We start from the raw sequence: 455,584 nt of genomic DNA on the forward strand, positions 1-455,584 counted from the left end.
GAGGTCTACTGTCAGACGGTCAGCGGCGACAGCGACACCGCATTCGTGGTGACGCGGTTCGGCAATGTCATGGGCTCCACCGGGTCCGTGGTGCCGCTGTTTCGCAGCCAGATCGAGCGCGGCGGACCGGTGACCGTCACGCATCCGGACGTGACGCGTTACTTCATGACCATTCCCGAGGCGGTCAGCCTCATCCTGGAGGCGGCCGCGATGGGCAGCGGCGGCGAGATCTTCGTGCTGGACATGGGGGCGGCGATTCGCATCCAGGACCTGGCCGAGGAGATGATCCGCCTGTCGGGGCACGAGCCGGGCCGGGACATCCAGATCGAGATCATCGGTCTGAGGCCCGGGGAAAAGATGCACGAGGAACTGTTTCACGAGTTCGACAACCCGGTGGGGACCCGTCATCCGAAGATCCTTCGCGCCGAGGCCCGCCCCGTGAACAGGACTGCCTGGCAGCCCCGCATGCATCGACTCGAGCAGGCCTGCAGTCACCACGACGATGCGGCTGTCAGGCGGCTGCTGCACGAGATGGTGCCCGAGTTCAGTTCCGACACCGAACTGCCGGACAATGTGCTGATCGCCTCCGATCTCTTTGGCGAGGCCGCGAAGGGGCATCACTAGCCTGTTGCCGATGGTGCGTACGACAATACCCCCTTAGCGTAGGAGCCCGGTCCTCCGGGCGAAGAACGACCCACCGGAGTCGGGCCGGATCGCCCGGAGGACCGGGCTCCTACTTGCCACTGATCCTGTGACACTCCCGGCGCAACGGAGACACACAAGACGTGGAGCCCCCATTGGATCTGTTTCAAACCCTCGTGCTCGCCCTGGTTCAGGGGCTCACGGAATTCCTCCCCATCTCCAGCGCGGCCCACCTGATCCTGGTGCCGGAACTCACCCACTGGGACGACCAGGGGCTGAGCTTCGACGTGGCCACCCACGTGGGCACCCTCGCGGCGGTGATGATCTATTTCCGACGCGAGCTGCGCCGCATGACCATGGAGTGGCTGGGATCGCTCCGGGGGCGAGGCCTTACTCCCGACGCGAAGCTCGCCTGGGCGGTGGTTTTCGGCACCATCCCCGCGGCGCTGTCCGGTCTGCTGTTCCATGACGTAATCTCCAATCACCTGCGCTCGGCGCAGGTGATTGCCATGACCACCATCGGCTTCGCGGTGCTGCTGTTGTTCGCCGACACCACGGGCAGGCGCGTGCGCGATGAGCATGGCGTCAACTGGAAGGATGTGCTGGTGATCGGCGTGGCCCAGGCCCTGGCCCTGATCCCCGGCACCTCCCGCTCCGGCATCACCATCACCGCCGCCCTGCTCATGGGCTTCACCCGGCAGGCGGCGGCGCGCTATTCCTTTCTGCTGTCCATTCCCATCATCGCCCTGGCGGGGGGCTACGAGACGCTGGGCCTGGTGCGCGAGCCGGAGGAGGGGGTCCGGTGGGGCCTCATCACACTGGGCGCACTGGTTTCCGGCGTGAGCGCCTACCTGTGCATCCATTTCTTCCTCAAGCTGCTGGCGCGTATCAGCATGCTGCCGTTCGTGATCTACCGCCTGCTGCTCGGGATGTTCCTTCTGTTCCTGTTCCGGTAGGCGTGTCCGGGGCCCGGCATGTTGGGGTTCGTTCCTCACCCCAACCTACGACTGCTTTGTTGCCACAGAGGTCACAGAGGGCACAGAGAAAAAAGCCAACAGGATTGTAGGTTGGGGTGAGCACAGCGAACCCCAACAATGACGAGGCTGATCGAAATCCCGTTGGGGTTTGCTCCGCTCGCGCCGACCTACCGATGCTGCCATGGCAGCCATTTGATACGAACCCGCACCCTGTTCGACGCCTCGGCGCTGTTCAGCGATCAACACCTCAACAAGGCTTGACCGGGAACGGAGTATCAACGGCCTGCGGGCCGCCCCATGGATCGGGCCCGGCAGTAGGATGGGTCAAGCGAAGCGGACCCATGCTGTGCGGTCAGTCGAGGAGGCAGGAGTCAGGATGAGCGGGAGGCCCGCATGGGCACGCTGCGCTTTGCCCATCCTACGGCCTGCGGGGCGCCCCACGGATCGGGCCCGGCAGTAGGATGGGTCAAGCGAAGCGGACCCATGCTGTGCGGTCAGTCGAGGAGGCGGGAGTCAGGATGAGCGGGAGGCCCGCATGGGCACGCTGCGCTTTGCCCATCCTACTCACCCCTACGCCTCTGCCTTTGAGTGCTCCTGCGGCGGGCAAACTCAGTGCGCGGGCTCGTGATCCGCCCATTCGGCCTTCAATTCACTGAGCGCCTGCACCCGCCGGGCATGCAGGGCCTCTCCGATGGCCTTGCCCTCGAGTCCTTCCGCCGCGAGGTCCCGGGCGGAGAGCGCCTGGCAGCGCGCGAACGCCGCGCGCAGGTAGTCGGCCTGGGCGTAGTGCAGGTCCTCGAACCCGGTACGCCCGCGGTAGTCGGCCTCGCAGGCCAGCAGAAAAGGCTCAAGGCGCTCCGGGCGCCGGAATGCGTCAAGCCCTTCCAGGGTCTGGAGCACGGTGGCGGGGCGAAGCTCGAAAGCCCTGTGGGCATGGCCGTGCCAGCGCGCCACGATCACGGCCAGATCCCGGTAGGCATTGGGTATGCGGTAGCGGTCGCACAGTGCGTGCACCAGATCCACGCTGCGCGCCTCGTGGCCCCGGTGGCTGGGCAGGATCTCCTCGGGCGTGGTGCCCTTGCCCAGGTCATGGGTCAGTGCGGCGAAACGTACCGTCGGGTCGTCGCTCAACTGCGCGCTCTGGGCCAGCACCATCAGGGTGTGCACACCGGTGTCGATCTCCGGGTGATACCTGGCCGGCTGCGGCACCCCGAACAGGCGCTCGATCTCCGGAAACAGCACGGCCAGGGCACCGCATTCCCGCAGCACCTCGAAGAAACGTGCCGGGACCGCCTCACCAAGCGCGCGTCCGGTCTCCTGCCAGACGCGTTCCGGCACCAGGGCATCCACCTCGCCCGCCCGCACCATGTCCGTCATGAGCGCCAGGGTCTCGTCCGCCACCCGGAAACCCAGCGGGGCGAACCGGGCAGCGAAGCGGGCCACGCGCAGTACGCGCACCGGGTCCTCGGCGAAGGCCGGGGAGACGTGGCGCAGCACGCGGGCGTCCAGGTCCGCCCGGCCGTTGAAGGGGTCGATGAGCGCGCCGTCGGCCGCGCGTGCCATGGCGTTGATGGTGAGATCCCGGCGCAGCAGGTCCTGCTCCAGGGTGACCTCGGGCGAGGCATGCACGATGAAGCCGTGGTATCCGGGCGCGGATTTGCGCTCCGTGCGTGCCAGGGCATGCTCCTCGTGGGTTTCCGGGTGAAGAAATACCGGGAAGTCGCGTCCCACCTGGCGGTATCCCTGTTCCAGCATCTGCTCCGGCGTGGCGCCCACCACCACGTGATCCCGCTCGTTCACGGGCAGCCCCAGGAGCTCGTCACGTACGGCACCGCCGACCAGGTAGGTTTCCATGAATGCAGTGTATGGCGGCGCGTATCCGGGTTCAAAAAGTCCCGGCCCCATGGGGGAAATGATCCGATGGACAGGATGAAGACAAACGACATCGGACAGGACCCGGGGCAAGGGCGCGTTGCATTCCCGTGAATCCCGTCGGTTTCCTCCCTGCGTTTCTATCCTGAAAAGCCCTGTCCATCCGGTTCAGTCCGCCCCGCAAGGGTGCGCAGGCGCTGAATGCGGGCCTCCCGGCCCCGTCGGCCCAGGTACTGCGGGGCGATGGTCTCGAGCGCGGTGGGGCAGGTGCCGCCGCCGGGGCAGACGCTGTCGCGCTGCAGGGAACGGTAGTTGTCCAGGGAGAAGGGCTTGCCCGGCAAGTACTCGAAGATGGTGGCCTGGAGCGCCGATGCCCAGTCGGGCAGGCCGATAATGATACGCCGCACGCCGATGGTGCGGGCGGTGTAGCGCACCAGTTCCATGAGCGTGTACACCCGCGGGCCGCACAGGTCGTAGCGCTGGCCGAAGGTGGCGCGGTCCTCCAGACTGTCCACGAACCGATCCACCACGTCGCCCACATAGACCGGGGCGAAACGGGCCCCGGGGCAGGCCAGCGGCAGCACCGGCGAGATTCGCAGCAGGCCGGCAAAGCGGTTGAGGAAGCCGTCACCCGGGCCGAAGATCACGGAGGGGCGGAACACCGTCACACGGGTGTCCGGCGCGTGGGTGCGCACCATGTTCTCCGCCTCACCCTTGGTGCGCAGGTACAGACTCGTGCCGGTGCCGGAATCCGCGTTCAGTGCGCTCATGTGCAGCAGGCGTGCGACCCCGGTGGCGCGGCAGGCCTCCACCACGTGCCGGGCCAGATCCACATGGGCGCGCCGGAAGCCGCTGCCGTTGTGGCCCCGCTCGTTGAGGATGCCCACCAGGTTGATGACGGCCTCGCAGCCGCGGAAATGCCGCTTCAGCGTGGCGGGGTCGTGCACATCCCCCTCGACAAGCTGCACGCCGGGCAGCACCAGTAGATCACGGTGGCGCTGGAGGTGACGGGTAATGACCTTGATGCGCCGGCCATCGGCGATCAGCCGTGCCACGAGGTGACTGCCCACGAAGCCCGTGCCCCCCAGCACGCAAATGGTGTCGATCTTCATGTCTCCCGGTTCTCCGGTGAGGGTTGGCATGGAGAGGTCCAGTGTACCCCGCCACCGGGTTCCATGACATTCTGTAGGCATTCCCCGGCGCGCCGAATGCCAGAATCCAGGGGACGGGGTACACTAGAACCGATGAATTCTGAAGGAGGGCAGGTCGTGACCATGGATTCCGTGAATCCGGCCAACGGCTCCGTACTGGGCCGTTTTGACACCTGGGATGCGCCGCGTGTCAGCAAGGCTCTGGACCTTGCCGGGCGCGCCGCCCCGGAATGGGCGCGCATGGATATTGCGGACCGCGGCACGTTGCTGCGCCGGGCGGGCGAGGTGCTGCGCCAGCGTCAGGCGCATTTCTCGCAGATCATTACCCAGGAGATGGGCAAACTGGCCGCGGAGGCGTACGCGGAGATCGACAAGTGCGCCAGGGTCTGCGATTACTACGCGGAAGAAGCCCCGCGCTTTCTGGCCGACGAGGTGATGGAATCCGACGCGGCGCGGTCGCTGGTGGCATGGCAGCCGCTGGGCACCGTGCTGGCGGTGATGCCCTGGAATTTCCCCTTCTGGCAGGTGTTTCGTTTCGCCGCCCCGGCGCTCATGGCGGGCAATACGGCCCTGCTCAAGCACGCATCCAACGTGCCCCGCTGCGCGCTGGCCATCGAGGAGGTGTTTCACGACGCAGGATTTCCCGCAGGCGTGTTCCAGACCCTCATGATCGGCGCCCCCCGCGTGGCTGACGTGATCCGCGACCGGCGGGTTCACGCGGTCACCCTGACCGGGAGCGAACCGGCGGGCCGAGCCGTGGCGGCGGTGGCCGGCGAGATGCTCAAGAAGACCGTCCTGGAGTTGGGCGGCTCGGACCCCTTCGTCGTGCTGGAGGACGCGGACCTGGATCTCACCGTGGAACAGGCGGTGGCCTCGCGCTTCATGAACGCGGGCCAGAGTTGCATCGCCGCCAAGCGATTCATCGTGGTGGAGCCGGTGGCCGAGGCCTTTCTGGGCCGTTTCCGGGAAGCGGTGCGTGCCCTCCGGCCCGGAGACCCCTCCAGCGACGCCACCACCCTCGCCCCCATGGCCCGCGAGGACCTGCGCGACGCGTTGCATGCGCAGGTGCGTGACTCCATCGCCGCCGGTGCCGTGCCGCTGGAAGGCTGCGAACCCGTGCCCGGCAAGGGGATGTGGTACCGGGCATCCATTCTCGATCGGGTCGCCCCGGGCATGCCGGCGTACGAGGAGGAGATGTTCGGTCCCGTGGCGGCCGTCATCCGCGCCCGGGACGAGGACGACGCAGTGCGGATCGCCAACGACACCCGCTTCGGACTGGGTGGCAGCGTCTGGACCCGGGATACTGCCCGCGGGGAGGCCCTGGCCCGCCGTCTCGCCTGCGGCTGCGCCTTCGTCAACGGCCTGGTGAAGAGCGATCCCCGGCTGCCGTTCGGCGGCATCAAGGATTCCGGCTACGGCCGTGAGCTCTCCCTGCTGGGTATCCGCGAATTCGTCAACGCCAAGACGATCTGGATCCGCTAGTGTTTCGCGTGTCCGAACGCCCGGTACCGCCGGATGACGGCGGGAGGCCATCATGAGCGTCGCCGGATTCGCCGGTGATACGGTGGAGCGGATGAGCTACCTGGGCCTCGGGGTATCCATGCTGGCGGTGGCTCCCGAGTTTCTCATGCCCTTTGCCGGCTTTCTGGCGCATCAGGGCAACCTGCACCTGTTGGGCGTGATCATCGCCGGCAGCCTGGGCGGCACCCTGGGCTCGACCATTCTTTATCTGATCGCCCGCCGCGTGGGCGAGCAACGCGTGCGGCGTTTCTTTCAGCGCCGGGGACGGTTCCTGCTGCTGCGTGAATCGGACCTGGACGTGGTCCTCGGCGTCTTTGAGCGGCATGGTGAATGGCTGGTACTGGTCGGCCGCTTCGTGCCCACGGTGCGAAGCCTCGTTTCCCTGCCGGCGGGCCTGCTTCCCATGCCGTTTCCGCGGTTCCTGCTGTTCACCCTGGCGGGTACGACCCTGTGGTGCGCGGCGCTCTCCGTTGGCGGTTACCTGCTCGGTGTGCAGTGGCGCGTGCTGGAGAAATGGCTCGGATTCTACGGCACGACCGCCGTCTCGCTGGTGGTGCTGGCGGTGGCGGGGTTCACCCTGTACCGCTTGAAGGAATTCGTCTACGAGCAGCGCTAGCCCGTAGGTCGCGAAGCAGAATGCCTGCGCATTGTGTAGCCCGGATTGATCGTAGGAGCCCGGTCCTCCGGGCGAAAGGGGCTTGGTTTGGGGAGGATCGCCCGGAGGACCGGGCTCCTACGGGGGGCGGCGGGTGCCTGGCCCACGGGTGAGCCGGGATTCGCTCATTCGGGACGCGTCACGGAACGGATCAGCAAGTCCCTTGACCGGACTCGCCTTTTGAATCTTGAATCTTGAATCTTGTCTCTAAATCCTTCCTTCCTACCCGCCCGTCATCGACATGAAGCGCAGGAGCTTCTCGGGGCGGTCGCGGAACTCGTGGCGTTCAGGCTTCAGGTCCACGGCACGCCGGATGGCGTCGAACAGTTCCGTGTCGCTGCAGCCGGCACGCAGCAGGGGGCGAAGCTCAAGGTTGTGCTCCTGACCCAGGCAGGTGTAGATGGTGCCGTCCACGGACAGGCGCACCCGGTTACAGGTCTCGCAGAAGTGCTGGGAAATGGGGGTGATGAAACCGATCCTGAGGTCCGTGCCCACCACCTGCATGTAGCGGGCCGGGCCGCCGCCGGGCATCACGCCGGGCACCAGGTCGAAGCGTTCTTCCAGTCGGGCCCTGACGGTCTGCAGGTCCAGGTAGTGATCCCGGCTGGCATGGCGGCCCGTGTCGCCCATGGGCATGGTCTCGATGAAGCGCAGCGTGAACCCGTGCTCCAGGCAGAATTCCACCATGTCCTCGAACTCGCCGTCGTTGACGCCCTTCATGGCCACCATGTTGATCTTGATGGGGGAAAGGCCCGTGTCCCTTGCTGCCATAAGCCCGTCCAGGACCTTTTCCAGCTTGCCCCCGGTGACCTGCTTGAAGACCTCCGGCTTGAGGGAGTCGAGGCTTACGTTGATGCGGGATACGCCCGCGTCCCTGAGCGCCCGCGCGTGCTTGCGCATGCGCGTGGCGTTGGTGGACAGGGAGATGTCGTTGATGCCGGGGAGGGCGGCAAGCCGTGAGACGAGGTCGGGAAGGTTCTTGCGTACCAGCGGTTCGCCCCCGGTCAGGCGCACGCGCTGCACGCCGAGCCGGCCGAAGGCGCCCATGACCCGGGTGATCTCGTCGAAGGTCAGCCAGTGCCCGGGTTCCTCGAAATCCCTGAACCCCCGGGGCATGCAATAGAAGCAGCGCAGATCACACTGGTCCGTGACCGAAAGGCGTACGTATTCGATCTGCCTGCCGAAACGATCTGTCAGTTGCGCCATGTCAGTGCCACTCCAGGCTGCTTATTATAGCGTGCCGATCATGGCGCCCCGGTTCACCGGGGCCGTGGCCCATGGGCGGCCGTGGCGGTCATAGACGCAGGATACGCCAAACAGGACCCGGAAATCCATGATATAAAGGCCGTTGCTTTTCCGGCCCGGCACGCGATAACTTCCTGTAATATCAATCGCTTGGGTCATCTGAAGTCGAATTCCGGCGCCGGGGCGGGAAGGTTCCGAACCCGCTGCCGGGCAGGTACACGGTCATGGAGCAATGCAAATGGCGTCCGGCCCGCGAGAAATTGTCACCCCCTTCCGTCCCATCCCGCTGGAGGTCCCGGAGGGGATGAAGCCCAACGAGTTCTTCAACAGCACCGAGAATCTGGCCGACCTGGCCCACAACAACGGCCTGCTGGCGAACCCGGAAAATCTGCTGCTTTACCGAAAGGCGCTCGGTCACAGCAACGAGTTCGACACGTCCATCATCTACAACACCTCCAAGTGCATCCTGGACCCACTGGCGCGCCCGGTGCGCCGCACCCAGGTGCCGGAGCCGGTCCGTCACGCGTGGAACAGGATGAACGGCATCATCATAGATTACATGCTCGAGCAGTACCCGGACCCCGGCGAGGCACTGGTGCTGGCCGGCGAGGCGAGCCTGGATGCCACGTGGCCGTTGACCTCCCCCGGCGTGCCCAGCATCCGCATGCTGCACAACCACTTCATCGTCTTCCCCATGGAGGACCTCAGGGGCGCGCCCCTGGCCGATCCCAAGAACCCGAACCTGACCGATGGCGGGCAGCACAGTCTCTTTCAGGCCTACATGCGCGAGGTCTACCGGGAATTCTTCACCCGCGCCCTGGATCTGAAGGTGCTCGCGCCCGCCGCCGACGAAGATGCCCGGATCGATCTCACCGGCTATCCCCAGGGTCTGCCCAGCTGGGAGATCCGGGGCGGCGCGGATGCCCTCAAAGAAGTGCGTTTCTGGAAGGAGTACGACGAGATCCTGAAAGGCTTCCTGGATTTCTACCGCACCTTCTTCACCCAGGTGTCCACCCGCGGCGCACCCATGCCGGAGGGCGTGCACTTCCCCGATCAGGTGGAGGAGGTGCTGCTGTTCAACAACGATTTCCTGCGCACCGCAAAGAAGGTGCGCGATCGCTGCATCACGGATGCGCGGTATGCCCACGCCATCCGCTGGCAGCCGGCGTTCAAGCAGATCATCTACCGCAACGACGACGGCAAGCTGATCGTCACCATCAGCCAGAATTCCATCGGCAACGCCATCACGGAATTGCTGGGTGTCGTGGTGAAACGCGTGCCCGATGCCGAGGCCTATGAGCGCTTCGAACCGCGGCTCATCGAGCGGCTGCTGGAGGTACGCCGGCGGCTCATCGAGGCGGATCTGGGGGACGGGGTGGCGACGGATTACTGGGGGGCGGAGTAGGGCGTGGGTTGCGGCCCATGGCCTTTTTGGATCAATGGGGTTGCAATCCGGGCGGCAGACTTTGGGTCAAGTTTCAGCTTGAGGCAAAGGATAAAGACAACTTCAAAGGCTTTCGATCCCCGTTGCACGGGGCTCGAGTTACTTTCTTTGCTTGTCCAAAGAAAGTAACCAAAGAAAAGACACCCGGATGTCTCGCCCCTGTCGGGGTTCCCTGCGCGCGGGGGTGTTGCGGGGAGGTCGATCGACAGGCCGTCCCTGGCCTGACGATCGACGCGCCGCGTCCCTGCGGCGCCCCTTCGGGCTTTGACCCCGCAACACCCCCGTGCTCGGCGAGCCATACGGAGCAGGTCAAAGACAGCAACCCCTTGGCTTTGGGTGACCAAGAGTGGATGTGGGAGACGCGTCTGCCATGGGCATACCCGATGCGCTACGCTGATCCGCTCTATCTCCGCCTTGTAGGAGCCCGGTCCTCCGGGCGATCGGCCGGCCCCGACGGGATCGCCCGAAGGACCGGGCTCCTACAGGAGATCATCGAAGCGGGTTTGACCTTTCCACCCTATGCCGCACCGAGTAGCGCAGGCTTCGAGGGATCAAGCCCGAAGGGGCGCCGCAGGGACGCGGCGCGTCGGCAGTCAGGCCATGGACGGCCTGTCTGCCGACCCCCTCGAAGCCGAGCAACGCAGGGCACCCGCTACAGCGGGTGCGGCATCGGGGTTGTACGAGTCAAGGACATGGGTAACACATCAGTCCAAGGACATGGGTTACAGTCTCAGCGTCCAGTAAGGGGTCTTGCCGCCTTGTTTTTCACGTAGATCCACTGCCCCCAGGCGCAGGGGACCGAAGTGGATCTCCCAGACCCCATCATCGATCTCCTCCAGACCCACCCTTTCTCCCGCGAGCAGGTGCGAGAGGTAGATCTGCCCACCATGGGCATAGACAACACCGCTGTGGCTCACCACCTTGACCTGGACATGGCCCGGGTACAACAACTGCGGCAGGCGCTCAGGATAGGGCCGGGGTGAATCGCAGTAGTGGCGCGCGGGTACCTCCTGGCCCAGGGCCTCATGGGGGCGGTGGTGGTTGTAATGATCCCGAAACTGATCAAAGAGGCGCTGCTGCGCCCTGCGGTTGGCACTGGCCGGGCGGGCGGTGGCCTGCTTAAGGGTGCGGTGCATGCGTTCGTGACGCCCATTTTGCTGCGGCTTGCCCGCCTCGATGCGCTCGGGGACGATGCCCAGACGGATCCACCAGATCGACAGACGGCTCAGCCCTGCCGCAGCGGTGCTGGCAAAGGGCGCACCGTTGTCGCTGCGGATACGCCTGGGCAGGCCATGCTCGCGGAACAGGCGGCGCAAGTAGCGCTGCGCCGAGGCGGTATCGGTGGCCTGCTCACCCCGACAGCCCAGCAGATAGCGACTGTGGTGATCCATCACGGTCAGTGGATAACACCACTGAGCGTTGCCCAGGCGAAACTGGCCCTTGTAGTCGGCACTCCAGAGCTCGTTGGGCTTATGGACCGGGCCGAACGGCTGGGGATAGGGGCTGACCCGCCGGCGTCGGCGTCGGGGCTCGGTCAGGCCCGCGGCCCTGAGGATGTTGTAGATGGTGCTCTTGGACGGCACCCGCTCAGCGGGGAAGCGCGCACTGAGCTGGGCCTGGATCTTCTTCGCCCCGGGTGCATCACGTCCCTGCTGGCGTAGCTCGATGATGGCCTTGCGTAGCGTGTACGGGATGGCCTCAGGGCTGTGCAAGGGGCGGCGGCTGCGCTCTTGGAGCCCCTCGAGCTGCTGGGCCTGGTAGCGGCAAATCCACTTGTAGCCGGTCTTGCGGCTGATGCCATAGCGCTCACACAGCTCGCTGTGGCTGTACAAACCACGCAGGTGCTCGCCAATAAACAAGATCTTTTCATCCATCGGTCTCAGATCTCTCCAGGGCATGGGCCACCTCCTGTACGTCGGTGGCCTGAGCATAGGTAATCTGTTACCTATGTCCTTGGACTGATGTGTTACCGATGCCTATAACCCGTACAGGTGTCCTTCTTTTGGTTACTTTTCTTGGACAAGCAAGAAAAGTAACTCGATCCGCCTGCAAGGCGGATCGAAACGCCTTTGACCTTAATTTCAGCTTCCCGCGAATCGAACGCGTTCTCCTTGAAACGCCCACTGCAAGACAAACGCCCAGATCCCAGCTAAGAGAAAAGGGCCCGAAGGCCCTCTTCATATACGCCACGATCCTATGCCGCCCCGCAGTTCGGGCGTCAGCCCGACCCGCCATCAACGGCCCTCAAGCAACCGACTGATAATAAAGATTCTGCGGATGCCGCGCCTGGGCAAAGAAGAACCACCGCTCCGCCACCAGCCCCAGGTACTGGACCACGAAGGCCGTGGCCAGCAGGGCGGAGACATCGCCGCGCATGAGCAGCGCGGTCACCAGCAGTACGGTGGGGATCAGGAATACCCCGATCAGGAAGATCCATTTCACCGATCGGACGAACATCTCCGACATGCCGTGGAAGAACTCGCGCGTGTTGAACGAGCCGCCCATGAAGCCCTGGGATTTCTGCACGATGTTGGGGTGCTTGATGCCGGTGGCGGTCTGGAGCGTCGATTTGGCCTTGAGGCGGGCGTTGCGGATCAGCGAAGCCGTACGGCTGATCAGGCCCAGCAGCGTGAAGATCACCGCCCCCGCGGCCAGAAAGTGCACCAGTTCCACGGCCATGTAGGCCGCATGGGCGGCGGCCAGGGTGAAGCCCGATGCCAGGCCCAGAAGGGTGTAGTTGGCGACGGTGAGCGGCGAGTGCCATTCCTGCAGGAAGCGCAGGCAGGCGTAGATCATGGCGGTGGTCACGTACAGGATGACTGCCGCCAGCGCGCCGATCGCGGCCAGCAGCAGGGTAACCGGCACGGCCACGTTGCCGGGCAGGGTGAACAGGACCGGGTTGATGCCGATCAGGTGCACGGCGCCGTACAGGAACACGATGCCCATCATCACCGGCAGCACGATCACCTCGCGCGAAAGCCATGAGGTGCGCCACATGGCCGCCGCGCGCCAGGCCCGCTCCGGGTGCCCCAGGTGGAAGAACGAGGCGAGCAGGCCCAGCGCCAGCAGTGCCAGGGACATGCCCGCGCCCACCGCGTAGTACGGCGAGGCGTGTTCGGGCAGCAGCCGCAGGGCGGCATAGAACTCGACGATGGACAGTGCGATGAACAGGCCCTGTCCGGCGCCGATCAGGGTGGTCAGGAAGATGACTGAGAATGCGGGATGCATGATGCGTTCGTCCGTAGTTTCCGTTACCAGCTGGTGACGTCGTCGAGGGAGGGCTCGTCGCGGCCCGGGCGTGGCAGCTTGGAGTCGATCTTGAGCGGGTTGTCGCTGCGCTCCAGTTCCTCCTCGCGGATGGTGATGCGGGTCTTGCGCCGGGGCAGGTAGTGATTGGCCGGTTTCGTGCCCCACTCGGGCATGAGCTGGTAACCGCCTGCCTCGCGGATGGCCTGGGAGACCACGGAATCCGGGTCGTGGATGTCGCCGTAGAGCCGCGCATTGGTGGGGCAGGCCTTCACGCAGGCGGGCTGACGGTCGGCCTCATCCATCTGCGGGTTGTGGATGCGGTCGACGCACAGGGTGCACTTGGTCATCTCCTTGCGTTCCTCGTCGATCTCGCGCACGCCGTAGGGGCAGGCCCAGGAACAGTACTTGCAGCCGATGCACTTGTCGTAGTCCACCAGCACGATGCCGTTCTCGGGGCGCTTGTAGGAGGCACCGGTGGGGCACACGGGAACGCAGGGCGGCTCCTCGCAGTGCAGGCAGGACTTGGGGAAGTGGACCGTCTCGGTATTGGGGAATTCGCCCACCTCGTAGGTCTGCACCCGGTTGAAGAAGGTGCCGGTGGGGTCTTCGTCGTAGGCGTTCCTGTCCGCCAGGGGGCCGGCGCCGCCGGAGGTGTTCCACTCCTTGCAACTGGTCACGCAGGCCTGGCATCCCACGCACACGTTGAGATCGATCACCAGGGCGAGCTGGGTCATTTCTTGAGTCCCTTGTTTGCGAAAAAGCGCACCACCCGCCGGGCCAGTGGCTGGCCGGGGTAGGGCTGCATGGGTTTGAACTGGGGCGAGGTCTGCGCGGGTTCGCCTTCGTCGGCTTTGTAGATGCGTACCCGTACGTCATACCAGCCGGCCTGGCCGGTGACGGGATCCGAGTTCGAGATGGTGCCGTGGTCGTCCGGCAGTTCCTCGGTGAGCACGTGATTGAGCAGAAAGCCTTTGCGCGACTCGTTGGCCCGCGGGCTCAGCCCCCACGCGCCGGCGGCCTTTCCGATGGCGTTCCAGGTCCACACGGTGCCCGGTTCCACCGCCTCGGAGTGCTTGGCGATGCAGCGCACCTTGCCCCACTGACTCTCCACCCAGACCCAGTCCTCGTCCTTGATGCCCGCGGCCACCGCGGTCTTCGTGTTGACGAACAGCACGTTGTGGGCGTGGATCTGGCGCAGCCACGCATTCTGGGAGTCCCAGGAGTGGTACATGGCCATGGGCCGCTGGGTGATGGCCGCCAGCGGGTAGCTCTGCTTGCTGGTGACCTGTGCCTCCAGCGGCTCGTAGTAGAAGGGCAGCGGATCGAAGTAGGTCTCCACGCGCTTTCTCAGGTGCTCGGGCGGTTTGCGCGACAGGCCCTTGCCCTGGGCGGCGGCACGGAAGCGCATCAGCACCTCGGAGTAGAGGTGGATCAGGATGGGTTCGGCATAGCGGGTGATGCGGTTTCTGAGCGACCACTCCAGGTAGCCCTTGTTCCAGTTGCGCATGTACTGGTAGCTCTTGGGCAGTTCGTAGTGGAACACGCAGTTGTTCTTGGCGTACATCTCCCACTGGTTCGGGTTGGGTTCCCCGCGCATGGATTTCTCGCCGCCCTTGCCTCGCCATCCGGCCAGAAAGCCGATGCCGGAACCCGGCTCGGACTCGTGGTTGACAACGAAATCCGGATAGTCGCGGTACTTGCGCTTGCCCTCGGGTGTCACGAAGGCGGGCAGGCCGAGACGCGAACCCAGCTCGATAAGCACCTCCTGGAAGGGTTTGCACTCGCCCTTGGGCGGCACCACCGGGATGCGCACCGAATCCACGGGACCATCGAATTCCGAGATGGGGCGGTCGAGCATGGACATCACGTCGTGGCGCTCGAGATACGTGGTGTCCGGCAGGATCAGGTCCGCAAACGCGGTCATCTCCGACTGGAAGGCATCGGCCACCACGATGAACGGGATCCTGTACTCGCCGTTCTCATCCTTGTCGTTGAGCATCTTGCGCACCTCGACCGTGTTCATGGTCGAGTTCCAGGCCATGTTGGCCATGAAGATCAGGAGCGTGTCGATGGGGTAGGGATCACCGCGCCAGGCGTTGGTGATCACGTTGTGCATCAGTCCGTGCACGGACAGCGGATACTCCCAGGAGAATCCCTTGTCGATGCGCACCGGCTTGCCCTGGTCGTCCACGAACAGGTCGTCCGGATCCGACGGCCAGCCCAGTGGCATGCCGTCCAGCGGCGTGTTGGGCCGCACGGCACGCGGATCGTTGGGCGTGCGCGCACAGGGCGGGATCGGGCGCGGGAAGGGCGCCTTGTGGCGGAAGCCGCCGGGGCGGTCGATGGTGCCCAGCAGCGACATGAGGATTGACAGGGCGCGGATGGTCTGGAATCCGTTGGAGTGGGCGGCCAGCCCGCGCATGGCGTGGAACGACACCGGGTTGCCGGTGACCGATTCGTGCTCCACGCCCCAGGAGTCCGTCCAGGCGATGGGCAGCTCGATCTTCTGGTCGCGGGCGGTCACGCCCATTTCGTGGGCCAGGCGGCGGATGGTCTCGGCGGGAATGCCGGTGATGCCGGCGGCCCACTCGGGCGTGTAGCCCTTGACGCGATCCTGCAGCAGCTGGAACGAGGGCTTGGTGGGGGTGCCGTCCTCGAGCTTGAATTCACCGAGCAGGTAGGGATCTGTGTCCGGCGTGTGGGTGACCACGGCCCGGTTGGTCCTGCGGTCCCACCACAGCTTGTTCTGGGGTTCGTAGCAGCCTTCCTCCTCCGGCACCTCGGTGCGCAGGAACATGCCGAACTCGTCGCTGGCCTCGTCCGTGTTGATGAGCTGGCCGGCGTTGGTGTAGCGCACCAGGAAGTCCCGGTCGTACAGCCCCTGGGCGATGATCTCGTTGATGATGGCCAGCAGCAGTGCACCGTCGGTGCCGGGGCGGATGGGCACCCACTCGTCGGCCACGGCGGAGTAGCCGGTGCGCACCGGGTTGATGGAGATGAAGCGCCCGCCCTGGCGCTTGAATTTCGAGAGAGCCACCTTGAGCGGGTTGGAATGGTGGTCCTCGGCGGTGCCCAGCATGATGAAGAGCCTGGAGCGCTCCAGGTCCGGGCCGCCGAACTCCCAGAAGGAGCCGCCGATGGTGTAGATCATGCCCGCGGCCATGTTCACGGAGCAGAAACCGCCGTGGGCGGCGTAGTTGGGTGTGCCGAACTGCTTGGCGAACAGGCCGGTCAGCGCCTGCATCTGGTCACGGCCGGTGAACAGCGCGAACTTCTTCGGATCGGTCTTGCGGATCTTGCCAAGGCGTTCCGCCAGAGTGGAGAATGCCTCTTCCCACGAGATGGGTTCGAACTGCGCATCGCCGCGCTCGGCACCTTCCTTGCGGCGCAAGGGCTGCGTAAGGCGCGCCGGCGAGTACTGCTTCATGATCCCCGAGGAGCCCTTGGCGCAGATAACCCCCTTGTTGATGGGGTGATCCGGGTTGCCGTCGATGTAGCGGATTTCCCCGTCGCGCAGGTGCACGCGGATCCCGCAGCGGCAGGCGCACATGTAGCAGGTGGTCTTCTTGATTTCCTGCGCCGGCTGTTTTGCCTCGGAAAGCGTCGGATCCGACGTGGGGCGGGGTTGTCTGGGTTGCATATGGTGGTTAACCTATCGACTTTAGAGAATTCGGATATTCTTGTTTATTGATTTTCGTCAATCTACAGGCGTATTGGCAAGTCGGAAGTTTTTATCCCGCCATTAGGTGGCGTGGAAAACCCCTGAAATCGGACGTAATGAGGCCAATAAGGGTGAAAAATAGCGAATACTTCCTATGAAGATCTGTATCGTCTCCGACAGTCACGATCGTGGTCCGATGCTGGCCAGAGCCGTTGAGGCGGCGGTCGCCGACGGTGCTGCCCTGGTCATCCACTGCGGCGATCTGATCGGCGGGAATACGATCAGGGCATCGCTTGCCCTGGGTGTGCCCATTCACGCGGTGCATGGCAACAATCTGGGCGATCCGGTCGCGATTGCACGCATCGCCCACAACTCCAAGGGCATGTTCACCTATCATGGACTGGACGCCGACTTCACCGTGGCGGGGCGCAGGATCTTCGTGACCCACTACCCCCATTACGGCCACGCGATGGCCTGTACCGGAGACTTCGACCTGGTGTGCTGTGGTCACAGCCACGAACCCGAGATCCGACAGCAGGTGACCGTGCGAGACAGCCATACCTGGCTGGTCAATCCGGGCACCGTTGCAGGTCTGGGCGCCCCCGAGGCAACGTGGATACTCGGTGACCTGGAGACCATGAAATTCGAGTTGCGCACCACGCCTGAGTGAGCGGGGTTGCAGCCGGCCAGGATGGCCGAACGAACACTGACCGTCACAGAGGACCGTATTCAGAATGACAGCCGAAACCTCCCGCAAGCCCCTGCCACCGTTCAAGGCCCCGGCGGGTCTTGGATACGTTGAGCCGGGCACCTACGAACGCGTATCGGCCGCATCCCCGGCCATCAGGGTCATGACCAGCCTGCGCCAGGTGAGCGCGGGCACGATCCGTCCGGATGCCACGATCGCCGAGGCGACCCAGACCATGATTGCCCGGGGCGTACGGCTGCTGCTGGTGGTGGACAGGGATAACCTGGTGGTGGGCCTGATCACGGCGCGCGACACCCAGGGCGAGCGTCCCGTCCGGCTTGTTCACGAACAGGGCGGGCGCTTCGAGGACCTGCAGGTGCGCGATGTCATGACCCCGCGTGACGCCATTGACCTGATCGAGATCCGGGACGTGATGCGTGCCGAAGTCCGTGACATCGTCGCCACGCTGAAGGATCAGGGTCGCCAGCATGCCCTGGTGGCCGACACCGATCCGATCACCGCTCAGATCCGCATCTGCGGGATCTTCTCCGCGACCCAGATCGGCCGCCAGTTGGGCCTGCCGGTTCAGACCTTCGAGGTCGCCAAGACCTTCGCTGAGATCCAGGCTGCTCTTGCCAAGGAATACTGACGGCGGTTGCCGGGAACCACGAAGATCACCACGCGATTGTCACGAACCTGCCTTCGGGCCGGCCGACCGGGCGGTCGTTCTGAAGCCCGGATCGCTGCTCTGAAAGGCGCGCGCCCAGCGCGGATCAACCGAACACCGGCCGCGACTCGACCGTATGACGACGTGGATTATACAGGGTGGTTCTCGGGCGGGTCGCTCAGGATGTCGGTTTTCCAGGGCGCCCCGATCCCGGTCCGTGTTCCGGCATCAACTGCGCTCAACAAGCGGCCTGCACGAGCCACTGGCCGTGCAATCGACGCCACAATGCGCTGATGATCAGCGGGGGTGGGCCGGGAGTGGCGGTTTATGAGCTACCCGCGTTGGAGTCGTGCAGGACCTTATGGGGGGGAGCCCCCCCATAAGGCGAAACATCGGTAAGACTCAGGGGCGCTTCGGAGTGGTGTACTCCGCCACTTTATGAAAGGATTCCCAGATCGTGTCGTATCCTACGAAGCCCTTTTCATTGGGCTCTCTCTGACGGGTCGTAACGAAACGGGCCTTGCCTTCAGGCACCTTTGGTCTGGTCTTGGGTTGTCCGCTCATAAGTCACCTTTGGCTTCAAGGTCGGGATGGCCGCGGCGATTTGTTCGCAGCTGAAAACCATCACGATGAAAACAGTCAGTTGACGCAACGGAAATTATACCAGAAACCGTTAAGCGGCCAGCAACTCCCTGGGCGTCTTAGATATTTTTATGTCTGGATAAGGCAAAAGAATCCCGCCCGAGCTTCTGCGGCAGCGGGCCTGCCAGCTTCAACCGGCCCCGCTGTCGTGCCTTTCGGTTCAACGGGGGGGGTGGGGTGTCGAAGGCCTCGCATTCGCGCGGCTACCGCCTGCTGCGGGACCGGCGAGTTCCGGCCGCGGCTGCCTGGGGCCTTCGCCATTCGCGTGTGGAGGCCGGACCGCTTAAGGCCGGAGCAACGCGCTCGTGGCAGGTCACCCCCTGATCGGGGCGGGCCGTCTGTCCTCGCGACCCACTCCCTGTGCGTCGTTCATCGCGTGAATTCGTGCAACAACCGGGTTAAGATCAGCGCAACGTTCCCACTTTTACATGAAGATTCCATCGTATGCCGCAATATATATTTGTCTATCTCGGGGGTGAGTATCCCTCCGATCCGGAGGAGGCGCAAAGGCATCTGAGAAAATACGAGCAGTGGCTGATGTCGCTGGGCCAGGCGGTCGTGAGCCCGGCCGTGCCTTTCAAGGACACGCATGCAGTGCAGCCTGATGGCTCGGCTACCCGCGGAACCGTCTCGGCGATGTCAGGACTGAGCATCATGAGCATGGATTCCATGCAGGAAGCCATTGCTGCAGCACAAGCCTGTCCGTTCCTTGAAATAAACGGCACGCTGGAGGTATCCGAGATGATCGAGATGCCGGGCGGTCCCCGGAATGGCGGCAGTGAAACGGTAAACTGATGCCGCATGAAGTTTGTCTGTTACGCCGGATGGAATCAGTTGCCAGAGAGTGCCGGACCCCTGTTTGCACGGGCGGCCGAAGACAGCGCCTTTTTTTCGCGCACCTGGTTTGAAAACCTGCTCAGCCACGCACCTGCCGATCGTCAAAGTATTCTGCTGGCATGTGTGGTTGAGGATGGTAACGTCCTGGCGCTGCTTCCCCTCGAGATGCGCGGCAGCCGGCACTGGTACGCGCTCACCAATCTGTACTCCTCGCTTTACTCGCTGCTGCTTGTCGAGCACAGGCAGTCGGACGTCGTCCAGTGCCTGGCCAGGGGATTAAGCCAGATGCCCTTCTCCTTGTTACGCCTGGATCCGATCGCCACCGATGACAGAAACCTGCAGGCTTTTCAGCAGGCCATGGAGGCTGTTGGCATTTCCTGTCATCGTACGTTTCGTTTCTACAACTGGATTCATCGCACTCGGGGGCAATCATTTCATGACTATATGGCCGCACGCCCCGCCAGAGTGCGCAACAGCATTGCACGTAAAGAGCGAAAACTCGCCCGTGAACATGGCTATACGATTCGTCTCTATACTCGTAGTGGTCTGCGGCAGGCTATGGCAGACTACAATGCCGTCTACCATAGGAGTTGGAAGGCCAGGGAGCTGTATGGTGGCCTTGTCGAAGGTCTGGCTTATGGCTTGTCCAGACAAGGCTGGTTGAGACTCGCCATCCTCTATGTTGATAAACTGCCTGTTGCCGCACAACTCTGGTTTGTGGCGCACGGCAAGGCAAGCATTTTCAAGCTGGCCTATGACGAGACCTGGAGGCGCTACTCCCCCGGTTCGATTCTCACCAAGCATCTGATGAAGCATGTCATCGACAATGACAAAGTCACGGAGATAGACTTTCTGACCGGAAACGATGCCTACAAGCAGGACTGGATGTCAGAACGCAGGGAGAGATGCGCTTTGTACTGCATCAACAGGCCAAGACCCAGGCAGGGCATCGGCAGAATGTTTAAGTGGCTGGACCGTTTGAAGGCACATTCAAATTCACGAAAACCGCAGGATAACCCAAGTGCAACTGAAAGCCGATCCTGATCAATTCGATCAGCTCCAGCAGATCTTTATCCGCGAGATTATTGAGCAAATAAGGCTCAAGCTTGTCGAGGCAGGATACCAGGGCGAGAACTTGCGGGAGGTAACCGGAAATATCGCGTTCAGCGTTGCCAGTACGATCGACGATACCGCCAGGATTGAATCTGATGGGATTGAAGTCAGACCTTACCTGACTTTTTTAACCGAGGACGATCAGCTCATTCATGGTGAAGAAAAATCCTATTCGCATGAGTATGTCGCCGACCTCATGAGTGAGATTTTCGATAATTAGTCCCCTGACAGCCGGCACAGATCATGAAGCTCACACAAAAGCGCCTATTCAAGGGTTATCAGGAATTCGAAATCATTGACGATTACGTCAGGATTCGCTGCAAAGCGCCGTTCAGGGATGTAGTGGAGCTGACAGTGATGCTGACAATATTGAATCCGGAACCCGTAATCACCCGGTCATGCCTGAGTTTCACGAGCCGCGTCAATGGTGAAGCTCTGCTCACACTCCACCTGGGAAGGCCCGATACCGAAGCGTTCAATGCCTTCGTCAATGCCCTGAAACAAAGAGCCATGGACGAATATCAGGCCTTTGCCGGACTCAAGCCCGTCATGCGCTCCACAGGGCTTGAGACGATCGTATACGAGGAGCCGCCGGATCTGGATGATACGTTTCAGGATAAGCCGGCGAAGGTCAGGAACGACCTCGATATTGCGAGGATCGACGAGGCGATTCAGATGCTGGTGACCTATCTGGATCCGGATGATATCCGGCCATTTGTGACAGCGATGGAAGCGCTGAAAACCGATCCAAAGAATGCAGACCTTCAGTTGCAGGTGGTAAACGCCTTCAACGATCTGGGTTCCAGGCAGGGCGCCGTCTTGACCTACGCACCGTATATTGGCGTCCTGCTGTCAGACGGGCCGGCCGGGGCCCCCTATTGATGAGCCTTCCGGCGATCTGATTCGCCCCCTGCAAGTACTTTCTTTATGGTCCAGGCGGGGCCATCCGGGGAGAGCGGCTGCCTTGTGTCAGATCGGGACAATTCGATCCGGATCAATATCCGGACCATCTACGACTTTGGTCCCCGCCTCGATCTCCTCCGGGGTGGCATCCCTTACGGTCAGTATCTCAAGCCTGAAGATCAGATCTCTGCCGCAGAGCGGGTTGTTACCATCGACGGTCAGGGTTTTGTCATCCATGCGCGTCACGATGAACTCCTTTCGGTCACCCTTCTCGCCTTCCATCAGAATGATCTTGCCGACTTCGCGGTACTCTTCCGGCACATTCTCGATGCTGTCGGTGAACACCAGGCTTTCGTCCCGGGATCCGTAAATCGCATTGCCGTCGATAGGGACCTCGATCACGTCGCCTTGTGAGCGACCTTCCAGATCGTCGGTCACCTGCTTTGCCAGAACCGGGTCCGTGCCGTGCACGTAACTCAGGGGGAACTGGACGTTTGCCAGAACCTGTCCGGATTTTTTATCGACGACCTCGTAGGTCAGTTCGACAAGCTTGTTGTCCTGTATTGTTTCGCTCATGTTCTTCTAGAAAACCGATGCCGCGAAGATCTTGACTTCGCCTCTTTCGTAACCGACGACCATACGCCCCAGCCACTCTCCCGCCCTTTGCGTGCTGCGTACCCTGAACAGGCAGGTGACATGCTCTCCGCGACGGATGAAGCCAAGAAAGTCGTAGTCCTTTGAGAGATTCCGGGTGAGTTCGCTCTTCGCGAACTGTTTTCCAAGCTCTACTTCATTCAGACCCAGCAGAAGATCATAGGAGAAGTTGCGAATGAACTTCCCGTAGTTTCCCTTGTTGGAATACTTGATCAATTCATCCCACATGGGGAGGACGATCTCCAGCAGCTCCTCGTCCGTCTTCTCAATGATGTTCATGGAATGCTCTCTGAAAATTCCGCTTGTTGGTCACAGGTTGCTCACTTTCGGTTGACAGGTCAATACGATATCGCTTTGCAAAAAAAAGACCAACATGTCGTTGGTCTTTTCAGGTCGCACAGGGAGGCGTAACCAACGCCTCCCTGATGCGAAGGGTCTTACTCGTCGTCGCCCACAAGGTGGTAGCACGGCGCCTTTTCCATGGTGTATTCGCCGGTCTTCGGATCACGACGGGAAACGGTCAGTACATGCCAGTTCTCATCGTCCAGCTTCAGGGCGTCACCACGGTAGTAATACCCGGGCCAGCGGGTTTCCTTGCGGAAGAGGGTGTGATGGAAGACCGACTCGGCGGCACGATGACGGTGCTTCAGCTCCCATGCGCGCAGCAGCTCATGGACATTCTCCGCTGCGACCTTCTCCAGATCCTCCTCCAGGATCTTCATCTTCTTCAGGCCGATGCTGAGCAGCTTGTCGTTGGTCACGTAGTTGACCGTAACGCCGCCGCAGTACTCATCCATCAGCTTCTGCAGGCGATCCAGGCCCTGGCGCGGATTGATGTAGTTGGGGTTGACGCTACCCGCAACGATCTCATTGCGGTAGATCGTGTAGTGTTCCATCGGCTTGTAGATCTCGGCCTTGCGGCGGTCGATCTGCTCCTGGGAAACACGAATCCCCTCGGCCTTGCCATCGTCGATGTACTTGCAGGCAGCCTTGGCAGCCAGTCGCCCTTCGGTGAAGGAACCGGAGGAGAAGGCATGCGGCGTACCGCCGACGGCATCGCCGGCACCGAACAGACCCTCAACCGTGGTCATGCGGTTGTAGCCCCAGAAGTACTCGGGAGGAGAGATGTCCTCGGGGCCGGAGCACCAGGCACCACAGCCGGTGGCATGTGAGCCCATGACGTACGGCTCGGAGGTGGTCAGTTCCGGGTTCTCGTACTTCGGGTTGACGTCGGTCGCAGCCCACAGGACGGCCTGACCAACGGTCATGCCCAGGAAGTTGTGCCAGCCGATCTCCTCGAGATGCGGATCCTGGAAGGCCTCCATGGTCACCATGTGGATCGGACCGCGACCGGCGTTCACCTCATTGATGAGCGCGTGGTTGCGCAGACAGGTCGGGATGGGGCGATGGGTTGCGTGCGAAACCTCGGGGTCCAGATACTCCTTGCCGACCATTTTCTGGAGTTCCGGGAACCAGTTGGACTCGTACTCTTCGCCATAGGCGTTCTGGGTGTAGGTCTTGAGGTGCAGGAAGTAGGCGCCCACCGGACCGTAACCGTCCTTGAAGCGGGCCAGAACGATGCGATTCTCCATTTGGGTCATCTTCGCGCCGGCCTCGATCAACAGGCCATAGGCGGAGCCCGATGACCACGGTGCATACCATACACGACCGGCACCTTCACCCACCGAGCGCGGCTTGAAGATGTTGGAGGCACCACCCGCGGCGACGACGACGGTCTTGGACTTGAACACGTGGTAATCACCGGTGCGGACATTGAAGCCGACAGCGCCTGCGACACGGTTCTCCTTGGCGTCATCCATCAGCAGGTGGGTGACACAGACGCGGTTGTAGACCTTGTCAGCAGACTTCTTGGCAGCCTCGGCCACGATCGGCTTGTAGGATTCGCCGTGAATCATGATCTGCCAACGGCCCTCACGCTGGTAGGCGCCGGTCTTGGGGTTGCGCATAATCGGCAGGCCCCACTCCTCGAACTGGTGAACAGCCGAGTCCACGTGGCGCGCCATATCGAACAGCAGGTCCTCGCGCACCATGCCCATCAGGTCGATACGGGCGTAACGGACGTGATCCTCGGGGTTGTTCTCACCGAAGCGGGTCCCCATGTAGCAGTTGATCGCGTAGAGGCCCTGTGCCACGGCGCCGGAACGGTCGATGTTGGCCTTTTCGGCGATCACGATCTTCTTGTCCTGACCCCAGTAACGAGCCTCCCACGCGGCACCTGTACCGCCCAGGCCGGCACCACAGACCAGGATATCAATGTTGTCTTCTACGACTGTTTTGTAAGCCATTAGTAGTACACCCCTGCTTTCATTCTCAAGCCATTGGATTCCAGCGTATGCAGGCCACCCTCATCCAGACGAATGTATTTCGGCTCGTTGAAGAGTAATTCGCTGTCCCGCATTTCCTTGCTGGGTGCAGGCGCGTCGGCCAGTTTGGGAATGTACTCGCCCCAGGGCTTGGTCGTGATGGGGGCGAGCAGATTCAGGTCCGTTTCGCCATTACGCGACTTGATACGCCAGGCAATAACACCCTTTTGCTCGTCACGGATAACCCGTACCGAGTGACCCAGCGGCGCAAAATCCGCATAGCCACGCACGTCAATCGCGTGGTGAGGGCAGGCCTTGACGCAGGAGTAACACTCCCAGCACATGTTGGGTTCGATGTTGTAGGCACGGCGCACGATCGGGTCGATGTGCATGATGTCCGAAGGACAGATATCAACACAGGCTCCACACCCGTCACAACGCGTCATATATACGAAAGTTGGCATGTCGGTCCTCTCTTATAAATGTTGGTCAACGGCAACCACTTAGTAGTGGCGTGGCGGTTCACGGGTGATGCCAGACCCCATGCTGGGCGGGTTGGTGCCCATGTATTCGGGGATGTCGGGATACCGTGCCTGCAGGGTGGGATCGGTGAGCTCACCCAGATCGGGCAGGTTCTCCTGAGAGCCATCCGCCATGACGACCTTCTTCTGGTAAGCGGCGGCAGGCTTGAAGAACATATGGGCAAACTTGGACCACAGCACCGTGCTGAACAACGTGGTGCTGGCGGCGACAAACAGGGCGAAGAACAGCCAGCCGATGGCGGTGCCCTGGGCGATAGACCACAGCAGCCCAAACGTCGCCATAGCCAGCAGGGACACGATAAACAGATCGGCGCGCACGACGCGGTACCAGGGATTACCCTCGGCGGAGACATCCACGCGGATAAAGAACCAGAACCAGTAGCCACCGAAGGCCAGGCTCAGCGCGCCGAGGTGCCACAACAACGGCCAGATGCCGGCTGAAGCCTCGGCAGCATACCCAAAGATCAGGACCGCTGTGGATACCACGAAGATGATGAATCCGTACATGGTGAAAAGGTGGGAGATGCGACGCTGTTCCTCGCCCTTGTGGGCAAACTCGGATGAAGTCAGCACTTCACCGGCGATCGTCTGGACAGCAAGCCCGAACTTCTGGCCACTGCTGACGCTACGTCTTGCGTTCTTCTCCGCTTTCTTTGCGTTCTCGAAAAAATACTTGGCGCTTTTCTTGTGAGCCATGTCGAGGATCGTGCCGCCAATCACCAGCAGAATCATCACCACGACGTAAATCTGCATGGCGATCGGCGGTATGAATCCAGACAGCTCGCTAAACGGGTTGGTACCAATCATCGTCTACTCTCCTAATCCTGTCCCGAGTTTTTAATTAAAGGAGGCGAACCTCGCGCAACCCTTTGACATCATTGGGGTTACATCGAATTCGCTTCATGCGAAACCTGGCGGCTAGCGTCCGTCAGCGGGCGGAATGCCCGGAAAGCTTCACCTCGACCTTCTCGGTGAGGTTGTTGTAGTAGTCGCGCAGGATCTCCAGCACTTCCGCCCTGGAGAATTCCGCCGGCACGTCCGTGCCCTCGGAGAGTGCCTTGCGCAACTTGGTCCCCGACAGCAGGAGCCGGTCCTCGGGTTCGTGCGGGCAGGTCCGGTTGGAGGCCATGCCACCGCACTTGTAGCACCAGAAGGTCCAGTCGATCTTGAGCGCCTGGGTCTCCAGGGCGCCCTTGGGGATCTCGTCGAAGATGTGATGGGCGTCGAAGGGCCCGTAGTAGTCGCCCACGCCCGCATGGTCTCGGCCCACGATCTGGTGGGAGCAGCCGTAGTTCTGACGGAACAGCGCATGCAGCAGGGCCTCACGGGGCCCCGCGTAGCGCATGTCCAGCGGATAGCCTGCCTGGACGATGGTGTTCTTGACGAAGTATTTCTCCACCAGGGTATTGATGGCCTTGGCGCGCACGTCGGCGGGGATGTCGCCGGGCTTGAGGTTGCCGAGCAGCGAGTGGATCAGTACGCCATCGCAGGTTTCGATGGCGACCTTGGCGAGATACTCGTGGGAGCGGTGCATGGGATTGCGCGTCTGGAATGCCGCCACCTTGCTCCAGCCCATGGATTCGAAAAGCGCGCGGGTCTGCTTGGGCGACATGAACATGTCGCCGTACTTTTCCGGGAAATCGCTCTGGGAGAGCACCTTGATGGGGCCGGCCAGGTTCATGTCACCCTGCTCCATCACCATCTTGACGCCCGGGTGCTCCATGTCGGTGGTCTTGAACACCGTGGCACATTCATGGGCCTTGTCGATCTGGTATTTCTCGGTGACCGTCATGGTGGCGAGGATCTCGCCGTTGTCCGGGTCCACCAGCGCGATGTCACTGCCCGTCTTGATGCCGTCGGCGACTACCTCGTCGGTGGAGAGTGTGATGGGGATGGGCCAGAACAGGCCGCTGGTGGTCTTCATGCCGTCGCAAACGCCCTGCCAGTCCGCGTGGCTCATGAAGCCCTCGAGCGGGGTGAATCCGCCCAGGCCCAGCATGATGATGTCGCCCTTCTCCCGTGAACTCACGGTTACCTTGGGCAATGACTGGGCGCGGTTTCGCTCCGTCTCCAGTGCTGCGCCTTCCAGCAACAGGGGTTTCAGCGGGCCGCCACCGTGAGGGTTCACCAGTGCCATTCGTCTGTCCTCTTTAAGCTTCGGGAATGCAATATAAAGACCGGGAATTATATAGGGTTCCGGTCGGAGATCCACGACACTAGCACTCCCCGGGGCGGGCTAGGAATCGTAATTTTCGATCTCCGAATAAGCTGCACTGATCAGCGCATATCCCCAATGGGGGGGGTGCGTATCGAGACCCCGCACGCAAGTGCTTGATCTGTAGTCTCTGTTCTGACTTGCCCGAGAGGTCTGAGTCGAATACGGCGGCATCGGGTCTGCGCGCGCACGGACTTGTGCCTTGATCCCGAATGCGCCACGATCGTGGCGCCGCGAAGATCGCGGCCTGATCCAGCCCCATAACATAGACCATCAGAGCCCCGGCCGCCAAAGGTTCGTGCGGTTCTGATGACCAAACTCAACAGATTCCGCTCATATCCGATTGGAGGAGATCAATGCGACTGATTCTGCTAGGCGCCCCCGGCGCAGGTAAGGGCACACAGGCCCAGTACATCACCGAGAAGTACGGCATTCCGCAGATCTCCACCGGTGACATGTTGCGCGCCGCGGTCAAGGCCGGCACGCCGCTCGGCCTGGAGGCCAAGAAGATCATGGATGCGGGCGGACTGGTGTCCGACGAGATCATCCTCGGGCTGATCCGCGACCGGCTGCTGAAGCCTGATTGCGCGAACGGCTACCTGTTTGACGGGTTCCCCCGCACCATCCCCCAGGCCGAAGCGCTCAGGGGGCAGAGCGTCCCGCTCGACTTCGTGGTGGAGGTGGACGTCGCCGACGAGGAGATCATCAAGCGCATGAGCGGGCGGCGCGTGCACCCGGCCTCGGGGCGCACCTACCACGTGGTGTTCAACCCGCCCAAGGTCGAGGGAAAGGACGACGTGACCGGTGAGGACCTGATCCAGCGCGAGGACGACAACGAGGAGACCGTGCGCAAGCGCCTGGAGGTCTATCACAGCCAGACGAAGCCGCTGGTGCAGTTCTATTCCGAGTGGGCCGCCAGCGGTGATTCCGCCGCGCCGAAGTATGCGAAGGTGTCCGGCATCGGCTCCGTGGAGGAGATCCGCGACGCCGTCTTCAAGGTGCTTGAAGGGAAGTGACGTATGAGGGGGCAGGCGTGAGAAGTCCCGGGTCACGCCCCGCCTGGCCCGTATGCTACAGCATCAACGGTTTACGAGCCCTCCCGTAGGAGCCCGGTCCCCCGGGCGATCCCATGCATGGACATCGCCCGGGGGACCGGGCTCCTACGGGGCGTGGGTGGTCCGCCATGACCAGGGATGCTGAACGCCGGCCCACGGGACACGACTCCAGGGGACTTCACCGGGCCTTGCTCCGAACCCGAAAGAAGGAAGGGGCAGCCATGGCTGCCCCTTCCTTTCTATTCACACTTCCAGATTCCCACTTCCTACTTGTTCAACACCTTGGGCACCAGGTTCTGCCGCAGGCGGTAGGCGTCGGGCATGCCGGACCCCAGCAGCGGGCGAAGGTACATGCGGAAGGCGTCGGTCACGTCGGTGCCCGAGTCCGAAATGAACTCGTCGGCCATCACCTTGGTTTTGCCGGCCACGACCTCCAGCGGGACGAGGCGGTAATCCACCGAGTAGAAGCCCGTACGGTCGATCACCACCGAGCCGTCCATGCCGCCCCAAAGGGCGAACTGCGCCGCCTTCTCGCCCACTTCCCGGGCCTCGCGCTGGTCCACGTCGGAGACGCAGCCCACGAAGGAGCGCTGCAGGTAACCGAAGGTGTCGCCGCGCACCCGTTTGTATCCCAGTTTGTTCTTGATCTCGTCGCAGAGCATGTCGGCCAACTGACCGGTGCCGGAGAGCTGCACGTTGCCGTGGGCGTCCTTCTCCACTTCCTTGGCCAGCTTGACGGCGATGGGCGTTCCCTCGGCGTCATGGATGCCCTCGCTCACCGCGATCACGCAGCGGCCGTAGCGCTCCATGGTGGCCTTGACGTCCACAAGGAACCGGTCGATGTCGAATACCCGTTCCGGCAGGTAGATCAGGTGGGGGCCGTCGTCGGGGAACTTCTTGCCCAGCGCCGAGGCCGCGGTGAGAAAGCCCGCGTGCCGTCCCATCACCACCCCGATATACACGCCGGGCAGCGACCAGTTGTCCAGGTTCGCCCCCATGAACGCCTGGGCGACGAAGCGCGCCGCCGAGGGAAAGCCGGGGGTGTGGTCGTTCTCCACCAGGTCGTTGTCGATGGTCTTGGGGATATGGATGCAGCGCAGTTCGTAGTTGGCCTTGCGGGCCTCTTCGTTGACGATGCGCACGGTATCGGAGGAGTCGTTGCCGCCGATGTAGAAGAAGTAGCCGATCTCGTGGGCCTTGAGGACCTTGAAGATCTCCTGGCAGTACTTGAGATCGGGCTTGTCCCGGGTGGAGCCCAGCGCCGAGGACGGTGTTTGCGCCACCAGTTCCAGGTTGTGGGTGGTTTCCTGGGTCAGGTCCAGAAACTCCTCGTCCACGATGCCGCGAACGCCGTGGAAAGCGCCGTAGATCAGGTCCACGTCCAGGAACTTTCTGGACTCCGTCACCGCGCCCACCATGGACTGGTTGATTACGGCCGTAGGGCCGCCCCCCTGGGCGACCAGCACCTTGTTCGCCATGCCATCCTCCTTTCACTCGTTGGATTTGGAGCCTTGAAAAACCCTCGAAAAACGGATGCCCGTTTCGGACTTTGCGGGACTATACGCCATACGCGGCAGACGGGGTAGGCAGGGATATTCTTATGGGCCCATCCACGGAATTTGGGTTTCGCGTGGATCTGCGGCGCGCTCTTCGAGGAGGCCGTATTGTTCAGGCGCCCGTGGCCAATGGCCATTGGCCGGGTGAGGACGACGGCGCTCATGGCGCGATGGACGGATTCGCGGCAGGTGCACGCCCCGCCAGGAGGGGCGCGCGGATCAGGTGCGTTCGCGCCGCCGGTGGCGGGGCGGTCCGCCCCGGGGAGCGTCGCCGCGCCCGCCCGGCGGGCGGCGGACCTCGCGTCTGGCCGGCGGGGAGGGTTCCACCAGCAGGGAGCGGTCGATGGCCTCTGATTCGATCTTGAAGCCGATGTACTGCTCGATCTCCGGGAGGCTGAAGGCCGACGCCTCGCAGGCGAAGCTGATGGCATCGCCCTCGGCGCCGGCCCGGCCCGTGCGCCCGATGCGGTGCACGTAGTCCTCGCCCGACTGGGGCAGGTCAAAGTTGAACACATGGGACACGTCCGGGATATGCAGACCGCGTGCTGCCACGTCGGTGGCCACCAGCACGTGAAACTCGTCGCGCTCGAACTGCCCCAGCAGACGCTGGCGCTTGTCCTGTGGCACGTCGCCGGAGAGCACCGCGGCCTTGATGTCGTTTCCCTTCAGCCAGGCCAGGAGCTTGTCCGCCATGTGCTTGGTGTTCACGAAGACCATGGAGCGGTGGGGCCCGAGGCGTTTCAGCAGTCCCAGCAGCAGCGGGATCTTCTCCGGGTTGGACGGGTAATAGATGACCTGGCGCACCTTCTCGGCGGTGACCTGCTCGTCCTCGGTCTGTACCTTCTCGGGGTTGTTCATATGTTCGTAGGCCAGTTCCATCACCCGATGGGAGAGGGTGGCGGAGAACAGCATGGACTGGCGTTCGGCGGGCGGAGTCATGCGCCGCAGCAGGAACCGGATGTCCTTGATGAAGCCCAGATCGAACATGCGGTCCGCCTCGTCCAGCACCATGACCTGGACGTGCTTCATGTCGAACACCTTCTGCTTGAAGTAGTCGATGATGCGCCCCGGGGTGCCAATCAGGACGTCCACGCCGTCGGCAATCTGCCGGCGCTGCTTGTCATAGTCGGTGCCCCCGTAGGCCAGGCCCAGCTTCAGGCCCGTGTACTTGCCGAGGGTGACGGCATCCTTGTGGATCTGGATGGCCAGCTCCCGGGTGGGCGCCAGGATCAGGGCGCGGATCTGGTTGGGCCGGCGCCGTTCGTCCGCCGGTTCCCGGAGCAGCCGGTTGTAGATGGCGATCAGAAAGGCGGCGGTCTTGCCGGTCCCGGTCTGGGCCTGGCCCGCCACGTCGCGGCCCTGGAGCGCGTCGGGCAGGGCAAGCGCCTGAATATGCGTGCAACGTTGGAATCCGGCATCCTCGATTCCCCGGCGAACGGGCTCGGGCAGGTCGAACTGGCTGAAGGTGGTTTCCGATAGGTGGGTATCCGTCATGGGATCCTGATCTCTGGATTGGGCTTGAAATGGTGGGCGGAATGGGCTCCAATTGACTTATCATCCGCCGTCGCCAGCCGGACATTTACGCCGGCCCGGGGCCCGCTCGGATCGCATGCCCCAAAATCCTATTCTAACCGGAGGTCACCGTTGTGAGTGAGAACATCCATCATGTCACCGATGCCAGCTTCGACGACGAGGTGCTCAAGGCCGAGCAGCCCGTACTGGTGGATTACTGGGCCGAGTGGTGCGGTCCCTGCAAGATGATCGCTCCGATCCTGGACGAGATCGCCACCGAATACGGTGACCGCATCAAGGTGGCCAAGCTTAACATTGATGAGAACCCCGGTACGCCTCCCAAGTACGGGATTCGTGGCATCCCCACCCTCATGCTGTTCAAGGGGGGCAATGTGGAGGCCACCAAGGTGGGTGCCCTGTCAAAATCGCAGCTCACCGCCTTTCTGGACCAGAATATCTGAACGCCCGACAGCCGGCCCGGTGGATGTCTCTTCCGGGCTGGACGTGCCCCATCCAAAGTGCTAGATTACGGACAATAACGATGATCAGACCTCGGCCGTCGTTCTGGCGCCCGATGCTTTCCTAAACCGATTTTCCAGCGTTTCCGGTAGCCCCCAGGGCCCGTCCCGTACGCCTGTAACCCCCTCCCTGCCCGCCATCCGACACATATGACGCATGAATCTGACCGAACTTAAGCGCAAGAACGCATCCGAACTCATCGAGATCGCCCAGTCCATGAAGATCGAGGGCATGGCGAGATCCCGCAAGCAGGACATCATCTTCGCCATGCTCAAGGCGCATGCGAAGAACGGAGAGGACATCTTCGGGGATGGTGTGCTGGAGATCCTGCAGGACGGCTTCGGCTTCCTGCGCTCGGCGGACAGCTCCTACCTGGCCGGGCCGGACGATATCTACGTCTCACCCTCCCAGATCCGGCGTTTCAGTCTGCGCACGGGCGACACCATCGCCGGAAAGATCCGTCCGCCCAAGGAGGGTGAACGCTACTTCGCCCTGCTGAAGGTGGACCAGATCAACTTCGAGGCACCCGAGAACGCCAAGAACAAGGTCCTGTTTGAAAACCTCACGCCCCTGCATGCCAGCGAGCGCATGCGTATGGAGCGGGGCAACGGCAGCACCGAGGACATCACTGCCCGGATCATCGACATCGTGGCGCCTTTCGGCAAGGGCCAGCGCGGCCTGATCGTCTCGCCGCCCAAGGCGGGCAAGACCCTGATGCTGCAGAACATCGCCCAGAGCATCACTACCAACTACCCGGATTGCTACCTCATCGTGCTGCTCATCGACGAGCGGCCGGAGGAAGTGACCGAGATGGACCGCATGGTCCAGGGCGAGGTGGTCTCATCCACCTTCGACGAGCCGGCCAGCCGCCACGTGCAGGTGGCCGAGATGGTCATCGAGAAGGCCAAGCGCCTGGTGGAACACAAGCGCGATGTGGTGATCCTGCTGGATTCCATCACCCGCCTCGCCCGGGCCTACAACACCGTGGTGCCCTCGTCGGGCAAGGTGCTGACGGGCGGCGTGGACGCCAATGCCCTGCACCGGCCGAAACGGTTCTTCGGCGCGGCGCGCAACATCGAGGAGGGCGGCAGTCTCACCATCCTGGCCACGGCACTGGTGGACACGGGCTCCAAGATGGACGAAGTGATCTACGAGGAATTCAAGGGCACCGGCAACATGGAGATCCATCTTGACCGCCGCATCGCCGAGAAGCGCACCTACCCCGCCATCAACATCAACCGTTCCGGCACCCGCCGCGAGGAACTGCTCACCGAGCCGGATGAACTGCAGAAGCTCTGGATCCTGCGCAAGTTCCTGCACTCGATGGATGAACTGGAGGCCATCGAGTTCCTGCTCAGCCGCCTGCAGTCCACCAAGGTGAACAGCGAGTTCTTCGATATGATGAAACGAAGCTAGGAAGGCGTCCGAGGCAAGAGACAAGTTGTAAAGACGAAAGGCCGGTGGAAACCGGCCTTTCGTGTTCTGGGGTTTACTGGTCTCTTGCCTCGGACGCTCCAATTCTCTGGCGCTTCAGATCCAGCACTCCGGGTTCACGCCCCACACTTCCTCCGCATACTGCTGCACGGTCCGGTCGATGGAGAAGTAACCCATGCGGGCGGTGTTGAGCATGGCGCGCCGGGTCCATTCCTCGGGATTCCGGTACAGGGCGTCCGCCCGTTCCTGAGCCTCCACGTAGGCGGCGAAGTCGGCCAGCACCAGAAAAGCATCGTTGCCGAGCAGGTCGTCCACCAGGGCCCGGTAGCGCCCCCGCTCGTCGGGCGAGAAAAAGCCCGAACGGATCATGTCCAGGACCTCGCGCAGCTCCGCGTTCTCCTCGTAATGCGTGCGCGGCCGGTAGCCCCGTTGCCTGGTTTCGGCCACCTGTTCGGCGGTCAGCCCGAAGATGAAGATGTTCTCCTCGCCCACCGCCTCGCGGATCTCCACGTTGGCTCCGTCCAGGGTGCCGATGGTAAGCGCGCCATTGAGGGCCAGTTTCATGTTGCCCGTGCCGGAGGCCTCCATGCCTGCGGTGGAGATCTGCTCGGACAGGTCCGCCGCCGGGATGATCACGGCCGCGGAGCTGACATCGTAGTTGGGGTAGAACACCACCTTCAGCCAGCCGTCCACCACCGGGTCGTGATTGATCACATCGGCCACGTCGTTGATCAGGCGGATGATCTGCTTGGCCCGCATGTAGGAGGGCGCCGCCTTGCCGGCGAACAGCACCACCCGCGGGGCCTGTTGCGCGGCCTCGCCCCGGCGGATGCGGTTGTAGAAGGCGACCACGTGCAGGAGGTTGAGCAATTGGCGCTTGTACTCGTGAATGCGCTTGACCTGCACGTCAAACATGGCCGTGGGGTCGATGTGTATGCCGGTGCGCTCGAGCACCAGACTCGCCAGATGACGCTTGTTGGCCTCCTTCACCGACCGGAACTCCGCCCGGCACCTGGCGACATCCGCGAAGGATTCCAGAGCCTTGAGTTGGGAGAGATCCATGACCCAGTCCCGGCCGATGTGCTCGCTGATGAGATCGGACAGGGCCGGGTTGGCCTGGTTGAGCCATAGGCGCGGGGTGATGCCGTTGGTGATGCTGACGAAGCGCTCGGGCCACAGGCGGTAGAAATCATTGAACAGGGTGTCCTTGAGGAGCGCCGTATGCAGGGCGGCCACCCCGTTGATCTTGTGGCTGCCCACCACCGCCAGATGCGCCATGCGGACCTGGCGCCCGTGGTCTTCGTCGATGATGGACAGCCGTCTGACGATCTCCGTATCGCCCGGGAAGGTGTGGCGCACCTCGTTCATGAAGTGGAAATTGATGTCGTAGATGATCTGCATGTGGCGCGGCAGAACGCGCTCCATCACCGCCACCGGCCAGGTCTCCAGGGCCTCCGGCAGGAGTGTGTGGTTGGTGTAGCCGAACACCGATTTGGTGATCTCCCAGGCGGTCATCCACGGGAGTTCATGCTTGTCCAGCAGCAGGTGCATGAGTTCCGCCACGGCGATGGCCGGGTGGGTGTCATTGAGCTGCAGGGCCACTTTGTCGGCCAGTTCAGAGATCCGGTAGCCCATCTCCTCGTGATGCTGGAGGATGTCCTGGATGGAGGCGGAAACGAAAAAATACTCCTGCTTCAGGCGCAGCTCCCGGCCGATGGCCGTGGCATCGTTGGGATACAGCACCATGGAGATGGTCTCGGTCTCCGCCTTCTTCTGGATGGCCCCGATGTAATCGCCCTCGTTGAAGTAGTTGAGATCGAAGTCCCGCGTGGCCTTGGCCGCCCACAGCCGCAGGTTGTTCACGTTCTTGTTGCCATAACCCGGCATGGGGTAGTCGTAGGCCATGGCGATGACCTCTTCACAATCCTGCCAGTGATGCCGGATGTTGCCGTTGTCCCTGTGGGTGATCACCCGGCCGTAGAAGCGCACCCGGAAAAGTTTTTCCGGGCGGGCAAATTCCCAGTTGTTGCCGTAGCGCAGCCAGTTGTCGGGGTGTTCCACCTGCTGACCGTGCTCGATCTGCTGCTGGAACATGCCGTACTCGTAGCGGATGCCGTAGCCGTATCCGGGCATGCACTGACTGGCCATGGAATCGAGGATGCAGGCCGCCAGGCGCCCCAGGCCGCCGTTGCCCAGCGCGGCGTCGGGTTCCAGTTCGGCGATGGTCAGCAGGTCGACCCCCATCTCCGAAAGCGCCTCCCGGGTGGGATCGTAGAATCCCAGGTTCAGGAGGCTGTTGATGAGCATGCGTCCGATCAGGTACTCCATGGACAGGTAGTAGACGCGTTTGGCGTGTTCCCGATTGAACAGTCGCTGGGTGAACATGCGGCGCTCGATCATACGCTCGCGCACGGCATAGGACACGGCCTCCAGCCAGTCCCTGGGCGTGGCCTCCAGGGGGTCCTTGCCCGCCTGGTGGATCAGGGCGTCACGGATGGACTTCTTGAGCCCCTCCTTGTCGCAGGGGCGGGGATGGTGTTCGAGTTCGTGCAGGATATCCGCAATTGCCATAGTGATTTCAACGTACTCGCGATGAATCGGACGAACGGCCGCCCGATGAAGAATGCAAGGGGGGGTGCCAGGATCCCGGTGCGTGACCGCTGCTCAGCCCCGGTCCTGTTCCCGGGCCACGGCCCGGTGACCGATGTCCCGCCGACAGTATACGCCGTCCCAGTGAATCCGGTCCGAAACACCGTAGGCCCTGTCCCTTGCGGTAGCCACGGTCTCGCCCAGGCCCACCACGCACAGCACCCGTCCGCCATTGGTGCGCACCGCATCGCCGTACTGCACGGTACCGGCATGAAACACCTTGGTGTCCGGCGCGTCGTTCCCGGGCAGTCCCTCGATCACGTCACCCCGGCGGTAGTCGCCGGGATACCCGCCCGCGGCCAGCACCACGCCCAGGGCGGGGCGGGGATCCCAGTCGGCACGGACCTGATCGAGCCGTCCGGCCAGTGCCGCTTCCAGCAGTTCCACCAGATCCGAGCGCAGGCGCATCAGGATCGGCTGTGTTTCCGGGTCGCCGAAGCGGCAGTTGAACTCCAGCACCTTCGGAGAGCCGTCCGGGCCGATCATCACGCCGGCATACAGGAATCCGGTGTAGGGATGGCCCTCGGCGGCCATGCCCCGCACCGTGGGTTCCATCACCTCACGCATGATACGTTCATGGATCTCTTGGGTGACCACCGGCGCGGGGGAATAGGCCCCCATGCCGCCCGTGTTGGGGCCGCGGTCTCCCTCGTCCCGGGCCTTGTGGTCCTGTGAACTGGCCATGGGCAGGATGTGCTCGCCATCCACCATGCAGATGAAGCTGGCTTCCTCGCCGGTGAGGAATTCTTCGATCACCACCCGGTGGCCCGCCTCGCCGAAGGCGTTGCCGGCGAGCATGTCGTGTACGGCGGCTTCGGCCTCCTCCACGGTCTGCGCCAGGATCACGCCCTTGCCGGCTGCGAGCCCGTCGGCCTTGACCACGATGGGCGCACCCTGTTCGCGCACGTAGGCGAGCGCGGCGTTCAGCTCAGTGAAATTGGCATAGGCGGCGGTGGGGATGTGGTGGCGGGCCAGGAAATCCTTGCTGAAGGCCTTGGATCCTTCGAGCTGAGCGGCCGCCGCCGTGGGTCCGAAGATGGCCAGCCCCGCCTCCCGGAAGGCGTCCACCACGCCCGCCACCAGCGGCGCCTCGGGGCCCACCACGGTCAGATCAATACCCTGTGTCTGTGCAAAATGCACCAGCGCCGGCAGGTCGGCGATGTCCACGTCCACGTTCGCGCAGCGGGGCTCCAGCGCCGTCCCTGCGTTGCCCGGGGCCACGTACACCGTCTCCACGCGGGGCGACTGCGCCAGTTTCCACGCCAGCGCATGCTCGCGGCCACCGCCGCCGATCACCAATACCTTCACTGTGATGCCTCGTTGGTTATCTGGTCAGTCAAAGTCAGAAGCTTTGACGCAAAGGCGCAAAGGCGCAAAGGCGCAAAGGCGCAAAGACGCAAAGACGCGAAGACGCGAAGGGGCGCAAAGCGTATTGAATTGAAAACCGATCAATCCCGGCGTGGGTTCTTCGATCGGGAATTCTTTGCGTTTCTCTGCGTCTTTGCGCCTTTGCGTCGCGGTTCCGTGCTCAGTGCCGGAAATGACGCATCCCCGTGAACACCATGGCGATGCCGTGTTCGTCGGCCGCCGCGATGACCTCCTCGTCCCGCATGGAGCCGCCGGGCTGGATCACCGCGGCGATGCCGGCCTCGGCGGCGGCGTCGATGCCGTCGCGGAAGGGGAAGAAGGCATCGGAGGCCATCACCGAGCCCTCTACGCGCAGGCCCTCGTCGGCGGCCTTGATGCCGGCGATCTTCGCGGAGTAGACGCGGCTCATCTGGCCGGCGCCCACGCCGATGGTCTGTTCGTCCCGGGCATAGACAATGGCGTTGGATTTCACGAACTTGGCCACCCGCCATGCGAACAGCAGATCCCGGATCTGGTGGGCGTCGGGCGTCACCCTGCTGACCACCTTGAGGTCGGCTTCGCCCACCTGGCCCTGGTCCCGGTCCTGCACCAGAAGCCCGCCGTTGACCCGCTTGAAGTCCCAGCCCGGCTGGGGGGCACCCCACTGGCCGCAGGCCAGCAGGCGCACGTTGGGCTTGCCGGCCACGGCGCGGGCCGCCTCGGCGGTGACCTCCGGAGCGATGATCACCTCCACGAACTGGCGGCTGACGATGGCCTGGGCGGTATCCCCGTCCAGTGGGCGATTGAAGGCGATGATGCCGCCGAAGGCGGAGGTGGGATCGGTCCGGAAGGCGTGCTCGTAGGCCGTGAGGATATCCTGCGCCACGGCCACGCCGCAGGGGTTGGCGTGCTTGACGATCACGCAGGCGGGGGCTTCGAACTGTTTGACGCATTCCAGCGCGGCATCCGTGTCGGCGATGTTGTTGAAGGATAGTGCCTTGCCCTGGATCTGCTGCGCAGTGGCCACGCCCGCCTCGGTGGGCCGGGTGTCACGGTAGAAGGCGGCGGCCTGGTGAGGATTCTCACCATAGCGAAGGTCCAGGACCCTGCGGAACTGCCGGCTCAGGGTCTCCGGGAATGCTGCCTGGCTGCCGTCTTCGTTGAAACGGGTGAGGTAGTCGGCGACGGCGCCGTCGTAGCGGGCGGTGTGGGCATAGGCCCGTGCCGCCAGTTCAAAGCGCAGGCGGCCCGGCAGGTGGCTGTCGTGGCCGTTCAGGGCCTGGAGTACGCGCTCGTAGTCGGCGGGATCCACCACCACCCCCACATGGGCGTGGTTCTTGGCGGCCGCGCGCACCATGGCCGGGCCCCCGATATCGATGTTCTCGATGGCGTCCTCGAGGGTGCAGCCGGGACGCGCCACCGTGGCCTCGAAGGGGTAGAGGTTGACCACCACCAGATCGATGGGCTCGATGCCCTGGCCGGCCATGGCCTCGTCATCGATGCCGCGGCGCCCCAGGATGCCCCCGTGGATGCGCGGATGCAGGGTCTTGACCCGTCCGTCCATCATTTCCGGGAAGTCCGTGTACTCGGAGACTTCCTTGACCGTGACCCCGTTGTCCGCCAGCAGCCGGGCGGTGCCCCCGGTGGAGAGGACCTCCACCCCCAGGGCCTGCAGCCCCTGGGCGAGTTCGACAACGCCGTCCTTGTCGGAAACGCTGATCAGCGCGCGGCGGACGGGGGAAAGGCTGGAAGTCTGGGACATGGTTGATTTCTGTAGTATTGGTTGGGCGTGGCGCGGATTATAGAGGAAGTCAGAAGTGTGAATTGGGAAGTGGGAAGGAAGGCCGGTTCGCACCTCCCAATTCACACTTCTAACTTAAGCCATGCTGTTTCAGCTTCTTTCTCAGGGTGCCGCGGTTGAGGCCCAGGTACTGGGCGGCGCGGCTCTGGTTGCCGTCGCAGTGGCGCAGGACGCATTCCAGCAGGGGACGTTCCACCTCGTCCATCACCATGCGGAACAGGCCGTCGGGTTCATGGCCGTCCAGGCGGGCAAAGTAATCCTCCAGGGACTGATGCACGGCCCTGGAGAGAGGTTCCGCCTCGCCGTTGATGCGCTGGCTCATGCCGCCATGGCCTCCCCGTCGATCCGCCCGAGACACGCCTGCACCCGGCGCATCTGTGTGCAACTGTCCTCGGCGGCCATGATGCCGGGGCGGAATCGCGCGGCATCGGGATGGGCACGCAGATACCAGCCGATGTGCTTGCGGGCCACCCGCACGCCGGTGTGCTCCCCGTAGAGGGCGTACAGGCCCTCCAGGTGCTCGCGCAGCAGGGTGGAGACCTCGTCGGCGCCGGGGGCGGGGAGGTGCTCCCCGGTGGCCAGGAAGTGGGCCGTCTCCCGGAAGATCCAGGGCCGCCCCTGGGCGGCGCGGCCGATCATCAGGGCGTCGGCTCCGGTGCGCTCCAGCACGGTCCGGGCCTGTTCAGGGGTCGTGATGTCGCCATTGGCAATGACCGGGATGCTGACGTGGCGTTTCACGGCGGCGATGGCGTCGTAGTCCACGGGGCCGGTGAAGCGGCAGGCCCGGGTACGCCCGTGCACCGCCAGCGCCCGGATGCCCGACTGTTCCGCGATGCGGGCGATGCCGAGGGCGTTCAGGCGGTCCCGATCCAGGCCCAGACGTATCTTGAGTGTGACCGGCACATCCACGGCGGCAACCACCGCCTCCAGGATGCGCCCGACCAGGATCTCGTCGCCCAGCAGGGCGGAGCCGGCGGCCCTGTTGCACACCTTCTTGGCGGGGCAGCCCATGTTGATGTCGATGATCCGTGCGCCGTTGTCCACGTTGCGCCGCGCCGCTTCGGCCAGCATGGCCGGCTCTGCGCCGGCGATCTGCACACTCACCGGGTCCGGCTCGCCTTCGTGGTCCATGCGCCGGCGGGACTTGGGCGTATGCCACAGGCGGGTGTTCGCGGTCACCATTTCCGATACGGCCATGTCCGCGCCCAGGCGTCTGCACAGCAGCCGGAAGGGGCGGTCGGTGACCCCCGCCATGGGAGCGAGGATCAGACCGTGCGGCAATGTGTGGTCACCAATGCGCAGCATCGCGGGGCCGGGGGGTGTGCGGAATGAACAGGCATGATAACGACACTGCCCCCCGGGTTAAAGCGTGAACCGGCCGGCAGGGTGAGAATCATCAGGAAATTCAGTGAAAGCGGAACTCGTAGGCGACGGCCCGTGGGCCGGGGTCCTCGATCTCCAGGTGCACATGGATCTGATCGCCGGGCGCGACCTGGCCGGTCTGTCCGCCGCGTTGCAGATACTCCTCCGGCGCGAAACGCCGTACGGCAAGCAGTTCACCCTGCAGATCCCGGAAGCTGAGTTCCACCAGGGGATGGGGTTGGGCGAAGTCGGCCTGGTTGGCCAGCGTGGCCTGGACCATCAGACCCCCGGGTGTATTGGGATGAGAGTAAATGTTGCGGTTGCTGAGCCGGAAGGCGTCCGGATCGCGCCGCGGCGGAAGATCGCAGTCCAGCCGATTGCACATCCACTGGAGCAGCGGGGAGACCTCGGGGTAGGCGGCCAGGCGGTTGCGCTCGTGGTAGATGACCTGGCCGGCCAGCAGGGAGATGAGCATCAGGCTGAGCACCCCCAGGGACAGGGTGCCCAGCACATATCGCGGTTTGCGCGGGGCCGCGGCGGATGCCACTTCGTCGCGGATCACCAGGGGCACCCGGTCCGGTGTTCCCGCGCCCTCCGGTTCCTTCGGGGCGGCATCCCCGGGGGGGGGCGGCTCTCCGCCGGCGCGGCTGGCCGGGTGGATGGCCCCCAGCATCGGTGCGGCATCCGGTTCGGGCGAGACGGGCGCGGGCGGATCGACCGCCACGGGAAGGTCGGGCGGGGGGTCCGGGTCATGGGCCTCGACCGTTGGTTTCGGGCCGTCATCCTGCCGCGTATCCGGCCAGGTGAAGTCCAGGGTGTCGGGTCCGGGGCGGTACGCGGATCCCGTGTCCGCGCCTTGCGGTGCAAGTACGCTCAGGGTCTCCAGTCCGTTGAACACCTGCCCGCATTCCCCGCAGCGCACGTTGCCGTCAGACGCGGTCAGCTCCGCGGTGGTGACCCGGAATACGGCCTCGCAATGGGTGCACTGTGTGTACATGCAAGTGGCAAGTGGCAAGTGGCAAGTGGCAAGTGGCAAGGATGGTATCCGGTTGGGGCGGAGGTTTCACCCCGGGCCTGGTGCCCGCCGTACGGTGGCCGGCTGATGCCGGATCAGTCGTTGAAGACCAGCACGAGCTTGCCGGTGGTGGAGCCGGTCTCGATGGCGCGGTGGGCCCGGGCGGCCTCGGCGAGGGGGAAGGTGTCGCTGACCACCACGCGCAGGCGGCCGGCATCAAACAGGGCACCGCAGCGTTCGAGAATCGCCGCCTGCCGCATGCGCTCCCCGTGCATCCCGTAGTACATGGGGGACAACATCAGTTCCAGCCCGATGCGCAGGTTGCGCAGCCGTGCCTCGGCCCAGTCGGTGTCCGGGGGCGGCTGCAGTACCGTGATCAGCTCCCCGTACGGGCGCATCGCCGCAAAGGTGCGCGTGAAGGTCTCGCCGCCCAGCACGTCGAGTGCAACGTCCACCCCGGTGCCCCCTGTCCAGTCGCGCGCCGCTGCGGCGAAATCCGTGGTCTTGTAGAGGATGGGGGCCTCGGCGCCCAGTTCTGTCGCGAGTGCGGCCTTCTCGGGACTGCCGACAGTGGTCGCCACGCGGGCGCCGCCCTCGCGGGCGAGCTGAATGGCCACGTGCCCCACACCGCCCGCCCCGGCGTGAATCAGCACCCGGTGGCCGCTCGCCGTGCGGGCGCGTTCAAAGAGCGATTCCCACGCGGTCAGCAGCACCAGCGGTGCGGCCGCCGCCTCCACGAAGCTCAGGGAATCCGGTTTGCGTGCGCAGTAGCGTTCGTCCACCACGGTGTACTCGGCATAGGTGCCGGGGGCGTCGCCGATGCCGCCGGAGCAGAAGTACACCGCGTCACCGGGGGCGAAACGCTCGCAGTCGGTCCCGGCTTCCTCCACGACGCCGGCGGCATCACAACCGAGAATGACCGGCATCTCGCCGCTCTTGTATGGCCCGCGTACGCGCTGCTTGGCATCCACGGGGTTGACTCCGGCGGCCTGGATGCGCACCAGGATCTCGTGTCCGTGGGCAAGACGGGGTTCAGGGACGTCACTCTGGGCGAGGACTTCGTCCGCGCTGCCCCTGGCAGTCATGAGGATGGCTTTCATGGCGTTCTACAGGCACCCGGGCAGCATGTGGATGTAAGCAAGCGCCATGCCCGGGGAACGATAGGCAGCGAAGGCGGCGCCGGCCATGAGACCCGAAGCGGCAACCGCGCCGAGGGCGATGAGGAGCCGTGAACCCGGTGTCGTCATGTGCGCTCTCCGGCGGTTCGGTGAAGTGCCTGCTCACGTACGGGCAGGTTGAGCAATGCCGCCACCGCGGCGAGACCGACGGTGATCAGCCAGACCGTCTGGTAACTGCCGGTTACGTCATAGACATAACCGCCGAGCCATCCGCCCGCGAAGGCACCCAGCTGGTGGAACAGGAACACGACTCCGCCCAGCATGGCGAAGTTTCGCACCCCGAAAATAGTGGCCACCGCGCCATTGGTCAACGGTACCGTGCTGAGCCACAGCAGGCCCATCAGGGCGCCGAAGGCGTAAGCGGTCCATTCGCTCATGGGCACCAGGAAGAACGCGCCGATGACCACAAGGCGAAGCGCGTAGATCCCGGAGAGCATGAGCGGCTTGCTGAGAAAACCGCCCCACCATCCCGCCAGCAGGGAACCGGCGATGTTGAACAGTCCGATCAGGCCGAGCACGGTGGCGCCAACGGCCGGGGATAGGCCGTTGTCCGCAAGATAGGCGGGGAGGTGGGTCGCGATGAACACCACGTGGAAGCCGCAGATGAAAAAGCCCAGGGACAGCAACCAGAACCCCCGGTGGGATAACGCCTCCCCGAGCGCGGTGCGCAGCGGTATCGCCACCGGCCGCACGTTGCCGGCCGGCTCCCTGAATGCCAGGGCCAAAGGCAGGATCAGCAGGCCCACGCCGGCGAGCAGCCACAGGCTCTGCGCCCAGCCCAGGCCGGTGATCAGCGAATGGGTCAGCGGCAGGAACACGAACTGGCCGAAGGACCCCACGGACATGGCAATGCCGAAGGCCGCGCTGCGTTGCGAGGGCGGCACGGCCCGGCTGATCGCCCCGTAGATCACCGGGTACGTGGTGCCGCTCAGGCCCAGTCCCACGATCACGCCGGCACTCAGGATCAGGGCCGACCCGCTGCCCGGCTGTCCCATCATGGCAAGTCCGGCGACGTAGAGCACCGCGCCGGCCAGCACGATGCGGGACGAACCATAGCGATCGGCGAGCCGGCCGGCGAAGGGCTGTGAAACGCCCCACACGAGGTTCTGTACCGCAATGGCCAGGGAGAACACCTCACGTCCCCAACCCATGTCGACGGACATGGGCTGCAGGAAGAGTCCGAAGGCATGGCGGATCCCCAGTGAGATGCACAGCACCAGGGATCCGGCCGCCAGTACGACGAGGGGTGTGCGCAGTCCGGCCGGCCTCATTCCGCAACCCCGGTGCATGTGCGGCTGTCGGTATACAGGTCAGTCGGCATGTTTCAGGAGCCGGTCCAGAAGCCCGGACAGCGCGTTCAGATCCTGTTCTCCGAGCGTCGCTGCCAGCCTCCGTTGCGCCATGAGCCATCGCCGTTTTGCGCCATCGAGCCGTTTTCGGCCGGCGGCGGTCAGTCGGACGGTGCGCGAGCGCCGGTCGTCACTACCGGTGATCGCCACCAGCCCGTCGCGCTCCAGGGGCCGCAGGTTGCGCCCCGCCGCGCTGCGCTCGAGGCCGGTGGCCTCGGCCAACTCGCTGATCGAGGCCTCTCCGAGTCGCTCGACGGCCCGCATCAGCGAGTACTGCGTGACCTTGAGCCCCGATCCGGACAGCACCTCGTCGTAGATACGGGTGGCCAGACGCGCGGCCCGTCGCAGGCGGGTGCAATGGCACAGGGTCGGTAGCATTTGCGTGTATATACACGTAAATGCCCGATCTCGCCAGATGATCCCGCGGCACGCAACAGGTCGATGGGGCGCCGATGACCGCAGCCACCCGATTGCCAAACGTGCACAGTGCGCCTACGCTCACCGGGTGGCGGTTGCTCGCGTCAAGCGCGCTTCCGGCCATGGGCTCGTCGCCGGATCCGCGGCAACCGGGGGGATGCGACGACCCGCCGCCCGGACGACCGGGCTTTTAAAACCATAAGGAGGTCTGAGCACCAGGAGGACGACTATGGATATGGCTTGTGATTTGACGTTCGACCGGGAACGGTTGAAGGACGAGATCCGAACGACCTACGGGCGCGTTGCGGAAGAGCCCGGCGGCGACTTTCATTTTCATCGCGGCCCGGATTACGCGGCATCTGTGCTCGGTTACGACCGGGCCGAACTCGGCGAACTGCCGGATTTCGTGACCGCGCCGTTCGCCGGTGTGGGCAATCCCTACCTTGCCGGTACACTGCCCTCCGGAGCAAGGGTGATCGATCTGGGCTCAGGGAGCGGCATGGACTGCCTGCTGGCCGGCCGGCAGGTCGGGGCGCGGGGCGAGGTGATCGGGTTCGACATGACCGACGCCATGCTCGAGAAGGCAAGGGCGGGGTCATCCGCCGCCGGCATGGATCATGTGCGCTTCGAAAAGGCCGACATCTCCCGACTGCCGGTCGATGACGAATCCGTGGATGTGGCAATCTCGAACGGTGTCATCAACCTCAGCCCGGAAAAGCCGCAGGTCTTTGCCGAACTCTATCGGGTCCTGCGTCGCGGCGGGCGCGTGCAGTTCGCCGATATCGTGATCGAGGCCGAGCTGTCGGCCGCCGCGCGCAACGATATTGAACTCTGGGTCGGCTGAATCGCGGGAGCTCTGCAGTCTGCAGGCTATCTCGCGGCACTGTCCGAGGCAGGTTTTTCGCGCGCGGAGGTCGTCGGTTATTTCGATTCGTTTGCCGGCACGAGCAAGGAGGACACGGCGCGCCAGTTTGGTGTGCGCGGTGCGAGTTTCATCGCCTTCAAGGATTGACCGCGCCGGAATCAGAGGGGCCGTGGGTTGACCTCCGGCCGGTGACGGATTGAACCAATCCGCGGCCCCCTCCCGGCCGGGTGAGGGCCGCGCATCCGGCGTCGACGTCCGGCGCCTCGCAGTCTCCCGTCAGTTCAGAATGGCTGGTGGCCATGGCCGACGTTGGCGCTACGCGCCCGCGATGGATTCCGGGTCACGCCGGCTTGATGCCGATGAATGCCCGCATGGGGTATGCCGCCTTGCCCAGGATGAACGGATCGTAGAGGCCGTCCAGTCCGGCCTGCCGGACTTCCAGGCCGGCATCCGCCAACGCGGCAAGCCACGCCTGTTGCCCGAAAAGCCCCAATGTATGGCGATCAGTATGGATGCCCAGTCTCCCCTGGTCCCTGATCAGGTAGACCAGCGTCGCCTCATAGATTGAAGGGTTGTCCGGAGGGATATAGTTGTTCTCGAAGAGGGTGATCTGTATGTCGCCCTTGGTGCCCGTGTAACAGAAGTTGTTCTCCCGGAACGCTTCGCGCGTCTTTGCAACGATCAGCAGTACGCCGCCGGGCTTCAGATGCCTGCAGGCCACGGCAATCGCACGATGCAAATCCTGCAGTGTCACCATGTAGTCGATGGCATCGGGGATGGCCACGGCATCAAAGCGCTCGGTCAGATCGATGCTGCGCATGTCGCCATGCACGTAGGTGAGCTCCGGATTGGTCCGTCTCGCGATCTCGAGCATCCCTTCACTGATATCCACCCCCGTCACCCTGAAGTGCTCTTTGAAAGTGAAATCGTTGCCGCCTGCGCCGCAGCCCAGATGCAGCAGCGTGTGGATCCCCGTCCTGGCATGTTCTTTCAGGAGATCCACATAGTGTCCGGTCTCTTCCGCCTGCACCGCAGGAGACGCGAGGATCGTTTCGGTCCACGCGAGTTCACCATAGCTAAGCCACTTGTTTCCGTGCATGACGGCTCTCCGGAGCATGATACGGATCACGCCTGAGCGCATCTCCGTGACCCGGCATGAGCGGCAGTAAAGTCGCCGCCCGACCCCCGGGCTGCGGACGCGACGTGTCTCACCCGCCGCGCCCCGACGGATTCATCCTTCATCCTTCATCCTTTCGCCTTCCAACAGCGCCCATCCCTCCCTGAACACCGGCTCTTTCATTGTGAACCCTCGGGCATAAGCGGCGGCCACGTCCCCGGCCTGCTGCGCCAGGAGCCCTGACAGGACCAGTTGCCCGCCAGGCCGCACCAGCCCGGTCAGCGCCGGTGCCAGGTCCACCAGCGGCCCACTCAGGATGTTCGCCATGACCAGGTCTGCCGGTGCCGCATCGAGGCTCCCGGGGAGATACACGGGCAGTTGGGCATCGGGAATGCGGTTGCGCCGCGCGTTGTCCCGGGTGGCGGTCAGTGCCTGGGGATCCAGGTCCACGCCCACGGCGTGGCGGGCGCCCAGCTTGAGGGCGGCGATGGCCAGCACGCCGGAGCCGCAGCCGTAGTCGATGACGGTGGCGTCCACCGGCGGATGGGCGTCGAGCCATTCGAGGCACAGGGCGGTTGTCGGATGGGTGCCGGTCCCGAAGGCGAGACCGGGGTCGAGCAGCAGGTTGACGGCGTCCGGGTCGGGGGGCTCGAAGCCCGTCGGGCAGATCCACAGGCCTGTACCGAAACGCATGGGCCTGAAATCGTCCATCCAGGCCCGCACCCAGTCCCGGTCTTCCACGTCTTCCCGCGTGATGGCTTCGGGGGACACGGCCAGCCGCGTGCACAGCGACAGCATTACGCATGCGGCTTCCACGTCTTCCCCGAACAGCCCGCTCACCGCGGCCTCGGGCCAGACCGGGGTCTCGCCGGGCAGCGGCTCCAGCAGGGGGTGATCACCGGCATCCTCCAGTGACGTGGACAGGGCGCCCAGTTCAAGGAACAGGTCCTCGACGGACGCCACCTGGTCGCCGGCAACGGTGAGTTTGAGTTTGTACATGAGGGCGCCGGATGCAAGTGGAAAGAGGCAAGATACAGGAAAAGGCCCCTTGCCTTTAACCTGTATCCTGCCTCCGCGCCGTCCTATCCTTCTGCCTTGAGCTTCTTCTCCAGATAATGGATATCCGTGCCGCCGGCCCGGAAGGCCGCGTCGTTGAGCAGGTCACGCTGCAGGGGGATGTTGGTCCGGATGCCTTCCACCACGATCTCGGAGAGTGCGCCGCGGGTGCGGGCGATCGCGATGTCGCGGGTGGAGCCGTAGCCGATCAGCTTGCCGATCATGGAATCGTAGTAGGGGGGCACCCGGTAGCCGTTGTAGATGTGGGTGTCCACCCGGATGCCCGGACCGCCGGGGCTGTGGTACTGGGTGATGGTGCCTGGGGACGGCACGAAGGTGCGCGCGTCCTCGGCGTTGATGCGGCATTCAATGGCATGGCCGCGGATCACCACCTCGTCCTGGGAAAAGCTCAGGTGCTGGCCGGCGGCGATACGGATCTGTTCGCGCACGATATCGATGCCCGTGACCATCTCGGTGACCGGGTGCTCCACCTGCACGCGGGTGTTCATCTCGATGAAGTAGAATTCGCCGTTCTCATAGAGGAACTCGAACGTGCCCGCGCCGCGGTAGCCGATGTCGCGGCAGGCCTGGGCGCAGCGTTCGCCCATGCGCATGCGTTCCTCGTCGGTGATGCCGGGGGCCGGCGCCTCCTCCAGCACCTTCTGGTGGCGGCGCTGCATGGAGCAGTCGCGCTCGCCCAGGTGCACCGCGTTGCCGTGCTCGTCGGCCAGCACCTGGAACTCGATGTGCCGCGGGTGCTCCAGGTACTTCTCCATGTACAGCATGTCGTTGTTGAATGCGTTGCGGGCCTCGTTGCGGGTAAGGCTGATGGCGCTCAGCAGCGACCCTTCCGTGTGCACCACGCGCATGCCGCGCCCGCCGCCTCCGCCGGCGGCCTTGATGATCACCGGGTAGCCGACTTCCCGGGCCGTGCGCAGGTTCTCGTCCGGATCATCGCCAAGCGCCCCAACGGAGCCGGGCACGCAGGGCACGCCGGCCTTCATCATGGCGTCCTTGGCGGAGACCTTGTCACCCATGAGCCGGATGGTGGCCGCGCGCGGACCGATGAACACGAAGCCGCTGGACTCGACCCGCTCGGCGAAATCCGCGTTCTCGGAGAGAAAGCCGTAGCCCGGGTGGATGGCCCCGGCGTCCGTGAGCTCGGCGGCACTGATGATGGCGGGGACGTTCAGGTAGCTCTCCGTGGAACTGGCCGGCCCGATGCACACGGACTCATCGGCCAGGCGCACATGCTTGAGGTCCCGGTCCGCCACCGAGTGCACGGCCACCGTCTGGATGCCCATCTCGCGGCATGCCCGGAGGATGCGAAGGGCGATCTCGCCCCGGTTGGCAATCAGTATCTTGTCGAACATCACTCGATGATGAACATCGGCTGGCCGTATTCCACGGGCTGGCCGTTTTCGATCAGGATGGCCTTGATCACGCCCGCCTTGTCGGCCTCGATCTGGTTGAGCATCTTCATGGCTTCGATGATGCAGAGCGTGTCACCGGCGGAGATGGACTGGCCCACCTCCACAAAGGGTTTGGCACCCGGCGAGGCGGCCCGGTAGAAGGTGCCCACCATGGGTGCGATCACCGTGTGACCGTCCGGCGTCGCGGGCTCGACGGGCCCCGGGCCATCGGATACCGGCGCCGGGGCCTCCGGTGCGGCCGGGGCCATCTGGGGCGGCATCATGAAGGCCTGCTGGTTGCCGGGCGCGCTGCGGGTGATGCGCACCGATTCCTCGCCTTCACGGATCTCGATCTCATTGATGCCGGATTCCTCCAGCAGTTCTATCAGCTTCTTGATCTTTCGAATATCCATGGAGTGGTCAGTTCTTCTTGGTCAGGTGAATGGCTGCCTGCAAACCCAGTTCGTATCCCTTGGGTCCGAGTCCGGTGATCACACCCACCGCCACATCGGACAGGAAAGAATGCTGCCGGAAGTCCTCCCGGGCGTGCACATTGGAGAGATGCACCTCGATAAAGGGGATGGCCACGCCCAGCAGGGCATCACGCAGGGCGATGCTGGTGTGGGTAAAGGCGCCGGGATTGAAGAGGATGAAGTCGATGCCTTCCTTGCCGGCCCGGTGCACGCGGTCCACCAGTTCGTGCTCCGCGTTGGACTGGAAGTCCTCCAGACTGTGGCCCTCGTTGCTCGCCTGTTCACGCAGGCCGTCGCAGATCTCGGCAAGCGTCCGGGTCCCGTAGATGTGGGGTTCCCGCGTGCCGAGAAGGTTTAGGTTGGGGCCGTTGAGAACCAGTAACTTTGCCATGATTTTTCACGAAACTTCGGGAAATGAGCCGGAAACTTGTTTGTTTATGCAGTTTGTCCGGTAGGCCATGGCATTGTGCCTGATGCTTTTGGGGGTGTCCAGTGAGCATCGGACGGAAGGGCGGTAGACGCGGAAGATAGGCGCCGGATCGCGGAATTTGGCCGAAAGATTACGACACGAGGAATAGAAGGGCATTCAGAGTTCAAGGTTCAAAGTTCAAGGTTCAAGGGGGTGGCCAACCGGGCCTCGGCGCGAGCCGAAACGGTTTCCCCTTTGAACCTTGAACTTTGAACTTTGAATCGCCTTTCAAAGCAGCGGCCGGAGTTCCCGCTCCAGGGTGTCCTTGTGCAATTCACCTGCCTGGACGAAGCGGATCCTGCCGTCGCGGCCCAGCAGGACGCTGTAGGGCAGGGCGCCCTGCCGGTTGCCGTAGTCACGGGTCACTGCCATGCCGCCGGACTGGCCGAGCAGCACCGGGAAGTTCAGATCATGGGTGTCCGCGAAATCGCGCACGGCCTGTTCATCGTCGATGGCCACGGCCACGATGGTCACGCCCCGGTCCCCGTAGGCATCCTGTACTTCCACGAAGGCGGGCATCTCCCTGAGGCAGGGCGGGCACCACGTTGCCCAGAAATTCACCAGCACCACGTCCCCGTCCCAGTCGCCGATGTGGCGCAACTCGCCGGCCAGGTCCGGCAGGGTGAAGTCCGGGCGCATCGTGCCCTTCACATCCCCGCTGCGCGGTGCCTCGGCACGCAGCGGGGCGGATTCGGGGGCCGTGCCCGTCAGGTGGTAGAACCCGAATCCGCCCATGCCCGCCAGCAGGGCAACCACCACCAGCAGGATCAGAAAGGCCGGCTGGCTCAGGCCCGTGCTTCGCCGGGGGCGTGAGGTGGGTGCGGCCGTATGCATCGGTTAGCCGCCGATGGCGCTGTTGACGTGTTCGGTAAACCGGCCCGCGGGGGAATACCCCACCAGGCGGTAGTTGCGCAGCTCATTTCCGTCGCTGTCGTAGAAGATGATGGCCGGCGGGCCGAACAGGTTGAAGTGGCGCATCAGCTCCCGGTGGTCCGCGTTGTTGTCGGTGACGTCCGCCTTGAGCAGCCGCGTCCCGGCCAGGGCCTGTATCACCCCGCGATCCTGGAAGGTGGTGCGCTCCATGCGCACGCAGTCCACGCACCAGTCCGCGTAGAAATCGACCATCACCGGCTGCCCGGTTTCGCGGGCCTGCGCCACCTCGCGTTCCAGGTCGGCCAGGCTGTCGATCTTGCGGAACTCGAGGCCGACGGCCTGCGCCGTGCCGTTGGCGCTGGTGATGGCTGCGGTGGGCATGATGCCGCGCAGCGGCTGGAACACGTCGCGCCCGCCGGAGGCGGAACCGATCATCAGCAGGATGCCCCACACCAGAATCACCAGGCCCAGCCCCTTCCACAGGGTCCGCCAGCCGCTGGCGTCCGGCGCCAGGGAATGAAGCGCGCCCATGTAGATGCCGGAGACGATGAACAGGGAACCCCACAGGAACATGGCCACCGGCATGGGAATGACCCGCTCCAGGAGCCAGATGCCCATACCCAGCAGGGCCACGCCGAACACGGCCTTGACCGCATCCATCCAGCCCCCGGCCCGGGGCAGGATCTTGCCGCCGGCGGTGCCGATGATCAGCAGCGGCACACCCATGCCCATGGACAGGGCGAACAGGGCCAGACCGCCCAGGAAGGCGTCGCCGGTCTGGCTGATATAGAGGAGGGCACCGACCAGCGGGGCTGTCACGCAGGGGCCGACGATCAGCGCCGAGAGGAAGCCCATGATGCCGGCGCCGATGAAGGTGCCGCCTTCCTGGCGGTTGCTGATATTGGACAGCCGGGTCTGGATGCCCGATGGCATCTGCAGGTCGTAGAAACCGAACATGGACATGGCCAGCGCAATGAAGATCGCCACGAAGGTGCCGATGATCCAGGGGTTCTGGAAGGCCGCCTGCAGATTGGCGCCCGCAAGGCCGGCGAACACCCCCGCCACCGTGTAGGTGAGCGCCATGGCCAGGACGAACACCAGCGAGATGAAAAAGGCCTTTCGGGTGGTGAGGTTCTTCTGCCCGATGATGATGTTGGACAGGATGGGGATCATGGGGAACACGCAGGGCGTGAAGGTCAGCAGCAGCCCGAAGCCGAAGAAGGCCAGCGCCACCAGCCAGATGCGCCCGTCGGCCAGCTGCGCGGCGATGCGGTCCTGCTCGGAAACCGGCGCGGCGGGGATGTCCGCGCGCTCGGCCAGGCCGTCCGTGAACTCGAAGCTCGCCGTCTGGACCAGGGGCGGGTAGCACACGCCGAGGTCCGCGCAGCCCTGGTAGTCCGCCTCCAGGGTGACCCGGTTGCTGGCGCCGTCCTCACGCAGGATAGGCACCATGATCTCCACTTCATGGCGGTAGGTCTCGGTGAGTCCGAAAAACTCATCCTCCACCTTTTCGCCTTCAGGCGGATTGACCGGGCCCACCCGGTTGCCCTCACCCTCGATGACCCGGAATCCGAGCTTGTCCCGGTAGAGGTAATAGCCGTCCGCGATGGTCCAGCGCACCAGCAACGCGTTCCGGCTGATGGGTTCCACCGACAGCTGGAACGCCTTTTCCGGCTCCAGCAGTTCATCGGCGCCGCCGCCCAGGCTGCCCGCGAGTCGGCTCAGGAGCCCCATCGCCCCGCCGCGTTCCTGTTCCGCGGCGGGTGCCGCGGGTGCGGCGGGCAGATCCAGGGAGGCGGTCTGGAACAGGGGCGGATAACATACCCCGATGTCGGCACAGCCCTGGGAACGGGCCTTGAGATCGAGGCGGTCCGGCGCGCCGGAAGAGCGTTCGATGGGCACCTCGATTCGGATGAAGTCGCGGTAGGTTTCCACCCGGCCGAAGAACTCGTCCTCCTTGACGGTGCCGTCGGGGATGCGGGGCGTGCCCAGTCGGACCCCGTCGGTCTCGGACTCGAAGTCGAACTGCTCCTTGTACATGTAATAGCCGTCGGCAATGCGCCATTCGGCCACCAGGGTGTCGTCCTGGATGCTCGCCTGGAGGGCAAAGGCCTTTTCCGGCTCCAGCAGTTCATCGTCGCCCAGAAGAGCGAGCGCGGGGGCCGTGAAAAGTACAAGGATGAGGGCGAGCAGTCGGTTCATCATGATGAGGTGCAGTCCTGGATCCAACGGAGGTATGGCGGCAGGCCCTGAGTAATTGGAACCGCAATAATCTCCGGAAGTTCATAGGGATGCAGTTCCAGCAGGGCGGCCTGGAGCTGGGCATAACCCGTTTCCGTGGTCTTGATCAGTAATACGTGCTCCGGGTCCTGATGGATCTCCCCCTGCCACTCGTATACAGACGTCCCGGGCGGGAGAATATTCACACAGGCCGCCAGGCGGCGCGCCACCAGCGCCGAAGCCACCGTCCCGGCGCTCTCGGCGTCGGGCAGCGTGGTGAGTACCAGCAGGGTGCCGGGGGCGTCGTTGCCGGGCCGTTCAGTCATTGCCCGGTATCAGGGCGGCTCGCTGGCCGGCCCGCAGATTGTGGTCCGCGGGCGCGGTGAACTGCACCGTCACCGGATATCGCGGCGTCTCAGAGGTCATGTCCAGGGGTTCCAGACCCAGGGCGCGCAGTTTGCCATCGTAGCGCCGCTCCCCCACGCGCACTTCCACGTTCTGCCCCACGGCGAGACCGGCCAGGCCGTCCTCCTCCACCTGCCCGCGCGCGAGCATGGGTTCGGCGGAAACCAGCGTCACCATCGGCGTGACCTGCAGTTCATTGTTGACGGTCTGGCCCGCGCGCACGTGCCGGGCCAGCACCAGGGCATCGAAGGGGGCCCGCACCTGGCTGTACTCCAGATCCAGGCGGGTGCGGGTCAGCCTGGCCCGGGCTGCCACGAACTCCGCATCCGCCATGGCAAACGCGATCTCCGCGAGACTCAGGTCCCGCTGGGAGATGAGCGTGCGGTCATACATCTCCTGCTGGCGCTCATACTCCAGTTCCGCCTCGGCACGGGCGATCTCCAGGCGTCGTACCTGGGCCTCGTCTTCCTCGATCTGCGCGCGGATGCCCCGGTCATCCATTCGTACCAGCACCTCGTTGCGCTTCACCCGCTGGCCCGGCTCGGCGTCGACGCCTGCCACGACGCCGGAGACCGGAGTGCCCAGTTCCACCCGTTCGGCCCAGTCGAGACGGGCGGGTATCTCCCGGGCGAGGGCCATGGGAGCCGCGAGCCCCAGGCAGAGGGTCAGGACGGGCAGCAGTACGGTGATCCGGGGTGTGATGGCATGGCTTTGCATGGACGAAGACTCCCTCAGGGTGTGCCCATGGCGCGTGTGGCGTAGACAGGGCTGAAGGCGGGTTGGCCGGTGAGCAGAGCCAGACGCTCCCAGGCCAGCGCCAGTTCGAATTCCGCCTGTGCCGCGAACAGCATGGCGGCGGACCACTGGGTCATGGAATCGCCCAGGTCCGTCTGCACCTCCAGCTCGTACAGGGCACGGCTGCGGTCAAGGTACAGTTCGCGGTAATCACTCCTCACCCGCGCCTGTTCCCGGCGCGTCCTGAGCCGCTGGATCTCGAGCCAGGTCTCCAGCACCGCCTGGCGCAGATCCAGTTCGTGCTGCCGGATCCGGGCATGGGTGTCGTAGAGTTCCGCCTGCTGCCGGGCCACCGAGGCGTCCACGCGCCGGCCGCTGTACAGGGGGATATCCAGCACCAGCCCTGCTGCCAGCGGGTCGCGGCTGCCGAGCAGGCGTTCATAATGCGTGGCCTCCACCTCCGCGCTGAGTGTCGGGCGCCGCTCGGCGCGGCTGGCCGCCAGGCGCTGACTGACCGCCTGGGCCTCCAGGCGCAGGCTGGCCAGCCTGCGGTTGCCCGCTTCTGCCAGGGCGTAGAGTTCGTCCAGGTCGGGCAGTTCCCGGTCATTGCCGGGCAATTCGGGGCGCAGGAGGTCCGCGGGCACATTCTCCGGGCGATTGAGGGCCATGGCCAGCCGGTTGCGGGCGCTGCGCGTCTCCTGCAGGGAGGCCATGCGCCGCAGGCGGGTCTCCTGGAAGTGGTCCTCCAGGGCCAGCAGGTCGATATCCGAGACCTGGCCGAGCTCGTTGCGGTGACGGGCCCGGTCGAGTGAGACGAAGGCGATGGCCATGGCCTCGTTGTCGCGGGTGTAGGCCAGGTCCGCCAGCAGCACCTCGAAGTAGCGGCGCATGATCTCCACGCGCTGGCGTGCCATGAGGCCGAGATACTGCTCCTCGCTGCTGCGCAGGGCGGTGTCGGCGGCCTCCAGGGCGTGGCTTGTGCGGCCGAAGTCGTAGAGGGGTTTGCTCAGGCGCAGAATGGCCTGGGAGTCGTTGTGACTCTGGTCCGGGGCCACGTCATTGGGGTCCACCCAACGCGCGTTGAGCCTGAGGCCCACCAACAGGTCGTTGGCGCTGTCGGCGGCAAGCCGCTCCGCCTCGCCCCGCAGCACATCGGCCCGCCCGCGCGCCACGGCGGGGTGCTCCTCGTCGGCGAACGCCAGGGCGTCCACGAGCGAGAGCGGCTGTGGCAGGCGGGTCTCGGCCATGGCGACCGACGCCAGCCCCAGGGCCAGTCCGAAAAGCGCGCGCCCCCACGCCCGCCGCATGTGCCCCCCTGCCGGATTCATTGTCGCGCCTGGGCCTGCCGTTCGCGCTTGTAGCGGTTGAAATTGGTGTCCTTGTGGTGGCCTTCCGCCACGAATTCACCCAGCCACATGAATTCCTCCACGCCGGAGGTGGCGCCGGTGAATCGGACGATGGGTTCGCCCTCGGCGTCGTAGAACTGGAATACGGGAGTGGCGCGGACGCGGTTCTCGCGGAAGGCGAAATCCGCCTGCCGCATGGTCTCGCCCTGGAAGTTGACGACTTCCACGTCACCGCTCACGTCCACGCTCAGGACGCGAAAGTGCTCCCGGTAGTAGGCCTGGACCTCCGGCTGGTTGAGCACGGTCTGTTTCATGCGGTGGCAGAAGGGGCATTCGTCCATCTCGAAGAAGATCATCAGCGCCTTCTTGTTCTCGTCGCGGGTGATCTCCAGTTCCTCCCGGAAGTCCCCGAAGGTGGTCTCGAAGAAATGATCGTACGGATCGAGGCCGCCCGCGGCACGTGCCACGGCGCCCAGCACCAGCGCGGTGGCGAGTGCCAGCGCGAGGGCGGGTCCCCAGCGCCGGGGGTTGGATTCGAACGACTGGACGCGGATCATGACCTTTTCCTCGGTGGTGCGTCTTGCGGTGCCAGGGCCTTGCGGCGGCCGTGCCCCCGGATAGAATGCCGGACGCGGTCTTTCCTGTTGCGCTCAGACCGGCGCAGCCGGTGTAGAGTTCCACAATCCGTTGAGGATTTCCCGCCGTGTGCCGCCTTCCTGGCCGGGACTTGCCCGAAGTCAATGCAAAGGCCGCATAAAATACCTTGAATCGGGTCCGCGGGCTACCATGGCGGGGCCCTTTGTTCAGTCATGAGGCGAGATCATGAAGGCATGTTTCGATCGTTGCGGATGGTGGTTTGCGGGATGCCTGCTCCTGCTGCTGGCCGGCCCGCTGGCAGCCGACGCCCCGGACGGCTATCCGTTTGTCAGCTATGACGAAGGTCTCCGCCTGGCGGCCGAACAGGAGCGCTACGTGTTCATGTATTTCGGACGCTACGGTTGCGGGTGGTGCGAGAAGACCAACAAGGAGAGCTTCTCCGACCCGGATCTCCGGACCCTGTATACGGACAACTACGTGCTGGTCTATGTGGATGCCGAGAGCGGTCGGCGCATGACGCTGCCGGGCGGCGAGCGGATCACCGAGATGGAACTGGGGGCGCGCATGAACGTGTACGCCACGCCGGTGTTCGGTTTTCTCCAGCCCGGCGGCGAGACCATCTTCACCGTGCCCGGTTTCAAGACCGCGGATGAGTTTCGCGATTACCACCGTTTCGTGGCCGGCGGGCATTACCGGGAGCAGGGGCTGTTCGAGTTCCTGGCGGCGGGCGGGTCCCGATGAGGGGGCTGTGGCTGATGGCGGCGGCTGTGCTGGCCGCGCCCCTGCAGGCCCAGTGGCAGTTCGGTGAGCCCCGGTGGCCCGGAGGGGAACCCCGTGCCGGCATTTTCCACCAGCTCGACGGCACGGCGAGGCGGCACGTCGCGGTCGACGAGGGTCACGCGGCCGTTGTGTGGTCCGACAACCGCGACGGCGGGTACCAGGTTCGCGCTGCGTTCCGCCCCTTGTCGGACGGCGGAGCCTTCGGCGATGTGGAAACCCTGAGCGAGGGCGACGAGGCCTACCACCCGGTGGTGGTGGCCCTGGGTGACGGGCGGTTCGGCTTCGCCTGGGAGCAGGATGAGCGCGTCTGGATGCGGATTGCCGGGCCGGGCGGGGCGGGCCCCGCGGTGCGGGTGGACGAGGCCGAATCCACACAGCCGGCTCTTGGGGCGCATCCGGAGCACGGCGTGGTGGCTGCGTGGACGCGGCGCGAGAACGGCGTGTTGCGGGTGGTGTCGGCGCCGGTCGCCGTGGATGCGGACGCCGTGGTGCGCATCGGCGAGGCCGCGCCCGTGGATCCGGAGCCCGCCGCGCGCGACCAGATCTATCCCACCGTGGCGGTGACCCACGCCGGTGTGGTGGTGGCCTGGGAGGATCGTCGCGAGGGACACACCCGCCTGCACTATGTATTTCGTGCCCATGATGGCGACTTCGGATCGTTGCAGGATCTCAACGACCGCCGCGAAGGTCCCCGAAGCCAGATCTACGGTGCCGGCTCGGGGGTCACGCGGGTGGCCCTGGCGGCCCGGGGTGACCGGGTGGCGGCGGTATGGATGGACAAGCGTGATTATCAGTCCGGCTACGACGTGTTCTCGGCCCTGAGCGACGACGGCGGCCGCAGCTTCGGCGCCAACGAGATGGTGCAGGATCTGTTCGGTGCCGAAATCCCCCAATGGCATCCCGCCATCGCCGTGGATCCCGATGGTCTGCCCGTGGCCCTGTGGGACGACCCCCGGGAAGACACTCCCGATGTCTGGATGTCCTGGCGGGCGTCCGGCGGATGGAGCGACGACGTGGAAGTGGCGCCCGCCTACGGCCCCGGCGCCCATACCCGCCCCGCCGCCGCCTTCGGCCCCGACGGGCGGCTGCATATTGTCTGGACTTCGCGAACAGAGGACGGCCTGAGCCGTCTCGGCTACGTGGAAGCAGAAAGTCACTAGAGGCAAGACACAAGATGCAGGATTCAAGAGGCAGGACACGGCCTTGCAATAGGGGCCTGCAGCCCCCACCCTCCTACTGACGGCCATTCCCGGTCCGTACGACCCCGAGGCGCCTCGTGGTGCCCCGGGGTTTATTCATCCTTCCACCTTCATCGTTGTCGCCAATGCGCTCATTCCCCGTCCTCGCCCTGCTGTTCCTTGCCGTGCCCCTGCTGGAGATCTTCCTGTTCATCCAGGTGGGCGGCTGGATCGGGGCCTGGCCCACCATCGGGCTGGTGGTGCTCACGGCCATTGCCGGGGCGTTCCTCCTGCGTTGGCAGGGCCTGGCCACCCTGGGTCGGGTACGCCGCAGCCTGGACCAGGGGCAGATCCCGGCGCGGGACATGCTGGAGGGTGTGTTCCTGGTGTTCGGCGGGGCGCTGTTGCTGACGCCGGGCTTTTTCACCGATGCGGTCGGATTTGCATGCCTGCTGCCTCCCACCCGCCGGCTCATGGCGGTCTGGCTGATGTCGAAGGGGGTGTTCATCGTGCGTTCGTCCCGGGGCGGTCCGCCCCCCGGCGGCCCCGCCGGCCCCCGGCCCGGCGGCGGGCGTACCATCGAGGGGGAGTATTCAAAGGATGAAGGGGGAAGGATGAAGGACGAGTAAGTGCGAAGTGGGAATTGGGAAGTGCGAATGGTCCTCAATTCCTACTTCCCGATTCCTACTTCCCAATTCCTACCTCCCAATTCGACTTGACATCCCCCGCTTCGTCACTATTATTGGCACTCACCTGGGGTGAGTGCTAACAGGCCTCACCCGGCGCTGAAAATACAATCAACCCCCTGATTTTCAAGGAGCTCACACTCATGAATATCCGTCCGTTGCATGATCGCGTGATCATCAAGCGCATGGAGGAAGAACGTACCACCGCTGGTGGCATCGTGATCCCCGATTCCGCCGCCGAGAAACCGATCCGTGGTGAGGTCCTGGCCGTGGGCAAGGGCAAGATCATGGACAACGGCGAGACGCGCCCCCTGGACGTCAAGGTGGGCGACAAGGTGTTGTTCGGAAAGTACTCCGGCACCGAGATCAAGGTCGACGGCGAGGACGTTCTCGTGATGCGCGAGGAAGACGTCATGGCCGTATTCGAGGGCTGATCCCTCAAGCAAGGCCGAATTTTCCTGACGGGACGGACCGCCCCACGGTTCGCCCCATGACAGAACCGAACCTGAAAGAGGAAGCACACCAATGAGCGCGAAAGAAGTCCGCTTCAGCGATGACGCCCGTGCCCGCATGGTCAAGGGCATCAACATTCTGGCCAACGCCGTGAAGGTCACCCTCGGGCCCAAGGGCCGCAACGTGGTGGTCGAGAAATCCTTCGGCGCCCCCACCGTGACCAAGGACGGCGTGTCCGTGGCCAAGGAAATCGAGCTGGAAGACAAGTTCGAGAACATGGGTGCCCAGATGGTGAAGGAGGTCTCCTCCCAGACCTCCGACGTGGCCGGCGACGGCACCACCACCGCCACCGTGCTGGCACAGGCCATGGTGCGTGAGGGCATGAAGTCGGTGACCGCCGGCATGAACCCCATGGATCTCAAGCGCGGCATCGACAAGGCCGTGATCGCCACCGTGGCGGAGCTGAAGAACCTGTCCAAGCCCTGCACCGACGGCAAGGCCATCGCCCAGGTGGGCACCATCTCCGCCAACTCCGACGAGTCCATCGGCCAGATCATCGCCGACGCCATGGAGAAGGTGGGCAAGGAGGGTGTGATCACCGTCGAGGAAGGTTCCTCGCTGGAGAACGAACTGGACGTGGTGGAAGGCATGCAGTTCGATCGCGGTTACCTCTCGCCCTACTTCGTCAACAACCAGCAGAACATGAGCGCCGAGCTCGATGACTGCTTCGTCCTGCTGCACGACAAGAAGATCTCCAACATCCGTGACCTGTTGCCCGTGCTGGAAGGTGTGGCCAAGGCCGGCAAGCCGCTGCTGATCATCGCCGAGGACATCGAGGGCGAGGCGCTGGCGACCCTGGTGGTCAACACCATTCGCGGCATCGTCAAGGTGGCGGCCGTCAAGGCTCCGGGCTTCGGCGACCGCCGCAAGGCCATGCTGCAGGACATCGCCATCCTCACCGGCGGCCAGGTGATCTCCGAAGAGGTCGGCCTGTCGCTGGAGAAGGCCAGCATCGACGACCTGGGCCAGGCCAAGCGCATCGTGGTGACCAAGGAAAACACCACCATCATCGACGGCGCCGGCAAACACGACGACATCAAGACACGTGTCGAGCAGATCCGGGCCCAGATCGAGGAGGCCACCTCCGATTACGACAAGGAGAAGCTGCAGGAACGCGTGGCCAAGCTGGCCGGCGGTGTGGCCGTGATCAAGGTGGGTGCCGCGACGGAAGTGGAGATGAAGGAGAAGAAGGCCCGCGTGGAAGACGCCTTGCACGCCACGCGTGCGGCGGTGGAAGAAGGCGTGGTGCCCGGTGGTGGCGTCGCCCTGGTGCGCGCCCTGGAGGCGATTACCGATCTCAAGGGTGCCAACCATGACCAGGACATCGGTATCGCCATTGCCCGCCGTGCCATGGAAGAGCCCCTGCGCCAGATCGTGGCCAACTGCGGCGAGGAACCCTCCGTGGTGCTCAACAAGGTGGTGGAAGGCAAGGGTAACTACGGTTACAACGCCGCCACCAGCGAGTACGGCGACATGATCAAGATGGGTATCCTGGATCCCACCAAGGTGGCCCGTACCGCGTTGCAGAACGCCTCCTCCGTGGCCGGCCTGATCATCACCACCGAGGCGATGGTGGCCGAGGTGCCGAAGAAGGACGAAGGCGCCGCGGGTGGTACCGACCACCACGGCATGCCCATGATGTAAGGCGCTGGCCCGTCCGGCCCTTCGAGCAGTACCCCGGGCCCCGTGCGCAAGCGCGGGGCCTTTTTTGTGTGTATCGCAGTAAAGGGCTCCGCGACCTGATGCCACGGCCCCCAACGCAATGATAGAGTCATGCCCATGAAGCGATTCGCAAGTCTTCGCACAGCGCCAATCGGCCTGATGCTGGCCGCATGGCTGGCCGGCTGCGGCCAGGGGACGCCGGCGGGTGAGGCCCAGGTGCGCCAGCCGGATACGGGCCGCTGGTACACCGAGCAACAGGTGCAGGCGGGGGCGAGAGTGTTTGCCGGGCACTGCGCCGCGTGCCATGGGGACCGGGCCCAGGCGGACGAGAACTGGCGGCAGCGCGAACCGGACGGAAAATTTCCGCCGCCGCCCCTGAACGGCACGGCGCATGCCTGGCACCATCCCCTGTTTGAACTGCGCAACATCATCCGTGACGGCTCGAACCCGGAACTGGGCAACATGCCGCCCTGGGGGCACGTGCTGTCCGATGAGGAGATCGACGCCACCATCGCCTGGTTTCAGTCTTTCTGGCCCCACGAGGTCTACGAGGCCTGGCGCGAGATCGACGAGCGCCGCCAGGACGAACGCCCCGGCTGAGGTGCCCGCACCGGGTCGCTGTGCCCTTGCGCACATGCGTCCCGCAAAGCCGCACTTTCGGTCATGTTTCACCCGGTTGCTTGACCTTCCCATGATTGGAAGGTTTATTCTGTGCGTGCAAGGCGCATCCCGCGCCGGTGGGGACGTGGTTCCATGAGTACATCGGGTTCGGTCAGGGGCAAGGACGATCATCTGGAGCTGGGCGTGGAAGGTATGAGTTGTGCCTCCTGCGTCTCCCGGGTGGAGGATGCCATTCGCCGGGTGCCGGGGATCACCGACGTGAGCGTGAACCTGGCCACCGGCCGAGCCCGCGTGGGGCTCGGGCAGGCCGAACCCGGGGCCATCGTAAAAGCCGTGGAGACGGCCGGCTTCGACACGGCCGTCGACGAGACGACCCTGAGCGTGGACGGCATGAGCTGCGCGTCCTGTGTCAGTCGTGTGGAGCAGGCGCTCACCAGCGTGCCCGGTGTGCTTTCGGCGTCCGTGAATCTGGCTACGGAAAGTGCCCGGGTGCGTTACGTGTCGGGCGTGGTGGATGCGAACGGCCTCATGAACGCGGTGGAGTCCGCGGGCTACGGGGCCTCCGTCCGCGAGTCCGGCGTGGAGCGTGCGGACCGGGAACGGGAGGCCCGGGCCGCGGAGATGCGCAGCCTCAAGCGCAGTCTGATCTGGGCGGCCGCGCTCACCCTGCCCATCTTCGTACTGGACATGGGTGGACACCTGATCCCCCCATTCCATCACGCGGTGCACAGCACCCTGGGTACGCAGAACCTGTATGTGTTGTTCTTTGTGCTGGCGAGCTTCGTGCAGTTCGGCCCGGGGCTTCGCTTCTACCGCAAAGGCTGGCCGGCGCTCATGCGCGGCGGCCCGGACATGAACTCCCTGGTGATGCTGGGCACGTCTGCCGCCTACGGTTATTCGGTGGTGGCCACCTTCCTGCCGGGCATACTGCCGGCCGACACCGTGCACGTCTATTTCGAGGCCTCCACGGTGATCATCACCCTTATTCTCCTGGGCCGCTTCCTGGAGGCCCGTGCCAAGGGTGCCACCTCCGAGGCGATCCGCAAACTCATGGGTCTTCGGCCGCGCACCGCCCGGGTTCTGCGTGACGGCAGGACCCTTGAGGTGGACGTGGATCAGGTGGTGGTGGGCGACCAGGTGCTGGTGCGTCCCGGTGAACGCCTGCCCGTGGACGGCGAGGTGATCGAAGGCGCCTCCTACGTGGACGAATCCATGATCACCGGCGAGCCGGTGCCTGTACACAAGACCGCCGGGGCGGGCGTGGTGGGCGGCACGGTCAACGGCCAGGGCAGTCTGACCCTGCGTGCCACGCGGGTGGGCGCCGACACGGTGCTGGCACAGATCATCCGCATGGTGGAGACCGCCCAGGGCGCCAAACTCCCCATCCAGGCCCTGGTGGATCAGGTGACGCGCTATTTCGTGCCGGTGGTCATCGGCATCGCGCTGCTGTCCTTCGTGGTGTGGCTTGTGTTCGGGCCGGCGCCGGCGCTGACGCTGGCCCTGGTCAATGCGGTGGCGGTGCTCATCATCGCCTGTCCGTGCGCCATGGGGCTTGCCACGCCGACCTCCATCATGGTGGGCACCGGCAAGGGCGCGGAGATGGGTGTGCTGTTCCGGGGCGGGGATGCCCTGCAGGCGCTGCGTGATACGCGTGTGGTGGCCATGGACAAGACCGGCACCCTGACCCGGGGCCGTCCGGAACTGACCGACCTCCACGTCGCCGATGGTATGGACGAGGCGCAGGCGCTTCACCTTGCCGGGAGCCTGGAGCAGTACTCGGAGCATCCCATTGCCGAGGCCGTCGTGCGCGCGGCGAAGGAACGCGGGCTCGGCCTGGAGGCGGCCATCGACTTCCAGGCCGAGGCCGGCATGGGCGCTTCCGGGAAGGTGAACGGCCGGCGCCTGCTGATCGGTGCGGACCGGTATCTCGAGCGTGAAGGCATCGACCGGGGCGGGTTGTCTCAACACGCGGAGGCCTTGGCCGATGCCGGGCGCACGCCCCTCTACCTGGCCGTGGACGGCCGGGCCGTGGCGGTGCTCGGCGTGGCGGATCCGGTCAAGGACGGGGCCCGCGATGCCGTGGCGCGGCTCAGGGCACAGGGGCTCCACGTGGCCATGGTCACCGGCGACAACCGCCGCACCGCCAAGGCCATCGCCGGAGAACTGGGTATCGAACAGGTGTTCGCCGAGGTGCTGCCCGACGGCAAGGTGGATGCGGTGAAACAGCTGCAGCAGGACGGCCGCCGGGTGGCGTTCGTGGGCGACGGCATCAATGATGCCCCGGCCCTGGCCCAGGCGGATGTGGGGATCGCCATCGGGTCGGGCACCGACGTGGCCATGGAGAGCGCGGATGTGGTGCTCATGTCCGACAATCTGGGTAATGTGCCGAATGCCATTGCACTGTCCCGCGCCACCATCCGCAACATCAAGCAAAACCTCTTCTGGGCCTTCTTCTACAACATCACGCTCCTGCCGGTAGCGGCGGGCGTACTGTATCCGTTCGTGGGCATCCTGCTTTCGCCGGTGTTTGCGGCGTTCGCCATGGCGTTTTCCAGCGTCAGCGTGCTCACCAACGCCTTGCGCCTGAAGCGCTTCCGCGCGCCGCAAGGTGCGTAACGGGCCGGGTGAACGGGATGTATCGGGATTCATCGGGCCGGGAAACGGATCGGAATGGACACGGTGTGCAACGCCGGGCACCGGATCATCTTGGGCGTCGTGGCTACCCCTGTTCCGTCACTCTGTCAATCCTGGCCATGAGATTTTTGCGTCAATGCGGGAGCGTGTATGAACATCGGTGAAGCGGCCAGGGCCTCGGGGGTGTCGGCGAAGATGATCCGCTACTACGAGGAGGTGAACCTGCTGCCGCCGGCGCGCCGGGGCGCGAACGGCTATCGGCGTTACGCCGATGCCGATGTGCACGTGCTCCGGTTCATCCGCCGCGCCAGGGACCTGGGTTTCTCCCTGGAACAGGTGGAGCAGCTGGTGGCTTTGTGGCGCGATCAGGGCCGGGCAAGTGCCGAGGTCAAGGCGATTGCGCTGGCCCATGTGCGTGAACTGGAGCAAAAGATCGCGGCCCTGGAATCCATGCGCCGCACCCTGACCCGGCTGGCCCGCGACTGCCACGGCGACCGGCGGCCCGATTGCCCGATCCTGGACGACCTGGCGGGTGCGGAGGCGATCGACGGACGGGACTGAGGGGGGCGGGTTCCGGAGCCGTTCGTCAGGCTGTGCGTGTCGTCGATCCGGTGCAGCACCCATGCCGCGCTTCCTGTCCATCCGGTCCCTGAGGCATGCGTGCAGCCGTTGAGGTCCTGAGGGGCCTGTTATCATGGCGGGGCGAACCGCTGAACTCCGGCCCCCCATGCGTCCCTTTCACCTCGCTCTGCTGCTGTCTGCCGTGGTGCACCTGTTGCTCCTGTGGGGGAACTGGGCAACACCCATCCTGCAGCGGGACGCGTTGTCTCCCGGTACTCGAAGCCTGGATGTGACGCTGGTTCCCAGGGAGCCGGCGGTGCCGGCAGTTGAACCGTTGCCGGTTACTGAACCCGAGCCTGATCCCGAACCCGAACCTGAACCCGAGCCTGATCCCGAACCCGAACCTGAACCCGAGCCTGATCCCGAACCCGAACCCGAACCCGAACCCGAACCTGAACCCGAACCTGAACCCGAACCTGAACCTGAACCTGAACCTGAACCTGAACCTGAACCTGAACCTGAACCGGTTCCGGAACCCCAACCCGAGCCCGAGCCCGAGCCCGAGCCCGAGCCCGAGCCCGAGCCCGATCCCGATCCCGAGCCCGATCCCGAGCCCGATCCCGATCCCGAACGCGAACCCGCCCGTGAAGCGCCGAGTGTACCGGGGACGCCCGACACGGTGGTCGAGCCGGGGATGCCCGAGCCTGCGGTGCCGGAGGTGGAATCGGGCGAGGCGATGGACGAGGTACGGATGGCCGATTATCAGGCGCGCCTGAGGGCCGCCATCGAGCGGGAACGGCAGTACCCGAGACTGGCGGTGCGCCAGCGCCTGGAGGGGGATGTGCTGGTGGCTTTCCGGGTATGGGCGGATGGCCGCATGGAGCGCATTCGGGTGCTGGAATCGTCAGGACATGCCCTGCTCGATGAGGCGGCGTTGACCGCCGTCCGGCGGGTCAGGCAGGCCGAGCCTCTGCCGGCCGATGTGCCGGGTGAGTTCAGGGATTTCGAGATCCTGCTGGAGTTCAGGTTGAGATGAGCCATGGCAGCGCCGGAACCGGAGTGTCCGGTGCCGCCCGAGGCTGCAGCCAGCGGTTTACGTCGCCGGCAGGGCGTTCTTCAGACGGTCAACGGATACCCCCCGGGCCGGCGAGGGCCGATGCGGGCCCGGGGCGCCCACCAACGGACCCGGTGGTCGCCTGGTCCCCGTCCGCCTGTTCCGGCACCAGCACGCAGTGCCCGCCCAGGTGAATCCGCCGGAATCGGACGCCGAACCGGAGATCCAGTTCCGGTGATTCGATCACCTCATCGGTGGGCCCCTCAAGCCAGGTACGGCCTGCGGCCATGACCACGATCCGGTCTGCGAATCGTGCTGCCAGATTCAGGTCATGCATGACCACCAGTGCGGCCAGGCCGGCGCGCGTACGGCTTTTCAGGCGGTCGACCAGGCTGAGTTGATGGGCCACGTCAAGGCTTGCCGTGGGTTCGTCCGCCAGCAGGATCTGCGGCCGGGTCGCGAGCGACGCGGCCAGAAGGACCCGCGCCTGTTCGCCCCCGGACAACGTCTGGAACACGCGCGCCACGAGGTGCTCGAGTTCAAACTCCCGCAGGAGCTCGGGGGCGATGGGGCGTGTGCGGCGTGCGCCGCCAAAGGGCCGGGCGGAAAAGTCCCGGCCCCGCTCGGCCCCCAGTGCAAGTACGTCCGATACCCGGTAATCCCAATAGACGCGTGATTGCTGGGGCAGATAGGCAATGCGGGCGGCCCGTTCCATGGCGGACCATCGGCTGATGGGTTCACCACAGACCCGGATGTCTCCCCGGTCGGCCTGGTTCAGGCCGGCGAGGATCTTCATCAACGTGGATTTGCCCGCACCGTTGGGGCCCACCAGGGCGACCAGTTGCCCCGGCGCTACACGGACCCCGGCATCGGTGAGCAGGGTACTGGTGCCGATGCGCAAGTGGACCCCCCGGGCCTCGATCACGCAGGGTTTCATCGACGGGACTCCCGGATGAGTATGAACAGGAAGAAAGGCGCACCCAGCAGCGCCGTGAGCAGGCCGAGCGGGATCTCGGCCGGCGGCAGCGCGGCGCGGGCGATGCCGTCAAAGACCATGAGCACCGCGCCGGAGCCCAGGGCGCTGTACAGCATGAGCCTGCCATGCCGCGGACCCAGCCACCAGCGCATCACATGAGGCACCACCAGCCCGATGAACCCGATCAGCCCACCCCAGACCACCGCCAGCGCAGTGATCGCGGCGGCGATCAGCACGGACTTGTGCATGAACCGGTCCAGGTCCAGCCCCATGCTGCGTGCCGTATCCGCCCCCAGCCCCAGTACATCGAGACCGCGCGCGAGGCTGAGGCAGGCCAACAGCCCGGCGATGGTCAATACGACCAGCAGGCCGAGTTCCCCCCAGGACGGTGTCTGTATCCCGCCCAGCGTCCAGCTGAGCACGGCCTGGAGGCTGACCGTATCGTCCGACAGCGCCAGCATGAGCAGACCCCGGATCGACGTGAGCAGTGCGGCCATGGCCACCCCGGCCAGGATCAGACCGAATCCGCCTTCCACGCGGGCGGCACGAGCCAGGGTGACCACCACCCAGGTGGCGCCCCAGGCACCGACGAATGCGAGCAGCGGCAGGGCGAGCGGGCCCGGCAGCACCCAGGGCGACAGTAATGCAATGGCGGCACCGACGGAGGCGCCGCTGGCGCTTCCAAGCAGATAGGGTTCGGCCAGCGGGTTGCGGAACACGCCTTGGAAGACCACGCCCGCGACGCCGAGACAGGCGCCTACACAGAAGGCCGTCAGGACGCGGGGTATCCGCCAGTGCAGGATGAGTGCCCGCAGGGAGGACTCGGTATCCGCCAGCGTCTGGAGCAGCAGCGCGGGCCCGAGCAGTTCGGCGCCCAGCCAGGCGGACAGGACGAAGCAGCCGAACAGGGCCGAGGCAAGCGCCGTTGCCGGGTGACGTACGGCGAGCGCCGTCAGGGGGTTATGGTGGGGCTCAGCCATGTGCGGATGACTGATGGCCCATGTGTTGCGGATGCAGCAGGGCCGCCATGGTCTCGACGCCGTCCACGATGCGCGGCCCGGGGATCAGCAGCAGTTCGCGCGGTACCGCGTATACGCGCCCATGGCGAACCGCGCTGATCCGATGCCAGCCGGTGCGCCGCTGCACGGCGTCCACATCGCCGTCGCGGCGTGTCACCAGGATCACTTCCGGATCGGCGGCGATCACGGCTTCGCCGCTCACCTGGGTGATGCCTTGCAGGTCGGCAAAGACATTATCGCCTCCGGCGAGACGAAGCGCGTCGTGGCTGTAGGTGCCGCGCCGCAGCGTGGAGAAGTTGCCCCGGTCGTTCTGTCCCGTTTCCACGTAGACCCTGGGGCGGTGCGCCCCCTCCAGCCCGGAGGCAACCCGATCGAGTCGCCGGGTCAGGCCCAGAATCACGCCGCGGGCGTGCAGGGGATCTCCAAGCACCTGCCCCAGGAGGCGCAGGTTGGCGAAGATCTGGTCCAGATCCCTGTGCAGCAGGACCACCACGGGGACGCCGATGATCTCCATAGGGCGCAGCAGCGTATTGGCGGCCTGGCGGGCGGGCGTCATGATCACCAGATCGGGCTCCAGGCGCGCGATGGTTTCCGCGGAGAATCCCAGGCGCCCCCCGACGATGACACGGCCCTCATGAATGTCCGGTGGATACCGCGTGAAGGCTTCGATGCCCACGACGCGTTCTGTGGCCCCGAGCGCGTGCAGCAGCTCGGTGTTGCTGGAGAAGATGGACACGATGCGCCGTGGCGGCGCGGGCAGGTGGACCTGGCGCCCCAGGCCATCCGTCACGGTGACGGACGGGCCCGCGCCGGTACGGGGAGCTGCCATGCCCGGCATGCAGGCGAGGGCCAGGGCCCCGATCGCCTGCAGGCATGCGCGCCGGCCCGGGCAGGGCATGGGTGGGGATCGCGCGTCAGGTCGACACATCAAGTTCTCAGAAATCGACTTTCATGCCCGCGTACCACTCTCGTCCGGGCATGCTGTTGCCGCGGCCTCCGTTGGAGAATGCCGGGTCCGAGATGTAGGGGGTCTTGTTGAGCGCGATGAACAGGGGGTGTTCGTTCTTGTCGAACAGGTTGTTGATCCCCGCGAACACCTGAAGATTCCGGCTCATCTGATAGCTGCCTCGCACGTTCCAGACCCAGAAGGGCGATTTCTCGTGAACGAAGTTTGCATCCGGTTGCCCCTCGGGGATCAGCAGCCGCTCCTCGGTGTTGTACCAGATGGGGCCGCGCAGTATGCCGGTGAGACGCGCATCCCAGGGGCCGCTGCCGAGGACGGTTCCGACGGACGCCTGGTACTTGTAGATGCGCTGCGGGCGGTCCGTGTTGGCGCTGTCCGGAGCGCCGCGGTCGCGCATATGGAAATGATAGGTGCTATTGCCGAATACGCGCCAGCGCAGATCGGTGTCGACAAACCTCGCCGCGTCGAACTCGATCTGGAGGTCCAGTCCCCGAAGCTCGATGTCGTCGGGATTATTGATGTACATGCGCACGCCATCGACTGCCGGGCCGGTGATGATGCGGTCGGAGATCCTGCTGTCGAACACCGCCACATCGGTGAAGATCCAGTCCCGTGATACGGACAGCCCCAGTTCCATCTGGCGGCTGGATTCGCTGTCCAGGTCCGGGTTGCCGACGATCTGCCCGCCGGCCAGGGTGGCGAAATCCGCCGCCAGCTCCGTGGCCATGGGGGCACGGAAACCGGTGGCAAACCCGCCGCGCAGCTTGACGCGGTCGGTCAGCCTGTAGGCGGCACCGAGACTGTATGTGAACTCGTCGTAGTTCTCGGTGCGCTTGAGCAGATCCTCACGACCCACGGTCGGCCTGACGGTGGTCTCGCCATCGGTATAGCGGCCCCCGGCGCGCAGGGTCAGGCGGTCCGCCAGGGCGCGGTGCACCACTTCGCCCCAGAGGCCGGCGGCGCGTTCATCCTGGTCATTGTCGTACGGCGCGGCCACGGCCCCGCCGACCATGGTGCCGTCGCCGCTGAGCACCAGGCGATCGTTGCGAAGCTCGCTGTACTCCAGGTCCAGCCCCACGCGTGCGTCGGTTGCCGGCTGTGCCGCCCATTCGCCCAGCAGCCGCACGCCGAAGATGTCGAGGATGCGTTCATTGTGGAACGTGGCCCAGTTCAGACGCTGGTTGGCCCAGTTGAACTCATCCACGTCGCGCACGATGTAGCCATGGGCGTTCCAGGCGAGACGATCATCCGTGGACACGCCGTCATAGATGACGTCGAGGGATTGGTTGTAGCGGTCATCGCGGTTCGTGAGCGTCCAGGAGGAACCGGGGAATCCGGCGTCGTACACGCCGTCGCTGCGAAGGGTCACGTCAAGCCGCTGACGGTCGTCCAGGTTCCAGCCCCAGGCGCCAAGGGCGCCGCGCCTGCTCCACGACGTGTTGCGCATGGGCTCCTCGCTGCCTTTCCCCGCATCGTAATCGCTGCGGCTGCCCGCGCCCAGGCCCAGGTAATAGTCGGTGTCCTCACCGCTCTCCGCCGCATGCACATGACCCTGGATCAGCGACCAGGATCCCGTCGTCAGGGTGGCGCTCCGGCCGGATGCCAGCAGGCCGTTGCGGGTGATGATGTTGATGACGCCCCCCATGGCCTGACTGCCGTAGGCGACCGAGGCCGGGCCGCGCACGATCTCGATACGGGCCACGTCGTTGAGACTGAGCTTGGAGAGATTGGAGGTGCCGGCGCGGCGGCCGTTGAGCAGCACGAGGGTCTGGCCGCGGAAGTCCCGGCCCTGTCCATCGGTGGCGCCCCCGCGCATGTTCAGAGAGGTCTGGCCGGGGGTCCATTCACTGAAGAACCCGACGGCATTCTCCGCCAGCAGGTCGGTCAGTGACCGGGCAGAGGAGTTCCGGATCCGTTCCTCCGGGATGACCTGCACCGTGGCGGCGACCTGCTCCAGCGGCTCCCCCCGGCCGGTGGCCGTGACGACGATCTCTTCGAGCTGCAGGACGCCGGGATCCGGCTGCGCAAGCGCCCAGGGGCTGATCAGTGCGAGATTCAGCAGGCAAAGATTTTGCGGCAGGCTTCGGCACTTCACGGCTTGTCTCCCTCCAGGAACCAGATCAGGCAAGCGCTTCGTTTGGGCGCGCTGGCCAACTGACCGTCGAGGACGGGCACCAGGTTCTCCTCAAGATGCGCTGACAGGGCGCGGGTGCGGGCAGGATCCCCGGCCGGGTTGAAACGCCGGTTGAAATACCGGTTGGCGCATTCGGCATCGGCAAAGCGGTAGCGAAACGTCCAGTCCACCATCTCCACGTGATCGGGCCGGAGGGGATCCCCCAGCCTGGCCAGCACCTTGCGGGCCGGAGGCTCCATATCTTCGCCATGCAGATCCGGCGGCAGGAAACCCGAGAGACAGATGCCGTGAGGACCCTCCTGCGCGGGCACCACCCACGCCATGACGCGCTCGGTACGGGCCCGCATCCACCACCAGAAACCCTCGGGATCATCCAGAGGACCGCAGGTGTTGGCGGCGACGCTGGCACCATGCACCGGGATAGCCCCGGGGCCCAGCGCCTGCCACGTGGATTCGACCACGTTCAGCCGGCAGGGCCAGCGGGAAGAACGGCTTCTGAGATGCCCGGCCAGAAAGGCGTTCGGTTCCACGGCCGTCCAGCGGGCGCCCGGTGCCAGCAGCGGCAGACCGAGTGTGCCCGCTCCGGCACCGACGTCGAGCAACTCGTCCTGGGAGCCGAGCAGCTCGCGGAGGCGCCCGCCCACGGCACGGGCGTAATCGGAACGGGAGATCCCCTCCATGTAGAACCTGGCCTCGGCGTCGTCCCAGACTTCACGGACCCCGGGTGCCGGCGACCCCACTTCGATTGCGGGCATCGCACTGGCGGACGTTGAAGGCATCAGGCTCATTATCAGACTCCCCCATCACAACGAGACGTTATAATGTAAAGGATAGAGCCTGTATCTCGTCCGTCTAAGACTTTTTTCCAATCGGGTCTATAGGCAGCCGCCTATGATTGGGGTCATGCGGTCTCCCGGGGTTCCCCGTCCTTGCCGGTACGTCCCGCCAGGTGGTCGCCGTGATGCCGCGCCTTGTCCGCCTGGGTCACCAGGCGCCGTGCCATGCTGATGATGCGCAACTGGCGTTCCATCTCGGGAATGGGGAGGGCACCGGAGGTGCCTTCCCGGAGCAGCGCCTGCTTCAGGCGGGCATACTCGCTCTCCACCCGGGCCACCGCCTCCGCCACGGTTTCCCGGCGCGGGTCATCCGGCTCCAGCCGGGCCAGATCCAGGGCACGGATGGCCAGCGCCTGCCACTGGCGGCGCTGCTCGGCGATATCGGGCAGGGCGTGGCGTTCCCGCAGCCTGCGCAGGGCGGCAATGTCGTGGGCAAGCGTCGCCACGTCGCGGTGATAGCGGGCCACGCGTAACGCCTCCGTGACACCGTCGGCGGTCTTGTCGGGCAGGTGCCCCCGGGAGACGCGGGCAGCAAAATCGCCGATGGCCTCCACGAGGCGTTCCACCACCCGCTGCTGTGCCGCCAGGGATTCGGCGGCGGGTGCCCGCTCTGACAGTGCTTCACGGGCCATGCGGTGCGTCATGTCGCCCAGGCGGTCGATCTCGAGAATCAGCGCACGCAGGCCCAGATCGGGCACGCCCGCGCTGCCGGCATCCAGGTACCGGGGCCGGGCGGCGTCCTCCTCGGCGGACCCGAAACGACCCTGCAGCCAGCGGACCATGACCGGGGCCACGGGGATCATCAGCGCCACGCCCAGCAGGTTGAAGCCGGTGTGAAACAGGGCCAGCAGCATCGCCGGCGCGGGTGCCTCACCGGTGCTGCCCCACAGCCATCCGATGAAGCCCAGGAACCAGGGCAGGATCAACAGGGCCACCAGCGCGGTCAGGCCATTGAAGATCACGTGGGCGACGGCCACCCGCCTGGCGTTGGCAGTAGCGCCGATGACCATCAGCAGGGCCTTGACCGTGGTGCCCAGGTTCGCGCCGATCACCGCGGCCGCCGCCGACTCGAGGGGCAAGGCGCCGCTCATGGCGGCCGTGAGCGCCATGGCCATGGAAGCCGACGAACTCTGCATCAGCACCGTAAGCAGTGCGCCGAGTAACACCATGATCGCGGCGCCCTGTATGCCCGGCCGCACCAGTGCGCCCATGTCCATCGTGTGGGCGAAACCCTCGAACGCATTCTTGAGCACGTCGATCCCCAGGAACAGGAGACCGAATCCGGCCAGCGCGAGACCCAGGTGTTTCAGGCGCGTGCCCCGGAAGAAGAGGTACATGAGCGCGCCCACCCCGATGGCAGGCAGGGCGAGGGCCTCGATCCGGAAGTCGAGACCGACCAGCGCCACCAGCCAGCCGGTCATGGTGGTGCCCACGTTGGAGCCGAAGATGACCCAGACCGCCTGCCCCAGGGTGAGCAGGCCGGCGTTGGCGAACCCGATGGTCGCCACCGTCACGGCGCTGGAGGACTGCACCAGGGCCGTGACCGCCATGCCCGAGGTCAGTGCGCGGGTGCGGGTGCGGGTCCAGATCCCGAGGATGTGCTCCAGTGCCTTTCCGCCGGCCAGTTTCAGGCCGTCGGTCATCAGCGTCATGCCCAGGAGGAACAGGCCCAGCCCCCCCAGGAAACCCGCGATGACGGTGGTGAGGGCGATGGGGGGCAGCTCGGTCATGGGTGTTCGGGGCGTCCAGTGATCGGGGGCGCATCGGCTGGGGACAATTCGATCGCCTGCGGTCTGTCACCTGACGCGATCACAGTTCGATGCGGTCACCCGGTCCCGGGATATTTGCCTCGATGTCGTGTCGCTGCTTAAGCGCCCCGGCCAGCGCCTGCTGTGCCTCCGGTTCCCCGTGCACCAGGTGAAAGGCGGGTCGGTCCCGGAAGCCCGCCGCCCAGGCCAGGAGCTGGGTCTGTCCGGCATGGGCGGAGAATCCGCCCAGGGTGTGGATCTCGGCCTTGACGGCCACCTCGGAGCCCAGCAGCTTCACCTTGTCCGCGCCGTCCACCAGCCGCCGCCCCAGGGTCCCGGCTGCCTGAAAGCCGACGATGATCACGTGGGTGTTCTGATGCCAGAGGTTGTATTTCAGGTGATGACGGATACGGCCGCCGTTGCACATGCCGGCGCCGGCGATGATGATGGCGCCCCCCTGGATGCGGTTGATGGCCATGGAATCCTCCACGCTGCGCGAGAACTGCAGGGGCGGCAGGTAGTCGGCCAGCCGGCCGTTGGCCGCCTTGTCCAGGCGGGAGAGATCCTCGGAGTTCAGGGCCGCCCGGTGCCGTGCGTAGAGTTCAGTGACCTGGATCGCCATGGGGCTGTCCAGGAAGATCTTCTGGTGGTGCAGGCGCCCCTGGTGATGCAGCGTGCTCAGGTGATAGAGGAGCTCCTGGGTACGGCCCACCGCGAACGCGGGGATCAGCACATTGCCGCCGTCCGCGTACGCCTGTTCCAGGATCCCGGCCAGTTCCTCGATGGTTTCCGCCATGGGGCGGTGATCGCGGTCCCCGTAGGTGCTTTCCAAGAGTACCACGTCCGCGTGTTCCAGCCGGGCGGGGTCGTGCATGAGCACGGAGTCCCGGTTGCCCAGGTCGCCGGAGAACACCAGCCGCCGTTCGCGTCCTCCGGAGGGTACCGTCAGTTCCACGATGGCGGAGCCCAGGATATGTCCGGCGTCGTGGAACTGGAGCTTTGCCTGTCCGGGCAGTGTCTCGATCCGGTGGTAGGGCAGCGGCTCGCAGTATTCCAGCGCGGCCTCCACGTCCTCCTCTTCGTAGAGGGGCTCCAGCAGACGCTTGTCCGCCCGGCGTCGCCACTTGTTCTCCCACTCCACGTCCTTGCCCATGACGAAGGCGGCGTCCTTCCACATGATCTGCAGGAGGTCCCGGGTGCCGGGGGTGCAGTACACCGGTCCGCGGTAGCCGTCGCGCACCAGCTTCGGCACCAGCCCGGAGTGGTCCAGGTGGCCGTGAGAGAGGATCACCGCGTCCACCTGGCGGGCAAGTTTCGCCAGCGAGGCCCGGTTGGCCCTGTCCGCCTGCGCCCCGCCCTGGTGCAGGCCGCATTCAAGCAGCAGGTTGGCGTCACCGGTTTCGATGAGGTAGCGCGAGCCGGTGACTTCACCGACGGCACCGAGAAAGGTGAGTGTGCTCATGTGCCGAGTCTACCGTTTTATGTGCATCACGGTCATTGCCATGGACCGTCCGTGAACGGGGTTCACCAGCACAGGGCGGGCCATGCCTGCCCCCCGCGGATCGCGGATTCAGCGCTCCAGGCGGTAGATCAGGTCCATACTCTGGGCCTCGTCGCTGGTTCTGGTTTCCAGGCTCAGCGTGCGGCTCAGGCTGTAGCGCAGCATCAGGCTGGATGCCCGCTCGAACAGCCCCACGGTGTAGCGCAGGTAGAGGCGCGAGGAGAGGTGCTTGCCCATCATCAGCGCGCTCTGGTCCACGTCGCCCTCGGCATCCAGGGTGAACTCGTCCAGCCCCACCGCGTGCCCGATCCGGGCGGTGAGCATGCCCCCCTGTTCCACGCCGAACGCGGTGATGGCGGCGGCCAGCACGTTGGCGTCCGCCTCGGAGGCCCCGGACAGGGGCCGCCCGGTGAGCAGATAGGACATGGCCTCGCTGTCTTCCATGGCAGGCGTGGAGAATACCCGCGAGCGGGGGTCCTGAAGCGTGCCGCCAATGGCCAGCCCGGCGCTTACGTCGTAGGCCGGTACCCGCCGCACGGCGCGGATGTCCAGGCCCGGATTGTCGGCCGGACCCTGAAAGACCAGCACCCCCCGCTCCACGGTCAGGTTCTGGCCGTAGGCGCGGTAACGGCCGTCCTCGATGCGGATCTCCCCCTCCACCCGCGCGGGGCGCGCGGGGCTGTCCTCCACCGCCACCTCCCCGGCCAGCCGGCCGGTGAGTCCGAAACCGCTCAGGTGCACCTGCTCGCCCAGCGTCACCGTCACGGAGGTACGCACGTGCCAGGGCGGCTCGACGTCCTGCGCATCCACGATCACCTCGTCACGGGAGACGGAGACCGCCTGGGGTGGCAGTTCACGTAATTCGATGTGTGCCTCGGGAACGGTGAGCCGGCCGGTGATGTGCACGTTTCTGGCCGCCAGTTCCATGTTCAGCTCCGGTGAGATCAGCACCTGCGCTTCCGGGCGGCGCAACGCCTCGAAGCGCTCGCCCTGGAGGCGCATCTCGGCCCAGGGTGTGCCTTCCGGGGTCACCCCCGCCTCGCCGGCCAGTTCCAGTTCACCCGGGCCTGAGCGCACCCCGCCGTCCAGGGTGAGCCGGTCCAGCCCCTCGGCGGCCGCCCGCAGATGCAGCTCCGTCAACTCCAGGCCCAGCTCCGGTATCCGCGCGTGTGCCTCCGTGAGCCGCAGCTCGCCCCGAAAGTCCGGTGCCGCCAGAGTCCCCGAAAGGGCCAGGTCGGCACGCAGCCGTCCTTCCGGGTCCCGGATCTGCGGCACCGCCACTTCCAGCCAGCGCAGCTCCTGCAGATCCGCCCGGGCGCGGCCGGACAACCTGTGGGTATCCCCCTCGGGCGTGAGCCGCAGCGCGGCGTCGGCGCGGCCCCGTTCCAGAAAGGACAGGGCGGCGCGGGCGTCCATTATCCCCCGGTCCAGCCCGGCCTCCAGGGAGACTTCGCGAAACGGCAGGGTCTGGCGTTCTCCGTCGAGGCCGAGCACATGGAGTTCACCCTGGTCGATCCCGGCGCGGGATTCCGCGGTCAGGCCCGCGTCATCGTGGCGCAGCCGCGCTTCCGCCGACAGGCTGCCGTCCACCGCCACGTTCTCCGGCAGCCACGGGGCCAGCCATTCCAGCGGCAGGTCCGAGAGATCAAGCAGGGCGGAGAGCCCCTCGGCGGCATGGTCGCCCTCAAGGCACAAGCGCGCCGCATCCCTGGTCAGACACAGGGGCGCAAGTCGGCCCTGCCGTGGGTCGGCATCCAGACGGGCGGGCGCGGCGAGCCGCCAGTCACCCAGCGGGGTGCCGGTCAGGTCCAGAGAGGCGATGCTGGCCGACCAGCCCGGGGTGTCGGTCACGCGCCCCTCCAGCAGCAGCCCCAGATCACCCTCGTCCGTGCGCACGTCGAGACTGAGGTGGTGCGCCTCTGCATGACCCCGGGCCTCAAGCCGCGTTGTCCGGGCGATCACCTGCCCGTCCAGGGTGAGTCCGGCCGCATCAAGGGTCAGGTTCATCGGCGTGTCCGGCTGCAGTGTGCCCCCCGCCTCCAGGGCGAGGCTGTCCAGCGACCAGCCTTCGTATCCCAGGCCGGCGCCCTCCAGCCGCAGGTCAAGATCCGGTTGGCGCCAGTCGCCGGCCAGACGGCCGTCGCCATGGAGGATGCCCCGCAGGCCGGGCCACAGGGCATCCAGCGCGGGGGCATCCACGCGGTAGTGGAGATCGGCGGCGTCGCGTTGCGCGAATCCCCTCAGGTTCAGGCGGTTCTCGCCGAGACGTACCTCGAATCCCGGCGTGGTGATCCGGCGCCCCTCCTCCAGCCGGGCACTGCCCTGGGCCGAGACCGGGAAGTCCTGCAATGTACCTTCCAGATGCTCCAGTTCAATGCGGGCGTCGATGCCGTACTCGGGGTCCAGCCGCCCCTCGCTTTGCCCGCGCATGCCCAGGCGTCCGGCCAGTTCCGGCCTGATCAGGCCGGGATCCAGGTTGTGCGCTTCCACCCGCAGGTCCCAGCGGGGGGTCGGCGCCCAGCCGGCTTCGCCGGCGATCCTGAGCCGCGCCTCGTCCACGGTGACCTGGAGGTCCGGCGTGGACAGCCCGTGGCCCAGCAGTGCCGCATCGCCGCGGACGTGGATCGCATGATCGGCGACGCGCCCCTCGAGACGCTCAAGGCGCAGTTCGCCGTGCACGGCATGATCGGGTTCCAGGCGGCCGCGGCTTTCCAGGGCCAGTGCCAGCCGGCCGGGCCAATCGGGCGCCCAGGGGCCCGGGTCCAGGTCCTCGCCCCGAAGGTGCAGATCCCAGTGAGGTTGCGGTTGCCAGCCGGCCCGCCCCACCACGTCGAGGGTGCCGCCGTTGACCCTCAGGACGAGGCCCGGGGTGGTGATGTCCGTGCCACTGATCCGCGCGTTTCCAGTGACCTGCAGGGTCTGGTCCAGGAGGGTGCCCGTCAGGTCGAGTTCATCCACGTGGACATCGGGGGTGCCCGCTGCGTCCAGGCGGCCCGCCACACGCGCATCCAGGTTGATCCGGCCCGGAAATGCAGCGTTCACCGCGCCCGGGTCAAGGTCCCGTCCCTGCAGTGTGATGTCCCAGACGGGGTGCGGCAGCCATCCGGCAGCACCTTCCAGGGCCAGTCGGCCGGTGTCACCGTCGACCTCCAGGGCCAGTTCGGAGAAGGCCTCGGTATCGCCCCGGCCGCTGAGCCGAATGCGCTGAGGAGGCAGGTCCGGCAGGGTGATGCCGGTGTCCAGGGTCACGGTGAATTCCGCCGGCGTGCCTTCGCTGTGCAGTTCGCCCGCGGCGAGCTCCACTGCGCCGTACCCCGGCTGCCACCATGTGAGGGCCTCCCAGCGGTGCAGGAGGTCCCAGGCAGGTGTCCCGGGCAGGTCGCGCAGGTTCCCTTCGCCCGTGATTCGCACGGGCGCCTCCACCTGGTGGCGGATGCCGAGCCGTTCCAGCGTGCCGTCCAGGACCACCCGGCCATTCGCCTCGCGGGCGTCCAGCCCCTCGGCGACCGGTTCGGGCAGGCGTACGCGCCACCGGAGTTCCGCGTTTACCGCATAGGGCATGGCGAGGGCCGTGCGGGCCGTGAGATCGAGGCCGAAATCCGGCGCGTCGACCACCAGCGTGCCGATGTGCGCCGCTGCCCGGTCGATGCTGGCGGCCAGCCGGATCTCATGGATCTGCACCGGCGGTGCATCCCCGAGGGTGATCGTCAGGTCCGAGAAGCGCGCGGGCGACAGATCGATCGCCAGCGGCAGGAGGACGGATTCCGGCAGACGGAAGGGCTCCGGCGGGGCCGGCTCCGGGTCGGGTCTGACATGCAGATCGAGGCCGTCGGCGTTGAGCCGGGTCACGGCCAGTTGCCCGGCGAACAGGGCGGCCGTGTTGACGCGTACGTCCAGCAGCGCCAGGTGCGCGGTGACGGTGTCATCCTGGAAGCTGATCCGCGCCAGTCGCAGCCCCCTTAGGAGTGTGCCCTCCACGCGCCCGATCTCCAGGGTGCCCGGGGCGAAACCCGCCCCGGTCTTGATCAGCCAGCGGGTGCCGGGCTCGGTGCCCAGCAGGACGGTCAGCAGGGTGGCCAGCGCGATGAAGGCGATCAGCGCGCCGAAGATGAGCCGGCGGATCACAGGTCGGCCCCCATGGTCAGGTGCAGGCGAAAGCGGTCATCGCCGTCGACGGGATGGGCAATGTCCACGCGAATGGGGCCGATGGGCGAGATCCAGCGCACGCCCACCCCCACGCCGGTCCGCGGGTCGAAGTCGTCGATGCTGTCGTAGGCGTTGCCCCAATCCAGGAAGGCGGCCGCGCGCCAGCGGCCCACGATGGGAATCTCGTATTCCGCACTGGCGGTGAACAGGTGGCGCCCGCCGATCACGTTGCCGTCCTCGTTGGTGGGCCCGAGCCGCTGGTAGCCGTAGCCCCGTACGCTGTTATCGCCGCCGGCAAAGAAACGCACCGAGGAGGGCAGGTCGGTGAGCAGGTTGGCCTCGGTGGCGCCGCCTTCGGCGCGGGTGAGCAAGCGCCCCGGACCCAGGGGAATGATCAGCTTCGCCCGGCCGTGGACCTGGAGAAAGCTCACCGAAGACACCACGTCCTCGGAGGCGCCCCGAACACTGCCGTAGAGCCGCCATCCGCGCGTCGGGCTCACCGGATGGTCGGCGCGCACCCGGGTGAAGGAGAGCCCGGGCATGAGCAGGTCGGTGCGGTCGGTGACATCGGCCACGGTAAAGTCCTCCCGCTCGTAGGTGAGCGAGCGGGTCTCGATCCAGCCGGAATCATGCTGGCGGGTGTGGCTGACGCCGATACCGTAGAGATCCGAGCGTACCGTGTCCGTATCCTCCGTCTGGTAGCGGGCCATCAGGTTGATCCGTTCCCGCGAGGGATCGTCCAGGGGGATCTCGTAGTTGAAGCCCACGCCGGAGCGGACCGGGGAAAGCTCCATCTCCGTGCTGTAGCGATGACCGGCCCGGTTGGCATAGCGATGCTCGAAGCCCAGCCGCAGCCGCGGCCCGATATCGGTCGAGGCGCCGATACCCGCCATGTAGGCGAACTTCTTGCGAGGGGTCAGGGTCACCCGGATCGGCACGTGGCCGTCCGCGCGGGCCTCGGTGTCGGTGCGTACGCGCACCTCCGCGTAGTAGCCGCCGTCCACCAGACGCTGCTGCAGGTCGATGAGTACCCGGCTGTCGTAGGGGTCCCCTTCCTGAAAGGGCAGAAACTTCCCGATATAGCCGGGATCGAGAATGTCCTGGTCCAGCGTGACGGTGCCGAAGCGGTAACGGTTCCCGCTGTCCATGTGGATGACGATGTCCGCGTACCCCTGCTCGGCGTGGACGCGCAGTTCCCGCGTAATGATCCGGTTGTCCAGGTAACCGCGGTCGGCGGCCAGGCGGGTGAGGGCGCTGCGCAGCTGCTCGTAGCGGTCATGGCGCAGCCGGTCCCCCTCCCTGATCGGGGAATCCTGGATCAGCGCCTGAAATGCCTCGTCCCCGGCGGCCTCTCCGTCCAGGGTGATGTCCACATGCCGCACCGTCACGGGATCGCCCTGCGCCACATCCAGGGTCAGGCGCCAGCAGTCCTCGGTGCGGAGAAAATCCAGCGTCACTTCCGGCCGGTAGTATCCCAGGGCGCGCAGCGCCTCGCGGGCCTCCTGCTCCGCCCGGCGCAGCAGCGGCCGCTCGCGCCATTCGGGCAGCGCGCAGTCCTCGCGGGCGATGCTCAGATGAGCGCTGATGTTCTCCCGTGCCTCCTCGCCCGCCCCGGCAATGGTGATCTCCGGTGACTGGGCCCGCACCGTGCCGAGGGAGACCGCCAGCAATGCGGCCAGCAGCACCGTCAGGCCATGACGTACTCCGGCGGATGTCTGGGTCGCGGGGGGGCTGATTGTGGGCACTCAGTTGTCTTTCCGAAAGCGATTGTGTGATGGCGGTTCTAGGGATGCGTAGTTGTTTGTCCCATGCTGCGCGTCCGGGTTCAACCCTGCGGGGGCGCCTGCCGGAGTTCAATGCATCCGTCACCGCACTGGAGGGATGCGTGCCGCCTCCGGCATGCCGGCAGAAAGAGGGTGCCCGTGCGCGCCTTCAGCCTGCCGCAACCCTGAGCTCAGAAGTTCACGACCAGAAGGCTCGCGCTGATGGTGTACGCCTCCTCGTTGTCGCCGCCCAGTTCCCGCGTATAGGTGAGGTCGAGAGACAGCCGGTCCTCGATCAGGAAAAGGCGGGGGCCGATCTGCATCACCGGGTGTGAGCCGCTGCGGTCGTCGCCGAAGACCTCAGCCACCAGACCCAGGGGACCGGCGAGGGTGGCCTCCGTGGCCACGCCCCAGGTGAGCGCCGTGGCATCGTCCTCGCCCCGGTCCCGTTCCACGCCCAGGTTGGCGTGGAACACGGCGCGATCCGGGATCAGCGTCATGCTGAAAGGCACATAGGCGAACACCGTTTCCCAGCGGCTGTCGGCAGTCAGGTACTCGGCGCCCGCCACCAGGCCCAGGCCGTAGCCCCGGCTGTCGGGATCGACAAGCATGGTCTTGCCTTCGATTCCGTAGAGTTCACCACCCTCGCCCGATCCGCGCAGGAAGCCGACGGTGCCGGTGAGCTGGAAGTTGCCGTCCCGGCGGCAGGTGGGAGAGAGAAACGTGGCATGATCGCCGTCGTCGAAGCGGGTATACCAGATCTCGGCCTCGCAACTGCGCGGGTCGATCAGTTCCGCGTCGTCCACTTCGTAGTGCCCGTGGGCCAGGGCCGGGCCGGGAGTCAGTGCCGCCAGGCAGGCCAGAACTGTTGTGGCAAGGCAGCAGGCGCGTTTGTGTCTGACCATTTTTCCCCCGGTGCTGCGTGGATGGATGCCGTGCCGAGCCTGCGGGTCGGTCCCGTGCCTGATTATGCGGCATCCGTCGTGCCACATGGCTGGGCTGTCCGCGTGCGTGCCGGCCGCCCCGGGACCGCACGGTCCCGGGCCCGTTGCGCCCGGATGGGGTGAGGGCCTTTCCTGTCAGACTCGGCGGCGGTGCTTGAGGATGACCACGACGCCGTTGCGCTTGGCTTCGGGCAGGGCCTGTACGATGGTTTTGCCCAGCCTGCGGGGCAGGCGCTCGTAGAGGCGGGCCACGGTATAGGTCGGCAGCCCGCCGGCCAGGCGCACGGCATCTTTGACCTCGATACGCTCGAGAACCCGGATCTGGGAATGTTCGGCAAGCCGCAGGAAACGCAGGCGCGCGGTCCCGAAGGCGCCCTCGCGCATGGCGCTGCTGACGGTGGCGACTTCCGTGTCGACGGCGGTGTCCACCCGCCGCCACAGTTCCTCGGGGCTGCTGTGCCGGATGCTTTCCAGGGCCTTGTTCATCAGTGTGGTCATGGGACTGCTCCTCCTGGTTCGATGACGCCGGTGTCACCGTCGATCATTGCACGCGCCGGCGGGCGCGCATCTTTCACAAGCAGTCAGCGGGACTCCGTGAACCATCCGTGTCGCGAGGACATGCGGTTCGCGCAGGGTTCGGGATGGGACTGAACCGGAATACGGATATGTCTCCATGACCTGTCGGCCACGGATTCCGATGTGATTCCGGGAGATCGGATCCCCCCGTACGTGCCATTCAGTGTGTCGCGGCGCGTCGGGGACGGGACCCTGGGACGGTCAGATGACCCGGGCGGGGTTACTGTCCCGACGGACGCTGCGGCACACCCGGCTCAGGCCGCTGACGGCCTTCGCGTGTGTACGATTGCAACTGCAACTGTCCATCGATTGGTTGAACCTCTGTTGCCTCAGATGTGCGGCCGGACACCGCCGGACGCGCGCGAAATTCTAACAACCTCGAATGGAAATGCAAGGGTGTGTGGGCGCCGCAGGAGCTGCGCGGGGGTGTGAGGGAATATTCAAGGTTCAAGGTTCAAGATTCAAAGTTCAAAGTTCAAGGTTCAAACATGGGGCGAAACGGCGGCATCCCTGGATTGCCTCCTTGAACTTTGAACTTTGAACTTTGAATCTTGAATTTTCCTTCCCCCCGCCTCAGCGGGGAAAAATCACCAGGTGATTGAAGGAGAGCTTCAGGCCGATGCGCTCGCCCACCGCAAAGTTGTCGTGACTGGGGGCGAAGCAGAGCACCTTGCCGCCGCTGGCGAGGCGAAGGGTGTAGAGGAAGCTCGCGCCGCGGAATGCCTTGTCCAGGACCTCGCCGCTGATGTCACTGGCGTCGTCGGGGCGGATGTCGTCGGGGCGCACCAGCACATCCACCGGGTCTCCCTCGCCGCAGCCCTCGGGTACCAGCCCCGTGATCACGCCGATCTCCGTCTCCACCTGGTGCTCGTTGAGCACGGTACCCGGCAGCAGCTTGCCCTGGCCGATGAAGTCGGCCACGAAGCGCTCGGCGGGGCGGTGGTAGAGGTTGTAGGCGGTATCCCATTGAAGGATGCGGCCCGAGTTCATCACGCCGATGCGATCGGCCATGGCAAAGGCCTCCATCTGGTCGTGGGTGACCAGGATCGCGGTGATCTGTTCCTGCTTGAGGATGCGGCGCACTTCGCGGGCCAGTTCCTCGCGCAGTTCCACATCCATGCTTGAGAACGGCTCGTCCAGCAGCAGCAGGCGCGGGCGCGGCGCCATGGCCCGGGCCACCGCGGTGCGCTGCTGCTGTCCGCCGGACAGGGCGTGAGGGTAGCTGTCGCCATAGCTGGGCAGACCCACCAGCGCCAGCAGTTCGGCCACGCGCGCCTGGCGAGCACGGGCGGGCAGGTGGCGGATGCCGAAGCCGATATTCTCGGCCACACTCAGGTGCGGGAACAGGGCGAAATCCTGAAACACCATGCCCACTTGGCGGCGTTCCGGCGGAAGAGTCCATCCCGCCCGGCTTACCTCGCCACCATCGAGCAGGATCCGTCCCCTGGTCACCGGCTCGAAACCGGCGGTGGCACGCAGCAGGGTGGTCTTGCCGCACCCGCTGGGCCCGAGCAGGCAGCCGATCACGCCGGTGTTGAGGGCGAGACTGACCTCGTGCACCACCGTGGTGTCACCGTAGGCCACGCTTACGTCCTGGAGTTCAAGCAGGCGTGTCATGTCCGGGTCTCGATCGGCTGATGGTCCGGCTCAGCAGGATCACGGGAATGATGCCCGCCAGAACGATGGCCAGGGCGGCGCTCGCGGAATCCGCCAGCCGTTCGTCGGAGGCAAGCTCGAAGGCGCGCACCGCCAGGGTGTTGAAATTGAAGGGCCGAAGTATCAGGGTCGCCGGCAGCTCTTTCAAGACATCGACGAACACCAGCAGCAGTGCGGTGAGCAGGCTGCCCCGCATGATGGGCATGTGGATGCGGCGCAGGACCATGGCCGGGCCCATGCCCAGGGAGCGGGCGGCGTCGTCCATGGATGGCTTGATCTTGGTCAGCGCCGCCTCGACGGTCTGCAGGGATACGGCCAGGAAACGCACGCAATACGCGAAGATCACCGCGACCAGGGAGCCCGAGAGGATCAGTCCGGTGGAGACGTTGAAGTGCTCGCGCATGAAGCCGTCCACGGTGTTGTCGATCCAGGCGAAGGGCAGGATGACGCCCACCGCAATCACCGTGCCGGGAATGGCGTAGCCCATGCCGGCCACGCGCACGGCGGCGTTGACCGGAAGCGACGGGCGCAGGCGTTTTCCGTAGGCCATCACCAGGGCCAGGACCACGGCCAGGACGGCCGCGATCCCCGCAAGCGAGATACTGTTCCAGACGAGGCGCAGGAACTCGGGGTGCATCCACACATCGGTGGTGTCCATTGCCCACAGGCCCAGTTGCAGCGCCGGGATGACAAAGCCGAGAGCGACGGGCAGTACGCACACCAGCACCGCGCCGGCGCGGCGCCAGCCGTTCAGGCGGTAACGGGGCAGCCGGGAGTACCGGCTGCTGGTGTGATGAAAGCGTGCCCGGCGCCTTGAATAGCGTTCCAGCACAATCAGCACCAGGACGAAGGTCATCATCACGCCTGCGAGCTGGGCCGCGGCGGCAGGGTCGCCCAGTCCGAACCAGGTGCGGAAGATGCCCGTGGTGAATGTCGGGATCCCGAAGTACTCGACGGTGCCGTAGTCCGCCAATGTCTCCATCAGCGCCAGCGACAGGCCGGTAATCACCGCCGGTCGCGCGAGCGGCAGGGCCACCCGGCGGAACCCGCCCCAGGGCCCCACCCCCAGGGTGCGCGAGACCTCCAGCACGCACACCGACTGCTCCAGGAAGGCGGCACGACTGAGCAGGTACACGTACGGATAAAGCACCAGGGAGAGCATGGCGATGGCCCCGGGCAGGGATCGTATCTGCGGGAACCAGTAGTCGCCCCAGCCCCAGCCCGTCCAGGCGCGGATCTGGGTCTGCACCGGTCCGGCAAAGTCCAGCAGGCCGGTGTAGGTATAGGCGATGATGTATGCCGGCACGGCCAGCGGCAGCAGCAGCGCCCACTCGAATGCCCTTCGCCCCGGAAAGTCGCACAGGCTGACCAGCCAGGCCGCGGGTACGCCGAGCAGCAGCACGCCCACGCCGACGCCCAGCATCAGGATCAGGGAGTTGACCACATAGTCGGCCAGCACGGTCTCACGCAAGTGCAGCCAGACCTCGGTGGCGGGAATGAACACGTGCGCGAACACCACCAGCACGGGCAGCGCGAGGATCACCGCCACCGTCAGCGTGACAACGGTCCAGAGATCCAGGCGGCGCTGCCCGGGCCGGGTTCGTGCGGGCGCGGCGGGTTCCTCCGGGGGCGGACCCGCGATCAGGTTTTCCGGTTGTGCGGACACAATGCTCTCTCGACGGCCCCGGTCACCCGGGTCTGCGGCCGGACGATCAAGGTTTCTCCGGGCGGTTGCTGCAGAAACGGCAAAGGGAGGCGCCGCCTCCCCCGGTTACCCATCGTATGAATGCCGGGTCGGCGCGGAAAGTGACCGGCGCCGACCCGGCAGGCATCCCGCTAGCGCCAGCCGGCGCGGTCCATCAGGCGCACGGCCGCTGCGTTGTAGGCGCCAAGGAGGCCCAGGTTGACCCCGTCGGCTTCGAACTCGCCGAAACCGGCCAGGGTGTCGCTCCACTGGACACCCGGCTTGATCGGGTATTCCTGATTGGCCCGGGCGTACCATTGCTGCGCATGGTCTCCGGCCATGAACTCCAGGAGCCGGACGGCGTTGTCCCGGTTGCGTGCATGGGCCGTGATGCCTGCCCCGCTGACGTTCACGTGTACACCCCGGTTGTCCTGGTTGGGCCAGAATACGCCGATGGCTTCGGCTGCCCTGCGGTCGTTTTCATCTCCCTCGTGCATTTGTCCGAGATAATACGTATTTGCGATCGCGATGTCGCATTGTCCCGCGGCGGCGGCCCGGATCTGGTCACGATCGCCGCCCTGGGGAGGCCGGGCCATGTTGGCGGTCAGCCCCCGGGCCCAGTCCTCGGCGGCTTCCTCGCCGTGGGCGATGATCATGGATGCGGTCATGGACTGGTTGTACACGTTGCTCGATGAGCGCACGCAGATCCGGCCGCGCCATTTCGGATCGGCCAGATCCTCATAGGTGCTCAGCTCCTGCGGGTCGACCCTGTCCTTGACGTACAGGATGGGGCGGGCGCGCATGGAGAGGCCGTACCAGTAACCGTCGGGGTCGCGGTAGCTTGCGGGGATGGCAGCCTCCAGTATCCCGGAGCGCACCGGCTGCAGGACCCCGGCCTCACGGGCGTTGTGCAGGTTGCCCGCATCCACGGTGATCAGGACATCGGCGGGCGTATTGCGGCCTTCGCTGCGCAGCCGTTGCAGCAGGGCGTCCGCCCGGGCGCTGACGATATTGACGCGGATGCCGGTCTCTTCCGTGAATTGATCCGTGAGCGGTTTGATCAGCGCTTCCTGGCGGGCGGAGTAGACGTTCACCTCACCCTGGGCCGGCAGGATCCCGGGCAGCAGCGAGAGCGACATCAGCAGGACAGTTGTGATGATTCGATGGGTTCTCATGGCTTGTGCAACACTCGATCAAGGGTTCATGGCGGATGATGGACTGGATGTTCCGGATGGTAACCGAAACACGAACGATTATCATTTATTATTTACGTTCATGTCAAGCGGGATAAGTGTCGGAATCTGGGCGGTAATGATGGGAATCCGGCCGCCAGATGGGTGATACTGATAATTATTGGCCCCATGATCGGCGTTCGTCGTGCAGGCGCCGACCGCTCGTGTGCCGGGAGTGAATATGGACAACAATGCATTAAAAATCCCCAAGAAACTCAAGGATGTAAAGATCTGGATCCACCCGGAGGGGCCGGTGGTGGGCGGCATCTTCCTGCATTGCCAGAGTGATCGTCACGATGGCCCGGAGCAGCCGGTGGAGGCCATGAACGGGCCGGAGCCATTTTTCGTGCTCCGCGGCCGCGGCGGCGATGATATTCGCTTCTACAACAAGAACGCGGTGGTCCGTCTGGAGTACACCGCGGAAACCGATGAGTCACCGCCGTCGGGTTGTGTGTCGTTACGCAGCCGGCTGCACCTGATGGACGGATCCACCCTGGAGGGCGTGATCCGGGAGTTGCTGGTGCCCGAGCATGCCCGGTTGTTCGACTACGTGAACATCTTCGAGGACCGCTTTGTGCGATTGTTCATGGAGGACAATCTGGTGGCGCTGGTCAACAAGGCTTATATCGTCCGGGTCACGCCGCTGGATCGTTGAGTCCATGCCCATTGACAGGTCCCGGAGTCCGGAAGTGTTGCTGGTCTGCGAGTGCTGCGGTATTGGTGGAGGAAGCGCGTGAGTCTGCTGCGTGATTTCAAGGCCGACCGCCTCATTGCGCGCCTGCTCGACCCCGGTGCGCGTGCAGGCAGCGGCGAAGAGCACAAACAGTTGGTGTCCAGGCTGAAGCGCCTGGGCGATACCGGTATCCGCAAGCTGATCCAGGCGCTGGGGCGATCGGGCCGCGAGGAGTCTGCCCGCATCAGTGATCTCCTGGGGCAGCTCCTGGACGACCGGACCCTGCCCCTGTTCAGCGAAGCGCTCACGGACGCCAACCATCTGCTGGCGAGCCGGGTCTCGCAGATCATGGTCAGCCGTGCCACCTTTGACCCCAACCGGCTGGTGGATCTGCTGGGTCATCCGCAAGTCGCCAGGGCAGCGCTGATGGAGGTCCTCGAAGCGCACAAGGAACGCCTGGACCTGCCCGTCCTGCTGCGCCAGACGTACTCATTGGAAGCCACAGAGCGCAATGCGCTGTTCCGGTTGATCGGCGAAGTGGCCGACGAGTCGGTGATCCCGGAATTGCTCAGCCGGATCTCGGGCAAGGATCCTGTGGTGCGCCGGCATATTGTGCGGATCCTCTCCCGGTTCAGGACGCCGGAGGTGCGCGAGACCCTCGAGGGCCTGCTCAAGGATCCGGACAAGGGGGTGCGCCAGGCGGCCCTCGCCGGGCTCTCGTCCCAGGAGTCGATGGACGCGCGTACTCTGTGTGGCATGTTGCGTGACCGGGATCTGCTGGTTCAGGAGCAGGCCGTCGACGCGATCGTGCGTCTGGATGCACCCGATACCATGACCCACCTCGTCCCTCTGCTGCATGACGAGTCCGAGCACGTGCGCCGCGCCGCGGTGGAGGTGCTCAACAGTATCGGCACCTCCGGGGCCATCAAGGAACTGCTGGAGTCGGTCAAGGACGCGGACTGGTGGGTGCGTGCCCGTTCCGCGGATGCGTTGGCCAGGATCGGCGGGCCGCGGGTGGTCAAGGCTGTGGTCGACCTGATCAGGGATGAGGACGAATTCATCCGCCGCTCCGCCATCGAGATCCTCAACTCCACACGGGACGAGCAATCCCTGAGCCATCTCATCGATGCTCTGGAGGACTCCGACTGGTGGGTGCGGGAACGGGCCGTGGACGCCTTGGCCAATATCGGCAACAAGGCTGCCGTACCTGCCCTGGTACGGATGCTCAAGCGCGACCAGAAAGCGGCGCCGACGGTGTTGCGTGCACTGGCCAAGCTGGGCGATGAACGAGTCATTCACGCGGTGCTTGAACAGCTCAGGAAATCGGACGTGCCCGTGCAGATGGAAGCATTGCATACCCTGGGCGCACTGGCCGGGTCCGAAAACGCCGGCAAGATCGGTGACGCCATCCTGCGGTACACGGCGAAGGCCGCCCCCGAGATCCGGGAGGCCGCCGAGGAGGTGTGCGATCGCCTGAGGGCCAAGTATTCCACGGCGGCTTCGCTGGGATCCGGCAAACAGGAATCCGCGGATGAAGCCATGGCGCTTTCCATGCTGCAGTCCCCGAGTGATTCCGGCGTGCGCCAGGCCTTGCCGGCAGGCGGTCCCGTCCTGGATGTGGCCGCGCTGTCAACAGGCGACATGCTGGGAGACCGCTACCGCTACGTGCGGCGGGTCGGTCGGGGCGCCTTTGGCACGGTGCTCCTTGTGGAGGACGTGATCATCGCGGAAACGGTGATCCTCAAGATCCTGCATGCGCAGATGGCCGCCGACGAGGAAATGATCCGCCGCTTCGTTCAGGAGATGCGCCTGTCGCGAAAGATCACCCATGAGAACGTCATCCGTATCTATGATTTCCTCAATATCCAGGGCCTTCTGGCCATTTCCATGGAGTACTTTCCATCCCGGACCCTGGCCGCGTACCTGGAGGGGAGCGAACCGCTGGCACTGCAGACAGCCATCCGTTATGCGCGCGACATTGCCAGCGGGATGGCCGCTGCCCATGAGACCGGCGTGGTGCATCGCGACCTCAAGCCGGGTAACGTGCTGATCAACAACCGCGGACTGGTGAAGATCGTGGACTTCGGCGTGGCCGCCGCCCGTGCCGCCGGCGATCAGCAACTCACGCGTACGGGCGTGCTGATCGGCACCCCCAAGTACATGGCGCCCGAGCAGGTGCTGGGCAAGCCCGTGGATGCGCGCGCCGACATCTACGCCCTTGGCGTATTGATGTACGAAATGCTTGCGGGCACGCTCCCGTACACCGGTGAGGACCAGATGGCGATCATGTATCAGCATGTGCAGGGCAATGCCAGGCCGGTGAACGAGATCAACCCGGACGTGCCCCGGACCCTGGGTGCGGTGGTGGCGCGGTTGATGGCGTTGTCCCCCGACGATCGTTATCAAAGCATGGATGAGGTCCGTCGGGCACTGACGGGCTTTCTCGACTGATGGCGCGGATCAACGCATTCCTGAAGCTGGGCCGCGAACAGGGGTGCTCCGACCTGCACCTGGCGGTCGGGGTGCCGCCCATGCTGCGTATGAACGGCGAACTGATGCCCATCAAGTTCCGCGATCTCGGGGAGCGGGAGCTGGAGGGTTACGTGCTGGAGATCCTGACGCCTTCCCAGCGACAGCGATTCGACAGCGGCGAGGATCTGGACTTCTCCTACGTGGCCGAGGAAGTGGGACGGTTTCGGGTCAACCTGTTCCGCAAGGCCACGGGGGTTGGCGCCACGTTTCGTCATGTGCCGGCTTCAGTGCCTTCCCTGGATGAACTGGGGTTGCCGGAGGTGGTCCGGGAACTGATCGGGCATCACCAGGGAATGGTGCTGATCACGGGATCCACGGGTACGGGAAAGTCCACCACCCTGGCGGCCATCATCGATCACATCAATGCCACCCGGTCCGTGAACATCCTGAGCCTCGAGGATCCCATCGAGTTCGTCCATGAGAGCAAGCAGGCACAGGTGATTCAGCGTGAGGTGGGCACCCACGTGACCAGTTACGCCAATGGGCTGCGCGCCGCCCTGCGCGAGGATCCGGACGTGATTCTGGTGGGTGAGCTGCGCGACGCCGAATCCATCACCATGGCCATGATCGCGGCCGAAACGGGGCATCTGGTGCTCGGGACCCTGCACACCACGTCCGCGGTGAAGACCATCGATCGCATCCTGGACGCCATACCCCTGGAATTGCGCGAACAGGGCAAGACGTTTCTGTCCCAGAACCTGCACGGTGTGCTCACACAGTCGCTGGTGAAAAGCGCCGACGGAAGGGGACGGCGTGCCGTCGTGGAGACGCTGCTCATTACCCGCGCCATTGCCAAGATGATCATGACGGACAAGATCCACCAGATCCCTTCACAGATGCAGACCGGCCGGGAACGGGGCATGCAGCTCCTGGATCAGGCGCTCATGGAGGCCCTGGAAAGGAAACTCATCGATCCGGACGATGCCTACCTGCACGCCAATGACAAGAAGATGTTCCAGCGATTCGTGACCGATGCCTCCCTGTTGCCCAAGATCAACCTGGCGGGGGGGTAGGCGATGAAGCGCGTCGATGCATTGCTGGCCCGTATGGTGGAGATGGACGGCTCGGACCTGCACATGATCGCCGGGGATCCGCCGCGCATCCGGGTCTACGGGGATCTCAAGCGGCTGGAAGAAGATTCCATGAGCGCCGAGGCCGTTTCCGACAGCCTGGCGGAGGTGATGCCCGAGCATGCGCGCCAGGTCTTCGAGCGGGAGGATGGCGTGGATTTCGCCTACGAGATCCAGGGGCTGTCGCGGTTCCGCGTGAACGTGTTCCGGCAGATCAACGGCCTGGGGGCGGTGTTTCGGGCCATCCCCTCGCGTTCCATGAACATGGACGAACTGGGTCTGCCTCCGGTCGTGTCGAGCCTCAGCATGCAGCGTCATGGCCTGCTGCTGGTCACCGGCAAGACCGGTTCAGGAAAGTCCACGACCCTGGCCGCCGTGGTGGACGACATCAACGCCCGGCGCAAGGGCCATATCATCACCATCGAGGACCCCATCGAGTTCCTGCACGAGCGCAAACGTTCGCTGGTCAGTCAGCGCCAGGTGGGACTGCATACGCCGAGTTTCGCCAGTGCCCTGCGTTCGGCGCTTCGAGAGGATCCGGACGTGATCCTGGTGGGTGAAATGCGGGATCTGGAAACGATCAGCCTGGCGGTCACCGCCGCCGAAACGGGCATTCTGGTGCTGGGGACCCTGCACACCAGCGGTGCGGCGTCCACCGTGGATCGCATCATCAATACCTTCCCGTCCCAGAAACAGGGCCAGATTCGCACCATGTTGTCCACGTCACTGCGCGGCGTGGTTTCACAGCAGCTCGCGCGCCGCGCCGACCGCCGTGGCCGGGTGGCCGCCATCGAGATCCTGGTCAATACCCCGGCCGTCTCCAACCTGATCCGGGAGGGCCGTTCGGATCAGTTGGAGAGCACCATGCAAAGCGGCGCGCTGGTGGGCATGCAGACCATGGACGGGGCCCTGAGGCGCCTGTTGGAGGCGGGTACCATCACCGGCGCCGAGGCCTACGAAAGATCCATCAACAAAAGCGAGTTCGAGTCTGTCAGGGACCAGGGCGCCTGACGGCGCCACTACGCGGGATACCACCTGCCGGTGCTGAAACGAAGCCCGAGGCTGGGCGTTGGAAGGCTTGTTATTGCCACAGAGGACACAGAGGGCACAGAGAAGATCCAATGCGGCAAGTGCGAATCCTGCCCAAAACGCGTTGCGAACTTCCTCTGTGCCCTCTGTGACCTCTGTGACCTCTGTGGCTGAAGGGTTTGCGCCTGGCCGAAGGTTCAGGACGGGTTCCTAAGCGCGCACGTAGACCCAGCCGTCCTGCAGGCGTTCGATGATGTGATCCACGGCGGACTGGGTGGTGCGGGTGCCGGTGAGCAGGCGGGTGCGCACACCCTGCCGTGCCAATACCTCCATGGTGTTCTGGCAGGCGATGAAATGGATGTTGTCGTACTGTTCCGACAGCTGGCGGATGCGTTCCACCTGGGTCGAGACTTCCTCCCGGAACAGGCCGAGGCCCGCGGAGTTGGCCACGACCTCGATCTCGAGCCCCGGTCCCGGGTAGGAACTGAGCAGCCGCTCGGCCCGGTCGATGACCTCGGAAAAACGCTGCGCGCCGCCCTGGCTGATGTGCAGGACGAACTTGTTGTGCCGGGTGTGTGACGGATTGATCCGTACGCCTTCCTGCTCGATGGCATCCGCGGGCTGGGCGGATGCCACCACCGCTTCCGGTGCCGCAAGCCGTTCCGTTGCCGCAGGGAACATCAGGCCGGCGGCGAAACCGACGCCCAGCAGCACGGCCGCGGCGGCCATGGCCGACAACCGCGCCCGGCCCGTGGGCCGCGCATTGTTGCGTTGCGGAGGGCGGGCGCCCGCATAGGCGTGATGCACCAGCGTCTTGACGTGGTGCAGCCGGCACGCGGCGTCGCGCAGCGCCGCATCCTCGCGGATGCGGATGAGGATCTCACGGCGCGGATCCGTGTCCAGTTCGCCGTCCACCAGTGCGTTGAGGCCGTGTTCGTCCTCGTCGCGGGTCTTGTCCATCACTTCACTCTCCAGAGAATCCGGCGGCTCGCGGTATCGGCTTGTGGTCGAATCGGCTCGAGTGCCGCCTTGAGCGCCCTTCTTGCCCGGCTCAGCCGGCTCATGACCGTGCCGATGGGGATGGCCAGCACCTCGGCCACCTCCGCGTAACTGAGCCCTTCCAGGTCCACCAGGGTGACGACCTCGCGCTGCCCCATGGGCAGTGCGGCGACGGCCTGACGCACCTGTGCCACGATCTGATCCTGTGCCTGTTCGTGCTCGGGGCAGCGATCGCAGACAAACAGCACCTCATCCAGCGGCACCTGGGGCTTGAGTCTGCGCAGGTGCTCGCGCCAGCAGTTGTGCAGGATGGCGAACAGCCATGCGTCCAGGCGATCCGCTTCCCGCAACTGATGCTGCTTGCGCAAAGCCCTGGCCAGCGCTTCCTGCGCGAGGTCATCTGCGAGCATCTCGTCTCCGCACCATGACAGCGCCAGCCGGAACAGGCGAATCCGGCTTTCCTCGACCTGCTGCTGCCATGCGCGCGAAGCCCCCCCAAAGAAATGGAGCCAGGTCATGCATCCCCTCCCAGGCGATTGCGGCTGAAATCATCGTTGTATGCAGCCCCCGACCCGACCGGGTTGGGGTGCTGGCCGCGCCTCCAATCCATACTGATGAGCCGGGGCAGTGCTTTATTCCATGCGCCGCCTGGCTCGGGGGATTGTACCGTTGACGCCCGATCATGGAATAAAGCGCCGTCATGCGCCATCTAACAGGGTGCCAACGAGCGAGGCACGGACGCCCGACCCCAGGCGGCTGCTGGTCGGAATTCGGCCATGGTCGGCAGGGGGGCGGGGCCTCGGTTTCAGGATGGGTCCTGAAGCGGGGGGCGGGTGCGTCGCGGGCCTTCAGGCTCCCCCGGGCCGGTGTTTGACGAGAGTATCCCCCTTTGAGCAGCTGCCCCGGCATCGCCGGGGCTTTTTTTGTGCGCCCGGCACGGGCGCACTCCTGGGGGTGCAAGTCCCCCCGTAAGCTGGCCACAGCGAACGAAGCGAAGCGCAACTGCGGAAGGGTGACCGACCGTGGGGAGGAAGCGTGGAGCGTAAACCGCGAGCCGATGGACAAGAACCGGATACAAGGCGCTGCCGAGCAGGGCGAGCGGGCAAGAAGCCGCGAAGCTCTCGTGGCCAAGGCGAAGCGGCGTAAATGCGGCGGTTGTGCGGTGAAGGGGTGCGTTCTTACCCGGGGAGATCTCGCCTTGTGCCTGAAAGGGCGACGGTGTAGAGCCGGAGCGAGAAGTCAGCAGAGGCCGTAGTAGCTGCCAACAAGGGGCGAAGGGCCGAACGAGAAGGAGCGTCAAACGCCTTGTCGATGAGAACGGTAGAGCATCAGATGCCCGCATCAGCGGGGCGGGTTGTGAACGGCCAGGGTGAAGCCCTGCCCCGAAGGACCAGCGATGAAACCGGCCTCCCGCGACGAGGATCGGAGGACGCAGGGCGGGACCTGTTGGCGCAGGCGCTCGCGAGGGAGAACATGCAACGCGCCTGGAAGCGCGTGAAGGCAAACAAGGGAGCTGCGGGTGTTGACGGTCTGGACATAGCCCGGACGGGAGAACACCTCAAACACGCATGGCCGAGCATCCGGCAGCAGTTGCTGGACGGCACGTACAGGCCGCAGCCTGTGCGGCGCGTGGGCATCCCGAAGCCGGACGGGAGCGAACGGGAGTTGGGGATACCCACCGTCACCGACCGTCTGATTCAGCAGGCACTGCTGCAAGTGCTGCAACCGCAGATTGATCCGACCTTCAGCGAGCACAGCCACGGGTTCCGTCCCGGTCGCCGGGCGCGGGACGCGGTGCTGGCCGCGCAGCGCTACGTGAGCCAAGGTTGCCACATCGTGGTGGACATCGACCTGTCGAAGTTCTTCGACCGGGTCAACCACGACATCCTGATCGAGCGCCTGAGCAGGCGCGTGAACGATGCCGGGGTCATCCGGCTGGTGCGTGCCTACCTGAGCGCGGGCATCCTGGATGGCGGTGTGGTGATCGAGCGCGTGGGGGGGACGCCGCAGGGCGGCCCGCTCTCGCCGCTGTTGGCCAACGTGTTGCTGGACGAAGTGGATCGAGCGCTTGAACGCAGAGGCCATCGCTTCGCCCGCTACGCCGACGACTGCAACGTGTACGTGCGCAGTCAGAAGGCGGGCGAGCGGGTGATGCGTCTGCTGCGGCGCTGTTACGACAAACTGCGCTTGCGGATCAATGAATCCAAGAGTGCGGTGGCCCGCGTATTCGGCCGCAAATTCCTTGGTTACGCCCTGTGGCGGTCCGGGGATGGCGAGGTGCGACGCGGGGTGTCGGAAAAGGCGCTGGAGGCGTTCAGGCAGAGGGTCAGGCAACTGACCCGGCGCAACAGCGGGTGCAGCATGGCAGAGGTGATCGGCAGGTTGCGCAGTTATCTGCTGGGCTGGAAAGGGTACTTTGGGTTGGCGCAAACCCCCAGTGTCTGGCGCAGGCTGGACGAGTGGATACGCCGCCGCCTACGGTCCTTGCAGCTCAAACAGTGGCGACGCGGCAAGACGATCTACCGGGAACTGATCCGGCTGGGAGCCAGTGCCCGGGTGGCGCAATCGGTGGCGGCGCTGAGCCGCCGCTGGTGGCATAACAGCCTCTCTGCCGTGCACCACGTGCTGACGATTGCCTATTTTGAGCGGCTGGGAGTGCCGCGTCTCTCATGACCTCAACTTCTCGAACCGCCCGGTGCGGACCCGCATGCCGGGTGGTGTGGCAGGGGAACGGTCAGCTATGCTGACCGCCCCTATGCCGATTGGCCGGCCGGCGAGGGTGGAGGCCCGATGCGGGGCGGGGCCGGGGCCGGCGCGTGTCCTGCCTCTTGTATCTTGCACCCGGCGCCCTTATCATTCCGCCCTTTCCCGAACGAGTAGTACCTCTGGAGCATGGCATGAAGACCTTTAGCGCCAAGCCTGCCGAAGTCCGACGTGACTGGTACCTGGTGGATGCCTCGGGCAAGACCCTGGGCCGTCTGGCCACCGAGGTGGCCCACCGACTGCGCGGCAAGCACAAGCCCGAATACACCCCCCATGTGGATACCGGCGACTACATTGTGGTGATCAACGCCGACAAGGTGCGGGTGACCGGCAGGAAGGCGCAGGACAAGATGTACTATCGCCACACCGGCTACATCGGCCACATGAAGTCCATGAACTTCAGCCAGCTCATGGAACGCGCCCCCGAACGGGCCATCGAGTTCGCGGTCAAGGGCATGCTGCCCAAGAACCCCCTGGGCCGGGCCATGTTCAAGAAGCTCAAGGTCTATGCGGGCGCCGAGCACCGGCACGCCGCGCAGCAGCCCCGGGCACTGGAAATCTGACAACCCCGCGCGGCAACAGCCCCGCGGTCAGCCAAGCACAGATCGGCAGGACACTATGGCAACGACACAGAACTACGGAACCGGACGCCGCAAGACCGCCTCCGCCCGCGTCTTCCTCCGTCCGGGCAAGGGCGAGATCGTCGTCAACGGCAAGCCCCTGGACGCCTACTTCGGCCGCCAGACCTCCCGCATGGTGGTGCGGCAGCCCCTGGACGTCGCCGAGGCGGGTGACCGTTTCGACATCCACGCCACCGCCGAAGGCGGCGGAGCCAACGGCCAGGCCGGAGCCATCCGCCTGGGCATCGCCCGTGCCCTGGTGGAGTATGACGAAACCCTGCGGGGATCCCTGCGCGGCGCGGGTCTGCTGACCCGGGACGCCCGCGCCGTGGAACGCAAGAAGGTCGGCCTGCGCAAGGCGCGCCGGGCCACGCAGTACAGCAAGCGCTAAAAGCGCGGCTGCGCTTTTAGCGCAGTAGCAAGTTGCAAGTGGCAAGTCTCAAGGAGGGGACTGCATGGAGGCAAGATCGTACGAGACACTGGATGTCTGGAAGCGGGCTTGCGCACTCGCTGTCGCATTGTTCGAGATCTGCCGGGCTTGCTCCGATCGGGTATTCTCAGACCAACTGACGCGCGCAGGCCTTTCGGTTCCTTCCAATATTGCAGAAGGCTACGAACGCGATTCTCCCAGGGAACGGGTACAGTTTCTCAAGATTGCCAAGGGATCGTGTGGTGAGCTTCGCACGCAATTGATGATCGGCGTACGCGCCGGATTGTTGCCCGAAACCGAGGCGAAGGCTTACTTGAAAGAGGCCGTGGAATTGTCGAAAATGCTGCACGGTCTGCTGGCGCACTATCGAAACCGTTCCTAGCCACTTGAGACTTGCCACTTGCCACTGCCTTTATTGGGGGATCGTCTAGCGGTAGGACTACGGACTCTGACTCCGTCAACCCAGGTTCGAATCCTGGTCCCCCAGCCAAATAAAGAGGGCCCGCCACAAGCGGGCCCTCTTTATTTGGCTTGAAGGTACGGCATGAGAACCTGCCGGGGCCCGGTTTGACCGATTCGCCGGGAGCCCGAAGGGAGAGGTCCATGGGCGGGCTGAACAATCCTGGTTCCCCGGCCAGATGCACCGAGGGCCCCGCGATGCTCGGCCCTCTTTTTCGTTGACCCGGCGCCGCGGTGGGGATTCCGTGGCTGCCGGACAACGGCGCCCCTGTACGTCTCCCGCAACGGCCGTGGAATCCACCCTGTATCCGTGCAGCGACATACTTAAAGTGAACTCTAAGGATGTGCCGCTAATGGGTCATAACTACTCAAAAGTCAGGGGTATTCGGTAATGTCGCAAAAAAACAACAGACGGCCATCCATTTGTCGTTTTTTTGCGAATTTGCTCTTGCAAACCCGGGCGTCAACGCGTATAAAAACCGGGTCATTGTAATAATGACCCACAGACTTGTGTGAATTGACTCAACTCCTGGGAGAGTGAACCAAATGAACATGAAAAAGACTCTGATCGCCGCCGGCGTGGCCGCCGCCATGGCTGTGCCCATGGCCGCCACCGCCGACGTGTCTCTGACCGCCCGCCTGCAGGCGGAGCTGACCAACACCTCCGGTGATTTCGACGAGGGCCTGCGCATTGGTGATGCCATGATTGGCCCGGGTAACGTGAACAGCGGCAACTGGAGCCGGGTGGACCTGCGGACCAGCCATGATCTGGGCAACGGCCTGAACGCCTTCTCCCACATCTCCATGAACCTGAACCCCCAGTCGTTCCCCAGCGCCACCCGTGAGTCTCTGTTGGGTGTGCGCGGCGACTTCGGCTCCCTGTCTATCGGCCGCATGAGCAACGCCGCCGCGACCCAGGGCAAGGATCCCTTCGTGGGCACCTTCATGCAGGCCCGTGGCAATGGCGGCATGCTGGGTGGTGCAGGCGGTCTGGGCAACGGCGGCTACCTGAACCAGAGCCTCGGCTACAACGGCTCCTTCGGCCCGGTGGGCCTGGGCGGTACGGTCAGCCTCGACCCGGTCGTGGATGACGGCAACCACGCCTACGCCGTGAAGGTGGAAGTGGATGTCAACCCGGTCAACGTATGGGTGGCCCACACCAATGCCGACGACTACAACGGTGTGGACGCCGACCAGCAGATCAGCAAGATCGGCGTGTCCTTCAGCGAAGGCCCCTTCGGCGTGATGGCCCAGTACGAGACCGTCAAGGATTTCATGGACTTCATCATGGTGGCCGGTACCTACCGCATGGGTGCCAACACCTTCTTGCTCGGCTACGGTCAGGGTGACGCCGATTTCGACGGTGGTGACCAGCAGTGGATCGCCCTGGGTGTGCGGCATGCCTTTACCCGCCAGGTCTCCGTGCACGCCGGTGTGCGTGTGACCGAGTTCGCCGAGGACGACGCCGACGAGACCGTGGTCGGTGCCGGTATGCGCGTGACCTTCTGATCCGATCCCTTCCTGGATCGATCGAGACGGGGCCCTTCGGGGCCCCGTTTTATTTGAGGCGCCGGAGACAAGATTCCAAGCGACAGGATACAAGAAAGTCTGCCGTTCGATTTGCACCCTGTCTCCAGCGCCAGGCGCATCATGCCGTCATCAGGCAGGCGGTGCCCCCCTGTGCGAGGTCCATGGCGGGCCTTGCGGGCCCGCTGCCCGGCCATGTCCTTGCGCCGCCTGGGGTCGAATACGCCGGGCGGGGGCGCGATGGTATGATAACGGGCTGTTTTTCCCGCCCGCAGGCACGCCTGCAGGGAATATCCGACGACCCCGGAGGCCCATTCCCCGATGCCCGATACCGCGCCCATGTCTGTTCAGGCGACCCAGCGCATCCGCGAGATTCCCTACAACTACACCTCATTCTCCGACCGGGAGATCGTGATCCGGTTTCTGGGGGAAGCCATGTGGGAGGTGTTGAACGAGCTGCGCGGGGAGCGGCGCACGGGGGTATCGGCGCGTATGCTCTTCGAGGTGCTCGGCGACATGTGGGTGGTGACCCGAAACCCCTACATTCAGGACGACCTGCTGGACAATCGTAAACGCCTCACCGCGCTCATCGGGGCCATGGATCACCGGCTGGACCAGATCGTGGCCCGGGCGGACGGCAACGAGAACGCCCTGGAACTGGCGGCTCGTGCCCGGGAGGCGGTACGCCGCTTCGAGGACTGGTTTCCGGAACACAAGGCCCTGCGCCGACGGACGCTGCGAAAGCTCTCCCGCCACACCCGCAGGGACAACATCCATTTCGACGGGCTTGCCCGGGTCTCCCACGTGACCGACGCCACCGACTGGCGCGTGGAACTCCCGTTCGTGGTGATCACGCCGGACTCCGAGGCGGAGATGGCGGGCGTGGTGGATGCCTGCATCAGGCTGGGGCTCACGGTGATCCCGCGGGGCGGAGGCACCGGATACACCGGCGCCGCGGTGCCCCTGGACGCCCGCAGCGCGGTCATCAACACCGAGAAGCTGGAAGGGCTGGGCGAGGTGGAGATCCGCCGTATTCCGGGCGTAGCTGCACCGGTGCCCACGGTGCGTGCCGAGGCGGGCGTGGTGACCCGGCGTGTCGCGGATCTCGCCGGGCGCGAGGGCTTTGCCTTTGCCGTGGACCCCACCTCCCAGGATGCATCCACCATCGGCGGCAATATCGCCATGAACGCGGGTGGCAAGAAGGCGGTGCTGTGGGGCACCACCATCGACAATCTGGTGTCCTGGCGCATGGTGACGCCGGATGCCGGCTGGCTGGAGGTGGAGCGCATCGGTCACAATCTGGGCAAGATCCATGATCAGGAGACCGTGCGTTTCCGGATCACGCGATTCCGGAGCGACGGGGCGACCCCCGCGGGTGAGCCGGAGGAGATCTCCTGCCCGGGCAGCACCTTCCGCAGGCTGGGCCTGGGCAAGGACGTGACGGACAAGCATCTGGGCGGTCTGCCCGGCATTCAGAAGGAGGGCTGCGACGGGCTCATCACATCCGCCGTGTTCGTCCTGCACCGCATGCCGCGCCACGTGCGTACCGTCTGCCTGGAATTCTACGGCCACGACCTGCACGAGGCCGTGCCTGCTATCGTGGAGATCAAGGACCGCCTGGACGCGGATCCCCGGGTGAAGCTCTCGGGGCTGGAACATCTGGACGAGCGTTATGTGCGCGCCGTGCGCTATACCCCCAAGGGGGCCCGGGGCGAGCGGCCCAAGATGGTGTTGCTGGCGGATGTCTCCTCCGACGACGAGGAGGCCGTGGGGCGGGCCGCCTCCGAAGTCGTGCGCCTGGCCAATGCGCGCAACGGCGAGGGGTTCGTGGCCGTGAGTCCCGAGGCGCGCAAGCGCTTCTGGTCCGAGCGTGCCCGCACCGCGGCCATTGCCGCCCACACCAACGCCTTCAAGATCAATGAGGACGTGGTGATCCCGCTGGACCGGCTGGCCGAGTACAGCGAGGGCATCGAGCGCATCAACATCGTGCAGTCCATGAACAACAAGCTGCGCATGGTGGCGGAGACGCTGGAATGTCTCAAAGGGGATCACCCGGAGCTGCGCCAGTTGCTGGCCATCGAGAACGAGGAGGCCCGGCGATGGTTCGAGGGCAAGCGCCGCGCGGCCACCCGGCATCTGGAAGGGGTGCAGGCCCGCTGGAAGCTGATCCTGGGCAACCTGGACGCGGATGCGGTGTCGCAGGATGCCTTGCTGGATGACAGGGCCCGCGATGACCTGCGCCCGGGCGACCGGGTCATCGACCTGCTTTTGCGCCGCAGCCTGCGCATCTCCTACAAGCGCGAGGTGCGCCGGCCGCTGTGGGACATCTTTGACGGTCTGGAGCTGGAGCCGGTGCGCAAACGCCTGGAGGCCATCCACGATCGGGTGCTCACCAGTCGGCTGTTCGTGGCCCTGCACATGCACGCGGGCGACGGCAACGTGCACACCAACATTCCGGTCAACTCCAATGACTACGCCATGATGCACGAGGCGGAACGCATCGTGGATCAGGTGATGGCTCTGGCGCGGCGCCTGGGCGGGGTGATCTCCGGGGAGCACGGTATCGGCATCACCAAGATGCAGTATCTGGAACCCGGCCAGGTGGAGGCCTTCGCCGGGTACAAGCAGCGCGTCGACCCCCAGGGGCATTTCAACAGGGGCAAGCTGATGCCCGGCTCGGGTCTCGCCAACGCCTATACCCCCAGCCTCAGGCTGCTGCAGCAGGAGGCGCTGATCCTGGAGCAGAGCGAGTTGGGCGCGCTCAACGAGGACATCAAGGATTGCCTGCGCTGCGGCAAGTGCAAGCCGGTATGCAACACCCACGTCCCCCGGGCCAATCTGCTCTATTCGCCGCGCAACAAGATCCTCGCCTCCGGGCTGATCATCGAGGCATTTCTCTACGAGGAGCAGACCCGGCGGGGGCTTTCGCTGCGGCACTTCGACGAGATGAACGACGTGGCGGACCACTGCACGATCTGTCACAAATGCGAGCCGCCCTGCCCGGTGAACATCGATTTCGGCGACGTAACCATCCGCATGCGCAGCATCCTGAAGGAACGCGGCCGGCGGCGGGTCAAGCTTGTCACCAGGGCGTCCATGGCCTTTCTGAACATCAAGGACCCGGCCACCATCAAACTCATGCGCAGGGGCATGGTGCAGTGGGGCTACGCGGCACAGCGCCTGGGCTACGGCCTGTTCCGGCGCCTCGGGCTGCTGGGCGGCAGCCAGCGGCCCGCCTCCACCGCCAGCAGGGCCTCGCTGCCGGCCCAGGTGGTTCAGTTCGTGAAAAAGCCCATGCCCGCGGGCTTGCCCGCGCGCACTACCCGCGCCATGCTGGGGCTGGAGGACGCGGGTCTCGTGCCGGTGATCCGGGATCCCGCGAAGGCGGGGGAGCAGGGCGACGCGGTATTCTACTTTCCCGGCTGCGGCTCCGAGCGCCTGTTCAGCCAGGTGGGTCTCGCGACCATTGCCATGCTCTATGACGTCGGCGCCCAGACCGTTCTGCCGCCGGGGTACCTGTGCTGCGGTTATCCCCAGACCTCGGCGGGGGATGTGGACAAGGGTCGGGCGATCACCACCGAGAACCGGGTCCTGTTCCATCGGGTGGCCAATACGCTCAACTACCTGGATATCCGCACCGTGATCGTCTCCTGCGGCACCTGCATGGATCAACTGCTCAAGTACGAGTTCGAGCGCATCTTTCCCGGGTGCCGGCTGCTGGACATCCATGAGTACCTGATGGAGAAGGGCCTGAGCCTGGAGGGCGTGAAAGGCGTGCAGTACCTTTACCATGACCCCTGCCATTCACCCATGAAGACCCACGCCCCGGGGCAGGTGGCCAGCCGGCTCATGGGCCAGGAGGTGCGGATCTCCGATCGCTGCTGCGGCGAGGCGGGGACCTTCGCCGTCAGCCGTCCGGATATCGCCACCCAGGTGCGCTTCCGCAAGGAAGAGGAACTGCGCGCCGGCATCCGTGAACTCACCGGCCGGGATCAGGCCGAGGGGGGAGATGTGAAGATGCTCACCTCGTGCCCGGCCTGCCAGCAGGGCCTTTCGCGCTACCGGGAGGATACGGGGCTGGAGACCGACTACATCGTCGTCGAGATGGCCAACCGGCTGCTGGGCGAGGGCTGGCAGGAGCGCTTCATCGAGCGGGCGCGCAGCGGGGGCATCGAGAAGGTGTTGTTGTAGAGTCTGGAGGTGAGGGGTGAGGCGCTAGGGGATAGGCGTGAAACCACCCCCGCCCTGGCCCTCCCCCATGAAGGGGAGGGAATTACATAGCAGGGCCGTAGGTTGGGGTGAGCGCAGCGAACCCCAACGATTCGGGTCCTGGATGCTTCGCATGTTGGGGTTCGCTGCGCTCACCCCAACCTACACCATTCCGCAGCCCGGTCGCCCCGAGGGTCGGGTTCCTACCGGGGTTCCAGTTTGCGTACGCCGTCCGCACCGCCCAGGATCAGCACGTCCGCGGGGCGTTGGGCGAAGATGCCGACGGTGACCACCCCGGCCAACTGGTTGATGCGGCGCTCCATGTCCGTCGGATCGCTGATCTGCAGGTTGTGCACGTCCAGGATCACGTTGCCGTTGTCGGTGATGAAGCCCTCGCGCAGGACCGGCTGGCCGCCCAGGCGCACCAGCTCCCGGACCACGTAGGCCCGGGCCATGGGGATCACCTCCACCGGCAGGGGGAAGGCGCCCAGAACGTCCACCAGCTTGCTCTCGTCGGCGATGCACACGAACCGATCACTGGCCGCCGCCACGATCTTCTCCCGTGTCAGTGCGCCGCCACCACCCTTGATCAGGTGCAGCTCGCGGTTGGATTCGTCCGCGCCGTCCACATAAAGCGGGAGTTGTCCCGCCGCATTCAGGTCCATGACCTGGATGCCGTGGCCGCGCAACCGCTGGGCGCTGGCCTCCGAGGAAGCGACCGTGCCGTCGATCCTGTCCCTGATTTCCGCCAGCAGGTCGATGAAGTGGTTGGCGGTGGATCCCGTGCCCACCCCGACGACCATGCCGGGCTCGACGTACGCGATGGCGGCTTCGGCCGCCGCCTTCTTCATCTGGTCCTGATTCATCTGATGATTCCTTCGATTCGAGGTCTGCCGACCTTCAGAGTGTCCGATTTCGAGCCGCCCGAAGATACAAGAGGCGAGATACAAGATACAAGCACGGCGGTGGCCCGGCATTTCCTTGTATGTTGTATCTCGCCTCTTGTATCTTGCTTCCATGTCCTTCCCCTACCTTGAAAAGATTCTCACAGCCCGCGTTTACGATGTAGCCCGGGAAACCCCGCTCGACCCGATGTCGACCCTGTCACGGCGCACGGGAAACACGGTCCTGCTCAAGCGCGAGGACCTGCAGCCGGTGTTCTCCTTCAAGCTGAGGGGCGCCTACAACCGCATGTTCCACCTCACCGGGGAGCAGAAGGCACGGGGGGTGATCGCCGCATCTGCCGGCAACCATGCCCAGGGCGTTGCGCTGGGGGCCCGTAAGCTCGGGATACGCGCCACCATCGTCATGCCCCAGACCACGCCCAGCATCAAGGTGGACGCGGTGCGCACCCTGGGCGGCAAGGCGGTCCTGCACGGGGATTCCTATGATGAAGCCAGTACCCATGCCCGGATCCTGGTCGAGAAGCACGGTTACACGTTCATTCACCCGTTCGATGATCCGTATGTGATTGCCGGTCAGGGCACGGTGGCGATGGAGCTGTTGCGCCAGCAGCCCGACCCCATCGATGCGGTGTTCGTCAGTGTGGGCGGCGGGGGCCTGCTGGCGGGCATGGCCGCCTACATCAAGGCGCTCAGACCGGAGATCCGGGTGATCGGCGTGGAGCCCGACGACGCGCCCTCCATGACCGAGGCGCTCAAGCGCAAGCGGCGTGTCGTACTGGGGCAGGTGGGGATCTTTGCCGACGGCGCGGCCGTTCGCCAGGCGGGGGCCGAGACCTACCGGCTGGCGCGCAAGCATGTGGACGAGATGATTCTCGTCAGCGCCGACGAGATCTGCGCGGCGATCAAGGATGTCTTCGACGATACGCGCGTACTGGCGGAACCGGCCGGCGCGCTGGCCGTGGCGGGTCTGAAGAAGTACGTGGAAACCCGGGGCGTGACCGGCCAGACCCTGGCTGCCGTCCTGAGCGGTGCCAATATCAACTTCGACCGTCTGCGCTACGTCGCCGAGCGCGCGGAGCTGGGCGAGCGCCGCGAGGCCCTGTTCGCGGCCACCATCCCGGAGCGTCCCGGCAGTTTTCGGGCGTTCTGCCGGGCCATCGGCAAGCGCGGCATCACCGAGTTCAATTACCGCTACACAGATGACCGTGACGCCCACGTGTTCGTGGGCGTCAAACTCTCCGGTGGAGAGGAGGAGCGGGTGACGGTCCTGGAAGGCCTGCGCAAACAGGGCTACTCACTGGTGGATCTCACCGATAACGAGGTGGCCAAGGCGCACCTGCGGCACATGGTGGGCGGTCACGGTGGCGACGTGCGTGACGAGCGTGTCTTCCGGTTTGAGTTTCCCGAGCGCCCGGGGGCATTGCTGCGATTCCTGACCAACATGGGGCAGGACTGGAACATCAGCCTGTTCCACTATCGCAATCACGGGGCCGCCTATGGCCGTGTGCTCGCGGGAATCCAGGTTCCGGCCGGAGACAGAATACGGTTCCAGCGCTTTCTGGATGAACTGGGTTACCCCTACTGGGAGGAGACGGACAATCCGGTGTACAGGATGTTTCTTGGCCGGGTATGAAGCGGGCATCGAGCCTGCCGGATCGGCAGGCTCGATGCCCTGAGGACGACCGGCGCCAGCGGAGGAAGGGAACCGGGCAAATGGGTCGTTGCCATGCTCCCGATGCGCCGGAGATACCGCGGGAACGTCCGTCCGGATATGACACCTGGTCCTTGAACGGCAGAAAGGCCCGCCGAGGCGGGCCTTTCTGCGCACTGAAGCGACTTAGCGCTTCTTCTTGGTGGTGCGGCGGGGCGCGACCTTTTTCTTGGCCCCGGCCTTTTTCTTCACGGCCTTTTTCTTGGCCCCGGCCTTTTTCTTCACGGCCTTTTTCTTGGCCCCAACCTTTTTCTTCACGGCCTTCTTCTTGGCCCCAACCTTCTTCTTCACGGCCTTTTTCTTGGCTCCGGCCTTTTTCTTCACGGACTTTTTCTTGACGGCTTTCTTCTTGGTGGTGGCCTTTTTCTTGACGGCGGCCTTCTTCTTGGTGGCTGCCTTCTTCACGGCTCTTTTCTTGGTGGCTGCCTTTTTCTTGACGGCGGCCTTGGTGCTGGATTTCTTCAATCGGGACTTGGTGCTTGCTTTCTTTTTTGCGGCGGCTTTCTTGATGGCCATTACACTCCCTCCAAACAATAAGCAGATACCCGAGCCTGAGTATAAACAACATCTTGCAAATTACTAGAGATTGGGTAATGAATTTTTTGCCGCATGTCAGACAGATCCATGCCTTGATCGCATCGAATTGCGTATTGATCAGCCGTCGTGTTGGCGAAGTGCCTCCTCTCTGTATGCGGCGTCGATGGTTGTGATGATGTTTTCCACCATGCGAAAGCCCTCCACAGGCGCGTCATCGGCCATGTATTTCAAACGAAGCGGACCCAGACATTTTACTGCGTCGACGCGTTCCAGCAGGGCGTCTCCGCCGGCATCACCAGCCTTCTTCGTGAAGGCGCGGATGATTTCCGAGGCGACGGATTGCGAGTGATTTCCCGTCACCGCCTTGCGGATGGTTTCTTCCGTGGTGCGGTCAAGCAATCGGACAGCCGAATGCTCGTGCAGGTACTGGAGCAGTTCGTTGAGAGTCATGGTGATTCTCCCGGTATCGGGTGCAACCGTCCTGGTCGCCCCTGGCCGGCGCCTGCCAGGCAGGTTTGTCAGTTCGACTGTCTGACGGGCGTGGTGGTCCCCGTGACGGAAAGTCGGTGGCGTGCGTGGCCCTGGAGTGTTGTTCGGTTGCAACACCGAGATTGCCCGGCCGGTCGTGGTTCGATGCGGGTCCCGTCATCCACCCGGACCTGGAGGATGGCCGTGGAAGGTGGTGCTCCGGTATCCGGGCGTCAGACGCGCGCACGGTCGTGGCGTGGCACGACAGGAATGCAGGCTGGCTATGCCTCCACCAGGCTCATGATGAAGCGCCACTCTTCGGGGCTCACCGGCATGATGGACAGCCGGTTGCCCTTGCGCACCAGGGGCATGTTGGCCAGCTCGGGGCAGGCCTTGAGTTCGGCGAGCGGAATCACTCTCCTGAACTTGCGCTTGAAGCGCACATCCACCCGGTACCAGCGGGGGTTGTCCGGATCGCTCTTGGGATCGTAGTACCGGGCCTTCGGATTGAAGGCACTGTCGTCGGGATAGCCTTCCTTCGCGATCGTCATGAGGCCCACGATCCCGGGCACCTCGCAATTGGAATGATAGAAGAAGACCTCGTCACCCTTCTTCATCTGGTCGCGCATCATGTTGCGGGCCTGGTAGTTTCGAACACCGTCCCAGGGCTCGACCTTCACCCGCTTGAGATCATCGATGCCGAACACGTCCGGTTCGGACTTCATCAGCCAGTAAGCCATGGGGTGTCGACCGGTTGTGGATTCGCGCGCCAGTATAAGTGGTGGGCCCGAGGTTCGCGAGAAGGGAGTCGGGGGGCGGGAGTGAGGAGCAAGGAACTGTAGGATGGGCAAAGCGAAGCGTGCCCATGCGGAAGGACGGAGCGGGACGGGGCCAGTCACTTGTCACTCGTACCCGTCACCAGTCGCATTTCGCTCGTTGCTGGCTCCCCCACTCGTTCAAGCCACCATCCGTATGGGCACGCTGCGCTTTGCCCATCCTACGGTCGGTGTGGTCCGGTTCTGGATGAGGGCGCGACTATGGATTCCGGGCCGGTGTCGCGGGACAAAGCGGGGAGGGGGGTGGAAGGGCGAAGGATGAAGGATGAAGGATGAAGGCAGCCGGTTTCATTCATCCTTCATCCTTCCGGCCAGCCGGCCGGCTGGCCGGACAATGCCGTTCTCCGTGGCGATGGCAGTCAGCGGCACGTCCCACGGTTCGGCGGGGAGTTCATCCACTTCCTGGAATGCGTAGGCCATGCCCAGCAGACGGGGCTTTTGCCAGTGACGGCGGGATGCGAGGAAGGAAAAGGTGGTGTCGTAGTAGCCGCCGCCCATGCCGAGGCGGTTGCCATGGCGGTCGAAGCCGACCAGCGGGGTGAGCACCAGATCCAGATGCCTGGGGCTTACGCGCCGGCCGCGGGGGGCGGCGGGCTCGGGGATGCCGTAACGGTTCGGCTGCAGCCGCTCGCGCGCGTCCCAGGGCAGGAACCACAGACGGTGCGGGTGGGTGGGGTCAAGCACGGGCAGATAGAGCCGCTTCCCCCGGGCTCGTGCCGCCGCTGCCACGGGCAGCGGGTCCACCTCCCCGCGGCAGGAGATGTAGACGGCGATATGCCGCGCGCGGTTGAACAGCGGTGAGGCGATTACATGCCGGGCGATCGCGTTCGAGCGCCGCGCGCATTCATCGGCAGCCAGTGCCGCGCGCTCTGCGCGCAAGCGCCGCCGGATCTCATCGCGAAGGTTCATGGGGGGAAGTTACAAGTGGCCAGTAGCGAGTGACAAGGTTTTCCTTGCCACTGGCCACTTGTACCTGCTTTTAAGAGGGCGCACTCCGCAAGTGCCGTGGCGAACCTTCGACCTTGAACCGCTGGTTCAAGTGGGGACTTGCGCGATGCTTAGAGGCTTTCCGCTGCGAAGGCGGACCTGCACAACCACATCGTCAGCTCAGTCTCCGGGGTATGAAATTAGGCTCAAGGATACTACCCAGCCGCTCACGTACACCGCAGAGGCGCCCAAACCGGGAAATCGTCGGGGCTCTTTCGAGAGGCTGTTCCGCGCATGCGGGCGATCCGCTCCGACCGCCAGTCTCTTCGGGAATTCCTTACAGGTCCATCTGTTGCCCGTTCTCCAGGGCATCGTCGATCTTTTCCTGCAGGGCGCGAATGCGGGTGCTCAGGGTCTGGCTCAGGCTTTCCCGCTGGTTTCGCGTCACCAGCATTTCGTGGGTGATGTTGAGCGCCGCGATCACGGCGATCCGGTCACCACCGATGATCCGGCCACTGTCGCGAATCTCCTGCATGCGCCGGTCCAGCAGGCTGGCGGAGGCCAGCAGGGCGCTGCGTTCGTCGTCAGGACAGGCCACCTGGTATTCCTTTCCCAGGATCTGAACCGAAACCGGTTCAGGGCGGTTGCTCATACACCGTGCTCCATGGCCTTCAGGCGCGAGATCATGGACTCCACCTTGAGACGCGCCTGCTCCTGGCCTTCCACCAGGTGCGAGCGCTCGGTCGCAAGCGTCACCTGCTGCTCACGCAGGAGGCGGTTCTCCTCCTTCAGCCGCTCGCAGGTGCGGATGAGCTCATTCACCCGCGTCTCGAGCTTTCTGAGTTCCTGCTCGGCAACATCTTGCATCGGCGTCTTGTCCATGAGGCTAAGTCTAGGTCCGGGGGGGTGGGGCGTCAACACGGACCGCATCACGTGGCGGGAAGCCGGCTTACGGCGTACTGCTTCACTCCCGGAGATCCATTACAATGATCCGGTGCAGCCCGCCGGGTCCGCGTATCCACGCCGCTCCCGCGGGATCCAGGGGTTCCGGCGATCGGTGAACATGCGGTCGTATTGGCGTGCGGGTGGCGCAACGGCCGGGCCTGCTGCCCGATGGACATCACGGGCACGCTGCGACCGCATATCGTGGGGGATCTGCCGGCAGTGCGGGTCGAGGTCCGGCGCGTGGCCTGTCGAGGCGAACCTGTCCTGTCCAGACGGGTAAGGCGCCTTGCAATTGATCGTCTTTCCCTATCATGTGCGCGGAGACACTTTGAACGTGACGCCAGATTACGATTCGGTGGATGGTGCATTGGCCCGTGCAGGTGCCGACACCGATGCCGCGGAAGGACACGGTACCCTGTGCGGCATGTTGAGCGTCAACGGGGCCCTGCCCGTGGAAGACTGGTTCCGGGAATTGCTGCCCGAGCCGGCACCCGGTGATCGTATGGCCGATGAATCGCGGCGCCAGCTGGCAGAGCTGTTCCGGGAGACGCGCATGCAGTTGCACGACACGGAGTTGGGATTCGATCTGTTGTTGCCGGGGGATGACGCGCCCCTGGCGCGCCGTGTGGAGGCGCTGGGCCTCTGGTGTCAGGGTTTCCTGTATGGTCTTTCCGTCTGCGGGGTGCGTCAGGAAGGCAGCCTGCCCGAGGATTCCGCCGAGATCGTCCGGGACCTGGCGGACATCGCTGCAACCGGATTCGAGGTGGATGCCGATGAGGCCAATGAAACCGCCTACAGCGAGATTGTCGAGTACGTGAGGATGGGTGTGTTGCTGGTCAACGAGGAGTTGCAGCCCATCAAGGCACCGCCGAGACTTCACTGAGAATCGTTCCATGAATGCCACCACCCGCAACGCCCGACGCTTCTCTGCCAACGCGCTGCAGCCCGTGCAGATGAAGGAGTTCGCGCGCCGCCGCCGCCAGCTCATGCGCTCCATGGGTGAGGGGGGCATTGCGGTGGTCCCCTCGTCGCCGGTGCGTGTGCGCAATCACGACGTGGAATACCCCTACCGTCAGGACAGCGATTTCCTCTATCTCACCGGATTCACCGAACCCGGTGCGGTGGCCGTGCTGGTGCCCGGGCGCCCCCAAGGCGAGTACGTGCTCTTCTGCCGCGAGCGCGATCCGGTCATGGAGACCTGGCATGGCCGCCGCGCAGGTCAGGAGGGCGCCGTGCAGCGATTCGGCGCCGATGACTCTTTTCCCATTGCCGATCTGGACGACATTCTGCCCGGCCTCCTGGAGGATCGGGAAAGGGTGTACGCCACCCTGGGCCGGGATCCGGAGTTCGACAAGAAGCTCATGGGCTGGGTGAACCTCCTGAAGGAGCAGGCGCGCAGCGGAGTGCATCCGCCGCACGAGTTCGTGTCCCTTGAATACCTGCTGCACGACATGCGGCTGTTCAAGTCCCGTTATGAGATCAAGACCATGCGCGAGGCGGGCGCAATCTCCACGAGGGCACACATGCGCGCCATGAAGGCCTGCCGTCCCGGCATGATGGAGTACGAGATCGAGGCGGAGTTGCTCTACGAGTTCCGGCGCGCGGGCACGGAACCCGCCTATCCGTCCATCGTGGGCGGCGGCGACAACGGCTGCATTCTGCATTACACGGAGAATGATGCGCCGCTCAATGACGGCGATCTGCTGCTGATCGATGCGGGTTGCGAGGTTCAGGGCTACGCCAGCGACATCACCCGCACCTTTCCGGTCGGCGGGCGTTTCAGCCCCGCACAGCGCGAGCTCTATGAGGTGGTGCTGGAAGCGCAGCATGCGGCCATCGGGCAGGTGGTGCCGGGCAATCACTGGAATGACCCGCATTCGGCGGCGGTGAAGGTGCTGACAAAGGGGCTGGTCTCTCTCGGATTGCTCAAGGGCCGCACGGCGCAGCTCATCAAGGACGGGGCGTACCGGCAGTTCTACATGCACCGCACAGGTCACTGGCTGGGTCTGGATGTGCACGACGTGGGCGATTACAAGCTCGACGACCAATGGCGGCTGCTCGAACGCGGCATGGTCATGACCGTGGAGCCTGGGCTGTACGTCGCCGCCGGTATCCGTGGTGTGCCGAAGCGCTTCCAGGGGATCGGCATCCGCATCGAGGATGACGTGCTGGTCACTTCAAAGGGCCATGACGTGCTGACCAAGCACTGCCCCAAAGACCCCGAGGAGATTGAGGCGCTGGTTGGAACGGCGTGAAGCGAGTTCAAGGTTCAAAGCTCAAAGTTCAAGGTTCAAGGTTCAAGGTTCAAGGTTCAACGGAAAACCCTGGCGCCGCCGAGATCACATCTAGACGTGCCGCCCCCTTTGAACTTTGAACTTTGAACCTTGAACCTTGAATTTCCCCCTACACTCCCTGAGGCTTCAAGACATGTCCTCCGATTTCGACATCGTCATCGCAGGCGGCGGCATGGTGGGCGCCACGCTGGCGCTGGCCCTGGCGCGTACCGGCTACCGGGTGGCGGTGGTGGAAGCGCGTCCCCCGGGGGCGCCGGACCAGCCCAGCTATGATGAGCGCACCACGGCGCTGTCCTTCGGTTCCCGACGAATTCTGGACACCCTGGGCCTGTGGGAGGCCGTCGCGCCCCAGGCCACGCCCATCAACCGTATTCATGTGTCGGAACGCGGGCGATTCGGGGTGACGCGCCTGTGCGCCCGGGACGAGGGCGTGCCCGCCCTGGGTTACGTGGTGACCAACCGCGCCCTGGGCGCCGCCTGGCAGGGGGCACTGAAGGATGCCTCCGTCTCGTTCGTCACCCCGGCGCGGGTGCGGAGTTACCGGCTTGGGCGCGACGGCGTGACGGTGGACATCGAACAGGACGGCAGGCCGCGCGAACTGCATGCGCGGCTGCTGGTGGCCGCCGATGGAACCGACTCCGCGGTGCGTGCCATGGCGGGAATCGGGGCACGTGAACGGGATTACGGACAGACTGCCGTGATCGCTAACGTCACCCCGGATCGCGCCCATGACAACGTGGCCTACGAGCGCTTCACCGACGAGGGACCCATCGCGCTGCTCCCTCTGAACGAGGGGCGCTGTGCCCTGGTCTGGACCCGCCCTTCCTCCCGGATGGACGCCACGCTGGCGCTCTCGGATGCCGATTTTCTGTCGGTGCTTCAGTCCCGGTTCGGCTGGCGGCTGGGCCGCTTCGTGCGTGCCGGGCGGCGTGCCGCCTACCCGCTGCGCCTGACGCGCGCGCAGCGCGACAGCGCGGCACGGCTGGTGCTGGTGGGCAATGCCTCCCATACCCTGCATCCCGTGGCCGGCCAGGGTTTCAACCTGGCCCTGAGGGATGTGGCGGTGCTGGCGGATCTGCTGGCGGACGCGGCACGGCACGGCGGGGATCCCGGTGACGGCAGTTTGCTGGATGCCTATTCACAGTGGCGGCGGCGGGACCTGGATACCGTGCAGCTCTATACCGATGGTCTGGTCCGCCTGTTCACCAATCCATGGCCGCCGCTGGCCCACCTGCGCGGCGCGGCGCTGGCCGGGCTGGATATCTGCGGGCCGTTGCGCCGGCGGCTGGCCTGCCAGAGCATGGGCCTCGCCGGCCGGTTGCCGAGGCTTGCCCGGGGGCGTGCATTGTGACTGCCCGTGAGGTGCTCGACGTGGACGTGCTCGTGGTGGGCGGCGGTGTGGTCGGCGCCGCAATGGCACTGGCCCTGGCCTGTCGTCCCGCACCGGCAGCGGCCGATACATCCGGTCTGCCGGACGGTGAGCGTCTGCGCGTGGCCCTGCTGGAGCGCACGCCACCGGCACCCTTCGATCCCCTGGGCGAGGCGGACCTTCGCGTATTCGCGGTCAATCGGGCCAGCCAGCGGCTGTTCGAGTCGCTGGGTGTGTGGCCCGCCATGGTATCCAGGGGCGTGAACCCCTACCAGGCCATGGAGGTCTGGGATGCCCGAAGCCCCGGGCGCATCCGTTTCGAGGCGGCGGAGGTGGGTGAACCGGATCTGGGCCACATCGTGGAGAACCGGGTCATCCAGTGGACACTTTGGGAGGCGCTGGAGGCCGCGGGCGTGGAGCGGATCTGTCCCGCGGGCCTGTCCTGGCTGCAGGTGATGCAGGACGGCGTGGACGCGGGCCTGGACGACGGCCGCACGGTGCACGCAGCCCTGGTGGTGGGGGCCGACGGGGCCCGTTCCCGGGTCCGGTCGCTGGCCGGCATCGACCTGGACAGCACCCGCTACGGTCAGCATGCGGTCGTGGCCAACGTGAGCACCGGCGAGCACAACCAAGCCACTGCCTGGCAGCGTTTCCTGCCCTCGGGCCCCTTGGCGTTCCTTCCGCTGGCCGACGGGCGCTCTTCCATTGTCTGGTCCACGGAGCCGGAGACCGCCGAGCGCCTGCTGACTCTGGACGACGCCACCTTCTGTGCCGAACTGGGCGCCGCCTTTGAATGGCGCCTGGGTCCCGTGAACGCCACCGGTCCCCGGGCCTCCTTTGCCCTCACGGGCAGCCAGGCCCGGCACTATGTGCGCCCGCGCATTGCGCTGGTGGGCGATGCCGCCCACACCATTCATCCCCTGGCGGGTCAGGGCGCGAATCTCGGATTTGCGGACGTGTCGGCCCTGGCCCGGGTGCTGTGGTCCCGGCCAGGCCGGGACCCGGGGGATCTTCGGGGCCTGCGTACTTACGAGCGCATGCGGCGCGGGGAAAACTGGCTCATGATGCGGGCCATGGAGGGTTTCAGCACCCTTTTCGGCAGCGGACTCCCACCCGTGGAGATGGCCCGCGGCCTCGGCCTGATCCTGGCCGACCGCCTGCCCGCCATCAAGAACGGTTTCCTGCGCAGGGCGCTTGGCGGGGCAGTGAAAGGATGAAGGCGGAAGGATGAAGGTTGAGTGAAACCCGAATCATCCCGCGCCGCGGCGGCGGGTGGCTAGGGGCTCCTGTTCAGCCCGGGCAATAATCCTCATGCACGACCGGCCCCGAGGGTTCCGGGGACTGGCTGCCGGATTGACCGCCGGCCAGTGCCGGGGAACCGAGGAACAGGGTGATCATGATCAGCAAGGCGGGCAGGATGCTTTGAACGGACATGGGGCCTCCTTGTGGCTTCGGCGGGGCTCCCGGGCATGGGCCACGATGTCGGCAACGCGTGGCGAATGCGGGCCCTGGCGGGGGTGCGGTTCCCGGCCGCACCGTCAATGCCTGAACGACCACGAATTCTGTTGATTCACAGGGGGTTTATCATGAAGGAATTCTGGAACGATCGCTACCGGAAGCCCGGATTCGCCTATGGCGAGGCCCCCAACGCCTTCCTGGTGAGCCATGAGCGGCTTTACCGCCCGGGCCAGCGTGTGCTCGCCGTGGCGGACGGGGAGGGGCGCAACGGGGTATGGCTGGCATCCCGGGGCCTGGATGTGCTCTCCGTGGACTGTTCGCAGGTGGGGCTGGAGAAGGCCCGAAGCCTCGCCGCCGACCGGGGCGTGACCCTGGAGACCCTGTGGGTCGACCTGGCTGAATGGGAGTGGCCCGAGGCCGAGTTCGACCACGTGGTCGCCATCTTCGCCCATTTCCCTCCGGACGTGCGCCAGCGCATCCACCGGGCCATGTTGCGTGCCCTGCGGCCCGGCGGTCTGCTGTTGCTGGAGTCCTTCAGCCCGGAACAGGTGGATTACACCAGTGGCGGACCCCCGGACCCGGCCATGCTTTACTCGGCTGTGATGCTGCGGGAGGATTTCGTCGACGGGGACATCGAGGAGATTGCAGAGACGGTGACCCCCCTGGACGAAGGGCCCTTTCACCAGGGTCCGGCGGCCGTGACCCGGGCCCTGGTTCGCCGGCCGTGAGGCCGTCAGGGCATACGGCACATGGGGTGCCTCGCGCGTGACGCCTTTCTCCTCACCACGGACTGCGTTATAGTGCGGGTCCGATCCGGGTTCCCCGAGGGGACCCTGCACGCACGGGAGAGCCCTCTCCGCAGACGCGAGAGGCGCCGAAGGCGCAACTTCCACCCGGAAACGCTCAGGCAAACGGACCGTGCGCGCACAAGTATCGGCTCTGGAGAGCGGCCGGGTTCATCGGCCCACCGAAGGGGATCACCGTGCCACGCGCGGTTTAATCTCTCAGGTTTCAGGACAGAGGGGTGGTCGATGTGAGAGGCATCGGCCACCCCTTTTTCGTTTCAGGAGTCTTGAGCCATGAGCAAGCAGACCCCGCTTTATGGGAAGCATGTGGAAGCCGGTGCCCGAATGGTGGACTTCGGCGGCTGGTCCATGCCCCTGCATTACGGATCCCAGCTGGACGAGCATCATCAGGTCCGCCGGGACGCCGGGATGTTCGATGTCTCCCACATGACCGTCGTCGACGTGAAGGGCCGGGGGGCGCGCGACTACCTGCGCAGCCTGCTGGCCAACGACGTGGCCCGGCTCAAGGTGCCCGGCAAGGCGCTCTACAGCTGCATGCTGACCCCGGAAGGGGGCGTGGTCGACGATCTCATCACCTATTATCTGTCGGATGACTTCTACCGCACGGTGGTCAATGCGGCCACCCGGGACAAGGATCTGGCCTGGATGCGTGATCACGCCACGGGTTTTGAAGTGGTGCTGCAGGAACGCGACGACCTGGCCATGCTGGCCGTGCAGGGACCCGCGGCCCGGGACAAGGCGATGTCGGTGATGAACGGCGAGGTGGCTGCGGCCGCCGATGGCCTGGCACCGTTCTTCGGCGCCCAGGCGGGGGATTGGTTCGTGGGCCGTACGGGTTACACGGGTGAGGATGGTTTCGAGATCTTGCTGCCCGCAACCGAGGCACCGGAATTCTGGGGTCGCCTGGCGGGTGCCGGGGTGGCGCCGGCGGGGCTGGGCGCCCGGGATACCCTGCGGTTGGAGGCGGGTTTGAACCTTTACGGATCCGACATGGACGAGCAGGTTTCGCCGCTCGAATCCGGCCTGGCGTGGACCGTGGCGTTCGAGCCTGCGGAGCGCGATTTCATCGGGCGCGTGGCGCTGGAAACGCAGAAATCCGCCGGCGGGCTTCGCCGCTTCGTGGGCCTGGTGCTGGAAGGCCGCGGTGTGCTTCGCGGCCACATGCGTGTGCTGGCCGGGGAGGCGGGCGAGGGAGAGATCACCAGCGGCGGGTTTTCGCCCACCCTGGGCGTATCCATCGCCCTGGCCAGGGTGCCCGCGGGCACCGGCGAGCACGTGGAAGTGGACATGCGCGGCAAGCCCCAACCGGCCAGGGTGGTCAAGCCCCCGTTCGTACGCAATGGCAAGGCCTGCGTGGAGATCTAGTGCCATTGGGTCAGAAGTTTGATTTCGAATCACAAAACCCGGGAGTCCGACATGAGCAATACGCCTGCTGATCTTCGCTATACCAAGAGCCACGAGTGGGTGCGCAGTGAGTCCGACGGCACCGTCACCGTGGGTATCTCCGATCACGCCCAGGAACTGCTGGGGGACCTGGTGTTCGTGGAAACGCCCGAGGTGGGCAGCAGCCAGGAGGCCGGCGCCGCCTGCGCGGTGGTGGAGTCCGTCAAGGCCGCCTCCGACGTGTACGCTCCGGTGAGCGGTGAAGTGGTGGCGGTCAATGAGCAACTGGCCGACAGCCCTGAGCTGGTCAACACGGACCCCTATGGCGAGGGCTGGCTGTTTCGCCTGAAGCCCGAGGACGGTGCCCTGGACGCGCTCCTTGATGCCGACGCATACCAGGCGCTGGTGGACGAGGAGGCCTGATGGCCCGTTGCCGCTACACCCTGTCGGGGGCCCGGCCGGTGGGTTGCGCCTTCCCGGCCTCGAGCGGGGGAAGGAGAGGTCCGCCGCGGTGTCACCGCCCGATCAGTCCGGGGACGCACATCCAGCCTTCACACAGACCAGGTTAAGTCATGCCTTTCAATCCTCATACCGAGACCGACATACGGGACATGCTGGCCGCCATCGGCGTCGACGATATCGAGCAGTTGTTCGATGAGATCCCGTCGGCGCTGCGTTCCGGGCCGTTGATCCGGGTGCCCGAGGCGCTGAGCGAGATGGAAGTCACGCGGCTCATGCGCGGTCGCGCCGCGCAGGATCAGGTGGCGTTGAATTTCATCGGTGCCGGTGCCTACGAGCACCATATCCCGGCGGCCGTCTGGCAGATTGCCACCCGCGGCGAGTTCTACAGCGCCTATACCCCGTACCAGGCCGAAGCCAGTCAGGGCACCCTGCAGCTGGTCTACGAGTACCAGACCATGATCACGGGGCTGACCGGCATGGATGTCTCCAACGCCTCGCTCTACGACGGCGCCTCGGCGCTGGCGGAGGCGGTACTCATGAGCGTACGCGCCAACCGCAAGGCCAAGGGGCGTCGCATCCTCATGCCCGCCTCGGTCAATCCGGTGTACCGCTCCGTGACCCGCGCCATCGTGGGCGGCCAGGGCATCGAACTGGTGGATGTGCCCTTCGATGCCGCGAGCGGGCGGGTGGATCCGGCGTCGCTGAAGGCCTTCGAGGGTGAGGATATTACTGCCCTGGTCATTCCCCAACCCAACTTCTTCGGCGTGCTGGAGGAGGTGGATGCGCTCACGGACTGGGCCCATGCCCAGGGCGCGCAGGTGATCGGGGTGGTAAACCCGGTCAGCCTTGCACTGCTCAAGCCGCCCGGCGAATGGGGTGCCGGAGGCGCCGATATCGTCGCCGGCGAGGGCCAGCCCCTGGGCGCGCCGTTGTCTTCCGGGGGGCCTTATTTCGGCTTCATGTGCTGCCGTAAGGAGCACGTGCGCCAGATGCCCGGGCGCATCGTGGGCCGCACCCGGGACGCGGACGGCCGACCGGGTTTCGTCCTGACGCTTCAGGCACGCGAACAGCATATCCGCCGGTCCAAGGCCACCTCCAACATCTGCACCAACCAGGGTCTGGTGGTCACCGCCGCCACCATCCACATGGCGCTGCTGGGCCCGGAGGGCCTGGAGCGGGTGGCGGGCCATTGCCATGCCAATACCCATGCGCTCCTGGAGCGCCTGAAGCCCCTGGGTGTCACAGCCGCATTCAATGGTGAAGCCTTCCACGAGATTGCCCTGCGGCTGGACAGGCCGGTGCGCCCGGTGCTGGCCGCCATGGCGGAACAGGGTGTGCTCGGCGGCTATCCGCTGGGGGATGACTACCCGGCGCTGGACGACCTGCTGCTGGTGTGCGCCACCGAGACCAAGACCGAGGCGGATCTGGATCGGTATGCGGAGGTGATGAAGGCAGCGCTGGCGGGGTATGGTTAAGGTCAAAGGCGGTTTGCCACAGAGGGCACAGAGGTCACAGAGTAAAAATGAAAAAGCTCAATGATCGTTCCGTTGCCGCTGTCTGCCGGGGGAGTTCCCGGCCCTCAATCTCTTTGGCTTTTTCCTCTGTGGCCTCTGTGCCCTCGGTGGCTAGAAGCATTTTCACTTTCAGGATCACCACCATAAGACAGTGAGGAACCCGACCACGACGAGGCCTTCGCGGCGCTTGGCTGACGGCGTTTTCGCGAAGGTTGTGAAGGAAAGGCAATGGACAGGATTGACAGGATTGACAGGATTTTCATGAATTCAGAACCCGACCCTCGCGGGTTGTTTGATCAGATCCTTTTCATCCTGTGACTTATGTCCATCGCTACCCGCCGCGCGCGCGGCACAGACGAGTTACAGACAACCGAATTGCAGGAGTTGTGACATGCTGATCTTCGAGCGTTCCCGTCCCGGGCGCGGGGCTACGGCCCAGGCGCCGCAGCGTGAGGCATCGGTAAGCGGGCTGCCCGAGCGCTTCCGCCGGGGCTCGCGTGCACCGCTGCCGGAACTGTCCGAGCTGGACGTGGTGCGTCATTACACCCGGCTGTCCCAGAAGAACTTCTCCATCGACACGCAGTTCTATCCACTGGGCTCCTGCACCATGAAGTACAACCCGCGGGCCTGCAACAGCCTGGCCATGCTGCCCGGTTTCCTGGATCGGCATCCGCTCGCGCCCGAATCGTGCAGCCAGGGCTATCTGGCCTGCATGCACGAATTGCAGGAGATGCTGACGGATGTCACGGGCATGAAGGGCGGAGTCTCCCTGACACCCATGGCGGGCGCCCAGGGCGAGTTCGCCGGCGTGGCCATGATTCGCGCCTACCATGATGCCCGCAAGGACACGGCGCGCACCGAGATCCTGGTGCCCGACGCCGCCCACGGCACCAATCCGGCCACGGCGACCATGTGCGGGTACACGGTGCGCGAGATCCCCACCGACGATTCCGGTGACGTGGACATGGATGCCCTGCAGGCGGCGCTGGGTCCGCATACGGCGGGCATCATGCTCACCAACCCGTCCACGCTGGGCGTGTTCGAGCGGCGCATCAAGGAGATCGCCGATCTGGTGCACCAGGCCGGCGGCCTGCTTTACTACGACGGCGCGAATCTGAACGCCATTCTCGGCAAGGTGCGCCCCGGCGATATGGGTTTCGACGTGATCCACATGAACCTGCACAAGACCTTCTCGACGCCCCACGGCGGCGGCGGTCCGGGTGCCGGTGCCGTGGGAGTGAGCGAACGCCTGCGGCCCTTCATGCCCATCCCGGTGGTGGCCCGGGACGAGGACGGACGCTATCGCTGGCTCACCGAGAAGGACCTGCCCCAGTCCATCGGACGGCTGTCCGCATTTGCGGGCAATGCCGGTGTGCTGCTGCGTGCCTATGTCTACATGCGCATGCTGGGCCGTGCGGGTATGTCCCGGGTGGCGGATTTCTCCACCCTAAACGCCAACTACGTGATGGCCCGCCTCAGGGAGAGGGGTTTCGAACTGGCCTTCCCGGATCGCCGTGCGACGCACGAGTTCATCGTCACCCTCAAACGGCTTGCCAAAGAGACGGAGGTCACCGCCATGGACGTGGCCAAGCGCCTGCTGGATTACGACTATCATGCCCCCACCACGTACTTCCCGCTGCTGGTGCCCGAGTGCCTGCTGATCGAACCCACGGAGACCGAGAGCAAGGAGACCCTGGACGGCTTCGTGGATGCCATGGCGCAGATCCTGGAGGAGGCCCGCACCACGCCCGACAAGGTCAAGGGCGCCCCCTACACGCAGCCGAACCGGCGTTTCGACGAGGTGCGTGCCGCCCGTGAGTTGGACGTGGTCTGGCAGCCGCGCTCAGGCACCGGAGACAGCGACCCGCCCGGGCCGGGCATGTCCGGCTGATGGCCTACAGCGGCGACCGTGGCCTGACGCGCATCGTCAGGGCCGTGGGCTACTCCTGGACCGGATTGTGCGCCGCGGTCCGGCACGAGGCGGCGTTTCGCCAGGAGTTGCTGGTGGTGGTGCCGGCCGTGCCCCTGGCGCTCTGGCTGGGCGAGACGGGTGTCGAGCGCGCCCTGCTGGTGGGCAGTCTGCTGCTGGTGCTCATCGTGGAACTGCTCAACTCCGCCATCGAGGCCGCCATCGACCGGTTTGGCGGCGAGGTGCATGAACTCTCCGCGCGTGCCAAGGACTTCGGGTCTGCGGCGGTGCTTCTCTCCCTGATCAACGCCGTGGTGGTGTGGCTGCTGGTGCTCCTGTAGCCCGGATGCTGAAAGCCTTTCAATCCCTTCACCCGTGATGTCTGCCGGCCATGGCCGTTCAGAAGCTGCATTGATCCGATCCGGCGTGGTCTTCGTGAGCGTCGTGGCTCAAACTCCGTCGCAACCCGGGCTGCATCGCCGATTCACCCGGGCCGCGCGTCCGATGCGACTGCTATAGTCTTGTGACACTGACATGCGGTTTCTGTGTGCGCACCCCCGTGCTCCGACCGCGTCATCATCGAGGCAACCTTACACTGGAGGAGAAATCACATGACGATCATTCGTTCGCTGTTGCTTGGCACCGCCATCATGACGGCCGGCGCCGCCCAGGCCGATGCCCCGGTCACCCTGGACATCAAGCGCCTGACACTGGAGATGGCGTACCAGATTGCCCACGCCACACTGGAGGCCTGCCGCGCCGAAGGCGTGAACGTGGCTGTCACCGTGGTGGATCGGGGCGGGCATCCCCAGGTGGTGCTGCGCGATACCCTGGCCATGGACCTGACGCTGGAGATCTCGAAGCAGAAGGCCTACACAGCCATGTCCTTCAACGCCCCGCTGTCGGATATGGAGGACCGGTTCACCAAGCCCTTCCAGGTGGGTAAGGTGCAGGGCATCGTGTTCTCGGCGGGCGGACTTCCTATCCATGTGGCCGGCTCCATTGTCGGCGGTGTGGGCGTGAGCGGCGCGCCAAGCGGAGAACTGGACGAGCGTTGCGCGGCCGCCGGCATCGACTCGGTGCAGTTCGAGCTCGAGATGGGATGAAGGGCGAGGATGAAGGATGAAGGCAGGGCATGCCCCTCCCCGATGCTTTCGCTGAAGCAGGGTTTTATTCATCCTTCGTCCTTCATCCTTCATCCTTCATCAATAAGACAGTCGATCAGGCTGTCGGCCATGTTGCGCAGCAGCTGTTCATAGCCCTCGAGGCCGGAGGGGAGGTCCGCGCCCAGGGGGTCCAGGATGCCCGCGCGGGCGGGGGTGCCTTCGGTGACCGTGGCCACGATGGCCGGACGGAACTGAGGCTCGCTGAACACACACAGTACATCGGCCTCCGCGAGGCGCTGGCGGATCTCCTGCACTCGCCGGGCCCCCGGCGCCCGGGACGGATCCACGGTGATGGAACCGGCCGGCGTCAGCCCGAAGTGGCGCTCGAAGTACTGGTAGGCATCGTGGAACACGATGAAGGGACGCCCCTGTACGGGTGCCAGGCGTTGTGCCAGGTCCTGCTCCAGATGCCCCAGCCGCCCCAGCAGCTGATCCATGTTGTCCCGATACGCGCCGGCGTTGCCCGGGTCGCGTTCCGCCAGCATCCCCGCCACATGGCGCACGATGCGGCGTGCGTTCTCCGGAGAGAGCCAGGCATGGGCGTCCGGTGCACCCCGGTCATCGCCATGTGCTGCGGCGTGGTCGTGACCGTGACCGTGATCGTGACCGTGACCGTGGTCGTGGGTCTCCCAGATGCCGCCGCTGCGTACCGGATAGGTCACCAGATCCGCGTCATGCAGCAATGCGATGCGGTGCGCATCCGGCGGCAGCCCGGAAAGGGGGCGCACCAGGAAATTCTCCAGTTCGGGGCCTACCCAGATCACCACCTGCGCCTCCTGCAGGCTGCGCATTCCGGAAGGGCGCAGGGCATAGTCGTGGGGCGATGCGCCGCCGGGTACCAGAAGTACCGGTTCGGAGATCCCCCGGGTCACCCCCATGACCAGATCGTGTATGGGCTTGATGCTGACGACAACGCGCGGCGGTTCCTGGGCCCCGGCGGCGGACATGGCGAGGACAAGGACACACAGGCACAGGACAAGGCGGGAAAGCGGTGTTAGTCTCGGGGCATACCAGCGCGGCATGAGACGGTCTCCATGGGAGTTCGTTTATGGGTGTAATAGTATAACAGCCATGCCCGTCGTCCAGTCGGGCAATCAGACCCGGTGGATTGTCTGTCAAGGAGCCTGCCGTGAGTGGTCGGGAAACAAGCGTTTCAGGCGCGGCGCCTCTGGTGGAGGCGCGCGGCGTGGAACTGGTATTGGGCGGGCGGCGGATCCTCCATCATGTGGATCTGACCGTGCAGCCGGGCCAGATTGTCACCCTGATCGGTCCCAACGGCGCGGGCAAGACCTGCCTCGTGCGGGTGCTGTTGGGCCTGCTGACCCAGACGGGCGGGCGGGTGACCCGTGCGCCCGGTCTGAAGGTGGGTTACATGCCCCAGCGTGTGCTGGTGGACGAGGTACTGCCCATTACCGTGGGGCGTTTTCTCACCCTGGGAGGTCGGGCCGGGCGCAGGCGCCAGCGTGAAGTGCTCGAGGAGACCGGCGTGGCGCATCTGATGGATCAACCCATCCAGTCGGTGTCCGGCGGCGAGATGCAAAGGGTGCTGCTGGCGCGTGCCCTGTTGCGCGAGCCGGACCTGCTGGTGCTGGACGAGCCCGCTCAGGGTGTGGATGTGGGCGGCCAGGGAGAGGTGTTTCGTCTGATTGCCGGGCTGCGCGAACGCTACGGCTGTGGCGTGCTCCTGGTCTCCCACGAGTTGCACCTGGTGATGGCCGCGGCGGATGCGGTGGTCTGCCTGAACCAGCATGTGTGCTGCACCGGCCGCCCCGAGGCGGTCAGCCGCCACCCGGAATACCTCAGGCTGTTCGGCGATCCCTCGGAGGCCATAGGGCTGGCAGTCTATGCACATGATCACGACCACCGCCACGACCTGCACGGCCGCGTGGTAGAAAATGAAAAGCAGCAGGAAACGCCATGAAGCCGCCTTGCCACTTGCCACTTGCCACTTGCCACTGCCTTTAAGATGGACGATTTCATCCTCAGAGCGCTGATGGGCGGCATGGCGGTGGCCCTGGTGGCGGGACCGCTGGGTGCCTTCGTGGTGTGGCGGCGCATGGCCTATTTCGGAGACACCCTGGCCCATTCGGCCCTGTTGGGAGTCGCGCTGGGTTTTCTGCTGGGCATCAGCATGAATCTGACGGTGATCGCCCTGTGCACCGGGCTTGCGGTCCTGCTGGTGCTTCTGCAGCGCCAGCGGCGGCTGGCCAGCGACACCCTGCTCGGCATCCTCGCGCACAGCACGCTATCCCTTGGCCTCGTGGCCGTGGCCTTTCTGGAAGGCGTGCGCATCGACCTCATGGGTTACCTGTTCGGTGACATCCTGGCGGTCTCCCAGACGGACCTGGCGTGGATCTTCGGCGGCGGCCTGCTGGCGCTGCTGTTGCTGGCCGTCCTGTGGCGCCCCCTGCTGGCCATGACGGTGCACGAGGATCTGGCCCGCGTCGAGGGCGTCCCCGTGATGTGGGTCAGTCTGGGTTTCATGCTGCTGATTGCGGTGGTGATCGCCGTGGCCATGAAGGTGGTGGGCATCCTGCTGATCACCTCGCTGATGATCATCCCGGCCGCCACCGCCCGACGGCTTGCCGCCACGCCGGAACAGATGGCGGTGCTGGCGGGCGTGTTCGGTGCGCTGGCCGTGGCGGGTGGGGTGGCCGGATCACTGCAATGGGATACCCCGACGGGTCCGAGCATCGTGGTGGCGGCCGCCGCGTTGTTCGTGGTGGTCTATATCGTGCCTGGGCGGCGGTTTCGTCAAGCCGGCTGAAGCGCTGTGGCGACGCTGGGAAGCAGGAGACCTGCCGCTTCAGGCCTTATACCCTGCCTCTGTCTTCATCGCGCTCCAGCAGGATGAACGTGTACGGATAGGCGTTCCTTTCGTCCGGCCCGTGTTCCTCGCGGCGCACTTCCCGCCAGTCGTCACCGATCCCGGGGAACCAGGTGTCGCCCTCGAATGCGTGGTCGATGCGGGTGAGATGGATCCGGTCGGCCCGGGGCAGCGTGTCCGCAAAGAGCCGGGCGCCGCCGATCACGAACAGCTCAGGCGCATCGCCCGCCGCCCGAATCCCTTCGTCGACGGAATGCACCACGATCGCACCTTCGGCCCGGTAATCCGGGTCGGAAGTGATGACGATGCTGGTACGCCCCGGCAGTGGTCTGCCGATGGATTCCCAGGTCCTGCGCCCCATGAGCATGGGTGCCCCCATGGTGGTGCGTTTGAAGAATGCCAGGTCCGCGGGCAGGTGCCAGGGCAGTTGATTGTTGCGGCCGATGAGGTTGTTGCGGTCGACGGCAACGATGAGGGAGAGTTTCATGTCAGTGGCAAGTCTCAAGTCTCAAGGTTAGCCGGTGTTCCTTGCCACTTATATCGCTACCGGTGCCTTGATATGCGGATGGGCCTGGTAGCCTTCCAGGGTGAAATCCTCGAACCTGAAATCAAACAATGACCTCACCTCCGGATTCAGGCGCATCTCCGGCAGGCCAAAGGGCGCCCGGGAGAGCTGTTCGCGGGCCTGTTCGAGATGGTTGGCGTAGAGGTGCACGTCGCCGAAGGTGTGCACGAAATCGCCGGGTTGAAGATCGGTGACCTGGGCCACCATGAGGGTGAGCAGGGCGTAGGAGGCAATGTTGAAGGGCACGCCCAGGAACACGTCGGCGCTTCGCTGGTACAGCTGGCAGGAGAGCCGGCCATCGGCCACATAGAACTGGAAAAAGGTGTGACAGGGGGCCAGCGCCATGCGCCCGGCCCGGGCATTGTCCCGGGGTGATACCCCTTCATCCGGCAGGTCCGCCACGTTCCATGCACTGACGATCAGGCGCCGGGAATCGGGCCGGGTGCGGATCTGCTCCACCACCTGGCTGATCTGGTCCACATGGTGTCCGTCCGGCGTGGGCCAGGCCCGCCACTGATGCCCGTACACCGGGCCCAGTTCACCGTCCTCGGTGGCCCACTCATCCCAGATGCGCACGCCGTTCTCCTTCAGGTAGGCGATGTTGGTCTCGCCCTTCAGGAACCAGAGCAGCTCGTGGATGATGGACTTCAGGTGCAGCTTCTTGGTGGTCACCAGGGGGAAGCCCTGCGCGAGGTCGAAGCGCATCTGGTGGCCGAACAGGGAACGGGTGCCGGTGCCGGTGCGGTCGGATTTCTCCGTGCCCTGTTCCAGCAGCATGCGCATGAGATCGAGGTACTGTTTCATAAGGGTGGATGCCAGTGCGAAGGTTCAATAAGGCTGCCAGACACGGACCATGCCCACCGGACTTCTCCGGATCCGGCGGCGAGGCGGCCACCGCCCACCCTAGGGGTGCGATGGCTGCCGGTAGGCCCAGAACATGATAGCGGCTCCGGCGAGGACCATGGGGGCCGTCAGCACCTGTCCCATGGTCAGCCAGCCGAAGGCGATGTAGCCGATGTGCGCATCGGGTTCGCGCACGAATTCCACCAGGAACCGGAACACGCCGTAGCTGATCAGGAACAGGCCGGAGACGGCACCCACCGGGCGCCGGTGCCGGGAGAACAGCCACAGGATGACGAACAGGGCGAGCCCCTCCAGCGCAGCCTGGTAGAGCTGGGAGGGGTGGCGGGGCAGCATGTCGGCGGCCGGGAAGACCATGGCCCAGGGGAGGTCCGTGGGTTTTCCCCACAGCTCACCGTTGATCCAGTTGCCGATGCGCCCGGTGCCCAGACCGATGGCGACCAGCGGCGCGATGAAATCGGTGACCTGGAAGAACCGGGCGCCCAGCTTGCGGCCGTAAAGCCAGGAGGCCAGCAGCACGCCGATCAGGCCGCCGTGGAAGCTCATGCCCCCTTCCCAGACCCGAACGATCAGCAGCGGGTCCGCCATCCAGGCGCCGAAGTTGTAGAACAGCACATAGCCGATGCGCCCGCCCAGGATGAGACCGATCACGCCGTAGAACAGGGCGTCGCCCACCTGCTCAGGCTTCAGGGGGCTCCATGGCTTGCGGGCGTGGATGCGTCCCACCCACCAGAAGCCGGCGAAGCCCACCAGGTACATGAGGCCGTACCAGTGGATGCTGATGGGCCCCAGGCTGATGGCCACCGGATCGATGAAGGGGTGCGTGGGATACATGGGTCCGCGAGGTTGAAGGTTCAGGGTTCAGGATTCAAGTGCAAGGCCAGAGGATACCCCAAACGCGCTCCCCGAATCCTGCGACTTGAACAGGTCCTTGCGTGGTCCGGAACGGCGCATCGGGATCCCCGGCCCCGTGGATTCCCGGCGGCCATTGGGGTTTCGGGACGGGCGCGGACTGGAGGGCTATAGTGCTCCTTCGGGTTGATCGATCTCCTTCGGCCCGCACCACAGATATGGAACGCCACATGACGTCAAACCACCGTAACCGACTCGCCCGCGAGACCAGCCCCTACCTGCTTCAGCACGCGGACAATCCCGTGGACTGGCACCCCTGGGGTGCCGAAGCGCTGGAGAAGGCACGGGCAGAGGACAAGCCCATCCTGCTCTCCATTGGCTACTCCGCCTGTCACTGGTGTCACGTGATGGCCCACGAGTCCTTTGAGGACGAGGCCACGGCCGAGGTGATGAACCGCCTGTACGTGAACATCAAGGTGGACCGTGAGGAACGCCCGGACCTGGACAAGATCTATCAGACCGCGCACTTCATGCTGAGCCAGCGGGGCGGCGGCTGGCCGCTCACGATGTTTCTCACCCCGGACCAGGTGCCCTTCTTCGGCGGTACCTACTTCCCGGATACGCCGCGCCATGGCCTGCCCGCCTTTCGCGATCTGCTGGAACGCATCGCCGGCTTCTACCATGAGCGCCGCGGCGAGATTGAACGCCAGAACGAGTCCCTGCAGGGGGCGCTGGCGACCCTGTTCACCCCGCAGGGGAGTGATGCGCCCGGTAGCGCCGTGCTGGATACCGTGCGCGCCCAGATCGCTCAGCAGTTCGATGAGCGCGATGGCGGCTTCGGCACGCCTCCGAAGTTTCCCCATCCGTCCACGCTCGAACGCCTGTTGCGCCACCATGCCCATGCCGGTGACGGGAAGGCCCTGGCCATGGCGACGTTCACCCTGGAGAAGATGGCCCGCGGCGGCATGAACGATCAGCTCGCCGGCGGCTTCTGCCGATATTCGGTGGACGGGCAGTGGATGATCCCCCATTTCGAGAAGATGCTCTACGACAACGGACCGTTGCTGGCACTCTACGCCCAGGCGCATGCCGCCACCGGCGATGCCGGTTTCGCGGACGTGGCCGAACGCACCGCCCGCTGGGTCATCGACACCATGCGCGCGCCGGAGGGCGGATTCTATTCGGCACTGGACGCGGACTCCGAGGGTGAGGAAGGCCGTTACTACGTGTGGGAGCCCGATGAGGTGCGTGCATTGCTGCCGGAGGAGGTATATCCCGTGTTCGCCCGGGTCTACGGCCTGGATCGCCCGCCCAATTTCGAGGGGAAATGGCACCTGCACACGTACGTGACGCCGGCCGATCTGGCGCAGGATGCAGGCACGGATGCGGCCACGGTGGAGGCCATGCTGGAGGCGGCGCGCGCGCCGCTGCTCGCGGCACGCGGGAAACGGGTGCCACCGGGTCTGGACGACAAGGTCCTCACCAGCTGGAACGCGCTGATGATCCGGGGCCTCGCCGTGGCGGCCCGGCATCTGGCGCGGCCGGAATGGAGCGATGCCTCCACGGAGGCACTGGACTTCATACGCACGGCGCTCTGGCGTGACGGCCGCCTCCTGGCCACGTACAAGAACGGCCAGGCCCGCCTGCCCGCCTATCTGGATGATCACGCCTACCTGCTGGACGCCTGCCTGGAGCTGTTGCAGGTGCGCTGGCGGGGCGAGGATCTGGCGTTTGCCCGCGAGCTCGCGGACATCCTGCTGGATCACTTCGAGGACAGCGCGCAGGGCGGCTTCTTCTTCACCGCCGACGATCACGAGGCGCTGATCCAGCGTCCCAAGACCTTCGCGGACGAGTCCATGCCCTCGGGCAACGGCATCGCGGCCCTGGCGCTGGGACGCCTTGGGCATCTGCTGGGCGAGCCCCGGTATCTCGCCGCCGCGGAACGCACCGTGCAGCTTGCCGCCCCCTTGATGGACCAGGCCCCCATGGCGCATGCGAGTCTCATCAGCGCCTTCGAGGAACAGCTGTACCTGCCGAAGCTCGTCATCCTGCGGGGTGAGCCGGCCATCATCGAGACCTGGCGCGAGCGCCTGGAGCGGGACTATGCACCGCGCCGCCTGGTGTTCGCCATCCCCGCGGATGCGCCGGACCTGCCCGATTCCCTGGCGGCCAAGGCACCCCGGGGCGAGGCGGTGGCCTATGTCTGCACCGGCACCACCTGCGGGGAGCCGGTGACGGACCTGGAGGTCCTGGTCGGGCAACTCTGATCGAGCAAGGAGAGGCTGTTGTGGCCACAGAGGTCACAGAGAAGAAACCAACAGGGTCGTAGGTTGGGGTGAGCACAGCGAACCCCAACATGGCAGAGGTCTCCCGGGCCTCGGCGTGTTGGGGTTCGTTCCTCACCCCAACCTACCACCGCTCAAAGTCTTTCCTCTGTGTCCTCTGTGACCTCTGTGGCCAAAACAGCCGTTTCACGTCAATACCCCCTGAGCCCCGTCAATGCCGCCGTGAGCTTCAGCGGCTAGACTGTCATCCATGTCCTTCGTCTCCCGAAACCGGTCCGCACTGATCATCGCGGGGGCCGCCCTGCTCCTGGCCGCGTGGATCCTGAGCGGGGTGCTCACCCGGGAGCCCCCGCGTATCAACGAACGGGCGGAGGCCGCACCCATGTCCGTGGCGGTGAGGGAGAGCGAGGCGGGGCCGGTGGAGCGCCTGCTGAGTCTTCAGGGCGAGGTGCAGGCGGATCAGCGCGTGTCGGTGCGCGCGGAGACATCGGGGCGGATCGCGTCGCTGCCCGTGACCCTTGGGCAGGCGGTCAATGCCGGAGACGAGATCGCCCGGATCGCCATGGACGACCGGGAGGCGCGGCTGCGCCGGGCGGAGGCGGCGGTGGCGGGGCGCGAGACCGATTACCGGGCTGCACGGCAACTGGCCCAGGAGGGGCTGCAGGCGCAGTTGCGTGTGGAAACGGCGCTGGCTGAACTGGAGGCGGCCCGGGCGGAGTTGGAGGCCATTCGCCTGGACATCGCCAACACCCGTATCCGTGCACCCATCGCCGGGGTGATCAACCATCGTTACGCGGAGGTGGGGGATTTCGTCAGCAGGGGCGACCCGGTGGCGGAGGTGCTGGAGAACAATCCGTTGCGCGCCGTGGTGCAGGTGCCTCAGCACAGCGTGCACCGGGTGAGCGTGGGTGGTACGGCCCATGTGTTGTTCGTGGACGGCAGCGAGCACGAGGGTGAGGTGCGATACATCTCCGCCCGGGCCGACACCGCCACCCGCACCTTCCGGGTGGAGATCACCGTGCCCAACCCCGACCGCGGTCTGCCCTCCGGGGTGAGCGTGCAGGTGCGCATCCCGGTGCAGCAGGTGATGGCCCATCGCATTTCGCCCGCCCTGGTGGCCCTGGATGACCGGGGGCGTCTGGGGGTCAAGACCGTGGATGATGAGGACCGGGTGGCCTTTCACGAGATCGAGGCGGTGCGTGCCGACGTGCAGGGAATCTGGGTGACGGGCCTGCCCGAGCGCGCACGCATCATCACCATCGGGCAGGGTTTCGTGAATGCGGGCGAGCCCGTGCGGGTGGTGGAAGAGCCGGCGGCCGCGTCCCCATGAAGACCCTGATCCAGGCGGCCCTGGATCGCGCCCGCACGGTCCTGCTGATCCTGCTGCTGATCCTCACCGCGGGCGGCATGGCCTACGTCTCCATCCCCAAGGAGGCGGCGCCGGACATCGACATCCCCATCTTTTTTGTCTCGGTGACCTATTCCGGCATCTCGCCGGAGGACAGCGAACGGCTGCTGGTGCGCCCGCTGGAGCGCGAGCTGCAGCCGGTGGCGGGCCTGAAGGAACTCCAGTCCCGCGCCGGCGAGGGTTTCGCCCTCATCCGCCTGGATTTCGAACCGGGTTACGACAACCGTCAGGCCCTGGCGGATGTGCGCGAGCAGGTGGACCTCGTGAGAAGCCAGTTGCCGCCGGGCACCGACGAGCCGCAGGTGATCGAGGTGGATCTGTCCATGTTCCCGGTGCTTACCACCGCACTTTCGGGCCCCGTGCCCGAGCGTACCCTGGTGCGCATCGCCCGGGATCTGCGCGACCGGCTGGAGGCCCTGCCCGGGGTGCTGGAGGTGAACATCGGCGGCGATCGGGAGGACGTGCTGGAGGTGATGGCCGATCCCCTGGTGATGGAGACGTATCGCATCCCCTATCAGCAACTGATCGAGGCCATCGAGCGCAACAACCGGCTGGTGGCCGCTGGTGCAATAGACACGGGCGCGGGACGGGTGGCGCTCAAGGTGCCCGGCGTGATCGAGTCCCTGGAGGACGTGCTCAACCTGCCGGTGATGGTGGATGCGGGCACGGTGGTCACCTTCGGCGACGTGGCTACCGGCCGGCGCACCTTCAAGGATCCGGACGGTTTTGCCCGCATCAACGGCCAGCCGGCGGTGGCCCTGGAGATCCGCAAGCGCGGCGGCGCGAACATCATCCACACGGTGGACGATGCCCTGGCGGTGATCGAGGCGGCCCGGGCGGACTGGCCCGAGGCGGTGCGCATGGATCATCTGCAGAACATGGCCGATGACATCGCCGACCTGCTGGGGGACCTGGAGAACAACGTCCTCCTGGCCATCGTGCTGGTCATGCTTACCATCGTGGCGGCGCTGGGCGGGCGCTCCTCCTGGCTGGTAGGGCTGGCCATTCCGGGTGCCTTCCTGGGCGGGATCCTGGCCATCCACCTCATGGGCTTTACGCTGAACATCGTGGTGCTTTTCTCGCTGATCCTGGTGGTGGGCATGCTGGTGGACGGGGCGATCGTCGTGGTGGAGCAGGCGGATCGCTATCTGGCCGAGGGCATGGATCGGCGCGAGGCCTTCGGGAGCGCGGCGGTGAGGATGTCCTGGCCCATCATCGCCTCGACGCTCACCACGCTCGCGGTGTTCTTCCCCATGCTCTTCTGGCCGGGCATGGTGGGCGAATTCATGTTCTACCTGCCGGCCACGGTGCTGGTGACCCTCACCGCCTCCCTGCTCATGGCGCTGGTCTTCATCCCCGTGCTGGGCAGCCTGGTGGGCGCCAGGGACGCCAGCCGCCCGGCGCAGGTGGAGCGTATCCGGGCGGCCGAGCGGGGGGATTTCGAGCACATCGACGGATTCACCGCCCGGTACGTGGGATTGTTGCGCCGCCTGGTGGCCCATCCGGGCCAGACCGCGTCCGTGGCCCTGATCCTGGTGGTCGCGGGCTATGCGGCCTACGGCCAGTTCGGTCGCGGCGTGGAGTTCTTCCCCCACGTGGAGCCGCGTTTCGCCCAGGTCCAGATCCAGGCCCGGGGGGATCTGTCCGTATGGGAGGTCGATGCCCTGGTGCGCCGGGTGGAAGCCCGTCTGCTGGACGTGCCGGAGATCGAGACCGTCTACGCCCGCACCATCGGCAGCCCCGCGCAGCGGCTCCTGGCGGATTATGCCGAGGACGTGATCGGGGTCATCCAGGTGGAACTGGTGGACTGGCGTCTGCGCCCGCCCGCCGCCGAGATTCTGGCCCGGTTGCGCGAGGCAACTGCTGACCTTCCCGGCATGGTGTTGCAGTTCCGGGAACAGGAGAGCGGTCCCGGGACGGGAAAACCCATCCAGGTGGAGATCTCCGGACGCGATGCCGGCGTCCTGTCCGGGGAGGTGGGCCGGTTGCGCGACACCATGGACCGCCTGGGTGGTTTCGTGGACGTGGAGGACGACCGGTCACTGCCCGGGGTCGAGCTGCGCGTGGAAGTGGATCACCGGGAGGCGGCCCGGTACGGCGCGGACATCGGTCTGCTGGGCAATGCGGTGCAGATGCTCACCCAGGGCATCCGGCTCGGCGGTTACCGGCCCGACGACGCCGACGAGGAGGTGGATATCCGGGTGCGCTTCCCCTTCGACGAGCGCAACCTGGCGCAGCTGGTGAACCTGCGGGTGCCCACCGCCTACGGTCTGGTGCCGATCAACAACTTCGTGGAATTCAGGCCCGCGCCCAGGACCGGCATCATCAAGCGCGTGGACGGGCGGCGCGCCTTCACGGTGAGTGCCGACGCCGCCCCCGGCCTGCTCGTCGACGACCAGGTGACGCGCCTTCGCACGGCCCTGGACGCGGAGCCCCTGCCCGAGGGGGTCGAGCTGCGTTTCCGGGGCCAGGCCGAGGAACAGGCCGAGGCCGTGAGTTTCCTGGAACTGGCCTTCGTGCTGGCCCTGTTTCTCATGTTCCTGATCCTGGTCACCCAGTTCAACAGTCTGTACCAGGCCGTTCTGGTGCTGTCCGCCATTGTGTTTTCCACCGCCGGTGTGCTGCTGGGCCTGCTCCTGCGCCAGGAGCCGTTCGGCATCGTCATGAGCGGCGTGGGGGTGATCGCGCTGGCCGGCATCGTGGTGAACAACAACATCGTGCTCATCGACACCTACAACGTGCTGCGCCGCCAGGGGCTGGATACGGTGGAGGCGGCGCTGCGCACCGGCGCCCAGCGCCTGCGCCCGGTACTGCTGACCGCCATCACCACCATCCTCGGCCTGTTGCCCATGGTGCTCACGCTCACCGTCGACCTCACCGGCCGGGACTTCAGCATCGGCGCGCCCTCCACACAGTATTGGGTCCAGCTGGCCACCGCCATCTCCGGCGGCCTGCTGGTGGCGACGCCGCTGACCCTGCTGGTTACCCCGGCGATGCTGGCGTGGGGCGATCGGCGGGGGGCGCTGCAATAGGCCATGGCTATCATCAACTTGGGTGATCGCGACTTTACGATCGGTTGTCAGGGTCTATAGTCCTAAGGAGTTCGCCCACGTTGCTGATGCCAGAGGTTGTGGCAGGGAGGCGGTTTGACATGTCGCAGCAGGGTCTCCGTGAACACAGCAGGCACCCGGGTGGCGGTCCGGGTATCCGGCGGGCACCGGAAGCCGGACGTTCGGATCAGGGTCCGCTCGAGGGCGCCCTGGGGATCATGACCGAACTGCTCGCCAGGGCCGGCGTCCGCGTCAACGGCGACCGTCCGTGGGACCTGGTTCTCAAACGGGATGACGTGCCGGAGCGGGTGCTGGCCTACGGGAGTCTGGGTCTGGGCGAGAGCTATATGGACGGCCACTGGACGGCAGAGCGCCTGGACGAATTCTTCACCCGCGTGCTGGGTGCGCAGCTGGACCGGGAGGTGGCCCGTTCGGTGCGGTTTGCATTGCATTTCCTGCGCCACCGTCTATTCAATCTGCAGAACGGACGCCGGGCATGGCAGGTGGGCGAGGCGCATTACGATCTGGGCAACGCCTTCTACGAGAGGATCCTCGATCGCCGCATGACCTACACCTGCGGCTACTGGGAGAACGCATCCAGCCTGGACGAAGCCCAGGCGGCGAAGCTGGATATGATCTGCCGCAAGCTGGATCTCAGACCCGGCCAGCGTGTGCTGGACATCGGCTGCGGCTGGGGCAGCTTCATGCAGTTTGCCGCCGAGCGCTATGGGGTGGAGTGCGTGGGCGTGACCGTTTCCAGATCGCAGGCGGCCTACGGCCAAGCGCGTTGCAAGGGCCTGCCGGTGGAGTTTCGCCTCATGGACTACCGGGAAGTGGACGAGCCCTTCGATCACATTGCCAGCGTCGGGATGTTCGAGCACGTGGGACACAAGAACCACCGGAGTTTTTTCGAGGTCGCGCGCCGCTGTCTCAAGGACGGCGGGCTGTTCCTGCTGCACACCATCGGCAAGACCCGGCGCCACAGCACACCGGATCCCTGGCTCGACCGCTACATCTTCCCCAACGGGGATCTGCCGTCCATGGGTCAGATCGCAGAGGCGGCGGAGGATCTGTTCGTCATGGAGGACGTGCACAACTTCGGCGCCGACTACGACAGGACGCTCATGGCCTGGAACGAGCGTTTCCAGGCGGCCTGGCCCGAGTTGTCCCGCGAGTTCGACGAGCGCTTCAAGCGCATGTGGGAATACTACCTGCAGGCCTGCGCAGGCGCCTTCCGTGCCCGGAAGGTTCAGCTCTGGCAGGTCGTGCTGAGTCCCGAGGGCGTTCCGGGCGGTTACCGCAGACCCCTGTAGGAGGCCCGACCCCGGGCCGAACATATTTGCCTGATCAGACCGCGTCGGTTCGCGGCGGGGTCGCCGCTCCTACACGTCATTCCTTCTTGCGTCTGAGAAAGCGCACCCACCCCTCACGGCTCACCGGGCGCGTGCTCCAGTTGAGCTCGATGGAAAGGATGCGGATGGCAAAGGTGAGGAAGATGGTGAGCCAGCCCGCCAGCGCAACGGCCAGGTCCAGCCACTGGGTCATGGCCATGTAGGCCCCGCTTCCGCCCACCACCGCCAGTGCGTAGAACTGCCCCGGCCTGAGGATGAGCGGCGGGTCGCCCGCCAGCACGTCACGGATCACGCTGCCGCCCACCCCGTTGATAATGCCCACCAGCAGGGCGGCCGGCACGCCGAGCCCGGCGACCAGTGACAGCTCGATCCCCACCACCGCGAATCCGCCGATACCGGCTGCATCGATGATGGCGACACCGCGCCGGTTGAAGAAGGGATGATCCCCGAACATCAGACCGAGGAGCATGGCGAGTACGATCATTCCCAGGTAGGCGGGTTGCGTGGCGAACAGGGGCGGCCCCTGCTGCAGGAAGAGGCCATCGCGGATCAGACCGCCGCCCGCGCCCGTGGCAAGTGCCAGAAAGAACATGCCCACGATGTCGTAGCCCTTGCGGATGGCTACCACCACGCCCGAAAGCGCGAAGACGAATACGGCGCCCAGATCGAAGTACATGGGCAGGGTAAACAGGTCATCCGGAGAAAGCATTCGTGATCTCTCCTATCATCGGGTAAGCGCGTGCGGACCGGCGCCTGGCGCCGGTCCATACCCATGTATTGTTCAGGGCCATCGCTTGATCCAGGTCAAGAGGGCAGGCCCGATCTGGATTTAGTCTAAGTCCAGTTTCCTCGCCGTTTCCTTCAATCAAACAATCAGGAGTCTTACATGAAACTCCAACGCCCGCTGACAATTGCAGCCGGTCTTGCGCTGGGCCTGAGCCTCGGTGCTGCCGTGGCGGACAGCCATGACATGGCAAGTTACAAGGCGATGTTCGAGCCCATCCCCTCCATCGCGCCGATCCCGGCGGACAACACCCAGACGGCCATCAAGGTGGAGCTGGGCAAGATGCTGTTCTTCGAGCCGCGGATCTCGGCCAGCGGCATCATCAGTTGCGCCACCTGCCATAACCCGGCCCTGGGGTTCACCGACCGAATCCCGTTGGCCGTGGGTCACCTGGGTCAGGTGGGCGAGCGCAACACCCCCACGGTGCTCAACGCCGCCTTCCTGGGTTCCCAGTTCTGGGACGGTCGCGCCGCCACGCTGGAGGAGCAGGCGCTTGGCCCCATCGAGGCGGATATCGAGATGGCCATGCCCCTGGACGAGGCCGTGCAGCGACTCAAGGAATTTGACGTGTACAAGGAGATGTTTGCCGAGGTGTTCGGCGGTGACGATCCCATCAACGCCGACAACGTGGCCAAGTCCCTGGCATCCTTCCAGCGTACCCTGATTACGCCCAACTCGCCTCTGGACCGCTACCTCGCCGGTGACGAGCAGGCGCTGACCGACCAGCAGAAGCGCGGCATGCGTGCCTTCGTGGACCGGGGCTGCGTGGCCTGCCATCGCGGGCCGGCGCTCAGCGACAGCCAGTTTCACCGCATCCAGGTCCCGGGCTCCACGGATCTCGGTCGCTATCTGGTGACCGGTGAAGAACACCACCGTCACGCCTTCCGTACCCCCACGCTGCGCAACGTGGCGGTCACCTATCCCTACTTCAACAACGGGCAGGTGGCGACGCTGGACGAGGCGACCCGGGTCATGGGCCGCGAAATGCTGAACCTGGAACTGCCGGACGGAGAGGTGGCCGATCTGGTGGCCTTCATGCACGCCCTCACGGGCGACATGCCGGATTTCGCCTTTCCGGCCCTGCCGTGAGGCGGCTTTGAAGTGGGAGTTGGGAACTGGCAAGTGCGATGCGGTAAGCGCGGTCGGGGCGGCAGCCCTTTGCCAGGGGCGGCCACTTCACCGCGAACGGTGGTGTCATCCGCGACTCCGCCATTCGTTGCGGGTCGTGTCTCCGACCCGAAAACTGCCGTAGCCGCCGCAGGTTGGGGTGAGTAGCGCGAACCCAACCTGCGGTCCACCCAATTCCCGCTTCTCACTTCAACGTCACGCCTGCACCGTCGAGAATTGCCGCCTTTCCAGCCAGTTCTCGATCAGGGAATAGACCACCGGCACCACCACCAGGGCCAGCAGGGTGGAGCTGATCATGCCGCCGATGACCGCCACCGCGAGCGGGCCCACGGTGTCACTGCCCGCCCCCGCACCGGTAGCCGCCGGCGAAAGGGCGAGGATCAGGGTCAGCGAGGTCATCACCACCGGGCGCATTCGGATGGGACACGCCTCGCGCAGGGCCTCGTCCACGCCCTTGCCCTGTTCACGCAACTGGTTGGTGAGGTCCACCAGCAGGATGGAGTTCTTGGCCACCAGGCCTACCAGCAGCACCATGCCGATCATGGAATAGATGTTGAGGGTGTTTCCCGTGGCCCACAGGGCGACGAGCCCCCCGATGATGGCCAGCGGCTGGGCGACCATGATGATCAGCGGCTGGATGAATGAATTGAACTGACTGGCCAGCACCATGAACACCAGCACCGTTGCCACCACGAACACGAAGGTGATGTAGCCGGCGGTCTTCTCGAACTCCTCCGCCTCGCCCAGCATGCGGACCGTGTAGCCGAGCGGAAGCTCCTCCCCGGCCACGCGTTCCACCGTGTCCACCGCATCGGCCAGGGGTATTTCCGGGGTGGCGTAGAAGTTGGCGGCGTACTGGAGGTTGAAACGGCTGATCACCGCGGGCCCCAGCGCCTCGTCGAAACGGGCCACCGTGTCCAGGCGCACCATGTCGTTGGTCTCGTTGCGCAGGAAGATGCGGCGCATGTCCAGCGGTTGTTCAAGGCGCCCCTCGGCGGCCTTGAGGCGCACGTCGTAGCGTTCGCCGTCGCCGGGCTCGTCGTTGTACTTGGCCACGTCAACCCCGCCGGCCAGGACGTTGGCGGCCATGGCCACGTCCCGGGTGGACAGCCCCAGGCTCGCGGTGCGCTCACGGTCCACGTTGAGCACCAGCTGGGGCAGATCGAGCTGCAGGTCCAGGTCCATGCGCCCCACCTCCGGGTGCTCCTCGGTCAGTCGGTCACGGATGCGCCGGGCGTGCTCGGCCACCTGGTTGATGTCGGGGCCGCGCACCACGAACTGCAGGGGCTCGCCCCGCTGTCCACCGATGAAGGGGACCGGACCGGCAAAACCGCGTACACCGGGGATCCGGGCGATCTTCTCGTTCATGCGTGCGACCACCTCCTGCTGGCGTTCGTCACGCTCGCCGGTGGGTTTCATGCGCACGAACGCCAGGGCCTGATTCACCTGGCCGCGATCCCCCAGTCCGATGGCGGAGAAGTAGGTGCGTACGGTGGGTTCCGCGGCCAGGATCTCCTCCACCATGCGCAACCGGCTGTCGGTGTACTCGATCCCCGATCCCAGCGGGGTGCGCAGCAACACCATGAAGCGGCTCTCGTCCTCCTCGGGCACGAAGGTCTTGCCGATGTTGGCGAAGAACCACCCGCTGGAGAGCACGATCAGTGCCGCCATCAGCAGGGTGATCAGGCGATGGCCCAGGGCCGCGTCGAGCAGCCGGCGATAGGTCTTGTCCATCACCTGGAAGCCGCGCTCGAACAGGTTGTAGAGCTGGCCGTGTGACGGACTGACCCGCAGGAATCGGGAGCACAGCATGGGGGTCAGGGTCACCGCGACGAAGTAGGAGATCAGCACGCCCACCGCCACCACCACGGCAAACGATTCGAAGAAGCGGCCGATGATGCCGCCCATGAACACCACGGGCGCGAAGATGGCGACCAGGGAAAGCGTGGTGGCGAGGATGGCGAACACCACCTGGTTGGTGCCCAGCAGGGCGCCCTGGATCGGATCGGGCTCGATGGTCTCCCGATGGCGGTAGATGTTCTCCAGCACCACGATGGCATCGTCCACCACTACGCCGATGAGCAGCAGCAGCGCCAGCAGGGTCATGGAGTTGAATGTGTAGCCGAAGAAGTACATGGCCGCCACGGCGCCCAGCAGCGACACCGGAATGGCAGTGGCGATGATGATCGTGGCCCGGAAGTTCTTCAGGAAGATGAGCACCACCAGCGCCGCCAGCAGGGTGCCGAGCACGATCTTGTCCAGCAGGGCGTAGATCATGTCCAGGATGAACACCGAGTGGTCCGAGGCGATGGAAAGATGCATGCCCGGCGGGAGCTGAGGCTCGATCTCCTCGGCCAGTCGCTTCTTCACCTCGTTGACGATGGCGATGGTGTTGCTGCCCGGCACCTTGACGATGCCGAGCCCCACGGTGGGTTCGCTGTTGAAGCGGGCAAGGCGCCGGAAGTCCTCGAGATCGTCCTCCACGGTGGCCACGTCCCGCAGCCGGATGGTGGTGCCGCCACGGTGTTCGATCACCAGGCGTTCCAGGTCACGGGGATTGTGATACTCGAGATCCAGCTTGATGAGCCGCTCGGTGCGTTCACCCACCAGGAAGCCGCCGGGAAGCTGGAAGTGTTCGCGCTCGAAGGCCTCCATGATGTCCTGCACCGTGAGGTCCAGGGACGAGAGCTGCTCCGGGTACAGATTCACCCGGATGGTGCGGTCGCGCCGTCCGCCCAGGCGCACCTCGCCCACGCCGTCGATGGTTTCCAGGGACTTGCGTACCACGTTGCGGGCGTACTGGTTGAGCTGCTGCTGGGTGCGGTCACCCTGCAGCGCGATCCACATGATGGGGGAGGCGTCGGTCTCCACCTTGGCCACCACCGGGGGGTCGGCGTCGGCCGGTAGCTGGCGCAGCACCTGGTTCACCTTGGCCTGGACCTCGTTGAAGGCCACATCGATGTCCTTGTTGAGGTTGAAGGTGATGGCCACCACCGACACGCCGGGCGAGGAGGACGACTGCACCGAGTCGATACCCGGCACGCTGTTGACCGAAGACTCGATGATGCTGGTCATGGACGCGTCCACCACGTCCGGGTTGGCGCCGGTGAGCACGGTCGTCACCGACACCACCGGGAAATCGATGGACGGGAAACGGTCCACGCCGAGCCGGTCCATGGAGATGAGACCGAAGAGCACCAGCACGGCGCTCATCATGTACGCCAGGACGTGGCGGCTGATCGATAGTTCAGGCAGCGTCATCAGTCGGGCTCCGGCACGTTCACGGGCGCTCCGTCGGTGAGAAATCCGGCGCCGTCAACCGCCACCCGTTCACCGGCTTCAAGCCCGTCAAGCACCTCGATCATGCCGTTGGTGCGCACCCCGGTGCGCACCACGCGCTGGCGGGCGGTATCGTTCTCGATCACGTACACCACGCTGCCCGCGGGCCGCAGCACGATGCTCATGTCCGGCACCAGCAGGGCCTCTTCGCGGGTCTCCAGCACCACCCGTCCGTTGACACTGGCGCCGGGACGCCAGCCGCCCGGGTTGTCAAACTCGGCGATGATCATCACGGAGCGTGTGCTGCTGCCCAGCATGGGGCGGATTTCCGTGATGGTGCCGTCCACCTGCTGGTCGCGGGCCACCGGTGAGATCAGTTCCACGGTCAGTCCGGTGCGCAGCCGGTCGGCAACGTATTCCGGGAAGGGCAACTGGGCGCGCAGCAGCCGGTCGGTGGAAATCCGGAACAGGGGGGTGCCCTGGCCCGCCCAGCCGCCCACGTCCGCCTCGCGGCTTTCCACCCGGCCGTCCACCGGGGCCTTCACGCGGGTGCGCTCGATATTGCGCTCCGCCTGCGCCAGCTCGGCGCGGGTGGAAGCCAGTTGGCCCTCCAGGGCGCGCAGTTCGGCGAGAGCGTTGTCCAGGTCGCTCTCGGAGACCATGTTGCGTTCCAGCAACTGGCGGTTGCGCGTCACCTGGCGCTGCTGGTTCTCGATCAGCGCCTCGAGCCGTGAGATCTCCGCACGGGCCCGTTGCGCCGCAAGGCGGAAGTCACCGTCGTCCAGCCGTGCCAGGAGCTCGCCGGCTGCCACCGCGTCGCCCTCGTCCACCATGATCTCCACGATGCGCGCGGCCACCTCCGCGGCAACGGTGGGTGCCGCGGTGGTACGTACGGTGCCGAGCGTCTCCTCGGTGATGCGTACCGTGTCGATGGTCACCGCTTCGGCGGTGATGGTGGTGCCGCGCGGCCGTTCCTGCTCCGCACCGTTGTCCGGTTCCGGGCCACAGGCAACCAGGCCAATCAGCAGCAGGGGGGCGATCAACAGGGGGCTGAGGGATTTCATGGAGAGATCCTTGTGGTGCTTGACGGGTACGGTTCTATGTGGCGGCCCGCCCCGCGCCACGGAGCAGCACCTGCATGTACATCCGGCTGTAACGTTTCGGGTCATCGGCAAAGTCCACGCCGGGCAGGTGGCGCAGCACATCCTGGGATTGCGCGAAGAACACGTTGGCCGCGAGCATCATGACCGCGATGAAGGCCGGCGGCAGGTCGCGGTCAAGTTCACCGCGCCGCTGGCCCAGGCGGACGGTTTCCACCAGGCGATCGAAGCCGTCGTGGAAGACGTCCCGGGCCAGCTCCTCGGCCCGCCCCGGCGCGTTTTCCAGCACCTCGCGCAGAATCAGGCGGGTATCCCGCGCGTTGTCCAGCATGGACGCCAGGTGCTTCACGGCGAAATCGGCGAGTTGCTCGCCGATGGAGCCATCCTCCAGGTTCAGCGCCTCCAGCTCGTCCCGGGACTCCCGGCAGGCCTCTCGCAGGGCCGCGATGTAGAGCTCATGCTTGCTGCGAAAGTGGTGGAAAATGTTGGCCTTGCTGACGCCCGCGGCGTTCGCCACGGCGTTCATGGAGACCGCATCGAATCCCTGGCTGGAGAACAGGTCCAGGGCGGCCCGAAGTATGCGTGATACCGCCTGGCCGGGAGGTGTCTCGGGGGCGTTGGTCTCGGTGCTCTCAGGCATGGTCGGCGTCCCGTGAATGGCGGGGAAGGCGGGAAGGATACTGACCGGCCGGTCAGTCAGTCAAGAGAGAGGATCGCCGGCAGGACAGCTTCTCGGGGATTGCCGCACCCTGTCCGGATGCTGATACGCTGGGGTCTCCCGCCGGGCCGGCAAGTGGTGACCTGCCGGCGCACAAGGTAGACTCGAACGGCCCGGGCGAGGGTCCCCGTGCCCCGGCCTCGCCGATCACGGGCCACTTACCCGGAGGTCAGCTTGCAGACATCCCCCAAGGACATTCCGATGCCCGCAAATGCAGGCAGGCAGCACCGTTTACCCGCCGCACGCCCGGATCTGTCCAGTCACGCCCTGATCGGACTCCTGGCAGGTCTGTGTCTTCTCCTGGTCGGCTATCTGCTGATTCGGCCACTCCTGCCCGAGGCCTGGCAGCGGCCCGGCTCACCGGTGTTGCAGTCTGCGGCGATACTGGGTTCCATCCTGCTGCTGTCACCGTTTGCCCTCTGGCTGGGCAAGCGCACCGGGCTGAGCGCGGTCCCGAATCGTTTGTATGTGCTGCATGTGGTGGCGAGCACGGCGGGCATGTTTCTGGTGGGGATGCACGCTGCGGCCAGCCTGCGGGGGCCGCCGCTGTTCATGGTGGTCTGCCTCGCGCTGCTGGTGGTGACGGGGATGGTCGGGCGGGTGTATCTGTCAGGGCCCATGGCCGCAACCTTCGGGAGCAAGTCCGCCCCGTTCCGGCCGGTCCCGCCCGAGCTGAAGAATGCGCTGCGCCAGATCATCCGGGAAAAGGATGCCCTGCTCGGGAAACTGGATCCGCAGGCATCCGAAGCCCTGTTCTCGGTAACGCTGCGCCACTGGGTCCGCGCCCCCCGGCTCTCCCTGGCCTATCAGCGCCTGGTGTGGCGGGAGGCTGCCCTGACCGGCCAGCGGGCCTCGGTCCCGCCCCTGCAGGCCTATTGGCGGCCTGCTCATATCGTGCTCGCCTGGCTGTTTCTCGCCGCGCTGGTTGCCCACGTGGTGCTGGTGACATTTCTGCCCGGTTACGTGGCCGGGGAGGGCGAGATCTACTGGTGGCATCTGGGCGGCAGGTGATGCCACGGGAGTGAAGCGGTCATGCAACTGGCATTGATGATTGACCTGGAGCGCTGCATCGGCTGCAAGAGCTGTGAGGCCGCCTGCAAGGCGGAGCACGGTCTCGGTCCGGGCGAGAACCGCAACCGGGTCATCTGGCTCGGCGGCGAGACCGAGCCGGCCCTCGATTTCCTGACGCTCTCCTGCCAGCACTGCGAGCGCCCTGCCTGCCTGCGTGCCTGCCCGGTCAACCCCAAGGCCATCAGCAAGCATCCGGACACGGGGGTGGTGAGCGTGGACGAGTCCCGCTGCACCGGATGCGGCGAGTGTGTCGTGGCCTGCCCGTATGGCGCCATGGGCTACGATCCGATCGATCACCACGCCGTCAAGTGCGATCTGTGCAGCGAACGAAGGGGGGCGGGTCTGCGACCCGCCTGTGCAACCGTCTGTCCGGCCGAGGCAATCTCCTTCGGCGATCGCGCGGATCATCTGAAGACCGTGGCCGAGGCCGGGCGTCGCACGGTGGATCACGACGCCTTCCTGCTCGGCCCCGCCAACATCTTTCTGGAGCGGCTCGATCGACCGGCGGCCGGCGCAGCGCAAGCGGCAGTCGCACCGAAGGCGGATGGCTTCTCCGTCGAGGGCCGTCGCCGCCCTGCGGTTGTGGATGATCCGAAGCAGAGGGCGAAGCTTCAACCGAAGTCCATCGCGTTTCCGTTTCGCGCAGGCCGCGAGGATCGCCAACCCGACGCGGTGGTGGCCGGGGGCTGCAACATCTGCTTCAACTGCTGTCCCACCGAGTATCACCTGAAAGACGGCCGCGTCGTGCGCGTCACCGGCAACGAGGCGGATCCGCTGTGGCGCGGCAAGGTCTGCCCGAAATCGCAGTTCCTGCTCCAGCTCTACAACAGTAACGATCGACTGACGCAGCCGCTGAAGCGGGTCGGTGCGCGGGGCGAGGGCCGATTCGAGCCCATCGGATGGGACCAGGCGCTGGACGAGATCGCCGCCCGACTGAACGCCATCCGGGCAGAGCACGGACCGGAGGCCCTGGGCATCTTCGCGGGTACGCGCACCGGTACGCTGACGCGCAAGGGCTATATCCGGCTGTTCACCCAGCTGTGGGGCACGCCCAACTTCGCGGATACCGAGGCCTTCTGTTCGGAGTCGAAGAACGTGGCCTTCGAGGCGACCCTGGGCATTGCCGGCAGCGGCAACAGCTACACGCCCGGCGATCTGGGCAGCGCCGCGCTCTACGTCTACTTCGGCGACAACCAGGCGGAGTCGCGCCCGGTGCACTTCGGCATGATCAACGACTGGCGGCTCAAGAACGGGGCGCGGATGGTGGTGGTCGATCCCCGGTTGACGGTCACTGCCAGCAAGGCGGACCTGTGGCTGGCGATCCGCCCGGGTACCGATATGGCTCTGGCGCTGGCGCTCTCGTATCACATCCTCGAAGCCGGGCTCCACGATGCGGACTTTTGCGAACACTGGGTGCTTGGCTGGCGCGAGTGGCGCGAACATCTGTTCGCCAGGGGGTATTCCCCGGAGTGGGCAGCGCCCGTTACCGGCATCGATGCGCAGGCCATCCGCGATCTGGCGGAGGAGATCGCTTCGGCGGACGGCTGCGTGATGTTCGGGGCCCGCGGCATCAATCAGCACAGCAACGGCACCCAGACCAACCGCACCCTGCTCTTCCTGGCGGCGATCACCGGCAATATGGGCCGCAGGGGCGGAACGTATTTCAATTTCGGCACGCCGTCGCCCGTACTCGCAGATGCGCCCCGGCATCGCAGGGCCGGGGGGCAGCGTCCCATGCTGGCCACCAATCCGACCGGCTGGTTGGATGCCATGGTCAACAGCGACCCCTACCCGATGCGGGCGGTGATCACGGCCAACAACCCGCTCACGGCATGGCCGAACCAGGCTCGGGTGCGCGAGGCATTCAGGGCGCTCGATCTGCTTGTGCACATCGAGCTGTTCAGGAACGAGACCAGCGCGTATGCGGATTACATCCTGCCCGCGGCGACGGGCGTGGAGAAGGGCGAGATCGGGCGGGCCAGCGAGGACCGGCGCGTGATCTGGATCGACAAGGTGGTCGATCCGCCCGGTGAGGCGCGGCCGGACGGATGGATCTGGATCGAGCTGGGCAAGCGTTTCGGTTTCGATGATGTGCTGCGCGACGAGTACAAGGATGCGGCGCGCTTCTGGGACGAGATGTGCATCGATCATGTGTGGATGCGCGGGTGCACGCAAAAGCGGCTGCACTCGGTGCCGTGGCGTTGGGTGCGCACGCCGCTGGTGGACGAGGATGCCCCGGAAATCGAGACCCTGCACCTGGAAGGCACGACGGCGACAGGGCATCCGGAAGGGCACCGCTTCCCGACGCCGAGCGGCAGTCTCGAGTTCTGGACCCAGTCCCTGGATGCCCGCTTCAGGGCGCTGGGCTTGTCGGCACTGCCCGAGTTCTACAGCGACGCCGAGCAATTGATCGATCTGCCCTACGTGCGACCGCAGGCCGGCGATGCAGTCCCCGTCCGCAATTCCTTCGCCAAGGGCGAGGTGTACACGCGGCCCGTGGAGATCACCCAGCCGAACGATGATGCGCCGGCCAGGACACTGGCGTCGCGGGGCTTTGACACCGAATTGATCACCGGGCGCCCGCCCGCGCCGCATTTCCATTCCTGGACCCATTACGCATGGCAGGCACAGGAGATGTGGCCGGATCTCTACGTCCAGATCCATCCCGCCAGGGCGCAACGCCTGGGCATCGCGGACGGGGAGGAGGTGAGCGTGGAAACCGCTCACGGTCGGATCGACGCGCGGGCGTGGGTGTACCCGGGTATCCGGGAAGACGCGGTCTACGTGCCCATCGGCTGGGATGCCAGCCAGCCCTTCCACCCCTGGCAGTCGGTGAACTTCCTGACGGACGAGCGACAGCGGGACCCCCTGTCGGATCATTCGAACCTAAAGAGCTTCCTGTGCCGGATCGTGCCTAAACGAGCCGACCGGGTGTGATCTCAGTGGGTTGTGCATCCCGGGGGCTCCTGCAACGCCGGGGGTATCGCCGTTCACAGCCCGGATGTCGCGATTCGTCAACCGGGCTACACATCCCGCGCGCATTGTGCTTTGTATGTTTCGCAAGCCACCCGAACGTCTTGCCTGTGAACCCCCTGGCAGGTTTGCGCTCCCCGGCGCCTGCTCGTGTCTTCGGCGCGTGTGGCGGGCCTGCCGCACCTCGTGTTTCCCATTGGAAGTCGGTGTATGTGCGGGCCGTGCGTACCGTTAGAATACATGCGCCGACATGACCCGATCTGGAATGAAAGGCCCATTTGCATTGACGGAGAATTCATGACCCGGACACTGAGCGACCTGATACGCTTCTCATGCGAAAAGATGCGGGAGATCAGCGTCGCTGCTCAATGGCCCGTTGCCCGAACAACACGGGTGGGTCCATGAAGGCATTGAGAATCACCCGCAGGCTCGTGCTGCTGCTCGTCCACATGGGCGTCGGTATCGCGGTGGTGGTGCTGCTGGGTCATCAGCGCGACGGAGGCGCACCCCGGGGCCGATTCGAGCGGGCCGTGCGCTGGTGGCTCGCGCGTGTCCCGCGCATCGCCGGCGTTCGGGTCCATGTCCGGGGCGTACCGGCGGCCGGACCGGTGCTGACGGTGTCCAATCACGTCTCCTGGCTGGACATCCCGGTACTGGGCGGGCTCGCGTCGGTGGGTTTCCTGTCCAAGGAGGAGATTCGCCGCTGGCCGCTGATTGGCTGGTTCGCCACACGCGCCGGCACCCTGTTCATCCGCCGCGGGGCCCACGCGGCGGCCGCGGTCACCGAACGCATATCCGCGGAGCTGGTCCGCGGCCGCCGGGTGCACGTGTTCGCCGAGGCGACCACCACCGACGGAACCGACGTGCGCCGATTCCATCCCCGCCTGCTGGCCGCCGCCCAGGCCACCGGCAGCCCCATCCAGCCGGTGGCCCTTCGTTACCTTCCCGCGCCGGACGGGCGTCCCACCCCGGCGCCGTATCACGGGGGTGCCGTGCTGTTTCCCCATCTGCTGCGGGTGCTGGCCGAGCCGCGCCTGGACGTGGAAGTGCATTTCCTTGAACCCATTCCGACGACGGAACAGGACCGCCGCGGTCTGGCGGACGCGGCCCGTAAGGCGGTGCGTGCCGTGGTGGTGGGGGAGCGCAGCCCCGCTGCGTAGGAGCCCAGTCCCCTGGGCGATCCAGCCCGGCACCGGTGGATCATTCTTCGCCCGGAGGACCGGGCTCCTACGGGAAGAACCCTGCATCGCAGCAACCAGCCGGATGACCAACCTGTTGGGGTTACACAGCTAGATCGGCAACTCCTCGATATCGATGCCATACTCGCCGGCGGCGAGGGTCCTGACGATCCTCACCGGCAGATCGTCCTTGCTGTAGGTATCCAGATTGACCAGCGGATAGACCCCGTACGGCTGCTTGCTCGGATCAAGCAGCAGGATGACATTCGGTCTCAGGTTGCGGCCCGAGTTCTGGGACTGGACGATGGCGACTTCTCCGGAACTGAGTTCAACCAGTGAACCGGTCGGGTAGGCGCTCAGGGTCTGGATGAAGTACTCGACCAGCATCTCGTCAAACAGCTTCCCTCTCTGCTTGTACAGCATCTCTTCAGCCTTTGACGGGGAAATCGCATCCGCAAACGGCCGCGGCCGGGTGACTGCCACGTACTGGTCGACGATGCCCGCGATCTGCCCGAACAAGGGAATATGGCCGCCCGTGAGTCCGTCCGGGTAGCCGCAGCCATCGAGCCGTTCATGGTGGGTGCGCACGATGTTCAGGACCTCGGGCGGGTAATCGGCGCTTTCCGCCAGAAGCTTCACGCCCAGTTCGACATGGCTCTTCATCAGCTCCCATTCTTCATCACTCAGGCGCCCGGTCTTGTGCTGGATTGCCGTTGGCAGTCGCAGTTTCCCGATGTCCATCAACAGGCAGCCGATGGCGAGGTTCTGAAGCTCCTGCTCCGCGATGCCGAGCTTCCTGCCCAGGGCGGTTGCCCAGACCGCAGCGGTCAGTGAATCCTTGTACAGGTAGGAGTCGAATTTCTTGAGGCGCGTGAGCCAGATATAGGCGTCGGGGTTTCGAGTGATGCTGTTGACCAGGTTCTTCGCAGGCTGCTGAAAGATCTCGAATGAGACAGGCCTGCCTACCCGGACCAGGGATTCGACCTCCGAGAAAAGTTCCCCGAACACTTCCTGCGAGGGTTTGGCTTCGCTGATCTCCCTGTCGACGGGGACGGAATCCACATAGGTGGTCTGGTGGAGAATGGTGGACGTCGCGTGCGTCTCCGTACGCCCGGAACCCTTCCTCGTCAGTTCGATCTCTTCATCAGGAACGATGACATACGCATAGCGGGCGTGCCTGCACAACTCGTCGATGTCCTGTTGAGTGTGAAGTTCGAAACCCTGAAACATGAAGGGTGTCTCGGTCCATGGCCGGTCGAGACTGGCCACATACATGCCGATGGCAAGCTGATCACAGGAGACTTTCTTTATAGGCATGGCAGATGTTTGGTTGGCTTCTTATTGGATGAGATAATGACTGATAGTGCCGATTCTAGTGGAATCAGAGGCGATACGACAGGCTGTTTCCGGGCCGGCTGCTCGTGGAGGTCTGCCGTTGCGACGCGGCCTCTCCGTTCCTCCGGGCCTCCGACACGCTGAGCAAACTGCCCGGAAAGATCGGGATCCATGACACGCGTGAACGACGTCCTGATGACAGATCCTGCCGGCCGCGGTTGTGAAACGGTGTCGATGGCGCCGGGGGGACGCCCGGGCCCGGTTCATCGGTCCGCCGTGGCTATGGGCTTCGCCACGGACTCAGGTCAAGGCCGGTCAGTTCCGCAAGCCTGTGGTTGAAGGGGGCAAAACGCTCGGCCAGGTCCCGCCGGATGTCGTCGGGGAACGCGGGTCGGCGACCCGGGACGGCGTCGCCGAGTTTCATGGCCAGGCGATGGACCCGATGGCCCTTGCCGAAGACCTTGCGGGCCAGCCAGACCCCCGGGACCAGACCCGGCGACCGGGAAGGGTGCGAATGCAGGCGCGGCGGGTGGGCCGCGAAACCCGGCAGCCCGAGGAAATCGGTGATCCGGCCCAGCTCGGTGGCCGGATCGGCAATGAACCGTTCAAACAGCACGAAATGCATCTGGCTGAGGGGGAACCAGCGCAGATATTCTTCGATCTGCACGACATACTTGCCACGCTCGACGTAACCGGTTGCCGGGCCGTGGGCCTTTACGCGGGCGGGCTCGCGTGCCAGCGCCGCCCTCAGAGACCTCAGTTCATAGCCCGTGCGGCGCCGATGCAGGTAGTGGGAGTAGGCCCGGCGGACCGGGTCCCGAAATATCCAGATCAGTCGGGCATCCGGGATGGCTGAACGGATGCGTTGTGCGCAACCGGGAATGCAACTGTACGCGGGTGTCTTCTCGCCGATCAGGGTGGTCGCGGCAGATTGGCCGTCCAGGCCCGCGGTCACGCACTGCGAGTACCACTCGAGGCCGCGGGCGTAGTTCTCGTCGCGATTGAAGAAGTGCACTTCCCTGGGATGCATATGAATGTCGGGATGCATCCTCAGTGAATCACGCAATGAGCACGTGCCGGATTTCATGGTGCCGACGATCAGGAAATCCGGCAGCCGGGGCGAACCTGTCATGTCGGAATCGATCCTTGCCCTGCAAGTTGGTGTGACGGCTTCATCCCGCCGGTCTCCCGGCGGGCACCGCCCCCGATGCGCCGGTCAGGCCCGGCAGGCCGGCGGCGCATCAGGACACACCGCGGTGTTCGGATCCTGATGCTGGCCCAACGCCTGTCCGGACGACAATCATGTCCGGGCATCGAAGCAGATCCCGAGCAGCGGTTCCATGGCACGTGCCGTGAGGCCCAGGTCACTGAAGCCACTCATGCCATGGCCCACGATGTTGTCCGTTTCCATGAGAATCACCTGATCACGCGTCAACGGCGGTCCGGGCAGTATGGATGCGAGGGTGACCAGCAGGTGCCATGCGGCAAAGGGCACGGGGACCAGCAGGCGCCGGCGGTGCAGATGATCGAGCACCATGGCGATGATCTCCCGGTAGGTATGGATCCCGGCACCGCCCAGTTCGAAGGTGCGGCCGCGCGCTTCGGGCGATTGCAACGCCCGCTCGATACCCGCGGCCACATCCTCCACGTACACGGGTTGCAGCCGAGTGCCGCCATGACCGAACAGAGGCACCACCGGCAGGCGCCGGGTGATCATCTCCAGGGAACGCAGGAAGGCATCGCCGGGGCCGAACAGTACACTTGGGCGCAGGATGACGGCCCCCGGGAAGGCGCTGCGTACCCGTCGTTCGCCCCGCGCCCGGGCCCGCACGTAAGGCGAGGCCGAGGCCTCGTCCGCGCCGATCCCGGAGATGTGTACCAGCGAGGCGACACCGGCCTGTTCGGCCAGAGCGGCGATACGCCCCGCACCTTCCACGTGAATCGCCTCGAACGACGGGCCGCCCGGTCGTTCGACATAGAGCGAGACCGCATTCACCGCGCCGTCCGCACCGCGAAGCGCCGCGCTGACCGCCGCCTCGTCCTGGATGTCGGCGGCCCGATACTCCACGAGCCCGCTCGGGTTCTCTCCTGCGGCGCTGTCCGCATGCCGTGCCACGATGCGTACGGCGATCCCGGATCCGGTCAGGCGGCTCACCACTGCGCGCCCCAGAAAGCCGGTTCCGCCGAACACGGCAATCCGGAGAGTCACCGTCATTCCTCCGCGTCCGTGACGGCGCCCTTCGACGCGGAGCCGACCAGCCGTGCGTACTTGGCGAGCACTCCGCGCGTATCACGGGGGGACGGAGGTGTCCATTGCCGGCGGCGTTGTTCCAGCTCCGCCTCGGAGACATTGAGCTGCAACCTGCGCGCGCCCGCATCGATGGTGATGGAGTCCCCTTCCCGTACCAGTGCGATGGCGCCGCCCGCGGCGGCCTCCGGCGCCACGTGTCCTACCACCAGGCCGTAGGTGCCGCCGGAGAAGCGCCCGTCGGTGATCAGCCCGACGCTGTCACCCAGACCGGCCCCGATGATCGCCGAGGTGGGCGACAGCATCTCACGCATGCCCGGGCCGCCCCGGGGGCCCTCGTAACGGATCACCAGGATGTCGCCTGCCCTGATGCGGCCGGCCAGAATGGCCTCCATGCAGGCCTCCTCGGCGTCGAACACCCGCGCCGGACCGGTGATCTCCGGCTTCTTGATGCCGCTGATCTTTGCCACGGCTCCCTCGGGCGCCAGATTGCCCTTGAGCACCGCCAGGTGCCCGCTGGCATAGACCGGCTTGTTCCAGGGACGGATGACCATCTGGTCATCGGGCGGGTCGGGCGGCACGTCGGACAGGGTCTCGGCGACAGTTCTGCCGGTGATGGTCAGGCAGCCGCCATGCAGCAGCCCCCGTTCAAGGAGCATCTTCATCACCTGGGGGATCCCGCCCGCCCGGTGGAACTGGGTGGTGACGAAACGTCCCGAGGGCTTCAGGTCGCAAAGCACCGGCACCCGGCCGCGGATTTCCTCGAAGTCGTCCAGGGAAAGCGGCACCCGGGCGGCATGTGCGATGGCCAGCAGGTGCAGCGTTGCATTGGTGGATCCGCCCAGGGCCATGACCACCGCGATGGCGTTCTCGAAGGCCTGGCGGGTCAGGATCTCCCGGGGCAGGCGCTGGTGGCGGATGGCGTCCACAAGCACTTCGGCGGAACGGGCCGCACTGTCGGCCTTTTCCTCGTCTTCAGCCGCCATGGTGGATGAGTACGGCAGGCTCATGCCCATGGCCTCGAAGGCACTGGACATGGTGTTGGCCGTGTACATCCCGCCGCAGGAACCGGCACCCGGGCAGGCATTGCGTTCGATACCGGCCAGGTCTTCGTCACTCAGCCGTCCGGCGGCGTGGCTGCCGACGGCCTCGAAGGCGGATACGATGGTGAGATCCCTGCCCTTGTAATGCCCCGGCTTGATGGTGCCGCCATAGACGAAGATTGCCGGGATATTCATGCGCGCAATGGCGATCATTGCGCCCGGCATGTTCTTGTCACAGCCCCCGAAGGCGATGACGCCGTCCATGGACTGACCCATGCACACGGTCTCGATGGCGTCGGCGATCACCTCCCGGGAGACGAGCGAGTACTTCATGCCCTCGGTCCCCATGGAGATGCCGTCGGAGATGGTGATGGTACCGAACAGTTGCGGCATCGCCCCCGCCGCGCGCAGGGCGGCCTCGCCGCGTTCGGCGAGGTTTCCGATGCCCATGTTGCAGGGGGTGATGGTGCTGTGCGCGCTGGCAACGCCCACGATGGGCTTTGTGAAGTCGCCGTTGTCGAACCCGACGGCGCGCAGCATGGCGCGGTTCGGACTGCGCTGGACGCCCTCGGTGACAATCCGGCTTCTGCGGTTATCGGACATGATCTGATCCTCCTGAAATGCGACCGGCCCATCCACTCGTGGCGTTCACCGTGGCCCGCAATCCTGAACAGACGGGCGTCCGTGAATGAACCCGGGCAGGAATCCCGGAACGGTTCAGCATACGAATGCGCCTCCCGCTTCCGTCAGGATGAGGCTCAACCGCACCCGGTCTGCATGATCTCCACATCGTTGCCGTCAAGCCGTGCCAGGGCCAGGCTCTGACCCCACACGCACCCGGTATCCAGGGCGAGCACGTTATCCGCCTGATACAGGCCCAGTGTGGACCAGTGACCGAACACGATGCGTTCCCGGGCACTCCTGCGACCGGGCACGGCAAACCAGGGCATCAGATGGGGCGGCTGGTCACCCGGGGGGCCCTTGTGCTCCATGTCCACATGGCCGTCCGCGCTGCAGTAGCGCAATCGGGTGAAACAGTTGATGATGAAGCGAAGCCGATCCCATGCCCTGAGATCCGGCGACCAGAGATCCGGTTTGTCCGCGTACATGCGCTCCAGCAGCAGGCCATGATCATCACCCCGCAGCGCGGCTTCCACCTCCCTCGCGCAGGCAAGCGCCGTCTCCAGATCCCATTGGGGCGGCAGGCCCGCATGCACCATGGTCCAGCGCAGGTCCGGATCATGATGCAGCAGGGGCTGGCGGCGCAGCCAGTCCATCAGTTCGTGGCGGTCCGGGGCGTCGAGTATGGCCTGCACCGTGTCCCTGCGACGCACCTTGTGCACGCCCTGGTGGATGGCCAGCAGATGCAGGTCGTGGTTGCCCAGCACCGTGATGGCGGCATCACCCAGTTCACGCACAAACCGCAGCGCCTCCAGGGACTGGGGGCCGCGATTGACCAGGTCTCCCACCAGCCAGAGCCGGTCCCCGGCGGGATCGAAGCGCACCCGGTCCAGCAGACGCTTGAGGGGATCGAGACAACCCTGGAGATCTCCGACGGCGTAGACACTCATGCGGGGATTTTGAAGTGGGAAGAGGGAATTGGGAAGTATGAATCCGGCCAGGTGAGGCAGGGACCGCCACCATGATGCGCGTCACCCCGGGATGGCAACCGAGGCACCCGGCAGGGCACGGGCGCCGGGAGCTGCACTGCCGGTTTCACCCGCCCGGACTCGTGAAGGAGCAAAACGGCCGGATCAGCACGGCCCGGGGCTGGAGTGGTGACCCCGAGGTGCAAACCATGTCCGGCTTGCAAGGTATGGTTGGTTTCAATTCCAACTTCCCGATTCACACTTCCAACTTCTCAAGGACGATGTGCCTGAACCAGCCGCCCGCCAGCGCCGGCGTGTCCTCGATCACACGCAGATGGTCGTGCTGCCCGAGCAGTTCCTCGAAGACCACGTCGGTACGCGTGGCCAGCCGGCTGATCACCGGATTCACCAGGCGTCGCAGCGGGGCCCGCTGGCCGGAGCGCAGGAACTTGTCCAGGATCAGGATCCGGCCGCCGGGGCGCAGGACGCGGACGGTCTCCGCAAAGGCGCGGCGTGGTTCCGGCACCACGGCCAGTATCAGGTGAAGGATGATCGTGTCGAAGCGCCCGCTGTCATACGGCATGGCCATGGCGTCGCCCACCTGCAACTCGACGGGGATATCCAGGGAGCCGGCAACGCGACGTGCACGCGCGAGCATGGCGGGTGTCAGATCCATGCCGTGATAACGGGCACCCGGCGGAAGGAAAGGCAGGTCAAGCCCTGATCCGATCCCGGGGAGCAGGATCTCCTGGCCGCGCACGTCACCGAGGCGCTCCAGACTGCGCCGCCTCGGGCCGCGCGTGGCCCGGTCCACGATCAGGTCGTAGATCGGGGCCCAAACGGTGTAGGTATGACGCAGGGACAAGTGGCTTGGAAAGTTGGAAGTGTGAATTGGGAAGTGCGAAGTATGAGCGCCTTTGTTCCCACTTCGCAATTCACACCTCGTACCTCAGATCAGTGGAGAACGCGTGGCATGGAAAGCATGAAAGGCGGAATCTCGGCGTCGAAGTCCACGCCGTCGTCGCCGCGCATCTGGTAGCTGCCTTGCATGGTGCCGACGGGTGTCTCGATCATGGTGCCGCTGGTGTACTGGAATCCTTCGCCGGGTTTGAGGTGCGGCTGCTCGCCCACCACGCCTTCGCCGCGCACTTCCTGCACCTTGCCGTTGGAATCGTTGATGACCCAGTGGCGGGTCAGCAGTTTCGCCGGTACGCGTCCCTCGTTGCGTATGGTGACGGTGTAGGCGAACACGTACCGGGACTGATCGGGATCGGACTGTTCCGGTATGTAGGCGGTTTCCACATCCACCGTGATGTTGTGATTGTCACTCCGGCTGTGTGTGTTCTCGGTCATGGGGGGTCGGAAATCGTATGGGTGTGGAAGACCTATCTTGCCCCAACCGGCCGCCGGAGGAAAATGGCCACAAAATACGTTCAAGATTCTGAACCTGGGATTCGGGCGGATGGGGTCGGCGCCCCGCTCCGGAATCCTGAGCAGTGAATATGGAAATGTCCTATCCGTTCTTCACCAGCCGGTGCACGTGTCGTGCGGCCCCGAGCAACCCGGCGTTGGGATCGGTGATGACCTTGACGGGGAACCGGGTCAGCAGGTGTCCCATGGGCGCCTTGTTGACGAAGGCGGCCATGAAGTCCCCGTTCTGCAGCAGAGGCAGGATGCGCGGTGCGATACCGCCCGCCAGATAGACCCCGCCCGTGGGGAGCACGGCGAGGGCCAGGTCACCGGTCTGCGCCCCGTAGATGCGCACGAACAGGCGCAGGGTATCCCGGGCAAGGGGGTCCGAGTCCTGCAGGGCGAAACGGCACAGTGCCGCCGCCGGGTCCTCCCGGACCATGGCCTCGGCCAGCGCGGGGCCGGGGGCATGGTCCTCGGTCTGCAGATAGGCGGCGATGCGCGCGAGCCCGCGGCCGGAGAGCAGGTGTTCCCGGGTGCATCGCCCCGCCTCCCGGACCACGAACTGCCACAGCCGCATCTGTTGGGCGTCCGTCGGTGCGAAACCGCTGTGTCCCCCCTCGCCCGGCAGCAGCTCCTGGCCGGGGCAGATGGTACACACGCCCAGGCCTGTACCCGCGCCTACCAGCAGGCGCGGCCCGGCGGGGTCGGCTTCCCCGTGCTGCAGGGTGGCCAGGGCGGAGTCCGCCAGGACGGGCAGGCTGTGGGCGATCCCCTCGAAGTCGTTGATCAGGGCGACGGCCGGGATCCCCAACGCCCGGCCCAGGTGTTCAGAATCCAGTTCCCAGGGCAGGTTGGTCAGGCGCGCGCGCCGCCGCCCACCGGCCTCACCTTCCACGGGGCCCGCCACGGCCAGGCAGGCCCCCTGCAGGTGTTCCGGGGCGGTGTGGCACTGTGCCAGGAACTGCCGGGCCATGGATTCAAAGTCAGGATAGTCCTGACTCTCGAATCGGGTGAGGTGGTTGAATTCGAGCCGGCCATGCCGGTCACGGGCCAGCATGAGCAGGCTCTTGGTACCCCCCACGTCTGCCGCGAGCAGGTTCATGGGCAAAGCTGCCGTGGCGCCACCCGGTCCAGGTGCCAGGGGGCGTCGGGACGATCATACGGAGCCGCAGCCCGTGGCCCGTCCGGGGCTCCGGCACGCTGCCGGGAGCGGGCACGCCCGAGGGATACTGCGGCCGGGTTCATGTGGACGCCCTCAGGCGGTCGCGGACCTCTGCCAGTGCCCCCAGCAGATGATCGAAGGCATCCCTGAAACCGCGAATGCCATCGGCCTCCAGTCGATCGGTGACACTTTCCAGATCGATCCCCAGGTCGGCGAGACTCGCGATGCGGCCGCGGGCCTCGTCCAGGCCCTCGGCCAGGGTGGATGTCGCGACACCGTGATCGAGGAATGCCCGGTAGGTATCCGGAGGCAGGGTGCTGACCGTGTGTTCGCCGATCAGGGACTCGACGTAGTGCACGTCGCTGTAGTCGGAATTCCTGGTGCCGGTGCTGGCCCAGAGCAGGCGCTGGGGATGGGCGCCGGCGGCCTCCAGCCGGCTGTAGCGCGCACCGCCGCGCTGGTCCCGGAAATGGGCGTAGGCGAGCTTCGCATTGGCGATGGCCAGGGTGCCGTGCAGGTGTTCCACCGGGCGGCCTTCCCTGATCCGTTCATCGAGCAGCCGGTCCACTGCCGTGTCCACGCGACTGACGAAGAAGCTGGCCACCGAGGCAACCCGATCGAGGGGGTCGCCGCGCTCCAGGCGTATCTCCATGCCCCGCATCCAGCCCTCGAGGACCTGTTTGTAGCGCGGCACCGAGAACAGCAGTGTCATGTTCACGTTCACGCCTTCGGCGATCAGTGTCTCCAGGGCGGCCACGCCCGCCCGGGTGCCGGGTACCTTGATCATGGCATTGGGTCGGTCCATGCGGGCGAACAGGGCCTGGGCCTCGCGCACCGTGGCGTCCGTGTCGTGGGCCAGTTCGGGTGAAACCTCGAGACTCACGAATCCGTCGCCGCCGCCGGTCTCCCGGTACAGGGGCATGAAGGCGTCGGCTGCGCGCCGAAGGTCGTCCATGGCAACCCGGTTGAAAAGTGTCTCCGGGTCCGTGTCCGGCTCTTCGAGCAGATATGCGCGGATGGCCTCCTCGTAGAGGTCTGTCCCGGTCACAGCCTGATCGAAGATCACGGGGTTGGATGTCAGGCCGGCCAGCCCGTCATCACGGATCATGCGATCCAGTTCGCCGGAATCCAGCAGATCCCTGCGGACGCAGTCGTACCAGACGCTCTGACCCAGGTCGCGCAAGGCATGGAGACGGTTGCCGGAGGGTCGGGTCGGGGGCATACGTGATCTCGCGGGGCGATGAGGTGAGTGTGCTGATGTCTGCGCCCCTGAACAGGGTCCCGCGCGGTGCCTTGCCCGGGGATGCATGCACAGGCCCTCAGTATAGCGCCCGTCCTCCGGGGACGTGAGCGCCGCCCCGTCGTCTCAGGCACGGATGGCGGGAGTCGGCACACAGGCAAGCGCAGGCCCGTGGATCGGATCGGCAGGCCTTGCATGACGCACAGGTGGCCTTCGGCATCCCGTCAATCCGGTCAATGCCAGACATCCGCTGTCTTTAAGCAGAATGGCCCGGCATTCCTACGCCGGTTCTCCATGGGTGGACCGGAATTCGGCAATCCTGTTGGCCAGGGCCACGAACCGGGCCACGTCCAGGGTCTCGGGACGCGCGCCGGGGTCGATGCCGGCGGCCTCCAGGACTTGCGCATCCGCAAAACCGCGCACCGCGTTGCGCAGCGTCTTGCGGCGCTGGGTGAAGGCCTGGTTGACCAGCGCCGAGAACAGCCCCGGGTCGCGGGCCTCGTGGGGAAGCGTCTCCCAGGGCGTGAGCCGCACATACGCCGAGTCCACCTTCGGCGGCGGATGAAACGCGCCGGGACCCACACGAAACAGGGCCTCGGCACGGCAGTGATACTGGACCATGACGCTCAGCCGACCGTAGTCCCGGTTGCCGGGGGATGCCACCAGCCGGTCCACCACTTCCTTCTGCAACAGGAAATGCATGTCCTGTACAGCATGCGCAGCCTTCAGCAGGTGAAAGATCAGCGGGGTGGAGATGTTGTAGGGCAGGTTGCCCACCACCCGCAGCTTTCCCTGCGCCGGCACCAGGGAGGTGAAGTCGAAGCGCAGGGCATCGGCGCTATGGACGATGAGCTCTCCGCTGTCCCGACACAGGGCTTCCAGGCGGGGAATGACGTCGCGATCCAGTTCCACCACGTGCAGCCTGCCCATGCGCCTGAGCAGCGGCAGGGTCAGCGCGCCGAGGCCCGGCCCGATCTCCACCAGGGTCTCCCCCTTCCGGGGCGCGATGGCCGCCACCATCCGGTCGATGACGGCCGTGTCGTGCAGGAAATGCTGCCCGAATCGCTTGCGGGGATGATGGGTGCTCACGAAACCGGCCGCGTCCGCAGGCGTCAGCAGCGGTAGACGTCGAAGACCTGCCGGCCGCCCTCGAGCGGGGCGCGCGGCACGATGGCGTTGGCGTTCCAGTCAGCGGCCGCCGAATTGCGTGCGGTGGCTTCCGCCTCTTCGGCCAGTTTCTCGGGCGGGCGGCGCACGAAGCCGATCCGCTCGCGAATGGTCACAATGGTCGCGCCCAGATGCTCGCAGCGCTGCACCTCGACGGCGGTGGCGACGCGGACCTGCTCGCCCTCGCCGGTCACCGGCACGAAGGTGCAGGCACCGAGCACAAGGGCGCCCGTGATGATGGCACTCAGGCGCAAATGCATGGATTTCATCATTGTTCTCCTGGGTTTGACGGCTGATCCCGGGTTGACCGGTCAGCGCCCTGCTGAAGGGCCAGGCGGAAGGCAAGCGCCTCGGCCTCCGCGAAGCTGCCGGTCTCGGCACGCCCGGTGCCGGCCAGTTCCAGGGCGGTGCCGTGATCCACGGAGGTACGGATCAGCGGCAGCCCCAGGGTGATGTTCACCGCGCGCCCGAAACCCGCGTGCTTGAGTACGGGCAGGCCCTGATCATGGTACATGGCCAGCACCGCGTCCGCGCGTTCCAGGTGCCGGGGTGTGAACAGCGTATCGGCGGGCAGCGGCCCCACCAGGTGCAGCCCCCGGCTTCGCAGACGCTCCAGGGCCGGCGCGATCACCTCGATCTCCTCGCGTCCCAGGTGTCCGCCTTCGCCCGAGTGGGGGTTGAGCCCGCACACCAGGATGCGCGGCTCCGCGATGCCGAAACGCCCGCGCAGGTCCCGGTCCAGCACCTCCAGGACGTGCTCGAGGCCGGGCCCGGTGATGGCGTCGCTCACGGAGCGCAGCGGCAGGTGGGTGGTGGCCAGCGCCACCCGCAGGCCGCCTGCGGCCAGCAGCATCACGGGCGTGGCGGCGCCGCAGCGCGCGGCAAGGAACTCCGTGTGGCCGGTGAAGGGGATGCCCGCGTCGTTGATCACGCCCTTGTGCACAGGGCCCGTGACCAGGGCCTGGAAGCGCCCGTCCAGACAGCCGTCCACCGCCTGCTCAAGGGTGGCAAGCACATGGGGCGCGTTGGCGGGGTTCAGCCTCCCTGGTTGCACCGGTGCGTGCAGGGGGCAGGGCGATACCGTCAGCATGCCCGGCCGGTCAGGGCGGGGAGGCGCGCCTGGATCGAACTCGCGCAGCGACAGGGGCAGGCCGAGCATCTCTGCCCGTTCCCTGAGCAGATCGGGATCCGAGATCACCACCCGATGCGCGTCGCACGGCGCCTGTGCGGCCATGACCACCAGGTCCGGACCGATGCCGGCGGGTTCACCGGGCGTGACGGCGATGCGGGGGGTGGGGGGGGATTTGGCCACAGAGGTCACAGAGGTCACAGAGCAAAAAGATAAAGATAAGCTACCAAGTACACTGGCCAAGCCTTGTCACGACACCACCCGGGCTCCTGATCACCAGGATATCCGGCATGAAGCCACACCTGCAGTGCAGCGAATTTCCGCTTTCTCTGTGACCTCTGTGACCTCTGTGGCTAAAAGCGGGTTTGCTCACGGCAGCCCCCCGGACCCCGTCCGTCACAGGCCGCTGATGCGGGTGTCCAGGCGCAGCTCGACGTAGGACTCGTCGCGCAGGCGGCGGAGCCAGAGTTCGGTCTCGTCCTCGCGCTTGCGGTCGCGAATGATCTCCCGGGCCTGTGCCCGCATGAGCTGGCGGGAGCTGTCATGTTCGCGGCGGTCCAGCACCTCGGCGATGTGCCAGCCGAACTGGGTGCGGAAGGGTTCGCTGATCTCGCCCGGCGGCAGGTTGTTGATCACTTCCTCGAACGCGGGTACCAGGTCCCCGGGGTCCGACCAGCCCAGATCGCCGCCGCGCATGGCGCTGCCGCGGTCGTCGGAGTGCGCCCGGGCCAGGTCCTCGAAGGCATCGCCCATGGCGATGCGTCGGCGAAGTGATTCCAGGCGCTCCCGGGCGCGCTCGTCACTCAGCACCGCGGTGGGGGAGATGAGGATGTGCCGCGCATGCGTCTGGGTGATCCGGGCCCGTTCACCGCCCCGGCGGCCCTCGAGCTTGACGATGTGAAAGCCGGACGGGGAGCGGATGACCTCGCTCACGTCCCCTTCCCGCATGAGCACCACATTGCGGGCGAACACGGTGGGCACCTGGGCCGCGGACCGCCAGCCGAGATCGCCGCCTTCCAGCGCCTGCTGGCCGCCGGATTCGCTCACCGCCAGTTCGGAAAAGCTCCGCTCTTCCTCCAGGGCCAGTCTGCGTACCGACTCGGCCCGCTCCCTGGCTTCCTGAATGTCGGCGGGTGTGGCGCCCTCGGCCAGGGGGATGAGGATGTGGCTGATGCGGTACTCCACGTCCTGGTCGATGGCGCCGCTCTCGCTGGCGATCAGGTCGTCGATCTCCTGTTCGCTCACCTGGATGCGATTGTCCACCTGGCGGCGGCGCAGCTGGCTGATCGCCATTTCATCGCGAATCTGTTCCCGGAATCGCTGGAAGTCGATGCCTTCCGCAACCAGCAGCTCACGAAACCGGGGCAGGCTCATGCGGTTCTCCCGCGCGATGTTCTCCATGGCCTCGTTCAGCGCAATGTCGTCGATGCGGATGCCCATGCCTGCGGCGCGCTGCAACTGCAGCCGCTCGATGACCAGACGCTCCATCACCTGTGGAACGAGTACACTGTCCGGCGGCGGCTGATTGCCCCGGCTCCGGATCTGCTGCCTGATCTGGTCCAGCCGGTAGTTCAGTTCGCTCTCCATGATCACGTCGTCCTCCACCACGGCGACGATGCGATCCAGGGTGACGTCATCGGTGGTCTGCGCGCTGCCCGCCGCGGGCCACATGAGAGCGGCCAGCAGCAGGGCAGTCAGGATTGCGCGGATATCAGTCATAACTCTCAAAACCTCGGATACTTTCGCCCAACAGGTCCTCGAGACCGGTGCCCAGCCCCGCAAGGCCCTTGAGGATCAACTGGAAATGGATGGCGTTATTGTACTCGCGATCCCCGCTCGCCGTCAGATAACGTCGCCCCACCACCCGTGCGCGCCAGCAACAGCTCTCGTACTCAAAGCCCATCAGGATCTCCACATCCCGGTTGTCACGCAGGCTGTAGTTGTAGCGGCCCACCACGTCCCATTGTGCCGACAAGGGCCAGGCGGCGGACACGTCCACCTGCTCCAGGTCCCGGTCCGGCCGTGACGGGTCTTCCCGCAGGCGGTAGCCCAGGTTGGCGATGCGCCTTCCCGCGCCCCGGTACTGGAGTTGGGCAGTGGCCATTTCGGTTTGTTCCCGGTGGGGATCCCACTGCACGGCGGCCCGGGAATACCACGCCCGGGCCATGCGCAGGGCCGCCTCGGCGACCAGGCTGGAGCTGCCCCGGGTGACCGGCTCGCCGCCTGGCTCCAGGGTCACCCTGCGGTCGTCGAAATGGAGGATCTGGCCCGCGCTGGCGCGCAGGCGCTCCTCTCCGCTGCCGGCGTCGATCAGCCGGCTGGTGAGCGCCAGGGTCAGCTGGTTGGCGTCGCCCACCCGGTCGGCACCGGAGAAGCGGGTGTCACGGAACAGTTGATCGAAACTGAAATCCATGCGCCCGGTATCGAACAGCGGCAGCGCATCCTGGTCGCGGTGCGGCACATACAGGTAGTAGAGGCGCGGCTCCAGGGTCTGCATCCGTCCGCCCTGCAGGGGACGGTCGAAAAACAGCCCGCTGTCCAGGCTGAAGATGGGCAGGGCGCGATCCGGGCTGCGCGGCTCGCCCGGTTCGGTGCCGGAGAGCCGGTAGCTTGTATAGCGGTACTTGACCTCCGGCGTCAGGAATCCGAATGTGCGGCGCATGGGCATGCGCAGGGCGGGTGTCAGGTCGAGGCGCTGCCCCGTGAGGCTGTCGTCGCGCTCGAAGGCCACCCACTCCGCCCGCAGGTCGCCTTCCAGCCCCCCCGGCACACCGGGCAGACCGGACTGAAACAGGACCTGGGGCAGGCGCTGGTAGGGCCTGGCTTCCGACGGGATGGCCGGGTCCACGGTCTGGTAGCCCTGGAAGCGGGTGAGCAGGTTCCAGCCGCTGCCCGCGTAGCGCACGTCGGCGCGGCTCTCCAAGTGCGTGGTGCTGGATGCATCCAGTGTGCCGCCCAGGTCCGCGAGATAGTCCCTGTCGGAGACGGTGTTCAGCAGGACATCCACGGTGGTCCGCTCCAGGGGCTCGCCGCGGTGCCTGAAGCTCAGCGCGCCGCGTTCATCGCCGAACGCCCGGTCATCGAGGTATGCCACATCGAGTTCCCCCCGGCTGCGCGGATTGAGGTAGCGGAATTCACCGCCCAGCAGGAGCCCGCGGTCGCCCAGCAGCCTCGGGGTGAGGGTGGCGTCCCGGTGGGGGGCAATGTTCCAGTAGTAGGGGATGCTCAGATCCAGGCCCGAGGCATCGGAGTTGCCGAAACCGGGATACAGGAATCCGGATTTTCGCCGGTCGTCGATGGGGAAAGTGATGTACGGGGTATAGAACAGCGGCACGCCCTTGAAACGCAGGGACACGCCCCGGGCGGTGCCGTCTCCGGCGGCCTGATCCAGATCCACCTGCCGGGCCCTCAGGATCCAGTCCTCGTTGCCCGGGTCGCAGGTGGTGTAGGTGGCCCCGGTGAGACGCACCTGCTCGGGGCCCAGACGCTCCACGTCGCCGGCCTCTCCCCGGGCATGCATGGGGCGGTAGCGGTAGAGGGCGCTGTCGAAGGCGCCTGTCTGGGACTCCAGGTACAGGTGGCCCTGACGGCTTTCCATGCGCAGATCGCCATCGTCGAAGACGACATTGCCCTCGGCCTCGGCGTAGCCGCGCGATTCGTCGAAACGCAATTCATCGGCGGCGAGGGACCTGCCGTCACGGGAGAGCACCGCGTTGCCCCGGAACACGGACATGCCGGCCCGGTCCACCAGCGCCTCGTCGGCGAACAGGCGTACACGGGTGTCACCGATGGGGCTGGCCGGGGTGTGCACGATGTCCGGCTCCGGGGCGCACAGTGCCCAGGGATCAAACTCCGTGGCAGGTGCCGGACCGGCGAGCGCCATCAGAACAAGGCCGGACAATGTGCGTTTCACCGCGTTCAAGCGCGCATATCCCGAAAACCGTTATGGGCATCACCCGGCATCCGGGTAGCTTAGCAGCCGGCGAAAAACAACGGCCCCGCGGAAGGGGCCGTGCGGGGGAACCCCGGTCGCCGTGATTCGGCGGAGGGGTTCCGCGAATCAGCGACGCGCCCGTCTCCCGGCTGTCCTCTTGCCCGCGTTCTTCTTCCTTGCGGTGGACCCCTTGGCCGCGGCCTTTTTCACGGTCTTCTTTTTCGGCGCCGCCTTCTTTGGTGCGGCCTTCCGGGGTGCGGCCTTCCTGGCAGTCTTTTTCACCGCCTTTTTCTTTGGCGCTGCCTTTCCGGCCGCGGCTTTTTTCACGGTCTTCTTTTTCGGCGCCGCCTTCTTTGGTGCGGCCTTTCGGGGTGCGGCCTTCCGGGTGGTCTTTTTCACGGCCTTTTTCTTTGGCGCTGCCTTTCTGGCTGCGGTTTTCCCGGCTGCGGTCTTTTTCACGGTCTTCTTTTTCGGCGCCGCCTTCTTTGGTGCGGCCTTTCGGGGTGCGGCCTTCCGGGTGGTCTTTTTCACGGCCTTTTTCTTTGGCGCTGCCTTTCTGGCTGCGGGTTTCCCGGCCGCGGCCTTTTTCACGGTCTTCTTCTTCGGCACCGCCTTTTGCACTGCTTTCTTCTTGGCGGACGGCTTGCCGGCCACCTTTTTTTTGGCCGCCGCCTTTGCGGTGCCCGCCTTGGCGTCCGCCGCTGCCTTGGCCGATTTGGCCGGGGACACCTGTTTCGATGTGTCCCGCTGACCGGCGGCCACGGCCTTGGCCCTCGCCTTGTGGGCCTCGACCGCTCGTTTGACCGCGCCCGCCGTGCGCCGCGGCGCGGCCGGCGGGGCTTCTGTGGCGCGCACCTTGGCTGCCTCCATCAGCCGCGTGGCGGACCGGACGACGGATTCGAAGATATCGGGGATCTCGCCCTCGCCCTCGACCACCTCCAGCACCCCGCGCGACTCGTAGTAGCCCACCAGCGGCCTGGTCTGGCTCTCGTAGATCCGCAGCCGGTTGCTGATGGTTTCCTCGTTATCGTCGGCTCGGTGGTGGAGGTTGCCGCCGCACATGTCGCACACGCCGAAATGGCGGGGCGGCCTGGTGTAGCTGTTGAACACCGCGCCGCAGGATTCGCAGGTCAGGCGGCCGCTCAGGCGCTGCATGAGAATGTCGAAATCCACGTCGATAAGCAGCACGCCGTCCAGGGGATGGCCCATGTCCGCGAGCATCCGGTCCAGTGACTCGGCCTGGGAGAGATTGCGCGGGAACCCGTCCAGGATGAATCCTGCATCGGCGTCGGGCAGGGAGAGGCGTTCACGGATCATGCCCAGTACGATCTCGTCGGGCACCAACTGGCCGGCGTCCATGGCGGCCTTGGCCTGCTGGCCCAGCGCGGTGCCGGTGGTCACGGCGGCGCGCAGGAGGTCTCCGGTGGAAATCTGGGGGATCCTGTAACGCTCGACCATGAGCTTGGCCTGCGTTCCCTTGCCGGACCCCGGCGCACCCAGAAGCACGATACGCATGTCGTTTCCCCCCGGTTTGGCATGTCTGGGCCTGAAATCAGGCATTTTTCATGTGTTTGGGCGAGTCTTATACCTGCTTGCCCATCGGGGCGCAAGGGCGCCGCGCCCTGCTGTGTGACCGGTGCCAAGGGGCTATAATGCGGCCTCGAGGCCTGTCGGACTCGAGCCGTACACCTGGCAGCCGGGCAGGGGCGCGAGACCGGTTGCGCGGCTGTTCCGGGGGAATGCCGTGGCTTGTGGACCGGCCCATCGCAGGCATGGGTCGTTCTCCCTCCGGCACAAAAGGCTGTTTTCAAGCCGGTGGATGCCCGGCAAACCGAACCTTCTGGGGATCGACACATATTATGAATCTGGACAAGATCACGGCAGGTGAAGATCTGCCCAACGATATCAACGTGGTCATCGAGATCCCGTCCCACGATTACCCCGTGAAGTACGAACTGGACAAGGAAAGCGGCGCCCTGGTCGTGGATCGCTTCATGAACACGGCCATGTTCTACCCCTGCAACTACGGGTTCGTGCCGAACACCCTGGCTGAGGACGGCGATCCGGTGGATGTGCTGGTGGTGACCCCCGTGCCGGTGATCGCCGGTTCGGTGATCCGTTGCCGCCCGGTCGGCATGCTCAAGATGACCGACGAGGCCGGCCCGGACGTCAAGGTCCTTGCGGTCCCCGTGGACCGGCTCCATACACGGTTCAGCCACGTGCAGGGGCCTTCGGACCTGCCCGTGGACATGCTCGCCCAAATCACCCACTTCTTCGAGCAGTACAAGCAGCTTGAACCCGACAAGTGGGTGAAGGTGGAGGAGTGGGCGAGCAGTGACGAGGCGAAGGCCGAGCTTCTGGCAGGACAGAAACGTTATCAGAAGAGCAAGGTCTGAGGGCCCGTGGCTGCATGCCCCGGGCGGCGTCCCGGGGCCGCCGGTATGGACCCATTGAAGATCCCCGAGGATCGTGATGGGATCGGCACTCCCGGGCACCGGATGAGGTGGCCCGATCACATGTCTCCAAGCGCGTAACCATTCATGTCCGCTCGACAGGCGATCAAGAACCACCCGCAGGAACAACGCCTGTTTCTCGTACGGGTCATTATCATCCTGGTGATGGTGCTGTTGCTGTTCGGCCTGCTGGTCGCCCGCCTGACGTACCTGCAAGTGGTGAGTTACTCCCATTTCACCACGCTCTCCCAGAACAACCGTGTCCGGCTTGAGGCCGTGCCCCCGCCCCGGGGCCTGATCTATGACCGGAACGGCGTTGTGCTGGCGGAGAACCGCCCGTCCTACCAACTGGAGATTACCCTGGAGCAGGTCGCGGACCTGGAGCACACCCTGGCGGCTCTGGCGGAACTGATCCCTCTCGAGGAAGCGGAGATCGCCCGCTTCCGGCGTGCCCTGCGCGGCAAGCGGCCTTTTCAGGCGGTCCCGCTGAAGCTCAATCTCACCGACCAGGATGTGGCCCAGTTCGCCATCAATCGCCACAGGTTCCCCGGCGTGGACATCGAGGCCCGCCTCGCCCGTCACTATCCCCTGGGCGAGGAGTTTGCCCACGTGGTGGGTTACGTCGGGCGTATCGATGAACGTGAGCAGGCGCGGCTCGACAGGCGCAACTACAGCGGCACCACGCACATCGGCAAGACCGGCGTGGAACGCTTCTACGAGGATGTGCTGCACGGCCAGGTGGGTTATCAGCAGGTGGAGGTCAATGCGCAGGGGCGTGTGCTGCGGGTCCTGGAGCGCGAGTCCCCGGTGCCGGGCGAGGACCTGGTGCTGACCCTGGATTCGGGCCTGCAGGCCGCGGCGCGCGACGCGCTGGATGGGCGCAACGGCGCCATCGTCGCCATGGATCCTGCCTCGGGCGAGGTGCTGGCCATGGTGAGCAAGCCCGGTTTCGATCCGAACCTGTTCGTGCACGGCATCCCGGCCGTGCTGTTCAACGCCCTGCGTAACGACCGCTATCAGCCGCTTTTCAACCGCGCATTGTCGGGGCAGTATCCGCCGGGGTCGACCCTCAAACCCGTGGTCGGACTCGCCGGGCTGGAGAACGACGTGATCACCGCCGGGCGCACCATGTATGCACGGGGTTATTACACCCTGCCCAATGATGACCGGCGTTACCGGGACTGGCGCCGGCAGGGGCATGGGCTGGTCGACCTGGACAAGGCGATCGCGCAGTCCTCCGATGTCTATTTCTACGATCTGGGCTATCGGCTGGGAATCGATCGCATGTCGCCGTTTCTCCGGGAGTTCGGTCTCGGCCAGCGCACCGGCGTCGATACCACCGGCGAACGTCCGGGCCTGGTGCCCAGTCGGGAATGGAAGCGGGCCACCCAGAACATGCCCTGGTTCCCGGGCGAAACCCTGATCACCGCCATCGGCCAGGGATACATGCTGACCACACCCCTCCAGCTCGCCTCGGTCGCCAGCACCCTGGCCATGCGCGGCCAGCGCATGCGGCCCCATGTGCTGCGGGGCATCATCGATCCAGCCAGTGGCGACCTTCGGCTGCACGACCCGATCCCGGATGCGCCGGTGCGGTTGCGCAACACGGCCCACTGGGATCAGGTGGTGCAGCCCATGGTGCACTCGGTGCACAAGACCAATGGCACCGCCTACTGGTCCATGGGGCAGGACCTCGAGTACACCATGGCCGGCAAGACAGGCACTTCCCAGGTATTCGGTCTGGCCGAGGATGAGGAATATGACGAGGAGGGGCTGGACAAGCACCTTCGGGATCACGCCCTGTTCATCGGCTTCGCGCCCGCGGACGCACCACGCCTCGCCGTGGCGGTCATCGCGGAGCATGGCGGCAGCGGGGGGCGGGTGGCCGCGCCCATCGCCCGCAAGGTGATGGACTATTTCCTGCTGGAAGAGGAGTTCTGATGCGCACCCTGGTCAGGGCCCTGCGGCTGGACATGACCCTGCTGGGCGGATTGCTGCTGCTGGCGTCGCTGGGCTTCGTGGTGCTCTACAGCGCCAGCGGCGAGAGCCTGGACACGGTCTATCGCCAGGGCGCGCGGCTGGGGCTGGCGCTTCTGGTGCTGCTGATCATGGCGCAGATCCCCGCGCGCAACCTCCAGCGCTGGAGCCCGTGGATCTATGTGGCAGGCATTGCCCTGCTCGCCATGGTCCTGGTGACCGGCGAGATGGGCAAGGGGGCGCAGCGGTGGCTGGACCTGGGCGTGCTCCGGTTCCAGCCCTCGGAGATCATGAAGCTGGCGGTGCCCATGATGGTGGCCTGGTATCTGGCCGACCGCCCGCTGCCGCCCCGCTTCGTCGAGGTGGTCGTGGCCTGTGTGCTGGCCGCGGTGCCGGTATTTCTCATCGCGCGGCAGCCGGACCTGGGCACGGCCCTGCTGGTGGGCAGCGCCGGGCTGCTGGTGGTCTTCCTGGCGGGGCTTCGCTGGCGCATCCTGATGGGGCTTGGCGCCCTGGCCATGGTGGGTGCGCCCGTCCTGTGGCATTTCATGCGCGAGTATCAGCGCCAGCGCGTCTTTACGCTGTTCAATCCGGAAAGCGATCCTCTGGGTGCCGGATATCACATCATCCAGTCGAAGATCGCCATCGGCTCGGGCGGACTGTACGGCAAGGGCTGGCTCAACGGCACCCAGTCCCAGTTGGAGTTCCTGCCGGAACGTTCCACGGACTTCATCTTCGCGGTGTACGCGGAAGAGTTCGGCCTGCTCGGCGTGCTGCTCCTGCTCTCGCTGTACCTGGTGGTGATCCTGCGCGGGCTTTATATCGCGGTGAAGGCCCAGGAGGCGTATGACCGCCTGCTGGCCGGTTCCATTGCCCTGACGTTCTTCGTGTACCTGTTCGTCAACACGGGGATGGTGACAGGCCTGCTGCCGGTGGTGGGTGTACCCCTGCCCCTGGTCAGTTACGGGGGCACGTCCATGGTGACCCTGATGGCGGCCTTCGGTATCCTCATGTCCATCCATTCCCGTCGGAGGTTGCTGGCCCGATGAGTCATCCCTGCCGCAGCATCGCCCGGTTCATGCGAACGGTCCTTGCTTCGTTTCTGCTGGCAACCATGAGTGCCGGCATCGCCCACGCCACCTCCGACCGCCCCGCCTTTGTTGCCGGCGACCCGCCTTACCTGGAACGGGAATCGGTCCAGCAATTCATCGACGGGATGGTCGCGGAGGGTTTCGGCCGGGCACAGCTCGAAGCGCTGTTTCGGGACGTGCAACCCCAGCAGCGGGTCCTGGACCTGATCTCCGCGCCCGCCGAGGCGCGTCCCTGGTATCGCTACCATCCCATCTTCCTCACGGACCAGCGTATCGAGGCGGGCAAGCGCTTCTGGGCCGAGCATGAATCCCTGCTGGCACGGGCCGAGCAGGAGTTCGGCGTCGAGGCGGCGATCATTGTCGCCATCATCGGGGTGGAGACCTTCTACGGCCGCAACCAGGGCGGTTTCCGGGTGCTGGACTCCCTGGTCACCCTGGGCTTCGACTATCCGCCCCGATCGGGATTCTTCCGCTCGGAACTGGGGCATTTCCTGCGCCTGGCCCGCGAGGAAGGCCTGGACCTTCTCGAGACCCGCGGTTCCTACGCGGGGGCCATGGGGCGCGGACAGTTCATTTCCTCCAGCTACCGGGAATACGCGGTGGACTTCAGCGGCGATGGCCGGCGGGACCTGATCGGCTCCTGGGCGGACGCCATCGGCAGTGTGGCCAACTATTTCCGCCGCCACGGCTGGGCCCGGGGCGAGCCGGTGGTGGCGCGGGCGGACGCCGACGGAGATGATTACCGCAGGCTTTTGGGCGGCGGTTACCAGGCCCGCCATGAGCTGGAGGAACTGGCCCGACACGGTGTGACGCCCGTGGAATCGGTACCCCGGGACGGACGCTTCTCGCTGATCGAACTGGAAACCGAGAACGGCCATGAACTGTGGCTGGGTTATCCGAACTTCTACGTGATTACCCGGTACAATCGAAGCCCGCTGTACGCCAAGGCAGTGCACCTCCTGGCGGAGGAAATCAACCGGGCGAGGAGGCAATAAATGATGATTCAAGATTCAAAGTTCAAGGTTCAAAGTTCAACGGGGCAGTGCCTGCCCGTGGCCGTCCGAGTGGCCGGTACGGCCGCCCCACCCTCCCTTGAACTTTGAACTTTGAACCTTGAACTTTGAACCTTGAATCGGGCTCATCTAATGCGCCATCTGCTCCTGCTGATCCTGGTCCTGACGCTCGCTGCCTGCGGCGGCCCCCGCGGCCCCGCGCCGGACCGAGAGCAGGATGCCGCGCCGAGCAGCCCGCCGGATCTTTCCAATGTGCCCGATGCGGTGCCCCGGGCCGAACCGCGCAGCCGCTACGGCAATCCCCCGTCCTACGAGGTCTTCGGGCAGACCTATCACGTCATGGACTCGGCCGACGATTACGTGGAGCGGGGGGTGGCCTCCTGGTACGGCACCAAGTTCCACGGGCGCCGCACCTCCAGCGGCGAGCCCTATGACATGTATGCCATGACCGCGGCGCACACGCGCCTCCCGCTGCCCACCTACGTGCAGGTCACCAACCTCGAGAACCGCCGTTCCGTGGTGGTCAAGGTCAATGACCGCGGACCCTTCGCCAGGAACCGCATCATCGATCTCTCCTACGCGGCGGCCCACCGGCTGGGCATGGTGGAGCAGGGGACAGCGCTGGTGGAGGTGCGTGCGCTCAACCCCGGAGAGCCGCAACGGATGGCATCGGGCGATGCGCCGTCACCCCTGCCGGTGGCATCGGGAGCCGGGGCCGGGTCGGCGGCGGTCTATGTGCAGGTGGGTGCCTTCGCCAGCCGGCACAATGCCGAGCAGTTGCTGGCCCGCCTCAACGGGCACGATCTTGGCCAGGTGGCCATCAAGGAGGCGCAACGCGCCGACAGGCCCGTGTACCGGGTGCGCATCGGCCCCCTGGACAGCGTGGAGGTGGCCGACCGCACGGTTTACGGTCTCGAACGTATCGGCCTCTCCGATTACCATATCGTGGTCGATTGAAGGCCGGCGCGCTGTTCCCGCAGGCTCTGAGAACCGTTTCGTTTCGCCGCGACCGGGTAATGGTGTAGTGTGCCCGTGACCCGCGGAAGATTATCCTGAATCCCCCGAATCCGAGTGCACCGAACCGACGCCATGATCCATAGACTCCTGCTGACCCTGTCCTGCCTTGCGCTGCTGATACCGTTTGCCCAGGCGAGCCTCCAGGTACCCCCGCCCTCCGATATGACCGCGCGCAACTACGTGGTCATGGATCACCTGAGCGGCATGGTGCTGGCCGAGCATGACGCCGACGATCGCGTCGAGCCCGCGAGCCTGACCAAGATCATGACCGCCTACTTGGTGTTCCAGGAATTGAACAGCGGCAACATGGACCTGGAGGAGGAGGTGCGTGTCAGCGAGCGTGCCTGGCGAACCGGCATGAGCGGTGCCTCGCGCATGTATATCGAGGTGAACACCCGCGTAACCGTGGAGGATCTGCTGCGCGGGATGATCATCCAGTCCGGCAACGATGCCTGCGTGGCCCTGGCCGAGCATGTGGCGGGCACGGAGGGCGCGTTCGTGGACCTGATGAATGCCCAGGCGCGGGCGCTGGGCATGAACAACACGCAGTTCAGCAACTCCCACGGCCTGCCCTCCGAAGAGGCCCAGTACACCTCGGCGCGGGATATGGCCCGGCTGGCCCAGGCGCTGATCCGGGATTTCCCCGAGTACTACCGTTATTACTCGGAGCGCAGCTTCACCTTCAACGACATTACGCAATCCAACCGCAACCTGCTGTTGTGGCGCGACAGCCACGTGGACGGCCTGAAGACCGGCTGGACCCAGGCGGCCGGGTACAACCTGGTGTCTTCCCGGGAGCAGGACGGCATGCGCCTGATCGCCGTCGTGATGGGGATTGACGCGGCCAACCACCAGCAGGGCGGTATCCGGCGCGCCAACGAGTCACAGGCGCTCTATAGCTGGGGATTTCGCCAGTTCGAGACCCACAGGCTCTACCAGGCCGGCGAGGTGCTGACCGAAGCCCGGGTCTGGAAGGGCGAGACCGAGCGTGTACCCATGGGCGTGCCGGACGACCTGTATGTCTCGGTTCCCCGGGGGCGTTACAATGCCCTGCAGGCACAGATCGAGCTGGATGCGGGCATGGAGGCGCCGGTTCGCGAGGGCGAGGTCTACGGTGAACTGCAACTGATTCTGGATGGCGAGGTGCTGTTGCGCCAGCCGCTTGTGGCCATGGCAACCGTGGAGCCGGGCGGGATCATCCGCCGCCTTTGGGACACGGTCCTGCAGATGTTCTAGGCCGATTCGCAGCGTCGCGACGCTGCGAAGATGGGTCCCTGATCCGGCCCGTCCTTCGCGCATTCACGGCCTGGCGAGCGCCATGTGCGGGAGGCCGCAGGCCGATGAGGCGCATCAGCCGTCATTCCCCTTGTCACCGGTGCCCGTCCTGACGACATGATTGTTTACCTGAACGGCCATTATCTCCCTGAATCCGAGGCCAGGGTCTCGGTGCTGGATCGCGGTTTTCTCTTCGGCGACGGCGTCTACGAGGTCGTCCCCGCCTACGGCGGGCGCCTGTTCCGCCTGGAGCAGCACCTGGACCGCCTGGATCGCAGCCTGGCTGCCGTGCGGATCATGCCGCCCCTGGACCGGGCCGGCTGGACACGCATGCTCACGGAACTGCTGGCGCGCAATCCCGGCGGGGACCGATCGGTCTACCTCCAGGTGACCCGGGGCGCGGCCCGTCGTGATCATGCCTTTCCGGAGGATGCCAGCCCCACGGTGTTCGCCATGGTCAATCCGCTGCAGCCCGGCGACCCCGCCTTGCTGGAGACCGGCGTGGCCGCGGTGACCATGCCGGATACCCGCTGGGCCCGTTGCGACATCAAGGCCATCACCCTGCTGGCCAACATCCTGGCGCGCCAGCAGGCGGTGGAGGCGGGCGCCACGGAGGCGATTCTGGTGCGTGCCGGCCGGGCCATCGAAGGGGCGGCCAGCAACCTGTTCGTGGTGGGCGACGGCGTGATCGTCACGCCGCCCAAGGACCAGTCCCTGTTGCCGGGCATCACCCGGGACCTGGTGGTCGAGTTGGCCGAGGCCCACAACGTGCCGCTCATGGAAACGCCTGTGACCGAGGCCGACCTGCGCGCCGCCGAGGAAATCTGGCTGACCAGTTCCACCAAGGAGATCCTGCCCGTGACGCGGCTCGACGACCGGCCGGTGGGTGACGGGCGTCCGGGTCCCGTGTGGGCCCGAATGATGAAGCTCTACCAGGACTACAAGCAGCAACTGCGGGAAGGCCGGGTTTGAGTGACGAAGGCATCATGCAGTTCCCCTGCCGGTTCCCGTTGAAGATCATGGGGCCGTCGGTGCCGGAGTTCTCCGAACGGGTCATAGAGATCGTCGAGCGTCACGTGCCGGGCACGCCCGACGACGCCTACAGCCGGCGTCCCTCCAGCGGCGGGCGCTACCTCGCCATCACGGTGGTGATCCAGGCGCGCAGCCAGGCGCAGTTGGACGCGCTGTACCGGGAACTGACCGCCTGCGAGCTGGTGACTATGGTGCTTTGAGGGGAGGGTTCAAAGTTCAACGTTCAACGTTCAAAGTTCAAAGTTCAAAGTTCAAAGTTCAAAGTTCAAGGTTCAAGGTTCAAGGTTCAAGGTTCAAGGTTCAAGGGAACGGTCGGGGACTGTGCGAAACTCGATCGATGCCGGCGCAGTCCTTTGGAACTTTGAACATTGAACATTGATCTTTGACCCTCGAATCTGATCATCCGTGTCTGAAGTCATCCTCAAGAACCTCGGCCTTGCCGACTACGAGCCGGTGTGGCGGCGCATGCAGGCGTTCACCGACGAACGCGATGCCCGCACGCCCGACGAGCTCTGGCTGGTGGAGCACCCTCCTGTATTCACCCTGGGCCTGAACGCCCGCCGCGAGCACGTGCTGGATCCAGGGGACATCCCTGTGGTTCCCGTGGACCGGGGCGGGCAGGTGACCTACCACGGACCGGGTCAGGCGGTGCTCTACGTGCTGCTGGATCTGCGCCGCAGGCGCCTGGGGGTGCGTGCGCTGGTCACGCATCTGGAGCAGGCGGTGGTGTCGATGCTGGCCGATCACGGCATTCGCGCCGAGCCGCGTCCCGATGCCCCCGGCGTGTACGTGGACGGCGCCAAGGTGGCGGCACTGGGGCTTCGGGTGCGCCGCGGCGCCAGTTACCACGGCATTGCGCTCAACGTGGACCCGGACCTCTCGGCCTTCGGCCGTATCAACCCCTGTGGTTTCGAGGGCCTCGAGGCCACTTCGCTGAAGCGCTTGGGGGTGGAGATGGACGTGGAGACGGCGGGAAGGGCGCTGGCTGAAAAGCTCTTGATGAAGTTGGAAGGCTGAATCGGGAAGTGGGAAAAAAGCCCGCTGCGGCACATCTGGCTATGTAAATCCCCTTTCTCGCCTGTAGGAGCCCAGTCCCCTGGGCGATCCTCCCTAAACCAACCCCTTCGCCCGGAGGACCGGGCTCCTACCGGGTATGTGTACCAGTCCACCCCGAACGAACAACCAATTGAGAGATCACAGCCAGCCCGTGCAGGTCGGGCTTCAGCCCGACGAACAGTCTGCCGGGTTCCATAGCGACCGGTTCGCCATAAGCGCGTCCCGGAGCCGAGTCCCCGTGATGTTTGCCATTCCCCGGCCCGCGGGGCTAAAGTTCTTAAAGGCACACAGGGAGTGTCCCTATTCATGCCCCCGACAGTCCCACCGCATTCAGCCCGTATCCAGCGGGCTGCGCACGGCCAGCCCGCCCCGGTTGAGCACGTGGGTGTAGATCTGTGTCGTGCGCACGTCGCTGTGCCCCAGAAGTTCCTGCACCGTGCGAATGTCGTAGCCGCTCTCCAGCAGATGCGTGGCGAAGCTGTGGCGCAGTGTATGGCAACTGGCCTTCTTCGCGATGCCCGCCCGCCGCGCTGCCGCCACCACCGCCTTCTGCACCGCCGTCTCGTGGAGATGATGGCGGCGCGTCGATTCGCTGCGCGGATCCCGGGACAGCCGCCCGCTCGGGAACACAAACTGCCAACGCCACTCCCTGGGCGCGCCGGGATACTTGCGCGCCAGGGCATCCGGCAGCAGGGCTTCGCCGAAACCGGCGTCCAGATCCCGTTGATGCAATGCCCGGACCTCCTTCAGATGCCGGGCGAGCGGATCGGCGAGGGACTCGGGCAACGGCACGATGCGATCCTTGTCCCCCTTGCCGCGCCGAACCACGATCAGCCCCCGGTCGAATTCAAGATCCTGGACCCTGAGGCGCAGCGCCTCCATCAGACGCATCCCCGTGCCGTAGAGCAGCGAGGCGATCAGCCACTGCATACCGCCGAGTTCCGCAAGCAGTCGATTCACCTCGTTGCGCGACAGCACCACCGGCAGGCGCTTCGGGCGCCGGGATCGCCTGAATGCCCCCAGGTCGCCCAGCGGCTGCTCGAGCACCTTGTCATAAAGAAAAACCAGTGCGTTGAGTGCCTGGTTCTGCGTACTGGCGGCCACATTGCGATTTACCACCAGGTGTTCAAGGAAGTTCGCGACTTCCCTTGCGCCGAGATCATCCGGTGCACGGCCGTCGAAATGCTGGAGAAACCGGCATACCCATCCGAGATACGTCTTCTCAGTGCGGATCGACATGCCCCGGGTGCGTATGCCCGAGGCCAGGCGCACGAAAACCTCCAGGTGCTTGTGTATGAGCGGCGCGAAGCGGGTATCGCCAATCCGCCCCGCATAGTCCTCGGGCGTCACCGGCGCGACCTCTCGCGCTGTGGTGGCATGCTGTGCCTCAAGTGTTCGGGCCGAGTCCCGCCAGAAGTCCCAGTCCGGCGGCGCGGCCCATTCCGCGTTCACGATGCTATACAGATTCTGTATAGCATCGATAGTCTGCCGGAACTGCCAGGCCTGCAGGGTGGATATTTGCCCCTTTCGGGCCAGATAGCCGGAGATGTCATCCGGCTCGAGTTCCGCCAGACGCCGCCCCGGGAAGGCACGGATAAACTGTTCTGCCCTCAGCACGTACCAGCGTACCGATGCGGGCTTAACACCTTGAGAAAGAAGAATGTTCCGGTAGCGATCCCAGAACCTGCGTTCCCTGTCGGCGCGACTTCCTGTCGACATGAGGCAACCTCCTTGTGCTTGCAAAGTGATGCGCAGGTTTATGCTGCCGCAACGGGTGCTCTCGAGGCAAGGAGACGCAGGTACTATACAGAATCCGCATATCACCAATATCGCAGAATCTGTTCAATCTACTGTTGAACTAAACCGCTTCGCGGTGGCTCTCCTTCGATAGTCTTCGGTTGGTTATTTCTCGTCGACACTCCTATCTGTGACCCGTGTGGGTCGTAGATGAGAGGAGAGACGACGATGACACCCTTACGCCAACAGATGATCCGGGCCATGCGCCAGCGTGGCTTTTCGGTACGCACGCATCAGAGTTACCTGGCCGCGGTGAGCGCATTGGCCCGTTACCACGGGCGCTCGCCGGCGGATCTCGATGTCGGACAGTTGCAGGCCTACTTCAATTACCTGGCACAGGAGCGGGGACTGTCGAGCGCCAGTTGCCGGCTTCATCTCAATGCGGTGCGCTTTTTGTACTTGCGGGTGTTGGAGCGGGCGTCGTTTGACGTGGCGTTTGTCGTACCCAAGCGTGCCCAGCGCATCCCGGAGTTGCTCACCCGCGAGGAGGTGGGGCGCATCCTGGGTGCGTGCACCAACCCCAAGCACCGGATGCTGCTCGAGACCTGCTACGGTTGCGGGCTGCGGGTCAGCGAGCTGGTGTGCCTGCGGGTGCGCGATATCGATGGTGAGCGCGGGTGGGTGCGTATCGAGCAGGGCAAGGGCGCGAAGGACCGCCTGGTGAGTCTTTCGCCCGTGCTGCTGGCGAGGCTACGCCGCTACTGGTCGCTGTGTCGCCCGGCGCACTGGCTGTTTCCCACCGCCCGCGATGCGCGCGAGCATCTGAGCATCTCCAGTGCACAGCGGGTGTTCAGCCGTGCCAAGGCGCATGGCGGGGTGGAGAAGGTGGGCGGTATCCACAGCCTGCGCCACGCCTACGCCACCCATCAGTTGGAGAACGGCCTGGCGGTGCACCAGCTCCAGCGCCTGCTCGGCCACGGCAACCTGCAATCGACGATGCGCTACGTGCACTGGGTGCCGGAGGGCCAGCGCGCGCGTGCCGATGCGCTTGATCTGATCGCGGATCTGGAGGTGCGCCATGGCTGAGCCTGCAACCGTGCAGCAGGCGCTTGCGCGCTTTCTGGATGCATCCGGGCTCGATGGTCAGCGCCGCAAGGTCTGCGCCCATCTGCAAGCCTGCCGGACCGAGGCCATGGGCGGGATGCGGCTACAGTGTGCTCAGTGCCGCGACGAGCAAATCGTCTACCACGGCTGCCGCGATCGGCACTGCCCGCAGTGTCAGGGACGGGCCACCCGGCAGTGGGCCGAGCGCCAGCGGGGCCAGATCCTGGCGGTGCCCTATTACCACCTGGTCTTCACCCTGCCGCACGAGCTCAACGGCTGGGTGGCGCTGCATCCGCGGGTGATCTATCGGCTGCTCTTTGAGGCGGTCTGGGCCACGCTCAAGGCCTTTGGCGAAGACCCCAGGCGCCTGGGCGGGGAGCTTGGCATGAGTGCGGTGCTGCACACCTGGGGCCAGAACATGAGCCGCCATGTGCACCTGCATTGCCTGGTGCCCGGCGGGGCGCTGCGCGACGATGGGCAGTGGCAGGCGAGCCGTGGCAACTACCTGTTTCCGGTGCGGGCGCTGTCGCGCCGCTTTCGGGGACGGATGGTGGCCGGGCTGCGCCAGGCGGCCAGCCGGGGCGAGCTTGGGCGCGTCACGCGCGAGGGCGAGATCGACGCCCTGCTTGAGCGCTTGATGGCGCACGAGTGGGTGGTCTACACCAAGCACTGCCTCCAGCACACCGCCACTGTCGTCGACTACCTGGCGCGCTATACGCATCGCATCGCCATCACCAACGCGCGCATCCTGGCCGTCGATGACCGGCAGGTCACCCTGCGCTACAAGGACTCCCGCGACGGCGATCGACACAAGACCCTGTGCCTGGAAGGCGCGGAGTTCGTGCGCCGTTTCCTGATGCACGTGCTGCCCAAGGGTCTGATGCGTATCCGCCACTTCGGCTTTCTTGCCAACCGTGGCCGGCGCGAAAAGCTTGAGCGCATCCGTCGGGCATTGGCCATGCCGCCTCCACAGGCAACGGTGCAGAGCGGAACACCCGATCACGGCGAAGCCGGCTATCCCTGCGCCAAGTGCCGACAGGGCCGCCTGCACGTGATCGCGCAACTCGCCCCGCGGCACCGGCCCTGGAGGCCACCGGAGGGACCATCATGAGCAAACCCTGAATCACACGGTTAAAGGCAGTCACCATCGACAGCCCCGCGAGGGGCTGCGGTAGCGTGCGCCCTGACGCTGGATCTTGCACCAAAATGGCGCCAGAATGGCCATAACTCACACGCCACAGGGAGCGAAAGTATGGCTGATGAGACCCCGCCGGACATCATTTTCGCCCGCGCCGGTGCCCAGCGCACTCCGCCGCGGCCACTGCGCGCAATACATTTCCCTATAGATCGTTCCGTGCCAGCCTGACGGGCGGCTTAGTCCAACAGACATTTATCCACCATGCTGCGCACGGCGGATAAATGCTTATAAGTTGGGCCGACGTCCTCCCGTATTTGAGTAGCACGCAGATTTGGAGTCCAATCCCCTGATCGGAAGGAGGTTGGGCATGAAGAAGCGGTTTTCGGAGGAGCAGATCATTGGGTTTCTGCGTGAGGCGGAGGCGGGTCTGGCGGTCAAGGAGCTGTGCCGGCGGCACGGGTTCTCGGAGGCGAGTTTCTACCTCTGGCGCAGCAAGTTCGGGGGGCTGGATGTCTCTGAGGCCAGGCGGCTGAAGGCGCTGGAGCAGGAGAATGCGCGGCTCAAGAAGCTGTTGGCGGAGGCACTCCTGGAGCAGGAGGTGACCCGTGAGGTGCTGCGAAAAAAGTGGTAGGCGCACCGTCGCGGCGGGAGGTGGTGCGCTGGATGTGTGCTCGGGGCCTCACGGAGCGCCATGCGCTTCGCTGCGTGGCCATGAGCGCGAGCAGTATGCGCTACCGAGCGGCCCCGGACCGCAATGTGGAGCTGCGCCAGAGGATCGTGTCGCTTGCGCATCGCCACCGGCGTTACGGGGCGGGGATGATCTATCTGAAGCTGCGCCAGGAGGGTTTGGTGGTCAACCACAAGCGTGTCGAGCGTCTCTATGGCGAGGCACGGCTCCAGCTTCGCCGGCGCAAGCGCAAGAAGGTGGCGGCGGGAGAGCGCCAGCCGCTGGTGCGTCCCAGGGCTGCGAACCAGGTCTGGTCCATGGACTTCGTGTTCGACCGCAGTGCCGATGGTCGGGTGATCAAGTGTCTGACGATTGTGGATGACGCCACCCATGAGTCGGTGGCAGTGGTTGCGGAGCGGGCTATCGGGGGCCAGTTGCTGACGCGGATTCTCGATCGGGTGGCTCTGACGCGCGATCTGCCGCAGGTGATGCGTACGGACAATGGGAAGGAGTTTTGCGGCCGAGCCATGCTGACGTGGGCGCATACCCAAGGGGTGGCGTTGCGGCTGATTGAGCCTGGAAAGCCGAACCAGAACGCGTACATCGAATCGTTCAATGGGCGCTTGCGGGATGAATGTTTGAACGAACACTGGTTTGTAAGCCTGGCTCATGCGCAGCAGATCATCGAGGGCTGGCGGCGCGAGTACAACGAGGAGCGCCCGAAGAAAGGACTGGGCGGGCTCACGCCCGCTGCTTATGCAAGAAAACTGGCCGTGGCATCGGCTACCGTGGCAACCGGACTCTAAATGCCAGCGCTACTCAACATGGGGGGACGTCGGGGCGTCATGAAACTGCGAGAAGATAGAGATACGCTGGACATCGCAGAAGCAATTGCAAAGATTGCTGCGGCCGTGCTGGTGCCTGTGGTTATCGCGTATTTCGGATGGTCTTATCAAGCGCAACTCTCAGAAACTGGGCGGCAAATTGAACTTGTCCGTATGGCGGTGGATGTGCTCAAAGATCTAGGACCCACAAGTTCAGAGCTTGAACTTTGGGCTAAGGAAGTGCTTGAACAAGAATCACTCACTAAGGCACGCCTAAGGAAAATTGAAGCAGAGGCGCAGCAATACTCATGGTCAGCATTCTGCATTGATTCGGATCACCCGCTGCTTGAACGGCCTGGGCCACTTCCAAGACTTGAAGGAGAAACTTGGCGCGATGTGGCTGTGTATGCTGTGACATTGAAGAATGAGCTTGAGATGAGCCATATTCTTCGCAACGCTACGCTGGACTGGATCGAGAATGCACAGAAAATCCAATGTTCCATAAATGGAAAATGAGCTGTGATGTTGAGAATGCCGCCCAACAAGGCGCTTCATCCGACGTCAGGCCGCGTTGCGGCCTTCCTCGGCTGAGCTTAGCGTTGGCCTGAAACGTCACCATTGTCTTACCAACTGATACATAGAGCTGCGGCGTCCTAAAGATTTCTGATTACGCCTAAACACTGTATGGAGGATGAGAATGAGTAAGCACTTTGATTTATCAGACGGAGAAAAACTTCTTGCGGAAGGATTGGCCTCACATCTAAAGAGTGTTCTTTCAACTGATTCTGGTTATTGTTATCTAACCAACAAGCGATTAGTGTTTTGCAAAAAACAGATGGCCCTTTCTACTCTAGCCAGCCCTTTGATTGGTCCTTTAGTATCAGCTTTTCGAAAGCAAACGCGCATAACTTTTGAAGTACCATTAAAAAACATAAAATCGATAGAGAGAAATAAACATGGTTTTTCGTACAAAGATTCGTTGCACCTTGATTCCGATCAAACCATTAACTTACAGCTTCAAGATGAGTTTGTGAAATGCATAGAAGACATGGATATACCTGTCACGGTTAAGAGGTAACGTAAAATCATGCTCGCTTTCGGAAGATACTGGCGCTCTCTCTTGGTTGTTGTAATTCTCCTTCTTTTTGGAAAAGGGGTAAGTGCCGCAACAACCTATTATGAAGTGAGATTACCGCACGGAATCAGTGTTAACCTTCCTGCGGGCTGGCGTTTTTTTAATGACTTTGAGCAAGGCGCGATAGAAGGATACGTCGATCAACTGCGAGACCTGTCGGGCTTTTCTGTTGTTGGGCAGTCGCACAAAGTGCTTTTAATGGCACATGCGATGCCGCGCTCGAACTTCGCTTTCGTGCGAGTGACCTTTACAGTCCCGGGAGAATTAAGCCCAAGCATGGTTGCCAACCTGTCACAGAAAGATCTTCGATACTTAACCGAATTGGAAATGAGTTCTTTGGTGCGTGATGGGGGTATCAATGTTCTCGAATACAACGATTTTGAGAAAACGGTGATCGATGGTCATCCTGCTCTTATTGGAGGCTACCGACGCGAGGGGCCGTTGGGGACAGTTCGCGTTATTATGCAGTTTGTGTATACAGATGCGGCAGCTATTAAGCTTACGGCATCATATAGAGAGTCTGAAGAAGGCATGTGGCAAGGTGTTATTGCAAGTATCATTTCCTCATTTAAAGTAAAAGTGGAATAAAAGGCGAGTGCAATATTTTCGGTTTATGGGTAACGGGTAGAATGAGAAGTCAAATGAAGAGAAGCTTAATTTTTATGGCCAACAACCTAATTCACCGGACGGCTTTAGCCGCCAGTGATTAGCACGTTGGGCCTCAAGAGACCCCGTAGAGAGATTGCGATAAAATTATAGATATTCATGATGATGGCTCGACTTGATGAGGAACGAATTGGCGGACACACTCTCCCCGCAAGAACGAAGCAAGCGAATGTCCCTTATCCGGGGTACAGGAACGGCCCCGGAAATGAAACTTCGTCGACTTGTGCATGGAATGGGATTTCGTTACCGCCTACACATTAAGGATCTGCCCGGGAAGCCGGATTTGGTGTTTCCTTCAAGGCGCGCGGTGATTTTCATGCACGGATGTTTTTGGCATCGCCACAAGGGATGCAGGCTTGCAAGGCTTCCGAAATCGAAGCTGGACTTCTGGGGGCCAAAGTTGGAGGCAAATAGGAAACGGGATTCGCGTAATCAACGACGGTTGAAGGACTTGGGATGGCGCGTGTTGATTGTATGGGAATGCCAAATGGCGGATGTCGACCGAGTATCCGCTGTTGTTAGGGAATTCCTGCAAAAACAGGAGGTTGAATAATGAAATCAGTTGAGCTTTTCGCGGGGGCTGGTGGTCTGGCCATGGGAGTATCCTTGGCTGGATTCGAATCCTTGGCTGTCATAGAGCGCGACAAGTGGGCGTGCGACACCATACGAGAGAACCAGCAGCGAGGGTTTCCCGTGGTGAAGGGTTGGCCCCTTTGGGAGGGCGATGTTCGCGAATACGATTGGGACGCCATACCGGAGGACATCGACCTAATCGCTGGTGGCCCCCCTTGTCAGCCCTTCTCCATGGGTGGTCGGCACAAGGCGTTCGGGGATGCGAGGGACATGTTCCCGGCGACGGTCGACATCGTGCGGCGCCTGTGTCCGAAGGCTTTCGTTATCGAGAACGTAAAGGGGATTACTCGATCCAGCTTCGCGAACTACTACCAATACATCCTCCTGCAGTTGGAATTCCCGGAGGTGGTGAGACGTGATGGAGAAACATGGCCGGATCATCTGAAACGGCTTCAAGAGGAAAAAACCTCCGGAGCACTTCACTTGAAAGGCCTCACATACAACGTCGTTCCGACGTTGGTGAATGCGGCCGATTACGGAGTACCCCAGAAGCGGGAACGTGTCTTCATCGTTGGCTTCCGTGCTGACTTGGGCGTTGAATGGTCCTTCCCAAAGTCAACGCATAGCCTTGACTCGTTGCTGCGGTCACAATGGATCACCGGGGACTATTGGGAACGCCACCGTATCGCGAAGTCGCATCGCCCGAATGTCCCGGATCGTCTTCTGGGGCGCGTTCGGCGGTTGGCGTCGGAGCTCATTCCGTCCGAGGAGAAGCCGTGGAGAACGGTGCGGGATGCGTTACAGGATGTTCCAGATCCCCGTCGACCCGGCGCGCGAGACTTTCTTAACCACCGATTCCAGGATGGCGCCCGGGTGTATCCGGGGCACACCGGTAGCCCACTTGATTTGCCTGCAAAGACGCTCAAGGCGGGAGATCATGGTGTCCCCGGTGGCGAGAACATGATGGTTAGGGACGATGAGACCGTTCGATACTTCACTGTCCGTGAATCCGCCCGATTGCAGGCCTTTCCCGATGGTTACATTTTTCATGGGTCGTGGACCGAGACGATGCGCCAACTGGGGAATGCGGTACCGGTTTCTCTTGGTCGGCAGGTTGCCGCTTCCGTCGCGGAGCAGCTCGCGGAGACGGAGATCAGAAAACTTGTCGGCCAGCAGGATAGGAAGAGGGCATGACGGAAAGAAAAGTTCTTCCATTCAATCCCCTCGACAAACGGCATCTGGGGGAAAGCGTTGGACAGGCTATGCTCCGTCAGCCGGTAACTCCGATGGCGGAGATTGCCCGTTTTGATGGTGCTGGAGTCTATGCGATCTACTACTGTGGTGATTTCCCCGCGTATAAACTGATCGCTGACCGAAATCGAGGCGAAGCGTTTTCGGCACCCATTTACGTTGGTAAGGCAGTGCCGAAGGGCGCGCGAAAAGGCGGGAACCTGGAATCGAACCCTGGGAGCGTGCTGTATAGCAGACTTATGCAGCACAAGCGAAGCATTGAGGAGGTAGAAAACCTGAGTATTGATGACTTCCACTGCCGTTTCCTGATTGTAGACGACATTTGGATTCCGCTTGGTGAGTCATTGCTAATCGCCAAGTTCGATCCGTTATGGAATAAATTGATTGATGGTTTCGGCAACCATGACCCAGGGAAAGGGCGACACGCGGGATTGCGTCCACGGTGGGATGTGCTTCATCCAGGTCGTCCGTGGGCGGATCGCTGTCGATCGCGCGATGAAACGGCAGAACAGATAATCAGAGAGGCGCGTGATTATCTGCGAAACAACCCACCTCCCGACGACACCACAATGATAACAACATGAGCCGCGCGGTAATCCGTACCAATGAAAGGCCCAACAAGGCGCTCCACCGGACGGCAATTCCGCTACGCTCCATTGCCGCCGGTGAGCTGTGGCGTTAGCGCGCCGCGCAAAGCGTGGCGCATCTGGTCGGGTGAGAGTCCCGACATGGTAAGGGTGAACCACCCACCATTACCGAGTGTTGCGCCTCTGGCGGAACGGTGCCTTGGTCACGAAGACTGGAGCATGCGTGAACAAGAGAGGTGAAGCGTACACAGGGTATGTTGCAGGCCGTTTGGAGACGTAGCTCCTTAGAGATGGAATCGCTTCGAAATGAACAGTCCCGGTTGGCCAGCGTTGTAACGCGCGTGAAGCCCATACGAAGCAGGCGCATTGGTGAGCCTGTAGAGAGCCGGCGGAGTTCTCAAGCTGCGGCATGTAACAAGAGATGCGTCATGAACGCGGGAGGCCCCATGGGCTCCAAGGGAAGGGTAAAGTACAGCGGACCGCTACAAACGGGAGGCTGGCTTGAAGGCCGATGGGGAGTCGGATCACTCCATAGTACTCGGAGACGGTAGGGCCGATCACATGGGGAAGGGAGTGACAGTCATGTGTAGCTTGCAAAGGCAACTCGCGCCGGACAATGTAGGGCCGGAGTACGACGAGCCAACCTTCTTGCAGGGACTATCTATGAGCAGCATTGCTGCTTCTACGAATGTGAGCATGATTGAAGAGCCCGGTGCGGGAAAACCGCACGCCGGGATCTGTGCAGGGGGCGCCGGGTAACCGGCGTCCCTACTGCGACGCGCGCCGCGCAAAGCGTGGCGCATCTGGTCGGGTGAGAGTCCCGACATGGTAAGGGTGAACCACCCACCATTACCGAGTGTTGCGCCTCTGGCGGAACGGTGCCTTGGTCACGAAGACTGGAGCATGCGTGAACAAGAGAGGTGAAGCGTACACAGGGTATGTTGCAGGCCGTTTGGAGACGTAGCTCCTTAGAGATGGAATCGCTTCGAAATGAACAGTCCCGGTTGGCCAGCGTTGTAACGCGCGTGAAGCCCATACGAAGCAGGCGCATTGGTGAGCCTGTAGAGAGCCGGCGGAGTTCTCAAGCTGCGGCATGTAACAAGAGATGCGTCATGAACGCGGGAGGCCCCATGGGCTCCAAGGGAAGGGTAAAGTACAGCGGACCGCTACAAACGGGAGGCTGGCTTGAAGGCCGATGGGGAGTCGGATCACTCCATAGTACTCGGAGACGGTAGGGCCGATCACATGGGGAAGGGAGTGAACCGCCCCGGGAATTGCGGAGGCTGGTTGGTTTAAGTCAAGCCGCCATTACGGCCTGACTGGCGAGTTGCCGATAGTAGTTTGCCTCAGCTTCCACCGGCGGAATATACCCCAAGGGCTCCATCAACCTCTGATGATTGAACCAGGACACCCATTCCAGCGTCGCCAGCTCCACCGACTCCCTGGACCTCCAGGGGCCGCGGCGATGGATCAGTTCCGCCTTGTACAGGCCGTTGATGGTCTCGGCCAAGGCATTGTCGTAGCTGTCGCCACGGCTGCCGACCGACGGCTCGATACCGGCTTCGGAAAGTCGCTCCGTGTAGCGAATGCTGACGTATTGCGACCCGCGGTCGGAGTGATGGATCAGGGCATCGTTATGCTCGGGCTGCCGAGCGTAGAGCGCCTGCTCCAGGGCATCGAGCACGAAGTCCGTGGTCATGGTGCAGCTGACGCGCCATCCCACGATGCGCCGTGCGAAGACGTCGACAACGAAGGCCACGTACAGCCATCCCTGCCAGGTCGAAACGTAGGTGAAGTCCGACACCCAGAGCTGGTTGGGGCGCTCGGCCTGGAACTGCCGATTAACCCGATCCAACGGACATGGCGCCGATCGGTCCGCCACGGTGGTGCGAACCGTCTTGCCACGGCGTGCCCCCTGCAAGCCCAGGCGGCGCATGAGCCGCTCCACGCTACAGCGCGCCACGGAAACACCTTCGCGGTTGAGTTGCTTCCAGACCTTGTCGGCGCCGTAGACCTGGAGGTTGGCCTCCCAGACACGCTCAATGTGTGGAACCAGCCGCTCATCGCGCTTGGCCCGGGCACTGCGCAGATCCGGATTGCGCCGCCGGGCCGCATGGCGCCGGTAGGCCGATGGGGCAACCTGCAACACTTTGCAGATCGGCTCGACCCCATAGGCGTCCCGGTGCTGATCGATGTAGGCGTTTACGACTTCAGTTTGCGGTCGAGCTCCGCCTGCGCGAAAAAAGCGCTGGCGGTACGCAGGATCTCATTGGCGCGCCGTAACTCCTTGTTCTCGCGCTCCAGGTCCTTGATGCGCTGCGTCTCGGCCGTGGTCATGCCTGGCCGCGCACCCGCATCAATCTCCGCTCGCCTGACCCACTCCAGCAGCGTCTGTGGCACGCAGCCGATCTTTGGGGCTATCGACTCCACAACCGCCCACAGCGACGGGTACTCCCCACGGTGCTCCTGGACCATCCGCACCGCCCGCTCACGGACCTCAGGTGAAAACTTGTTTGACTTGTTCATGGCTCCATTCTCTCAAGAGTTGGAGCCTCCGCGATACCCGGGGCGGTTCACTGCGGCATGTAACAAGAGATGCGTCATGAACGCGGGAGATCCCAGGGGCTCCCAGGGAAGGGTAAGGAGCGCCGAACCGCTGCAAACGGGGAGGTGGCCTGAAGGCTACTGGGAAGTCGGATCACTTCATAGTACTCGGAGACGGTAGGACCGATCACATGGGGAAGGGAGTGACAGACATACGCGGCCCGCAAAGGCAACTCGCGCCGGACACTGTAGGGCCGGAGCTCGACGAGCCAACCTTCTTGCGGGCGTTATCCACCAAGGCGAGCCGAGCGAAGGCTCACCGATTCCAAAATCTCTATGGCTGTCTGGACGAGGCGCTGCTGCACCGGGCTTGGCGAAAGCTCAACAAGCATGGGGCGGCGGGCGTGGACAAGGAGACGGTGGTCCAGTACGGAAGGAACCTGGGCGCCAACATCAGGCGGCTGGTAGAGCGTCTCAAACGGGGTGAGTACCGGAGCCGACTGATTCGGCGTCAGTACATTCCCAAGGGGAACGGCAAGGAGCGGCCACTGGGCATACCGGTGGTTGAAGACCGGCTGCTGCAAGGCGCGGCGCGACTGCTGCTCGAAGCGATCTACGAAGCTGATTTCCAACCCGCCAGCTACGGCTACCGGCCGAAGCGGGGTGCGAAGGATGCGGTCGGAGATCTCACCTACGAGCTACAGTTTGGCCGGCATGGTTACGTCGTGGAAGCGGATATTCAGGGCTTCTTCGACAACATCGACCATAAGTGGCTGTTGCGGATGCTGAGCGAGCGGGTTGACGACAAGCCGTTCCTCGGACTGATCGACACCTGGCTAAAAGCGGGGATACTGGAACGCGATGGCACGGTCATCCACCCGCACACGGGGACACCGCAAGGTGGGGTGATCTCGCCGGTACTGGCGAACATCTATCTGCACTACGTATTGGACCTGTGGTTCGAGCGGGTGGTGAAGCCGCGCTGTCAGGGGCAGGCGCAGCTCATCCGCTATGCGGATGACTTTGTCTGCACCTTCCAGTATCGGGGCGAGGCCGAGGCCTTCTACCGAGTGCTGCCCAAGCGGCTGAACAAGTTCGCTTTATCGGTGGCGCCGGAAAAGACTCACCTGCATCGCTTCAGTCGATTCCATCCGGGGCGCAACCGGCGGTTTGCCTTTTTGGGCTTCGAGTTCTACTGGGAAGCCGACACGAAGGGTACGCCGCGGGTATGGCGTCGGACGGCGAAGAAGAAACTGCGCAACAGTATCCGGGCGTGTAAGGAATGGCTCAAAGCCAATCGGCCCAAGCCGTTGGCTGCCCTGCTCACGACCCTGGCCCGGAAGGTCCGTGGTCACTACAACTACTTCCGGGTGGTGGGCAATAGCCGGGGCCTGTGGGCGTTCTACAAGGAAGTGGTAAAGCTGTTGTACAAGTGGTTGAATCGACGCAGTCAGAGACGAAGCTTGACATGGTCGAGGCTGAATCGGGTGCTGGAGCGCTTCGCGTTTCCGCGCCCCGCCCAGCCCGTCCGGCCAGCAGTGAATCGGGGGCTTGCGTGAGCGCTGGTCTTGCTACGCGAGTGAGTATGTTTGAAGAGCCCGGTGCGGGAAAACCGCACGCCGGGATCTGTGCAGGGGGCGCCGGGTAACCGGCGTCCCTACTGCGACGCACTCAAGGAGCTAGAACGATGAAGCACTCTCAAGAAGAAATAAACGAAATCTGGGATAACGTGAAGGCTGACAAATATGCAGGTGCTTCAGCTCAGCACCAACCAATGATATGCAGCGACGATGATGCAGAACAATGCATTAGTATCCCCAACTCAGAGGGTACTGCCCGAGAGCTATATTCACGTAGAAACAAAGATGAAGAATGGAAAGTCGTCCCATATGTAGGCGAGCAAAAGTCTTGATGCCGGAATTAAGTGCTAACAAGTGCAGGCTGTCGGACAAATTACTCGCTTCGCTCGCAATTTGCCGCAGCTGCAAGCGTTAGAAGGCGGGGACATGGCAGATTCGCGGAGCTTGGCCAGTCCACATTCGCTGATATGGCATTACTACGAATGCCTTAAGCGGCAGATACGACGAGTACCGACCGACGCATCTGATGCGGTGCAAAAGCAGGAACTCGCACTGGCGCTGTTCCTGGCGGTATCAGTTGTGGAGACGTTCATCAATGCATTCTTTCGTGTAGTGATAGAAGAAGACGATTACCGGGTGTACAAGTTTGGTAATTACCCGACACACGGGGCCTCCGGTAGTTGATCATGCCGCCTTTTTTTCCACGTTGGCGTCGTCCTTGGGGACGATGGGTGGAAGCTTCTTTGTGCCGAGCGCTTCGCGCAGCGCCTGAGCAGGGGTTCGGCCCTTCAGGCGATAGCCCTGATGGCTGCGCCTGAGGTTGTAGAACTCGAGGAACCTGTCCAGATCGCGCTGGATCTCCTCGGGCGAGAGATACCAGGTCTGGCGCCCGGCGACGCGGAAGCATTCATCGAGCAGCGTGCGGTTCATGCGCTCGACAAAACCGTTGGTGCGTGGGCTGCGGATCCTGGTGGTGCGATGTTCGATGTCATGGAGCGCCAGCAGCAGCTCGTAGGGGTGCTGCTCGGGACGCCCGCAGAACTCGCGCCCGTTGTCGGTGAGGATCGCTTTTACTGCCACGCCCAAGGTCTCATAGAAGGGCAGCACCCGGTCATAGAGCAGATCAGCCGAGGTGATGGGCATCTTCGAGGTGTAGACCTTGGCGAAGGCGAGTGAACAGAAGGCATCGACCACGACCTGGACGTAGACCTTGCCGACGCCCTTGAGGGCAACAAAACAGAGGACACCCAAGATCCGGTTGACAACCCGGATCAATGGAACTAGCTTCAATTCAACCACTTGGGACAAGGAGAGCCCCAATGACGCGAGCAAGAAGGGAACTCGTTCATCCGGACACCACCCCGTACTACCACTGCATCTGCCGCTGTGTGCGGCGGGCGTTTCTGTGTGGGCACGACGCCTTCTCCGGCAAGAGCTACGCGCACCGCAAGCACTGGGTGCTGGAGCGCCTTCGGGCGTTGCAATCCGTGTATGCGGTGGACATCTGCGCCTATGCGGTGATGTCCAACCATTACCACCTGGTGGTGCGTCTGGATCCGGAGCTGGCCCGGGGCTGGTCTGACGAGGAGGTGATGGCGCGCTGGAACCGGCTGTTCTCGCTGCCCGTGCTGGTGACCCGCTACAGGGCCGGCGAGACCGGTACCGCGGCCGAACGGGCGCAGGCCGGGGCCATGATCGCCGAATGGCGCGAACGCCTCGCCGATCTGTCCTGGTTCATGCGAAGCCTCAACGAATACCTGGCACGGCGGGCCAACGAGGAAGACGGCTGCAAGGGCCGCTTCTGGGAAGGCCGCTTCAAGAGCCAGGCGCTGCTGGATGAGGCGGCGGTGCTCACCTGCATGAGCTACGTGGACCTCAACCCGGTGCGGGCCAAGTTGGCCGATACACCGGAAGAGTCGGACTTCACGTCGATTCAGCAGCGCATCGTGGAGTATTCCCGTGCATCGAAGCATCCGCCGGAGAACAAGCCGGAACCTGAAAGGCCGCGGCTGATGGCGCTTGCGACCCCTGCGCAGGGCGGGCATCCCAACCGGTTCTCATTCTCCACCGAGGACTACCTGGAACTGGTTGACTGGGCCGGGCGGGCCATCCGGGCGGACAAGCGCGGCGCGATCCCCGGAGACCTGCCGCCCATACTGTCGCGCCTCGGCCTGAATCCGGAACAGTATCTTCGCCATGTGCGCCGGGGGGGCCGTGGCCATCACGTGGCCGCCCTGGGGCACGTGGACCGGCTACGCGAGGCTGCCGCGCGCCTGGGGCGGCGGTTCCTGAAGGGAATGAGTCAAGCGCGCCGGCTATATCAGGTGCACGGCTGAGCGGCCGATGATCGTGCGATGTGATGGAGCCGCTGCTGCCAATGAAGTCTTGGGTGTCCTCGAAGTCTCTAAGGGAAGTACTGTGTCGACTTGGGCATCACAAAACCTGGTGCGGTCCCAAGCCAAGCGCCTCGCCAGAAATGGGAGGCCGCGAAGAACGAAACCATGATAACGTTCGCGGAAGTGAAAAAGCTTGTTGTCTACCCGATGTTGTTGGCCCAGTTCATTGGGATCGTGCACGAGCTCAAACCGAGATTCTTAAACGGGCGGACGCCGCGCAATTTTATTAAAGAAGATCATCTTTTCCCGGCGCTTGCCTCACTCGGGAATTTCTCAGGTAATTCGTCTGAAATTGTGAAGGGATACCGTTCTAGGAATATTCGCGTGACCATTGCTGAGAATTTCGATTTTCGCCTTGCTCGAGTTAGGGGGCGGCACGACCTTAGCCCATTCGTATATCGCGATGTGTGGGATGTGAGCGGCCGGGAAGATAGGTAACCAAATAGTCGGGAGACATGGGTAACAGTCACCGACGTCGTTTGAGCTGGCCATAGGCATCTTCGATCTTCATGAGCCGTTCGTGCAAGCGGCCGAGTTTGAGGGGTCCGAAATAGACATTCCAGATGCCGTCATCGATCTCTTCCAGTCCGACATATTCTCCGGCGCACACGATGGAGACGTTGACCCAATCGCTGCGCCAGCGGATGCCGCCGTTGGCGCTGACGTAACGGATTTCGAAGCGATCCGGGTATTCAAGCGCGGGCAGGCGGTCCGGCATGGGCCGGGTGGACGGCTGGTACTGGGAAGCCGGGGTGTGCTGATCGAGGGCTTCGTGGGGGCGTTCGTGGTTGAACTCTTCGCGAAAGGCGTTGAACTTGCGTTGTTGGGCGCGCAGCGTGGCGGCGGGCGGTCGGGTGGCTTCGGCTTTGAGGGTTCGGTGCATCCGCTCGTGGCGACCGTTTTGTTGCGGTTTGCCGGGTTCGATGAACTCGGGCAGGACGCCGAGACGGACCCACCAAGCGGAGAGTCTGGAGAGCCTTGCCAGGGTGGTGGTGGCGAAAGGCACGCCGTTGTCGGTGCGGATCCGCTGCGGCAGCCCGTACTCTTTGAAGACGCGGGTAAAGACGGGCTTGGCGACGTTGACGGCGGTGGAATGCAAGCCCTGACAGGCGAGCAGAAAGCGGGAATAGCCATCGGTGATGGTGAGCGGGTAGCAGTAGCGGCCATCTCCGGTTCTGAACTCGCCTTTGAAGTCCGCGCTCCAGAGTTGGTTGGGCGCGGTGACGACGGTGGTGGGCTTGCCGGGATGGCCGATGCGCCGACGCTTGCGTTGTTTTGGCACCAGGCCGTGGCGCTTGAAGATGTCGCACACAGTGGAGCGGTGTGGCAATGACCAGTGGCGATGCTTTTTGCCTACCAGGGTCAGGATCTTCTTGCCGCCCCAGGCGGGGTGTCTACGGCGTGCTTCGAGCAGTGCGGAGACGATATAAGCGGGCGTCTCATTCGGAGATGAGCGTGGTCGTCGGGATTGGTCTTCGAGTCCGGCTGGGCCATGGGTGAGATAACGGTTGACCCACTTATAGCCGGTCTTGCGGCTGATGCCGTAGAGCTCGCACAGCTCTTCGAAGGAGAGACTGTGACGCAGGTAATCGGCGATGAATTGTGTTTTCTGGTCCATGGGTGATGTTTGACTCCAAGGCATGGGGCACCTCCTGGGCTGCCCCGGATTATCATCCAACTGTCACCCATGTCCCCAGACTATACTGTTACCCATGTATCCAGACCGTACCATGATTGAGTCTAACAATACGCTCAACCGGACGCTCGTACCTCGCGCCGGTTAGCTATGCGGTTATAAGGCAAATTAGCAGGGGTAAAATATTAATACTATTTATAGCATCGGATTTGTTCTAATTGCCGCAGCGATCGGTTTTTCCCTTTACATTAGAACAGGGCAAGATATTAATTCGTTGCTTATAGTAATTTACGTTTCTGGCTTTCTCGCACTTTCTGGCTTATTTATCGTATATCCAGGAGGTGCAAAAGTCAGAAGTGAACGGGGTGATAAAGTCAAGGTTGGAAATATAAATAATCTATCCAAAGGCCAAACTTTGACTCTGTTTATTTGGTTTATTGTCATTGGTGCTTATCTAATCTACCGAATAGAATTTAAATATGCTTTATAACTTATAAGCATTTATCCGCCATGCTGCGCACGGCGGATAAACGCTTATAAGTTAGGGCCAAAAAGGAAAACACATGGTTGATGTTGTCGCTTCAGTGCAGAACGCTCTCGATATACTGGGGAAGCTGCGCACCTTGGCCAAGAAGATCGAAAACGCTGAGTTCAGTATGTTGCTCGCCGATCTTTCTAGCGAACTCGCAGATGCCAAACTCGAGGTCTCGGAACTGAAAACGAAGCTGGCCAGTGCGAACGAAGAAAAACATAAATTGGCGGCGCTTCTGGCTTCGCGAGCCAGTGGGAAGCCCACGCTTCACGAAGGCGTCTATCAGTTTGAGGGAGAAGAAGGCTTGTTCTGTACGGCGTGCTTCGATACCCAAGAAAAGAAGGTCAGAGTTACAGCGCTAACTGGCCCGTTCAAAACCTTCGGGAAATGGGAGTGCCCGTCGTGCAAAGCGGTATACGGGTAGCGGCCCTAACAAATGGATCTATCCGACCCACAAAAGCTGTCGCTTTTGCGGTCGGCTAACCCTTAACGTTGGGCGTCATAATCTACCAGCGAGGCGGAGCGCATGCTTTTCTATCTAGATGACCACGATAAGACGTCGCTTACTGAAGTTCCGGCATCTTCTCTGGCGACCCTTGGCTGGCTGGAGAAGGATCTGGAAGAGATGCTGGCGAAGCACATTGATAAGGTGGTCCGCGAAGATCAGCTGCTCGTGATACATCAAGAACGTAGGTATCAGGAGGAACCTGACATCCTCGGTCTGGATGAGAGCGGAAATCTGCACATCTTCGAGTTGAAGAGGTGGAGATCAAGCTCAGAGAACTTGCTTCAGGTGCTTCGGTACGGACAACGCTTCGGGCGCTACGATTACGATGGCCTGAATCACTTGTTTCGAAACTATCTGCTGCGTGTAGGCAGCGCCCCTGAGCGGGAGTTGGTGGTCGCGCACAAGGAATACTTCGAACTCGAGGAAGCTCTTTCCATATCAACCTTCAACAAAGAGCAGCGATTTGTCGTCGTAACGGACGGACTAGATCGAGAGACTCGAGAAGCCATCGACTATTGGAGTCAGCACGGTCTGCCGGTTGCCGCTTTGCCGTATCATGTCTATCGCACCAATAGCGGAGATTTGCTTTTCGAGGTTTGGCCGTACGGTCCAAAGGGCGATACCTTCATGGAGATTCCGGACGGACTAGTAGTGGTGAATACAAACTCGACCTATATGCCTGATGTATGGAAGGAGATGTTAAGCGAGCAGAAAGCCGCAGCGTACTATGGTAGGAAGACCGCGGTCTCAGGTATCCCGAAAGGAAGTCCCATTGCCTTATATCATACCGGTGTTGGAATAATCGCCTTCGGAAGGACGACTGACACGCTTCGGCGCGCACCCTGTGGAGATGATCCGGACGAAGAGTATTACGTGCCATGCGAGTTTGAGGCAATGGTAGATCCAGTGTCAGAGCCACACAAGGCAGTAAGTGCGAGGGAAGTCAATGAAGCCCTCGGCGCAAGCCATAGATTTCGCCTAACTGCTTACACCCTGCCGCCAGATGCGGTGGAATTTGTCCGCAAGTCTCTTCGAGAAAAGGCAGATACGGCCGACTAGGCGGACGACGCCCAACAATGCGCTGCACCGGACGGCATTTCCGCTGCGCTCCAATGCCACCGGTGAGCTTCGGCGTTATCCAACCAAAACCTCTGTGCCTCCTCCGCGTCCTCTGCGTTATATCGCCCGTATCAACTCAGACCTCGGACATCACCTTCTGTGCCTGCTGGTCAGCATGGTACGAGGATCGCACCATCGGTCCGCTGGCCACCTGGCTGAAACCCATGTCGTAGCCGACTTCCGCCAGGCGGTCGAACTCTTCCGGGGTGACGTAACGCTTCACCGGCAGGTGATGCAGGCTGGGCTGCAGGTACTGGCCCAGGGTGAGCATGTCGCAGCCGTGATCGCGCAGATCGCGCATCACCGCCTCCACTTCGTGCAGCTCCTCGCCGAGACCCAGCATCAGGCCGGACTTGGTGGGTGTCCCGGGATGATGTTCCTTGAAGGCCCGGATGAGCTTCAGTGACCAGTCGTAGTCGGAACCGGGGCGGGCCTCCCGGTAGAGGCGGGGCACGGTCTCCAGATTGTGGTTGAACACATCGGGCGGCGCCTCACCGAGGATCGCCAGGGCCACATCCATGCGGCCGCGGAAATCCGGCACCAGGATCTCGATGCGGATATCCGGGTTGTGGGCGCGGGTGGCGCGGATGCACGCCACGAAGTGGGCGGCGCCGCCGTCGCGCAGGTCGTCCCGGTCCACGGAGGTGATGACCACGTATCGCAGGTTCATGCTGCGGATGGTGCGCCCGAGGTTCTCGGGTTCGTCCTCGTCCAGCGGGTTGGGCCGGCCGTGGGCCACATCGCAGAAGGGGCAGCGCCGGGTGCAGATGTCGCCCATGATCATGAACGTGGCCGTGCCGTGACCGAAACACTCGCCCAGATTGGGGCATGCCGCTTCCTCGCACACCGTGTGCAGGCGCTGTTCCCGGAGCACGCGCTTGAGCCGCTGCACCTCGGGGCTGCCGTGACTGCGGGCGCGGATCCATGCGGGCTTGCGCAACGGGCGCTCGGTGGGCTTGATCTTGACGGGGATGCGCGCGACCTTGTCGGCGGCGCGCTGCTTGACACCCCGGATCGGGGTCTCGCGTGCTTCACTCATGATTTCGTTGTCTCTCGATGTCAATGGCGCGAGCCGAATGGCCGGCATTCCCGTGCCCTTTCAGCATGACCGGCACCGGCCTGATCCGGGATGTCGGCCCGACCCCGGGCGGATGCGATCACACCCGTGGACTGCATGCAGGCGGGACCTCTCGAAAACCGCCATGCCGCGTGGCGCGGGCGTCCGGTGCCGCGCGCTGCGTGTCGCGTGTCCGCGATGCGCCGGCCGGGCCGTATGGAAACCGGGGCCCGTTGCGCAATTGTCGCACAGCGATGCCCCGATCCCAATGCCGGGCCGGCATGCCGGTCGTCAGCGGGCGGCGGCCAGTGCCTGGGTGATGTCCTCGAGGATGTCGTCGATGTGCTCGATGCCCACGGACAGGCGCACCATGTCCTCGGATACCCCTGCCGTGGCCAGTTCCTCCGCCGAAAGCTGACGGTGGGTGGTGGTGGCCGGGTGGCATGCGAGCGTCTTGGCGTCGCCGATATTGACGAGCCGGGTGGCCAGTTGCAGCGCGTCGATGAAGCGCGCGCCGGCCTCCCGTCCACCCTCGATGCCGAAGGACAGGATGCTGGCGGGACGCCCGTCCATGTAGCGCCTGGCATGCTCGTGATCCGGGTGATCCGGCAGGCCCGCGTAACTGACCCAGCGCACGCCCTTCCGGGCCTTGAGGAACTCGGCCACGGCCAGCGCGTTCTCGCAGTGGCGATCCATGCGCACCGCAAGCGTTTCGATGCCCTGGAGGATCAGGAAGCTGTTGAACGGCGAGATGGCCGCACCCATGTTGCGCAGCGGCACGACCCGTGCCCGGCCGATGTAGGCGGCGGCCCCGAGTGCCTCCGTGTAGACCACGCCATGATAGGACGGGTCGGGCTCGCACAGGCCGCGGAAGCGCTCGGCGTGCTCGGCCCAGGGGAATTCGCCGGAATCCACGATCACGCCGCCGATGGTGGTGCCGTGGCCGCCCATGTACTTGGTGAGCGCGTGTACCACGATGTCAGCGCCATGCTCGAACGGCCGGCACAGGTACGGACTCGGCACGGTGTTGTCCACGATCAGCGGCACGCCGTGAGCGTGGGCCAGATCCGCCATGGCCCGCAGGTCCGCGACATTGCCCGCCGGGTTGCCCACGGATTCGCAGAATACCGCCCGGGTGTCGTCGTCCATCAGGGTCTTCATGGCCTCCAGATCGCCGGGCGGCGCGAAGCGCACATCGATACCGTAGCGCGGGAAGGTATGGGCAAACAGGTTGTAGGTCCCGCCGTAGAGCGTGCTGGTGGTGACGATGTTGTCCCCCGCCTGGGCAATGGTCATGATCGAATTGGTGACCGCCGCCATGCCGGATGCCAGCGCCAGTGCGCCCACGCCCCCCTCCAGGGCCGCCACCCGCTGCTCCAGCACGTCATTGGTGGGGTTCATGATGCGCGTGTAGATGTTGCCCTGTACCTTCAGATCGAACAGATCGGCGCCGTGCTGGGTATTGTCGAAGGCGTAGGACGTGGTCTGGTAGATGGGTACCGCCACGGCCTTGGTGGTGGGGTCCGGGCTGTAGCCCGCATGGATGGCCAGGGTCTCGAACTTCATGGGGTCCGGCTCCTTGTGCTGTGGATGGATGGAGTGGTCTGTGGTTGCCCGTGTGCGGGGCACGGCCGTGGTCCGGCTGTGCCGCGCGGTGTGTCATCGTGGCGAAGCGCCCATGTGGGCCGCATGGCATCATCGATCAGCCCATGGGCTTCGAGCCAGGCCCGGGCATCCCCGGCATCCTTGTAGAACCAGTCACGGGCACTGCCCAGGCGGAAACTGTAGCCCCAGGCGTCCATGTCCTCCATGAGCCGTTCGCGGCCCACGCCGGGCAGTTCGTCCGCCAGCAGGATCTGCAGGAAGCACACGGCGCACTCCTCCAGATCGTCCCCGCCCGCGTCCGTGTCCAGGCAGGCACGGCGTTGCGGGTCCATGCACAGGTAGTGACAGGCCTCGTGCAGGGCGGAGTGCAACGGGGTATCGGGACTGATGTGCAGCCGGCAGCCCTGCAGACCCGCTTCGGGCGCCCCCCAGTAGGAGCCCGGCAGCGCCGCGGTGACGGAATGCTCGCACAGTGTCATGCCATATCGCCCGATCAGCACGGCGAGCGCCTGCCTCAACGATGCGTTCAGGCGCAGGATCGGGGGTGGAAGGGCGGGACTGGCGGCGGAATCGGTCAAGAAAACCTCTTCGGGGTGACTATACGCGCGGGGCTCGGTATAGGTATCATAAGAATAATAATGGGTGGAAATTAAACAAAATCAATAAGTAGATCTCGGAAATCTGTATCTCATAACCGATCGGGAGGAAAACATGAAGCATCGTTTGGGCGTTCTTGCGTTGGGTGCCGCCGCCCTGTTCTCAGGGGGGGTCATGGCAGGTGATCCGGCGGCGGGTCAGTTGAAGGCGGATACCTGCCTGGGTTGTCACGGCATTCCGAGCTACAAAAACGTCTACCCCACGTACCATGTACCCAAGATCGGCGGGCAACATGCCGAGTATCTGGTCGACGCGCTGCGGGCCTATCAGGCAGGCCAGCGCCAGCATCCCACCATGCGGGCCCAGTCGGCCGACATGAGCGAACAGGACATGCTGGACATCGCCGCGTTTTTTGCCAATGCGCCGCGTTGAGGCGGCCGACCAGATCGAGGATTAGAAAATGAAGATCATGTTGACCCTGTTCTCCGCCGCCGCACTCGCGTTCGCTTCAAGCCACGCGCTGGCCGGGGACCCCCGTGCCGGGGAGTCCAAGGCCGAGGCCTGCATCGCCTGTCATGGCGCCGACGGCAACAGCCCCGCGCCCGCCTTTCCGCGCATCGGGGGCCAGTACGAGAGTTACCTGCTGCATTCACTGCGAGGTTACAAGTCCGGCGATCGGCCGAATCCCATCATGGCCGATATCGTCAAGGATCTGTCGGACCGGGACCTGCGCGATCTGGCGGCCTACTACGCCGCTCAGGACAGCGGCCTGTACGTGCCCCGGCGGGGCCAGTAAGGCGTCTGTGTGTCTACCGGGGGCCCATGCCCCCGGTATTTATCTTTAGTCTTCAGAGGTCGCCCGGGCGCTGATGCCACAGCCCCCGGGCCGGCAGGCTATGCCCCGCCCTGGGCCTGCCACTGGGCGGGGGTGAAGGGCCGGATTGTGAGGGCGTGGACGGCGCCGCTGGCAATCTCCGCTGACACCGTGGCGTAGACCTGCTGCTCGGCCTTCATGCGGGCCTGCAGCCTGGCGCGGACGTTATCCGAGTCGAGTCCTTCGAACTCGTCGCTCACCACCGTGGCTTCGAATTTGCCGTCGCCGCCGGTCACCCGGACCTGGGCGCCGGGCATGTTCCTGCTGATCAGTTCCTGGACCTGTTCGGGACTCATGGGCTGGCCTGTTCCGTGTGTTGCTCAATGGGGCGCCCATGATAACGATTGCGCCGGCATCCGTCAGCCGGCGTCGCCGATGCGGCGCCAGGGCGGGACGGGTTCCGGCTCCGGCGAGAGGCCCAGGTAGGCGCGAAACACCGGCCACTGACTTCCCATCACCTGGTCCAGATAGGCGGACATCAGATGGGTGCGGTCCACGCCCTCGACCCAGCCGTAGATGGACTGGCGCAACTCCGCCAACGTGTTCACGTTCACGTGAAGGTCATGCACCACGCGGCGGTACTCTTCCAGGGTGGGATGGACGTCCAGCGTGTCGAACACGGCCTTCAATGCATCCAGCATGGGGCGGGCATTGTCGGCGAGGCCCAGCATCCCGGGCGTGACTGCCTGGTCACAAGGCTCGTGTCTGCCCAGCCACAGGCTGAAGGCCATGAGCTTGAGCGTATGGTAGATCGGTTCATCCGAGATCAGGACCACCAGCAGGTTGCGCCGGTGCCCCTTGAGCGCCAGTTCCCCGTAACGCCAGACACCGTCACGAATGAATTCGGCCAGGCGGATGTGGATCTGAAAGCGCGCCTGGTGCAACTGGTCCAGGATCAGGAACGTGGGTTCCCCTTCGCTCAGGGCACAGGCCTCCGCCATGATACGGTCCAGCGCGTCGGCCGGCGGCTCTCCGGGCGCCTTGTCGGTTTCCTCCACAGGCTCGATGCGCACGGGCGGCGGAGGCGGCGGGTCGGTGAATTCATGGTACAGCACGTGCTCGTGACCCAGGGCATGCCCCAGCGCGTAGGCAAAAGCGGTGCGGCGACGGTCACCGCTGTCGCCCTCCAGGTTGAGGCAGCGCAGATGCTCCACCGGGGCGGAGAGCAGGCACTGGAGCGGGTAGCCGAAATCCTCGTCCGAGACGAAGCCGTGTTCCGCAAGCCTTTGTTTCAGTGATGACATTTTGTGAAATCCGCTGGCCCTGTCATGATTATTGGCAGGCGCGGGGAGATCGGCAAGCGCGATGCCGTCCTGTCCCGACGGACGGTCCCCGGCGACGGCGGAGCGTGACCATTCAACCAGTCAAACCCCGAAGGAGGTGCCCGGATGCACTTCAGGCAACTGTTCGAACCCGAATCGTCCACCTATACCTATCTCCTGGCCTGCCCGGAGAGCGGCGAATGCGCGCTGGTGGATCCCGTGGTCGAGACCGTGGAGCGTGATCTTTCCGTGGTGCAGGAAATGGGTCTGACGCTCACATGCGCGCTGGAGACCCATATCCATGCGGACCACATCACTGGTGCGCTCAAGCTCAAGGCCCTGAGCGGATGCCGGATCGCCGGCCCCGCCATGGACGAACTGCCCTGCCGCGATATCGGCGTGCGCGAAGGCGAGCCGTTTCGCATCGGCACCATCACGCTGAATCCGCTGTTCACCCCAGGCCATACGGATACCCACCACGCCTTCCTGCTGGAGCACCGCGGACTCAACCTGCTGTTCTCGGGGGACGCCCTGCTTATCGAGGCCTGCGGGCGCACGGATTTTCAGTCCGGAGATGCCCGGACCCTGTACCGGTCCATCCACGATAAGTTCTTCTCCTTGCCCGATGAGACCCTGGTCTATCCGGCCCACGATTACGAGTCGCGTCAGATCACCACCATCGGGCAGGAGAAGATGCGCAATCCCCGCCTGGGGGGTGGCAAGACCCTGGAGGAGTTCGTGCAGATCATGGAGGAGATGGACCTGCCCTATCCGCGCAAGATCGATTTTTCCCTGCCGGGCAACGAATTGTGCGGAGAGTGTCCGGACAATGTGCCGGAGGAGATGAGGCGTCTGTGCGACGTGACCAGACAAGGTTAAGGGCAGTGGCAAGTCTCAAGTGGCAAGTGGCAAGGAACACCACTGCCCCTCCGGCCCCCGCCCTGACGGAGAGCAGGAAAGTCCCTTGATCTTCCTTGCCACTTGCCACTTGCCACTTGAGACTTGCTACTGGCCCGTTGGTGAGGCGACGGGCCATTCGGCCCGTCGCCTCACCAACGGGCCTTGTCCCACATCTCCGGATTCGCCCAATGGCGCGGGTTGAGCCAGTCGGGCGTCTTCTTGTAATCCTTCAGATTGAAGCGAAACAGATGGCTGGTGCCTGCCGGGCCGGCATAGCTGCGAACGCGCTCCAGACCGAGTGCCACGAGGTCCTGTTCGGTCCAGTCGCCGGCTTCTCCCCGGGGAAGCAGCACGTAGAGGCTCTCGCTGTAGAGATCGCGCAGAGAGGCAATCAGGTGCGTGGCGTCCTCACGGGACAGCCGGCCCAGGGCGTCCGGTACCAGCACCAGTTCATGGCGCGTCAGCCCCGACATGCCGTCGCCGACCGTGTCCGTGGGCAGCCGTGTGAGCGGTGTCCGCGGCAGCCGGGCCTGTATCTCGTCGGCGAGGTCGTTGCCGTCGGTGCAGATCACCATCACGGAATCTGGCGCCGAGGTCTCGGCCAGCCTTGTCAATTCCTGTCTGATACGCAAGTCCATGGCATGCCCCGGGTGGTCGATGGAGGGGACCGTGCGTCGCTATACTGCGTGCCGGGCGATTGGATCCCGACCAGTATACAGGAGGCCTTGTGCCGACGATCCTGGAGCTGCTGATCATGCCGCCGGCCAGCGGGTTCATCCTGATGCTGCTGGGTTTGGTGCTGTGGCGTCTGCCCCTCGGCCGGATGCTCGCCTTCGCGGGTGCTGCCTGGCTGTATGTGGCGGCGACGCCCGTCTTCGCCGGTTGGCTGCTCGGCGGGCTCGAGCGCCCCTACCGGATCGACCCGCCGGTTCCTGCCGGGGCGCAGGCCATCGTGGTCCTGGCCGGCGGCCGCTACGCCCATGCCCCGGAGTACGGCGGCGGGACCGTCAACGCCGCCTCGCTGGAGCGCCTGCGTTACGGCGCGCGTCTGCATCGCCGGACCGGCCTGCCGCTGCTGGTCAGCGGCGGCCGGGTGGGCGGCGGGGAGCCGGAGAGTGAGGCACGATTGATGGCCGGTGTGCTGGAGGATGAGCTGGGTGTCAGCGTGCGCTGGCATGAGGAACAGGGCCGGAACACCATGGAGAACGCCCTGTTCAGTGCGCGCATGCTGCGCCCGGAGGGCATCGATCATGTGTTGCTGGTTTCCCATGCCCTGCACATGCCCCGGGCGGCCTGGAGCTTCCGTCGCGCGGGCCTCACGGTCACCCCGTTCCCCACGCGCCGCGTCAGCGGCGACCCCGTCCGGATGAGGTTCACGGACTTCCTGCCGCAGCCGTCGGCATTGTGGTATACCGGGCAGGCGCTCCATGAATATCTGGGGCTGGCGTGGTATCGGTTGCGCCATTGACGTATCCCGCCAGGGGGTAGTGACTCAAACAAGGGACGCATGGGGCAGGGGCATGGACAAACACGCGTTGGGAATGATCGAGATCATCGGGGCTGTCGATGGCCGTGAAGGGATTGCCGGGGAGGACATTCGCGCCGCCCTGTCGGCCGGCCCGCTTGATCTGGTGCACGGGGAACGGTTCACGGGCCGGCCGGTTACCCGGATCTTCGCCACGGCATCGACAGTGGTCAAGCTGCGCACCGAGGTGAAGTTCTCACCCAGGGACATGCGGCGATGGGTGGATCGGACCCTGACGCGGGAAAGGGAACTCGACGCCCATCATCCCTGCAAGACATGGTTTCTGCTTGAGACCGATGGCGTGCTCGTAGCGGGCAATGCCGCGCCCAGGCTGGAGCCGCTGCACAGGGCCCTCGAGGATCTGGACGGACAACGGGTCATTGGGCATCTGGATGCGGTGTGGGATCTGTATCTGCGGGTGGCCGAGCGCACGGCGTTGAGGCTGGACGAGGGGTTGTCCAACTTCGGCCTCGACGGGGACGGAAGGCTCTACTACCTGGACGACGATACCTACCGCTGGGACCGTTTCATCTCCCTGACGCAGTTGATCGGGGTGCTGTTTCGCCAGTACCCCCGGCTGATGGATCCCGTGATCGACGATCTGGGCAAGGCCCTGGCGGCACGCGTGATGAGCCATTTCGGGGATGAGCACTGGTTGCGGGTCATCGCCGAGGAGATGCGCGGACTGTTCTTTGCAAACAATGCGCAGCGTCGCAGGGCAGAGGGGTTTGTCGGTGCCCTGGATCAGGCCTACCGCGAGGCGGCGGGTATTGGCCAGGCCCATGACCCGGGCGTGGACCGGTTGCCGCCTCCGCCTGCCGATGCCGCGTCCCTGGACGGGGACGGTGAACCCTGGGCGGTTCTGGCCGATGTTCATTCCAATCTGCCGGCCCTCGAGTGCGTGCTTGGTGAGTTGAAGAGGCTGGGCCTGCGCAGGGGAGTCGTGCTGGGAGACATCGTCGGCTACGGTCCGCATCCCGAGGCCTGCATCGAGCAGTTGGCGGCGAGCGGGTTTCACGTCGTGATGGGCAACCACGATCACGCCGTGGCCTCCGGCGTGACCGGACGGGGTTTCTCCGCAAATGCCCGTTGGGCCATCGACTGGACGAGACGGCGTCTGCCGGAGCGTCACCGCGCCTGGCTGGCGCGCCTTCCCCTGTACCTGCGTGGTGATCGTTGGCTGGCGGTGCATGGGGCACCGCGGGACAAGTCATTCTTCAACGGTTATGTCTATCGGCAGACCTACGAGGAGAACCTGGCGGTATTGGCGGAGCGACAACTGTCGGCGTGTTTTCACGGGCATACACACATGCGCGGCGTGTACTACGCGCGGGGCAATGTGCGGGGTCAGGCAGAGGCGCACACGCTTGATCTTTCCAGGTACGACGGCGTTCTGGTCTGTCCCGGTTCCGTCGGTCAGCCCAGGAGCGGTGTCCCGGGGGCGGAGTTCGCGGTCTGGGCACCGAAGACACGCAGGCTCGAGTTGATGCGCCTGGGCTACGATCCCGATCCTGTGTTGCGGGACATGGAGGCCGGGGGGTTCCCGGGCGCGTTGTCGGAGAGACTGCTGCGCGGCCGGTGATGCGGTAAATAGCCGCCCCCGGGGCCGTTGCGGCCCCGGGGGCGGCGGGCGCCGATCTCAGGGGCAGAGGGCGGCGACCTTGGGAAGGGCGCCGCGCACGGCGCTCCACCCCATGCCCAGGTTGGCCTTGCGGCCGGTGATGAGCACCATCAGCGCGCTGGGCTTCTCAGGGACGATGGACATGAAGTGGTAGGTCTTCTCCGTTGCCATCTGAACCTCCTGGATCAGGCGGCGAGGCTCCGGCTCGCCGCGCTGGTCCGCGAGCAGGGATTCCACGCTCGAGATGGTCTTGCCGCGGAACATGTCCACCGCGGCTGCGGCTACCGCGTCCAGATAACTCTGGGTGAAGTAGGGGACATTGTGCGCGACGCTCAGCAGCAGACCGGAATCCAGGTCGACCACGGCGGCGCCAAGCGCATCCGGAACATCCTTCACCATTTCATTGCACAGATCGTTTAGGCTTGCCATTGACGTTACTCTCCTTCGGTTGGTGGGACCAGGTCCCCTGTTATTTTGGGTGGGTGCGTTGAGGGATGGCCTTGCCGATGGACTCGGCCGCGTTGCGGCTTGCGCTGAGGAGCATCCCGAGGTTGGCTTCGTTGCCGCTGAAGGTGCTCAGCGTCAGTTTGGCGGTAATCCTGAGCGTGACGACGTAGCCGTCGCTGTTTTCCACGATGACAAATCTGCATTTTCGCTGCTGGGCTTCACGCGCGATTGTCTCGCCCAGGGCGAGCAGCGAGCTGGTCATGGCGGCAATGCGGTCGCTGGGCAGATCGCGATGGGTGACGCTGAGCACCGCATGACCGTCAATGGTGGCCAGCACCGCGCCATAGGCCCCCTGCGTGCGTTCCATCACCCGCGCGAGCGTTTCCTCGCAGACTCGTCGGAAATCGTCGGGCAGCGTCAGCGTTTCGGGCATGGAGATCCTCTGCGGGTCATGACTAGGCGAATTCCAGGTTGGACAGGAGCACATTGAGCAGCATGAGCACGTCGGTCTCCCGGCGTATGTCCGCGGTGAGGACCGGGTAGACCAGCCCCCGTTGTTCCAGGTAGTCCTGGAAGTCCTCGATCGGCGGCCCATCCGGGTGATCGGCACGGGTCACTGCGATCACCACACCCGTGCGTTCGATGAAATCCGCGAAGTTGTCCAGGTAGATCTCGAGATCATCCAGCGGGGCGGGCCGACTGTTGTCCAGAAGGATGATCAGGCCCAGCCCGCCCTGCACCAGGATCTGCCACATGTGGGCGAAGCGGCGCTGGCCCGGCGTGCCGTAGAGGCGCAGTTTGGTGCCGTCGTCCAGGGTGACCTCGCCGAAATCCATGGCAGCCGTGGTGTGGTCCTTGCTGGACAGGAGTTCATCGGTGGCATCCACGTCCGTGGACACGGGGGGGATCTCGCTGATGGCCCCGATGGCGGTGGTCTTGCCCGCGCCCGGGGGGCCGGTGAATATGAGCTTGATCTCGGACAACGGTTTCTGCTCCGCCTGGTCAGTTTGCGGCCGTGGATCCGAGCCCGAGGCGTCTCCTGATCCTCGAGAACAGGCCCTTGTCCGCCGGTTTGCGCCCCGCGCCGTCACGGGCATGCGCCGCCCGCTCCTCCTCAATATTCAGGTAACCGCAGAACATGCAGGCGCTCAGGAACGCGGCCACGTCGCTGATGGCCACGTTGGTGCGTTGAGAGATGGCTGCGGGAGACACCGGGCGTCGCGCGATCTGGGCACAGAGCAGGGGATAGTGGTCGCGGAAATGCAGGACGCCCAGATCGGGCCACCGCCGGAGGGAAACCGGGGTCTCAATGGTCATGGGTGCCGGCAGCTTTCCCTGGCTGCCCGAGATGGCCGCCTCCCACCAGAGCCGCACCAGCGGTCCCGATTGCAGCGTCCGGGCCGCGTTGCCGAGCCCCGCGGCGGTGGCGGGCCGGATCTGAAGCTCGCTTGCCGGCGCCCTGCAGATCGGCTCCAGATCGACCAGCCGTGCCGGAAAGTAGTAGCGGTTGCGGCCCGGGTCGGTCATCAGCGTGAATTCCCGGAAGTCGATCGTCAGGGCCGCGGACCGGTCGCAGTCCGACAGCAGGTCATACAGCCTGCCGGGGCGCGTATCCGGCTTCGCCACGGGTTTGCTGCCCTGCTCCTGCGTGCCGCTCAGGGACGCAAGCAGGGTTTGCAGGTCCCAGAACCGGACCGGCCGGGCCAGTGTGACGCAGTCGATATCGCCCGGGGACGGGCCGTCCCCGTAGCACACCAGAGTCCGGGCGGGCGGTAGCCGTTGGGGCGTCCCCGTGGCCAGCACGTCGGCGTCGACCACCAGCACATCCACGGGCTCCCCGGGTTTGCAGATTCGCGGATGCAGGTTGACGCGTCCCTCCAGGATGCCCAGGAAGGACTCGAACAACTGCCGGTCCCGCGCAGGGAGGCCCAGGAACGCGATGGTCAGCGTGGTATCCGGTGCGTCGGTGATCATGCGCGTCTGCCGGCCGGGGCGCAGATGCGCGGTTGGCGGCGACTCAGAGACCCGGGCCGATCCCCGTGGGGTCCGGCGGGCAAGGCGTTGGCTTTTATCATCGTTATAGGTTCAGCCTGGCTATCGACAGGTCGTGCGGTCAAAAGATTTCGGGTACCCCCCGGAACCCGAATACCTCGCGGATACTAAGGTATATTGTGCGGGGTATCACAATCGATCCCGATGGTCGGCGGGATATCGCGGATGACCGGCCCGGGACGCATTTCTCGTTTTTCCCGCGCTGGAGGTTGGTCGGTGTATCCGGGATGTTACCCGGGGTCCGAACGGAACTTTCCGCAGGCGGTTTGGCGCGTGAGTGCGTATCAACGGTTAAGGCCGGGACGAGCTTGATCCGGGCATCCGAGGCTGCCTCGCCGCCGAGATTCGCCACGATCGGCGCGTGCCCGTACCTCATTCCGGGCTGATTCGTGCAGTTTCCCCGGTGCGATGGAATGCGATATGGTCCCGGGGGCGGGTTCGCAGGCACGCGCGGAATCAGCGGGGGAGGCATTGTTGTTTTTCACGGCTCAGGCACCCGATGCTCAGTCAGGCCGCCCGGTGATCCCGGATCGCATCGCCGCGGTGCGGATATCACGTCCGGCGGGTTCGAGCGGAACCATTAGCAGGCGGGTCAGCGCGCGAGGTCTGGTGGGCGTCGCAATCATGGTGCTTGCGGGCACCGGATCGGCGCGGGAGGCGGGTGCGGGATCCGATGGTTTTCTGGACACACCGGTCCACATGTCGGGGGCGGTGATGGAGCGCGCATCCCGGTGGGCCGCCGGTTCACCGGGGTTGGTCGACGAAACGGCGGACGCCGAGCGGCCGGATACTTCCGGCGAAGCGTCCGCCGATACAGGCTCCGGGTCGCCGGCGCGGACCATCGGTCTGATGGGGGCGGGCGCTGCTCTGACGGCTGTGCTTGTCCATCGTGGCGGCCGGGGAGGGCGCGGCGAGCCGGTGGCCCCCTGGTTTGATGACGGAGCACTCCGGGAGCCGGACGAGACGCTGGCCGCCGGGATCCGCCAGAGCCCGGCGTACCGGTTCATCAATCAATGGTGGCTGGAACATGCGGGCGAGCGCCCGAACCCGTACGACCTGATGGGGCTGTCCTACGCCCATTCCGCCGGATACCTGGGCGATGGGGTGGTCATTGCGGTGCTCGACGAAACCTTCCAGGCGGCGCCGATCAACCCCGGCACCCATCCGATGTTTGCCGAGCCCGGCAAGGTGGTCGGCATGTTCAACGACATGCCGGAAGCGGTCGTCGATCCGGAACGCTCCATTGATGGGAGCCACGGTACGCATGTGGCCGGCCTCGCGGCGGGTAACAGCGCGACGATGACCGGCGTTGCGCCGGCGGCACAGCTCTACCTGGCTTCGTACGTGGGGATCGGCGACGTGGATTATCGACCGCGTCGCTGGGGTGAGAGCTTTCAGGCGAGCGGGTCGGTGGGTGCGCGGGTTCACACCAACAGTTGGGGCTGGGACGAATTCGATACCGACACCTGGGGCCGCCAGGGCCTGGATACAAGGCGGGTGCAGGAACTGGTACGCGACCCGCGGACAGCGCTGAACAACTGGCTCGGGACTCCGCTGGAGCCGTGGCATGGCGTGTTTGCGGACTACGCGGATGCCAATGGCTTTTCGGTGGCGGCCTATGCCGACAACCCGGGCCTCGCCATCGAGGCCTTCTACAGCAGGGTCCAGGCGGGGAGCTCCGGCCCGACCCCCGGCTTCGAGGGGGCGGATTGGGACCGGTTGGCCGGCGACATGCGCAGTTTCCAGACCGACAGTGACGGGGTGATCGTGTGGGCCCTGTCCAACTTCCGGCTGGAGGGCCCCGATGGGCAACCCTATGCGGACGGCAGCGCGGCGATCGCCGAACTGTATCCGGCCTTGCAGGACGCCTGGCTCACGGTGGCCAACGTCAATGTGGCGCGCACGCCGGCAGGCGAGATGCGTGCGGTCCTGATGTCGTCCGGCTGTCAGCAGACAGCGCCATATTGTCTGTCACACAATGGCACCGCCGTGAACTCCGCCGTGCCCGTCGACGGCTTTGGCCAGAAGACGGGGACCTCCATGGCGACCCCGCAGGTGGCCGGTGCCATGGCCGTGCTCGCCGAAGCCTTTCCCGGGCACAGCGGTTCGCAGCTGGTCAACCGGGTGTTGGCCACGGCCAGCAACTTCAACGACTGGCAGGATCTGGAGCAGTGGGGCGTGCGCTGGTATGGCACCCTTACGCTACCCGACGGCAGCGAAGAGCGTGTGGAGCTGATCGATAATTCCGGGTCCGACGGCCCCGGGCCCCTTGCCCGGGGGCCCGGGCAGATCGGCGAGGTGGATTTTGGCAACGGCATCACCCATGCCTATTCGGAGGTCTTCGGTCACGGGTTTGTGGACCTGGTGGCAGCGCTTCAGCCGGTGGGCGTCCTGCACGTGCCCATGGGCCGTTCCTTGAACAGCGCGCACCGCTCGGGGCTGCAATCCAGCCGGATGATCCCCGGCCCCGCTGTCGGCGACGGCCTGTCCCGGGATCTGGCCGGCCGGCGCGTGGCGGCGCTGGATGGCCTCGACGGCGCCTTCATGGTGCCCTTGGGGGATCTCGTGGGTGAGACGGGGCGTACGGCCGACCATCATGCCCTGCTGCAGCGTTTCGGCCGCTCGCCGGACCTGATGCGGGTGGAACTGGGGCCGGGCACGGTGCTGGAGACCGCGTTCAGCCCGGCCCGCAGCCATGCCATGCGCCTCGAGGAGCGGGAGACACCCCGCATGGACGTGGCGGAACTGGGTTTCCGTCATGATCCCGGTGGCCGGGCCCGGTTCCGGTTCGATCTCAATCGCGACCCCGCGACGAACTACGGCCTGCAGGCCACGGGCACGGTGGTGCCGGAGCATATGGCCAGTGACGGGGTGTTTGCCAACCCTCTCCTGGCCTTCGCGCGTGAGGGCCGGAACGCAGGCATGGACCTCTCGCTGGGCAGCAGGACCACAATGCGCCTCGGTGCCTTTCAGGGCCGCGACAGGTTCAGATCTCATGACGGCAGCGGCGACGGTGCGCGGGTGCAGGGCACCGTGGGCGAGTTGGCGTTTGCCTTCGGAGGGGAGGCGGAACCGTTGGCCGGTCTCGCATTGCAACTGGCGATGCTGCAGGAGGATGACACGCTGCTCGGCGGCCGTGGCGGCGGGGCGTTTGATCTCGCCGATGATACGCGACACACGTCCGTCGGCCTGTCCGGCGAGATCGCCCTGGGGGGCTGGTTCCGGGGTGCGGACGTGCGTCTGGCGGGCAGTGCGCACAGGGTGTTCACGCGTCCCCGGGCCGGCGGGGTCTCACTGTTCGAGGACGTCTCGTCGATCGAGAGTCACGCCTTCAGCCTCGGCCTGATCGGCCGGGACCTGATCGTCGACGAGGACCGCTGGGGGTTGGTGCTGAACCAGCCGCTGCGGGTGGCCAGTGGCCATGCGGACCTGCAACTACCGGTGGGTCATGACGGCACGGACCTGCGCCACGAGTCGGTACGTGCCCGTCTGACGCCCTCGGGGCGCGAGACCCGGTTCGAGGTCTTCTACGGTCGTACGGTATCCCCGACGTTCGATGTGCAGGGCAGTGTCATGCTGCGCAGGCAGCCGGGTCATGTCCGCACCGCCCCCGATGAAGGCCTGGCCCTGCTGAACGCCAACCTGCGATTCTGAATACCGGTCCAGCCGCCCTCCGTGATGTTCCTTGCCGCTTGCCGCTTGCCGCTGACTACCCGCGGGTCCGCACCGGCATCCTTCTCTCCCCCGGTCTCCCGGCTCCGTCCAGGGCGCCGGCCCTCGTGGAGTTTGCGCCGGCGGGGGCAGACGTCACATGGGGGGCGGTTGTCGCCAGGGTGTGCCAGTGGCGGGTTGGCACCGGGAGCGCGGTATCGGAGATTGTCAAGGCGCGTGTGCCGGGCGGACCGGCCTGAAGATGTGTTATTGGGATACACGTCCCAGCCCCGGCAAGTTCAACCGGCGTTACCCGTCAGCGAACTATACTTTGGGATAACGCTTGGCAAGGGATTTCCACCGCGGGTTCGGCGGCGGCGGGGCGGTCACTCCGTCCCGGGCACGTGATGCCCCGGGCGTCTGCCGGGCTCCCAATGAATACTCTCAAGTATCTGATTCTGCGTGCCTTGTGCGCACATGATCAGCGCTGCTTCTTCGTCCTCAGGGCAGGAGGTGATCATCATGAGCATGGAAATGAGGCGGCTGGCAGAGCCGGTGCGTCCGGCTGCCGTGGCCGGGCACTTTTATCCGTCGGACCCGGGGCAGTTGCGCACCACGGTGGGCAATCTGCTGAACGCGGCGCAAGGCGAGGATCGGCACAATGGTGCTCGTCCCAAGGCCCTCATCGTGCCCCATGCGGGGTACGTGTATTCGGGTCCGGTGGCTGCCCGGGCCTACGCGCGGCTGGGGGACGCGGCGCCCCGGATCCGGCGCGTGGTGTTGCTGGGGCCGGCCCACCGGGTGGGTTTCTATGGGATCGCCGCGCCGGAGACCGCGTATTTCGAGACGCCCCTGGGTTGGGTCGAGGTGGATGAGACCTCGCTGAGACGTGTCTGCGCCCTGTCCACGGTATTCCGTTTCGAGGGGGCGCATGCGCCCGAGCACAGCCTTGAGGTGCAATTGCCGTTCCTGCAGCAGGTGCTGGGCGACGGATTCTCCCTGGTGCCGCTGGTGGTGGGCGGTGCCACGGCCGGCGATGTGGCGACGGTCCTGTCGCTGTTGTGGGGCGGGCCGGAGACCCTGGTGGTGGTCAGTTCCGATCTGAGCCATCACCTGGACTATCACAGTGCCCGGGAGGTGGATGAACGCACCAGCCGGGCCATCGAATCCCTGAACGACGAGGCGATCGCGCCCGGATTCGCCTGCGGCCGGTTGCCCGTCCAGGGTCTGTTGCAGGTGGCCCGGGCGCAGGGGCTGGGTGCCCGGCGCCTGGATCTGCGTTCCTCCGGAGACACGGCCGGCCCCCGGGAGCGCGTGGTGGGCTACGGGGCCTTCGAGTTTTCCTGATCGGCCGGAGATGTCCGGTCCCGATACGCCGTTGACCCGTCGGGTGGGCCTACCTTGTGCGCGACGGGCGCCTCGTCTACCGTCCTTCGGGTGTATGCCAGGAACACCGCCGCCCTCGTGATCTGCCTGCTCTGCGGGCTGATGATTGTGCTTGCGCCGGCGCCGGTGCGGGGCGTGGACTCGGTGGAGCTGGCCATTGATGCCCTGGCGGGCGAGGGCTGGCAAGTGGACACCCTGCGCGTGGTGCTCCGCCCGGGGGAGGAACATCACGGGCTGGAGTTGCAGGCGGACACACTTCGCCTTGGCGAGGAGTTCGAACTGCGGGCGGTGCATGCGGAGTGCGCCGCGATGCGCCTGCGGGGCCTGGGTGGCGATTGTCCCGACGGACGCATCCGCTTCGAGCATCCCTGGCTGGGTGCCCAGACCCTGCCTGCCCGCTTCAGTTATGCCCATCCGGGCCGTCTCGACCTGCAACTGGAAGGCCTGCTGCTGGCCGGCGGCCCGGTGGACGTGCATGTGAAAATGGATGACGGGCAATGGGAGCTCGATGCCCGAGGCGAAGGACTCGACCTCCAGGCCCTGGCCGCCCTGTCCGCCGACGCCGGCTGGCCCTGGCCGGTGACGGCTTCCGGCGATGGCCGCCTGACGTTCGCGGCCCGGGGCCGTGGGGCACTGCCCGACACCCTGGATCTTGACCTCTCCGTGGGCGATACCGCGTTCTCCAGCGAGGACGGCCTGCGTGCCGGCGAGGCCGTGGATGCGGACCTGGCCGTTGCCGTGGCCCGCGAGGACGGCGGCTACCGGGTCGAACTGACCGGCCGATGGACGGGCGGCGGCGTGTACCTGCATCCGGTCTACGTGGAGGCGGACGTCCCGGTGAGGCTGTCCATGCAGGGCAGCATGGATCTGGCGGCCAGGGTACTCACGGTCGATGGATTCGAACTGGATCATCCCGGTGTACTGGGCATTGCGGGCCGGGGCACCTGGGCCATCGATCGCGGATTGTCAGGCCTTGAGGCCACCGTGCAACTGGATCGGATGGATCTGCCGGCGGCCTACGAACTCTTCGGCCAACCGTTCCTGCCGGGCACTGCCCTGGGTGTGCTGGATACCGAGGGGCTTCTGGCCGGCGGGTTGCGCCTGCATGAAGGATCGCTTCAGGAGGTGGTGCTCAACGCCTCGCGGGTCACGGCGCATGACCGCATGGGGCGCTTCGCGGTGCAGGGTCTGGATGCCGCGCTGCACTGGCGGGCGGCCGGCGACGCGCCGCTTTCCCGGGTGTCCATGGACGGTGGCCATGTATACGGTATCGCCCTCGGCGCATCGCGTTTCCGGCCGGTCATCGGGCGGGACGGGTTTCACCTGCCGGAGCCCGTGCATCTGCCCGTGCTGGACGGCGCGCTGGAGATCCGCGACCTGCGGGTGGCTGGACTGGACGGGGGCGACGCGCGCTGGCAGTTCGACGGCGGGCTCACCCCCGTCAGCATGGAGCAGCTCACGGCCGCCCTGGGCTGGCCGGAACTCTCCGGCACGCTGGCCGGCATCATTCCCGAGGTGCGCTACGAACAGGGCCTGCTCACGGTGGGCGGCCGGCTGCTGGTGCGTGCCTTCGACGGCAGCGTGACCCTGGGGGAACTGCGCCTGCGTGACCCCCTGGGTGTCGCGCCGGAGTTCTCCGCCCAGATCCAGATACGCGATATCGATCTGGCACAGCTCACCCGCACCTTCGATTTCGGCCGCATCACCGGGCGCCTGGAGGGGGACGTGCGGGACCTGGTGCTGGTGCGCTGGGCGCCGGTGCAGTTCGACGCGGAGCTGCGCACGCCGCCTGGTGACACCTCCACCCGGCGCATCAGCCAGCGGGCCGTGGACAATCTCACCCAGGTGGGAGGCGGCGTGGGCGGTGTGCTGTCGGGTGGGTTCCTGCGTTTCTTCGAGGATTTCGGCTACCGGCGGCTGGGTCTGAGCTGCCGGCTGGTGGGCGAGGTCTGCCACATGGACGGCGTGGCCCCGGCCGCGCAGGGATATTACATTGTTCAGGGCGCCGGCCTCCCGCGCATCGACGTGATCGGATTCACCCGGCAGGTGGCCTGGCGGGATCTGGTGGCGCGGCTCGCCGTGATCATCCAGGACAGCGGCGGACCGGAAGTCCGATAAGGGGCAGGGACGAACATCTCATGTTTGCCGTGGACCTTGCCACTTGCCACTTGAGACTTGCCACTGCCCTCAAGCCCGGCACCGGTCATCCCGCGCCGGCCGGTCCGGCCCGCGGGCCCGCCTTGACCGGCCGATCGCCGCGGACTACCGTGCCTGCAGGGATCACGAATCCTCCAGCGGCCCCCGGGGCCGCGCGGGCACACCTTCGCGAGGGACGCACACCATGGATCGATCATTGACCGACGCCCGGATCAGGGAACTGGAGACGCGCCTGCGGGAGCGCCTGCGGGTGCTCGTGGAGGAGACCCGGCAGATCCTGCTCAGGTCCGACCAGGAGCCTTACATCGTGCTTGCCGGGGAGGTCCAGGATGTCGGCGAGCAGTCCGTGGCGGATCTGCTGGTGGATCTCGATCTGGCGGACGTGGATCGCCACATCGAGGAGATCCGTGACGTGGAGGCCGCGCTGCTGCGCATTGCCGGCCGGACCTACGGCGTGTGTACCGACTGCGGCGGCGATATCGTCTACGAACGCCTGGATGCCTACCCGACGGCCAAGCGCTGCGCACGTTGCCAGAGCCATCACGAGAAGACCTACACCGCGCCGGGTGAGCCCACTCTTTAGGGGCTCCTGCATGAACCCCGAACACAGGGTCCAATACCGGGGTACATGCATGCCGGTTAAGCTGCCGTTCACCCACCTCCGCGCATGCTCGCGCTAGAATCGGTTCATGTGCTGAACCTGTACCCCCTTCCGAGGAGCCTCCGATGAAAACCCTGCCTGTCGCTGTCTGGATGCTGGTGGCGCTGGCGCTTTCCGCCTGCGTCACGGTCAACATCTATTTTCCGGCCGCCGCTGCCGAGGATGCGGCGCGCACCATCGTGCGTGACGTGCTGGGAGCGCCGGAGGAGGTGCCCCGTCAGCAGCCGGGGGATGCCGCACCCGGGCCGGGCAGCCGATACGACGGGGCCGCGATCCGGTGGGCCGGACAGGTGCTGGAGGTGCTGGTGCCCGCGGCCCATGCCCAGCAGCCGGATATCAGCATCCGTTCGCCGGCCATTGACGCCCTGCGCCAGTCCATGCGTGCACGCTCCGCCGAGTTGCAGCCGCACTATCGCAGCGGGGCCGTCGGTTTCACCCGGGAGGGCACGGTGGCGATCCGGGATCTCAACGCGGTACCCCTGCGCGACCGGGCCACGGTGCAACGCCTGGTGGCCGACGAGAACAACGATCGCACGGCGCTTTACCGGGAGATCGCCCGCGCCAACGGCCATCCCGAGTGGGAGCGCGATATCCGCGATACCTTCGCCCGCGTGTGGGTGGAGGAGGCCCCCTCCGGTTACTGGTACCAGGATGCCGGGGGCGCCTGGCAGCAGAAGTAGTCATTCATGAAGGGGTCACGGACAGGCGATACCGGGACCCGCGGGGCTTCGGTGCTGCCCCTGCAGCCCGCGGCCCACGATGTCTGGGACCGCAAGTACCGGCTGCGGGACGCGCTGGGGCACCCGCTGGAGGAGACACCTGGGGAGACCCTGGCGCGGGTGGCCCGGGCCCTTTCGGACGTGGAGGCCACGCCCGAACTGCGCCGCCATTGGCAGGAACGCTTCCTCTGGGCCCTGCATCACGGCGCCCTGCCCGCCGGGCGGATACTGGCCAACGCCGGTGCCCGGGACCACAAGCGCGGCACTTCCACCATCAACTGCACCGTCTCCGGGACCATCCACGACACCCTGGACGACATCCTCGGCAAGCTGCGCGAGGCGGGCCTGACCCTTCAGAGCGGCGCGGGCATCGGCTACGAGTTCTCGACCCTGCGGCCCAAGGGGGCCTGGGTGGCCGGCGCCGGCGCGCGCAGTTCGGGTCCCTTGTCCTTCATGGACGTCTACGACCAGATGTGCCGCACCATCGCCTCCGCCGGCGACCGGCGCGGCGCCCAGATGGCCACCTTCCACATCGGCCATCCGGATGTGCTGGAATTCATCGAGGCCAAGCGCGAGCCCGGCCGCCTGCGCCAGTTCAACCTCTCCCTGCTGGTACCCGATGCCTTCATGGCGGCGCTGGAAGCGGGTGACGACTGGCCGCTGGCCTTTGCACTGACGCCCGCGGAGCAGGCACGCACGGGGACGGATACCAACGATCCGAGACAGGTGGTCTGGCGCGACTGGCCGGTGACCGGGGGCTATATCACCGACGAACACGGTCGCACGGCGTGCCGGGTGCATCGATGGATTGCGGCCCGGGAACTCTGGGACCGGGTGATGCGCGCCACCTACGATCACGCCGAACCCGGCGTGCTGTTTATCGACCGAGTGAACGCGGAGAACAACAACGGCTTCTGCGAATCCATTCGTGCGTCCAACCCCTGCGGCGAGCAGACACTGCCCCCCTACGGGGCCTGCCTGCTGGGTTCGGTGGACCTGACCCGTTTCGTGCGTCAACCTTTCACCGGCAAGGTCACCTTCGACTGGGACACCTATCGGGAGGTGGTCGCCGTGTTCACCCGCATGCTGGACAACGTGGTGGAGGTGCACGGTCTGCCCTTGCCCGAGCAGGGCGCTGCGCTGGCGCGTACCCGCCGCCACGGCATGGGTTTCCTGGGGTTGGGCTCGGCGCTGACGCTCATGGGGATCCGCTACGACAGCCCGGACGCGGCCGCCTTCACTGCCCGTGCGGCCAGAGAACTGGCGCTCACCGGCTGGCGCACGGGCCTGGCACTGGCCCGGGAGAAGGGGCCGGCGCCGCTGATGAACGAAACCTTCACCATCACCGAGGCGATGCTTGCGCGTGACCCGCGCATGGTCGAGGACGGTGTGCGCGCGGGCGACAGGCTGCCCGGCCGGGTGCTGCATGCCCGCTACAGCCCCTACATGCAGCGCATCGCCGGGATCGATCCGGATCTGGTGCATGCCCTGGAGGAGGAGGGTGCGCGCTTCACCCATCACAGTGCCATCGCCCCCACCGGCACCATTGCGCTGTCCTTCGGCAACAATGTGAGCAACGGCATCGAGCCCAGTTTCGCCTTGAATTACCTGCGCAATATCCTGGGCCGCGACGGCGCCACCCGGGACACGGTGGCGGTGACCGCCTACGAGCTGCTGGCCTGGCAGGCCTGGGTGGACCCCGATGCGGACCCTGACGCGAAGGACGGCCCGCACCGCCTGCCCGAGGCCTTCGTCACCGCCGGTGACATCGCGCCCCGCGCCCATCTGGCCATCCAGGCCGCCGCACAGCCGTGGATCGACGCGGCCATTTCCAAGACCGTCAACGTGCCCACTTCCTGCGCCTTCGACGACTTCCGCGAGTTGTACCGTGAGGCCCATGCCGCGGGTCTCAAGGGTTGCACCACCTACCGCCTCAACCCCGCCGCCTTCCAGGGCGTGCTGCTGCGCCCCGAGGATCTCGCCCACAGCCGGTACCGCTTCATGCTGCGGGACGGCCGCTGCGTGAGTCTCGCCGGGGATCGCTGGGTGCGTTACGGCGATCAACGGGAACTGGCGGCCAATCTCTACGCCCGGCTGCGCGAGCGGGGCATCCGCGAGACCGCGGGCGAACTGCCGGACCTGCTGCCCGAATGCATCGACCCGCCCGGCGACCCGGTGGAGATCAACGTGCCGGTGGTGGAGGTGGCCTGCGAGACACCTCATGGCGTGTCGCCGGTGTGTCCGGTTTGTGAATGAATGCGCAGAGACAAGAGACAAGAGACAAGATGCAAGAGACAAGAGGCAGGACAATCCCGCTTTATCCGCAGATCGGGTTCCGGCCCGACGCGGCTGCTTGTTGCAGCCACATCGCTTGCGACTCCGTAAGCCGGGAGCCTTCTTGCCACAGAGGGCACGAGGCAGCCCCAGGGCCGGTGTGGCTCCTCGTGACCAATGAGTTCGTCGTTGATCAGCCCGGAGAAACACTTCTATACTTCCCTTCCTCCTCATGCAAAAGGACAAGGCAATGAGAACCATAACGATAGCCGCGTTCGTGTTGAGCATCCTCACTACATCCGCGGCAGCGATGATGGGCGCGGGAGATACTCCGAAGGGCACGTTCTGCAAAGTCAAGGATGTTTGCGTCATCGCGCAAACCGAAGGCGACTGCACAAAGATCGGTGGTCAGGCATTCGAGACCGAGCAGGCATGCATGAGCGGCAAACCGACCCCGAGCCAGGCGCCAAGAGAATCCAGGTGACGACTTGGTATGCAGGCCCTTTCCCGGTTGCGCGAGGAAGGGGCCTGCGGCGGTGGGCGTTGGCAGCGGTCTTGCTGCCCGTCTCCGTTCTGGGCGCGACTTTGGCGTCGGCTACGGACCCGGCCCATGTTCGGCCCTTCGATCCCGCGGCCATCCATGTGCTGGCGATTGGATCCTGCCCGCCGTGGAGACCGGACTTCAACGACTGCGAACGCGATGTTTCGCTGTTCACCGAGGCGGTCCGCGATACGATCGGAGTTCCGCCCGATCAGATCATCACGCTGGTCGACGAGCAGGCAACGGCAATCGCGGTCCGGCAGACCTTCCTGCAACTTCAAACCTCCATGGCGGAAGGATCGGTCATCATTGTCTATTACAATGGACACGGAACACTGTTGCCAAAAGAGGACGGCGCCAAAGGCGAAATGCAGGAAACCTTCCTGCTGTGGTCGGAGTCGGCACCCTTTGCCGCGCTCTATGCAGTTCATGCCGGGATCTGGATGACGGATCGGGAGCTGGCTCAATTGATCGGCACGCTGCAGATCCGCGACGCGCTTGTGGTGCTCGATACATGCTATGCCCTGGGTGCATCGAATGAAATGATGGCCCGGGCAGATGGATCCGAACTCGAAGGTGTCGCGCTCATGGCGTCATCCCTTGCCCACGAACGATCATGGGCGAGTGAACAGTCGGCCATTTTTACCCGCAACCTGGTAAACGCGATGCGCTCGGGATCGGCAACACTGCACGAGGCGTTTCAGAAGGCAGGGCCGGGAACGGTCTCGGAGGCGGCCGAGCTTTGCGCGGATGCCGGATCGATCCGCTCTGGCGGGGATTGCGCACCGCAGGATCCCGCGTTGGTCGATCCGGGCGGGATCACCGGGCGCTTTCATCTGGTCGGCAGATAACAGACCGCCGAAATGCCTGTGCCAAGCACGATCGATACGCGTGCCGTCGAACGTGTGCTGTTCCTCGACCGGCTACGACTGGCGCTGATCCTGCTCATTGTTCTGGAACATGCGACGCTCGCCTATACGGGCGTCGCCAGAATCGATCATTTCGAGCCATTGCGGTCCGGCTGGTATGTGGTGGACGCTGCCGGGGGCGGGTTTCTTGAGTTCATATCAAAGGCCCGCGTGCCATTCGCTATCCCGTTGCTGTTCCTCATCTCCGGATTCTTTTTTGGGACGAGTATGCGGAGGCACGACGTCCGTTCATACGCTGAACGCCGTTTGTGGCGCCTGGGTCCCCCCCTGCTTCTGATCGCATTATTGTTCGCGCCGATGATGTATGCCGCGACCTGGTCCCTGACCTGGCGCGCGATTCCGCTTGCTGACGTTATGCGGACTTTGTTCTTCGAGCGCTGGCAGATCGGTCACGGCTGGTTTCTCTGGATACTGCTGCTGTTCAATGCAGCGGCGCTGTGCTGGCGTGCGGTTCATCCGGGATCGTATGAAGCGCCCGGGAAGGCCCTGCGCAAGGCCATGCAACGCGGCCGGCTGATGGTTCCCGGATTGATCGTGGCGCTGGCCTTTATCGGCTATGGCGCATCGTGGATGCTGGCAAACCACGCTCCATCCGGATTCTGGCGGATCGTCAGCGGACCGTTCTTCTTCGTCGAGCCACTGATTGTCGTCAGCGCCTTGTACTTTGTCCTTGGTGTGGCGCTCGGCCAGTCACTCAATGCAGACACGTTGTCCCAGGCCTTCCGTGGTATCACATCCCATTGGGGAATCTGGGCGCTGATCGCCGCATTCTGTTTCGCTGTATTGATGCTGCCCGATGACCATCTGCTATCGGTGGGGCGCTTCCATGCGGGGCCCTTCGGCACGTTTCCGCTCGACGTGCTCTTTGCTCCTCTTTACTGCGCTGCGATTTCGATCGCGTTGCTCGCGTTCTTCGCGGGCCGGCGGCATCGGCCGTCGCGCGTCCTGGATTACCTGTCGCGCAATTCGTTCGGGCTCTATGTTTTCCATCTTCCGATCGTGGTCGGCTTGCAGTATCTGCTGATACCGGCCTCACTGCCGGGACCGGTCAAGGCCGTGATCACGGCCGGAGGGACGATGGCCATCTATCTTCTCATGATCCGGGGCTGGGGCCTTATGCGCCAGGATAGGCCGGCAACGACGCCGCAGCACCGTACAGCGAACTGAACCGGATCGGGACATGCAGTGCCGGCATTGCGGCACCTGGTGTCACGGTTTTCCTTCCTGGCCTCCACGGATAAGCGCCTCACGCCTCACGCCTAACTCCTCCCGCCTCACGCTGTTAAGCTAGGCCGATGCCAACTGTCCCCACAGCGCGGTTGAGTCGGCGCGGTGCCAGGGTGCGGCGGTTTGCCGTGACGCTGGTGCTGGCGGCGCTGCTGTGGTGGGTGCTGGCGGAAGGGCGGGGGCTCACCTCGCCTTTTGCCTGGCTGGCGGTCGCGGGGGCGGCGGTGTCGACCCTGTTTCTGCCCCTGAGCCGGCCGTTTCGCCTGAGTCTCGCGGCCCTGCCGCGCTTTGCGGCTTTCTTCCTGCGTGCTTCGGTGATGGGCGGCGTGGACGTGGCACGCCGGGCCATCTCGCCGTCCATGCCCCTGGAGCCCGGGTTCGTGCGTTACACCACGGCGCTGCCCCACGGGGCGGCGCTCACCTTCTTCATGGCGGTGATCAGCCTGCTGCCCGGCACGCTCAGCGTGCGCCTCCAGGGACGCCTGCTCACCGTTCACGTGCTGGACACCCGTCTCCCGATTCGCGCATCCCTGGAGGCCCTTGAGACGCACGTCTCGCGGGTGTTTGTCATGGGCGCCCGCCCGGGGGGTGAGCCATGAGCGCCTTTCTGCTGGCGGCTGCGCTGTTCCTTCTCGCCACCATCGGTGCAGGCATGGTGCGGGTGCTGCGCGGGCCCACGGCAGGCGACCGGATGCTGGCCGCCCAGTTGTTCGGCACCACGGGTGTGGCCATCCTGCTGATCCTCGCCGAGGCCCTCGGGCAGCCGGCGCTGGTGGACGTGGCCCTGGTGTTTGCGCTGCTGGCGGCGGTGGCCACGGTGGCCTTCGTGCGCAAACCCGCCGAGCCCGGGGAGGACGAGCCATGATCGACGTGACCAGTGTCGTGCTGATCCTCGCCGGCCTGGTGTTCTTCGCCGCCGGCAGCGCCGGCATGCTGCGGTTTCCCGATGTCTACACCCGGCTGCACGCGCTCACCAAGGCCGACAACCTGGGTCTCGGGCTCGTGGTACTGGGCCTCGCGCTGCAGGCCGGGGGCGTGGCGCCGGTGCTCAAACTGCTGATCATCTGGGTCCTGGTGCTCATCGCCGGTGCCGCCGCGTGTCACCTGGTGGCGCAACGGGCCTGGAGCCATTTCGGTGAGGAGGAGGATCGGTGAACGGCTGGTTGCTGGCCTTCGACGTGCTGCTTCTGGTCAGCCTGGTGTGGGTGGCGTGGCGGACGCTGGCCGAAACGTCGGGCGGGCTGTTTCGTGCCGTGGTGCTGTTCATCGCCTTCGGCCTGCTGCTGGCGCTGGCCTGGGTGCGGCTCAGCGCGCCGGACGTGGCGCTGGCCGAGGCGGCCATCGGCGCCGGGGTCACCGGCGCGCTGCTGCTGGTGACGCTCGCCAGGCTGGAGCGGAGCAATGACGACGCGGACAGGGGGGACGACTCCTGATGCGTGCGGCGACCCTGCTGTCCGGCGTACTGGCATGGGTGATCGCCCTGCTGCTGGCCGCGGTCCTGTGGCCGCTTGCGCCGATTGAGGGATTGCGTGTCCCCGTGGCCGGGTCCATGGATGCGTCCGGTGTGGCACACCCGGTCACCGCCGTTCTGCTCAACTTCCGCGCCTATGACACCTTCCTGGAGCTGGGTGTGCTGCTGCTCGCCGTACTGGGGGCCTGGTCCCTGGGCCGGCACACGCCGCTGCCGGCACGCCCCGTACCCGGTCCGGTGATGCCCGGTACCCTGCGCCTGCTCATCCCCGTGGCCGTGGTCACCGGGATCTATCTCCTCTGGGCCGGCAGCCATTCCCCCGGCGGTGCCTTTCAGGCCGGCGCCGTACTGGGCGCGGCCGGCGTGTTGTGGGTGCTCTCACGACCCCGGGACCTGCCGGCCCCGCCCTCGCCCCTGCTGCGCGCGGGCCTGGTCGCGGGCGCAGCGCTGTTTCTCGCCGTGGGCACGGCCGGGCTCATGGCAGGGCACGGGTTCATGGGGTACCCGCCGCCCCGGGCCGGCGCGCTGATCCTCGTCATCGAGACCGCGGCAACGATCTCGATCGCCCTGACGCTGGTGGCGCTGTTCCTGGGGGGCGCGCCTGTGAAGTCGGAAGGGTGAATTGGGAAGTGAGAAATGAAGGGCAAAGTGATATGTGTAGATGTGGAGGTGCGAAGTGAATAACCGCTCAAAAGATTCCACGTTTTCCAGGCATCCGCGCAACCTGCAGTCCCCGGGTTCGCCGTCTTCATTTCCCGCTTCCCAATTCCCAATTCCCACTTCATCCCCCACTTCCCAATTCCCACTTCGCACTTGATTTCCCTCTACCTCATCGGCGGCGCCGTCCTCTTCGCCTTGGGCCTGCACGCATTGGTGGCGCGTGCGCACCTGATCCTCAAGGTGCTCGCCGTGAATGTCATGGGCTCCGGCGTGTTCATGGTGCTGCTGGCCGCGGCGGCCAGGGGCGAGGGCGCTCCGGATCCCGTGCCCCACGCGCTGGTGCTCACCGGGATCGTGGTCGCGGTGAGTGCCACGGCATTCGCCCTGGCGCTGATTCTGCGGGTTAAAGCACTGACCGGCGTGGCGCGGTTGCCGGACGGGGAACAGGAGAAACAACGGCCGTGACAGGCGTCGACTGGGCCGCCTGGGCGGTGGCCGTGCCTCTGGCGGGTGCGCTGCTCGCCGCCCTGATGCCGAGGGTCGGCCCCGGTGTGGGGCTTGCCACCGCGCTCATCACGGGGATCGTTTCTGCCGGCGCTTCGGCACGGGTGTGGCTGGACGGGCCCGTGCGCGCGGGGCTCGGCGGCTGGGACGTGCCCCTGGGCATCGCCCTGTACCTGGACGGGCTGTCAGCACTGTTGCTGCTCATGACCGCGGTGGTGGGGATCGCGGTCAGCGTCTACGCCCTGGCCTATGTGCGCCCGGACGCCGCGCGCGGCAAGTTCTGGGCCCTGTGGCTGTGGCTGTGGGCGTCCATGAACGCGCTTTACCTGTCGGGCGACGTGTTCAACCTGTATGTGGCCCTGGAACTGCTGGGCCTCGCCGCCGTGGCCATGGTCGCGCTGGCCGGCGGCGCGGCCGCGCTCACCGCCGCCATGCGTTACCTGCTGGTGAGCCTGCTGGGTTCGCTGGCCTATCTCATGGGGGTGGCGCTCCTGTATGCCGCGTACGGGCTCCTGGACCTGGCGGCCCTGGGGCAGGTCATGGGCGACGACCCGGCCGCGCGGCTCGCGGCGGCGCTCATGACCGTGGGCCTGCTCATGAAGACGGCGCTGTTTCCGCTGCATGTATGGCTCGCCCCCGCCCACGGCAGCGCGCCGGCACCGGTGAGCGCGGTGCTCTCCGCGCTGGTGGTCAAGGCCTCCTTCTACCTTGTCCTGCGTCTGTGGCTGGATGTGTTTCCCGCGCCCGAGAGCGGCGCGTTCGCCCTGCTCATGGGCGGGCTCGGTGCCGGTGCGCTTCTGTGGGGATCGCTGCTGGCGCTGCGCGCGCAACGGCTAAAGCGGGTGGTGGCCTATTCCACCGTGGCGCAGCTCGGGTATCTCTTCCTTGCGTTTCCCCTGATGCTGGCCGTGCCATCGGCCTGGCAGGCGGTGGTGTTCTTCGCACTGGCGCATGCCAGCGCCAAGGCGGCGGTATTCCTGGCGGCGGGCAGCCTGCAGCGGGCCGCCGGTCATGACCGGCTGTCGGAGCTGGGCGGCGTGATGCGCCATGAGCCCATGAGCACTTTTGCGCTGGGCATCGCCGGCGCCAGCCTGGTGGGACTGCCGCTCACCGGGGGGTTCATCGCCAAATGGCTGCTGGTCGAGGCGGCGATCCAGGGACAGGCCTGGGGCTGGGCGATCCTGGTGCTGGCCGGGGGGCTGTTCTCCGGCGCCTATGTATTCCGGGTGCTGGGCCATGCCTTCGTGCGCGACAGGGCCGCCGTGCGCCGCGAGTCGGTGCCCGCGCTCATGGCCTGGTCGGTGCTGGCCCTGGCCCTGGTGTCGGTGGCGCTGGGCTTTGCCGGCGCCCCGGCGCTGGAGTTGCTCTCCCGTCACGGCGCGGAGGGGTCATGAGCACGGACACGCCCTGGCTGCTGGTGTTCATCCTGATGAGCTCCCTGGTGCCGGGGGTGGTCATCTTCTTCCTCAGTGAACAAAGCCACCGCCTGCGCACGGCGCTCAACCTGGCCGGCGCCGGGCTCAAGCTGGTGCTGGTGGGGGTATTGCTGGCCGGGGTGCAGCGGGGCCAGACCTACGAGCTGCGCGCCGTGCTGCTCCCGGGCGTGGAGCTGGTGCTGGCGGCGGACGCCCTGTCGCTGTTGTTCGCCGCGTTGTCCACGGTGCTGTGGTTTGTCACCACCGTCTATGCCATCGGATACCTGGAGGGGTCTCCGTACCGCAGCCGGTTTTTCGGATTCTTCAGCCTGTGCGTGAGCGCCACGGTGGGCATCGCGTTCTCGGGCAATCTCATCACCTTCCTGATCTTCTACGAGATCCTTACGCTGGCCACCTGGCCGCTGGTGGTGCACCGGGGCACGGCGCAGTCGCTGCGTGCAGGGCGCATCTATCTCACCTACACGCTGGCGGGCGGCGCCCTGCTGCTGGCGGCGATCGTCTGGCTGGCGGTCCTGGCGGGATCCGGGGATTTCGTGCCGGGCGGTTATCTCATGGGTCTGGAGCAGGATCATGCGCCGCATCTGAAGCTGATCTTTGCGCTCCTGGTGGCGGGATTCGGGGTCAAGGCCGCGCTGGTGCCCCTGCACAGCTGGTTGCCCCGGGCGATGGTCGCCCCGGCGCCGGTGAGCGCCCTGCTGCATGCGGTGGCGGTGGTCAAGGCGGGCGCCTTCGGTATCGTGCGCGTGGTCAACGATGTCTATGGCACCACCCTCACGCTTGTCCTCGGGCTCGCCCTGCCGCTCATGGCACTGGCCGTGATCACCATCGTCTACGGTTCCGTGCGCGCCTTGTTCACCGACGACATCAAGCGCCGCCTGGCGTTCTCCACCGTGAGCCAGGTGTCCTACATCGTGCTGGGCGTGGCGCTGGCCGGGCCGCTGGGTGCCGTGGGCGGGCTGGTGCATCTGGTGCACCAGGGGCTGATGAAGATCACCCTGTTTTTCTGCGCCGGCAATTTTGCCGAGACGCTGGGCATCCACAAGGTGGGTGAGATGAAGGGGGTGGGGCGGCGCATGCCGCTGACCATGCTGTGTTTCACCGTCGGTGCCCTGGGCATGATCGGCGTGCCGCCTTCGGCCGGGTTCGTGAGCAAGTGGTACCTGGGCCTCGGCGCGCTGCAAATGCAGCACTACTGGGTCCTGGGTGCATTGGTGGTCAGCAGCCTGCTCAATGCCATGTATTTTCTGCCGCCCGTGATCGACGGCTGGTTCCGCCGCCGGGAGACGGCCTGGCCGGGCTCCCATCTGGATCATACCCGTTTCGAGACCCACTGGATGCTGCTGGCGCCGACCCTGTTCGCGGGTGCGCTCGGCCTGGGGGCGGGCGTCCTGGCGGGCATGCCCCTGAGCCCGCTGGACTGGGTGTCGCTGATCGTGGAGCGCGATTACGCCCCGGAGGCCGGCTCATGACTGCGGCAATGCTTCTGCTGGTGCCCCTGCTGCCGCTGGCCCTGGCCGCAATCGTGATGATGCCCGGCGCCGCCGCGGTGCGGCGCCTCACCCCCTGGGCGGTGCTTCCCGGGCTCGTGGTGGCGGTGTGGTTTCCCGAGGGTGCCCAGTCTGTCTACCCGTGGTTGCTGCTGGGCCTGGAGTTGCACCTGGATGTGCCGGGGCGCGCGTTCCTGCTGCTCACCGCGCTGCTGTGGGGCGCCGCCGGCCTGTATGCCCTGGGCTATATGCGTGGCGATGCGCGCGAGTGCCGCTTCCACCTGTTCTTCCTGCTGGCCATGAGCGGCAACCTGGGCCTGGTGCTGGCCGCGGATGCCGTGGGTTTCTACGTGTTTTTCGCCCTGATGAGTCTGGCCTCCTACGGCCTGGTGGTTCACGCCGGCGGCGCGCAGGTGCGTCGGGCGGGACGCATCTACCTGATCCTGGCCGTGCTGGGCGAGGTGGCCCTGTTTGCCGGCCTGGTGATGCATGTCTCCGTGGCGGGGGGGGTGCACTTTGCCGAGCTGGCCGCCGCGCCGTTGTCGCCCGTCACCGCCGGTTTGCTGCTGACCGGCTTCGGCATCAAGGCGGGCCTGATCCCGTTGCACGTGTGGCTGCCCCTGGCCCACCCGGCGGCGCCGACCCCGGCCAGTGCCGTGCTCTCCGGGGCCATGATCAAGGCGGGCCTGCTGGGCCTGCTGCGCCTGCTGCAGGTGGAAGGGCCCGGCTGGCCGGAACTGGGCGCGCTGCTGCTGGTGCTGGGGCTTGCGGGGGCCTTTCTGGCGGCCCTGGCGGGGGTCATGCAACAGCGGCCCAAGACGATCCTCGCCTACTCCAGCGTCAGCCAGATGGGCTTCATGATGACGGGGGTGGGGCTCATCTTCCTGCTGCCCGATGCCGGTGAGGCGCTGCTGGTGGCGGTGCTGCTCTATGCCGTGCACCACGGCCTTGCCAAGGGTGCGCTGTTCCTGGGGGTGGGTATCGTCGAGCGCAGCCGTGCCCCTTGGGCGATGGCGGTGCTGGCGCTCCCGGCCCTGGCCCTGGCGGGGCTTCCCTGGACCAGCGGCGCCGCCGCCAAACAGGCGCTCAAGGCCCCGCTGGCTGAGGCCCCCGCCTGGGCCGGCACGGTGGAAACGCTGCTGACATGGGCGGCGGTGGGCACCACCCTGCTCATGGTCCGCTTCCTGTGGCGCATGGGTGCGAGCGGTGAGCAGGGCCGCAGCGCCTTGCCCTGGCAGATGCTGCTGCCCTGGCTGGCCCTGTCCTCGGCGGCCCTTCTGCTGCCCTGGATCGCACCAGGCGGGGCCGATCCGGCCTGGTCGCTGCTGTGGCCCCTGGGGCTCGGTCTGCTGGCCGCGTTCAGCGCGGCACGCGTGCTGTGGGGACGCCGGCTCCCCAATGTGCCGGAAGGGGATCTGCTGGTGCCGCTGGAACGGGCGCTCCTGGCGGCGGCCGCCATGGTGCGCATGATGCCGTTTCTGTGGCTCGGCTATGGCGAGGCGCTGACACGTGCGCGTTTCCGTCTCGTGTGGCGACGCGTGCGTCACCGCATCGCACGGCTTGAGGCAATCCTCTCGCGCTGGGAGAGCGTGGGCATCCTGTTCATGATGCTCGTGGTGGCGGTGTTCTGGACCCTTCGCGTTTGAGGGGCGCGCCGGGAAGCAGTGGTAGGTTGGGGTGAGGAACGAACCCCAACACGCCGGGCCCCGGGGGATCTCCGCCATGTTGGGGTTCGCTGTGCTCACCCCAACCTACGGTTCTGTTGGTTTTTCCTCTGTGACCTCTGTGGCTCAAAACGCCTTCTGATCCGCCCAGGCATCCCAGCGCCTTTCCCGGGTGTGGCACACTGTGAACGGCGGTTTCGGGGCGTGGAGGACCGCATGCCCCGCGTCGGGCCCATGGATCGTCCTGGAGCACCCATGACTTACAGTCTCACGGATCTGGTCGGCAATATCGGCGTGGCGATGATCGTGTTCGCGTATTTCCGGCTGCAGATCGGGCGCTGGCGGTCCCGGGACCTCCCTTATCTGCTGTTCAATCTGCTAGCCCGCATATCTCACCACCCTTCTACTGCGGCCGCCGATATGCTCGCTGTGACGAGGCGTCTGCTGCGCTGCGCAGTCCCTGCTCCGCTGGCAGTCCAGGGCGTGCGTCCTGCACGCCCGCTCGGCGGACTGCGAAGGTCCACCGGACCTTCGGTTCCGCCTCGCCCCTCCAGGCGGCTTGACGTAGTGTCGGCTACGCTGGCGCCGTCTTCCGGTCCGCGCGCCCCGTCACAGCGGCATCTCGACGCCCTCGCTACGAACGGTGGTGAGATATGCGGGCTTGGCGCCATACTGGTCGTCGTATCCCTGGTGTTCGATTTCAACCTGTCCACCATGATCCTGCAGATCTTCTGGATCGTGATCAGCCTCGTCGGACTCGCGCACCTGTACCGCGACCGCCACCGCATGGAGACCGGCCCATGACACTGGTCGATATTCAGACTCGCCTGCGGGGCGTGCTGGAATACCGGGACCTGCGCAGCCTGCCTGCCTGGAAGCGCCCGCTGATCGGCGCCCTGCGCATCGTCTGGGGTATCGCCCGGGAGCTGGCCGAAGGGCAGCTCACCCTGCGCGCCATGAGCCTGGTGTACACCACGCTGCTGTCCATGGTGCCGCTGCTGGCCCTGGCGTTCTCCGTGCTCAAGGCATTCGGCGCCCACAACCAGTTGGAACCGTTGCTTCTCGGCGTGCTCGAGCCCCTGGGAGAGCAGGGCGTGGAGATCGTCGAGAACATCATCCATTTCGTGGATAACATGCGGGTCGGTGTATTGGGCTTCATCGGGTTGATCTTCCTCATCTACACGGTGATCGCCCTGGTCCAGAAGATCGAGACCGCCTTCAACTACACCTGGCGCATCAGCGGCACCCGGGGGCTGGCACAGCGTTTCAGCAACTATCTCAGCGTGATCCTGGTGGGTCCGGTGCTGGTGGTTTCGGCAATCGGCATCACCGCTTCCGTCATGGCCACTTCGGTGATGCAGCAGGCCATGGAGGTGCAACTCCTGGGCGACGCGGTGCAGCTGGCCGGGCGCATGGTGCCCTACCTGCTGATCATCGGCGCCTTTGCATTCGTCTATGTGTTCGTGCCCAACACCCGGGTGAGGATCTTCCCGGCCCTGGTGGGGGCGGTGGTGGCGGGCCTGCTGTGGCAGAGCACCGGCTGGGTCTTTGCCGCCATGGTGGCGGGCTCCACACGCTACGCGGCCATCTACTCCAGCTTCGCCATCATGATCATGCTGCTCATCTGGCTGTACCTGTGCTGGCTGATACTGCTGATCGGTGCCAACGTCGCCTTCTTCGTGCAGTACCCGGAGTACATGCTGGTGCGCCGGGGCGAGGTGCGCCTGTCCAGCGCGCTCAAGGAGCGCCTGGCGCTGCGGGTGATGCAGCTGATCGGCGCCCGTTTCCATGCCGGTCGCGGCGCCCTGAAGCTCGATGATCTGGCCCACGAACTGGACATGCCGGTGGAGGCCGTGGCCCGCGTCACCGACGCCCTGCGTGCTGCCGGTCTGCTGGTGTCCACCGGTCAGGACCCCGTTGCCTACGTGCCCGGACGTGACACCGACCAGATCACGCTGAAGTCCTGCCTGGACGCGGTGCGCGGCGCCGACAGCACCGTGCCCGGCCCACGGGAGGAGGATCCGCGGATCGACGAGCTGGTGGAGGAACTGGACCGGGCACTGGGGGAGCAGCTGGAGGGGAGGACGTTACAGGCGCTTATCGAGCGCCTTTAACAAAGGATGAAGGATGGATGAACGCAACTCTCCCCTTTCGTAGGAGCCCGCTCCCGCGGGCGATGGCCCAAGGCCCCGGAGGATCGCCCGGAGGACCGGGCTCCTACAGAGCGATGGCCCGGGGCCCGGACGGATCGCCCGCGGGAGCGGGCTTCTACGCGGCTTGACAGACCACCGGGACCGGTCAAGCCTTGTTCATCCTTCATCCTTCATCCTTCATCCTTCATCCTTCATCCTTCATCCTTCATCCTTCATCCTTCATCCTTCATCCTCAGGCGCGTCTCCACACGCCCGACGATCTCGTCACTGAGTCTGCGCACCAGCGGTGTGACCGCCCTGTTCACCATCTTCTCCATCAGGCGGCTCCTGAGGCTGTACTCCAGCGTCAGGGTGATGCGGGTGCCGCCTTCTACGGCGGTGAGCCGGTAGGTTCCGCGGTTGTGCACGCCCGTCACCGAGCGCCAGGCCAGGCGCTCGTGCGGGGTGCATTCGATCACCTCCACCTCGAAACCCAGGCTCAGGCCCGCGGCGCGCACCTGCCAGCGATAGCGGTCTTCCCCGAGCGGCGTGACCGCCTCCACCGACTCGGAGTAGAGGGCGAAGTCCTCCACCCGGCTGATGAGCGCGAACACGGCCTCGGGGGCGGCCTGGATCTCCACTTCATGTTCGATGACGGGCAAGGGGGGCCTGGATCAAAGTTCAAGATTCAAGATTCAAAGTTTAAAGCTCAAAGCTCAAAGCTCAAAGCTTAAAGTTCAAAGTTCCTGCGGGAGTATGTGATCTGCCTGGTCAAGGGCAAGGATGTGCGCCATATCGGCCTTGAGCAGATGGAGGAGGCGGCGCTGGGGAGAAAGAAGTCCGACTGAGGGGGAAGGTGGATAAGCGAAGCGCATCCCCCGTGCGGATAGTGTCCTCTTCTCCCGGATGCATCCTCTTCAGGCAGGTCGGGCCACCCACGCCCTGACCCGCCGAGGACAAGCGCGGCGCGGCGTCCTCAAGGCGATCCCTCGGCCTGCAAAAAGGCGCGCGTCACCTATCTGAAAGGCCTATCCGTTGACGTGGCGCGCAGCCACGCAAGTTCCGGGGGCAGTTCGATCGGTCGTGCACCGTCGGCCACAGGGCGGGGATCACTCGCGGCCAGGCGGCCATGATCCGACCAGTGGATCAGGTGCAAGGAGCCGCTGTGATCCTCAATCAGGGCGGTGCAGTGTTCCACCCAGTCGCCGGTGTTGCAGTAGATTACGCCATGGTCAGAGTGCATGGTGGCCTTGTGGATGTGCCCCCCGATGTAGCCGTCGTAACCCCTTTCCAGCGCGGTTCGGGAGGCGGCCGTCTCGAAACGGGAGATGTAGTCCCGGGCACGGCCTACCCGGGCCTTCGCCCAGGCCGAGAGGGACCAGTAGGGACGCCGCAGGCGTCGACGTGCGCGGCCGACAAAGTGGTTCATCCAGAGGAGCAGGTGATATCCCTTGTCGCCCAGCCAATGCTGGATCCGACCATGGCGGATCTTGTCATCAAACTCGTCGCCGTGGCTTACCAGAAGCCGTCGCCCGTCGGCGGTCAGGTGTTCGAGGTCGCGCAGGATTCGCACGCCGCGAACCTCCGCGCCGACCAGTGCACGCAGGGCCGCGTCGTGATTGCCCGGGATATAGATCACCTCTACGCCCCGGCGGCAGAGCGTGAACACCTGCTCGATCACGGCAGTTTGTGCGCCATCCCAGTGGATGCGCCGACGCATGGCCTGGATGTCGATGATGTCACCGACCAGGACGAGACGTTCGCAATCCAGTCGTTCGAGAAAGTCCGCCAGGTAGGCGGCGCGGCACTGGCGGGTGCCAAGATGAGTGTCCGAAATGAACGCGGCTCGACAACGGAATGCTGACATGGCAGTGCTCCCCTTCTATGCCGTGCCGGCCACACCGGCGTGCTCCGCAGAGATCTGTCTAACGCCTTCGGGCAGCTGTTCAGTGCCGCCCAGGGGCCTTCACACCAGGACCAGCACCCAGACCACCAGGGCGTGCGCGAAGGCCACGAACACCGCTGCGGATCCCAGGTCCTTGGCCCGGGCCGAGAGCTTGTGCCGTTCTCCGCCGAAGCGGTCGATCGCCGCCTCGATGCCCGAGTTCAGCAGTTCGACGATCAGGATTACGAACAGGCTACCGACGAGCAGTGCGCGTTCGAGCCCCGCGTCGGTCAGCCAGAAGGCCGCGGGTACGAGCACCAGGCAAAGCAGCAGCTCCTGGCGGAACGCCTCCTCGTGCCGGAAGGCCGAGCGCAGGCCGGTCCAGGAATAGCCGAAGGCCTTGATGATCCGGGTCAGGCCATGATGCGTGCTGTATGCCATGCGGATTGACCGGCCTCGGGCAAAGGTCAGGACACGGGTTCGCGCGCGAAATGCCGGAGATAGCGCTGCGGTATGCGCCGGACGTCCAGAAGGACAAGGACATCCGCCACGCCGAAATCGGGGTCCCAGCAGGGCTCACCGCAGATCCAGGCGCCGAGGCGCAGATAGGCCTTCAGGAGCGGCGGGGCCGGGCGGGTGACGGTATTCCCAACGACCGGCGGGATGGGTCGACGCGGGCGCACCGTGAACGTCTCCGGTGCCCGATGGTTCGCCAGAAGGTGACTTATCAGCCCATAGGCCGAGGTGTCTTGCGGGGTGAAGGGGATGCTGGCGCAACCCATCATGTAGGCCACCCGGCGCTCGATCATGATCCGCGCCAGTCCAGTCCACAGGGCCTGGATGGCCGCGCCGTTCCTGTGATCATGCCGTACGCAGGTGCGGCCGACCTCCATGACCCGGCCCGGCAGTGTCTCCAGAGCGCCGAGTTCGAACTCGCCCTTCGAGTAGAATCCCCCGGCGAGCGGCGCCACGTCCGACATGAGAATCCGCGTGGTCGCCACCACTTCCTCCGTGTCGATGAGCCGCACCAGGAGGTGATGGCAGAAGGCGTCGTAGACATCGGCGTCGATGCCCTGATCTGCGCCGGAAGGGCGAGCGCCCAGTTCCTCCATGAAGACCTGATGGCGCAGGCGCTGGCAGGCAAACACTGCCGAAGGCGTCGAGGCAAGCTCGGTGGTCAGTGCGGGGCATGCAGGTACTATCCAGGGGTGCTGTTCGGCCAGGTGCGCCATGGTCGTGTTCCCGCTCTCGTGGACGGGGATAGTCTGAGAGCGGAAAGTGGCAATATGGTGAAGCGCGAGTGAACGGTGCGTGAATCCGTCAGTGCGCGTGTCGGGCGCCATGCCGACGGGCTTCATGGGGCGCCGCCCGGTACCGGAGAGAGCGAGATGGAGCCGCCCGCGATCATCGCGCCGATGATCGCGCCTGCCAGTACATCGCTCGGGTAATGCAGGCCCAGTACGGGCCGCGATGCGGCCACGAGTATGGTGAACGGAACGACCACCCAGAGCCACGCCGGCAGGTGGCTCAACAGGACGAGCGAAAAGGCGACCGCGTGAAGTGTGTGCCCGGACGGGAAGCTGTACTCGTCAAGCGGCGGTGTGCGCCGAATGATATTGTCGCTGATCATGAAGGGGCGCGGACGGCCGGTACGGCCCTTGAGCCACTTGTACACGATCAGGCAGGTGAGCCCGGTCAGGGTCATGTGCACGCTGATCTGCAGTCCCTTGACGCCGTGCACCAGCGGGAGGATCAGCATCAGGGAGTACCAGAACACGCCGTCTCCGAGGCGGCTGATCAGGGCGAAGAATCGGCCCACGTGCTCACGGCGGTTGGCGCGGTTCAGGAGCCTGCACAGCGAAAGATCCAGTGCCTGCATGCGGGCGAGACCGGGAGAGGTGGTCGAGGCGGACATGGTTTCAGCCTCCTGCGGGTTCCTGGCACAGCCGTTGGAGTATTTGCTCGTGGCGCCGGCAGATCCTGGACCAGTCGAGCTCAAGGGTCGTTTCGCGCGCGGCAGCGGCGAGCCGGGCGGCCTGCGCGCGATCCGCCGCCAGTTCGGTGGATGTCCTGACAAATCCCTCGCTGTCAGAACAGGCCACCGTGCGGCCGTTGCGGCCGTCAACGATGTGCTCGCGCGCGGCTGCATAATCGAACGCCAGCACCGCCAGGCCGCTGGCCATGGCCTCGAGCGTGACGTTACCGAAGGTTTCGCTCAGGCTGGGGAACAGGAAGATATCGGCCGAGGCATAGTGCTCGGCGAGGGCCGCGCCCGTCTGCATCCCCGCAAAATGCACCTCGGGGTGGGCGGCGGCGAGGTCCCTTCGGGCCGGACCGTCCCCCACCACCACCATGCGCGCGCCGGGAACCTGTTCACGGGCATGCTCGTAGGCCCTGAGGGCAAGCGGCAGGTTCTTCTCCGGTGCGACACGGCTGACCATGAGCATGACCCGGTCGTCCGCGCCGGCGCCCCATGCCTCGCGCAGGTCGGCCCGGCGATGACGGGGATGGAACTGATCGGTATCGATCCCGCGCGCCAGTACCTCCAGCCGCCGAAAACCCTGGCGTTCCAGTTCGATCACGAGTGAGCGGGTCGGAACCAGTGTCAGCCGGGTCCGGTTGTGCAGGGTGCGCAGGTAGCGCAGGGCCACGGGCATGAGCGGACCCAGGCCGTAATGGGCCGTGTACTGATGAAAGTTGGTGTGGAAGTCGCTCACTACCGGGATGTTCAGTGCCCCGGCCGCACGAACGGCCGACCATCCCAGCGGACCCTCGGTGACGATGTGCACCACATCCGGACGTTCCCGCCGCCAGCGCCTCTTCAGCAGGCCGGTACAGGGCAGTCCCATGCGCAGCTCGTGGTAGCGCGGCAGTGGCATGCCGCGCAGGACGAGGGTATCGACCCCGTCGATCCCGACGCCCCTATCGACGCCTCCCTGGCGTAACCGTATCAGAGTGACGTCATGGTGCGCGCTCAGCCCCTCCACCATGCGATGGATCGTCATTGCCACGCCATTGACCTCCGGCGGCCATGTCTCGGTCACGACCGATATGCGCAGACGAGCGAGGCCACCGCCGGCGGCGGCCGGCAGATCATTGGAAAGGTTCATGGCGGAGCCGTCCATGCGGGCACTGTGCCTGACGAACTTTTCAGCCGGGTGACGGATCGATGACGAAGGCGTTTAACCCGGACATTGCACCAGGGCGGTGGGGCCGGGTCCCGGTGCAGCCCGCTCGTCTTAGTCGGTTGACCGCCAGAAGAAAAAAGGCCCGCGCGAGGCGGGCCAGAGCAGGAGGAGACTGAAAAGGTGGGGCGTCCCTGCCCCCGGTTTCGCTCCTTGATCACGTGCCGACCACGCCGCCGTCGTCCCTGGTGATGATCACCGTGGCGGAGCGGGCGCGGGCGTTGCCGCCGTCGGGCCAGTTGGAGGCCACCTGGGGGAAGATCTCGCCGCTCTCGCCCGGGTGCTGGATGTTGATGAACAGTGTGCGGTTGTCCGGCGTGGAGATGCAGCCGGTCACCTCCTGGCCCAGGGGACCGACGAAGAAGCGACGGATCTCACCCGTGTAGGGATTGGCGGCGAGCATCTGGTTGTTGCCGAAGCGGCCCTGCTCGGCACGTTGCTGGCTGCCGCCCATGTCCGTCTGGATCCAGAGCACCCCGTTGTGGTCGATCCACAGGCCGTCCGGACTGGCGAACATGTTGGTCTCATCCAAAGGCTCGCCGTCGAGCTTGCGACTGTCGTCGGTGGGACCGCCAAGGACGAAGATGTCCCACTCGAAACGCAGCGCCCAGGGGCGGTTGCCCTGCTCGCGCCAGCGGATGATGTGGCCGAAGTCACTGTTGGCGCGGGGGTTGGCCGCATCCACCGGGTTGCTCGCCCCGCCCCGGGTGGAGTTGTTCGTCAGGGCGAAATAGACCTCGTTGGTCTGAGGGTGCACGGCGCCCCACTCGGGCCGGTCCATCTTGGTGGCACCCACCACGTCGGCGGCCAGACGTGTGTTCACCAGCACGTCGGCCTGGTCCCTGAAGTCCACGCCGGCGGCGGCTGCCGCATCGCGGAAGGCCTTGTCGCGGATGTCCAGGGCGCGCCATTCGCCGGTGCCGTCATCGTGAAACACGGCAACAAACAGCGTGCCCCTGTCCAGGATGTCGCCCCTGGTCCGGCTGGGCTGGTAGCGGCCCTCGGTGACGAACTTGTAGATGTACTCGTTGCGGGCATCGTCACCGGAATAGAAGGTCAGGGGCTGACCGTTCTGCGCCGGAGCGAACACCACGCCCTCGTGGGCAAAGCGGCCCAGGGCGGTGCGCTTGACCGGGGTGCTCTCGGGATCGAAGGGGTCGATCTCCACGATCCAGCCCTGGCCGTTGGGCTCGTTGCGATAGTCCTCCGTGGCGGACAGGCCCTTCACGGAGGCGTCGAAGCGGGCATACGCGTCGATGTGGGTGACGGTGTCCCAGCGGTAGCGGGTGTTGCCGGTGGGCACACCGTAGCGGGCCAGTTCGCGAGGACGCTCGCCGCTGCGATAGGCGAAGTAGCCGGCCCAGTTCTCCTCGCAGGTGAGGTAGGTGCCCCAGGGGGTGAAGCCGTGGGCGCAGTTGTTGAGGGTACCGCGGGTCATGGTGCCGTCGGGGCTGTACCTGGTCTTCACCAGGTCGGAGCCGCGCACCGGGCCGCTGATCTCCATGGGGGTGCCGGCGGTGATGCGGCGGTTGTACTCGCCCTTCACCACTTCCCACTCGCCGTGGGCCACTTCGCGCACTTGCACCACGGACACGCCGTGTGCGGCCACTTCCTTGCGCACCTCGTCCTCGATTACGCGGGCACCCCCCACGATGGTGGCGCCGTTGGGATGCAGCTTGGGCTGGTCGATGTATTCGTGGTTCATGCAGATCAGGCCATGGAGGTTGGCCTCGTCACCGCTGCCCAGGGGGAAGAAGTGGATGCCGTCATGGTTCATGCCGATCTGGCATTCCTGGTCGGCGCCGGTGTTCAGCCCGCCGTCCACGTAGGAGGGGTAGTCGCCGCAGATGGGTGTGCCCCAGGGCAGGAAGGGCCTGGCGGTGTAGCCGGCGGGCACCACGGTGGTGTCTGCGATGGACACGGGTACGGGAGTGAAACCCAGTTCGCCCTTCAGGCCGAAAGGGGGTCGGCCCTGGGCCCGGGGCGGCAGGAAGCCGGGGGCAGCCAGGGCACCGGCGCCGGCGGAGGCGAACACGCCCGCCATGGCCGCGGCGATACCGCCACGCATCACATCGCGCCGGGAGACACGCTTCTCCAGTATGCTGGCGAAGGTGGGGTTGCCGGAGGTATTGCTCGGGATCTCGTCGCCATCGGTGGCGTGAAGCAGTTGTGTCTTGTCTTTCATGGTGGGCTCCTTCTTCCTGGGTCAGGATGGGGTTGCATTGCAGCCGGGAAGTCTGGTGGGTCTCTGTGACAACCCTGTTTAGCCCTGGTGTGATTTCGATGAAGCGGGAGCCCGTTCACACTTCACTCTGCACTCCGAAACCGTTACCATGCCCGGCCATTCACGCTGCGTGAATGCATAAGACGCCGGCCTCCGGCCGGCAACCATGACCCATCAGGTGTTCCGCCCCGAAAATGCCGGGCGCGGAATGAAACGGGAAGCAGGTGAGAGGCCTGCGCTGCCCCCGCAACGGTGATGGGAGGGTCATGGAGCGGAAGCCTGCTCCATGACCCCGCGAAACGAGCGCCACTGCGCCCTGGGCGTGGGAAGGTGTTTCGCGGGATCGATGCGCTCGATACTCCCCAAGCCCGGAGACCGGCCTGACGGGTTGCAACCGGACTGCGGTGGGCCGTCTGGCGGATTCCGGCGTACGCTGATGCGTGGCGCCCGCCCGCCCGTCATGCCCGCCCGGCCATCTTCAGTGGCTTGCGGAGGGCAACCATGCGACATATTTCTTTTCGATCCCGGTCTCTCGCCGGACTGGGCCTGATCCTGTCGGCACACGCGGCGGCCATGCCCGCCCATGGTGCCGATGTCCTGGACCCCATCATCGTGACCACGGCCACCCGAACGGCCGTGACGGCGGACGAGACCCTGGCGCCGGTGACCATCATCACGCGCGAGGACATCGAGCGGACGCCGGCGGTGGATGTGGCGGATCTGCTGAATACCCATGCCAATATCGACGTGGCACGCAACGGGGGCTTCGGTCAGCCGGTGTCCACCTTCATTCGCGGTGCCAACAGCAGTCACACGCTGGTGCTGGTGGATGGCGTGCGCATCAACCCCGGCACCATCGGGCTGGCTGCGCTGCAGAACATCGATCCGGCCCACGTCGAGCGCATCGAGGTGGTGCGCGGTCCGCGCTCGGCCCTGTACGGCTCCGATGCCATCGGCGGGGGGATCAACGTCATCACCCGCGAGCCGCCGGAAGGGGGGCGCTGGGAGGCGTCCGCCGGTGCCGGAAACCATGGCGCCCGCAGCGGGCGCGCCTCCGTTGGCGGGGCGCAGGGACCGTGGCGGGGTGGAGTGTCGGTGAGTCACTTCGAGGCCGACGGCTATCCGGTGGTCTCCGATGCCGAGACCGATCACGGTCATCGCAACACCTCGTTCAACGCCCATGCCGGCGTCGATCTGGGGGCCTGGGACGTGGATCTGAACCACTGGCAGGCTGAAGGGCGTACCGAGTACTGGAGCTTTGGCGACCTGAGCCAGGATTTCCTGGATCGGGTCACGGCGCTCACGGGACGTTACGGGACCCACGGCCCTTCCTCGGGCCGGCTGCGGGTGACCTATCATCGCAGCCGGATCGACCAGAATGACGAGAACTTCCTTGGCGACCTGGACCATGCCCACACGACCCGCACCGGCGTGGAATGGCAGCATGATCACGCCATCGCCCCCAACCAGTTGTTGACACTGGGGATCGGCTGGGAACGCGAGGAGGTGAATGCCCTGTCCTTCGGCACCCGTATCGACGAACGCAATCACGTGCGCTCCGGCTTCGTCCAGCATGATCTGGAAGCGGGGCCGCACCGGGTGATCGGCGCCTTGCGCGTCACCGACCACGACGCCTTCGGCAGCCGCACCACGGGGAATCTGGACTACGGGTACCGGCTGTCATCCCGGTGGCGTCTCACCGCGGGCGCGGGTACCGCCTACCGCGCGCCGGACAACACCGACCGTTTCGGCTTCGGCGGCAACCCGGACCTGCGCCCCGAAACCTCGCGCAGCGTGGAAGCGGGCGTGCGTTTTCAGCCGGCCCCGGGCACGCGGTGGCGGGCTGTCGTGTTCGAGAACCGCATCCGCGATCTGATCATCTTTGACGGTACGCGGATGGAGAACGTGGAGCGGGCGCGCATCACCGGACTGGAGGTATCCGTGGACCACCGTGCCGGGCCCTGGCGCAGCCGTGCGGAGCTTCTCTGGCAGACGCCGCGCAACGAGACGCGCGACGAGCGCCTGCCGCGCCGGGCCCGGGAACGGGCCGCGTTCACCCTGGCCTACGATCAGGGCCGCTCGGACTACCAGGCGCAGGTGGTGGCCGTGGGCGGACGCAAGGATTCGAGCTTCAGCGATGAGACGCTCTCCGGCTATGGTCTGCTGAACCTGTCCGCCGGCCATCGCCTGAGTGGCATCTGGATGCTGCGGGGCACGGTGGAGAATCTGCTGGACCGGGATTACGAGACCGCCGCGGGCTATCCCGCGCGCGGGCGATTTGTCATGCTGACCCTCTCGGCCGGGGGCGGCCTGTAAACGGCGCCGGCCGTTCCAAAGGGAAAAGCAGGAATCGGGAGGTGAGAATGATGCACCTGGTGGACCGGTGCGTTGCGTCTGAGACAGTGCCGGTCCTGAATGCTGAAGGCGTCGAGGTGCCAGGCGGGCAGGGAGAGTCCCTGAAGCAGACGCCGCATTGCCTGCGCGTCCGCTCCCCCTGCGTTCCGTATCCGCGCTGCGCGTATCACCGGTGATCGGAGCAGCCGGAAACATGTACCGGATCGGCATCGACCTGGGGGGCACCAAGACCGAGATCATCGTTCTGGATGAACACGGGCAGGTGCGGCTTCGGCGCCGCGTGCCGACGCCGCGGGACGACTACGAAGGCACGCTGTCCACCGTCGCCTCCCTGGTACGCGAGGCGGAAGCGGAACTGGGCACGAGCGCCACCGTGGGCGTGGGCACGCCGGGGGCCGTCTCGGCGCGCACCGGGCGCATGAAGAACTGCAATTCCGTGTGGCTCAACGGCCGGCCGCTGCGCGAGGATCTGGAGGCGCGCCTGGACCGGCCGGTGCGCATCGCAAATGACGCCAACTGTCTGGCCCTGTCCGAGGCCACCGACGGCGCGGGCGCCGGCGCGGCGGTGGTGTTCGCCGTGATCCTCGGTACCGGCACCGGGGCGGGGCTCGTCGTGGACGGCCGGCTGCTCACCGGGGCCAACGCCATCGCGGGCGAGTGGGGTCACAACCCGTTGCCCTGGTCCCGGGAGGATGAGCATCCGGGCCCCGAATGCTACTGCGGCCGTCGCGGGTGTCTGGAAACCTGGCTGTCCGGATCCGGCCTGGCCGCCGATCACCGGCGCATGACCGGCCAGACCCTGGATGTGCGCACCATCGCGGCCCGCGCGCTCGGCGGGGACAGAGATTGCGCGGCCACGCTTTCGCGCCACGAGGACCGCCTGGCGCGTGGGCTTGCCCATGTGGTCAATATCCTGGACCCCCAGGTGATCGTGCTGGCGGGCGGGGTGTCCGCCATCCCCGGTCTGTATGCCGGTGTGCCCGAAAGATGGGGGCAATATATATTTTCAGATCAAGTAGATACGAGAATTCTTCCGGCCCGGCACGGAGATTCCAGCGGTGTTCGGGGCGCCGCCTGGCTGTGGCCGGCCGCCCCGGAGGCCTGAGCCCCATGGCCACGAAACTTCTTTGAAAAAGTCAGACGGTTGACTATAGTCAGTGACTTCCCCGGATCGCGAGGGGTATTAGACAATCCCTCCGCTTAGAGAGGGATCATCCACTCAAGCAGGAGTCACTCATGTCTGAGAAGAAACTGGCCATCATCGCCACCAAGGGTTCGCTGGACTGGGGCTATCCCCCTTTCATCCTGGCCTCCACGGCGGCTGCACTCGGCTACCAGGTTCAGGTATTCTTCACCTTCTACGGTCTGCAGTTGCTCAAGAAGAACATGGACGTGAAGGTCACGTCCCTGGGTAATCCCGGGATGCCCATGCCCATGCCCATGCCGGTGCTGCTTCAGGCCCTGCCGGGCATGCAGAGCATGATGACCATGATGATGAAGAAGAAAATGGCCTCCAAGGGTGTCGCCAGCCTCGAGGATCTGCGGGCGCTTTGTCTGGAAGCGGACGTGAAGATGATCGCCTGCCAGATGACGGTGGATCTGTTCGATATGCCCACCTCCGAGTTCATCGATGGCATCGAGTACGGAGGCGCCGCCACCTTCTTCGAGTTTGCCGGCGAATCGGATATCACTCTATTCATCTGATGACTGAACAACTTGCCAAGAGTATGCCCCCCGAGGCGGTCGGCCGTGGCGCGGAGAACCGGGAACGGATCGTCGCCGCGGCCGACCGCCTGTTCTACGAGCGGGGATTTCAGGCCACTTCCTTCAGTGACATCGCCGAGGTGGCCGGTGTACCCAAGGGCAACTTCTATTACTACTTCAAGACGAAGGATGCGCTCCTGGAAGGCGTGATCGAGTGGCGGCGCAGTTGCCTGAAGGCGCTTCTCGATAACCTGAACCGCACCTACGATGAACCCCGTCCTCGGCTCATGGCACTGCTCCAGGGCCTGTGTGCGGGAGAGGATGACATCGTGCGCTATGGCTGCCCCATGGGGACCCTGAGCGCGGAACTCTGCAAGACCGGTCACCCGCTGCGTGCACGCGCGCAGGCCCTGCTGGAGATCATCCGCGACTGGATTGCCGCTCAGCTGGAGGCCATGGGGCAGGCCGATGCACCGGAGTTGGCCCGCGAGATCCAGACCCGCAGCCAGGGCGTGACCCTGCTGGCCCACGCGTATGGCGACCACGGCATGCTGACCGAAGGCATGGCGCGCGTGCGGCGCTGGGTCGAGGCGGTGCTGGACGGTCGTACTTTTTGAACCGGGGCACGGATTATCTCGTCGCGTTCGGCGGCGGTTTTCACGGTATCCTGCGCTGGCCACAGCTGGATGGGCTCTGGGCCCGCCTTCTGGCGCGGGCCGGTGACGGCTGGTACGTCTATGCCGTGGGCGAGCCGCCTCCCGATACGCCGGCAACGGCGCAGGCGCTGCGGCGATTCGTTTCCGAGATGGACGTCCTGCTGCGCGAGGACCATGACGAGGACTATTGCGGCGTGGTCTACGTGGACAACCCGGACTCACCACGCTTCGTGAAGATCTACGACCCGAACCACCTGGGCAGCAGCTGTGGGAGCGGCGCGCTGCGGATCCTGCCCGGCTGGACCCTGTCGCTTGCGCCGCCGGTGGACCTGCCCCATGCATTGCCCCAGACCGGCAGCCGCAGGCGCTGGTGGCAGAGGCTGTTTGGAAACGGGAAGTGAGAACGGGGAGGTGGGAATGCAGCCACCATCCCCCTCAGCGTACTGTAGTTCGGGACGAAGCCGGGCCTACGTTATCCTTCGATTCATCCTCCATCCTCCATCCTCCATCCTTCATCCTTCCCAAAACCTCCCGCTCCCTGAGTTCCCCGAGGATCTCGAGCCCGCCCCGAATGACCGCCTCCGGGTCGTCATGTCCCAGTTCCGTCGCGATGTCTTCGAGCAATGCCCGCGCCGATCGACGTTCGTTGTGCTGAATGAGATGAACCAGCCGGGCGGTGACCGGATTGAGTTCCAGGAAGGCGATGCGATCCGCGGACGTGCGATGCATCATCAGGTGTGTGGGTGTGTCCGGGACCTGGCCCGGGCGGTTCCCGGGACCGATGCGGTGTACCGGAAAGCGGTAGCCCAGCAGCCAGGCCAGGGGTGAGAGCAGGGGTTTCTCCTCCAGAAGGTCCGTGTCGACGGGCAGAGGCTGCCACCCGGCCGGGGCTTCGGCCACCGTCAGGGCCACTTCCGCGTACTCGTAATGGGCCAGCTCCGCCAGGAACGGCGGGTCCCCGGCGTGCGGATTGCGACCATCCTGCAGCCAGGCCACGAACTCCCGGCCGATCTCCAGGAAGTAGGGGGTCGATGCCCGGTGGCCGCGCAGGAAATCACGCACCAGCTCATGCCAGGCGGCATCCCCATGGAGACCCCGGATCACCGGGAAGCCGCGGGAGAGAAACCCTTCCACGTTGTTGTAGATCAGCTCCCGGTAGATTCCGATGCGCCGATCCTCGACGCCGTGCGGCGGTGGATGGGCCTTCGGATCCCGCAGGTGGGCGGTGAGGGCATGCTGAAGCTGCTGAAAGCGCGGTACCCTGTTCATGAGGTCGCGGCCCGTTCCTGCAGCCCGCGGATGGTGTCCACCTCGTCCAGCAGCTTTTCCACCGGCGGGAAATTGAAATCCCGTTCCAGCAGGGTGGGGAACACGCCGAAGTGGGCGTAGGCAGTCTCAAGCAGGGACCACACCGGGTTGATCACCTCCGCCCCGTGCGTGTCCACGATCAGGTCCTGCGCCTCGTTGTAATGGCCGGCCACGTGGGCGTACACGATGCGTTCACCGGGCAGTCCCTTGAGGAAGGCCGCCGGGTCGTAGCCGTGGTTCACGCTGTTGACGTAGATGTTGTTCACGTCCAGCAGGAGATCGCAGTCGGCCTCGGACAGGACCGCGTTGACGAACGCCAGTTCGCTCATCTCGGCGCCGATGGCCGCGTAGTAGGATGCATTCTCCAGGGCGATGCGCCGCCCCAGGATATCCTGGGCCCGGCGCACGCGTTCGGCCACGTAATGCACCGCCTCCTCCGTGAAGGGGATGGGCAGCAGGTCGTAGAGATGCCCGTCGTCGGAGCAATAGGACAAGTGCTCCGTGTACAGGCGGATGCCGTGTTCATCGAGAAAGGCGCGGATGTCGGCAAGCAGCGCCTCGTCCAGGGGGGCGGGGCTGCCGATGGACAGGGACAGGCCGTGACAGACGAAGGGAAAGCGTTCCGTGAAGGCACGGAACTGCCGGCCCATCCGGCCGCCCACGCCGATCCAGTTTTCGGGAGCCACCTCCATGAAATCCACGCGCCCGGGCGCGGCGGTTTCCAGGTCCTCCATCAGATCCCGGCGCAGGCCGAGCCCGGCCCCGTGTACCGCGTAGCGGGTTCTGGATTCGTTGTCCGGCATGATCCTTAGAGAATTGTCGTGGGTTCAGTTCATTGTACGCAAGAAGCTCCGGAGGGGATTCAGGGCCTGCTCTTCTTCTGATCCGCCAGTTGAACGAGGGGGACGCAGAGTCGCGGAGGGCGCGGAGTCACTCATAGAAAAAACTCCGCGTTCTCCGCGTCTCTGCGTTACAGTCCCCTTGTCCGCGCAAGCCCGTCGGTACACCGAGCCACGTGCCCAACGCTTGCGTTCATTCCGTCAATCCTGTCAATCCTGCCCATTCATCCCATGTACGAGCAAGCCTCCCGTGAACAGCTCCGCCGCATGTACGCCGAGGCCTGGCGCAAGCGCCGGTCAGGGGACGCTCTGGAGCCACTGGAGCGGCAGATCGCCGAGCTGGTGGCCGAACACCCAGAGTACCAGCCCATGCTGGAGGGTCCCGATGCGACGCTCGCCGCCGAATTCACCCCCGAGGGCGGGCGGTCCAACCCCTTTCTGCACATGGGCATGCACTTGGCCATCCGCGAGCAGGCGGGTACCGATCGCCCCACGGGCTTTACCGAGGCCTATCAGCGTGCGGTGCACAAGCTCGGTGCCCACGAGGCCGAGCACGCCATCATGGAATGTCTCGGCACGGCACTCTGGGAGGCCCAGCGCGGCGGACGTATGCCTGATGAGCAGGCCTATCTGGAATGCGTAAGGCGGCTGGCCTGAGGGCCAGCCGCCAGAGACAGGATGCAGTCTCAGGTTGGGCTTCGCTGCGCTCAGCAGTCGTAGGTTGGGGTGAACGCAGTGAACCCCAACGCGGTCGCTCGTCGATCCCGGCTCGTCGGGCTTCGTTGCGCTCAGCCCAACCTGCCAGTACCGGAATGCATCAGGCGTCCGGGTTAAGCGCAGGCACAGGGCACAAGGTAAGACGCACAAGGGGCCTTGACCGTCCCTTTACCCTTGTATCTTGTACTTTGTACCTGCCTTTATCAGCGCATCGACGCTCAGTTTGCCCGGCCCCGTGAACAGCAGCGTCACCAGCATCACCATAAAGAACAGCGGCAGCAGCCAGCCGTTGTCGCAGACGTTGTAGCCGTTGCCGGCGTGCACGCTGTGCCAGGCGACGATGTCCAGGATAATCAGGGAGATCACGGCAAAGCGGGTGCCCAGCCCGATGACCAGCGCGATGGCGGCGAGGATCTCCGTCCAGGTGGCCAGGAACCAGGAAAGCCCAACGGGGAGGATGCTGAAGGGGAAGAGAAAGTCATCCTGAATGTGTGCGAACCAGTTGTCGCCCCGCAGTTTTTCAAGGCCTGCGTTGCCGAACTCGAAGGCCAGCAACAGCCGGATCGGCAGGGTTGCCAGCCATTGCCCGGCGCGGTCCAGCCCTTCGAAGGCACGTCGTACCACTTCAGCCAGCCACATGGGTTCTCTCCTCTTGATCCGGTGGTCGTGTGCCAGTGATACGCGTCGGATCCGGCGTTGGATGCACGACGTCACAGAGCGGAGGAGAATTCGATGGTGGTGCCCGGTGTGGCCAGTGCCAGGGAACAGTGCTTTGGCAGGATCAGGATGCGGGCTTCCGCCTGTTGCAGTTCACGCGCTTCGGCATACCGGTCCGCCTGCTCCAGCAGGTACTGCAGGGCCAGCCCCAGCCGTGCGCGCCGGGCACGGGGCAGGCCCAGCCGCTTCCAGCTGCGCAACGCATGATCCTGACCACTGTCACCCAATGCCCTGAAGCGCAAGACGAGCCGGCGTACCAGTTCGTGCTCGCCCAGGCGCGCTCGTAGGTCATCGACCAGCGCGCGCGGATCCTCCGGGTCGGCATCCGTCAGACCGGTCAGGCCGGTCCCCAGAAACCGGTGCATGGGTTCTCCCAGAACCCGGCCCGCCAGCAGGTCTTCCCGCGCCATCTGCTCGAAATCCGGGTCGATATCGGAACCGGTGCGGCCCCTCAGCTGAGTCAGTGCCATCGCTTCGGCCCGGTGACCGCTGGGGCGGAACCCGCTGAGCAGATGGTCGAGGACGTCGTGGACAAATACCGACGTGGCAATGGTACTTCCCGTCTCCCGGGTGCTGGCGATGATCTCCGGATCATCCAGGGTGCTGTTCAGCTTCCATCCCCGGGCGCCGAATCCGTCCATCCAGACCTGCCGGTAGCGTGCGCCGATGGTGATCCGGGCCTCGTCCACGTAAAGCATGTGCGGCGGATAGGCCAGCACGTCGCGTTCGGGGCAGGCGGGATCATCGGCCGCCATGGCGATTCACCGCCCCTGTCCGGGTCCCTGCCATGCGCGTCCCGCAAAGGCCTCGTCCAGGGGCGTGTCCGCCAGATGATTGGTGTAGTTGCTCAGGGTCTTCAGGCCGATACCAAGCACAACCTCCAGGGCCTGCTGCGGGGTAAAGCCGGCGTTGAGGAAATCGTTCACCCGGTCGGGTGCCACCCAGCCCCTTTGTTCCACCATGGCCCGGGTGAACTGGCGCAGGGCCTCCAGCCGCCGGTCCGCGAGGGTGCGCCCCTCGCGCAGGGCCTCCGTGATCTCGCCGGGCACCTGGTTCATGTCGGCGGTGATGCTGTGGGCGGCCATGCAGTAGTGGCATTCATGACCGGCACTGACCGTGAGGAGCACCACGTGGCGCTCGGCAACCGACAGGCTGGTTTGCTCGAACAGGGTGCTCAGCGCCAGGTAGCCCTCGGCCAGTTGCGGGGAGGTGCACATGGTGCGGATCAGGTTCGGCACCATGCCGAACTTGGCGGTACTGGCCTCGAACGCCGGGCCGGCCTCCCGGGGGGCGGAAGCATCGTCGTGGCAGGGGAATCGGGTGGTCGCGTTCATGTGGTAATCTCCTTCACGGCAAAGATGACCGGTCGGTCAAGTTGGTGGCCAAAAAAACGTCAATCTGCAGGGGAGGGGATGCGTATATCGCTCACTGCGGGGCCCAGCTCCAGGATCAGGCGTGCATCGTTGCGTGTCCTGGCGAGCAGGAGCACCCCCTCCAGGTAGGCGAGCATCGCCTCGGCCGTGGCGCGCGGATCCGTCCCCGTCAGGATGCCTTCGGCCAGGGCGTCCTCCAGGGCAGCCTGGAAATACCCACGGATGCGCTGCAGGAGGGACTCCACCTTGATACGGATGGGTTCATCGTGGGCGGCCAGTTCCAGCCCCAGGTTGCCGAACGGGCATCCCGGCAGATGCCCGGTGCCGGCCGCGGTGCCCGCCTGGTGGTCGTGGAGGTGCCGTACAAAGGCCTCGAAGCGTTCCATGGGGGGGGTCCGGCGATCGAAGGCCGGAACGAGCAGTTGGTCTTCGAAGATCTCAAAGTGGTCCTCCAGCATGGCCAGAGTCAGGGCCTGTTTGCTGGGAAAGAAGTGATAGAAGCTGCCCTTTCGCACCCCGGACCGGGCACAGATCTCCGCCACGCCGACCGCACCGTAGCCACGCAGGTGGATGAGGGAGCGGGCGTTGTCCAGCAGACGCCGCCGCGTGTCGGGTGAGGTTGCCATGCCTGGATCCTAGTTGACCGACCGGTTAAATACAAGCCTGGGCCGCATCTGCGAACGCCCATAAAAGGAAAGGCCGCGATCCGATCCGGATCGCGGCCCGCACATGGTTGGGAGGAACGGGGTGGCGAGTGCGCTCAGTTGCTGCCGCAGCGGCCTTCACCGCACTTGCCTTCCGAACCCTTGTCCTTGTCGGACGAGGCGTCACCGCCGCACTTGCCTTCGGCATCCTTGTCCTTGTCGGACGAGGCGCCGCCGCAACGGCCTTCACCGCAGCGGCCTTCGCCGCCGTGCTTGTCGGCCACGGTGTAGCCGCTGGACAGGCTCTGCATGCTGAAGGGGTTCTCGGCGGCAGAGGCCATGGGAGCGACGGCCATTGAGCCGACGAACAGGGCGCCCAGGGCTGCGGCACCGAGAGGCTTGCGAATATTGCTGGACATGGTGATTCTCCTTGCTCATTCGTCTGGGTTTGTGAGACCCGGGCCAGGGAGGCTTTCGAGTCTGGGCATGATACGTTTCATCGCGTCGGGTGGATTCAGGTGCTGCGCGTTCCCGAAGTCAGAGCTCCATCCAGGGGCCTCGATAGACGTTCGGCCCCGCCGGAGAATCCATGGGGATGTCGCTGACGCGTTCGATGGTCACGGCCACCTGTGCCTGATAGGGCTGGCGATCCGTAATCGGCATGGCGAGAGTCGCCTGGCCGTATTCCGGAAGGACGCCCACGGCACGCACCGTGCCGTCCGGCCACACCAGCCACAGGACGCAGACCTCGCCCTCGGGCATCTCGGGCGGGGACAGGGCCCGTGCCCGGATCTGTTGCCCGCCCGCGGCGGCTGTCACCACCCAGCCCATGGCATCACTGCCGGATTCGGCGATCATCGCCACCCGTTCGGGCATCGCGTCCGGCGCCCGGGTGGGCGGATCCACGGGCAGCACCAGCAGCACGAGGGCGACAGCCGTGGCGGCAAAGCCCATGCCCCGCCAGAAGGCAAGGCTGTTCCAGAGCCCGTGCCGCCGGGCCGTCGAGCCCGAAGCCTCGACGCGTCCGGAGACGGTCGTCCAGATCCGCTCCGGCACCCGGGCCTCGGGCGCCGCCGTCCAGGCCATGCCGGCGAGACGTTCCTCCCACGCGGCGACCCGGGCCTGCAGGTCCGGGTCCCGGACGAGCAGGCGCTCGAAACGCCGCCGGGCCGCACCGCGCAGGGTGCCCAGCGCATACTCGGCAGCGAGCCGCCGGCGCAGTTCCGGGTTGTCATAGTTCATGGCGGGGACCTCTCAGACGTCCAGACACTTCCTCAGTTGCTCCAACCCCCGCCGGATCCACGTCTTGACCGTGCCCAGGGGCGTGCGGGTCAGTTCCGCCACTTCAGCGTGGCTAAGGCCCTGAAAATAGGCGATCTCCAGACAACGGCGCTGATCATCGCTCAATTGGCCGAGACAGTCCCGGAGCCTGTCGCTGTCATTGTCGAGGCCGTCCGGTCCGGGTGCCGTGTTCCACTCATCCATGAGGAACTCCAGGTGTGCCGGGTCCTGCAGCGTAATCTGACGGCGATTGCGTCGCAGAGTGTCAAGGGCGCCGTTGCGCACGATGGTCACCAGCCAGGTGACCGGGCTGGCCAGGTGGGGACGGTAATCCCCCGCCCGGTGCCAGATCTTCACGTAGGCGTCCTGCAGGCACTCCTCGGCCAGGGCCTCGCTGTTCAATATACGCACGGCGATGGCAAACAGTTTCGGCGAGGTTGCGCGATACAACTGTTCGAAGGCGGCCCGGTTGCCGAGGGCGCATTGGCTGAGCAGTTGTGCGAGGTCGGGGGATCGGGCGTTTGTCACGGGATCGCAGGGTGGGGGGGCAGAGACAAGATACAAGATGCCGGCTGCAAGGGGAAACCCGTTGCCGGGGCCATCAGGCTTTGGACGCGGCCTTCCCCTGCCTCCCGGATCCCGCCTCCTGTATCCCGGTTTTTCCCTTGTATTCACACAGATCCGAAATGATGCAGTCCGGGCATTTGGGGTTGCGCGCCGTACAGGTGTAGCGCCCGTGCAGGATCAGCCAGTGGTGGGCGTCCTTGAGGAATTCGAGGGGGATGACCTTGAGCAGTTTCTTTTCCACGGCCAGCGGCGTTCCGCCCGGGGCGAGCCCGGTGCGGTTGGCCACCCGGAAGATGTGTGTGTCCACGGCCATGGTGGGTTCGCCGAATGCGGTGTTGAGGATCACGTTGGCGGTCTTGCGGCCCACCCCGGGCAGGGCTTCCAGGGACTCCCGGTCCCGGGGCACTTCACCGCCGTGCCGTTCGACGAGGATGCGGCAGGTCCGGATGATGTTCTCGGCCTTGCTGTTGTAGAGGCCAATGGTCCGGATGTGGTCCTTCAGGCCTTCGAGCCCCAGGTCCAGGATCGCCGTCGGCGTATCGGCCACGGGAAACAGACTGGCCGTGGCCTTGTTGACGCCCTTGTCCGTGGCCTGCGCCGACAGCACCACCGCCACCAGCAGCTCGAAGGGCGTGCGGTAGTTCAGCTCCGTGGTGGGATGCGGGTTCGCGGCGCGAAGGCGCTCGAAGATCTCGCGGCGCTTGGAAGCGTTCATGGGTGTGAACGCAGATACCGGATACGGGACGCAGGCGGGCAAACCACATCCTGCCGGTCTCCTGTATCCCGCATCATCCTGTTTCCGCGCCTTCTCAGCCCGCTGCCCCGGCCGGCTGCGGGGCGCGCACGGCGGCGCGCTTCGCCAGCCCCGAGTCGATGATGTTCTTCAGGGCGATGAGCAGCCCCAGGGCGATGAACGCGCCCGGGGGCAGCAGGGCCAGCAGAAAGCCCCGGTATTCCCGAATGAGCGTCAGGCTGAAGCCGCGCGCCGCCTCGCCGAACATGAGATGGGCATCGGACAGCAGGGTGCCGTGGCCCACCACCTCGCGCAGAGCGCCCAGGGCCACCAGCACGCAGGTGAAGCCCAGGCCCATGGCCAGACCGTCGGCCAGCGCCTTGGGGATGGGCTGCTTGGAGGCGAAGGCCTCGGCCCGCCCGATGATGGCGCAGTTGGTGACGATCAGCGGAATGAAGATCCCGAGGATCAGGTAGAGCTCGTGGAAAAAGGCGTTCATGGCCAGTTCAATGGCGGTCACCACCGAGGCGATGATCAGCACGAACACGGGGATGCGGATCTCGGGACGCACCCAGTGGCGGATCAGGGAGACGGTCACGTTGGAGGCCACCAGCGTCAGCGTGGTGGCAAGCCCCAGGCCCAGGGCGTTGATCACCGTTCCGGAGATGGCCAGCAGCGGACACAGGCCCAGGAGCTGCACCAGCCCCGGGTTGTTGTGCCAGAAGCCGTTGGCGTTGATCTCGCGGTAGGTGATGTCACTCAAGGGGGGATTCCTCCTCGTCCGCCGTTTCGCGCATGAACACGGTGTCGCGATGGGCCTCGAAGTATACCAGCGTGTCACGCACCGCTGTCACCACGGCCCGGGCGGTGATGGTGGCGCCGGTGAACTGGTCGAAGACGCCGGCGTCACGGCGCACGGCCCACTGATTGTAGGCCGGGTTTGCCAGGCTGCGGCCGTCGAAGTCCAGGATCCAGTCGGAGCGCTGCACCTCGATATCGTCGCCCAGGCCCGGGGTCTCCCGGTGGGCGACCACCCGCACGCCGGCCACCTCGCCGTACTCCTCCACGCCCACCAGCAGGCGAATGGGGCCGCTGTACCCGCCCGGGGCAATGACCGTGAACACCACGGCCACCGGTTCGTCTCCCAGGTAGGCCCGGTAGGCCATCAGGTCCGTTCCCCCCAGCAGCTCGTCGGACAGCGGGATGGCGTCCTCCAGGATGTCATTGTCGTAGGCCTCGTGCTGCAGGATCGCGTGCAGGCTGGACAGCATGATGGCCTCTTCGTTGGCGGCGATCCGATCCGCCGTGCCCTGGAACACGAACGCCACCAGACCCGCACCGACCACGCCGAACAGGGCCAGCAGCACGCCGGACATGAGGATGTTGCGCACCACGGCTACGGCCCGTTGTCGCGCCGCGTGGGCGGCGGCTTCTGTCCGAACACCCGGGGCTGGGTGTAATGGTCGATGGTGGGAGCGGCCATGTTCATGAGCAGCACCGCGAAGGCGACGGCATCCGGGTAGTTGCCCCAGGTGCGGATCACGTACAGAAGCACGCCGATGCCCGCGCCATAGACCAGACGCCCGCGGGGCGTGGTGCTGGCCGAGACCGGATCGGTGGCGATGAAGAAGGCGCCCAGGATCGCCGCGCCGCTGAACACGTGGAAGGCCGGTGATGCAAAGGTGTCCGGATCGACGATCCAGAACATGCCTGCCGTGACGGCGAGGGAACCCAGCATGGCCGCCGGAATCTGCCAGCTGATCACGCGCATGAACAGCAGCCACAATCCGCCCAGCAGGAACCAGTTGCCGATCCACTCCCAGCCGTGTCCCGAAAAGTCCCCGAACAGGGGGTGCTCCCGGATCTCGCTGATGGTGCGGTTCATGGACAGCTCGGTCTTCATGAGGTCCAGCGGTGTGGCGGTGGTGATGGCATCCCAGGAGACACCGGCGGGCAGTTGCCCGAGGAAGATGGCGGTCAGCACCTCGCCCGGGCTGAAGGCCGGCTCGGTGAGTGCCAGGGGGGGCAGCCACTGGATCATCTCCCTCGGGAACGAGAGCAGCACCACCACGTAGCCCACCATGGCCGGGTTGAACGGGTTGTAACCCAGGCCGCCGTACAGGTGCTTGGCCACCACCATGGCGAAGCCGATACCCACCAGTGTCACCCACCAGGGCGTGAGCGGCGGCAGGGCCAGTGCGAACAGCCAGCCCGTGACCACCGCGCTGTAGTCACCCAGGGTCGGGATGACCGGCCGCTTGCGGGCGAGCAGCATCAGCGCCTCGAAACCCACGGCGAGCGCGACCGCCAGCGCCACGTTCACCAGCACGCCCCAGCCGAAATACCAGGTCATGGCCAGTGTGCCGGGGACAAGCGCGTAGAGCACGCGACGCATCATCCGGCCCACGCTGTGGGCCGGCGTCATGTGCGGCGAGCTGTGTGTGGGGAAGCGCATTAAGGCAGTGGCAAGTGGCAAGTGGCAAGTGGCAAGGAAATGCAAGGACAACTCCGCTGCCTGATCAGCCGGAGGGCTCCTTGTCCTCTTGCGTTTTGCCTGTGCTCATCTGCTCGGGTTCCTCTGCGGCCTTCCTGGCCTTGGCGCGTTCCAGGGCGGCCTGGATGGCGGCTTTCTTGGGGTCATCGCCGTCCTCGCCGTTCCTGGCGGCGAGAGCGGCCTTCTTGCGTGCCATACGCTCGGCCTTCTCTCGTTCCTCCTGTTCCAGGCGCTGCTGGCGGAACTCGTGGCGCTCACGGGCGATGTCCGCCTTGCGGCGTTCCCGCTCCTGGGCCCAGATCTCCGTCTTGGCGTAGCGGTAGTACTGTACCAGAGGAATGTTGCTGGGACAGACGTAGGCGCAGCAGCCGCACTCGATGCAGTCGAACAGGTTGTAGTCCTGTGTCTTGTCGAAGTCCTTGGCCCGGGCGTACCAGTAGAGCTGCTGCGGGAGCAGTTGCGCCGGACAGACCCGGGTGCATTCGCCGCAGCGGATGCAGGGCATGACCGGCCCGGGTGGCGCCACGTCCTCGTCGGTGGCTGCCAGGATGCAGTTGGTGGCCTTGACCACCGGGACCTCGTCGCTGGGCATGGCGAATCCCATCATGGGACCGCCCATGATCAGGCGGGCCACCTGCGCCGAGTAGCCGCCTGCGGCGGCGATCAGATCCGAGAACGGCGTGCCGATGAGCACTTCCAGGTTGCGCGGATGGTTTACGCCGCGGCCGGCCACCGTGACGATGCGCGAGATCAGTGGCTCGCCCAGGGCAACAGCCCGGTAGATCGCGGCCGCGGTACCGACGTTCTGGCATACCATGCCGATGTCCGCAGGCAGTCCCTGGCTGGGCACTTCGCGTCCGGTGAGCACCTGGATCAACTGCCTTTCGCCCCCGGCAGGGTACTGACTCGGGATGGGCACGATGCGGATGCCGTCCGCCTCCTCACCGCCCAGCGCCTGACGCATGGCCCCGATGGCGGCGGTCATGTGATCCTCGATGCCGATCAGGCAGCGGCGCGGCTGAACCGCCTGCATGAGGATGCGCACGCCCTCGATCACCTCGCGTGCACGGGTCCGCATGAGCATGTCGTCGCAGGTGATAAAGGGCTCGCACTCGGATCCGTTGATGACCAGGCAGTCGAGCGCCTGTCCCGGGCGCGGCGTGATCTTCACCGCGGCGGGGAATGCCGCCCCGCCCAGACCCACGATGCCCGCCTCGCGGATGCAGTTGCGCAGGTCGGATGGATCCGCGTTGAGGTAATCCTCGACGGGCGGGAGGCGGCTGTCGCCCCAGTGGTCGCGGCCATCGGTCTCGATCACCACGCAGGGTGCGGAGAGTCCGGACGGGTGAGGCACCGGGTGGTCCGCCACTTCCGCGACGTAACCGGACGTGGGGGCGTGCACGGCCGCGCCCACGTAGGTGTCGCAGCGGCCGATCACCTGTCCCTTCTCGACCGCGTCGCCCGCCTTCACGCAGGCCTCGGCGGCCTCGCCGATATGCTGGCGCAGCGGCACCACCAGGCGCGCCGGCACGGGCATGGTCAGCACGGGATCGCGGGTACTGGCCTCCTTGTCGGGAGGCAGTTTCAGACCGCCGTGGAAATGCCGCAGCTTGGGGATGAGTTCGGACATGATCGTGAAACATTCTAACCCGGATCTCCGGCTCGCCGGGGGCTTACCCGCATATTGCCCCGGGCCGGCCTGTCGCGGGTCCCGGTGCCGGGCGTTTCCCGCTCAGGAATCGGCCAGGTCGCGGTCCCTGAGGTGCTTCCCGGCCGCTGGGAACGGCCACTTCCATGTGTCGATGTCTTCCGGGATGGGCACCATGTGGATGCAGTCCACCGGACAGGGTTCGACGCACAGTTCGCAGCCGGTGCATTCGCTTTCGATCACCGTGTGCATCTGCTTGGCGGCGCCCAGGATCGCATCCACCGGGCAGGCCTGTATGCACAGGGTGCAGCCGATGCACACCTGCTCGTCGATGACCGCCAGGCTCGGGGCCTTGATTTCGCCCTCCACGGGTTTGGGATCGCGGCCGAGCAGGTCGGCCAGTGCCAGCACCGTGGCTTCGCCGCCGGGGGGACAGCGATTGATGTCCGCCTCGCCGGCCGCGATGGCCTCGGCGTAGGGGCGGCAGCCGGCAAAGCTGCACTGGCCGCACTGGGTCTGGGGCAGCAGCGCGTCGATCTGGTCCACCACCGGGTCGCTCTCCACCCGGAACCGTACCGCGGAGTAGCCCAGCAGCAGGCCGAACACGGCGGCCAGGGCACTGATGGCGAGGATGGCGGCCAGCACGGGCTATCTCACCAGACCGACGAAACCCATGAAGCCGAGCGACATGAGCCCGGCGGTAATGAGTGCGATGGCATTGCCGCGAAATGGCAGGGGTACGTCGGCTACGGCCACGCGTTCGCGCATCGAGGCGAACAGGATCAGCACCAGGGAGAAGCCCGTTGCCGCGCCCAGGCCGTAGAGGGCGGACTCGATGAAGCCGTGGGCCTCCTGCACGTTGAGCAGGGCCACGCCCAGCACGGCGCAGTTGGTGGTGATCAGCGGCAGAAAGATGCCCAGCACGTTGTACAGCAGCGGGCTGGTCTTGTGCACCACCATCTCGGTGAACTGCACCACCGCTGCGATCACCAGAATGAATGCGATGGTGCGCAGGTACTCCAGCCCCAGGGGTGCGAGCATGTACTCGTTGACCAGATAACTGCACACCGAGGAGAGCGTGAGCACGAAGGTGGTGGCGAGCCCCATGCCAGTAGCGGTCTCCACCTTGCGCGACACCCCCATGAACGGACACAGCCCCAGGAACTTCACCAGGACGAAGTTGTTCACCAGCACGGTGCCGATCAGGATGAGGGCGTATTCGGTCATCATTCGTCAGTATCCGGCAGCCTCCGACAGTGCTGCAACCGGGGCGCGACTATGGGAATTCGCTTGAACTGCGACGCAAAGACGCAAAGACGCAGAGGAGCGCAAAGGTTTTTTGGTTTTCAATCTCAGGAATTTCTCTTTGCGAACCTTTGCGTCTTCGCGGCTTTGCGTCGCGCTTTCATGATCTCGGTCAATTTAGAGCCCGATCTCATGGAAGTCCCGCGCCACCGGGTGGGGGCCGAAGTCCTCGCCGCCGGCGGCGCGGTCCAGGGCGGTGGTCCGCATGCCGGCCTCGGCGGCCGCGTCCAGTTCCGCGCGCAGGTCGGAGAGGAACAGGATCTCGCGGGGCTCCACGCCCAGTTCGCCGGCGATGGTCTTGTAGGAGGCGGTATCCCGTTTGCCCCCGACGCGGGTGTCGAAGTAGGCATCGAACAACGGGTTGAGATCCCCGAAGGCCGTGTGGCCGAACAGCAGTTTCTGGGCATGCACCGAGCCGGAGGAGTAGACGGCCAGCCGGATGTCCTCCTCGTGCCAGCGGCGCAGCCGCTCCACGGCATCCTCGTACACATGGCCCTGGAAATCCCCCCGCGTATAGCCCTCCTCCCAGATGAGTCCCTGGAGCGCCTTCAGCGGTGTGATCTTCTGATCGTGGTCGATCCAGGCGAGCATGCGTTCGATGAGCGCCTCGTCATCCAGATCGCCGCCCGCGTAGGCGCCTGCGTCGGCCAGCAGGCGCCTGACCTCCGTGTCGTCGCCATGAGCGCGCACGAACTCCGGCAGATGCGCCCGCGCATACGGAAACAGCACGTCCTTCACAAAGGACAGGCTGGAGGTGGTGCCTTCGATGTCAGTGAGAATGATTCTGGTCATGTGCTGGCCTTCGGGTTCGAAGAAATCAACCGCGACGCAAAGACGCGAAGACGCAGAGATTCGCAAAGAAGATCCTTTCTGGGTTCAAAGATGAGAATTTTTGCGCCCCTTTGTGTCTTCGCGGCTTTGCGTCGCGGTTGCGCCTTCACTCGCCGAAGCGCGGAAAGCGGCTGGCGATGTCGCTGCCGGTGAAGTTGGCCACCCAGCCTTCCGGGTTTGAGAACAGGCGGATGGCGGTAAAGCGCGGTTCCGGCCCCATGTCGAACCAGTGGGTGGTGTTGTCGGGCACGCTGATGAGATCGCCCTTCCCGCACAGGACGCCGTAGACCTGCCGGCTCTTGTGGATGTAGAACAGGCCCTGGCCGTCCACGAAGAACCGAACCTCGTCCTCGCTGTGGGTGTGCTCGTCCAGAAATTTGGCCCGCAGGGCCTCGCGCTGGGGATGATCCGGCGTCAGGCTGACCACGTCCGCGGATCGGAACCCGTTCTCGCGCATCAGCCGGTCCACGTCATCCCGGTAGGCGTCCAGGATCTCCTCCTGGGAGGCGCCGGGCGCGAGGGGCCTGCCTGCGTCCCAGCGCTCGAAGCGGATGCCGATGGCATTCAGTTCACGGCGGATGTCGTCGAACCCGGTGAAACGCCGGGGGCTGCCCGGATCGTTCTCCGGGTAGATGCTGAGCTCGCTCATGTGCGCAACCTCCTCGTGAGCACTTCGCATTCGAACAGGAACTCGAACGCCTCCATGTGCCGGCGTGCGGTCTGCACATCGGTGCCCCAGGTGTAGAGACCGTGGCCTTCGATCAGATAGCCGGCGGTGTCGGGCTCGCGGTTCAGCAGATCGTCCACCCGGGCGGCCAGCCGGCGGATGTCCTGATCGTTGGCGAACACGGGCACATTGAGGGCCGCCTCGTGGGTGTCGAAGCCCGGCAGGGCCTTGAGCACCTCATAGTCTTCCAGCGCGAGACCGTCCGGCGAGAGCCGCGAGAGCACCGTGGCGTTCACCGAATGGGTATGCAGCACGGCACCGGTCCGCGGTGACCGCCGGTACATGATGGTGTGCAGAAAGGCCTCCGCCGACGGCTGCTCGCCCTCGGAGACGACATTGCCCTCCAGATCCATCACCATCAGATCGTCCCCGGTGAGTTCGCCCTTGTGGCGGCCCGATACCGTGATGGCCATGTGGTGGTCGTCCAGACGGGCGGAAAGATTGCCCGCCGTGGCCGGCACCCAGCCTCGCTCGAAGAAGAAGCGCCCCACGGAAACCAGCTCCGCCGCACGCGCCCTGAATATGGGATTCAGTTCATTCATCATAAAGGCTGTTCGTTGTCAGTGGTCCGTTGTCCTTTACAACTGACAACTGACAACGGACCACTGACCAACTCACTTGACCCTCATGCCCGGGCGGGCGCCATCGTCCGGGCTGAGGATGAACAATTCCTTCCCACCCGGCCCGGCGGCCAGGACCATGCCCTCCGAGACGCCGAACTTCATCTTCCGCGGGGCCAGATTGGCGACCATCACCGTGAGCTTGCCCTCGAGCACCGCCGGGTCGTAGGCGGACCGGATGCCGGCGAACACCCGGCGGGTCTCGCCGCCGAGATCCAGGGTCAGGCGCAGCAGCCTGTCGGCGCCTTCCACGTGCTCGGCGCGAATGATACGGGCGATGCGCAGATCGACCCGGGCGAAATCCTCGATGCCGATCTCACCGGCGATGGGGCCGCCTTCCAGTGCCTGTGTCGATTCCGTGGCTTCCCCGCCGGCCGTGGCCAGATCCTCCCGGGAGGCGATCTGCAGTTGCTCCACTGCCGCGGGATCCACGCGGGTCATCAGCGGCTGGAAGGCGTTGATCCGATGTCCGGTGAGGGGTTCCGCGATGTGATCCCAGGCAAGCGGCGGCACGTTGAGGAAGGCTTCGGCCTTCTCCGCCATGCGCGGCAGCACGGGCTTGAGACAGGCCATCAGCACCCGGAAGAGATTGAGCCCCTGGCTGCATACCGCCTGCACCCGGTCGCCGGCCCCTTCCTGTTTGGCCAGCACCCAGGGCTTGTGTTCGTCGATGTACTGGTTGGCCGCGTCGGCGAGCGCCATGATCTCGCGCATGGCCTGGCCGAACTCCCGGCCCTCGTAGAGTTTCGCGATCTCCTCGCGGCTGCGGGCGAACCGGTCATGGAGGTCCGGATCGGGCAGGCTGTCCGCCAGGCGCCCGTTGAAATGCTTGTGGATGAACCCCGCGCAGCGCGAGGCGATGTTGACCACCTTGCCCACCAGGTCGCTGTTCACGCGGGCGATGAAGTCCTCGAGGTTGAGGTCGATGTCGTCCACGCCGGGGCCGAGCTTGGCGGCGAAGTAGTAGCGCAGGTATTCCGGATCCAGGTGGTCCAGGTAGGTACGCGCCTTGATGAAGGTGCCCCGGGACTTGGACATCTTCTGGCCGTTGACGGTGAGAAAACCGTGGCAATGCACCGCCGTGGGGGCGCGAAAGCCCGCGCCCGTGAGCATGGCGGGCCAGAACAGAGTGTGGAAATAGGCGATATCCTTGCCGATGAAGTGATGCAGTTCGGCGCGGCTGTCCGGCGACCACCAGGCGTCGAAATCCAGGCCGTGCGACTCGCAATAGCGCTTGAAGCTCGCCATGTAGCCGATGGGCGCGTCCAGCCATACGTAGAAGTATTTGCCCGGGGCGTCGGGGATCTCGAAGCCCCAGTAGGGGGCGTCCCGGGAGATGTCCCAGTCGGACAGCCCCGCCTGGAACCACTCATTGAGCTTGTTGCGGATCTCCGGTTGCAGGCTGCCGGAGGCCGTCCAGGTGCGCAGAAACTTCGCGAAGTCGGCGAGCTGGAAGAAATAGTGTTCCGATTCCTTCTCCACCGGCGTGGCGCCCGACAGGGCGGAGACGGGATTCTTCAGGTCCGTGGGGGTATAGGTGGCGCCGCAGGCCTCGCAGGAATCTCCGTACTGGTCCGGCGCGCCGCACCTGGGACACTCGCCCTTGATGAACCGGTCGGGCAGGAACATGCCCGCCTCGGGGTCATAGGCCTGGCGGATGGTGCGCCGGGCGATGTGACCCTTGTCCCGCAGCCGGGTATAGATCAGTTCGGCGAAGTGGCGGTTCTCCGGCGAGTGCGTGCTGTGGTACTGGTCGAAGGCCACGCGGAAATCGGCAAAGTCGGCCCGGTGCTCGTGACCGATGCGCTCGATGAGGGCCTCGGGCTCGATCCCCTCGGCGCGCGCCTTGAGCATGATGGGCGTGCCGTGGGCATCATCGGCGCACACATAGATGCATTCATGGCCGCGCATGCGCTGGAAACGCACCCAGATGTCGGTCTGGATGTACTCCACCAGGTGGCCCAGGTGAATGGGACCGTTGGCGTAGGGCAGGGCGCTGGTCACCAGGATCTGCCGCCCGGCTGCGTTGTGATCGGGGCTTGGGCTCATGAGGTATACGGAATTGGCGGGAAAAGTGAGCTAAGTTAGCAGGTTGCCGGCCCGATGGCCACCGGCCGGGCCGGCGGCATGCCCCCGGCGGTGGCGCGGCTCATGGCGCTCGCGGCCGCCGGTCCCGGCGGCTACCCCACAATGGGTGGTTTTTTTGCGGGCCGCGCGATGGTGTAGAATCCCGACTCCTGTCCCCGCCCTTTCGATGTCCGTGCGGGGCCCGTGTGAATCAGAATTCGATACTGACCCCAAGGAGTTCAGTCATGTCAGAGGTATCCCGGCTACAGGTTGAGACCGCACTCAAGGAGATCCAGGACCCGTATGTGGAGAAGGACCTTGTCAGCGCGGGCGAGGTGGGGGATATCCGCATCGACGGAGACCGTGTCGAGGTGGACGTGAAGTTGGGCTACCCGGCCGTCGGCACCCACGAGGCCCTGGCGGAACAGGTGCGCGCGAAGGTGGGCGCCATCCAGGGTGTCTCGGGCGTCGAGGTCAAGGTGGAGACCCGCATCACCGCCCATGCCGTGCAAAAGAACCTCAAGCCCATGGAGGGCATCAAGAACATCATCGCCGTGGCCTCCGGCAAGGGCGGAGTGGGCAAGTCCACCACCGCTGTGAACCTGGCCCTGGCGCTGGCCGCCGAGGGCGCCAGCGTGGGCATCCTGGACGCCGATATCTACGGCCCCAGTCTGCCCCGCATGCTGGGTATCCAGGGCCGCCCCGAGTCCCAGGACGGGCAGCACATGGAGCCCCTGGAGAACCACGGCCTGCAGGCCATGTCCATCGGCTTCCTCATCGAGGAGGACACCCCGATGATCTGGCGCGGTCCCATGGTCACCCAGGCCCTGGAGCAGCTGCTGCGCGAGACCCGTTGGTCGGGGCTCGACTACCTGGTGGTGGATCTCCCCCCGGGCACCGGCGACGTGCAGCTGACCCTGGCCCAGAAGATCCCGGTGAGCGGCGCGGTGATTGTCACCACCCCCCAGGACATCGCCCTGCTGGATGCCCGCAAGGGTCTGAAGATGTTCGAGAAGGTGGAGGTGCCGGTGCTGGGCATCGTGGAGAACATGAGCATCCATATCTGCTCCAAGTGCGGTCACGAGGAGCACATCTTCGGCGAGGGCGGCGGGGAGCGCATGGCCAAAGACTTCGGCGTGGAGATGCTGGGCGCTCTGCCGCTGGACATCCACATCCGCGAGCAGGCCGACGGCGGCACGCCCACGGTGATTGCCGACCCGGATGGTCGCGTGGCGGAGATCTACCGGGAGATCGCCCGACGGGCGGCGGCGCGGCTGGCCGTGCAGTCCCGCGACTACAGCGCCAAGTTCCCGAGCATCGTGATTCAGAACACTTAAATTCAGTGGCAAGTCTCAAGTGGCAAGTGGCAAGGTAAGGGACCCATGCCGCTTGTGGCTTGCCCTTGGGGCTGGCATTCATGTCAATCAAATCGGATCGGTGGATCCGCCGCATGGCGGAGCAGCATGGAATGATCGAGCCCTTCGAGCCGGGGCAGGTGCGTCATGTGAACGGGGAGCGCATCGTGTCTTACGGCACGTCCAGCTACGGCTATGACGTGCGATGTGCCGACGAATTCAAGATATTCACCAACATCAATTCCAGCATCGTCGATCCCAAGGGATTCGATGAACGCAGTTTCGTGGATGTGAAATCCGACGTCTGCATCATTCCGCCCAATTCCTTCGCACTGGCCCGCACCGTGGAGTACTTCCGCATCCCGCGGTCTGTGCTGACCATCTGTCTGGGCAAGAGCACCTACGCCCGCTGCGGCATCATCGTCAACGTGACCCCGCTGGAACCCGAGTGGGAGGGCCACGTGACGCTGGAGTTCTCCAATACGACACCGCTGCCCGCCAAGATCTACGCCAACGAGGGCGTGGCGCAGATGCTGTTCCTGGAATCCGACGAGATCTGCGAGACCTCCTACAAGGACCGGGGCGGCAAATACCAGGGCCAGCGCGGAGTCACCCTGCCCAAGACGTGACCTTCGGAAGGATGAAGGATGATGTAGCCACAGAGGGCACAGAGGTCACAGAGAAAAACCGAAAGGATCGTAGGTTGGGGTGAGCGCAGCGAACCCCAACATGGAGGAGGTTCCCCGGGCCCCGGCTGTTGGGGTTCGTTCCTCACCCCAACCTACAACTGCTAAAAGCTTTTCCTCGGTGCCCTCTGTGGCAGGAAAGCAGTGCAGTAGGATGGGTCAAGCGAAGCGGACCCATGCTGTGCGGCCAGTCGAGGTGGCAGAATGCGCGGGAGGTCCGCATGGGCACGCTGCGCTTTGCCCATCCTACGGTCCTGTTGGTTTTCCTCGGTGCCCTCTGTGGCAGGAAAGCAGCGCAGTAGGATGGGTCAAGCGAAGCGGACCCATGCTGTGCGGCCAGTCGAGGTGGCAGAATGCGCGGGAGGTCCGCATGGGCACGCTGCGCTTTGCCCATCCTACGGTCTGCTAAAAGCTTTTCCTCGGTGCCCTCTGTGGCAGGAAAGCAGCGCAGTAGGATGGGTCAAGCGAAGCGGACCCATGCTGTGCGGCCAGTCAGGGAGGCAGGAGTCGGGCTGACCTTCATCCTTCACCCCTCTCTCCTCACGCCTTTCCCCTCACGCGGCCCCAGCCTCAGAAATTCTCCGTGGAGGTGAACAGCCCCACGCGCAGGTCCCTGGCGGTGTAGATCTCACGCCCGTCCACGCTCACCGAGCCGTCGGCAATACCCAGCACCAGCTTGCGGGTGATCACGCGCTTGACGTCCACCTGGTAGGTGACCTTTTTCGCCGTGGGCAGTACCTGGCCGGTGAACTTCACCTCGCCCACGCCAAGGGCGCGTCCGCGCCCCGGATTGCCCAGCCAGGCAAGATAGAAACCCACCAACTGCCACATGGCGTCCAGGCCCAGGCATCCGGGCATCACCGGGTCTCCGGGGAAGTGACAGTCGAAGAACCACAGGTTCGGGTTGATATCCAGCTCGGCCTTCATCTCGCCCTTTCCGAAGGCACCGCCCTCATCGCAGATGCGCGTGACGCGGTCCATCATGAGCATGTTGGGTACGGGCAGCTGAGCGTTGCCCGGCCCGAACATCTCGCCATAACCGCATTTCAGAAGCTGTTCACGATCAAAAGTTTCCACGCGCATGAAGGGGTCCGCCAGAGTCCATGGAGCCGCCTATTGGACCGGAATACGTCTGCCGGTACAAGTTTGGCGGCGCGGTGTCGGAGCCCGACCCGAATGCCTTCTCCCGCAAGGAGAGCGACGCTGATATGCTGGGTGGCGCAAGTTATACGGATCACGACCCCGGACCGGTTGCAAGGGTCGCCAGGGCGTGACGCATTGCGCTCTTCGAATGCTGACGGCGTTCGGCCATTGCGCGGGCCCTGTACACTGGATCCAACGCCGGATCGATCCGCATGTTCCACGGTCCGTGAACGATACACCGCGATCCAGGCACCCGGCGCCTGGATCGGCAGCGCCGCTGGAGGCGGGGCCGTGCTGTTGCATCAGGGGCAGGCCATCGGGTCCCGGTCGGCAACCAAGGGGGAATCCATGTCCATAGAAGCCGTGTTGGGACTCTGGAGCGACGCCATGGTTCTGTCCGTGGTGATCTGGCTGGTACTGATAGTGGCGGTGCTTTACGCGGGCCGGCGCTGGATCGAGCCCCTCGGGACGGCCCTGTTTCAGGGCGTGTATCACCTGCTGCGATTGAGCGCCCGATCTGTCCGGGCGGCCGCGCGTCACGTGGAGCAACGCCATCGGGCGTACCTTCGGGCCCTCGAGCGCGAGCATCTGGATCATCAGCTGTACCGCGAACTGCACGGTCTGCACGATCGTGTGAACCGTGATCTGGGCGGGTATCCGGTGTTGCAAAGGGCCATGCACGAGCAGATCCAGCGCCTGGAGCAGGATTACCACGCGGCCGAGGCATTGCCGCCGGCGGAGCCGCCCTGGCTGCGCACGGTGGCCGAGCTGGCAAAGAACCAGCCCCATGGTGACCCGGCCGTGGCCCGCGTCCTGGAGGATATCCATGACGGCCTGCAACGGGCCGGCCGCGCCGCGCAGGACGAGTACCACGCTGCCAGCCGCGAGCGTCTTGAACTGCTGCGGGCCATGCTGCCCGCCTGGCGGGCTCTGGGCGAACGTCTGAATGCGGTGGAACACGCCATCCAGCGCGTCGTGTCCAGAAGCCGCCAGGTGGATGAGATCGTGGGCCGCCATGAAGCCCTGGCCCAGGGCGGGGCGGAGATCGATGCGGGTCTGGTGGCGGGCTCGGTGGGCCGCCTGCTGGTGAGCGGCGCCCTGCTGGCGCTTGCGGCGCTGGCCGCCGTGGTGAGTTTTCACCTGATCGAGCGCCCCATGGCGGAGGCGGTGGGCCTCGCGGATCACATCGGTCCCTGGCCCCTGTCAGCACTCGCTTCCGGCCTGCTGATTCTGCTGGCCGTGGCCACCGGTCTGCTGATGACGGAAACCCGGCACCTGACCCGTCTGGTCCCGGGTCTGGGCAACGTGGATCCGGGTGTCCGGCGTTGGCTGTTCGGGGCCGGGTTGCTGATGCTGCTGGTGGTGGCCGGTCTGCAGGGGGCCCTGGCCTTCTCCCGGGAGTTTCTCATTGCGCAGGATGAGCGGCTGACCCTGATGATGACCCTCGAACCGGACGTCTCGGCAACGATGGTGCGGTGGATTCCCATGCTCACGCAGATGGGGATGGGCTTTATCCTGCCGCTGCTCGTGGCCCTGACAGCCGTGCCCCTGGAATCCTTCCTGCGCCACCTGCGCGTGGTGCTCGGCGTGACGCTGGCCGTGGCGCTGCGTCTGCTGGGTTTTGTGCTGGGCTTCCTTGCCCGGCTGGTGCGTTGGGTGGCGTCGCTGGTGCGGGTGGTCTACGGCCTGCTGATCTTCGTGCCCGTGACGATCGGGCAACGGGTGCGGGAGAAATCCAACGGGCGGGAACCGGGGGAGCGTGAGGCGTGAATTGAAGTGAGAAGGGTGAATTGGGAAGTGGGAAATTCAACGGCCTTTACTTCTTACTTCCCAATTCACCCTTCTCACTTCAATTCAGCACTGTTCCCACGGCAGGCCCCGGAAGCGCCAGCCGCCGATGGTGGAGCGGTGGTGACCCTCGTCCAGTTCGCCCTCGAAGCCTTCGGTCACGTTGTAGACCTTGATCAGCCCCGATTGCATCAGGGCACGGCCGGCTTCCCGTGAGCGTTTGCCGCTTCGGCAGATGAGCACCACCGGGGCACATTCCCCCTCCTCTTCGCAGACCGCGCCACCGAGCAGCAGTTTGCGCACTTCCGTGACGAAGTGCGGGTTCACTGTCCAGTCCGGCTCGTCGATCCAGGATACGTGTATGGCGCCCACGGGATGACCCACGAACAGGAACTCCATGGTGGAGCGCACATCCACCAGTATCGCGCGGGGGTTGTGTTGCAGGAGGTCGAAGGCCTCCTGCGGGCTCAGTCCGATGGGCGTGTGGTCGTCTTTCATTGCGGGTGAGTTCCTTTGCCGGGCACGCATTGGCCTTCCATAAGCATAGTGCAGGCAAGCGACACCATGCCCGGCTTCTCGTCGTAATAACCATTCAAAAATTAGGATTTTTGATCCCCGTCAAAAACCATAATCATCATATGGGTTAAAAGGTTCCCGTCTCTACCTTTCCTGCATTTCTTACCATTTTCGAGGGAGAACGGCCTACATGAATATCTGGCAAAAGACGATCGTTGCGGGGTGCATGGTCCTGACCGCTGCTCCGGCACTGGCCCTTGACCGGGGCGATATGCTGGTCCGATTCGGGCCCACGTGGGTCATGCCCAACGACAGCAGCGGCGAAGTGACGCCGCCCGGCGTCGAAGGGGTGTCGGTGGATAACGGCTCGGCGCTGGGTGTGAGCTTCACCTACATGGCCACCCCCAACGTGGGTATCGAGGTCCTGGCCGCCACCCCGTTCAAGCACGACATCAAGAGCAGCGGCGATCTGGCTGGCGTAGTCCCCGGCAAGATCGGCGATACCTACCACCTGCCGCCCACGGTCTCGTTGCAGTATCACTTCACAGACCTGGGCGCCATGCGTCCCTATCTGGGCGCGGGCATCAACTACACCAACTTCTTCAAGAGCAGGACCCGGGGAGGGCTGCGCGATGCCGGCTACGACGGCCTGAGTCTGAGTGATTCATGGGGCTGGTCGCTGCAGGCGGGCGTGGACGTGGATGTCAACGAGCGCTGGTTCGTGGGCGCGAGCCTGTACTACATGTCCATCGACACCACCGCCAAGGTGCGCGGCGAGGGCGGCCCCTTCGGCGACGAACTCCGGGTGAACGTGGATATCGACCCGTGGGTACTCATGGTGGGCGCCGGGCTGCGTTTCTGACCGCCACGGGCCGCCGGCCGTCCGGCCGGCGGCCCGGATCCGGGCGAAACCGCCGTTGCCGACGAAGGTTTTCCATTCGAGACGTCGAAGAACCTGTCTGAACCCCCATGGTTGTCTTTGCGGGCTTGCCGGCCGTTAAACAAACCCGCGGCCCTTGATGCCGACCTGCCGGTGCGCCGCTTCTCCCGCGACGTTCACCGATGATCCCTTTTTTTGGTACCTTACCCGGGTCAGGTCTGCCCGGCGCGTCCCATGTGCGTCTCACCCGAGTGACCGGTGGCAGCGGGCTGTTCAGGCCGCCCGGGCGCATACTTTATGTGAAGTTCGCGCGGCCCGGCTCGCGGGCCGGCACGTAGAATGTGAACCTTTTTCAGCCGCCCCGTCGGCGGAGGTCCCGAGTGAAGTTCCTTGTGCTGTTTCTCCTGGTGATCCTCGCCGCCGGGTTCGCCCATGCCGATACCGCTTACATCAGCGACGACCTTAATGTGGCCATCCGCTCGGGCAAGACCTTCCAGCATCGCATCATGCGTTTCGTGCCCAGCGGTACCCCGGTGGAGGTGCTGCAGCGGGATGATGACGGCTATGTGCTGGTCCGTACCCCGGAAGGCACCGAGGGCTGGCTCGAGGGGGCCCAGCTTTCGCGGCAGCCCCATGCCAGGGACCGCCTGGCCCAGACGGAGCGGGAGATGGATGGACTGCGCGAAAGGCTGACGCAGGCCGAGGAGCGCGTCTCCACGCTTCGCGATGAGCGCGCTCAGGCGCGTGCCCGTGTGCGGGAGACGGAGGCGGCGATCGAGGCCATGGTCATGGAGATGGAGACGCTGCGCGAGACCGCCGCGCGGCCCATGGAGATCGCCCGGGAGAACGAACGGCTGCAGGACCTCGCGGGTCAGTACCGGATGCGAGCCGAGGCCCTGGAGTCACGCATGGAGGAACTGCGCCAGTCGGAACAGCGGCAGTGGTTCATGATCGGCGCGGGCGTGGCCGTGGGCAGCGCGCTGTTGGGTATCATTCTCACACGCATCCGCTGGCGCCGCCGAAACGACGGATGGGCGTAGACAGAACGAGGAGGAAGGTTTTCGTCTGAGGGATGGCGGGACAGACGGTCCGCGCTCAACTGGACAGGCCGCAGGTGATGAGGCGGTGCTGCGCGCGTCGCGCGAGGTTGTTCTGGACCAGACCGACGAGGGTGTCGACGGGGTTCATGATCTCCGTATCGCACGGCTGAGCGGCCAGCGTCCGGGTACCGAGTCCGGCCAGGCGGGCCAGCTCCTCGTCCGTGAGTGCGTCCAGACTGAAACGCTCCCCGTAACGGGCCTCCAGGTACGCGAAGTATTCGCTCAACGGCGAGGGCTTCCGGGCGTTCTTCATGGCACCTACCCATGTATCCATGGCTGGATTTTTTATGGCACGGGGTGCCCGGGGAGACAACGATCGGGTGACAGAAATGGGCAGTGGTCCCCGATTTTCTCCCCGGTCCTTGACGACGCGCACACTCCGGGCCGGTGGGGCACCCCGACCGGGTCCCCGGGCAGACCTCCTTGTATCTTGTATCCCGCCTCTTGTATCGTGACCCCTGTATCTGCGCTTCATATGAACCTTCCGTTCGGCTTCGGTTGCATTCGGCGGGTTCGCGCTGTCCGTGAATGCGCCATGGCGCCGGTCCGGGCCTGTCGGGTCCGGCGCTTTGCACCCCCAAACTCAACAAAAACACGCCAACCGCGACCCCCATAGCCGATGCTGCTTGCCGTCCTTTCGGGATTCCTCATTGCCGCCATCGCCCCCTGGGTCCACCGGTTCAGCGGTCGGCACAGCGGCTGGGTGCTGGCGGTCCTGCCCGGGGCCCTGTTCGTCTACTTCCTGGGTTTCATCCCCGAGATCGCCGACGGCGGCCAGGTGCGCTTCGTCTATCCCTGGGTGCCCGGGCTGGATATCCAGCTCTCGTTCCTGGTGGACGGGCTGTCCCTGCTGTTCGCGCTGCTGATATCGGGCATCGGCTTCTTCATCGTCTCCTACGCGGGCCGCTACCTGGAGAAGCACCGGGATGTGGGACGTTTCTACGTGCTGATCCTGGCCTTCATGGGCTCCATGCTGGGCCTGGTGCTGGCGGACAACCTGGTCGCCCTGTTCGTGTTCTGGGAGCTGACCAGCATCACCTCCTACCTGCTGATCGGTTACAACCACGAGGACGCCCGGGCACGTTATTGCGCGTTGCAGGGGCTGTTCGTCACCGTGGGCGGGGGGCTTGCGCTGCTCGTGGGTCTTGTCATGCTCGCCGTGGCCGGCGGCAGCTATGAACTCTCGGAGATCCTCGCCGGCGATGGCTTGCAGGAGCACGCGTGGTACCTGCCCATTCTGCTGCTGGTGCTGGCGGGCGCCTTCACCAAGTCCGCCCAGGTCCCGTTTCACTTCTGGCTGCCCAACGCCATGGCGGCGCCCACGCCCGTCTCCGCCTACCTGCATTCCGCCACCATGGTCAAGGCAGGGGTGTACCTGCTGGCGCGTCTCAATCCGGGGTTGGGCGGCACGGACGAATGGCTTCTGATCCTGTCCCTGTTCGGCGGCGTGACCATGCTGACGGGCGTCTTCCTGGCGGCGCGCAGCACGGGCGTGAAGCAGGTGCTTGCCTACTCGACGGTCATGGCGCTTGGCACGCTCACCATGCTCATCGGCGTGGGCACGGAGACGGCCATCATCGCGGCGGTCACCTTTCTCATGGCGCACTCGCTCTACAAGGGCGCGCTGTTCCTGATCGCGGGCATCCTGGATCACGAGGCCGGCTGCAAGGACTTTCTGCAGACCGGCGGTCTGCGCAGCGCCCTGCCGGTGACCACCTTCTTCGCCGCCATCGCGGCCCTCTCGCTGGGCGGCGTGATCCCCATGTTCGGCTTCATCGCCAAGGAACTGATGCTGGAGGCCGTCCTGGAGGCCCCGACGGTCTCGGGTGTGCTCACGGCCCTGGCTGTCGCCACCGCCATCCTGGGCGTGCTGGTGGCGGCCGTCGTCGGCATCAAACCCTGGTTTGGCCCACGCGTGAAGACACCAAAGGACCCTCACCACGAAGCGCCTCCGGCCATGCTGGCCGGCCCCGCGGTGCTGGGCAGCCTGGGCCTGCTGTTCGGGCTTGCGCCCATGCTGCCGGAATGGGGCGTGCTGGGGGCTGCGGCCGGTGCCGTGTACGGCGCTCCGCTGGACCCGAACCTGTCGCTCTGGCACGGCATCAACGCGCCGCTGATGATCAGCGCCGCGAGTCTGCTGCTGGGCTTAGCACTGTACACGCAATGGGACCGTTTCCGCGCCGCCTTCGCGTGGCTGGACGGGGTCGCCGGCAGCATCGGCCCGGAACGCCAGTATGACCGCACCATGGCGGGCCTCGTCCGGATCTCGGACTGGCAGACGCGCGTGCTGCAGAACGGCTACCTGCGTTACTACCTGATGACGATCCTGATCATGACCCTCGTGATGGTCGGTGTCAGTGCGGAGCTTTACGGGATCTCGGTCGGGGAACTGTCCTTCGCCGACATACAGATCCAGGAGTGGACCGTGCTGGGCATGCTGCTGGCCGCGGCGGCCGTTGCGGTGGTGATCCGCTCGAGACTTGCGGCGGTGGCCTCTCTGGGGGCGGCGGGCTTCGGTGTCGCGCTGGTGTATGTGCTGTTCAGCGCACCCGACGTGGGCATCACCCAGGTGCTGGTGGAAACCCTCACGGTGCTGCTGCTGGTACTGGTGCTGTTCCGGTTGCCCGGGTTCCTGGACCTCTCCACGCCCCTGGTGCGGGCACGCGATGCGCTCATCGCCCTGGCCGTGGGCGGCATGATGACCCTGATCATGCTTTCCACCCTGCACATGCGGGCCCACGAAAGCATCTCCGCCTACCACGTGGCGGAGAGCATGCCCTCCGGGTACGGGCGCAACATCGTCAACGTGATCCTGGTGGATTTCCGTGCCCTGGATACCCTCGGTGAGATCTTCGTGTTGGCACTGGCCGCCGTGGGTGTCTACGCCATGATCAAGCTGCGCGCGGAGGACCGGAAATGAGCACCATGCATTCCCTGATCCTGCGCACCGCAGGCAATTTCCTTCTGCCCCTGCTGCTGCTGTTCTCCATCTTCCTGCTCCTGCGCGGCCACGACGAGCCGGGAGGCGGCTTCATCGGCGGGCTGGTGGCGGCATCGGCCATCGTGCTGAACCTGTTCGCCCTGGAGATCAAGTCGGCCAAGGCGGTTCTCTGGGTGGACCCCCGCCATGTGCTCGGTATCGGCATGACACTGGCGGTGCTGTCCGCAATACCGGCCGTGTTCATGGGCGAGCCCTTCTTCACCGCCCAGTGGCTCACCTTCGAGGTTCCCGCCGTAGGCGAGCTCAAGGTGGGCACGGTGCTGATGTTCGACATCGGGGTGTACCTGGTGGTGATCGGGGCGGTGCTGACGATCATGTTGTCGCTGGCGGAGGCGGAGGACTGATTTGAAGTGGGAAGGGTGAATTGGGAAGTGGGAATGGAAGTACGAAGTGAGAATTGGGAAGTGGGAAGTGGGAAGTGGGAGATAACAAGTGAATTGATGGGGGCAGGGAGGCTCCGGGGATATGGACGACTTGCAGGGCAGGACGAAGCGGCTGGCGCTTGAGGTGATCCGGCTGGTGGGGAGATTGCCGGGGTCCACGGAAGGCCGAATCATCGGCAGGCAGGTGCTGCGCTCGGCGACATCGGTGGGCGCGCACTATCGGGAATGCCGGCACAGTCGCTCCCGGGCGGAGTTCAGAAGCAAGCTGGGCCTCGCGTTACAGGAGCTTGAAGAGACGCTCTACTGGCTGGAGCTGCTGAAGGAATCCAATGTGTCCGCGGGCCCGAGGCTTGCGGCGCTGATGAACGAATGCGACGAGTTGATCGCCATACTGATCACATGTATCAAAACGACCAGACAATCGGGCAGACGTTGATGGCCAACGCAAGGGTGAACGAAGCGGGCTCCCATTCCCACTTCCCAATTCCCCCTTCCCACTTCAGGAGCGTTTCCCCATGGAAACGCTGATGGCCTTCGCCGTCGGCGGCCTCTATGCCGCCGCCGTGTACATGATCCTGCGCCGCTCCATCGTGAAGCTGGTGATCGGGCTCATCCTGCTGTCCAACGCGGCCAACCTGCTGATCTTCACGGCGGCGGGCATGGACCGGGGCCTTCCGCCGCTGGTGGCCGAGGGTGCGCTGGTGCCGGACGGACCGGTGGCGGATCCGCTGGCGCAGGCGCTCATCCTCACGGCCATCGTGATCGGTTTCGGCGTGCTGGCCTTTGCCGTGGTGCTTATCCACCGGGCCTACGAGGTGGTCGGTGCCGATGACATGGACCAGATGAAGGATACCGACACATGACCACGGTGGTGGCGTTGCCGGTCATCATTCCGCTGCTGGCGGGCGCCGTGTCGCTGGCCCTGTGGCAGTCGCGCCTGGCCCAGCGCGCCATCGGCGTGATCGGCACGCTGGCGCTCATGTGGGTGTCGGTGGATCTGTTGCTTGCCACCTGGCGCGAGGGCATCCTCGTGATGCACATGGGCAACTGGCAGGCGCCGTTCGGGATCGTGCTGGTGTCCGACATGCTCGGGGCCATCATGGTGGTGCTCACCGCCATCATCGGCCTGGCGGTAGCCGTCTACTCGCTGTCCGGCGTGAGCGCGCGCCACGAGCACTTCGGGTATTACCCGCTCATGCACCTGCTGCTGGCCGGCGTCAACGGCGCCTTCCTGACAGGCGACATCTTCAACCTGTACGTGTGGTTCGAGGTCATGCTGGTGGCCTCGTTCGCATTGCTGATCCTGGGCGGCGAACGCGCGCAGATGGAAGGGGCCATCAAGTACGTCACCCTGAACCTGCTGTCCTCCGTGCTGCTGCTCTCGGGCATCGGACTGCTCTATGGCCTGACCGGCACCCTCAACATGGCCGATTTGGCCGTGAAGCTGGCCGACGTGGACGACCCGGGGATCATCACAGTCATCGCCATGCTGTTCATGGTGTCGTTTGGCATCAAGGCGGCGGCGTTTCCGTTCTTCTTCTGGCTGCCGGCCTCCTATCACACGCCGCTGGTGGCCGTGTCGGCACTGTTCGCCGGCCTGCTCACCAAGGTGGGGGTGTACGCGCTGTTCCGGGTATTCACGCTGATCTTCGACCAGGACGTGGGCTATACCCACACGTTGCTCCTGTGGATGGCCGGGCTGACCATGCTCACGGGCGTGCTGGGCGCCGCGGCGCAGTTCGAGATCCGGCGCATCCTGTCGTTTCACATCATCAGCCAGATCGGCTACATGATCCTCGGGCTCGCCCTGTTCACCCCGCTGGCTATCGTGGGCGGCGTGTTCTACATCATGCACCACATCATCGTGAAGGCGAACCTGTTCCTGGTGAGCGGCGTGGTGCACCGCCTCAAGGGCACCCATGACCTCAAGAAGCTGGGCGGGCTGTACCGCACGCACCCGTGGCTTGGTGTGTTGTTCATGGTGCCGGCGCTCTCGCTGGCCGGGCTGCCGCCGTTGTCCGGATTCTTCGCCAAGTTCATCCTGATCCGTGCCGGCGTGGAGGTCGAGGCCTGGTGGATCGTGGGGGTCGCGCTGCTGGTGGGCCTGCTGACGCTCTACTCCATGATCAAGATCTGGGCGGAGGTCTTCTGGAAGGCCCAGCCCGATGGCGGTGACGGGCAGGCAGCGGCGGTGTCCGGGCAGGGCGGCGGCCTGTGGCTGATGGTGTTGCCGATTGTCGGGCTTGCCCTTATGACCCTGTTCATCGGTCTGTATGGCCAGCCCATCTACCTGCTGGCCGAGCGCGCGGCCCACGAGATGCTCAACCCCGCGCTCTACATCGACGCCGTGCTGGGAGGGCGGGCCACATGATCGCGCTCACCTGGAACATCATCCTGGCGCTGATCTGGGTGTCGCTGTCCGGCCACTTCACCGCCATCAACCTGTTCATCGGTTTCGTGCTGGGTTATCTGATCCTGGCCTATGCGCTGCGCGACCTGCCCGCGTTCGCCAACTACGCGGGCAAGGGGCCGCGTTTCGTGCGCTTCGTGGGCTTCTTCATCAAGGAACTGGTCAAGTCCAACCTGCGCGTGGCCCATGACGTGCTCACGCGCACCCATCACATGCGCCCGGCGGTGATCGCCTTTCCGTTGATAGCCCAGAGCGACGGCGAGATCACCATCCTGGCGAACCTCATCTCGCTCACCCCGGGAACGCTGAGCCTCGATGTCTCCAGTGACCGGAAGGTGCTCTACATCCACGTCATGTATTTCGATGACGAGGAGGAGGTGCACGCCAGTATCCGGTACATGGAGACCCGGATGCTGGAAGTGCTGCGCTGACGCGGAGGAATCATGCTCACTGTCGCCTCGTTCATCGCTTATGTACTGCTCGGTCTGGCGCTGCTGTTCAGCCTGATCCGGTTGGTGCGCGGCCCCAGTCTGCCGGACCGTGTGGTGGCGCTCGAACTGATCGCATCGCTCACGGTGGGTTTCATCGCCGTGTACGTGATCACCAGCGGCAAGACCGCATTCCTGGACGTGGCCATGGTGCTCGCGCTGACCGCTTTCCTGGCCGCCATCGGCTTCGCCAGGTACCTGGAGAAGGGAGGGCATCGCGAAGATGATTGAGTGGGTGACCAGCTTCTTCCTGATCATCGGCGCCGGCTTCATGCTGGTGGCCGGCCTGGGTGTCTGGCGCATGCCGGATCTGCTCACCCGCATGCACGCCACCACCAAGGCCGGTGTGCTCGGCGCCGGCCTCATGCTGGTCGGGGTGGGCGTGTACTTCTGGGAGGTCAGCGTGCTGGTGCGCGTCGTTGCGGTGATCGGCTTCATCATGCTCACCGCGCCCGTGGCCGCCCACATGATCGGCCGTGCCGGGTACTTCGTGGGCGTGCCCTTGTGGGAAGGCACCCTCAAGGACGAACTCAAGGGGCGCTACGACGAGGAGACGCACATTCTGGCGAGTCCGCCGACCGCCGAAGGCGGTCGGAAGGATGAAGGATAGCCTTTGGAAGGATGAAGGATGAAGGATGAAGGTTAAGTTAAACCCCTGATCTCCCCCCCTCATGGGGAGGGCCGGGGTGGGGTGGTTTCATTCAACCTTCATCCTTCAACCTTCAACCTTTGACTCAACCACCTCCAGCTCCACGTCCACGTTGCCCAGCAGTGCCTTGTGCACGGGGCACAGGTCCAGCATGCGGTGGAACGTCTCCCGGGCCATTTCATCCAGGGTGGTGGCGATATGAAGGGTCACGCACAGTGATTCGACGGTGCATCGCCGGATGCTTACCTTCCACCGGATTTCAAGGCGCATGGCGGCGGGCAGCCGGCGGCGTTCCATGAAACGGCCCGCGAATTCGGACAGGCAGCCGCCCAGGGCGAGGGCCAGGTGCTCCACGGGACACAGTCCGTAAGCGCCGTCCCCGGCCCGGGGCCCGCCTTGCGGCTCCACCTCCAGCGTGCTGTCGTCCCGGCGGCGCAGGATCAGCAGTCCCTCGCTGGGCGCACGTGCCCCGTGGCCTCCCATGGGACAGATGCCCTGCGATGACGGGGGGGCGGGTGCGGGGGTGGCGTCCGGTTCCATGATCTAGGAGGCTAGAACCCCACAAGCTCCGGGGAAACAACCTGTTTGGGATATGACCGTACCCTGTATATGGGATACGCGCATGGAGATCGGCCGGGACAGAGCGGGCCGACGGTTCATTCAGGTACTCAATTGAATCATGTATGGCGCGCGCCATAGTACCATGCGCCTTGCGGGGCGGATCACCGCGTGTTCCGGCAGGACGGGCGCGCGCTGATCCGCCGGGCACCCGCAGTCACGATCATCCCGGGAGGCGGCAATGCCGGATCATCGGATATCCAGGGGACAGCAATCGCGTTCGAACGGCCGCGGAGACCTGTGGCCCTCGGCCCGGTATCACCGGCTCGTGCGGTCACTCGAACGGCGCGTGGGTGAGGAGATCTACATCTCCGTCGTCTCCTTCAACGGGGCCTTCCGCAAGGAGGGCCAGCCCTACCGGCTCCTGGCCGTGACCCCCTATCCGAGTCCCCGCGCGCATCCGCATCCCCCGAAGCGGGCCTATCCGCACATGCTGGTTCTGGAGTCCGTTCGCGGGGCCGGTCAGAAAGACATTGACTGGCGCAGCGGCCAGTACCACGGCGGGGCCGTCAACCTGGCCCATGTGGGCACCATCACCACGCGCCCTTTTCCGCAAAGGGCCGGAGAGTTCCTCTACGCCAACCTGGACCTGCTGGCCGCCTACTACGGCCGTTCCACCGCCGCCCTGCTGGCCGACCGGGTGGTGCCCGCGCGCGCCTGCGTCGAGTCCGGTATGCCCGCTGGCCGGGGTGGACAGCCTTCGCTGCCGGCCGGTTCCGATTGCGGCCCGTCCAACTGAACCGGCCGGCCCGTCGTGCCGGGCCGCCCGACTCGAAGGACTTGACCTGGAGTCAGCTCCAGGTCGTAGTCTTGGTTTCTGATGAACCGCCCCGACAATCGCGGAGGCTGGTCACGGATCGGGACGGGGATCCGAGGGTGTTCCAGGGCAGCGCCGTCAGCGCTGGCTCCGGGGCGTATCTTCGACCATCTCCACTGAGACGGATCGGGGGAAGGATGTCAAAACCCCGGGCGGCGTAATGACCCGAGGAGGAACGGCCATGGCGATCGAGATCGAGATCTTCGCTTCGCCCGGCTGCACCAAGTGCGGCCATGCGAAGGACGTGCTGCGCCGGCTGGTGGACGAGGTGGGCGCAGGGCGCATCCACTGGCGCGAGGTCAACGTGCTGGAGGAACTGGACCACGCCGTGGAGGTCGGCGTGCTGACGACACCGGCCATTGCCATCGACGGCGTCCTGGTGTTCGCGGGTCTGCCCCGGGCCGCGCAACTGCGCGGTGAACTGCAGCGCCGGCTCGGAGGGGCGGCGTGATGGAGATCTGGCTGCTCGCCGGCGCCGCTGCACTCGGCATCCTGTCGTTCTTCGAGCCCTGCACCATCGCCACCCACACGGTCTTCGCGGCGCGCACCCATCGCGGCGCGTCGGGGCATCGGGCCGCGGAACTGATCCTGCTGTGGGCGACCCGAAGCCTCCTGTGTGTCGGGCTGCTCCTGCTCGCCGTGACCTGGATTCCCTCGGGGCTCCCGGGGCCGGCGACGGCGATCACTGCCCTGCTGGTCATGGGCAGTGTCTATCTGGTATCACGCTATCTCTACGTCCCCGTGCCCCATCTGGCGTTCCATCGCCTGCTGCCCGGCGGAGCCCGTCTGCCGCACGCGATGCAACTGGGCCTCACGCTGCCCGCCTGCACCATCCCGCTGTTTGCGGTGGTGGCCGGCCTGAGTTCGGTGGTGGGCGATACAAGGCTCGCGGTCGCGGCGGGGCTTCTGTTTGCGGGCCTGTTCACACTGCCCACGGCCTGGGCCGGCTGGCACGGAGTGGGCGAGGGGACGCAGCGTGTACTCACCGCGGCGGCGCGATCGGTGCCGGTGCTTACCGCATTACTGCTTTTCGGTGCCGCGCTGCTGATCGTTCTCAATACATGGGATCTCGATCTGGATGCCTATGCCGCGGGGCTCGATGCGGGGGGCATCGCAGCCCTGGCGATCGCCTTCGGCGCCGGCGTGCTGTTCAGTTTCAATCCCGTGGCATTCGGCTCGATCCCCGTGGCTATCGCCTACGTGACCCGGGCGCGCACCCAGGGCGAGGCCCTGAAGCTCGGCGGTGCATTCATTGCGGGTCTGGTGCTGACCCATGTGCTGCTCGGTGTTTTCGCCGCCCTGGCGGGCGGTTTCGCCGCGGTGCGATTCTTCGGTCGGGAATGGGGTCTGGTGCTCGGTCCCCTGCTCATTGTTCTGGGTCTGATCTGGGCCGGCTGGCTGCGCGTGCGTCTGCCCTGGTTCGGCCTCCGGGGGCGGCGGGTGAACGGGTCCCTTGGGGCCTTTGCCCTGGGCATCCCTTTTGCCGTGGCCCTGTGCCCGTTCTGCACGCCTGTCCTTCTCGTGGCGCTGACCACGGCGGCGGCGGTCGGCTCCGTGGCTTTCGGTGCCGCTCTGCTGCTGGCCTTCGGCCTGGGCCGGGCGGTGCCCATCGCCCTGGGCGCCTGGAGCATGGGCTGGCTGGAGACACTGGAACCGTTGCGACGCCATCAGCGTCTGTTTGAGCTCATCGGTGCGCTGGTGCTGATCGCGGTGGGGGTCTACCTGATCCATGAATATCTGTTCCCGGCATGAACAAGGCGCGCCTGATCACCATCGGTGAGGCAGCACGGTCCCTCGGCGTCGGGGTCGACACGCTGCGTTACTACGAACGGATCGGCCTCGTGCCGAGGCCCGCTCGTACCCCGGGCAACGCGCGGCTCTACGACAGCCGCGACATGTCGCGGCTGCGCTTCATACGGCGCGCGCAGAAGATGGATTTCAGCCTCGAGGAGATCGGTGTGCTGTTGCGCATGCGCGCAGATCCCGCCAACGCGAAGGACGAAGTGCGCAGGCTGACGGCGCGCAAGCTGGAGATCACCGATGCCCGGCTCAGGGAGCTGACGCAACTGCGTGACGAACTCCGTCTGCTGCTCAACCTCTGTAAAGCGGGTAGCGAGGGTTGTGCCATCCTGGACGAACTCGATGCGCCGGATGATGCCGGCCAGATGTAAAAACGCATTGCTCATGGATGGAACCCCGATAGGACCCGGTGTATGAACTACTCGCCGTTTGCACGATCATACCAGCACACGGTGCCGCGGCGCGGTGCCGGTGAGGTGAATCATGCAGCAGGAAAAACCCGTCCCGGGCCACGTGGATCCGGAAAGCACTGTGGATACCCGCTACTGGCATGCGCTTGACGACGGGCGCGCGCAGTGCGATCTCTGCCCGCGCTACTGCAAACTGCGCGAGGGGCAGCGCGGGCTGTGCTTCGTGCGCGCCAACATGGGCGGGCGGGTGGTGCTGACCACCTACGGGCGCTCCAGCGGCTATTGCGTCGACCCCATCGAAAAAAAGCCGCTCAACCACTTTCTGCCCGGTACCCCGGTGCTCTCCTTCGGCACTGCCGGCTGCAACCTGGCCTGCAAGTTCTGCCAGAACTGGGACATCAGCAAATCCCGGGAGATGGACACCCTCATGGACCGGGCCGACCCGCAGACCATCGCGCGCGCCGCCGAGCGGCTGGGCTGTGCGAGCGTGGCCTACACCTACAACGACCCCATCATCTTTCACGAGTACGCCATCGACGTGGCGAAGGCCTGCCGGGAACGGGGGGTGCGCTCGGTGGCGGTCACCTCGGGTTATGTGTGCGAGGAGCCGCGCCGTGAATTCTACGCGTACATGGACGCCGCCAACGTGGACCTCAAGGCCTTTACCGAGGACTTCTACCACAAGGTGACGGGCGGTCACCTGCAGCCGGTGCTCGACACCCTGGTCTACCTGAAGCACGAGACCCGCGTCTGGCTCGAAACCACCACCCTGCTCATCCCGGGGCTCAATGACTCCGACGAGGAGCTCGACGAGATGACCCGCTGGGTGGTCCGGGAACTGGGGCCGGACGTGCCCATGCACTTCACCGCCTTTCATCCGGACTGGAAGATACTGGATCGCCCGCCCACGCCGCGCGTCACCCTCACGCGGGCACGGGAGATCGCCCTGCGCAACGGCGTGCGCTACGCCTACACCGGCAACGTCCACGACCCGGCGGGGCAGAGCACCTGGTGCCACCACTGCGGCAGGCGCCTGATCGAGCGCGACGGCTACGTGCTGGGGGAATGGAATCTCACCGAGGATGGGCATTGCCGCTTCTGTGCCTCCCCCTGTGCCGGGGTGTTCGAAGGTCCGGCCGGGCAATGGGGCAGCCGGCGCATGCCGGTGCGGCCGGGCGAGTACAGCGAGGCGGTGTCGGGCGAGAAGCTCTCGTAGGATGGGCAAAGCGCAGCGTGCCCATGCGGTCCCGGTCGGCCGCACCGCATGGGTCCGCTTCGCTTGACCCATCCTACGGGACTCACCCCTGACCCCGCGCGCCCGGGATCGACGAGCCCGCCCCTGCGTTCAGCGCTGCATGCCGCCCCGCATTCCGGGTCCCATGCCGCCGCCCATGCCGTCCTGCATGCCCGGCATCATGCCCGTGCCGCGCGGCCCTGAACGCATCCGTTCACGCTGCTCGTCGGTGAGCAGGGCGCGCATCTCGTTCATGGCCTTGACCCGTGCCTCGATCATGGGACGCTTGAGTTCCGCCATGCGGGCGTGGGCCTGACCGACCGCCGCGGGATCGGGACTTTCAGACGCCATCAGTTCGTGCATGTCCTCCTTCGCTTCCATCAGCTGGCCCATGCGCTCCCAGTTCTGGCGGCGCAGTTCCCGCTGGATGCGGCGCATCTCGACCTGTTGTTCGCGGTCGAGATCCATGCCGTACATCATGCCCATGCCGCCCGGGCCCATCATGCCCATGCCGCCATGGCCCATCATGCCGCCGGGGCCCATCATGCCCATGCCGCCACGACCCATCATGCCCATACCTTGACCCTGCATCATGCCCTGCATCATCGGGCAACCGCCCATCATGGCGCCTGGGCCCATCATGCCCATCCCGCCGCGCTGCTGCATCATGGGTCTGTTGTCCGGGTCACCCATGGGCATGCCGTGCTGGGCGGTCCAGGCGGCCGCCGGTGCGAAGGCCAGCGTGAGCAGGCCGGCGGCGACCAGGTGTCTGATTGATTGCGTTGTCTTCATGGGGATACTCCTCAGTTGTGTCGTCGGTGTAAAGGTTCGTTGGACGATCCCGCCGTGCCGGCAGTGGTACTCACCGGCTCGGGGGAGGATGGGAAAATTGCACTGTCACCGGCTCGTCCGCACCGGGCAGCGTGATCGTGATCTCGATGTCGTGGACGCCTTCGCCACGCAGGTTGAAATAATTTCCGAACGTGACGGTATCGGCGATGCGCATGATCTCGAGTTGCCGTGTCGTTCCCCGGCTTCCCCTCAGGGCGACGTATGCCTGCACCGCCGCCGTCTCGATGCGTTCTCCGCTCTGCGCGTCGAACAGGGCGACGGTGACATGGTGGGAATCGCGCCCGCGCGGGATGCCGCCGTGCATGGCGCGCTCAGGATGGTCTGCGGGATGGCCCCGGATCATGGCCGCGGGCACCACGCCCAGATAGACGGCGATACCGTGCGCGATCCTGGCGCTCTCGTCCTGGCCCGCTGCCGACACGGGCAGGCCCAGCACGGCCAGCAGCATCATCGTCGTCGCATGTCGCAGTGCCCTTGCAGGTTTCACGGTGTTGTCCTCCGCCGGGTTTTCATCGCTCGCCCTTCAGTATCGAGCGCCGCAGCAGCATCGAGTTGCCGATCACCGAGAGCGAGCTGGCGGTCATGGCGATCACGCCGATCATGGGGTGCAGCAGGCCGATGGCGGCTATGGGGATGGCGACCACGTTGTAGAAGAAGGCCCAGAACAGGTTCTGCACGATCTTGCCGAAGGTGGCCCTGGAGAGCCGGATGGCCTCGACCACCTTGGTCAGCTCGCCGGACACCAGGGTGACGTCGGCGGCCTCGATGGCCACGTCGGCGCCGGCGCCGATGGCGATGCCCACGTTGGCCTGCTTGAGCGCGGGGGCGTCGTTGATGCCGTCGCCCACCATGGCCACGCGGGGGCCGAAACGCGCCTGCAGCTTGCGGATCTCGTCCACCTTGCCCTCCGGCAGCACGCCGGCGAGCACCTCGTCGATGCCCACCTCGTCGGCAACGGCACGGGCTGCCCGCTCGTTGTCGCCGGTGACCATGGCCACCTTGAGCCCCAGTGCGTGCATGGCCTCGATGGCGCCTTTGGAGTCCGGCTTCACGGCGTCGGCCACGGCCACGATGCCGACCGCATGGCCGTCCCGGGCCACCAGCACGGCGGTCCGGCCCCGGGCCTCCAGGCGGGACAGATCCCCGTCCAGCGCATCCAGGCCCTCGATGCCGGATTCCTCCAGCAGACGCCGGTTGCCGATGAGCACCTGCCTGCCGTCCACGGTTCCCTCCACCCCGCGGGCGGTGACCGACCTGAAATCCTGCACCTGCCCCGGGTTCACGCCCCGCGCTTTCGCGCCGTCCACAACGGCCCGGGCGAGGGGGTGCTCGGAGGCGTTTTCCACGGCGGCGGCAAGCCGAAGCACCGTCTGTTCGTCGCCGTCTGTGGCGACCACCTCGGTGAGTTCCGGCTCGCCCCGGGTGATGGTGCCGGTCTTGTCCAGAACCACCATGCGGATGTCCTTGAGCGTCTGGATGGCCTCGCCGGAGCGGATCAGGACGCCGCGCTCGGCGCCCAGACCGGAACCCACCATCAGCGCGGTGGGCGTGGCGAGCCCCAGGGCGCAGGGGCAGGCGATCACCAGCACCGCGATGGTGGCGAGTATCGCCAGGATCACGGAGGTGGCTTCCGGATTCACCCAGGGCAGGAACGTGGCGCCCCAGTCAAGGATCGGGCGCATGGGCTCGGGGAAGACCAGCCAGGCGAGCAGACTGGCGAAGGCGATCACGATCACCACCGGTACGAACCGGGCCGTGACGCGGTCGGCAAACTCCTGGATCGGGACCTTGGAGGACTGGGCCTGTTCCACCAGTTTGATGACCTGGGAGAGGAAGGTGTCGGCGCCGATCCGGGTGGCCCTGACCTTGAGCCGGCCTTCCTTGTTGATGGTTGCGCCCAGCACGGTGTCTCCCGGCGCCTTGTCCACGGGGATGGATTCCCCCGTGGCGATGGATTCGTCGACGTGGCTTTGACCTTCGACCACTTCGCCGTCGGTGGGGATCTTCTCGCCCGGACGCACGATCATCACATCGCCGATGGCCAGTGCCTTGACCGGTACTTCCACTTCCTCGCCGTCGCGCTCCACACGCGCCGTCTTCGCCCCCAGGGTGAGCAGTTTTCTGATCGCCTGTGAGGCCCGTCCCTTGGCCTTGTTCTCCAGGTACCGCCCCAGCAGGTGGAAGGTCATGATGGTGGCGGCCATCTCGATGAACGAGGTCATGGGGAAGAAAAAGCCCACCAGTCCGATGAGATACGGCGGCAGGCTGCCCATGGAGATCAGCACGTCCATGTTGGCTGTGCGGTTGGTCAGCGATCGCCACGCGGAGACATGGGTGGCCCAGCCGCCGTACAGAAACACCACGGGCAGCGCCAGCAGCGCGATGACGGCCAGGTAACCGGGCACGGCCGCCACGAACATGTGCACCATCATCAACACCATGATCAGCGTGGTGGGCACCGCGGCAATCACGAAACGACGCCAGGCCCGGGTCAGGAAGATCTCCTCCACGTCCGATTCTTCCGCCTGCGCGCCGGTGGACACGGAGGCGACCTCGTAACCCGCCCGCTCGACGGCGGCCTTGAGCGCCTCGGGCGCGGGGCCGTCGGCGGTGCGTTCCACGACGACCTGGTGATTGGAGATATTGGTGCGGATCCCGCCCACGCCGCTCAGACGTGCGAGGGAGTCCTTCACCAGTCCCGCGCAGTGGTCGGAGCCCATGCCGGGCACCACCAGCCGGACTTCCGCGACGGACGCCGACTGACCGGAATCGGATACTGCGGCCACCTCGTAGCCCGCCCGCTCGACCGCCTTGCGCAGTTCCGCCGCGGTGACCAGGGCGGGATCGAAACCGACCTGAACGCGGTGGTTTGCAATGTTGGTGTGAACCTCGCTGATGCCGGGCAGCCGGCGCAACGAGGTGGAGACAATGCCGGCGCAATGATCCGAACCCATGCCCGGCACGGTGAGTTCGGCCAGTTGATCCTGACCGCCCGGCGCGCTCGTGTCTGTGCCGGCCTCGGTTACATGTTCATTGGACATGTCCATTTACCGCTTCTCCTGTCGGGGCGGAATCCTCACCGGGACGTGCCTTCCATGTGCAGGCGCATCGGCCGTGGATGCCTGTTCAGGCCGCATCGGAATCATTGCGCCACCACGGCCATCTGATGCCCTTCACCCGCCGGCAGTTCAATGGTCGCGATCAGCTCAAGGGACTGCTGATCGATCACCCGGATCACGGGTTCCCTGCTGCTGGACACGTACACCGTGCCCGTGCCGGGGATGGTGTTCAGGTGATACGGTGCGGGCGCCAACACCACCGAGCGCATCTCCCCGCTCGCGGTGTCCACCGCGGTCAGGGTCTCGGCCTGCTGGCTGGTGACGAACAGGGTCCGGCCGTCGTCGCCCATGTCCAGACCGTGTACGTTGGGTCCGATTTCGTAGGTTCCGGCCACCTTCCCGGTGTCCACCGACACCGCCGATACCGTGCCGGCGCGCGGATTGGTGACGAAGATGGTCTGCTCGTCCGCTGAGAACACCATGTGTTCCGGCCCCGGGCCGCCCTCCAGGCTGCGCACTGGTTTCCAGGTCGCCAGATCGATCTCGGTGACCGTGCCGTCGCCGCTGTTGCTGACGTAGGCGCGGTCCCCTTCCCGGGTGATCAGCGTGTAGTTGGGCGCCGGGCCGGTCGCGATGCGCCGCACGATCTGATCGGTGGTCATGTCCAGGACGCTGATGTCCCCGCGGGCGGTGTGGGTCGAGATCACATGACGCCCGTCCGGGGTGATTGCCTGGTGATGGGTCCAGCCGGCCACGGGGATGGTCAGCATCACATGGCCGTGGGCCGGGTGGATCAGGTAGAGACTGCTGGTGGGGCTCTCATGGGAGGCGCCCGCGGGCGCCGGTGTCTCCGAAAGGCTTCCGGCCACCAGGTACTCGCCGTCGGGTGTGACTACGAGTCCATGGGGGTTCTCGACGCCCTCGTAGCGCGCCGTGATCCGATGCGTGGCCGCATCCACGGCGATCACCTGGTTGCCGGCGCCCAGGGGGATGTAGACCGTGGGGCCGGCCATGGCGCCGAGCGGCCAGCCGAGCGCCGCCAGAAAGATCACTGTGCGAATGGATGGGAACATGACGGTCTCCTCGGGTTGTGCCGGGCGCTCATTTGCCGCTGAACAGGTACTTGATCACCGCGGCGAGACCCAGCACCAGCAGCGCCAGGATCAGAATCCAGATCAGTGAATGTCCCAGGCCGAAGCCCCACATCCAGCCGGTGCCTTGTTCGTGCATCATCGTTTTGTTCTCCTGACTCGTTGCGCATTGCCGCGCGGGCATGAAGATGGTGTGTATGGGGAGGTCTCTCCCCGGTGCGCCATGCCGCGTGAACGGCGTTCCCTGCCAGGTGGCATCTTCGGGAATGACGCGGGGCGCCGGACGCGGTCGTCCGGGCGGAGGGTCAGCCGGCTTTGGGCGGGCGGTGCGAGGGGGCGGTGTGCAGGTCGGTCAGGGAGGCGAACGGGGATTGCGGGAGGATCATGTGCGCCGGGGTGCCTGTGGCGGGCTCGGCGGGAAGGCTGGTGACAGGGCAATGCCCGCACTGTGCGCAGGGCGGGTCGCAGCACTCTGCGGCGGCTCCGTCATGCGCGAGCTCCGGCAGGGCTTCGAATGGGTCCGTGTGCCCGGCACCGGCGCGGTCCACGACGGTTTCCGGACAATCGGCGGCCGCGGTGTGGTCGCCCCCGGACAGACCGCCCATGGCCAGGGCACCGCCAAGAGGCGCCAGTATCAGCGATACGGCGATCATGAGCGCCAACAGAAGGCGGCAGGGGTGGGCCATGTGGGGCGGAACTCCCGATCAGTGACAGACCTTGCCTGGAGTTTAGCAACTGCGGGCCCATAAGCGAGCCCGGAATGGGCGGAGCATGATGCCGGTCAAGACATGCCGAAAACACCTTGGTGGGCCGGAACTGAGCCGCCGACGACGTATCGCGCAAGGGATCAGCGCCGCGCCCACCACAGGCCGAGAACCGGCAGCACGATCCATTGCAGCATGGGCGTCAGGCCCGCGCCGATCAGCGGGATGACGGGCATGATGTCCCGGTAGGCCCAGGCCTCCCGGATCTCGATGTTCAGCCATTCGCTGAAGATCGTATAGCCGAGCCCCAGGACCACCGCGATGATCCCGACACGTACATAGCCCTCACCCGGCCACGCGGGGGTACCAAGAACGAACAGCGCGACAGCGAGCGCGCTCAGGGCGATGAGGATGTCGCCCGCCGTGCAGTGCAGCCCGTAAAGGATGATCTGCTCCGTGGTGCCTGTTTCCCAGAGCGTGTAGAGCGGCATGTGGGCGAACTCCCACGCCAGGTTGCCGGCGGCGATGAACAGCAGGTATCGCCTGAGCACCTGCAGCCAGTTGCGTGTGCCGGACATGGGGATCATCGCGACCCGTGCCGTTCAGTGCGCCGTCGTATCAGCCAGCTCACGGCCGCGCCCACCGCCACGGCCAGGAGGGCCACGACGATCAGGGTGGGCACCGCCTGCCATGGCAACCAATGCCAGAGCAGCCAGTGTTCGAGGGTCATGCCGGGATCATGGGACATGTCCGCTGTATCCTCCGTGCTTCATCCTTCATCCTTCATCCTTCATCCTTCATCCTTCATCCTTCATCCTTCATCCTTCATCCTTCAACCTTCAACCTTCAACCTTCAACCTCCATCCTTTCAATCACTGAATGCCTGCCGCGCGCTGTTCCCGGCGGATCCAGGATATGATGTGTGCGGCGTCCTCGCCGTCCACCTCGGGTACCGGCGCCATGTCGCCGAACTGCCAGTGATGCTGGTGGGTGCCCCGGGCGATGGCGATGTAGAAGGCGAGATCCGAGTGGTGCGAGGGTTCGTAGATGCGATGGATCAGCGGCGGCCCCTGTTCCGTGCCGTGGGCATCGTTGCCATGGCATTGGGCGCAGTGGGCGACGAACAGTTCCTGTCCGCGACCGGCATCGGTCTGGAAACCCTCGGGCGGGATCTGGAAATCCTCGCGCGGGGTGACGGCCTGGGTCGGCGCCTCGGCCCGAGCCTGGGTGGCGGGCGGTTCACTTCGCGGGGGCTCCTGCGTGGCTTCGGGGGACTCGCCGCAGCCGGCCAGCAGCCCGAGGGATACCAGCGCGGCTATGAGTGTCTGGTTCGCTTTCATGACATTGCTCTCCCTTTAAAGTGGGAGGGGGGCGGTGGATACCGCCCCCCGACTGACGGTTAACGGGCCTGATAGTGTGCGGACTGTCGTCCCGGGGACAGGTCACGAAGATAGTTCACCACGTCCCAGATCTCCCGGTCCGTGAGCTCTTCCCCGAAGGCCGGCATTGGGCCATTGCCGGTGCGGATCTTCCAGGCATAGTCTCCGTCCGAGTGGTGGGACAGATGTGCCACCAGGTCCGCGGGCGGAGTGCCCAGACCGTTTGCCTCCGGCCCGTTGCCCCGGGCATCGGCGCCGTGACAACTCATGCAGTTGGCCTGGTAGACGGCCTGCCCGCGACGGACCGATTCCCGGTTCGCGGGGACCGGATTGGCCATGGCCACCGCTTCGGGCGGCGCCTGCCAACCATGGTCGTGGGCGCTGTGATCGTGCCCGCCATCGCTGCCATGCGCCCCGTGGTCCTCATGACCCTCATGGCCGCCCGGCATGCCGTGACCTTCATGAGTGTTGTGGCCACCAGGGTCCATGTGGTCGCCGTGACCCTCATGGCCGCCCGGCATCATGCCGTGACCTTCATGGGTGTTGTGGTCGCCATGGTCCATATGGGCACCATGATCGCCGTGCCCCTGATGGTCACCGTGGTCCTCATGGCCATCCATGTCCGCGGCCATGGCCACGCCGTGAAAGGGCATGGCCGCGGGGCGTGAAGCGCAGGCCTCCCGGGTGGCCCGATCCACCATGACGCGGCGCTCGTCGAGACCGGCGCACACATCGGCTTCGTCCACGCTGCGCACGAACCGGTACCCGGACTGGATGCCCGGCATGGGCACCATCACCCAGCGCCCCCCGTCATGGGGCGCGGGGTTGTCGCGATCCAGGTAGGACCACGAACCGCGTGTGACGCCGGGGCCCATGTCATGGCCGGCATGAGCATCGTGCCCGCCGTGGTCTGCCTGGCCCCCGTCGGTTTCGTGCCCTGCGTGGCCCTGGTGACCGCCGTGTCCTTCATGGTCCGATTGCGGCTGCGCCTGCTGTGCGCCGTGATCACCGTGCCCGTGATGGTCGTGGCCCGCGTGCTGCGCGGCGAGGCCCATGGGCATGGCGAGCAGGCTGGTCAGCAGCAGCGCGCGGGTGATTGGAGACAGGTTCATCAATGACCTCCCCGGGCCGGGCCCACGTCAAGCATGTTGTGTTCAAGGAACATGATGCTGTCGCGTCCGGCCACGTGCTTGTTGAGTGTGTGGTCGAAGTCGAAGGACAGGCCGAGGTAGATGCGCTGGTCGTTGTCGACACCGGTGGCATCGGCTAGCCCGCTCGAGTTGCTCCGATACTGGTACTGGGCCAGTGCGTGGATGCCGCTTCCGAGCCGGTACATGAGGCTCGGCGCCACAGTCCATGCGGAGGCGTCGGAGAAGTCGTCGTAGTCCTTCCAGCCGACCGTCACCGCCGCCTGCCAGCGGGTCTGAAGCCAGGGCCGGTGGCCGTAGCGGATAGCCGCGGCCACGGATTTCTGCTCCGCCTTTGAACGGTTGGCGATGGAAGCCAGATCCGGGACGCTGATGCCGTTCACGTACGTGGCCTGCAGGTCCAGGTTCCAGGTGGCCTCCGGGTTGTCGCTCAGGTTGATTACCGCGCCTGCCTGGAAGGCGTCCATCTCGCCCTCGCCATCATTGAGGTCCTGGCGGTCCCAGGCGAGTGCCGTGTAGCGAAGTCCGCGGTCGAACTTTATGGCCTCGGGCACGTCGTAGGCGAACTTCAGGTTGTAGCCGTTGAACTCCGACGAGCTGGTTCGGCTGCCGGTGCCGTCCGTTTCCGTACGTGCGGTGATCGTGCCCGTGGCGGACATGCGCTGCGCGGGCCAGAACAAGGTGCCCTGCACCACGCCGCCGTAGAGCTGATAGACCTCGTCCGGCGCGTGGGAGAAGGCGTTGCCCACGTGGGTGAAGTCCATCAGGTCGTCGTCGCGAAGGGTCGGGAACACGACCAGCGTGTTGGGCAGTCCGGTGCGTCCCAGCACCACCTCGAAGCGTTCGCCGCCCACGCCCGCGTGCATCTGGTGCAGGTAGATGTCATCGCGGACATCGTGATGGGCATCGTCCTCGATGGCTTTGATGCCGATGGCGCCGAAGGCGTAGTTCTCGCTGTCGAAGAGGTACTTGGAGAAGCCGAACAGGAGACTCGAGTCGGCGAATTCCAGTTCGCTGTCGCTGTCGGTGCCGCCGTCGGCCTCCTTCACCCGGTGGGCCTTGGTGGTGATCAGGGCGCGTCCGCCGATATCCACCTGGGGCGCCACGTGGGGGTCGATCTCCAGCGCCTGGCCCGGTCCCGTCGCGAGACCGAACGCGCAGGCCGCCGCCAGAGTGATGCGTATCTTCTTGGTGTGATTCATGGTCCGGATCCTTATTGGTTGATGGAGATGGACGGGCCATACGGCACTTCGCCCAGGTCCTCGTACTCGAGCATGGTCATCATCCCGCCCGGGTAGATCATGTTGTTGGTGGACTGCAGCTCGTTGTGGTCGTGGAAGTCCCACAACCCCGGGTTGTCGCCGTGCACCACGATGTCGAAGGTCTTGCCCGGCGTGACCGCGATGGTGTTGCAGCGCTTGTAGTAGGGCAGGGGGTTGCCGTCCTCGGCCACCACGTAGAACTGGTGCCCGTGCAGGTGCATGTGATGCGTGGCGATGCCCCCGTTGATCAGCCGGATGCGGATGTTCTCGCCCCGGCGGATCTTGATGTGCCCCTGCTCCTTGGTGGCCGGGAAGGCCTTGCCGTTGATGGCGAAAAAGCGCGGCTGGACCGTCGGCAGCTCCGCGTTGCCCCGCGTATAGGGAGGCCGCCAGCCGTCGTCCATGGCCTTGACGAACTCCTCGTAGTTGCGGAAGAAGGCATGGGTGCGCGGCGTGAGACGCCCCTGGCGCATCAACGCGTTGACCCGCTTCATGCCCTCGTGCACCGCGTTCATGTGCTCACGGGCGAAGTTCACGTCGAAGGCCTCGAGCACCAGCACGTAGTCGCGCTCGTAGGGGAAGTCCCGGCGGATCGGATCGTTGGGGGAGTCGATGATGAACGCCCCGTGCAGGCCCGCCATGAAGTGCAGCGGTGTGCCCCAGTGGCAGTGATAGAAACGCGTGCCGTGGGGCCGTGCCTGGAAGCGGTAGATGAAGGTCTCCTCCGGGTGCACCGGATCCTGGGTCATCATCGGCACGCCGTCCATGGTGTAGATGAGGTCCACTCCGTGCCAGTGGATGGTGTGCATCTCCTCGGTGCGGTTGCGCACCACGACCTTGATCCAGTCGTTCTCCTGGACCCGGAACACCGGTCCCGGCACCTGGCCGTTAAATGCGAACATGGGCGCCTTCACCCCGGGCAGGATCTCGTGCTCGATGACGTCGAAGGTCATCTCGAACTCCCGGTAGTTGACCGCGTCATCGGGCGGCGCACCGGGTGGTTCGCTGACCACGCCGTGCATGTCGTGCCCCTCCATGTACATCATCGAGCCCTGGCCGCCCTGCCAGCCATGGGCGGGAGCGCCGGCGGGAGAGGGGGGGGTGGTGCCGTGGCCGGCGTGGGCGTCGTGGCCGGCATTCTGGGCCTGTGCCGCAAGGCCCGAGCCGGCCGCGAGCATGCCGGTGGCGGTCGCGGTGGCGGTTCGCAGGAACTTCCGCCGGCCCGGATCGTCGGGAACGGCACGGGCGGCGTCGAGCGGTGCGGGTGCGCCGCGCATCGTCTTGTCTTTCATCTGGTTTGACTCCACTGCTTGGATCGTTGCCTAACCCGGCGCGCACGGGTACGTGCCCGCATGCGCAGGGGCGTTACGGTCCGGCCGCGTCGCGGCCGGTGATCAGGCAGCGGTGTTTCTGGGGGGGCGGTAGAGCGCGCCGGGGGGAGGGGTGGTCACGACGACGGGCAAGGTCTCGCAGACGAGCTCCTCGCTGTCAGCCGATGCCAGGGGTGTGGCAGGCGGGGCATGACACCCGGTGCAGCCGGCACATACGCTCGCGCACGGGGCGTCGCCGCAGTCATGATGCAGGGAGGACGGAAGCGGGGCGATGTCCCGTGTTTCGTGTTCGGCCGGGGGTATATCCGCGCCATGGCGGGCATGATCATGCCCGTGGCGGGCGTGCACGGCGTGGTGCCCCTGGTCCACGTGGATCTGCGGGGTTCCCTGATCCGATGCCGGGGCGAGCGTGGCGGCCAGCAGTGTGCCACTGACGGGCAGCAGGGCGATCACCATTACCAGCCACAGGGACACGAGTTGTCGTACAGTCGGATGCATGGCCAGGGTTGGTGTCCCGCAGGTTTCCGATTTAGACCGGGTCCAGAGCGTAACACGGCTAAGCCTGTGACTGCATCCGTGCCTCTTGGTTCCTGCGTGTCTCGCGACCTCCGTCACATGCGCTCGCCGAGCGCCGGGGCGGCCCGCGGCCCTTTCCGGACCCGCAAGCGGCGGGCGTTCACGCCGTGGTTGCCATTCCACGGCGCAGGTCAGTAGCGGCACCCCGTCAATGGCCCGTATGGGTCCGGCCATGAAAAAGGCCCCGATGCTCACGCACCGGGGCCTTTGTCTTCGGGCAGGTCCGGGGACCTCCCTGTCCCCGCGGTTTACGCCGCCGCGTGACGTGCCTTGGCTTCCTTGGCCGCCTTGGCCTCGTCCGGCGAGTAGGCCTTGCCGGACCACAGCATCTCGTAGGCGATCTCCTCGTTGCCGTTCTCGCACAGCGCCAGCACGTCCTTGAACAGGGGCTGGAAGGTTTCGCTGCGATGGGAGGCCTCGTGCTCCTCCATGCTGTTCCAGAAGGTGATGATCAGCGCCTCCTTGCCCTTCAGCGGGCTCTCCACCGCCTGGCCCACGGTGGAGCCCTCGTTGGAGACGTCACCGCTGTTCAGGCAGACGAAGCCGCCCACGAAGCCGGTGTCGGAGTGATAGGTCTTGACGTTCTCGCACAGCACCGCAACCCGCTCCTGCAGGTCGTCCACGGTGTAGCCGTCCTTGAGGATCACGCGGTTTACGGTTACCACGCCGTCATGGGGAAAGTTGGGAATCAGACCGCTCATGGTCACCTCCTGCTCATTGAATTAGCTGATAAGCACATCAGTGGGTACTAATATATATTCCTGAGAGAATTTGTCAAGTAATGCGACCGGCCGACCGAGCCCCCCCTACAATTTGTGGTTTCAATCCCGGGAAAACCCCATATGAGCGTGCTAAGCTTTCGCGCAATCGGCCGGATTCCGATACCGGTCACCGGACACATTCACCTCAGGAGTCTCGTCTATGCGATTCAGACTGTTCGTCATGGTGCTGCTCGCCGGCTGCGCCTCCGCGGGGCAGGCCGCCGGCCTGGAGGTCTATCTCAGCGACAAGACCGCCCAGTTCAGGTTCATCAATGACGCGGGCGTCATCGGCCTGCCTGGGGCGGATATGTCCTTCGGCCTGTTCTACAGCGACGACAAGGACTACATGGGCACCGTCGGTCTGCACGCCGCCGGCACGCCCGCCGGAGAGCATCCGGTCACCTTCGGGCTGGGCGGCCGGTTCTACGCGGGCAGCATCGATGATCCGGACCAGAGCTTTCAGGCCCTGGCGCTGGGCGGTGAGGCGCGCCTGACCATCCCCGCCAACATGCCCATGGCCGTGGTCGGCGAACTCCACTTCGCCCCGTCCGTGACCAGCTTCGGTGACGCTGACCAGTTGCTGGACTGGGGTTTCCGCTATGAACTGGAGGTCACCCCCGGGGTGTCCGGTTTCGCGGGCTACCGCCGCCTGACCCTGGACCTGGACGAGGACAGCAACTACCGGGTGGACAAGCGGGTGCACTTCGGTATCCGCTTCAGTTACTAGTGGCGCGTTCCGCGGCGCAGGACCGGGATCCGCTGGCCCGCGTGCTGGCCATCATGGCCCGCCTGCGGGACCCGGAGACCGGCTGCGCCTGGGACGTGAAGCAGACCTTCGAGAGCATCGCCCCCTACACCCTGGAGGAGGCCTACGAGGTGGCCGACGCCATCGCCCGGGGCGATCACGCGGGCCTGTGCGACGAACTGGGCGACCTGCTGCTGCAGGTGGTGTTTCACGCCCGCATGGCCGAGGAGGCCGGGCACTTCGATTTCGGCCGGGTGGCCGAGGGGCTGGCCGAGAAGCTGGTACGCCGTCACCCTCACGTGTTCGGCGATGTGCGTTTCGACTCCGAAGCCGACCAGCACGCCGCCTGGGAGGCGGAGAAGGCCCGGGAGCGGGCGGCCGGGGGCGAATCACCGCCCGGACACCTGGACGGGGTCGCCCGCTCGCTGCCCGCACTTATCCGGGCGGTGAAGCTGCAGAAGCGCGCCGCGCGGGTCGGTTTCGACTGGCCCGGGCCCGGACCCGTGCTGGACAAGATCGACGAGGAACTGCGCGAGTTGCATGCCGAGCTGGAGCAGGGCGCGCCCCGCGCGCGCATCGAGGACGAGTTGGGCGATCTGCTGTTCGCCGTCACCAACCTGGCCCGCCACCTGGACGTGGATCCGGAGGCCGCCCTGCGCGGCAGCAACGCGAAGTTCGAGCGCCGCTTCCGTTACATCGAGGACGCCCTCGCCCGGCAGGGGCGGACGGTCGAGGATGCGGACCTGGCGGAGATGGATGCGCTGTGGGAGGAGGCGAAATCCAAGTAGGAAGTGTGAATTGGGAAGTGCGAAGTGAAAGGCCTTTACTTCCCACTTCCCAATTCACACTTCTCACTTCAATTGTGGTTTTTCCCCCGCCCCCCGATCCCTGATAAGCTTCGCCCTTCACGGACATTCCCGTACGCCGTTCCATGAACCACGCCGTTGCCGTTCCCCCCGATCTGATTCCCGCCACCATCGCCGAGATCCGCCAGGAGACGCCGAGGGTCAAGTCCGTGCGCCTGGCGGTGGGCGAGGGGTTCCGCTTCCGCCCGGGCCAGTGGATCGACCTGGCGGTGAACATCGGGGGCGAGACGGTGGTGGCCGGCTATTCCATCGTCTCCACCCCGGCGACCCGCGGGACCATCCAACTGGCGGTCAAGTCGGCGGAACACCACCCGGTCACCCGCTACCTGCACGAGATGGCGCGCCCGGGCGATACGGTGCGCATCTCGCCATCCGGACAGGGCAATTTCTACTTCGAGCCGGACATGGCGGACAAGGTGGTACTGCTGGGTGCCGGCATCGGCGTCACGCCGCTGGTGGGCATCCTGCGCTCCATCCACGAGCAGATGCCGGAGGTGCGGGCCACGCTTCTCTACAGCGTGACCGAGAGCAACGAGATCCTGTTCTGGGACGAACTCGAGCGCATGGGTCTCGCCCCCAACATCCGCTGCGTGATCACCGTGACCCGGGAGGCCGAGGACTGGCAGGGCCACACCGGGCGCATCAGCCACGACCTGCTGCGCGCCATGAACCTGCCGCCGGACGCCCTGTACTACTACTGCGGCAGCCGCGAGTTTATCGAGGACATGACGGTCATGCTCGAGGAACTGGGGATCGAGAAAGGCAGGTTGGTATTTGAAAAATGGTGGTAGGCGCGGGCGGTCTGCCCGATTCACCGTCAAAGGCGTTTCGATCCCCGCTGCGCGGGGCTCGAGTTACTTTCTTTGCTTGTCCAAAGAAAGTAACCAAAGAAAAGACACCACGGATGTCTCGCCCCTTCGGGGTGCCCTGCGCGCGGAGCTGTCCCGGGGAGGTCGATCGACAGGCCATCCTTGGCCTGACGATCGACGCGCCGCGTCCGTGCGGCGCCCCTGACGGGCTTTGACCCCGGGACAGCCCCGTGCTCGGCGAGCCATACGGGGAAAGGTTAAAACCCCTTTGATCAGCATGAGCGGGGCACTTGGTATTGGTGGCCTTGGGTTTCCCTGCAGAGGAGGCCGGCCCTTCGGCCGAACCGGGGAGGGAATGGCGATTCAAGAAGGCACCAAGATCAACATTGCGCCGATGCCACTCGAAGCGCTCTTGACCTTCTCCCCTATGACGCACCGAGTAGCGCAGGCTTCGAGGGTAAAAGCCCGAAGGGGCGCCGCAGGGACGCGGCGCGTCGGCAGTCAGGCCATGGATGGCCTGTCTGCCGACCCCCTCGAAGCCGAGCAACGCAGGGCACCCGCCACAGCGGGTGCGGCATCGGGGTGTCCTTCTTTTGGTTACTTTTCTTGGACAAGCAAGAAAAGTAACTCGAGCCGCCTGCAAGGCGGATCGAAACGCCGTTGACTTTGGGTTTGGCTTGAGTACTTCACCAAGGCCGGTTCGAAGCGTTTTTCCAGGTCGCCTGCTGCCCACATGCAGATGCTCGACCCCGGTACACGGATCGAGACATCCTCCGTTCAACGCGCACCGAACATTTCGTAGGCTGGATAAGGCGACAGCCGCATCCGGCGCGCCGGGCCCACGGGGATGGCGGATGCGCTTTGCTTATCCGCCCTACGGATTGTCGAAACGCATGGAAAGATCAATGGCGGCAACATCCTTGGTGATCGACCCGACGGAGATGAAATCCACCCCGGTTTCGGCGATCGCGCGCACCGTCTGAAGGTTCACGTTGCCGGAGGCCTCCAGCTTCACCCTGCCGGCCACGCGCTCGACCGCCTCGCGCATGGCGTCGAGTGCGAAGTTGTCCAGCATGATCACGTCCACCCCGGCGGCCAGCGCCTCGTCCACCTGTTCCAGGGTTTCCGTTTCCACCTCCAGCATCAGGCCGGGGGCCAGGGCGCGGGCGGCGGTCACGGCGGTGGTGATGGTGCCGGCGGCCATGATGTGGTTCTCCTTGATCAGCACGGCGTCGTAGAGCCCCATGCGGTGGTTCCGCCCGCCACCGCGGGCCACGGCGTACTTCTGCGCCACGCGCAGGCCGGGCAGGGTCTTGCGGGTATCCAGGATGCGGGTGCCGGTGCCGGCCACCGCGTCCACGTAGGCGCGCGTCGCGGTGGCGGTGCCCGACAGGAGCTGCATGAAGTTGAGCGCCGTGCGCTCCCCGGTGAGCAGCGCGCGCGCCGGTCCGCGCAGGGCGCACAGCCGCGTGTCCGCGTCCACCCGGTCGCCGTCCTGCACATGCCAGGCCACGGTCACGCGCATGTCGATCTGCGCGAAGACCTCGTCGAACCAGTCGCTGCCGCACACCACCGCCGCTTGCCGGGCAATCACGTGGCCATGGGCGATGGCATCCTCCGGGATCAGGGCGGCGGTCACGTCGCCGCTGCCGATGTCCTCGGTCAGGGCAAGCCGGACGGATTCTCGAACCAGTTCGTCGGGGGGCATCGCGATCGGGCGCTCTTGTGTATCGGATTCTGTCATGTGCGTATCCGGATCCTGCCGCATGGCCGTCCTGCGGGCTGCAACGGGGTTCAGGGGCCTCTGGATTCCATCGGATTCCTTGCATGTGCTCCGGGCACGAGTCGCAACTGCCGGGCAACCGCGTCAGGGTCCGGGATGGCCATGCTGTCTGTCACACCCGGTATGCTATGGTCTGACTCAGTGCACGGGCAAGGCGAACCGGTGATGAAGGAACACGGTCGGTCAAAGGGCAAGCTGCTGGTTGCAGTGGTGGCGGACGAGCTGGAGGAGCGCGCGCGGGACATCCTGCGCGAGGAAGGCGCGCAGGGCGTGACCATCCTGGCAGGCCGCGGCATCGGTTTTCCGGAGCACATGACCTTTTTCGGCATCACCTACCGTGGTGCGGAGAGCATCCTGGCCTGCGTGCTCGATGGCGACTCGGCCGAGCGCATGGCGGAACGCCTGAATTGCGAGCTGGAGTTGCTCAAGCCTTTCAAGGGGCTCGCCTTCTGCCTGGCCGTGAACCGGTCCGGCGGCATCGACCTGGACTTGGTGCGAGACGCGATTCGGCGGCGCACCCCCGATCCCGGCGCATAACCCGAACCAGACCGGCCGACGACACTTGGACCAACTCAGAGAATTCCTCGGGATCCTCAAGCATTCCTTCCGGAATCTGCTGCCCATTATCGTGGTGGTGGCGTTCTTTCAGTTCGCCGTCATGCAGCAGGTGCCCGACGACCTGCTCCCCATGGCCATCGGCCTGCTGGTCGTGGTCCTGGGCGTGGCCCTGTTCCTGCAGGGGCTGGAGTTGGGCATCTTCCCCATCGGCAAGAACCTTTCCAACGATTTCGCCAAGAAGGGTTCGCTGTCCCTGCTGATGATCTTCGGCTTCTGCCTCGGGTTCTCCGCGGTGATCGCGGAGCCCGCCCTCATTGCCGTGGCAGACCAGGCGGAGATCATCAGCGAGGGACGCGTCAACGGTCTCACCCTGCGCCTGCTGGTGGCCGCCTCGGTGGGCGTGGTGGTGGCGCTGGGCGTGGTGCGCATCATCCTCGGCCACAGCCTGCACTGGTACATGATCATCGGTTACATCCTGGTGGTGGCGGTCACCTTTTTCGCCCCCGAGGAGATCGTCGGGCTTGCCTACGACTCGGGCGGCGTGACCACCAATATCGTCACCGTGCCCCTGATCGCCGCGCTGGGCATCGGCCTTGCGGTCTCCCTGCGCGGGCGCAACGCGCTGACACACGGTTTCGGGCTGGTGGGGCTGGCGGTGATGGTGCCCATGATCTCGGTGCAGCTCTACGGCATTGCCGTCTACAGCTTCGGCGAGGCGGGAAGCGTGGAGGCCAACGGCGCGCTGATGGATCCGGGCGTGGACGAGGTGGTCACTCCCGCCGCCGGGAGCCTGCTGCTGGGCATGCTCACCGATCTGCTGGTCATGTTCCGCGACGTGCTGCCCATCATCGCCGTGGTGCTGTTCTTCCAGTACCTGGTGATCCGCAAGCCCATTGCGCACATCCATAAGGTCATGGGCGGGTTCGTGCTGGTGATCGTGGGCCTGTACGCCTTCGTGGTGGGCCTGAAGCTGGGGCTCTTCCCCATCGGGCGGAGCATGGCCGAGCAGCTCATCGGTCTGGAGATGATCTTCTTCGTCTACCTGTTTGCCTTCACCATCGGCTTTGCCACCACCATGGCCGAACCCGCGCTGATCGCCATCGGCCAGAAGGCCGAGGAGGCGGGCAAGGGCAGGCTCGACGGCAACCTGATCCGCATCCTGGTGGCCCTGGGCGTGGCCATCGGCATCACCATCGGCGTGCACCGTATCATCAGCGGGGATTCCATCCACTACTACATCATGGGCGGCTATACGGTGGTGATTCTGCTCACCTGGCTGTCGCCCCGCTACATCGTGGCGCTGGCCTACGACCTGGGCGGCGTGACCACCTCGGAGGTAACGGTGCCCCTGGTCACGGCGCTGGGCATCGGGCTCGCCACCCACATCGAGGGGCGCAACGTGCTCATCGACGGATTCGGCCTGATCGCCTTCGCATCCATCTTTCCGATCATCACGGTCATGCTCTATGCTATTTTCGTGGAAGCCTATGCACGGCTCAAAGGAGTCGAGACATGAAATTCGCGGTACTGGTGGCCATCCTGGCCGAGGAACTTGAAGAGAAGGCCATCGACGCGGCGAAGCAGGCCGGCGCCGGTGGCGTCACCATCCTGGATGCCCGGGGCATCGGCAGCGAGGAGAAGAAGACCTTCTTCGGCCTGACCTATGAAGGCAGCCAGTCGGTGCTGGTCTTCGTGCTGGAGAAGAAGCTCTCGGTCTCGGTGCTCAAGCGCATCACCCGGGACCTGGATCTCGCCTCCACCAGCAAGGGCGTGGTGTTTACCATTCCGCTGGAGCATATCGCCGGTATCGACGTGGGGCAGATCGAGCGCTTCGAGGAGCGCATCAAGGACGACATCTGACCCTCCACCCATCCTGCATCCCCCGGGAGAAGACATGCTGGTCAAAGACATCATGAAGACCGATGTGGCGACCATCTCGCCGTTCGCCACCATCCGCGAGGCCATGCGGCAGATGAAGGCACGCGGCGTGAAGTCGCTGGTGGTGGAGAAACAGGGCGAGCACGACGCCTGGGGCATCATCACCTACACCACCATCCTGCGTACCATCGTGGCGGAGGAAGGCGACATCGACCTGATCAATGTCTACGACGTCGCCTCCAAGCCGGTGATCTCCGTGTTCAGCGGGATGGACGTCAAGCACGTGGCCCGGCTGATGGTCAACGAGGACTACCGCCGCCTGGTGGTGCTGCGCAACAACGAACTGGAAGGCATCGTGACCATGAACGACATCGTCACGGCGGTGCTCGCGATGGTGGAGGAGTAGCCGGCCGCGCGCCGTCGCACGGCGCACCCGGCCGAACATGAAACGCCCGCCCGTGGCATCGGGCGGGCAACCGGTGGGCGAGGTCGTGGCAGGAAGCAGAAGTCCATCATTCCATCGTCTGGCCAGACGCATCGCCCTGCGCATCGTCGCCCTTTACCTTGTCCTGGGTTTCACATACATCGCCCTGTCCGACCGCGTCGTCATCGCCCTGGTGGACGATCCCCGGGTGTTCACCTGGGTGCAGACGTTCAAGGGCTGGGCCTACGTCGCCGTCACCGGCGCGCTGCTCTACGGGCTGATCTTCTGGCAGACCCGGCGGATCGCCGCGGCCAACGAGGCGCTAACGGAACGCGACCGCCACATCACCCGTCTGAACCGCGTCTACACCATGCTCAGCGCCATCAACGGCGCCATTCTGCGGGGCGACGATCAGGACGCGCTGCTCGACGAGGTCGCCCGCATCGCCGTGGACAAGGGCGGTTTCCCCCTGGCCTGGGTCGGGCTGGTGGATGCCGACCAGTCCGTGCTGCGCCCCGTGGCCAGCGCCGGGGCGGGCCTGGACTGCCTGGACGGTCTCGCGCTGCACGTGGACCCTGATCATCCGGAGGCCCATGCCATGGCGGCGGACCTGACCCGCGGCCGTCCCTTCGTCATCAACGACCTCGCGGAGAGGTCCCCTGTGGACAAGTGCCACGCCCGGGCCTCGGCCCACGGGTATCGTGCCCTGGCGGTGGTGCCCATCCTCACGAATATGCGGTTGCTGGGCGCCATCGGCCTGTTCACCCGGGAGGCGGGGGACCGGGGCGGCCCGGTGTTCGACGACGACGAACTGCGCCTGCTCACCGAGATCGCGGCGGACACGGGGCTGGGCATGACGCTCATCGCCCAGGCCACGGCGCTGGACTGGGCCAGCCGTTTTGATGTCCTCACCGGGCTCGCCAACCGGGATCTGCTGAAGGAACGCATCGATCAGGCCCTGCTGCGGGCCCGCCACCAGCGCCGTTACGTGGGGGTGCTGGCCATGGAGGTGCCGGGCCTGCGCGCGGTGGTCGACTCCCTGGGCCGCCAGCAGGGCGACCGCCTGCTGCAGGCCGTTGCCCTGCGCCTGGCCGGTCACGTGCGCGAGGGCGACACGGTGGCCGCGCTGGGCAACGGCGAGTTCGCGGTGCTGCTGGCCGACGTGCGTGAAGGTCTGGACGTGGCCGAGGTGGCCCGCAAGCTGCTCACGCCCTTTGAGCTGGAACTGCAGGCGGACGCGCCGCCGCATTTCGTCACGCTGGCCGCCGGGGCCGCCGTCTTTCCGAACGACGCCGACACCGCCGACGGGCTCATCCAATGCGCCGGGGTCGCCCTGCACCAGGGCGGTTCCCAGGCCCCCGCGAGGGATTGCGTGTTCTACGCCCCGGAGATGGACCAGCGGGCGCGCGAGTACCAGGCCCTGGACAACGAGCTGCTCGGCGCACTGGAGCGGGGCGAGATGCAGCTTCACTATCAGCCCGTGGTGCGCCTGGACACCGGCGGGATCCGCGGGGTGGAGGCCCTGCTGCGCTGGAACAACCGACGCTTCGGCCCCGTGTCCCCGGACCGCTTCATCCCCATGGCCGAGCACAGCGGCGTGATCCGCCCCCTGGGGGACTGGGTGATGGAGCAGGCCTGCGCCCAACTCGCCCGCTGGCAGGAACGGGGCTGGCGCCTGAGGATGAGCGTGAACCTTTCCACGCGCCAGCTGCTGGCCCCGGGTTTCGCCGAGCGTATCCGCGAGACCATCATGCGCCATCATCTGGACGCGGAGCGCATGGTGCTGGCGCTGGAGGTCACGGAAACCGCGGTGATCGAGGACATGGAGGCGGTGTCCAAGGCCCTTGCCCGGGTCAAGGAACTCGGCATCGCCGTGCACCTGGACGATTTCGGCACCGGCTACGCCTCGCTCAGCTACCTGCAGCGTCTTCCCGTGGACACCATCAAGATCGACAAGAGTTTCGTGCAGACCCTGTCCGGTGGCGGAAAACCTGGTCCGCTCAGTGATCGCGCTGGCCCGGAGCCTGGACATGGGGGTCGTGGCCGAGGGCGTGGAAACCACCGAGCAGCGCGATGCGCTCAAGGCGCTGGGTTGCCACGTGGCCCAGGGTTACCTGTTCGCCCGTCCTCAGCCCGCCGAGGACGTGGAGCGCTTGCTGGAGGCGTCGAACCCGTGATCTCCCGGCGGCCTGCCCCCCGTAGGAGCCCGGTCCTCCGGGCGATGGGGGTTTGGCCTGGACAGGATCGCCCGGAGGACCGGGCTCCTACGGGGCACAGGCCAAACGCATGATGCTTTCCATGCCTCGCGAGCGACCCGAGCGTGCTGGCTGTGAATCACCGGGCGGACTTGTCACCCGCATGATTTCCAGTCCGGCAGGAATCCTTCGCGTGCTTCGCCGCTCCTTGATGCCTCTTGCGTGGGAGCTTTCATGCCTGGTCCCCTGACCGAAGACGACAACGCCTCGCACGGCTGGGTCCTGCCCCTGCTGGCGCTGTGCGTCGCGCTGCTGCTGATCCTCGCGGTGGTGAACCACTGGGCGGCGCTGCAGGCGCGGCTCGCGGACCTGGGCACCGTGCAGCTCGGGCTGCTGGCGAGCCTCGCGGCCGGGCTGTTCACCGCCGTGGGGGCGCTGCCGGTGATGGTGCTGTCGCGCATCCGGCGCAGGGTTGAGGATGCCCTCATGGGCTTCGGCGCCGGCGTCATGCTGGCGGCCACGGCCTTCTCCCTGGTGCTGCCCGGAGTGGATGCCGCCGCGGTGTACACCGGCCACACGCTCTCGGCGGCGCTGCTGGTGGGGGCGGGGATCGCCCTGGGCGGCCTGTTCCTGCTCGCCTGCCACCGCTACGTGCCCCATGAGCATTTCATCATCGGCCCCCAGAGCGGCGCGGACCCGGAGAAGATGCGGCGCATCTGGCTGTTCGTGTTCGCCATCGCCCTGCACAATTTTCCGGAAGGACTGGCCGTGGGCGTGGGCTTCGGCACCGGCGACCTGGCCGCCGGCGTCGCGCTTACCATCGGCATCGGCCTGCAGAACATGCCCGAGGGCCTGGTCGTGGCCGTGGCCATGCTGACCCTGGGTTATTCCCGCTGGACCGCCCTGGGCGTCGCCCTGCTCACCGGCCTGGTGCAGCCCGTGGGCGGCCTGTTCGGCGCGGCGGTGGTCACCCTCGCCGCACCCCTGCTGCCCTTCGGCCTGGCCTTCGCCGCCGGGGCCATGCTGTTCGTCATCAGCCACGAGATCATCCCCGAGTCCCACCGCAAGGGCCACGAGGGCCACGCCACCCTGGGCGTACTGGTGGGTTTCATCGTCATGATGGTGCTGGACGTGGCCCTGGACTGAGGCGCCTATGGGAAGTCAGGAGCACAAACCCCCGGCAGTAGGATGGGTCAAGCGCAGCGGACCCATGCTGTGCGGCCAGTCGAGGGGGCAGGATGCGCGGGAGGTCCGCATGGGCACGCTTTGCTTTGCCCGTCCTACTACGGCCTTCGGAAGGTGAATGGGTAGGTTGGGGTGAACGGGGTGAACCCCAACAGGCGGTGGTTGCCGAAGCCACCTGTGTTGGGATTTGCTTTGCCCACCCCGACCTGCCGGGCCGGAAGCGGGAAGGGGCCTTTCGCGGACCGGGTGCTGCCCTCGGTTCATGAACCCTCTCTTTTTCTGCGTCCTTGCTGATTCTGATCTCCTGACGACCTGTAGGATGGGTCAAGCGCAGCGGACCCATGCGGACGGCCGCTGTCCATGAAAGTTTTTTATCGTGTTTGCCCCCAAAATTTGATGCCTCTCCAGCCCTGTCCGGGGCTCGTTCCGGGAAACCGTGACGCGGCGCGGCCTTGCGCCGGGCAGGGCCCTTCATGCCCAGCTTATCCACAGCCTGTCCCCATCTCTTGCACCCCCTTACACACAAGATCTTGTGCTTGACGGTTTTCCAAACCCCGTCCTATAGTGTTTCTTAGTCACCGGGCCTTACAAGACCCGGGACCTTCTCCTCTCCCCGACACCTGCCACCCGCGAGGCCACACGCATATGCAAACGGACGTCAGCATCGAAGAACAATCCCGGCCGGCCGCCGCAGGCGCCGCCCCAGAATCCGCCGTGACCGCCGCTGAAGTGGCGGCCACCGCACCCGGTCAGCACCACGTCATCCGACGCAACGGCAAGGTCACCGCCTTTGACGACGCCAAGATCAAGGTGGCCATCACCAAGGCCTTCCTGGCCGTGGAGGGCGGCAACGCCGCCGCCAGCCGCCGCATCCACGACATCGTGGACGAACTCACCGCCCAGGTGGCCGACAACCTGTTCCGCCGGGCCGGCGGGTCCTCCGCCACCGTGCACATCGAGGATATCCAGGACCAGGTGGAACTGGCCCTGATGCGCGGCGGCCACCACAAGGTGGCCCGCGCCTACGTGCTCTACCGCGAGCAGCAGGCCCAGAAACGCGCCGCCGAGGCCGCCACGAAGAAGCCCGGGAAGAAGGCCGAGACCCCGGTAATCCATGTCACCCGGGCCGACGGCGCCCGCGTGCCCCTGGACGAGGCCCGCATGGAGGCTGTCGTGGCCGAGGCCTGCGCGGGGCTCGAGGCCGTGGACGGCCGGCTGATCCTCGACGAGGCCCGGCGCAACCTGTTCGACGGCGTGGCCGAGAAGGACGTGGGCACGGCGCTGGTCATGAGCGCCCGGGTGCTCATCGAGAAGGAGCCCAACTACTCCCAGGTCACCGCCCGCCTGCTCATGGACACGGTGCGCCGCGAGGCCCTGAGCTTCCTCGCCGGTATGCCCCAGGCCGCCACCCAGGCCGAGATGGCCGGGCGCTATGCCGAGTACTTCAAGGCATACGTGAAGCGCGGAGCGGAGCTGGAGCTGCTGGACGGCGAGCTGACCCGCTACGACCTGGAGCGCCTGGGCGCCGCGCTCAAGCCCGAGCGCGACCTGCAGTTCACCTATCTGGGCCTCCAGACCCTCTACGACCGCTACTTCATCCACTCCGGCGGCACCCGCTTCGAGCTGCCCCAGGCCTTTTTCATGCGCGTGGCCATGGGGCTGGCCATCAACGAGATCGACCGGGAAGGGCGCGCCATCGAGTTCTACAACCTGCTCAGCTCGTTCGACTTCATGAGCTCCACGCCGACGCTGTTCAACTCCGGCACCCTGCGCCCGCAGCTCTCAAGCTGCTACCTCACCTCGGTGCCCGATGATCTCGACGGCATCTTCGGCGCCATCAAGGACAACGCCCTGCTCTCCAAGTTTGCCGGCGGTCTCGGCAACGACTGGACCCGCGTGCGCGGCATGGGCGCCCACATCAAGGGCACCAACGGCAAGTCCCAGGGCGTGGTGCCGTTCCTGAAAGTGGCCAACGACACCGCCGTGGCCGTCAACCAGTGCTTCGCCCCCGACACCCTGATCTTCACCGCCGACGGCGTGCGCCCCATCCGCGACGTGCGCCCGGGCGATCTGGTGCTGGGCATCTCCGGCACCTACCGCGAGGTGCAGGATCGCTACACCTACAACCAGACCGATCCGATGGTCTCGCTGGATATCAAGCATGCCATCGAGCCGCTGACCGTCACCGCCGGCCATCCCTTCTACGCCATCCGCGGTGTGCCCATGGAGCAGTCCTGCGCACGTACCCTGGCCTGGCTGGGCAAGGGCAAGGTTCGTCCCGAGTGGGTGGACGCGGGAGAACTGGCCAAGGGTGACTATGTGGCTCAGGTAATTCCGTCCGAGACTGTCGCCGTTCCCGGCTTCACCGCGGACGACGCCCGGATGTACGGCATTCTCCTCGGTGACGGGCACCTGTCGAAGGACGGCATGCAGTGGGGTGTGTCCGGCAATCCCTCCCGTGATGGACACGTGGCCTTCGTGCGCGAGTACCTGGAAGCGCGTGGCATCCACTACTGGGAGACCGGCCGCGGCGAGACCTACGGGCAGGTCCACTGGGCATCGGGCCGGGGCGTGGTGCGTGACGCCACCACCGGGCGCATCACCGGCGCGGGCCCGCGCACGCTGCCCTTCGAACCCGAAGACATCTACGACGCCGACCACAACAAGCGCATCAGCCGGCGCTTCGCCCATCTGCCGCGCCCGCAGGCCCTGGCGCTCGTGCGCGGGCTGCTGGAGACCGACGGCGGCATCTCCCGTGGCAAGGAGATCTATTTCACCAACACCTCCCGCGCCCTGGTGGAGGGGCTGCGCTACCAGTTGCTGCGCCTCGGCGTGCCCACCGCCGGTCAGTATCGGGAGCGTTGCCAGGATCACACCGGGCACCGCGCCGACGGCAGCGAGATCCGGTTCAACGGTGTGTGCAGGGCCTTTGATCTGCGTATCCCGGCGGTACCGGAGATCGCGGCACTGGCGGGCTGCCGCCCCATCGGAAAGCGCAACTGGATCGAGTACAACGGCTGCCTGTTCACCCGTGTGCGCGCCGTGTGTCCTGCCCCCGTCACCCCCTTTGTGTTCGACCTGAAGGTGGAGGGCGACGCCTCCTACATGACCACCGCCGGCCTCGCCCACAACGGCGGCAAGAGAAAGGGCGCCGTGTGCGCCTACCTCGAGACCTGGCACGTCGACGTGGAGGAGTTCATCGAGCTGCGCAAGAACACGGGCGATGACCGGCGCCGCACCCATGACATGAACAGCGCCAACTGGATCCCCGATCTGTTCATGAAGCGCGTGGCCGAGGAGGGCGAATGGACGCTGTTCTCCCCCAACGAGGTGCCCGACCTGCACGATCTCGTCGGCGAGGCCTTCGAGCAGCGCTACACGGAATACGAGGAGAAGGCCGCCCGGGGCGAGATCAAGGTCTTCAAGAAGCTCAAGGCCGTGGATCTGTGGCGCAAGATGCTGGCCATGCTGTTCGAGACCGGCCATCCCTGGATGACCTTCAAGGACCCGTGCAACCTGCGCAGCCCCCAGAGCCACATCGGCGTGGTGCACAGCTCCAACCTGTGCACCGAGATCACCCTCAACACCAGCGATGACGAGATCGCCGTGTGCAACCTGGGCTCCGTGAACCTGGCCGCCCATGTGGACGAGAACGGCCTGAATCTCGAGAAGCTGGAGCGCACCGTCACCACGGCCCTGCGCATGCTGGACAACGTCATCGACTACAACTATTACTCCGTGCCCCAGGCCCGCAGGTCCAATCTGCGCCACCGCCCGGTGGGGCTTGGCATCATGGGCTTCCAGGATGCCCTCTACCAGCAGCGCACCCCCTACGCCTCCGAGGAGGCGGTGGAGTTCGCCGACCGTTCCATGGAGGCGGTGTCCTACTACGCCATCAAGGCCTCCACGGATCTGGCCGAGGAACGCGGGCGTTACCAGACCTTCGAGGGCAGCCTGTGGAGCCAGGGCATCCTGCCCATCGACTCCATTGAGCGGCTGGCGAAGGCCCGCGGCCAGTACCTGCAGCAGGACACCTCGGTGACCTTCGACTGGGACAGCCTGCGCGAGCGGGTCAAGACGGTGGGCATGCGCAACTCCAACACCATGGCCATCGCGCCCACCGCGACCATCTCCAACATCTGCGGCGTGGCCCAGTCCATCGAGCCCACCTACCAGAACCTGTTCGTGAAATCGAACCTCTCCGGCGAGTTCACCGTGATCAACCCGAACCTGGTGAACGATCTGAAGACGCGCGGGCTGTGGGACGAGGTGATGGTCAACGACCTCAAGTACTACGACGGCTCCGTACAGCCCGTCGACCGGGTGCCCGACGACCTCAAGCAGCTCTACGCCACGGCGTTTGAATTGGACGCCCGCTGGCTGGTGGAGGCCGCCTCGCGCCGCCAGAAGTGGATCGACCAGGCCCAGAGCCTGAACCTCTACATGGCCGAGCCCTCCGGCAAGAAGCTGGACGTGCTCTACAAGCTCGCCTGGATCCGCGGCCTCAAGACCACCTACTACCTGCGCTCCATGGGCGCGACCCACGTGGAGAAGAGCACCGTGGCCGATGCCAGCAAGGCGAACAAGCTGAACGCAGTGAAAGGCGCCGAGGCGGCGGCACCGGAGGCACCGAAGATGTGTTCGATTCTGGATCCCGAATGCGAAGCGTGCCAGTAAGGCAGTGGCAAGTGGCTAGTGGCAAGTCTCAAGGTTTAAACCCCCTCTCCCTCAGGGAGAGGGTTGGGGTGAGGGTGGTTCTACCTGCCCCCGGCCGCTTGAGACTGGCCAGTTGGCCGCGGCTCCATCTGAATCCGCCAAAGTCACAACCGAACAAGAGAAGGGGATAAAACAAATGCTTCAATGGGACGATCCGATCGCCGCCGTCACCGGAAAGAAGGTCCAGGAACCCGCAGTCCGCCCGGGAATGGGCTTCCAGGACAACGAATCACTCATGGTCACCGCCGGCGCGGCGCCGAGCGTGAACCCGGATCCCGAGGCGGTCGCGGATGTGGAGGCCGAGGGCGTCGGCAACACCGGCCTCGAAGACATCGAGATGGGCGCCGAGCGCATCCGCGTGGACGACAAAAAGATCATCAACTGCCGGGCGGATCTGAACCAGCTCGTCCCCTTCAAGTACCAGTGGGCCTGGCAGAAATACCTGGACGGCTGCGCCAATCACTGGATGCCCCAGGAAATCAACATGAACGCCGACATCGCCCTGTGGAAGGACCCCAACGGTCTGACCGAGGACGAGCGCACCATCGTCAAGCGCAACCTGGGCTTCTTCTCCACCGCCGATTCGCTGGTGGCCAACAACCTGGTGCTGGCCGTCTACCGCCACATCACCAACCCCGAGTGCCGCCAGTACCTGCTGCGCCAGGCCTTCGAGGAGGCCCTGCACACCCACGCCTACCAGTACTGCGTGGAGAGCCTGGGCCTGGACGAGGGCGAGATCTTCAACATGTACCGGGAGGTGCCCTCCGTGGCCCGCAAGGCCGAGTGGGCCCTGCCGTTCACGCGCTACCTCGCCGATCCCGACTTCCACACCGGCATGCCCGAGAACGACCAGCGCCTGCTGCGCGAGCTGATCGCCTTCTACGTGATCTTCGAGGGCATCTTCTTCTACGTGGGCTTCGTGCAGATCCTGTCCATGGGCCGGCGCAACAAGATGACCGGCGTCGCCGAGCAGTTCCAGTACATCCTGCGCGACGAGTCCATGCACATGAACTTCGGCATCGACGTGATCAACCAGATCAAGGTGGAGAATCCCCACCTCTGGAGCGCGGCGTTCAAGCAGGAGATGTCCGACATGATCCGCGAGGCGGTGGAACTGGAGGCACAGTACGCGCGCGACACCATGCCCCGCGGCGTGCTCGGCATGAACGCCGCCATGTTCGAGGAATACCTGCATTTCATCGCCAACCGCCGCTGCGCGCAGATCGGCCTGGCCGAACTCTATCCCGGCGCGGACAACCCGTTCCCGTGGATGAGCGAGGTGCTGGACCTGAAGAAGGAGAAGAACTTCTTCGAGACGCGGGTCACCGAATACCAGACGGGGGGTGCCCTGAGCTGGGACTGAGTGTGCAACCACCCCCACCCCCTCTCCGGTTCCCGATCACGTAGGAGCCGGGGAGGGGGCTCGGGGGAGGAGCAGAGAGGGTGAATGATCCGAAAGGACGCACTGCACGTCGAACCGTTTCAGCAGGAAAGGCCGCCCGCCGCTGCGGAAGGCCCACGGTCGCTTGGGGGAAGACTGAGCGAGGATTCGAGAATCAGAATGGCCAGGGATATGGTGAAGGATTGCTTTGGGTTTAAGGGGCGCTCCGCGAGGGGCGCCCCTTTGTGTTGCTTCCCCTGTATTCACTCATTACTAGCTATTGCCAGCCTTGACCCCTGTCTGCAAGGAGAATGAGATGGTTCAATTTGACGTCGCCACCGAATTTCGAGAGCCGCCCAAAGGATTAACTCCGTCGCACAAGATCACGATTCAACACGGCTCGAACACCTACACCTACTGGTACACACAAGAACCGAGCACGGCCCGCCCCTTTGATCGCATGAGGGATCGCGACCTCGTGAAGCGCATGCATGCGAAGGGCATGGAATTCGGGATTGATCAGTTCGAATCATTTGCCATAGGGGCGGAACGCGACTACCACCTCAAGCGGGTTAGTAGCCATGAGTTCGTTATCAAGTCGCTTCGGTGATGCGGTGAGCAGCCGGCAAGATAGTTAGCTAATTAGTCGGGAGATATGGGAGGGGAACGTCGGAGGACACCCGTCATCCTTGTGACTATTCGATTGGTAACAGAGGTTCCCTTGTAGGGGGTGTTTCATGGCTAGAAAGAACGTTCCAGTAAAGGGCCACAACCGTTCCAAACCGTCGGCTCCAGCAAAGAAGTCGCCGAAACCAGGCCCCAAGACCGTACCTGTTCAACCGCATAGGCGATCATCGCCAAGCGCCAAGAAAGACAAAGATCGTACGGGTAGTACAGGTGCAAGGGCAAGAACCGACTAGGGATATGAAACTGAAGGATTATAGAGAGACGTACTACGAATTCTCTGGGCGGACCAGTGATATCGCGCGGAACCTTGCATTCGCAGGGATAGCTCTCATATGGGTGTTTCGTGTCGAAGTCGGGAGTGCCTCAGTTGTGCCGCCAGACCTAATTCTTCCCGCACTCATGTTCACGTTAGCTTTGGCTGCCGACCTTATGCACTATGTTCTCGCGACTCTTATATGGGGAACATATCACCGCTATCTCGAAATTCGGAGAGGGGTGGAATGCGAAGAATCACTTACAGCGCCACGGTTTATGACTTGGCCGCAGAATGCGTTTTTTGTATTGAAGATAGTTCTGGTTGTTATGGGATACATTGCGCTATCTTCTCATCTGTGGGGGTTGTTTGTTGCTAGGAGTTAAGGTCCTAAAAGAGGAAAAGGTGACAGCTCTATTTTTGCGCTGTGCTCTCAGCAGGTCACGGCTAAAGGATGTGGATCGCCGAAATACGCTGCGAAAACTGCCAGCCGGAAGGCCTTCGTTCGCAGCCCAACACATCGGGGCAGTCATCAATGTCGGCCTCGGACAAGCTCCTGATCCTGTGGCCTATCCGCACCTTGTTGAAGACCTCGACAGGCCTGACATGGCATCGCTGCCGGCGATTCGGCATGCCGTTTTCGCAAGCAGACTCAGGTACTTGTCGAAGAACATGGCTGCGGGCTCAGAAGGGCGGGGAGGTGTCAGGCATGTGACATCTCCTTGTCGAAATCGCGGGCGCCCTGTCCGGAAAGGCTGGAAAGCGCAGCTATGCTAAGACGCGGCACTGGTTATTGCATTACGACGCAGCGGCACTATTGCCATTGCGACCACCGTCGCCGAAATGACTGTTAGGTTTCAAGGATGCGTACCGAAGCGAACCGAAGAAAAATTAACCGCCTCTACATTCTTGGTGCAGGCGCTAGTTATGCGCTGACTCAAGGTCAGACGGAATCGTTGGTGGCCCCTCTGGATATTCAATTTTGTCAGCGCATTAAAGACCTGCAACAGCGTACCCGCCCGAAATGGGTGGCAGCCGCCGCCAGGCGGGTTGAGAAAGAATATTTACATCACGTAGACTTTCAAATCACAGGCCTCGAGGAGTTGATTCGGCAACAAATCAGCGATTATGAGTTTATCGCAGCAATTCACCCTCGTCGAACGCGCGGAAAGAGAACAAAAGAAGAATATTTGAACGATCTAAATCACCTAGCGGCCTATCTACTGTCCCGTGCCCGAGCTAGAGATCAATCCCTTCTCGAAAAGTGGCTTGAGAAATACCTAAAAGGCACTGAGAAGCGGGCAACGCGAAATCGCATTATTACTTTCAACTACGATACGCTGATAGATAACGTGTTGCTTAACTGGCATTCTCCACAACATGTTTACTTCGACAATATTTGGAGTAGTTCTACGAAATCTCCAACCCGTCTCGCGGACCGTTACCCCTTATTACTGAAATTACATGGCTCAATTAATTGGCGTTGTTCCGAGGAGGAATACGCAAAACTCTTCAACAGTGCTGTAACTACCGACGAAAGTAAAACGACAACCTACAACACAAAAGATTGCCACTATATAGACAAAATGTGGATCAATAACCGCGTATGTACTCCCGAGGAACAGGAAACACCTCTAATTATTCCCCCGCTACCGCAAAAGCCGATAACGTCAATCGCAATCTTTCGTTATTTATGGACCTATGCGTATGAGTACTTATATGAGGCCCGGAATATAGTTATTGCGGGTTATTCGTTGCCGCCTGAACCGCCCCGGGTATCGCGGAGGCTCCAACTCTTGAGAGAATGGAGCCATGAACAAGTCAAACAAGTTTTCACCTGAGGTCCGTGAGCGGGCGGTGCGGATGGTCCAGGAGCACCGTGGGGAGTACCCGTCGCTGTGGGCGGTTGTGGAGTCGATAGCCCCAAAGATCGGCTGCGTGCCACAGACGCTGCTGGAGTGGGTCAGGCGAGCGGAGATTGATGCGGGTGCGCGGCCAGGCATGACCACGGCCGAGACGCAGCGCATCAAGGACCTGGAGCGCGAGAACAAGGAGTTACGGCGCGCCAATGAGATCCTGCGTACCGCCAGCGCTTTTTTCGCGCAGGCGGAGCTCGACCGCAAACTGAAGTCGTAAACGCCTACATCGATCAGCACCGGGACGCCTATGGGGTCGAGCCGATCTGCAAAGTGTTGCAGGTTGCCCCATCGGCCTACCGGCGCCATGCGGCCCGGCGGCGCAATCCGGATCTGCGCAGTGCCCGGGCCAAGCGCGATGAGCGGCTGGTTCCACACATTGAGCGTGTCTGGGAGGCCAACCTCCAGGTCTACGGCGCCGACAAGGTCTGGAAGCAACTCAACCGCGAAGGTGTTTCCGTGGCGCGCTGTAGCGTGGAGCGGCTCATGCGCCGCCTGGGCTTGCAGGGGGCACGCCGTGGCAAGACGGTTCGCACCACCGTGGCGGACCGATCGGCGCCATGTCCGTTGGATCGGGTTAATCGGCAGTTCCAGGCCGAGCGCCCCAACCAGCTCTGGGTGTCGGACTTCACCTACGTTTCGACCTGGCAGGGATGGCTGTACGTGGCCTTCGTTGTCGACGTCTTCGCACGGCGCATCGTGGGATGGCGCGTCAGCTGCACCATGACCACGGACTTCGTGCTCGATGCCCTGGAGCAGGCGCTCTACGCTCGGCAGCCCGAGCATAACGATGCCCTGATCCATCACTCCGACCGCGGGTCGCAATACGTCAGCATTCGCTACACGGAGCGACTTTCCGAAGCCGGTATCGAGCCGTCGGTCGGCAGCCGTGGCGACAGCTACGACAATGCCTTGGCCGAGACCATCAACGGCCTGTACAAGGCGGAACTGATCCATCGCCGCGGCCCCTGGAGGTCCAGGGAGTCGGTGGAGCTGGCGACGCTGGAATGGGTGTCCTGGTTCAATCATCAGAGGTTGATGGAGCCCTTGGGGTATATTCCGCCGGTGGAAGCTGAGGCAAACTACTATCGGCAACTCGCCAGTCAGGCCGTAATGGCGGCTTGACTTAAACCAACCAGCCTCCGCAATTCCCGGGGCGGTTCACGCCAGCGGACACGCTAGCGGTAAGTCTGTTTTCCAAATTCAAGAATACGACTCTCAATAATGTGACCATTGTGGATCCAAATGAAGAAGTGCTAGGAAAATGGATTAAGCTATTCCGTCGCAATGGAGTAAAGACTCATGAAGTTCATTACTATCCGGACTTCTTTGAGTATCTTGAGCATGAAACCTAACAAGGCGCCCCAGTCGGGCGGCTTCGCCGCCGCTGGGCTTGGTCGTTAAGTCGCTGCAAGGGAGGCCCTTATGCCAACCGAGAGCCGAGAAGAGCAAATCGTAGCCGCTGGACGCGGAAAATGGTCCAAGGCGGGCGTTCCTCATAAAGGTTGGCAGTGTGTCGATATCGAGGATCTCGGCGAGCCACAAATTGAATGTGGCATGTGTGAGTCGCAGACGATCCGTTATGTGCATCACATGGAGCATCCGAACTACCCAGAAGTTCTAGAAGTGGGCTGTATCTGCGCAGGTCACATGGAGGGGGATGTCGCTGCGGCCCGGACTAGGGAATCCTCCATGAAAAGCCGCACCCACAAGAGGAAGCGGTGGCTTTCCCGGAAATGGAAGATTTCTGCTAAGTGCAATCCGTGGATCAAAGCGGATGGATTTCGGGTTACTGTTTATCGTCGTGGATCGGGCTGGGCAGCCACTGTAAGCTCGCAGAATAACTCGCTGGTTCAGCACAGCAGAAGAAATTACAAGACGGAAGATCAAGCTAAGCTGGCAGCGTTTGATCATATCACGCGGCTTTTGGCAAAAGAGACTTAACAAAGTGGTCAACGGGACGCCAACTACGCTGCGCTCCGTTGGCGTTCATTACCACTGGCGTTAGCGCGCCGCGCAAAGCGTGGCGCATCTGGTCGGGTGAGAGTCCCGACATGGTAAGGGTGAACCACCCACCATTACCGAGTGTTGCGCCTCTGGCGGAACGGTGCCTTGGTCACGAAGACTGGAGCATGCGTGAACAAGAGAGGTGAAGCGTACACAGGGTATGTTGCAGGCCGTTTGGAGACGTAGCTCCTTAGAGATGGAATCGCTTCGAAATGAACAGTCCCGGTTGGCCAGCGTTGTAACGCGCGTGAAGCCCATACGAAGCAGGCGCATTGGTGAGCCTGTAGAGAGCCGGCGGAGTTCTCAAGCTGCGGCATGTAACAAGAGATGCGTCATGAACGCGGGAGGCCCCATGGGCTCCAAGGGAAGGGTAAAGTACAGCGGACCGCTACAAACGGGAGGCTGGCTTGAAGGCCGATGGGGAGTCGGATCACTCCATAGTACTCGGAGACGGTAGGGCCGATCACATGGGGAAGGGAGTGACAGTCATGTGTAGCTTGCAAAGGCAACTCGCGCCGGACAATGTAGGGCCGGAGTACGACGAGCCAACCTTCTTGCAGGGACTATCTATGAGCAGCATTGCTGCTTCTACGAATGTGAGCATGATTGAAGAGCCCGGTGCGGGAAAACCGCACGCCGGGATCTGTGCAGGGGGCGCCGGGTAACCGGCGTCCCTACTGCGACGGCAGTGACCGAATGGAGATTTCCTGCATTGGATATTCCACGGATCTTCCACATCACTGAAAGTGCTCACCGCATCCACGACCCGTTCACACCCGAAAAGCTCGCCACGCTCGGCAAGGCGCTGCGTCTGGAAGCGGGGGCCCGAGTGCTCGACCTCGGCAGCGGTTCGGGGGAAATGCTGTGCACCTGGGCACGCGATCGCGGCGTTATCGGCACCGGCATCGACATGAGCCAGCTGTTCACCGAGCAAGCGAAACTCCGTGCGGAAGAACTCGGCGTCGCCGATCAAGTCAAGTTCATCCATGGCGATGCTGCGGGATACGTCTCTGACGAGAAGGTCGATGTTGCGGCCTGTGTCGGTGCGAGCTGGATCGCCGGGGGAGTCGCCGGCACTATCGAGCTTCTGGCGCGGAGCCTGCGCGCCGGGGGGATCATCCTCATCGGCGAGCCCTACTGGCGGCAGCTACCGCCGACGGAAGATGTTGCCAAGGGGTGTCTTGCCAACTCGATCTCTGACTTTCTCATGCTTCCGAAACTTCTCGCATCCTTCGGCCAGCTTGGCTACGACGTCGTTGAAATGGTCCTGGCGGACCAGGACAGTTGGGACAGGTACGAGGCGGCCAAGTGGCTCACGATGCGTCGGTGGCTTGAAGCCAATCCCGACGACGAGTTGGCGAAAGATGTTCGAGCCCAACTGACCTCTGAACCCGAGCGCTACGCAGCTTACACGCGTGAATACCTGGGCTGGGGCGCGTTCGCGCTGATGCCTCGGTGATGAGGGGATTACCGGGCGACTCAGAAGGTGGACATAGGGGGTCAGGACATAGGGGGACATAGGGGGTCAAGTCTAGCGTTGTAGGGAGAACAATAGGGGTCAAGTCTAGCTTTATATAGTAAAGAGTGAGGCGGAAATCACTCCCACGATCAGGAGAAGTGGCGGGATTGATGTTTGTTCCCTGCAATCCTTCATGCTCGGTCCCCGTTATGTTTTGAACGCACGCCTCCCGCGACTGACACGGCCAATGGATGACTCCGACGCCCCAAGCGCGTCGGGCGTTCGGCCGCCGAGGTGGACAGGGGTCCGTTGATCACTTAGGGTCCGGCCATCAGAACAATAAAATGGGCAAGGGGAAATCATAATGACCGCACGCCATCCGGGCCTCGCCGGTGCTTTCGGCATCCTGTTGCTGCTCGCATCCAGCGCGAACGCGCAGGAGATCACCACGGCCCCCGTGGCCACCGTGCCGGTGGACAATCCCTGGGCCCTGGCCCTGCTGGTAGTTGCCTTCCTTGCCGGTGCCTTTGTGGTGCTGCACCGGCGCAGCCACAGGGTGAGCCTGATGGCGCTCCTCTCCGTGGGGCTTGCCACCGGCATGCTCTGGCAGAGCGCCGATCTGCGCGCCCAGGTGGTGCTGATGTTCACCGACCCGGGCGGCGAGACGCTTCCCATCGCCGTCGACACGGTCATGGCCAACGGCGACATCGTGGGCTTTGTGCCGGCCGATTTCGTCAACCAGTCCGGCAACACCTTGCGTATCGCGGCTATCACACTGCCCTCGTTTGCGCAGTGCTTCCCCGGTGGGGCCGGCAACCTCCAGCCGCCGGGGCCGCCGGATCCTGACCCTCCCGCGTCCTGCGACGTCGGCCGGACGTTGCCCAGTGGAGCGGGCTGCCGGGTGGACGTGGACAGCGTCTGCCGCGATCTGGCTGCAGCGACTCCCCCGCTGAGCTCCATCAATTCACTGGCACTGGCCGTGAACGCCCCGGGCGAGGATCCGCCCCTGCCAGGTAATGCACGCCAGATTGTGTTCACCAACACCGGCAGCGACGCGTTGGTCAACCTGCAGGTAAGTGTCTCCGGACTGCCTGCCGGCACGATAATCAGCAACAACACCTGTGTCGGCACGCTGGACGCTGGCGCAAGCTGCACCGTGACAATCACACCCGGCGCCAGCCCCAGCCATGATGTTTCCGCCAATGCCTGCACCGGTGCGCCCGGCACTGAGCCGGTGCCGGGGATTGTCTCGCTGCATAGCCATAACGCACCGCCGAGTGATGTGAACGTGCTGGTGCTCGGCTACGGCTGTATCTACGAGGGTGGCTACCTGTTCGCCGTGGATGACTCAACCCCGGCATCCGGTTCGATCGGCGGGAAAGTGGCGGCATTGAGCGATGAGAACAGCGCTCAATGGTCGACATCGCTCGCGGAGACAAACGCGGACAGCCTGTATGACGGCTCTGCAAACAGCGCCGTGCTGGGTGCCGACCCGGGTGATTATCCCGCTGCACAGGCTTGTCTGAACCAGGCAGCGGCAGGCTACACCGACTGGTATCTTCCCGCCATCTGCGAGCTGGGGCGTTTTGTCGGTCTGGGCACCGATGCCGGATGCGGCAACAACTCCCCCAATCTGTACACCAGCCTGCATCTGGGCGGCCGCGGCGGATTCGGCAACGACCTGTACTGGAGCTCCACAGAATCTTCGGCTGATCCGGTGAGCTTCGGGTGGATCCAGAGCTTTGACTCCGGAATCCAGGCTATCGCCAACAAAACGGGACTTTACCGGGTGAGATGCATTCGGCAGTTCAGCCCCTGACACCTGGCAAACGAAGGCAAAGGGGATCACGAACATCCACGGGGTCAGGTCTCCCATTGCACACCCACTGATCCCGGCATTATCGTAGCCGAGACAACCACCAAACGAGCGAGGCCAGGGATGGCCAGACCGCTGAGAATCGAATTTGCCGGGGCGTTGTATCACGTCACCGCTCGAGAAAACGAACGGCGCAGTATCTTTTTCTCGGACGATGACCGATCTCGGTTCCTCGATACTCTGGGCGAGGTGTGCGCGAGATTCAGTTGGCGTTGTCATGCCTTTTGCCAGATGACAAACCATTATCACCTCCTGGTCGAGACGCCCGAGGCCAACCTCTGCAGCACGAAAGAGATCTCGGCGCATTTCGGGGTAGGCCGCATGACGGTCAGCCGAGCGGTGCAGCGGTTAGAGACGGCGCTCAGGCAGGAACAACGGAATGGGCAATGGGAGACCTGACCCCGGGAAGGACGGGAAGGCCGTGTCGGCGCCTATTGCCGGCGATCTCGCTGGAGTCGCTGGCGACCGATGATCACAAGAATCGAGAATAGCAGGAGCAGTGCCGCCGGGTGCAGGCTTGGCACGGCTACGGGGGAACGGTCCGGGGCCGTGTTCAGGGTGATCCCGGCATGCGTCATGTCGCCGCCGTCGGGGACGCAGTCTGTAGCTTCGTCGGCATAGCCGATGATTGCCGCGACACCGATCAGACCGGTATCCAGGCCGAGTAAGATCTTGTCCACGGTTACGGAAAAACCGGTGTCGGTTGGCTCCCAGTGCGCATAGCCAATGATGTCGTCGGCGGCATCCAGGACGGGTACAGCCGAGCCATGCCGAGCAAACAGGTCTATCGTGCGGTTGACCGTCAGCCCGGTTGCTTTCGGGCACAACAGGGATATGCGGGATGTGGCCCCGCTCTGCGGTGACTGGCCGGTGTCGATCTCGATCAGCCCCACGGTTTCAGTGGCCATGCCTGGATCGGTGAGCTCAATGGACAGGCGCAGGGTGTTGCCCTGGTCCTCGGCCAGCAGCGCGGTTGCATCCGGACCATGGCCCAGTCCGATCAGGTCGCCGGTCGGATCGTCGAAGACCTCGATCGCGAATGCAGGCGGGGCCAGGGCCAGGCAGGCCAGCAGGACGAGCCCAGTTCCGAATGTTTGTCGCCCCCGCAGCGTGTTCACGAAAAGGTCTCCGGCCATCATGGATCGGCCGGGCAGCAGACGGCAGTGGCTGTGGCTTGCCCGGTGCGGCAGCGTGCGGTCCAGGTGCGGTCGCCGTCGGGCAGGCTGGCCTCCAGTTGCGCCGCACCGGTCTCGCCAGGGTTGGCGGTACATCGGCCGCCCCCGCTGATGACCCGCTCACCGGCATCGCACGCAGCAGAGGCTTCGTTTTGACCGGAAGTGCCTTGCACCAGGCGGCAGTCGGCGCCGGCCACGCGACCCGGAAGGCCCTGAGGGCCTGTTTGCCCGGTCGGGCCGGGGGGGCCGACCGCGCCCGCGGGGCCTGGCGGACCGGGCTCGCCCGCGGGCCCCTCGGGGCCGGCAAAGCCGACCAGTTGCGGGCACTGGTTGGGACAGGGCTCCGAGTCGGCGGTGGCCTCCGCCGTGCGTCCACGAATGCTCCAGGTCAATGTGTCGTGTTCATCCAGGTCCCATGTGGCCGAGAAGACCCCCAGAAACTGCCCGGGGGAGAAAAAGGTGGGCTGGCCGCGATTGAGCGGAGTGGGAATGAACGTATTGTTGGTGCCCAGGTTGATGGTCCGGGACGAGGTCTCCAGGCTCACATAGCCGTAGTGTGCCGTGGCCGTGTTGTTTTCTTCGTCGTGCTCGACACACTCGAGTATTGGCCAGACCTGCTGGGCCTGAACGGTTGTCGGTGCGAGCATGCAGCCGGCCAACAGCAGTGCGACGAGTATGGCCCGAGCCCTGGTGAGCATCGCCGGTTGGAAGATTCGGGTCACGGGCGTTGTTTCCTATTGCGAAGCCGGGCAGCAGATTGCGTGGGAGGTCGCGTGGCCCAGTGCGCATTCCACTGCCCACAGGCCGTTCGAGTCGGGGTAGCTGGCCCGGATTTGTCCGGTGGCCCAATTCTGGGTATCGGTGATCAGCGTGTCGTCGCAATGGCCACCGCCACTGACCAGGACCTCGTTGGCTGCACAGGCGGCGATTGCGGTATCTCCGCCCTCGGCTGTCGTTACGGTACGGCAGCCACTGGTGGCGCCTGGCGCCGGTTCGCCGATCGGGCCGGGCGCGCCCCGGGGGCCTTGATCGCCTTGCGGCCCGACGGGTCCGGTGGGGCCTTCCGGTCCTTCCGGACCGGTCAGCCCCTGTGGGCCGGGATCGGTACGGCATTCGGGGATGCCGCAAAGCCTGCTGTTGAACGCATGCATGACGACTTCATTGCCTAGCAGGTGCCAGGTCAACTGAGGCGTGCTTTCGACATTCCAGGTGATGGTGAAATCGCGCCAGTGCAGTCCCGGAACAAACCGGCTTTGCTGACGGCGATTGCCTGGTGCCGGCGAGATGTAGTTGTCGCCGCCGGGAGGCAGATTCACCACGAAGTCGTTCATGTTGATGTAATACAGGCGCGCGGTCGCTTCCTGGGTGTCTTCGTCGTATTCCACGCATTCAAGCATTGGAATAATCGGCTCGAGGGCCAGAGCAGGCTGACTGCTCAGGAACAGCAGCGCCAGCAGAACCAGCAGCTTTGGCCGGGACGTGTTCACAAGGTGGGCTCCCCGCAGCAGAGCGCCTTCGCCGTGGCCCGGCCAATGCGGCAACTTACCGCCCAGGCATTGTTGTCGACCGGCAGGCTGCTCTGCACCACCCCGCCAGTCCAGACCTCGGGCTGCAGGGGCGGCTCATTGTCGCAACCGGCGGCCCCGGACAGTAGCTGTCGGTTGTCGCCACATACAGCCAACGCTTCGCCGTCGTCGGACTGGGTGCTGACCCAGGTGCAAGCCGAAAGCGCATCGGGCCCCCGCGGCCCCTGGATTCCTGCAGGGCCTTCGGGGCCCGTGGGTCCGGCTGGCCCGACCGCGCCTGCCGCACCCATCGCGCCCTGTTCACCGGTCGGGCCCTCGGGACGTGGCGGACAAACACATTGCGCGGACCGACAGTGGATGCTCGGGTTGTCAGTGACGGTGACGCTCGAGCCTTCGATCTCCCAGAGCATCGAGCTCTGCTCGGATGCAAAAAATGCGAGCGCCATGCCCATTTTTGAATGATATCCAGGCCGGAATTCGATGATCTGGCCCTGGTCGGCGGGGCCAGGGGAGACACGATTGTCTTCACCCGCCTCGATAACCCGCTGATCCGAGCTGCGACTGGCGTATGCCATATGGCCGACCACCATGTCGTACTCTTCGATGACGTCGACACACTCGAGCAAAGGGAAAATATCATTCTGCTGGCCGAGGGTGGCCCCCGGGGTCAGCAAGAGAGCCGCCAGTGTCAGCGATGCGGGGAATCGAAGTACCCGTGGCAGGCGGCCGGGGTGTCGCCCATGAGCCTGGATGGGGAGCGGGCTCACAGAAGCGCTCGCCACAGGGCCTGATGCCTTGCCAGAGGCAGCCGGGTGCAGCACTTCTGCTCGGGGATGGATGTCGGCTCCATGATCATTCGGTCCTTCCATGGGGTAAGGTCTCCCAATGCACACCCACTGATCCCGGCATTATCGTAGCCGAGGACAACCACCAAACGAGCGAGGCTAGGGATGGCCAGATGACTGAGAATCGAATTTTCCGGGGCATTGTATCATGTCACCGCTCGAGGAAACGAACGGCGCAGTATCTTTCTCTCGGACGATGACCGATCTCGGTTCCTCGATACCCTGGGCGAGGTGTGCGCGAGATTGAGTTGGCGTTGTCACGCCTATTGCCAGATGACAAACCATTATCACCTCCTGGTTGAGACGCCCGAGGCGAACCTCTCGCGCGGAATGCGGCAGCTCAACGGCGTCTACACGCAATACATCAATCGTCGCCACCGGCGCGTGGGGCACCTCTTCCAAGGCCGTTTCAGCGGCATTCTCGTGCAGAAGGAAACGTATCTCCTGGAGCTGGCCCGCTACATCGTGCTCAATCCGGTGCGGGCCCGTATGGTGCCGGCGGCCGGAGAATGGCCGTGGAGCAGTTATCGTCCAACCGTGGGGCTCGCGTACAGACCGGAGTTTCTCACCACCGATTGGCTCCTGACCGCTTTCTGCAATGAGCGCGATCTGGCGAGAAGAGCCTTCGAGCGCTTCGTGGCCGACGGCACCGGGCAACCGGGCCCGTGGGCGCGGCTGAAGAACCAGATCTATCTCGGATCTGAACGATTCGTTGAGGAGATGCAAGGTCGAATCGACGCAAAGCAACCGCTCGATGAGATTCCGGCAACACAGAAACGCCCTGTGGCCCGCGACCTCGCTTACTATGCCGATAGATTCTCACCTAGAGACCTTGCGATCGCCGAGGCGTACCGCAGTGGCGCCTACAGCATGCGGGAGATCGCGATACATTTCGGTGTAAGCCGCATGACGGTCAGCCGAGCGGTGCAGCGGTTCGAGACGGCGCTCAAGCAGGAACAACGGAATGGGCAATGGGAGACCTGACCCCGGGAAGGTGACCCCGGGAAGGCGCAAAGCCAATCGGCCCAAGCCGTTGGCTGCCCTGCTCACGACCCTCGCCCGGAAGGTCCGTGGTCACTACAACTACTTCCGGGTGGTGGGCAATAGCCGGGGCCTGTGGACGTTCTACAAGGAAGTGGTAAAGCTGCTGTACAAGTGGTTGAATCGACGCAGTCAGAGACGAAGCTTGACATGGTCGAGGCTGAATCGGGTGCTGGAGCGCTTCGCGTTTCCGCGCCCCGTCCAGCCCGTCCGGTAAGCAGTGAATCGGGGGGCTTGCGTGAGCGCTGGTCTTGCTACGCGAGTGAGTATGTTTGAAGAGCCCGGTGCGGGAAAACCGCACGGCGGGATCTGTGCAGGGGGCGCCGGGTAACCGGCGTCCCTACTGCGACGAGTACCATCACCACAAAGGGGAATAGTCGTGGAAACAATTGCAGTAGTACAAGAATCTCCGGCTTTCCTTGATCGTGAGAAAACGATTGCGCTAGCCATTGCAATGGTGAAAAAAGCCGTCAAAGGCGGCGCGAGGTTGATTGTGTTCCCCGAGGCTTTCATCTCGGGATATCCCGCATGGATTTGGCGGCTCCGGCCGGGAGGTGACTGGTCACTGAACGAGGAGCTGCATACACGCCTGCTGAATAGTTCGGTCAACGTCGATGCCGGGGAACTGGATTCGCTGTGTGAGGCCGCTAAAACACATCAGGTCACAATAGTCTGCGGTCTGAATGAAAGGGCCGGCGATCTCAGCCAGGCTACGGTTTACAACACAGTCGTTGTCATAGGCGACGATGGCATCATCTTGAACCGGCATCGGAAGCTGATGCCAACCAACCCGGAAAGAATGGTTTGGGGCTTCGGTGATGGGTCCGGCCTGAAAGTCATTGACACTGCAGTTGGCAAGGTAGGTACGTTGCTGTGCTGGGAAAACTACATGCCCTTGGCACGATACGCGCTCTATGGGCAGGGCGTACAACTCTATGTGGCACCGACCTATGATTGCGGTGAAGGCTGGATCGGCACTATGCAGCACATTGCCCGGGAAGGCCGCTGCTGGGTGATTTCCTGCGGTGTCGCACTGACCCGAGAAGATATTCCGGCCGATTTCCCCGAGAAGGACACAATCTACCCCGACTCGGAAACCTGGATAAATGCCGGTGATTCCGTTGTTATTGCACCTGGTGGCGAAATTGTTGCGGGCCCAATGAGAGAGGAAAAGGGGATCCTGTTTGCACAGATAGATGCTCAGAGCGCGGTGAATGCGAAACGCGCTCTCGATGTGGCGGGACATTACTCAAGGCCGGATATTTTCAACTTAAGCATCAATAGAGAGCCTCAGAAACCCGTGGTGTTCAAGTAGTTGAGAGAGAAATCTGACAACACGTTGCAGGTGACGTCTGACCCGCTGTGCAGCCTTGCTTCCGCAAGGCTGCACAGCGCCTCGAACGCGCCTGAACGTTGTCGTCAGGTACGGACAAAGGGGGTCAAGTCTAGCAATACATAGTAATTCTCGACCAATGGGGGCGAGACGGGGTCCATCGGAATAGGTGACGGATCGATTTCTGCAGGGCAAAAGTAGATCCGTCACCTTCTCCTTGGTGATTGACTTCAGCCTTTCTTGACATAGAACTGGATCACCCCTTCACTCTCCCCCGATCTCATCAGCGTGTGTCCCGTGCGTTCGCACCAGGCGGGGATGTCGGTGAGTGTTCCGGGATCGGTGGCAATGATCTCCAGCACTTGGCCGCTGTTGATCTTCTTCATGGCTACATTGGTTTCCACGATCGGCATGGGACAACATTTGCCGCTGGTATCCAGTTTGCTGTCAGCCCTGATATCGCTCATATGTTTGCTCCTTAAAAATACTGGCAATGTTCGGCCTTGGCGGCTTTTTCATTCAAAAACCACGATGCGCCGACGATACCGCTGGCTTCCGGGATCAGGTTGTCCTCGTTGACGCCGAAGATGCTGGCCGCGAGGCTGCAGGCATAGAAGTTCACGTTCTCGGTGGCTTTGAGGGCCTTGATCACGTCATAGATATCCGGCGGCAATCCCGCCTTCTCGACTTGCTGGCGAACCCAGCCATCCTGGTCGGCGTGCTCCCCCTGGATCACCTGGCCTTTCGCGCCTTCCTCGGTGAGTGCCTTGACCGCCCAGTTCACAAACAGCAGATCGACCTGGGTGCCCTCGGACCCCTGCAGATAGGCAAACGCCAGGGGCGTGAGCAGTTTGTCGTACCCGTCTTCGCGGACCACGATTGCGAGTGATTTCATTATTGCCTCCTAGAACGAACATTCGTTCTAACCTGAGGACCAAAAAAAGGCCGATGCGGGTTGAACACGTTGCTCAGACCGCCACCGACCGCCAGGCGCATTGCCAGATCTCATCGAGATACTCCGGCAATGGCGCGTCCAGAATCCCGTCCAGACGTAATTGAATCAAGCGCAGGGCGCCGCCAAACACGGCCGAGGCGGCGATGATCGGGGTCATCTCCCGGACTTCGCCGCCCTTCATCCCGGCGGCGACCATCTCGCGCATTTGTACGAAAGGGCGCGAGGAACAGACCGGCTTCTGATCCGGTATGAACTCCCGATGGCGGGAAAACAGCATGAACCGCATCACCGCAGGCTCCTGCTCGGTCAGATCAAACAGCAGCGCGATCACTGCCCGGCAGCGATCGCAGGCCGTGGTATGGGTTGCCTCGATCTCGTTGAAATGCGACTCCATCCGCTCGACCAGGGTGTCGTAGAGACTCCGGGCGATACCCTCCTTGTCGCGAAAGTAGTGGTAGATGGAGCCGGTACTGACTGAAGAGGCCTTAACGATGTCCGGGATCGAGGTATTGAAATACCCCTGCTCGGTAAAGAGATTCAGCGCCGCCCCCAGCACCTGCTCGGTGGCCGGGGTGGTGCGGGCACGTTGGGTTTCTGTACGAGTATCCATGCCTCCAGATTAGAATGAACATTCGTTCTAGTCAATCAAGAAGTTCCATTTTTATCGAATTTCACTCCGCCCCTCTTTCTCCCCGAGGGGTCTGTTGCGACGACGCTTGGCCTCGTACATGGCGGCGTCGGCGTGGCGCAACAGATCATCCGCCGTCTCACCATCATCGGGATACACGCTCTGGCCCATGCTCACGGTGAGGGCGAGTTCACGCCCTTCCAGCGGGAAGGGTGTCGCCATCAGGGTGTGGACGCGCTCCATGATGCGTTCGAGTTCGCCTTCGGTGTGGGGATCAAGGCACAGGAGCACGAATTCGTCGCCCGCGAAACGTGCCACGGTATCTCCGGCCCGAACCGCGCCGAGCAAACGTGCGGCCACCTGTTCAAGTATGGCGTCGCCGGCCTGGTGCCCGTAGGTGTCGTTGATGTACTTGAAGTCGTTGAGGTCCACGAACATGATCGCCAGTTTGCGCCCATGACGATTCGCGTTCGCCAGTGCGATGGCCAGGCGGTCATCCAGCAGGCGGCGATTGGGCAGTCCCGTGAGCGGGTCGTAGTAGGCCAGGTGACGAATCTTCTCCTCACGCCTTTTCAGTTCGGAGATGTCGTTGAATTGGCCCGCATAATGAAGCACCCGCCCCTCTTCGTCGCGTATGGCAACGATGCTGAGAAACTGCGGATAGATCTCGCCGCTCTGGCGGCGGTTCCACAATTCGCCCTCCCAGTGGCCCCGCTCCTTGAGGGAACGCCAAAGCTTGTCATAGAACTCCGGCCCCTGACGGCCGGAGCTGAGAAGTGCAGGGGTCCGGCCCACCGCTTCCTCCGGCGTGTAACCGGTCAGTCGGGTGAAGGCCGGGTTGACGCGCTGTATCACGCCATCGGAATCGGTGATCATCACGCCTTGCAGGGAGTTCTCGATGATCTGCTCGGCCACGTGCAGACTGCGCCGGGACTGAGCCAGCGCCACGTCCCTCTCCCGTAGCACACGGCCGAGTTCGCGCAGGTAGTCCACCTCGATGCCTGAGAGGATCTCGGCAAAGCTGACAATGCCGATGATCCGGCCGTCGTCCGTCGCACCCACGTGGCGCAGGCCCCGCTCGGCCAGCAAGTCGCGTGTGCGCGCCAGGCTCTCGCTTGCAGGCACCGTGAACAACGGGCGGCTGGCCACCTCACCCAACGGTGAATCTTTCAAGCCGCTTGCCACGAAGCGCACCATATCCCGTTCGGTGACGATCCCCGTGTCGCCGTCCCCGTAGTCAACGAGTACCGCGTCGGAGACGGAGCGGCGCATGAATTGCGGGGCGTCGGACAGAGGTCGCTCCTCGCCAAGCCGTGGCACGTCCCTCCGCACCACGGACTCCACGGTGCGCAGCGTGAGAAAATGCTCCATGCCCTGATGCACCACAACGTCCGTCTGAGTGATCACGCCCTGAGGCGAACCGTCTCTTTCGTCGACTACCACGAAGTGGCGCACGCCGTGCTTCTGAACTCGTGTCGCCAGGTCCTCCAGGGGCGTGTCCGAAGAAAGGGTGACGACCGGTGAACTCATCACCTGACGGATAGGCCAGTCAATTGCCTCCGGGACCGTAAAGTCCAGGCAGATGGCATCCCGCTCGGTCCAGATTCCTACCATCTGATCTTCTTCGAATACGACGATGCAACTGCAGTGATGGGTCCACATGCGCTTGGCCGCCTCGTGCAGGGGCGTAGACGGATCGCAACGCAGAATGTTCCGCTGCGCCACCTGCCCCACGGTGGCGCCGGTGCGCAGGGACAGAGCCTTGCCGTCACCCAACTCCACTGCTCGAAAAGCCTGCTGTTTGTTTGTCATCTCAATGTTCCTGACGGGCTGCACACCACAAACACAGGGGTCAAGTCTAGCAATACATAGTAATTCCCGACCAATGACGGGCAAGACGGGGTCGGACTGCGACGAAGGGGGCGACACGCGGTCGGACCCGGAAACCCGATCAGCGGACTGACCGGACGGGGCGGCGCGACTGGCGGCCTCCGCAGGATGGTGCAGGTGTATCCCCCGACCCGACATGGCGCTGTGTACGCCCAATGGCGAGGCGTACCGTTGTGTCCTTGACATTACGCCGTTACCTGCTAGTTAACGTAGATGCAGTAGAGATTACAACTTCAAAAAACTCTACACCGGGGGTGTGCCATGAAGCGCAAGGTCTCCCCTGCCGCACACGCCGGTATCCTCCTTCTTGTGAGTCTCCTGTTCGCCCCGCTGCTCGCGGTGGCGGCGTCTGCACCCGCCCCGCTTACGCCGAAGGGGGTGATCGAGGGACATTACATCGTGGTGCTGAGGCCCGACGTGCACGACCCGGGCGCGGTCGCGCGTGATCTCGCCCGGCAGCACGGTTTCGAGGCCGGGTTCGTCTATGCCCATGCCCTCAAGGGCTTCTCCGCTGCACTGAGCCCCAGGAGCGCGGACGCCCTGCGCCGCAACCCGCTCGTGGACTTCATCGAGGCCGACCAGATGGTCCGGATCATGTCCCAGTCGGTCCCCACCGGGATCCGGCGGGTCTTCGCCATGGACAATCCGGGACTCGAAATCGACGGGGTGGACGATTGGCGCGTGGATGCCGACGTTGCTGTGCTCGATACCGGCATCGACGCGACGCATCCCGATCTCCACGTCGTGACGAGCGTCGACTGCTCCGGCGGCAGCCCGTGGGCTGGAAGCTGCAAGAGCGGAGGCGACGATGGTAACGGACACGGCACGCACGTCGCCGGCACGATCGCGGCCATCGACAACGGCATCGGCGTCGTCGGGGTCGCCCCGGGGGCGCGCCTGTGGTCGGTCAAGGTGCTGCGCAACGACGGTTCCGGTTACATGTCCTGGATCATTGCCGGAATCGACTGGGTGACGGCGCGGGCCCACACCGTCCGCGTCGCCAACATGAGCCTGGGCTGCGAGTGCACGAGCCAGGCCCTTGATCAGGCCATAACCAACTCGGTGAAGGCCGGTGTGAGCTATGTCGTCTCGGCCGGCAACAGTGCAAAGGACGCGGAGACCTTCAGCCCCGCCAGGCATCCGGATGTCATCACGGTATCCGCGCTCGCCGACTTCGACGGCCTGCCGGGCGGAGAGGGTGCGTCCACCTGCCGCCAGGACACGGACGACACGCTCGCCAACTTCAGCAACTTCGGCCGGCTGATCGATATCGCCGCCCCCGGCGTATGCATTCTCTCGACCTGGCCGGGCGCGGCCTACCGCACCCTGAGCGGCACCAGCATGGCCGCGCCGCACGCCGCCGGCGCCGCCGCGATCCTGGTGGCAAGTGGCATCGCGAACCCCGAACAGGTGCGTGCCGAACTGACCCAGGCCGGCAACCTCGATTGGGTGGATACCTCCGGCGACGGTCACCACGAGCCGCTGCTCGACGTCGGCGACGGCAATCTCTTCGCGCCGGTGATGGTGGCCGGCACCGCCGCCCCGCCCGGCGAGGCGGTGGCCTCAGTGAGCATCCACAGCCCCGCCAACGGCACCTCATTCCTGGTCGGTGACAACATCCTGTTCGAGGGTGCAGCCGACGACGGCGAGGGCGGCGATCTCTCGTTGTCCCTGCGCTGGACATCGAGCATCGACGGCGAGATCGGCACAGGCGCGAGCTTCACGGCCCAGCTCGCTGCGGGTGAACACACGATCACGGCGCAGATCGAGGAGCCCGCCGCGAGCGCCAGCGTTGTCATCACCGTGAGCGAGGCGGGTACCGGGGCCCTGTTGGTCGAATCGATCAGTTACCAGACCTCGGGCGGACGGAACAGCGACCGCCACCTCACCGTCACGGTCGCGATCGCCGATGCCGATGGACCCGCCGGTGGCGTGAGCGTCGAGGTCGTCGTCGCCAATACTACGACCGGTGCCTCCTGGCAAGGCACCTCTACGACCGACTCGAACGGCAACGCCTCGTACAGCATCAACAACCACCCGGCGGGCTGCTACGAGACGAAGATCGTCACGCTCAACGGCGAAGATCCGGGAGCGTATGAAGACGCAGACCCGGGATACTGCAAGTAGAACTGGCGGTCGCCGGGCTTTAGCCGCGCCGGGAACAACCGGGTCAGAGAGCAATTGCCGCTAATACCAGTGGTTATTGGTCTCTGACCCGGTTTTCGTTCCTCACGGTGGCTAGACCTGAGGAACAAAAAACCTGTCATGCGCGCTGTTTTCATCAAGCGTAGTACGTAACTATCGGTTTACACGAGAGTATTTCTGGGGAAACCTCAGGATCTGTCACCTTTCCCCTGCTGGCCAACAAGATCGCACGCATCAGCTGGAACGTGGTGGCCAAGGGCTGCGCCTACGAGCCAGGCAAGGCCTTCGGGAAGACATAACCGAGTTTCACGCCCGTGAGTTCGCCGACGCGATGAAACAACAGGTCAATGCCCCGGCAAGAGCCTGCTTTAGGACCAGGTCAGTAAACCGAGTGGGTGTTTAGGCGGCCGGGGCTCCCTGATCTCATTGAGGGCCGGAAACGCATTTCAGTCTTTCCATACAGAGCCCGGATATATGTCCGCGAACCGAATTTCAGCGCGGGCGGCGATCGCACAAGCGGTTCAATACAGCCCTTGAAACAAGGGAGGCGTCCATATATGTCCTCTGTTCCCCCCTGTTTCGCTCGGATTCTGGGCCCGAAAATTTGTGATTGACGTCACATTTTTCCAATTTTAGAATCAATCAACCATTAGCTCTGCGCATTCCTCATCGATGGGATAGACCCGGCGGATTCTGGTCGCAAGGGCACGATGCAGCGCCTCAGTGAAGGCATCGTAAGGTGACCGGGAGGGGAGGCATTTGCGCGATCTCTGGTTGATGTTCATGACGACCCCCTGGACCTGCGCGTCAGGCACTTTGCGGGAAAGATTGGTACCCATCGGTAAGCATGAACGGCCGATAAAGGAACTGTCACGCCGTGGCAGTCGATAATAAGAATGCTGGAGATCCACCCCTTGCATCGTGAGATCCTGTCTTTTGTCGCCGGATGGCGGCGCGTAAAGAATGGTCAAGCCCCCGTCACGCGTGCCGGCGTCGTACTGCCGGCACTGCTTGCCATGTTCCTTCTTGCACTCCCCGCTGTCGCCGTCGCACAGCTTACGGTGACGCCGATCACCTGGGACGTGGTGGGCCTGGATCACAATCGGCCGCTGAGCGAAGGGCCGGAACTGTTTCCGGTCGGGGCAAGTGTATGCTCGGACAGCGGGACCGGTACTGACGCGGTCACGGCCGAGTTCAGTTGGGACGGTCCGGATTCCGACGCCGGAACGCCCGACGACTGGATCATCAGCCGCCCCGGTTCCCTGACGGTGCTGGAGTTCGATCCGCTGGAGGCCGGCGAGTGCGTGGACGCGTACTTCGAGATCCAGGTGATTCGTGGTGCCGGCGCGTTCGGAGTTTCCCGTGAGTACCGGATTACCGCTACCGCGGGCCCGGAGGTTGCCGTCACGCCGACCCCGCGACAGATCTTCGTCGAGCGGCTGGTTTCGCAGAACCGAAACCGGACCCAGAGCATCCGCTGGGGCCGGCAGGCCGACGGCTCGGACTGGCAATTGCTCGGTGGCGGTTCCTCGCTCAATCTGGAGGTCGGCGAGACCTACTTCATCGAGCTGACCACGCAAACCGCGACCGCCTATGAGCAGATCGAGTCGTTCCTCACGCTGTCAAACACCATATTCCAGGTGCTCTCGGTCAGCACCGATTACTCTACCCGCAATTTCGACCCGCTCATTCCGGATCCGAATCCCAGCCTGTACGGCGATGGTTGCCAATGGGACCCGGACCCGAACAGCCCGAACTACCTGTCGTGCCTGGCGACCGGCAAGGCCGGCGGCACGGTCACGACCGTCTATCAGATCCGCATCGTTTCCGGCGGCGGCGAGCGGGTCAACCTGGAAGCCCTGATCTACGACTTTTCCGGTTCCAGCTTCCACTACAACACCGACTTCGTTCGCTCGCCCGGAGAGCTCGTGGTATTCACGCCCAGCGCGCCGGAATTCAGCAAGCGATTCATTCCCGGCACAATCGGGGCCGATGGCATCGCCACGGTGCGGTTCACGATTTCCAACCCGAACCCGATTCCCCAAAGCGGGTACTCGTTCACCGACACCCTTCCGGCCGGCATGGAAGTGGCCGCTGATCCCAACCTCTCAAGCAGTTGCGGTGGCAGCACGAATGCCTCTGCCGGCGGCAGTGTCATATCACTGGCGGGGGGGGAGCTGGAAGCCAACAGCTCCTGTACCATCCTGGTCGACGTGACGGTGCCGGAGGATGCCGGCGCCAGCTATCCGCAGACGCTGGAGAACAGCGTCGATTTGCGGGTCGGCGATCCGGGCGATCCCGAATTCACGCTCAATGCCACCGCCGAGCTGGAAGTCACCGAGTTCCCGCCACCGCCACAGGTTTGCACACCGAATGCGCTGGTGGCCTGGGACGGCTTCGACAGTGCGTCGACTCCCACTGCGACCGCCGATCCCGAGAACCGTTCTCCGGCCGCCTCGGGCGGGGCGGGCCTGACCTTTTCAACCGCGACCATCTCCGGACGCGGCGTCTGGAACGCGCGTGCCAACACCGCCAACCAGAGTCTGTCCCAGGCACTTTCGTCCAATGCCTACTACCAGTTCAGCCTGAATACCGTCGGCCTGGATACCGTGGACTTCGCGCTGGAGGCATTCCGCCAGAACGTCAACGCGCCCGAGTCACTGACGCTGTTCTGGGGCGCGGACACATCCAGCCTCACCCAGTCGGCGACGCTCACTCCGGTGCCCACCCGTTCCAACTCCGTCGGGTTCCGCAACCTTCGCGCCTCGGGGTTGGGCAACCTGGACGACGGCACCGGCGGTGGCGACGGCATTACCGTGTTTCGCGTCTATGCCTATGGCGCCTCGGGCACCAACCAGGATGTCAGCGTCCTGGATGTAATGATTTCCGACGGAGATACCTGCACCGATGCCGACCCCTCGACTGCGCCGGATCCTCCGCAGGTCAGCAAGCGCTTCGAGAGCCCACCCGGAACCGAGGTAAGTTCGGCAGGGCTGGGTCAGGAGCTTCGGCTGCTCTTCACCATCACCAACCCGAACGCGGCGGACGGGCTGACCGGCCTGCGCCTGGTCGACGCGCTGCCGCCGGGACTCGAGGTGGTGCCCGACACTTTCGACAACAACTGCACTGGCGGGGTCTGGGCCGAAGACCCGCAGGGCGTGCTGGTGCTCGAAGACAGCAGCATTAACGCCTCGGCTACGTGCACGCTGGCAGTCGACGTGCGGGCAACCTCGGTGGGCGGGCTGACCAATCTCAGCGACCCGATCGATGCCAATGAGACGCTGGCGGGCAATTCGGCCCGAGCCAGCCTCACGGTCGACGCGCCGTCGGAGACCCCCTCGATGGTCAAGTTCTTCGAGCCCAACCCACTGTTCGATCCCGCCGGCGCCACGCGCCTGGTCTTTCGCATCACCAACAACGACAGTTCAGATGCGATTGAGCAGGTCGGCTTCAGCGATACGCTACCGGACGGTCTGGTGCTGGCAAATCCGCTGGCCGACGAGGCCACCGGCAACTGCGGGTCGCCGACAGTCAGCAGAACCGCGGCCGATCTCGTGGAGGTTTTCGGCGCCACGGTGCCGCCGAGTACCGTCTGCGAGATTTCAGTGGATGTGGAACTGGCCGATCCGGGCATGGAGTTGCCGGCGTGGTTCGAGAACGTTTCCGGCCCGGTCCGCCATGTCTTCAACGGCGTGACCATCGAGGGTAATCAGGCCACGGCCACGCTGTTGGTCGATGAGCCCATTCCCTCGGTGCGGCTACTGAAGCAGGTCGGCCTGACGTCCGACATCGATGGCGCCTGGTCCGACTACGTGGGCGTGGCGCTGAACACCGATGTCTATTTCAGGTATGCGGTCGAGAACATCGGCGAGAGCGAACTGTCGGCCATCTCGCTGTCTGACCCCGAACTTGGCCTTGACCTTTCCAACTGCGTCTGGACCGATACGCAGGGCAATGCGCTGGGACAGGGTTTTGTGCTGCCAGTGGCCGACTTCGCCGATCCGGAAGCCCACATCGCAGTATGCATTGCCGGGCCCGAGACCGTGGCTCAGGCCGTGGAGTTGACCACATGGGCAACCGTGCAGGCCACGGCCCCGACCGGCGACGTGCAGGGCAGCGACGATGCCACGGTCGCGACCGCCGCGCTGGACGTGGTGAAAAGCGCCGATCCGGAGCAGTTCGAGGCCGCGGGCGAGACGATCAGTTACACCTTCACGGTCACCAATTCCGGCCCGGCGATCCTGAGCGGACCGGTGCTGATCGACGACCCGCTGATCCCGGATGTGAGCTGTCCGCCGGTGTCGAGCATTGGAGATAACGACAACTTCTTCTCGCCCGACGACGGTGCGCTGGTCTGCACCGGCACCTATGTCACCACCGACGAGGATGTCAGCGCCGGCCGGGTGGAGAATACGGCAACGGCCACTGCGGGAGCCGGAACGCCATCGGCCCCGGCCATCGAATCGGAGCCCGATACTGCGATTACCGCCATAGGCGGGGGAACGGAGTTGCCCCCGATTGAATCTTCCGATGAACCGGTGCCGATTCCGATTGGCGGTGGCTGGGCGCTGTGGTTGCTGCTGGCACTGATCGGCGCTGCCGGAATAATCGGACCGAATTGGCGGCGGCGTCGGCCCGGGGCCTGCTGAACGAAACCCGGGCGACGGGTTCGTTCGTAGGAGTCAGTCGAGATATGGGGGAGGTTCAACTTGACGCCTGTGTCTCCTCTCGAATTACTATCTATTGCTAGACTTGAGCTTCCCCCAATAAAACGGACGGTTTAATTGCTCGCGTATCGTGCTTCGTATTCTACCGGCGCCAGGTAGCGTAACGAAGCATGCCGTCGTTGCCGGTTGTAGAACACCTCGATGTACTCAAAGAGGCTTTGCTTGGCTTCTGCCCGGGTCTTGTAGTCCTCGTGGTGCACCAGTTCGTTCTTCAGGGAACCGAAGAAGCTTTCGGCCACCGCGTTGTCGAGGCACTCGCCCTTGCGGCTCATGCTGCAGCGCAGGCCGTTCTCGCGTAACTGCTGCCGGTACGTCGTCGAGGCATAGGTGCTGCCCTGATCGGAGTGGACGATGAGGTTGTCGACCTTTTTTCGACGCCACAGCGCCATAGTCAGGGCCTGCTGCACCAGTTCGGTATCGTTGCGGTTGCCCATGGCCCAGCCGATCACCTGACGGGAGAAGAGGTCCAGGAGCACGGCGAGGTAGAGCCAGCCCTCGCGGGTGGGGATGAAGGTGGTATCAGAAACCCAGGCAGTGTCCGGCTGGTCGACGGTAAATCGTCGCTGTAGCAGATCGGGTGCGGGCTGCAGGGTGTTCTTCGAATCCGTGGTGATGACGAACTTGCGGGCCATCCGGGACTTGATGTCCGCCGCCTTCATCAGGCGAGCCACCCGGTTAACACCACAGGCCGCGCCTTCGGCGACCAGGTCTTTGTGGATCTTCGGCGAGCCGTAGTTTTGCCGGGAACGTTGATGATAGTAGGCGATCTTCGCGGTGAGTCGTTTGCTTTCCTGGGTCCGCGGGCTCTCGGGCCGATCCAGCCAGTCGTGGTACCCGCTACGGGAGACCCCCAGTACCGCGCACAGCCGTGAGAAGGTGTGTTGATGACGGTGTTCCCGGATGAAGGCGTACTTCACTTGGACTCCCGAGCAAAGTACGCCGCGGCTTTTTTTAGGATTTCATTCTCCTCCTTGAGCCGCTTGTTCTCCTGGCGAAGCGTGGCCATCTCGCTCTGGCCTTCTTTCCTGGGCCGGCCCCGTTTGCTTGAAGCCACCTTGCCTTTCTGACTCATCTGTTCCTTCCATTTGTAGAGCTGGTTGCGTCGGATGCCGAGCTGCCGGGCTACTTCACTGGCCGGCCTGTCGGATTCCTCCAGCAAGCGCAGGGCTTCGAGCTTAAAGGCTTCGGGATAGGTTTTATAGGGCTTGCGTTTGACGGTCATGGGACACTCCTTGGGGAGACGCTCGTCTCCGATTAAAAGTGTCCGCTAAACTGGGGGAGGTTCAACTTGACCCCTATGCTCTTATGTGACCCCTATGCTCTTATGCCAGGGCGAACACGGATGCGCCTCCCCGGATGGCCATCCGGGATCCGGCGGACAACGGGTTTCACTCAGGAAAAGGAAAGGGAACGGAGGGCCGATACGCCCTCCGTTCCCTTTTGCATTTCCCGGGGAGCTGCCATCCCTGGCTCCACCAGTGTCACTTCACCTGTCGATCACTTCAGATCGAAGCGGTCCGCGTTCATCACCTTGTTCCAGGCATTGATGAAGTCGCGCACGAACTTCTCCCTGTTGTCATCCTGGGCGTAGACCTCGGCGTAGGCGCGCAGGATCGAGTTGGAGCCGAACACCAGGTCGACCCGGGTGGCGGTCCACTTGACCGCGTCCGTCTTGCGGTCGTGGATCTCGTAATGAGCACCGGCCGGTTTCCAGACGTTATTCATGTCGGTCAGGTTGACGAAGAAGTCCTGGCTCAGGGCGCCTTCGCGGTCGGTGAAGACGCCGTGTTTGGCGCCGCCGTGGTTGGTGCCCAGTACGCGCATGCCTCCAACCAGGACCGTCATCTCGGCCGCGGTCAGGCCCATCAGTTGCGTGCGGTCGAGCATCAGTTCCTCGGCGCTCACCACGTAGTCCTTCTTCACCCAGTTGCGATAGCCGTCGTGGATCGGTTCCAGCACCGAGAACCCGTCCGCGTCGGTCATCTCTTCGGTCGCATCACCTCGGCCCGAAGAGAAGGGCACGGTCACGTCGAACCCGGCGGCCTTGGCGGCCTGCTCGATGCCGACGTTGCCGGCGAGCACGATCACGTCGGCCACGCTGGCCCCGCTTTCCGCCGCGATCGGCTCCAGCACCGAGAGCACCTTCTGAAGGCGGGCGGGCTCGTTGCCTTCCCAGTCCTTCTGCGGCGCGAGGCGAATGCGCGCGCCATTGGCGCCGCCTCGGTAGTCCGACTGGCGGAAGGTGCGGGCGCTGTCCCAGGCGGTCGAGACCATCTCGGCGATGCTCAGGCCCGAGGCGGCGATCTTCGCCTTCACTGCATCCACGTCGTAGCCGGTGTTGCCGGCGGGAACCGGGTCCTGCCAGATCAGATCCTCGGCGGGAACCTCCGGGCCGATGTAGCGCGCCTTCGGGCCCATATCGCGATGGATCAGCTTGAACCAGGCACGGGCGAAGGTTTCGGTCAGATAGGCCGGATCCTTGTGGAAGCGCTCGGAGATCTCGCGGTACACCGGGTCCATTTTCATGGCCATGTCGGCATCGGTCATGATCGGCTTGCGGCGGATCGACGGGTCCTCCACATCCACGGGCTTGTCCTCCTCGCGGATGTCGACGGGTTCCCACTGCCAGGCGCCGGCGGGGGATTTCTTCAGCTCCCACTCATGGCCGAACAGCATGTCGAAATAGCCGTCGTCCCATTTCGTCGGATGCGTCGTCCAGGCGCCCTCGATGCCGGATGTCACGGTGTCGCGGCCCACCCCGCGGCTGGTGTGGTTCATCCAGCCCAGGCCCTGTTCGGACACGTCCGCGCCCTCGGGGCTCGGGCCCAGGTTCTCGGCCCGACCGTTGCCGTGGGTCTTGCCGACGGTGTGGCCGCCGGCGGTCAGTGCCACGGTCTCTTCGTCGTTCATCCCCATGCGGGCGAAGGTCTCGCGCACCTGGGCCGCGGTCTTGAGCGGGTCCGGCTTGCCGTTCACGCCTTCGGGGTTCACGTAGATCAGACCCATCTGCACCGCGGCCAGGGGGTTCTCCATGGACGAGGGGTTTTCGACGTCCTCGTAACGTTCGTCGCTGGGCGCCAACCATTCCTTCTCGGCACCCCAGTAGGTGTCCTTTTCCGGATGCCAGATGTCCTCGCGACCGAAGCCGAAGCCGAAGGTCTTGAGGCCCATGGACTCATAGGCCACGTTGCCCGCCAGAATGATCAGGTCGGCCCAGGAGAGGCGGTTGCCGTATTTTTGCTTGATCGGCCACAGCAGGCGGCGGGCCTTGTCGAGGTTGGCGTTGTCGGGCCAGGAATTCAGGGGCGCGAAGCGCTGGTTGCCCGTGTTGGCGCCACCTCGGCCATCGGCCATCCGGTAGGAACCGGCGGCGTGCCAAGCCATGCGGATCATCAGACCGCCGTAATGGCCCCAGTCCGCCGGCCACCAGTCCTGGCTGTCGGTCATCAGCGCCTCGACGTCCTGCTTGACCGCCTCATGGTCCAGCGACTTGACCGCCTCGCGGTAGGAAAAGTCCTTGTCCATCGGGTTGGTCTTGGTATCGTGCTGATGCAGGATGTCGAGATTCAGCGCATTGGGCCACCAGTCCATATTCGACGTGCCCACCGCGGAGTTCGCCCCGTGCATCACCGGGCATTTGCCTGTCGTCTTGGTGTCTTGTGCGGACATGTATTCCTCCTGATCGTGCTCGGTGAGTGTGTAAACGGTTGCTCAAGAACCACTGTAGTGGATGGCATTGAGGAAATAGAGTGAAATCTATATATGGCCTGGATAGCCTGGGACTATCACCGATTCCGGTCGAAGCGGTTAAGGGGTCAAGTCTAGCAATGTATAGTAATTGGAGAAGGATCCAGGAACTTCATTCTCTTCACAGATCAGGACATCACGCCTCTGAGGGAATGACTGGGTCGGATCACTGCAACCATCTGGCTCTGCCCCCAAACTGACTGGATATTGCAGGTATACCCGGTCGGATTAACGGATCTCCCTCGAGTCAGGGTACAAGGAAATCCCGCCTCCGGCATGGCCCGAATCACCGTGTCAGGCCAGGATTGCCCGGGCACAACAGAGCGCGAATCCAGTAGAATCTTACGCCTGTGCCCTGACGCAAACCGATCACACCGAGGCCGTTCGATGACCAGCGCCCTACCCAACCAGGATTGTCGCTTCTGCCGGATTGCCGCGGGCCTGGCCGACCCGCTTGTTTTCGCGAACCGCTCGTTCGTCGCCGCCTTCGACACCCACCCGGTCAATCCGGGGCATGCGCTCATCATCCCGCGGCGGCATGTGGTCTCCCTGTTCGAACTCAACGAAACCGAACAATCGGACTATTTCGACGCGATTCAGGGCGTCCGGGAGGTCATCGAAACGACCGATATGACCAGCCTGTATCGCAACATGTTGAGCCGCGAGGACCTGCGGGAGAGACCGAAGGACCACATCGAAAGCGTCCTGGAACTCCCCTTCCTGGGCAACCGGCCCGACGCCTACACGGTGGGCAACAACGACGGCCGGGCGGCGGGACGGAGCATCGACCACCTGCATGTCATCCTCCTGCCGCGCTATGAGGGAGACGTGCAGGATCCAAGGGGCGGCATCCGGAACGTCATCCCCGATCGGGCGAAGTACCACAAGCGACAATGACCAAGGGAAGAGGGGAGGTTCGCTCCGTCTCCTATTCGCACTTGCACTAGAATAGGAAACGGGCAAGGGGAGACCTGCAACATGACACCACACCACCGAGGCCTGGCCGGCGCTCTGACCGTGCTGACGTTTGTCTCATTCACCGCAAGCGCGCAGGAGATCACCACGGGCCCTGAGGCCAGCGTCAGCATACCGGTGGACAATCCCTGGGCCCTCGGGCTGCTGCTACTGGCGTTCACGGTCTGCGCCTATGTCGTGCTGCAAAGGCGCACCCACCGGGTGGCCCTCGCGGTGCTCCTCTCCCTGGGCCTGGTCGCCGGCATGCTCTGGCAGAGCCCTGATCTGCGCGCCCAGGTGGTACTCATGTTTACCAACCCCGCTGGTGAGACCCTGCCCATCGCCGTCCACCCGGTCACCAGCAACGGCGACATCGAGGGTTTCGAACCGGCCGACTTCGTCAACAATTCCGGTAACACACTGCGCATCACGGGTATCGAGCTGCCCACGTTTGCCCGGTGCTTTCCCGACGGGGCCGACAACCTGCTGCCCCCGGGACAGCCCGACCCGGACCCGCCCGCCTCCTGCGGTGTCGGCCAGACACTGTCCAACGGAGCGACCTGCCGGGTAGATGTGGACAGCATCTGCCGCGATCTGGCCGCGGCGAACGTCACGCTCACTGCCATCAGCCCCAACTCCGGCCCGGCAGCCGGGGGCGCAGGCGTCACGCTCACGGGCACCGGACTGGCCGGCGCCACCGCGGTCAGCTTCGACGGGGTCGCGGCCACCAGTGTGAACGTGGTCAACTCCACCACCGTCACCGCCGTCACGCCGGCCCATGCGGCGGGCACCGTGGACGTGGTCATCGACACTCCTGCGGGCGGCGCCACCCTCACCAATGGCTACACCTATCTGGCCACGGCGGTCGGCCAGTCCTCCGGCGGCGGCACCATCGCCTGCCTGAATGGTGCACTTAACAATCTGATCGCCGCCACGGCCGACAACAGCATGGCAATCGAGTGGGGCGGGTCTGGTACAGCGATCGGGTCCGGCGCCCAAAGCGTTACGGATGGCGCGGCCAATACCGCCTCCATCGTAGCGGGCCTCGGCAACAACGGCGGAACCCCCTATGCCGCGCAGTTATGTACAGATTTCGAGGTGGACTCCCAGGGGAACACGCCCTGCCAGGCAGGCAATACCTGTTACAACGACTGGTTCCTTCCAGCGGGTAATAATGTCACGGTGACCGGCCAGCTGAACTGCCTGTTTGCCAATCGTGCCGCTATTGGCGGTTTTGCGGCCGGCTTCTACTGGAGTTCAACAGAGTTCTCTGGCGATCCTGTTCTTAGTGCGTGGATGCAGGATTTCAACGGTGGCGGCCAGTTTGCCGGCTCAAAGAGTTTCGCGCACAGAGTCCGTTGTGTTCGCGGATTCACCCCCTGAGGAGAGCACGGACCTCAGTACCATGGATTCCGCGAGCGCTTGTTGCACGCCTTGGGCGCCAGGTGAGAGCGGTTCAACGCACCGTCCCGATCAGGATCGCATCCCGCCAGAACCGGCGAGGGCGCCTGGGCGCGCGGGCGTTAATCCGGTGTCCTGCGCTTCAGCCCGTAGACCAGCCCGGCCACCGCACCCAGCAGGGCACCGGCGGGCCCGGTGATGAAGATGCCGAGCAGCGGCCCCTGGTTCGCCTCCGGCGCCAGCAGCATCGGCCCGAAGAATCCCGCCACGAAACCGATGGAACCCAGGATCGCGGCGCCGTAGCCGGCCGCCCCCAAAGCCGAACGCGGCATCTCGCGGGTATGAGGCCAGACCATGAAGGCCACCGCCAGGGCGATGAGCAGGGCCAGAACCTGACCGGCCGACTCGAGCGAGAGGATCATCAGGATGATCACGCTCAGCACGTACGTGCCGAAGAAGGTCATGAGCAAGACGGTGACTCTCAATACCGGGTTCATTGCGTCGAATCTCCCCCGAGGCTGTGGCGTCAAGTCCTGTAATATGCGGTCATGCGATAAGGAAGCTATAGGGAAGCTATAGGGGTCAAGTCTAGTAATATATAGTAATGCCCGAAGCAACGATGAGTCTTGAAATCCGACTCATAAGGAAAATATGGCTCATACTGGAAGATATTCCTCTGTGACCCGGATCTTCACTGGATCGAGAAACCCAAAAGGTTGACGAACCGGCGGGACCTCCCGGGGAACGGGGATCCTCAACCACCTGGGGGCTTCCCGCATGAAACGCCCATCCGTCTGGATCATTTCCCTCCTCTTGTGCCTGCCGCTGACCGTGGCGGGGGAGGCGCGTGAGTTGGCACGTGCCACGTTCGCCGGCGGCTGCTTCTGGTGTATGGAGCCACCCTACGATCGGCTGGATGGTGTGGTGGAGACCATCTCAGGCTTCAGTGGCGGCCATGTGGCCAACCCCTCGTATGAGGCGGTGGTGCGCGGCGGCACCGGACACCTGGAGGTGGTCCAGGTGATCTACGATCCTGCGGTGGTCAGCTACGAAGCCCTGTTGTATGTCTACTGGCGCAATATCGATCCCTTTCAGGCTGAAGGCCAGTTCTGCGACTGGGGACCGATGTACCGTTCAGCCATTTTCGTTCATGACGAGGAACAGCGTCGTCTGGCCCGGGTCTCTCTGGAGCAAGTGAAGGCCCGGAATCTGTCGGATCGGCCAATCGCTACGCGCATACTCGATTTCGAAGCATTCTATCCGGCCGAGGAGTACCACCAGGGCTACTACCGGAAGAACCCGATACGCTACCGCTATTACCGATGGAACTGCGGACGCGACCAGCGCCTGGAGGACCTTTGGGGCCCGGAGGCCGGCGGCAGCCCGGGCTGAAGCCCTGACAGTGCCGGATGAGCGCCGGTGGAGCGGCGTTCGCGGTGCGTGAAGCGTCTATAATTTCCGAGGCTCCCTTTGATCCCGGAGCGCCTGATGAATCCGAATCCCCGAAGCAAGTCCCGATCGATGGCTCGATCCCGCCGCAGGTTTCTGGCGGCCATTGGTCTGACCCTGCCGATCCTCTGGTTGAGGCTCCGCGGGAGTGCTGCCGGTTCCGGCAACGGCCCGCCCTTTGAGGCCCTGGATCTCGATGATCAGACCTGGTGGGAGATTCTGACGGCGGCGCAATACCATGTCCTGCGCCGGGAGGGCACGGAAGCACCGTTTTCCAGCCCGCTGGACAAGGAGTATGGCGAAGGCACGTATGTCTGCGCCGGCTGTTTTCTGCCTCTGTTCTCCAGCGCACACAAGTACGATTCGGGCACGGGTTGGCCAAGCTTCTGGCAGCCGATCTCCCCCGTCCATGTGGGCACCCGGCGCGATTACTGGCCGTACTATCCCAGTATCGAATACCATTGCGCCCGCTGCGGCGGTCATCAGGGCCACATCTTCAACGACGGTCCGCAGCCCACCGGGAGGCGCTGGTGCAACAACGGCCTCGCGCTCGAGTTCATTCCCGTCGGCACTGCGCTGCCCACTCTCAGGGGTCAAGTCTAGCAATATACAGTAATGTGAGCGATCGGGATCACCCCTCGGCCGGCATTGCGCGTGCACACCTGGTTGGTGGGGAACCACTCGTCAGGCCGGTTGCAGCGGTGGGTATACGCAGCGGGTGATCGGTGGGGAGCGAAAAACGGGTCAAAAAGCGATTGTACGAATGCTGGCGGAAATTGCTCCCTGACCGGGCTATCTTCGATATTGCCCCTGACGCTGCCTTTCTTTTTTTGGTGTCCCGCAAGTCCAATAACAACGGAGTCCTCTCAATGTGCCGATTGTTGGTATCACTTCTGTCGATCCTGATTCTTGCATCCGCCCCGGGACAGGCGGCGGATCTTGCCGACCTGTTCGAGCAGGTAAATCCCAGCGTCGTGGTGATCCGGTCCCAGGAACAGGTGGCCCGTGGTACGGAGCAGCTGGAGTGGCGCACCATCCAGCGGACCGGGTCGGGGGTTCTGGTGTCGGAGGATGGCCGCATCGTGACCGCCGCCCATGTGGTCCAGTCCGCAGACCAGATCCAGGTGACCTTTGCCGATGGCAGCGAGGCGGATGCCCGGGTGATCGGTTCAGAGCCTGCAGCAGATATCGCCATGCTGGAGGTTGAAGAGGTGCCCGCGGACGCCAGGGTGGCGCACCTGGGCGACTCGGACGGGGTGCGCATCGGCCAGCCCGTATTCGCCATCGGAGCACCCCGCGGCCTGGCCCACGCTCTCAGCGTCGGGCACATCAGCGCCCGCCATCAGGGCAGCGACATCACCGGTGACTTCGGGTTGGGCGAGCTGCTGCAGACTGATGCCTCGCTCAACCGGGGCAACTCCGGCGGGCCGCTGTTTGACTATTCCGGTGAGGTGGTCGGAATCGTCAGTCGCATTCTCACGAGTTCCGGCGGATCTCAGGGTCTGGGCTTTGCGGTCACCTCGAACCAGGTGCGCGAGCTGCTGCTGGAACAGCGCGCCTTCTGGAACGGCCTAAACGGTTACTGGGTGCAGGGCAACCTGGCACGGCTTTTGAACATTCCCCAGGCGCGGGGGCTGATCGTGCAAGGCATGGCCGCGGGCTCTCCGGCGGCGCGCATCGGCCTGCGTGCGGGCACGGTGGAAGTGAACATCGCCGGTGAGACGCTGATACTCGGCGGAGACGTGATCCTGAGCGTCGAGGGCATCTCCTTCGCGGATGACGATGGTTATATGCGCATCCGGCAGCACCTGGGCGGACTGAATCCGGGCGACAGCGTGACGATCAACGTGTTGCGTGCGGGCGAAAGGGTCTCGCTGACCACCACTCTGGGCGCGCCGGAGGCGAAAGGGGATGGAGGAATTGATTCTTGACCAGCCTCCCGCCGCCCCTTTTCCTCTTCTCCTTTGACGCTATCCCCAGGGAGGCTCCACCCCCTCGACCCGGTATTCCCGGCTGAGCGCGCGCGTGAGGCTGACGCAGCAGAACACGAGGATGATGGCCACCGGAAGGCCGGCGGTCAGCGACCCGGTCTGCAGGCTGTTCAGTGCGCGCTCGCCGCCGACGATCAGGAGCGTGGCGGCCACGGCGCCTTCGGTGATGCCCCAGATCACCCGCTGGCGTTTGGGCGAGTGTTTCGCGCCGCGCGAGATCAGCGCATCGATGACGTACGTGCCGGAGGCCGAAGAGGTGATGAAGTAGGTTGCGATCAGCAGCGTGGCCACCCCTGACGACAGTGTCGCCCAAGGCAGTTGGGCAAGGGTGGCGTACAGCGCCACGGTGGTGTCCTCGGCCACCGCGGAGGCGATGCCCGAGCCCTCCTCGAAGAGTTCCAGATACAGGGCGGTACCGCCGAATACGGCCATCCATGCGAAGACGAACAGGGTGGGCAGGGCGAGTACCCCGACGATGAACTCCCGGATGGTGCGCCCGCGCGAGATGCGGGCAATGAAAATGCCCACGAACGGCGACCAGGCGATCCACCACGCCCAGTAGAACATGGTCCAGTCCTTCTGCCAGCCCGAGCCTCCGATGGCGTCGGTGTGCAGACTCAGCTCGATCAACTGCTGCAGATAGGCGCCGGTGGAATCCAGGAGAAAACGCAGGATGAACAACGTCGGGCCCGCGAACAGGACAAACAGCATGAAGGTGACCGCGAGCACGAGGTTGAAGATGCTCACCCACTTGAGTCCGCGGTCAAGCCCCGAGAGCACCGAGAACACGGCGACGGCGGTGATCGCAGTGATGATGCCCACCTGGTACCAGTGCGATACCGGCATGTCGACAAGTACGTTGAGTCCGGTGTTCAGCTGCATCGCGCCGAAGCCGAGCGATGTGGCCAGCCCGAACAGGGTGCCGAATACGGCGAGGATGTCGATCACGTGGCCGATCGGTCCGTAAATGCGGTCCCCCAGTAGCGGGTAGAAGATCGAACGGATGGTCAGCGGCAGACGGTGCCGGAAGCTGAAATAGGCCACGGACAGGCCCAACACCACGTACACCGCCCAGGCGTGCAGTCCCCAATGGAAGAAGGTGTAGACCATCGCCTGGCGCGCGGCCTCGTGGGTGCCGCCCTCGGCATGAGGCGGGTTCTGATAGTGCAGGATCGGCTCTGCCACACTCCAGAACACCAGGCCGATTCCCATGCCGGCGCTGAACAGCATGGCGAACCAGGCCCCGTAGCCGAACTCCGGCCGGTCTTCCGGCTGGCCGAGACGGATTGCGCCGTAGCGGCTGAATCCGAGCCACACAAGGAACGCGACGAAAAGCGTGACCACCAGCAGGTAGCCCCAGCCGAGGTACTCGGTGATGAACCCGTGGATGCCGTCGAAAACCGCAGCGGCGGTCACGGGAAATGCGACACCGAAGGCGACAAACACCACTACCATGATCGCGGAGGCGGTGAATACGACGGGGTTCACCGTGGAGAAGAAGGCTTGCGGGCGGTACGGGGCGGGCATCGGTCACCTTGGCCTTGGTGTTTGCGGAGTGGATCCGGTCGCCGTGCGGCGGGATCAGTCCTGCGGTTCGGGAGGCGGGCGCTCCATCACGCCGACCAGGTCCGCCGTCTCCAGCACATGTCCCTGCGCGGCGTCGTCGAACCGGCTGCGGGTTGCGCCGGATTCGAGGTCCAGCTCCGTGTCCAGGGCCAGGAGGCGGAAACGGTAGTGGTGGCTCCCCTCCGGAGGGATCGGCCCCAGGTAGCCGATCTTGCCGAAGGCATCCATGCCCACCCGGCCAGCGCCGGGCAGATTCAGGGCGTCCACGCGGGAGGTGGTGGCGGGAAGGTTCCAGACCAGCCAGTGGGTGACCGGACCGAGTGGTGAATCCAGGTCCTCGAGGAGGATTGCCAGGCTGCGTGCCTCCGCGGGCACGTCGCGGATCTCCAGTGGCGGGAGTTCGTTTTCGCTCGGCGCGGAGGCCCTCCAGGGCATCGTACCGCCGTCCTCGAATGCTGGGCTGAGCAGCTGCATCGGTTCCTGCTCTGACTGAACGGATGACCGAACCATCGCCCGAGGATGGGGCGCGGGTCAACCTGGAGAGAAGGGGACACCCTGTCAGCTATGATTGGAGCGCGCCCAGGAAGGGGGCCAACCTGAGCGTCAATTCCGACTTTCCGGCCCGGGCGCGGGCGCTCAACATCAACCTTTCGCGGGCGTTCGAGGAGCGCCTCGCGGAGGTCGTTCGTCAAGCCGAACGTGAGCGCTGGGTAAAGGAGAACCAGGCCGCCATCGAGGACTACAACGCTCGCGTTGCGGAAAGCGGCAATTTCGGCGATACGGGGAAAGGGAAAGGGGAAGGGGAAGGAAAAGGGACGGAGTTCTACCCATAACCAAGTCCTATAGGATTGGTAAGAACAAAGTCATGGAATATTCACAGACGTCATATATATTCACAATTGTAATGCCATGATAAAAAACTAAAATTAGTCTAAATCTAAAACTCAATAAGAAATTCAAGTAACACTTAATATTGTTTGATACATAATAAAAACGATTTCGTCACGACTGTTAAGAGGCTGCGAGACCATGAAATCGCATAACGCACCGAAACGCGTGGATGAGATGGCGGATCCCGCCACTTTCGGTCACGACCGATTCAAGAAGTTGATGCATGTCATCCATGATCTCGGGGGTGAAAAGGGCGGGCCGATTTCTCTGGAAGAAAGAAAGTCCGAGCCGTGGGAACTTGGCACCTATGCAATCTGCGAGTGTCTCACTTGGCGTGGGGTCTGGACCAATGTGGAAAAGCTCCGCCGGGGCGCCGATCTCGGCGATAAGTACCTGGCGGTGCCTTACTCCGGGCGCTGGTTGCTCGCTGCTATGCGGGCACTGGTCGACAAGCAACACATCACACTAACCGAGCTGACTGAAAAAATCGAAGAGGTAAAGAAACGCCATGCGCAGAAGTCGCTTCTCTGAGATAAGTGACGAAGGATCGGGAAAGGCGACCGGTTCGCCGAAATTCAGTCATCTGCAGATCGCCGAGATCGCCGCGGGCGTCGGCGACCCACAGTGCTACCGAGGGATGGCTGGTACGCCGCCGCGGTTCAAGGTCAGTGATCGCTTACGCGTCAAGGACCAGCCTGATATTTTTTACAATCAGACTCCCGGTTACATACGAGGGATTATCGGAACAGTCACCGAGATAGCCTACGAAAGCCCCGCTCCGGAGGATGAAGCTTGGGGGCACATTGATAAAGTCGAATGGTTTTATGTTTTGTGTTTTCGTCATGGAGACATATGGGAGGACGATTCCCCCGACACGAACCCAAACGACACGATACAGGCCCAGGTTTCCGAACGCTGGCTTGAGCCGGCATAGATTCAGGCTAATCAACTTACGGATTTTGGAGTGTTTTATGGTTCGAAAAAGCGCCCGTATCCCCCTGGCCTACAGCTGCTCAGGATGTTCCAGCGCCGCCCAACTCACAAATACGCTGGTCTTGCGCCTTGCCCGGGATGGAGAAGCCCAGATGTCGTGCATCGCTGGGGTTGGCGCCGGCATACCGAAGTTCGTGCATCAGGCCACCTCAGGCCAACCGATCCTCGTTCTCGACGGGTGCCCATTGGCCTGTGCCCGTAATTGCTTGAAGCGCCATGGTGTTGAGCCGGATCGCTATGTGCAACTGCAGGAGTACGGGGTAAAGAAGCGTTACGGCCAGGAGGCGTCGGATGAAGATGTGGGGCGCTTGTATCCGAGGATTGTGGAACTGGCACGTGAGCTTCGTTCCCAATATGAACAAGTGTATGGCACGGCGCTGGTCCGATGACAAGATCCACGTCCGAGAACAAAGATCCACAGCCCCCGCGAGAATGTTCGAAGTTCGGTGGCGTTCGCAATCGTCCGCAGGAGAGATACATATAAGCCTGACGCAGGGGAGGAAAGGATTGCGCAACGGGGTTTTCATAACGTACATGGCGAAACACAAAGAGGGAAAAGAATCCGATGAGCTCCACTACCGCAGGACATGAATCTCTCTTCAACGACGACGGGGAAACCGCTGGCCGTCCGTTGAGAATGAAGGGTCATCAATTCCTCGCGGAGGTGGTGCGTCGATCGGGCGCGAAGGCCGTGTTTTTTGTGCCGACATTCCTGTATCCAACGCTTGTGGAGTGGGCTGATGTTCCGATTAAGCGCGTCTTGTGTCATTCGGAAAAGGCCGCAGGCTATATGGCCGACGGCTATGCGCAGGCGTCGGGTATTCCAACCATCGTGATTGCACAGGGTGGGCCTGGGGCATCGAACCTGTACGCAGGCCTCGTAGATGCCTGGCAAAGCCACACTCCGGTGCTCGCAGTGACCCCGGTTCTTCCAAGTTCACGTTACCATGGCAACGCCTATCAGGAGGCCTATGTCGATTTCCGGACGGTGACCAAGTACGACGCAGAGGTGCGGACAATCGAGAGGATGGCCGAGTTCCTGGGAAAGGCTTACAGGGAGATGACCACGGGGGCACCGCGGCCGGTCCATCTGTACCTGGACGGCGCGCTGGAAGCGGAGGAGTCGGAGTTCGATTTTCGGTACCTGGATCAGCGGTACTTTTCCTATCCGGCGTTTCGTCCGCGCGCAGACGATGATCTAGTGGAGCGTGCAATCCAGGAGCTTCGCCATGCGGAGCGCCCCGTGATGGTTTGCGGTCGTGGCACGGTGGTTTCCGGCGCTTGGGCGGAGGTGACGGCATTGGCGGAGCAGTTGGATATACCGGTCACCACGACCTTGGGCGGCAAGGGCAGCATTGACGATCGACACCCCTTGGCACTGGGGGTGACCGGCTCCTACCGACGGCCCTCGACCGATCAGGTGATTCTCGACGCAGACCTGGTGCTCCATGTGGGTACTCATTTCGGCGGGGCGACGACGAACATGAGGCAGATGCCCAAGCCGGGGGTGCGAGCCATCCACATTGACATCAATCCTGCACAGCCCGGGGCCAATTATCCCAATGTGTTGCCACTTGTAGGTGATGCGCGAACGGTCTTGGGGCAGATGTTGGACGCCGTGCGGTCAGGGGGGCGGGGAAGGCACGGTGTATGGGTGAAAACGGCGCAGAAACGGTTGACCGAGTGGCGGGAAAGCCAACGTGACAACATGTATGGGGATGCTATTCCGATTCGGCCGGAGCGATTGGCGGTTGAGCTTGTCAAAGCGTGTCCGGAAGACACGCTCTACGTCACGGGCACGGGCTATGCGGGGACATGGGCCGGTGTATTCATGGATCTTCCGGCAGGGAAAAGCTGCCTTCACTGCGAGGGGAGCCTGGGTTGGGCATTTCCGGCGGCTATAGGTGCCAAGGCTGCAGTGCCCGATCGGCCGGTCCTCGCGTTCGAGAGTGATGGCGGGTTCTTTTATCATCTCACTGAACTTGAGACGGCTGTTCGAAACGGTATCAACCTGGTTACGGTAGTGTTGAATAACCAGGCCATGGCTTTGCAGACGCATCTGCTTCAGGCCTGCTGGCCGGGTTATCGTGACTTGGACAAATTATCGAAGTTCGGGAAAACGAATTTCGCCAACATCGCGCGGGAGATGGGAACCTGGGGTATCCGTGTGACGGACCCGAGGGACATTGGAGAAGCGGTGAGGAATGCGATCGATGCGGACAGGCCGGCGGTGGTGGATGTGGTAATCGATCAGGCCGCAGTCGCGCCCATGGCTTTCATGGCGGGGCAGGGGAGCCGCGCGACTGCATTGCCGGTACCGAAAAACAAGAAACGTTACGAGTAACATGCCCGACGATGCTCTCCGCCGTTTCGTCAGTTCCCATTTCCACTCCCGTTTCCCTTGGCAGTGGTTCGCCGCTTCCCATCTTCATATAAAGAGTGCTTCTCTGAGAGGGCACAAGGTTTCGATCGTCGACTGGAGGGGTGCTCATCCCTGTGAGCGGCCCAGTCCAATGCAAGCGCCGTGAAGGCTCGACACGCCGGACTCTTATATCCATTTTTGCGGCAGATGATGGTGATCGCCTTAGGAGGCAATTGCGGAGAGATCCGAATCCCGCAAATCCCATACTGCGTGCGTACAATGGACCGAGGAAGCACGCTGGCCAACTGGCCGGATTGGACCATTTTTATGATCACACTGAGAGAATCCGTTTCCATTGCGATACGCGGCAGAATGTCGAGATCATGGCAATACAGATCTATGTGCCGTCTCAGTTCAAAATTTGTATTGAGCAGTATCAACGCTTCTTGTGAGAATTCCCGAACGCTCACCCCCTGTCGTTGTTTGGCGCGAGGATGATCATGAGAAATCGCGAGGAAAAGGTCTTCTTTGAAAAGCATTTCGGTCTTGACGTTGCTCGATGCCGGCTGGGTCGACAGCGGCACGCTGAATACGATACCGACGTCGATATCGTCCTCTGCCACGGCCGCCTCAACGTCGTCCTGAGGCATTTCAAAAGTGCTTAGCGTAATGCCTGGATAGAGATTGTTGTAGCTAATTAGTAAGGAGCAAGTCAGGTAATCTGTAATTGGGGTCCATCCAAGGCGAAGTAAACCACGGCTTAGATCCTGCACATCAGAGATGGCCCGGGTTCCCGCGTCCAGTTCTCCCCAGGCGCGACGGGCATGGCCCAAATAGATTTCCCCGGCATCAGTCAGTCGTATGTTGCGCGCGGATCTGTTCACCAGCAGCGTCCCCAAAGACGCTTCAAGCTGCTTTATTTGTTGTGACAAGGTCGGCTGGGAAACATGCAAGGCCTCGGCCGCCCGCGTGTAGCTTCCGTATTCCGCGATGGCCAGCAGGTATTGGAGGCAACGTGGGAAAATAACTCGTCGATCCATAGACCACCCCTATGGGCTCAGAGGTACCGAAGCTACAAACCGATGATAGAGAACTTTTTCAATGAAAGAGTTCTTACACTTATCATTGCAGTGAATCACATAATAAGAACGTAAATATTGATAAAAATCATTTTATGTACAAGTTTCGTAATTGCCTGGCAGGCGGGGTCTCCGGCAGTTGAGGACGCCGCCTTTTTTCCACGTTGGTGTCGGCCTTGGGGACGACGGATGGAACCTTCTTCCGGCCGAGCGCCTCGCGCAGCGCCTGCATAGGGGTCAAGTCTAGTAATATGCAGTAATATGAGAGGAAAAATGATCTTCATCATTCTCACATTCCCGCGTCCCCACATCTCGCGATCATCCCCCGAATCCGTTGAACAGTCCGTTCAACGCCGGGTGTATGTCTGCGACCACGAGCTTTCCTGGATGTGGATCCTGCGCGAGGCCTTGCGCTCCGAGTGGGTGGACCAGTCGCCAACGGTACATGCGGAGGATGCACAGGCAACACGGACGATCCGCCTTTGCCACTATCCGGGCGTCGAGAGATAATGAAAGCCTGTCGCGACAGGGGGGCGCGATAACGGCATGATCGGTCCGCGACGGCCGCATTTGCCGAGCCGGCGGGACAGGTGTGAACGCGGCGGTGACCAGCCCCTCAACAGCCCGATCATAAAGGAACGCCATGCGTCGTCGCCCCCACCTGTTTGCCGAACTGGCACCGGCTGATGCCGCGGTGCTCACGAGCCATGGGAGTGTGCGCAGCTATCCCGCCAACACCGTGCTGATCACCGAGGGTGATCAGGTGGGCTCGCTTTACGTCCTGCTGGAAGGCCGGGTCAAGGTGTTTGCCAGCGATGATGCAGGGAGGGAGGTGATTCTCAGCATTCTCGGGCCCGGTGAGTACTTCGGTGAGCTGTCACTGGTGGATGAGGCCCCCCGGTCGGCCTCGGTAATGAGCCTCGCCCCCGTCAAGCTCATGGCGATTACTCAGTCGCAGGTCAGGCAATGCCTGAGCGAGAACACCGAACTGGCCTTCAATCTGATCCGTGCCCTGACCCGGGAGGTCCGCGTCCTGACCGACAACATCAAGACCTTCGCCCTGATGGACGTGTACGGGCGCGTGACCCAGACACTGATCGATCTTGCGGTCGAGAAGGATGGAAAGCTAGTTATCGAGCCACGACTCACTCACCAGGATATCGCCAACATGGTGGGGGCGTCGCGTGAGATGGTCAGCCGGATTCTCAAGGAACTGGTGACCGGAAACTACGTCAGTGTCGATAAGCACAGCATGACCATAAACGAGAAACTCCCCGCCGCCTGGTGAGCCGGCGTGGCCCAGGGCCGTTCTGCCGGTATAGGCTGTGCGCGAGTTCGGCCGGCTCCGACGTGCGGTGGGGTCGGAACGGCGGAGCAGCCACCCGTTCGCGGATCAGGCTTCGGGAAGTGGTGTGCGGCGCCACCCATGTCGCGGATGGCGCCGCACCCACGCTCACTTCCTCCTCGAGACTCTGGCCTTCGCAATGCGCCGCTCGTGGTCATCCTCCTGTGCCTGTGTCGCAAAGAGTCCCTTGGAAGAAACGGCGCCGTTGATGCAGGGCTCCAGTTCGTTCGGATGAGGGTTGTTCGCCGCCGAGGCCATAAACGGGATCGCCATCAGGCTCGTCGCGATTGCCAGTGTGAAGATGGACTTTCTCATGTCGGATTCTCCTTGCAGAAGGCAGTTTGAGGTACTCGGTTGTGGCCGTCGTCTATCGGGTTCCGCCCTCGTATTCCGGGAACTCCTCAAGGCGTTGCCGATGAATCCGGGGCCATGGTTCGTGCTCACCTTCTGGCCGGTTCCTGTCTCGTGACGCGAACCGCGTGACCCCTTGGATTCAAAGGCTACGCATGCCCGCCTTCCGGCGCGGTGAAGTAATCACCGCGCCGGTGTGAAATATTCACATCCGCCGCTGTCAACAGGGGGTCAGGTCTAGTAATGTATAGTTGGAGGGAAGGGGGAACGGTCCGCGTTAACCCGGCAATCGGGCATGAACTCATCACCCCGATTGGCCGTTCTGCCACTGATGGACCTGCAAACCGTCCCGGGCATTTCTCGGTCCGTTATCGTCGCTGTCATCTCCCACGCGTATCTCACCCCATCGCGCTTTTCACGCCGTCGCGGGCCTTCCGTATGCGGCCGCGCAAGAGAATCTGACCTGGGTCAACTGTACCGCATCTTGGGCTGTCGAAGGGAACCGGGGTCGATATCCTGTGACTAATCAATTGCAGCTTTGAAACCCTCTTGTGCAGTTTAAATTCGGAGTAAACAAGTCATGGAAAAACCCAAAGCAGGTATCGTTGGTGCGGGGATCTCCGGCGCCAGTTGCGCGGGTGCACTCTCCGCCGCGGGCTGGGATGTGGATGTGTTCGACAAGGGGCATGGTGCTGGCGGCAGGCTGGCTAGCCGGTGCCTCGAATCCGGCTGGGCGACGCTGGGCGCACCCTTCATCTCGGCCTGGAATACGCCGTTTCGCGAGCAGGCGGAGGAATGGGTGAAGAAGGGCTGGGTGGCGCCGCTGAAGGGTGACATCCTGCAGGGCCGTGCCGACACGGGATGGACGCAAGCGCGGCTGAAGGGCCACTATCTGCCCAAGATCGAAACCTCGGAACTGGTCCGCCACGTGATGGGGCAGGCGAAGCTGCACCTTGAGTCGCACGTGATCGCGGTGCAGCCGCAGACCCTCGTTTTCCAGGACGGCTCCATGGCGGACGGTTACGACCAGGTGATCTGTGCCGTGCCCGGCCCGCAGGCCATTTCCCTGCTGGATGCCCTGTCGCCGCTTCGCGAGCGGCTGGCCGGTGTGCGCTATCGCCCGGTCTGGGCGTTTCTGATGCGCTGTGAGGGCGGGCCTGACGCGGACATCATCAAGTTCGATGACAATCTGCTGGACATGGCGGTCCGCCAGACCACCGCGGACCCGGACCTTTGGCTGGTGCACAGCAGCTACGAGTTCGCCGAGAGCCATGTCGAGGCCTCCGAGATCGAAGCCAGGACGCGCGCAGCGGCGGCCCTGATGGATCTGCTGGGGTTATCCCGGCCGGTCGAGGTCGAAGCCTCGCACATGTGGCTGTATGCGCGCTCCGAGAACCCGGTCGGCGGTCACTGGCTGCGCGACGATGAAAACCGGGTGATCCTGATCGGCGACGGCATTTCCGGGGCCGGCGTCGAGCGTGCCTGGGAAAGCGGCGTGCAGCTGGCGCAGGCGATCCTGGAGTCGAAGGTCTAGGCGTGATCTCTCGATAGGTTGTTCATTCGGGGGGGGACTGGTGCACCGCAGGGATACCCTGTAGGAGCCCGGTCCTCCGGGCGAAGGGGGTTTGGCTTGGGTGGGTAATCGCCCCGGAGGACCGGGCTCCTACGCGTGCCTTGATCCCTCTGTAGGAGCCCGATCCTCTGGGCGAATGGTCCACTGGTATCGGGCCGGGAGGCCACAACCATCCGCGATCCCTGGCGCAATATGCGGGTCAGCGTTGCCTTCTCCGTTTCGGCTGCACCCCTATTCGAGCGTGGCCGCGATGCGCCGGATCTCTTCCGGCGTCCGCTCGCCCGCCAGCGGGGTGCCCGGCATCAGGTGTCTGCCCGATTCGAGCCCACCGATCAGGACGGGCTCGTAGCCGATGTCGCGGATCAGCGGGGAAACGATCTCGACGGCTTCGAGGTCATCGCCGGCAATGGGCATGCCGAAGCGCCCGGGCCGTTCGTGGGCGGCACCCATCCGCATATAACCGACCGCGTTGAATGCGCGCACGATGCGCGCGCCCGGCAGCAGTTCCGCCGAGGCCAGTCCGGCGCCCTTTGCCCGGGCCCAGGTCGCGATCTCACCGTCACGGGAAACGAACGGGTTGCAGGTATCGATGACGACCCTGCCATCGAGCAGGTCCTCCAGTGCCTGACCCACGTCGGGAAGCGCGTGGTAGGGCACGGAGATCATCAGCACCTCTCCGAAGGCGGCTGCCTCGCGCGGCGTTCCGGCCCGCGCGCCTCTTCCGAGCCTGGCGGCCAATGCCCTGTCGTTCTCGACATGGCGGGAGGAGAACATCACCTCGTGTCCGGCGCCCACCCACACTGCGCCGAGCGTGCCGCCAACCCTGCCGGAACCGACGATCCCGATCCGTTTTCTGCCGGAGACCGCGGCTGCGGCACCCGGCGGGCGGGCCAGGGATTGGGAGGCCAGAACCACCGCGGTGGCTCCGACAGTCCGCAGAAATCGGCGGCGATCCTTTCTCATGCTTCGACGCCTGGGGGAAACCACCGGAAAGTATAGTGCCTGTGTTGGCCATCGACGCCGCCGGGCCATGGCCCGCATCCCTGCCTTCTCCGGTTACGATGATTGTGTCGGGGGGTGCCCGTGAACGGGCAGGGGCAGAGCCCATCGCCTGTCTGAAGTGCCGCTGGCCGTACTGCTGGAAGAACCCGATCGACCCGGTTGACCGGGTCTGGACTTGAACGGTTGCCGGTGCCGGATGATCGGTGCCGATGCCGGGCGTCCTGGTTTTCCGCCCGCATCTGCTTCAGCATCTGTCAGAAAGCCGTATTGACCGTTGATAACGGGCCTTCGCGGTCCGTTCCGGATATTCCGAGGGGAGTGTGGTGATGCAAGTGTTCTTCAATCACGGGTGGCGGGTGGCCGGTCTGCTTTTTCTGTACCTGTCGGGTGTCGCGGCCTCGGAGAGTGCTCCGGTCGATACGCCTTACGGTGCGGTCGGTGTGCCTGTCGAGCTGCACAAGCTTCCGGATGCACCGGTCTACTACATCATAGGGCTGTCGGGTGTTCCGGACGCCGTCAACGAGGGGCATACCTCGAACGCGGGATTCGTGGTCACGGAGGACGGTGTCGTGGTGTTCGATGCGCTCGGCACGCCGGCCCTGGGTTACCGGATGCTTCAGCACATCCGCGAAGTGACGGACCGCCCTGTCCGGTACGTGGTCGTCAGCCACTATCATGCGGATCACATCTACGGACTGCAGGCCTTCAAGGAGCATGGGGGCGCACCGAAGGTTCTGGCACAGCGCGGCGCCCTCGGATATGTGGGCGGCACGGCCGCCAGTCAGGGCGAGGATGCCGAGCGACGGCTTGCCCAGCGGCGCGAGGCCCTCTTTCCATGGGTCGATGAGCACACCTATATCGTCGCACCCGACCAAGTGTTCGACAGGGAGATGTCCTTCGAACTGGGCGGCGTAAGGTTTGATCTCAGGCATCTGGGTCCGGCGCACGCGCCCGCGGATGCCGTCATGCTGGTCGAGGATTACCAGGTCCTGTTCAGCGGGGACGTGATCTATGGAGGCCGCATCCCGTTTCTGGACAGTCCGGAGACGGACATCGATCAGTGGCTGGACGGGCTGGATTACGTGGCCGGTCTGCGCGAGCGGATCAGATACATCATTCCCGGTCATGGCACGATATCCGAGGATGCCCGGAAGGCGGTCGCGGCGACCCGGGACTACATCGTGTACGTGCTGGATGCCATGGCCGCGGCGGTCAACGACATGGTTCCCTTCGACGAGGCCTATGAGAACACGGACTGGTCCCGCTACGAGGACATGCCGGCCTTTGATGCCAGCAACCGCGGCAATGCCTACCGGATCTACCTGGAGACGGAGGCGCGGTCGTTCCAATAGTGTCCCGGGCCGACGACAGGATGATGTGGACCGGACCCGCCCGCGCGGCTAGTCTTTAACCATGGACCAGTGGCTTTCGGTGATTCGTGCGGCCAAGTTCGCCGGGGTGACCCGGGGCGAGCTGCAGGCGCGCATCAAGTCCGGGGACCTGCCGAGCTTCGACGGCATGGTGAAGGTGGAGGACCTGCTGGGCCTCTACCCGGCCACCCGCCTGGAGGACGAGCGCACGCTCGAACGCCTGGACCGGATCAAGGACGCGGCCCTGGGCAAGGACATCGCGCGCCGCAGCCTGCCGGAACCCGAGGTGCTGGCGCGGCGGCTGGCGGCGCTGGGGCACAGGTACACGCGGGTCCAGCAGCAGGCCGAGCATTACGCGGGCGTATTGGAGGCGCTGGAACACCACCTGCGGGAGGTGGAACGGACCTGCGGCGAGTCCGAGCGCCCTGTCGTGCGTGACATCAAGCTCCGGATGCAGAGCATGCTTCGCCAGAAGCGCACGGACGAGGGACAGACCGGCGCGTTGGCCGAGGGCGTGAGCTGGCTGAGCGTGATGGCGCCGCAGGTGCGGCTCGTGCCGAGCAACCACGAGTTTCTGGTGGAGGGCGCAGACACCATCCTGCAGGCGGCCCTGCGGGCCGGGCTTTCCATCCGTTACGGATGCAGCGACGGCAACTGCGGGCAATGCAGGGCCCGCATCGTGTCCGGCGAGGTGCGCGAGGTGCAACCCCACGGCTATGCGCTCACCGATGCCGAGAAGGCGCAGGGCCTTGCACTGATGTGCGCGGTCTCACCGGTCACGGATCTGGTCGTGGAGATGGACGTGGCCCGCACGCCGGCGCAGATCCCCCGGCAGTCGATGCAGGCCGAGGTCCGGTCCATCGAGGACCCGGCGCCCCATGTGCGGGTGCTCCGGGTGCGCACCCCGGGGACGCACCGGCTGCGCTTTCTGGGCGGGCAGTATGTGCGATTGTCCTTTGACGACGGGCGTGTTCAGGGCGCGGCGGCGCTGGCCAACTGCCCCTGTGACGACCGGAATCTGGTTTTCCACCTGGCGGAGAACCGCGACGATCCGTTGACCACCCGTTGTTTCGAAGGTCTGAGCCGGGGCGACCCCGTCGGGGTGGAAGGCCCCTTCGGCGGCTTTGTGATGGGGGACGAGATCGATCGCCCCCTTGTGTTTCTCGCCTGCGACACGGGCTTCGCGCCGATCAAGAGCCTGATTGAACACGTGATCGCGCTGGATGTGGCGGACAGGATGGACCTGATCTGGGTGGCCAGCGGCAGTGCCGGTCATTACGAGGACAACCTGTGCCGCTCCTGGGATGATGCGCTGGACGATTTCCATTACCGGCCCATGCGGGTGGGCGTGGCCGGAGACCCGGCGGCCTGGCCCACCGCCGTCGCGCGGAGTCTTGCGCACCTGGACGACCCCGGGATGCGCGACTACTACATCGCCGGCCCCAGTCACTTCATCCGGGTTGCCACCGACGTGCTGACCGGTCTGGGCGTCCCCGAGGAGCATCGCCGGGTTCAGGCCATCCCGCCGTCCGACTGAACCTCGGCACACGGCAACCGGAGGATGGATGAACACATTGCTGCGGGCGGGAAGTACCCGGCCTCTCCGGCGTTCGGACAAGGATGACCGGTGACCCGATCTGCTGCCCGTCCCCGGCGTTGGGCACTCAGGTCGATGACAGGCGCGTTTCCTCCCGCGCACCGCTGTCATAGACGGTAAGCTCCCAGGTGCTGCGCACCTCGTCGTGACGCAGCAGGTAGATGCCGCCGTCTTCGCAGCGCAGCTTGAAGTAACGGTGATCCGGCGCCGGCCAGCGGTCCACGATCTCCGACACCGCGATCCAGCGCCTGCCGATGCACAGGCGCCAGGGTTCGTACTCGCCCCCGTAGCCGACATGACACTCAACGCCGATCCTCAGACCCGCATCGCCCATGGTCCCGGTCCCTATGCGGTCACATGACTTAAGCGTAGCAGAGGATCCGGTCAGGGAAGCAGGTGCCCGTCATCCGCGGCGCCCGGGTTGTGAGGGTACGGATCTCATGGCCGGCTCATTTCCGCCATGAAACGCTCCAGAATGTCCTCCAGCGCGGTCCGGCAGGCAGCGAGGTTTTCGGTGAGCCAGAGGGCCGACAGGCAGTGCTCGATGTCTTCCGGGGATACGATTGCCCCGTCCTCGGGGATGACGGCGTTTTCGTGGATCAGCAGCGCGGGTGGGGCGATCCCGCCGCCCGATGCGCTGTCCGTATAACGCAGATCCAGTTTCAGGTCGAAGTGTGCCGCAATGGCTTGTGCGTAGCGGGTATAAAGGTTGCAGCGGCCACCCGCGGGCGACTTCGAGACGACAGTGACAGTCATGCCATTCCTCCCAGGATCACGTTGTTGAACAGGATGTAGGTGGCCACCAGCAGCAGGAAGACCGCGAATGCCCGTTTGAGGCCGTCCGGGGAGAACCGCCCCGCCATCTGTGTGCCGATGAAACTGCCGGCCACGGTGACGGCGATGAAGGACGCCATCAGCGACCAGTCGATGAACACTGCGCCCAGATATCCCGCGAAACCCGCATATGACTTGGCGGCGACGATGGCCAGCGAGGTGCCCACGGCGGTGCGCATGGGGATGCCGGAAAGCAGTACCAGCGCCGGCACGATCAGGAATCCGCCACCCACCCCGACCAGACCGGTCAGGACGCCGACGCCGAGGCCGTGCAAGGCGATGTGTCCCATGCAGGGCGAGAAGAATTCCTGGCAGCCGTTGAGGGCCGCCGCATCACCGCCCGCCGGCACCAGGCTGCCGGCAACGGCCGGCTTGACGGCCACCGGCCGAAGCATGCGCCAGGCGGCGGCATACATCACCAGCGCAAACAGTCCGAGCTGGATGATGACCGGCGTCACCACGCCGAGGCGCGCACCGGCATAGGTGCCCACGACCCCGAACAGGCCGAACACCGTGGCGACCCGCACATCGACCCGGCCACGGCGCCAGTGGTCGGCCGCGGTAATGGTGGCGGTGACCGCCACCACGCCCAGACTCATGGCGATGGCTGATTTGGGGTCGACCTGCAACAGGTAAAGCAGCGCGGGCAGGGCGATGATGGAGCCGCCGCTGCCGAAAAGGCCAAGCACCATGCCGGTTGCGAGCCCGGCCGCGATGGCGGAGAGTTCCATGGCGTATCCTCCCGTATGAAGGTGGGGCCGTGCCCTATCACGTTCAAACAATCTAACGATTATTGGTATATTAGATCAAGATGAGCGAAAGGCAAGTAAAAGATGTGCTCTATGCCCAGGTGGCCCGGATCGGCAAGGCCGTCTGCAGCCCCAAGCGGCTTGAACTGATCGACCTGCTGGCCCAGGGTGAGAAGTCGGTGGAACAGCTCGCCTCCGAGGCCGGGATCTCCCAGAAGCTGGCCAGCGCGCATCTCAGGGAACTGCGTCTGGCCAACCTGGTGGAGGCGCGCAGGGAGGGGAAGAATGTCTACTACCGTCTTTCCGGAAAGACGGTGGCCGATTTCTGGGTGGCCCTGCGTTCGCTGGCCGAGGATCGCCTGCTTGAACTGCGGGCCGCTCTCTCCAAGCTGTCCGAGAGCATCCATGAGCTGACCCCCATGAGCCGCGAGGAGATCCTGGAGCTGGCCAGACGCGGCGAGGTCGTGGTCCTGGACGTGCGGCCGGAGACGGAGTTCGCCGCCGGGCATCTGCCCTATGCCCATTCCATGCCGCTCTCGCAGGTGCAGAAGCGCCTGGCCGAGCTGCCCCGCGACAGGCCGGTGGTGGCCTATTGCCGGGGACCGTTCTGCCTGATGGCGAAGGAGGCCGCGGAACTGCTCAACAAGGAAGGGTTCAGGGCGCTCAGACTGGAAGACGGCGTGGCCGAATGGCGGGCACGGGGGCTCCCGGTGGAGACGGGAGAATGACGCCTGCCCGGGTCGGCAAGCCACTGGTCGGATGGAAAGGCCGTCCGGATCCTGCCTTGTCTCATGAGCACAAGGCCACCTTGAGATGGCCTGACTCACCGGCACCGGCGGCAATCAGGAGAGCGCGGACTCCGGACATTCCGTCATCAGCGCTGATGATCCCGAGGCGCCCACTGAACCGCCATGGTTACACCGGCCCCGGGGTGTCCGAGGTCCGGAGATCATCACCGAGGAGGCCCGCCCCATGATCACCCCTTTCCATCTCGCATTTCCCGTTCACGATCTCGATGCGGCGCGCGCCTTCTACGGCAGTGTGCTTGGTTGCCGCGAGGGACGCAGTGCCGAAACCTGGATCGATTTCGACCTCTACGGCCACCAGATCGTGGCCCACCTTGCCGGTCAGCCGTCACGGACGGCGGTCGAAAGCGAGGTGGACGGGCAGCGGGTGCCGGTACCGCACTTTGGAGTGATCCTGACCATGGACCAGTGGCAGGCGCTGGCCGAACGGCTGCGCCGCGCCGGTATCCGGTTCGTCATCGAGCCGTATGTCCGCTTCCAGGGTGAGCCCGGCGAGCAGGCGACGATGTTCGTCCTTGATCCGAGCGGCAATGCACTGGAGTTCAAGGCGTTCGCGGAGTTCGGGCAGATCTTTGCCGCGTAATGGACCGGGTATGCATCGCCGCCGCGCCATTGCCCGCGTATGCACAGGTTGACCGCGCGATCTGATATCTTTTCCTGAAGCCGACTTTCAACCGATCCACATACGATTCCGACGAGGAACCAGCATGACCGACTTGAAGATGAGGATGTCAGTGGCCGTTTTCGCCATCGCCATGGCGATGCCGGGTCTGGCAGGCGCACAATTGCCGGATGCCGAGCGTCTGGTGCGTGCGGCCCAGAGCGTGGACCTGGACCGGGCGCACGAGATCCACATGGATTCGTGTTTCCGCTGTCACGGCGCCGAGGGACTGAGCACCAACCCGGATACACCGCGCCTGGCCGGCCAGCATTTCCAGTACATTGCCAGGCAGTTGGCCGACTTCCAGTCGGGCCGCCGTGCCAGTGAGGTCATGCAGCCGCAGGCCAAGGATCTGACCGAGAACGAGATGCTGGCACTGGGCGTGTTCTTCAACGTCAAGCCTTCACCCGCCCAGCGGGTGCGGGATGCGGAACTGGCCGCGGTGGGCCGCTTCCTCTATCACCGAGGCAACCAGTATTCGGGTGTGCCCAACTGCGCGGGCTGCCACGGCGAGCGGGGTATGGGGACCGACGACCTGCCGCGTCTTGCAAGCCAGAGTACGCGTTATACGGAGACCCAGCTGGAACTGTTCAGCAAGCGTCCCCGGACTGAAGACAACGAGGTCATGCACGAGGTCGCATCCATGCTCACGGAACTGGAGATCAAGGCGCTGGCGGCATACATCAGCTCGATGGATTGATCGGGGCGCCGTTGCGCGTGTCCCGAAAGTGAACGATCCTGCGGGGGCGGACGGATCCGCCGCGGCGACCGCCGCCCCCGCGCACGGGCGCCGGTTGCCGATTGGGTCATTCATGGCCGGGTCGGGGCACGTCAACCCGTTGTTCAGAGCGGGAAAACATGCGTCATCATACCTTGGATACAGGCGCGGGGTGCAGCGGCCCGCCCGCCATCCGCAGGTTTCCCGCGCCAGCGCGATGACAGCCGTCAGGCGGCCGATCGTTGCCAGGTCGGCCGTTCAGCCCCGCCGTGGGATGGGGCGTTGCTCGATGTCGCGGCTGGAACCCGCGATCCAGATGAAGATGCCCATGAGCACCGGAAGGGTCAGGTCGTACCAGAGCGGTTCCCGGAGCCCCACCAGCAGTTCAAACCAGCCCAGTTGTCCCCGCGCCACGGCGGTTGTGGGGGCCAGCAGCTGGTGATAGCCCGCATCGGCCAGCCCGAATGCGACCACGATCGCGATCAGGCCGAGCACGGCGCCGATGGAACCGGCCACCCGGTGCGCAATCCAGCCGCCGATGCTGGCGGCCGTCAGGCAGACCACCATCGCGATCCCGATCCAGAGCGTGTTGAACTCCAGGCTGTTGCCCGCCAGGGCGTGCTCGGGCCCCAGCAGCAGAAACAACGGCACCAGGCACAGAAGCGCGATCCCTGAAATCACGGCCACACCGGCCGTCATACCCAGCAGCAAACGCATTGCAGGCATCCTCCGAAAGCACGGCGACGGGCCGAACCGGCTTGTCCGAAGGCGCCCGGACAGGCGTTCATTAGAGCGCAAACCGGGTCGTCGGTTCCCGCGCCGCCCCGGTGGTCCGTACGGGCTGTGCGCATCCGGCGGCGATGGCGGTTCGGTCCCCGGTTACCGCCATGCACCCGCGCATTTGTGAGATGGACATGATTTTCCTAAGATTGACGGCACCCCCATGTCACATACCGCACCCCCGCGTGATAAGGAGGAGCGAAGGTATGAGGAAAGGGAAGACGGCGCAGTTGAGCATCCCCCAGGCGGCCGGGCGGACCGCCGGTGGCGGCAGCAGCCGGTCGCTGGACCACTGGCTGGTACGCAGGATGCTGGCGTGGATGCATGAGCCCCCGGTGGTGGTCCGGCTCTGGGACGGGACGGAGATCAGGCCCTCGACCCCCGCGCCCGAGGCGACCATGGAGATCAGGGACCGGGGGGCCCTGCTGACGCTGCTGCTCAACCCTGACCTGAACTTCGGCGATCTCTACAGCGCCGGGCGCATCGAGATCCACGGGGATCTGACGCGTTTCCTGGTCGAGATATACCGCCGGTTGGACGCGCGCGGGACCGCGCCTGTGCTGCGCGCCGCCCGGGCCTGGATCAACCGGCCGCGCCGCAACAACCTCTCCGGATCGCAGGATAACGTCCATCACCATTACGACATCGGCAACGCATTCTATCGCCTGTGGCTGGACGGGGAGCACATGCAGTACACCTGCGCCTATTACCCGGATGCATCCCTGACCCTGGAGCAGGCGCAGGCGGCCAAGATGGATCACGTATGCCGCAAGCTGCGGCTTCGGCCCGGCGACACCGTGGTGGAGGCCGGCTGCGGCTGGGGCGGTCTGGCGCGCTTCATGGCGCGCCATTACGGGGCCAGGGTGCGCGCCTTCAACATCTCCCGGGAGCAGGTGGCGTTCGCGCGTGACCGGGCCGCGCGGGAGGGGCTCGCAGACCGGGTCGAGTATGTGCAGGACGACTACCGCAACATCGAAGGGCACTACGACGTGTTCGTCTCCGTCGGGATGCTGGAACACGTGGGTACGCCTCAGTACCGGGAACTGGGAGAGGTGATCCGGCGCAGCCTCAGGCGCGACGGGCGGGGCCTGATTCACACCATAGGCCGCAACCGGCCCAAGCCCCTGAACGCCTGGATCGAGAGGCGTATCTTTCCGGGCGCCTATCCGCCCACCCTGCGCCAGATGATGGACATCTTCGAGAACACGCCGTTCTCCGTCCTGGACGTGGAGAACCTGCGACTGCATTACGCGCGCACCCTGCGCCACTGGCGGGAGCGCTTTGAGCAGCACCGTGAACGGGTGGGCGAGATGTTCGACGAGCAGTTCGTGCGCGCATGGCGCCTGTACCTGCACGGGTCGGAGGCGGCCTTCAGCGCGGGTGAGCTGCAGCTGTTCCAGGTGGTGTTCGCGCACCATGACAACAACGATATCCCGGGTTCACGCGCCCATCTCTATGACGGGCGCATGCTGCCATGACCGGCCCGCGCGATTGCGACGTGATCATCGTCGGCGGGGGGCCGGCGGGGTCCACCCTGGCCTGGCGGCTCGTCCAGGCGGGGCTCGACGTGGTGGTGATCGACAAGAAGGCCTTTCCCCGCGACAAGGTATGTGCGGGCTGGGTGACGCCGGCGGTCGTCGATGCACTCGAGCTCGATCTGGATGCGTATCGACGCGGGCGGGTGCTGCAGGAGATCCGCGCCTTTCGCATCAGCATGCTGGACGGACCTGAGGTGCGGACCCGTCACGATGCGGTGGTGAGCTACGGGATCCGCCGTTGCGAGTTCGATCATTATCTCCTGGAACGTTCCGGCGCCGCGCTTGAACCGGGCGAGACCGTCAGGGATCTGGAACGCAAGGGGGGGCGCTGGGTGGTCAATGACCGCCTGCGGGCCCCGCTGCTGGTGGGGGCCGGCGGACATTTCTGCCCCGTCGCGCGCCGCCTCGGGGCCGATCTGGGCGGCAGCGAGCGGGTGGTTGCGGCGCAGGAGGTGGAGTTCCCCATGGATGAGCGCCAGCGCGCGGCATGTGCGATCCGGGGTGATACCCCGGAGCTGTTCTTCTGCCGTGACCTGCGGGGCTACGCCTGGGTGTTCCGCAAGGGCGATTTCCTGAACATCGGCCTGGGCCGCGAGGACAATCACCGCCTGGCCGAACATGTGGCGGCCTTCGTGGAGTTCCTCCACGCCCGGGGCAGGATACCCGCCGATCTGCCGGGTCGCTTCAAGGGACACGCCTACCTGCTGCACACGCACGCGGGGCGCGAGGTCCTGGGCGAGGGCGCCCTGCTGATCGGTGACGCGGCCGGTCTGGCCTATCCCCAGAGCGGCGAGGGCATCCGCCCGGCCGTGGAGTCGGCCCTGCTGGCCGCGGATACGATTCTCGAGGCAGGGGGCGACTACGGCCCGGGGCGTCTTGATGCCTATGCGCGGCGGCTGCAGGAGCGCTTCGGGCGCCGTGCCGACGGGCGCCCCGCGAACCTGCTGATGCCGCCCGGCATCAGGACCTGGATCGGAGAGCAACTGCTGGGTACGCACTGGTTCGCCCGGCGGGTGGTGGTGGACCGCTGGTTTCTGCATCAGCATGAACCGCCCCTGGCGGCGGTCCGGACCGGCTGAGCCGCGGGACCGCGTGTGGCCGGTCCTCAGGGGGATGCCCGGGGCGCCTCCCTACCTCGCTGTGCTGTCAGTCTCGGGACTGCCCCGCTGGCGCGCGTCGTTCCCACATGGGCATCCGGCCCAGCTCCCCGTATCCGAGCCGGGCGTACACACTTGCCCCGGAGGGGCTCGCCTGGAGCGAGGTGGATGTCATGCCGCGTGCCCGCGCCTGCCGCAGTGCCGCGGCCATCAACCGGGTCGCCAGTCCGCGACCCTGGTAATCCGGCAGCGTCGCGACCGCCGTGATGCTGCAATCCCCTTCGGCGGTGTCACAGGTGAGCAGGGCGCTGACAGGCCTGTCGTCGATCCGCGCCAGATATCCCCGCCAGCGCCTGTTCGGCCAGCGGTCGAATACCGCTGCGAACGCGGGCGGCGGAAAGCCGAAGGCGGCGTCATTGATGACGCCCAGCGTTCGCAGATCATCGGTCTCTTCCCAGTCGAGGTCACCGGCGGCGGGCAGCCGGAGATCAGGGATGTGCGCCGCCATGGCCACCGGATCGTAGTCGAACACGTGGGCCCTTGACGCAAGGAACGCCGGTGTCGACGTGTCGCCCGGTCGCACCCATACCGTCCAGGCCCGGACGCCCGCGGCATCGTAGGCCGCGGCAATGGTGTCGTAATGCGTCCGGAGGGCATCGGGGGATTCGTACGCCACCCCGTTGAAAAGCGAACGGTCGGGGGCGGCCGGATTGATTCCGGCGACGATACCCGGCAGCGTCAGCACGCGGCCGTGAATGGAACAGCACGCCAGGAACGCGCATTCGTCCACCACGCTTGCATGTACCCGCTCCAACAGAGTGTTCTGCTTCATCGCCTCTCGTCACGCGTGCACCGGTCCCGGCACTGTCACGCGCCATGATCGGGCAACTCCTGCGGCGTTGGCAACGACGTGAGCAGTTCGGAACCGGATCCCGTGCGGGGGCTTCGCCGACCCCACCCTGCGTTGGGAAAACGTGTTCCTTGCCCGGTTTGGCGGGTCGACGCCTGGTTTATACTGCCCGTAGCTCGCTGCAGCCCGCAGCGCCCAAGATGATGCGACCTGTTGAGCAACCGTAACATAGCGGTCCTGATAATGTCGGCCCTGGCCTGGCTGGCGACCATGACGCCGTTGCCGGCCGCGGATCGCCTCCCCGCCGAGGATACGGATCCCGTCGGCGTGGTGCAGACCATTGATGACCACCAGAGAGTGGTGTCCGAGACGATCCGGACGCTTTCCCGGCGCATGGACCGCATGTTCGGCACCACCGAGACCCTGCCGGACGAAGTCTATGATTCGATGCTCAGGCTGCGGTTTATCCAGCGTGTGGATGAGGGCGGCGGAGGAGACTTCGAGTTCGGTGCCGGCGGCGTCCTGAGCCTGCCCGGCACCGAGCGCAGGCTCAGCCTGGTGTTCATCAGTGATGACTACGACGATCCCGTGGCCAGGGAGCGCGGCACGGAACGCGAACTCGAGGATCCCACGCGAAGATCCCTGGCGCTGCGCCTGCTGCGACCGCCCGACCCCTGGGGGAGCGATTTTTCGGTCGGCCTGCGTTCCGGCGATCCCATCGATGTGCTCACACGCGTTCGCGGCTGGCGGGACTTCGATGTCGGAGACCTGAGGCTCAGGCCCGGACAATCACTGTTCTGGTACGACCAGGGTGGCGTGGGTACCGCAACGGATCTTCGCGTGGAGCGTCCGCTTGCCTCGACACGGATGCTGATGCGCAGCCACACCAGGGTGACCTGGTTCAAGCGGGAAGGGCAGTTCTACTACGACCAGGTCTTTTCACTTCTCCAGCCGCTGGCGCACCGCCGCGACCTGTTGTGGCAGATCGGCGTGCAGGGCGAGAGCGAACCCAATGACCGCGTGACCCGCTACTATGCCCAGGTGCGCTGGCGCAGTGTCCTCCACAGGGACTGGCTGATCGCGGAGCTTCGGCCGCAGGCCCTGCACGAACGCGAGAACGATTTCCGGACGCAGTGGCGCCTGTACTTCGGGATCGAACTGCTGTTCGGCGACCCGCAGCACTACTGAGCGCACGGGCGCGATCCGCTGGGGTCGTGAGCAGACGCATCAGAAGGATCGAGGTGTATCGTCATGCATGCCGATAACGCAGTGCACATCCTGTCCGCCGCTGCCCCGACGGGCGGCCCTCAGGGCTCCGGCAGTTCCAGTTTCCGCCCCGAGCGCATGAGTGCCTCACACTCGGCCGGAGACAGGGGCGGACTGAACAGATAGCCCTGGACCGCGTCGCAGCCCTCGCCGTACAGGAAGGCCAGTTGTTCCCGGGTCTCGACCCCCTCCGCGACCACCTGCAGGCCGAGGCTGTGCCCGAGGCGAAGGATCGAGCGCACGATGGCGACGTCGTTCTCATCATGGGGGACCTCCCGGATGAAGGACTGGTCGATCTTGAGCCAGTTGATGGGGAAGGTCTTGAGGTAACTGAGCGAGGAGTAACCGGTGCCGAAATCGTCCACGGAGATACGTATCCCCTGTTTCGCCAGTTGCAGGAGCATGGCCGAGGCGGCGGCGGGGTCGTCCATGATGACAGACTCGGTGATCTCCAGGTTGAGCGCACTGCCCGGCAGGTCCGCATCGCGCAGGATCGACCCGATGTTGTGCGCCAGGTCCGCCTGGCGCAACTGCCGCGTGGAGAGGTTGACCGCGATACTGCCGGGATCGAGTCCCAGGGAACGCCACGCGGCCAACTGTTGGCAGCTCTCGCGCAGCACCCATTCGCCCATGAGCAGGATGATTCCGGTTTCCTCCGCGACGGGGATGAACTCCAGCGGGCTGATCGCACCGAGGCCGGGAGAGTTCCACCGCAGCAGCGCCTCCCATTCGCCGATGCCCCCGTGCGACAGGAAGGCCTTGGGCTGATAGACGAGATGAAACTCGTTCTGCTCTAGCGCATGCTTCAGTTTCACTTCAATCAGGGCGCGCCTGGCAATGCTGTCGCTCAGGTCCTGGCTGAACAGGATGATGCACTGCCGCCCGCGGGCCTTGGCGTGATGCAGGGCCACGTCGGCATGGCGCAGCAGAATGCTGGCCGTGTCTCCATCCAGCGGGCTGGTCACCACGCCCATGCTGGCCGTGATCTCCAGCCGGTCATCGGCCACTGCATAAGGTTCCTGCATGGCGTGAAGCAGGCGCTGCGCAATGTCGTGTGCCTGTGCCGGCGTGGTCCGCTCAAGCAGGATCATGAAGTTGTCGCCGCTGAACCGGGCGATGAATGATCCTTCGGGAACGGTGCTGCGAATTCGATCCGCAACGGCAATCAGTAGCAGGTCACCCCGCTCGTGGCCCAGGGTGGCGTTGACGGTCTTGAAGCGGTCCAGTCCAACGGAGATGACCGCGCAGGTCTCGTCGGTCTGGCGCCCCTTCCTGATCGCCTCGTCGAGGCGCTCGTTGAAGGACACGCGGCTTGCAAGCCCTGTCAGCTCGTCGTGTACCAGCATGTTGCGGATCTGTTGAAACGGCTGCTGGATGGCCTCCGCAAAGATTGCGCGATACAGGAAGAAGTAGGCCATGACCTTGTAGCCATGACCCATCAGGTTGGCGGTGTTGGTCACCTGCACGTACATAGTGAAGAACAGCTCGCCCACGGCCAGCAACAGAAGCGCAAGCATGAGGCTGCCGACGTCGCAATGGCGTACCCGCCGGCGGCGCAGGAACAGAAGCAAGGCGGTGGCGATGTACAGGCTGAAAACCAGCCATTCGATCCATATCTTCAGCGGTGTGAGGCCCTCGCCCGGCACGAACATCGCCGGCAGCACCTGGGGGTAGCGCAGTATCGGCCAGGACAGGACCGCCGTCAGCGCAAGCGTCGCCATGAGCAGCCATTGCCGTTCACCGGCGCCGGCCGGGCGCGTGTCCGGAAGCAGCACGTACAGGAGAAGGCCGATGCCTGCGGAAACACGCGCACACAGCCATAACAGGATCGACTTGTGCGGACTGTTATCGGTCACCAGGGCGGGCATGCCCTCGTAGCTCAGCAGGTGAAGCCCATCGAACAAGGCCGCCGCCAGGAAAGCGCAGCCCAGCACCACCACCCGCACGGAGCGTTCCGCGCGCCGTGTACCATAGGCGGTGAAGAAGATCAGCGCCGCCACCACGACGGCGAAGATCTCCATGATGGAATGAACGGCCAGAAAGGCGGGCTGGGAAATGGGGATCTGGTTGGCGGGAAAGGCCTGCCAGAGCAGCAGCGGAGGCCCCAGAAGAAGCAGGATGATGCCCATCCGCTGAACAGGGGCCGCAGCACGCCAGTTCTGTGCCATTACCCCCATGGGTCTATTCGTCCCGCCACGGCCAATGACAAATGCCGGTCATGTGTCATCGGGCCCGGAGGGCTCCGCGTGATCATGCTCAGGGCAATGCACCGCAGCCGGCATACGTATCCTCTTGCAGGGCACATGGCTGCGCCGCATGGCACCGGTGTCAGTCCCCGCATCAGTTCTGGCTGTCCCTTTTATCTTGCGCGTGGGTCCTGGCAATCTGCCGCGACGCTCGACCATAGGATAGTGGTTTGCCGCTGATTTGAGCAACACGGCAGCCGGTGCTGTTCGAGCCCATTGCCCTGATCGTCGCTCGTCACCGGTCTGTCACGCGAGGACAGTTCAACCGGATGGACGAGGCCGGCGGCCCGGTTCCTTGCTGGCGAACCCTGTTCCGGCCGGTTAGCATTGCGCCTTTCGGGAGTATCCCGAAGTGTGCAGGTAATCGATGGGAGGACCACATGAGAAAACACGGTGTGATGGCCGCCTTGAGCGGCGGGCTTGTGGCGACGCTGGTGGCGGGGGTTGTTGCGGCTTCGCAGGATATTGACGGGGCGGGCGATCATCCCGATGTCCCCCGCGCCGCCGGTTCCCACATCGTGTACCAGGATCATGTGGATTTTGATCGCGTCACGGTCCCCGTAGGCCCGTATTCGCGTGACGGCTTCGAAGATGTCGAGGTGATGGAGGGCGAGGTCCTGAGCCTAAGCTATGTATTCGACAACCCGGATGTGGCAACGCTTCGCGTGAAACGCAGCTATCTGCAGGCGCTGGAGGAGCGGGGGTTCGAGATCCTGTTCAAGGGCAGCGAGGATGAACTGTCCGGCGGCGCGGGGCGGCTGTTTTTCCGGGAGTCGGGTCTGTACGAGCGCGGGGCCAGGGACTGCTGCCGCATTGCCAATCGCGATCGTCAGGTGCGTTATATCGCGGCGCGGTCCGGGAAGGGTGATGTGCTGGCGGCGATCGCCGTGTTCAATGCGCGGGGCGTCGAGGGGCCGGCGGTCTCGAAGGCGATCGTCACTGCACGGGAGATGGACGCGACCATGGATCATCAGCCCCTGACGGCGGGTGAAATGGAGACGGGACTGGTGCAGGACGGCCGCGTGGCGGTGCAGAACATCCTGTTTGCCGTGAACAGCGCCGAGATCCTGCCGGAATCGATCGAGGCACTGGAGACGATCGCTGAGCTGATGCGCGATCGCCCGGAGATGAACCTCCTGGTCGTGGGGCATACCGACAACACCGGGGATTACGCATACAACGTGGCATTGTCGCTGGAGCGCGCACAATCGGTGGTGAGCTGGCTGGCCGGGGAGGCCGGTGTTGCCCGTGAGCGTCTGCAGGCGGCCGGCGCCGGCATGATGGCGCCGGTCACCACCAACCGCACCGAGGAGGGCCGTGCCCGGAACCGTCGCGTGGAACTGGTCGAGCGCGGGGGTGACGCGTGACCGCGAGTACCCCGCTCATGACTCTGTTCGCAATGCGGGGTATCCCGGCCGCCGGCATGGCTCAGGGATCACTTGGCCCGTGACCGCATCCCGTGAGTTTGATCTCGAGTTCCTGCTCAAGCAGCGGGTACCCCGGGCATGGGCCGCCATGGAGCCGCTGTTTCAGGCGCGCAGGCTGCGTCAGGCCAGGCGCAGCTGTCAGGTTCGTGACCGCGACCAGGACCGGCTGTTCGATCGGGTCCAACGCGCCTGCCTGTTCGTCGGCCAGCCGCGCAGTGGCCACAGTGTGCTCGGTGCGCTTCTCAATGCCCACCGGAACATTCTCATCAGCCACAACCTGGATGTCCTGCACTACCTGCGTGCCGGATTCGAGCGCGAGGAGCTTTTCCACCTGATTCTGGAGCGCGAGCGCTGGCTCGGCAAACGTGGACGCCGTATCGGCGGTTACGTCTACGACCTGCCGGGCCAATGGCTCGGATACCATGATGAACTGCGCGTCATCGGCGACAAACGGGCCGGCAGCACCAGCCAGCACCTGAGCGCCGACCCGGATCTGTTGAAGCGGTTTGCCGATCGGCTGGGCATGCCCGTCATCGTTATTCATCATCTCCGAAATCCATGGGACAACATCAGTTCACTGTGGACGCGGGCAGACATTCGCCGGGGCCGCAGCATGCCGGAGTTGGTCCGGTGGTACTTTGAAATGCTGGAAGGGGCGCTCGCAGCAGCAGCCCGGCCCCAGGAGTCCGTGTGTGTCGTGCGTACCTACCATGAGGACATGGTGCGGGATCCGTCCATGGTGCTCTCTCCGGTGCTCGACGCACTGGGCGTTTCCAGCAGTCCGGAGTATCTGGATGCCTGCCGCCGGTTCGTGCATCCAGGCATCCGGCGCACGCGAGACACGGCGCCGTGGACCGACCGGCTCATTGAGCAGGTGGATGAACGGCGGCGCATGTTCCCGCCCATAGCCCGCTACAGTTGGGACGATTAGCACAGTCCCGCGTACATTGAGGGAGAGCACGATGGAGCCTGTCGGCTACAAGTATATCTCGGCGGACAATCACCTCAACACGCCCTGGCTACCCCCGGATCTGTGGCAGGAGCGGTTGCCGAAGCGCTTGCGGGAAGACGGGCCGCGGGTCATCGAGACCGATCTTGGCAGCTATTGGGTATGGGAGGGGCAGCTCAGGAAGATATCCGCGGTCGGCTCCAACTGGAAGAAGCTTGTTGACGACGAGTTCGGTCGGGTCGAGCTGCCCGTCGGCGCACTCCCGCCCTCCGATGCACGGCTTGCCGCCCGGCACATGGATATCGCGGGGATCCATGCGGCACTCTTCTACGGAGATACGCGCAAGTGGAAGGTGGACAATCCGGAACTGCTGGTGGAGATGTATCGTGCCTACAATGATCTCTGTCTCGAATTGTCCTCGGTCGTGCCGGGCCGTCTGATCTATCTGCCCAATCTGCCGACCGCCAATCCCGACGCCGCGCTCAGGGAGTTCCGGCGCCTTGTCGGGCAGGGTGTCAGGGCAGTCGAGTTCAGTGTCTTCGATGCTGGCCGACCGTTGGCCTCCGGGGTGTGGGAACCGCTTTGGGCGGAGGCGGAGGATCAAGGCATTGTGATATGCAGCCATACCGGTCACGGTGCGGGGGTGCCGCGCCCGCCGAACCGCGATGGCGCCTCGCTCGCCGCACATGCCACTGCTCCGTTCGTGGCGGCCCGTCCGGTGGCTGATATGATTTTCGGCGGTGTCTTCGAACGGTACCCCCGGTTGATGTGGGTGATGGCGGAAAGCCGGATCGGCTGGCTGCCATTTCTTTTCGCATGGATGGATCGGCAATGTGAAATCCGCAGGCCGGATGAAACGGTCGGGCTCGGAATGCTGCCCAGCGAGTACGTCCGTCGGAACATCCGCTTTACATTCGAGAATGACGTGGTTGGGGCGCGTCTGCTGGAACATGACTGGTCCCTGCTCACCGAGACCGTCATGTGGTGTTGTGACTACCCGCATCCGCAGAATGTCTGGCCGGACCCCGATCCGGTGGTCGAGAAAATGATGGGCAACCTCGACAGGGCGACCAGAGACCTGATCCTGCATGGACGGGCGGCCGAACTGTTTGGCATCGATTTTCCGAGAACCCCCGAACACGCCTGATACACTTTCGGGCGTTCCGGGTCGCATGCAGTGCAGCGGCCTGGCGCCGGGTGGCGGATTCTGTAGACTCGATCACTCATTTGGCCTTCCGCCACCGGCTGTTCGTGGGCCCCCGTATGCGCTCCAGGGCGTGCGGGTATAGGATAGACGACCGGCCGGCCATTCCGGGCACGGCCGTTGTCGTTCCGGGAGGAGAGCTTCATGGCCATGTTTGATATCGGTAAACGCAGTTCCGGCAGTGATCAGAACCCGAAGGACGAAGGCGGGAATTTCTTTGATACACCCGACACGCCCAGGGAAGGGGTCGCGCCGCCCCGGTCGGGCATCGCGTCACGCAGCCGGGACGCCGCCATCGTCGGACCATCGATTCACATCGAGGGTACCCTGCGCGGTGAGGAGGACCTGATCATCGAAGGGCGGGTCAGCGGTACGGTGAAACTCCAGGGGCACAGCCTGACGGTCGGCACCCATGGTCAGATCAATGCCGACATCTACGCCCATACCGTCGTGGTGGAGGGCACCGTGGAAGGGAATCTGTTCGGAGCCGAACGGGTCGTGATCAGGCAGTCGGCGAATATTCGCGGCAATATCACCGCGCCGCGTGTCAGCCTTGAAGAGGGCGCGCGTTTCAAGGGCGCCATCGAGATGGATGCCCAGGTCGTGGAGGAAGCCATGGGGACGACCAGGTCCAGGTCTGCCGCCACGGGCCAGGGAAGTGCGGGTAGTTCAGCAGGTGCGGGTGCAACGCCGTCGGGCCCTTCGTCGTCCACCGAGTCCGACAAGTCCGGAGCCGCAGACAAGTTGTCATCCGGCGGCAAGGCCGGCAGTACCGCGGGTTGAGGTATTGCGAACACATGGCTGACAGATTGTGGCCGCGGTGACCGCCAGGCGTGATGCCTCCGCCGGTTCCGGCGTGAGCGGCGGGTCGCCTGATCCGGAAGCCATTCACGCCCGACTGCTTGAGCAGGCCCTGCAACCGCTGCTGGAAGGCGAGCGGCGTGTCGTGCTGGATCTGGGTGAGCCGCACGCGCAAACCGTAGAGTTCTTCAGCGGTTTGCGTGTGCGGCTGATTGTCGGTTCGGCCGTCCCCGAACTCATGGGCTTCGGCGCGGAGGATGACGAGGCGGAGCTGGAGCGCCGCCTGAAGGCGCTGTTGCCGGACTCCCAGGTCGGCGGCGTCCAGGTGGTGCTGGCCTGGGATGTGCTCAACTATCTGCAGCCGCGGGTGGTCGAGGCCTTGATGTCCCGGCTGGCCGACCTGCTGCCGCGGGGTGGCCTGGTGCATGGTTTTCTCGCGTACGGCAGCAAGGTACTCCCGGAAACGCCCAGGGCGCTGGTGATACAGCCGGGCTGCAGGGTGCGCGCGCTTCCCGCCGCCGGCACCGGGGCCCGCAAGGCACCGGGCTGCTCCACGGGGGAACTCCAACGGCTGATGCCGGGTTTCCGGGTCGAGCGGGCCATCCTCCTGGGGGACGGCATGCAGGAATGCCTGTTCCGTCGCTAGGCGGCGATAAGGACACGCATGATCACCTTGACAGTTCGCCGCTGACTGTTCAGATTTGGATCTTCGATGCCAAGGGACAAGGAGCGCCCCGATGACCAGAGCCCGAAGGGAACTCATTCATCTGGAAAACATCTTCCGGTTGCCACTGCATCCGGGCCGCATCATACGGCCCGGATGCATGCGTACGTCCGAGCCCTCTTTCGGGGGCTCACACGAGCCCGATTCGCACAGGGAAAAAGCGTCTACCACACAGGCTGAAGGGTACGTGCGGGTGTTCGACCCGTTCATAGGCCGGGGCCGTCAATCAGGGAGAATGTCATGGAACTGACCAAGGGAAAGCTCATCGGTATTGTTTGCGCGCTTGCGGTGATCATCCTGCCGGGCGCATTACCCGCAGGCCCCGGGGCAGGTGATCGCAACCTCGCACTGGCCGAACGGGTGGTGGATCTGCAGCGCATACGGGACTTCAACCAGGCGGAATGGGATTACTTCATGCGCGTGATGCGCGACGAGATGCCGCAAGGCTGGGAAGAGGACATGCCCGCCAAGTATCTTGACCTGATGCGCGAGGTGCAGGTGGACGGACCGACCGGCGCATGGATTGACGCCCTTGCCGAATCACTGAGCGCCACCCGCCTGCAGGAGGTCATACGGTTTCTGGAGCGGCCCGATGCCCAGGCATGGATCGCCGACCAGCTGGCGGTCTATCCGCACTATCTCGATATGACCCTGGCCCATGTGCAGGCGCTGGGGCAGGGGATGGCGGGTGGCATTGTGGATTCCCCGGAAGCCTCTGAACCCGCGATACGGTTGTCCGACGTCGTCGCGGTGACCGCCAGCCCGCTGGGAGACGTACTGGGCGTGATCCCCGGCGGGCGTGTCGAGTTGTCGTCCGAAATCCGTTATTTCGAGACCGTGCGGATTCCGGCGAACCATGCTGCCGTGGGGGCGGTATTCAACGACCTGGAGGTTCACCTGTATCCGGAGGGAGAAGCCGGTGCCCGGATCGGTCGCGTGTCCGGCGAGCGCGGCTATGATCGCCCGGAGGCGTGCGAGAGCGCCCGCACGGCGCTGGAGCAGGGACTGGCGGGTTACTTCAGCCATGCCGACACCATGGATTGCGGCGGCATCCGTTACGTCACTTCTGACGGGGATACGCACATGACCCTCAATTGCCTGGACCAGAAGGCATTCGGGGGCAGTCGACTGCATCTGTCGGTACGTCACGATCCCACCGGGCGGGCCCTGGATGAGGGCTTCAGGGCATTTGTCATGGACGACGAGTGAGATGCCTGGGACTAGCCCGGCCGAAGATCGGCGGCAGGGCGGGCGTCCTGGCCGCCTGTTCCCTCCTTGACGCTTTTTCGAGAACTCCCGGCGTCCGGAATGATCAAACCCTTGCATGAGGGACACACCGCTCATTCCGGCCCGCCGGCGATTGCTGGCCGCCCTTGGCCTGGCATTTTCGGCATCCTGGCTGAAGGGCTGCGGCGATCCTGCCGGGGCCGGCGGGGATCTGCCGTTCGAGCCGCTGGACCTGAGCGATGCGCGGTGGCGGGAGATCCTCACCGCGGCCCAGTACCGCATCCTGCGCCGCGAAGGCACCGAGCCGCCGTTCTCCAGTCCGCTGGACAAGGAGTATGGTGACGGCACGTATGTCTGCGCCGGCTGTTTCCTGCCGCTGTTCTCCAGTGCCCACAAGTACGATTCGGGCACCGGCTGGCCGAGCTTCCGGCAGCCCATCAACGCGACCCATGTGGGCACCAGACGCGATTTCCGGTTGATTATCCCGCGCACCGAGTATCACTGCGCCCGCTGCGGCGGCCACCAGGGCCATGTATTCGATGACGGCCCCCCGCCCACTGGCCAGCGCTGGTGCAACAACGGTCTGGCGCTGGCGTTCGTGCCCGCCGGCAGGCCGATGCCCGGGCTGAGGCCCGCGGAAGACGGCTGATGGCGGGTGACCCGGCACGGCGGACGGGTGGAGAACAGAAAGGCTGCCCCGGCTTCGTGTCCCTGCCGGCTGGTGGGTCACGGAAGATAGGGCCGGATCGGGTTGATCGCGATTGTTCACCCGTTCGATTCGGTATGCCGCCGCCGGTACAATGGGCACCTGATTCCCGGAGACGGCAGGGACATGTTCGGATTCCTTCAGAAACAGCCGCTGATCGATAACGCGACGCGCCAATGGCTGATGGATATCTATGCCTGGGCGCTGCGTCATTTCGGCGCGGACGTTTTCTATCAGGAGAGCATCCTGGTGACTCCCACGGAAGCACACTTCCCGGGGCGGGCCGACTCGGTCCACGGGATGGCGGAGCTGGTGTTTGAACAGGTCAAGCGCCATGCGGGCGTGGCCCATTGGCCCACCCGGCTGGTGCCGCCCGGGGCGTTTGATCCGGACATCCCGCAGCGGCTGGAGCTGACCGGCGCCGTTCGGGGGGCGAAGGGGGTGGCCCCCGTGGCGGTAGACCCGGGCCACCGCCTGACGATCACCTACCAGCCGAATATGGTAAACGATCCGGAGGCGCTGATCGCCGCCTTTGCCCACACACTGGCCAGCTACATGGCGGCCCTTGCCGGTGACGAGCCTCCGGGCGGCCGGGAAAACTGGCCCCAGATGACGGAGGTGCTGGCGGTGTTCATGGGCTTTGGCGTGATGATCGCGAACACGGCCTACGCCGCCCCGAAGACGGGCTGCGGCAGCTGCCGGATGCCGGGCGCGGAGCGCGCCAGCTATCTCTCCCAGTACGATCTGACCTATGCCCTGGCACTGTTCTGCGCGCTCAAGGGCATTCCGCAAGGCGAGGCACTTCGCCACCTGAAGGGCCCGCTGAAGGGGTACTTCAGGAAGGCGATCAAGGAGGCCGGCCGGGACGGCGGGACGATCTCCTGCCCGGCCTGATCCGTACGGCGGACAAGGGGCGCGCCCGGTAGAGATCATGGGTCGTCGCCGAGGTCTTCTTCCGATTGGGTCCAGGCGTCGTGCAATGCCTGGTAGGCATCCGAAAAACCTTTCCTCACCCGATCCCAGGAATCGGCCGAACTCTCCTTCAGGGCATCGTAGCGGTCGGCCACCTGATCCCGATGCCTGCGCAGTGTCTCGAGGTTGTCCCGGGCCTGCTCGCGTGCCGCCTTGTCCATCCTGTCCCAGTTGGCACGCATGCGCGCGTCGAGCGCTTCGATGCGTGCATCGAGACGCTCGAGGGCCCTGGCCGTCTTCTCGATGGCTTCGTCGCGCTGTTCAGCCGAATAGGTCCTGAGCGAGTCCATCAGTTCCCGCGCATCCTGTCTCACCTGCTCTGCGCTGGGTTTTTCAGCAGGGGTGTCCGCGTGGATCACGGGGGCCAACCCCGGAACCGCGAGCAGGGAGATGATCAGGGACCAACGGATCATGGTTGCATGTTTCATGTCTATCCCCTTTGGATTTGCGCGAAGGTTATGGAGATCATCCGGCGGCATGGGTATCCAGGCAAGCGGACGGTCATGTTTCTGTGAATCCGGTAGAAGGGAACATCGACAGGTCGAGGCATCGTGCGGCAGTCACGCCGGGAAACGAATTTCCGGGTTCCGGATCGGTTATCGGGCCGTGCGGGGCATCCGATGACGAAAATGAATCTCACGTCTCACTTTCGCGATTGACACCCCGATACCTGCCGGCTAGCTTCGGATTAAACTCCTGGGAGAAGGACTGCTCCAATGACTGGAGCGAGAAAGGAACTCGTTCATCCGGATTTGACTCCGGATGGCCACCCCGTCTGCCACCGTATCCGTCGGCGCTTCCCGCGCGCGCAGGAGCCGTCCTCCGGAAAGGGCCTTGCGCACCGCAATGGCCGGCAACGCGTTTCGTTGCGTGCGGTGTCCATCTCCACCCCGACCCCGATTGCATCCTTGTCACCACCCGCGCCGCGATGGAGGCGGACGTGTGCAAGCGCCTTGTCGATCGGGGCCATGCATCTCCGAATCCGCCCCACGGATCGCCCGGGCTGCCCCGCACATCTGCGCGCACGGGCCTCCGGCCGGTTGCCGGCCGCATTCTTGACCGGCTCCCCGGCACCGGGGCGGTCTGGCGTTCCGATCCGCCGATTGCCAGGAGGACGATCATGGCTGACCAACCCCATTCACCGTGGACCTTGCCCGGCCTTCTGCTGAATGAAGGCACCCGCGCGCCAGGTGCGCGTCCCAAAGGGATCAGCCGCCCGGTCGCGCGAAAGGGCGGGCGACAACGACGGATGATCATGGCGATATCCGGCGCCGCCCTGATGGCCGGAATCCTCTGGCCGGGCGGCACCGCCCAGGCGCTGGAGATCAATCTTGCCTACGACGAGTCCATACCCGGCGCGGTCGATCCGTGCGAACCGGAACTGGTCGAGGGCGTGGAGGTTCCCCGGTCCTCGGCCTGTCGGGGCCCGGACAACACGTTTCTCGACAGGACGCCGGAACTGAGAGCCATCATGCAGGCGGTGGCTGAACACTGGGAAGGGATCATCCGGGACGACCACAGCGTGGAGATCGCCTATGCCTGGCTTGCGTCGGAGCTGGGCGCACCCGACGCGCTTGTCCTGCAACGTGACGCCGACGGACGGCCCACCGCAGCACGCATTCGGATCTCGGTGAACATCGGCCTGTACTATGACCCCGAACCCCACAATGACGATCAGTTCGACATGCGGCCACGGCTCTATCGAACCACCCACCCGGCGGAGCAGATGGAGGCGTTCAGCAGTTTCCCGCTGGAGGAGGCGCTGGAGATCCTGGAAACCGGCTTCCACGGTTTCGGACCGGGCAATGACCTGTGGTCCGTCGTCGCCCACGAGATGGGTCACGCACTGGGCATGAGCGGCGTGGAGGCGGATACCGGCACCTGTGACCCGGTGAACGATCCGTACTTTCATGTGGACCCGGCCCTGGTCGGCGGATTCGGTCTCGGCATCACAGGCCGCGATCCATGGCGACAACGAGAACGCCGCGGCGTATCACGGATTCCCCGGCGTCAAGGCCTTCATGGATGCATTAAGGGTGTTCGGCAAAACCTGAAACCGCTTCATGAGGTGACCGGGGTCAGAGCGAGAAACACCCGGGTTCCGTTTGCCCGGGCCCGGGTTTCCGCTCTGACCTCAGGGTTTCCCGTCGTTCCCGTCGGGCGTCAGTGCCCTGCTGCCGCGCCTGTCATCCGCTGTCTTCACCCCGGAGGGATCTCCGCGCTGCGGAAGGCGTTGGCCACCGCCTGCATCAGGTCGCGCTCCAGGCCGGACTTGGGCTCCGTGACTTCCTGGTTGCATCCCGAGCAGCGGAACAAGGGCACCTTGACCTTCACGTCCACCGGATCCCCGTCGGGGACCTCCACCCGCGCCTTGCCGTCCAGATCGCCGTTGGTCTCGGCTGCCACTTCCCGGCCGCAGGACGGACAAAGAAGGCGTTTTCGGAACAGCCCCTTCTGGACTGCGGGCGTGACGTCGTCCAGCGCGCCCGATTCGGCCAGGCGCTGGACGAATTCAAGCGGGAAATCGGGGGTGGTGAAGCGCTTGTGGCCGCTGGCGCAGTTGAGGACGGGCAGGCCGTCGATGGCGACGCGGATGCCCCCCTCCTCGCCCTCGACGTGATTTATGCGCACTACGGAAACATCGGCGCCGCACTGGCGGCAGACATTGGAAGTCATGGCAGGTCTCCTCTCGTTTTGTGCTGCTGTATCTCCCTCTTGGTTGTTGTTACGGAAGTCGGGGCCGGGGCGGTGAGAGATGCTCCGGCCGGTGCGCCCCCGGGGCGCACTACAGAGTATAGAGCGTATGCGGCACACGAGGCGGGGCACGGCAAGTATCTGAAATATAGAGATACGCCAGGTGGCGCGGGACCGGGTTCAACGGCACTGCGCCGTGCCCGGCAACGAGGAGCGAGGGGCGGCGTGCGCGAGTCGGCGGCGCTCCGGCGACCACGTTACCGTCGCACCGTTGCCCGGCCGCACGTCAGCGGGAAACCGGTAACCCTTTCGCGCCTGCCGTGTGAAGTGTGATGGGTATCGAGGTGTGACCGCGGAACGTGATCGCGTCGCGTTCGACGACCGAGCCTTCGTCGATCCCCCAGGCCGGAAGCCGCCGCATCAGTGTCTCCAGGGCGATGGCGATCTCGACGCGGGCGACATGCGCGCCGGCACAGCGATGGATGCCATGACCAAAGGTCATGCCCGGGCCCGTCCGACGGTCGAGCCGGAGGTTGTCCGGTTCGTCGAAGACTTCCGGGTCCCGGTTGGCGCTCGCGAGTACGGCGATGACGGGGATGCCGGCGGGGATGACCGTGCCTGTCAGTTCGACGGGTTCGGCGCTTACCCGGGCGCTGGAGAATTGTAGCGAGGGGTCGTACCGCAGCAGTTCGTCGACCGCGTCCAGGCTGGCGACGGCCCCGGAGGTGACGGCATCCCAGCAGCCGGGATGCCGGGCGATCGCGAGGGTGGCATTGCCGAGTGCGTCCACGGCCGTCTCCTGTCCCGCGAACAGCAGGAACACCATGTTGGTGATCACGTCGGCGCGCGTCCACTGTCCGCTGTCGTAATGTTCCAGAAACGTGGCGCAGAGCCCCTCGTCTGAAACCAGCGTGGTATCGAGTGCGCACTCGACCCATTGCGCAAGCTCCGGGGCCGAGGATACGTTTCGCGCCGGGCGAGCCTCACAGGTCCTGAGATCGAGAGCCCTGGCCATCTCCGTGGTCTGGCGTTTAAGTGCCGGAATATCGGTCAAGGTCAGGCCCAGAAGCTCTCCGATGGCGCCTACGATGTACGGTGTCGCGAAATCGGTCACGAGATCGAAGTGACCGCGGTCCTCGAAGGCTTGCACAAGCGCCTCGGCCCGGGTCCGCAGGGACGCTTCGCGCTGCGCTGCGGCCGTCGCGGTCATGGCCCGTGTCATGGGACGACGAAGGGTCCCGTGAACCGGGGGATCGGTGAACAGGACGGCTTTCGAGAGCAGCCCGAACACTGGATCGGACATCAGGGAACGACGGGTGATCCGATACATTTCCGTGTCCGGCGCCTGCAGCAACGCGCGATGAGTGAGGCACATACGCACCGTTTCGTGCGAAAACAGGTATACCGCTTCAGGGAACCCCGGGAATGGCGAACGGCCCCGGGCGATCGGTGCGTGTTCCCGAAACCATTGGTAACGTGCATAGCGCTGGCTGGCGAAACAGGGTTCGAACGGGTCGAACCAGTGCCTGTCATTCATCGGGTCGACCCCGGTTCCTGCCTTGTCAGGCGCTTCATGAAAATCACCCGGAAGCCGCCTGATGCCGTATCCGAAGGCAGGAAGTCAGGGGCGAGATGCAGGAACTCACAACCAAGGCGGTGATGAAAGCGAAGCAAGGGGTCACGTATCAGCAGCTCGATGCCGGGTTTCCGGCCGCTCCGGTGCCAGTCATCAATGGCGCGCCGAAACAACGGGTCGCAACGGATGCGATCCGGGCCGGGACCTGCCGCGCCTGCATACGCGGCACAACGCCCATCGCCGACCACGTACCGGGCGCCCACCGAACGGGCGTTCTCGATCACGGCGTCGACCACGCGCTGAACCGAACCGCGCCCGCGCTCGGCGGGAGTGACACAAAGACTGTACACATAGCTGGAGCGGATCGGTTCACTGGCAGGCTGGGTGGAAAAGCGCTCAAAGTCGCGCGGAAATCGCCCGGTGTCAGTGGGATCCTGCGACGTATGATAGAAGCACGCGGCCGCGATGAACCGTGTGCCCAGAACGGCCACCACTGCCTGATGGCCGAGTTCCAGACGCTTGCGTATCATGGATTCGCTGGCCTGCAGGCCAGCCGGCCAGGCCTCGGATTCAAGATCCGCGAGCGCGGGCGCTTCATCCGGGCGCATACGTCGGACGATGAAGTGGGTCATACGTGAAATTACTCCGCAATCACATTTCCGGGCGGCGAGGGATCAGCATGATATTTTACGTGTGCGTGGCAAGGCACGCCAGAACGCTTGCCGCTCTGGTTACACATTACCGTCCGGATCTTCGCCGCTGTCTGCGCGTCGTTCCCTACAGCCGAATGGACCTCCTGCTGAGCGTGGGGTCGGGGATCGTCATCTGGACCGACCTGGATCGTCTTGACCGATCTGTGCGCGCCAGGGCATGTGCCATGCATGATGTCCTGGTGGAGAGAGGTATCTCCACGCTCAATCATCCCACGGCGAGCCTCACGAGGTTCCCCTTGCTTCAGGCCCTCGCGGCGGAGGGAAGGAACCCTTTCCGGGTCTTCCGTCCCGATGCCTGTCCGTCCGACTTGCGCTTTCCGGTGTTTCTTCGCCGGGAATCCGGGTTCATGGGCTCCTGTCCGGAACTACTGGCCGATGCATCCGCATTGCACACGGCTCTGGAGGCGCTGCGCCGCTCCGGAGCCGATCGTGATGACTGGATGGTGGTTGAGTATTCCGCGGAGCCGGGGCCAGACGGATACTTCCGGAAGTACGGGGCTTTCCGAATCGGTTCGGACATTTTTCCACAGCACTGCTTCATCAACAGGCACTGGTTCGTCAAGCACGCCTACGACAGGCTTGGGGAGGCCCACAGGCGAGAGCACCTGCAGTATGTCACTGAGAATCCGCACGTGAACTGGATTCGGGAGATATTCGACCGCGCCGGGATCACATATGGCCGCATCGATTACGGAGAGACCAGGGGCCGGTTGCAAGTCTTCGAGATTAATACCAACCCTACTGTGCTGAATCATCCGCAGACGCGATTTGATCCTGACCTCCAGCCCTATGCCGATCGATATGCGGACACCCTTATTGCATTGGCAAACCGGCATCTGGCTGGTTCGGGGCCGGATATCGTTCCCATGATCGATCGGGTAAACCGATTGATCATGCTGCGCTTGCATGTGTCGAGCCGCAGGTCCCGGTTGCGCCGGTTTCTCCGGGGCTGGTGCGGAGGGTTGCGCCGGGCGGAACGCTGAGTTTGTCTTGCGGGACAGGATACTGGTGGCCGATCGGCTCTCCGGCGCCTTACGGCAAAGGCCTGCGCGAGGGTGGCAGGGTAATAACGCGACATCCTGAGCCATCGCCGGTCTTGCGAGCGTCCGGAACGGAGGCGGGATTTCTCGCGGTGTCCAATGGCAAGGCTCAAGCGGTATAGTCTGGCGTTCGGAAAGCAGTGCCCTGCGTGAAGCCTGACGTGGTGTACGCGGCATTGCAGGGATCGCGGCCCCGCCGGTAACCACCGGTTGGGGTAAACCACTGGGTTCGGGATGGGGCATTATGCCCCGGGGGCGTCCAGGCGCCGGTGCCGAGCCGAAGTTCAGATGTGTGCCTTCTTGGAGTGGAAAAGATTATGGATATGGCAACAGTGGGGGAGTTCTGGGACCTGGTGGTGGTGGTCTGGCGGGAGGGGGTGTTCGGCGTCAATATCGCGGGCGTTCTGATCGCCCTGCTGATTTTCTCTGTCTTCATGGTGCTGAGGAATTTCTTCAGCCGTTTTGTGCTGCGCCTGCTTGAGCGTGCGGCTTCCCGCACGAAGACGGATCTCGATGACAGCATCGTGGCCGCACTGTATGAACCGATCCGGTTCATACCCGTTGTCATGGGGATTTTCTTTGCGCTGAGCGTACTGGACGTGGAGGAGGGGGCTCGGGAATTCTTCTACAATCTGAACCGGTCGCTGATCGCCTTCACCCTGTTCTGGGCGTTCTACCGGATCACGACGCCGGTGAGCGCGGTGCTGCTGAAGGCCGAAGGCGTGCTCACGCGGCCCATGGTGGAGTGGATCGTCAAGGCGGCGAAGATTGCCTTCATTGTGCTGGGCGTGGCGACGATCCTCGAGCTGTGGGGCATCGCCGTAGGTCCGATCATCGCCGGCCTGGGTCTGTTCGGTGTGGCCGTCGCCCTGGGTGCGCAGGATCTGTTCAAGAACCTGATTGCGGGGCTGTTCGTGATCGGTGAGCGCCGCTTTCATCCGGGCGACTGGATCAACGTGGATGGCGTTGTGGAGGGCACCGTGCAGCAGATCGGGTTTCGTACCACGACCGTGCGCCGTTTCGACCGTGCCCCGGTCTACGTGCCGAATGCCCGTCTGGCGGATAACGCGGTGACCAATTTCTCCCGCATGAGCCATCGCCGCATCCGCTGGATGGTGGGCGTCGAGTACCGGACTTCCCTTGAGCAGCTCAGGCAGATCCGGGACGGAATCGAACGCTACATTCTCGACTGCGAGGAGATTGCGGATCCGTCCGAGGTGCCGACCTTCGTGCGGATCGACTCCTTCAATGACAGTTCCATCGACATCCTGGTCTATTGCTTTACCAACACGATCGTCTGGGGCGACTGGCTGGAGATCAAGGAGCGGCTTGCCTATGCCATCAAGGAGATCGTGGAAGGGGCGGGGACGGGATTCGCCTTCCCGAGCCGCTCGATCTATCTGGAAACTCTGCCGGATGCCCCCGAGGTCTTTCCCCTCTCGCCGCCGCCCGAGAAGGCATCGGCATCGGCGTGACGGGCGCACGGATCCTGGCTAGAGCCGCTCCATTTCCACGGGGGCGTCGGGCTGGCGCGTGACCTTGCCCTGCAGATCATAGAGGGCCGCCTGCAGACCTTCCTCGACGGTGGGGTGGTAGAAGGGCATGCGCAGCAGGTCGAACACCGTGAGGCCCTGCTGGATCGACCATGCCAGCAGGTGGGCGAGATGCTCGCCCCGGGGGGCGATCAGGCTCGCGCCCAGCAGGCGGCCGTCCTCCTTGTCCGCGTAGACCCGGATCATGCCCTTGTTCCTGCCCATGATGAGCGCGCGCCCCAGGGGGCCGAGCTTCACCTCGCCGACCGCGGTGCGGTCCGGGTCCAGGTCGTTCCAGGCGGTGCCCGCCACGGCGATATTCGGATCGCAGAAATTAATGGCCAGCGGTGTCTGGCGCCTGAAGGCCACCACGCGTTCCTGCACCGCGTTGAAGCCGGCGATGCGGCCCTCGGCGCCGGCTTCATGCAGGATGGCGGCTTCGCCGGTGACATCGCCGGCAATGAATACCGGCAGGTCGCCCACCTGCATGGTGTGGGGGTTGAAGGCGGGCAGTCCGCGTTCATCCAGATCGACGCCGAGGTTCTCCAGTCCCAGCTCCTGCACATTGGGACGCCGGCCCATGGCGGCCAGCACCCGGTCCACCCGCACGGAATTCTCCCCGGCCCGGATGCGCAGGCCGCCGTCCTCCTCGCTGATCTGAGCGGCGGTGCCCAGCCAGAGCGGGAACTCCTTGCCCAGGATGTCGATGGCCGCCTGTCGCACCTCCGGATCCTGCAGACCGGCAATATGGTCCAGCTGATCGACACCGGTGACGTCCACGCCCATCCGGGCCAGGGTCTGGCCCATCTCCAGGCCGATGGTGCCCAGGCCGATCACCGCCAGGGAGGCGGGCAGATCCTCCAGTTCGAACAGTTCGTCGGTGGTGAGGATGCGGTCACCGAAGGCCTTCCAGTCTCCGGGGACCACTGGCCGCGAGCCGGTGGCGATGACCACTGCCCGGGCGTGAATGCGATCCTCATCGACCTGCAGTTCCGTGGGGGAGAGAAAGCGGGCATGGCCCGTGAGAAACTCCTCACCCATCTTGTCGGTGCTGTTGCTCAGCACCTTGTCGACGAATATGTCACGCAGGTCGCGCACATGCTCCAGGGCCTCGGGTGCGTTGAGCCCGAGCGTGTCGCCGCCTTCGATGCCCATACGGTCGAACAGGCTGCGGCGGTGGAAATCCTCGCCCACCTGGATGGCGGCCTTGGAGGGCATGCAGCCGACGCGGGCGCAGGTGGTGCCCAGCACCCCGCCGTCGATCAGCACGTAGCTCTGCGTGGCCTTGCGCACCTGCGAGAGGGCGTACAGGCCGGCGCTTCCGGCTCCGATGATGGCGACGTCGACGTGTTTCTCCATGGCAAGGGTCTCCGCTGATGTTGGTGGGGCCGGGCAACCGCCTGGAATCGGACCGGCCGTCGGCATACCCGGAATCGGGTGTTCAATACTGGCTTGTATGCGGCCGGGAAGCAAAGGGCGTGGAGGCCGCCCCGATACCGGGGGCGGCCAGGCAAGGGGTGCGGGTTGCGTAGCCCGCACAGCAGGAGCCCAGTCCCTGGGTGAACCAATCTCAGGCCAGGCACCCTTTCGCCCGGAGGGCCAGGCTCCTACCCGGAACCATCCCCGTAGGACCCCGGCCCCCTGGATGAAACAATCTCCTGGGAGATCACGCCTGGACCAGCGGCTTGAAGAAACCCGCGCCGAATGCAACGGCCTCGTCCAGCGTGAACACGGTGAGGTTCTCAGTGTCCCCACCCTGCCATCTGGCGGCCGTTTCGGCATCCCGCAGGAAGATCATCTCGAGGCACATGCTGTGGGCGGCGGCACCGCAGGGATTCTGCCAGTGGATGCCTACCCGGATTTCCCGGTCGGGTGTCGCCTCGACGATGTTCATGCCCTGCTGGATGATATGAACGGGTTTGCCGGTCACATGGCAGCGGGAATCGATGTGCACCTCCACATCGTACATGGGCGCAATGGACAGGGCATCCAGCGCGCACATGGCATGGAAGTTGTGGCCGGCCACCCGGATGCGGTGCGGGGTGTCCGCCATGGTCATGGGATAGGCGCCCACGGCCTCCTTGCCCTCCCGGTTGAGCACCACCAGATCGTCGTCCCCAAGACGCTTCAGGGCGCCGGCGACATCCCCGCCGGGCACACTGGCGGCGAGTTCGGTGGATTTCGGCGGACGCCCCTGCTCGATGAAGGAACGCAGGATGGTCCGGTGCACTTCCGCCAGTTCGGGAGGCAGGGCCTCCTGGCGGGCACGCAGCGGCAGTTGGTTGTGAAGCTTCTCGATGGCCTGATCGATGTTCATGGTGATGGTGCTCCGGTTCGCGTGTGCGGGCGTGCAGGGAGGTCGAGCACATCCCGGGCCACGCATAGCATGATTGACGTCTGCAACCAGTATGTCAGCGCATCCGGAAGCTGCGTTGATGCGTATCAATGCAAGTGGACAATGCGGGTGCAGCGATGCCCGGTCCCGGGCCCGCTGCAGCCGGTTCGTGTGGCATGCATCCCTTTCCCGATTCCGTGCAACGGGTTCCGGTATGCAAGCGGGTCCATCCGCTATACTTTTCGGCAGGTGTGCATCCATCGTCCGAAGGACCAACATCATGTCGCGAAGTCCAAGGGCCCCGCGCCCGGAACAGATCTCCCGGTTCGTGGCCGGCATCATCGAGAGCCGCGATCCGGATCTGGGCGAGCATCATCACCGACTCGGTGAAAGTGCGGTGGGGTTCGCCCGGCACGCCGGCTGCTCATCGGAGGAGACCGCGGTGCTTGTGATGGGCGCGCGACTGCACGATATCGGCAAGCTGGCAATCAGCGAGCATGTCCTGCACAAACCAGCACGGTTGACCGCCACGGAACTTGCACTGGTCAGGCAGCATGCGGAGATGGGTCATCGGCTTCTCAGTCCACTGGGATTGGATGCCAGGATTCCGGATGCGGTCTACCACCACCACGAGAACTACGATGGCAGCGGTTATCCGGAGGGGCTGGCGGGAGAGGTGATTCCGCTGGCTGCGCGCATCCTGAGGATCCTGGATTCCTATGACGCAATGACCGAGACCCGTTCCTACAGGCAAGGCATGCCCCGTGCCGAGGCGCTGCGGCGCCTCCAGGCAAGCGCACAGCATTATGATCCGCGTCTGCTGGAGATCTTCTGCAGGATCAACAGGGCCGAACCGGACCGGGCACATCCGCAACCGGTGCCACGGGGATAGGGGCATGGCACACATGATCCTGCCGGCAGACCGGCGTAGCGGGGAGTCCTGTCAGGTCGCGGATCTGGTGGGATCGTGCTGCTGAGCGGGGGGAGGGTGTTCGGGCGCCATGAGGCCCGCCTGTTGCGCATGACGAACCGCTCCGGATGAAAGCGATGCGCACGGTGCGGACCCTCGCCTGGTCGATGTCGGTTGTGGCCCTGCTCGTTTCGGGCTGCGCGAGCAAGCCGCCCGCGCGCACGGACAACATCTGCCATATCTTCGAGGAGCACCCGCGCTGGTATGACCACGCCAAGCGGTCCGAGGAGCGTTGGGGTACGCCGATCCCGGTGCAGATGGCGTTCGTGCACCAGGAGTCCAGCTTCCGTCACAACGTGCGGCCGCCGCGAGACTACTTTCTCGGCATCATTCCGAGGGCGAGAAAATCCAGCGCCTACGGCTATTCGCAGGCACTGTCGCCCACATGGAAGGAGTATCTGGAGGCGACCGGGCGGCGCAATGCCAGGCGCGGCAACATGGCGGACTCGCTGGATTTCATCGGCTGGTATAACGACATCAGCCACCGGCGGCTGAACATCCCCAAACACGATGCCGAGCGGCTGTATCTCGCCTACCACGAGGGGCACGGCGGCTACTCGCGGGGCACATATCGCGCCAAGCCGCAGGTGGGGCGCGTGGCGCGGCGTGTCAACGAGCGCGCCACGCGCTACACGGGGCAACTGGCCGGCTGTGAAAAGCAGTTTCGCTGCCGGCGCTTCTACCAGTTCTGGCCGTTCTGCCGCTGAGGGGAGCGCATGTGCACCCGGCTTCACGCGAAGCCGGGCAGCGTCACATGCGGATCAGCATGCGTGAGGCGGGGTCGGGCACGGGGCGCTGCCCGAGAATCCTGACGGGAGGAGAATCGTCCATCGAAGAGAAGGGTGCGGCAATCCGAGCCCGGAGGCGGGCCTGGTCGGTTAGCGTTCCGGAATCCTGCGGGGGTCTCTGGCGCGATCGAAGTCGCGTTCGACGGTGACCAGCGTCTGCGCCTCGTCGCCTTCGTCCATCGCCAACTGGTCACCCTCCACCCCCGGGGGCGGGGTCTGCGGGCGCATCTCGAACACCTGGCCCAGGTTCGGAAGTTCCGCCCGGGACAGGAGTTCCGCGGCGGACTCCTGGGCCTGGGGGTTCTGCAGGGTCAGCACGAGGCCGGTGACGGCGACCAGCACCGAAAAGCTGAATCGCTGATCGCCACTCACGAGGTTGAATCGCTGCATGAAGTGCATCTGTCCTGCCTCTTTGAACCACCCGACAGTGAAACCGTACGCGGAGCGGCGATGCCGGTCAAGCACCCGGATGAGGGTTGGGGTTACAGGGGGTGCTGCCGTCACCGCGGTGGCCGAAGGAATCGACGAAGGCTGACAGGGAACCGGACACCCGTGATGCTGCTGTCGTGTTGAGCGCCCCGGGTGCTGAAGGACCGTCGCCGGTTTCCTGAGCCTGAATTGTGGTTGTTTGCACGCATCCCTGGAATGGGCTAATAACAATCAAGGTGTACTTGTGTCATAGCCCCGTCCTAACGGCCGTGCGGCCAGGAACCGGAAGCCCCTGTGGATACAGCGTCTCTGAAACGGCAGTTGTCACCCGGATGGCTTGAAGCGGCGGGAAGCCGGCGCGGCTGGATGGCTGTGGCCATAGGGGTGCTGTTGTTGTGCGCCGCGGGACTCGTCTACTTCACCGGCGGAACGCGCTACGCCTACCTGCACGCCATGTACCTGCCCATCATCCTGGCGGCGGTCATCTTCAGGGTGTCGGGCGGTGTTGTGGCGGGCATCGCCGCGGGGCTGCTGGTGGGCCCGCTCATGCCCATCGACGTGGCCGGTGATCTGCGTCAGCCCGTGGTGAACTGGGCGTCCCGCCTGGGGGCCTTTGTGGTGGTGGGTGCCTTCACCGGCTGGATCGCCGGTCGTCTGATCGAGCAGGTCCGGCACCTGCGCTGGGCCGTCACGCACGACGTGGATACCGGTCTGCCCAATCGACGCGCCCTCTCCCGGGATCTGCGCCCCATACTTGCCTCGGACAAGGACGAAGGCGGGGTGCATCTCATGGTGCTGCGTGTCGAGAATCTCACCGAGATCATCAACACCCTGGGCTACGACGTGGGGACCGCGCTGTCCTGCGCCGTCGCCGAGCGCCTGTTGCAGATCGCTCCCCCGGGGTCCCGCGTCTACCAGATCGCCCCCGACCGATTGGCCGCCATGGTCCCCGTGGCGGCTGAAGCACCGGGCGGCACCGATCAACTGGCCGAATCGGTACTGGAGGCCATGCACGCATCGTTTCCGGCCGACGGGGTCAATGTGCACGCATCGGTGAGTCTCGGTATCGCGCACCTGCACGATGGGGGCGGTGATCCGGATGCCCTCATCCGCCGGGCCGATATCGCCCTGTACGCCGGGCAGCAACTGGGCAGGCGCTACGCCTTCTATGATATTCAGTCGGACCGCACCAGCCGCGCGAACCTGGCCCTGATGGGTGAGTTGTTGATCGCCATCCAGGAAGACCAGTTGCTGCTCCACTATCAGCCCAAGCTGGACCTGGCCACCGGCCGCGTTGTGGGTGTGGAGGCGCTGGTGCGCTGGATGCATCCCGTCCGGGGCATGGTGCCGCCCGGGGATTTCATCCCCCAGGCCGAGAACACCGACCTCATCTCGCCGTTGTCCCGGTGGGTCATCAACGAGGCGGTCGGCCAGTTGGCCCGTTGGAGGTCCCGGGGCCTCGATCTGGGCATGGCCGTGAACCTGTCCGTGAAGAATCTCCATGAAGACCGGCTGCTCGAAGAGATACAGGCACTGCTCAGGCGCCATGATCTGGAGCCCGACTGCCTGGAACTGGAGGTCACCGAGTCGGCTATCATGGATGACCCGGAGAGCGCCCTGGAGGCCTTGCGCCGTTGCCGGGATCTGGGTATCGGCCTCTCCATCGACGACTTCGGCACGGGTTACTCGTCGCTGGCCTATCTCAGCGAGATCCCTGCCGATACGGTCAAGATCGACCGTTCGTTTGTTCGCAAAATGCTCGATGACAGGGACACGGGGCGAATCGTCGAGTCCACCATCGCACTGTGTCACTACCTGAACATGGTGGTAGTGGCGGAAGGGGTGACCAACCAGCACCAGATGGAGACACTCGCCGCGTTCGGCTGCAATGTGGTGCAGGGTTTTCATATCGCGCGCCCGATGGATGCCGGGGCATTCGAGGCATGGTTCACCCGGGGGGAATGGCCGCGCCCGAAGGAGTCCGCGGCGGCCGGACCGGTGTGGACGTTCGGAGAACCGCGGGGCCGTACCACGCGGTGGACCGGGTCATAGTTTGTGCGGGGGGGATCGCCTCCCACCCCATTGCAGGCGACCGTTCCCGGACTCAACCGGACGCACGGCGCCCGCGATGGCCGGATGACGGCTTGTCTTCCCGGAAGCGAACTACGCTATCGTTACCAACGGGTGACCGTCCGTGGGCGGCGCCTGTCATTGCTTCACGGACCGGGTTCTCATGCGTAGCGTTTCCCCATGCATTCCCGCACACGGGGATCGACATCACCCCCGGGCACTTCCCGGCCATAACAGGTCATACTCAGCCATGCCTCGACGATGAATGCCAATCAGCCGCCCCCCGGAGTCTCCGTCATCATTGCCACCTACAATCGCAGCAATGTCCTCGCATTGACCTTGAAATCCCTGATCAGGCAGACATACCAGGACTGGGACGCGTGGGTGATCGGCGATGCATGTACCGACGACACCGCAGCGGTTGTGAATTCGTTGGGTGATCCACGGATTCGATTTGTTAACCTGGAGACCAATCACGGGGAGCAGTCCGTACCCAACAATGAAGGCGTGCGTCGGTCCCGGAGTGCCTATGTGGCGTATCTGAATCATGATGATTTCTGGCTCCCCGACCATCTCGAGGCGGCGCTTGTGCCACTTGAGAATGACGAGGCCGAACTGACGTTCGGCCTGCTGGACATCATCGGTGGACGCGGCCGCCGGGTGCTCGGCGGGGCGGTGCAGAATGGAGTCTATCGGTGCCACAACTACGTGCCCGCATCCGCATGGGTCATGAAGCGGGAACTTTGCGAGCGTGTGGGACCCTGGCGTTCCTACCGGGAATGCTACGATGCGCCATCGCAGGACTGGTTGCGCCGGGCATGGAGGGCCGGCGCGCGTATGAAGCAGGTGCCAAGGCTCACCGTCGTGGCGCTTCCGTCGGCTGGCCGCCTGGGCTCGTACGCGGAACGCCAGGTGTCCGAGCACCGCCGGATGTTCGATCGGCTCTGCAATGAGCCGGATTTCCGGGAGCGGGAGTTGCAGGCGCTGGCCCTTGAGGCGGCTGTTCTGGATCCGCGGCTGGGGAATACGCTGGATGCGGGTTTGTACATCCGGCGCGGCCTGAAAAACCTCGTGCGCAGGATTCTGCTGTCTTTTGGCTGGTCGCCGGCTGCCATGCTCATGGCCTTGCGTTTCCGGCGCAAGGGCGCTTACCTTCGTGCGTTGCGCGCCCTTCGCGGCCTCGGGAATGAGCGGCGATGAGGTTCGGACACGGCGCATTCCGCCGTTCGCGCTACGACGAGAGACGAGGAGCCCCATGAAATCAGAATGGCAATTGCCGGGCGCGGTCCGTGACCGTCAAAGCATTACATCCGACTGGATGCCGACCGGATTGTCCCTGTTGGACGGTGTGGTGCTCCGGGAGGCGCGCAATGTGGTCAAGGCCAATGGCCGGCTCACGGAGCTTTTCCGCCGGGACTGGTTCGCAGGGGATGAGGTCGTCGATCAGGTCTTTCAGGTCGTACTCCATCCCGGGGGTGTCTCGGCCTGGCATGCCCATGACTCGACGACAGACCGCCTTTTTGTCACGGAGGGGTCGATGAAGCTGGTCCTTTACGACGGGCGCTCTGATTCGGGCACGCATCGACAGATCAATGAACTTCATCTGAGCATTCATCGGCCGACGCTGGTCGTTGTGCCGCCCGGTGTCTGGCATGGGGTTCAGAACACGGGGACCGAGCCCGCTGCCCTGCTGAACATGGTGGATCGGGCCTACCAGTACGACAACCCGGACCATTGGCGGCTTCCGCCGGACACTGAGGAGATTCCCTATCAGTTTCATCGTGCAACGGACGCACTGGCGTGACAGGCCTCCCGGAGCGGTCGATGCGAACTGCTCACTCTTCGTTGGCGCGGTGACAGGGAGTCGATGGCCAATCGCCTCGGGATACAAGGGGTAGAGCCGCTCCATATCGATCCCGTAATTGCGCGCGGCCTGCTCCATGCGGGACGGCGCTGACCTGGATGGGCGGCGGTGCCGCAAGCAGCGCGGCAGTGTTACACCAGCAGGATGATGATAATGATGATCAGCAGCAGCGGTACCGTTCCGATCCCCGCGCCCACGGGCAGCTCGCTGATTTGACCATTGAGTTGTGCAATTTCGTCATCCGTCATCTGATAAACGCGCGTCAGGGCGGAGGCGGGATCCACGCCCTGCGCAATCAGCTGTTTCTGTACATCCTCCCGCTCGAGCATGTCCACGAGTTGCGCGCGCTCCCGCTGATGGAGCACCTCGTAGGTGCTGATCATTTCCGCCTGCACGGGTGCGAACAACATGAAGAACATCCCGAGCAGGCTGACCAGAAGACCGGACTTACGAGGCAGTGACATGACAGCATCTCCGGCGGTGAATGGCGGCGTTCGGAAGAGGCGCCTTGCCGGCAAACCGGCACAGGTCGCCTTGAACGGACTCAGTGTGTTCACAGGAACTTGTCCGGAGATCCTTGCGCCTTCATCACGGAGGGGCAACAGGCCGTGCCATGAACCGTGACCACAATCACCCTTCATGCCCTGGTATCGGGAAATGGAAGCACCGGGAGCCCGGGGTCGTCACCCCGGCAGGGACCGACAATCCGTCGAGCGGGTCAGTCGCCCTGCGTGACACGGCGCTCCAGCGCATCCAGGTAGAGCCGTATGCGGGCGGCATTGGTGCCCACGTCGCTTCGGCCGACCCGGGAGGCGGAGCGCATGTCCACCCGCACGCCGTCGTCCTCTTCCCGCACGCGGATGACCACGTCGTCCCGGAAGCCGAACCAGAGCGTGGTGGCCGTGGCCTCGATGCGGTCGCCGCTCACCTCCGCCACCTCCCAGCCGAACGCCAGCACTTCCGCCTCCGCGGCCTCAAGGACCCTGGGCAAGGATGCCTGGAGGTGCAGCGAGCCGATGTCCGGATAGGCAAGCCGCTGCTGCCGGGCGGTGTCCTCGCCGGGATACCCGACCGCGTTCGGCGCCGCTTCCCTGGCGGCCACCAGCGCCTCGAAGGCGGGCGGGTCGCGGGTGTCCGTGGTGATGTCGTGAATGGGCGGCACATTCTGTGCCTGCTGCCAGTAAAGAAACGGAACGCTCACCAGGGCCATGCTGCCGGCGACCACGAGGCCGCCGGTCAGGGCGGGTCCGGGGCGGCGGTGCCAGAAGGTGGTGATCAGGATGATCAGGCCCAGCGCGCAGGCACCCGCGGCGGCGAGGACGCCGTAACGCAGCATGCCGAACGCCCCGCCGAGGGAGAGCAGCCCCGATCGGTGGGCCGGCCCGGACCCGGCGACCAGCACCGCGGCCAGTCCGAGCAGGATGAGGGCGAGTACGGCCGCCGCAGGGGCGAGCCGCCCACTCCGCCGTGTCCGTTTCATAAGGTCTCCTCATCGACGTGATGTGCTCCCGCAAGGGCATGATCGGGGAGCGCACCCGGCGGAGTCCTGCGTGAGTTCGTTTCCCGTCCGGCGGGACGCGACGGGCACGGCACAGGTCCCCGGAAGGCGGGCACCTTGCCCCTGACGTGTACAACCACACCCCCGCAGCGTAGGAGCCCAGTCCCCTGGGCGATTCATCCCGGCAACGGTGGGTCATTCTTCGCCCGGAGGACCGGGCTCCTACGGGAAGAATCCTGCATCGCAGCAACCAGCCGGATGATCAACCTGTTGAGAGGTCACAGCTACCCGGTCACATAGCGCTCCAGCTGTTCAATCAGATCCTGCTGGTCACCCAGGATGGTGTAGACCAGATCACCTACGGAGACGACGCCCACCAGTTTGCCCTGATCAAGCACCGGCAGATGGCGGATCCGCTTGTTGGTCATCAATGCCAGTCCCGCCTCGGCCGTGGCCCGGGCATCGATGGTGATTGCCGGCGCCGACATGATGTCGGCCACGCGGGTATCGTGGGATCGGCGGTCCGCCAGGATGACCTTGCGGGCGTAGTCCCGCTCCGAGATCAGTCCGAGCAGCCGGCCGTCATCCATGACCAGTAAAGCACCGATCCCGAGCTCGGCCATGCGTCGGATCGCCTCCAGCACGGTGTCATCCGGCTTCACGGCATGAACGTCGCGGCCCTTCTCGTCCAGAATCTGGCGGATGGTGTGCATCATGTGACTGTCTCCCGCTCACGCCTCGGTGCAGCCTGTAAGTATAGACATCCCTGCGAGCAGGATCGGGGTATAGTGTGAAGCGGGAGTCGGGTCATCGGTCGCCCCGGCGTCCAGGCAGCAGGGGACCGTGACAGGGACACCGCAAGGGCTTCCCGGAGGATTGCGTGTGAATCGATCGGATCCCGGATTGCGTGTTCGTCTGTCCAATCGCGCCGTGTTGACCTTCGGGCTGGTGTTCTGCCTCGGAGGGCTGGCCTTCATGTGGATCTTCACCCAGGCCGAAACCTCGTTGCGGTGTGACCGCCAGTCGGGCGAATGCCTGCTGCAGAAATCCGGTCCGTTCTCCGCACGGAGCCATCGAATCGCACTGGAGAGTGTGCGCGGAGCGGAGGTGGTGACCCGGCGGCGAAGCAGCGGCGACGGGGCAAGGACGAATCACTGGGCCGTCCTGAACACCGGCGGAGAAAGGCACGAGCTTTCCAGTTACCGGTCCACCTCCCGGAGTGAACACGAGCGGCTGGTCCGGCAGGTGAACGACTTTCTGGACAACCCGGCCCGGCAGGTGCTGAGTCTGCACCATTCCGCAGCCGGGGGTGCAGTGCTGTTCCTGCTGTTGTTCCCGGCCATCGGGTTGTACATGGTCTTCGGCATGCGCACCGTGGCCGAGGTGGAGGCCAGGCCGTCGATCGACCGGTTGATCCTGCGCCGCCGGCGCTGGTGGCAGACGTCGGGCCGGGAAGTGAGCGTGCCCCTGTCGCAGATCAGCGGTGTGGACGTGGAGACCTCGGCGTCGCGTTCCGGCAAGAAGGGCAGAGACACCCATCGCGCCGTGATCTGCATGCACTCGGGCGACAAGGTGCCGATCTTCAACTTCTCCACCTCCGGTGACGGAGCCTTCCGGCGAGCGGAACAGCTCCGCGGGATGCTGGCGCGCGCGGGTCTCACGGTGCTTTCGGGCCCTGCCCGGACCCCCTGACAGGAACGGCCCGGCCTCCCCCGTCGGTCGCGGAATGCCCGCCGCCTGCTACGCTTTGTAAGGTGATCGTGCATCCCGGGGACGGCTGGCACATGTCCGAACGGCGCCTGGACCATATCCGCAATATTGCCCTGACCGGTCCCGCGGGGGCCGGCAAGACGACGCTGGGCGAGGCCCTGCTCGCCGCGACAGGTGTCGTCAGCGACGCGGGCAGCGTGGAGAAGGGTTCCACGGTCAGCGACATGGATCCCCGGGAGAAACTGCTGCATCACTCCATCACGGCATCGGTACTTGGGTTCGAGCGGGACGGGACCTGGATCAACCTGATCGACACGCCCGGCTATGCGGATTTCCGGGGCGCCGCGCTGTCCATCCTCCCGGCCGTGGAGGTCGTGGCGGTGGTGATCAACGCCCGCGGCGGCATCGATGCCGCGTCCCGCGACATGATGCAGTGGGCGCAGTCGCGCGGCCTGTGCCGGATGATGATCGTCAACCAGATCGATGCCGCGGCGCCCGCGCTGCCCGCGCTGCTTGAAGACATCCGTGCCACCTTCGGGCCGCAGTGCCTGCCGGTCAACCTGCCGGCCGGGGGCGCGCAGCGGGTCGTGGACTGCTTCTTCGAGCCATCGGGGGAGTCGGATTTCTCCTCCGTGGCCGAGACCCACGAGATGCTGGTCGACCAGGTCGTGGAAATGGATGATGCGTTGATGGCCCTGTATCTGGAGCAAGGGGAGGCGCTGGCCCCGGCGCAGCTCCACGACGCCTTCGAGGCGGCGCTGCGCGACGGGCACCTTGTGCCGGTCTGTTTCACCTCCGCCGCAACGGGCGCGGGGGTGGGGACCCTTCTGGACGTGTTCGTGCGGCTGATGCCGAATCCGCTTGAGGGCAACCCGCCGCCGTTCATCCGGCAGGACGCCGAGGGCGTGCGCGAGTACCACGCGCGCCCCGATCCCGACGCCCACGTGCTGGCCCATGTGGTCAAGATCGAACACGATCCCTTTCTGGGCAAGGTGGCGGTGTTTCGCGTGCACCAGGGGACGGTGAGCCGGGACACTCGCCTGTTCGCGGGCGACGCCCGCAAGGCCTTCCGGGTGGGCAATCTGTTCCGCCTCCAGGGCGGCAGGCATCTGCCCGTGGACCGTTGCGGTCCGGGTGAGATCGGCGCCCTCACCAAGGTGGACGAGGTGACCTTCGATACCGTGCTGCACGACTCCCACGATGAGGACCATATTCACCTCCGGCCGCCGGAGATCCCGACACCGGTGTTCGGCCTGGCCGTCCGGGCGGTGCGTCACGCAGACGAGCAGAAGCTCTCGGAGGCGCTGGCGAAGATGGTGGAGGAGGACCCGGGCCTGCGCGTTGAGCATGACGCCACCACCCAGGAGACGGTGCTGCGCGGACAGGGCGAACTCCATCTGCGTGTCGCCCTGGATCGGATGCGGGAGCGCTTCGGACTGGAGGTGGAGGCCAGTCCGCCGTTGGTCGCCTACCGGGAGACGATCACCGCGCCGGCCGAGGGCCATTTCCGTCACAAGAAACAGACCGGCGGTGCCGGACAGTTCGGCGAGGTGTTTCTGCGTGTCGAACCCCTGGCCCGCGGCGCGGGTTTCGAGTTCGTGGATGCAATCAAGGGGGCGGCCATCCCGGGGTCGCTGCTGCCCGCCGTGGAGAAGGGCATCCGCCAGGCCATGGCGGCGGGCGCAATTGCCGGTTATCCCCTGCAGGACGTGCGTGTGACCGTCTATGACGGCAAGACGCACCCGGTGGACTCCAAGGAGATCGCGTTCGTCATCGCCGGGCGCAAGGCCTTCCTGGATGCCGTGCGCAAGGCAGGCCCGCAGGTGCTGGAGCCCATGGTGACCCTGATGGTGGATGCGCCGGGCACGGCCATGGGTGACATCACGGCGGACCTGTCGGCGAGCCGCGGCAGGGTTCAGGACACCCGGACCCTGGGCGACCGGATCAGCGTGCAGGCGGTGGTACCACTGGCGGAGTTCGCGGATTACCCCGGGCGCATCAACGCCATGACGGGCGGGGCCGGCAGCTATACCCTGCAGTTCAGCCATTACGAACCCGCCCCCGAGCACATCCAGCGGCGCCTGGTGCAGGATTACCGGCCGAAGGAGGATTGAGGTACGCCGGTGGCACGGGCGCGTGCACAGGGCCCCGTATCCGCCAGGTCCCTGGCGTGTCGCGTATCAGTGGCCGACCGACTTCCCGAGGGTGAGTTCGAAACGAACATCCACGCGGTTGCGGATGAATTCCGGATCCTCGAACTCGCCGGTGCCCACGCGCCAGTCCAGTCTCATGATCTCGGCGTGGCCCGAGAGCCGCGCGGGATCCCCCGGCTGATAGCGCAGGTGCACGGACTGGGGTGCGCTGATGTCCCGTACGGTCAGTTCTCCCTCGGCCAGGTATCCGTCACCGACCGGATGAAGGTCCCGGCTGGTCCAGACCGCCTCGGGAAAACGCGCAACGTGAAAGAATTCCTCGCCGCGCATGGCCTCGTTGCCCTGGCGATTGCCGGTGTCCGCCGCACCCGGATCGACGGTGACACGGATCCGGGCGGAGGTCAGGTCTTCGTTCTCCAGACACAGTACCACCGAGAAGGCCCTGAAGCGGCCGGTGAAGGGCGTGCCTTCGAGCACGCCGTCGAAGAGCAGTTCGCCGGAGTTCGCATCGGCCCGGTAGCAGTGCGATCCGGCCGAAGCCGGCGCGGCGGCGGACAGAGCCAGGGCCGCGAGGAGCGCGACGACTGTCAGCGCGCGCGCCATGGGGGCAGCATGCGTTTGAGGACGTCGTCCCGGAGCAGGAAATGATGGCGCAGGGCCGCCAGCACGTGCAGGCCGGCGACCAGGGCGAGCAGGATACCGAGGGCCTGATGCGTGCGCCCGAGCACGTCCTCCAGGGATTCGCTGGTGCCCACCAGACCGGGGAACCGGACCGGGCCCCACCAGTGGTCACCCAGGCCGGCCGCCGACGAGTACAGCCAGCCCGACAGTGGCATGGCGAGGAGGAGGGCATACAGGAGCCAGTGCGTGGCGTGCGCGGCGGTTCTCTCCCAGGGCGGCAGTGTGCCGGGCAGGGGAGGCGGCCGGTTGAACAGGCGCCAGCCCAGGCGCAGCAGCGCCAGGGACAGGATCATCATGCCCATGGTCTTGTGCTGGGTCACCAGTTCGAAGCGGGCACGCAGCCCTTCGGTGTTGCCGATGCGCCATGCCCAGGTGTACTGGAAAAGGATCAGCGCCACGATCACCCAGTGGAACAACTGGCTGACCAGGCCGTAGCTGCGCGCGGTATTGCGAAGCGGTATGCCCACCGGCGTGGCTCCCGGGAGAATGTCCCATGTCCACTATAGACCGCGTGATCCAGACTGTGTTGCCGATGGCCGCCGCGGCGGTCCTGCTGGCGGCCTGCCAGGCGGTGCCGCAGCCGCCTCCCGGCGTCGCGGAGAGCCGTCCCGCCGACGCCGCGGATCTCCATCTCCCCGAGGGCCGCACGTACCGTGTCTCCCGAGAGGATTCTGAACTTCGTATCGTGCTGTTTCCCGCGGGCCCGCTGGCGCGCTTCGGTCATCCCCACGTGATCGGCGGGACGGTGATCGAAGGGACGATCGTACTGGCGGAGGACCCGGGTGATTCCGGGCTGCGCCTGGAGGTCGATGTGCCGGCCCTGCAGGTGGACCTGCCCGGGTGGCGCATGGCGGAGGGCTTCGAGGCGGAACTGGCGCAGTCGGACATCGACGCTACGCGGCGCAACATGCTCTCGGAACAGGTGCTCGACGCGCGCGCCCATCCGGTGGTGGTGATCGAGTCCATCGGGTTGCGCGGCCCCGTCTGGCAGCCGGACATGGAGGTCCGCATCACCCTGCGGGGCGTTGCACGTGAACTCACGGTGCCGGTGGCGCTGAATGTGACGCCCGAACGCCTGAGCGCCACGGGCCGGTTCGTGATACGGCAGAGCGATTTCGGCATCGAGCCGTTCAGTGTCGCGGGAGGGCGGTTGCAGGTGGCCGACGAACTGCTGATCCGATTCCGTATCCGGGCGGAAGCGGATCCACCCTGATTACCGACATCGTTCGCCCGGAGGGCCGGGCCCCTACTCCTGTTTCTCCCTGTCGCGCAGGGCCTGCAGATCTTCATAGTTCGCGCAGTAGGCGGCCACGGATTCCGGCTGTTCCTGCTCCAGCGCCTGGTCGCAGCGGGTCGATTCCGGACATCGGGCGCAGGCGCGCATGTGCCGTTCCGCGTCAACGATGGGTTGTTCGTGCAGGTAGCGGTTGGGATCCATGCCCAGCATCCGCATCAGCCGGTGCAGGCGCAATTGTTCGAGGCGGTGTGCCAACCGGGCGCGGAAGCGCTCGCCTTCGCGCAGGTTGCGCATGATTGCCCAGGACAGCAGGACGACGAACAGGCCCAGCGCGAAGACCACCGCCAAAAGGGTCAGCCAACTGTACATTCCGGGATCCTCTTGGCCCGCGGGCCGTCATCTGCCTGATCATCCACCATAGTGCAGGCTGCCGGTCACGCCATGACCGGGATCAAGGAAAACGGAGCCATCCCGGGATGGGGCGGGTCCTTGTCTCTCGCCCACCCTGCTGCAGGGCCGGTCCGGGATATCCGGGGGCCGGTCAGGCCGTGCATGGTTGCGCGCACGCCGTGTTGCCCGTCAGCAACATGGCTTTTCCCTGTACCCACAGACACTTGAGTCATCACGACGGCGACGTGTTGCCAATCGATGACATCACGTGACGGCAGGTTTCATGGGGTTCCATGGAAAGCCTGTAGTCACGCAGTGACACGTCGGTCGTTGCCGGCGATCACGCCGGGTGGTCTTCAATCCAGTGTTTCCCTGGAAAAACAATCGCTTGAGGTGGTCCCATCCGTGCTGGCATCCGCCTTGCAGGCATGTCGATGTGCCTCGAAAGGGATCACGGAGGCAGTGTCTTGCTTCGCCTCGTCTCCGGCATGCGCCAGCGCACGGGGGCTCCAGGCGTGGTCACCCCATGCGGCCGGCAGGCGTTCGGGATGAACCCGAGCCGGTTGCAGGCTCTGCGTATGTGCACACAGTCGAGTCATCCGCAGAGTAAACATGTTCCAGGAGGTCAATCATGCCTATCAAGAAGACGAAACTCCCGTTGATCGGGGCCACGGGCGCCCTGGCGCTCATCCTCGCCGGCGGGCAGGGAGTCGCCGGGTTCGCCGACGGCCCCGAGGCCCGGATGCATTCCTCTCCCATCATCCTGGCGCAGGTGACGTCCTCCGCCGAGGCCACCGCGGCTGCGTCAGCCACTGCCGGCGCCGATGCCACTGCAACCGCCGATGCCACTGCTTCTGCCACTGCCGGGGCCGATGCCACTGCGGCTGCTGAAGCGGGTGCCGCCGCCACTGCCGGTGCGGATGCGGCGGGTGCCGCCGAAGCGAGTGCTTCCGCCAGCGCCTCAGCCGCCGCAGATGCGGCCGGTACAGCCGCCGATGCGTCCGCCGCCGCGGAAGCCGTCGCGTCGGGGGTATCGGACAGCATCGACGCGTCAGACATGGCCACCGGCGCACAGAGCAGTGCCTCTGCTTCAGCCGAGGCATCTTCGATCGGCGGCGCAGTCGATGCCGACGCAGACGCCCTCCCGGAGTCCGGTGGTGACACGGTGGCCGATGGCGATGCGGATCCGGAGTCCGGTGGTGACACGGCGGCCGATGGCGATGCGGATCCGGATGCCGGCAGTGACACGGTGGCCGATGCCGACGCCGGCCTGGAGGCCGGTGGTACGACAGCGGCTGATGACGACGTGACGGACGCCGGTTCCATTGAAGCCGAAGCCGATGGCGGCGCGGCGCAGGCGGCCTCTGCCGGTATCCGGTAATCCTCGGGGAGGGCGCGCGGGGCCGGTTCCCGCTCCGACATGCCGGAGTGTGGCAACCGGCTTCCGGTGCGTGACCTCATGCGCCGGGGGATGAAATCTCGTCGACGGAGACTTCCATCCTGGAAGGGATGACCGGAGGGCCGAACTGGTTGAACACGGGCACGTCCGCGGCGTCACGGCCGTAGGCGAGGCAGACACGTCCTCCATGCATGGATGTGCGGGTGGGGTCGAAGGTGAACCAGCGATCGCCCACGAAGGCCTCGAACCACGCATGCAGGTCCATGGGCTCCAGGCCATGCAGGTAACCCACCACCTGTCGAGCCGGAATGGTCAGGCTTCGACACAAGGCGATCCCCAGGTGCGCGAAGTCGCGGCACACGCCGTTGCCGCGTGCCAGCGCTTCGGCGGCGGACACGGGCGTGGGGTCGGAGTCGATCAGGTAGACCAGGTTCGCATGTATCCAGTCGGAAATGGCCGCCGCCTGGTCATAGCCGGGTGCGCGGCCATCCACGATCTCACCGGCCAGGCTGGCAAGCCTGTCCGATTCGCAGTAACGGCTGGGCGCCAGATACATCATGGCATGATCGGGCAGATCTTCCACCGGGACGAAGGCCGCCCCGGGCGCCTGATCAACGCCGGCCGGCACCTGGACATCCGATCGGACTTCCACGCGGAATGTTCCCGGCGGCGCCATCAGTCGCTGACACAGATTGCCGTACATGTCCGTGTACTCCGTGACCGGCATCGCGGGCCATACGGCGTATCGGTCCCGGGCCACCCACTGGCGCGCATCGCTGCGCGGCCTGAGCAGGAGCAGCATGGGGCTCGCCAGTTCGAATTCCATCTCCAGATCACAACCCACCCGCAGCCACATGCATCGACCCCCAACAGCAGTTCCCGTGATGGGAATTGCCCGTACGCACAGTCTAACGTATGACGTGGGCGTTCAGTGACGGGCCGGGGCCTTACCCCCGCCCGTGTCCCGGTCCTGGCGGGACGGGCCGCAGCCGGCCGTCCGATCGATTTCGATCCGGCGGGTGCAGGCCCGGATGCCGGATGGAGATCGGGGTGGAGTTCCCGCTAGAATGACGCGCCATCGCCTTGCGCACCGTATCCCTGCCGGATGTCTGTCCGGTATGTCGGACGCCGTGCAGTGGGGCGGTGGTCAGCCCACTGTGAAGAGGACCGGACCTTGGCCAAGGACATTCAAAGCCCCTGCGTCGACATCTGCCAGCTCAAGTCGGATATCTGCGTCGGCTGCGGGCGCGTGACCGATGAGATCCGGCGCTGGCATGGCATGAAGCGCAAGGAGAAGATGCTGGTGGTTCAGCGGGCCCGCGAGCGCCTGAAGAAGGTCAACCGCTCGCGTACCTGAGGCGTCACCCGCGGCGCGCAAGCACGAGCCGTGCGCGCGGTTCGTGCACGAGCTCTCCGGACGGCGAGGCCCGCAGGAAGGCCCGCCGGACATCGTCCACGAACCGCGCCCCGCGTGACAGCACCAGCGGGCGCAGCGGGCCGGAAAGGGTCATCGCCTCCCAGAATGCCTCGGCACTTTCGTGACGCATGGCATGCCCCCGTGTCTCGTCACGCAGCACGTCACCCCCGGCCGCGCGAAGCGCGTCCTGCACAGTTCCCTCCCAGGCGCGGTTCCGCGGCGCGAGCCGCGCCTCCAGGATCCGGCGCACCGTGGCGAACGGTCCCTCCGGCTCCAGGTCGCCCGGCCAGAACACGACGCTCAGGACGCCGCCCGGCGCCAGGGCCTGCATCCAGGCCGCGAGCGCCCGTTCGGGATGCGGGAGCAGTTGCAGGACGAAGCAGGAGAGCACGCCCGCGCAGGGCCGCGGCCAGGCGTCGGTCCGGGTGCCGTCGTCCCGGCGTACCGTGACGCGCGGCAGGTCATGTATACGGCGGGCCGCGTTGCGGCACATGCCTGCCGCGGGGTCGAGGCCCAGGATGTCGTGTCCGGGCAGGGCCTCGGCGAGCAGGCGCAACTCGAGCCCGGCGCCGCAACCGGGCGCCACCACTATGCCCGGGTCCGGCGAGGCTTCCCGCAAGGCCGCCACCGCATCCTCGATCCATGGCCGGAAGCGCGGCTCGAAATAGGACACGTAGCCGTCGGCCGCCTCGTCCCAGGCGCGGATCAGGCATTGCTGTCCATGCGCGTCGGGATCACGCGGCGCGGGACTGTCCTCCGGGTCTCGTTTCATGGCCTGCATCCTATACGGCACCGAACTCACCGCAAAGCCGCCATCCCCGGATTGACAGTGGCAGCCGTCGTGCCGGGCGGCGGTTCGTGGCGCCGGTGTCGTCGGTACGAAGCGCCCCGCTTTCGCCGCCCCACGGGGCTCGGTAGGATGGCACCTTCTATCATGTCGACATCCGGAAGGGTGGAGATGCCGCGTCCGACGTCCCGCCGATCCTGTTCCGGGAAAGGAGGAGATATGAGTGATTCTCCCGAAGCATGGCTCAAGGCCTTCGAGGATCCACGCGACGCGGTGCGACAGGAGGTGGCCGACATCCGGGCCTTGCCGTTCATGCCCCGGGACGTGGTCGTCCACGGGCTGGTGTACGAGTTGTCTTCGGGCAGGGTGGAGGTTGTGGTCAACGGTTACGAGCATGCCTGAGAGGCATGAGGCAGTTGTCGCTGCGGGAAAAGCCGATGATGCGAAGATGTCGCTGGCGGTGAGCGCCCGGATAAACCGGGTCGGGGGCGGCCGTTGATGATGATCGAGTTCCCGGTCTCCGGGGTCGAGACCTCGCTCTGGCTGCCGCCCCTCGTGGCCTTTGTGCTGTCTTTCTTTTCCTCCATGGTCGGGGTCTCCGGTGCCTTTCTGTTGATGCCGTTTCAGATGAGCGTGCTGGGTTACGCAGGACCGTCGGCTTCCGCGACCAACCTGGTTTTCAATCTTTTCGCCACGCCTGGGGGGGTGTGGCGTTACAGCAGGGACAGGCGCATGGCCTGGCCCCTGGCGGGCATCATCCTCCTCGGCACGCTGCCGGGGGTCGTGCTGGGCTTCTATCTTCGGGTGTTGGTCTTCCCGGACGAGGGACGTTTCAAGCTGTTTGTCGGGGTCGTTCTGCTGCTCCTGGCGTGGCGGCTGCTCTCGGAGTTTGCACCCTGGGCGAATCGGAAAAGGGCCCCGCAGTGGACCGGCTCGGGAACGGTGCATCTCGCCCGCCACGACTGGCGGCGAATGGAGTTTCGCCAGGATGGTCAAGTGTGCGGCTTCCCGGTGCCGGCCATGCTGGCCCTTGCGTTTGTGGTGGGCATCGTCGGCGGCACCTACGGCATCGGCGGCGGCGCGATCATTGCGCCATTCTGCATCGCCGTGTTCAGGCTTCCGGTGGCCGTGGTGGCCGGTGCCGCCCTGGCGGGGACGTTTGCGACTTCGGTGATCGGGATCGCCGTGTACTCCCTGCTGCCCGTGCCGGGCGGGGGTGGCGCCGCGCCCGACTGGCTGCTGGGCAGTCTCTTCGGAGTGGGGGGGCTGGTGGGCATGTATGCGGGTGCGGCAACCCAGAAGCACATGCCGCAGGCATTGCTGAGGCTGGGACTGGGGCTGCTACTGGGCGCCCTGGGGGCGTGGTATCTGTGGCCGGGCGGCGTCTGAGCGGGACTGTCCCGCGGACAAGGGCGCCGACATCCGGGCGGACAACGCGGTCTGCCCCGGTTTCACCACCAGCACCGGCCACTGGCTCTGTCCGATGACCTTTTCGGTCACGCTGCCCATGAGCAGCCGGTCGACGCCGGTGCGGCCGTGGCTGCCCATGACGATGAGGTCGGCCTGGCGGTTCCGGGCGCAATCGATGATGACCCGGTCGGGGATGCCTGACCGTACCACGATCTCGACAGGCCGAGGTGCTTCGTGCATGCGCATGCGGATCCGTTCGGCGATGGCGCGCGCTTCCGGAAGCCCGGTGTTGTCACCGGCAACCGATACGATGGTGATCGGCATCGGGCAGCGCTGCACCAGGGTCAGCGCGGCGAGCGCGGCAGCGTCGCTGTGGCCGGATCCGTCCACGGGCAGGATCAGGCGCTTGCCGGCACAGTGCGTGCCGCGCGGCACGACCAGCACATTGCTTCGGGTGCGGCCGATGACCTTCCCGGTGGTGCTGCCGAGCATCGAGCGCAGCACATCGTCCTGGTCGCGCCGGCCCATGACGATCAGGTCCATGGCGCTCTGTTCGGCCTGCTCGATGATCTCCAGCCAGGGGTCTTCTCCGTGGCCCAGCAGGATCTCGCACTCAAGACCCGCGGCGTGTGCACGGGCACGCACCTTCATCAGGCGCTCGACCGCCTGGCGTTTTTCCTCCTTGTGCAGGGGATCCCCGAAGGGGCTGGCGTAGAAAGGCGTCGGCAGTACGGTGAAGGCGAACAACCCGGCATCGCAGCGCCTGGCCATGTCGATGGCCTGGCCGACGGCGCTCTCACTGTACTCGGAGCCGTCGGTGACCAGCATGATGCGCTTGAGGCGGCCCGCCGGGGGGAACGCAACCGCTTCGGCGGGTTCCGGCGGTGTGAAGGTGCCGACCGGGGCGTCGATGGCGGCCAGCTTTGCATGATGGGCACGGATCCCCCTGATCAGTGCGGCGAACACGATGCCCGCGCCCACGGTGAGGGCGAGGATCAGCATGGCGAAACTGATATCGCCGAGCATGCGGGCCGTGGTGTCCCGCAGCGGATCGATTCTGCCCAGATCCGAGAGATAGACCGGGATCATGAGCGCGCGGCTGGCAAGTGCCAGGATCATGATCACGCCCATGACGATCTTGACCATGTAGGGCTTGACGTAGGTGGTGCCGATGGCGCCCAGCTGGATGCCGAACAGGGAGCCGGCCAGGAGGATCATCGCCAGGCGGATGTCCACCAGTCCGCTCCAGGCGAACTTGATCGACCCCCCCATGCCCATGATGAAGGCGATCACCAGTTCCGTGGCAGAGGCCATGAGCCCCGGGACGCCGAGCACGTACATCATGGCCGGCACGCCGATGAATCCGCCCACCGCAATGGTGGCCGCCAGCATGCCGGTGGCGAACCCCAGAGGGAGGGTGAACAGCACCGAGATGCGGGCATCGATGGACTTGAAATACATCATGGTGCCGGGGATGTGTACGGACTGCACCCACCGGGCCAGGCGGGTGATCTTCTCCCTGTCGGGATCCCCGGAGTGGTACATGCGCCAGGCGTCGCGCAGCACGTAGGTGCCGACGATGGCCAGTACCACCACGAACACCGTCGACACGTAGAGATTGGACCCCGCGGCGCCGAAGGTCTCGCGAATGCTCTGCTGGAGCCCGGCGCCGTAGAGCACACCGGCCTCGGCGGAGATGCCCATGACGATCCCGAGCTTGAGGTCCACCTGTCCGAACCGGTGCCGCTTGATGGCACCCACCAGGGCCTTCGGGAACTTGTGACACATGTTCGCGGCCACCGCCATGACCGCCATAACGCCCATGGACATCATCGCGGGCGTGAGCACGAACGCCCCGCCGGAACCGATGAACCCGCTCACCAGGCCGCCCACGAAGCCGACCAGGAACAGGAATATGACGTTAACGAGGGTCAGTTCGATGAATCCGATCTCCATGGCCGCGCCCCTTACTTCTTCGTCGTCTTGGCGCGGATGCCGAACAACTCCCAGAAGTGACCGGTGAAGTGGCCATGCACCAGGGAGAAGGCAAAGGCGACCCCTATCGGGACCAGGAAGTACCAGCCCCCCTGTCGGGAGGCCTCAAGGACCGGGTCGCGGAAGAGGTAAAGCAGCAGGTACAGGGCGGCACTGGCGCCCCCGTAGAGCAGGGTGCGGGTCAGGGCGCGGCGGCGTTCGACAGGCATGACGGGTCTCCAGGGAGACGCGGCATGATGCGGCGCTCCCGATTAAAATATTCCAGAGAAGAAAATTGCATATCGGAAGATGACGTTATTTTCTGCGCCAACAAGCATTTGTTCAAATGAATAAAATGCTCTAACATTCCAATATGGAATATAAAAACCTTCCGGACATGAACGCCCTGGCCACCCTGCGCGCGGTGGTCGAACTCGGCGGCGTGGATCAGGCGGCTCGAGCGCTGTTCGTGGGTCAGCCGGCGGTCACCAAGCGCCTGCGCGGCCTGGAGGCCAGCTATGGCATGGCGCTGATGCAGCGCAGGGGTCGCCGGCTGGGCCTGACCCCGGCCGGCGAGCGCGTGTATGCCTATGCGCGGCTGGTGCTGGACCACCAGTCGGCGTTGCTGGAGGATCTCGCCTATCTGCGCGAAGGGGCCGACCGGCTGCGACTGGAGGTGACCTTCGCCATCGGCGAGCACCTGCTGCCGGAGCTGCTGCTGAGGTTCGACGAGCGTCATCCCGAGTACCGCATCGAGAGCCGCATGGGCTACACGCGGCGCATCCAGACCCGCCTGGCCACGGGGCTGGCCGACCTGGCGCTGCTGGAACAGGCGCCGGATCATCCGGACATCCTTGTACAGAAGTGGCTGAACGACGAACTGGTGCTGGTGTGCGGCCCGAACCACCCCCTGTGGGGCAGGGACCAGCTGGGCCTCGACGAACTGACACGCCAGCGTTTCGTGCTGCGCGAACCGCAGTCGTCGATGCGGGCCACCCTGGACGGGGCGCTGGCCGAGCTGGGGATCACCGTCCCGGTGAGCATGGAGGTAGGCTCCACGGACACGATTGTCGAAATGCTCGGGCGCGGGCGCTACCTGAGTTTTCTGCCCCGTTTCGCCGTACAGGAGGCCCTGAAAAAGGGTGAGTTGCGCCAGCTGCGCGTGCAGGGCCTGCACATCTCGCGCACGCTGTGGATTGCCCGCACCCGCGCCAATCTGGACAACCCTGTCGCGGAGGCCTTCATCCGGCTGTTGCGTGCGCGCGCCGATGAAGGTCAGGGGACCCGCGCCGGCTGATTATCCGAATGCGGGGCAGGCGCGGCCCGAGTTGTCTCAGCCGCTGCTGCGGGAGGGCGCCAGGCGAAGAATTGATTCCACCACTGCGGGGTCGTCGGGCAGAAAACGGGATCGGGCGATGCGTTCCACCATGACCCGCCAGCTGTCGGAGGACCGGAACAGCTTCCGGAACATGGGCTCGGCCTCATTCATGTGGCCGGCATTCACCAGTGCCACGGCCCGCCAGAACACCAGTTCCTCGTGGTCCGGCGCCAGGGATTCGGCAATGGAGAATTCCCGCACGGCGGATTCGAAATCGCCGTTGCGCAGATAGTGGTCCCCGCTGCTGTTGTGATGAAAGGCCTTCTTCAACACCATCAGGCGGCGAAGTTCCCCGAGTGGCCGGTCGTGGTCCTCCACGCGCAGGTCGAAGGCGATGTCCTCGGCGGGGTCGCCGGTGAACCGGCCGTTGACCACGATGACCGCCGCGGAACGCTTGCCGCGCAGGTCGCCGCCGGCCTCCTCGCCGGCCTCCAGGGCCGCGATCATCCGGTTGACCAGCTCGCCCTGCGCGTCTTCGAAGGCCTCGGCCATCACGTCCCAGGTACCCTCGTTCAGCAGCAGGTTCCCCTGGCAGGCGTAGCCGTCGCCGAGGCGATGCCCGGCCGCCGGGATGCACAGGTTGCCGGTGTGGGCGGCCGATCCGCCGTTGGCATCGACCATGGCCACCTGGCGGTAATCGGCGTGGTGATCCCGGGCAAGCAGCGCGCGCAGAGCCTGGCCGGCGGAGGCGCCCTTGCGCATGAGGCGCAGACCCTCGTTTCCGTAGTAGAGCTTGGCGAACGACTGGATGGTCACCGACCCCGCGCCGGCCAGGGCGTGGGGCGTGAGGCTGCCCACGGCGAAATAGTGGGACTGCACGGCCACGCCCAGGTGCCCCGTGTCCGGGTCGCGGGCGACGATGGAATAGGTGGCCACGCACGGGTCCCCGGGCGGGTTCCCCTGCCGCCGGGCATGCGGGGTGCGGCCATCCGCCGTGGGGCCCCGGACGGACCGGTCGTGAGCTGTGCGCTTGATGTCCCTGGGCATGGCTGTGCGGAATCTACTCGGGCTGCTGAAGATCCGGGTGGGTCTCATCCACGCAGCGGAATGTCAGCGTGGCGCGGTAGAAGCCGGGGTCCAGTTCCCTGGACTCGATCTCGTCGACCAGGATCTCCAGACCCATCTGCCGGCAATGTTCCTCGGCCTGCTCGAGCGCCCGTTCGCCCGCTTCTCCATGATAGCCGCGGGCGAACGTGGTGAAGGTGCCGTCGTCCAGTGCGTCCACGTCGCCGGACGGGCCGCATCCCAGGGCCAGCAGGCCGAGGCATCCGAGGGTCGGCAGGCGCCATGTCCAGGCGGTGTTCTTCATTGCGTGTTCCCGAAGTCATCAGCGACAGTGCCCGGCACTGCGCGCGTAATCCGGTTGGCAGGTGGACAAGGGTGCCTGAAATCGCCGGACAATGCATGGCGGGGTGTCCGGCCACGTCGCCGTGGCATGTCCCCGGAGCCCGAATGACCCCGGCGCGCGCAGGTATTTGCCCGGGGACGCAGCTGTTAAGGTATGCGCCTGACCATGCATCCCTGTGACGCGACTCCCGTGGAGGTGGAACATGAGCGGACTGACGTCGGAAAGTTGTGAAGCGTGCCGCGTCGGCGCGCCGACGGTCACGGATGAGGAAATGGCGACTTTGGGCAAGGAGGTGCCCGAGTGGCAGGTTCTGGAACGTGACGGGATCAGGCAGCTCGAGCGCGTGTTCAAGTTCGACAATTTCGCCGATGCGCTGGCGTTCACCAACAAGGTGGGCGAACTGGCCGAATCCGCGGGCCATCACCCGGCCATTCTCACCGAGTGGGGCCGGGTGACCGTGACCTGGTGGTCCCACAAGATCCGGGGCCTGCATCGCAACGACTACATCATGGCGGCGAAGACGGACGCTTTGAGCTGACACCCCGGCGTATCCGGGCCGTGCATGGACCGTCTGCCCGGGTGAACCTGCCCGGGCCAAGCCCCTATCGCCCGGAGGACCGGGCTCCTACGGGTGCCTTGATCCTCCTGTAGGCGTCCAGGCCCCTGGGCGATCCTGCCCGGGCCAAGCCCCTATCGCCCGGAGGACCGGGCTCCTGCGGGTGCCTTGATCCTCCTGTAGGCCTCCAGGCCCATGGGCGATCCTGCCGTCGCCGGAGAAGGCTTTCCATTCGAAACGTTGAAAACCAGTCATTGGCTGTCGCGCAACCAGACGGTCAGCCGGTCCGCCGGAAGGGCCGGGGCATAGAAGTAGCCCTGCGCGGCATGACAGCCCATTTCCCGGAGCAGGCGCGCCTGCTCCTCGGTCTCGACCCCCTCGGCCACCACCAGCAGATCCAGTCCCCGGCTCATCAGGATCAGGGATTCGATGATGGCGCGCCGCCGCGCGTCCTGCCCGATGGTGGAGCTGAAGCTGCGATCGATCTTGAGGATGTGGAAAGGCAGCTCCGCCAGGTAGCCGAGCGACGAAAATCCGGTGCCGAAATCGTCGATGGAGAAGTGTACGCCCAGTTCCGTCAGGGCGCGCATGGTCTGCTGGGCCGCCGAATAGTTCTCGAGCAGGCTGCTTTCGGTCAGCTCCACCACCAGCGCCCCGGGGTCCACGCCGGTTCCGGCAAGGCGCTCGCGCAGGCCGGATTCGAATCCGGCCTGGCGGAACTGCCGGGCGGAGACGTTGATGGAGACGGGCGGGACCTTGAGGCCCGTCCCTGTCCACTCCCGGATCTGGGCCAGCACGCGGTCCAGGATCAGCTCCCCCAGCGGGATGATCAGGCCGGTCTCCTCCGCCAGCTGAATGAACTGCGCCGGGGCAGTGAGTTCCCCGCTCGGTCCAGGCCGGCGTGCCAGCGCCTCGAGGCCGATCAGCGAACCGTCGACAAGCGATACCTGGGGCTGGTACCAGGGAACAAACTCCCCGGCCTTGATGGCATTGTCCAGGGCCTGCTCCTGCCGGATGCGGCGGCGCAGCTCGCGCCCCTGTTCCTCCGCATAGAACTCGTAGTTGCGGTCGGGGTGGCGCTTGGCCCGGTCCAGAGCGATTCCGGATGCGCGCAGCAGCCCTTCGCCGGTACTCCCGTCCGTCGGGAAGAGCGCCAGCCCGATACGGGTGTCCATACGTATCGGCACACCACTCATGACGGTGAACGGTTGGGCGAATGCCTCCTGGATACGGCGCAGGGTGCCGGAGAGTTCTGCATCGTCCACGTCCACCTCCAGTGCCAGCAGGAACGTGTTGCCGTGCCCGCGCCCCGTCAGGTCTTCCGGGCGCAGGTGCTCGAGCAACCGCGCGCCCGCCTGGCGCAGCAGCTCGTCCCCGGCCTCGAACCCGTAGGTCTCGTTGATGTAGACCATGCGCCCGAGATTGGCGAGCGCCACGGCGATGCGCCGGTTGCCGATGCCGGCGCGGGCCATCATCTGGTCCAGGAGTGACAGAAACTGGAATTGGTTGGGCAGGCCGGTGAGGGCATCGTGGGTGGCCAGATGATGAAGGCGCTCCTCGGCCTGTACCTCCCGGGTGACGTCCAGGGCGAGCCCGTCCCAGACGACGGCGCCATCATCGAGCCGGTGGGGCTGCGCCATGATATGCAGCCACACGTGGCCGTCGTCCGGAATTCGCAGTCTTACCCTGATGTCGATGCCCGTGAGTGTTTCGGCGGAACGGTCCATGGCATGACCCAGACGTGGCCGGTCCTCCGGATGGATGGCGTCGAAGAAGTGGCGGGGATCGGCCTGCATGGCATCCGGGTCGATGCCGTAATTCTCGAACAGATTGCCGGACAGGTAGGAGTTCCGGGCGGCACCGTCCCTCGTGCGCACATGCTGGAAGACGATTCCGGGCAGGTGCCGGGCGAGGCTGTGGAAACCGGCCTTTCCCGGGTGCGGTGGGGGCTCCGCATGTACGGACTCCGACACGTCCCGCACGATGCTGATCACGGCGCGGGGCTCACCGGCCCGGTCGTCGACTACCTGCACGAGGTGTTCGGACGGGAACGTGGAACCGTCGCGGCGCCGCAACCAGAAATGGCTGTGGTAGCTTCCGGGTACGTTGTGCAGCACCCGTTCGCTTTCCCTGCCGAATTCCTCGTAGTGCGCATCGCTTACGTGCAGGATGCGTGTGCTCTTGCCCAGCAGGTCATAGGACGGATAGCCGAACACGCGTTCGGTGGCCGCATTGCAGGCAAGGATGGTACGTGAGCGGGCATCCACCAGAAGGACGGGATGATCCCCGGCCAGGAACGCTGCCTGGATCACGGTGTCGGGGGAGAAGGCTCCTGCGGGGGCCGCGCGCGTGTCGGGCGGATCTCTGCTGTCGGGGTCATTTATCAGATGCGTTCCCACCTGGCCCGGGATCGACCGTGCCGATGACATGCAGTCATTGTTCTGACAATAGCAGCCGGATTAAGTTACTGGCGCTTGATGCACACACAATCCGCGTGGGCTTGCGGGGTACCGGCCCTTTCCGTTACCACCTGCGTTTCCGGGACATCGCTCAGCCGTAGCGCCCGTCGACGCGGGGCTTGATGAGCATGGCCGCGTAGGTCCACACGAACAGGGCGAAGGCCAGGATCCAGACGGCCTGCGAGAGGCCGATCCAGAGCATGTAGTGGCCGGGCCAGGCCAGCGGCAGCAGCACCCGTACCACGGTGCCCACCGCCAGTAGTGCCAGCATCCAGGTCACCGCGGGCGGCGGGTCGAAGACGTTGCGGCCCGTGTGCCCGAGGCTGACCCGGCACATCATGCCCAGGGTGATCAGGCCGATGCCGCCGTAGGCCAGTGCGTGGGTGGCCAGGAACGGGTTCAGCGGCGTAACCAGGGCGGCTGCCTTCAGGGCGAAGCCCAGCGCGATTGAGGCGAAGGCCAGGTAGAGGCTCCAGAGCAGGGGCTTGCGCCAGATTCCCCGGACGTGCCAGTCGCGCAGGCGCATCACCTGGAGCAGGCATGCGGCAAGGGCAAGGGCAGCGGACAGCGTGGCCTGCGACAGGAATACCTCAACGATGATGAACGCCCCCAGGGACACCAGGATCGCCTGATCCAGCCAGGGGCGATCGGGAATGGTGACCGGTTCATCCACGCCCTTGGAAATGAAGAACGGCACCACACGCCGGCCCATGACGAAGATCAGCAGCACGATCAGGTAAAGCCCCAGATAGAGACCGATCTGCGCGCCATGGGGGAGCCAACCGAGCACTCCCGCGTAGAACAGGCCGTGGGCCAGGGCGAGCAGCAGCGGAATGGCGACCACCCCCGACTGGCCCCACTGGCGCGCCTTGATCACCGGGTGTGCCACGGTGGCCACCAGTGCCAGGGCGAACACCATGTCGAACACGGCCAGGGCCGGTACCGCGGCGCCATGCGGGACCAGCGCCAGTGCGCGCGCGGCGAGCCAGCACAATGCCATCAGCAGCAGCGGCATGCCGTTGAGCGTCTGCACGCCCGTCCAGTTGCGCACGGCGGTGAGCAGAAAGCCCGCCACCACGGCCATGGTGTAGCCGTAGAGCATCTCGTGGGCATGCCAGAGGGTCGGCGGCAGGGGCAGTTCCGGCCCGGCGGCACCCGCATGGTAGACCCAGGTCCACACCAGGGTGGAGAGCGCGGCGAACACGCCGGCCAGCAGGAAAAAGGGGCGAAAGCCCAGGTGCAGCAGGGAGATGCGGTAGTCCCCCGGTTGCTCGATGGTCAGCATGTCATTCTCCGGACGGTGTGGACCATGGAATCGAATGATTCCAATGTTGTTGATAACATGTATATACGATCCATGTTATGGGTCCATCATAGTCGCATGACCGGGATCAAGGTTCCATCCAGCCTGTAGGTCGGCCTTCAGGCCGACCTACACCTGCAGTTTCCTTCTCTGTGCCCTCTGTGCCCTCTGTGGCAAGACCGCTTTTCAGAGCATGCTTGCCACAGAGGTCACAGAGGGCACAGAGGTTCACAATTCCACAAAAAACGCTGGTGGACAGGCTTCTCCGCGTGCGTCTGGCCCGAACGGGGGTGCGGATTACAGGGTGAAGGTGAAGCCGTCCACCAGCAGGCCGGGGAGGTGAGCGCTGGCTTGGGAGCGCCGCGCATAAGTGGCCGTGTCGAACAGGTGCTCGCGTTCCTCGGTGATCGCCTCGAGGCGATCACCCAGCACGTGGAAGAGGCTTTCATCGAAACGCATGACATTCACGGGGGCCACGGGTCTTCCCTTTTCCACCCACAGGCAGGCGAAGCGCGTCATCCCGGTGATGCGGCAGTGGTTGCGGTCCGAATAGTTGCAATACCACAGGTTGCTGATGTAGAGGCCCGTGCCCAGGGACTCCAGCACATGGTCCTGGTGCAACGTGTCGCCGCGCATGGTAAGGGACTCGGGATGCTCGATGCTGCAGTTCACCCGCGCACCGTACTCCCGGGCACTGCGCGGGTTTGCCAGGCACTCCCGGTAGCGACCCGTGGTGATCAGTTCCACCCGGTCGGGCTTTATGAAACCTGACATGGTGAATCGCGGCGTGAGCCCGCCCGCGTGGTCTTCGGCCAGATCCACGCGCGAGTCCAGACTCAGCCCCTCGCGAACCATGCGCAGTAAAGGTGTCTGCGCCGTGCGGTGGCTCTTCAGCCCGAACCCGCCCCAGGCGAGCACGTTCATCAATTCCTGCAGGGCCGCAGGCGCGAGAAAGACCCGGTAACGCCCCGGCTCCAGGGTCCTGGGCCTACGCGCCAGGAGAGCCAGGGTATCGCGTGCGTAGTCCAATTGGCGTGCCACGTGATCCGGGGTGTACTCAAACCCCGCGTAGCCTTGCTTGACCGCCTGGTCCTTGCCCCCGTGTACGCTCCAGTCCAGGTTGAAGCTGTGGTCGCTGTGCCAGTTGAACTGCCCCAGGGAGTTGGCGAAACCGTGCACCATGCGCCCTCCGGTCCATACCCCTACCAGGTCCAGTCCGGTGGCGGCATCGAGCAGGCCTTCCACCGCCTCGCGTGAATCCGGGAGGCGGTTCTCGCCCCGATGACCGGTATTCACCGCTTGCGTGGCATAAAGCAGATGCGGGTCCTCGGGCAGGTGCGACAGGTGATCGCGCAAGCGATCGAGCAGGGTGGTGACCTCCCGCAGATCCATGCCGGGGTCGCCGGTCAGTTCAAGGCTAGCGCGGGCGTGCCGTGCACCCACGATCAGGTCCAGGCGCAGCCGCCGCTGGCGGACATGCCCGGCCTGGCGCAGCCGGCCGCAATTGAAGCGCACGAAATCGGTATCCTCGCCCTCCAGGTTGAGCAGGCCAACCTCGTCGTCCTCCAGGCGATCGAAGACCTGCGGGGCCAGTTCCCGGAACGCGGTTTCCGGATCAGTCACCGCCGAACACCTCCACGTCGCGGAACAGGCAGGGCGGTGAGGCGTGGCCCACCTGAATCATCTGGTTGGGCTCGCCCTTGCCGCAGTAGGGCGTTCCCCAGACCTCCCGGGTATCCGGGCCACCGACGCCGGCCAGGTTACGCCAGAATTCGGCGGAGATGCCCCGGTAATTGGGGTTGCGTACCAGCCCCCTGAGTTCGCCGTCCTGGATCAGCCGGCCGACTTCGCAACCGAACTGGAACTTGTTGCGATGGTCGTCGATGGACCAGGAACGGTTGGTATCCATCAGCACGCCATACTCCACCTTGGCGACGAGCTCATCGAACGTGGAGTTGCCCGGTTCGATGTTGAGGTTGGCCATTCGGTCAATAGGCGGGCGGTTCCAGGCACAGGCGCGGGCGTTGGCCAACCCCGGCAGCCCCGCGCGTACGCCTGAGGCCGCGCTGCCCAAGGGGCGCTCAAGGATGCCTTCGCGGATGAGGTAGACGCGTTCGGCTCGGGTACCCTCGTCGTCGAAGCCGTAGTTGGCCACCTCCCCGGGTACGGCGGGGTCATGGGTGACATTGAGCAGCGAAGAACCGTAACGATAATTGCCGAACATGTCCGGGCTCACGAAACTCGCACCGGCGAAGTTGCGCTCGTCGCCCAGGATGCGATCGAGCTCCAGGGGATGACCGATGCTTTCATGGATCTGCAGCGTCATCTGGCTCGGCATGAGCAGCAGGTCCGCCCGGGTGTCGGGGCATTCGGGGGCATCCAGCAGCGCCAGGGCCTCCTCGGCGACGCGTGTGGCGTCGTCCGGGAACCCATAGGCCGGCAGACGTTCCAGGCCGCCCTGCGTGGCCGCGCCCCAGCCGCCGCCGGTGCGCATCTGGGTCTGTGCGCCGCGGTTTGCCACGGCGGCATAGCCGGGGACGAGGTAGTGAAAGTCCTGCTCGATGACCACGCCATCGCTCGTGTAGAGATGAGTCTGCACATGGCGGTGGTCCAGCCGGGCCAGCCAGTCCACGATGGCGTCGTGGATCCTGAGTGCGCGGTTGATGTCCACGAGCATCCGGATCTTGTCGTCCAGCGGCCAGGCTTCCCAGGGCGTGTCGACGGCGGAGCCGTATCGCCCGGAGTGCCGCGGGCGGGGCATGCGGCCGGCATCAAACAGGGCGTGACGACGGTTAACCTCCAGCCACTGCAGTGCCCGGTGGCAGGCCGCCTCCAGCCCGGCACGGCTCAGTTCGCTGGTGGCCGCATAGGCCGAGGCGCGGCCGTCCACGAGCGTGATGTGCGCCCCCTGGTCCAGATCCTCGGTGGGGGGCTGGAGGACGCCTTCGCGTACGGTCAGTCCCCGGGCATGTTCGCGAACAAGCCGCAACGACCAGAACCCGACCGAAGGCACGATCGCCTTGAAGTCCTCCAGTACACGTTTCCACTGCATGGTCATGGTCCCTGCACGGTATCGGGAAACAGCAGGTCGATAAAGCGTTGGGCCGTAGGCCGCGGTGCGTGGTTGGCAAGGCCCGGACGCTCGTTGGCCTCGATGATCACGTAGTCCTCGCCACGCACGTCAGGCATGAGCAGGTCGAGACCCATGACGGGGATGTCGATGAGCCGGGCGGCCTCCAGGGCCATGCCGGCGATATGCGGATGCAGCAGGTGGGTGACATCGTGGATGGTAGCGCCCTTGTGCAGATTGTAGGTATCGCGCACCACCAGTTCCACGCCGGCCTCCAGCACATGGTCCAGACCGAAACCGGCATCGTGCACGCAGCGTTCGGTTTCGTGATCCAGGGGGATGCGGCTCTCACCCCCAGTCTCCTGTTCGCGTTCCCGGCTGCGGACCTTGATGAGGGTGCGGATATCGTCGTGGCCGTTGCCCACGATGGTTGGTGCACGGCGCACTGCCGCGGCCACGACCTCGTCACCGATCACAAGAATGCGCAGGTCCTCGCCGTCCACATGCTCCTCCAGCAGCACAGTGTCGGCGAAGCGGCGCGCATCACGCACGGCCATGTCCATCTCGTCGGCGTCGTGGATGTTCACACTCACCCCGGCACCCTGTTCACCGCGCAGCGGCTTGACCACGATACGTCCGTGACGCTCCAGGAATGCCCGATTGGCCTCCTCATCGCCCGCACGCACCTGTTCGGGGACCCGCAGGCCTGCTCTGCGCAGCAGGCGGAGTGTCGCGCTCTTGTCATCGCATAGGGACATGGCGATGGCGCTTGTCAACTCGCTGAGCGACTCCAGGCACACAATGGACCGTCCGCCGTGGGTGAGGCAGAAATACCCGGCCTCCGGATCCAGCAGCCTGAAGGTAATGCCGCGCCGAAGCGCCTCATCGACAATGATGCGTGCGTAGGGATTGAGGAGATCGAGGTCCCGATGGTGATCCGGTGGGCTGTTTCCCATGCCTGAGTGTACGCCGCCGGGTCGACCGGCAGCGGCTCGATGTGTGCTCTCCAACCAGTGTAGCGCGATCCGTCCCCGGGTCGCATTGGCGGGTCATGAAATGCGGGACCGGTCCCGGCCCGGAAGGCGGGTGTGCAGCGCCTCACCGTGTAGCGCCATTTGCCGGACGATGAGACTCTGTTCGAGCCTTGCACGTCCACCCGGCTGCAACGCAAGTCCCCTCCGGATCCGGCCGTGTTCGATGTTCCCTTGCTTGAGTCGACTCCCTTATGCACATGTTGCGGCACGCCCTCTCAGGCCGCCATCATCCGCTCCAGGGCGGCCTGGTCCGGCCCAATAAACGGCGCCGCGTCGGGGGCCTTGGCGAGGTTGTCCAGCAGCGTGTCGGTCATGCCCTCGGCGGGCGGCAGGTGGCTGCTCAGCACCGCCTTCGGCTGCAGATCGGCCACGGCCTGCAGGCTCTCCCGGAACCGGGCGCGATCGACCCGATGCAACCACGGGGCATCGACTGTCGCCCAGCCTGTCATGCCCGTGCGGAGCGTTTCCGGATCCACGTCTGCCGCGTGCACGGCCGCCGCCGGAAGGAGGGCGCCGAAACAATCGGCGCTGAACAGCGTGCCCGTGGTCGGATCGAACAGGCCGGTGGATTCCGGCGCATCGAACACTGGGGGCGTCACGGCCAGCAGTCTGCGGTCGCCTGCATCCAGCGACTGCCCGGGGTTGAGCAGGTGGATCCGGTCCACCGGCAGCCCCAGGAGGCCCATCTTGGCCATGCCGAGGAAGGTCGTGACGACCCGTGCCCGGGGTGCCCGCTCCAATACCGAGGCCAGATTGCCCACGTGGTCCGGGTCCGGATGGGTCAGCCAGATCCAGTCGAGCCGCGCCGGGTCGATGGATTGTTCCAGCGCACGGAGAAACGCGGCCCCGAGGGCCGCGTTGCCCGTGTCCACCAGCACCGGCCGGGCGGCTCGGATCACGAAGGCGTTGACGGGTAGCACGCCGAAGCCGGGCACCGGCAGCCAGGTGCCCAGGGCGTCCACGTCGGGGTTGACGGAGGTGGTGCTGATCAAGGGTTGTTCGATCATTGGGATGCTTCTCCCCGGGGTGGGTTGAACAGGGCGGCTTTCACCTGGTCGGCAGGCTTTTTTTTTCAGTGAACACATATGTTCACTGCGTATGGAAGATAGTCCCGGTGCAGCCGCTTGTCAATATTTGGATAAACATCTATGATCACCGATATGGAGAAACGCAGATACACGCTCAGGAAGCGCGCCGAGGCGAAGGAGGACACGCGGGCGCGCATCGTCGATGCCATCATCGATGTGCACCGGGAACTGGGGCCGCGCAACGCCACCGTGAGCGCCGTCGCCGAGCGGGCGGGTGTGCAGCGGCTGACGGTGTACCGGCATTTCCCGGACGACGCGAGCCTGTTCGAGGCCTGCACGTCGACCTGGCTGGAGCGCAACCCGCCGCCGGACGCGGCATTCCTCGAGGGGATCGCCGATCCGGCCGCGCGCACGCGGCGGGGGCTGGAGGCGCTCTACGGGTATTACCGGAGAACCCGGCGCATGTGGGCGGTCTCCTACCGGGACATGGAGGAAGTACCGGCCCTTCAGGAACCCATGGCCGGTTTCGAGGCCGGGCTGGAAGATTATCTCCAGGCCCTCTTGCGGGGCTGGGGACTGCGCGGCGCGCGCCGCGCCCGCGTGGCGGATACCCTGGCGCTGGCGCTGCGTTTTCACACCTGGGAGGCACTGGCGACACGGGGGCGCGACGATGCGTCCAAGGCCGGGCTGGTGATGGAATGGCTCGCGGGCATCACAGGCGGGCGGTCGTTGCGATGACCGGCCGGATCTCCCTGCGGCGGGTCCATGCCGAACCGCAGGCTGAAGACGGTCTGCGCGTGCTGGTGGACCGGCTCTGGCCGCGCGGCCTGCGCAAGGCCGATGCAGCCGTGGACCTGTGGCTGCGGGAGATCGCGCCGTCCCACGAGCTGCGCCGCTGGTTCGGCCACGATCCGGCACGCTGGACGGAATTCCGTGCCCGCTACCGGGACGAACTGGCCGGCCGGCCGGATCGCCTGCGCGAACTGATGGCGCACTGCCGGCGCGGCCCGGTGACCCTGCTATACGCCGCTCGGGACGGCGACCGCAACAATGCGGTTGTGCTGCTCGAAGTGCTGCGGGAGGAGCTTGCGGAAGAGGCGCGCGTCGATGAACCCGCATCTCCCGTGTGCTATGCCCCGCCGGATCACGGTCACACCTGATCCCGGAGGGTGTCGCCATGGAAGCGCGGCCTGGCTGCGCATCCGCGCGGTCAACCCCGACCCCCGTGTTCCGCCGTCAAGGCGCCTTCCGCGGTGGGCGGGGATCGGCGCGGCACCCCCCGCGGCCCCTGGTCATCCGTCGGCGCCGGTCTCCCGCGGTGCCTGTACGCGTTGCTCATCGGGCAGACGCACCTCCTCGGTTCGCCACACCAGCAGCCACGCCACCGCGGCAGTCGCCACGCCCCAGAACCACATGCCGTTGGTCATCGGAAAGGGCGTGCCGTCCATCGCCGCGCCCAGCCACAGGCCCATGGCGAAGGCTGCCAGCATCATCAGGAATCCGCAAAGCGCCGAGGCCGCGCCTGCGGCGTAGGGGAACGGCGCCACTGCGCCGCTTTGCCCGCAGGGCTGGTGCACGCCGTGGCCGAGCATGAAGAGGTACTGCGGCACCATGATTGCCCAGATCCCATGCACCCCGGCGAGCGCCAGCACCCCGAACGATGTGCCGCCTGCCAGCGAGAACAGTCCCCCGATGGCCACGGTCTGCCGGACGCCGAACCGGATCAGCAGGCGCCGGCACATGAAGGTGCCGAACAGGTAGGCGGCCGACATGGAGGCCATCCAGAAGCCGTAAGCGGTGCGCGGCACCCCGTGGATCTCGATGAGCACAAACGGGGATGCCGCCAGGAAGGTGAACAGTCCGCCATAGGTGGCCGCCGCCAGCAGCGCGAAGGACCAGAAGGCATGCCTGGAAAGGATGTGGCCCCAGATTTTGACCAGCATGGTCGGCTGCAGGGCGCGCGGGTTGGGCTCGCGCACCGTCTCCTCGAAGCGCAGCACCAGCAGCGCCAGGGTCAGGGCGCCGAACACCGCCAGCATCAGCAGGCTCGCCCGCCACCCGAACGCGTCGGTCAAAAGGCCGCCCAGCGGTGCGCTCAGGCAGGCGATGACCCCCAGCCCGGAGAAACCCTTGCTCATCACCCGCGCCGCGACCTCCGGGGTATACAGGTCGCGCACGATGGCCCGGGCGCACATCACCGACGCCCCCATGGCCGCTCCCTGCACGGCGCGCCAGACGACCAGCTGCATCATCGTGTCGGCGAACGTGCTGGCCAGGGCGGCCAGGGTGTAGAGGGACAGGCCGACCAGCAGCACCGGACGGCGCCCGAAGCGATCCGACAGCGGCCCCCAGATGAGCTGTGAAGCGCCAAAGGCGAGCAGCATCGCGCCCAGTGTCAGCTGACCCAGCGCCACGGGGGCATCCAGTTCCGCGGTCATGGTCGGCAGGGCCGGGAGGTAGAGGTCGGTGGTGATCGGCTGGATGCCGAGCAGCAGGGACAGGATGAGGACGATCAGTCGTGGGGACATCATGCAGCATTTCGCCGGGTCAGGGCGCAAGGGCGCCGCCCTGTGTCGCCGGCCGCTCGCACGCTTGCTGGGTGCCCGTCATGATGCCGACAAGGCCGATCCGGCGCCAGTAACCGGAGCTCCGGCAGGTATAGCGTTGAGCGATTGCCGGAGCGCCGGCATAGAATCGGCCCATTGATCCCGGGCAACCCGTGTACCTTGTCCGGGTGGCCGAACCGGCAGTCTCACGCGGGCCTCGATCTCGCCTGGCATTGATACGACACCCCTGTTCGGGGATGATCTGTTTCCGGTCGCGCGCGCCTGTCCTGTTTCAGGGTCCCGGCATTCGCGCGGCCCGTGTACTTCAGCCCGCCGCCGGCACCCGGCCGTTGGCATGACCCCGGGTTGGTCCCTGCGTCTTTGCATGTTGCAAGCACCTGCAATCCTTGAATGCGCACTCTGTGGCCGTGGCGCGATCGGGCACGCCGCGGATCGCCGGCGCCGTTTCTTCCGCTGCCGGAACTGCGGACTGGTGTTTGCCGATCCGGCCACGCATCCGCATGCGGCCGCCGAGCGCGCCACCTACGACCTGCACGAGAACGACCCGGCGGATCCCCGCTACCGGGCCTTTCTTGCGCGTCTGTCCGGGCCGCTGCTGCAGCACCTGCGGCCGGGCATGGAGGGGCTCGATTACGGCTGCGGGCCGGGGCCGGCACTGTCCGTGATGCTGGAAGAGGCGGGCATGCGCATGGCCCTCTACGATCCCTTTTACGCACCGGACATGGCCGTCCTGGAGCGCCGCTATGATTTTGTGACCTGCACGGAAGTGGTGGAGCACTTCCACCGCCCGGCCGCGGACTGGACGCGGTTGGCCGGTCTGCTGCGCCCCGGCGGTCGGCTCGGGGTGATGACCCGCATGGTGCCCGAGGACCGGGCGTTTCATCGGTGGCATTACAAGAACGATCCGACTCATGTGGCTTTCTACAGCCCGCGGGTGATGGCGTGGCTGGCCGGACACCTGGGCCTGGAGATCGACCTGATGGAAGGCGACGTGGTGCTGATGCGCAGGCCCTGACGGTGCCATTGCCCAAACCCCGCGCCGCGTTTACAGTCGATCCACACTTTCATCTCCCGGCAGAGGTACCCGATGTTCATCAGCGTGCTCGAACTGTTCAAGATCGGCATCGGGCCGTCCAGTTCCCACACCATGGGGCCCATGGTGGCCGCGGCCGCCTTCGCGCTCCGGGCACGTGAGTGGCTCGCCACGCATGGGGGCAACGCAGAGGTGTCCCTGCGCTGCACCCTCAAGGGCTCACTGGCCTACACGGGGCTGGGGCATGGAACGGACCGGGCCGTGGCGCTGGGTTTCCATGGCCACACCCCCCGGGGCGTGTCGGACCAGGACGTGGATGCCCTGGTGCAGTCGATCTGGCAGACCCGTGTCATTCCGATCGGCGGCGGGGAGGCCATCCGCTTCTCACCCGGGACCGATATCGTCTTCGACCGGGGCGAGCCATTGCCGGAACACCCCAATGGCATGATCTTCGAACTGCGCGATCGATCGGGCGAGGTGCTGCTCTCGGAGACCAGTTTCTCCATCGGCGGCGGATTCGTCAGCACGCTGGAGGAGATTCACCGCCTGGTGGCACCGCTGTCCATGGAGTCGACCGACGCATGCCCCTGGGGATTCGACTCGGCCCGCGAGATGCTGCGCATGGCTGAGCAGAGCGGTCTGTCCATTGCCGCCATGAAGCGCGCCAATGAGTTGGCCGTGATGACCGGGACGGCCCTTGATGAGGGCCTGGACGCCATCTGGGAGGCCATGCGGCGATGTATCCACACGGGCCTGGCGGCGGAAGGGGTCCTGCCCGGCGGGCTGGAGCTTTCCCGGCGCGCAAGGGCACTGCATGAACAGCTCGTGGACAACCCGAACGACGCCACGGTCAACGACTGGCTGTGCGCCTACGCCATGGCGGTGAATGAGGAGAACGCGGCCGGCCACATGGTGGTGACGGCCCCCACGAACGGCGCGGCCGGTGTGATCCCGGCGGTGCTCTACCGTTTCGTGCATGACGAAGGCGGCACCGTCGATCAGGCGCGTGAGTTCCTGCTCACCGCGGCCGCCATCGGGGGTCTGATCAAGCATCGGAGTTCCATCTCCGGCGCGGAGGTGGGTTGCCAGGGGGAGGTGGGCTCGGCCGCCGCCATGGCGGCGGCAGGCCTGTGCGCGGTGCGCGGGGGCAGCCCGAAACAGATCGAGAACGCCGCGGAGATCGCCCTGGAACATCATCTGGGCATGACCTGCGACCCGGTCCAGGGTCTGGTGCAGGTGCCGTGTATCGAGCGCAATGCCTTCGGTGCCATCAAGGCCTACAGCGCCGCGTCACTGGCGCTGCATGGCAGCGGAGAGCATTTCATGCCCCTGGACAACTGCATCGCCGCCATGAAGCAGACCGGTCAGGAGATGTCGTCCAAGTTCAAGGAAACGGCACTGGGCGGTCTGGCCGTGAGCATCACCGAGTGCTGACGGTGTCCGTGAGGGCTGCCGTGTCGGTGAGCGCCCGCCGGGTGGATACATGAGCGACAGCGATGCCCGCTGTCCCTGGTGTCTCGGATTTCCCGAATATGTCCGGTATCACGACGAGGAATGGGGTGTGCCGAGCTTCGACGAGCGGCACCTGTTCGAGATGCTGATCCTCGAAGGTGCCCAGGCGGGTCTCTCCTGGGCCACCATCCTCAGAAAGCGTGAAAACTACCGCAAGGCCTTCGATGGTTTCGACGCGGAGCGCATGGCGCGTTACACGCCCGAACGCATCGAGCGCCTGCTGGCCGACCCCGGTATCGTGCGCAACCGCCTCAAGGTGCAGGCCGCCGTGGGCAATGCCCGGGCGGTGCTCCGGCTCAGGGAGGACGGGCACGCGCTGGCGGACTACCTCTGGCGTTACGTGGACGGACGTCCCGTCATCCATCACTTCACCACGCTGTCCGAGGTCCCCGCCTCCACGCCGCTTTCCGACATCATGAGCCGGGACCTGAAGAAGCGCGGCTTCCGCTTTGTCGGCAGCACCATCTGTTACGCCTTCATGCAGGCAGTGGGCATGGTGAACGATCACCTGGTCCGCTGCCCCCGGCACCGCGTGCTGAACCGTGGCTGGAAAAGGCGTAAGGGGTAAGGCGTAAGGCGGAAGGCATTATCAGGGACTGTAATTAAATCTGTGTAACTGCTTGTTTCTGTTTATGGTAGCTGAAACGGGAGGCAAGCAGATGCAAGAACAAGAGAAGAAGGAGTTGGCGGCGCGCCTGGCCAAGGGGATCAAGACGGAGAAGGATCTCAGTGATTTCAGCGCTGAGCTGATGAAGCTGGTGGTGGAAACCGCGCTGGGCGCGGAGATGGAGGCGCACCTGGGCTATGCCAAGCACGACCCGGCTGGGCACCACAGCGGCAACAGTCGCAACGGATTCAGCCGCAAGACGCTCAAGGGCAGTCACGGGGAGGTCGAGATTGCCACGCCCCGGGATCGCAACGGCAGCTTCGAGCCGCGGCTGGTGGGCAAGGGCCAGACGCGGCTGACACAGTTTGATGATCAGATCCTGGCGCTCTATGCCCGGGGCATGAGCACGCGCGACATTGTCTCGGCCTTTGAGCAGATGTACGGGGCGCAAGTGTCTGCGAACCTGGTCTCGCGGGTCACCGAGGCGGTGATCGAGCAGGTTGAGGCCTGGCAGAACCGGGTGCTCGACGAGGTCTATCCCATTGTTTTTCTGGATTGTGTGGTGCTCAAGGTGCGCCAGGACCGGCGCATGGTGAATAAATCGATGTACCTGGCGCTGGGCATCAACACCGAGGGCGAGAAGGAGTTGCTGGGGCTGTGGCTGGCCGAAACCGAGGGGGCGAAGTTCTGGCTCTCGGTGCTCACCGAGCTTCAGAACCGGGGGGTCAAGGAGATCTTCATCGCCTGCGTGGACGGGCTGAGCGGCTTCCCCGATGCCATCGAGGCGGCCTTCCCCCATGCGCGGGTGCAGCTGTGCATGGTGCACATGGTGAGAAACAGCGTGCGCTACGTCTCCTGGAAGGAGCGCAAGGCGGTGTGCCGGGACCTGCGCCAGATCTACCACAGCGCGAGCGCCGAGCAGGCCGAGGCGCAGCTTGCTGCCTTTGAGGCCGTCTGGGGCGAGCGCTATCCCAGCATTGGGCCGATCTGGCGCCGGCACTGGGCACAGGTGATCCCGCTGTTTGATTATCCGCCCGAGATCCGCAAGGTGACCTACACCACCAACGCCATCGAATCGCTCAACAGCGTCATCCGCAAGGCCACCAAGAACCGGCGTGTCTTCCCCAGCGATGCCTCGGCGATGAAGGTGGTATTCTTGGCCGTGCAGAGCGCCTCAAAGCGCTGGACCCGGCCCATCCAGAACTGGAAGGCCGCCATGCATCGATTCGAAATCGAACATGGCGAGCGAATCCGGGCCACTCAGGGATAGGCAGTTACACAAAAAGAATTACAGACTCCTACACTCTGGGTTCATCCTTCATCCTTCATCCTTCATCCTTCATCCTTCATCCTTCATCCTTCATCCTTCATCCTTCATTCTTTCTATGACGCCCATGGATTTCATCATCCCCGACTGGCCTGCTCCGCCCTCCATCGGCGCCGCTTCCACCACCCGGCAGGGAGGCGTGAGCGTCGCGCCCTTCGACAGCTTCAATCTGGCGGGACACGTGGGTGACGCACCGGAGGCCGTGGCGGCCAACAGGGCGCTCCTCGTGAAATCTCTGGCACTGCCTGCCGAACCCGTCTGGCTCAGCCAGATGCACGACACCACCGTGGTGGATGCGGGGCACAGTGAGCCTGGGGTGGAGGCCGATGCCTCGGTGGCGTTCGGGCCGGATGTCGTGTGTGCGGTGATGACCGCCGACTGCCTGCCGGTCCTGTTGTGCCACGAACGGGGTGACCGGGTGGGGGTGGTTCATGCGGGGTGGCGAGGGCTTTCCACCGGTGTGCTGGAGGCCGCGGTGCGGGCACTGGGTGGCGGTGACGGACTCATGGCGTGGCTGGGGCCGGCTATCGGACCCGAGGCCTTTCAGGTGGGCGGCGAAGTGCGCGAGGCGTTCCTGGATCGTGATCCCGGCGCGGCCATCGCCTTCCAGCCCGACGGCGAACGCTGGCTTGCGGATCTCTACACCCTGGCCCGGCGCAGGCTGGCGGCCCGCGGGGTGACAACGGTCTACGGTGGCGGATGGTGCACGTTCAGCGATGCGCGGCGTTTCTTTTCCTACCGGCGCGAGCCGCGCACCGGCCGCATGGCCAGCCTGATCTGGATCAGGCGGTAAAGGCGGGGGCAAGTTCAAAGTTCAAGGTTCAAAGTTCAAAGGGAGGATGGCCGGCCACCCTTGAACTTTGAACTTTGAATCTTGAATTCCCGCCAGCACCACCCATGTTTAGGGGTATTGCCACAGTTGCCCTGCGAGAATTCAATCGATGCGAATGGACAAACTTACCAGCAAGTTCCAGATGGCCCTCCAGGATGCGCATTCCCTGGCGGTGGGCCGCGACCACCAGATGATCGAACCGGTGCATCTGATGATCGCGCTGCTGGATCAGGAAGGCGGCACGGTCCGCCATGTGCTGGCCCAGGCCGGTGCGAACATCAACCTGCTGCGCTCCCAGCTGGGCGAGGCCCTCGAACGTCTGCCGAGCGTCGAGGGGGCGGCCGGCGAGCTGCACATCTCCAATGATCTGGGACGCCTGCTCAATCTTTGTGACAAGGCGGCCCAGAAGCGCAAGGACCAGTTCATCTCGTCGGAACTGTTTGTGCTGGCGGCGCTGGAGGACAGAGGTGTCCTGGGCGATTTGCTCAAGAAGGCCGGCGCCGACAGGCAGTCTGTGGAAAAATCCATCGAGGAGATGCGCGGGGGACAGAAGATCGACGACCCCAACGCCGAGGAACAGCGGCAGGCGCTCGAGAAGTACACCATCGACCTGACCGAGCGGGCCGAGCAGGGCAAGCTGGATCCGGTGATCGGCCGTGACGACGAGATCCGCCGCGCGATTCAGGTTCTGCAGCGGCGCACCAAGAACAATCCGGTGCTCATCGGCGAACCGGGGGTGGGCAAGACCGCCATCGTGGAGGGTCTGGCCCAGCGCATCATCAACGGTGAAGTGCCCGAGGGCCTCAAGGACAGGCGGCTGTTGTCGCTGGACATGGGCGCACTCATCGCCGGTGCCAAGTTCCGGGGCGAGTTCGAGGAGCGCCTGAAGGCGGTGCTCAATGACCTGTCCAAGCAGGAAGGGCGCATCATTCTGTTCATCGATGAGATCCACACCATGGTGGGCGCAGGCAAGGCCGAGGGTGCCATGGATGCGGGCAATATGCTGAAGCCCGCCCTGTCCCGCGGCGAGTTGCACTGCATCGGCGCTACCACACTGGATGAGTACCGCAAGTACATCGAGAAGGACGCGGCGCTGGAGCGCCGTTTCCAGAAGGTGCTGGTGGACGAGCCTACGGTGGAGGACACCATTGCCATCCTGCGGGGCCTGAAGGAACGCTACGAGGTGCACCACGGCGTCGACATCACCGACCCGGCCATCGTCGCCGCGGCCATGCTCTCCCACCGCTACATCACCGACCGCCAGCTGCCGGACAAGGCCATCGATCTCATTGACGAGGCCGCCAGCCGCATCCGCATGGAGATCGACTCCAAGCCCGAGGAGATGGACCGCCTGGACCGGCGCCTGATTCAGCTCAAGATCGAGCGTGAGGCGCTGAAGAAGGAATCCGACGAGGCCTCCCGCAAGCGCCTGGATACCCTGGAAGAGGAGATTGACAAGCTCGAGCGCGAGTTTGCCGATCTGGACGAGATCTGGAAGGCGGAGAAGGCGGCTCTCTCCGGCACCGCCCACGTCAAGGAGGAGCTGGAGCGCGCGCGACTGGAACTGGAAACGGCGCGTCGCGCCGGTGATCTGACGCGCATGTCGGAGCTTCAGTACGGGCGGATTCCGGAGCTCGAAAAGCAGTTGGATATGGCCTCCCGGGCGGAGATGCACGAGATGCGTCTGTTGCGCAACAAGGTGAGCGACGAGGAGATCGCCGAGGTGGTCTCCCGCTGGACCGGCATCCCTGTCTCCAAGATGCTGGAAGGCGAACGCGAGAAGCTCCTGCGCATGGAAGAGGCGATCACCAGGCGGGTGGTCGGCCAGGACGAGGCGGTGAAGGCCGTCTCCGACGCCATACGCCGGTCCCGTGCCGGTCTGTCGGATCCGCGCCGCCCCAACGGCTCATTCCTGTTCCTGGGCCCCACGGGTGTCGGCAAGACGGAGCTGACCAAGGCCCTGGCGGGATTCCTGTTCGACACCGAGGAGGCCATGGTTCGCATCGACATGTCCGAGTTCATGGAGAAGCATTCCGTGGCCCGGCTGATCGGCGCCCCCCCCGGCTACGTAGGCTACGAGGAAGGCGGGTATCTGACCGAGGCGGTTCGCCGCAAGCCCTACAGCGTCATCCTGCTTGATGAGGTCGAGAAGGCCCACCCGGATGTATTCAACGTGCTGCTGCAGGTCCTCGACGACGGGCGTCTCACCGACGGGCAGGGCCGCACCGTCGACTTCAGGAACACGGTCATCGTGATGACCTCCAATCTGGGTTCCCAGATCATTCAGGAGATGGCGGGTGAGGAGCACTATGCCGAGATGAAACAGGCGGTCATGGAGGTGGTCGGCAGCCACTTCCGCCCGGAGTTCATCAACCGGGTTGACGAGGTGGTGGTGTTCCATCCCCTGGGCCGCGAGCAGATCCGCGCCATCACCGGCATTCAGCTGGACGACCTGCGTCGCCGCATGGCCGAACGGGATCTGGAACTGGAAGTCTCCCAGGCCGCCCTGGATCGCCTGGGCGAGGCGGGTTTCGACCCCGTATACGGGGCGCGGCCGCTCAAGCGCGCCATCCAGCACCAGGTGGAGAACCCGCTGGCCCAGGCCATCCTGTCCGGTCAGTTCCTGCCCGGCGACACCGTGCACGTGGACGTGGCCGGCGACGGGCTGAACTTCTCCAAAGGATGATTCCTGCGCCATAAAGCCTGACCGCCAAGGGCGCGAAGGTCTGCGCCCGGAACGCGAAGAAGATCGCTTCCGCAGGAGTATACTTTGCGCCCTTCGCGCATGCCTTCGCGTCCCGCGCGGTCAGCTTTCGGCATGACAGGTTGGGGTGAGGAACGAACCCCAACGTGGGGTCGCACGGGAAATCCGCCCCCGTCGGGATACGCGTTGCTGACCTCGACCTGCACCACGAAGCAAAGGTGAATTCGGCCGCCGAAGGCGTTCTGTATTAGACTCCCCCGACACATCTTCATACGGGAGTTCCTCTCATGAGCGACGCATTGCAGTTGTCCGGAGAGCTGGTGCAGAAGCTGCAGGATGCACTGGCCGAGAATGATCCACGCTGTCGGGATCCCCTGGTGGCCACACAGTACCTGGGGGCGGTCATGGGCTTCATGCTGGCCAGCCAGCCCATTCCGGAGGACCAGAAGCGCGAGTACCTGGAACAGCTCACCGGCTTCATCCGGCACGTATTCGATGACGTGGCGGCCCAGCAGCAGCGCCCGGCAGCCCCCCCGCCCCAGGAGGCGTCCGGCGTATGGAAGCCGGGGGACGCGTGATTGGGAAGGATGAAGGTTGAAGGCAAAAGGATGAATGAAACTGCCACGGGGACGGAATCCCGCCACCTTCCTCCGGGTCCCTCCCGGCCCATGGACGACGGCCTGACGGTTCTCCCCTGATATCTGCGTGGTGATCCAGGCCGTTTTCGCCGTTAGGGCAGCGGCTCCGAGGGCCGCGGTTGCCCCGGGGATCGCGCTTCGGGCGCCGCGAATCCGCGTCCATGTGCTAACATGTCTTGATTAGTACATCTTATTACTCTGATTAGGACGGCGGGATTCCCTGATGGCTGATCGACGTCTCCAAGTCTTCTATACGGTTGCCAAGCTGCTGTCCTTCACCAAGGCGGCCGATGCCCTGCACATGACCCAGCCGGCCGTCACCTTCCAGGTACGCCAGCTCGAAGACTATTTCAATACCCGCCTGTTCGACCGGACCCACAACCGGGTCAGCCTCACGGAGGCGGGCCGCAAGGTCTACGAGTACGCGGAGCGCATCTTCGAGATGTATGCGGAGATGGAGAACGCGATACGGGAACTGACCGGGGACGTGAGCGGCGCCCTGACCCTGGGCGCCAGTACCACCATCGCGGAGTACATGCTTCCGTCCCTGCTCGGGGATTTCAAACGCAAGTACCCGGAAATCAACATCCGTCTGAAGGTATCCAATTCCGAAGGCATCGTGTCGATGGTGGAGAACAACATCATCGACCTGGGGGTGGTGGAGGCGCCGGTCACCAATCGCAACCTGCTGGTCGAGGTCTGCCGCGTGGATCAACTCGTATTGATCGTGCCGCCGGGACACCCTCTGGCGGAACGCGAATCGGTGCGCATGGAGGATATCCTGCCCTTTCCGTTTATCTGTCGGGAGGAGGGCTCGGGCACCCGCGAGGTGATCGTGGAGCACATGGCCAGCGAGGGGATCGACAAGAATGCCCTGGGCGTGTGTCTGGAACTGGGCAGCCCGGAGGCCATCAAGGGGGCCGTGGAGGCCGGCATGGGGCTTTCCATCCTGTCGCGGGCGACCATCGACAAGGAGCTGGAGCTCCGGCGGCTCGTGGCCGTTCCGCTGGATCCGCCGCTGGAGCGGCCCTTCGCGTTCGTGCGCCAGCGCCAGAAGTTCCGGCTGCGGGCCATGGAGGAACTGCTGGATTTCGCACGCAATTATTGTCACATCCATTCAGGTGAAGATGCGCAAACCGAGGCAGCATCCTAGCGAGCGGTCCCGTCAGTCTCTTGCCCGCCGGTGTATTAGACGGGCGCCTGCCGCATGGCTCCGGTCGATGCTGCGCTGCCCGATGAGCAAGTCCACGGACTGACAGAGGTTCGCGCTCCGATCCGTGATGCACCCCTGATACGGAGTTTGCAGATGGTGGATACACAGTGATTCCCGTATCTTCCCCAGGCGGCACGGGCGCGCAGGGCAAGGAGTTGTTGCGTCTGTTCAGGGATCTGCCGGAGGAGCATCGGCGTACCCTCCTGGCCTTCGCCCGGTTCCTGGCCGCGGAGGATGTGGCGACGCCCGCGGAGATCCCCGAACCCGAACACATCCCGCGGCCCGACGAGGAAAGCGTGGTAAGGGCCATGAAGCGGCTTTCCGCCAGCTACCACATGCTCGACAAGTCAAAGCTGCTCAACGAGACCTCCGCGCTCATGGCCCAGCACGTGATGCAGGGCCGTCCGGCGCAGGAGGTGATCGACGAGTTGGAAGCGGTCTTCGAGGCGCATTATCGGCAAATGGCAGGCAGGGAATAAGGAGCGGATGGCGTGATCGGACCGCTGCGCAAATGGTACGACCGGCATTTTTCGGACCCTCAGGTGGTGATTCTCGCCCTGATTCTCATTTTCGGCACGGCCATCGTGCTGCTGGCGGGCCGACTGATTGCCCCGTTGCTGGCCAGCATCATCCTGGCCTACCTGCTGGACGGGGCGGTGGAGAAACTGCAGCGCTGGCACATGCCCAGGCTGCCGGCCGTTGTCCTGGTATTCGTGGTGTTTTTCACCGTCTTCATCATCACGCTGCTCGGGCTGATCCCGCTGCTGTCTCAGCAGATCGCCCAACTGGTGCGTGAACTGCCCGGCATGGTGGCCCAGGGGCAGAACGTGCTGCTACAGCTGCCCGAGCGTTATCCCCAGTTCATCTCGGAAGAGCAGGTGCGCGACATGATGGGCGCCATTCGTACCGAGGTGACCCTGTTCGGCCAGCGGATGGTGAGCCTTTCACTGGCGTCCGCCATGCACCTGGTGACATTCCTCGTGTATCTCATCGTGGTCCCGCTGATGGTGTTCTTCCTGCTCAAGGACAGGGATGCCATCCTCCGCTGGTTCACCGGTTTCCTGCCCCGCGACCGTGGGCTGGCCAGCGAGGTCTGGGCGGAGGTGAACGAGAAGATCGCCAGTTACGTGCGCGGCAAGTTCGTGGAGATCCTGATCGTTTGGGCGGTCACCTATGTGACCTTCACGCTGTTCGGTCTCAACTACGCCATGCTGCTTTCCGTGATGGTGGGTCTGTCGGTGATCATCCCTTACGTGGGTGCGGCGGTGGTCACCCTGCCCGTGGCGCTGGTGGCGTACTTTCAGTGGGGCCTATCGGCCGAACTCGCGTGGGTGCTGGTGGCCTATGGGATCATCCAGTTTCTGGACGGCAACATCCTCGTGCCGCTGCTGTTCTCCGAGGTGGTCAATCTGCACCCGGTGGCCATCATCGCCGCGGTGCTCGTCTTCGGAGGTATCTGGGGGTTATTGGGCGTATTCTTCGCCATACCGCTGGCCACGCTCATCCAGGCGGTCATCCGTTCCTGGCCCCGTTACGAAGACATGCCGGGGAGTGAAGGCGCGTCGGGCTGAATCCGGCCGATTCCCTCTCCATGCGCTCCTGTAGGACTATTGAGCGGGTTCCGGAGAACGGATTGCGCGCCGGTCGCCGGCCGGCCCGATCCAATCAGATGACGGCGTTTCCAGTTGATGAGAATTGAATCTGCATCCGCCCAGGCTCCTCCGTTGGTCGAGATACTCGAAACCTGGACCATCTGTGGATACCTCCATGAGTTCGATGTGCCCGGCATCCATTTCGGCCTGCGAATCCGCCGTGGTGACCGAGCAGATTGCGCAGCGCTTCGGGAGCGCATCCTCCGGGATCTGCGCGCACAGTCCCGGCTGTTCGACAAGACACCGGATATGGAATTCTCCCCGAATCCGGACGAGCGGATCGGTCAGCAGTTTGGTGAACTGGTGCTCTTGTTTCAGCGCGCGGTCGATGCCGAGGTGAGTCATGCCAAAGTTGTTGCCGGGCATGACAGCGGCCGCCTTGCGGTACTGATCGAGAAAGAGGACACGGAAACCGCTGTCCGGGCCGGCGAGATCGTAGCCCGCCTGATGAATATGGCGGCGCTGGGCGGCCGGCTCGATGAAACCTGGCTGAATGATGAACTCGAGGGGTTCTTCAACTATGCCGCCGAGCGGATCCTCGACGACAACGCGCGGCTTGTCCTTGACGCGGCCAGGAGGCAGGGTCTGCCGGCACTGGACATTGACCAGCCCCCCTTCGACGCAACCCGCAAGGGCTTCACTGTCAGGCATGGGCTTGTGCAGGTCGGCATGTGTGCGCGGCAGCAGCGCTTCTTCTCGTCCATGCCGCAGGCGTACGCGGCTCGCGTGGCGCCCTGGATGTACAAGCGTGACGCGATCATGCGCAGGCTGCAGGCGCGGGGCATACCGATCCCCGCACAGGAGCTTGAGTTTCCCAACAAGAACCGGTTTGGCAGGGTGCTGCGCGCCGCGCGACAGATCGGCTTTCCGGTGGTTCTGAAATCGCCTGAATCCGGTGCCTTTCACGATGTGCTGCCCGGAAGCGGAGTCATAGGGCCTATTCGTGATGCCGATGAGCTGGAGAAGGCATTCGCGTGCGGTTTCGGTTCTCCCCGTTCTGCCTGGGTGGAGTCGTATGTGGCCGGCGCCACGTACCGCTTCCTTGTCATTGATTCCCGGGTGGTGTCCGTCGCACGGCGCCGTGCCCCCGGGGTCGTGGGTGACGGCAGAAGCACGGTGCGGTCTCTCGTGGAGCGTGAATGTGCGGGATCCGCCTCGTTCCGTGAACGCCTGGCGTGGCGCCGGGTACTGGAGATACGGTCAACCGCCTGTCGGCTGAGCCTGGCGGGCATGACCCTGGACTCCGTGCCCGACGCCGGCGTGCCGGTACAGATCGACTTCGATGGCTGTGCCGGCATCGGAGCCTGGGGTGACGAGGTGCTGGACGTGGTACCGGCAGACTTTCACCGGGTGGCATTGGAGGCCGTGGCCGCCTGCGGACTGGATTACGCGGGTGTCGATATGGTCATCAATGAGTTTGGAGGCGGGGCAGTCTACCCCAATGCGGCCGTCATCTCGGTGAGGGCCGAACCGGACCTGCTGATCCATGATCGTCCGGGCACCGGACCGGCACGCGATGCAGCCGGCCTGCTGGTCGGGAAACACTTCTCGAGCCGGCAGGAAGCGGTGGTGCCCATTGTTGCCGTCACAGGGACCAACGGCAAGACGACGACCAGCCGGATGATCGCCAGCCTGTTTCGTCATGCCGGAAGGTCGACCGGTCTCGCCTGTTCGGACGGCATCTATGTCGATGACAGGCTGTTGCTGAGTCATGATCTCGCCGGGGCGCCGGGAAGCCTCATTCTGCATGCCGAATCCGGGGTGGAGACCCTGGTGCTGGAAACGGCACGCGGCGGCCTGATCAGGCTGGGGCGGCCGTTCGAGATCGCGGACGTTGGCGTATGTCTGAATGTCGCGGCGGATCATCTGGGTCATGACGGTATTCGGACACTCGACGAGATGGCCCTGGCCAAACGGTGCGTCATCGAGAACACGAAGGGCACGGCGGTTCTGAATGCGGAAGATCCCCGTTGTGTTGCGATGGCCCGGTATTCTCCGGCCCGGGATCTGATCCTGTTCTCGGCGACGCCCGGGTCGCCCCGGATCGATGAGCAGATCTCTTCAGGCGGCAAAGCCGTCCATGTGCTGGAACATGAGGGTGCGGAGCACATCTTCTATTTCAACGGCGCCCGGAACCTGCCGGTCGTCGCGGTGAGTGAGGTGCCGGCGACCTTCAATGGCAGGGCGAGACACAACGTGGAGAACGCCGCGGCGGCGATCGCGGCAGCGTGCGCATCCGGGTTGCCTATCACGGAGATCGGGGCCGGTATGAAGCGGTTTCGGATGGGTTTCGAGACGACGCCCAGCCGGCTGAATGAGTTGCCCGGCCTGCCGTACCGGGTGATCATGGACGCGGCCCACAACCTTCATGGCATGGCGGCCCTCATGCATTACCTGGATCAGGAAGCCGTGGAGGGACGGCGAATCCTGGTGTTCTCCGCCTCTGCCAGGTTTCCCGAGTCCTATGTGCGCGAGATGGCGCGTCTGGTCGCGGCAAGATTCGATCGGTTCATTTGCAAGAAGTACCGCGAGCAGGAGCCCTATCATGACAGCGAGGATCCGTGGCTGATTCTGCGCGATGAACTCCTCCGGAACCACGTCGCCGCGGATGCGGTGTCCGTCGTGCCCGATCCGAAGGAGGCGATTGCGGCCGCCGTGGATATGGCCGGGCCCGGTGACCTGGTGGTGTTGCTTGTGCCTGCCGGTAATTCGCTGGAGCCGGGGTTCTGGCAGGAACTGGAGCGGGTGACCGGATTGAAGGCAGCGGTGTGACGGGCCTCCACATGCCGTGCCCGGCGTTGCTGGTGGATGCGTCCGCCCTGCCCGTGTCGGGAGTGCCGCAGATGATCCGGATCGGGCCGTGTGTCACGTCAGGGCGCGTCAGTCGGGCCGCAAGGGCCGGTGTAACAACCGGCGGTCACGACCGGCATTGGTGCTTCTCGCCCTTCGTGTTGCGGGGCGGAGGCCTTCAGAGTGTCGCCGAGGCGTAATCCGCAAGCCGCGAGCGTTCGCCGCGGGTCAGCGTGATATGCCCGCTGTGCTCCCAGTGCTTGAACCGGTCCACCACGAAGGTGAGCCCGGAAGTGGTCTCGGTCAGGTAGGGCGTGTCGATCTGGGCGATATTGCCGAGGCATACCACCTTGGTGCCGGGCCCGGCCCGGGTGATCAGCGTCTTCATCTGCTTGGACGTGAGATTCTGCGCCTCGTCCAGGATGATAAAGCGGTTGAGAAAGGTGCGCCCGCGCATGAAGTTCAGCGAGCGGATCTTGATGCGGCTCTTCAGCAGGTCGTTTGTGGCGGCGCGCCCCCAGTCCCCGCCGATGTCGGACTTGGTGAGCACCTCCAGGTTGTCCATCAGCGCGCCCATCCAGGGGGTCATCTTCTCCTCCTCGGTGCCGGGCAGGAAACCGATGTCCTCGCCCACCGGCACTGTCACCCGGGTCATGATGATCTCCTTGTAGACGTTCTCCTCCAGTGTCTGGGCGAGTCCGGCCGCCAGGGTGAGCAGGGTCTTGCCCGTGCCGGCGGCGCCGACCAGGCTCACGAAATCTATCTGCGGATCCATGAGCAGGTTCAGGGCGAAGTTCTGTTCCCGGTTGCGCGCATTGATCCCCCAGACGGTATGCCGCGGGCTGAGATAGTCCACAGGGGTCTCGATCTCGGCGGTGTCGTGGTCGAGGCGGCGCACCAGCGCGGTGAACGGCTGTTCGCCATCGAGATGCAGAAACTGGTTGGGAAACCACTCCTGGACCATGGGACCATGAAGGCGGTAGAACGTATGCCCGCTCTCCTGCCAGGACTCCATGGCCTTGCCATGGGATTCCCAGAAGTCGCCGGACAGTTCGCAACGTCCGCTGTAAAGCAGATTGACGTCATCGAGTACCTGGTCGTTGAAGTAGTCTTCCGCGTGGATACCCAGCACCGCCGCCTTGATGCGCAGGTTGATGTCCTTGGAGACCAGGGTGATGTCCACGTCCGGACGCTCCTGCTGAAGGGCCATGGCCGTGCCGAGGATGGTGTTGTCCGGCGTATTGCCGGGCAGGCTGTCGGGCAGGTGGGCTGGCATGACCCGGGTCTGGAAATAGAGGCGGCCCGTGCCGCCAAAGGCCGTGTCGGAGAGGCTCTCGCTCGACAGAAGCAAGCCCTGTGCAATCTCCGCGTGGCTCGCGTCGCTCATCATCTCGTCGATGAACCGGCTGACCTGGCGCACGTTGCGCGCCACCTCGGAGACGCCTTTCTTGCCCCGGTCCAGTTCCTCCAGAACCACCATGGGCAGGTAGATGTCGTGTTCCTGAAATCGGAACAGCGCGGTCGGGTCGTGCATGAGCACATTGGTGTCCAGCACGAAAAGACGCTTGCCGCGGATGTCTTTCTTCACCATGAAATAGCTCCTGGTCGTGCATGACAGGGACAAAAAACGCCGCAGCCCCCGTACGGGAGCGCGGCGCGGGAATTCTGTTGCCGGGTATCGGGGCGCGCAGGTCGCGGCATGGGCGGATTCTACAGTTCGCTGATCGCCCCCAGGACCTCATCCACGTGGCCCGGGACTTTCACCTTGCGCCACTCCCTGCGCAGAATCCCGTCCCGATCGATGAGGAACGTGCTGCGCTCGATGCCCATGACCTGCCTGCCGTACATGTTCTTCATCCGGATGACGTCGAACAGCCTGCACAGGCTTTCGTCCTCGTCAGACAGCAGGTCGAATGGAAAGCCGTACTTCTCCTTGAACTTCTCATGGGACCTGATGCTGTCACGCGATACCCCGAGCACGGCCACGCCCTTGTTCTTCAGCTTAGCGTACTGTTCGGAGAAGTCCCTGCCTTCCGTGGTGCAGCCGGAGGTGTCGTCCTTCGGATAGAAGTACAGTACCACGTGCTGCTTTCCCTTGAAGTCCGACAGCCGGACAGACTTGTCGCCGGTGGCGGGGCGCTCGAAGTCGGGGACGGGGGAGTCGAGGGTGACTTTGGACATGGAGGCGGGTCTCTATGCTTTCAGGTTGTTCCGAGGGACAGCTGATAAGTGCGAAGTGTGAATTGGGAAGTGGGAAGTGGGAATGCAGTGCCTCTACTTCGCACTTCCCAATTCACACTTCGCACTTATCCTTTGATCGGCTCTATCACCCCATCCAGATTCAACTCGTCGCAGAAATCCAGGAAGTCGTCCCGGAGGGTTGCGATGTGCTCGTTGGCCGGAATCTCCACCGTGAGATGCGCGGCAAACATGGGCGTGGCCGTGTGGGCCGCGTTGTAGGCATGGGTGCTCATTTCCTGGATGTTGATGCCGCGGGCGGAGAAGAATCCGGCCAACTGATGCACGATCCCCGGCTGGTCCAGGGCCACCACGTCGACCCCGTATGGCATGGCACGTTCGGCGAGCTTCCGGGGGCCGGTCCGCTGGGAGATGACCTCCAGTCCCGCCTGGCCGCGCAGGGTGTTCAGGGCCGTGTCCAGACGGCTCAGGGTGTTCCAGTTGCCGGCGGCTAGCATGATGATGGCGAAACTGCCGCCCAGCACGGTCATGCGGCTGTCCTCGATGCTGCAGCCGCTCTCCAGCACGGCCCGGGAAATGCCCTCGACCAGCCCCGGGCGATCCTCGCCGATGGCGGAGATGACCATGTGGGTACTGCGGTTCTGGTTCGACTTGGGGGTCATGGGGGGGCCGTCTCCGGCGGGGAATCAGGGTCAAGCGTACCAGCTACCGGAGCCCTCGCGCTACGCCTGCCGGGCGCGGCGTGTTGCTTGATCCCGGGGGGGCGCGGTGAGTAACATGTCTCACTTGTCTCCTGCGGAGGTTCGGATGTTTCACGGCAGTATGGTGGCCCTCGTGACGCCCATGGACGAGGACGGTGCGGTGTCGGAGGCGTCTCTGGCGGGTCTGATCGAGTTCCACCTGGAACGCGGTACAGACGCCATTGTCGCCGTGGGGACGACCGGGGAATCCGCCACCCTGGATTTCGACGAGCATTGCCAGGTGATTCGCCGGGTGGTGCGGATGGTCGCGGGACGCATTCCGGTGATCGCCGGCACAGGCGCCAACTCCACCTCCGAGGCCATTGAACTGACCCGTTGCGCCATGCAGGCGGGCGCCGATGCCTGTCTGCTGGTCACGCCCTACTACAACAAGCCCACCCAGGAAGGGCTTTACCTTCACCACCGGGCCGTGGCCGAGGCCGTGCCCATCCCGCAGATCCTGTATAATGTGCCCGGGCGCACGGCGGTGGACATGCACAACGACACCGTGGTGCGTCTGGCCGAGATCTCCAATATCGTGGGGCTGAAGGACGCCACCGGTGATCTGGATCGAGTCCCGGACCTGGTGGCCCGGTGCGGGGACCGGATCGACCTGTACAGCGGGGACGACGCCACCGGCATGGAATTCATGCTGGCCGGAGGCAGGGGCGTGATCTCGGTGACGGCCAACGTCGTCCCTGCGGAGATGCATGCCATGTGCGAGGCCGCGTTGCGTGGTGACCGTGCCGAAGCCGAGGTGGTCAACGCGCGTGTGGATCCCCTGCACCAGGCACTGTTCCTGGAAGCGAACCCCATACCGGTGAAATGGGCCCTGTACGAGATGGGCCTGATACCCGCAGGCATCCGTCTGCCACTGACCCCCTTGTCGGAACATTGCCGGGCGCCGCTCAGGCAGGCCCTCCAGGCGGCCGGCGTCACCCTCAACACCTGATACCCGAATCCATGACAGCCAAACGCATGTCTACAACGTCCCTTGCGGGGATTGTCGTCCCCGTGCTCGTGATTGCGCTCTCCGGTTGCGGCCTGCTGGGCGACCGTCGCGATGCCGCCCATGAACGCGCAACCGGCGGGCGTGCCCTGGAGGTGCCCCCCGACCTGCTGCCACCGGAGCTGGATGCCACGTACCGGGTGCCGGCCCGTGAGGATGGCCGGGTCAGTGCCGTAGAGGCCGAACGGCGCGAGCAGCGGCCGTCCGGCATCCTCGGTGCGGGCCCTGTGCCCGAATCGACCCGGGTGGCGCTTCGCGAAGTGGATGACATGACCGTGCGGCGCGAGGGAAATGTCCGCTGGCTGGAGTTGCGTGCCGTGCCCGACGGGCTGTGGCCGGCGCTCCGGGCGTTCTGGCGTGATCAGGGTTTCGAGCTGAGCCGGGACGAACCCGCTGTCGGCATCATGGAAACGGAATGGAAAGAAAGCCAGGCGGGTATCTCCACGGGAGCATTTCGCGCGGCGCTGACCCGGGTCCTGGGTACCCAGCATGACGCGGGGTACCAGGACAGGTACCGCGTGCGTCTTGAACGGGAAGACGGCGATGTGACCAATCTGTATCTGTCGCACCGGGGCGTGGAGCAGGTTGTGGAGGATCCTGCGGTGGGCGGCATCCGGTGGGTCATGCGCCCCTCCGACCCGGATCTCGAGGCGGAGATGCTGACCCGCCTGATGGTCTTCCTGGGCCGTGAGGAGGGGGATGCCCGCGACATTGTGGACTTCGCTGCCGATGCGGCTCCAACCGTGCGTGAGCGTGAGGTGGATGGCAAGCCGGGCCTGGAACTGCGGGGTGAATTCGGCCAGGTGTGGCGGCAGGTGGGGCTGAGCCTGGACCGGGCCGGTCTGCTGGTGGATGACCAGGACCGTGGGGCCGGCGTGTTCCATGTGACCTACAGCCGGGAAGCCGCGGAGGCCGGCTCCGGTGGCGGATTCTTCAGCCGGTTGTTCCGCCGTGACCCTGTCAGCGGGGACGGGCGCTATCAGATCCTCGTGGTTCAGGAAGGGGACTGGGTGCGTATCACGGCCCTGGGCCGCGAGGGCGAGGCTCTGAGGGCGAGTGATGCGCGCAATGTCCTGGAACTGCTGCGCGACGAGATCTACTGAGAGCCGGTGACCGTATCCTTCGCCCGACGGCCGCCCCGGATTCACTGCACTTCGCCCCGGCCGTTGGCGGATGTTCCCGCCACGACGGGGAAACCGTTCAATGACCTTTCAGGGCGCAATGAGCGTGGCTGATAAAAACCCGGTGCGGGGGATCCGCTTCGCTGCGCTGGGCAGCGGCAGCCGCGGTAATTGCCTGGTGGTGTGTGCCGGGGAGACCCGGGTGATGGTGGATTGCGGCTTCTCGGTGTCCGAGACCGCCCGGCGGCTTGCGAGACTGTCGCTGACCCCTCAGGACATTGATGCCGTGCTCGTCACCCACGAACACACCGACCACATCGGCAGCGCGGCCGCTTTCTCACGTCGATACCGCAAGCCCGTATGGCTGACCGCCGGCACCCTGGAGGTTCTGCGCGATACGGGCTTCCATGCCACGCGGATCTTCCATGCCCACGAGCACCTGGCGATCGGTGACCTTCAGATCGAACCCTATCCCGTGCCCCATGATGCCCGTGAACCCTGCCAGTTCCTGTTCAGCGACGGCGACCGGCGTCTGGGACTGCTCACGGATGCGGGTTCGGTGACGCCTCACATGCGCCGTACCCTGGATGGCTGCGATGCCCTGCTGCTGGAATGCAATCACGACCGGGACATGCTGGCCGCCGGGCCCTATCCGGAGTCGCTCAAGCGGAGGGTGGGCGGTGAACGCGGGCACCTGGGCAATCATCAGGCCGAGGCCATGCTCGCGGGCCTCGACACCTCGCGGCTCAGGCATGTGATCGGCATGCACCTGTCGGAGAAGAACAACACCGAGGCGCTTGCCCTGGAGAGTCTTTCCCGTGCCCTGGGCTGTACACCGGATTGGGTGAACGTGGCGCGGCAGGACGAGGGGTTCGGTTGGCGCGAAGTGTAATTGGAGGGGGGGGATGAAGTGAGAAGTGTGAATCGGGAAGTGCGAAGTAAAGGCCTTTGATTCCCACCTCCCAATTCACACTTCTCACTTCTCCTCTTCCTTGTCCTTCTGGATAAGCGCATACGCCGAATGGTTGTGGATGGATTCGAAATTCTCCGATTCCACTGCGTAGGCGCCGATGCGGTCGTCCGCATTCAGCCTTGCAGCCACGTCGCGGACCATGTCCTCCACGAACTTGGGATTGTTGTAGGCGCGCTCGGTGACGTGCTTCTCGTCGGGTCGCTTGAGCAGACCATAGAGTTCGCAGGAGGCCTCGCTTTCCACCAGATCGATCAGTTCCTCGATCCATACAAAATCGCGCACCCTGGCGTTGACGGTCACGTGTGAACGCTGGTTGTGGGCGCCGTAGTCGGAGATCTTCTTGGAGCATGGACACAGGCTGGTCACCGGGACCACCACCTTGATGTTCATCTCGGCGGTGCCGTCATGGATCTCTCCGATGAAGGTGACGTCGTAGTCCATGAGGCTCATGACACCGGAGACGGGCGCCTGCTTGTTCACGAAATAGGGGAAATTCATCTCGATGTGGCCGGAGCCCGCCTCCAGGCGCTCGGCCATCTCATGGAGCATCTGCTTGAAGGACTGCACCGTGATCTCGCGCTCGTGGTTGTTGAGGATCTCCACGAAGCGGGACATGTGTGTGCCCTTGAAGTTGTGGGGCAGGTTCACGTACATGTTGAAGCGTGCAACGGTGTGCTGCTCGCCACCGTCGCGGTCGCTTACGCGCACCGGATGGCGGATGTCCTTGATGCCCACCTTGTTGATGGGAATCTGTCGGGTGTCGGCGCTGGCCTGTACGTCAGGCATGCCGCCGGGGATGATCTTGGGTACCACGGTGCTCATGAATTGATCCGGTTCTCGATGTCGGTTTCTTCTTCAGTGTAACGGACACAGGCGCGCTCGGTCTCCCATAGCGTGATTGAGTGCACCCGCACGTGGGGGCCGTTCAGCTTGTCCACCATCTCCCGGTAGAACCAGGCGGCGATGTTCTCGGCCGTCGGATTGATGTCCCGAAACGGATCCAGGTCATTGAGGTAGCGGTGATCCAGCCGCCCGGCAATCTCCCGCGCCGCCCGCTTGATATCGCGGAAATCCAGGCCCATGCCCACATCATCCAGCCGTGTGGCCACCACCTCCGCCTCCACCTTCCAGTTGTGGCCATGCATGCGGCTGCATGCCCCCGGGTACTCGCGGAGGGTGTGGGCGGAGGCAAAATCGGTGACGACCCGAAGCGTGTACTTGGCGGCCATGTCTATAACTTAGTAAATTACTGGGATATTACCCGGGTGCGGGCTTCGCCGCAATCCCGGTCTTTGGCGCCCGGAACGGTCAGACGTTGCCGTACCGCGGCCAGGATGCCCGCAGTGTCGAGTCCCGCTTCGCTCAGGAGTTCCTCGCGGCTGCCGTGATCCTGGAAGCGGTCGGGAAGCCCCAGGTTGAGCACCGCCACCGGCAGGCCGAGCCGCGACAGCGTCTCGTTGACGCCGCTTCCCGCGCCGCCGGCCACGGCGTTGTCCTCGAGGGTGACCAGCAGGTCGTGGTTGCGGGCGGTCTCTTCGATCAGCGTCTCGTCCAGCGGCTTGACGAAGCGCATGTTGATCACGGTGGCATCCAGCGCCTCGCCGGCTTGCAGCGCCGCGGACAGTACCGCCCCGAAACACAGCAGGGCAACGCCGCGGCCCTCCCGGCGCCGTTCGCCGCGGCCCACGGGCAGCGCGTCCAGCTCGGGCTGTACGGCCACGCCCGGACCCTTGCCTCGCGGGTAACGCACCGCCGCCGGCCCGTCGAGACGGAAGCCCGTGGTGAGCATGCGCCGGCATTCATTCTCGTCGGCGGGTGCCATGATGGTCAGATTGGGCAGGCAGCGCAGGTAGCTCAGGTCAAAGCTGCCCGCGTGGGTGGGCCCGTCCGGGCCCACCAGGCCGGCCCGGTCGATGGCCAGCAGCACCGGCAGGTTCTGGATGGCGATATCGTGAATCAGCTGGTCATAGGCCCGCTGGAGGAAGGTGGAATAGATGGCCACCACCGGTTTCATACCCTCGCAGGCAAGCCCCGCCGCCACGGTCAGGGCATGCTGCTCGGCAATGCCCACATCGAAATACCGGGCCGGAAAACGTTCCGAGAAGGTCACCAGGCCCGAGCCCTCGCGCATCGCCGGGGTGATGGCCATGAGGTTCGGGTCCGCTTCGGCCATGTCGCACAGCCACTGCCCGAACACCTGGGTGTAACTGGGCCCGCCGGAGCCTCCGGAAGGCGCCAGGCCCACCTCGGGGTCAAACTTGCCCACCCCGTGGTAACCGCAGGGGTCCTGTTCGGCAGGCGTGTAGCCGTGGCCCTTGCGGGTCACCACGTGGAGCAGTCGCGGGCCGGGCAGGGCCTTGAGATTCCTCAGGGTCTTCACCAGGGAGGGCAGGTCGTGACCGTCGATGGGCCCGTAGTAGTTGAAACCCATCTCCTCGAACAGGGTCCCCGGCACGATCATGCCCTTCATGTGCTCTTCCGCCCGACGCATGAACTCGCGCATGGGCGGCATGTGATCCAGTACCCGCTTGCTGCCTTCGCGCACCGTGGCGTACAGGGATCCGGAGAGCATGCGGGCCAGGTAGTTGTTCATGGCGCCCACGTTGGGGGAGATGGACATCTCGTTGTCATTGAGCACCACCAGCAGGTCGGCCTTCTCGTCGCCGGCGTGGTTCAGGGCCTCGAAGGCCATGCCGGCGGTCATGGCGCCGTCGCCGATGATCGCCACCGCGTGCCGGGATTCCCCCCGCTGGCGGGCGGCCAGCGACATGCCGAGCGCCGCACTGATGGAGGTGCTGGAATGGCCCACCCCGAAGGTGTCGTAGGGGCTCTCGGTACGCTTGGGGAAGCCTGCCAGGCCGCCTTTCGTTCGCAGGCCCGACATGGCCTCGCGCCGGCCGGTGAGGATCTTGTGCGGGTAGCTCTGGTGGCCCACGTCCCAGACCAGCCGGTCCTCGGGCGTATCGAATACGTAGTGCAGGGCGATGGTCAGCTCAACGCTGCCCAGGTTGGAGGCCAGATGACCGCCGGTGCTGGAGACGGAGTCCAGCAGGAACGCCCGCAGTTCCCCGGCCAGCGCCGTCAGATCCGAGGCAGGCAGTGCCCGCAGGTCGGACGGCGCATGGATGCGGGACAGCAGGGGATACGGCTCATGTTGGGTCATGGGGGACTGGACGCACGGCAAAGGGGAGAATTATCGACCCCCGGAGCGGGGCATGCAAGAAAGCGCCGGGCGAGGAGTGATCTGTAGGATGGGTCAAGCAAAGCGGACCCATGCTGAACGGACGGTGACGAGTGACCAACAAGGCGCGACACAAAGGCCGTGACACGCTTGTTCCCCGACAAGGAGCTTAACCCCTCCCCGTCACTTGTCACTCGTTACTGACCCCCTCATTCCTGACACAGCGGTCCGCATGGGCACGCTTCGCTTTGCCCATCCTACGGTCTACGGCTGACTTCCCGCTCGGCATAGGTCCGCTGAGCTTGACCTATCCTGCCGAAACCTCACTCCTCTCCACATCTAATGAATCCGCTCGACGATGTATCTCGCGATCCAGCGCAGCAGGTCGGCCTCGGAGCCGAAGTCCTCCACGGCGGCGAGCGCCTGGTCCACCAGGGCACGGGCCTCTTCCCGGGAGGCGTCCAGTCCGATGACTGCCGGGTAGGTGGGCTTGTTGAGCGCCCGGTCCGCGCCCTGGGTCTTGCCCAGGATCGCGGTGTCGCTCTCTTCGTCCAGGATATCGTCGCGGATCTGGAACGCGAGCCCCACGTGCTTGGCAAAACGGTCCAGCTGCTCCAGGCGGCCTTCATCCAGTTCGTCGGCGCTGAGCGCGCCCATCAGCACGCTGGCTCGGATGAGCGCGCCGGTCTTGTGGACGTGCATGTCCTCCAGTTGGGCGATGTCCAGGACCTGACCCACGGCGCCCAGATCGATGGCCTGGCCACCGGCCATGCCACGGGAACCGGCGGCACGGGCCAGCAGTTCGATCATACGCAGGCGGCGGGCGGGGTCGGGGATCATGTCCGGGTCGACGGTCAGGATCTGAAAGGCCAGCGCCTGCATGGCATCACCCGCCAGAATCGCCATGGCCTCATCGAAGGCCTTGTGGCAGGTGGGCTTCCCCCGGCGCAGGTCGTCGTCGTCCATGGCCGGCAGGTCGTCGTGGATCAGCGAATAGACATGGATAAGTTCCACCGCGCACGCGGGGCCGTCCAGTCGCGGGGTATCCGCCCCCATGGCGAGGCCGCCTGCATGCACCAGGACCGGGCGCACCCGTTTGCCGCCCCCCAGCGCGGAATAGCGCATGGCCTCGTGGAGCCGGGCGGGGTGGGTGCGGGCGGAGGGAATCCAGCGGTCCAGGGCCCGTTCCGTGCGTTCCCTCAAGGCGGTGACATGATCTTCCATGCTCATGCTTCCTCGCCGCCGTCGTCTTCCGGGTCGGGGTTGTCCAAGGGTGTCTCTTCACCCTCTTCGGTCAGCATGCGCACTTTCTGCTCCGCCTGCTGCAGGGCCTGCTGGCACTGGCGGGCCAGGGCGATGCCCCGCTCGAACTCTTTCAGGGAGGTCTCCAGGCTCAACTCGCCCTGCTCCATGCGTTCCACCAGCGATTCCAGCTCGCTGAGGGCCTTCTCAAAATCCGCCGGAGCGGCGGGCGGGATTTTCTTGGGCACGTTCTTTCTCCGCGAAAGGGGTCTAAAGTATAAGGAATCAACATCCCCCTGCTAAGGTCCCCGGACCATATGGCTTCGCAGGCGCGCGCGGGCCGGGCCTGACGTCGGCACCGGTGACCGCGTGGTGCCTTGAAAAGGGCATCCAGTGTCACCATGACAATGTCTGGAGACATAGGAAACCGCCAATCGCAGGGATTGACCAACGACAGACCAGGGGCCGGCCATGCGCCCGTTGACATAGATTTAGACTTGGTCTAAATTGTCCGGACGTTTTAGAAACATTCTAAATCGTACGTTTCCCGCTTAACCCACAGTTGAAGATGGAGAACCACTATGGAACTCAAAGGCAGCAAGACCGAGCAGAGCCTGAAGGAAGCCTTTTCCGGTGAATCCCAGGCCAACCGCCGTTACCTCTACTTCGCCGCCAAGGCCGATGTGGAAGGCTACAACGACGTGGCCACCGTGTTTCGTTCCACCGCCGAAGGCGAGACCGGTCATGCCCATGGCCACCTGGAGTACCTGGAGACCTGCGGTGATCCCGCCACCGGGCTGCCCTTCGGAGGTACCGAGGCCAACCTGAAGACCGCCATCGCCGGCGAGACCCACGAGTACACCGACATGTACCCGGGCATGGCCAAGACCGCCCGCGAAGAAGGTTTCGACGAGGTGGCCGACTGGTTCGAGACGCTGGCCAAGGCCGAGCGCTCCCACGCCAACCGCTTCCAGAAGGCCCTGGACGCCCTGGACTCCTGAGCGGTACCCGCCAGGGCCGGTTCACCGGCCCTGGCGCTTTTTCCCCACCGAATCATCCAAGGCAGCCAGCAAGAGAGGCCGAGATGTCCGCACCCGTAGAAGGTCAGAGAGAAGGCAATCTGGAAGCGCCGACCCGGCACCCCCTCGACTGGCGCTCCCCGGATTTCTACAACGAAGAATCCCTGATGCAGGAGCTGGAGCGTGTCTACGACATCTGCCATGGCTGCCGCCGTTGCGTGAGTCTTTGCAACTCGTTTCCCACACTGTTCGACCTGGTGGACGAATCCGAGACCATGGAAGTGGACGGGGTCGCCAAACAGGACTACTGGAAGGTCGTGGATCACTGCTATCTCTGCGATCTCTGTTACATGACGAAGTGCCCCTATGTGCCGCCTCATCCCTGGAATGTCGACTTCCCGCACCTGATGCTGCGGGCCAAGGCCGTGCGCTTCAGCAAAGAAGGCGCCAAGGCGAGTCACAAGCTCATGTCCTCGACCGATACGGTCGGCAGGCTGGCCGGTATTCCCGTCGTGGCCCAGGCGGTCAATGCGGCCAACAGGATGAAGCCCGTTCGCAAGGTGCTCGACAAGGTGATGGGCGTGCATCCGGACGCCATTCTGCCCGAGTACCACAGCAATACCGGCCGCAAGCGCCTGAAGAATCACCGCTCCTCCGCCAGTGCGGAGACGGCCGGCCGCACCCGCGGCCAGGTGGCCCTGTTCGCCACCTGTTACGGCAACTACAACGAGCCCCATATCGTCGAGGATCTCGCCAAGGTCTTTGAGCACAACGGGATCCCCGTGACGCTCGCCGAGAAGGAACGTTGCTGCGGCATGCCCAAGCTCGAACTGGGCGATCTGGAGGCCGTGGAAAAGGCCAAGGAACACAACATCCCGGTGCTGGTGAAGGCCATCGATGCGGGCTACGACATTGTTGCCCCCGTGCCCTCCTGCGTGCTCATGTTCAAGCAGGAACTGCCCCTCATGTACCCGGATGACCCGGACGTGCAGAAGGTCAAGGCGCACATCTTCGACCCCTTCGAGTACCTGATGCTGCGCCACAGGGAAGGCAGGCTGAACACGGAGTTCAAGGAAAGGCTCGGCAAGATCGCCTACCATGCCTCCTGCCACCTGCGGGTGCAGAACATCGGTCTGAAGACACGCGAGCTGCTGGAACTGGTGCCCGACACCGAGATCGACGTGATCGAACGCTGCTCCGGGCACGACGGCACCTACGCGGTGAAGAGCGAGTTCCACGAGATTTCCATGAAGATCTGCCGCCCCGTGGTGAGCCGGGTGCAGAAGGCGGAGGCGGATCATTACTCCAGTGACTGCCCCATGGCCGGCCACCAGATTGAGAACGGCCTGAAGGACGACAGGACCCCGGAACACCCGTTGACCCTGCTCCGTAGGGCCTACGGGCTGTAGGGCGGCACGCACCGTACCGGCAACAGCCGAGGAGAACCGAGATGGCGAATGAAGGCTACCACGAGCCCCATGAGGAACTGAGCGACGAGACCCGTGACATGCACCGGGCGATCATCTCCCTGATGGAGGAGCTCGAGGCGGTGGACTGGTATCAGCAGCGGGTGGATGCCTGCAAGGACGAGGAACTCAGGGCCATCCTCGCCCACAATCGCGACGAGGAGAAGGAGCATGCGGCCATGGTGCTGGAGTGGATCCGCCGGCGCGACAAGACCTTCGACAAGGAACTGCGCGACTACCTGTTCACCGACAAGCCCATCGCCAGCCTGGAACATGAACACAAGGGCTGAATGCCCGGTAATCTGCGAGACGAGGTGAAGCTGTAATGTCCAAGTTGACCCGAGATGATCTGTATTCTCTGGAAAAGTATGCCGAGGTGCGGCCGCAGTTCCGTGCCGACGTGATGAAGCACAAGCGTGACCGCGTCGTGCCCGTCGGGCCCAACGTGACGCTGCACTTCGAGGACCGGCTGACCATGCAGTACCAGATCCAGGAGATGCTGCGGGTGGAGCGCATCTACGAAGCCGAGGGCATCGAGGACGAGCTGGACGCCTACAACCCCCTCATTCCGGATGGCTCGAACTTCAAGGCCACCATGATGGTGGAGTTCGACGATGTCGAGGAGCGCAAGCAGGCACTGGCCCGGCTCATCGGCATCGAGGACAAGACCTGGGTTCAGGTGAGCGGTTTCGACAAGGTCTACGCCATCGCCGACGAGGACATGGAACGCGACACCGAGGAGAAGACCTCATCGGTGCACTTCATGCGCTTCGAACTGTCCCCCGAGATGGTCGCGGCGGTGAAATCGGGTGCGGCCGTCAGCGTGGGTGTCGACCATGAGAACTACCGCCATCAGGTGGAGCCGCTTCCCCGGAGCGTTCGGGATTCGCTGGCCAACGACCTGGCATGAGTCCTGACCGCATGAACGGGTAAGAAGAAAGGGGGCCGCGCGGCCCCCTTTCTTCGTTGTGGACCCGGGCGGCCGGCCTTCAGAGGCCCACGATCTCCGGTTTCAATGCATAGCCGATGGCGAGGATATCCTTGCGGGTCTGCCCGTCGATGCCGTGCCGGTCCAGCGTCTCCAGGATGTCGTCGAGGGCGGCCATGAACTCCGCCTCGCTGACGTTCATCCCCCGATGGGCCTCCGTCATGCTGCGCCCGGCATAGCGCTCCGGACCGCCGCTGCCGGCACCGAGAAACTGGCACAGATGCGCCTTGACCTCCGCCAGGTGTTCGGGCGTGTTCTTCAGGGGCAGGTAGCGTGCGCGGATGACCGGATTGCGCATGTGGGCCTCGACGATGTCGTCCACCAGCGCGGCGATTCCGTCCGCCCGGCCGAGGCGTTCATAGAGTGATGCGGTGTCGATGGATGATGCGGTCTGCATGGCAGTCTCTCCTCTCGATGGGGGTGGGTTGGTGCTCCGTGATGTCGGTTTCGCAGGTTCCGTTACATGAAACGAATAGACCGGTCGGTTTACTCTCCGGGCAGCAGAAAGACAGAGACATCAGCAAACGGCCGCCGAGCGGAAGTAGAAATCGAGCATGGCATTCAGCGGCGCCGGGTCCCGCCGCAGGCGGCTGCGCAATGCCGCGCCCTCCCAGCAGTCGAGCAGCAGCCCCGCCATGTGCTCCGGGTCGGCGTCCGGGGAGATGTCACCCCGCCGCCGGGCTTCCTCCAGGCAATCGGTGAGACGTCCGGCGATCTCGGTGAAGCACGCCTCGATCCTGTTGCGGAACACCTCGCTGACCCCCGACAGTTCCTGTCCGAGTCCGCCCAGCAGGCAGCCCATGTACCCGTCCTTCTGATACTTCCGCCGCGATGCCTCGAAGAAGCAGCGCACCCGATCGAGCGGGGGCTGTTCCTTGCTCCCGAGGCAGGCGTCCAGGCCCGCATGTACTTCGCGCATGTACTCGTCGATGACCTGTAGCGCGAAGTCTTCCTTGTTTCGGAAGTGATGGTAGAAAGAGCCCTTTGGGATCCCCGCGGCCGCGAGCAGGGTCTGGATACCCAGGTCGTTGTACCCGTGCTCGAGGAGCATGGACAGGCCCGAGTTGAGTAGGCGTTGCTTCGTTGAATGTGTCATGGGCCCCGGATTAGACTGATCGGTCTACATCTAAACCATAGACGCCCCCCGGAATCTGTCAAGGGCCAGACCCGCGGCTCTTCGCCGGCTTATCCGGAATAGTGTGATCACCTTCTCCCTTGGGCCGTTCCGGTGCTCCGCCGGCTTGTGCCCGCGGACACGGTTGTTGCAGCGTAGACGCGGGATCGCCGGGATCTCGCATGCGCCCGGCACCTCGTGCATCCAATTGACCGAGATCAACACGATGACATCTTCCGGCCTATACTCTTTTTCTCAACATGCATCGGTAATACATGTTCAGGGTGCACGGAACCTGTTCCGACGGTCCTTGAGGGCGACCGCTGGTCGAACCGATCGGGGGCGGAACTGCAACTGCCACTTAAGAGTAAGGGGGTACGCAAATGACCGAGGGCCTCACCAAGGCAGCGGCGCGCAACATCTTTTATGGGGGATCCCTGTTCTTCTTCCTCATATTTGCTGCGCTGACCGCGCATAGCCATTTGTATATCGTGAATGTTTCCACCGACAGTGCGGGCCTTACGGATTCCGTAAAGCTGGGCAAGGAGGTGTGGGAGGAACACAACTGCATCAATTGCCATTCGATCATCGGTGAAGGCGCCTACTTCGCCCCCGAGATCGGCAATGTCTGGACCCGTTTCGGCGGGCGGGAGAATCCCGAGGGGGCACGTGCCGCACTTGCGGCCTGGATGCGTGCCATGCCCACCGGCGTTCCCGGGCGGCGCCAGATGCCTTATTTCGACATCAACGATGAAGAGATGGATGCGCTCATCGATTTCTTCCAGTGGACCGATTCCATCGACACCCAGAACTGGCCACCCCATCCGTCGGGCTGACGCGGATGTGTGCGTTGAAATTGGGCTAACGATCCGAGGAGAAAGAGACCGATGAAATATGAAACGCAAAAGGTGGCATTGCCATTCTTCATGGTTGCCATGGCGCTGTTCGCGCTGCAGTTGATTTTCGGGCTGCTGGGGGCGATTGCATACGTGGCACCGAACTTCCTGGCTGAAGCGATGCCGTTCAACATCATGCGCACCAGCCATACCAATCTGTTGCTGGTGTGGCTGCTGATCGGCTTCATGGGCTGTACCTATTACCTGATGCCGGAGGAGGCGGAACACGAGATCTACAGTCCGAAGATCGCCTATATCCAGCTGGCCATTTTCGCCTTCGCCGGCGCGGCCGCGCTGATCGGCTACCAGTTCGGCATCCACGAGGGCCGCCACTATCTGGAACAGCCCCTGTGGGTGAAGGTGCTGATCACCATCTCGTTCCTGATGTTCCTGTTCAATACCAGCATGACCATGATCAATGGCCGCAGGACCGCCATAAACATGGTCCTGATGCTCGGGTTGTGGCTGGCGGCCATCTTCTGGCTGTTCGCGTTCTTCAATCCGGCCAACCTGGCCCTGGACAAGCTCTACTGGTGGTGGATCGTGCACATCTGGGTGGAGGGTGTCTGGGAACTGATCATGGCGTCCCTGCTGGGTTACCTGCTGATCAAGATGACCGGGGTTGACCGCGAGATCATCGAGAAGTGGCTGTACGTCATTGTGGGCCTCTCGCTGTTCTCGGGCCTGCTGGGCACCGGTCATCACTACTACTGGATCGGCACGCCCGGCTACTGGCAGCCCATCGGCAGCATCTTCTCGACGCTGGAGGTGATCCCGTTCTTCGCCATGGTCGTGTTTGCCTTCTACATGTTCTGGAAGGGCAGTCGCAACCATCCCAATCAGGCGGCCATGCTCTGGACCCTGGGCTGCGCGACCATCGCCTTCTTCGGCGCCGGGGTGTGGGGCTTCATGCACACGCTGTCGTTCATCAACTACTACACTCACGGCACGCAGATCACCGCCGCCCATGGCCACCTGGCCTTCTACGGCGCCTACGTGATGCTGGTACTGGCGATCATCACCTATGCCATGCCGCAACTCCGTCGTGTCCAGCCCTATAATCAGGTGTTGAACATGTGGGCGTTCTGGATCATGACCTCGGCCATGGCCTTCATGACCTTCACCCTGACCTTCGCGGGTGTGGTGCAGACCCACCTGCAGCGGGTGATGGGCATGAACTTCATGGAGGTGCAAAGCCAGATCGAGATGTTCTATGTCATGCGTCTGGGTGCCGGCGTGTTCGTGATCATCGCGGCCCTGATGTTCTTCTATGCGGTCTTTGGCCCCGCCCGAGAGCAGGTGCCGGCCTATGCCAAGGCCTCGGCGACTGCCGAGTGATCGAGCCGCGGCCCGGGTTGCGGCGTCACTGGCCGCAACCCGGGCACCGTTTCCTGGAGGATCGTGATGCCGTTGACTGCAACCCATGCTGAACTCGACCGGGAAACGCCCTTTTACCAGGCCGTCGGTCACGAATGTGACCTCTTCGAGCGGGCCTTCCGGCAGCGGCTGCCGCTGTTGCTCAAGGGGCCCACCGGCTGCGGAAAGACCCGTTTTGTGAGCCATATGGCGGCCCGTCTGGGCCGCCCCCTTTTCACGGTATCCTGTCACGATGACCTGACCGCCGCCGATCTGACGGGGCGTTTCCTCCTGCAGGGCGGCGAGACCCGCTGGGTGGACGGGCCGCTGACCCGGGCCGTGCGCGAGGGAGGCATCTGCTACCTCGATGAGGTGGTGGAGGCCCGAAAGGATGTGACCGTGGTCCTGCATCCGCTCACCGATGATCGGCGCATGCTGCCGCTGGAGCGCACGGGCGAGATGCTCGATGCGCCTGACGATTTCATGCTGGTGGTGTCCTACAACCCCGGTTACCAGCACATCCTCAAGTCCCTGAAGCCCAGCACCCGTCAGCGCTTCGTGGCCATGTCCTTCGGTTTCCCGCCCCCTGAACTGGAGCGCGATATCGTCGCCCGCGAAAGCGGGCTGGCGCGTGACAAGTGCGCTGCCCTGGTCAACCTGGCGACACGGTTGCGTGAGATGAAGGGCCAGGATCTGGAGGAAGGTGTTTCCACGCGTCTCCTGGTCTACTGCGCGACCCTGATCGCCTCGGGCATGCCCATCCTGGAGGCGACCCGCGCCACCCTGGTGGAACCGCTCACCGACGATGACGACGTCCAGGAAGGTCTGCTGGAAGCGATCCAGGCGACATTCGGCTGAACCCGACGGCGCGACACGGGAGAACCCATGTTCCAGTTCCTGGAGGTCGAGGAGTTCGTCGGGCGCTATTGGCACCGGTGGGCCGCCGGTGCGGCCAGTTACCCGCGCCACCCCGAGGCCGCTGTCTCTCTGGATGACCTTCGCCATGTGCTCAGCGTGTTCTTTCGTGCCAGTGGCGGCGAGAAGGGGTTGGAGGTGGCCGCCATCGTGGCGCGCAGCTCGGCCCATCGCCTGACCCTGCGCCAGCGGCTGGGCCTGGACGAGGAGTCGGTGGACCTGGCGCGCCGTGACGAGGAGAACCTGCTCCTACCGCCGCGTATCGACATCTTTTCCGACCGGATCCTCAACCGGGATCTCTACTTCTGGCTGACCGCCTTTCTGGCGGTGGCGCAGCGTCCCGAATCTCATGACGATCCACTGCGACACGATATTGCCCAGTTGCGCCAGGCGGTGCGGGCCCGTGAGGCGGCGCTGGCGCAGTTCCCCGGGCTGGAGGCGCGCCATGCGCGGCTTTGCCGTGCACTGCTCAAGGCGCGGCCGACCCGCCGTCTGCCCGCCGCGGAGGCGCTGGTGGAAGACACCATCCGTGCGCTGCTGGGCGATGCCCGGCCGCTGTCCCCGCAGGCCCGGGCCCTGCTGGAGGTGGTGACCTCGCCGGAACCCGCGGCGCTGGACGACTACCGTGCCCCCCGCGATTATAGGCCGCCCCTGCCGGTGCCCCTGTGGGGCCAGGTGGTGGCACTGGGCACGGGCAAGGGACGCGAAGCGGATGACGAGGCGGAGGAAGGCGGCGGGGCCGGGAGTCCCCAGTCCGCCAGCGAAGGTAAGCGCCAGGCCGAACGGCGCCACCAGGATCAGAGCGAGCGCGATGACCCGCTGGTGCTCAACCGTTTCGAGAAGATGCTGTCCTGGACCGAGATGGTCAATCTCAACCGGCTGGTGGAGGATGAGGAGGACGAAGAGGCCAAGCGCGCCGCCGAGCAGATCGAGGAGATCACCATCAGCCCTCACAAACGGCGCGCCGCCACCCGCCTCAAGGTGGACCTGGACCTGCCGCCCGACGAGGTGGTGGGCGGCCGCCTGCGGGGGATTCACACCTACCCGGAGTGGAACCACCGCAAGCAGGTCTATCTGCCGGACCACTGCGTGGTGCATACGGATGTACAAAGCGAGGAAGGGGACGACTGGGTGCCGGACGAGGAGACCCGCCGGCGCATCCGCAGGGTGAGGCGCGAGTTCGAGGCTCTGCGGCCGCGGCGCGAGTTGCTGCGTGCCCAGATCGACGGCAACGAGCTCGATACCGACGCCCTGATCCGATCCCGTTGCGACCTGGCCGCCACCGGCGAAACCCGCGATCGCTTCTACCTGTCCACCCGGCAACAGGCCCGGGATCTGGCCGTGTCCATCCTGGTGGATGTCTCCCTGTCCACCGATGCCTGGCTGGAGGATCGCCGCGTGCTGGATGTGGAAAAGGAAGCGCTGCTGGTGCTGGGTCACGGTCTGGCCGGTTGCGGCGACGACTATGCCATCCACTGCTTCACCTCGCACCGTCGCCAGCGTGTGTGGGTGAATGTCCTCAAGGGGTTCGAGGAACCGATGGGCGACCGGGTGGGGCGCCGCATCGCGGCGCTCAAGCCCGGTCATTACACCCGCATGGGGCCCGCCATCCGTCATGTGACCGGTGAACTGGCCAAGCGTCCGAACCGGTATCGCCTGCTGCTGGTGCTCTCCGATGGCAAGCCCAATGACACGGACTACTACGAGGGACGCTACGCTATCGAGGACACCCGCAAGGCCGTGCTTGAGGCCCGCCGGCAGGAGGTGCGGGTGTTCGGGGTGACCATCGACCGGGAGGCCCGGCAGTATATCCCTCACCTGTTCGGCCGCGGCAGCTATGCCATCGTCAACCGCCCCGAACATCTGGCCATGGCGCTCCCGGGCATTTATCGTCAGATCATCGGCGTCTGAGCCGGTCCGGGAGGTTCCATGCAAGTGTCACGCGCCAGTATCGCCGTCGTCATCGGGCTGTTGATCGCCCTGGCCGTGGTGGTGCCGCTCGTCTGGCTCATCAATACCCGTGACTGGGGCGTCGCCCTGATGCTCCTGGCGCCCTTCATCGTCTACGGACTGATACGCATGGCGCGCATGCTCGCGGAATGGGCGGATCCGCCCCCGGAACTGCCGACACGGACACCGAAGGGTGGCCCTTCATCGGACCGGTAGAGCGGCTTGTGCGGGGTGCGGTTTGCTCCCGCTCTTCATCATCGCGCGATGCCAGTCAGCCGGCGAAGCGGGCCATCACGTATCCTGAACCGATCACCGCCAGGGTCACCACGGCCAATCCGATGAAGGTCCCCTTCCATGCCGCTGTGGACGTACGCAGGTTGAGGTACACCATCAGCACCTGATGGGCCTTGAAGCCCGTGCTCAGCAGGAGCAGCAGCGCCGACCACAGGGGCAGCGCCTGGAGTCGGGCCTCGCCGCCGAGCTGCGCGGACAGCATCGACACCAGGGTCAGCCCCATGAGGACGGCCCAGGTGATCAGCAGACGGCGTGTACCGGGCAGGGCGTTACGCATGGTCACCTCAACAGGTAGATCAGCGGGTAGAGCAGGATCCAGATCAGGTCGACCATGTGCCAGAACGCCGTGGCGGTCTCCACGTTGACGTGGGAGATGCGCCACGCCACCAGTGCGATCAGGCCCAGGCCGAACAGCACGTGGGCGAAATGGAACCCGGTGAGCAGGTAGTAGTAGGTGAAGAAGGTATTGGTCTCGGGCATCAGACCGGCGCCGAGCTTGTCCACATACTCGATCACCTTGACCACGCAGAACACCACCCCGAGCCCCAGCGCCGCCATCAGCCACTGGCGGCAGCGGCGCACGCGCCCCTCGGCGATGGCCCCCACCGCGAAGGCGGCGCACAGTCCGCTGGTGAGCAGCACCATGGTGTTGATGCCGCCGAGCACCGGATCTAGCAGCTGTTGCGAAGCGTCGAAGACGTCGCGCTCGGCGGCCCGCTGCCAGGCGAACAGCCCGAAGAACGCGGCGAATACCACCATCTCGCTGAGGATCAGCACCC

424 protein-coding genes, 1 tRNA gene, 1 other RNA gene, 5 pseudogenes, 3 riboswitches and 2 other annotated features (2 of these 436 only partly in view) are annotated in these 455,584 nt (G+C 64.8%); of the genes and pseudogenes, 224 read left to right on the forward strand and 207 right to left on the reverse strand.

Going from position 1 to position 455,584, the window contains the following annotated elements:
- From THITHI_RS19070 to THITHI_RS20610, 3 genes are all read left to right on the forward strand, one after another.
- Window positions 1–624 carry the end of a polysaccharide biosynthesis protein gene (locus tag THITHI_RS19070; protein ID WP_018233531.1) on the forward strand. 1,269 nt of this gene lie to the left of the window's left edge, so the window shows 624 of its 1,893 coding nt (coding positions 1,270–1,893); its start codon lies beyond the left edge, outside the window; it ends in the stop codon at window positions 622–624.
- A 173-nt stretch (window positions 625–797) separates the two neighbouring features.
- Window positions 798–1,598, forward strand: coding sequence for an undecaprenyl-diphosphate phosphatase (locus THITHI_RS0112950; protein WP_018233532.1), 801 nt, complete (start codon window positions 798–800; stop codon window positions 1,596–1,598).
- 138 nt (window positions 1,599–1,736) lie between these two features.
- Complete coding sequence (locus THITHI_RS20610) at window positions 1,737–1,880, forward strand: hypothetical protein (RefSeq protein WP_018233533.1); 144 nt, start codon at window positions 1,737–1,739, stop codon at window positions 1,878–1,880.
- Window positions 1,881–2,228: 348 nt separating this feature from the next.
- Here the strand turns inward: THITHI_RS20610 and THITHI_RS0112955 are convergent, their stop codons facing one another.
- Together THITHI_RS0112955 and THITHI_RS0112960 are read right to left on the reverse strand one after the other, a co-directional pair.
- Window positions 2,229–3,473 carry a multifunctional CCA addition/repair protein gene (locus THITHI_RS0112955; protein ID WP_018233534.1) on the reverse strand — a complete coding sequence of 415 codons (1,245 nt, stop codon included), beginning with the start codon at window positions 3,471–3,473 and terminating at the stop codon, window positions 2,229–2,231.
- A gap of 158 nt (window positions 3,474–3,631) precedes the next feature.
- Window positions 3,632–4,603: a complex I NDUFA9 subunit family protein gene (locus THITHI_RS0112960; RefSeq protein WP_018233535.1), complete on the reverse strand. Its 972-nt coding sequence runs from the start codon at window positions 4,601–4,603 to the stop codon at window positions 3,632–3,634.
- Between the two features lie 162 nt (window positions 4,604–4,765).
- Between THITHI_RS0112960 and THITHI_RS0112965 the strand changes: the two genes are divergently transcribed.
- Together THITHI_RS0112965 and THITHI_RS0112970 are read left to right on the forward strand one after the other, a co-directional pair.
- Entirely contained in the window at window positions 4,766–6,124 is a 1,359-nt protein-coding gene (locus tag THITHI_RS0112965; RefSeq protein ID WP_033337237.1) for an NAD-dependent succinate-semialdehyde dehydrogenase, read from the forward strand.
- 52 nt (window positions 6,125–6,176) lie between these two features.
- Window positions 6,177–6,779, forward strand: a complete 603-nt coding sequence (locus THITHI_RS0112970; protein ID WP_018233537.1) for a DedA family protein — start codon at window positions 6,177–6,179, stop codon at window positions 6,777–6,779.
- 261 nt (window positions 6,780–7,040) lie between these two features.
- Here THITHI_RS0112970 and moaA read toward each other — a convergent pair whose 3' ends face one another.
- Window positions 7,041–8,024: a GTP 3',8-cyclase MoaA gene (gene moaA / locus THITHI_RS0112975; protein ID WP_018233538.1), complete on the reverse strand. Its 984-nt coding sequence runs from the start codon at window positions 8,022–8,024 to the stop codon at window positions 7,041–7,043.
- Between the two features lie 24 nt (window positions 8,025–8,048).
- Entirely contained in the window at window positions 8,049–8,222 is a 174-nt protein-coding gene (locus THITHI_RS20615) for a hypothetical protein (RefSeq protein ID WP_156820545.1), read from the reverse strand.
- A gap of 79 nt (window positions 8,223–8,301) precedes the next feature.
- Between THITHI_RS20615 and THITHI_RS0112985 the strand changes: the two genes are divergently transcribed.
- Window positions 8,302–9,468, forward strand: coding sequence for a hypothetical protein (locus THITHI_RS0112985; RefSeq protein ID WP_018233540.1), 1,167 nt, complete (start codon window positions 8,302–8,304; stop codon window positions 9,466–9,468).
- A 761-nt stretch (window positions 9,469–10,229) separates the two neighbouring features.
- Here THITHI_RS0112985 and THITHI_RS0112990 read toward each other — a convergent pair.
- The 4 genes from THITHI_RS0112990 to THITHI_RS0113005 form a co-directional block, all read right to left on the reverse strand.
- On the reverse strand, window positions 10,230–11,405 hold the full coding sequence (locus THITHI_RS0112990) for an integrase core domain-containing protein (protein WP_026186332.1): 1,176 nt from the start codon (window positions 11,403–11,405) through the stop codon (window positions 10,230–10,232).
- Between the two features lie 346 nt (window positions 11,406–11,751).
- Window positions 11,752–12,735 carry a dimethyl sulfoxide reductase anchor subunit family protein gene (locus THITHI_RS0112995; RefSeq protein WP_018233542.1) on the reverse strand — a complete coding sequence of 328 codons (984 nt, stop codon included), beginning with the start codon at window positions 12,733–12,735 and terminating at the stop codon, window positions 11,752–11,754.
- 23 nt (window positions 12,736–12,758) lie between these two features.
- The gene (locus THITHI_RS0113000; protein WP_018233543.1) at window positions 12,759–13,490 is read right to left on the reverse strand and encodes a 4Fe-4S dicluster domain-containing protein; all 732 of its coding nucleotides are present in this window, start codon (window positions 13,488–13,490) and stop codon (window positions 12,759–12,761) included.
- Entirely contained in the window at window positions 13,487–16,396 is a 2,910-nt protein-coding gene (locus THITHI_RS0113005) for a molybdopterin oxidoreductase family protein (RefSeq protein WP_033336948.1), read from the reverse strand. The genes THITHI_RS0113000 and THITHI_RS0113005 overlap by 4 nt, the downstream gene beginning before the upstream one ends.
- 175 nt (window positions 16,397–16,571) lie before the next feature.
- On the opposite strand from THITHI_RS0113005, the gene THITHI_RS0113010 reads away from it, so the two are divergent.
- The 6 genes from THITHI_RS0113010 (at window position 16,572) to THITHI_RS0113035 (ending at window position 21,246) form a co-directional block, all read left to right on the forward strand.
- Window positions 16,572–17,087 (forward strand): metallophosphoesterase family protein, encoded by a 516-nt coding sequence (locus THITHI_RS0113010; RefSeq protein WP_018233545.1) that lies wholly within the window; start codon window positions 16,572–16,574, stop codon window positions 17,085–17,087.
- Window positions 17,088–17,151: 64 nt separating this feature from the next.
- Window positions 17,152–17,754, forward strand: a complete 603-nt coding sequence (locus tag THITHI_RS0113015; protein WP_018233546.1) for a CBS domain-containing protein — start codon at window positions 17,152–17,154, stop codon at window positions 17,752–17,754.
- A gap of 1,104 nt (window positions 17,755–18,858) precedes the next feature.
- Window positions 18,859–19,209 (forward strand): YciI family protein, encoded by a 351-nt coding sequence (locus THITHI_RS0113020; protein WP_018233547.1) that lies wholly within the window; start codon window positions 18,859–18,861, stop codon window positions 19,207–19,209.
- A 486-nt stretch (window positions 19,210–19,695) separates the two neighbouring features.
- Window positions 19,696–20,295, forward strand: coding sequence for a GNAT family N-acetyltransferase (locus THITHI_RS21210; RefSeq protein ID WP_408643276.1), 600 nt, complete (start codon window positions 19,696–19,698; stop codon window positions 20,293–20,295).
- Entirely contained in the window at window positions 20,273–20,584 is a 312-nt protein-coding gene (locus THITHI_RS0113030; RefSeq protein WP_018233549.1) for a hypothetical protein, read from the forward strand. Before THITHI_RS21210 ends, THITHI_RS0113030 begins: the two co-directional genes overlap by 23 nt.
- A gap of 23 nt (window positions 20,585–20,607) precedes the next feature.
- Window positions 20,608–21,246: a hypothetical protein gene (locus THITHI_RS0113035; RefSeq protein WP_018233550.1), complete on the forward strand. Its 639-nt coding sequence runs from the start codon at window positions 20,608–20,610 to the stop codon at window positions 21,244–21,246.
- A gap of 87 nt (window positions 21,247–21,333) precedes the next feature.
- On the opposite strand, the gene THITHI_RS0113040 is transcribed toward THITHI_RS0113035, so the two are convergent.
- From THITHI_RS0113040 to sat, 6 genes are all read right to left on the reverse strand, one after another.
- Window positions 21,334–21,843: an FKBP-type peptidyl-prolyl cis-trans isomerase gene (locus THITHI_RS0113040; RefSeq protein WP_018233551.1), complete on the reverse strand. Its 510-nt coding sequence runs from the start codon at window positions 21,841–21,843 to the stop codon at window positions 21,334–21,336.
- 6 nt (window positions 21,844–21,849) lie between these two features.
- Window positions 21,850–22,200 (reverse strand): hypothetical protein, encoded by a 351-nt coding sequence (locus tag THITHI_RS0113045; RefSeq protein ID WP_018233552.1) that lies wholly within the window; start codon window positions 22,198–22,200, stop codon window positions 21,850–21,852.
- Between the two features lie 158 nt (window positions 22,201–22,358).
- Window positions 22,359–24,227: an adenylyl-sulfate reductase subunit alpha gene (gene aprA, locus THITHI_RS0113050; protein ID WP_018233553.1), complete on the reverse strand. Its 1,869-nt coding sequence runs from the start codon at window positions 24,225–24,227 to the stop codon at window positions 22,359–22,361.
- Window positions 24,227–24,709 (reverse strand): adenylyl-sulfate reductase subunit beta, encoded by a 483-nt coding sequence (gene aprB, locus THITHI_RS0113055; protein WP_033336949.1) that lies wholly within the window; start codon window positions 24,707–24,709, stop codon window positions 24,227–24,229. The genes aprA and aprB overlap by 1 nt, the downstream gene beginning before the upstream one ends.
- A 39-nt stretch (window positions 24,710–24,748) precedes the next feature.
- On the reverse strand, window positions 24,749–25,540 hold the full coding sequence (locus THITHI_RS0113060; RefSeq protein WP_018233555.1) for a hypothetical protein: 792 nt from the start codon (window positions 25,538–25,540) through the stop codon (window positions 24,749–24,751).
- Window positions 25,541–25,715: 175 nt separating this feature from the next.
- The gene (sat, locus tag THITHI_RS0113065; protein ID WP_018233556.1) at window positions 25,716–26,924 is read right to left on the reverse strand and encodes a sulfate adenylyltransferase; all 1,209 of its coding nucleotides are present in this window, start codon (window positions 26,922–26,924) and stop codon (window positions 25,716–25,718) included.
- A gap of 434 nt (window positions 26,925–27,358) precedes the next feature.
- Between sat and adk the strand changes: the two genes are divergently transcribed.
- Window positions 27,359–28,018: an adenylate kinase gene (adk, locus tag THITHI_RS0113070; RefSeq protein WP_018233557.1), complete on the forward strand. Its 660-nt coding sequence runs from the start codon at window positions 27,359–27,361 to the stop codon at window positions 28,016–28,018.
- Window positions 28,019–28,323: 305 nt separating this feature from the next.
- On the opposite strand, the gene THITHI_RS0113075 is transcribed toward adk, so the two are convergent.
- Together THITHI_RS0113075 and THITHI_RS0113080 are read right to left on the reverse strand one after the other, a co-directional pair.
- Complete coding sequence (locus THITHI_RS0113075; protein ID WP_018233558.1) at window positions 28,324–29,535, reverse strand: 6-phosphofructokinase; 1,212 nt, start codon at window positions 29,533–29,535, stop codon at window positions 28,324–28,326.
- A 297-nt stretch (window positions 29,536–29,832) separates the two neighbouring features.
- Window positions 29,833–31,107, reverse strand: a complete 1,275-nt coding sequence (locus THITHI_RS0113080) for a DEAD/DEAH box helicase (protein ID WP_018233559.1) — start codon at window positions 31,105–31,107, stop codon at window positions 29,833–29,835.
- A 152-nt stretch (window positions 31,108–31,259) separates the two neighbouring features.
- On the opposite strand from THITHI_RS0113080, the gene trxA reads away from it, so the two are divergent.
- Complete coding sequence (trxA, locus tag THITHI_RS0113085; protein WP_018233560.1) at window positions 31,260–31,586, forward strand: thioredoxin TrxA; 327 nt, start codon at window positions 31,260–31,262, stop codon at window positions 31,584–31,586.
- 214 nt (window positions 31,587–31,800) lie between these two features.
- Entirely contained in the window at window positions 31,801–33,060 is a 1,260-nt protein-coding gene (gene rho / locus THITHI_RS0113090; protein WP_018233561.1) for a transcription termination factor Rho, read from the forward strand.
- Between the two features lie 114 nt (window positions 33,061–33,174).
- On the opposite strand, the gene THITHI_RS0113095 is transcribed toward rho, so the two are convergent.
- The 10 genes from THITHI_RS0113095 to THITHI_RS0113140 all read right to left on the reverse strand — a co-directional run bounded on the left by THITHI_RS0113095 (window position 33,175) and on the right by THITHI_RS0113140 (window position 44,157).
- Window positions 33,175–35,649 carry a glycogen/starch/alpha-glucan phosphorylase gene (locus tag THITHI_RS0113095; protein WP_018233562.1) on the reverse strand — a complete coding sequence of 825 codons (2,475 nt, stop codon included), beginning with the start codon at window positions 35,647–35,649 and terminating at the stop codon, window positions 33,175–33,177.
- A 93-nt stretch (window positions 35,650–35,742) separates the two neighbouring features.
- The gene (gene purD, locus THITHI_RS0113100; protein WP_026186335.1) at window positions 35,743–37,035 is read right to left on the reverse strand and encodes a phosphoribosylamine--glycine ligase; all 1,293 of its coding nucleotides are present in this window, start codon (window positions 37,033–37,035) and stop codon (window positions 35,743–35,745) included.
- A 220-nt stretch (window positions 37,036–37,255) separates the two neighbouring features.
- Window positions 37,256–38,836, reverse strand: a complete 1,581-nt coding sequence (gene purH, locus THITHI_RS0113105; protein WP_018233564.1) for a bifunctional phosphoribosylaminoimidazolecarboxamide formyltransferase/IMP cyclohydrolase — start codon at window positions 38,834–38,836, stop codon at window positions 37,256–37,258.
- Between the two features lie 109 nt (window positions 38,837–38,945).
- Window positions 38,946–39,197 carry a DNA-binding transcriptional regulator Fis gene (gene fis, locus THITHI_RS0113110; protein WP_018233565.1) on the reverse strand — a complete coding sequence of 84 codons (252 nt, stop codon included), beginning with the start codon at window positions 39,195–39,197 and terminating at the stop codon, window positions 38,946–38,948.
- A complete protein-coding gene (dusB, locus tag THITHI_RS0113115; RefSeq protein ID WP_018233566.1) occupies window positions 39,194–40,180 on the reverse strand; it encodes a tRNA dihydrouridine synthase DusB in 987 nt (328 codons plus the stop codon). The genes fis and dusB overlap by 4 nt, the downstream gene beginning before the upstream one ends.
- Before the next feature lie 100 nt (window positions 40,181–40,280).
- The gene (locus tag THITHI_RS0113120) at window positions 40,281–41,234 is read right to left on the reverse strand and encodes a DUF3426 domain-containing protein (protein ID WP_018233567.1); all 954 of its coding nucleotides are present in this window, start codon (window positions 41,232–41,234) and stop codon (window positions 40,281–40,283) included.
- A 113-nt stretch (window positions 41,235–41,347) separates the two neighbouring features.
- The gene (locus THITHI_RS0113125) at window positions 41,348–42,352 is read right to left on the reverse strand and encodes a zinc-dependent alcohol dehydrogenase family protein (RefSeq protein ID WP_026186336.1); all 1,005 of its coding nucleotides are present in this window, start codon (window positions 42,350–42,352) and stop codon (window positions 41,348–41,350) included.
- 6 nt (window positions 42,353–42,358) lie between these two features.
- Complete coding sequence (locus THITHI_RS20620; protein ID WP_018233569.1) at window positions 42,359–42,499, reverse strand: hypothetical protein; 141 nt, start codon at window positions 42,497–42,499, stop codon at window positions 42,359–42,361.
- A complete protein-coding gene (locus THITHI_RS0113135) occupies window positions 42,496–43,701 on the reverse strand; it encodes an MFS transporter (protein ID WP_018233570.1) in 1,206 nt (401 codons plus the stop codon). The genes THITHI_RS20620 and THITHI_RS0113135 overlap by 4 nt, the downstream gene beginning before the upstream one ends.
- A 39-nt stretch (window positions 43,702–43,740) precedes the next feature.
- Window positions 43,741–44,157 (reverse strand): MarR family winged helix-turn-helix transcriptional regulator, encoded by a 417-nt coding sequence (locus THITHI_RS0113140; protein WP_018233571.1) that lies wholly within the window; start codon window positions 44,155–44,157, stop codon window positions 43,741–43,743.
- 274 nt (window positions 44,158–44,431) lie between these two features.
- Between THITHI_RS0113140 and THITHI_RS0113145 the strand changes: the two genes are divergently transcribed.
- Window positions 44,432–45,040: a methyltransferase domain-containing protein gene (locus THITHI_RS0113145; protein ID WP_232199423.1), complete on the forward strand. Its 609-nt coding sequence runs from the start codon at window positions 44,432–44,434 to the stop codon at window positions 45,038–45,040.
- Between the two features lie 361 nt (window positions 45,041–45,401).
- On the opposite strand, the gene THITHI_RS0113150 is transcribed toward THITHI_RS0113145, so the two are convergent.
- The 11 genes from THITHI_RS0113150 to THITHI_RS0113200 all read right to left on the reverse strand — a co-directional run bounded on the left by THITHI_RS0113150 (window position 45,402) and on the right by THITHI_RS0113200 (window position 55,724).
- Window positions 45,402–46,160: a class I SAM-dependent methyltransferase gene (locus tag THITHI_RS0113150; protein ID WP_018233573.1), complete on the reverse strand. Its 759-nt coding sequence runs from the start codon at window positions 46,158–46,160 to the stop codon at window positions 45,402–45,404.
- Between the two features lie 132 nt (window positions 46,161–46,292).
- Window positions 46,293–47,177, reverse strand: coding sequence for a 50S ribosomal protein L11 methyltransferase (gene prmA, locus THITHI_RS0113155; protein WP_018233574.1), 885 nt, complete (start codon window positions 47,175–47,177; stop codon window positions 46,293–46,295).
- Between the two features lie 83 nt (window positions 47,178–47,260).
- Window positions 47,261–48,607 (reverse strand): acetyl-CoA carboxylase biotin carboxylase subunit, encoded by a 1,347-nt coding sequence (gene accC / locus THITHI_RS0113160; protein WP_018233575.1) that lies wholly within the window; start codon window positions 48,605–48,607, stop codon window positions 47,261–47,263.
- Window positions 48,607–49,059 carry an acetyl-CoA carboxylase biotin carboxyl carrier protein gene (accB, locus tag THITHI_RS0113165; RefSeq protein ID WP_018233576.1) on the reverse strand — a complete coding sequence of 151 codons (453 nt, stop codon included), beginning with the start codon at window positions 49,057–49,059 and terminating at the stop codon, window positions 48,607–48,609. The genes accC and accB overlap by 1 nt, the downstream gene beginning before the upstream one ends.
- A 7-nt stretch (window positions 49,060–49,066) precedes the next feature.
- Complete coding sequence (gene aroQ / locus THITHI_RS0113170) at window positions 49,067–49,510, reverse strand: type II 3-dehydroquinate dehydratase (protein WP_018233577.1); 444 nt, start codon at window positions 49,508–49,510, stop codon at window positions 49,067–49,069.
- 306 nt (window positions 49,511–49,816) lie between these two features.
- On the reverse strand, window positions 49,817–50,422 hold the full coding sequence (locus tag THITHI_RS0113175) for a TlpA family protein disulfide reductase (protein ID WP_018233578.1): 606 nt from the start codon (window positions 50,420–50,422) through the stop codon (window positions 49,817–49,819).
- A gap of 3 nt (window positions 50,423–50,425) precedes the next feature.
- On the reverse strand, window positions 50,426–52,678 hold the full coding sequence (dsbD, locus tag THITHI_RS0113180) for a protein-disulfide reductase DsbD (protein ID WP_026186337.1): 2,253 nt from the start codon (window positions 52,676–52,678) through the stop codon (window positions 50,426–50,428).
- Window positions 52,663–53,007, reverse strand: coding sequence for a divalent-cation tolerance protein CutA (gene cutA / locus THITHI_RS0113185; protein ID WP_018233580.1), 345 nt, complete (start codon window positions 53,005–53,007; stop codon window positions 52,663–52,665). The genes dsbD and cutA overlap by 16 nt, the downstream gene beginning before the upstream one ends.
- The gene (locus THITHI_RS0113190; RefSeq protein WP_018233581.1) at window positions 53,000–53,803 is read right to left on the reverse strand and encodes an efflux RND transporter periplasmic adaptor subunit; all 804 of its coding nucleotides are present in this window, start codon (window positions 53,801–53,803) and stop codon (window positions 53,000–53,002) included. The genes cutA and THITHI_RS0113190 overlap by 8 nt, the downstream gene beginning before the upstream one ends.
- Window positions 53,804–53,817: 14 nt before the next feature.
- Entirely contained in the window at window positions 53,818–55,128 is a 1,311-nt protein-coding gene (locus tag THITHI_RS0113195; protein WP_018233582.1) for a TolC family protein, read from the reverse strand.
- 17 nt (window positions 55,129–55,145) lie between these two features.
- Window positions 55,146–55,724 carry a thioredoxin family protein gene (locus tag THITHI_RS0113200; protein ID WP_018233583.1) on the reverse strand — a complete coding sequence of 193 codons (579 nt, stop codon included), beginning with the start codon at window positions 55,722–55,724 and terminating at the stop codon, window positions 55,146–55,148.
- 265 nt (window positions 55,725–55,989) lie between these two features.
- Here THITHI_RS0113200 and THITHI_RS0113205 point away from each other — a divergent pair, with 265 nt between their 5' ends.
- The 9 genes from THITHI_RS0113205 to THITHI_RS0113245 all read left to right on the forward strand — a co-directional run bounded on the left by THITHI_RS0113205 (window position 55,990) and on the right by THITHI_RS0113245 (window position 65,435).
- Window positions 55,990–56,505 (forward strand): thioredoxin family protein, encoded by a 516-nt coding sequence (locus THITHI_RS0113205; RefSeq protein ID WP_018233584.1) that lies wholly within the window; start codon window positions 55,990–55,992, stop codon window positions 56,503–56,505.
- A complete protein-coding gene (locus tag THITHI_RS0113210) occupies window positions 56,502–57,704 on the forward strand; it encodes a hypothetical protein (RefSeq protein ID WP_018233585.1) in 1,203 nt (400 codons plus the stop codon). Before THITHI_RS0113205 ends, THITHI_RS0113210 begins: the two co-directional genes overlap by 4 nt.
- A gap of 164 nt (window positions 57,705–57,868) precedes the next feature.
- Window positions 57,869–58,351 (forward strand): FxsA family protein, encoded by a 483-nt coding sequence (locus THITHI_RS0113215; RefSeq protein WP_018233586.1) that lies wholly within the window; start codon window positions 57,869–57,871, stop codon window positions 58,349–58,351.
- Between the two features lie 200 nt (window positions 58,352–58,551).
- The gene (gene groES / locus THITHI_RS0113220; RefSeq protein WP_018233587.1) at window positions 58,552–58,842 is read left to right on the forward strand and encodes a co-chaperone GroES; all 291 of its coding nucleotides are present in this window, start codon (window positions 58,552–58,554) and stop codon (window positions 58,840–58,842) included.
- Between the two features lie 91 nt (window positions 58,843–58,933).
- Window positions 58,934–60,565: a chaperonin GroEL gene (groL, locus tag THITHI_RS0113225; RefSeq protein WP_018233588.1), complete on the forward strand. Its 1,632-nt coding sequence runs from the start codon at window positions 58,934–58,936 to the stop codon at window positions 60,563–60,565.
- Between the two features lie 135 nt (window positions 60,566–60,700).
- Window positions 60,701–61,183, forward strand: coding sequence for a c-type cytochrome (locus THITHI_RS0113230; protein ID WP_033337242.1), 483 nt, complete (start codon window positions 60,701–60,703; stop codon window positions 61,181–61,183).
- Between the two features lie 153 nt (window positions 61,184–61,336).
- On the forward strand, window positions 61,337–63,820 hold the full coding sequence (locus THITHI_RS0113235; protein ID WP_018233590.1) for a heavy metal translocating P-type ATPase: 2,484 nt from the start codon (window positions 61,337–61,339) through the stop codon (window positions 63,818–63,820).
- A 168-nt stretch (window positions 63,821–63,988) separates the two neighbouring features.
- Complete coding sequence (gene cueR, locus THITHI_RS0113240) at window positions 63,989–64,399, forward strand: Cu(I)-responsive transcriptional regulator (RefSeq protein WP_018233591.1); 411 nt, start codon at window positions 63,989–63,991, stop codon at window positions 64,397–64,399.
- A gap of 133 nt (window positions 64,400–64,532) precedes the next feature.
- On the forward strand, window positions 64,533–65,435 hold the full coding sequence (locus THITHI_RS0113245) for a TonB family protein (protein ID WP_232199424.1): 903 nt from the start codon (window positions 64,533–64,535) through the stop codon (window positions 65,433–65,435).
- An 88-nt stretch (window positions 65,436–65,523) separates the two neighbouring features.
- On the opposite strand, the gene THITHI_RS19075 is transcribed toward THITHI_RS0113245, so the two are convergent.
- The 14 genes from THITHI_RS19075 to THITHI_RS0113315 all read right to left on the reverse strand — a co-directional run bounded on the left by THITHI_RS19075 (window position 65,524) and on the right by THITHI_RS0113315 (window position 86,575).
- Complete coding sequence (locus THITHI_RS19075; RefSeq protein ID WP_018233593.1) at window positions 65,524–66,390, reverse strand: ABC transporter ATP-binding protein; 867 nt, start codon at window positions 66,388–66,390, stop codon at window positions 65,524–65,526.
- Entirely contained in the window at window positions 66,387–67,409 is a 1,023-nt protein-coding gene (locus THITHI_RS0113255) for a FecCD family ABC transporter permease (RefSeq protein WP_018233594.1), read from the reverse strand. The genes THITHI_RS19075 and THITHI_RS0113255 overlap by 4 nt, the downstream gene beginning before the upstream one ends.
- Complete coding sequence (locus THITHI_RS0113260; RefSeq protein WP_018233595.1) at window positions 67,402–68,346, reverse strand: ABC transporter substrate-binding protein; 945 nt, start codon at window positions 68,344–68,346, stop codon at window positions 67,402–67,404. Before THITHI_RS0113260 ends, THITHI_RS0113255 begins: the two co-directional genes overlap by 8 nt.
- A 37-nt stretch (window positions 68,347–68,383) precedes the next feature.
- Window positions 68,384–70,507, reverse strand: a complete 2,124-nt coding sequence (locus THITHI_RS0113265) for a TonB-dependent receptor (protein WP_018233596.1) — start codon at window positions 70,505–70,507, stop codon at window positions 68,384–68,386.
- Window positions 70,504–71,325 carry a class I SAM-dependent methyltransferase gene (locus tag THITHI_RS0113270; protein ID WP_198005610.1) on the reverse strand — a complete coding sequence of 274 codons (822 nt, stop codon included), beginning with the start codon at window positions 71,323–71,325 and terminating at the stop codon, window positions 70,504–70,506. Before THITHI_RS0113270 ends, THITHI_RS0113265 begins: the two co-directional genes overlap by 4 nt.
- 122 nt (window positions 71,326–71,447) lie before the next feature.
- Window positions 71,448–73,112, reverse strand: a complete 1,665-nt coding sequence (locus THITHI_RS0113275) for a Na/Pi cotransporter family protein (protein ID WP_018233598.1) — start codon at window positions 73,110–73,112, stop codon at window positions 71,448–71,450.
- A 79-nt stretch (window positions 73,113–73,191) separates the two neighbouring features.
- Entirely contained in the window at window positions 73,192–74,592 is a 1,401-nt protein-coding gene (locus THITHI_RS0113280; protein WP_018233599.1) for an MBL fold metallo-hydrolase RNA specificity domain-containing protein, read from the reverse strand.
- Between the two features lie 108 nt (window positions 74,593–74,700).
- Entirely contained in the window at window positions 74,701–78,756 is a 4,056-nt protein-coding gene (locus tag THITHI_RS0113285) for a translocation/assembly module TamB domain-containing protein (RefSeq protein WP_018233600.1), read from the reverse strand.
- Window positions 78,753–80,522 (reverse strand): autotransporter assembly complex protein TamA, encoded by a 1,770-nt coding sequence (locus THITHI_RS0113290; RefSeq protein ID WP_232199425.1) that lies wholly within the window; start codon window positions 80,520–80,522, stop codon window positions 78,753–78,755. Before THITHI_RS0113290 ends, THITHI_RS0113285 begins: the two co-directional genes overlap by 4 nt.
- Window positions 80,523–80,731: 209 nt before the next feature.
- The gene (locus tag THITHI_RS0113295) at window positions 80,732–81,445 is read right to left on the reverse strand and encodes a hypothetical protein (protein WP_018233602.1); all 714 of its coding nucleotides are present in this window, start codon (window positions 81,443–81,445) and stop codon (window positions 80,732–80,734) included.
- Window positions 81,446–81,619: 174 nt separating this feature from the next.
- Window positions 81,620–81,982, reverse strand: a complete 363-nt coding sequence (locus THITHI_RS0113300) for a magnesium and cobalt transport protein CorA (RefSeq protein WP_018233603.1) — start codon at window positions 81,980–81,982, stop codon at window positions 81,620–81,622.
- Between the two features lie 651 nt (window positions 81,983–82,633).
- Window positions 82,634–83,677 (reverse strand): ABC transporter ATP-binding protein, encoded by a 1,044-nt coding sequence (locus THITHI_RS0113305; RefSeq protein WP_018233604.1) that lies wholly within the window; start codon window positions 83,675–83,677, stop codon window positions 82,634–82,636.
- Window positions 83,661–85,382 (reverse strand): ABC transporter permease, encoded by a 1,722-nt coding sequence (locus THITHI_RS0113310; RefSeq protein ID WP_018233605.1) that lies wholly within the window; start codon window positions 85,380–85,382, stop codon window positions 83,661–83,663. The genes THITHI_RS0113305 and THITHI_RS0113310 overlap by 17 nt, the downstream gene beginning before the upstream one ends.
- Before the next feature lie 170 nt (window positions 85,383–85,552).
- On the reverse strand, window positions 85,553–86,575 hold the full coding sequence (locus tag THITHI_RS0113315; RefSeq protein ID WP_033336951.1) for a Fe(3+) ABC transporter substrate-binding protein: 1,023 nt from the start codon (window positions 86,573–86,575) through the stop codon (window positions 85,553–85,555).
- A gap of 238 nt (window positions 86,576–86,813) precedes the next feature.
- On the opposite strand from THITHI_RS0113315, the gene THITHI_RS0113320 reads away from it, so the two are divergent.
- The 4 genes from THITHI_RS0113320 to THITHI_RS0113335 all read left to right on the forward strand — a co-directional run bounded on the left by THITHI_RS0113320 (window position 86,814) and on the right by THITHI_RS0113335 (window position 91,918).
- Window positions 86,814–87,287: a hypothetical protein gene (locus tag THITHI_RS0113320; protein ID WP_018233607.1), complete on the forward strand. Its 474-nt coding sequence runs from the start codon at window positions 86,814–86,816 to the stop codon at window positions 87,285–87,287.
- Window positions 87,288–87,365: 78 nt separating this feature from the next.
- Window positions 87,366–89,756 carry a HEAT repeat domain-containing protein gene (locus tag THITHI_RS0113325; RefSeq protein WP_018233608.1) on the forward strand — a complete coding sequence of 797 codons (2,391 nt, stop codon included), beginning with the start codon at window positions 87,366–87,368 and terminating at the stop codon, window positions 89,754–89,756.
- The gene (locus tag THITHI_RS0113330) at window positions 89,756–90,850 is read left to right on the forward strand and encodes a type IV pilus twitching motility protein PilT (RefSeq protein WP_018233609.1); all 1,095 of its coding nucleotides are present in this window, start codon (window positions 89,756–89,758) and stop codon (window positions 90,848–90,850) included. Before THITHI_RS0113325 ends, THITHI_RS0113330 begins: the two co-directional genes overlap by 1 nt.
- A 3-nt stretch (window positions 90,851–90,853) precedes the next feature.
- Window positions 90,854–91,918: a type IV pilus twitching motility protein PilT gene (locus tag THITHI_RS0113335; protein ID WP_018233610.1), complete on the forward strand. Its 1,065-nt coding sequence runs from the start codon at window positions 90,854–90,856 to the stop codon at window positions 91,916–91,918.
- Between the two features lie 228 nt (window positions 91,919–92,146).
- Here THITHI_RS0113335 and THITHI_RS0113340 read toward each other — a convergent pair whose 3' ends face one another.
- Both THITHI_RS0113340 and THITHI_RS0113345 read right to left on the reverse strand, forming a co-directional pair.
- Window positions 92,147–92,896, reverse strand: coding sequence for a DsrE family protein (locus THITHI_RS0113340; protein ID WP_018233611.1), 750 nt, complete (start codon window positions 92,894–92,896; stop codon window positions 92,147–92,149).
- Window positions 92,896–93,453: an RNA polymerase sigma factor gene (locus THITHI_RS0113345; RefSeq protein WP_018233612.1), complete on the reverse strand. Its 558-nt coding sequence runs from the start codon at window positions 93,451–93,453 to the stop codon at window positions 92,896–92,898. Before THITHI_RS0113345 ends, THITHI_RS0113340 begins: the two co-directional genes overlap by 1 nt.
- A gap of 955 nt (window positions 93,454–94,408) precedes the next feature.
- Here THITHI_RS0113345 and ltrA (THITHI_RS0113350) point away from each other — a divergent pair.
- From ltrA (THITHI_RS0113350) to THITHI_RS0113380, 7 genes are all read left to right on the forward strand, one after another.
- Window positions 94,409–95,608, forward strand: coding sequence for a group II intron reverse transcriptase/maturase (gene ltrA / locus THITHI_RS0113350; protein ID WP_018232667.1), 1,200 nt, complete (start codon window positions 94,409–94,411; stop codon window positions 95,606–95,608).
- 224 nt (window positions 95,609–95,832) lie between these two features.
- Complete coding sequence (gene rplM, locus THITHI_RS0113355) at window positions 95,833–96,261, forward strand: 50S ribosomal protein L13 (RefSeq protein ID WP_018233613.1); 429 nt, start codon at window positions 95,833–95,835, stop codon at window positions 96,259–96,261.
- Window positions 96,262–96,316: 55 nt separating this feature from the next.
- The gene (gene rpsI, locus THITHI_RS0113360) at window positions 96,317–96,709 is read left to right on the forward strand and encodes a 30S ribosomal protein S9 (RefSeq protein WP_018233614.1); all 393 of its coding nucleotides are present in this window, start codon (window positions 96,317–96,319) and stop codon (window positions 96,707–96,709) included.
- A gap of 64 nt (window positions 96,710–96,773) precedes the next feature.
- Window positions 96,774–97,130 (forward strand): four helix bundle protein, encoded by a 357-nt coding sequence (locus tag THITHI_RS0113365; RefSeq protein WP_018233615.1) that lies wholly within the window; start codon window positions 96,774–96,776, stop codon window positions 97,128–97,130.
- A 34-nt stretch (window positions 97,131–97,164) separates the two neighbouring features.
- Window positions 97,165–97,238: transfer RNA gene (locus THITHI_RS0113370), tRNA-Gln, on the forward strand.
- A gap of 515 nt (window positions 97,239–97,753) precedes the next feature.
- On the forward strand, window positions 97,754–98,716 hold the full coding sequence (locus THITHI_RS0113375; RefSeq protein ID WP_018233616.1) for a porin: 963 nt from the start codon (window positions 97,754–97,756) through the stop codon (window positions 98,714–98,716).
- Between the two features lie 339 nt (window positions 98,717–99,055).
- Window positions 99,056–102,925: a DUF3683 domain-containing protein gene (locus THITHI_RS0113380; RefSeq protein ID WP_018233617.1), complete on the forward strand. Its 3,870-nt coding sequence runs from the start codon at window positions 99,056–99,058 to the stop codon at window positions 102,923–102,925.
- A 221-nt stretch (window positions 102,926–103,146) separates the two neighbouring features.
- Here THITHI_RS0113380 and rpiA read toward each other — a convergent pair whose 3' ends face one another.
- Window positions 103,147–103,809, reverse strand: coding sequence for a ribose-5-phosphate isomerase RpiA (gene rpiA / locus THITHI_RS0113385; RefSeq protein ID WP_018233618.1), 663 nt, complete (start codon window positions 103,807–103,809; stop codon window positions 103,147–103,149).
- A 151-nt stretch (window positions 103,810–103,960) separates the two neighbouring features.
- Here rpiA and ilvA point away from each other — a divergent pair, with 151 nt between their 5' ends.
- On the forward strand, window positions 103,961–105,481 hold the full coding sequence (gene ilvA, locus THITHI_RS0113390; protein WP_026186343.1) for a threonine ammonia-lyase, biosynthetic: 1,521 nt from the start codon (window positions 103,961–103,963) through the stop codon (window positions 105,479–105,481).
- Window positions 105,482–105,685: 204 nt separating this feature from the next.
- On the opposite strand, the gene THITHI_RS20295 is transcribed toward ilvA, so the two are convergent.
- From THITHI_RS20295 to THITHI_RS0113420, 7 genes are all read right to left on the reverse strand, one after another.
- The gene (locus tag THITHI_RS20295; RefSeq protein WP_083908730.1) at window positions 105,686–106,075 is read right to left on the reverse strand and encodes a histone; all 390 of its coding nucleotides are present in this window, start codon (window positions 106,073–106,075) and stop codon (window positions 105,686–105,688) included.
- A 138-nt stretch (window positions 106,076–106,213) separates the two neighbouring features.
- On the reverse strand, window positions 106,214–106,546 hold the full coding sequence (locus tag THITHI_RS0113400; protein ID WP_018233621.1) for a hypothetical protein: 333 nt from the start codon (window positions 106,544–106,546) through the stop codon (window positions 106,214–106,216).
- 299 nt (window positions 106,547–106,845) lie between these two features.
- On the reverse strand, window positions 106,846–107,304 hold the full coding sequence (locus THITHI_RS0113405) for an EVE domain-containing protein (protein WP_018233622.1): 459 nt from the start codon (window positions 107,302–107,304) through the stop codon (window positions 106,846–106,848).
- A gap of 384 nt (window positions 107,305–107,688) precedes the next feature.
- Complete coding sequence (locus tag THITHI_RS0113410) at window positions 107,689–108,309, reverse strand: 5-formyltetrahydrofolate cyclo-ligase (protein ID WP_018233623.1); 621 nt, start codon at window positions 108,307–108,309, stop codon at window positions 107,689–107,691.
- 78 nt (window positions 108,310–108,387) lie between these two features.
- A non-coding RNA gene (gene ssrS, locus THITHI_RS20300) (6S RNA) lies at window positions 108,388–108,575 on the reverse strand.
- Window positions 108,576–108,664: 89 nt separating this feature from the next.
- Window positions 108,665–108,979, reverse strand: a complete 315-nt coding sequence (locus THITHI_RS0113415; protein ID WP_018233624.1) for a cell division protein ZapA — start codon at window positions 108,977–108,979, stop codon at window positions 108,665–108,667.
- Window positions 108,976–109,194: a TIGR02449 family protein gene (locus tag THITHI_RS0113420; RefSeq protein WP_198005611.1), complete on the reverse strand. Its 219-nt coding sequence runs from the start codon at window positions 109,192–109,194 to the stop codon at window positions 108,976–108,978. The genes THITHI_RS0113415 and THITHI_RS0113420 overlap by 4 nt, the downstream gene beginning before the upstream one ends.
- 412 nt (window positions 109,195–109,606) lie before the next feature.
- Between THITHI_RS0113420 and THITHI_RS0113425 the strand changes: the two genes are divergently transcribed.
- The 4 genes from THITHI_RS0113425 (at window position 109,607) to THITHI_RS0113440 (ending at window position 114,152) form a co-directional block, all read left to right on the forward strand.
- Window positions 109,607–110,155, forward strand: a complete 549-nt coding sequence (locus tag THITHI_RS0113425) for a UPF0149 family protein (protein WP_026186344.1) — start codon at window positions 109,607–109,609, stop codon at window positions 110,153–110,155.
- A 10-nt stretch (window positions 110,156–110,165) separates the two neighbouring features.
- Window positions 110,166–111,527, forward strand: a complete 1,362-nt coding sequence (gene pepP / locus THITHI_RS0113430; RefSeq protein ID WP_018233627.1) for a Xaa-Pro aminopeptidase — start codon at window positions 110,166–110,168, stop codon at window positions 111,525–111,527.
- A gap of 172 nt (window positions 111,528–111,699) precedes the next feature.
- A complete protein-coding gene (ubiH, locus tag THITHI_RS0113435; RefSeq protein WP_018233628.1) occupies window positions 111,700–112,917 on the forward strand; it encodes a 2-octaprenyl-6-methoxyphenyl hydroxylase in 1,218 nt (405 codons plus the stop codon).
- Window positions 112,914–114,152, forward strand: a complete 1,239-nt coding sequence (locus THITHI_RS0113440) for a UbiH/UbiF/VisC/COQ6 family ubiquinone biosynthesis hydroxylase (protein ID WP_018233629.1) — start codon at window positions 112,914–112,916, stop codon at window positions 114,150–114,152. The genes ubiH and THITHI_RS0113440 overlap by 4 nt, the downstream gene beginning before the upstream one ends.
- A 73-nt stretch (window positions 114,153–114,225) precedes the next feature.
- Here THITHI_RS0113440 and THITHI_RS20835 read toward each other — a convergent pair whose 3' ends face one another.
- Window positions 114,226–114,369: a hypothetical protein gene (locus tag THITHI_RS20835; protein WP_018233630.1), complete on the reverse strand. Its 144-nt coding sequence runs from the start codon at window positions 114,367–114,369 to the stop codon at window positions 114,226–114,228.
- 152 nt (window positions 114,370–114,521) lie between these two features.
- Here THITHI_RS20835 and THITHI_RS0113450 point away from each other — a divergent pair, with 152 nt between their 5' ends.
- The 7 genes from THITHI_RS0113450 (at window position 114,522) to THITHI_RS0113490 (ending at window position 121,573) form a co-directional block, all read left to right on the forward strand.
- Window positions 114,522–115,121, forward strand: a complete 600-nt coding sequence (locus tag THITHI_RS0113450) for an SAM-dependent methyltransferase (RefSeq protein ID WP_018233631.1) — start codon at window positions 114,522–114,524, stop codon at window positions 115,119–115,121.
- 104 nt (window positions 115,122–115,225) lie between these two features.
- A riboswitch (glycine riboswitch) is annotated at window positions 115,226–115,322 on the forward strand.
- A riboswitch (glycine riboswitch) is annotated at window positions 115,323–115,423 on the forward strand. It begins immediately after the preceding riboswitch.
- Between the two features lie 49 nt (window positions 115,424–115,472).
- A complete protein-coding gene (gene gcvT, locus THITHI_RS0113455) occupies window positions 115,473–116,564 on the forward strand; it encodes a glycine cleavage system aminomethyltransferase GcvT (protein WP_018233632.1) in 1,092 nt (363 codons plus the stop codon).
- A 51-nt stretch (window positions 116,565–116,615) separates the two neighbouring features.
- Entirely contained in the window at window positions 116,616–117,005 is a 390-nt protein-coding gene (gene gcvH / locus THITHI_RS0113460; RefSeq protein WP_018233633.1) for a glycine cleavage system protein GcvH, read from the forward strand.
- A 149-nt stretch (window positions 117,006–117,154) separates the two neighbouring features.
- Window positions 117,155–118,519: an aminomethyl-transferring glycine dehydrogenase subunit GcvPA gene (gene gcvPA, locus THITHI_RS0113465; RefSeq protein ID WP_018233634.1), complete on the forward strand. Its 1,365-nt coding sequence runs from the start codon at window positions 117,155–117,157 to the stop codon at window positions 118,517–118,519.
- A 430-nt stretch (window positions 118,520–118,949) separates the two neighbouring features.
- Window positions 118,950–120,449: an aminomethyl-transferring glycine dehydrogenase subunit GcvPB gene (gcvPB, locus tag THITHI_RS0113480; RefSeq protein WP_018233637.1), complete on the forward strand. Its 1,500-nt coding sequence runs from the start codon at window positions 118,950–118,952 to the stop codon at window positions 120,447–120,449.
- On the forward strand, window positions 120,449–120,808 hold the full coding sequence (locus tag THITHI_RS0113485; RefSeq protein ID WP_018233638.1) for a diacylglycerol kinase: 360 nt from the start codon (window positions 120,449–120,451) through the stop codon (window positions 120,806–120,808). The genes gcvPB and THITHI_RS0113485 overlap by 1 nt, the downstream gene beginning before the upstream one ends.
- 270 nt (window positions 120,809–121,078) lie before the next feature.
- Window positions 121,079–121,573: a GlcG/HbpS family heme-binding protein gene (locus THITHI_RS0113490; RefSeq protein WP_018233639.1), complete on the forward strand. Its 495-nt coding sequence runs from the start codon at window positions 121,079–121,081 to the stop codon at window positions 121,571–121,573.
- An 89-nt stretch (window positions 121,574–121,662) separates the two neighbouring features.
- On the opposite strand, the gene znuA is transcribed toward THITHI_RS0113490, so the two are convergent.
- A complete protein-coding gene (znuA, locus tag THITHI_RS0113495) occupies window positions 121,663–122,655 on the reverse strand; it encodes a zinc ABC transporter substrate-binding protein ZnuA (protein WP_033336953.1) in 993 nt (330 codons plus the stop codon).
- Window positions 122,656–122,762: 107 nt separating this feature from the next.
- Here znuA and THITHI_RS19090 point away from each other — a divergent pair, with 107 nt between their 5' ends.
- Together THITHI_RS19090 and znuB are read left to right on the forward strand one after the other, a co-directional pair.
- On the forward strand, window positions 122,763–123,554 hold the full coding sequence (locus tag THITHI_RS19090; RefSeq protein WP_051079944.1) for an ATP-binding cassette domain-containing protein: 792 nt from the start codon (window positions 122,763–122,765) through the stop codon (window positions 123,552–123,554).
- Window positions 123,555–123,599: 45 nt separating this feature from the next.
- The gene (gene znuB, locus THITHI_RS0113505; RefSeq protein WP_018233642.1) at window positions 123,600–124,400 is read left to right on the forward strand and encodes a zinc ABC transporter permease subunit ZnuB; all 801 of its coding nucleotides are present in this window, start codon (window positions 123,600–123,602) and stop codon (window positions 124,398–124,400) included.
- 46 nt (window positions 124,401–124,446) lie between these two features.
- On the opposite strand, the gene folA is transcribed toward znuB, so the two are convergent.
- From folA to lgt, 3 genes are all read right to left on the reverse strand, one after another.
- On the reverse strand, window positions 124,447–124,947 hold the full coding sequence (folA, locus tag THITHI_RS0113510) for a type 3 dihydrofolate reductase (RefSeq protein ID WP_018233643.1): 501 nt from the start codon (window positions 124,945–124,947) through the stop codon (window positions 124,447–124,449).
- Window positions 124,948–124,995: 48 nt separating this feature from the next.
- On the reverse strand, window positions 124,996–125,829 hold the full coding sequence (locus tag THITHI_RS0113515) for a thymidylate synthase (protein WP_018233644.1): 834 nt from the start codon (window positions 125,827–125,829) through the stop codon (window positions 124,996–124,998).
- Between the two features lie 99 nt (window positions 125,830–125,928).
- Window positions 125,929–126,720, reverse strand: coding sequence for a prolipoprotein diacylglyceryl transferase (gene lgt, locus THITHI_RS0113520; RefSeq protein WP_018233645.1), 792 nt, complete (start codon window positions 126,718–126,720; stop codon window positions 125,929–125,931).
- A 248-nt stretch (window positions 126,721–126,968) separates the two neighbouring features.
- Between lgt and THITHI_RS0113525 the strand changes: the two genes are divergently transcribed.
- The 4 genes from THITHI_RS0113525 to cfa all read left to right on the forward strand — a co-directional run bounded on the left by THITHI_RS0113525 (window position 126,969) and on the right by cfa (window position 134,794).
- Entirely contained in the window at window positions 126,969–129,005 is a 2,037-nt protein-coding gene (locus tag THITHI_RS0113525) for a thioredoxin domain-containing protein (protein ID WP_018233646.1), read from the forward strand.
- A 268-nt stretch (window positions 129,006–129,273) separates the two neighbouring features.
- Window positions 129,274–130,353: an efflux RND transporter periplasmic adaptor subunit gene (locus tag THITHI_RS0113530; RefSeq protein WP_018233647.1), complete on the forward strand. Its 1,080-nt coding sequence runs from the start codon at window positions 129,274–129,276 to the stop codon at window positions 130,351–130,353.
- A complete protein-coding gene (locus tag THITHI_RS0113535) occupies window positions 130,350–133,463 on the forward strand; it encodes an efflux RND transporter permease subunit (RefSeq protein WP_018233648.1) in 3,114 nt (1,037 codons plus the stop codon). The genes THITHI_RS0113530 and THITHI_RS0113535 overlap by 4 nt, the downstream gene beginning before the upstream one ends.
- Before the next feature lie 236 nt (window positions 133,464–133,699).
- Window positions 133,700–134,794 (forward strand): cyclopropane fatty acyl phospholipid synthase, encoded by a 1,095-nt coding sequence (gene cfa, locus THITHI_RS0113540; RefSeq protein WP_156820646.1) that lies wholly within the window; start codon window positions 133,700–133,702, stop codon window positions 134,792–134,794.
- A gap of 76 nt (window positions 134,795–134,870) precedes the next feature.
- Here the strand turns inward: cfa and THITHI_RS0113545 are convergent, their stop codons facing one another.
- On the reverse strand, window positions 134,871–135,542 hold the full coding sequence (locus THITHI_RS0113545) for a trimeric intracellular cation channel family protein (RefSeq protein WP_018233650.1): 672 nt from the start codon (window positions 135,540–135,542) through the stop codon (window positions 134,871–134,873).
- A gap of 177 nt (window positions 135,543–135,719) precedes the next feature.
- Here THITHI_RS0113545 and THITHI_RS0113550 point away from each other — a divergent pair, with 177 nt between their 5' ends.
- The gene (locus THITHI_RS0113550) at window positions 135,720–136,706 is read left to right on the forward strand and encodes a cytochrome-c peroxidase (RefSeq protein WP_018233651.1); all 987 of its coding nucleotides are present in this window, start codon (window positions 135,720–135,722) and stop codon (window positions 136,704–136,706) included.
- Between the two features lie 234 nt (window positions 136,707–136,940).
- Here THITHI_RS0113550 and THITHI_RS0113555 read toward each other — a convergent pair whose 3' ends face one another.
- The 3 genes from THITHI_RS0113555 to THITHI_RS0113565 are packed head-to-tail and all read right to left on the reverse strand — an operon-like array spanning window position 136,941 to window position 141,764.
- A complete protein-coding gene (locus tag THITHI_RS0113555) occupies window positions 136,941–140,006 on the reverse strand; it encodes an efflux RND transporter permease subunit (protein ID WP_018233652.1) in 3,066 nt (1,021 codons plus the stop codon).
- Complete coding sequence (locus THITHI_RS0113560; RefSeq protein WP_018233653.1) at window positions 140,006–141,088, reverse strand: efflux RND transporter periplasmic adaptor subunit; 1,083 nt, start codon at window positions 141,086–141,088, stop codon at window positions 140,006–140,008. Before THITHI_RS0113560 ends, THITHI_RS0113555 begins: the two co-directional genes overlap by 1 nt.
- A 34-nt stretch (window positions 141,089–141,122) precedes the next feature.
- A complete protein-coding gene (locus THITHI_RS0113565) occupies window positions 141,123–141,764 on the reverse strand; it encodes a TetR/AcrR family transcriptional regulator (RefSeq protein ID WP_018233654.1) in 642 nt (213 codons plus the stop codon).
- Between the two features lie 279 nt (window positions 141,765–142,043).
- Between THITHI_RS0113565 and THITHI_RS0113570 the strand changes: the two genes are divergently transcribed.
- The 3 genes from THITHI_RS0113570 to THITHI_RS21105 all read left to right on the forward strand — a co-directional run bounded on the left by THITHI_RS0113570 (window position 142,044) and on the right by THITHI_RS21105 (window position 147,046).
- The gene (locus THITHI_RS0113570; protein ID WP_018233655.1) at window positions 142,044–142,853 is read left to right on the forward strand and encodes a hypothetical protein; all 810 of its coding nucleotides are present in this window, start codon (window positions 142,044–142,046) and stop codon (window positions 142,851–142,853) included.
- 21 nt (window positions 142,854–142,874) lie between these two features.
- The gene (locus THITHI_RS0113575) at window positions 142,875–145,850 is read left to right on the forward strand and encodes a molybdopterin-dependent oxidoreductase (protein ID WP_018233656.1); all 2,976 of its coding nucleotides are present in this window, start codon (window positions 142,875–142,877) and stop codon (window positions 145,848–145,850) included.
- A 437-nt stretch (window positions 145,851–146,287) separates the two neighbouring features.
- Window positions 146,288–147,046, forward strand: a complete 759-nt coding sequence (locus THITHI_RS21105) for a lysophospholipid acyltransferase family protein (protein WP_033337249.1) — start codon at window positions 146,288–146,290, stop codon at window positions 147,044–147,046.
- 129 nt (window positions 147,047–147,175) lie between these two features.
- Here THITHI_RS21105 and THITHI_RS0113585 read toward each other — a convergent pair whose 3' ends face one another.
- The 15 genes and pseudogenes from THITHI_RS0113585 to THITHI_RS21045 form a co-directional block, all read right to left on the reverse strand.
- A complete protein-coding gene (locus THITHI_RS0113585; RefSeq protein ID WP_026186346.1) occupies window positions 147,176–148,381 on the reverse strand; it encodes an HD-GYP domain-containing protein in 1,206 nt (401 codons plus the stop codon).
- A gap of 298 nt (window positions 148,382–148,679) precedes the next feature.
- On the reverse strand, window positions 148,680–149,531 hold the full coding sequence (locus tag THITHI_RS0113590; RefSeq protein WP_018233659.1) for a sulfotransferase domain-containing protein: 852 nt from the start codon (window positions 149,529–149,531) through the stop codon (window positions 148,680–148,682).
- Between the two features lie 168 nt (window positions 149,532–149,699).
- On the reverse strand, window positions 149,700–150,614 hold the full coding sequence (locus THITHI_RS0113595) for a complex I NDUFA9 subunit family protein (RefSeq protein ID WP_018233660.1): 915 nt from the start codon (window positions 150,612–150,614) through the stop codon (window positions 149,700–149,702).
- Window positions 150,611–152,296 (reverse strand): dihydroxy-acid dehydratase, encoded by a 1,686-nt coding sequence (gene ilvD / locus THITHI_RS0113600; protein ID WP_198005651.1) that lies wholly within the window; start codon window positions 152,294–152,296, stop codon window positions 150,611–150,613. The genes THITHI_RS0113595 and ilvD overlap by 4 nt, the downstream gene beginning before the upstream one ends.
- Before the next feature lie 152 nt (window positions 152,297–152,448).
- Window positions 152,449–153,261, reverse strand: coding sequence for a symmetrical bis(5'-nucleosyl)-tetraphosphatase (locus THITHI_RS0113605; protein ID WP_018233662.1), 813 nt, complete (start codon window positions 153,259–153,261; stop codon window positions 152,449–152,451).
- A 274-nt stretch (window positions 153,262–153,535) separates the two neighbouring features.
- Complete coding sequence (locus THITHI_RS0113610; RefSeq protein ID WP_018233663.1) at window positions 153,536–154,144, reverse strand: class I SAM-dependent methyltransferase; 609 nt, start codon at window positions 154,142–154,144, stop codon at window positions 153,536–153,538.
- 89 nt (window positions 154,145–154,233) lie between these two features.
- Complete coding sequence (gene apaG / locus THITHI_RS0113615; protein ID WP_018233664.1) at window positions 154,234–154,632, reverse strand: Co2+/Mg2+ efflux protein ApaG; 399 nt, start codon at window positions 154,630–154,632, stop codon at window positions 154,234–154,236.
- 160 nt (window positions 154,633–154,792) lie between these two features.
- A complete protein-coding gene (glk, locus tag THITHI_RS0113620; RefSeq protein WP_018233665.1) occupies window positions 154,793–155,794 on the reverse strand; it encodes a glucokinase in 1,002 nt (333 codons plus the stop codon).
- A 139-nt stretch (window positions 155,795–155,933) separates the two neighbouring features.
- A complete protein-coding gene (gene tal, locus THITHI_RS0113625; protein ID WP_033336954.1) occupies window positions 155,934–157,076 on the reverse strand; it encodes a transaldolase in 1,143 nt (380 codons plus the stop codon).
- A 297-nt stretch (window positions 157,077–157,373) separates the two neighbouring features.
- Window positions 157,374–158,183, reverse strand: coding sequence for a 16S rRNA (adenine(1518)-N(6)/adenine(1519)-N(6))-dimethyltransferase RsmA (gene rsmA, locus THITHI_RS0113630; protein WP_018233667.1), 810 nt, complete (start codon window positions 158,181–158,183; stop codon window positions 157,374–157,376).
- Between the two features lie 23 nt (window positions 158,184–158,206).
- Entirely contained in the window at window positions 158,207–158,530 is a 324-nt protein-coding gene (locus THITHI_RS0113635; protein ID WP_018233668.1) for a DUF4156 domain-containing protein, read from the reverse strand.
- Entirely contained in the window at window positions 158,530–159,573 is a 1,044-nt protein-coding gene (gene pdxA, locus THITHI_RS0113640) for a 4-hydroxythreonine-4-phosphate dehydrogenase PdxA (RefSeq protein WP_018233669.1), read from the reverse strand. Before pdxA ends, THITHI_RS0113635 begins: the two co-directional genes overlap by 1 nt.
- A 213-nt stretch (window positions 159,574–159,786) precedes the next feature.
- A complete protein-coding gene (locus THITHI_RS0113645) occupies window positions 159,787–161,109 on the reverse strand; it encodes a peptidylprolyl isomerase (RefSeq protein WP_018233670.1) in 1,323 nt (440 codons plus the stop codon).
- On the reverse strand, window positions 161,102–163,303 hold the full coding sequence (locus THITHI_RS0113650) for an LPS-assembly protein LptD (protein ID WP_026186348.1): 2,202 nt from the start codon (window positions 163,301–163,303) through the stop codon (window positions 161,102–161,104). Before THITHI_RS0113650 ends, THITHI_RS0113645 begins: the two co-directional genes overlap by 8 nt.
- A 912-nt stretch (window positions 163,304–164,215) precedes the next feature.
- Window positions 164,216–164,839, reverse strand: a pseudogene (locus tag THITHI_RS21045) (adenylate kinase); the annotation flags it as partial.
- Between the two features lie 344 nt (window positions 164,840–165,183).
- Here THITHI_RS21045 and ppa point away from each other — a divergent pair.
- From ppa to lipB, 9 genes are all read left to right on the forward strand, one after another.
- A complete protein-coding gene (gene ppa, locus THITHI_RS0113660) occupies window positions 165,184–165,720 on the forward strand; it encodes an inorganic diphosphatase (RefSeq protein WP_018233673.1) in 537 nt (178 codons plus the stop codon).
- 144 nt (window positions 165,721–165,864) lie between these two features.
- Window positions 165,865–167,718: a penicillin-binding protein 2 gene (gene mrdA, locus THITHI_RS0113665; protein WP_018233674.1), complete on the forward strand. Its 1,854-nt coding sequence runs from the start codon at window positions 165,865–165,867 to the stop codon at window positions 167,716–167,718.
- Window positions 167,718–168,803 (forward strand): rod shape-determining protein RodA, encoded by a 1,086-nt coding sequence (gene rodA, locus THITHI_RS0113670; protein ID WP_018233675.1) that lies wholly within the window; start codon window positions 167,718–167,720, stop codon window positions 168,801–168,803. Before mrdA ends, rodA begins: the two co-directional genes overlap by 1 nt.
- 65 nt (window positions 168,804–168,868) lie before the next feature.
- Window positions 168,869–169,840, forward strand: a complete 972-nt coding sequence (gene mltB, locus THITHI_RS0113675) for a lytic murein transglycosylase B (RefSeq protein WP_232199464.1) — start codon at window positions 168,869–168,871, stop codon at window positions 169,838–169,840.
- A 150-nt stretch (window positions 169,841–169,990) separates the two neighbouring features.
- Window positions 169,991–170,815 carry a septal ring lytic transglycosylase RlpA family protein gene (locus tag THITHI_RS0113680; RefSeq protein WP_018233677.1) on the forward strand — a complete coding sequence of 275 codons (825 nt, stop codon included), beginning with the start codon at window positions 169,991–169,993 and terminating at the stop codon, window positions 170,813–170,815.
- 132 nt (window positions 170,816–170,947) lie between these two features.
- The gene (locus tag THITHI_RS0113685) at window positions 170,948–172,111 is read left to right on the forward strand and encodes a D-alanyl-D-alanine carboxypeptidase family protein (protein ID WP_018233678.1); all 1,164 of its coding nucleotides are present in this window, start codon (window positions 170,948–170,950) and stop codon (window positions 172,109–172,111) included.
- A 156-nt stretch (window positions 172,112–172,267) separates the two neighbouring features.
- Window positions 172,268–173,122, forward strand: coding sequence for a D-amino acid aminotransferase (locus THITHI_RS0113690; RefSeq protein WP_018233679.1), 855 nt, complete (start codon window positions 172,268–172,270; stop codon window positions 173,120–173,122).
- Window positions 173,119–173,382: a YbeD family protein gene (locus tag THITHI_RS0113695; RefSeq protein WP_018233680.1), complete on the forward strand. Its 264-nt coding sequence runs from the start codon at window positions 173,119–173,121 to the stop codon at window positions 173,380–173,382. Before THITHI_RS0113690 ends, THITHI_RS0113695 begins: the two co-directional genes overlap by 4 nt.
- A gap of 205 nt (window positions 173,383–173,587) precedes the next feature.
- On the forward strand, window positions 173,588–174,199 hold the full coding sequence (gene lipB, locus THITHI_RS0113700) for a lipoyl(octanoyl) transferase LipB (RefSeq protein ID WP_018233681.1): 612 nt from the start codon (window positions 173,588–173,590) through the stop codon (window positions 174,197–174,199).
- A 369-nt stretch (window positions 174,200–174,568) separates the two neighbouring features.
- Here lipB and THITHI_RS0113705 read toward each other — a convergent pair whose 3' ends face one another.
- Window positions 174,569–175,855 (reverse strand): integron integrase, encoded by a 1,287-nt coding sequence (locus tag THITHI_RS0113705; protein WP_018233682.1) that lies wholly within the window; start codon window positions 175,853–175,855, stop codon window positions 174,569–174,571.
- 348 nt (window positions 175,856–176,203) lie between these two features.
- Here THITHI_RS0113705 and THITHI_RS0113710 point away from each other — a divergent pair, with 348 nt between their 5' ends.
- The 9 genes from THITHI_RS0113710 (at window position 176,204) to THITHI_RS20320 (ending at window position 183,917) form a co-directional block, all read left to right on the forward strand.
- Window positions 176,204–177,061, forward strand: coding sequence for a tyrosine-type recombinase/integrase (locus THITHI_RS0113710; RefSeq protein ID WP_026186350.1), 858 nt, complete (start codon window positions 176,204–176,206; stop codon window positions 177,059–177,061).
- Window positions 177,054–178,190 carry an IS91 family transposase gene (locus tag THITHI_RS0113715; protein WP_018233684.1) on the forward strand — a complete coding sequence of 379 codons (1,137 nt, stop codon included), beginning with the start codon at window positions 177,054–177,056 and terminating at the stop codon, window positions 178,188–178,190. The genes THITHI_RS0113710 and THITHI_RS0113715 overlap by 8 nt, the downstream gene beginning before the upstream one ends.
- 394 nt (window positions 178,191–178,584) lie before the next feature.
- Window positions 178,585–179,690, forward strand: a protein-coding gene (locus THITHI_RS0113725) for an IS3 family transposase (protein WP_156820551.1) whose coding sequence is annotated in 2 segments (ribosomal slippage) — window positions 178,585–178,843 and window positions 178,843–179,690 — 1,107 coding nt in all. Because the reading frame shifts where the segments join, the coding sequence is not laid out codon by codon here.
- A gap of 39 nt (window positions 179,691–179,729) precedes the next feature.
- Window positions 179,730–180,224 (forward strand): hypothetical protein, encoded by a 495-nt coding sequence (locus tag THITHI_RS20630; protein WP_156820552.1) that lies wholly within the window; start codon window positions 179,730–179,732, stop codon window positions 180,222–180,224.
- A gap of 181 nt (window positions 180,225–180,405) precedes the next feature.
- The gene (locus tag THITHI_RS20310; RefSeq protein ID WP_198005612.1) at window positions 180,406–180,786 is read left to right on the forward strand and encodes a GRAM domain-containing protein; all 381 of its coding nucleotides are present in this window, start codon (window positions 180,406–180,408) and stop codon (window positions 180,784–180,786) included.
- A 9-nt stretch (window positions 180,787–180,795) separates the two neighbouring features.
- The gene (locus tag THITHI_RS20635; protein ID WP_156820553.1) at window positions 180,796–181,431 is read left to right on the forward strand and encodes a hypothetical protein; all 636 of its coding nucleotides are present in this window, start codon (window positions 180,796–180,798) and stop codon (window positions 181,429–181,431) included.
- A 196-nt stretch (window positions 181,432–181,627) separates the two neighbouring features.
- Entirely contained in the window at window positions 181,628–182,062 is a 435-nt protein-coding gene (locus THITHI_RS20315; protein WP_018233687.1) for a very short patch repair endonuclease, read from the forward strand.
- Window positions 182,062–183,276: a DNA cytosine methyltransferase gene (locus THITHI_RS0113730; protein ID WP_018233688.1), complete on the forward strand. Its 1,215-nt coding sequence runs from the start codon at window positions 182,062–182,064 to the stop codon at window positions 183,274–183,276. Before THITHI_RS20315 ends, THITHI_RS0113730 begins: the two co-directional genes overlap by 1 nt.
- Window positions 183,273–183,917 carry an Eco29kI family restriction endonuclease gene (locus THITHI_RS20320; protein ID WP_083908734.1) on the forward strand — a complete coding sequence of 215 codons (645 nt, stop codon included), beginning with the start codon at window positions 183,273–183,275 and terminating at the stop codon, window positions 183,915–183,917. The genes THITHI_RS0113730 and THITHI_RS20320 overlap by 4 nt, the downstream gene beginning before the upstream one ends.
- A 1,300-nt stretch (window positions 183,918–185,217) precedes the next feature.
- On the opposite strand, the gene THITHI_RS0113745 is transcribed toward THITHI_RS20320, so the two are convergent.
- A protein-coding gene (locus tag THITHI_RS0113745; RefSeq protein ID WP_156820441.1) for an IS3 family transposase occupies window positions 185,218–186,446 on the reverse strand; the annotation gives its coding sequence in 2 pieces (ribosomal slippage) (window positions 185,218–186,167 and window positions 186,167–186,446; 1,230 coding nt in all).
- Window positions 186,052–186,168 (reverse strand) — a sequence feature (AL1L pseudoknot). (Overlaps the previous gene by 117 nt.)
- 221 nt (window positions 186,447–186,667) lie before the next feature.
- Here THITHI_RS0113745 and ltrA (THITHI_RS19100) point away from each other — a divergent pair.
- The 3 genes from ltrA (THITHI_RS19100) (at window position 186,668) to THITHI_RS20645 (ending at window position 188,728) form a co-directional block, all read left to right on the forward strand.
- Window positions 186,668–188,023, forward strand: coding sequence for a group II intron reverse transcriptase/maturase (ltrA, locus tag THITHI_RS19100; RefSeq protein WP_198005613.1), 1,356 nt, complete (start codon window positions 186,668–186,670; stop codon window positions 188,021–188,023).
- 128 nt (window positions 188,024–188,151) lie between these two features.
- Window positions 188,152–188,376 carry a hypothetical protein gene (locus THITHI_RS20640; protein WP_156820555.1) on the forward strand — a complete coding sequence of 75 codons (225 nt, stop codon included), beginning with the start codon at window positions 188,152–188,154 and terminating at the stop codon, window positions 188,374–188,376.
- Window positions 188,377–188,470: 94 nt separating this feature from the next.
- On the forward strand, window positions 188,471–188,728 hold the full coding sequence (locus THITHI_RS20645; RefSeq protein WP_156820556.1) for a hypothetical protein: 258 nt from the start codon (window positions 188,471–188,473) through the stop codon (window positions 188,726–188,728).
- On the opposite strand, the pseudogene THITHI_RS19105 reads toward THITHI_RS20645, so the two are convergent.
- Window positions 188,729–189,271, reverse strand: a pseudogene (locus tag THITHI_RS19105) (integrase core domain-containing protein); the annotation flags it as partial.
- A gap of 92 nt (window positions 189,272–189,363) precedes the next feature.
- Here THITHI_RS19105 and THITHI_RS0113765 point away from each other — a divergent pair.
- Together THITHI_RS0113765 and THITHI_RS0113770 are read left to right on the forward strand one after the other, a co-directional pair.
- Window positions 189,364–190,380, forward strand: a complete 1,017-nt coding sequence (locus THITHI_RS0113765; RefSeq protein ID WP_018233692.1) for a transposase — start codon at window positions 189,364–189,366, stop codon at window positions 190,378–190,380.
- A 90-nt stretch (window positions 190,381–190,470) separates the two neighbouring features.
- Window positions 190,471–190,878: a hypothetical protein gene (locus THITHI_RS0113770; RefSeq protein ID WP_156820557.1), complete on the forward strand. Its 408-nt coding sequence runs from the start codon at window positions 190,471–190,473 to the stop codon at window positions 190,876–190,878.
- 28 nt (window positions 190,879–190,906) lie between these two features.
- Here the strand turns inward: THITHI_RS0113770 and THITHI_RS0113775 are convergent, their stop codons facing one another.
- A complete protein-coding gene (locus THITHI_RS0113775; RefSeq protein WP_018233693.1) occupies window positions 190,907–192,058 on the reverse strand; it encodes an IS481 family transposase in 1,152 nt (383 codons plus the stop codon).
- 581 nt (window positions 192,059–192,639) lie between these two features.
- Here THITHI_RS0113775 and THITHI_RS0113780 point away from each other — a divergent pair.
- Window positions 192,640–193,032, forward strand: a complete 393-nt coding sequence (locus THITHI_RS0113780) for a hypothetical protein (RefSeq protein WP_018233694.1) — start codon at window positions 192,640–192,642, stop codon at window positions 193,030–193,032.
- Window positions 193,033–193,134: 102 nt separating this feature from the next.
- Window positions 193,135–194,175, forward strand: a complete 1,041-nt coding sequence (locus THITHI_RS19110) for a PDDEXK family nuclease (RefSeq protein WP_018233695.1) — start codon at window positions 193,135–193,137, stop codon at window positions 194,173–194,175.
- Window positions 194,176–194,311: 136 nt separating this feature from the next.
- On the opposite strand, the gene lipA is transcribed toward THITHI_RS19110, so the two are convergent.
- From lipA to THITHI_RS0113800, 3 genes are all read right to left on the reverse strand, one after another.
- The gene (lipA, locus tag THITHI_RS0113790) at window positions 194,312–195,274 is read right to left on the reverse strand and encodes a lipoyl synthase (protein ID WP_018233696.1); all 963 of its coding nucleotides are present in this window, start codon (window positions 195,272–195,274) and stop codon (window positions 194,312–194,314) included.
- A 309-nt stretch (window positions 195,275–195,583) separates the two neighbouring features.
- Window positions 195,584–196,858, reverse strand: coding sequence for a bifunctional O-acetylhomoserine aminocarboxypropyltransferase/cysteine synthase (locus THITHI_RS0113795; protein ID WP_018233697.1), 1,275 nt, complete (start codon window positions 196,856–196,858; stop codon window positions 195,584–195,586).
- Window positions 196,855–197,436, reverse strand: a complete 582-nt coding sequence (locus tag THITHI_RS0113800) for a hypothetical protein (RefSeq protein WP_083908782.1) — start codon at window positions 197,434–197,436, stop codon at window positions 196,855–196,857. Before THITHI_RS0113800 ends, THITHI_RS0113795 begins: the two co-directional genes overlap by 4 nt.
- A gap of 172 nt (window positions 197,437–197,608) precedes the next feature.
- Between THITHI_RS0113800 and THITHI_RS0113805 the strand changes: the two genes are divergently transcribed.
- Both THITHI_RS0113805 and THITHI_RS0113810 read left to right on the forward strand, forming a co-directional pair.
- Window positions 197,609–197,926, forward strand: a complete 318-nt coding sequence (locus THITHI_RS0113805) for a c-type cytochrome (RefSeq protein ID WP_018233699.1) — start codon at window positions 197,609–197,611, stop codon at window positions 197,924–197,926.
- A 28-nt stretch (window positions 197,927–197,954) separates the two neighbouring features.
- Entirely contained in the window at window positions 197,955–198,290 is a 336-nt protein-coding gene (locus THITHI_RS0113810) for a c-type cytochrome (RefSeq protein ID WP_018233700.1), read from the forward strand.
- 98 nt (window positions 198,291–198,388) lie between these two features.
- On the opposite strand, the gene THITHI_RS0113815 is transcribed toward THITHI_RS0113810, so the two are convergent.
- On the reverse strand, window positions 198,389–198,664 hold the full coding sequence (locus tag THITHI_RS0113815) for a BolA family protein (RefSeq protein WP_018233701.1): 276 nt from the start codon (window positions 198,662–198,664) through the stop codon (window positions 198,389–198,391).
- Between the two features lie 63 nt (window positions 198,665–198,727).
- On the reverse strand, window positions 198,728–199,612 hold the full coding sequence (locus THITHI_RS0113820; RefSeq protein ID WP_018233702.1) for a hypothetical protein: 885 nt from the start codon (window positions 199,610–199,612) through the stop codon (window positions 198,728–198,730).
- A 144-nt stretch (window positions 199,613–199,756) separates the two neighbouring features.
- Between THITHI_RS0113820 and THITHI_RS0113825 the strand changes: the two genes are divergently transcribed.
- The gene (locus tag THITHI_RS0113825) at window positions 199,757–200,509 is read left to right on the forward strand and encodes an MBL fold metallo-hydrolase (protein ID WP_018233703.1); all 753 of its coding nucleotides are present in this window, start codon (window positions 199,757–199,759) and stop codon (window positions 200,507–200,509) included.
- A gap of 170 nt (window positions 200,510–200,679) precedes the next feature.
- Here the strand turns inward: THITHI_RS0113825 and THITHI_RS0113830 are convergent, their stop codons facing one another.
- On the reverse strand, window positions 200,680–201,168 hold the full coding sequence (locus tag THITHI_RS0113830; RefSeq protein WP_018233704.1) for a DUF6231 family protein: 489 nt from the start codon (window positions 201,166–201,168) through the stop codon (window positions 200,680–200,682).
- 89 nt (window positions 201,169–201,257) lie between these two features.
- Here THITHI_RS0113830 and THITHI_RS0113835 point away from each other — a divergent pair, with 89 nt between their 5' ends.
- Window positions 201,258–201,998 carry a YdcF family protein gene (locus THITHI_RS0113835; protein ID WP_018233705.1) on the forward strand — a complete coding sequence of 247 codons (741 nt, stop codon included), beginning with the start codon at window positions 201,258–201,260 and terminating at the stop codon, window positions 201,996–201,998.
- A 52-nt stretch (window positions 201,999–202,050) separates the two neighbouring features.
- Window positions 202,051–203,637 carry a metallophosphoesterase family protein gene (locus THITHI_RS0113840; protein WP_198005614.1) on the forward strand — a complete coding sequence of 529 codons (1,587 nt, stop codon included), beginning with the start codon at window positions 202,051–202,053 and terminating at the stop codon, window positions 203,635–203,637.
- A gap of 57 nt (window positions 203,638–203,694) precedes the next feature.
- On the opposite strand, the gene THITHI_RS0113845 is transcribed toward THITHI_RS0113840, so the two are convergent.
- The 4 genes from THITHI_RS0113845 to THITHI_RS0113860 are packed head-to-tail and all read right to left on the reverse strand — an operon-like array spanning window position 203,695 to window position 206,097.
- Window positions 203,695–204,105 carry a hypothetical protein gene (locus THITHI_RS0113845; RefSeq protein WP_018233707.1) on the reverse strand — a complete coding sequence of 137 codons (411 nt, stop codon included), beginning with the start codon at window positions 204,103–204,105 and terminating at the stop codon, window positions 203,695–203,697.
- A 40-nt stretch (window positions 204,106–204,145) separates the two neighbouring features.
- Window positions 204,146–204,556, reverse strand: coding sequence for a roadblock/LC7 domain-containing protein (locus THITHI_RS0113850; protein ID WP_018233708.1), 411 nt, complete (start codon window positions 204,554–204,556; stop codon window positions 204,146–204,148).
- A 22-nt stretch (window positions 204,557–204,578) separates the two neighbouring features.
- Window positions 204,579–205,106: a GTP-binding protein gene (locus THITHI_RS0113855; RefSeq protein ID WP_018233709.1), complete on the reverse strand. Its 528-nt coding sequence runs from the start codon at window positions 205,104–205,106 to the stop codon at window positions 204,579–204,581.
- 19 nt (window positions 205,107–205,125) lie between these two features.
- Window positions 205,126–206,097 (reverse strand): hypothetical protein, encoded by a 972-nt coding sequence (locus THITHI_RS0113860; protein WP_018233710.1) that lies wholly within the window; start codon window positions 206,095–206,097, stop codon window positions 205,126–205,128.
- Between the two features lie 687 nt (window positions 206,098–206,784).
- Here THITHI_RS0113860 and THITHI_RS0113865 point away from each other — a divergent pair.
- From THITHI_RS0113865 to THITHI_RS0113965, 18 genes and pseudogenes are all read left to right on the forward strand, one after another.
- On the forward strand, window positions 206,785–209,829 hold the full coding sequence (locus THITHI_RS0113865) for a S8 family serine peptidase (protein ID WP_026186353.1): 3,045 nt from the start codon (window positions 206,785–206,787) through the stop codon (window positions 209,827–209,829).
- A 519-nt stretch (window positions 209,830–210,348) separates the two neighbouring features.
- The gene (amrB, locus tag THITHI_RS0113870) at window positions 210,349–211,173 is read left to right on the forward strand and encodes an AmmeMemoRadiSam system protein B (RefSeq protein WP_026186354.1); all 825 of its coding nucleotides are present in this window, start codon (window positions 210,349–210,351) and stop codon (window positions 211,171–211,173) included.
- A gap of 117 nt (window positions 211,174–211,290) precedes the next feature.
- A complete protein-coding gene (locus tag THITHI_RS0113875; protein WP_018233713.1) occupies window positions 211,291–213,330 on the forward strand; it encodes an AsmA family protein in 2,040 nt (679 codons plus the stop codon).
- A gap of 223 nt (window positions 213,331–213,553) precedes the next feature.
- Window positions 213,554–213,952, forward strand: coding sequence for a TraR/DksA family transcriptional regulator (locus THITHI_RS0113880; RefSeq protein ID WP_026186355.1), 399 nt, complete (start codon window positions 213,554–213,556; stop codon window positions 213,950–213,952).
- Between the two features lie 143 nt (window positions 213,953–214,095).
- On the forward strand, window positions 214,096–214,710 hold the full coding sequence (locus tag THITHI_RS0113885) for a YdbL family protein (protein ID WP_018233715.1): 615 nt from the start codon (window positions 214,096–214,098) through the stop codon (window positions 214,708–214,710).
- 6 nt (window positions 214,711–214,716) lie between these two features.
- Window positions 214,717–217,005 (forward strand): adenosylcobalamin-dependent ribonucleoside-diphosphate reductase, encoded by a 2,289-nt coding sequence (locus tag THITHI_RS0113890; RefSeq protein ID WP_018233716.1) that lies wholly within the window; start codon window positions 214,717–214,719, stop codon window positions 217,003–217,005.
- Between the two features lie 450 nt (window positions 217,006–217,455).
- Window positions 217,456–218,415: a caspase family protein gene (locus THITHI_RS0113900; protein WP_198005615.1), complete on the forward strand. Its 960-nt coding sequence runs from the start codon at window positions 217,456–217,458 to the stop codon at window positions 218,413–218,415.
- Window positions 218,416–218,433: 18 nt separating this feature from the next.
- Window positions 218,434–219,660 carry an acyltransferase family protein gene (locus THITHI_RS0113905; RefSeq protein WP_198005616.1) on the forward strand — a complete coding sequence of 409 codons (1,227 nt, stop codon included), beginning with the start codon at window positions 218,434–218,436 and terminating at the stop codon, window positions 219,658–219,660.
- Between the two features lie 128 nt (window positions 219,661–219,788).
- Complete coding sequence (locus THITHI_RS0113910) at window positions 219,789–220,319, forward strand: Na+/H+ antiporter subunit E (RefSeq protein WP_026186356.1); 531 nt, start codon at window positions 219,789–219,791, stop codon at window positions 220,317–220,319.
- Entirely contained in the window at window positions 220,316–220,585 is a 270-nt protein-coding gene (locus THITHI_RS0113915) for a monovalent cation/H+ antiporter complex subunit F (protein WP_018233721.1), read from the forward strand. Before THITHI_RS0113910 ends, THITHI_RS0113915 begins: the two co-directional genes overlap by 4 nt.
- Window positions 220,582–220,875: a cation:proton antiporter gene (locus tag THITHI_RS0113920; protein WP_018233722.1), complete on the forward strand. Its 294-nt coding sequence runs from the start codon at window positions 220,582–220,584 to the stop codon at window positions 220,873–220,875. Before THITHI_RS0113915 ends, THITHI_RS0113920 begins: the two co-directional genes overlap by 4 nt.
- A pseudogene (locus tag THITHI_RS0113930) lies at window positions 220,872–221,812 on the forward strand (hydrogenase subunit MbhD domain-containing protein). The gene THITHI_RS0113920 and the pseudogene THITHI_RS0113930 overlap by 4 nt, the downstream one beginning before the upstream one ends.
- Window positions 221,813–221,989: 177 nt before the next feature.
- Window positions 221,990–222,313, forward strand: a pseudogene (locus THITHI_RS0113935) (NADH-quinone oxidoreductase subunit K); the annotation flags it as partial.
- Window positions 222,314–222,381: 68 nt separating this feature from the next.
- Window positions 222,382–223,749: a complex I subunit 5 family protein gene (locus THITHI_RS19120; protein ID WP_083908783.1), complete on the forward strand. Its 1,368-nt coding sequence runs from the start codon at window positions 222,382–222,384 to the stop codon at window positions 223,747–223,749.
- Window positions 223,746–225,260: a complex I subunit 5 family protein gene (locus THITHI_RS0113945; protein WP_018233727.1), complete on the forward strand. Its 1,515-nt coding sequence runs from the start codon at window positions 223,746–223,748 to the stop codon at window positions 225,258–225,260. The genes THITHI_RS19120 and THITHI_RS0113945 overlap by 4 nt, the downstream gene beginning before the upstream one ends.
- A complete protein-coding gene (locus THITHI_RS0113950; protein ID WP_026186358.1) occupies window positions 225,257–226,924 on the forward strand; it encodes a complex I subunit 5 family protein in 1,668 nt (555 codons plus the stop codon). Before THITHI_RS0113945 ends, THITHI_RS0113950 begins: the two co-directional genes overlap by 4 nt.
- Before the next feature lie 273 nt (window positions 226,925–227,197).
- The gene (locus tag THITHI_RS21050) at window positions 227,198–227,746 is read left to right on the forward strand and encodes a CBU_0592 family membrane protein (protein ID WP_018233729.1); all 549 of its coding nucleotides are present in this window, start codon (window positions 227,198–227,200) and stop codon (window positions 227,744–227,746) included.
- Window positions 227,743–229,056: a YhjD/YihY/BrkB family envelope integrity protein gene (locus tag THITHI_RS0113965; protein ID WP_018233730.1), complete on the forward strand. Its 1,314-nt coding sequence runs from the start codon at window positions 227,743–227,745 to the stop codon at window positions 229,054–229,056. Before THITHI_RS21050 ends, THITHI_RS0113965 begins: the two co-directional genes overlap by 4 nt.
- Window positions 229,057–229,307: 251 nt before the next feature.
- Here the strand turns inward: THITHI_RS0113965 and THITHI_RS0113970 are convergent, their stop codons facing one another.
- The 7 genes from THITHI_RS0113970 to THITHI_RS0114005 form a co-directional block, all read right to left on the reverse strand.
- Window positions 229,308–229,736, reverse strand: coding sequence for an SRPBCC family protein (locus THITHI_RS0113970; RefSeq protein WP_018233731.1), 429 nt, complete (start codon window positions 229,734–229,736; stop codon window positions 229,308–229,310).
- 353 nt (window positions 229,737–230,089) lie between these two features.
- Window positions 230,090–230,941, reverse strand: coding sequence for a UDP-2,3-diacylglucosamine diphosphatase (locus THITHI_RS0113980; protein ID WP_018233733.1), 852 nt, complete (start codon window positions 230,939–230,941; stop codon window positions 230,090–230,092).
- Window positions 230,942–231,040: 99 nt separating this feature from the next.
- Window positions 231,041–231,400 carry a diacylglycerol kinase gene (locus THITHI_RS0113985; protein WP_018233734.1) on the reverse strand — a complete coding sequence of 120 codons (360 nt, stop codon included), beginning with the start codon at window positions 231,398–231,400 and terminating at the stop codon, window positions 231,041–231,043.
- Window positions 231,401–231,426: 26 nt separating this feature from the next.
- A complete protein-coding gene (locus tag THITHI_RS0113990; RefSeq protein ID WP_018233735.1) occupies window positions 231,427–232,191 on the reverse strand; it encodes a GNAT family N-acetyltransferase in 765 nt (254 codons plus the stop codon).
- 122 nt (window positions 232,192–232,313) lie between these two features.
- On the reverse strand, window positions 232,314–232,874 hold the full coding sequence (locus THITHI_RS0113995) for a phosphatase PAP2 family protein (RefSeq protein ID WP_018233736.1): 561 nt from the start codon (window positions 232,872–232,874) through the stop codon (window positions 232,314–232,316).
- Window positions 232,875–232,878: 4 nt separating this feature from the next.
- The gene (locus THITHI_RS0114000) at window positions 232,879–234,069 is read right to left on the reverse strand and encodes a glycosyltransferase family 4 protein (protein ID WP_051080001.1); all 1,191 of its coding nucleotides are present in this window, start codon (window positions 234,067–234,069) and stop codon (window positions 232,879–232,881) included.
- A gap of 232 nt (window positions 234,070–234,301) precedes the next feature.
- The gene (locus THITHI_RS0114005; protein WP_018233738.1) at window positions 234,302–236,329 is read right to left on the reverse strand and encodes a PhoX family protein; all 2,028 of its coding nucleotides are present in this window, start codon (window positions 236,327–236,329) and stop codon (window positions 234,302–234,304) included.
- A gap of 198 nt (window positions 236,330–236,527) precedes the next feature.
- Window positions 236,528–236,766, forward strand: a riboswitch (cobalamin riboswitch).
- 103 nt (window positions 236,767–236,869) lie between these two features.
- On the opposite strand from THITHI_RS0114005, the gene THITHI_RS0114010 reads away from it, so the two are divergent.
- The 5 genes from THITHI_RS0114010 (at window position 236,870) to THITHI_RS0114030 (ending at window position 241,484) form a co-directional block, all read left to right on the forward strand.
- Window positions 236,870–238,684: a TonB-dependent receptor domain-containing protein gene (locus THITHI_RS0114010; RefSeq protein ID WP_018233739.1), complete on the forward strand. Its 1,815-nt coding sequence runs from the start codon at window positions 236,870–236,872 to the stop codon at window positions 238,682–238,684.
- A gap of 232 nt (window positions 238,685–238,916) precedes the next feature.
- Window positions 238,917–239,828 carry an ROK family protein gene (locus THITHI_RS0114015; protein ID WP_018233740.1) on the forward strand — a complete coding sequence of 304 codons (912 nt, stop codon included), beginning with the start codon at window positions 238,917–238,919 and terminating at the stop codon, window positions 239,826–239,828.
- Window positions 239,829–239,959: 131 nt separating this feature from the next.
- Window positions 239,960–240,427: a sulfur carrier protein DsrE2 gene (gene dsrE2 / locus THITHI_RS0114020; RefSeq protein WP_018233741.1), complete on the forward strand. Its 468-nt coding sequence runs from the start codon at window positions 239,960–239,962 to the stop codon at window positions 240,425–240,427.
- Complete coding sequence (locus THITHI_RS0114025; RefSeq protein WP_026186360.1) at window positions 240,427–241,044, forward strand: TetR/AcrR family transcriptional regulator; 618 nt, start codon at window positions 240,427–240,429, stop codon at window positions 241,042–241,044. The genes dsrE2 and THITHI_RS0114025 overlap by 1 nt, the downstream gene beginning before the upstream one ends.
- Window positions 241,041–241,484: a hypothetical protein gene (locus THITHI_RS0114030; RefSeq protein ID WP_018233743.1), complete on the forward strand. Its 444-nt coding sequence runs from the start codon at window positions 241,041–241,043 to the stop codon at window positions 241,482–241,484. The genes THITHI_RS0114025 and THITHI_RS0114030 overlap by 4 nt, the downstream gene beginning before the upstream one ends.
- A 34-nt stretch (window positions 241,485–241,518) precedes the next feature.
- Here the strand turns inward: THITHI_RS0114030 and THITHI_RS0114035 are convergent, their stop codons facing one another.
- Window positions 241,519–242,352, reverse strand: coding sequence for an HvfC family RiPP maturation protein (locus THITHI_RS0114035; RefSeq protein ID WP_018233744.1), 834 nt, complete (start codon window positions 242,350–242,352; stop codon window positions 241,519–241,521).
- A complete protein-coding gene (locus THITHI_RS0114040) occupies window positions 242,349–243,194 on the reverse strand; it encodes an HvfB family MNIO-type RiPP peptide maturase (protein WP_018233745.1) in 846 nt (281 codons plus the stop codon). Before THITHI_RS0114040 ends, THITHI_RS0114035 begins: the two co-directional genes overlap by 4 nt.
- Window positions 243,195–243,461: 267 nt before the next feature.
- Between THITHI_RS0114040 and THITHI_RS0114045 the strand changes: the two genes are divergently transcribed.
- Window positions 243,462–243,887, forward strand: coding sequence for a DUF1841 family protein (locus THITHI_RS0114045; protein WP_026186361.1), 426 nt, complete (start codon window positions 243,462–243,464; stop codon window positions 243,885–243,887).
- A gap of 228 nt (window positions 243,888–244,115) precedes the next feature.
- Here THITHI_RS0114045 and THITHI_RS0114050 read toward each other — a convergent pair whose 3' ends face one another.
- The 18 genes from THITHI_RS0114050 to metG form a co-directional block, all read right to left on the reverse strand.
- Entirely contained in the window at window positions 244,116–244,586 is a 471-nt protein-coding gene (locus THITHI_RS0114050) for an HvfX family Cu-binding RiPP maturation protein (protein WP_018233747.1), read from the reverse strand.
- Window positions 244,587–244,657: 71 nt separating this feature from the next.
- Window positions 244,658–245,419, reverse strand: coding sequence for a hypothetical protein (locus THITHI_RS0114055; RefSeq protein WP_018233748.1), 762 nt, complete (start codon window positions 245,417–245,419; stop codon window positions 244,658–244,660).
- 6 nt (window positions 245,420–245,425) lie between these two features.
- A complete protein-coding gene (locus THITHI_RS0114060; RefSeq protein ID WP_018233749.1) occupies window positions 245,426–245,998 on the reverse strand; it encodes a carboxymuconolactone decarboxylase family protein in 573 nt (190 codons plus the stop codon).
- 59 nt (window positions 245,999–246,057) lie between these two features.
- Complete coding sequence (locus THITHI_RS0114065; RefSeq protein WP_018233750.1) at window positions 246,058–246,663, reverse strand: TetR/AcrR family transcriptional regulator; 606 nt, start codon at window positions 246,661–246,663, stop codon at window positions 246,058–246,060.
- A gap of 134 nt (window positions 246,664–246,797) precedes the next feature.
- The gene (locus THITHI_RS0114070) at window positions 246,798–247,100 is read right to left on the reverse strand and encodes an HvfA family oxazolone/thioamide-modified RiPP metallophore (protein ID WP_018233751.1); all 303 of its coding nucleotides are present in this window, start codon (window positions 247,098–247,100) and stop codon (window positions 246,798–246,800) included.
- A 118-nt stretch (window positions 247,101–247,218) separates the two neighbouring features.
- The gene (locus tag THITHI_RS0114075; RefSeq protein ID WP_018233752.1) at window positions 247,219–247,923 is read right to left on the reverse strand and encodes an anti-sigma factor; all 705 of its coding nucleotides are present in this window, start codon (window positions 247,921–247,923) and stop codon (window positions 247,219–247,221) included.
- A 12-nt stretch (window positions 247,924–247,935) separates the two neighbouring features.
- Window positions 247,936–248,490, reverse strand: a complete 555-nt coding sequence (locus tag THITHI_RS0114080) for a sigma-70 family RNA polymerase sigma factor (RefSeq protein ID WP_018233753.1) — start codon at window positions 248,488–248,490, stop codon at window positions 247,936–247,938.
- 73 nt (window positions 248,491–248,563) lie between these two features.
- A complete protein-coding gene (gene nth / locus THITHI_RS0114085) occupies window positions 248,564–249,244 on the reverse strand; it encodes an endonuclease III (protein WP_018233754.1) in 681 nt (226 codons plus the stop codon).
- A 94-nt stretch (window positions 249,245–249,338) separates the two neighbouring features.
- On the reverse strand, window positions 249,339–250,025 hold the full coding sequence (locus THITHI_RS0114090; protein ID WP_018233755.1) for an electron transport complex subunit E: 687 nt from the start codon (window positions 250,023–250,025) through the stop codon (window positions 249,339–249,341).
- Entirely contained in the window at window positions 250,018–250,656 is a 639-nt protein-coding gene (gene rsxG / locus THITHI_RS0114095) for an electron transport complex subunit RsxG (protein WP_018233756.1), read from the reverse strand. Before rsxG ends, THITHI_RS0114090 begins: the two co-directional genes overlap by 8 nt.
- Window positions 250,657–250,658: 2 nt before the next feature.
- On the reverse strand, window positions 250,659–251,717 hold the full coding sequence (rsxD, locus tag THITHI_RS0114100) for an electron transport complex subunit RsxD (protein ID WP_026186363.1): 1,059 nt from the start codon (window positions 251,715–251,717) through the stop codon (window positions 250,659–250,661).
- Window positions 251,718–251,781: 64 nt separating this feature from the next.
- Window positions 251,782–253,386, reverse strand: a complete 1,605-nt coding sequence (rsxC, locus tag THITHI_RS0114105; protein ID WP_018233758.1) for an electron transport complex subunit RsxC — start codon at window positions 253,384–253,386, stop codon at window positions 251,782–251,784.
- A gap of 102 nt (window positions 253,387–253,488) precedes the next feature.
- Entirely contained in the window at window positions 253,489–254,049 is a 561-nt protein-coding gene (gene rsxB, locus THITHI_RS0114110; protein ID WP_018233759.1) for an electron transport complex subunit RsxB, read from the reverse strand.
- Between the two features lie 3 nt (window positions 254,050–254,052).
- Entirely contained in the window at window positions 254,053–254,631 is a 579-nt protein-coding gene (rsxA, locus tag THITHI_RS0114115) for an electron transport complex subunit RsxA (RefSeq protein ID WP_026186364.1), read from the reverse strand.
- Window positions 254,632–254,826: 195 nt separating this feature from the next.
- Complete coding sequence (mtnC, locus tag THITHI_RS0114120) at window positions 254,827–255,501, reverse strand: acireductone synthase (RefSeq protein WP_018233761.1); 675 nt, start codon at window positions 255,499–255,501, stop codon at window positions 254,827–254,829.
- A 145-nt stretch (window positions 255,502–255,646) separates the two neighbouring features.
- A complete protein-coding gene (locus THITHI_RS0114125; protein WP_018233762.1) occupies window positions 255,647–256,189 on the reverse strand; it encodes a 1,2-dihydroxy-3-keto-5-methylthiopentene dioxygenase in 543 nt (180 codons plus the stop codon).
- Entirely contained in the window at window positions 256,186–256,812 is a 627-nt protein-coding gene (locus tag THITHI_RS0114130; protein WP_018233763.1) for a methylthioribulose 1-phosphate dehydratase, read from the reverse strand. The genes THITHI_RS0114125 and THITHI_RS0114130 overlap by 4 nt, the downstream gene beginning before the upstream one ends.
- Before the next feature lie 69 nt (window positions 256,813–256,881).
- Window positions 256,882–258,936, reverse strand: a complete 2,055-nt coding sequence (metG, locus tag THITHI_RS0114135) for a methionine--tRNA ligase (RefSeq protein ID WP_026186366.1) — start codon at window positions 258,934–258,936, stop codon at window positions 256,882–256,884.
- A 263-nt stretch (window positions 258,937–259,199) separates the two neighbouring features.
- On the opposite strand from metG, the gene apbC reads away from it, so the two are divergent.
- Window positions 259,200–260,291, forward strand: coding sequence for an iron-sulfur cluster carrier protein ApbC (apbC, locus tag THITHI_RS0114145; protein ID WP_018233766.1), 1,092 nt, complete (start codon window positions 259,200–259,202; stop codon window positions 260,289–260,291).
- A gap of 80 nt (window positions 260,292–260,371) precedes the next feature.
- The gene (gene dcd, locus THITHI_RS0114150; protein ID WP_026186367.1) at window positions 260,372–260,938 is read left to right on the forward strand and encodes a dCTP deaminase; all 567 of its coding nucleotides are present in this window, start codon (window positions 260,372–260,374) and stop codon (window positions 260,936–260,938) included.
- A gap of 627 nt (window positions 260,939–261,565) precedes the next feature.
- Here dcd and fabA read toward each other — a convergent pair.
- A complete protein-coding gene (gene fabA / locus THITHI_RS0114160; protein ID WP_018233768.1) occupies window positions 261,566–262,078 on the reverse strand; it encodes a 3-hydroxyacyl-[acyl-carrier-protein] dehydratase FabA in 513 nt (170 codons plus the stop codon).
- A 408-nt stretch (window positions 262,079–262,486) separates the two neighbouring features.
- Between fabA and THITHI_RS0114165 the strand changes: the two genes are divergently transcribed.
- Complete coding sequence (locus tag THITHI_RS0114165; protein ID WP_033337261.1) at window positions 262,487–263,908, forward strand: hypothetical protein; 1,422 nt, start codon at window positions 262,487–262,489, stop codon at window positions 263,906–263,908.
- 84 nt (window positions 263,909–263,992) lie between these two features.
- On the opposite strand, the gene THITHI_RS0114170 is transcribed toward THITHI_RS0114165, so the two are convergent.
- Window positions 263,993–264,424 carry a rhodanese-like domain-containing protein gene (locus THITHI_RS0114170; RefSeq protein ID WP_018233771.1) on the reverse strand — a complete coding sequence of 144 codons (432 nt, stop codon included), beginning with the start codon at window positions 264,422–264,424 and terminating at the stop codon, window positions 263,993–263,995.
- A 208-nt stretch (window positions 264,425–264,632) separates the two neighbouring features.
- Here THITHI_RS0114170 and THITHI_RS0114175 point away from each other — a divergent pair, with 208 nt between their 5' ends.
- Together THITHI_RS0114175 and THITHI_RS0114180 are read left to right on the forward strand one after the other, a co-directional pair.
- Window positions 264,633–265,304, forward strand: a complete 672-nt coding sequence (locus THITHI_RS0114175) for an OmpW/AlkL family protein (protein WP_033336958.1) — start codon at window positions 264,633–264,635, stop codon at window positions 265,302–265,304.
- A 398-nt stretch (window positions 265,305–265,702) separates the two neighbouring features.
- Window positions 265,703–266,362 carry a TIGR04211 family SH3 domain-containing protein gene (locus tag THITHI_RS0114180; protein ID WP_018233773.1) on the forward strand — a complete coding sequence of 220 codons (660 nt, stop codon included), beginning with the start codon at window positions 265,703–265,705 and terminating at the stop codon, window positions 266,360–266,362.
- A 55-nt stretch (window positions 266,363–266,417) separates the two neighbouring features.
- Here the strand turns inward: THITHI_RS0114180 and THITHI_RS19130 are convergent, their stop codons facing one another.
- Complete coding sequence (locus THITHI_RS19130) at window positions 266,418–266,696, reverse strand: hypothetical protein (RefSeq protein WP_156820560.1); 279 nt, start codon at window positions 266,694–266,696, stop codon at window positions 266,418–266,420.
- A gap of 345 nt (window positions 266,697–267,041) precedes the next feature.
- On the opposite strand from THITHI_RS19130, the gene THITHI_RS0114190 reads away from it, so the two are divergent.
- The 8 genes from THITHI_RS0114190 to mnhG all read left to right on the forward strand — a co-directional run bounded on the left by THITHI_RS0114190 (window position 267,042) and on the right by mnhG (window position 273,314).
- Entirely contained in the window at window positions 267,042–269,342 is a 2,301-nt protein-coding gene (locus THITHI_RS0114190; RefSeq protein WP_018233775.1) for a putative monovalent cation/H+ antiporter subunit A, read from the forward strand.
- Window positions 269,339–269,767: a Na+/H+ antiporter subunit B gene (locus tag THITHI_RS0114195; protein ID WP_018233776.1), complete on the forward strand. Its 429-nt coding sequence runs from the start codon at window positions 269,339–269,341 to the stop codon at window positions 269,765–269,767. The genes THITHI_RS0114190 and THITHI_RS0114195 overlap by 4 nt, the downstream gene beginning before the upstream one ends.
- A gap of 121 nt (window positions 269,768–269,888) precedes the next feature.
- Entirely contained in the window at window positions 269,889–270,242 is a 354-nt protein-coding gene (locus THITHI_RS0114200; protein ID WP_018233777.1) for a four helix bundle protein, read from the forward strand.
- 79 nt (window positions 270,243–270,321) lie between these two features.
- Window positions 270,322–270,669 (forward strand): Na+/H+ antiporter subunit C, encoded by a 348-nt coding sequence (locus THITHI_RS0114205; protein ID WP_018233778.1) that lies wholly within the window; start codon window positions 270,322–270,324, stop codon window positions 270,667–270,669.
- Window positions 270,666–272,177 (forward strand): Na+/H+ antiporter subunit D, encoded by a 1,512-nt coding sequence (locus tag THITHI_RS0114210; RefSeq protein ID WP_018233779.1) that lies wholly within the window; start codon window positions 270,666–270,668, stop codon window positions 272,175–272,177. Before THITHI_RS0114205 ends, THITHI_RS0114210 begins: the two co-directional genes overlap by 4 nt.
- Entirely contained in the window at window positions 272,174–272,647 is a 474-nt protein-coding gene (locus THITHI_RS0114215) for a Na+/H+ antiporter subunit E (RefSeq protein ID WP_018233780.1), read from the forward strand. The genes THITHI_RS0114210 and THITHI_RS0114215 overlap by 4 nt, the downstream gene beginning before the upstream one ends.
- A gap of 12 nt (window positions 272,648–272,659) precedes the next feature.
- The gene (locus THITHI_RS0114220; protein ID WP_018233781.1) at window positions 272,660–272,935 is read left to right on the forward strand and encodes a cation:proton antiporter; all 276 of its coding nucleotides are present in this window, start codon (window positions 272,660–272,662) and stop codon (window positions 272,933–272,935) included.
- A complete protein-coding gene (gene mnhG, locus THITHI_RS0114225) occupies window positions 272,928–273,314 on the forward strand; it encodes a monovalent cation/H(+) antiporter subunit G (protein WP_018233782.1) in 387 nt (128 codons plus the stop codon). The genes THITHI_RS0114220 and mnhG overlap by 8 nt, the downstream gene beginning before the upstream one ends.
- Window positions 273,315–273,419: 105 nt before the next feature.
- On the opposite strand, the gene THITHI_RS0114230 is transcribed toward mnhG, so the two are convergent.
- Window positions 273,420–273,836 carry an OsmC family protein gene (locus tag THITHI_RS0114230; RefSeq protein WP_232199429.1) on the reverse strand — a complete coding sequence of 139 codons (417 nt, stop codon included), beginning with the start codon at window positions 273,834–273,836 and terminating at the stop codon, window positions 273,420–273,422.
- 403 nt (window positions 273,837–274,239) lie between these two features.
- Between THITHI_RS0114230 and THITHI_RS0114235 the strand changes: the two genes are divergently transcribed.
- From THITHI_RS0114235 to amrS, 5 genes are all read left to right on the forward strand, one after another.
- Window positions 274,240–274,710 (forward strand): hypothetical protein, encoded by a 471-nt coding sequence (locus THITHI_RS0114235; RefSeq protein WP_156820561.1) that lies wholly within the window; start codon window positions 274,240–274,242, stop codon window positions 274,708–274,710.
- 259 nt (window positions 274,711–274,969) lie between these two features.
- On the forward strand, window positions 274,970–275,239 hold the full coding sequence (locus THITHI_RS0114240; protein WP_018233785.1) for a thioredoxin family protein: 270 nt from the start codon (window positions 274,970–274,972) through the stop codon (window positions 275,237–275,239).
- A complete protein-coding gene (locus tag THITHI_RS0114245; RefSeq protein WP_018233786.1) occupies window positions 275,239–276,540 on the forward strand; it encodes a cytochrome c biogenesis CcdA family protein in 1,302 nt (433 codons plus the stop codon). The genes THITHI_RS0114240 and THITHI_RS0114245 overlap by 1 nt, the downstream gene beginning before the upstream one ends.
- The gene (locus THITHI_RS0114250) at window positions 276,537–276,959 is read left to right on the forward strand and encodes a heavy metal-responsive transcriptional regulator (protein WP_018233787.1); all 423 of its coding nucleotides are present in this window, start codon (window positions 276,537–276,539) and stop codon (window positions 276,957–276,959) included. Before THITHI_RS0114245 ends, THITHI_RS0114250 begins: the two co-directional genes overlap by 4 nt.
- Window positions 276,960–277,071: 112 nt before the next feature.
- On the forward strand, window positions 277,072–278,214 hold the full coding sequence (gene amrS, locus THITHI_RS0114255) for an AmmeMemoRadiSam system radical SAM enzyme (RefSeq protein ID WP_018233788.1): 1,143 nt from the start codon (window positions 277,072–277,074) through the stop codon (window positions 278,212–278,214).
- A 129-nt stretch (window positions 278,215–278,343) separates the two neighbouring features.
- On the opposite strand, the gene THITHI_RS0114260 is transcribed toward amrS, so the two are convergent.
- The 14 genes from THITHI_RS0114260 to THITHI_RS0114330 all read right to left on the reverse strand — a co-directional run bounded on the left by THITHI_RS0114260 (window position 278,344) and on the right by THITHI_RS0114330 (window position 290,335).
- Entirely contained in the window at window positions 278,344–279,024 is a 681-nt protein-coding gene (locus THITHI_RS0114260) for a Spy/CpxP family protein refolding chaperone (RefSeq protein ID WP_018233789.1), read from the reverse strand.
- 70 nt (window positions 279,025–279,094) lie between these two features.
- Entirely contained in the window at window positions 279,095–279,535 is a 441-nt protein-coding gene (locus tag THITHI_RS0114265) for a hypothetical protein (RefSeq protein WP_018233790.1), read from the reverse strand.
- A gap of 58 nt (window positions 279,536–279,593) precedes the next feature.
- Entirely contained in the window at window positions 279,594–282,131 is a 2,538-nt protein-coding gene (locus THITHI_RS0114270; protein ID WP_018233791.1) for a heavy metal translocating P-type ATPase, read from the reverse strand.
- 95 nt (window positions 282,132–282,226) lie between these two features.
- The gene (locus tag THITHI_RS0114275; RefSeq protein ID WP_018233792.1) at window positions 282,227–283,216 is read right to left on the reverse strand and encodes a YncE family protein; all 990 of its coding nucleotides are present in this window, start codon (window positions 283,214–283,216) and stop codon (window positions 282,227–282,229) included.
- A 28-nt stretch (window positions 283,217–283,244) separates the two neighbouring features.
- The gene (locus THITHI_RS21110) at window positions 283,245–283,376 is read right to left on the reverse strand and encodes a hypothetical protein (RefSeq protein WP_018233793.1); all 132 of its coding nucleotides are present in this window, start codon (window positions 283,374–283,376) and stop codon (window positions 283,245–283,247) included.
- Window positions 283,377–283,539: 163 nt separating this feature from the next.
- The gene (locus tag THITHI_RS19135; RefSeq protein WP_018233794.1) at window positions 283,540–283,920 is read right to left on the reverse strand and encodes a hypothetical protein; all 381 of its coding nucleotides are present in this window, start codon (window positions 283,918–283,920) and stop codon (window positions 283,540–283,542) included.
- A gap of 161 nt (window positions 283,921–284,081) precedes the next feature.
- On the reverse strand, window positions 284,082–284,516 hold the full coding sequence (locus THITHI_RS0114290) for a hypothetical protein (RefSeq protein ID WP_232199430.1): 435 nt from the start codon (window positions 284,514–284,516) through the stop codon (window positions 284,082–284,084).
- A gap of 5 nt (window positions 284,517–284,521) precedes the next feature.
- Window positions 284,522–284,686 (reverse strand): hypothetical protein, encoded by a 165-nt coding sequence (locus THITHI_RS20845; RefSeq protein ID WP_018233796.1) that lies wholly within the window; start codon window positions 284,684–284,686, stop codon window positions 284,522–284,524.
- A gap of 124 nt (window positions 284,687–284,810) precedes the next feature.
- Window positions 284,811–285,278 carry a cytochrome c gene (locus tag THITHI_RS0114300; RefSeq protein WP_018233797.1) on the reverse strand — a complete coding sequence of 156 codons (468 nt, stop codon included), beginning with the start codon at window positions 285,276–285,278 and terminating at the stop codon, window positions 284,811–284,813.
- Window positions 285,279–285,337: 59 nt separating this feature from the next.
- The gene (locus tag THITHI_RS21115; RefSeq protein ID WP_083908740.1) at window positions 285,338–286,429 is read right to left on the reverse strand and encodes a c-type cytochrome; all 1,092 of its coding nucleotides are present in this window, start codon (window positions 286,427–286,429) and stop codon (window positions 285,338–285,340) included.
- Window positions 286,429–287,667, reverse strand: a complete 1,239-nt coding sequence (locus THITHI_RS0114315) for a hypothetical protein (RefSeq protein ID WP_018233799.1) — start codon at window positions 287,665–287,667, stop codon at window positions 286,429–286,431. The genes THITHI_RS21115 and THITHI_RS0114315 overlap by 1 nt, the downstream gene beginning before the upstream one ends.
- A gap of 11 nt (window positions 287,668–287,678) precedes the next feature.
- On the reverse strand, window positions 287,679–289,019 hold the full coding sequence (locus tag THITHI_RS0114320) for a multicopper oxidase family protein (RefSeq protein ID WP_018233800.1): 1,341 nt from the start codon (window positions 289,017–289,019) through the stop codon (window positions 287,679–287,681).
- Window positions 289,020–289,121: 102 nt separating this feature from the next.
- Window positions 289,122–289,556: a hypothetical protein gene (locus tag THITHI_RS0114325; protein WP_156820562.1), complete on the reverse strand. Its 435-nt coding sequence runs from the start codon at window positions 289,554–289,556 to the stop codon at window positions 289,122–289,124.
- Between the two features lie 326 nt (window positions 289,557–289,882).
- Window positions 289,883–290,335, reverse strand: a complete 453-nt coding sequence (locus tag THITHI_RS0114330; RefSeq protein WP_018233802.1) for a hypothetical protein — start codon at window positions 290,333–290,335, stop codon at window positions 289,883–289,885.
- A 220-nt stretch (window positions 290,336–290,555) separates the two neighbouring features.
- On the opposite strand from THITHI_RS0114330, the gene THITHI_RS0114335 reads away from it, so the two are divergent.
- The 3 genes from THITHI_RS0114335 to THITHI_RS0114345 all read left to right on the forward strand — a co-directional run bounded on the left by THITHI_RS0114335 (window position 290,556) and on the right by THITHI_RS0114345 (window position 292,797).
- Window positions 290,556–291,122 (forward strand): YfaZ family outer membrane protein, encoded by a 567-nt coding sequence (locus tag THITHI_RS0114335; protein WP_018233803.1) that lies wholly within the window; start codon window positions 290,556–290,558, stop codon window positions 291,120–291,122.
- Window positions 291,122–291,928 carry a nucleoside triphosphate pyrophosphohydrolase gene (gene mazG, locus THITHI_RS0114340; RefSeq protein ID WP_018233804.1) on the forward strand — a complete coding sequence of 269 codons (807 nt, stop codon included), beginning with the start codon at window positions 291,122–291,124 and terminating at the stop codon, window positions 291,926–291,928. The genes THITHI_RS0114335 and mazG overlap by 1 nt, the downstream gene beginning before the upstream one ends.
- A 143-nt stretch (window positions 291,929–292,071) precedes the next feature.
- On the forward strand, window positions 292,072–292,797 hold the full coding sequence (locus THITHI_RS0114345) for a ferredoxin--NADP reductase (protein ID WP_018233805.1): 726 nt from the start codon (window positions 292,072–292,074) through the stop codon (window positions 292,795–292,797).
- Between the two features lie 892 nt (window positions 292,798–293,689).
- Here the strand turns inward: THITHI_RS0114345 and nadC are convergent.
- Window positions 293,690–294,559: a carboxylating nicotinate-nucleotide diphosphorylase gene (gene nadC / locus THITHI_RS0114350; RefSeq protein ID WP_033337268.1), complete on the reverse strand. Its 870-nt coding sequence runs from the start codon at window positions 294,557–294,559 to the stop codon at window positions 293,690–293,692.
- Window positions 294,560–294,763: 204 nt separating this feature from the next.
- Here nadC and THITHI_RS19145 point away from each other — a divergent pair, with 204 nt between their 5' ends.
- The 15 genes and pseudogenes from THITHI_RS19145 to THITHI_RS21220 form a co-directional block, all read left to right on the forward strand.
- Window positions 294,764–295,135 (forward strand): hypothetical protein, encoded by a 372-nt coding sequence (locus tag THITHI_RS19145; RefSeq protein WP_018233807.1) that lies wholly within the window; start codon window positions 294,764–294,766, stop codon window positions 295,133–295,135.
- 25 nt (window positions 295,136–295,160) lie between these two features.
- Window positions 295,161–296,672 (forward strand): DUF1538 domain-containing protein, encoded by a 1,512-nt coding sequence (locus THITHI_RS0114360; RefSeq protein WP_018233808.1) that lies wholly within the window; start codon window positions 295,161–295,163, stop codon window positions 296,670–296,672.
- On the forward strand, window positions 296,669–297,016 hold the full coding sequence (locus tag THITHI_RS0114365) for a P-II family nitrogen regulator (protein WP_018233809.1): 348 nt from the start codon (window positions 296,669–296,671) through the stop codon (window positions 297,014–297,016). Before THITHI_RS0114360 ends, THITHI_RS0114365 begins: the two co-directional genes overlap by 4 nt.
- 34 nt (window positions 297,017–297,050) lie before the next feature.
- Window positions 297,051–297,440: a CBS domain-containing protein gene (locus THITHI_RS0114370; RefSeq protein ID WP_018233810.1), complete on the forward strand. Its 390-nt coding sequence runs from the start codon at window positions 297,051–297,053 to the stop codon at window positions 297,438–297,440.
- 37 nt (window positions 297,441–297,477) lie between these two features.
- Complete coding sequence (locus THITHI_RS0114375; protein ID WP_083908741.1) at window positions 297,478–299,748, forward strand: putative bifunctional diguanylate cyclase/phosphodiesterase; 2,271 nt, start codon at window positions 297,478–297,480, stop codon at window positions 299,746–299,748.
- Between the two features lie 139 nt (window positions 299,749–299,887).
- Window positions 299,888–300,799 carry a ZIP family metal transporter gene (locus THITHI_RS0114380; protein WP_018233811.1) on the forward strand — a complete coding sequence of 304 codons (912 nt, stop codon included), beginning with the start codon at window positions 299,888–299,890 and terminating at the stop codon, window positions 300,797–300,799.
- Between the two features lie 684 nt (window positions 300,800–301,483).
- On the forward strand, window positions 301,484–305,515 hold the full coding sequence (locus tag THITHI_RS21215; protein ID WP_018233812.1) for a ribonucleoside-diphosphate reductase subunit alpha: 4,032 nt from the start codon (window positions 301,484–301,486) through the stop codon (window positions 305,513–305,515).
- 175 nt (window positions 305,516–305,690) lie between these two features.
- Window positions 305,691–306,917 (forward strand): ribonucleotide-diphosphate reductase subunit beta, encoded by a 1,227-nt coding sequence (locus THITHI_RS0114390; RefSeq protein ID WP_018233813.1) that lies wholly within the window; start codon window positions 305,691–305,693, stop codon window positions 306,915–306,917.
- 334 nt (window positions 306,918–307,251) lie between these two features.
- Window positions 307,252–307,545: a hypothetical protein gene (locus THITHI_RS0114395; RefSeq protein WP_018233814.1), complete on the forward strand. Its 294-nt coding sequence runs from the start codon at window positions 307,252–307,254 to the stop codon at window positions 307,543–307,545.
- Between the two features lie 1,193 nt (window positions 307,546–308,738).
- On the forward strand, window positions 308,739–309,716 hold the full coding sequence (locus THITHI_RS20325; protein ID WP_083908742.1) for an SIR2 family protein: 978 nt from the start codon (window positions 308,739–308,741) through the stop codon (window positions 309,714–309,716).
- A protein-coding gene (locus THITHI_RS0114405; protein ID WP_156820441.1) for an IS3 family transposase occupies window positions 309,688–310,916 on the forward strand; the annotation gives its coding sequence in 2 pieces (ribosomal slippage) (window positions 309,688–309,967 and window positions 309,967–310,916; 1,230 coding nt in all). Before THITHI_RS20325 ends, THITHI_RS0114405 begins: the two co-directional genes overlap by 29 nt.
- Window positions 309,966–310,082: a sequence feature (AL1L pseudoknot), on the forward strand. (Overlaps the previous gene by 117 nt.)
- A gap of 300 nt (window positions 310,917–311,216) precedes the next feature.
- Window positions 311,217–311,735, forward strand: coding sequence for a hypothetical protein (locus THITHI_RS20330; RefSeq protein ID WP_083908743.1), 519 nt, complete (start codon window positions 311,217–311,219; stop codon window positions 311,733–311,735).
- A 775-nt stretch (window positions 311,736–312,510) separates the two neighbouring features.
- On the forward strand, window positions 312,511–313,257 hold the full coding sequence (locus THITHI_RS0114415; RefSeq protein ID WP_018233815.1) for an SAM-dependent methyltransferase: 747 nt from the start codon (window positions 312,511–312,513) through the stop codon (window positions 313,255–313,257).
- A gap of 364 nt (window positions 313,258–313,621) precedes the next feature.
- Window positions 313,622–315,076, forward strand: a complete 1,455-nt coding sequence (locus tag THITHI_RS0114420; RefSeq protein WP_018233816.1) for a midcut-by-XrtH protein — start codon at window positions 313,622–313,624, stop codon at window positions 315,074–315,076.
- A 120-nt stretch (window positions 315,077–315,196) separates the two neighbouring features.
- Window positions 315,197–315,412 (forward strand): annotated as a pseudogene (locus THITHI_RS21220) (transposase); the annotation flags it as partial.
- A gap of 152 nt (window positions 315,413–315,564) precedes the next feature.
- On the opposite strand, the gene THITHI_RS0114430 reads toward THITHI_RS21220, so the two are convergent.
- Genes THITHI_RS0114430 through THITHI_RS20855 form a run of 4 tightly spaced genes read right to left on the reverse strand, consistent with a single transcriptional unit; the run spans window position 315,565 to window position 318,508 of the window.
- On the reverse strand, window positions 315,565–316,251 hold the full coding sequence (locus THITHI_RS0114430) for a hypothetical protein (RefSeq protein WP_156820563.1): 687 nt from the start codon (window positions 316,249–316,251) through the stop codon (window positions 315,565–315,567).
- A gap of 17 nt (window positions 316,252–316,268) precedes the next feature.
- Window positions 316,269–317,030 carry a hypothetical protein gene (locus THITHI_RS19155; protein ID WP_156820564.1) on the reverse strand — a complete coding sequence of 254 codons (762 nt, stop codon included), beginning with the start codon at window positions 317,028–317,030 and terminating at the stop codon, window positions 316,269–316,271.
- Between the two features lie 12 nt (window positions 317,031–317,042).
- A complete protein-coding gene (locus THITHI_RS19860; RefSeq protein WP_018233819.1) occupies window positions 317,043–317,795 on the reverse strand; it encodes a collagen-like protein in 753 nt (250 codons plus the stop codon).
- Window positions 317,792–318,508, reverse strand: a complete 717-nt coding sequence (locus tag THITHI_RS20855; RefSeq protein WP_018233820.1) for a hypothetical protein — start codon at window positions 318,506–318,508, stop codon at window positions 317,792–317,794. Before THITHI_RS20855 ends, THITHI_RS19860 begins: the two co-directional genes overlap by 4 nt.
- A gap of 288 nt (window positions 318,509–318,796) precedes the next feature.
- Here THITHI_RS20855 and THITHI_RS19640 point away from each other — a divergent pair, with 288 nt between their 5' ends.
- From THITHI_RS19640 to THITHI_RS0114465, 3 genes are all read left to right on the forward strand, one after another.
- On the forward strand, window positions 318,797–319,663 hold the full coding sequence (locus THITHI_RS19640) for an REP-associated tyrosine transposase (protein WP_232199471.1): 867 nt from the start codon (window positions 318,797–318,799) through the stop codon (window positions 319,661–319,663).
- Window positions 319,644–319,937, forward strand: a complete 294-nt coding sequence (locus tag THITHI_RS19170) for a group II intron maturase-specific domain-containing protein (protein WP_018233823.1) — start codon at window positions 319,644–319,646, stop codon at window positions 319,935–319,937. Before THITHI_RS19640 ends, THITHI_RS19170 begins: the two co-directional genes overlap by 20 nt.
- Window positions 319,938–320,099: 162 nt before the next feature.
- A complete protein-coding gene (locus tag THITHI_RS0114465; protein ID WP_026186373.1) occupies window positions 320,100–321,035 on the forward strand; it encodes a carbon-nitrogen hydrolase family protein in 936 nt (311 codons plus the stop codon).
- A gap of 248 nt (window positions 321,036–321,283) precedes the next feature.
- On the opposite strand, the gene THITHI_RS0114470 is transcribed toward THITHI_RS0114465, so the two are convergent.
- The 4 genes from THITHI_RS0114470 to THITHI_RS19175 form a co-directional block, all read right to left on the reverse strand.
- Window positions 321,284–321,520, reverse strand: a complete 237-nt coding sequence (locus THITHI_RS0114470; RefSeq protein WP_018233825.1) for a sulfurtransferase TusA family protein — start codon at window positions 321,518–321,520, stop codon at window positions 321,284–321,286.
- 11 nt (window positions 321,521–321,531) lie between these two features.
- The gene (locus THITHI_RS0114475) at window positions 321,532–321,948 is read right to left on the reverse strand and encodes a DsrE family protein (RefSeq protein ID WP_018233826.1); all 417 of its coding nucleotides are present in this window, start codon (window positions 321,946–321,948) and stop codon (window positions 321,532–321,534) included.
- 73 nt (window positions 321,949–322,021) lie between these two features.
- A complete protein-coding gene (locus THITHI_RS0114480; protein WP_018233827.1) occupies window positions 322,022–322,618 on the reverse strand; it encodes a TetR/AcrR family transcriptional regulator in 597 nt (198 codons plus the stop codon).
- A 51-nt stretch (window positions 322,619–322,669) separates the two neighbouring features.
- Entirely contained in the window at window positions 322,670–324,448 is a 1,779-nt protein-coding gene (locus tag THITHI_RS19175; protein WP_018233828.1) for a GGDEF domain-containing protein, read from the reverse strand.
- Window positions 324,449–324,787: 339 nt separating this feature from the next.
- Between THITHI_RS19175 and THITHI_RS19180 the strand changes: the two genes are divergently transcribed.
- Window positions 324,788–326,653 (forward strand): S8 family serine peptidase, encoded by a 1,866-nt coding sequence (locus tag THITHI_RS19180; RefSeq protein ID WP_018233829.1) that lies wholly within the window; start codon window positions 324,788–324,790, stop codon window positions 326,651–326,653.
- Window positions 326,654–327,567: 914 nt separating this feature from the next.
- Entirely contained in the window at window positions 327,568–331,320 is a 3,753-nt protein-coding gene (locus THITHI_RS0114500) for a DUF7933 domain-containing protein (RefSeq protein WP_018233830.1), read from the forward strand.
- Window positions 331,321–331,451: 131 nt separating this feature from the next.
- On the opposite strand, the gene THITHI_RS0114505 is transcribed toward THITHI_RS0114500, so the two are convergent.
- The 3 genes from THITHI_RS0114505 to katG all read right to left on the reverse strand — a co-directional run bounded on the left by THITHI_RS0114505 (window position 331,452) and on the right by katG (window position 335,067).
- Window positions 331,452–332,315: an IS3 family transposase gene (locus THITHI_RS0114505; protein WP_018231893.1), complete on the reverse strand. Its 864-nt coding sequence runs from the start codon at window positions 332,313–332,315 to the stop codon at window positions 331,452–331,454.
- Window positions 332,312–332,620, reverse strand: coding sequence for a transposase (locus THITHI_RS0114510; protein ID WP_018231894.1), 309 nt, complete (start codon window positions 332,618–332,620; stop codon window positions 332,312–332,314). The genes THITHI_RS0114505 and THITHI_RS0114510 overlap by 4 nt, the downstream gene beginning before the upstream one ends.
- 275 nt (window positions 332,621–332,895) lie before the next feature.
- A complete protein-coding gene (gene katG, locus THITHI_RS0114515) occupies window positions 332,896–335,067 on the reverse strand; it encodes a catalase/peroxidase HPI (protein ID WP_018233831.1) in 2,172 nt (723 codons plus the stop codon).
- 465 nt (window positions 335,068–335,532) lie between these two features.
- Here katG and THITHI_RS0114520 point away from each other — a divergent pair, with 465 nt between their 5' ends.
- Both THITHI_RS0114520 and THITHI_RS0114525 read left to right on the forward strand, forming a co-directional pair.
- Window positions 335,533–336,042 (forward strand): HIT family protein, encoded by a 510-nt coding sequence (locus THITHI_RS0114520; RefSeq protein ID WP_018233832.1) that lies wholly within the window; start codon window positions 335,533–335,535, stop codon window positions 336,040–336,042.
- 81 nt (window positions 336,043–336,123) lie between these two features.
- Window positions 336,124–337,482, forward strand: a complete 1,359-nt coding sequence (locus THITHI_RS0114525) for a midcut-by-XrtH protein (protein ID WP_018233833.1) — start codon at window positions 336,124–336,126, stop codon at window positions 337,480–337,482.
- Window positions 337,483–337,622: 140 nt separating this feature from the next.
- On the opposite strand, the gene THITHI_RS19865 is transcribed toward THITHI_RS0114525, so the two are convergent.
- Window positions 337,623–337,997, reverse strand: a complete 375-nt coding sequence (locus THITHI_RS19865; RefSeq protein ID WP_051079948.1) for a hypothetical protein — start codon at window positions 337,995–337,997, stop codon at window positions 337,623–337,625.
- A 280-nt stretch (window positions 337,998–338,277) separates the two neighbouring features.
- On the opposite strand from THITHI_RS19865, the gene msrA reads away from it, so the two are divergent.
- From msrA to THITHI_RS0114545, 3 genes are all read left to right on the forward strand, one after another.
- Entirely contained in the window at window positions 338,278–338,892 is a 615-nt protein-coding gene (gene msrA / locus THITHI_RS0114535) for a peptide-methionine (S)-S-oxide reductase MsrA (protein ID WP_051079949.1), read from the forward strand.
- A 129-nt stretch (window positions 338,893–339,021) separates the two neighbouring features.
- Entirely contained in the window at window positions 339,022–339,552 is a 531-nt protein-coding gene (gene msrB / locus THITHI_RS0114540; protein WP_026186375.1) for a peptide-methionine (R)-S-oxide reductase MsrB, read from the forward strand.
- A 266-nt stretch (window positions 339,553–339,818) separates the two neighbouring features.
- The gene (locus tag THITHI_RS0114545; RefSeq protein WP_018233837.1) at window positions 339,819–340,880 is read left to right on the forward strand and encodes a S1C family serine protease; all 1,062 of its coding nucleotides are present in this window, start codon (window positions 339,819–339,821) and stop codon (window positions 340,878–340,880) included.
- A 39-nt stretch (window positions 340,881–340,919) separates the two neighbouring features.
- Here the strand turns inward: THITHI_RS0114545 and THITHI_RS0114550 are convergent, their stop codons facing one another.
- Together THITHI_RS0114550 and THITHI_RS0114555 are read right to left on the reverse strand one after the other, a co-directional pair.
- On the reverse strand, window positions 340,920–342,467 hold the full coding sequence (locus tag THITHI_RS0114550; protein WP_018233838.1) for a BCCT family transporter: 1,548 nt from the start codon (window positions 342,465–342,467) through the stop codon (window positions 340,920–340,922).
- Between the two features lie 54 nt (window positions 342,468–342,521).
- Complete coding sequence (locus tag THITHI_RS0114555; protein WP_018233839.1) at window positions 342,522–342,980, reverse strand: YbhB/YbcL family Raf kinase inhibitor-like protein; 459 nt, start codon at window positions 342,978–342,980, stop codon at window positions 342,522–342,524.
- Between the two features lie 23 nt (window positions 342,981–343,003).
- Between THITHI_RS0114555 and THITHI_RS19190 the strand changes: the two genes are divergently transcribed.
- From THITHI_RS19190 to THITHI_RS19200, 5 genes are all read left to right on the forward strand, one after another.
- Complete coding sequence (locus THITHI_RS19190; RefSeq protein ID WP_018233840.1) at window positions 343,004–343,339, forward strand: type II toxin-antitoxin system CcdA family antitoxin; 336 nt, start codon at window positions 343,004–343,006, stop codon at window positions 343,337–343,339.
- Window positions 343,340–343,535: 196 nt separating this feature from the next.
- Window positions 343,536–343,928, forward strand: a complete 393-nt coding sequence (locus THITHI_RS21120) for an SH3-like domain-containing protein (protein ID WP_083908745.1) — start codon at window positions 343,536–343,538, stop codon at window positions 343,926–343,928.
- Window positions 343,906–344,331, forward strand: coding sequence for an SH3-like domain-containing protein (locus THITHI_RS21125; RefSeq protein ID WP_051079951.1), 426 nt, complete (start codon window positions 343,906–343,908; stop codon window positions 344,329–344,331). The genes THITHI_RS21120 and THITHI_RS21125 overlap by 23 nt, the downstream gene beginning before the upstream one ends.
- Before the next feature lie 37 nt (window positions 344,332–344,368).
- Complete coding sequence (locus THITHI_RS0114570) at window positions 344,369–344,779, forward strand: putative zinc-binding protein (protein WP_026186377.1); 411 nt, start codon at window positions 344,369–344,371, stop codon at window positions 344,777–344,779.
- A 176-nt stretch (window positions 344,780–344,955) separates the two neighbouring features.
- Window positions 344,956–346,734: a thiamine pyrophosphate-binding protein gene (locus THITHI_RS19200; RefSeq protein WP_018233842.1), complete on the forward strand. Its 1,779-nt coding sequence runs from the start codon at window positions 344,956–344,958 to the stop codon at window positions 346,732–346,734.
- 29 nt (window positions 346,735–346,763) lie between these two features.
- On the opposite strand, the gene cynR is transcribed toward THITHI_RS19200, so the two are convergent.
- Window positions 346,764–347,792, reverse strand: a complete 1,029-nt coding sequence (gene cynR / locus THITHI_RS20335; RefSeq protein WP_083908746.1) for a transcriptional regulator CynR — start codon at window positions 347,790–347,792, stop codon at window positions 346,764–346,766.
- Between the two features lie 312 nt (window positions 347,793–348,104).
- On the opposite strand from cynR, the gene THITHI_RS0114585 reads away from it, so the two are divergent.
- Window positions 348,105–348,341 (forward strand): hypothetical protein, encoded by a 237-nt coding sequence (locus tag THITHI_RS0114585; protein WP_018233844.1) that lies wholly within the window; start codon window positions 348,105–348,107, stop codon window positions 348,339–348,341.
- A 133-nt stretch (window positions 348,342–348,474) separates the two neighbouring features.
- A complete protein-coding gene (locus THITHI_RS0114590; protein ID WP_018233845.1) occupies window positions 348,475–349,119 on the forward strand; it encodes a Crp/Fnr family transcriptional regulator in 645 nt (214 codons plus the stop codon).
- A 165-nt stretch (window positions 349,120–349,284) separates the two neighbouring features.
- On the opposite strand, the gene THITHI_RS0114595 is transcribed toward THITHI_RS0114590, so the two are convergent.
- Window positions 349,285–349,491: a hypothetical protein gene (locus tag THITHI_RS0114595; protein WP_018233846.1), complete on the reverse strand. Its 207-nt coding sequence runs from the start codon at window positions 349,489–349,491 to the stop codon at window positions 349,285–349,287.
- A gap of 616 nt (window positions 349,492–350,107) precedes the next feature.
- Between THITHI_RS0114595 and THITHI_RS0114600 the strand changes: the two genes are divergently transcribed.
- Window positions 350,108–351,061: an NAD(P)/FAD-dependent oxidoreductase gene (locus tag THITHI_RS0114600; protein WP_018233847.1), complete on the forward strand. Its 954-nt coding sequence runs from the start codon at window positions 350,108–350,110 to the stop codon at window positions 351,059–351,061.
- Window positions 351,062–351,331: 270 nt separating this feature from the next.
- Here the strand turns inward: THITHI_RS0114600 and THITHI_RS0114605 are convergent, their stop codons facing one another.
- On the reverse strand, window positions 351,332–352,063 hold the full coding sequence (locus THITHI_RS0114605; RefSeq protein WP_018233848.1) for an NADPH-dependent F420 reductase: 732 nt from the start codon (window positions 352,061–352,063) through the stop codon (window positions 351,332–351,334).
- A 365-nt stretch (window positions 352,064–352,428) separates the two neighbouring features.
- On the opposite strand from THITHI_RS0114605, the gene THITHI_RS0114610 reads away from it, so the two are divergent.
- Window positions 352,429–353,454 (forward strand): MBL fold metallo-hydrolase, encoded by a 1,026-nt coding sequence (locus THITHI_RS0114610; protein ID WP_018233849.1) that lies wholly within the window; start codon window positions 352,429–352,431, stop codon window positions 353,452–353,454.
- 61 nt (window positions 353,455–353,515) lie between these two features.
- A complete protein-coding gene (locus THITHI_RS19210) occupies window positions 353,516–355,009 on the forward strand; it encodes a 2Fe-2S iron-sulfur cluster-binding protein (protein ID WP_018233850.1) in 1,494 nt (497 codons plus the stop codon).
- 127 nt (window positions 355,010–355,136) lie between these two features.
- On the opposite strand, the gene THITHI_RS0114620 is transcribed toward THITHI_RS19210, so the two are convergent.
- From THITHI_RS0114620 to THITHI_RS0114630, 3 genes are all read right to left on the reverse strand, one after another.
- Window positions 355,137–355,403 carry a hypothetical protein gene (locus THITHI_RS0114620; protein WP_018233851.1) on the reverse strand — a complete coding sequence of 89 codons (267 nt, stop codon included), beginning with the start codon at window positions 355,401–355,403 and terminating at the stop codon, window positions 355,137–355,139.
- A gap of 104 nt (window positions 355,404–355,507) precedes the next feature.
- Window positions 355,508–355,825, reverse strand: coding sequence for a hypothetical protein (locus tag THITHI_RS0114625; RefSeq protein ID WP_018233852.1), 318 nt, complete (start codon window positions 355,823–355,825; stop codon window positions 355,508–355,510).
- Window positions 355,822–356,634 (reverse strand): sulfite exporter TauE/SafE family protein, encoded by an 813-nt coding sequence (locus THITHI_RS0114630; RefSeq protein WP_018233853.1) that lies wholly within the window; start codon window positions 356,632–356,634, stop codon window positions 355,822–355,824. The genes THITHI_RS0114625 and THITHI_RS0114630 overlap by 4 nt, the downstream gene beginning before the upstream one ends.
- A gap of 80 nt (window positions 356,635–356,714) precedes the next feature.
- Here THITHI_RS0114630 and THITHI_RS0114635 point away from each other — a divergent pair, with 80 nt between their 5' ends.
- The 3 genes from THITHI_RS0114635 (at window position 356,715) to THITHI_RS0114645 (ending at window position 358,819) form a co-directional block, all read left to right on the forward strand.
- Entirely contained in the window at window positions 356,715–357,380 is a 666-nt protein-coding gene (locus THITHI_RS0114635) for an ArsR/SmtB family transcription factor (protein WP_026186379.1), read from the forward strand.
- A 244-nt stretch (window positions 357,381–357,624) separates the two neighbouring features.
- Window positions 357,625–358,041, forward strand: coding sequence for a VOC family protein (locus tag THITHI_RS0114640; protein WP_018233855.1), 417 nt, complete (start codon window positions 357,625–357,627; stop codon window positions 358,039–358,041).
- 124 nt (window positions 358,042–358,165) lie between these two features.
- Window positions 358,166–358,819, forward strand: a complete 654-nt coding sequence (locus THITHI_RS0114645) for a c-type cytochrome (protein ID WP_018233856.1) — start codon at window positions 358,166–358,168, stop codon at window positions 358,817–358,819.
- 276 nt (window positions 358,820–359,095) lie between these two features.
- Here THITHI_RS0114645 and THITHI_RS0114650 read toward each other — a convergent pair whose 3' ends face one another.
- A complete protein-coding gene (locus THITHI_RS0114650) occupies window positions 359,096–359,554 on the reverse strand; it encodes a hypothetical protein (RefSeq protein ID WP_018233857.1) in 459 nt (152 codons plus the stop codon).
- A 269-nt stretch (window positions 359,555–359,823) separates the two neighbouring features.
- Between THITHI_RS0114650 and THITHI_RS0114655 the strand changes: the two genes are divergently transcribed.
- Together THITHI_RS0114655 and THITHI_RS0114660 are read left to right on the forward strand one after the other, a co-directional pair.
- Complete coding sequence (locus THITHI_RS0114655) at window positions 359,824–361,095, forward strand: SAM-dependent methyltransferase (protein ID WP_018233858.1); 1,272 nt, start codon at window positions 359,824–359,826, stop codon at window positions 361,093–361,095.
- A complete protein-coding gene (locus THITHI_RS0114660) occupies window positions 361,092–362,234 on the forward strand; it encodes an NAD(P)/FAD-dependent oxidoreductase (RefSeq protein ID WP_018233859.1) in 1,143 nt (380 codons plus the stop codon). Before THITHI_RS0114655 ends, THITHI_RS0114660 begins: the two co-directional genes overlap by 4 nt.
- A gap of 67 nt (window positions 362,235–362,301) precedes the next feature.
- Here the strand turns inward: THITHI_RS0114660 and THITHI_RS19880 are convergent, their stop codons facing one another.
- Complete coding sequence (locus tag THITHI_RS19880) at window positions 362,302–363,084, reverse strand: GNAT family N-acetyltransferase (protein WP_018233860.1); 783 nt, start codon at window positions 363,082–363,084, stop codon at window positions 362,302–362,304.
- 231 nt (window positions 363,085–363,315) lie between these two features.
- Between THITHI_RS19880 and THITHI_RS0114670 the strand changes: the two genes are divergently transcribed.
- A complete protein-coding gene (locus THITHI_RS0114670; protein ID WP_156820565.1) occupies window positions 363,316–364,290 on the forward strand; it encodes a hypothetical protein in 975 nt (324 codons plus the stop codon).
- A gap of 119 nt (window positions 364,291–364,409) precedes the next feature.
- Here the strand turns inward: THITHI_RS0114670 and THITHI_RS0114675 are convergent, their stop codons facing one another.
- Complete coding sequence (locus tag THITHI_RS0114675) at window positions 364,410–366,536, reverse strand: putative bifunctional diguanylate cyclase/phosphodiesterase (RefSeq protein ID WP_156820566.1); 2,127 nt, start codon at window positions 366,534–366,536, stop codon at window positions 364,410–364,412.
- A gap of 458 nt (window positions 366,537–366,994) precedes the next feature.
- Here THITHI_RS0114675 and THITHI_RS0114680 point away from each other — a divergent pair, with 458 nt between their 5' ends.
- From THITHI_RS0114680 to THITHI_RS0114715, 8 genes are all read left to right on the forward strand, one after another.
- A complete protein-coding gene (locus THITHI_RS0114680; RefSeq protein ID WP_026186380.1) occupies window positions 366,995–367,981 on the forward strand; it encodes an OmpA family protein in 987 nt (328 codons plus the stop codon).
- Between the two features lie 79 nt (window positions 367,982–368,060).
- Window positions 368,061–368,972, forward strand: coding sequence for a hypothetical protein (locus THITHI_RS0114685; protein ID WP_018233864.1), 912 nt, complete (start codon window positions 368,061–368,063; stop codon window positions 368,970–368,972).
- Window positions 368,973–369,003: 31 nt separating this feature from the next.
- Entirely contained in the window at window positions 369,004–370,137 is a 1,134-nt protein-coding gene (locus tag THITHI_RS0114690) for an amidohydrolase family protein (protein ID WP_018233865.1), read from the forward strand.
- Window positions 370,138–370,338: 201 nt separating this feature from the next.
- Window positions 370,339–370,977 carry a bactofilin family protein gene (locus THITHI_RS0114695; protein ID WP_018233866.1) on the forward strand — a complete coding sequence of 213 codons (639 nt, stop codon included), beginning with the start codon at window positions 370,339–370,341 and terminating at the stop codon, window positions 370,975–370,977.
- A 28-nt stretch (window positions 370,978–371,005) separates the two neighbouring features.
- Window positions 371,006–371,641, forward strand: a complete 636-nt coding sequence (locus THITHI_RS0114700; protein WP_018233867.1) for a hypothetical protein — start codon at window positions 371,006–371,008, stop codon at window positions 371,639–371,641.
- A 318-nt stretch (window positions 371,642–371,959) separates the two neighbouring features.
- Window positions 371,960–372,928, forward strand: a complete 969-nt coding sequence (locus tag THITHI_RS0114705; RefSeq protein WP_018233868.1) for a hypothetical protein — start codon at window positions 371,960–371,962, stop codon at window positions 372,926–372,928.
- A 115-nt stretch (window positions 372,929–373,043) separates the two neighbouring features.
- Entirely contained in the window at window positions 373,044–373,595 is a 552-nt protein-coding gene (msrB, locus tag THITHI_RS0114710) for a peptide-methionine (R)-S-oxide reductase MsrB (RefSeq protein WP_018233869.1), read from the forward strand.
- Between the two features lie 183 nt (window positions 373,596–373,778).
- A complete protein-coding gene (locus tag THITHI_RS0114715; RefSeq protein ID WP_018233870.1) occupies window positions 373,779–374,546 on the forward strand; it encodes a hypothetical protein in 768 nt (255 codons plus the stop codon).
- Between the two features lie 35 nt (window positions 374,547–374,581).
- Here THITHI_RS0114715 and THITHI_RS0114720 read toward each other — a convergent pair whose 3' ends face one another.
- Both THITHI_RS0114720 and THITHI_RS0114725 read right to left on the reverse strand, forming a co-directional pair.
- Window positions 374,582–375,052 carry a sll1863 family stress response protein gene (locus tag THITHI_RS0114720; protein ID WP_033336961.1) on the reverse strand — a complete coding sequence of 157 codons (471 nt, stop codon included), beginning with the start codon at window positions 375,050–375,052 and terminating at the stop codon, window positions 374,582–374,584.
- Between the two features lie 710 nt (window positions 375,053–375,762).
- Window positions 375,763–376,536 carry a hypothetical protein gene (locus THITHI_RS0114725; protein ID WP_018233872.1) on the reverse strand — a complete coding sequence of 258 codons (774 nt, stop codon included), beginning with the start codon at window positions 376,534–376,536 and terminating at the stop codon, window positions 375,763–375,765.
- Here THITHI_RS0114725 and THITHI_RS20660 point away from each other — a divergent pair.
- Window positions 376,535–376,678, forward strand: a complete 144-nt coding sequence (locus tag THITHI_RS20660) for a hypothetical protein (protein ID WP_018233873.1) — start codon at window positions 376,535–376,537, stop codon at window positions 376,676–376,678. The genes THITHI_RS0114725 and THITHI_RS20660 overlap by 2 nt on opposite strands.
- A gap of 145 nt (window positions 376,679–376,823) precedes the next feature.
- Here the strand turns inward: THITHI_RS20660 and THITHI_RS0114735 are convergent, their stop codons facing one another.
- From THITHI_RS0114735 to THITHI_RS0114745, 3 genes are all read right to left on the reverse strand, one after another.
- Window positions 376,824–377,300 carry a hypothetical protein gene (locus THITHI_RS0114735; protein ID WP_018233874.1) on the reverse strand — a complete coding sequence of 159 codons (477 nt, stop codon included), beginning with the start codon at window positions 377,298–377,300 and terminating at the stop codon, window positions 376,824–376,826.
- 304 nt (window positions 377,301–377,604) lie between these two features.
- Window positions 377,605–378,855 carry a cytochrome P450 gene (locus THITHI_RS0114740; protein ID WP_018233875.1) on the reverse strand — a complete coding sequence of 417 codons (1,251 nt, stop codon included), beginning with the start codon at window positions 378,853–378,855 and terminating at the stop codon, window positions 377,605–377,607.
- Complete coding sequence (locus THITHI_RS0114745) at window positions 378,852–379,526, reverse strand: hypothetical protein (protein ID WP_018233876.1); 675 nt, start codon at window positions 379,524–379,526, stop codon at window positions 378,852–378,854. The genes THITHI_RS0114740 and THITHI_RS0114745 overlap by 4 nt, the downstream gene beginning before the upstream one ends.
- Window positions 379,527–379,573: 47 nt before the next feature.
- Between THITHI_RS0114745 and THITHI_RS0114750 the strand changes: the two genes are divergently transcribed.
- Together THITHI_RS0114750 and THITHI_RS19220 are read left to right on the forward strand one after the other, a co-directional pair.
- Complete coding sequence (locus tag THITHI_RS0114750; protein ID WP_083908748.1) at window positions 379,574–380,590, forward strand: ATP-grasp domain-containing protein; 1,017 nt, start codon at window positions 379,574–379,576, stop codon at window positions 380,588–380,590.
- A 374-nt stretch (window positions 380,591–380,964) separates the two neighbouring features.
- Window positions 380,965–382,122, forward strand: coding sequence for a mechanosensitive ion channel family protein (locus THITHI_RS19220; protein WP_018233878.1), 1,158 nt, complete (start codon window positions 380,965–380,967; stop codon window positions 382,120–382,122).
- A gap of 18 nt (window positions 382,123–382,140) precedes the next feature.
- On the opposite strand, the gene THITHI_RS0114760 is transcribed toward THITHI_RS19220, so the two are convergent.
- Both THITHI_RS0114760 and THITHI_RS20860 read right to left on the reverse strand, forming a co-directional pair.
- Entirely contained in the window at window positions 382,141–383,538 is a 1,398-nt protein-coding gene (locus THITHI_RS0114760) for a dihydrolipoyl dehydrogenase (RefSeq protein ID WP_018233879.1), read from the reverse strand.
- A gap of 307 nt (window positions 383,539–383,845) precedes the next feature.
- Entirely contained in the window at window positions 383,846–384,496 is a 651-nt protein-coding gene (locus tag THITHI_RS20860; RefSeq protein WP_018233880.1) for an alkylmercury lyase family protein, read from the reverse strand.
- A gap of 298 nt (window positions 384,497–384,794) precedes the next feature.
- On the opposite strand from THITHI_RS20860, the gene THITHI_RS0114770 reads away from it, so the two are divergent.
- The gene (locus THITHI_RS0114770; protein ID WP_018233881.1) at window positions 384,795–385,406 is read left to right on the forward strand and encodes an HD-GYP domain-containing protein; all 612 of its coding nucleotides are present in this window, start codon (window positions 384,795–384,797) and stop codon (window positions 385,404–385,406) included.
- Between the two features lie 155 nt (window positions 385,407–385,561).
- Complete coding sequence (locus tag THITHI_RS0114775; RefSeq protein ID WP_018233882.1) at window positions 385,562–386,191, forward strand: transglycosylase SLT domain-containing protein; 630 nt, start codon at window positions 385,562–385,564, stop codon at window positions 386,189–386,191.
- 171 nt (window positions 386,192–386,362) lie between these two features.
- On the opposite strand, the gene THITHI_RS0114780 is transcribed toward THITHI_RS0114775, so the two are convergent.
- Entirely contained in the window at window positions 386,363–386,671 is a 309-nt protein-coding gene (locus tag THITHI_RS0114780; RefSeq protein WP_018233883.1) for a hypothetical protein, read from the reverse strand.
- A 324-nt stretch (window positions 386,672–386,995) separates the two neighbouring features.
- Between THITHI_RS0114780 and THITHI_RS19230 the strand changes: the two genes are divergently transcribed.
- The 3 genes from THITHI_RS19230 to THITHI_RS0114795 all read left to right on the forward strand — a co-directional run bounded on the left by THITHI_RS19230 (window position 386,996) and on the right by THITHI_RS0114795 (window position 390,575).
- Entirely contained in the window at window positions 386,996–388,753 is a 1,758-nt protein-coding gene (locus tag THITHI_RS19230; RefSeq protein WP_156820567.1) for a putative bifunctional diguanylate cyclase/phosphodiesterase, read from the forward strand.
- Window positions 388,754–389,032: 279 nt separating this feature from the next.
- The gene (locus tag THITHI_RS0114790; RefSeq protein WP_018233885.1) at window positions 389,033–389,971 is read left to right on the forward strand and encodes a glycosyltransferase family 2 protein; all 939 of its coding nucleotides are present in this window, start codon (window positions 389,033–389,035) and stop codon (window positions 389,969–389,971) included.
- Window positions 389,972–390,026: 55 nt separating this feature from the next.
- Window positions 390,027–390,575, forward strand: coding sequence for a cupin domain-containing protein (locus tag THITHI_RS0114795; protein ID WP_051079952.1), 549 nt, complete (start codon window positions 390,027–390,029; stop codon window positions 390,573–390,575).
- A gap of 191 nt (window positions 390,576–390,766) precedes the next feature.
- Here THITHI_RS0114795 and THITHI_RS19235 read toward each other — a convergent pair whose 3' ends face one another.
- The 3 genes from THITHI_RS19235 to THITHI_RS0114810 form a co-directional block, all read right to left on the reverse strand.
- Window positions 390,767–391,099, reverse strand: a complete 333-nt coding sequence (locus tag THITHI_RS19235) for a DUF6627 family protein (RefSeq protein WP_018233887.1) — start codon at window positions 391,097–391,099, stop codon at window positions 390,767–390,769.
- A gap of 254 nt (window positions 391,100–391,353) precedes the next feature.
- On the reverse strand, window positions 391,354–392,115 hold the full coding sequence (locus THITHI_RS0114805; RefSeq protein ID WP_018233888.1) for a DUF1499 domain-containing protein: 762 nt from the start codon (window positions 392,113–392,115) through the stop codon (window positions 391,354–391,356).
- A gap of 302 nt (window positions 392,116–392,417) precedes the next feature.
- Window positions 392,418–392,849 carry a CBS domain-containing protein gene (locus tag THITHI_RS0114810; RefSeq protein ID WP_018233889.1) on the reverse strand — a complete coding sequence of 144 codons (432 nt, stop codon included), beginning with the start codon at window positions 392,847–392,849 and terminating at the stop codon, window positions 392,418–392,420.
- Between the two features lie 166 nt (window positions 392,850–393,015).
- Between THITHI_RS0114810 and THITHI_RS0114815 the strand changes: the two genes are divergently transcribed.
- The gene (locus THITHI_RS0114815; protein ID WP_018233890.1) at window positions 393,016–393,825 is read left to right on the forward strand and encodes a hypothetical protein; all 810 of its coding nucleotides are present in this window, start codon (window positions 393,016–393,018) and stop codon (window positions 393,823–393,825) included.
- Window positions 393,826–393,917: 92 nt separating this feature from the next.
- Window positions 393,918–395,957, forward strand: coding sequence for an elongation factor G (gene fusA / locus THITHI_RS0114820; RefSeq protein WP_026186386.1), 2,040 nt, complete (start codon window positions 393,918–393,920; stop codon window positions 395,955–395,957).
- A gap of 66 nt (window positions 395,958–396,023) precedes the next feature.
- Here the strand turns inward: fusA and THITHI_RS0114825 are convergent, their stop codons facing one another.
- Window positions 396,024–396,599, reverse strand: a complete 576-nt coding sequence (locus THITHI_RS0114825) for a YceI family protein (protein WP_018233892.1) — start codon at window positions 396,597–396,599, stop codon at window positions 396,024–396,026.
- Window positions 396,584–397,144: a cytochrome b gene (locus THITHI_RS0114830; RefSeq protein WP_018233893.1), complete on the reverse strand. Its 561-nt coding sequence runs from the start codon at window positions 397,142–397,144 to the stop codon at window positions 396,584–396,586. Before THITHI_RS0114830 ends, THITHI_RS0114825 begins: the two co-directional genes overlap by 16 nt.
- 26 nt (window positions 397,145–397,170) lie before the next feature.
- Here THITHI_RS0114830 and THITHI_RS0114835 point away from each other — a divergent pair, with 26 nt between their 5' ends.
- Window positions 397,171–397,890: a YceI family protein gene (locus THITHI_RS0114835; RefSeq protein ID WP_083908751.1), complete on the forward strand. Its 720-nt coding sequence runs from the start codon at window positions 397,171–397,173 to the stop codon at window positions 397,888–397,890.
- 33 nt (window positions 397,891–397,923) lie between these two features.
- Here THITHI_RS0114835 and THITHI_RS0114840 read toward each other — a convergent pair whose 3' ends face one another.
- A complete protein-coding gene (locus THITHI_RS0114840) occupies window positions 397,924–398,283 on the reverse strand; it encodes a DUF6455 family protein (RefSeq protein ID WP_018233895.1) in 360 nt (119 codons plus the stop codon).
- A 652-nt stretch (window positions 398,284–398,935) separates the two neighbouring features.
- Here THITHI_RS0114840 and THITHI_RS0114845 point away from each other — a divergent pair.
- Window positions 398,936–399,685, forward strand: coding sequence for a hypothetical protein (locus THITHI_RS0114845; RefSeq protein ID WP_018233896.1), 750 nt, complete (start codon window positions 398,936–398,938; stop codon window positions 399,683–399,685).
- 76 nt (window positions 399,686–399,761) lie between these two features.
- Here THITHI_RS0114845 and THITHI_RS0114850 read toward each other — a convergent pair whose 3' ends face one another.
- On the reverse strand, window positions 399,762–400,559 hold the full coding sequence (locus THITHI_RS0114850) for a transglutaminase family protein (RefSeq protein WP_018233897.1): 798 nt from the start codon (window positions 400,557–400,559) through the stop codon (window positions 399,762–399,764).
- Between the two features lie 318 nt (window positions 400,560–400,877).
- Between THITHI_RS0114850 and THITHI_RS0114855 the strand changes: the two genes are divergently transcribed.
- Window positions 400,878–401,060: a DUF1289 domain-containing protein gene (locus tag THITHI_RS0114855; protein WP_018233898.1), complete on the forward strand. Its 183-nt coding sequence runs from the start codon at window positions 400,878–400,880 to the stop codon at window positions 401,058–401,060.
- A 4-nt stretch (window positions 401,061–401,064) separates the two neighbouring features.
- Here the strand turns inward: THITHI_RS0114855 and THITHI_RS0114860 are convergent, their stop codons facing one another.
- Window positions 401,065–401,892, reverse strand: a complete 828-nt coding sequence (locus THITHI_RS0114860; protein ID WP_198005619.1) for a class I SAM-dependent methyltransferase — start codon at window positions 401,890–401,892, stop codon at window positions 401,065–401,067.
- A 234-nt stretch (window positions 401,893–402,126) separates the two neighbouring features.
- Between THITHI_RS0114860 and THITHI_RS20865 the strand changes: the two genes are divergently transcribed.
- The gene (locus tag THITHI_RS20865; RefSeq protein WP_018233900.1) at window positions 402,127–402,309 is read left to right on the forward strand and encodes a carbonic anhydrase; all 183 of its coding nucleotides are present in this window, start codon (window positions 402,127–402,129) and stop codon (window positions 402,307–402,309) included.
- Window positions 402,310–402,405: 96 nt separating this feature from the next.
- Window positions 402,406–403,296: a sulfite exporter TauE/SafE family protein gene (locus THITHI_RS0114870; protein ID WP_018233901.1), complete on the forward strand. Its 891-nt coding sequence runs from the start codon at window positions 402,406–402,408 to the stop codon at window positions 403,294–403,296.
- On the opposite strand, the gene THITHI_RS20345 is transcribed toward THITHI_RS0114870, so the two are convergent.
- On the reverse strand, window positions 403,249–405,273 hold the full coding sequence (locus THITHI_RS20345; RefSeq protein WP_018233902.1) for a TSUP family transporter: 2,025 nt from the start codon (window positions 405,271–405,273) through the stop codon (window positions 403,249–403,251). The genes THITHI_RS0114870 and THITHI_RS20345 overlap by 48 nt on opposite strands.
- Window positions 405,274–405,284: 11 nt before the next feature.
- Complete coding sequence (locus tag THITHI_RS19245) at window positions 405,285–405,521, reverse strand: hypothetical protein (protein ID WP_018233903.1); 237 nt, start codon at window positions 405,519–405,521, stop codon at window positions 405,285–405,287.
- Window positions 405,522–405,664: 143 nt separating this feature from the next.
- On the opposite strand from THITHI_RS19245, the gene THITHI_RS0114885 reads away from it, so the two are divergent.
- Window positions 405,665–406,588 (forward strand): LysR family transcriptional regulator, encoded by a 924-nt coding sequence (locus tag THITHI_RS0114885; protein WP_018233904.1) that lies wholly within the window; start codon window positions 405,665–405,667, stop codon window positions 406,586–406,588.
- A 36-nt stretch (window positions 406,589–406,624) separates the two neighbouring features.
- On the opposite strand, the gene THITHI_RS0114890 is transcribed toward THITHI_RS0114885, so the two are convergent.
- A complete protein-coding gene (locus tag THITHI_RS0114890; RefSeq protein ID WP_232199431.1) occupies window positions 406,625–407,545 on the reverse strand; it encodes a DUF1028 domain-containing protein in 921 nt (306 codons plus the stop codon).
- A gap of 124 nt (window positions 407,546–407,669) precedes the next feature.
- Complete coding sequence (locus THITHI_RS19250; RefSeq protein WP_018233906.1) at window positions 407,670–407,978, reverse strand: hypothetical protein; 309 nt, start codon at window positions 407,976–407,978, stop codon at window positions 407,670–407,672.
- Window positions 407,979–408,219: 241 nt separating this feature from the next.
- Here THITHI_RS19250 and THITHI_RS0114900 point away from each other — a divergent pair, with 241 nt between their 5' ends.
- Complete coding sequence (locus THITHI_RS0114900) at window positions 408,220–408,555, forward strand: 4a-hydroxytetrahydrobiopterin dehydratase (protein WP_026186391.1); 336 nt, start codon at window positions 408,220–408,222, stop codon at window positions 408,553–408,555.
- Between the two features lie 269 nt (window positions 408,556–408,824).
- Here the strand turns inward: THITHI_RS0114900 and THITHI_RS0114905 are convergent, their stop codons facing one another.
- The 6 genes from THITHI_RS0114905 to THITHI_RS0114930 form a co-directional block, all read right to left on the reverse strand.
- A complete protein-coding gene (locus THITHI_RS0114905; protein ID WP_083908753.1) occupies window positions 408,825–411,002 on the reverse strand; it encodes a putative bifunctional diguanylate cyclase/phosphodiesterase in 2,178 nt (725 codons plus the stop codon).
- A 121-nt stretch (window positions 411,003–411,123) separates the two neighbouring features.
- Complete coding sequence (locus THITHI_RS0114910; protein WP_018233909.1) at window positions 411,124–412,317, reverse strand: NnrS family protein; 1,194 nt, start codon at window positions 412,315–412,317, stop codon at window positions 411,124–411,126.
- 315 nt (window positions 412,318–412,632) lie between these two features.
- The gene (locus THITHI_RS0114915) at window positions 412,633–413,958 is read right to left on the reverse strand and encodes a metallopeptidase TldD-related protein (protein ID WP_018233910.1); all 1,326 of its coding nucleotides are present in this window, start codon (window positions 413,956–413,958) and stop codon (window positions 412,633–412,635) included.
- Window positions 413,951–415,393, reverse strand: coding sequence for a TldD/PmbA family protein (locus tag THITHI_RS0114920; RefSeq protein WP_018233911.1), 1,443 nt, complete (start codon window positions 415,391–415,393; stop codon window positions 413,951–413,953). Before THITHI_RS0114920 ends, THITHI_RS0114915 begins: the two co-directional genes overlap by 8 nt.
- Complete coding sequence (locus tag THITHI_RS19255; RefSeq protein WP_018233912.1) at window positions 415,390–416,361, reverse strand: ATP-grasp domain-containing protein; 972 nt, start codon at window positions 416,359–416,361, stop codon at window positions 415,390–415,392. The genes THITHI_RS0114920 and THITHI_RS19255 overlap by 4 nt, the downstream gene beginning before the upstream one ends.
- Before the next feature lie 293 nt (window positions 416,362–416,654).
- The gene (locus THITHI_RS0114930) at window positions 416,655–417,446 is read right to left on the reverse strand and encodes an oxygen-binding di-iron domain-containing protein (RefSeq protein WP_018233913.1); all 792 of its coding nucleotides are present in this window, start codon (window positions 417,444–417,446) and stop codon (window positions 416,655–416,657) included.
- Between the two features lie 153 nt (window positions 417,447–417,599).
- Here THITHI_RS0114930 and THITHI_RS0114935 point away from each other — a divergent pair, with 153 nt between their 5' ends.
- Together THITHI_RS0114935 and THITHI_RS0114940 are read left to right on the forward strand one after the other, a co-directional pair.
- Window positions 417,600–418,205 (forward strand): TetR/AcrR family transcriptional regulator, encoded by a 606-nt coding sequence (locus THITHI_RS0114935; protein ID WP_232199432.1) that lies wholly within the window; start codon window positions 417,600–417,602, stop codon window positions 418,203–418,205.
- A complete protein-coding gene (locus THITHI_RS0114940; protein ID WP_018233915.1) occupies window positions 418,202–418,627 on the forward strand; it encodes a DUF488 domain-containing protein in 426 nt (141 codons plus the stop codon). Before THITHI_RS0114935 ends, THITHI_RS0114940 begins: the two co-directional genes overlap by 4 nt.
- A gap of 132 nt (window positions 418,628–418,759) precedes the next feature.
- Here THITHI_RS0114940 and THITHI_RS0114945 read toward each other — a convergent pair whose 3' ends face one another.
- A complete protein-coding gene (locus THITHI_RS0114945; protein WP_018233916.1) occupies window positions 418,760–419,998 on the reverse strand; it encodes a multidrug effflux MFS transporter in 1,239 nt (412 codons plus the stop codon).
- Window positions 419,999–420,506: 508 nt separating this feature from the next.
- Between THITHI_RS0114945 and THITHI_RS0114950 the strand changes: the two genes are divergently transcribed.
- From THITHI_RS0114950 to THITHI_RS0115000, 11 genes are all read left to right on the forward strand, one after another.
- Complete coding sequence (locus THITHI_RS0114950; RefSeq protein ID WP_018233917.1) at window positions 420,507–421,049, forward strand: class I SAM-dependent methyltransferase; 543 nt, start codon at window positions 420,507–420,509, stop codon at window positions 421,047–421,049.
- Between the two features lie 72 nt (window positions 421,050–421,121).
- Window positions 421,122–422,501 (forward strand): L-serine ammonia-lyase, encoded by a 1,380-nt coding sequence (locus THITHI_RS0114955; protein WP_018233918.1) that lies wholly within the window; start codon window positions 421,122–421,124, stop codon window positions 422,499–422,501.
- 49 nt (window positions 422,502–422,550) lie between these two features.
- Window positions 422,551–423,147 (forward strand): DNA-3-methyladenine glycosylase I, encoded by a 597-nt coding sequence (locus THITHI_RS0114960; protein ID WP_018233919.1) that lies wholly within the window; start codon window positions 422,551–422,553, stop codon window positions 423,145–423,147.
- A 91-nt stretch (window positions 423,148–423,238) separates the two neighbouring features.
- A complete protein-coding gene (locus tag THITHI_RS0114965) occupies window positions 423,239–424,456 on the forward strand; it encodes an IS256 family transposase (RefSeq protein WP_018231858.1) in 1,218 nt (405 codons plus the stop codon).
- Window positions 424,457–424,580: 124 nt separating this feature from the next.
- The gene (gene pgeF, locus THITHI_RS0114970) at window positions 424,581–425,306 is read left to right on the forward strand and encodes a peptidoglycan editing factor PgeF (protein ID WP_018233920.1); all 726 of its coding nucleotides are present in this window, start codon (window positions 424,581–424,583) and stop codon (window positions 425,304–425,306) included.
- 154 nt (window positions 425,307–425,460) lie between these two features.
- Window positions 425,461–428,031, forward strand: coding sequence for an ATP-dependent chaperone ClpB (gene clpB, locus THITHI_RS0114975; RefSeq protein ID WP_018233921.1), 2,571 nt, complete (start codon window positions 425,461–425,463; stop codon window positions 428,029–428,031).
- Window positions 428,032–428,336: 305 nt separating this feature from the next.
- The gene (locus THITHI_RS0114980; protein WP_018233922.1) at window positions 428,337–428,627 is read left to right on the forward strand and encodes a hypothetical protein; all 291 of its coding nucleotides are present in this window, start codon (window positions 428,337–428,339) and stop codon (window positions 428,625–428,627) included.
- A gap of 283 nt (window positions 428,628–428,910) precedes the next feature.
- Window positions 428,911–429,840, forward strand: a complete 930-nt coding sequence (locus THITHI_RS0114985) for a selenium metabolism-associated LysR family transcriptional regulator (protein ID WP_018233923.1) — start codon at window positions 428,911–428,913, stop codon at window positions 429,838–429,840.
- A gap of 167 nt (window positions 429,841–430,007) precedes the next feature.
- Window positions 430,008–430,379 carry a Crp/Fnr family transcriptional regulator gene (locus THITHI_RS0114990; protein WP_232199433.1) on the forward strand — a complete coding sequence of 124 codons (372 nt, stop codon included), beginning with the start codon at window positions 430,008–430,010 and terminating at the stop codon, window positions 430,377–430,379.
- Window positions 430,380–430,391: 12 nt separating this feature from the next.
- Entirely contained in the window at window positions 430,392–431,471 is a 1,080-nt protein-coding gene (locus THITHI_RS0114995; RefSeq protein ID WP_018233925.1) for an AI-2E family transporter, read from the forward strand.
- A 117-nt stretch (window positions 431,472–431,588) separates the two neighbouring features.
- Window positions 431,589–434,324, forward strand: coding sequence for a Mur ligase family protein (locus THITHI_RS0115000; protein ID WP_083908755.1), 2,736 nt, complete (start codon window positions 431,589–431,591; stop codon window positions 434,322–434,324).
- A 196-nt stretch (window positions 434,325–434,520) separates the two neighbouring features.
- On the opposite strand, the gene THITHI_RS0115005 is transcribed toward THITHI_RS0115000, so the two are convergent.
- From THITHI_RS0115005 to THITHI_RS0115015, 3 genes are all read right to left on the reverse strand, one after another.
- Entirely contained in the window at window positions 434,521–435,933 is a 1,413-nt protein-coding gene (locus THITHI_RS0115005) for a PhoH family protein (protein WP_018233926.1), read from the reverse strand.
- A gap of 119 nt (window positions 435,934–436,052) precedes the next feature.
- Entirely contained in the window at window positions 436,053–436,523 is a 471-nt protein-coding gene (locus THITHI_RS0115010; protein WP_018233927.1) for a peroxiredoxin, read from the reverse strand.
- 125 nt (window positions 436,524–436,648) lie between these two features.
- Window positions 436,649–437,203: a glycine cleavage system protein R gene (locus THITHI_RS0115015; RefSeq protein ID WP_018233928.1), complete on the reverse strand. Its 555-nt coding sequence runs from the start codon at window positions 437,201–437,203 to the stop codon at window positions 436,649–436,651.
- 145 nt (window positions 437,204–437,348) lie between these two features.
- Between THITHI_RS0115015 and dapA the strand changes: the two genes are divergently transcribed.
- The 3 genes from dapA (at window position 437,349) to THITHI_RS0115030 (ending at window position 440,303) form a co-directional block, all read left to right on the forward strand.
- Window positions 437,349–438,233: a 4-hydroxy-tetrahydrodipicolinate synthase gene (dapA, locus tag THITHI_RS0115020; RefSeq protein WP_018233929.1), complete on the forward strand. Its 885-nt coding sequence runs from the start codon at window positions 437,349–437,351 to the stop codon at window positions 438,231–438,233.
- Window positions 438,234–438,259: 26 nt separating this feature from the next.
- Window positions 438,260–439,393, forward strand: coding sequence for an outer membrane protein assembly factor BamC (gene bamC, locus THITHI_RS0115025; RefSeq protein ID WP_232199434.1), 1,134 nt, complete (start codon window positions 438,260–438,262; stop codon window positions 439,391–439,393).
- A 118-nt stretch (window positions 439,394–439,511) separates the two neighbouring features.
- On the forward strand, window positions 439,512–440,303 hold the full coding sequence (locus THITHI_RS0115030) for an MBL fold metallo-hydrolase (protein ID WP_018233931.1): 792 nt from the start codon (window positions 439,512–439,514) through the stop codon (window positions 440,301–440,303).
- 84 nt (window positions 440,304–440,387) lie between these two features.
- Here THITHI_RS0115030 and folE2 read toward each other — a convergent pair whose 3' ends face one another.
- From folE2 to THITHI_RS0115055, 5 genes are all read right to left on the reverse strand, one after another.
- Window positions 440,388–441,206, reverse strand: a complete 819-nt coding sequence (folE2, locus tag THITHI_RS0115035; protein ID WP_018233932.1) for a GTP cyclohydrolase FolE2 — start codon at window positions 441,204–441,206, stop codon at window positions 440,388–440,390.
- On the reverse strand, window positions 441,203–441,613 hold the full coding sequence (gene queD, locus THITHI_RS0115040) for a 6-carboxytetrahydropterin synthase QueD (RefSeq protein ID WP_018233933.1): 411 nt from the start codon (window positions 441,611–441,613) through the stop codon (window positions 441,203–441,205). The genes folE2 and queD overlap by 4 nt, the downstream gene beginning before the upstream one ends.
- Window positions 441,614–441,630: 17 nt before the next feature.
- Window positions 441,631–443,547 carry a 1-deoxy-D-xylulose-5-phosphate synthase gene (gene dxs / locus THITHI_RS0115045; RefSeq protein WP_018233934.1) on the reverse strand — a complete coding sequence of 639 codons (1,917 nt, stop codon included), beginning with the start codon at window positions 443,545–443,547 and terminating at the stop codon, window positions 441,631–441,633.
- A gap of 357 nt (window positions 443,548–443,904) precedes the next feature.
- The gene (ispA, locus tag THITHI_RS0115050; RefSeq protein WP_018233935.1) at window positions 443,905–444,795 is read right to left on the reverse strand and encodes a (2E,6E)-farnesyl diphosphate synthase; all 891 of its coding nucleotides are present in this window, start codon (window positions 444,793–444,795) and stop codon (window positions 443,905–443,907) included.
- Entirely contained in the window at window positions 444,792–445,055 is a 264-nt protein-coding gene (locus THITHI_RS0115055) for an exodeoxyribonuclease VII small subunit (RefSeq protein ID WP_018233936.1), read from the reverse strand. The genes ispA and THITHI_RS0115055 overlap by 4 nt, the downstream gene beginning before the upstream one ends.
- A gap of 333 nt (window positions 445,056–445,388) precedes the next feature.
- Here THITHI_RS0115055 and THITHI_RS0115060 point away from each other — a divergent pair, with 333 nt between their 5' ends.
- The 4 genes from THITHI_RS0115060 (at window position 445,389) to THITHI_RS0115075 (ending at window position 448,202) form a co-directional block, all read left to right on the forward strand.
- Window positions 445,389–445,808, forward strand: coding sequence for a rubrerythrin family protein (locus THITHI_RS0115060; protein ID WP_018233937.1), 420 nt, complete (start codon window positions 445,389–445,391; stop codon window positions 445,806–445,808).
- 83 nt (window positions 445,809–445,891) lie between these two features.
- Entirely contained in the window at window positions 445,892–447,235 is a 1,344-nt protein-coding gene (locus THITHI_RS0115065) for a heterodisulfide reductase-related iron-sulfur binding cluster (protein ID WP_018233938.1), read from the forward strand.
- A 41-nt stretch (window positions 447,236–447,276) separates the two neighbouring features.
- Window positions 447,277–447,582: an encapsulin-associated ferritin-like protein gene (locus THITHI_RS0115070; protein WP_018233939.1), complete on the forward strand. Its 306-nt coding sequence runs from the start codon at window positions 447,277–447,279 to the stop codon at window positions 447,580–447,582.
- Between the two features lie 35 nt (window positions 447,583–447,617).
- Complete coding sequence (locus THITHI_RS0115075) at window positions 447,618–448,202, forward strand: DUF3501 family protein (RefSeq protein WP_018233940.1); 585 nt, start codon at window positions 447,618–447,620, stop codon at window positions 448,200–448,202.
- 79 nt (window positions 448,203–448,281) lie between these two features.
- On the opposite strand, the gene THITHI_RS0115080 is transcribed toward THITHI_RS0115075, so the two are convergent.
- Window positions 448,282–448,677, reverse strand: a complete 396-nt coding sequence (locus THITHI_RS0115080) for a group I truncated hemoglobin (protein ID WP_018233941.1) — start codon at window positions 448,675–448,677, stop codon at window positions 448,282–448,284.
- A 120-nt stretch (window positions 448,678–448,797) separates the two neighbouring features.
- Window positions 448,798–449,376 carry a TetR/AcrR family transcriptional regulator gene (locus THITHI_RS0115085; protein WP_026186399.1) on the reverse strand — a complete coding sequence of 193 codons (579 nt, stop codon included), beginning with the start codon at window positions 449,374–449,376 and terminating at the stop codon, window positions 448,798–448,800.
- 401 nt (window positions 449,377–449,777) lie between these two features.
- On the opposite strand from THITHI_RS0115085, the gene THITHI_RS0115090 reads away from it, so the two are divergent.
- The 5 genes from THITHI_RS0115090 to THITHI_RS0115110 all read left to right on the forward strand — a co-directional run bounded on the left by THITHI_RS0115090 (window position 449,778) and on the right by THITHI_RS0115110 (window position 454,727).
- Window positions 449,778–450,230: a c-type cytochrome gene (locus THITHI_RS0115090; protein ID WP_018233943.1), complete on the forward strand. Its 453-nt coding sequence runs from the start codon at window positions 449,778–449,780 to the stop codon at window positions 450,228–450,230.
- A gap of 51 nt (window positions 450,231–450,281) precedes the next feature.
- On the forward strand, window positions 450,282–451,628 hold the full coding sequence (locus THITHI_RS0115095) for a cbb3-type cytochrome c oxidase subunit I (protein ID WP_018233944.1): 1,347 nt from the start codon (window positions 450,282–450,284) through the stop codon (window positions 451,626–451,628).
- 66 nt (window positions 451,629–451,694) lie between these two features.
- On the forward strand, window positions 451,695–452,504 hold the full coding sequence (locus THITHI_RS0115100; RefSeq protein WP_018233945.1) for a CbbQ/NirQ/NorQ/GpvN family protein: 810 nt from the start codon (window positions 451,695–451,697) through the stop codon (window positions 452,502–452,504).
- Between the two features lie 27 nt (window positions 452,505–452,531).
- Window positions 452,532–454,472, forward strand: coding sequence for a nitric oxide reductase activation protein NorD (locus tag THITHI_RS0115105; protein WP_018233946.1), 1,941 nt, complete (start codon window positions 452,532–452,534; stop codon window positions 454,470–454,472).
- Window positions 454,473–454,490: 18 nt separating this feature from the next.
- The gene (locus THITHI_RS0115110; RefSeq protein ID WP_018233947.1) at window positions 454,491–454,727 is read left to right on the forward strand and encodes a hypothetical protein; all 237 of its coding nucleotides are present in this window, start codon (window positions 454,491–454,493) and stop codon (window positions 454,725–454,727) included.
- Between the two features lie 55 nt (window positions 454,728–454,782).
- Here THITHI_RS0115110 and THITHI_RS0115115 read toward each other — a convergent pair whose 3' ends face one another.
- Window positions 454,783–455,082 (reverse strand): cytochrome C oxidase subunit IV family protein, encoded by a 300-nt coding sequence (locus THITHI_RS0115115; protein ID WP_033336964.1) that lies wholly within the window; start codon window positions 455,080–455,082, stop codon window positions 454,783–454,785.
- A gap of 2 nt (window positions 455,083–455,084) precedes the next feature.
- On the reverse strand, window positions 455,085–455,584 hold the 3' portion of the coding sequence (locus THITHI_RS0115120; RefSeq protein ID WP_018233949.1) for a cytochrome c oxidase subunit 3 family protein. It continues 91 nt past the right edge of the window; 500 of the gene's 591 nt are visible here — the last part of the coding sequence; the start codon falls outside the window, past its right edge — the gene reads right to left on this strand; it ends in the stop codon at window positions 455,085–455,087.

The sequence above is a fragment of the Thioalkalivibrio thiocyanodenitrificans ARhD 1 genome (assembly GCF_000378965.1).
Lineage (GTDB): Bacteria > Pseudomonadota > Gammaproteobacteria > Ectothiorhodospirales > Ectothiorhodospiraceae > Thioalkalivibrio_A > Thioalkalivibrio_A thiocyanodenitrificans.

Coding starts and splice junctions, on each gene's coding strand:
- THITHI_RS0115080 (WP_018233941.1), bottom strand. CDS start 448,677: ATGCAGACCGCATCATCCATCGACACCGCATCACTCTATGAACGCCTC.
- THITHI_RS0113415 (WP_018233624.1), bottom strand. CDS start 108,979: ATGAGCAACCGCCCTGAACCGGTTTCGGTTCAGATCCTGGGAAAGGAA.
- THITHI_RS0113315 (WP_033336951.1), bottom strand. CDS start 86,575: ATGAGAACCCATCGAATCATCACAACTGTCCTGCTGATGTCGCTCTCG.
- THITHI_RS20645 (WP_156820556.1), top strand. CDS start 188,471: ATGGCAGATTCGCGGAGCTTGGCCAGTCCACATTCGCTGATATGGCAT.
- cutA (WP_018233580.1), bottom strand. CDS start 53,007: ATGACTGAACGGCCCGGCAACGACGCCCCCGGCACCCTGCTGGTACTC.
- THITHI_RS0113490 (WP_018233639.1), top strand. CDS start 121,079: ATGACGATCATTCGTTCGCTGTTGCTTGGCACCGCCATCATGACGGCC.
- dapA (WP_018233929.1), top strand. CDS start 437,349: ATGTTTCACGGCAGTATGGTGGCCCTCGTGACGCCCATGGACGAGGAC.
- THITHI_RS0114210 (WP_018233779.1), top strand. CDS start 270,666: ATGACCACGGTGGTGGCGTTGCCGGTCATCATTCCGCTGCTGGCGGGC.
- THITHI_RS0115115 (WP_033336964.1), bottom strand. CDS start 455,082: ATGCGTAACGCCCTGCCCGGTACACGCCGTCTGCTGATCACCTGGGCC.
- THITHI_RS20640 (WP_156820555.1), top strand. CDS start 188,152: ATGAAGCACTCTCAAGAAGAAATAAACGAAATCTGGGATAACGTGAAG.
- metG (WP_026186366.1), bottom strand. CDS start 258,936: ATGAGCCCAAGCCCCGATCACAACGCAGCCGGGCGGCAGATCCTGGTG.
- THITHI_RS0113555 (WP_018233652.1), bottom strand. CDS start 140,006: ATGACGCTGCCTGAACTATCGATCAGCCGCCACGTCCTGGCGTACATG.
- THITHI_RS20330 (WP_083908743.1), top strand. CDS start 311,217: ATGCCAACCGAGAGCCGAGAAGAGCAAATCGTAGCCGCTGGACGCGGA.
- THITHI_RS0113200 (WP_018233583.1), bottom strand. CDS start 55,724: ATGATCCGCGTCCAGTCGTTCGAATCCAACCCCCGGCGCTGGGGACCC.
- THITHI_RS0113300 (WP_018233603.1), bottom strand. CDS start 81,982: ATGACCACACTGATGAACAAGGCCCTGGAAAGCATCCGGCACAGCAGC.
- THITHI_RS0113890 (WP_018233716.1), top strand. CDS start 214,717: ATGAAGGGGTCACGGACAGGCGATACCGGGACCCGCGGGGCTTCGGTG.
- THITHI_RS19255 (WP_018233912.1), bottom strand. CDS start 416,361: ATGGGAAACAGCCCACCGGATCACCATCGGGACCTCGATCTCCTCAAT.
- THITHI_RS0114330 (WP_018233802.1), bottom strand. CDS start 290,335: ATGAGCGGTCTGATTCCCAACTTTCCCCATGACGGCGTGGTAACCGTA.
- THITHI_RS0114170 (WP_018233771.1), bottom strand. CDS start 264,424: ATGAAAGACGACCACACGCCCATCGGACTGAGCCCGCAGGAGGCCTTC.
- cueR (WP_018233591.1), top strand. CDS start 63,989: ATGAACATCGGTGAAGCGGCCAGGGCCTCGGGGGTGTCGGCGAAGATG.
- dusB (WP_018233566.1), bottom strand. CDS start 40,180: ATGCTGCGCATTGGTGACCACACATTGCCGCACGGTCTGATCCTCGCT.
- THITHI_RS0114940 (WP_018233915.1), top strand. CDS start 418,202: ATGACCGGCCGGATCTCCCTGCGGCGGGTCCATGCCGAACCGCAGGCT.
- THITHI_RS0113380 (WP_018233617.1), top strand. CDS start 99,056: ATGCCCGATACCGCGCCCATGTCTGTTCAGGCGACCCAGCGCATCCGC.
- THITHI_RS0114690 (WP_018233865.1), top strand. CDS start 369,004: ATGGAGCCTGTCGGCTACAAGTATATCTCGGCGGACAATCACCTCAAC.
- THITHI_RS21105 (WP_033337249.1), top strand. CDS start 146,288: ATGAAGGCATTGAGAATCACCCGCAGGCTCGTGCTGCTGCTCGTCCAC.
- THITHI_RS0113710 (WP_026186350.1), top strand. CDS start 176,204: ATGACACCCTTACGCCAACAGATGATCCGGGCCATGCGCCAGCGTGGC.
- nadC (WP_033337268.1), bottom strand. CDS start 294,559: ATGACAGAATCCGATACACAAGAGCGCCCGATCGCGATGCCCCCCGAC.
- THITHI_RS0113485 (WP_018233638.1), top strand. CDS start 120,449: ATGGCCTACAGCGGCGACCGTGGCCTGACGCGCATCGTCAGGGCCGTG.
- dxs (WP_018233934.1), bottom strand. CDS start 443,547: ATGACCCAACATGAGCCGTATCCCCTGCTGTCCCGCATCCATGCGCCG.
- THITHI_RS0114040 (WP_018233745.1), bottom strand. CDS start 243,194: ATGCCGGACAACGAATCCAGAACCCGCTACGCGGTACACGGGGCCGGG.
- dsrE2 (WP_018233741.1), top strand. CDS start 239,960: ATGTCTGAGAAGAAACTGGCCATCATCGCCACCAAGGGTTCGCTGGAC.
- THITHI_RS0114010 (WP_018233739.1), top strand. CDS start 236,870: ATGCGACATATTTCTTTTCGATCCCGGTCTCTCGCCGGACTGGGCCTG.
- THITHI_RS0114165 (WP_033337261.1), top strand. CDS start 262,487: ATGTCCATAGAAGCCGTGTTGGGACTCTGGAGCGACGCCATGGTTCTG.
- THITHI_RS0113010 (WP_018233545.1), top strand. CDS start 16,572: ATGAAGATCTGTATCGTCTCCGACAGTCACGATCGTGGTCCGATGCTG.
- THITHI_RS0114720 (WP_033336961.1), bottom strand. CDS start 375,052: ATGAAACATGCAACCATGATCCGTTGGTCCCTGATCATCTCCCTGCTC.
- THITHI_RS0114645 (WP_018233856.1), top strand. CDS start 358,166: ATGACCGACTTGAAGATGAGGATGTCAGTGGCCGTTTTCGCCATCGCC.
- THITHI_RS19175 (WP_018233828.1), bottom strand. CDS start 324,448: ATGACAAACAAACAGCAGGCTTTTCGAGCAGTGGAGTTGGGTGACGGC.
- THITHI_RS0114250 (WP_018233787.1), top strand. CDS start 276,537: ATGAACAAGGCGCGCCTGATCACCATCGGTGAGGCAGCACGGTCCCTC.
- THITHI_RS0113255 (WP_018233594.1), bottom strand. CDS start 67,409: ATGGCTGAGCCCCACCATAACCCCCTGACGGCGCTCGCCGTACGTCAC.
- THITHI_RS0114480 (WP_018233827.1), bottom strand. CDS start 322,618: ATGGATACTCGTACAGAAACCCAACGTGCCCGCACCACCCCGGCCACC.
- THITHI_RS20620 (WP_018233569.1), bottom strand. CDS start 42,499: ATGACGACACCGGGTTCACGGCTCCTCATCGCCCTCGGCGCGGTTGCC.
- THITHI_RS0114955 (WP_018233918.1), top strand. CDS start 421,122: ATGTTCATCAGCGTGCTCGAACTGTTCAAGATCGGCATCGGGCCGTCC.
- THITHI_RS0114585 (WP_018233844.1), top strand. CDS start 348,105: ATGATCTTCATCATTCTCACATTCCCGCGTCCCCACATCTCGCGATCA.
- THITHI_RS21115 (WP_083908740.1), bottom strand. CDS start 286,429: ATGAACCTGTCTCCAATCACCCGCGCGCTGCTGCTGACCAGCCTGCTC.
- THITHI_RS0113910 (WP_026186356.1), top strand. CDS start 219,789: ATGCCAACTGTCCCCACAGCGCGGTTGAGTCGGCGCGGTGCCAGGGTG.
- THITHI_RS19145 (WP_018233807.1), top strand. CDS start 294,764: ATGAAGGAACACGGTCGGTCAAAGGGCAAGCTGCTGGTTGCAGTGGTG.
- THITHI_RS0114810 (WP_018233889.1), bottom strand. CDS start 392,849: ATGATGCACACCATCCGCCAGATTCTGGACGAGAAGGGCCGCGACGTT.
- rpiA (WP_018233618.1), bottom strand. CDS start 103,809: ATGAATCAGGACCAGATGAAGAAGGCGGCGGCCGAAGCCGCCATCGCG.
- THITHI_RS0113645 (WP_018233670.1), bottom strand. CDS start 161,109: ATGACTGATATCCGCGCAATCCTGACTGCCCTGCTGCTGGCCGCTCTC.
- fusA (WP_026186386.1), top strand. CDS start 393,918: ATGTCCGAACGGCGCCTGGACCATATCCGCAATATTGCCCTGACCGGT.
- THITHI_RS0114240 (WP_018233785.1), top strand. CDS start 274,970: ATGGCGATCGAGATCGAGATCTTCGCTTCGCCCGGCTGCACCAAGTGC.
- aprB (WP_033336949.1), bottom strand. CDS start 24,709: ATGCCAACTTTCGTATATATGACGCGTTGTGACGGGTGTGGAGCCTGT.
- rodA (WP_018233675.1), top strand. CDS start 167,718: ATGCGCACCCTGGTCAGGGCCCTGCGGCTGGACATGACCCTGCTGGGC.
- THITHI_RS0113635 (WP_018233668.1), bottom strand. CDS start 158,530: ATGAAATCCATGCATTTGCGCCTGAGTGCCATCATCACGGGCGCCCTT.
- msrB (WP_026186375.1), top strand. CDS start 339,022: ATGGCTCGATCCCGCCGCAGGTTTCTGGCGGCCATTGGTCTGACCCTG.
- THITHI_RS0114245 (WP_018233786.1), top strand. CDS start 275,239: ATGGAGATCTGGCTGCTCGCCGGCGCCGCTGCACTCGGCATCCTGTCG.
- THITHI_RS0113235 (WP_018233590.1), top strand. CDS start 61,337: ATGAGTACATCGGGTTCGGTCAGGGGCAAGGACGATCATCTGGAGCTG.
- THITHI_RS0114215 (WP_018233780.1), top strand. CDS start 272,174: ATGATCGCGCTCACCTGGAACATCATCCTGGCGCTGATCTGGGTGTCG.
- THITHI_RS0115015 (WP_018233928.1), bottom strand. CDS start 437,203: ATGACCCCCAAGTCGAACCAGAACCGCAGTACCCACATGGTCATCTCC.
- THITHI_RS0114590 (WP_018233845.1), top strand. CDS start 348,475: ATGCGTCGTCGCCCCCACCTGTTTGCCGAACTGGCACCGGCTGATGCC.
- THITHI_RS0113145 (WP_232199423.1), top strand. CDS start 44,432: ATGGCTTGTGATTTGACGTTCGACCGGGAACGGTTGAAGGACGAGATC.
- THITHI_RS0113845 (WP_018233707.1), bottom strand. CDS start 204,105: ATGGCAAGCCTAAACGATCTGTGCAATGAAATGGTGAAGGATGTTCCG.
- THITHI_RS0114320 (WP_018233800.1), bottom strand. CDS start 289,019: ATGAAAGACAAGACGATGCGCGGCGCACCCGCACCGCTCGACGCCGCC.
- THITHI_RS0114780 (WP_018233883.1), bottom strand. CDS start 386,671: ATGCACTTCATGCAGCGATTCAACCTCGTGAGTGGCGATCAGCGATTC.
- THITHI_RS0113330 (WP_018233609.1), top strand. CDS start 89,756: ATGGCGCGGATCAACGCATTCCTGAAGCTGGGCCGCGAACAGGGGTGC.
- THITHI_RS0114055 (WP_018233748.1), bottom strand. CDS start 245,419: ATGGCGGCCGATGATCCCGCCTGCCCCGAACGCGACGTGCTGGCCTAT.
- THITHI_RS20610 (WP_018233533.1), top strand. CDS start 1,737: ATGACGAGGCTGATCGAAATCCCGTTGGGGTTTGCTCCGCTCGCGCCG.
- THITHI_RS0114200 (WP_018233777.1), top strand. CDS start 269,889: ATGGACGACTTGCAGGGCAGGACGAAGCGGCTGGCGCTTGAGGTGATC.
- THITHI_RS0114290 (WP_232199430.1), bottom strand. CDS start 284,516: ATGTCCGGCACACGCAACTGGCTGCAGGTGCTCAGGCGATACCTGCTG.
- THITHI_RS19250 (WP_018233906.1), bottom strand. CDS start 407,978: ATGAAGAACACCGCCTGGACATGGCGCCTGCCGACCCTCGGATGCCTC.
- THITHI_RS0113375 (WP_018233616.1), top strand. CDS start 97,754: ATGAACATGAAAAAGACTCTGATCGCCGCCGGCGTGGCCGCCGCCATG.
- THITHI_RS0114960 (WP_018233919.1), top strand. CDS start 422,551: ATGAGCGACAGCGATGCCCGCTGTCCCTGGTGTCTCGGATTTCCCGAA.
- znuA (WP_033336953.1), bottom strand. CDS start 122,655: ATGCCGCGCTGGTATGCCCCGAGACTAACACCGCTTTCCCGCCTTGTC.
- THITHI_RS0114680 (WP_026186380.1), top strand. CDS start 366,995: ATGAGAAAACACGGTGTGATGGCCGCCTTGAGCGGCGGGCTTGTGGCG.
- THITHI_RS21215 (WP_018233812.1), top strand. CDS start 301,484: ATGCAAACGGACGTCAGCATCGAAGAACAATCCCGGCCGGCCGCCGCA.
- lipA (WP_018233696.1), bottom strand. CDS start 195,274: ATGAGTGAAGCACGCGAGACCCCGATCCGGGGTGTCAAGCAGCGCGCC.
- THITHI_RS0114070 (WP_018233751.1), bottom strand. CDS start 247,100: ATGTCCAGCAATATTCGCAAGCCTCTCGGTGCCGCAGCCCTGGGCGCC.
- cynR (WP_083908746.1), bottom strand. CDS start 347,792: ATGGATCGACGAGTTATTTTCCCACGTTGCCTCCAATACCTGCTGGCC.
- THITHI_RS0114550 (WP_018233838.1), bottom strand. CDS start 342,467: ATGCCCGCCCCGTACCGCCCGCAAGCCTTCTTCTCCACGGTGAACCCC.
- THITHI_RS0113570 (WP_018233655.1), top strand. CDS start 142,044: ATGCCCGCAAATGCAGGCAGGCAGCACCGTTTACCCGCCGCACGCCCG.
- THITHI_RS21110 (WP_018233793.1), bottom strand. CDS start 283,376: ATGATGCACGAACAAGGCACCGGCTGGATGTGGGGCTTCGGCCTGGGA.
- THITHI_RS0115030 (WP_018233931.1), top strand. CDS start 439,512: ATGAGCGTGGCTGATAAAAACCCGGTGCGGGGGATCCGCTTCGCTGCG.
- THITHI_RS0114380 (WP_018233811.1), top strand. CDS start 299,888: ATGCCTGGTCCCCTGACCGAAGACGACAACGCCTCGCACGGCTGGGTC.
- THITHI_RS0113775 (WP_018233693.1), bottom strand. CDS start 192,058: ATGGACCAGAAAACACAATTCATCGCCGATTACCTGCGTCACAGTCTC.
- THITHI_RS0113005 (WP_033336948.1), bottom strand. CDS start 16,396: ATGCAACCCAGACAACCCCGCCCCACGTCGGATCCGACGCTTTCCGAG.
- THITHI_RS0114825 (WP_018233892.1), bottom strand. CDS start 396,599: ATGGCGCGCGCGCTGACAGTCGTCGCGCTCCTCGCGGCCCTGGCTCTG.
- znuB (WP_018233642.1), top strand. CDS start 123,600: ATGGACGATTTCATCCTCAGAGCGCTGATGGGCGGCATGGCGGTGGCC.
- THITHI_RS0113765 (WP_018233692.1), top strand. CDS start 189,364: ATGACGCGAGCAAGAAGGGAACTCGTTCATCCGGACACCACCCCGTAC.
- THITHI_RS0113405 (WP_018233622.1), bottom strand. CDS start 107,304: ATGGCTTACTGGCTGATGAAGTCCGAACCGGACGTGTTCGGCATCGAT.
- THITHI_RS0113805 (WP_018233699.1), top strand. CDS start 197,609: ATGAAGCATCGTTTGGGCGTTCTTGCGTTGGGTGCCGCCGCCCTGTTC.
- THITHI_RS0113820 (WP_018233702.1), bottom strand. CDS start 199,612: ATGTCATCACTGAAACAAAGGCTTGCGGAACACGGCTTCGTCTCGGAC.
- THITHI_RS19110 (WP_018233695.1), top strand. CDS start 193,135: ATGCTTTTCTATCTAGATGACCACGATAAGACGTCGCTTACTGAAGTT.
- THITHI_RS20630 (WP_156820552.1), top strand. CDS start 179,730: ATGAAACTGCGAGAAGATAGAGATACGCTGGACATCGCAGAAGCAATT.
- THITHI_RS0113195 (WP_018233582.1), bottom strand. CDS start 55,128: ATGCGGCGGGCGTGGGGGCGCGCGCTTTTCGGACTGGCCCTGGGGCTG.
- amrB (WP_026186354.1), top strand. CDS start 210,349: ATGAGCATGGAAATGAGGCGGCTGGCAGAGCCGGTGCGTCCGGCTGCC.
- THITHI_RS0113990 (WP_018233735.1), bottom strand. CDS start 232,191: ATGGCGCACCTGGCCGAACAGCACCCCTGGATAGTACCTGCATGCCCC.
- THITHI_RS0114265 (WP_018233790.1), bottom strand. CDS start 279,535: ATGATGCTGCTGGCCGTGCTGGGCCTGCCCGTGTCGGCAGCGGGCCAG.
- rho (WP_018233561.1), top strand. CDS start 31,801: ATGAATCTGACCGAACTTAAGCGCAAGAACGCATCCGAACTCATCGAG.
- THITHI_RS0113575 (WP_018233656.1), top strand. CDS start 142,875: ATGCAACTGGCATTGATGATTGACCTGGAGCGCTGCATCGGCTGCAAG.
- THITHI_RS0115090 (WP_018233943.1), top strand. CDS start 449,778: ATGACCGAGGGCCTCACCAAGGCAGCGGCGCGCAACATCTTTTATGGG.
- THITHI_RS0114795 (WP_051079952.1), top strand. CDS start 390,027: ATGAAATCAGAATGGCAATTGCCGGGCGCGGTCCGTGACCGTCAAAGC.
- THITHI_RS0114655 (WP_018233858.1), top strand. CDS start 359,824: ATGAGGAAAGGGAAGACGGCGCAGTTGAGCATCCCCCAGGCGGCCGGG.
- THITHI_RS0115075 (WP_018233940.1), top strand. CDS start 447,618: ATGTCCAAGTTGACCCGAGATGATCTGTATTCTCTGGAAAAGTATGCC.
- THITHI_RS0113400 (WP_018233621.1), bottom strand. CDS start 106,546: ATGACTCTCAACGAACTGCTCCAGTACCTGCACGAGCATTCGGCTGTC.
- THITHI_RS0113980 (WP_018233733.1), bottom strand. CDS start 230,941: ATGTCAGCATTCCGTTGTCGAGCCGCGTTCATTTCGGACACTCATCTT.
- THITHI_RS0113135 (WP_018233570.1), bottom strand. CDS start 43,701: ATGAGGCCGGCCGGACTGCGCACACCCCTCGTCGTACTGGCGGCCGGA.
- THITHI_RS0113150 (WP_018233573.1), bottom strand. CDS start 46,160: ATGCACGGAAACAAGTGGCTTAGCTATGGTGAACTCGCGTGGACCGAA.
- rsxC (WP_018233758.1), bottom strand. CDS start 253,386: ATGTCCGAACTCATCCCCAAGCTGCGGCATTTCCACGGCGGTCTGAAA.
- THITHI_RS0114025 (WP_026186360.1), top strand. CDS start 240,427: ATGACTGAACAACTTGCCAAGAGTATGCCCCCCGAGGCGGTCGGCCGT.
- accC (WP_018233575.1), bottom strand. CDS start 48,607: ATGTTCGACAAGATACTGATTGCCAACCGGGGCGAGATCGCCCTTCGC.
- THITHI_RS0113075 (WP_018233558.1), bottom strand. CDS start 29,535: ATGGCGAACAAGGTGCTGGTCGCCCAGGGGGGCGGCCCTACGGCCGTA.
- THITHI_RS0113205 (WP_018233584.1), top strand. CDS start 55,990: ATGAAGGCATGTTTCGATCGTTGCGGATGGTGGTTTGCGGGATGCCTG.
- THITHI_RS0114275 (WP_018233792.1), bottom strand. CDS start 283,216: ATGTTCCCATCCATTCGCACAGTGATCTTTCTGGCGGCGCTCGGCTGG.
- mrdA (WP_018233674.1), top strand. CDS start 165,865: ATGTCCGCTCGACAGGCGATCAAGAACCACCCGCAGGAACAACGCCTG.
- glk (WP_018233665.1), bottom strand. CDS start 155,794: ATGAACCTGCTCGCGGCAGACGTGGGGGGTACCAAGAGCCTGCTCATG.
- THITHI_RS19190 (WP_018233840.1), top strand. CDS start 343,004: ATGACCGAACCATCGCCCGAGGATGGGGCGCGGGTCAACCTGGAGAGA.
- THITHI_RS19200 (WP_018233842.1), top strand. CDS start 344,956: ATGAGCTCCACTACCGCAGGACATGAATCTCTCTTCAACGACGACGGG.
- rsxD (WP_026186363.1), bottom strand. CDS start 251,717: ATGCGCTTCCCCACACACAGCTCGCCGCACATGACGCCGGCCCACAGC.
- THITHI_RS0114595 (WP_018233846.1), bottom strand. CDS start 349,491: ATGAGAAAGTCCATCTTCACACTGGCAATCGCGACGAGCCTGATGGCG.
- amrS (WP_018233788.1), top strand. CDS start 277,072: ATGCAGCAGGAAAAACCCGTCCCGGGCCACGTGGATCCGGAAAGCACT.
- apaG (WP_018233664.1), bottom strand. CDS start 154,632: ATGACCGAGAACACACACAGCCGGAGTGACAATCACAACATCACGGTG.
- THITHI_RS0114635 (WP_026186379.1), top strand. CDS start 356,715: ATGAGCGAAAGGCAAGTAAAAGATGTGCTCTATGCCCAGGTGGCCCGG.
- THITHI_RS0114300 (WP_018233797.1), bottom strand. CDS start 285,278: ATGAAAGCGAACCAGACACTCATAGCCGCGCTGGTATCCCTCGGGCTG.
- THITHI_RS0113685 (WP_018233678.1), top strand. CDS start 170,948: ATGATCCATAGACTCCTGCTGACCCTGTCCTGCCTTGCGCTGCTGATA.
- mltB (WP_232199464.1), top strand. CDS start 168,869: ATGAGTGCCGGCATCGCCCACGCCACCTCCGACCGCCCCGCCTTTGTT.
- THITHI_RS0113060 (WP_018233555.1), bottom strand. CDS start 25,540: ATGCAGATTTACGTCGTGGTGATGATTCTGCTGGTGATTGGCGGCACG.
- THITHI_RS19130 (WP_156820560.1), bottom strand. CDS start 266,696: ATGGATACATGGGTAGGTGCCATGAAGAACGCCCGGAAGCCCTCGCCG.
- THITHI_RS0113850 (WP_018233708.1), bottom strand. CDS start 204,556: ATGCCCGAAACGCTGACGCTGCCCGACGATTTCCGACGAGTCTGCGAG.
- THITHI_RS21050 (WP_018233729.1), top strand. CDS start 227,198: ATGACTTACAGTCTCACGGATCTGGTCGGCAATATCGGCGTGGCGATG.
- THITHI_RS0114260 (WP_018233789.1), bottom strand. CDS start 279,024: ATGAAGACAACGCAATCAATCAGACACCTGGTCGCCGCCGGCCTGCTC.
- THITHI_RS19865 (WP_051079948.1), bottom strand. CDS start 337,997: ATGAACCCGGTATTGAGAGTCACCGTCTTGCTCATGACCTTCTTCGGC.
- THITHI_RS0114370 (WP_018233810.1), top strand. CDS start 297,051: ATGCTGGTCAAAGACATCATGAAGACCGATGTGGCGACCATCTCGCCG.
- THITHI_RS0113550 (WP_018233651.1), top strand. CDS start 135,720: ATGAAACTCCAACGCCCGCTGACAATTGCAGCCGGTCTTGCGCTGGGC.
- THITHI_RS0113985 (WP_018233734.1), bottom strand. CDS start 231,400: ATGGCATACAGCACGCATCATGGCCTGACCCGGATCATCAAGGCCTTC.
- THITHI_RS0113595 (WP_018233660.1), bottom strand. CDS start 150,614: ATGACGGTGACTCTCCGGATTGCCGTGTTCGGCGGAACCGGCTTTCTG.
- THITHI_RS0115060 (WP_018233937.1), top strand. CDS start 445,389: ATGGAACTCAAAGGCAGCAAGACCGAGCAGAGCCTGAAGGAAGCCTTT.
- ispA (WP_018233935.1), bottom strand. CDS start 444,795: ATGAGCATGGAAGATCATGTCACCGCCTTGAGGGAACGCACGGAACGG.
- THITHI_RS0113040 (WP_018233551.1), bottom strand. CDS start 21,843: ATGAGCGAAACAATACAGGACAACAAGCTTGTCGAACTGACCTACGAG.
- bamC (WP_232199434.1), top strand. CDS start 438,260: ATGTCTACAACGTCCCTTGCGGGGATTGTCGTCCCCGTGCTCGTGATT.
- THITHI_RS0113565 (WP_018233654.1), bottom strand. CDS start 141,764: ATGCCTGAGAGCACCGAGACCAACGCCCCCGAGACACCTCCCGGCCAG.
- THITHI_RS0113810 (WP_018233700.1), top strand. CDS start 197,955: ATGAAGATCATGTTGACCCTGTTCTCCGCCGCCGCACTCGCGTTCGCT.
- THITHI_RS0113860 (WP_018233710.1), bottom strand. CDS start 206,097: ATGATCACCGACGCACCGGATACCACGCTGACCATCGCGTTCCTGGGC.
- THITHI_RS0113270 (WP_198005610.1), bottom strand. CDS start 71,325: ATGCCTTCAACGTCCGCCAGTGCGATGCCCGCAATCGAAGTGGGGTCG.
- THITHI_RS0113525 (WP_018233646.1), top strand. CDS start 126,969: ATGACGTCAAACCACCGTAACCGACTCGCCCGCGAGACCAGCCCCTAC.
- THITHI_RS0113365 (WP_018233615.1), top strand. CDS start 96,774: ATGGAGGCAAGATCGTACGAGACACTGGATGTCTGGAAGCGGGCTTGC.
- THITHI_RS0115095 (WP_018233944.1), top strand. CDS start 450,282: ATGAAATATGAAACGCAAAAGGTGGCATTGCCATTCTTCATGGTTGCC.
- THITHI_RS0113915 (WP_018233721.1), top strand. CDS start 220,316: ATGAGCGCCTTTCTGCTGGCGGCTGCGCTGTTCCTTCTCGCCACCATC.
- THITHI_RS0114555 (WP_018233839.1), bottom strand. CDS start 342,980: ATGCAGCTGCTCAGCCCAGCATTCGAGGACGGCGGTACGATGCCCTGG.
- THITHI_RS0113780 (WP_018233694.1), top strand. CDS start 192,640: ATGGTTGATGTTGTCGCTTCAGTGCAGAACGCTCTCGATATACTGGGG.
- queD (WP_018233933.1), bottom strand. CDS start 441,613: ATGGCCGCCAAGTACACGCTTCGGGTCGTCACCGATTTTGCCTCCGCC.
- mnhG (WP_018233782.1), top strand. CDS start 272,928: ATGATTGAGTGGGTGACCAGCTTCTTCCTGATCATCGGCGCCGGCTTC.
- groL (WP_018233588.1), top strand. CDS start 58,934: ATGAGCGCGAAAGAAGTCCGCTTCAGCGATGACGCCCGTGCCCGCATG.
- THITHI_RS19220 (WP_018233878.1), top strand. CDS start 380,965: ATGGATATGGCAACAGTGGGGGAGTTCTGGGACCTGGTGGTGGTGGTC.
- THITHI_RS0114545 (WP_018233837.1), top strand. CDS start 339,819: ATGTGCCGATTGTTGGTATCACTTCTGTCGATCCTGATTCTTGCATCC.
- ilvA (WP_026186343.1), top strand. CDS start 103,961: ATGTCCTTCCCCTACCTTGAAAAGATTCTCACAGCCCGCGTTTACGAT.
- THITHI_RS0113690 (WP_018233679.1), top strand. CDS start 172,268: ATGATTGTTTACCTGAACGGCCATTATCTCCCTGAATCCGAGGCCAGG.
- THITHI_RS0113815 (WP_018233701.1), bottom strand. CDS start 198,664: ATGAGTCCCGAACAGGTCCAGGAACTGATCAGCAGGAACATGCCCGGC.
- THITHI_RS0113605 (WP_018233662.1), bottom strand. CDS start 153,261: ATGAGTGTCTACGCCGTCGGAGATCTCCAGGGTTGTCTCGATCCCCTC.
- gcvT (WP_018233632.1), top strand. CDS start 115,473: ATGAGCAAGCAGACCCCGCTTTATGGGAAGCATGTGGAAGCCGGTGCC.
- rplM (WP_018233613.1), top strand. CDS start 95,833: ATGAAGACCTTTAGCGCCAAGCCTGCCGAAGTCCGACGTGACTGGTAC.
- THITHI_RS0114075 (WP_018233752.1), bottom strand. CDS start 247,923: ATGAACTATGACAACCCGGAACTGCGCCGGCGGCTCGCTGCCGAGTAT.
- nth (WP_018233754.1), bottom strand. CDS start 249,244: ATGAACGCTTCCAAGCGCCGCGAGATCTTCGAGCGCCTTCGCGCCGCG.
- moaA (WP_018233538.1), bottom strand. CDS start 8,024: ATGGCGCAACTGACAGATCGTTTCGGCAGGCAGATCGAATACGTACGC.
- cfa (WP_156820646.1), top strand. CDS start 133,700: ATGACCGAACTGCTCGCCAGGGCCGGCGTCCGCGTCAACGGCGACCGT.
- THITHI_RS0113950 (WP_026186358.1), top strand. CDS start 225,257: ATGACTGCGGCAATGCTTCTGCTGGTGCCCCTGCTGCCGCTGGCCCTG.
- THITHI_RS0114920 (WP_018233911.1), bottom strand. CDS start 415,393: ATGACCATGCAGTGGAAACGTGTACTGGAGGACTTCAAGGCGATCGTG.
- THITHI_RS0115070 (WP_018233939.1), top strand. CDS start 447,277: ATGGCGAATGAAGGCTACCACGAGCCCCATGAGGAACTGAGCGACGAG.
- THITHI_RS0114750 (WP_083908748.1), top strand. CDS start 379,574: ATGATATTTTACGTGTGCGTGGCAAGGCACGCCAGAACGCTTGCCGCT.
- THITHI_RS0114270 (WP_018233791.1), bottom strand. CDS start 282,131: ATGGACATGTCCAATGAACATGTAACCGAGGCCGGCACAGACACGAGC.
- apbC (WP_018233766.1), top strand. CDS start 259,200: ATGTCAGAGGTATCCCGGCTACAGGTTGAGACCGCACTCAAGGAGATC.
- THITHI_RS19210 (WP_018233850.1), top strand. CDS start 353,516: ATGGACCAGTGGCTTTCGGTGATTCGTGCGGCCAAGTTCGCCGGGGTG.
- THITHI_RS0113920 (WP_018233722.1), top strand. CDS start 220,582: ATGATCGACGTGACCAGTGTCGTGCTGATCCTCGCCGGCCTGGTGTTC.
- aroQ (WP_018233577.1), bottom strand. CDS start 49,510: ATGGCAAAGTTACTGGTTCTCAACGGCCCCAACCTAAACCTTCTCGGC.
- THITHI_RS21210 (WP_408643276.1), top strand. CDS start 19,696: ATGGCCGCACGCCCCGCCAGAGTGCGCAACAGCATTGCACGTAAAGAG.
- THITHI_RS0113530 (WP_018233647.1), top strand. CDS start 129,274: ATGTCCTTCGTCTCCCGAAACCGGTCCGCACTGATCATCGCGGGGGCC.
- THITHI_RS0114335 (WP_018233803.1), top strand. CDS start 290,556: ATGCGATTCAGACTGTTCGTCATGGTGCTGCTCGCCGGCTGCGCCTCC.
- THITHI_RS0113795 (WP_018233697.1), bottom strand. CDS start 196,858: ATGAAGTTCGAGACCCTGGCCATCCATGCGGGCTACAGCCCGGACCCC.
- THITHI_RS0114015 (WP_018233740.1), top strand. CDS start 238,917: ATGTACCGGATCGGCATCGACCTGGGGGGCACCAAGACCGAGATCATC.
- THITHI_RS0113215 (WP_018233586.1), top strand. CDS start 57,869: ATGCGCTCATTCCCCGTCCTCGCCCTGCTGTTCCTTGCCGTGCCCCTG.
- THITHI_RS20635 (WP_156820553.1), top strand. CDS start 180,796: ATGCTCGCTTTCGGAAGATACTGGCGCTCTCTCTTGGTTGTTGTAATT.
- THITHI_RS0114130 (WP_018233763.1), bottom strand. CDS start 256,812: ATGATGAATGAACTGAATCCCATATTCAGGGCGCGTGCGGCGGAGCTG.
- THITHI_RS0114650 (WP_018233857.1), bottom strand. CDS start 359,554: ATGCGTTTGCTGCTGGGTATGACGGCCGGTGTGGCCGTGATTTCAGGG.
- THITHI_RS0114695 (WP_018233866.1), top strand. CDS start 370,339: ATGGCCATGTTTGATATCGGTAAACGCAGTTCCGGCAGTGATCAGAAC.
- THITHI_RS0114570 (WP_026186377.1), top strand. CDS start 344,369: ATGGTTCGAAAAAGCGCCCGTATCCCCCTGGCCTACAGCTGCTCAGGA.
- THITHI_RS0115100 (WP_018233945.1), top strand. CDS start 451,695: ATGCCGTTGACTGCAACCCATGCTGAACTCGACCGGGAAACGCCCTTT.
- gcvH (WP_018233633.1), top strand. CDS start 116,616: ATGAGCAATACGCCTGCTGATCTTCGCTATACCAAGAGCCACGAGTGG.
- THITHI_RS0114230 (WP_232199429.1), bottom strand. CDS start 273,836: ATGGGAGGCCACGGGGCACGTGCGCCCAGCGAGGGACTGCTGATCCTG.
- THITHI_RS20865 (WP_018233900.1), top strand. CDS start 402,127: ATGAGTGATTCTCCCGAAGCATGGCTCAAGGCCTTCGAGGATCCACGC.
- THITHI_RS0114600 (WP_018233847.1), top strand. CDS start 350,108: ATGGAAAAACCCAAAGCAGGTATCGTTGGTGCGGGGATCTCCGGCGCC.
- THITHI_RS0114175 (WP_033336958.1), top strand. CDS start 264,633: ATGAATATCTGGCAAAAGACGATCGTTGCGGGGTGCATGGTCCTGACC.
- THITHI_RS0114625 (WP_018233852.1), bottom strand. CDS start 355,825: ATGACTGTCACTGTCGTCTCGAAGTCGCCCGCGGGTGGCCGCTGCAAC.
- THITHI_RS0114005 (WP_018233738.1), bottom strand. CDS start 236,329: ATGAAAGACAAGACACAACTGCTTCACGCCACCGATGGCGACGAGATC.
- THITHI_RS0114715 (WP_018233870.1), top strand. CDS start 373,779: ATGTTCGGATTCCTTCAGAAACAGCCGCTGATCGATAACGCGACGCGC.
- THITHI_RS20345 (WP_018233902.1), bottom strand. CDS start 405,273: ATGGAGATCGGATTCATCGAACTGACCCTCGTTAACGTCATATTCCTG.
- THITHI_RS0114470 (WP_018233825.1), bottom strand. CDS start 321,520: ATGAGCGATATCAGGGCTGACAGCAAACTGGATACCAGCGGCAAATGT.
- THITHI_RS0115005 (WP_018233926.1), bottom strand. CDS start 435,933: ATGGTGAAGAAAGACATCCGCGGCAAGCGTCTTTTCGTGCTGGACACC.
- THITHI_RS0113020 (WP_018233547.1), top strand. CDS start 18,859: ATGCCGCAATATATATTTGTCTATCTCGGGGGTGAGTATCCCTCCGAT.
- THITHI_RS20310 (WP_198005612.1), top strand. CDS start 180,406: ATGAGTAAGCACTTTGATTTATCAGACGGAGAAAAACTTCTTGCGGAA.
- THITHI_RS0114840 (WP_018233895.1), bottom strand. CDS start 398,283: ATGTACAGTTGGCTGACCCTTTTGGCGGTGGTCTTCGCGCTGGGCCTG.
- dcd (WP_026186367.1), top strand. CDS start 260,372: ATGTCAATCAAATCGGATCGGTGGATCCGCCGCATGGCGGAGCAGCAT.
- THITHI_RS0114510 (WP_018231894.1), bottom strand. CDS start 332,620: ATGACCGTCAAACGCAAGCCCTATAAAACCTATCCCGAAGCCTTTAAG.
- THITHI_RS21125 (WP_051079951.1), top strand. CDS start 343,906: ATGCGCAGAAGTCGCTTCTCTGAGATAAGTGACGAAGGATCGGGAAAG.
- THITHI_RS0113045 (WP_018233552.1), bottom strand. CDS start 22,200: ATGAACATCATTGAGAAGACGGACGAGGAGCTGCTGGAGATCGTCCTC.
- THITHI_RS0114980 (WP_018233922.1), top strand. CDS start 428,337: ATGAGCGACGCATTGCAGTTGTCCGGAGAGCTGGTGCAGAAGCTGCAG.
- THITHI_RS0112995 (WP_018233542.1), bottom strand. CDS start 12,735: ATGCATCCCGCATTCTCAGTCATCTTCCTGACCACCCTGATCGGCGCC.
- THITHI_RS20615 (WP_156820545.1), bottom strand. CDS start 8,222: ATGACCCAAGCGATTGATATTACAGGAAGTTATCGCGTGCCGGGCCGG.
- THITHI_RS0113900 (WP_198005615.1), top strand. CDS start 217,456: ATGCATGAGCGGCAAACCGACCCCGAGCCAGGCGCCAAGAGAATCCAG.
- THITHI_RS0113515 (WP_018233644.1), bottom strand. CDS start 125,829: ATGAAACAGTACCTCGATCTCATGCGCATGCTGCTGGAACAGGGCACG.
- THITHI_RS0114805 (WP_018233888.1), bottom strand. CDS start 392,115: ATGAAACGGACACGGCGGAGTGGGCGGCTCGCCCCTGCGGCGGCCGTA.
- THITHI_RS0113995 (WP_018233736.1), bottom strand. CDS start 232,874: ATGTCCGCCTCGACCACCTCTCCCGGTCTCGCCCGCATGCAGGCACTG.
- THITHI_RS0114775 (WP_018233882.1), top strand. CDS start 385,562: ATGCGCACGGTGCGGACCCTCGCCTGGTCGATGTCGGTTGTGGCCCTG.
- THITHI_RS0113080 (WP_018233559.1), bottom strand. CDS start 31,107: ATGACGGATACCCACCTATCGGAAACCACCTTCAGCCAGTTCGACCTG.
- THITHI_RS0114035 (WP_018233744.1), bottom strand. CDS start 242,352: ATGAACAGGGTACCGCGCTTTCAGCAGCTTCAGCATGCCCTCACCGCC.
- ltrA (WP_018232667.1), top strand. CDS start 94,409: ATGCAACGCGCCTGGAAGCGCGTGAAGGCAAACAAGGGAGCTGCGGGT.
- THITHI_RS0114395 (WP_018233814.1), top strand. CDS start 307,252: ATGGTTCAATTTGACGTCGCCACCGAATTTCGAGAGCCGCCCAAAGGA.
- THITHI_RS20325 (WP_083908742.1), top strand. CDS start 308,739: ATGCGTACCGAAGCGAACCGAAGAAAAATTAACCGCCTCTACATTCTT.
- THITHI_RS0114190 (WP_018233775.1), top strand. CDS start 267,042: ATGCTGCTTGCCGTCCTTTCGGGATTCCTCATTGCCGCCATCGCCCCC.
- purH (WP_018233564.1), bottom strand. CDS start 38,836: ATGTCCCAGACTTCCAGCCTTTCCCCCGTCCGCCGCGCGCTGATCAGC.
- ubiH (WP_018233628.1), top strand. CDS start 111,700: ATGTCCTCCGATTTCGACATCGTCATCGCAGGCGGCGGCATGGTGGGC.
- THITHI_RS0114790 (WP_018233885.1), top strand. CDS start 389,033: ATGAATGCCAATCAGCCGCCCCCCGGAGTCTCCGTCATCATTGCCACC.
- THITHI_RS0113545 (WP_018233650.1), bottom strand. CDS start 135,542: ATGCTTTCTCCGGATGACCTGTTTACCCTGCCCATGTACTTCGATCTG.
- folA (WP_018233643.1), bottom strand. CDS start 124,947: ATGAAACTCTCCCTCATCGTTGCCGTCGACCGCAACAACCTCATCGGC.
- lgt (WP_018233645.1), bottom strand. CDS start 126,720: ATGTATCCCACGCACCCCTTCATCGATCCGGTGGCCATCAGCCTGGGG.
- THITHI_RS0112970 (WP_018233537.1), top strand. CDS start 6,177: ATGAGCGTCGCCGGATTCGCCGGTGATACGGTGGAGCGGATGAGCTAC.
- THITHI_RS19120 (WP_083908783.1), top strand. CDS start 222,382: ATGCCGAGGGTCGGCCCCGGTGTGGGGCTTGCCACCGCGCTCATCACG.
- adk (WP_018233557.1), top strand. CDS start 27,359: ATGCGACTGATTCTGCTAGGCGCCCCCGGCGCAGGTAAGGGCACACAG.
- THITHI_RS0113335 (WP_018233610.1), top strand. CDS start 90,854: ATGAAGCGCGTCGATGCATTGCTGGCCCGTATGGTGGAGATGGACGGC.
- THITHI_RS0114520 (WP_018233832.1), top strand. CDS start 335,533: ATGACCAGCGCCCTACCCAACCAGGATTGTCGCTTCTGCCGGATTGCC.
- fis (WP_018233565.1), bottom strand. CDS start 39,197: ATGAGCCAGCGCATCAACGGCGAGGCGGAACCTCTCTCCAGGGCCGTG.
- THITHI_RS0113830 (WP_018233704.1), bottom strand. CDS start 201,168: ATGGACTTGCGTATCAGACAGGAATTGACAAGGCTGGCCGAGACCTCG.
- THITHI_RS0112960 (WP_018233535.1), bottom strand. CDS start 4,603: ATGAAGATCGACACCATTTGCGTGCTGGGGGGCACGGGCTTCGTGGGC.
- THITHI_RS0114735 (WP_018233874.1), bottom strand. CDS start 377,300: ATGACTTCCAATGTCTGCCGCCAGTGCGGCGCCGATGTTTCCGTAGTG.
- THITHI_RS0114935 (WP_232199432.1), top strand. CDS start 417,600: ATGGAGAAACGCAGATACACGCTCAGGAAGCGCGCCGAGGCGAAGGAG.
- THITHI_RS0114835 (WP_083908751.1), top strand. CDS start 397,171: ATGTCCACTATAGACCGCGTGATCCAGACTGTGTTGCCGATGGCCGCC.
- THITHI_RS0113715 (WP_018233684.1), top strand. CDS start 177,054: ATGGCTGAGCCTGCAACCGTGCAGCAGGCGCTTGCGCGCTTTCTGGAT.
- THITHI_RS0114000 (WP_051080001.1), bottom strand. CDS start 234,069: ATGAACCTTTCCAATGATCTGCCGGCCGCCGCCGGCGGTGGCCTCGCT.
- pgeF (WP_018233920.1), top strand. CDS start 424,581: ATGGATTTCATCATCCCCGACTGGCCTGCTCCGCCCTCCATCGGCGCC.
- THITHI_RS0114675 (WP_156820566.1), bottom strand. CDS start 366,536: ATGGCACAGAACTGGCGTGCTGCGGCCCCTGTTCAGCGGATGGGCATC.
- THITHI_RS0114610 (WP_018233849.1), top strand. CDS start 352,429: ATGCAAGTGTTCTTCAATCACGGGTGGCGGGTGGCCGGTCTGCTTTTT.
- THITHI_RS0112985 (WP_018233540.1), top strand. CDS start 8,302: ATGGCGTCCGGCCCGCGAGAAATTGTCACCCCCTTCCGTCCCATCCCG.
- THITHI_RS0114910 (WP_018233909.1), bottom strand. CDS start 412,317: ATGCTGACCATCGAGCAACCGGGGGACTACCGCATCTCCCTGCTGCAC.
- folE2 (WP_018233932.1), bottom strand. CDS start 441,206: ATGAGCACCGTGGTACCCAAGATCATCCCCGGCGGCATGCCTGACGTA.
- msrA (WP_051079949.1), top strand. CDS start 338,278: ATGAAACGCCCATCCGTCTGGATCATTTCCCTCCTCTTGTGCCTGCCG.
- THITHI_RS19075 (WP_018233593.1), bottom strand. CDS start 66,390: ATGAAACCCTGCGTGATCGAGGCCCGGGGGGTCCACTTGCGCATCGGC.
- THITHI_RS0113015 (WP_018233546.1), top strand. CDS start 17,152: ATGACAGCCGAAACCTCCCGCAAGCCCCTGCCACCGTTCAAGGCCCCG.
- THITHI_RS0115000 (WP_083908755.1), top strand. CDS start 431,589: ATGAGAATTGAATCTGCATCCGCCCAGGCTCCTCCGTTGGTCGAGATA.
- THITHI_RS0113275 (WP_018233598.1), bottom strand. CDS start 73,112: ATGACCGAGCTGCCCCCCATCGCCCTCACCACCGTCATCGCGGGTTTC.
- msrB (WP_018233869.1), top strand. CDS start 373,044: ATGAGGGACACACCGCTCATTCCGGCCCGCCGGCGATTGCTGGCCGCC.
- THITHI_RS0114725 (WP_018233872.1), bottom strand. CDS start 376,536: ATGAAAGTACGGATCGTTCACCGGGTCACAGGTGCCGGTATCCGCCTC.
- THITHI_RS19880 (WP_018233860.1), bottom strand. CDS start 363,084: ATGAAGCAGAACACTCTGTTGGAGCGGGTACATGCAAGCGTGGTGGAC.
- THITHI_RS0114475 (WP_018233826.1), bottom strand. CDS start 321,948: ATGAAATCACTCGCAATCGTGGTCCGCGAAGACGGGTACGACAAACTG.
- mtnC (WP_018233761.1), bottom strand. CDS start 255,501: ATGACCAGAATCATTCTCACTGACATCGAAGGCACCACCTCCAGCCTG.
- THITHI_RS0113175 (WP_018233578.1), bottom strand. CDS start 50,422: ATGCATACGGCCGCACCCACCTCACGCCCCCGGCGAAGCACGGGCCTG.
- sat (WP_018233556.1), bottom strand. CDS start 26,924: ATGGCACTGGTGAACCCTCACGGTGGCGGCCCGCTGAAACCCCTGTTG.
- THITHI_RS0113140 (WP_018233571.1), bottom strand. CDS start 44,157: ATGCTACCGACCCTGTGCCATTGCACCCGCCTGCGACGGGCCGCGCGT.
- THITHI_RS20315 (WP_018233687.1), top strand. CDS start 181,628: ATGAGGAACGAATTGGCGGACACACTCTCCCCGCAAGAACGAAGCAAG.
- THITHI_RS0114760 (WP_018233879.1), bottom strand. CDS start 383,538: ATGGAGAAACACGTCGACGTCGCCATCATCGGAGCCGGAAGCGCCGGC.
- THITHI_RS0113450 (WP_018233631.1), top strand. CDS start 114,522: ATGAAGGAATTCTGGAACGATCGCTACCGGAAGCCCGGATTCGCCTAT.
- THITHI_RS0114845 (WP_018233896.1), top strand. CDS start 398,936: ATGCCTATCAAGAAGACGAAACTCCCGTTGATCGGGGCCACGGGCGCC.
- prmA (WP_018233574.1), bottom strand. CDS start 47,177: ATGTACAAACTCAAACTCACCGTTGCCGGCGACCAGGTGGCGTCCGTC.
- THITHI_RS0114745 (WP_018233876.1), bottom strand. CDS start 379,526: ATGACCCACTTCATCGTCCGACGTATGCGCCCGGATGAAGCGCCCGCG.
- THITHI_RS0114500 (WP_018233830.1), top strand. CDS start 327,568: ATGCTGGAGATCCACCCCTTGCATCGTGAGATCCTGTCTTTTGTCGCC.
- THITHI_RS0113945 (WP_018233727.1), top strand. CDS start 223,746: ATGAGCACGGACACGCCCTGGCTGCTGGTGTTCATCCTGATGAGCTCC.
- THITHI_RS0113260 (WP_018233595.1), bottom strand. CDS start 68,346: ATGCCCTGCCCGGGCCGGCGCGCATGCCTGCAGGCGATCGGGGCCCTG.
- THITHI_RS0114630 (WP_018233853.1), bottom strand. CDS start 356,634: ATGGAACTCTCCGCCATCGCGGCCGGGCTCGCAACCGGCATGGTGCTT.
- THITHI_RS0113420 (WP_198005611.1), bottom strand. CDS start 109,194: ATGCAAGATGTTGCCGAGCAGGAACTCAGAAAGCTCGAGACGCGGGTG.
- THITHI_RS19245 (WP_018233903.1), bottom strand. CDS start 405,521: ATGCCTGTCGAACGCCGCCGCGCCCTGACCCGCACCCTGCTCTACGGG.
- THITHI_RS0114325 (WP_156820562.1), bottom strand. CDS start 289,556: ATGCATCCGACTGTACGACAACTCGTGTCCCTGTGGCTGGTAATGGTG.
- gcvPB (WP_018233637.1), top strand. CDS start 118,950: ATGCTGATCTTCGAGCGTTCCCGTCCCGGGCGCGGGGCTACGGCCCAG.
- THITHI_RS0114930 (WP_018233913.1), bottom strand. CDS start 417,446: ATGATCGAACAACCCTTGATCAGCACCACCTCCGTCAACCCCGACGTG.
- THITHI_RS0113535 (WP_018233648.1), top strand. CDS start 130,350: ATGAAGACCCTGATCCAGGCGGCCCTGGATCGCGCCCGCACGGTCCTG.
- aprA (WP_018233553.1), bottom strand. CDS start 24,227: ATGGCTTACAAAACAGTCGTAGAAGACAACATTGATATCCTGGTCTGT.
- THITHI_RS0115010 (WP_018233927.1), bottom strand. CDS start 436,523: ATGTCCAAAGTCACCCTCGACTCCCCCGTCCCCGACTTCGAGCGCCCC.
- THITHI_RS0114195 (WP_018233776.1), top strand. CDS start 269,339: ATGAGCACCATGCATTCCCTGATCCTGCGCACCGCAGGCAATTTCCTT.
- THITHI_RS0114640 (WP_018233855.1), top strand. CDS start 357,625: ATGATCACCCCTTTCCATCTCGCATTTCCCGTTCACGATCTCGATGCG.
- THITHI_RS0114985 (WP_018233923.1), top strand. CDS start 428,911: ATGGCTGATCGACGTCTCCAAGTCTTCTATACGGTTGCCAAGCTGCTG.
- THITHI_RS0113125 (WP_026186336.1), bottom strand. CDS start 42,352: ATGAAAGCCATCCTCATGACTGCCAGGGGCAGCGCGGACGAAGTCCTC.
- THITHI_RS0114860 (WP_198005619.1), bottom strand. CDS start 401,892: ATGAAACGAGACCCGGAGGACAGTCCCGCGCCGCGTGATCCCGACGCG.
- THITHI_RS0114740 (WP_018233875.1), bottom strand. CDS start 378,855: ATGAATGACAGGCACTGGTTCGACCCGTTCGAACCCTGTTTCGCCAGC.
- tal (WP_033336954.1), bottom strand. CDS start 157,076: ATGCCCCCGACCCGACCCTCCGGCAACCGTCTCCATGCCTTGCGCGAC.
- THITHI_RS0114420 (WP_018233816.1), top strand. CDS start 313,622: ATGACCGCACGCCATCCGGGCCTCGCCGGTGCTTTCGGCATCCTGTTG.
- THITHI_RS0113590 (WP_018233659.1), bottom strand. CDS start 149,531: ATGACAGGTTCGCCCCGGCTGCCGGATTTCCTGATCGTCGGCACCATG.
- THITHI_RS20320 (WP_083908734.1), top strand. CDS start 183,273: ATGACGGAAAGAAAAGTTCTTCCATTCAATCCCCTCGACAAACGGCAT.
- THITHI_RS0114365 (WP_018233809.1), top strand. CDS start 296,669: ATGAAATTCGCGGTACTGGTGGCCATCCTGGCCGAGGAACTTGAAGAG.
- THITHI_RS0113120 (WP_018233567.1), bottom strand. CDS start 41,234: ATGTACACACAGTGCACCCATTGCGAGGCCGTATTCCGGGTCACCACC.
- THITHI_RS0114220 (WP_018233781.1), top strand. CDS start 272,660: ATGCTCACTGTCGCCTCGTTCATCGCTTATGTACTGCTCGGTCTGGCG.
- THITHI_RS0113210 (WP_018233585.1), top strand. CDS start 56,502: ATGAGGGGGCTGTGGCTGATGGCGGCGGCTGTGCTGGCCGCGCCCCTG.
- THITHI_RS0115085 (WP_026186399.1), bottom strand. CDS start 449,376: ATGACACATTCAACGAAGCAACGCCTACTCAACTCGGGCCTGTCCATG.
- THITHI_RS20835 (WP_018233630.1), bottom strand. CDS start 114,369: ATGTCCGTTCAAAGCATCCTGCCCGCCTTGCTGATCATGATCACCCTG.
- THITHI_RS0114375 (WP_083908741.1), top strand. CDS start 297,478: ATGAAACGCCCGCCCGTGGCATCGGGCGGGCAACCGGTGGGCGAGGTC.
- THITHI_RS0113305 (WP_018233604.1), bottom strand. CDS start 83,677: ATGACACGCCTGCTTGAACTCCAGGACGTAAGCGTGGCCTACGGTGAC.
- THITHI_RS0114315 (WP_018233799.1), bottom strand. CDS start 287,667: ATGAATCACACCAAGAAGATACGCATCACTCTGGCGGCGGCCTGCGCG.
- ppa (WP_018233673.1), top strand. CDS start 165,184: ATGAATCTGGACAAGATCACGGCAGGTGAAGATCTGCCCAACGATATC.
- THITHI_RS0114605 (WP_018233848.1), bottom strand. CDS start 352,063: ATGAGAAAGGATCGCCGCCGATTTCTGCGGACTGTCGGAGCCACCGCG.
- rsxA (WP_026186364.1), bottom strand. CDS start 254,631: ATGACCGAATACGCCCTCATCCTGATCGGCACCGTGCTGGTGAACAAC.
- THITHI_RS0113410 (WP_018233623.1), bottom strand. CDS start 108,309: ATGAACCTTCGCGATGAGATCCGGCGGCGCTTGCGCGCAGAGCGCGCG.
- THITHI_RS19235 (WP_018233887.1), bottom strand. CDS start 391,099: ATGTCACTGCCTCGTAAGTCCGGTCTTCTGGTCAGCCTGCTCGGGATG.
- THITHI_RS0113245 (WP_232199424.1), top strand. CDS start 64,533: ATGGCGGGGCGAACCGCTGAACTCCGGCCCCCCATGCGTCCCTTTCAC.
- THITHI_RS0113230 (WP_033337242.1), top strand. CDS start 60,701: ATGAAGCGATTCGCAAGTCTTCGCACAGCGCCAATCGGCCTGATGCTG.
- THITHI_RS0113345 (WP_018233612.1), bottom strand. CDS start 93,453: ATGACCTGGCTCCATTTCTTTGGGGGGGCTTCGCGCGCATGGCAGCAG.
- THITHI_RS0113885 (WP_018233715.1), top strand. CDS start 214,096: ATGAAAACCCTGCCTGTCGCTGTCTGGATGCTGGTGGCGCTGGCGCTT.
- accB (WP_018233576.1), bottom strand. CDS start 49,059: ATGGATATTCGAAAGATCAAGAAGCTGATAGAACTGCTGGAGGAATCC.
- THITHI_RS0113560 (WP_018233653.1), bottom strand. CDS start 141,088: ATGAAATCCCTCAGCCCCCTGTTGATCGCCCCCCTGCTGCTGATTGGC.
- THITHI_RS0114060 (WP_018233749.1), bottom strand. CDS start 245,998: ATGAACGCGACCACCCGATTCCCCTGCCACGACGATGCTTCCGCCCCC.
- THITHI_RS0115105 (WP_018233946.1), top strand. CDS start 452,532: ATGTTCCAGTTCCTGGAGGTCGAGGAGTTCGTCGGGCGCTATTGGCAC.
- THITHI_RS0113965 (WP_018233730.1), top strand. CDS start 227,743: ATGACACTGGTCGATATTCAGACTCGCCTGCGGGGCGTGCTGGAATAC.
- THITHI_RS0113190 (WP_018233581.1), bottom strand. CDS start 53,803: ATGCAAAGCCATGCCATCACACCCCGGATCACCGTACTGCTGCCCGTC.
- THITHI_RS20845 (WP_018233796.1), bottom strand. CDS start 284,686: ATGTCCCATGATCCCGGCATGACCCTCGAACACTGGCTGCTCTGGCAT.
- THITHI_RS0113680 (WP_018233677.1), top strand. CDS start 169,991: ATGCGCCATCTGCTCCTGCTGATCCTGGTCCTGACGCTCGCTGCCTGC.
- THITHI_RS0112965 (WP_033337237.1), top strand. CDS start 4,766: ATGGATTCCGTGAATCCGGCCAACGGCTCCGTACTGGGCCGTTTTGAC.
- THITHI_RS0114205 (WP_018233778.1), top strand. CDS start 270,322: ATGGAAACGCTGATGGCCTTCGCCGTCGGCGGCCTCTATGCCGCCGCC.
- THITHI_RS0115110 (WP_018233947.1), top strand. CDS start 454,491: ATGCAAGTGTCACGCGCCAGTATCGCCGTCGTCATCGGGCTGTTGATC.
- THITHI_RS0113840 (WP_198005614.1), top strand. CDS start 202,051: ATGGACAAACACGCGTTGGGAATGATCGAGATCATCGGGGCTGTCGAT.
- THITHI_RS0113000 (WP_018233543.1), bottom strand. CDS start 13,490: ATGACCCAGCTCGCCCTGGTGATCGATCTCAACGTGTGCGTGGGATGC.
- THITHI_RS0114965 (WP_018231858.1), top strand. CDS start 423,239: ATGCAAGAACAAGAGAAGAAGGAGTTGGCGGCGCGCCTGGCCAAGGGG.
- groES (WP_018233587.1), top strand. CDS start 58,552: ATGAATATCCGTCCGTTGCATGATCGCGTGATCATCAAGCGCATGGAG.
- THITHI_RS0113095 (WP_018233562.1), bottom strand. CDS start 35,649: ATGGCAATTGCGGATATCCTGCACGAACTCGAACACCATCCCCGCCCC.
- THITHI_RS0114345 (WP_018233805.1), top strand. CDS start 292,072: ATGAACCACGCCGTTGCCGTTCCCCCCGATCTGATTCCCGCCACCATC.
- THITHI_RS0114065 (WP_018233750.1), bottom strand. CDS start 246,663: ATGGCAACCTCACCCGACACGCGGCGGCGTCTGCTGGACAACGCCCGC.
- THITHI_RS0114945 (WP_018233916.1), bottom strand. CDS start 419,998: ATGATGTCCCCACGACTGATCGTCCTCATCCTGTCCCTGCTGCTCGGC.
- THITHI_RS19135 (WP_018233794.1), bottom strand. CDS start 283,920: ATGGCCCACCCCTGCCGCCTTCTGTTGGCGCTCATGATCGCCGTATCG.
- THITHI_RS20660 (WP_018233873.1), top strand. CDS start 376,535: ATGTGGACCCGGCCCTGGTCGGCGGATTCGGTCTCGGCATCACAGGCC.
- THITHI_RS0114900 (WP_026186391.1), top strand. CDS start 408,220: ATGAGCGGACTGACGTCGGAAAGTTGTGAAGCGTGCCGCGTCGGCGCG.
- THITHI_RS0114770 (WP_018233881.1), top strand. CDS start 384,795: ATGTCGCGAAGTCCAAGGGCCCCGCGCCCGGAACAGATCTCCCGGTTC.
- THITHI_RS0114660 (WP_018233859.1), top strand. CDS start 361,092: ATGACCGGCCCGCGCGATTGCGACGTGATCATCGTCGGCGGGGGGCCG.
- THITHI_RS0114870 (WP_018233901.1), top strand. CDS start 402,406: ATGATGATCGAGTTCCCGGTCTCCGGGGTCGAGACCTCGCTCTGGCTG.
- THITHI_RS0113730 (WP_018233688.1), top strand. CDS start 182,062: ATGAAATCAGTTGAGCTTTTCGCGGGGGCTGGTGGTCTGGCCATGGGA.
- THITHI_RS0114390 (WP_018233813.1), top strand. CDS start 305,691: ATGCTTCAATGGGACGATCCGATCGCCGCCGTCACCGGAAAGAAGGTC.
- THITHI_RS21120 (WP_083908745.1), top strand. CDS start 343,536: ATGAAATCGCATAACGCACCGAAACGCGTGGATGAGATGGCGGATCCC.
- THITHI_RS0113280 (WP_018233599.1), bottom strand. CDS start 74,592: ATGAGCACACTCACCTTTCTCGGTGCCGTCGGTGAAGTCACCGGCTCG.
- pepP (WP_018233627.1), top strand. CDS start 110,166: ATGAATGCCACCACCCGCAACGCCCGACGCTTCTCTGCCAACGCGCTG.
- THITHI_RS0114125 (WP_018233762.1), bottom strand. CDS start 256,189: ATGAGCGAGCTCAGCATCTACCCGGAGAACGATCCGGGCAGCCCCCGG.
- THITHI_RS0114525 (WP_018233833.1), top strand. CDS start 336,124: ATGACACCACACCACCGAGGCCTGGCCGGCGCTCTGACCGTGCTGACG.
- THITHI_RS0113340 (WP_018233611.1), bottom strand. CDS start 92,896: ATGGACAAGACCCGCGACGAGGACGAACACGGCCTCAACGCACTGGTG.
- rpsI (WP_018233614.1), top strand. CDS start 96,317: ATGGCAACGACACAGAACTACGGAACCGGACGCCGCAAGACCGCCTCC.
- THITHI_RS0114885 (WP_018233904.1), top strand. CDS start 405,665: ATGGAATATAAAAACCTTCCGGACATGAACGCCCTGGCCACCCTGCGC.
- gcvPA (WP_018233634.1), top strand. CDS start 117,155: ATGCCTTTCAATCCTCATACCGAGACCGACATACGGGACATGCTGGCC.
- THITHI_RS0114050 (WP_018233747.1), bottom strand. CDS start 244,586: ATGTGGCTGGCTGAAGTGGTACGACGTGCCTTCGAAGGGCTGGACCGC.
- THITHI_RS20295 (WP_083908730.1), bottom strand. CDS start 106,075: ATGGCCATCAAGAAAGCCGCCGCAAAAAAGAAAGCAAGCACCAAGTCC.
- THITHI_RS0113825 (WP_018233703.1), top strand. CDS start 199,757: ATGCACTTCAGGCAACTGTTCGAACCCGAATCGTCCACCTATACCTAT.
- THITHI_RS0113585 (WP_026186346.1), bottom strand. CDS start 148,381: ATGCCTATAAAGAAAGTCTCCTGTGATCAGCTTGCCATCGGCATGTAT.
- THITHI_RS0112955 (WP_018233534.1), bottom strand. CDS start 3,473: ATGGAAACCTACCTGGTCGGCGGTGCCGTACGTGACGAGCTCCTGGGG.
- THITHI_RS0112990 (WP_026186332.1), bottom strand. CDS start 11,405: ATGCCCTGGAGAGATCTGAGACCGATGGATGAAAAGATCTTGTTTATT.
- THITHI_RS20860 (WP_018233880.1), bottom strand. CDS start 384,496: ATGAACATCGATCAGGCCATCGAGAAGCTTCACAACCAACTGCCGCTG.
- katG (WP_018233831.1), bottom strand. CDS start 335,067: ATGTCCGCACAAGACACCAAGACGACAGGCAAATGCCCGGTGATGCAC.
- THITHI_RS0114850 (WP_018233897.1), bottom strand. CDS start 400,559: ATGTGGCTGCGGGTGGGTTGTGATCTGGAGATGGAATTCGAACTGGCG.
- THITHI_RS0113320 (WP_018233607.1), top strand. CDS start 86,814: ATGGACAACAATGCATTAAAAATCCCCAAGAAACTCAAGGATGTAAAG.
- THITHI_RS0114045 (WP_026186361.1), top strand. CDS start 243,462: ATGTACGAGCAAGCCTCCCGTGAACAGCTCCGCCGCATGTACGCCGAG.
- THITHI_RS19170 (WP_018233823.1), top strand. CDS start 319,644: ATGGGCAATGGGAGACCTGACCCCGGGAAGGTGACCCCGGGAAGGCGC.
- THITHI_RS0113035 (WP_018233550.1), top strand. CDS start 20,608: ATGAAGCTCACACAAAAGCGCCTATTCAAGGGTTATCAGGAATTCGAA.
- THITHI_RS19180 (WP_018233829.1), top strand. CDS start 324,788: ATGAAGCGCAAGGTCTCCCCTGCCGCACACGCCGGTATCCTCCTTCTT.
- THITHI_RS0113880 (WP_026186355.1), top strand. CDS start 213,554: ATGGATCGATCATTGACCGACGCCCGGATCAGGGAACTGGAGACGCGC.
- THITHI_RS0115065 (WP_018233938.1), top strand. CDS start 445,892: ATGTCCGCACCCGTAGAAGGTCAGAGAGAAGGCAATCTGGAAGCGCCG.
- THITHI_RS0114705 (WP_018233868.1), top strand. CDS start 371,960: ATGGAACTGACCAAGGGAAAGCTCATCGGTATTGTTTGCGCGCTTGCG.
- fabA (WP_018233768.1), bottom strand. CDS start 262,078: ATGCGCGTGGAAACTTTTGATCGTGAACAGCTTCTGAAATGCGGTTAT.
- THITHI_RS0114620 (WP_018233851.1), bottom strand. CDS start 355,403: ATGGGCGATGCGGGTCTGAGGATCGGCGTTGAGTGTCATGTCGGCTAC.
- THITHI_RS0113295 (WP_018233602.1), bottom strand. CDS start 81,445: ATGGTCAGACACAAACGCGCCTGCTGCCTTGCCACAACAGTTCTGGCC.
- THITHI_RS0114905 (WP_083908753.1), bottom strand. CDS start 411,002: ATGTCATCGGCACGGTCGATCCCGGGCCAGGTGGGAACGCATCTGATA.
- clpB (WP_018233921.1), top strand. CDS start 425,461: ATGGACAAACTTACCAGCAAGTTCCAGATGGCCCTCCAGGATGCGCAT.